A 440,124-nucleotide genomic window follows, 5' to 3' on the forward strand; every position below is an offset into this window, starting at 1 on the left:
ACCAATTTTGTGTGGGAAACGCCTGTAGAAATACGGGGCCATAGCTCAGCTGGGAGAGCGCCTGCCTTGCACGCAGGAGGTCAGCGGTTCGATCCCGCTTGGCTCCACCACTACTGCTTCTGAAGTTTGAAAGCTTAGAAATGAGCATTCCATCGTTGAGATGATGAATGTTGATTTCTAGTCTTTGACTAGTTCGTTCTTTAAAAATTTGGGTATGTGATAGAAAGATAGACTGAACGTTACTTTCACTGGTAACGGATCAGGCTAAGGTAAAATTTGTGAGTTCTCTTAGTTGAGAAATTCGAATTTTCGGCGAATGTCGTCTTCACAGTATAACCAGATTGCTTGGGGTTATATGGTCAAGTGAAGAAGCGCATACGGTGGATGCCTTGGCAGTCAGAGGCGATGAAAGACGTGGTAGCCTGCGAAAAGCTTCGGGGAGTCGGCAAACAGACTTTGATCCGGAGATGTCTGAATGGGGGAACCCAGCCATCATAAGATGGTTATCTTGTACTGAATACATAGGTGCAAGAGGCGAACCAGGGGAACTGAAACATCTAAGTACCCTGAGGAAAAGAAATCAACCGAGATTCCCTTAGTAGTGGCGAGCGAACGGGGACTAGCCCTTAAGTGGCTTTGAGATTAGCGGAACGCTCTGGAAAGTGCGGCCATAGTGGGTGATAGCCCTGTACGCGAAAATCTCTTGGTCATGAAATCGAGTAGGACGGAGCACGAGAAACTTTGTCTGAATATGGGGGGACCATCCTCCAAGGCTAAATACTACTGACTGACCGATAGTGAACTAGTACCGTGAGGGAAAGGCGAAAAGAACCCCGGAGAGGGGAGTGAAATAGATCCTGAAACCGTATGCGTACAAGCAGTGGGAGCAGACTTTGTTCTGTGACTGCGTACCTTTTGTATAATGGGTCAGCGACTTATTTTCAGTGGCGAGCTTAACCGAATAGGGGAGGCGTAGCGAAAGCGAGTCTTAATAGGGCGTCTAGTCGCTGGGAATAGACCCGAAACCGGGCGATCTATCCATGGGCAGGTTGAAGGTTGGGTAACACTAACTGGAGGACCGAACCGACTACCGTTGAAAAGTTAGCGGATGACCTGTGGATCGGAGTGAAAGGCTAATCAAGCTCGGAGATAGCTGGTTCTCCTCGAAAGCTATTTAGGTAGCGCCTCATGTATCACTGTAGGGGGTAGAGCACTGTTTCGGCTAGGGGGTCATCCCGACTTACCAAACCGATGCAAACTCCGAATACCTACAAGTGCCGAGCATGGGAGACACACGGCGGGTGCTAACGTCCGTCGTGAAAAGGGAAACAACCCAGACCGTCAGCTAAGGTCCCAAAGTTATGGTTAAGTGGGAAACGATGTGGGAAGGCTTAGACAGCTAGGAGGTTGGCTTAGAAGCAGCCACCCTTTAAAGAAAGCGTAATAGCTCACTAGTCGAGTCGGCCTGCGCGGAAGATGTAACGGGGCTCAAACCATACACCGAAGCTACGGGTATCATCTTCGGATGATGCGGTAGAGGAGCGTTCTGTAAGCCTGTGAAGGTGAGTTGAGAAGCTTGCTGGAGGTATCAGAAGTGCGAATGCTGACATGAGTAACGACAATGGGTGTGAAAAACACCCACGCCGAAAGACCAAGGTTTCCTGCGCAACGTTAATCGACGCAGGGTTAGTCGGTCCCTAAGGCGAGGCTGAAAAGCGTAGTCGATGGAAAACAGGTTAATATTCCTGTACTTCTGGTTATTGCGATGGAGGGACGGAGAAGGCTAGGCCAGCTTGGCGTTGGTTGTCCAAGTTTAAGGTGGTAGGCTGAGATCTTAGGTAAATCCGGGATCTTAAGGCCGAGAGCTGATGACGAGTTATCTTTTAGATGACGAAGTGGTTGATGCCATGCTTCCAAGAAAAGCTTCTAAGCTTCAGGTAACCAGGAACCGTACCCCAAACCGACACAGGTGGTTGGGTAGAGAATACCAAGGCGCTTGAGAGAACTCGGGTGAAGGAACTAGGCAAAATGGCACCGTAACTTCGGGAGAAGGTGCGCCGGTGAGGGTGAAGGACTTGCTCCGTAAGCTCATGCCGGTCGAAGATACCAGGCCGCTGCGACTGTTTATTAAAAACACAGCACTCTGCAAACACGAAAGTGGACGTATAGGGTGTGACGCCTGCCCGGTGCCGGAAGGTTAATTGATGGGGTTAGCTAACGCGAAGCTCTTGATCGAAGCCCCGGTAAACGGCGGCCGTAACTATAACGGTCCTAAGGTAGCGAAATTCCTTGTCGGGTAAGTTCCGACCTGCACGAATGGCGTAACGATGGCGGCGCTGTCTCCACCCGAGACTCAGTGAAATTGAAATCGCTGTGAAGATGCAGTGTATCCGCGGCTAGACGGAAAGACCCCGTGAACCTTTACTATAGCTTTGCACTGGACTTTGAATTTGCTTGTGTAGGATAGGTGGGAGGCTTTGAAGCGTGGACGCCAGTTCGCGTGGAGCCATCCTTGAAATACCACCCTGGCAACTTTGAGGTTCTAACTCAGGTCCGTTATCCGGATCGAGGACAGTGTATGGTGGGTAGTTTGACTGGGGCGGTCTCCTCCTAAAGAGTAACGGAGGAGTACGAAGGTGCGCTCAGACCGGTCGGAAATCGGTCGTAGAGTATAAAGGCAAAAGCGCGCTTGACTGCGAGACAGACACGTCGAGCAGGTACGAAAGTAGGTCTTAGTGATCCGGTGGTTCTGTATGGAAGGGCCATCGCTCAACGGATAAAAGGTACTCCGGGGATAACAGGCTGATACCGCCCAAGAGTTCATATCGACGGCGGTGTTTGGCACCTCGATGTCGGCTCATCACATCCTGGGGCTGAAGCCGGTCCCAAGGGTATGGCTGTTCGCCATTTAAAGTGGTACGCGAGCTGGGTTTAGAACGTCGTGAGACAGTTCGGTCCCTATCTGCCGTGGACGTTTGAGATTTGAGAGGGGCTGCTCCTAGTACGAGAGGACCGGAGTGGACGAACCTCTGGTGTTCCGGTTGTCACGCCAGTGGCATTGCCGGGTAGCTATGTTCGGGAAAGATAACCGCTGAAAGCATCTAAGCGGGAAACTTGCCTCAAGATGAGATCTCACTGGAACCTTGAGTTCCCTGAAGGGCCGTCGAAGACTACGACGTTGATAGGTTGGGTGTGTAAGCGCTGTGAGGCGTTGAGCTAACCAATACTAATTGCCCGTGAGGCTTGACCATATAACACCCAAGCAATCTGTAGACTCGAAAGAGACCAGATTGCGGTGTGTGAAGACGAAACGAACCGAAAGTTCGATGTTCACAAAACACCTAGCTGTCACATACCCAATTTGCTGAAGCGAGGCCATCTGGCCACGACTCAGTACCCGAATTTCTTGACGACCATAGAGCGTTGGAACCACCTGATCCCATCCCGAACTCAGCAGTGAAACGATGCATCGCCGATGGTAGTGTGGGGTTTCCCCATGTGAGAGTAGGTCATCGTCAAGATTAAATTCCGAAACCCCAATTGCGAAAGCAATTGGGGTTTTGTTTTGCCCGCAGGAAAGTTCTTACAGCACTCATAGACGCCGTCCGGCTGTCATCATCTGCCGACAATGCTAAGGTTCTGACCTGGCTGTTTTTATTCTCCCAAGGAAGTCTTATGCCGGACGCCCAGTCCCTCAACGCTGCATTCATGGTGGTTCAGAGCAATAGCCTGGACGAACTGCGCAGCCTGGTGGTCAGCATAATGCGGCGCTATCCGCTGGCTCCCTTGGAGAACGAAATTGCTCTGGTGCAGAGCAATGGCATCGCGCAGTGGCTTAAATTGGCCTTGGCTGAAGATCCTGAGGAAAACGACCTCGGTGGTTGTGGTATCGCAGCGGCGATAGATGTTCAACTGCCCGGCAGTTTCATGTGGCAGCTCTACCGTATGGTTTTGGGCCGAGATGAAATTCCAGCCAAATCCCTGCTCGATAAAGCTCCGCTGACCTGGCGCCTCATGCGTCTGCTGCCTCAGGTCATCGACCGTCCGCATTTCGAACCGTTGCAACGCTTCCTCACTCACGACACCGACTTGCGCAAGCGCTATCAGCTATCCGAGCGTTTGGCGGATCTATTCGACCAATATCAGGTGTATCGAGCCGACTGGCTTGAGGATTGGGCGGAAGGTCGGCATCAACTGCGCAATGTCAGAGGCGAAGTAAAGCCACTACCGCCCACCAGTTGCTGGCAGGCTGAACTCTGGCGCGCGCTCCTGGAAGATGTAGGTGCAAAAGGTATGGCGCAAAGCCGCGCCGGTGTACATCAGCGATTTATCGAGCGCATCGGTAGCATCGAGCACGCACCTACCGGACTGCCTTCGCGAGTGATCGTCTTCGGGATTTCTTCGCTTCCGGCTCAAGTACTTGAAGCTTTGGCTGGCCTCGCCCGGTTCAGCCAGGTTTTGCTGTGTGTGCACAACCCATGTCGGCATCACTGGGCCGACATCGTTGCGGACAAGGATTTGCTGCGTCACCAATACAAGCGGCAATCGCGCAAGAGCGGCATGCCTGTCGTACTTGATCCCGAGACAATGCATCAACACGCCCATCCTCTATTGGCAGCATGGGGTAAGCAAGGCCGTGACTACATCAACCTGCTCGATAGCTATGACGACCCAAACAGCTATCGAGCGGCATTTCGCGATGGGCGTATCGACCTGTTCAGCGAAAATCAGCCGCATAACCTGCTCAATCAACTCCAGGACGACATTCTCGAATTGCGCCCACTCGAGGAGACCCGCGAGCATTGGCCGGCTGTTGATCTGGCACACGACAACTCGATCCGTTTTCACATCGCTCACAGCGCTCAACGCGAGGTGGAGATTCTCCATGATCAGCTGTTGGCACGTTTCAGTGCCAATCCGGATCTACGCCCTCGCGATGTGATCGTGATGGTGCCGGACATCGACAGCTATGCTCCGCATATCCGCGCGGTGTTTGGTCAGCTTGATCGATATGATCCACGCTTTATTCCTTTCACATTGGCGGATCAGGGCCAACGTGGTCGTGATCCATTGCTGATTGCGGTTGAACACCTGCTCAAACTGCCGGACAGTCGTTTCCCTGTCAGTGAAATTCTCGACTTGCTCGACGTTCCCGCATTACGCGCTCGTTTCGGCATGGAGGAGCGTGACTTGCCGACGTTGCACCGCTGGATTGAAGGCGCTGGTGTGCGTTGGGGAATGAACGCGGAGCAGCGTGCCGGGCTAGGTCTGCCGGATGAACTGGAGCAGAACAGCTGGCATTTCGGCCTGCGACGAATGCTTCTTGGCTACGCTGTCGGCAGCTCGACTGACTGTGCGGGTATCGAGCCCTATGATGAAATCGGGGGACTGGATGCCGCATTGATCGGGCCGTTGGTGGCCCTGCTCGATGCTCTGGAACTCGCACATCAGGAACTCACCCGGCCGGCACAGCCCAAGGAGTGGGGGCATCGGCTGCAAGCGTTGATGCAGCTGTTCTTTAAAGCCAGTAACGAACACGACGATTACTTGCTGACCCAATTGGAAGAGCTTCGTGAAACCTGGCTGGAGACCTGCGAGGCTGTTGGCCTTGAGGATGAGTTGCCCCTGACTGTCGTTCGCGAGGCCTGGCTCGCGGGGCTGGATCAGGGCCGTTTGTCTCAACGCTTTCTTGCCGGCGCGGTGAACTTCTGCACGCTGATGCCTATGCGTGCCATTCCTTTCAAACTCGTTTGTTTGCTGGGGATGAACGACGGCGATTACCCCCGTGCACAACCGCCTCTCGATTTTGACCTGATGGGTAGCGACTATCGTCCGGGCGACCGTTCCCGGCGAGAGGATGATCGCTATCTGTTGCTCGAGGCGCTGCTGTCTGCGCGTAATCAGCTCTATATCAGTTGGGTCGGTCGCAGCATTCGTGACAACAGCGAGAGACCTGCTTCGGTGCTGATCGGCCAGTTACGCGATCACCTCGCCAGTGGTTGGCGATTGATCGATGACAGTCAGGACTTGTTGAGCGCCATGACCGAAGAGCATCCACTGCAACCCTTCAGTGCCCGCTATTTCCATGAGGGAGATCAACTGTTCAGCTATGCCAGCGAGTGGCAGGTTCTGCATAAACCTCATGAGCTACGAAACGAGGCAGAATTACTCGCCCCCTATATACAAGAGGAACCGTTGAGCCTGGCTCTGTTGCAGGACTTTTTACGTAATCCGGTTCGGCATTTTTTCACCCAGAGACTCAAGGTCTACTTCGAAGCCGCCGATGCACCGCTAGCCGATGAAGAGCCTTTTGTACTCGACGCCCTGCAGCGATATACGCTCAGCGACAGCCTGCTGGAAGCAGCGCTCAGGCAGCCGGACAATGTCGAGCAAGCGCTCGAGGCGCAGGCGCGACGTCTGCAAAATAGCGGCCTGTTGCCAATGGCCGGATTCGGCGAGTGCCTGCAAAGGGAATTGATTGAGCCACTGCCGGACTTGCTACAACGCTATCAGCAACTATTGACGCTTTGGCCGACTCCGCTCGCCAGTGCCATCCCGATCAGTCTCGAGTTGCAGGGGTTGCGTCTTGAAGGATGGCTCTCGGGTTTGCATCAACGCGCCGACGGAGGCGTGTTGTCGGTCACGACCATTCCCAACAGCATCGGCTCGATCAAAAGCCGCAAATGGCATCGACTGATCAAACCCTGGGTCAATCATCTCGTGGCCTGCGCCAGCGGGCTCTCATTGACCACCGCATTGGTGGCTAGTGACGACACATTGCTGCTCGAGCCGATGGAACAAGACAGAGCCGTTCGGTTTCTTGGCGACCTTCTTCTCGCCTGGCTGGCCGGAATGCGTCAGCCTCTGCCGATCGCAGTGAAGACCGCTTTTGCCTGGTTATCTCAGACCGATCCGCTCAAAGCTGAAGCGGCTGCTCGCAAAGCCTACGAAGGTGACGGACAGACCAGTGAAGGCGAGCGCCGCGAAAGTCCGGCGCTGTCCCGCCAATTTGCCGACTTCGATGCATTACTCGCGGACGAAACATTTTCTGGTTGGTGCGATGCTCTTTATCGCCCTCTGTTGGAAGCGCCCTGGCGCTCATTGTCCAATGAAGGTGCGCGCGCATGAGTACGAAGACACCCCTTGCGCTGGCATTCCCTCTGCGTGGCAGCCAGTTGATCGAAGCCAGCGCCGGCACCGGCAAAACCTTCACCATTTCTGCGCTCTACCTACGCCTGATTCTTGGCCATGGCGGCGAATCGAACGGGTTCGCCCGCGAACTGTTGCCGCCGCAAATTCTTGTGGTGACGTTCACCGACGCGGCAACCAAGGAGCTGCGTGAGCGGATTCGCACGCGTCTCGCCGAGGCCGCGCGATTCTTCCGCGATGAGACGCCAGCGCCTGACGGATTGATTGCCGAACTACGAGATCAATTCGATCCGCAGCAGTGGCCAGGTTGCGCCAATCGCCTGGACATCGCCGCACAGTGGATGGACGAGGCCGCGGTCTCCACCATCCACAGTTGGTGTCAGCGCATGTTGCGCGAACATGCTTTCGATAGCGGAAGTCTGTTTACCCAATCCCTCGAAACGGATCACAGCGATTTGCTCGGTGAAGTGCTGCGCGATTACTGGCGGCTGTTCTGTTACCCGATGCAGGGCGATGCGTTGAATTGGGTTCGCAGCAACTGGGGTGGACCTGCGGCGTTGCTGCCTCGGGTGCGAGGCTTGTTCGCCAGCGAGCGCGAGAGCGACGAAAGCAAGGCCCCGGCGGAGTTGATCGATGATTGTCTGCAAGAGCGGCGCGCTGCGTTGATCGAATTGAAAATGCCGTGGCGGCAGTGGGCTGATGAGTTGCTTGCGATTTGTCATCAAGGTGTTGCGAGTAAAAGCGTCGATGGTCGCAAGATGCAGGCCCGCTACTTTGAGCCGTGGTTCGAAAAGCTCAAGAACTGGGCTGAAGACGAGTCCCTCGAACAGCTGGACATCGGCACCGGATTCACTCGGCTGACGCCCGACGGAATGGCTGAAGCCTGGAAAGGCCAGGCTCCAACTCATCCGGGGCTGGACGCCATGCCGGGGCTCAAGTCGAGTCTCGATGCATTGCCAACCCCCGATGCTGCCGTACTGCAACACGCCGCCAAGTGGGTAGGTGCACGCTTCGAAGAAGAGAAACGCCGGCGTGCCGAGATGGGCTTCGACGACATGCTCTTGCGTCTGGATGCTGCGCTGCAGTCAGAGGGCGGCGAACGCCTTGCCACATTGATCCGCGAGCAATTCCCGGTTGCACTGATCGACGAGTTCCAGGACACCGACCCGGTGCAGTACCGGATCTTCGAAAGCATTTATCGCATCGAGGACAACAATCCGGACACCGGACTGTTTCTGATTGGCGACCCCAAACAGGCGATTTACGCGTTCCGTGGTGCAGACATCTATACCTACTTGCGTGCTCGCCAAGCCACCACCGGCCGACTGCATACCTTGGGCACCAACTTCCGTTCCAGCCATGGCATGGTGAAAGCGGTCAATCACGTGTTCGAGCGCGCCGAATCCCGTGAGCAGGGCCGCGGCGCGTTTTTGTTCCGGGAGAAGAACGGTGAAAACCCGGTACCGTTCCAGCCTGTCGAATCCCAAGGCCGTAAAGAAGAACTGCAGATTGCCGGGCAGGACGTCGCGGCGCTGAATGTCTGGCACTTGTCCACCGATCAGCCGCTGTCAGGCGCGGTCTATCGCCAGCAATTGGCGGCTGCATGTGCCAGCGAAATCACCGCGCTGCTCAATGGCGGCCAAAACGGTAGCGCTGGGTTTATTCAGGACGGCAAGGACTTCAAAGGCCTGCGACCTTCCGATATCGCAATCCTCGTTCGTGACGGAAAAGAAGCTCAGGCGGTGCGCGGTGAGCTCGCCAATCGCGGGGTCCGCAGCGTTTATCTGTCCGACAAGGATTCGGTTTTCGCAGCTCAGGAGGCACACGACTTGCTGTCCTGGCTCAAGGCTTGTGCCGAGCCGGATGTCGAGCGCTCCCTGAAAGCCGCGCTGGCCTGCATCACCCTGAATTTGCCACTGGCTGAGCTGGAGCGTCTGAACCAGGACGAACTGGTTTGGGAAACCCGCGTCATGCAGTTCCGTGGCTATCGTGAACTATGGCGCAAACAAGGTGTGCTGCCGATGCTGCGGCGCCTGCTGCATGACTTCCGCTTGCCGCAGACCTTGATCGCCCGCAGCGACGGCGAGCGGGTGCTGACCAACCTTCTGCATCTGTCAGAGCTGATGCAACAAGCCGCTGCCGAACTGGACGGCGAGCAAGCGCTGATCCGTCATCTGGCGGAACTGCTGGCGTTGTCAGGTCAGGCCGGTGAAGAGCAGATTCTGCGTCTGGAAAGCGACGAGCAACTGGTCAAGGTCGTGACCATTCACAAATCCAAAGGCCTCGAATATCCACTGGTGTTCCTGCCCTTCATCTGTTCAGCAAAACCGGTGGATGGCAGCCGATTGCCGCTGCATTATCACGACGCTTCGGGCAAAGCCCAGGTGAGCCTGAGGCCCACCGCCGAACTGATTGCGCAGGCCGACGATGAGCGTCTGGCCGAAGACCTGCGCCTGCTCTATGTCGCCCTGACCCGCGCCCAGCATGCTTGCTGGCTGGGGGTGACGGATCTCAAACGCGGCAATAACAACAGCTCGGTGCTGCACCTTTCTGCCCTTGGCTACTTGCTCGGTGGTGGCGCCTCTCTGGGTGAGTCCATCGCCCTTGATCGTTGGCTGCAAGACCTGCGACAAGATTGCCCTGCCATCAGTGTCGGTGAAATGCCGCAGCCCACCGACGAGCACTATCAGCCACCGCGTAATGACGCCATCCTCAGTGCCACTCTGCTGCCCAAGCGCAAGGCCAGCGAAAACTGGTGGATCGCGTCTTACAGTGCGCTGCGTATCAGCGACGTATTGAGTGTTGGCAGTGATGAAGCACCGGACAGTCCTCAAGCACAAAAGCTTTTCGATGACGAGCGACTCGATCCCGACGCGCCGCGAGAAATCATCACCGGTGGCGCCGACATCCATCGTTTCCCGCGTGGCCCCAATCCCGGAACCTTTCTCCATGGGTTGCTGGAATGGGCGGGTGACGACGGTTTCGCCGTTACCCGTGAGGCATTGGAAGACGCGATTGCCCGGCGCTGTAATCTGCGCGGTTGGGAAGGCTGGATCATCACTCTAAGTGACTGGTTGCAGCATTTGCTCCAATTACCGCTGCCGATCGGTGACAGCCAGCCGCCGGTCATTCTGGAGCAACTGAAACAGTACCGGGTGGAGATGGAGTTCTGGTTCGCCAGCCACAAAGTCGACGTACTCAAACTCGATGAACTGGTGCGGCAATACACGCACAACGGCGTGGCTCGGGTAGCCGCAGAGCCGGTGCAGCTCAATGGCATGTTCAAAGGCTTCATCGACCTGACCTTCGAGCACGACGGCCGCTATTACGTGGCAGATTACAAATCCAACTGGCTGGGCATCGATGACCTGGCCTACACCGAGCAGGCCATGGAACAGTCGATCCTCGATAATCGCTACGACCTGCAATATGTGCTGTACCTGTTGGCGTTGCATCGCCAGCTCAAGGCACGATTGCCCGACTACGATTACGATCGGCATGTCGGTGGCGCGCTGTACCTGTTTCTGCGCGGCACCCGCGCAGCCAGTCGCGGTGCTTACTTTGTGCGACCTCCGCGCGAGTTGATCGAGCGTCTGGACCGGATGTTCCAGGGCAAACCTGAACCTAAGGCCGAGCCCTTGTGGGAACAGGGAGTCTTGTTATGAGCCGCACCCTGGACGATCTGCTGCCGACACCGCTGGCTGCCGACAGCCTGTCGACACTCGCGCCCCTGACCCGCGCCGATGATCTGCTGGTGCTGCTCACCCGTTGGGTCGAGCGTGGCTGGCTGCGTGCCCTGGACAAAGCATTCGTAGCATTCCTCCATGAGCTTGAGCCTGAAACTGACCCACTGGTGCTGCTCGCCGCCGCGCTCACCAGTCATCAACTCGGTCATGGGCATGTCTGCCTGGACCTGTTCGAAACCCTCAAGGCTCCGGATTTTGCCTTGTCGCTGCCGCCCGAAGGCGATGTGCAGGGCGGGATGTTGCTGTTGCCCTCGCAATTGCTTGAGGCCCTCGACGGTGCGCATTGGTGCAAGGTTCTGGCGGCGAGCGCGTTGGTTGCATTGTCGGCTGACGGCAGTGATTCGGCGCAGCGACGGCCATTGGTGTTGTCCGGGAAGCGTCTGTACCTGAGACGCTACTGGGCCTATGAGCGCCGCATTGATCTCGCCTTGCGCCAGCGTCTCGCACAGCGCGAGGCGACCCCGGATGATCTGCCGCAGCGGTTGAATGAGTTGTTTGGCTCGGCGAAATCCGGCGATGTGATCGACTGGCAAAAACTCGCCTGTGCCATCGCCACGCGTGGCGCCTTCAGCATCGTCACGGGTGGCCCGGGCACCGGCAAAACAACGACGGTGGTGCGTTTGCTCGCGCTGCTTCAGGCGCCGGCGGTGGAGGCTGGCCATCCACTGCGCATTCGCCTGGCGGCGCCGACCGGCAAAGCCGCGGCGCGGTTGACCGAGTCCATCAGCCAGCAAGTGCAATCGCTGACAGTCACCGAAGACGTACGGGCGAAAATTCCCTGCGACGTGACCACCGTGCATCGTTTGCTCGGCAGTCGCCCTGGCACTCGACACTTTCGGCACCATGCCGGCAATCGCTTGCCTCTGGATGTGCTGGTGGTCGATGAAGCATCGATGATCGATCTGGAAATGATGGCGAATCTGCTCGACGCCTTGCCGCCCCACGCGCGTTTGGTATTGCTCGGTGACAAGGATCAACTGGCCTCCGTGGAGGCCGGTGCGGTACTGGGTGATCTGTGTCGCGACGCCGAGAGTGGATGGTACAACCCGAAGACCCGCCAGTGGCTGGAGTCGGTCAGCGGTGAAACCTTGCAGGGCAGCGGTTTGTGTGAAGACATCGACGACACTCATCCACTGGCGCAACAAGTGGTGATGTTGCGTCACTCACGGCGTTTCGGCGAGGGTAGCGGGATCGGCCAACTCGCGCGCCGGGTCAATCAGCAATTGCCGGATGAGGCGCGCCAGTTGCTGTCGGCGGGGCACTATGACGATGTGTATTCGTTGCCGCTCAAGGGCGAGCACGACCACAAGCTGGAGCGACTGTTGCTTGAGGGACATGGCGATGGGCCACAAGGTTATCGGCATTATCTGAGTGTGCTGCGCGATCAGCGCCCACCGCCCGGCCGGCCGCTCGAACATCCGGACTGGATCACGTGGGCCCGGGAAGTCCTGCAAGCGTTCGACACCTTTCAGCTGTTGTGTGCGGTGCGCAAGGGGCCGTGGGGGGTGGAAGGTTTGAACCTGCGTATTACCGCCGCTTTGCTCAAGGCCCGACTGATCGACAATGACCAGCAATGGTACGAGGGCCGGCCGGTGCTGATGACGCGCAATGACTACGGCCTGGGTTTGATGAATGGCGATATCGGTATTGCCTTGAAGCTGCCTGAGCGCGAAGGACCCGATGCCGGCAAACCGGTGCTGCGTGTAGCTTTCCCGCGCAATGATGGCCGGGGCGGGGTGCGTTTCGTGTTGCCGAGTCGGCTCAACGATGTCGAAACCGTGTACGCCATGACGGTGCACAAATCCCAGGGCTCGGAATTTGCCCACACCGCGTTGATCCTTCCGGATGCCCTGAATCCAGTGCTGACCAAGGAGCTGATTTACACCGGCATCACCCGGGCCAAGCACTGGTTCACCCTGATCGAGCCGCGAGCTGGAGTGTTCGAAGAAGCCGTGCAACGCAAGGTTAAGCGCCTGAGCGGGTTGATGCTGGAACTGGAAGAGGGTGCTGAGCCCCGAGGGTGAAAAAATAAGCGATTGATGGCAATTATTGACTAGCCAGTCAGGAGTCACTGTCTCGCTGGTGATTCAGCGCTGTGCTATCGTTGCGGCATCATTTCGCTACGATCCAAGAGAATCCCTGCATGAAGGTGGCTGTCTGGGCGACAGAGCGCGTGTTTCGCTGCAAGCGCGCAGTGCTTGTCGGTCTGCTCTGTGCGCTGGCGGGCATGGCCGTCGCGCAGCCGCAACCGCCGCCGGGCATGGCTGAGCAACGCGCTCAAGCTGTCACCAAAGTTGTTCTGGGCATTCTCAGCTACGCGCGCTGGCCGGTGGAACCTGCGCAGTTGCGCCTGTGTATCGTCGGTCCTACCGAGTACACCGACGATCTGGTCAAAGGCACGACCCAGGCCACTGGCCGACCCGTCACCGTGCGCCGCCTGCTGGCAGACAACCCGGTCATCGTCAGTGAGTGCGATGCGGTGTACATCGGCAAACTCACAACGGATGAGCGCAGCCGCCTGTTCACCTCGCTGATCGGCCATCCGGTGCTGAGCATCAGCGAGGGCGGTGATCAGTGCACGGTGGGCAGTCTGTTTTGCCTGCGGGTTGGCGACGATCAGGTGTCTTTTGAAGTCAATCTCGACTCCGTCGCCCGCAGTGGCGTACGCATTCACCCAAGCGTCCTGCAATTGTCGCGTCGCAAACCGGCGGCACCATGAAACTGTTCAGTTCGAAAGTTCGCCCCACGCTGGGCTCGGTGATTGGTCGCGGCAACTTGATTGTGGCGCTGGTGGCCGTGACGATGGCCAGCGTCTCGCTGACCCTGCTGGGTGTTCTGGCGCTGCGGGTTTACGCCGATCACAATTTGCACCTGATTGCCCGCTCGATCAGTTACACCGTTGAAGCGGCGGTGGTGTTCAACGACAAGGCTGCCGCCACTGAGTCGCTGGCGCTGATTGCTTCCACTGAAGAAGTGGCGGACGTCCAGGTGCTGGACGCTCAAGGCCAGTTGCTCGCACGCTGGCAACGACCGGAAAACGGCTTTTTCTCCGGGTTGGAAATGCAGATCACCCGTGCCGTTCTGGAAAAGCCGATCGAACTGCCGATCCTGCATCAGGACCGTGAAATCGGGCGCGTTCTGCTGATGGGCCATGGTGGCAGCCTGATGAGCTTTCTGCTCAGTGGTCTGGCGGGGATTATCCTCTGTACCGCGATCAGCGCCTGGGTCGCGCTCTCTCTGGCTCGGCGCCAGTTGCGCGGCATCATTGGCCCGCTGCACAAACTCGCTGCCGTCGCCCATGCCGCGCGCAGCGAGCGAGCGCTGGATCGTCGCGTACCGCCGGCGCAGATCGCCGAACTCGACAATCTCGGCAACGACTTCAACGCCCTGCTCGACGAACTGGAGTCGTGGCAAACCCATCTGCAGAACGAAAACGAAACGCTCGCCCACCAGGCCAGTCACGACAGCCTGACCGGGCTGCCGAATCGCGCCTTTTTCGAGGGCAGATTGATCCGTGCCCTGCGCAACGCCAGCAAACTTCACGAGCGCGTGGCGGTGCTGTTTCTCGACAGTGATCGTTTCAAAGGCATCAACGATAACTTCGGCCACGCCGCCGGGGACGCGGTGCTGGTGGCAGTCGCTAACCGAGTGCGCGCCCAGTTGCGTGAGGAGGATCTGGTCGCGCGGCTCGGCGGTGACGAGTTCGCCGTGTTGCTGACCCCCTTGCACAAGATCGAAGACGCCGAGCGCATCGCCGACAAGATTCTCGCCAGCATGGACGTGCCCATCGCGCTGCCGGGGGACACCAGTGTCGTGACGTCGCTCAGTATCGGCATCGCCGTTTACCCCGATCATGGCGCCACGCCAGGTGCGTTGCTCGATGCCGCTGATGCGGCGATGTATCAAGCCAAGCGTTTGTCACGCGGCGCCCAATTCACGGCCGGGTCGGAGCACCCGGTCGATCCCGTTCAAACCAGGAGCTGATTCCCGTGTTCACACTGCCCATTCGAATTTTTTCCATCCTGCTGTTGATGGTCACACTGACCCTGACCGGTTGCCAGACTGCCCCGCAAAAAGGCCTGACTCCCGCGCAAATTGCCGTGCTCAAACAGCAAGGTTTTGAGTTGACCGACGAAGGCTGGGAGTTCGGCCTGTCGGGCAAGGTGCTGTTCGGCAGCGATGTCGAAAGCCTGAACAATCAAAGCACCGAGATCGTCGAGCGCATCGGCAAGGCGCTGCTCAATGTCGGCATCGAGCGAGTGCGGGTCGATGGCCACACCGATGCATCGGGCAAGGAAAGCTATAACCAGCAACTGTCCCTGCGCCGGGCCAAAAGCGTGGCCAAGGTGCTGGGCACGGTCGGCATGAAGCCAGAAAACATTCAGCTGCAAGGCCTCGGCAGCAAAGAGCCGGTGGCCTCCAACGACACGGCGGCGGGCCGCACGGAAAACCGCCGGGTGTCGATTGTGGTCAGCGCCGACTAATCAGCGAATTGCATCTCACGGGTCTGCCCCATCAGCAGACCCTGATTGCGCTCGGTCACCTCACGGATGTAATCCCACAACAAAGTGATCCGCTTCAACTTGCGCAGGTCCTCCCGGCAGTACATCCAGAACTGTCGGGTGATGTCGATTTCCTCGGGCAACACCGGCAGCAGGCGTGGATCCTGCGCGGCGAGGAAACACGGCAAAATCGCCAGTGAACGCCCCTGCTGCGCCGCGACGAACTGCGCGATCACACTGGTGCTGCGCAAATGCGCGTTGGCGCCGGGCAGCACATTCGCCAGGTAAAGCAGCTCCGAGCTGAACGCCAGGTCATCCACATAACTGATGAATTGATGCTTGCTCAAGTCGGCCGGGCGGCGGATTGGTGGGTGTTGGTCGAGGTAATCCTGGGTGGCGTAGAGCTGCAAGCGGTAATCGCAGAGTTTGCAGCAGACGTAGGGGCCATGTTCCGGCCGTTCCAGCGCAATGACGATGTCGGCCTCGCGTTTGGACAGGCTGATGAAGTGCGGCAGCGGCAGGATATCCACCGAGATTGCCGGGTAGGCGTCGACGAAATGGCTCAATTGCGGCGTGATGAAAAAACTGCCGAAACCTTCAGTGCAACCCATGCGCACATGCCCGGACAGCGCCACGCCGGAGCCGGAAACCTGTTCGCAGGCCATGTGCAACGTGCTTTCTATCGACTCGGCATAGCCGAGCAAACGCTGGCCTTCGGTGGTCAGCACGAAGCCGCTGGTCCGCGACTTCTCGAACAGCAAGGTGCCTAACGCCGCTTCCAGTGAACTGATCCGCCGCGACACCGTGGTGTAGTCGACGGCCAGTCGTTTGGCGGCGGTGCTGGCCTTGCGGGTGCGGGCGACTTCGAGGAAAAACTTGAGGTCGTCCCAGTTCAGCGAACCTAGAGAGGTGATGTTTTTTTGCATGATGGACGGGCTTATATGTGCGTTCTTATTAGAAGTTTGCACATCTATACTCCAAAAACAGTCCGACAACCAATTCGTGACACACGCCTCATTTCAAGGCGAACCTTTCGCCTTGGCTCCTACGATAAAAACAAGTTTCGGAGACCAGCATGAACGCATCGCTTACGCCCAACGAAACCACGGTCCAGAAGGTCAAGCTGCTGATCAATGGCGAGTGGGTCGAGTCGCAAACCACTGAATGGCACGACATCGTCAACCCGGCCACCCAGCAAGTGCTGGCCAAAGTCCCGTTCGCCACCGCTGCTGAAGTCGATGCTGCCGTCAGCGCTGCGCAGCATGCGTTTCAAACCTGGAAACTGACCCCGATTGGCGCCCGCATGCGCATCATGCTCAAGCTGCAAGCGCTGATCCGCGAACACTCCAAGCGCATCGCCGTGGTGCTCAGCGCCGAGCAGGGCAAAACCATTGCCGACGCCGAGGGCGACATTTTCCGTGGCCTGGAAGTGGTCGAGCACGCCTGCTCCATCGGCACTCTGCAAATGGGCGAGTTCGCCGAAAACGTTGCCGGTGGCGTCGATACCTACACCTTGCGTCAGCCAATCGGCGTTTGCGCGGGGATCACGCCGTTCAACTTCCCGGCGATGATTCCGCTGTGGATGTTCCCGATGGCCATCGCCTGCGGCAACACTTTCGTATTGAAGCCGTCCGAACAGGATCCGCTGTCGACCATGCTGCTGGTGGAGTTGGCCATCGAGGCTGGCGTCCCGGCGGGTGTGCTTAACGTGGTTCACGGTGGCAAAGACGTGGTTGATGGCCTGTGCACGCACAAGGACATCAAAGCCGTTTCGTTCGTCGGTTCGACCGCTGTTGGGACCCACGTCTACGACCTGGCCGGCAAGCACGGCAAGCGTGTGCAATCGATGATGGGCGCGAAGAACCACGCCGTGGTACTGCCAGACGCCAATCGCGAGCAAGCGCTCAACGCCCTGGTCGGTGCTGGTTTCGGCGCTGCCGGGCAACGTTGCATGGCCACTTCGGTGGTGGTGCTGGTCGGTGCGGCGAAACAATGGCTGCCGGATCTGAAAGCGCTGGCGCAGAAACTCAAGGTCAACGCCGGCAGCGAGCCGGGCACCGATGTTGGCCCGGTGATCTCGAAGAAAGCCAAGGCGCGGATTCTTGATCTGATCGAAAGCGGCATCAAGGAAGGCGCGAAGCTTGAACTGGACGGTCGCGACATCAAGGTGCCGGGCTACGAGCAGGGCAACTTCGTCGGCCCGACCCTGTTCTCGGGCGTGACCACCGACATGCAGATCTACACCCAGGAAATCTTCGGCCCCGTGCTGGTGGTGCTGGAAGTCGACACTCTCGATCAGGCCATCGCACTGGTCAACGCCAACCCGTTCGGCAACGGCACAGGCCTGTTCACCCAGAGCGGTGCGGCAGCGCGTAAATTCCAGACTGAAATCGACGTTGGCCAGGTCGGCATCAACATTCCGATTCCAGTGCCGGTACCGTTCTTCAGCTTCACCGGTTCCCGTGGCTCGAAACTCGGCGACCTCGGCCCTTACGGCAAGCAAGTGGTGCAGTTCTACACCCAGACCAAAACGGTCACGGCGCGCTGGTTCGATGACGACAGCGTCAACGACGGCGTAAACACCACCATCAACCTGCGCTGAGGAACTGCCATGAAAATCGCATTTATCGGTCTGGGCAACATGGGCGCGCCGATGGCGCGCAACCTGATCAAGGCCGGCCATTCGCTGAACCTGGTTGATCTGAACAAAACCGTGCTGGCGGAATTGGAACAACTGGGCGGCACCATTCGTTCGTCGGCTCGCGAAGCTGCCGAGGACGCCGAACTGGTGATCACCATGCTCCCGGCCGCTGTGCATGTACGCAGTGTCTGGCTCGGTGAAGACGGCGTGCTCGCCGGCATCGGCAAAGGTGTGCCGGCAGTCGATTGCAGCACCATCGATCCGCAGACCGCACGCGATGTGGCTGCGGCGGCGGCGAAACAAGGCGTGGCCATGGCCGATGCGCCGGTCTCCGGCGGCACGGGCGGCGCCACCGCCGGGACACTGACCTTCATGGTCGGCGCCACCCCGGAACTGTTTGCCACCCTGCAACCGGTGCTGGCGCAAATGGGCCGCAATATCGTCCATTGCGGCGCAGTCGGCACCGGGCAAATTGCCAAGATCTGCAACAACCTGCTGCTGGCGATTTCGATGGTCGGTGTCAGTGAAGCGATGGCGCTGGGGGATGCGCTAGGGATCGACACCTCGGTGTTGGCCGGGATCATCAACAGCTCGACCGGGCGTTGCTGGAGTTCGGAAATGTACAACCCGTGGCCGGGCATCGTCGAAACGGCGCCGGCCTCGCGCGGTTATACCGGCGGCTTCGGTGCCGAGTTGATGCTCAAGGATCTGGGGCTGGCGACGGAAGCTGCACGTCAGGCGCACCAACCGGTGGTGCTCGGCGCGGTGGCGCAGCAGTTGTATCAGGCGATGAGTCAGCGTGGCGATGGCGGCAAGGATTTTTCGGCGATCATCAACAGCTATCGCAAGCCGCAGTAACTTGGGTCAGCAATACTTTTGTGGCAGCTGGGATTTTGTGGTGAGGGGATTTATCCCCGATCGGCTGCGCAGCAGTCGTAAACCCTGAGCCCGCGTTTTGACTGACACGATGAAGGGGGCCGCTTCGCGTCCCATCGGGGATAAATCCCCTCGCCACAGGTTCTCTATTTCCACAGATATCTGAGGGGTGTGCTGAACAAAATTGCAGTAGGTGTTGCCGGGAAATCATGTCGGGTGATTTCCCGGCTTTTTTGTATCAGGCAAACACGAAATACTTACGCACGGTCTCGACCACTTCCCACGTGCCTTTCATCCCCGGTTCAATCACGAAAATATCGCCGGCACGCAGGTGGATCGGTGCCATGCCATCCGGGGTGATCACGCAGTAGCCTTCCTGGAAATGGCAGTACTCCCACTTCACATATTCGACGCGCCACTTGCCCGGTGTGCAGATCCAGGTGCCCATGATCTTGCTGCCGTCTTCACTGGTGTAGGCGTTGAGGTTGACGGTGTGCGGGTCGCCCTCAAGTTTTTCCCATTTACAGGCATCGAGTACCGGTAGCGGGTGGGTGTCGCGCAGAACGGTGATAGGGGCGGTCGCGGTCATGGGGGCTCCGGGCAGTGGACTTGAGGAATGAAGTCGCACCGTATAGCGCCCGGGCTCGGGTCAGTTGTCTGTGCTCGACATCGAAGTGCCCAGAAGCGCGCAAACCGCTTACAGATTTTCCAGCGGGCAAGTGACCCGGGCGTGCTCCAGGCTTGCCTCGAAGCCTTCCAGTTGCGCGTATTGGCGGATGAGCTCGGCCATGCTGTTGTTGATTTCGCGCTTCTTCGCCTCGATGGCCTGTTGCGCCAGCGCCCACGGCATCGCCTCGCCGTGGTGATCAGCGAAGATCGCTTGCAACTCCTTGAGGCGAAAACCCATGTCTTTGGCGCATTTGATGAAGATCAGCAGTTCGACGCTCTGTTGGTCGTAGAGGCGGTAGTTGCCCTGACGCCGGGGTTTGGGCAGCAAGCCGATCGACTCATAGTGACGGATGCTTTTGATGGTGGTGCCGGAGCGTTGCGCGGCTTGGCCGATGTACATAAAAGTCCTTTTTCAATGTGAAACAGCGCAGGGCATTATCGGCAGACTTACCGGCCGGCGATAGCCTGCGCCTGTTGCAACCAGGCTTGGCGTTGCTGATCGGTGGAGCCAAGCACCGGGCCGAACGTCAGCGTACGCACGGGTTTGATTCCGCAGAATGCGAGTGTTGTCTGGCGCACCTCATTCAGTCCGGGCATGCGGTAGATCCAGCGGTAATACCAGGGCGGCGTGTCCATGGTCACCAGCAAATCTGCGGTGCGGCCCTTCAGCAGTTTGTCCGGGAACGCTTTGCCTTTGCGGTATTTGAAAGCGAATCCCGGCAGCAGCACCCGATCAAAAAAACCTTTGAGCAGCGCCGGAATGCCGCCCCACCAGATCGGGTACACCAGCGTCAGATGTTCGGCCCAAAGGATGTCGGACTGTGCCGCACTCAAGTCGTTTTCCAGCGTCTGGATCTGTTGATAACCCTCGCGCAGCACCGGGTCGAAATCCATTTCGCCAAGCCGTAACTGACGCACTTCATGTCCGGCTTCTAGCGCTGATTGTGCATAGCGATCAGCGAGTGCGGCGCACAGGCTTGTCGCCGAAGGGTGGCCGAGAATCAGCAGAATGCGTTTGCCCATCGTCACTGTCCTTGCTGGAAAAAGCCAAGGATGAAGTCTGCCCTTTAGGGGAGAGTCAAGGCATGCAACAGTGCTTTGGCGTACCCGGGCAATGCGCTGAAATCTCTGGCACAGAGCATCAACGTGCGACGGGCCCAAGGCTCATCAAGGGCGATGCTTTTGAAGGCGCGTGACGGCCCGCGTTCAACGGCGGCCAACGGCACAATGGCGAGCCCGGCGCCACGGCCGACCATGCGCATCACGCTGTCGAAGCCATCCGCGCGGATGCGAATCTGCATGCGTGATCCGCTATTCAGCGCCTGCTCTTCGAGATAGATCGCCAGTGCGCTGTCGGCGCTCAGTCCTACAAACTCGTGGCGCAAGGCGTCGCTGAAACTGACTTCGGCGGCGTCGGACAATGGGTGGTCCAGCGGCAGAATCAGCACCAGTGGATCGTCGCGGAACGCTTGAGTCTGTAGGTCGCTGGTGTCGACCGCGTCAGACACAATCCCCAGATCCGCCGCACCCTGGCGCAAGGCGTGGGTGATACGTGCGCTGGGCAGCTCTTGCAGGTCGATGTCGAGATTGGGGTGGCTGCGCAAAAAGTCCGCGAGCACTTCCGGCAGGTATTCGGTGATCGCGGTGGTGTTGCACAGCAGGCGCACCTGACCTTTGACGCCTTTGGCGTAGTCCGCCAGATCCTGCTGCATGCGTTCGGTCTGCTGCAGGAGGATGCGCGCGTGGTGCGCCAGGGCCTTGCCGGCCGGCGTCGGGATGACGCCACGGCGGCCGCGCTGGAGAAAGTCGGTGCCCAGTGAGGCTTCCATCGCGCGGATTCTTGCGCTGGCGGCGGCGAGGGAGAGATGGCTGCGAGCAGCGCCGGCGGTGATGTTGCCGGTGTCGAGAATGTGCAGGTAGAGGCGCAGGTCGGTGAGGTCGAAGTGCATGGGTAGCCTCTGGTTTTGTGGTTTATGGATAGGCCCTATCGCTGGCAAGCCAGCTCCCACAGGGTTTTGTGTGTACTCAGGTTTTGCATCCAACCCATAAACCTGTGGGAGCTGGCTTGCCAGCGACGGGGCCAATTGCCTCAATGAATTTCTTAGCCTCTTCCACAGAGTTTTGTGTGTACTCAGGTTTTGAATCCAGCCCATAACCTGTGGGAGCTGGCTTGCCAGCGATGGGGCCAATTGCCTCAATGAATTTCTCAGCCTCTTCCACAGGATTTTGTGTGTACTCAGGTTTTGAATCCAACCAAAAAACCTGTGGGAGCTGGCTTGCCAGCGATGGGGCCAGTTGCCTCAATGAATTTCTCAGCCTCTTGCATTGGCAGAGGCTGCCTCAGTATATGGCAGATTTTCAGTCAGCCCAGACTGGCGCACAGTAGCGCCATGAACACACTCGCAGATTTCTACCAAAACCTCGGTCTGGCCCTGTCACTGCTGGTCATCGCCACCTTCGTCATGGCCGGTCTGGTCAAAGGCGTCATCGGCCTCGGCCTGCCCACGGTCGCCATGGGGCTGCTGGGTCTGGCTATGGCACCGTCGCAGGCAGCGGCGCTGCTGATCATTCCGGCCACGCTGACCAATGTCTGGCAACTGGCCTTCGGCGGTCATTTGAAAGGGCTGATCAAACGTCTCTGGCCGATGTTGCTGATGATCTTCCTCGGCACCGGCGTCGGTACGTTGTGGATCGGCATGGCGGGTGGACACTGGGTGGTGCGCGGGCTGGGCACGGCGCTGTTGCTCTACGCGTTGAGCGGGTTATTCCTGCCGACGCTGCACGTTGAACCTCGCCATGAATCCTGGCTCGGTCCGGTCTGTGGCGTGCTCACCGGCGTCATCACTTCCGCCACCGGCGTTTTCGTGATTCCCGCCGTGCCGTACCTGCAAGCGCTGGGCTTGAACCGTGATGAACTGGTGCAGGCGCTCGGCCTGTCCTTCACCGTTTCGACGCTCGCGTTGGCCGGCGGTTTGCTCTGGCGCGGCGCGCTCGGTGGCGGCGAATTGAGCGCCTCGTTGCTGGCGCTGATTCCGGCAGTGCTCGGCATGTTGCTCGGCCAATGGCTGCGTCAGAGGATCAGCGCGGCGCTGTTCAAACGTGTGTTCTTCATCGGCATGGGCGCGCTCGGCGCCCACCTGCTGATCAGCGGTTAGCCGACGACGCGCTGAGCATGTCGATGCGGCGGATATCAAAATCGCGCTCCAGATACTCCATGCGCTGCTCGAAGAATTGCTTCATGTGCGGCAGATTCGAGTGCACATCCAGATGCGCCTGGCTTTCCCAGATCTCGTAGAAGATGAACAGCGACGGATCTTGCTGGTCGCGGAGCATGTGATATTCGATGCAACCTGGTTCGGCGCGGCTTGGTTCGACATAGGCGCGGAACAGCGCCTCGAAAGCCTCGGCTTTTTCCGGGCGGGTCTTGGCGTGCAGGATGAAACCGTGGCGTTCACTCATCGATAAAACTCCTCAAGTTCAGATGGCGACCAATCCTACGGCAACAATCCGGGCTCGATTCGTGCGTTTTGCTCAAATGTATTTTGCGCAACCGCTGCTTATTCCGCGCGAGACACAACGTTAATCTGCCGCCATTCAACTTTCCCATCTCTATCCAGCCCAGTGGCTGCGCCGAGGCTTTGCCATGAAAAAAGTTTTGTTGCTCAACGGCGGTAAAAAATTCGCCCACTCCGACGGTCGCTACAACGCCACCCTGCACGAAGCGGCGCTGAGCGTGCTGGATCGCGGCGGCGTCGACGTGAAAACCACGTTCATCGACGAGGGTTACGACGTTGCTGAAGAAGTCGCCAAATTCCTCTGGGCCGACGTGATCATTTATCAAATGCCGGGCTGGTGGATGGGGGCGCCGTGGACGGTGAAAAAGTACCTCGACGAAGTCTTCACCGAAGGCCACGGCAGCCTCTACGCCAGCGATGGCCGCACCCGTTCCGACGCGTCGCAGAAGTACGGCAGCGGCGGGCTGATTCAGGGCAAGCAATACATGCTGTCGCTGACCTGGAACGCACCGCAGCAGGCGTTTGATGACCCGACCGATTTCTTCGAAGCCAAAGGCGTGGACGCGGTGTACTTCCCGTTTCACAAGGCCAACGAATTTTTGGGCATGACCGCTTTGCCGACGTTCCTCTGTGTGGACGTGATGAAGCGTCCGAACATTGAGATCGATGTGGCGCGGTATGAGCAGCATCTGAAAGATGTGTTCGCTCTCAAGGCTTGAGGTGCTTTCCTCTGCCAAATGGATTTATCTGTGGTGAGGGGATTTATCCCCGGTGGGTCGCGTAGCGGCCCCGCTCTTGATCCTGAAAAAGAAGGGGACTGCTGCGCAGTCCATCGGGGATAAATCCCCTCGCCACAAGGATGTTCTCTCTCCACAATGGATTTGTGCCGACGATCAATTAAGGGACACCCGTGAAAGCCAGATCCGATGAGTTGCAGATTTTCGTCTGCGTGATCGAATGCGGTTCGATTTCCGCCGCTGCCGAACAGGTCGGGCAGACGCCGTCAGCGGTCAGCCGCACCCTGTCGCGGCTGGAAGCCAAGCTCGACACCACGCTGATCAACCGCACCACGCGGCGCATGGATCTGACCGAAGAGGGCAAGTATTTCTTCGAGCAGGCCAAGCTGATCCTCGATCAGATGGACCAACTCGAAGAGCGTCTGTCCTCCCGTCAACAAACCCCGTCCGGACGCTTGCGGATCAACGCCGCCTCGCCGTTCATGCTCCACGCCGTCGTCCCCTACATCGACGAGTTCCGCCGTCTCTACCCGGACATCCAGCTCGAACTCAACAGCAATGACCTGATCATTGACCTGCTGGAACAAAGCACCGACGTCGCCATCCGCATCGGCACCCTCGCCGATTCGACGCTGCATGCGCGTTCACTCGGTTGCAGTCCGCTGCTGATCGTCGCCAGCCCCGCGTATCTGGAAAAGCACGGCGCGCCGCTGCAAGTGGCGGATCTCAGCGAGCACACCTTGCTCGGCTTCACCCAGAACGAAGGCCTCAACCAGTGGCCGCTGCGTTATGTGCACGGTGATCGCTGGCCGATCACTCCGGCGATCAGCGCCTCCAGTGGCGAGACCGTGCGCCACCTGGCGCTGGAAGGGCAGGGCATCGCCTGCCTGTCGCACTTCATGACCATCGACGACATCCGCGCCGGGCGTTTGAAGGTACTACTGGGCGAATTCAACAGCGGTTATCGCCAGCCGATCAACGCGGTGTACTACCGAAATACGCAACTGGCGCTGCGCATTCAGTGCTTCCTCGACTTCATTCAGAGCAAACTTGCGGCCTATGCCAGCGCTGATTTCAAGGGCTGATTCGTGACCTCTGCGCAACAGTGATTTGGGTGAGGGCGGGTTTTTCCGCAAGGGTCGCAGGCCGATACTCCTCCCATCACTTATTCACGCAGGGAGTTTCTCCATGAACGTATTCGTCACCGGCGCTGCCGGTTTTATCGGTGGCTCGATCGCCACCGGTCTGGTCCAGGCCGGGCATAAAGTCACCGGTCTGGTGCGCAGCGCAGAACAAGCCGATGAGCTGAAAGCACTGGGCATCACCCCGGTGATCGGCACCCTCGACGACAAAGCATTGCTCGCCGAACACGCCCGTGCCGCCGACGCCGTGATCAATGCAGCCAGCAGCGACCATCGCGGCGCGGTCGAGGCCTTGCTCGACGCCTTGCGCGGTTCCGACAAAGTGTTCCTGCACACCAGCGGTTCGAGCATCGTCGGCGATGCGTCGGGCGGCAAATCCAGCGACGTCATCTACCATGAAGACAACCTGCCGGAACCGACCGTCGACAAAGCCGCCCGTGTGGGCATCGACAACCTGATTCTCGCCGCCGCAAAGGATGGCGTGAACTCCGCTGTCATCTGCAACACCCTGATTTACGGCCACAGCCTGGGCGTCAATCGCGACAGCGTGCAGTTGCCACGTCTGCTCAAACAGGCACGCAAAAGCGGTGTGGTCCGCCACGTCGGCACTGGCCAGAACATCTGGTCCAACGTGCACATCGAAGACGTCGTCGCCCTGTACCTGCTGGCGCTGAACAAAAACGTTCCGGGCACTTTCTACTTCGTTGAAAGCAGTGAAGCGTCGTTTATCGACATGACTACCGCCATGGCCGAAGCGCTGAACCTGGGCCAGCCACAAGACTGGCCACTGAAAGACGCCGAAGCCGAATGGGGCTATGAAATGGCCAACTACGGCCTCGGCTCTAACAGCCGCGTACGCGGCAAACACGCCCGCGAACTGCTGGGCTGGGCGCCGAAGCGTACGTCGGTGGTTGAATGGATTCGTAACGAAATGGTGTGAGTCGTACACCACGCGTGTAAACGCCACCTAACCTGTGGGAGCTGGCTTGCCAGCGATAGCGGTTGAGCAGTCACCATCTAAGTTGAATGTGCCGCCGCCATCGCTGGCAAGCCAGCTCCCACAGGTTTGCGCATTCTGTCTGAACGAATACGATCAAAACTGTGGGAGCGAGCCTGCTCGCGAAAGCGGTGCTTCAGTCGATAGAGATGTTGAATGCGAGACCGTCTTCGCGAGCAGGCTCGCTCCCACATAGGTTTCTCATCTGCCAGGAGACTTATGAAAATCCCGCCCCGCGATTTTCATTAATCGCGACACGACATATCCATCCGCGACACGCCTTACCTCTCCACGAAAATTACTTTCATGCGGTTTGAAATCTCGATCTCGAAATGATTTATGAGTTTCACAACCCATTCGAACGTGACCCTTTCGAGGAGTACCGCATGACGCCTTCCTTCGGCTATTGGCTGCTGGTGTATGCCGCCGTCGCCATCATCGCGCTGATCGTATTGATCGCCCGTTATCGGCTCAATCCGTTCATTGTCATCACGCTGATTTCCATTGGTCTGGCACTCGTGGCGGGGATGCCGCCGTCGGGCGTGGTGGGTGCGTATGAGGCTGGGGTGGGCAAGACGCTGGGGCATATTGCGCTGGTGGTGGCGCTGGGGACGATGCTTGGCAAGATGATGGCCGAGTCCGGCGGTGCCGAGCAGATGGCCCGTACCTTGATCGAAAAATTCGGCGAGAAAAACGCGCACTGGGCGATGGTCTGCATCGCGTTTCTGGTGGGATTGCCGCTGTTTTTCGAGGTCGGTTTCGTGTTGCTGGTGCCGATTGCCTTCACCGTGGCGCGGCGCGTCGGTGTGTCGATTCTTATGGTCGGCCTGCCAATGGTCGCCGGCCTGTCGGTGGTGCACGCACTGGTGCCACCGCACCCGGCGGCGATGTTGGCGGTGCAGGCGTATCAGGCGTCGGTCGGGCAGACCCTGTTGTATGCGATTGCCATTGGCATTCCGACAGCGATCATTGCCGGCCCGCTCTACGCCAAATTCATCGTGCCGCGCATTCAGTTGCCGGCGGATAACCCGCTGGAAAAGCAATTCCTCGACCGCGAGCCCCGCGACAGACTGCCGGGTTTCGGCATCACCATGGCAACCATTCTCTTGCCGGTGGTGCTGATGCTGATCGGCGGTTGGGCCAACCTGATTTCCACGCCGGGCAGTGGCTTCAACCAATTCCTGTTGTTCATCGGCAACTCGGTGATCGCGCTGTTGCTGGCGACATTGCTGAGTTTCTGGACGCTGGGCATCGCTCAGGGTTTCAACCGCGAATCGATCCTCAAGTTCACCAACGAATGCCTGGCGCCGACCGCCAGCATTACTTTGCTGGTGGGCGCGGGCGGCGGCTTGAACCGGATTCTAGTGGACGCAGGCGTCACTGATCAGATCGTCGGCCTCGCCCACGAATTTCACCTGTCTCCGCTGATCATGGGTTGGCTGTTCGCGGCGTTGATGCGGCTTGCCACCGGTTCCGCGACCGTGGCGATGACCACCGCGTCCGGCGTGGTCGCGCCAGTGGCCATTGGTCTGGGTTATCCACACCCTGAGCTGTTGGTGCTGGCGACCGGCGCCGGGTCGGTTATCTTTTCCCACGTCAACGACGGCGGCTTCTGGTTGATCAAGGAATACTTCAACATGACGGTCGCGCAGACGTTCAAGACCTGGACCGTGCTGGAGACGTTGATCTCGCTGGTCGCTTTCGGTCTGACCGTGGGCCTTTCTTACCTGCTGTAACCGGAGCCTGCCGCCATGGACATCCTCTACCAGATCCGCGCCCGCCAGGATTCCTTCAGCGCCGGCGAGGGCCGCATCGCCCGGCTGATGCTCGACGACGTCGGTTTTGCCGCCTCCGCCAGCCTCGAAGATCTGGCGCAACGCGCCGAGGTCAGCACCGCCACGCTGTCGCGGTTTGCCCGCAGCGTCGGTTGCCGTGACCTGCGCGACCTGCGCCTGCAACTGGCTCAGGCCAGCGGCGTCGGCAGCCGTTTCCTCGACCCGGCGGGCACGCCTGAGCAGTCGGCGTTCTACGGGCAGATCGTTGGCGATATCGAAACCACGCTGCGTCAGCATCTCGCAGGTTTTGACGAATCACGCTTCGCCGACGCGGTGAAATTGCTCGGCCAGGCGCGGATGATTCACGCCTTTGGCATGGGCGGTTGCTCGACCTTGTGCAGCGACGAATTGCAGGTGCGTCTGGTGCGCCTCGGTTATCCGATTGCGGTGTGTCATGACGCGGTGATGATGCGCGTTACCGCTGCCAGCCTGAACGCCGAACAAGTGGTCATCGTCTGCTCGCTGACCGGCATCACCCCGGAACTGCTAGAGACAGTCGAACTGGCGCGCAACTACGGCGCGCGCATCCTCGCCATCACCCGCGCCGACTCGCCGCTGGCCGAACTGGCCGACATCGTCCTGCCGCTGCAAGGCGCGGAAACCTCGTTCATCTACAAACCGACAGCGGCGCGCTACGGCATGCTGCTCGCCATCGATGTGCTCGCGACTGAACTGGCGCTGGCCAATCCTGAAGACAATCAAGAACGTCTGCGGCGGATCAAACTCGCCCTCGACGAATACCGTGGCGGTGACGATCACCTGCCGCTGGGAGACTGACATGCTGTACGACACGCTGATCCGCAACGCCACCGTCATCGATGGCAGCAACACGCGCGGTTACTGCGCCGACGTGGCGATTCGTGCTGGCCGCATCGAGCGCATTGGTGACTTGCACGACGCCAGCGCTGCCGAAGAAATCGACGCCGGCGGCCGCGTGCTGGCGCCGGGTTTTATCGATGTGCACACCCACGACGACACCGTGGTGATCCGCCAACCCGAGATGCTGCCCAAACTCAGCCAAGGCGTGACCACGGTGATCGTCGGCAACTGCGGGATCAGCGCCTCGCCCGTGACGCTGAAAGGCAATCCGCCGGATCCGATGAACCTGCTCGGCACCGCGGCCGCCTTCGTTTATCCACGCTTCAGCGATTACCGTGCGGCGGTCGAAGCGGCGAATACCACGTTGAATGTGGCGGCGCTGGTCGGCCACACGGCGTTGCGCAGCAATCACCTCGATGATTTGTTCCGTACCGCCACGCCTGAGGAAATCGCTGCGATGCGCGAGCAATTGCGCGAAAGCCTTGAGGCTGGGGCCTTGGGTTTATCCACAGGTCTGGCGTACGCCAGCGCCTATAACGCCTCTACCGATGAAGTGAAGCAACTGACCGAAGAACTCACGGCATTCGGCGCGGTGTACACCACGCACCTGCGCAGTGAATTTGAACCGGTGCTGGAAGCGATGGACGAGGCGTTCAGCATCGGTCGTCATTCGCGCTCACCGGTGATCATTTCCCACCTCAAATGCGCCGGAGTCGGTAACTGGGGGCGCAGTCCGCAGTTGCTCGCATCGCTGGAAGAAGCCGCGAAAACCCACCCGGTCGGCTGCGATTGCTATCCCTACGCGGCAAGTTCTTCGACGCTCGATCTGAAGCAAGTCACCGACGCCCACCGCATCACCATCACCTGGTCGACGCCGCATCCGGAAGTCAGCGGCCGCGATTTGATCGACATCGCTGCCGAGTGGAACGTGCCGCTGATAGACGCGGCAAAACGCCTACAACCGGCGGGTGCGGTGTACTACGGAATGGACGAGGCCGATGTGCGAAGAATCCTCGCCCATCCGTTGTCGATGGTTGGTTCTGACGGACTGCCGGAAGACCCGTTCCCGCATCCGCGCCTGTGGGGTGCTTTCCCACGGGTGCTCGGGCATTTCAGTCGTGATGTCGGGCTGTTTCCGCTGCACACCGCTGTGCACAAGATGACCGGGTTATCGGCGGCACGATTCGGCTTGAAGGAAAGAGGCGAGATTCGCGAAGGTTATTGGGCGGACCTGGTGTTGTTCGATCCACTGACCGTGCGCGATGTGGCGGATTTCAATGACCCGCAACGAGCGGCGCAGGGCATTGATGGCGTGTGGATCAACGGCGTGTTGAGTTACCAGGAGGGGCAGTCTTCAGGACGCCACGCAGGACGGTTCCTCGCCCGTGAAGATGACCTGCGCAAAGGTTTTGTATAACCGCAGTTGCAGGTTTGCGACGTGGTCTGGATTTTTGTGCAGTGATGGCACATTGGAATTAAAGATTCCCTCGACCAAGCCGAATCGCTGACATTCAGTGGATTTGGCGTCTGTCGCCCCAGGGAGTTTCATGTACCGCGTTTGTTTGTTCGCAGCCGTCACATTACTGGCCGGTTGTGTCAGTCCACAAGCACGCCAGGCGGCGGAAGCCGAGACCTTGTTCAAGGATATCCTCGCGCGTCCATTGGTCAGTGATTCGGTTATGCGCGAAGGCGATATCCTGACGTTCCAGATCAGTCAGTCCGGCAATGCGCAAGCGGCGGCAGGCGTGGTTTTTCAGATGGAAGCCTCCTGCGCGGCCGACCGTGCCAACTTGCTGTATCTGGGCGGCGGCGGTCGGATGTATCCGGGGCTCAATGGTCACCAGTACTCGATCGGTCGAGCGATGCCGGCCAACGTGCTCGGCATGTTGAAAAACAACCCTGACTTCATCAAGGCGTGTGCCAGCACGCCGGCGTCGGATTGGCGAGTGGTCAAAGGCAGCGGCGAGGAGCAATGGGTATTGTTTGATCGCAACAGTCTCAAGAAGGACGGTTCCGAACTGAGATTCTGGGCGGCTTACGATAACCCCTTGATTGGATTCGATGCGCCCTACGACGCTCCCTATGCGCAGAAGCGCGAGCGTTACGCAGTCGATTGTGGCAAGCAGACCTACCGTGTGGTGGCGGGCTACGATCTGGATGCCGACAACACTGTCACGGATGGACAGGACGCGATCGCACTGACCTCCAATGCAATCAGCGGCAGCAACGACGACTACGAGCTGCTGTTCAAACTGGTCTGTGAAAAACCCGAATCGGCAGCGCAACTGCCCAGGTTCGTTGCCCGCGCAAAGAAAAGCGCTCCAGTGACTCTGCCAACGCTTACCCCGGCAGTGACATCAGCCATCAAACAACTGAACATGCCGGACGCCGTTAAACCGCTCAACTATGTGGAAATCACGGGCCAGTCGAATTACCAGGGCAAGACTATAGACATGCGCGAAGTGCGCCGCTTTGAAATCGATAGCGCCTCGCAGCAACTGAGTCTGCATTTGTCGGGCGCCAATTATGAGAGCGATGCCGTGACCTTTCGCGGGCTGCTGGATCTAGCGAAATTGAGCCGTTTCAGCGTCTCGAAGGGGCCCTCGATGAAAGACACGTCCAGTGTCATCAACCTAAGCTTCAGCGGCGACTGGCAGCATATGCCGGTCAACGGACACTTGGCCTACAAAGCAACGTTCAGCAGCACTAACTCGCTGCTCGGCAAAGTCGACGAGCGCCAGGAAAACACCAACTGCACCGTTGTTCGCGAACTGTCGGCGAGCCAACTCAATTCAACCTTGAGCGGCTCGGCCAAAGAGTTGAGGTGCAGCAAAGAAGGCGATGAGTACAATCGGGTCAACACCTACTACTACTTGTCGGATTATGCTTACTTCTTCTTTGCACGCACCGACAAGAACCGTTTTTTCTACAGCGATCTGGTACTCAAGACGCTGCGTTGATCCGGCCATTTGGCCCGTCCAGACGGGCCTTTTCCATAGGCGAGAGCACTCCCATGAGCTTCGGCAAAACCACCCCGATCCTGCGGATTTTCGATGAAGCCAAAGCCGTAGAATTCTACGTCGACTTCCTCGGCTTCAAGATCGACTGGCAGCACCGTTTCGAGGCGAACTTCCCGTTGTATCTGCAGGTGTCGCGTGGCGAGTGTGTGCTGCACCTGTCCGAGCATCACGGCGATGCAACCCCCGGTTCGGCGCTACGCATCGAGACCGATGAGCTGGAGGCGTTCCAGCAGCAATTGGTGGCCAAGGACTACAAGTTCTCGCACCCACAGATTCAGGCGATGCCGTGGGGGAGTCAGGACATGACGATTGCTGATCCGTTTGGCAATCGGTTGGTGTTCACCAACGCGATCAGTGTTTGAAACAGTTTCAAGCCGCATGGAAAAGCCCGCTGCCAAACCACCAAGGTCTGCCAGCGGGCTTTTTCGTCACTCGGTCGGCACTAACTTGTCCAGCACGCGATTAACCGCCAACTCCGCCAGCATCACCACTTGAGCGATGCCTTGCAGGGTTTTGCGGTGGGTGCCTTCGACCATCGCAGCGTGGTTATGCAGCATGACGGTGGCCGAGCCGAGGGTTTCACTGGCATCGACCAGCAGCGACTCGGTATCGGCTTCGGGGTCGGTCATGTACAGCTTGTTGGGTTTGTAGGGCGCGGCCATTATCTCGGCGGTTGGTGGTCCGAGGTAATGGTCGAGGGCGCGCTCGGCGGCTTCGTGGAATTTCTTTGAGTCGGGGGATTCGTACGGGGAGGCCGGGTCGGTGACCGGTGGGTTTGGCGTTACTTTGAACATAAGCTGTGTTCCCTTCATTGAGCTTCAACCCTTCTGCTACTAAACGGAAGGGAGGCAGCTGTACGCAGGTTAGTAGACCGGGGAACTCAGCTTAAGCCGGCGCGCCGAAGCGCCCTACGTACAGCCACCATCAAGCTCAGGTACGAGAGCACCTGTGATGAATGTACGACCAGCAGAATTACCACGGGCTACTAAACCCGATCACTGGGAATCAGTGACCCGATTGAAGTTACGCAGCAAGCCCTGGACGCACAAGCCGGCGGATTCTGGTACATGCGTAGGCAGTGGCGCAAGGATTTGTAGGCTCTTGCGCGTAACACTGAGTGTCTTTAAACACCTATGGTGTAAGAGGTTTATTGCGCTACAGAGTTTGAGGATTTGCCTGTCGGATCTCGGTGCGGCGACTGACGCCATCGCTGGCAAGCCAGCTCCCACATTGACTGAGTCGTACGCAAAATTTGGCTTCACCAAAAAACCTGTGGGAGCTGGCTTGCCAGCGATGAGGCCAATCCAGTCACCCGCGATGCGTCTGCCGAAACTCCCCGGGCGGCATCCCGCGCCGACTCTTGAACGTGCGATGAAACGACCGCGGTTCGGTAAAACCCAGATACTGCGCAATGTCCTGAATCGGCAACGTGCTGTTCAACAGGTAATGCTCAGCCAACTCCTGGCGCAGATCATCGAGAATCTGCTGATACGACGTCCCCGCCTGATGTAACTGGCGCTGCAATGTGCGCACCGACACCGCAAGTTGCTCGGCCACTTGCTCCTTGCGCGGCAAGCCTTCCTTGAGCAACTGCCGCAGGATGCCTTTCACCTGCTGCGCCAGCGACGCGTCCTCCAGCGTCGCCATCAAACCCATCGCATGCTCTTCCAGCGTACGCAGCAATTGCGCATCGGCCTGGCGCAACGGCAGTTGCAAATACGCTAACGGCACGATCAGCGCCGAATAGGGCTGATCGAACAACACCGGGCAATCGAAGAACTGCTCATATTGCGCCAGCGTCACCTCGTCCGGGCGCGCATGCTCCAGCCACACAGCGGCCGGCGACATCTGCGTATCGGCAATCCAGCGCGCATATTGCAGCCAGGAGCCGAGCACGTTTTCCACCAGATGCCGACGAATCCGTGGGCGCTGATAACGGCACGTCCAGACCAGATGCACATGGCCGTCCTGCATCTCGGCGCGACTCACGCCCATGTCGCCCACCAGTTTTTCGAACGGCATGATCCGGCTCATGGCATCGCCAAGGGTCGCGCAGTTCATGGTGATGTAGCCGAGCACGCTCCACGAGTTGGGCAAGACGAAATTCGCCGCGTTGAGCCCGAACAACGGATCGCCCGAGTGCTCGCAGAAATAATCCAGCAACTTTTCATGGGCCTCACCCGGCAGACGCAGGGTGTTGTCGCTCAACTGCTGCGCCTGCAAGCCGGCCGCCGCCAACGCCGGCTCGATGGCCATGCCCAATTGCTCGGCATGGCGCAAATATTTGAGCAGCGGCGGAACGGACGTGAAGCCGAGCGATTGCATGATCGTATTCCCTTGATCAAAGCCTGCATGAGCGGATGAATGCCCTGAAAGGTAATTTGAAACCACGGCTAAAGTAAATGGCTGACGCTTGCGCGACGTTTGACTCAATTGGCTACACGAACTGGCCGGATGCGACCGTGACACTTTTTGGCCGCCGACTAGTATGGGGGCCTGAAATATCCATCATAAGAACCGGAAAAGGACACACGCATGCGACGCTGGAACGGCTGGGGCGATGCAACCACGGTGGTCGAACTGCCGGCCCAGGGCGCGAGCTTTCTTGCGCAACGCTTGGGCAACGGTCGAGCGCTGCCCGACGCAACGCTGGAAGCGGCGTTGGCTCGTGTCCCGGCCTCGCGGTTGCAGGCGCACACCTTGTACAGCGTCGATGCCCATGACCGGTTGCTCCACGCCCGGGGCCAGAGCCTGCCGGACTGGCTGGCGTTGCGTGAAGGTGCGCTGGGCAAGTATCCCGATGCCGTGGCGTTCCCGGAGACTGCCGAGCAGATTCGCCAATTGCTCGCGCTCGCCCATGAGCGGGACCTGTGCCTGATTCCTTATGGCGGCGGCACCTCGGTAGCCGGGCACATCAATCCGCCGGACTCCACGCGTCCCGTGGTGACTGTATCGCTGGCGCGAATGAATCGCCTGATCGATCTCGACGAACAGAGCCTGTTGGCAACCTTCGGCCCCGGCGCCAGTGGCCCGCAGGTGGAAAGTCAGTTGCGCGCCCGAGGCTACACGCTGGGGCACTTCCCGCAGTCGTGGGAGTTATCGACTCTGGGCGGTTGGGTCGCCAGCCGTTCCAGCGGCCAGCAATCGTTGCGCTATGGGCGCATCGAGCAATTATTCGCCGGCGGCACGCTGGAAACCTTCGCCGGTCCGTTGGACATTCCAACGTTCCCGGCCTCGGCGGCAGGGCCTGATCTGCGCGAAGTGGTGCTCGGTTGTGAAGGCCGTTTCGGGATCATTTCCGAAGTCAAAGTGCGGGTCAGCGCACTGCCCGCTGACGAACGTTTCTACGGCGTATTCCTGCCGAGCTGGACCAAAGCGCTGCAAGCGATTCGCCAACTCGCTCAAGCGCGCGTGCCGCTGTCGATGCTACGGTTGTCCAACGCCGTGGAGACCGAAACGCAATTGGCGCTGGCCGGTCACCCGCAACAAATCGCCTGGCTGGAGAAATACCTGAGCCTGCGCGGGGCGGGCGAGGGCAAGTGTCTGCTGACCTTCGGCGTGACCGGCAATCGTCGGCAAAACGCGCTGTCGCTGAGCCAGGCCCGCCAGCATCTGAAAGCCTTTGGCGGTGTGTTCACCGGCACCTTGCTCGGCAAGAAGTGGGCACAGAACCGCTTCCGTTTCCCCTACCTGCGCGAGAACCTGTGGAACGCCGGTTACGTGGTCGACACCCTCGAAACCGCCACCGACTGGAGCAACGTCGACAACCTGCTCAACCTCATCGAAAACAGCCTGCGCGATGCCTTGGCCGCTGAGGGTGAGCGGGTGCATGTGTTCACGCACCTGTCCCACGTTTACGGCGAAGGATCGAGCATCTACACCACCTACGTGTTTCGCCCGGCGGTGGATTACCCGGCGACCCTGGCGCGCTGGAAAGCGCTCAAGCACGCGGCCAGCCAGACCATCGTCGACAACCACGGCACCATCAGCCACCAGCACGGCGTCGGCAAGGATCACGCCCCGTACCTGTTGCGCGAAAAAGGCGAACTGGCGATGGACACCTTGCAGGCGCTGAGCCGCCATTTCGATCCGGCCGGGCGCCTCAACCCCGGCACGCTGTTGCCGGAATGACGGTCATGCGCCCGAACTGGAACGCCGCATGGCGCCAGCAGATTCTGCCGACACTGGCGGATGAAAGCTGGGATCTGATCGTGATTGGCGGCGGCATCAGCGGCGCCGGGATTCTGCGTGAAGCTGCACGCCGTGGCTGGCGGTGTTTGTTGCTGGAACAACGCGATTTTGCCTGGGGCACGTCCAGTCGCTCGTCAAAAATGGTCCATGGTGGTTTGCGATATATCGCCAAGGGCCAGTGGCGCCTGACCCGTGATTCGGTGCGCGAACGTCAGCGCTTGCTTGATGAAGCACCGGGGCTGGTCGAGCCGATGAGTTTCCTGATGCCGCACTATCGCGGTGGTTTTCCCGGGCCGCGTGTTTTCAGTGGTTTGTTGTCGGTGTATGACGCGTTGGCCGGGCGGCGCAGCCACCAGTTTCATGACGCGCAACAACTGCGCTACCTGGCACCGGGCGTGAAGGAAACCGACCTGCTCGGCGGCACCAGTTTTGTCGACGCGCTGACCGATGATGCGCGGCTGGTAATGCGTGTTTTGAGCGAGGCGCGGGCCGACGGCGCGGTGGTGCTCAACGGCGTGCGTGTCGAGCATCTGCTGCGTGAGAAGGGGCGAGTGTGCGGCGTTCAGATCGAAGATTGCGAGGCCGGCGCGACCCTGCAATTGCGCTGCGGCGTACTCGCTGTGGCGACTGGCGCATGGGCTGAGCGCTTGCGACCGACCGAGGCACCACGCCAATTACGGCCGTTGCGTGGCAGCCATTTGCTGCTGCCGGGCTGGCGCTTGCCGGTGGCGCAGGCCTTCACCTTTCTGCATGAGCGCGACCGACGCCCGGTGTTCGTTTTTCCGTGGGAAGGCGCGACGGTGGTCGGCACCACGGACCTTGATCACCGCGAGGATCTGGATCAGAGCGCGAGCATTAGCGGCGAAGAGCTCGACTATCTGCTGGCGGCCTGCACGCAACAATTTCCCGCTGCGCACGTGAGCGCTGCGGATGTGCGGTCGACGTGGTCGGGCGTGCGTCCGGTGGTGGGCAGCGCGGGTGCGCATCAAGACCAACCCTCGAACGAAACCCGTGAACACGTACTGTGGCAGGAGCCCGGTTGCGTCACGCTGGCCGGCGGCAAGCTGACGACGTTTCGCCCGCAAGCCATCGAAGTGCTCAAGGCTTGCGCGAGCATGCTTGATCGTCCTTTCGTTGATGATGCTGCGCCAGTGTTTGCCGCTGTGCCGGCGCTGCCGATCCCGGTACTGAGCAGCCATCAATGGCGACGTCTCGCCGGACGCCATGGTCGTGACCTGCCAAGGCTGGCGCAACTGCTCGCAGACGTCGGCCACGATACGGTCGGCGCCACGGACACTCTGTGGGCCGAACTGGCTTTCGCCTGTGAGTCGGAAATGGTTCTTCACCTCGACGATCTGTTGCTGCGCCGCACGCGTCTCGGTTTGCTGCTACCCCTCGGTGGCGAAGGTTATTTCGCGCCGATTCGCCAACTCTGCCAGCCGCGACTGGGCTGGGACGATGAGCGATGGCAGCAGGAACTCCAGCGTTATCAGGCGTTGTGGCAACGCCATCACGGTCTGCCGGATGCCACGCCTTGATGTCCCTTGAAGAGAGCTCCATGGATAACCCACCGAACAAGCGTTACCTGCTGGCCATCGACAACGGCACCCAGAGCGTGCGCGCGCTGCTCTTTGATTTACAGGGCAATCTGCTCGGCAAAGGCAAGGTCGAATTGCAGGCGTATTACTCGAAGCAACCGGGTTGGGCCGAGCAGGATCCGGAATACTACTGGGCGAAACTCGGCGAGGCTTGCCAGCAGGTGTGGGCGCAAACCGGGATTGATCGCTCGCAGATTGCCGGTGTTTCCCTGACCACCCAGCGCGGCACGGTGATCAATGTCGATGCCGAGGGCAAACCGCTGCGCCCGGCCATTCTGTGGCTCGATCAACGCCAGAGTGAAGTCGAAGGCGGGATCAAGGGGCCGTGGGGCTGGCTGTTCAAACTGGTCGGCGCGCAAGCCACCGTGGATTATTTTCGGGCCCAGGCTGAGGCTAACTGGATCGCCAGACACCAGCCGGATATCTGGGCGGCGACCGACAAGTTTTTGCTGCTTTCGGGGTTTCTGACTCATCGCTTGTGCGGGCAGTTTGTCGACTCGGTGGGCTGTTGCGTCGGCTACCTGCCGTTCGACTTCAAGCGCCTGAAATGGGCCGCGCCTTCCGACTGGAAATGGCAGGCGTTGGCGGTGCGTCCCGAGCAATTGCCGAGCCTGCACAAACCCGGTGAAACCCTCGGCTACATCACCGCCCAAGCCAGCCGCCATACCGGGATCCCCGAAGGCCTGCCGCTGATTGCCGCCGGTGCCGACAAGGCTTGCGAAGTGGTCGGTTCCGGCGTGGTCGATGCGGGCACGGTGTGCCTGTCCTACGGCACCACGGCGACGATCACCAGCACCCGCTCGCGCTATCTGGAAATCGTCCCGTTGATCCCGCCGTACCCCTCAGCGGTGCCGGATCAGTTCAACTGCGAGGTGATGATTTATCGCGGTTACTGGATGGTCAGCTGGTTCAAGAACGAGTTCGGTTTGCGCGAAATGCAGAAGGCGAAAGCGCAGGGCATTGAGCCCGAAGAGCTCTTCGATGCGCTGGTCAACGAGGTGCCGCCGGGGTCGATGGGTTTGATGCTGCAACCCTACTGGTCGCCGGGCATTCGTGAGCCGGGTGTGGAGGCCAAAGGCGCGATGATCGGCTTCGGCGACGTGCACACCCGCGCACACATTTACCGGGCGATTCTGGAGGGGCTGGCGTATGCCTTGCGCCAGGGCATGGAGAAGATCGAGCGGCGTTCGAAGGTCTCGATCAAGCGTCTGCGGGTGGCGGGCGGCGGCTCGCAGAGTGATGCGGCGATGCAGCTCACAGCGAATATTTTCGGGTTGCCCGCCGAGCGTCCGCATGTGTATGAAGCGTCGGGTCTGGGCGCGGCGATTTGTTGTGCGGTGGGGTTGGGGTTGCACGCGGATTTCCCCACGGCCATCGCCGCGATGACCCGGGTGGGCGCGGTGTTCATGCCGCAACCCGAGGCGCAAAAAATCTACGAACAACTCTACAAGGATGTCTACCTGCGCATGTACCGCCAGCTCAAACCGCTGTACCAGAGCATCCGCAAAATCACCGGTTACCCCGCCTAGCCGACCACCACAAATACCTTGTAGGAGTGAGCCTGCTCGCGATAGCGGAGTGTCAGCCAACATCCATTTGAATGACACACCGCTATCGCGAGCAGGCTCACTCCTACAGGGGGCGGCGGTGTTTTGGAGATTGTGCAATTGGCGCCATTGGAGAGTTTTTCTGGTGAGATCGGACAGTGTCAGCGCCTGGGGCGGTTGTTAGGCTCATGCCTCACAGCACATCCAATAAGAACCAGAAGCATGAAGCTGACATTCCTCCTGTTGCTGCTTTTTGCAACGGCCCCGAGCGCTTGGGGCTGGTCGAACCATACGGTGGGCAGCTATCTGGCGTTGCAGGATCTGCCAGCGTTGCGCGATGCGCCACAGGTGGAAGTCGAACCGCTGGAGCAGTTTCTCACCGAGCAATATCCGGCCATCGTCGCACTGCTGGAACAGCAGGAAAACTTCGCCCGCGAACACTTCGCGCAATACCCGCCACGCCCCGACCAGCTGAAATTGCCCGCAGTCCCCAGTGACAATCTGCGCCACGATTTCCTCACCGCGTTGCGCATCAATCCGCTCATTCACCTGGCGATGGTCATCCAGCCATTGCCGGGCAAAGACCTGCCCGAGCGTGAGCACCTCAGCGCCGATCAGGTCATGGTCGAACAGACCCTTTCACCGTGGAATCGCCAACGCTTCATCGTTGTCGCCGACGGCGAAAAAGTCGCGGCGCTTGCGGTGCTCGCCAGCGCCGCCGACGAACCGGATTACGGCCACGACATCAACCTGTTCAGCGACAACCCGGGCGCAGTCGCTGCGGTCTATGGTTTCGGCCCGCAGCCGTTCGGCGATGCGCGTTTCCAGTACAGCTCGCAGGCACCGTTCCACATGGGCTTCTTCCATGAAAACCCGGTGGTGTATGCCGCTGCCGGATTTCTTCAGCGCAGTTGGCCGGACTGGCGCGCTTATCAATACATGGGCCTGGCGCGACTGGCGTTTGCCAGCGGCCATCCCTATTGGGGTTATCGCTTTCTCGGCTGGGGCATGCACCACGTGCAGGATCTGACCCAGCCCTATCACGCCAAGCCGCTGCCCGGCGTCGACCTCGCCAGTCTTTTACTGCTGGAAGGCAAGGCGCTGGCCGGTTTCGCTGATGACAAACAGGCGTCCATCGAACGCGTTGCCACCCGGCATATGGAAATCGAAAAGTATCAGTCGAGCTGGCTACGGCGTTTGCTGCGTGCCGGACAAGCGCATCCGATGCTCGACGCTTACAGCGATTTTGCCCAGGACAAACAGTATCCGCCGTACTCCGTGGACTACTTGCGTGAGGTGGTCAGCGCCGAGTCCGTCGACGACTCCGCCGCGTTCGATGAAGCGATCGGTCAGTGGCTTGAGACTGCGCCGGTCACCAGTGATTTCAGCAGCGGCAATCAGCTGCAACGCGAAGATTTCAATCATCCGGCACTGAATCAACAGCTGTTCAAACTGCTCGGCCATTTCGGCTCGCACAGCCGGATTTATGTCAGCGCGGGATTGGTTCCATAGCCATCGCCTCAGCGTTGCGCGAACACAAAAACAATAAGAACAGGGAAGGAGAAAACTCATGATCAACACTCGATTGCGCCTGGCGGGCGCGGCGCTCCCCGGTGTCGGCCTGGCCGGGTTGCTGCAACTCTGCGCGGTCGATGGTGCGCAGGCTGCGGAGTTCAGCGTGCTGGACAAACAGGTCACCGGCTCGTTCGACACGACCTTGTCCTACGGCCGTTTGTGGCGCGTGCAGGGCCGCGACAAGACCAACGATGACGTCAACACCAACGACGGCAATCGCAACTTCGACACCGGACTGGTTTCCGAGGTGTACAAGATTACTTCGGAGCTTGAGGCCAACTATCAGAACTACGGTTTGTTCGTGCGCGGCACAGCATTCTACGACACGCAACTGATGGACAAGCGCAACGACTACTACCGCAACAACAACCCGTCACAACCGAGCCAGAGCTACCCGCAGGACGACCGTTTCACCAGCCAGACCCGCGACATCGCCGGCAGCCGCATCGAGATGCTCGACGCCTATGTCCACGGCAGTTGGGACGTTGCGCAGATGCCGGTGACCGCGCGCGTCGGTCGGCAGGTGTTCAACTGGGGCGAGGGGATTTTCTATCGCGGCGGGATCAATACGACCAACCCGGTGGACGCGGCCAAGTACCGCTTGCCCGGCGCCGAAGTGAAGGAAGTGCTGGTGCCGGTGGAGGCGCTGAGCTTCAACATCGGCCTCACCGACAGCCTGACCATGGAGAGTTTCTACCAGACCAACTGGAAGGAAACCCGCATCGATCCGGTCGGCACGTTCTACTCGCAGACCGACCTGTTCGCCGACGGCGGCAACACCGGGTACAACAACTTCAGCGGCACCGCGCTCGACACGCCAGTGCCGGGGTTTGGCAACGTCATCGGTCTTTACAGTGCCTTGGGCAACAACCCGTTGCTGAGCCAGGCCCTGCAAACCACCGGGCTGTACGCCAACGGCGTGACGCCGGCCTACGGCAATACGCTCAAGGTCGCGTCTATCGGCAAGGACTACAACGCGCGCAACGACGGCCAGTTCGGTTTCGCCTTTCGCTACATTGCCGAACAGCTCAACAGCACCGAGTTCGGCTTGTATATGGTCAATTACCACGCCAAGGAGCCGACCATCGCTGCTGATCTGGGGGGTTACAAGGGCATCGACATGAATGCCCTGACCAATCTGTTGGCGGGTGTCGCGGGCAGTCAGGCCGGCGCACTGGCCAACGGTCTGGCCACGGCGGATGTGATGGGCAATATCCAGGCGCATCGGCGCTATGCCGAAGACATCCGCATGTACGGTTTCAGCTTCAACACCACGCTGGGCGAAGCCTCGGTGTTTGGTGAAATTGCATATCGGCCAAACCTGCCGATCGGTGTTGCGGCGACCAACGATCTGATTGGCGATCTGGCCAATGGTGCAGCGGCGGCAGTGACCGGCAAAGCGATCAACGTCGGCGGGCAGATGGTCACTCTCGACAGCCAGATCAACAACGCCGAGCGCGTGGAAGCGTTCAACACTTCGCTGGGCACCATCTACAACTTCGGCCCGACGGCGTCGTTCGACTCGCTGTTCGGCATCTTCGAACTGGCCTCCGAACACTTGCGTGGCAGCAGTCTGCAATACACCGCGTATGACGGCAGTCGTCGTTACTACGCCGGCACCGGTAACTATTCCTATGTGTCCGGTGGTGATCGTGACGATCAGGTCAATCGTGATTCCTACAGCTACACCGCCATGCTCAACGGTACGTGGAACGACGTGTACGCCGGGGTCAACGTCTCGCCTTATGTCGTTTACAAGGACGACTTCAAAGGCAACAGCTATCAGGCCGGCAACACCATCGAAGGTCGCAAGGCCTACACGCTGGGGATCAAGGCCAACTACCAGAACAAGCTTGAGGCCGAGTTGCAGTACACCGAGTTCTACGGCGGCGGGCAGAACAACGGCATTCGTGACCGCGACAACGTCGGGTTCAACCTCAAGTATTTCCTGTGAGTTTCACACTCAACGCTTGGGACAACTCATCCCCCTGTGGGAGCGGGCTTGCCCGCGATGACGGCAGCACATTCGACATCAATGGTGGCTGAACCACCGCTATCGCTGGCAAGCCAGCTCCCACAGGTTTTTGTATTTTGGAGAAGAACATGTTCCACACTTCGCGATTGGCCAAGACCACGTTGGCGCTCGTCATGAGTCTGGCGGCCAGTAGTGTTTTCGCCGCCATCACCCCGCAACAAGCCGAACAACTGAAAACCACCCTGACCCCAATGGGCGCCGAGCGTGCCGGCAACGCCGCCGGCACTATTCCCCCGTGGGCCGGCGGCATCACCCAGGCCCCGGCCGGCTACAAGCCCGGCCAGCATCACCCCGATCCCTACGCGGCGGACAAACCGCTGTTCACCATCACCAAAGCCAACCTCGATCAATACAAGGCCCACCTCAGCCCAGGTCAGATCGCGTTGTTCAACAGCTATCCCGACACCTTCCAGATGCCGATCTACCCTTCGCGGCGTTCCGGTTCGGCCCCCCAGTGGCTGTACGACAACACGCTGAAAAATGCCACCTCGGCCAAGTTGCTCGAAGGCGGCAGCGGTTTTTCCGATGCCTATGGCGGCGTACCGTTCCCGGTGCCCACGGACGGCATCGAAGTGCTGTGGAATCACATCACCCGTTATCGCGGCATCTACGTCGTGCGTCGCGCTTCCGAAGCGCCCGTACAACGCAATGGCAGCTTTGCATTGGTCACTTCGCAGCAGGAAGCCCTGTTCAATTTCTACCGCCCGGGCGGCCAGTTCGCCGACCTGAAAAACATCCTGTTCTACTACGTCGCTTTCGTGAAAAGTCCGGCACGGCTGGCCGGCGGTGCCGCGTTGGTGCACGAGATGCTCGACCAGCTCAAGGACCCGCGCCAGGCCTGGGTCTACGACGCCGGCCAACGTCGCGTGCGCCGCGCGCCGAATCTTGCGTATGACACGCCGATCGCCTCGTCCGATGGCTTGCGCACGGCGGACGACACCGACCTGTTCAACGGCTCGCCGGATCGCTATGACTGGAAGCTCAAGGGCAAACAGGAAATCTACATCCCCTACAACAACTACAAAGTCGGCAGCCCCGACGTTAAATACGCGCAACTGCTCACCCCGGGCCACCTCAACCCGCAATACACCCGCTATGAGCTACACCGCGTGTGGGTGGTCGAAGGCAACCTCAAACCCGGCGCACGACATATCTACTCCAAGCGCGTGCTGTTTCTCGATGAGGACAGCTGGGGCGCCGCACTGGTCGACCAATACGACGGACGCGGGGAGTTGTGGCGCGTGTCGATGGCCTACCTGAAAAACTTCTACGACCTGCCAACGACGTGGAGTGCGCTGGATGTTTTCCACGATTTGCAGGCCCGCCGTTACTACGTGCAGAACCTGGATAACGAAGAAGCGGAGACGGTGGATTTTGCACAACCCGTGCCGGAGGATGCGTACTTCATGCCGTCGGCGTTGCGCCAGCGTGGGACGCGGTGAGGAAGGACTGCCGTTCGGAAGATCGCCGGATTTTTGCACGGCAGGATGTGCTAGCCTGCAATCAATGATTTCATTGATTGCAGGAGGGCGTCATGGCCAGCATCACGATTCGAAACCTTGATGAGAAGCTGAAAGAACAACTGCGTATTACCGCAGCGCACAACGGACATTCCATGGAGGAGGAGGCTCGCCTCATTTTGGGTAGAGCCTTGGCGACTGTTGATCGCGCCGGTGGACTTGGCAGCCGGATACGCAACCGGTTCAATGCTGTCGGCGGAGTTGACCTCGACTTGCCAGAGCGTTCAGAGAAAGCCACTGCGGTGGATTTCTCTGAATGATAGTGCTCGATACCAACGTTCTTTCAGAGTTTATGCGTGTCAAGCCAGACGACCGGGTGCTTGTCTGGGTGGATGCGCAGCCAGCGATGGATCTGGCAGTCAGCGCGGTGACAGTGGCAGAAATACTCCACGGCATCGCACGCCTGCCATCTGGCAAGCGCAAACAAAAACTTGAGGCTCATGCCATGGCGATGTTCGAAGAGGATTTTGCCGGACGCATTTTGCCGTTCGATGCGCACGCCGCTGTCGAATACGCAACGCTAGTCGCGGAGTGCGAGTCAAAGGGTCGCGCGGCTTCGATGGCTGATGCGCAAATTGCTGCTATCTGCCGAACGCATGGTGTTCCCATAGCCACCCGTAACGTGAAGGATTTTGAGTTCAGTGGTGTCGAGGTGATAAATCCTTGGCAGAGCTGAGTCACTTCATAGCTAACAAAATCATAAGAAAAAGGTGGTCGCATGAAGCTTAAAAAGGTTGGAACGAGCAGGTTGGACTCCTTCATGGTTGATGATTTTCCCGTTCTTGCCGGTCTAGCGGACCCGATAAAAAACGACGGTGAGTTGCAAGTGCGAATGGCGCTGATCGATGAGCTTTACTCGCATGCTGACAGTGAAGATCACGCAGCGGCGCGGTTTGCGGAATTGGTTGCTGATCGGGTGTATGAGTACGAGGCTGAAACGGTTTTGATTCCTTACTCATCCCAATCAGAAGCGCTGGCGTTTCTGATTTCGGAAAGAGGAGTCAAACAGAAGGATTTGTCTGAGATCGCAACTCAGAGTGCTGTTTCAGAGATATTGAATAACAAGCGAAAAATGACCGTTGCCCAGATAAAGTGTTTTGCCGAATTCTTTAAAGTACCGGTTGAATTCTTTATGCATGGCGTGGTTTGACGGGGCATGTAGTCAGCCATAACGCAATCGCGGGCAAGCCCGCTCCCACAGGTATGGAGTCGGACACAAACTCTGTGAACGACTGAAAAACCTGTGGGAGCGGGCTTGCCCGCGATTGGATCTACGCTATGACGCTGAGTGAAGGTCAGACGCGGAAATGGCTGACCATCTGCTGCAACTGACCACCCAAGCGCGCCAGTTCAACGCTGGACGCTGCGGTCTCATCACTCGCCGCAGCGGTCTGTTCCGACACATCGCGCACGTTGATGATGCTGCGGCTGATCTCTTCGGCCACGGCGCTTTGCTGTTCGGCAGCGGCAGCGATCTGCTGGTTCATCGACTGGATGTTCGACACCGTGCGGGTGATGTTTTCCAGCGACGCGCCGGCCTTGCGTGTCAGGGCGACGCTGCTGTCGGTCAGGGCGCGGCTGTTGTTCATCACCGCCGAGACTTGCTGGGTGCCGTTCTGCAGACCGGCGACCAGGCCTTCGATTTCTTCGGTGGATTTCTGCGTGCGCTGCGCGAGGCCACGGACTTCGTCGGCGACCACGGCGAAACCACGACCGGCTTCACCAGCACGGGCTGCTTCGATCGCGGCGTTGAGTGCCAGCAGGTTGGTCTGTTCGGCGACGGCTTTGATCACGTCCATGACGCTGCCGATCTTGTCGCTTTCCTGTTGCAGTACGCTCATGGCTTCGGTGGAACGCACCACTTCGCTGGCCAGACGTTCGATCTGGGCGATGGCTTCGTTGACCACTTTGTCGCCTTCACGGGCTTCGCCATCGGCTGCGGCTGCTGCTTGCGAAGCTTCTTCGGCGTTGCGCGCGACTTCCTGCACGGTGGCGGTCATCTCGTGCATGGCGGTGGCGACCTGATCGGTCTCGACTTTCTGGCTGTTCACACCGGCGCTGGTCTGTTCGGTCACGGCCGAGAGTTCTTCGGCGGCGCTGGCGATCTGGGTGACGCCGTCGCGGATGCCGCTGATCAAGTCGCGCAGGGTTACGCCCATGCGCGCAATGCCTTGTTGCAGTACGCCAAGTTCGTCGCGGCGGGTGACGATCACGTTTTGCGAAAGGTCGCCGCTGGCGATGCGCTCGACCACGGCCAAGGTTTCTTGCAGCGGACGGGTGATCTGGCGGGTGATGATAACGGCGGCAATCACGCCAACCAGCAATGCCAGCAGGGTGCTGATCAACTGGAAGGTGCGCGCCTGAGCGCTTTCGATGTCGCGACGGTCGAGCTGGATCTGGTAAAGCTGCTCGCTGGTGGTGACGATCGCAGCGCCCTGATCAGTCATTTCCTTACGGGCCTGCACGGCGTCGGTGTTGGCGTTTTTATACGCCATCAATGCGCTGCGATAGTTGACCAGCGCGGTTTCCAGCTGACGCAGTGCGTCTTGCTGAGTACTGGAGAAATGCGTGTTCAGCTGTTTCAGACTGCCGATGGCAACGTCGAGCTGGCCGACGGCCTTCTGCTCGGTTTCGGCGTTGGTGGTGGCGGTGTAGCCGCGCACTTCGTAGCGCGCGAGGATGAACGCTTCCTTGGCGGTGGTGATCGCCTGGAACTGTTCGAAACGCTGCTCGCTCATGTCCATCTGCTGCACGCGTTTGCTGATCGACTCGATCAGGTTGTACGCGGTTTCGGCATTGACGCTCATGGTGTCGCGGGCGCTGTTGCCAGTGCGATAGGCATTGCGCATTTTGTTCAGCGACGTCTGATATTCAGCGATGGTCGCTGCCTGCTCCTTGAGCAGTTTGACGTTTTCCGGGCTCTTGAAGCTGTTGATCAGCTTCTGTTGTTGCGCGGCGAAGCTCTCCAGAGTGGTCTGCACATTCTGCGCGGCAGTTTCATCGCCATTGGTCAGCATGTATTGCAGGCGCACTACGCGCAGTTTGGTCAGACCGGCGTTGAGCTGGGTGATGTCGCTCATCCAGTTGCTGCGGTCAATCAGGCCGCCAAGGCTGGTCCAGCCAGTCAGGGCCAGCACGCAGGTCAGGGCCAGGACAAGGCCGAAGCCCAGGCCCAATTTCATGTTCACGCTGATGTTGCCGAACCAGCTATTCATCACAATTCCTCCAGAAACGTTGGGTTTCTTGTCGTCAGTTAGGCTGGAAGATTGTTGTTTTTTTGAGCCAGCAAGGGTGTTAGCAGGACTGTATCGGCCGCAAATACGAGAGCTGAAAGGATTTTGTCAGACAGAATTTGTAACAAGCGATCCCAAGACTTTTTTCACATGGGTTTCACTGGCTGCCCACGCGAGCCTCTGTAGTTTCGCCGCATCGAATGACAAGTGACGGCGGCTTTTTGTGGAACTGAGACTGAGTCTGTTTGGCGTCAAGCGCTCGATTGACCTGAGCGGTCTGGCGCGTTTTCGCAACACCTGGGTGGTGCTGGCGGCATCGCTGCTGGTGATTCCGTTGACCCTGTGGTTGCTGGCACCAGCGGCGGTGCCGGATCTGGCCCACGGCAATGTGGCGGGCGCGCAGGCGTTGGCGGCGGGCTGGGCCAGGGGCGAGATGATTGTGCTGGTGCGTCACGTCGAGCGCTGCGATCACTCCAAAGCCGCGTGCCTGAGCGGCAATGACGGCATCACCGACCGCTCGCGCAGTGTCGCCGTGGCTGTCGGGGCGCAGTTTGAACAACTGGGTCTGGATAATGCCGACCTCTACAACAGCCCGGTGATGCGTACCGTGCAGACCGCCGGTTACATGTTCAACCGGGCGGCCAGCGGCGAAGACTGGTTGATCAACTGCAAGGGCCGCATGCTGCAGGACGCGCTCGCGCATAAGGTGGCGGGTCGCAACCTGATTCTGGTGACGCACAGCGAATGCATGGGGCAAATCGAGAAAGACCTCAAAGTGCCGGCCTCAGACCTCGGTTACGGCTCCTCATTGTTTGTTTCCGCTGCCAGCCCGGCGGCTCCGAAGATGCTCGGCTTTATTGAAGCCTCCGACTGGCGCACGGTGATCACCCGATGAAATCGCGTTTTTATGCCGTCAATTTCGGCATTCCGCTGGCCTGCGCCGCGCTGGTGTTTCTGATGTTCGACATGACCACCATCGACATTCAATTCAGCAATCTGCTGTTCGATCCGCTGAGCCAATCCTTCCCGCTCGACAGAGTCCACTTCTTCGAGAAGCTCACGCACAAATGGGCGCGGATCATCCCGAACTGGACCGCCGAAATTGCCTTGATCGGCGCGATGCTGTCGCTGGTCTGGCCACTGGTCAATCCACAGAAACGGCCGCGACTCGGCGCGTTTCTGGAACGCGGCAGAGTCGCGCCGGTGCTGCGCTTTGCCGCTGCTCATCGGCGGGATTTTTTCTTCGTAGTGGTCGCGTTTGCGGTCTGCACCGGGGTGATCCATTTCCTCAAGTCGCACACCAGCGTTTATTGCCCGATCGAGACCACGCTGTACGGCGGCAAAATGGCCCACATCGAGTGGTACAGCAATTTCCAGCTGTTCCATGAGGCGGGGAGTGGACGTTGCTGGCCCGGCGGACATGCCTCCGGTGGCTTCACCATGCTGGCGCTGTACTTTGTGGCGCGGCGTTATCAATGGCGTTTTTCCAGTGCCATTTTGTGGGGTTCGCTGTTGCTCGGTTTTGTCTACGGCACGACACGCGTTCTGCAGGGCTGGCACTACATGTCCCACACGTTCTGGGCCGGAATCTTTGTGTGGCTGGCGTGTTTACTGACGGCGCTGGCGTTTTATGGGCGTGCGCGGCTGGAACGGCCGGTGTTGCAGACCAGGGAGATTGCGCCCTCGGCAGGACTTGAAATGCAGCGATAAACCCGTGGCGAGGGAGCTTGCTCCCGCTCGACTGCGCAGCAGGCCTTGCTTTGAAAGAAGGGCCGCTTCGCGACCCAGCGGAAGCAAGCTCCCTCACCACACTGTTCAGAGCGTTTCAGTAGCTGATGAAGTAATACGCCTGTCGCCCGACCATCAAGGTCTTCAGCACTTTGAGCGGTGCGGCGGGGATGCTGTCACCGGCCATCAGCGCCACGTTTGATGTCGATGCACTGAGGTAGTCCCGTAGCTGCGCGTCGGTATCCAGCCCCTTGAGCACCTGCTGCGTATAGAAAACGCTCGCCCCGCCAACCCGCTCATTGGCTTGAAACAATGCCACTTGATTCCCTTCGGCTTGCAGCGTCTGAATGTGTTCGGTCAGCGGCAGGAACGAGAGCTTTTTATCCGCGTGCGGCAACGCCCATTGCGCGGCGCCCAGATAGCTGACGATCACCAAGGTCAGTAAGCCAGCTGCCAACGCCTGACGATGGCGGGCGATTCTTCCGACAAACCGATTGGCGTTTTCATACCCCTTCAATCGCTCGAACAGTACCCACGCATACTCCGCAGCTATCACCGCCGCCGCGGGTGTCATCGACATCAGGTACACCGTGCGCTTGCTCGACGCCAGGGTCAGCATGATGAATTGCGCAACGATCCACAGGCTGAAAAACAGCAGGTAACGATTGGCCTTCAGCGCTTTACGGAAATGCCATAACCCCAGGTACACCAGAATGTTCCACGGCAGGAACGCTTCGGGCAGTTTGGCCAAATAGTAATAGAACGGCTCGTAGTGACCGGCTTCGACGAACGATCCGCTGAAGCGCCCGACACTGTTGGTCAGCAATACTTCTCTGACGGCTTGCACTCCACCGTGCTGATACAGCACGGTCAGCCAGATCAGCAACGGAATCAGACCGACCACGGTGAGCAATCCCGGGCGCAGCCAGGCACCGAGCTTCAGGCGTTTGTCGATCAGGTTATCCGCCAGCAGATAAGCGAAGATCACCACTCCCGGCATCGCCAGCCCCAGCACGCCTTTACTCAGCGTGGCGATGGCGATCCCGACGACAAACAGCAGTGAACTGCCGGCCGTCGATGCGCGTTGCGCCTGGAAAAAACCCAACAGCGCCGCCGTCACGCCGAGGGCGAGCAGCGCATCCTCGCCGACCCCACGCACGTTGCTCCAGTAGCTGGCCATCGTCGCCAGCAGAATTCCTGCGGTCCAGGCGATCGCTTTCGGGCGTTCGAAGCGCCGCAACATGCCGTACAACAGCATCACGCTGAGCAGCCCGGCGACCGCCGACGCCAGCCGCACCGCCCACGGCGAAACGCCGAACACGCGCAGGGCGCTGGCGTCGAGCCACAAACTCAGCGGTGGTTTTTCCAGAAAGGGTTCGCCGAACAGACGGGGCGTCACCCAGTCATCGTCCAGATGCATCTCCATGGCGATCCCGGCAACGCGGGCTTCGGTGGAGCCTTGCAATTGATGATTGCCCAACGCGAAGAAAAACAGCAGGGCAGCAGGCAGAAACAGTGAAGTGGCGGCACGCGACATAGGTTTCAGGCAACCGGAAAGGGCAGGAGACCTGAGCATAAATCGCCTTTGCTGAACAAATTGTGAATGTCAGCCCAGGCGGCGCGACCAACGCTGATCCGGCGCCTCGAACGCCTGATTGACCAACGCCGTCAGCACATGATCTTGCCAGCGCCCGGCAATGTTCAGATACGCTTTGGCGTAACCCTCTTGTTCGAAGCCCAGTCGCTCCAGCAACCGGGCACTGCGTTCGTTGCCGGGAATGTAATTGGCCATGATCCGGTGCAGGTTCTGATTGTCGAACATGTAGTCGATGCCAGCCTCCAGGGCTTCCTGCATCAAACCCTGACCCTGATGCGCTTCGTCGATGTGATAACCCAGATAGCACGCCTGAAACGCGCCGCGAATGATCCCGCTGAAATTGCATGCGCCGATCATCTGCTGGCCATCGGGCGTCAACAGGGCGAAATGCATCGCCAACCCGGCTTCGAAAGCGCTGGCCTGGATATCGAGGCGGCGGTGAATCTGCTCGGTGGAAAAATAGTCAGTGGTGCGGATCGGTGACCACGGCGCGAGGTGTCGACGGTTGCGTTGGTAGAAATCGCTTTCCAGTTTCGCCTGATCCGGGTCAAGAATGGCGAGCGTCAGGCGTTGGCAGGGCAGGGTCAACAGCGGCATCGGGCGCTCCGGTCAGGGGAATCAAAGGACAGAATTGCCCGCGACGGCAGAAAATACAAACCGTCTTGGCCAGACCGCTAGCCAGCACTGGCCGAAATGGCGGGTTTTGTGCTGCTCAGCGTTCATCCACAGGCTCGGCATTGGCAACGTAATGCCGTACAGGACACCTGCGTCTACCGCTTCGACGCCAATCGGCAGGCAAAAAAAAGCCCGCGGGAGAGCCGCGGGCGAACCGTAGTTTCTTGAATGAGCGAGCGGACTGTACCGGTTTGGCAGAAGCCCGGCAGTGAAGAAAAATTCATCTCGATGGACTGCCCGGGCGACGGGGCGGTCAGTGCTGATTCGATCCGTTAATGGCGAACTTCAGGGCCGGACGCGTCAGGCGATGCCTGTTGCACAACCTGGTCCCGTGCGCGACAGACCACAATCTCGGCCAACGCGCTCAGTTGCCTGATCGCCACCGCGATATGGCGTTGGGATCCGTCGCATTCATCGACAAAGTTTGCGCTGATCTGCGTGAGGGAATCGAGAAGATCACTGGCGTGCGAGAGCAGAGTGATCGTGTCGACATCGTCGCGCACGCTGAACATCTGCTTGAGCGGGGTGCTACGGCGAGGTTTTCGAGCAGTTGAGCCGATGGTGCTGGCGTGCGTTTGCTGGCCGGGCGTTTGGGTGTCGGCGGATGCCGGACCTACAAGGGAAAGTCGGGTGATCTTTTTCATGACGTAGCTCCGTGGAGTGAACAATCTCTGCGGGGGCGGTCTGTCAAACCGTCCGCTGGAGGGCAGCGAGTCAGGGAGGGTAGCGCCGCGAAAAACTGTTCACCAGTTCATCAAAGTCGACGCGTATTGCGGGAAATTTCCTAGGACGTGAAATGTAGGAAGCGATGGCTTCTCTCAGCCATTTCAGGTGTCGCCGGGTTCGTCGCTTGCGGTGCCTGTGTTCAGTGAGTGCGATTGCCCGTTACGCGAACAAAACCAAAATCCGGTTTGATAATGTTTTGCAGGAGAACTAATGTGCGCGACGTTCTATCGGCGGGCCTCGCTCTTTTAGCGACAGTCATGGCCAGGTCCTCTCTGATATAGAACACGCGTCGCCACATCCGGAAGATTTCTCTACAAGGAGTAGAAAGCATGTTGAATCGACAGCGTTCACTACGACGCCAATGCGCGCGCCTCACTGTCACCCTTCTGCTTTCATCCGGCATGGCTGTGTGCGCGGTGCCATCGGTACAAGCCCAGACACAGGCGCCAACCCCGGCCGGGCTGATGCACGAAGCGCAACGTCTGGACAAGGAAGGCTCTCTGGCGCAGGCCACGGAAATTGCCCGAGCGGCCATGGTGGCCGGTCGCAAAAGCGGTGGTTTCGATTTCACCGAACTGGACGCGGGCGAGCTGCTGGTAGATCTGCTGTACAAACAGGCTCGATACGACGAGGCCCGCAGCGCCGCAGAAGAGCAGATTGCCTACTGGGAGCAGCAAACCACCAGTAACGGCAGGCCGGTCAAGCGCGACGCCCGGAGCATTGGCATGCTGGGCCGGGCGATTAAAGCGAGCATCATGGCGGGCGAAAAAGACCAGGTCGCACGCCTGCAAGAAAAACTGTTTGCCGTCACCAGCCCTGATCCCGCTCTCTGGCGCTTGTCTGCGCTGGAGCCGCGCTTGCGATACAGCCTCGCTGACTTCTCGATGCCCCTCACGGTGGGGCAGTGGAACCTGACCAAATTCGAGCCGGCGGCCAAACGTGATTTCAACAGCATCGTTGTTTATACACAGGCGTTGCCGAACGGCCCGTTGAATGCCGAGATTGCGCTCTCCTATGACGAAGCTCAACGCAAGCAGGGCGAAGCCGAGCGACAAGAACAGCAAGAAGCGTATCGTCAGCGACACAAGCCCACCGCACTCGAAGCGGCAATGCCCGATTTGTCTTTCGACGGTCTGACTTCCTTTAAACGGGCTGATGAATCGTTGTGTAAAGACCAGCCTTGCATGAATGTTCATTGGCTGGCGTTCCGCGGCGACTGGCGCATCGACATCGACATCACCTTCGGACTGCACGACGAGGCCTTGGCCACCGCGCAAATGCAGCAACTGTTTGCTGCATTGCAATGGCCTAGCGCGCCGCCGCTGTTTCGCGAACGGCCGCTTGAACAGCAGATCAGGGATATCGAAATAGCCGCGTCGCTGCCTGACGGTGTGAACAAAGCGGCGGTACTTGCGGAGCAGGCGTTGCCCGATGCGTACTTCCCGGACGAGATCGCGCGTATGCAGACCTACATTGGCCTGTCTCAATATCGACGTGGCAACCTCGACGCCGCTCGCCGTGCGCTGGGTTTGGCCGTGCCGGCCTGGGAGAACGCCCTCGTCGATGAACTGCTCTATCGCAGTGCGCTGGATTACGCCGCCGACATCGCCTATCGGCAGGGCCGAAACGACGAAGCCGTGGTGCTGAACCGCCAGTTCATCGAATGGCAGGAAAGTGATGCGACGCTGGGCTGGTCAGTACCGAAGGACGAAAATGCCTTCGTCAACCGCCGCCAAGGCACGCATCTGCCCTTGCGCGTGGGTGACTACCGGTTGCGACTGGACACGCATGGTCGGTTCTATTACGACAATCTGCAGAATGGGGCACAACTCGGCGTCACGGTGGGACTGCCTCAGTCCTCCGATCAGGAACTGGAATCGACGCTGCGTTCCTTCCTGTCGACAACCCTTGGCCTGCAGGCCGGCAATATTCACAAGAGCGGTTTTTCACCCAGGTCCGCGACACCGGGCGACGCCAAGCCCACCGGCCACAAGTGGGAGTTCGATGTGACGGCTGTGCCTGGTGAAACCGACGCCACCAAGGTCAATCCGCTTACCGGCATCCCTGACAAAATACCGACGAAGATGGCGTTCTGGATTGTCGATCGTAAAGAGCAGCGGTCGATTTTACGGGCTCCTGTGACGGACAGTGGCCGATCCAGGACTGAAGCGGATCAGGTTGCACAGGCGTTGTCCTGGTAGAAGAGGGGAGAGTGTCATCCCGGATTCAATCCGGGCTGGTTACTCTGCTACTTTTTCTTCACGCAAAACCCAACCTGCCTCTCCCGCCACCAGTTTGTACTGGATCTGCCGCATTTTCCCCGTCCGACCCGCAGCCGCGTCGGCGCTGTCGTACACCGGGAAGCGCTGCACGAGCGTGTTCTCCACCACCGCAAACGCATCCTCGCCCTGATACCCCTCGGCCGCTTTTGGATTTTCACTGATTGGCGGCAGATAGATTTCGCTCAGGGATTTTTTCCGGTTGGCGGAGTAGGCGATCAGTTCACCCGGCATACCGCGACCGGGAGAGCGTGTAGAGATATAGACCTCGGGCGAGCCATCGTTATTGAGATCGGCGACTTCGGCGCGGACGATGCTGCCGTTGAGCGCGTGGGTGATCGCCGAGTTGTCGATTTCCAGGCCTTTGGGCTCGATGCGCACTGCCGGCTTGCCATCGACCTGATCCGCTTTCACATGAAAGTCGATGCCCTGCAACGTCAGGTTTTGCTCGAACGGTGTTTTATTATCCACAGCGTCGCCGTTGGCGAGGATCAGCGAAATCTCGTAGTTGGCCACTTCATTGCGCCGGGCTGCGTTACGCATGAGATAGACCTGCACCGTGTAATCGCCATCGGCGGGCAACGAACCGATGAAGTGATTGCCCATGATCGAACCGTTGAACAGCGCGTAATCGGCGCCTTTGGCGGTGATATTGAAATAAGCGGAGCTGTTTGAGGGTTTGAAGTCCACGGTCAGGACCTGCCCGGCCTTGGCGTTGAGTTTGTACTCCGCCGTTTTAGAGCCCTTGATCGACTGCTTGAACTGCACGCTGCCATAGCCGCTTTTGTAGACGACTTGCTGGATCCGCGGCGGGACGTCGGTGGTGGCAGCGTGGGCAGACAGTGAAAGGAAAGTTGCCAGTGCTGCGCCGAGCCAGATGTTCATGGGCTTCCTTGGATAATTGGCGATGTGCCCCGAAGGATAGATCCGCAGCCGTGCGTGCGTCCAACTGTGCGGTTGATCAGGCTTGGGCGCCGATCTCAAGAGCGGGATGCCAGCCGAGCGGATGTTGCAGGATATCCAGATGCGACAAAGCCCGCACTGGGCGGGCTTTGTCGTTGAGAGTTGGTGGGGCGGGGTAATTTGAACTGATAGCGCAAGCTGTTGAATATTAAACAAATTATCGGTTAGATTTTTTTTGGAATGCCATTTGGAATGCCAATTGAATTTGCTTGGTACCTTAGGACGTCTTGATGGAGTGCTATTCCTACATCGCCCCTTTAGGCATTGACCAGTGATATTGGGCTCGCTAGAAACACCAGGCAAATAGCTTCGGATGAGTCCCAGCTTGACGAGCCGCCGTAACTGCCTGACCACCTGCTAGAGCTGCGCTGACGCCACGCGCGGCACCGCCTACTGTGCCGATGGCCGCGCCGACTTTCATAGCGTGATGGAAAGAAGCAACTTTTGGGGAGTGACAGCGAGGACATTGCAATGACTGGGATGAACCCTCCTGGTAGTGGTGTCATTGCTGTTATGTAGAGTTGAGATTTTTTTGAATCGAATCAATACGCCTTTGGGCGCGGGTTTTGGTCGCTATAGCAGCGAACGCATCCAGCCGCCTGTATTGGACCGCAATTATGATGAGTTGTGCCTGCTAAACGAGGCGACACACATTGTCGTACCTACCAGTCAAGCTAGCGCCATTCGACAGCCGTAGGACATCGCTATGCCAATCTCCCCGCGCCCGTTCACCCTTGTCTGTGCTCACTGTTCTTGGAGAAAAACGGTTCTGCCTCACAACGATTTGGCATCGCTTGGCCCAGCTGCGTTCATCCTTTGTCCTGAGTGTCATACCCCTTCGTTGGAGGAGCTAGAGGCCAATCGACATGAAATCCTCAGGACCCGCCTGGAACAATTCCTAAGCCTCAACGATTGACGTTTAAAGTCGCGACACCTTTTGTCGCTCTGCCCCGGTAAATTGTCAAAAAGACCTAGGAGGTTACGATTATGAAAAACCTGTTGCTGTCATAGGACTTTGTGTGGTTCTAAAGAAAAGCTATGAACTGTATCGCGAGTACAGCGAACTGAAGCGCGAAAGGAGCGCGCGCCAGTCTTCTCCCTCCTGAGTTAAGGGTAGAACCTCAAGTTCCGCACACCACTGCCGTAAGGCTTACGTCTTATATTGATTACAATTGATGGCAAAACGCTATTTTAATCAGTAGCATCGACGCCAAATTGACGGCAGCCTCCTGGCTATCAGTTGACCAGCAGAACAAGGTAGTCATCATGTCCCAAGCGAAGGATACGCTGCTCAGGCTATTCGCATTACTGCGCCTGATCCCCACAGAACCGCAGCGAATTGCAGCTCCGACCCTGCTCGAAAAGCTTCGCGATAGAGGGTTTTCAGTAACACTTCGCTCGGTTCAGCGTGATTTGAATCGGTTGTCGACGCCTTTTTCGTTGCAATGCGACGAGAGCGAGATCCCGTTTCGTTGGAGCTTCACGCGGGATGCGCCGCTCAAATTGGAGGATATGGATGCCTCCACCGCACTGGCCTTGTATCTGTCGGAGAGCCATCTGACTACTTTGTTGCCGAAGACTGTTCTGGACCAGCTCGGTCCACAATTTCGACGCGCACGTAACTTCCTGGGTGATCTGGGCAACAACGGATTGGCAGATTGGGCGCGACGAGTTCGGGCGATTCCCAATGGGAAAACCTTGCTGCCTGCTGCGATCGATCCCGACGTCTGGGGGCAAGTGTCTACCGTTTTGCTGGAGCGCCGGCAACTGCAAGTGACTTATCAAAGTCGGAGCAAGGGCGAACTCAGACAGTTTCGCCTTCATCCGGCAGGCCTGGTATCGCGGCATGCCATCAGCTACTTGCTGGCTTCCGTAGATGGCTATGGCGACTTGCGCCAGTTTGCCCTGCACCGTATTCAGCATGTTCGTGTACTCGATGAGCCGTCCGTTATGCATGCGGCCTTTGATGTGGACGATTACATCGCGACCGGCATATTCAGCCATCGTCAAACCGGCATAGAGGTAGAGCTGATCGCGGATGTTCATCCGCAGATTGCTTTCCTGCTTGGAGAGACTCCGCTGAGTCATGAGCAGACCTTGAGCGATATCCCCTCGCATACCTGGAAGCGTTTACGCGCCCAGGTGCCGCTGGATCGTGAAACGCTGTGGTGGATCTTTGGCCTGAACGACAACATCCGCGTGCATGGGCCACAGGTGTGGGTCGATGAGATAGGGGCCAGGTTGCACGGTATGCAAAACCTCTACACATCAGTTGACCACGCGACATGAACTGTCGCATGGCCATGGAAGACTGCGGTCGTTTGATTGCCAATGGATTAACGCTTGTCAGGTGCTCAAGGCGCCGGGCGATAGGGACAGAAACTGATGACGCGCTCCACCGTTACGCCCCTCAAATCCCGAAAAGTCGGAAGCTCGGTGTCTGCTGGCAACGCCACCTTCGATGTATTGGTGTTGGCCACAATGAGCGCAGGCAAAACGTCGTTTATCAATGCATTGATTGGCCAGGAACTGCTTCATACCGCCAATGAGGCCACCACTGCCTGCGTGACCCGTGTAGAGCATCGTCAGGGCGCGCGGCGATTCAGTGGTGCCTGCTATTGCTACAACGACACCGAATTGGCCTCCCAGCGTTCGCCGTCCGTAGCGCTGCTGCAGGACTGGAACGCCAATGTCGAGGTCAAGCGCATCAGCCTGGAGGGAACCTTCAACGTGGTGCCGCGCCCGGCACCCGGGTTGGTGCTTCACGACACGCCAGGACCAAATAACAGCCAGGATGAAAACCATGCCCGGTTGACGCTGGAGGCAATCCGCAACGTGTCGTTTAAGGCGCTTTGCTACGTGCTCAACGCTAGTCAACTGGGGACTCGTGACGATCGGTTGCTACTCGAACAGTTGCGCGAAGAACTCGCCGCCAAGCCTGCCCAGCCTATCTATTTCATCCTCAACAAAGTGGATTTGCTCGATCCGGAGAAGGGCGAAAGCATTGAGGGCTATGTGCACAACGCTCAGCGTTATTTGCGCGATATCGGTTTTGAACAGCCGATCATCATTCCGACAATGGCCAGTGCAGCGCTGTACGCGCGCAAGGCCCTGAGTGCCGAAACACTGACGCGCGCGCAGCGCTCTAAGTTGCGCCAAGTGCTCGATGACCTGGATGTCAACAAGCGCGCATTGCTCAATGCCACAGTCGCACCAGACCTGATCAAGCGTCGTGTCGGCAAGGCGCTCTATAACCTCGAACGCAAACTGCAGGCCAAGGAATCCGATACCAGAGCCTACGATAAAAACCAATTGCAGCAACTGGTCACCATCAGTGGGCTTAAAACCGTTGAAGCCCTTATCCATCATCAGCGTCGATTAGATGAGCAACCATGAATACTATTGAAATTATCCATAACCCTTTCATCGTCGAGACTCAGTTCCTGATCAGCGGCCAACCGCCGGCCGAAGGCTGCAAGCTGTCGAGCTATAAAGAATCGCGGCTGCAAGTGTGGATTGAGAAGCTGTTTGATGAGTTGAGCCAGTTGTTCAATGGTGACAATAACTTTGAGGTCGCTTTCAGAGGCGTCGAGTCGGATTATCTGGACGTGGTTGACGCCGCAAAAGTGGCGATGGACAAAGGCATGCAGGTCACCCTGCAGTTTATCGAAGCGGACCCAGCCGAAGAGCGCCTGACCCGTATTCGTGAGCTGATGGAGGAGGCCAAGCTCCATCCTGAATTTGAGCATTTCATTCGCGAGAATGCCGATGTCAGCCAGTCCTTTGAAGAAGCGTTCAATAAGGATTTTGACGTGTATGTGGTGGCGACTATGTCCTCGGGCAAGTCGACGCTGATCAACGCCATGCTTGGCCAGGACCTGTTACCGGCGGCCAACGAAGCCACTACCGCAACCATTGCGCGGATCACTGACAACGCATTAATGGGCCAACGCTTCGCCGCACAACGGGTGACCAATGATCACCGTGTCGCGGAAAACAGCGATGACGTGAGCCTGGAAGTGCTGCAGGCCTGGAACAGCCTGCCCGATACGATGCGCATCGATATCGAGGGCAAGATTCATGCAATTCAAGACCGTGACAGCGTTCGCCTGGTCTTGACCGACACTCCGGGTCCGAACAACAGCCAGGATGAAAAGCACCAGCTCAAGACCATGAGCTTCATTCAGGACTCGCAGCGCAATCCGCTGATTTTGTATGTGCTCAATGCCAGCCAATTGGGCACCAACGACGACAAAAACCTATTGGGGCTGGTCGCCGAAACCATGCGCAAGGGCGGAAAGCAGAGCAAGGATCGGTTCATTTTCGTCATCAACAAAATGGATGTGTTTGACCCGGAGAAAGGCGAGGACCTGCCGTCGGTGCTAGCGCGCGTCAAAAACTACCTGGTCGAAAACGGGATCTTCAATCCGCTGATCTATCCGGTGTCGGCCAACCTGACGCGGCTGTTGCGCAAACCCCAGCACTTGCACTCACGCAAGGAACGTGGTGAGTTTAACTCCATGATGGATATGTTTGGCGAAGAGCCAAGCATGAACTTGCTGCAATACATGCCGATTACCGAACGGGTAAAACGTAACCTGCAAGACAAGCGTCTTCCCGAAATCGTGCTGAGCAGCGGCTTGCCGGCGGTCGAGGCGATGATTGACGAGTACATCGACAAATACAACTTCCCGCATCGGGTCAAGCGCGCCTACGACGCGATGACCAAGGCCATTGCGGTCGGGCTCAACGAAACGCAACTGACCGAGCAACTGGATCAGGACGAGAAGACGCTGGCGCATATCAATGAAGAGATCCAGGCGCTGGAGTTTCGGCAGGAGAAGGGGTTCGATACACAGGCCTATAAGGACAAGATTGCGCGTGAAGGCAAGGTGTTGCCACGGGCCACTGAAGATGAACTCGCGGCCTTGGAACAAGCTACGAATAAATATCTGCGGTCGATCAGTGAGCGGTTTATCGGGGAGGTGGAACCGCGCATCGCTGAAATGCGGGTCAAGGAAGTAGAAGAGGAGCTCCAGTTCCAGTATCGGAAGCTCATCAATACTTACGAGGCCGTATTCATCACCAGCCAACAAGTCATCCGTGATGATCTCCAGGCGGAATATCAGCGTTACATTGTGGATCTGTTCAAGGACTGCCAGCATTTGAAGTTGCCGATTCTGGACAGTCTTCAAAAGGCCGCGGGTGATATCTCCTTCAATCTCACCATCAAGAGTGATGAGGTGCAGACCAAGCGGGTTGTGATTGACCGTTACGAAGTCAGCGACAGCACTTGGTACAACCCCTTCTCATGGGGCTCTACTCGCACGGTTTACAAATATGGCGAAGAGAAGTCTGTTGACCTGGCCAAGCTCTGGAATCCCCGCAGCACTCGTATCAACACTGAATTTGCTCGACTGGTGGCGGCCGCTCGCACAGAAATCGACACTGGCAAGACCGTCCTGATTGATCAGTTCATGGCCTTCATGGGGCGTGAGTTCGAAACCAAGTTCAACGAATTGATCGACTCGCTCAAAGCAAAAATGAGCGATCGCGACGTTCGTAAGCAAGCCCTTGATGAGGCTCGTGAGTTGCAAGCGTGGATCAACCAATTCAAAGAAAAACTCGACGAAACCCTCTCGGTTTGACCTCGGAGTGTCTATGACGACTAACACCACAATGATTGGAAAAGTCCGCGAGCAGTTGTTGGCGGCGCTCGATGACACACAGGTCGGTACTGAGTTGTTGCAACAGATGGTGGATGCTGCGCAAGAGCGTCCGGGAGTGATGGACGCTCACGAGGTGGATGGCATCACTCGAGCCATCGATGAGGATCCTGTGAGTTGGAGCCCGGACTATTTCAGCCGGCAGAAGTTTTTCGCTACCCGCAATTTCTCGGCGCAGCGGCTGGAGCATTTGATCCAGGTTCGCGATGTGTTTCGTAAACGAAATGAAAAGGGGTTCACACCCACAGAGCCCGTTTCACAATCGAGAAAAGCCCCGATGAACAATGCGTCCCTCAGCTACCAGCCTTCCAGCAACCTTAAGCAGTTTGTCGACGAAGGCGACTTGCTGACGATCCGAACGGCGCTGCACCTTGAGCTCAATGATCGTCGTCTGGATGGCGCCGATTTGCGTGCGGTACTCGTGTGGGTCAAAGGCAACGTCCCCGGAATTTTCGAGGCCTACGCAGAGGGCGCTTTTGCACGCGAACCTGTCGCAGATCAGAAACAATGGACCGAGGACTACTACGATCTTCAGGTTACCTACCTGAAGACCAACTTCTCGGAACAGCGTTTTGTGCACTTGATCGAAGTTCGCGATCTATTGCGCAACAGTGGTGTCGAGGGCTTTACGTCGACCAAGGCTGCTGCGCCAAAACAAACCACCGGTTCACATTCCGTGCCTCCGGTGGCCCAGGCATCACGTCGCAGCTCCCACCAGCCCATTCCCGACACCACATCAGAGCGCAACCCTGCCTTCAAGGCTGCACTCTTGATCGGCGGCGCGATTGCTGCCGTGGTGGTGTTCCTCGTAGCATTAGTTCGGTGAGCGCATGACAACTTCCATGCTGACCCGTACTGCAGTTCAGGATATTCGTGAAAACGCCGGCCTGACCCTGGAGGCCGGGCGTGCCCTGATCAACCGCAGCTATTTGTCGGAACTGGAGCAATATCCGGTTCACGCGTTTGCCGAACAAGGGCTGCGGTTCAATGCCGCCAGTGACGTGCGGATTTTTCGCGTGGAGCGTATCGTCCAGGACAATAAGCAATCCGTCCTGGAAAGCACCACGGCCGCGTATACCGCACTGGGCGCGGCAGGGTACTCGGTGTTTTTAATACTGCGCTCCAACGGCATCGAAACTGACCTGTACATAGGTACTCGCGGCGAGCCTGGCAAAACCCTCGGGCACAGTTCCGGCCTGTTGCTGCAGGAAACCTTCAAGGGGCACTTCTCGGGCAGTTCACTGGTACCGCTGCTACAACAGGATGCCGATACCTTGCTGGGGGCGGTCCAGGCCGAAAAGGCCAACCCGTCGGCGAGCATTACCGCGGTGACGGGCGTGCCAGCGCTGTCGACGGAGAACCGCGAGCACTTCATGCAAGGGCTCGAGCGTTTTATCGACGCAGCGGAGCGCCGGGTGTATCACGCGATCATCCTCGCCGAACCGGTTTCATCGCAGAACCTCGACTTGATACGTGCTGGATACGAACAGGTCGCCACGCAACTGTCGCCCTTGCTCAAGCAGCAACTGTCTTTTGGTGAGCAAGACAGCGATTCTGTCGGGCTGAGCATCAGCCAGGGGCTAAGTGACTCCCTCGGGCACAGTCTTGGGCTGACCGAAACCAAGGGTACTTCGAGCACTCTGGGCACTTCGACCACTGAAACCGTGGGCACCAGCGAATCGTTCAGCGCGCAGACCGGGGCCTCGAAAACCGTCGCCCTCGGTGCCACCCTGCTGGGTATGGCGGGCGGCGCGGCATTTGGGCAGATGGGTGCGATGATCGGCAGCCAGATTGGCACGGCCGCCGCTGCGTTATTCAACGAACAACGCACCACAGGCACCAGCCATTCGACGTCCACTGGTCACAACGAAAGCCACGGTACCTCCTACAGTGAGGCGGCCTCGAAGACCACTTCAACCACACACACCACCAGCAGCACTGACACCCACTCGTTGAACAAAACCACGGGCTCTAATCGACAGATTTCGATTGAGACCGTGGACAAGACCATCGAACAGTTGTTGAGCAAAATCGATCACCACCTGGAGCGCATCGACGAGGCCAAGACGTACGGCGGCTGGAACTCGGCGGCGTACTTCATCGGTGATAGCACTGCGTCGTCCGAGTCGTTGGCGAGCATCTTTCTCGGACTGGTGCGCGGCAGTAAGTCCAGCCATGAAGACTTCGCCCTGACCACCTGGAAATCCGCCAACAAGTCTGCCGTGCTGGACTGGCTCAGCGCCTTCTGCCATCCGCAACTGAAACCGGGCTTCTCGAAAAAGATCCCGATCAGCTACCTCACACCCGCCACGCTGGTGTCTGGTAAGGAGATGGCGATTCAGCTGAGCCTGCCCCGACGTTCCACTTCCACGGTGGCCGTGCTGGAAACCCAGGCGTTCGGCCGCAAGGTGCAGCGCCTGGATGGTCACAGCAGTGAGCCAGGCAAGGGCAAGACACTGACCTTGGGCAACATCCGCCATTTGTGGGATAACCTGCCGCAAACGATCGAGTTGAGCCTCGACCAGTTGGCCAGTCATGTATTTGTAAGTGGTTCGACCGGCGCCGGCAAAAGCAACACGCTGTATGAAATGCTCAGCCAAATCAGCGCTGCCGGCGTGCCATTTCTGGTGATTGAACCGGCCAAGGGCGAGTACAAACACGTCTTCGGACATCGCGATGACGTCAATGTATTTGGCACGCATCCGGCTCACAGTGAATTGTTGCGCATCAACCCGTTCCACTTCCCGTTGGCCATTCATGTGCTGGAGCACGTTGATCGGCTCGTGGAAATCTTTAACGTCTGCTGGCCGATGTATGCTGCAATGCCTGCGGTACTCAAAGAGGCCATCCTGCAGGCTTATCAGCAATGTGGTTGGGACTTGAACTCGTCGAGCAACTGTTACAGCGATGCCTTGTTTCCGACGTTCAGTGATCTGCTCAGTACCCTACAAAGTGTGATTGAGGCCTCGGCCTATTCCCAGGAACTCAAGAGTAACTACATCGGCTCGTTATCCACGCGGATCAAATCCCTGACCAATGGCTTGAATGGGCAGATTTTTACCGCCAACGAAATCGACAGCGCAGTGCTTTTTGATCAGAGCGCAATCGTTGACCTCAGCCGCATCGGCTCATCCGAGACCAAGGCCCTGATAATGGGGATCCTGGTGATGCGCCTGAGTGAGCACCGAATGGCCGGTGGTGGCATGAACCAGCCGCTGCGCCATGTCACGGTCCTTGAGGAAGCGCACAACATCCTCAAGCGCAGCCCGTCCGAAAGCGGTGCTGAAGGGGCAAATGTGGTCGGCAAGTCAGTGGAGATGCTGACCAACGCCATCGCCGAAATGCGCACCTATGGTGAAGGTTTCATCATTGCCGACCAGTCCCCCCATGCGGTGGATATCGCCGCGATTCGCAACACCAACACCAAAATCATCATGCGTCTGCCGGATGAAATGGACCGTCGTTTAATCGGTAAGTCGGTGGGGTTGCGTGATGATCAACTCGAAGAGATCGCTAAGTTACCCAAAGGCGTAGCAATCGTTTATCAAAATGACTGGCTGGAGCCGGTGCTGTGTCAGGTGAAGAAGTTTGCCGGGCATGAGACCCCCTATGTGTATAAGGCCGATGACAAGCGCGCAGTGCGTAGCCAGGATTTCAATCAGCAGGTTCTCAACCTGCTGCTGAGCAACCGTATACGCACGCCAGTTGCCTTGGATTTAGCGTTGTTGGAAGAGGGATTGTGTGAGTTGCCGTTGCTGGCTCGCAGCAAAATCGCGCTGTTAGAGACACTTAACGCGCGCAAGGAAGAGCTGCCATCGGCGTTGTGCAAAGCCGAAGTATTTGCCTACCTTGCACAGTTGGTGGTCGATGTGCTCGGTTGCCGGCAGCAGGTCCAGCAGATCATTCAAATGGCGACCGACTACGGGCATCTAAGCAATCAACTTGACCTGTTACTCCACGAGCGAGCCACAGGCTTGAGCGCTGAGCTGACCCTGGCTACTCAGCAGTGCCTGATGAAGGACTACAGCCTGCAGCACGAGAGCCATATCGATATCTATTCCGCATGGCGTGCGCGCCTCGAAACAGGGTGTGTTCTGTGAACTTTGAAAATTTCTTTGCTGAAAAATCCGAGGTTCCGTCCAGCCTGGCATTATTGGCCCGTGAAATGCCAGACCGCTGCCTTATCGTTGTCGAGCTCGATCGTCCAATAGTGCTCACTCAGGAAACCCGCCTTGAACTTCCGGAAATGTCGCCGGAAACACGTAAGCGGCTTGAGCTGCAGGGTGTTCCTAAAGAGGTTCTGGATACCATAGGTAGTGAGGCCGAAGCGAAGATCTATGAAAATGCCAATCTTGAACCAGCCGAGGTCAACGGCAAGGATGCACTGATTCGTACCGACATCGATTACGATCAAAAAGATGCCATGGGCACCACTAACCTGGATCGGATGAAGTCGGGAAGGGCCCCGCTCGATGCCAATGGAAAGCCGATCGAGTTACATCACATCGGCCAGAAACAGGACTCACCATTGGCAGAATTGACCAGCGCTGAGCACCGTGGCAATGGAAACGATAACGTGTTGCACAACAAGCAGAAGGAGTCCGAGATCAATCGCGAGGAATTCGATAAAGAGCGAAAAGACTACTGGAAGGCGCGAGCCGAACAGATTGAGAATCAGCGCTGAGGGCGAATCTTATGAAAAAACTTGAACAATTCGTTGATCTCCATCAGGCCAACACCCGGCCCGTAAACGCCGCCAGCATCCAGAATCTCGAGCTCAAACTGGGATTTGCATTGTCTGACGAATACAAGCGCTACCTGTCGAGCTTTGGCGTCATTGTCTTTGACGCCTACGAAACTTATGGCTTAGGCGTGCCTGACGATTATTACCTGAATGTCTTGGCCGCATTCTCGGACCTGAACCGTGACCCTAGCTACCCGAAAAATACTGTGCCGGTGCTGGAGATCGGTGATGGTCAGTACTATCTATACGACAACCAGGCACGGAAAGTTCTGGTTTGGGCCACACCGAATGGCGGCATTGTGCGAGTCTTGGAAGACGGGCTGGAGGCTTTTTTGATCAAGCATCTCTTCGCAGGCTAAGTTAGATGCACAATCAAGGCAGACGACGGTCATGGTTGAGTGGTTATTTATCACCGGTTGAAGCTACTTCGTTAGCGTATTGAGACGACCTTCGTGTCCCGGTTGTTCTGGATGGCCGAGATCGAAAGATTGCTGGTAGCTGCTTCTTGGATGTGCTCGCTCCACCACTTCATCATTGGACGCCTGCGCTCGATGTATTCCGCCCGGTTATAGGCGCTGCGAACCTCGTTTTTATCGACGTGGGCAAGTGCAACCTCGATCATTTTCAGGATCCCAGCCGTGTTCGTTGAGAATGGTGCTGGCCATTGAACGCATGCCATGGCTTGCCAACCGGCCTTCGAAGCCCATGCGCTTTAGCGCTAGGTTGGCGGTCTGGCTGTTGCAATGGGTTCGAGGGTTACGGTCTGCAGGAAATACATACTCTCTGTGTCCGCTGTAGGGTTTGATTGCCTCCAGCACCGCCAGTGCTTGATCTGTGAGCGGCACGATATGTATAAGACATTTCTTCATGCGCTCAGCAGGAATCGTCCAGATATTCTTCTCGAAGTCGATGTCCGCCCAGCGGGTGGTGGCTACCTCTGCTGAGCGGGTCATGGTGTTGAGCTGCCATTCGATAAGGCAGCGCGTAGTCCTTTTTATACTGGCATTGGCAATTGCTACCATGAGTTCCTTCAGCTCATCGGGAGCAAGCGCAGCCATATTCTTCTTTTTCGGTTTTTTGAAAACGGATCGAATTCCACTAAGCGGGTTTGCGTGAATTAGTCCAGAGTTGACCTCGTAGGTCATGATCTCGTTGAGTCGCTGTGATAGACGTTCAACTGTTTCAAGACTGCCTTTGGTTTCGAGTGGCCGAAGCAGGGTGATGACGTATGGTGCGCTGATAGCTGAGATCGGTGTGGTGCCCAAATCCGGAAAAACGTGCAACGTCAATGAGCGCCAAATGTCCTCTGCATAAGCTGGTGTCACTGCATCCGTCTTCAGTTCATACCAGGACGTGGCGACATTCTGAAATGTGTGCTCAGTTTCAGCTTGCTTTGCTTGCAGCACTGCATCTCGGGTTTCTTTGGGGGCGACGCCTTGGACAAGTATTTCCCTCGCTGCAATGGAGCCCTTTCGTGCCAGCACTAGCGAGACTTCAGGGACGGTACCTAGGCCCATGTTGATCCGCTTCTTCGTCACGGGATATCGATAGTTGAAGTTCCATAGCTTGGAGCCATTACTTCTCACTCAGATTTGAAGTCCGCCGCCGTCGAACAGGGCGTAGTCCTTTTCAGAGGGCTTGGCAGATTTGGATTTTGCGCTCAGAGAGGCGAGTCGCTTGTGCGCACATTGGCATTCCAGGATTGGTTTGGCATTCCAAAAATTAGCGCTGTTGGTCTTGGAATGCCATTTGGAATGCCATAAAGCGTGGCTGTTCTTGACTTCCGTGGACACTGATGGCGCTGAAACCCCCGTATTCACTGAATTTCAGGCACAAAAAAAGACGTCCGTGGACGTCTTTAGATGTTGAAGTGGTGGAGCCGGGGGGATTTGAACCCCCGTCCGCCAGTACTCCGCTGTCGGTACTACATGCGTAGCCGTGTCTATTAAGTTAACCCTCAGCGACCCGACGGGCAGGGTGCTTTGGGCGAGTTGTGTAAGTTTTAGCCGCTTCGTCCACAACGTACTGCACGGCGATTCTGTTCTATATGACAATCATTTTGGGTTTACAGACATCCCCTGATGATTGCTGGACCCGAAGGTACCAGGAGCATTGTCAGCTGCAATTAAGCAGCGAGAGCAACACCGTATTGGTCGTCATTGGCAACTATAAGTAGTTGCAACAGTGGATTTACGACTTCTGTTACCAAGTCGGCATGCACCTAAAGTTTCGCAACCGGCGTCGAATCCTAAACGGCCCCGAACTCATTGCTCTGTACATCTTGATGAGCAACAAGCCTGCGCAGTGTACGCCAAACGACGTGGGAAGGCCAACCCGAAGGTTGGCCTTGTGGTGTTTCAGTTGCGCGTCGGATTGCGAATCTGCATTTTGGTGATCAGTGCTGAAGTGACCTCTACGCAATCCTTGTCATTACCGGCCGCTTGAGCCGCTTCGGCTTTTTCCTGAGCTTCCTTGACATTGTTCATGGACGTTTCAGGAATGGACGGCTGGCTGGTGACGAAGTCCTTGATGGTTTGAAGATTCCCGGCACAAAGGTCTTTGTCTGCCGCAAACACCGGCGACGTCAGCAGGGCACCAGCGATGAACAATCCAGCAATTGCAGAATGCTTCATGGGTATCTCCTTGAACGGTTGGTCTCGGTGCTGCCGGACGATCTGGCGGCGATGCCGAGGTCGTAACAGGCCGCGTTCGTATCGGGCCTGATCAATCGACCGCGACGACACACAGGAATTCGGTTTTTTTTACAGCGGGTATGAAACGCACGAATCATCACCCCAAACCGGTCAGGCCGATTCAAAGACTAGTCGGCTCCTGGATTATTTGTTGGTGTTGCCGGTAGTTTTCTGGATTTCCAGAATGATTTGCTGGGTTTCCGCCAGACATTCGTCGATCTTGCCTTGGGCTTTCAGGGCCCGGGCTTTGCTCACACTGGCCGAGACGCGCGAATTCAGATCCGGCGACGTCTGGTACTGCGCCTTGGCGTTGTCGATTGTCTGCAAATTCGCCTCGCACAAGCTCTCTGGCTTGTCAGCGGCGAAGGAAGAAGAGGCCATTATCGAGGCCGTAACGAAAAGACCTAACAGTACAGAACGCTTCATGAGTATCTCCTTGCACCGAGGAGTCCACACTTCGCTGACCGTGACAGCAGGCCACCGAAAAGAGGACAAGCCCCGAGTGTTCGGGGCCTGTTCTGTGGACTGCCGTCTCGCGCAGGGGTTCTGTTTTTCTTCAGCAGGCCTTTGCCTGAGTCACCCGATCTACCAGATAAACCAGACCGTGATAGTCGATCCCGCCATGCTGGGTCAGGCCGATTTCGCACGTGCGGCTGGTGGAAATCCCTTCGCTGCAATGCTGCACCGCGTCCTTCAGTGTGCGCAGCGAGTGGCTGTTCAGTTCCGGCGTGGTAAAGCCCTTGTCGCCGGCAAACCCGCAGCAATGAATACCCTCCGGAATCACCACGTTTTTGCTGCACTTGCGCGCCAGATCGATCAGCGCCTGGCTTTCACCCAGGTGCTGAGTGCTGCAGGTCACATGCACCGCAATCGGCGCGTCCTGTGGGGTGAAATCCAGTCGATCAAGAAGGTGCGTACGAATGAAACGCACGGGGTCGTACAGGTCCAGGCGCACATCTCCCACGTCCTGCACCAGGCGCAAGGTGCATGGGCTGGTGTCGCAGTAGATCGGATCGAGCCCGCCGCGACTGGCGTGCAGAAGCGCGCTGATCAACTCCTGACGCTTGTGCTCGGCCTGTTCTGCATAGCCTTTGGAGGCGAAGGGCTGACCGCAGCAGAGGTTGTCCTGATTGTCCGGGAAGACCACTTGGTAACCGGCCTTTTCCAGCAGGCCACGGGTTTTGTCGTACAGCGACATCTGCTCCTTGTCACCCGCCGCCGGGCCCATGACCCGCGATACGCACGCCGCCAGATAGACCACGCGCGGGCGCTCATCGGACACACTCGGGCTGAAGCGAATGGCTTTTTCCGGTTGCGGCATTGCGTTGGTCCACAGCGGCACCTGGCCTTTGGACAATCGCGTCAGCGTCGCCGAGAGCCTGGCCAGACGCGGCGCGCCCAGCAGCATCCGTGCGCCATTGGCGACATGCAGGGTGAAGCGCGCGCCTTGCAGGGTCTTGGCGAAGTTTCCTTCAATCCAGTCAGCAGTTTTCTGATGCGTTGCGTGTCGGCCGCGGAGCTTTTTCACCAGGTCGCCGGTATTGATGCCTACAGGGCAGCGTTGCGCGCACAACCCGGTCGCGGCGCAGGTGTCGATGCCTTGGTATTCGTAGGCTTTTTCCAGTTCGCTGGTGTCGACGCCGGCGCGTTTTTTCGCCTGAATGTCGCGCCAGATCACTATGCGCTGGCGCGGGCTGAGGGTCAGTCCTTTCGACGGGCAGACCGGTTCGCAGAAACCACACTCGATGCACTTGTCGACAATCTCGTCGGCTGCCGGCAATGGTTTCAGATGCTTGAGGTGAATTTGCGGATCTTCGCTGAGCACCACGTCCGGGTTGAGGATGCCTTTCGGGTCGAGCAGGCGTTTGAGCTGCCACATCAATTGATAGGCGTCGCTGCCCCATTCCAGCTCTACGAAGGGCGCCATGTTGCGTCCGGTACCGTGTTCAGCCTTGAGTGAACCGCCGAATTCCACTGCCACCAACTGCGCCACATCGTCCATGAACGCTTGATAGCGTGCGACTTCTTCCGCGCTGTTGAAGCCTTGGGTGAAGACAAAGTGCAGATTGCCTTCCAGCGCGTGTCCGAAAAGGATCGCTTCGTCGTAGGAGTGTTTGTCGAACAACTCGATCAAGCGGTTAACGCCGATGGCCAGTTGCTCGACCGGAAAGGTCACGTCTTCGATGATCACCGTGGTGCCGGTTTTACGCACAGCGCCGACGGCGGGGAAGGTGTCCTTGCGGATCGCCCAAAGCTTGGCGTTCTCGGCAGGGTCTTCGGTGAAGTCGACCTGCTTTTCCACCGGGAAGCCACTGAGCGACGCCATGATCTGCGCCAGTTGTTCCTGCAGCAAAGTGGAAGACGCAGCGCGGGATTCGATGAGCAACGCGCAGGCATTATTCGACAACTGTTGTACGAAAGTGGGCATGCCCGGTTTGTCTTGCACCGAACGCAAGCTGCGGCGATCCAGCAGCTCTACGGCGGACACCGGTTGGCTTTTCAGCACGGTGACCGCGTTGCAGCAGGTCTCCACATCCGGGAACACGATCAGTGCCGACGCCTTGTTCGGGTGGTCGATTACCGTGTCGTAAGTTACCGCGCTGATGAAGCCGAGCGTGCCTTCAGAGCCGACCAGCAAGTGGCTCAAGATATCCACAGGCTCGTCGAAATCCACCAGCGCGTTGAGCGACAGACCGGTGGTATTTTTCAGACGATATTTGTGGCGGATTCGCGCAGCCAGTTCGGCATTGGCGCGGGTCTCGCGGCCCAGCGTCGCCAAACGTTCGAGCAGATCGCCATGGCTTGAGCGAAATGCCGCGACACTGGCGGCGTCTTCGGTGTCCAGGCGTGTGCCGTCGGCCAGTACCAAGCGAATGCCCGCCAACGTGTGATAGGTATTCTGCGCGGTGCCGCAGCACATGCCGCTGGCGTTGTTGGCGACGATGCCGCCGATTTTGCAGGCATTGATCGAGGCCGGGTCCGGGCCGATCTTGCGCCCGAAAGGTGCCAGCCACGCGTTGGCCTGCGCGCCGATGACCCCCGGTTGCAGGCGGATTTGCGTGCCTTGGCCGCGAATCTCGCGCGCGTTCCAGTTATCCCCAAGCACGATCAAAACGGAATCGCTGATCGCTTGCCCCGACAGGCTGGTGCCCGCCGCACGGAAGGTCACCGCGACCTGATCGCGTTGGGCCAGTTGCAGCAATGCCACCACTTCGTCCTCGGACTCGACGCGGATCACCAGTTTCGGGATCAGCCGATAAAAACTCGCGTCAGTGCCGAACGCCAGCGTCGATAACGGATCATCAAAGCGGCGCTCGGCCGGAATCAGTTGTTGCGCATCGCGCAGGAAGGTCGCCGGTAACGTCATTGGTCCTCCAGAATCAGAACCACCAGGTCTTTCGGACCGTGGGCGCCGTAGGCCAGCACTTGTTCGATGTCAGCGGTTTTCGACGGGCCGGATACCAGCAGCGCGTTGGTCGGCATGCCTTGTGCCCACTCGAATTCCTCTTGCACCTGATAGAAGTTGTCGCGGATTTCGCTGGCCTTGAGCAGGGCGAAATGCACAGGCGGCACCAGACTCATCAGCCGTGGTTCTTCACGGTTTGGCCACAGAATCAGGCTGCCGGTGGCGGCGATGGCGCCGAGGGTGCCGGTGAGGCTGGCCGGAGTGTCGTTGAACAGCTCGGCTTTCCATTCTTCCATCGGCCGGTCGTAGGATTTCAGTGCTGGCAGATCAGGATTGTTCGCCCAATGCTGTGTGATTTGTTGCCCATGCGCTGTAGTCGGCGCGATGAGCAGGCTTGGCAGCTGGCGGTCGCGCAGCAATTGCGCGAGCAGTGCCGGCCATTCTTTATCAGAGGTCAGATGGATTTCGGTGTGTACCGCTTCCATCAGTTTGCGCAGTTGCGGGATACGTTGTTCGGCGCTGTAGGTGTAAGGCTGCGTTACCAGATCGACATCGAAGTCGTCGGAGATCGGCGTGGCGCCGGTCAGACTTTTCCGCAGTTTTCCGAGGATATTTTGCTTGGCGCTCATTTGCGATCTCCCTGTTTGGCCAGATGCTCGCGGGCCATGTCATGCAACGAGCGGGCGGCGGGTTTCGGCGCACTGTGGTTCTGCGTCCACGGGCCAATGTTGCCTGGCGTCAGGGCGCGCAGGCGCGTGGCGAAGAAGCCGAACAATCGATACAAGGTCGGCGAGCTGTTGAGCCTGGCCCAGGCGTTCCAGATTAAACGCTCCTTGCGCGAATATTTGCTGCCCTGGCCGCGCATCACTTGATGAGGGCTGTCCGGTGCTTTGACGTTCTCTTCACGTAGGCGACGCAGGATCGCCGGGATAGGAATTTTTACCGGGCATACTTCACCGCAGGCACCGCACAGCGAAGAGGCGCTCGGGTGATCCGGAACCTTGGCCAGACCGACCATGTGCGGCGTGATGATTTTGCCGATCGGACCCGGATAGACCTCGCCGTAGGTGTGGCCGCCGACGCGGGTGTAGACCGGGCAATGATTCATGCACGCGCCGCAGCGAATGCAGTTGAGGGTCTGGCGCAGTTCACTGTCGGCAAAGGCCTGGCTGCGACCGTTGTCGAGCAGCACCAGATGCACTTCCTGCGGGCCGTCGAGTTCATGCTCCTTGCGCGGGCCGGAGATCATGTTGACGTAGGTGGTGATCGGAATGCCCAGCGCCGAGCGGGTCAGCAGCGATAGTAGTGGCACCACATCGCGCAGGTTCTCGACGACTTTTTCGATGCCGGTGACGGCGATATGCACCGGCGGCACGGTGGTGGTCATGCGCCCGTTGCCTTCGTTTTCCACCAGCAACAGGGTGCCGGTTTCGGCGACGGCGAAGTTGACGCCGGAGACGCCGATGTCCGCTTCGAAGAATTTCTGCCGCAGGACTCTGCGACCGATTTGAATGAGTTGGTCAACGTCCTTGGTGTACTCCACGCCAAGTTTGTCGTGGAACAAGGACGCGACCTGACCGGCATTCTTGTGGATCGCCGGCATAATGATGTGTGAAGGCTTCTCGTGGTCGAGCTGGACGATGTATTCCCCCATATCGGACTCCAGGCATTCAACACCTTGAGCCTCGAGGAAATGGTTCATCTCCATCTCTTCGCTGACCATCGATTTGCCCTTGATCACTTGCCGCGCCTCGTGAGCGCGGATGATCGAGAGGACGATGCCATTGGCCTCGTCCACCGTCTCCGCCCAGTGCACTGTCACACCGTTGCGGGTCAGGTTCTGTTCCAGTTGCTCGAGCAGGTCGGGCAACTTGGAGAGCGCACGCGCCCTGATCGAGTTGCCCAGGGCACGCAAATGTTCTCTTTCGTGGGCATCGCTGAAAGCCGCTGCCCGTTTGGTCATCAGTGAATCCATGGCAGTGCGGAAGTTGTTCCGTAACTGCGCATCGCCCAAGGCGTTGTGGGCCCGGGTGCGGAAATCTTCTTCTACGGCAACCGTAGGAATAATCGTCGAGGTGCTCATTGTGCACCCCCGGTTCGTTGCCACAGAAAGCTGGCGAGATGTTGCCCGCGCAGCGCTTCTTTTTGTTTCTCCAATGCGCCGTTGATGTTCATCAAACAGCCACAGTCGGCGCTCAACACTTGATGCGCGCCGCAATCCTTCAGCGCTTTGGTCTTGTCAGCCACCATCGCGCCGGAAATGTCTGGCATACGGACGCTGAATGTCCCACCGAAGCCACAGCATTCGCTTTCGTGGTCGTGGTTGACCCGTTCCACGTTGCTCAACTGCGCCAACAACTCGCGACCGTGCAGGTGGGTGTTCATTTCTCGGCGCGCCGAACACGAAGTGTGTAGCGCGACTTTGACCGGCGCGCCGCTGTCCTGGAACTGCACCTTGCAGACGAACAGCAGAAACTCGGCCAACTCATAGGTGCGGGCCGCGAGGGCCTGAACCTGTTTCAACGTTTCCGGCTCGTCCTTGAACAAGTCGGCGTAATGTTCGCGCAACATGCCCGCGCAGGAGCCCGACGGCACCACTACCGGATAATCCCCGGCGAACAACGCCAGTTGCGAGCGCGCCACGGTCCGTGCCTGCTCGGTGTAACCGGAGGTGTAGGCCGGTTGTCCGCAGCAGCTTTGCCCTTGCGGGTATTCGACCTTGATGCCTTCGCGCTCCAGCAAGTGGATCGCATCCATTCCGGCTTCGGGGTAGAACAGGTCGACCACGCATGTGCCGAACAGGTAGACCCGCGACGGTTTCTCGCTGGGGTATTGCCGAGGTTCGGGCAGAGGCGGTGCAACGCGGGTCGCGTTCGGCACAGCGTTGTAATAAAGCTCGCTCATCAGGCGTGTCTCCGGGTGGTCCCGGTTATCCGTCCGCTGAGGCTGCTGAATATAAAGAGCGTTGCTTTCAGCAGCCTTACAGACCGGGTGTGAATTGCTGACGCCGGAATCACGAACCGGCGTCGGTTTTTTCCATGTCGCTTGTAGGCTTCTTATTGGTTTAGTGCACCAGCATGCCGGTGAACCAGTAGGCCTGAGCCAGGGTGATCAGACCGACAATCGTTGCAAAGAATAGGCTGTGCTTGAGGGTGAAGCGGAACAGATCCGATTCCTTGCCCACCAGACCGGTCGCGGCGCAGGCCACGGCGATCGATTGTGGCGAGATCATCTTGCCGGTTACGCCGCCGCTGGTGTTCGCCGCGACCAGCAGCGTGTCGTTGACGCCGATCTGGTGCGCGGTGGTCGCTTGCAAAGAACTGAACAGCGCGTTCGACGAAGTATCGGAACCGGTGAGGAACACGCCCAGCCAGCCGAGAAACGGCGAGAAGAACGGAAACGCTGCACCAGTACCCGCCAACACCAATGCCATGGTCGAAGACATGCCGGAGTAGTTGGTGACAAAAGCGAAGGCCAGCACCATGCCGATCGACAGGATTGGCCAGCGCAGTTCGTAGAAGGTCTCTTTCAAAGTGGTAAGACCAATTTTGAAATTGATCTTCAGCACCAGCATCGAAATAAGTGCCGAGAAGAAAATCGCTGTGCCGGTCGCGGAAATCGGGTCGAGTTTGAATACGGCCGGGATCGCAGTTGGCGCAGCCACGATCGGCGCAGTCTTGATCACCAGTTGATCAAGGTGCGGGATCGCGAAGTTGAACACCCACGCATACATCGAGCCGCCAGCGGCGAACATGGCTTTGAAAGGCTTCAGTGTCCAGATCGTCACCAGCACGGTGAGAATCAGGAACGGCGACCATGCTTTGAAAATTTCCCCGAGGCTGTAAGGCGAAGCCACGGTGGTGCGCTTCTGGCCGAAACCGCCGACGCTGGCGGTAATCGCAGCGCTGGATGTAGCGCCGGCGATTTGCGCGCCTGCGGTGCGTTTCGGCTGCCAGATCTTCAGGAACAATGTCAGCGAAATCAGGCTGGCCAGCGCCGAGGTGATGTCCGGCAGTTCCGGGCCGATGAAGTTCGACGTGAAGTACTGAGTCACGGCGAAGCTCAGGCCTGCGACCAGTGCAGCGGGCCAGGTTTCGCGCACGCCGCGCAGGCCATCCATCATGAATATCAGCCAGAACGGTACGAACAGCGACAGCAGCGGTAGCTGACGACCGGTCATGGCGCCAATCTTGAATGCATCGATGCCAGTCACTTGGCCGGCCACGATGATCGGAATACCCAGCGCACCGAACGCGACTGGTGCGGTGTTGGCGATCAGGCATAGACCAGCGGCGTACAGCGGGTTGAAACCCAGTCCGACGAGGAGCGCGGCGGTAATCGCGACCGGCGCACCGAAACCGGCGGCACCTTCCAGGAATGCACCGAAGCAGAAGCCGATCAGCAGCACTTGCAGGCGTTGGTCGTCAGTGATCGACAGTACCGAACTGCGAATGACCTCGAACTGACCACTCTTGACCGTCAGTTTGTAAAGAAAAACGGCCGCGACAATGATCCACGCAATCGGCCACAGGCCGTAGGCGAAGCCATACCCGGCTGCGGCGAACGCCATGTCGACCGGCATCTGGAACGCGAAGATCGCCACGGCAATCGACAAGGCAAGCGTGATGCTGCCGGCCACATGACCTTTGAGGCGGAACACCGCCAAAGCGAGGAAGAAGAAAACGATGGGGATGACGGCCGCGAGTGCGGAGACGCCGAGACTGCCGAGCGGGCTGTAGAGCTGTTGCCAGGTTTGCATATGGGGTGGCCCCTAATTGTTGTTGGTCAGGCACTGTCAGCGTTCTTGGATAATTGGTAATACCAATTTACAATCGCTGTTGGCTAGGGTAAAAGCCTTGATGTCGGTGTGTCAATTTGTCGCCCTGAAACTTTTGTCGAATGAGCGGTGCAGAACGCATCTGATCTGGTCGGGCGATTGTTTTCTGGCAGGTGTCGACAGCGCGCCGATAGGCCAGAATAGAGAGCCCGGCGAGCGGTCGGGATCGTGGAGAAATGAGTTATGGGGTTTGATCAGATACGTCAGCGCCGTTTGTCTGACGACATTGTCGAGCGGCTCGAGGGGATGATTCTCGAAGGCACGCTGAAGTCCGGTGAGCGGCTGCCAGCAGAGCGCACGCTGGCCGAGCAATTTGGCGTATCACGTCCGTCGCTGCGTGAGGCGATTCAAAAACTGGCGGCCAAGGGTCTGCTGGTCAGTCGCCAGGGCGGCGGCAATTATGTAGTGGAAAGCCTGGGTTCGACCTTTAGCGATCCTCTTCTGCAATTGCTCGAAAGCAATCCCGAGGCGCAGCGTGACTTGCTGGAATTTCGGCACACTCTGGAGGCATCGTGCGCCTATTACGCTGCATTGCGCGCTACCGATGTTGATCGCGAGCGTCTGACTGCCGCATTCGAAGAGCTGCAGGATTGCTACACGCGTCACGACGATGTCAGTCGGGCGGAGGAGGGCGCGGCGGATGCGAAGTTTCATCTGGCGATTGCCGAAGCCAGTCATAACGCCGTGTTGCTGCACACCATTCGCGGGCTGTTCGATCTGCTCAAGCGCAACGTCGTGACCAACATCGGCGGGATGTACAAACAGCGCACGGAAACCCGCGACATGCTGATCACTCAGCATCGGGAATTGTATCTGGCGATTATCGAAGGTCGTGCAGAGCAGGCAAGGGAAGTCTCCAGTCGACACATTTTGTATGTGCAGGAAGTGCTGGAAGAGGTGCGCCAGGAGGTTCAGCGCATGGCTCGGGCGGAGCGGCGCAAGGGGATGTGAGGTGGCAAATTAATTGTGGCGGGGGAGCTGGCTGTCGCTGAGGCGCGCAGCGGCTCTCGCTCGTTAATGTTCGCGAGAACCGATTGCGCCTGCTGCGCAGGCGAGCGGGAGCAAGCTCCCTCGCCACAGGTGCGGCATCAGGGCAGGGAGTTAATCTTCCTTGCCCTTGTTGCGCACGGCACGCTGCAGCTCACGACCGGCATCGCGCTCACGCTCGGTGTCACGCTTGTCGTATTCCTTCTTGCCCTTGCCCAGAGCAATCTCGCACTTGACCATGTGCTTGCTCCAATACCAGGACAGGCATACGCAGGCGTAACCCTTTTGCTGCACGGCCGCCGCAAGCTTTTCCAGCTCGCGGCGGTTGAGCAGCAATTTGCGCGTGCGAACCGGGTCGGCGATGACGTGGGTGCTTGCGGTCATCAGAGGCGTGATGTGACTGCCGAGCAGCCACGCTTCGCCATCCTTGAGCAGCACGTAACTGTCGACCAGTTGCAGCTTGCTTGCCCGCAGACTTTTTACTTCCCAGCCGGCCAGGACCAGACCAGCCTCGAACTTGTGTTCGATGAAGTAATCGTGTCGCGCCTTTTTGTTCTGCGCGATGGTCCCTGTTGGGTGTTTCTTCTGTTTAGCCATAGGGGCGGCATTATATGGAGATAAACGGCTGTCGGCTACGGTGATGCTGCGTGCTTGAGCAGGTTGAGTGAATCCCGGACAATGCGGCCTCTTTTTCTAACGCTTGGGCGTGATAAACGATGTCGACAGACAAGGTTTCTGTCCACGGCAGTTGGGCTAGCCGCTGGGTATTCATACTCGCCGCGACCGGTTCGGCCGTGGGACTGGGTAGTATCTGGAAGTTCCCCTACATGGTCGGGGTCTACGGCGGCGGCGCCTTTGTGCTGATGTTTCTGGCGTGCATCGCACTGATCGGGATCCCGGTCATGCTCGCTGAAACCCTGATCGGCCGGCGCGCTCGGCAGAGTCCGGCGAACGCCTTGAAGGTGCTGGCACTGGAAGCCGGGCACTCGGCCAAGTGGTCTTGGGGCGCGTTTGCCGGGATGATCACGGCATTGTTGATCCTGTCTTTCTATAGCGTGGTCGGCGGCTGGTCGCTGGATTACATCGTCGATATGGGGCGCGGTGATTTTCAGGGTGCCAGCGCCGATCAAGTCGGTGCCTATTTCGGTAATGTCATCGCCGACCCATGGCGTCTGACACTTTGGCACACAGTTTTCATGCTTTTGTCGGCGCTGGTGATCGCCAAAGGTGTGGTCGCCGGGCTGGAGCGCAGTTTGCGCATCATGATGCCGCTACTGTTCGTGATGGTGCTGGTGCTGCTGGGTTACAGCATGACCACCGGGCATTTCATGGAGGGCGTGCATTTCATGTTCGATTTCCACCCGGAAAAGGTCCTCGACGGCTTGTTGCCGGCCATGGGGCACGCGTTTTTCTCGCTGAGCGTAGGCGTGGGCTCGATCATGATCTACGGTGCTTACATGCCGAAGAACACGTCGCTGTCCGGCACGGTGGTTGGCGTAGCGCTGCTTGATACCTTCGTGTCGCTGGTGGCCGGCCTGGCCTTGTTCCCGATTGTATTCGCTGGCGGGCTGAACCCTAGCGAAGGGCCTGGCCTGATGTTCGTCAGTCTGCCATTTGCTTTCGGTAACGTGGCTTTTGGCCAACTGATGGGCGTTGTGTTCTTTGTTCTGGTGGCGATTGCTGCCTGGAGTTCGGCGATTTCTCTGCTGGAGCCGATGGTTGCCTATCTGGTTGAACGCACGAAAGTCAGCCGTGCCTGGGTGACGTTCTGGTTGGCATTCATTTGCTGGTTCGTCGGTCTGGGCACGGTGTTTTCCTTCAATATCTGGAAGGAAGCCAAATTTTTCGTGAACGAAGGCGGGATGTTCCATCTCTACCAATGGGGGGCAGCGGGCGGTCTGGATTTCTTCGGCGTGATCGACTTCTTCACCTCGCGAATCATGTTGCCACTCGGCGGATTGTGCTTCGTGCTGTTCGCCGGTTGGGTGATGGGGCGTGAAGCGGTACGTGACGAGTTGTCTATCCGTCAACCGGCATTGTTTGCCCTGTCCTTGTTTTTGATGCGCTACGTGGCGCCCATCGGCATTGTTGTAGTGTTTGCCGCTCAGCTCTGGAAGTAACGCTCACATGACGACACATATTCAACGATCTGCCCTGCTGCCTTATCCGGCGCAGTTCCTCTATGACCTGGTCAACGACGTGGCGCGTTATCCCGAGTTCTTGCCGTGGTGCTCGTCTGCTGAAGTGCTGGAAAGTACGCCCGAGCATATGCGCGCCAGTGTGGGTGTGGCCAAGGGCGGGCTCAGTCAGCATTTTGTGACGCGCAATACGCTGGTGCCGGGGCAGTCGATCGAGATGAACCTTGAAGAAGGGCCTTTCAATCAGTTGCACGGTGTCTGGGTGTTCAAGGCGTTGAACGAGAAGGCGTGCAAGATCAGTCTGGATCTGTCCTTCGATTACGCGGGCCCGCTGGTACGAGCTACGCTGGGACCGTTGTTCAATCAGGCAGCGAACACGCTGGTGGATGCATTCTGCCAGCGCGCCAAGCAAATGCATGGTTGAGTCGGTGATCGGGATAGAGGTCGTGTATGCGGCCGTGGATCGTCAGGTCTTGCGCGCGGTCAGTGTTCCCGAAGGGATTACCGTGCGGGAGGCGTTGCTCAAGTCTGGGATTGGCGACGAGTTCCCGGAGCTTGATCTGGCGGGGTGCCCGGTAGGGATCTTTGGCAAAGTGATTGCCGATCCTCAGGTTCGCCTGATTCAAGCGGGGGATCGTATCGAAATTTATCGCCCGCTGCTCGCCGATCCCAAAGAAGTGCGGCGCTTGCGTGCCGCCAAAGCTGCGGCGGCGAAAGCTCGAGAGCAGTAATCAAGCTGAATTGCAGGCAATAAAAAACCCGGAATCTCCGGGTTTTTTATTGCGTCGCAAATTATTGCGGCGAGGTATCCAGCGGCTCTGGTGTCGGAACCGGAACGGTTTCCACACCATCGACGTCCTTCTGGATCTGATCCAGCAAGGAACCTGGCTTGACCGGTTTTTCCGGTTTTGGCTTCTCGGCGTTTTCAGCAGGAGCGGTCACGGTAGTGCCACTGTCCTTGCCGAGAATGGCTTCGTCACGGCTTACGCCCGGCATGAAGTCACCGGACAGGCTGACAAGCTGGTCGTTTGAGTTGAAAATAACGCTGATGCGTTCCTGTTGGCGTTCACCGCCACCCGGTTGCAGGCTGTACAGATAATCCCAGCGATCGGCATGGAACGTGTCGGCAAGCAGAGGGTTGCCCATGATAAACCGTACTTGCGGCCGGGTCATTCCCGGGCGTAACTGGTCTATCATGTCCTGCGTGACGACATTGCCCTGCTGGATGTCGATTTTGTAAACCCCGGGGAATGAACAACCGGCGAGTGCGAGCAGTCCCACAAAGGTGAAACTGGTTAGCAAGAGCTTGGTGTTTTGCATCGGTGGGCGACTTCCACTATCTTGGCTGGGACAACGTAAACGCCGATCATACCCGCATTAAGAGAAGCTGCGAAGCAGCATCGCGAGAAAGCTGACCATGGTTGAAAATAGCGAACTACGCAAAGCCGGCCTCAAAGTGACCCTGCCACGGGTCAAGATCCTGCAAATGCTCGACTCTACCGAGCAGCGTCACATGAGTGCCGAGGACGTCTACAAGGCGTTGATGGAAGCGGGCGAGGACGTCGGTCTGGCCACGGTTTACCGTGTTCTGACCCAGTTCGAAGCAGCTGGCCTCGTGGTCCGTCACAATTTCGACGGCGGCCACGCGGTTTTCGAATTGGCCGACGGTGGCCACCACGACCATATGGTCAACGTGGACTCAGGCGAAGTCATCGAATTCTTCGACGAGGAAATCGAAAAACTTCAGAAAGCGATCGTCGAGAAGCATGGCTTCGAGATGGTTGATCACAACCTGGTGCTGTACGTCCGCAAGAAAAAGTAAGCATGTCGCGCGAATTTCAGGTTCGCGAAACGAGCGAAGGCGACCCAAGGGTCGCCTTCGTGCTTTCTGCCGTTCTTAAACTTTCGCGGTAACCACCATTTTTTTCGCGTGGGCCAGGGACTCCTTGGTCAAATCGATGCCGCCGAGCATCCGCGCTACTTCTTCTATACGGTCGTTCTTGCTCAATTTGGAGACGGCTGTGTGCGTTGCCTCTTCTCCACGCACCTTATGCACAAACAGATGCTGGTGACCCTGTGCCGCTACTTGTGGCAGGTGCGTAACCGTCAGAACCTGTCCGCGCTCGCCAAGGCGACGCAACAGTTGACCGACAATCTCCGCTGTCGGGCCACCAATGCCCACATCGACTTCGTCGAACACCAGTGTCGGGACACGGGATGTCTGCGCAGTGATGACCTGGATCGCCAGGCTGATTCGTGACAGCTCACCGCCGGATGCGACTTTCGCCAGCGCCTTCAGCGGTTGGCCGGGGTTGGCACTGACCAGTAATTCGACCTGCTCCAGGCCGTTGGGCAGCAACTCGTCGCTGCTGTTGGCCTTCAGTTCGATGGTGAATCGGCCTCCAGGCATGCCCAGTCGCTGAATCTCCTGCTCCACCGCACTGGCGAGGCTCCCGGCAGCCTGATGACGCAAGTCGCTCAGCTCCCGGGCCTTTTCCTGATAGTGGCGTGCATAAGAGGCCAGTTCTTCGCCCAGGCGCTCGATGGATTCGTCATTGGCGTTGAGGGTTTCGATCTCATCCAGCAACTTCTGCTGCATTTCGCCGACTTCGTTGGGTTGAATCCGGTGCTTGCGCGCCAAGGTATAAATAGCGTCGAGACGTTCTTCCAGATATTGCAGGCGGGCCGGGTCGGCATCGAAGTTGTCGAGGAAGCGATTGAGCTCACCGACAGCTTCTTCGACCTGAATCTGTGCGCTGGTCAGCAGGCTGCTGGCTTCGCCCAGGGCGCCAACGGAGTTGTTCACACTCGACAGGCGATTGAGGCTGGCGGTCAATGCGTTCAGCACATTGCCGGAATCACTTTCGCTGCACTGTTCGACCACCTGTCGGCAGATGCCAAGCAAGGTTTCGGCATTGGTCAGATTCTTGTGTTCCTGCTCCAGTTGTTCGAGCTCGTTATCCCCAAGACCCAGATTTTCAAGCTCTTCGAGCTGGTAGCTGAGCAGTTGATGGCGGGCGCGTTGTTCATCACCGGAGTTGGAGAGGCGCTCCAGTTCCTGGCGAGTCTGGCGCCAGCGCTGTGCGGCGAGCTGAACCTGACGGGCCAGATCGGTGGCGCCGGCATATTCGTCGAGCAGGCGACGATGGGTGTCGGTTTTCAGTAGGGATTGGTGTTCGTGCTGGCTATGGATATCTATCAGCAATTCGCCGAGGGCCTTGAGATCGCCAAGCGGGCAGGGCGTGCCGTTGATGTAGCCACGCGAACGGCCCTCCGAGGTGATCACCCGGCGCAGGATGCAGGGGCCGTCGATGTCCAGATCGCGTTCGGCCAGCCAGGCGCTGGCTTCGGGAATGTCATTCAGGTCGAAGGTCGCCAGAATATCGGCCTTGTCGGCGCCCGGGCGGACTACGCCACTGTCGGCGCGATCACCGAGGGTCAGGCCCAGTGCGTCGAGCATGATCGACTTGCCGGCGCCGGTTTCCCCTGTGATCACGCTCATCCCGCGATCAAGTTCGAGATCGAGATGTTCAACGATGGCGTAGTTGTGTACGGACAGGTGCACCAGCATAAAGGCCGCTCCCAGGCTTTAGGTCTGGTTATTTATACAGTGTTTTGTTTCGAGCTGACAATGCCCTCGCTTAGCTCGATTTGCTTGAACAGAAAATCTTCTTAGTGCATCGAGGCATGAGAAAGCGGCACTTTTTTGTAGGGTTAATGCTTGAAAGCCCTTGAAGCCTGATTTTGCGGCCCCATATATCGGGGCAGAAGCGCGAGTCGAACTCGCGGACGATATTGAAAGGAGAATTCTATGGCTGACGAACAGACAGTAGATAAGCAAAACCCAGAAGCCAATCAGGCGCCCGAGGGTTCGGGTGACGACCTGGCGACCCGTGTACAAGTGCTCGAAGAGCAATTGGCCGCCGCGCAGGATCAGTCTCTGCGTGTCGCTGCCGATCTGCAGAACGTCCGTCGTCGTGCCGAGCAGGACGTCGAAAAGGCACACAAGTTTGCTCTGGAAAAATTCGCCGGCGACCTGTTGCCGATCGTCGACAGCCTGGAGCGCGGCCTCGAGCTGTCGAATCCGGACGACGAAAGCATCCGTCCGATGCGTGAAGGCATCGAGCTGACCCTGAAAATGTTCCACGACACCCTCAAGCGTTATCAGCTTGAAGCGATCGATCCGCATGGCGAACCGTTCAACGCCGTTCAGCATCAGGCAATGGCCATGCAGGAAAGCGCCGACGTGGAACCGAACAGCGTTTTGAAGGTGTTCCAGAAGGGCTACCAGCTCAACGGTCGCCTGTTGCGTCCGGCCATGGTTGTAGTCAGCAAGGCGCCGGCGCCAATTTCGCCTTCGATTGACGAGAAGGCTTGAAATTAGCCGCAAGGCCCCCATTTAGAAGTCAAGCGTTTAAGTGCTACCGCAGTCAGCCACCACTGCTGCGGCATCCAAATCCAAAGTTTCGGGAGAGTGAACATGGGCAAAATTATCGGTATCGACCTGGGGACTACCAACTCCTGCGTCTCCGTGCTGGAAAACGGCAAGGCCAAAGTTATTGAAAACGCTGAAGGCGCGCGTACTACGCCGTCGATCATCGCTTACGCCAACGATGGCGAAATTCTGGTAGGTCAGTCGGCCAAGCGTCAGGCAGTGACCAACCCGCACAACACTCTGTACGCAGTAAAGCGTCTGATCGGTCGTCGTTTCGACGAAGAAGTTGTGCAGAAAGACATCCAGATGGTCCCTTACAAGATCGTCAAGGCTGACAACAACGACGCCTGGGTTGAAGTGAACGGCCAAAAAATGGCGCCGCCACAAATCTCGGCTGAAATTCTGAAGAAAATGAAGAAGACCGCCGAAGACTACCTCGGCGAGCCAGTGACCGAAGCGGTGATCACCGTTCCGGCCTACTTTAACGACAGCCAGCGTCAGGCGACCAAAGACGCCGGCCGCATCGCCGGTCTGGACGTAAAACGTATCATCAACGAACCAACCGCAGCCGCTCTGGCTTACGGTATGGACAAGGCCAAGGGCGATCACACCGTGATCGTTTATGACCTGGGTGGCGGTACTTTCGACGTTTCCGTGATCGAGATCGCTGAAGTCGATGGCGAGCACCAGTTCGAAGTACTGGCCACCAACGGTGACACGTTCCTCGGTGGTGAAGACTTCGACATTCGTCTGATCGACTACCTCGTGGACGAATTCAAGAAAGAAAGCGGCATGAACCTCAAAGGTGATCCGCTGGCCATGCAGCGCCTGAAAGAAGCCGCTGAGAAAGCCAAGATCGAGCTGTCGTCCGCTCAGTCGACCGACGTTAACCTGCCGTACATCACTGCAGATGCGACCGGTCCTAAGCACCTGAACGTGAAGATTTCGCGTGCCAAGCTCGAAGCACTGGTTGAAGACCTGGTTCAGCGCACCATCGAACCTTGCCGCATCGCCATGAAAGACGCAGGTCTGGACGTTGGCGCGATCAACGACGTGATTCTGGTCGGTGGTCAGACTCGTATGCCGCTGGTACAGAAGCTGGTTACCGATTTCTTCGGTAAAGAAGCGCGTAAAGACGTTAACCCGGACGAAGCGGTTGCCATGGGTGCCGCGATTCAGGGTGCTGTTCTGGCCGGTGACGTGAAAGACGTTCTGCTGCTCGACGTCAGCCCGCTGACCCTGGGTATCGAAACCATGGGTGGCGTGATGACTGCGCTGATCGAGAAAAACACCACGATTCCTACCAAGAAATCGCAAGTGTTCTCGACTGCCGACGACAACCAGGGCGCCGTGACCATTCACGTCCTGCAGGGTGAGCGTAAGCAAGCCGCACAGAACAAGTCCCTGGGCAAGTTCGACCTGGCCGACATTCCACCTGCGCCACGTGGCGTGCCGCAGATCGAAGTGACCTTCGACATCGACGCCAACGGCATTCTGCACGTTGGTGCGAAAGACAAGGCTACCGGCAAGACTCAGTCGATCGTGATCAAGGCCAACTCCGGTCTGTCCGACGAAGAAATCGAGCGCATGGTGCGTGACGCCGAAGCCAACGCTGAGGAAGACCGCAAGTTCGAAGAGCTGGCCGCTGCCCGTAACCAGGGCGATGCACTGGTTCACTCGACTCGCAAGATGATTGCTGACGCGGGCGACAAAGTCACCGCCGAAGAGAAGACTGCGATCGAAGCGGCTGTGGTTGCTCTGGAAGCTGCCGTTAAAGGCGACGACAAGGCTGCCATCGAAGCGAAGGTTGAAGAGCTGTCGAAAGTCTCCGCTCCGGTTGCTCAGAAGATGTACGCCGAACAGGCTCAGCCAGCTGATGGCGCAGCCCCGCAAGGCGAATCGGCTGAGAAGGCTGACGACGTTGTCGATGCAGAGTTCGAAGAAGTAAAAGACCACAAGTAAGTTGTTGGTCGGCCGGTTGACTGTCTTCAGGCAGTGACTGGTAGGATGTCGCCGCGCGGGAGCTAGCTCCCGCGTTGGCGTATCTGGAATACGCGAATTTTTACAGCATGCGACAAGCCTCGCGTGTTGGCGGTATGGCCGGGAATGCTCCTGCTTTTCGTGCCGAAAGTACCGCAAGAAACAAAGACCAGGATCGTTGAATTGACGTGAGTTGGGTCCGGGCCTGTATTGGGGCTCAACGAGTTTGGCCATCCTCAGGAGGGGTTTGCCGAACGTCCTCAAGAGTGCAGAAAACATATGGCAAAGCGTGACTATTACGAAGTGTTGGGTGTTGAGCGTGGCTCGAGCGATGCGGACCTGAAGAAGGCCTATCGTCGTCTGGCGATGAAACATCACCCCGACCGTAATCCCGATGACAAAGCATCGGAAGAACTGTTCAAAGAGGCCAACGAGGCCTATGAAGTATTGTCCGATTCGAGCAAGCGCGCAGCGTACGACCAGTACGGTCATGCCGGCGTCGACCCGAGCATGGGTGGCGGTGGTGGCGGTTTCGGCGGTCAGAACTTCTCTGACATCTTTGGTGATGTCTTCAGTGATTTCTTTGGCGGCGGTCGCGGCGGTTCCCGTGGCGGCGCTCAGCGTGGCAGCGATTTGCGCTACACCCTGGAGCTGAATCTGGAAGAAGCGGTGCGCGGTACGACCGTGAATATCCGTGTGCCGACGCTGGTCAATTGCAAGCCGTGTGATGGTTCGGGCGCCAAGAAAGGTTCTTCGCCGTCGACCTGCCCGACTTGCGGTGGCATCGGTCAGGTGCGCATGCAGCAAGGCTTCTTCTCGGTGCAGCAAACCTGCCCGCGCTGCCATGGCCAAGGCAAGATCATTTCCGATCCGTGCGACTCCTGTCACGGTGATGGTCGCATCGAAGAGTACAAAACCCTTTCGGTCAAAGTGCCGGCTGGCGTTGATACCGGCGACCGCATTCGTCTGTCTGGCGAAGGCGAGGCGGGTACGCAAGGTGGCCCGACTGGCGACCTGTACGTGGTCATCAATGTCCGCGAGCACGACATCTTCCAGCGTGACGGCAAGCATCTGTTCTGCGAAGTGCCGATCAGCTTTGTCGATGCAGCATTGGGCGGCGAGCTGGAAATTCCGACCCTCGACGGTCGCGTCAAACTGAAAATCCCTGAAGGCACCCAGACCGGCAAGCAGTTCCGCGTCCGTGGTAAAGGCGTTGCGCCAGTGCGTGGCGGTGGTGCGGGGGATTTGATGTGCCGTGTGGCGGTCGAGACCCCGGTCAACCTGAATCGTCGTCAGCGGGAATTGCTTGAAGAATTCCGCAGCTCGCTGGCGGATGACAACAGTCATTCGCCGAAAACCACCGGTTGGTTCGACGGTGTGAAGCGCTTCTTCGGCGATCTGTAAGGAGTCGGCATGCGACGTATAGCTGTGATGGGCGCCGCCGGGCGCATGGGCAAGATTCTGGTCGAGGCCGTGCAGCAGCGCGCGCCGCTGACCGGCCTGACGGCTGCGATTGTGCGCCCGGGCAGTACGCTGATCGGGGTGGATGCTGGTGAGCTGGCTTCGCTGGGGCGTATCGGTGTGCCGTTGTCCGGTCATGTCGAGTCGGTGGCGGAGGAGTTCGACGTGTTGATCGACTTCACCCTGCCGGAAGTCATGCTGAAAAACCTGGCGTTCTGTCGCAAGGCCGGTAAGGCTATGGTGATCGGCACCACCGGGCTGGATTCCGCGCAGAAGAAGTTGTTGGCCGAGGCTGGCAAGGACATTCCAATCGTGTTCGCCGCCAATTTCAGTGTCGGTGTAAATCTGTCGCTGAAACTGCTCGAGATGACTGCGCGAGTGCTGGGGGATGATGCTGACATCGAGATCATCGAGGCTCATCACCGGCACAAGATTGATGCTCCTTCAGGCACGGCCTTGCGCATGGGTGAAGTGATCGCCGATGCGCTGGATCGTGATTTGCAGAAGGTTGCGGTCTACGGGCGCGAAGGTCACACCGGCGCGCGCGAGCGTGAAACCATTGGTTTTGCCACCGTTCGCGGCGGTGATGTGGTCGGTGATCACACGGTGTTGTTCGCCTGCGAAGGCGAGCGTCTGGAGATCACTCATAAAGCATCGAGTCGCATGACGTTTGCCAAGGGTGCGGTACGTGCTGCACTGTGGCTGGATGGTCGCGAACCGGGTCTTTATGACATGCAGGACGTGCTCGACCTCCATTGAGTCATGGTTTCATCCAGCGCAAACGCCCTGTTTGTGCTGGATTTTCACCACCGAGCGACGCCCTGTCGCATTCTCCGGCCTTTTAGGCTCTTTAACGGTGGACCCAAAAAGCCTTTTTCTGTAAGCTACAGCTTTAGTGTGTCCACTAAAAGCGCGCAGAATAATTCAGTGAAGAAGCGGGGTGACGTGTCCATACGTCACTCCGCTTTTTTACAACCTGCGATCGCCCTTTCATGCGTTATTTACGGGAGGTCTTCTTGACTAAGCCAGCCATACTTGCCCTTGCTGATGGCAGCATTTTTCGCGGCGAAGCCATTGGAGCCGACGGTCAAACCGTTGGTGAGGTGGTGTTCAACACCGCAATGACCGGCTATCAGGAAATCCTTACCGATCCTTCCTACGCCCAACAGATCGTTACCCTGACTTACCCGCACATCGGCAACACCGGTACCAACCCGGGCGATGCTGAGTCTGACCGCGTCTGGTCCGCTGGCCTGGTTATTCGTGACCTGCCGCTGGTAGCGAGCAACTGGCGTAACACGATGTCCCTGTCCGACTACCTGAAAGCCAATAACGTTGTGGCTATCGCCGGTATCGACACCCGTCGCCTGACCCGCATCCTGCGTGAGAAAGGTGCACAGAACGGCTGCATCATGGCCGGCGACAACATCTCCGAAGAAGCTGCCATTGCCGCTGCGCAAGGCTTCCCGGGTCTGAAGGGCATGGATCTGGCGAAAGTCGTCAGCACCAAGACTCAATACGAATGGCGCTCGACTGTCTGGGACTTGAAAACCGACAGCCACGCGACCATCGACGCCTCCGAGCTGCCATACCACGTCGTCGCCTTCGACTACGGTGTCAAGGTCAACATCCTGCGCATGCTGGTCGAGCGCGGCTGCCGCGTTACCGTTGTGCCGGCGCAAACGCCTGCCGCTGACGTACTCGCACTGAAGCCGGACGGTGTGTTCCTGTCCAATGGTCCTGGTGATCCGGAGCCATGCGACTACGCGATCCAGGCGATCAAGGAAGTTCTGGAAACTGAAATCCCGGTATTCGGCATCTGCCTCGGTCACCAACTGTTGGCTCTGGCCTCTGGCGCCAAGACCCTGAAAATGGGCCACGGCCACCACGGTGCCAACCACCCGGTACAGGATCTGGACACTGGCGTTGTGATGATCACCAGCCAGAACCACGGTTTTGCGGTCGACGAAGCAACCCTGCCAGCCAACGTGCGTGCGATCCACAAGTCGCTGTTCGACGGCACCCTGCAAGGGATCGAACGCACCGACAAGAGCGCGTTCAGCTTCCAGGGCCACCCTGAAGCGAGCCCGGGCCCGAACGATGTGGCGCCACTGTTCGACCGCTTCATCAACGAGATGGCCAAGCGACGCTAAGCGTTCGCCTTGAGACTGTAGAGAGAAGCCCTTGAGGGCGGCCCCGAATCCGGCGGCCCCCTCGGGATTTCAGAAATCGATCAAGACGGCTTGCCGACTGACCTGCGGATTTGAGTGACAAACCCATGCCAAAACGTACAGACATTAAAAGCATCCTGATTCTCGGCGCTGGCCCGATCGTTATCGGCCAGGCCTGCGAATTCGACTACTCCGGCGCCCAGGCTTGCAAAGCCCTGCGCGAAGAGGGCTACCGCGTCATCCTGGTGAACTCCAACCCGGCCACCATCATGACCGACCCGGACATGGCCGACGCCACCTACATCGAGCCGATCAAATGGCAGACCGTTGCCAAGATCATCGAGAAAGAGCGTCCGGATGCGGTGCTGCCAACCATGGGCGGCCAGACCGCCCTGAACTGCGCCCTGGACCTGGAGCGCGAAGGCGTCCTGGAGAAGTTCGGCGTGGAAATGATCGGTGCCAACGCCGACACCATCGACAAGGCTGAAGACCGTTCGCGTTTCGACAAGGCCATGAAGTCGATCGGCCTTGAGTGCCCGCGCTCCGGCATCGCCCACAGCATGGAAGAAGCCAACGCCGTTCTTGAGCGCCTGGGCTTCCCGTGCATCATCCGTCCGTCCTTCACTATGGGCGGCACCGGTGGCGGAATCGCGTACAACCGTGAAGAGTTCGAAGAAATCTGCGCCCGTGGTCTGGACCTGTCGCCGACCAAAGAGCTGCTGATCGACGAATCGCTGATCGGCTGGAAAGAATATGAAATGGAAGTTGTCCGCGACAAAAAGGACAACTGCATCATCGTCTGCTCGATCGAAAACTTCGACCCGATGGGCGTGCACACCGGTGACTCGATCACTGTTGCGCCGGCTCAGACCCTGACCGACAAGGAATACCAGATCCTGCGTAACGCCTCCCTGGCGGTACTGCGCGAGATCGGCGTCGAGACCGGCGGTTCCAACGTGCAGTTCGGTATCTGCCCGGACACCGGCCGCATGGTCGTGATCGAGATGAACCCGCGTGTGTCGCGCTCCTCGGCCCTGGCTTCGAAAGCCACCGGTTTCCCGATCGCCAAAGTCGCCGCCAAACTGGCTGTGGGCTACACCCTCGACGAATTGTCGAACGACATCACCGGCGGCAAAACCCCGGCATCTTTCGAACCGTCCATCGACTACGTCGTGACCAAGCTGCCACGCTTCGCCTTCGAAAAATTCGCCAACGCTGACGCGCGCCTGACCACTCAGATGAAGTCGGTCGGTGAAGTCATGGCCATCGGCCGTACCTTCCAGGAATCCCTGCAGAAAGCTCTGCGCGGTCTGGAAGTTGGCGTCTGTGGTCTGGACGAGAAGCTCGATCTGAGCAACCCGGAAAGCATGAGCGTGCTCAAGCGTGAACTGACCGTGCCGGGCGCCGAGCGTATCTGGTACGTGGCGGACGCTTTCCGCGCGGGCATGACGGTCGAAGAAATCTTCGCCATGAACATGATCGATCCGTGGTTCCTGGTGCAGATCGAAGATCTGATCAAGGACGAAGAGAAGGTCAAGACCCTCGGTCTGTCCTCTATCGACCGTGACCTGATGTTCAAGCTCAAGCGCAAAGGCTTCTCCGACCAGCGTCTGGCCAAGCTGCTGGGCGTGACCGAGAAAAACCTGCGCACGCACCGTCAAAAGCTGGCAGTGTTCCCGGTCTACAAGCGCGTTGACACCTGCGCCGCCGAGTTCGCCACTGACACCGCTTACCTCTACTCGACGTACGAGGAAGAGTGCGAAGCCGCGCCGTCGGGTCGCGACAAAATCATGATTCTGGGTGGCGGTCCAAACCGTATCGGCCAAGGCATCGAGTTTGACTACTGCTGCGTTCACGCCGCCCTCGCCCTGCGCGAAGACGGCTACGAAACCATCATGGTCAACTGCAACCCGGAAACCGTTTCCACCGATTACGATACTTCCGACCGACTCTACTTCGAGCCGGTAACCCTGGAAGATGTGCTGGAAATCTGCCGCGTCGAGAAGCCGAAAGGCGTGATTGTCCAGTACGGCGGCCAGACTCCACTGAAACTGGCTCGTGCTCTGGAAGCTGCCGGCGTGCCAATCATCGGCACCAGCCCTGACGCCATCGACCGCGCTGAAGACCGTGAGCGCTTCCAGCAAATGGTTGAGCGTCTGAACCTGCGTCAGCCGCCAAACGCCACCGTGCGCAGCGAAGACGAAGCTGTCCGTGCTGCCGCGAAGATCGGTTATCCGCTGGTGGTGCGCCCGTCCTACGTACTGGGCGGCCGCGCGATGGAAATCGTCTATAAGGAAGAAGAACTCAAGCGCTACCTGCGTGACGCGGTGCAAGTGTCCAACGACAGCCCGGTGCTGCTCGACCACTTCCTCAACTGCGCCATCGAGATGGACGTGGATGCGGTCAGCGACGGTAAAGAAGTTGTAATCGGCGCGATCATGCAGCACATCGAACAGGCTGGTGTTCACTCCGGTGACTCCGCTTGCTCGCTGCCGCCGTACTCGCTGCCGGCGCACATCCAGGACGAGATGCGCGAACAGGTCAAGAAAATGGCCCTGGAGCTGGGCGTTGTCGGCCTGATGAACGTGCAACTGGCGCTGCAAGGCGAAGACATCTACGTCATCGAAGTCAACCCGCGCGCTTCCCGTACTGTACCGTTCGTCTCCAAGTGCATCGGTGTTTCCCTGGCAATGATCGCTGCCCGCGTGATGGCCGGTAAAACCCTGAAAGAAATCGGCTTCACCAAAGAAATCATCCCGAACTTCTACAGCGTGAAAGAGGCGGTATTCCCATTCGCCAAATTCCCTGGCGTTGACCCGATCCTCGGCCCAGAGATGAAGTCGACCGGTGAAGTGATGGGCGTCGGCGATACTTTCGGTGAAGCATTCGCCAAGGCCCAGATGGGCGCCAGCGAAGTATTGCCGACCGGCGGTACTGCGTTCATCAGCGTGCGTGACGATGACAAGCCACTGGTTGCAGGCGTGGCCCGTGATCTGATCAACTTGGGTTTCGAAGTGGTGGCCACTGCCGGTACAGCCAAGCTGATCGAAGCCGCTGGCCTGAAAGTGCGCCGTGTGAACAAGGTGACCGAGGGTCGTCCGCACGTGGTCGACATGATCAAGAATGACGAAGTCACCCTGATCATCAACACCACTGAAGGTCGTCAGTCGATCGCTGATTCGTACTCCATTCGTCGTAATGCCTTGCAGCACAAGATTTACTGCACCACCACCATTGCTGCGGGCGAAGCTATCTGTGAAGCGCTTAAGTTCGGTCCGGAAAAGACCGTGCGCCGCTTGCAGGATCTACACGCAGGATTGAAGGCATGAGCATAGTTAAGTACCCAATGACTGTTCAGGGCGCTCGCGCCCTGGAAGAAGAACATACCCACCTGACCAAGGTCGTGCGTCCGAAGCTCAGCCAGGACATCGGTACGGCCCGCGAGTTGGGTGACCTGAAGGAAAACGCCGAATACCATGCTGCCCGCGAACAGCAAGGCATGGTCGAGGCGCGGATTCGTGATATCGAAGGCCGGATTCAGAACCAGGTCATCATTGATGTCACGACTATTCCTCATACCGGCAAGGTGATCTTCGGTACCACCGTCGAAATCGCCAACGTCGAGACTGATGAAAGCGTCACTTACCACATCGTGGGTGAGGATGAGGCTGACTTCAAACTCGGCAAGATTTCGGTCGGCTCGCCTTTGGCCCGTGCCTTGATTGGCAAGGAAGAGGGCGATGTGGTCGCCGTGAAAACGCCGAGTGGCGTTATCGAGTATGAGATTGTCGAAGTCCGTCATATCTGAAACCGGGCGCCCGCTGCATGCGGGCGCCATGCTTTGGCAGCTGTCCCAGATGTTGTGGGTCGGCGGTCTCTGGTTGATTCATTTCGGTTTGCAGCCGGCGTTGGGCAAGATTGGCCTGGCGCCGCTGTTGATCGATGAAGTCGCCAGTGCATTTGAAGTGCTGGTGGTGGGTTTTTCCGCCGCATGCGTGATTTTTCAGGCTTTGGTGCTGGTACAGACCGAGGGCCTTGTCAGTCTATGGCGAGATTTTCGCGGGCAGGTGCTGTTGATGGCGTTGTATGCGTGTGCGATGTTTGTCGCAGTACGTGTCGGCTGGCCGGATGCGCAGCGCTGGCAGGTGTTCAGCTATCTTGTATTGGGCTTTTCCGGGCTGGTGCTGGTGTTGCAGCCGGTTCCGGGATGGAGTGGCAGGGTGCGCGAAGCACACCCTTGACCCCGGTCATCACTTGAAGCGATGAACGTTCGACAGCTGCTTGTTGACGCTGAAGTTCTTGCGGTAAACCAGTGCCATCTTGCCGATGACCTGTACCAGATCCGCTTTGCCGACCTTGCACAGTTCTGCAATGTGCGCCAGGCGCGACTCGCGGTCGAGGATGTTGAGCTTGATTTTGATCAGCTCGTGATCCGCCAAAGCGCGTTCAAGTTCGGCTAACACGCCTTCAGTCAAACCGTTGTCCGCCACCGTCAAAACCGGTTTCAGGTGGTGGCCAATGGATTTGTACTGTTTTTTCTGCTCTGGAGTGAGCGGCATAATCTGACCCTTTCGTCTGGATTCTGTAAAATGGCGGCCATTTTACCCGAGGGTTCGTGGATCCGCCCAATTAATCACGACCCTAATCATCGAGGTGCCCAATGGCGCGTTCCAAGACAAGCCTTGGTTGGCTGAAAAGACATGTCAACGATCCTTATGTGAAGCAAGCGCAGAAGGATGGCTACCGCTCGCGTGCGAGTTACAAGCTTCTGGAGATCCAGGAGAAATACAAACTGATCCGTCCGGGCATGAACGTGGTGGACCTGGGCGCAGCGCCCGGTGGCTGGTCGCAGGTGACTAGCCGTCTGATCGGCGGTCAGGGGCGTTTGATCGCTTCGGACATCCTGGAAATGGACAGCATCCCTGATGTGACATTTATCCAGGGTGACTTCACCGAGGACGCCGTGCTCGCGCAAATTCTGGAAGCCGTCGGTAATTCGCAGGTGGACCTTGTGATTTCCGATATGGCCCCCAATATGAGTGGTACGCCTGAAGTGGACATGCCGAAAGCCATGTTCCTTTGCGAGTTGGCTCTCGATCTGGCGGAGCGGATACTCAAACCGGGTGGTAATTTTGTGATCAAGATCTTTCAGGGTGAAGGGTTCGATGTTTACCTGAAGGACGCTCGCAAGAAATTTGAAAAGATTCAGATGATCAAGCCGGATTCGTCTCGTGGAAGTTCCCGTGAGCAATATATGCTGGCATGGGGCTACCGGGGCCGTAGTGAGTAAAACCTGGTCTTTTGTGCAGGGTGATAGGTTTTTCGTATTTCGCCCCGCGTGCATAAGCGAATATTGTGTAGAAAGTGTTTCACAAAGGGTTACAGACGGCGCCTGCCAGAGTTGTAGGTAATGTAGTAAGTTAGGCCGGTGAATATCATGCGAAGCGCGCGCCAGTAGCGGAGCTTGCTTCAGAGGGTAGTTAATTGAACGATATGGCAAAGAATCTGATCCTGTGGTTGATCATCGCGGCTGTCCTTGTGACGGTGATGAACAACTTCTCCAGCCCTAACGAGCCGCAGACCCTCAACTATTCCGACTTCATCCAGCAGGTCAAGGATGGCAAGGTCGAGCGCGTCGCGGTTGATGGCTATGTGATTACCGGCAAGCGCAACGACGGCGACAGCTTCAAGACCATTCGTCCGGCAATTCAGGACAATGGCTTGATCGGTGACCTGGTCGACAACCACGTTGTGGTTGAAGGCAAGCAGCCTGAGCAGCAAAGCATCTGGACCCAACTGCTGGTGGCCAGCTTCCCGATCCTGGTGATCATCGCGGTGTTCATGTTCTTCATGCGCCAGATGCAGGGTGGTGCCGGCGGCAAGGGCGGGCCGATGAGTTTTGGCAAGAGCAAGGCGCGACTGCTTTCCGAGGATCAGGTGAAAACTACCCTGGCTGACGTTGCAGGTTGCGACGAAGCCAAGGAAGAAGTCGGCGAGCTCGTCGAGTTCCTCCGTGATCCGGGCAAGTTCCAGCGTCTTGGCGGTCGCATTCCTCGCGGCGTGTTGATGGTCGGTCCTCCGGGTACCGGTAAAACCTTGCTGGCCAAGGCTATTGCCGGCGAGGCCAAGGTGCCTTTCTTCACTATTTCCGGTTCTGACTTTGTCGAGATGTTCGTCGGCGTCGGCGCAAGCCGTGTTCGTGACATGTTCGAGCAGGCGAAGAAGCACGCGCCGTGCATCATTTTTATCGACGAAATCGACGCCGTCGGTCGCCATCGTGGCGCCGGCATGGGCGGCGGTCATGATGAGCGCGAGCAGACTCTCAACCAGTTGCTGGTAGAGATGGACGGCTTCGAAATGAACGATGGCATCATCGTGATTGCTGCAACCAACCGTCCTGACGTACTTGACCCTGCGCTGCTGCGTCCAGGTCGTTTCGACCGTCAAGTGGTTGTCGGTCTGCCGGATATCCGTGGTCGCGAACAGATCCTCAAGGTTCACATGCGTAAAGTGCCAATGGGTGACGACGTTGCTCCGGCCGTTATCGCTCGTGGTACTCCAGGTTTCTCTGGTGCTGACCTCGCTAACCTGGTTAACGAAGCCTCGCTGTTTGCGGCTCGTGCCGGCAAGCGCATTGTCGAAATGAAAGAGTTCGAACTGGCCAAAGACAAGATCATGATGGGCGCTGAGCGCAAATCGATGGTCATGTCCGAGAAAGAAAAGCAGAACACCGCTTATCACGAGGCGGGCCACGCTATTGTTGGTCGCGTCGTGCCTGAGCATGATCCGGTTTACAAGGTATCGATCATTCCGCGCGGTCGTGCGCTGGGTGTGACGATGTTCCTGCCGGAAGAAGACCGCTACAGCTTGTCCAAGCGTGCATTGATCAGTCAGATCTGCTCGCTGTACGGTGGCCGCATCGCTGAAGAAATGACGCTCGGTTTTGATGGTGTGACCACTGGTGCTTCCAACGACATCATGCGTGCCAGTCAGATTGCACGGAACATGGTGACCAAGTGGGGCCTGTCGGAAAAACTCGGTCCACTGATGTATGCGGAAGAAGAAGGCGAAGTGTTCCTTGGTCGCGGCGGTGGTGGTCAGGCTGGAAGCTTCTCCGGAGAAACGGCCAAGCTGATCGACTCCGAAGTGCGCAGCATCATTGATCAGTGCTATGGCACGGCCAAGCAGATCCTCACGGACAACCGTGACAAGCTCGATGCGATGGCTGATGCCCTGATGAAGTATGAAACGATCGATGCCGAACAGATCGACGACATCATGGCCGGCCGCACGCCTCGCGAGCCGCGTGATTGGTCGGGTGGCACCGGTACTCCGCCGCCTCCTGTTGTTCAGGATGAGCGTCCGGAAAAACCGATTGGCGGTCCGGCTGCTGACGTTTAAGGTTTGAAATGACTTCTGTACAGTCCCTGACCCGGTTGCCTTGCGGCAACCGGGTTCTTGATTTGGCCCAGACGCATGTCATGGGCATTCTCAATGTCACTCCCGATTCCTTTTCCGATGGTGGCCGATACAGCCAGCTCGATGCAGCGCTGAGCCATGCAGAAGCCATGGTTGTTGCGGGTGCGACGCTGATCGATGTGGGAGGTGAATCCACTCGTCCCGGCGCGCGAGCGGTATCTCCGCTGGAAGAGCTTGAGCGCGTGGCGCCAATCGTGGAGCTGATCAATCGTGAGCTCGACGTCATCATCTCGGTCGATACGTCGACTCCCGCCGTGATGCGAGAAACAGCGCGGCTGGGTGCAGGTTTGATCAACGATGTGCGATCGCTGCAGCGCGATGGAGCGCTGGACGCCGCAGCGGCCACAGGGTTGCCTGTGTGTCTCATGCATATGCTCGGTGAGCCCGGTGACATGCAGGACAATCCGCAATATCAGAATGTCACCCGAGAAGTAGGCGAGTTTCTCACCGAGCGCATGGCTCGATGTGCGCTGGCGGGTATCCCGGCTGAGCGGATCATTCTCGACCCTGGGTTTGGCTTCGCCAAAACACTGCAGCACAATTTAAGCTTGTTCAAGCATCTGGAAGCTCTGCACGCGTTGGGCCGGCCGTTATTGGTGGGTGTTTCGCGCAAAAGCATGATTGGCCATGCCCTGAATCGCCCGGTCGGCGAGCGGCTTTTTGGGGGCTTGGCGCTGGCAGCGCTGGCATCTGCCAAAGGCGCGCGTATATTGCGCGTCCATGATGTGGCGGAAACGGTGGATGTGGTGCGGATGATCGCGGCCGTGGAATCAGCCGAATAAGAATGGTGGAGCAATTATGAGCAAAAAATACTTTGGTACTGACGGTATTCGCGGTCGTGTGGGTGTTTATCCGATCACTCCTGACTTTATGCTCAAGCTTGGCTGGGCCGCCGGTATGGCGTTTCGCAAGATGGGTGCCTGCAAAGTGTTGGTTGGCAAGGACACGCGCATTTCCGGGTACATGTTCGAGTCGGCCCTTGAAGCCGGCCTGACCTCGGCAGGTGCCGATGTCATGCTGCTCGGTCCGATGCCGACGCCGGCTATCGCCTATCTGTCGCGAACCTTCCAGGCTGAGGCTGGTATCGTGATTAGTGCGTCGCACAATCCGCACGACGACAACGGTATCAAGTTCTTCTCTGGCAAAGGCACCAAGTTGCCGGATGAGCTGGAGCTTATGATCGAAGAGTTGCTTGATGCGCCGATGACGGTGGTTGAGTCGAGCAAGATCGGCAAAGTGTCGCGAATCAATGACGCCTCCGGTCGCTACATCGAGTTCTGCAAGAGCAGCGTGCCAACCGGGACCAACTTTAATGGTCTCAAGATCGTCATTGATTGCGCACATGGTGCGACCTACAAGGTAGCGCCGAGCGTTTTTCGTGAGTTGGGTGCAGAAGTCGTCGTGCTGTCGGCTCAGCCCAATGGCCTGAACATCAACGACAATTGCGGCTCGACCCATATGGATCAGTTGCAGGCTGCGGTGCTGGCCGAGCATGCCGATCTGGGTATCGCTTTTGATGGTGATGGTGATCGGGTGCTGATGGTTGATCACACGGGCGCGATTGTTGATGGTGACGAGCTGTTGTTCATCATTGCTCGTGACTTGCATGAGCGCGGCAAATTGCAGGGCGGTGTGGTCGGTACCCTGATGAGTAACCTCGGCCTGGAGCTGGCGCTGGCGGAGCTTTCGATTCCATTCATTCGCGCCAACGTTGGCGACCGTTATGTGATCGCCGAATTGCTTGAGCGCAACTGGCTGGTCGGTGGTGAGAACTCGGGGCACATCGTTTGCTTCAATCATACGACGACCGGCGATGCGATCATCGCTGCGCTGCAAGTGCTGATGGCACTGAAGACACGCAACGAAGGTCTGGCACAAACCCGTCAGGCGTTGCGCAAGTGCCCGCAGGTGCTGATCAATGTGCGTTTCGGTGGCGGTGAAAACCCGCTGGAGCATCCGGCTGTCAAGGAAGCCAGTGCGCGCGTCACTCAGGCAATGGCGGGCCGCGGACGGGTGCTTTTGCGCAAGTCCGGTACAGAGCCTCTGGTGCGTGTGATGGTCGAAGGTGAGGACGAAACTCAGGTTCGCAGCTATGCCGAAGAACTGGCAAAACTGGTAAGTGAAGTTTCTGCCTGATTCGGCTTGCAAGCCATGATTGTGTTGGGTAACATCTGCGCCCACTTTGACCGACGAGGTACAGCATGCGTCGCCCTATGGTAGCTGGTAACTGGAAGATGCACGGTACCCGCGCCAGCGTCGCTGAGCTGATCAACGGCCTTCGTCATCTGGCCTTGCCAAGCGGTGTTGATGTCGCGGTATTCCCGCCTTGCTTGTATATCAATCAAGTGATTGATGGCTTGAAAGGTAAATCGATTTCGGTCGGTGCGCAGAATTCTGCGGTGGAATCCATGCAAGGTGCATTGACTGGTGAGATAGCGCCGAGTCAGTTGGTGGATGCAGGTTGTTCCCTGGTGCTTGTCGGGCACTCCGAACGCCGTCAGATAATGGGCGAGCGAGACGGAATGCTGAATCGCAAGTTTGCAGCGGCACAGGCATGTGGCTTGATTCCGGTGTTGTGTGTAGGGGAAACCCTTGAGCAGCGTGAAGCCGGGAAAACTCTTGAGGTTGTCGGGCGTCAGCTGGGCAGCATCATCGAGGAGTTGGGAGTCGGTGCTTTTGCCAAGGCAGTCATAGCTTACGAGCCGGTCTGGGCAATTGGTACCGGACTGACTGCAACGCCGCAACAGGCTCAGGATGTGCATAAGGCCATTCGCGAGCAGTTGGCGGCAGAGAATTCTGAAGTCGCACGAGGTGTGCGGCTTCTATACGGCGGCAGCGTGAAGGCGGCCAATGCGGTCGAACTGTTCGGCATGCCGGATATCGATGGGGGGCTCATTGGTGGAGCTTCCCTGAATGCAGATGAGTTCGGTGCGATCTGTCGCGCCGCGGGAAACTGAAAAAATGCTGGAAACAGTCGTAGTCGTTTTTCATCTGCTGGGTGCATTGGGCGTAGTTGCTCTGGTTTTGCTGCAGCAGGGTAAGGGTGCGGACGCTGGCGCGTCTTTCGGAGCAGGTGCTTCAAATACTGTGTTCGGAAGCCAAGGTTCCTCTACCTTTCTTAGTAAGTTTACTGCTATACTTGCCGCCGGTTTCTTCATAACCAGCTTGGGGTTAGGTTACTTTGCTAAAGAGAAGGCTCATCAGCTAGCTCAAGCAGGATTGCCAGATCCAGCAGTGTTGGAAGTACCTAAGCAACAACAACCGGTTTCTGATGATGTCCCGGTGCTTCAAGAGCAAAAGTCGGCTACTCCAGCGACTGACGTACCTCCAGCTCAAGAGCAGAAGTAAGAAGAGTTTCAAAAGTAGTTTTGCCGAGGTGGTGGAATTGGTAGACACGCAACCTTGAGGTGGTTGTGCCCATAGGGTGTAGGGGTTCGAGTCCCCTTCTCGGTACCAATTAGTCAGGAGAGCCCGCTGTTGCGGGCTTTCTTGCAGGTGGAAGGTTACATTGACCCTGTAAGGGATCGGTCGTATACTTCCGCCCCAGCTTTGTCGCGGGGTGGAGCAGTCTGGTAGCTCGTCGGGCTCATAACCCGAAGGTCGTCGGTTCAAATCCGGCCCCCGCAACCAGTTTAAGGAGCCCCTTTTAAGGGGCTTTTTGTTAGCTGGACACTTTCAACGCCGCTGTTCGACGGCGTTTCAAGGATGGGCGTTTAGCCCATTTTTTTATTTTGCATAGCATGCACATATCATGCACTAGGGGGTTCAGGTGTCGAGCAAGCTAGAAGAGTTGCAGGCCTTGCTGGCCCCGGTGGTCGTGGCCCTAGGCTATGAATGCTGGGGTATCGAGTTCTCGGCTCAAGGTCGTCACTCGATGTTGCGCGTTTATATCGATAAAGAGGGTGGCGTGCTGGTGGACGATTGCGCCATTGTCAGCCGTCAGATCAGCGGTGTACTGGATGTTGAAGATCCAATCTCCGTTGAATACACCCTCGAAGTTTCCTCGCCTGGCATGGAGCGCCCACTGTTCACTCTTGAGCAGTTTGCAAAATTTGCCGGTGAACAAGTGAAGATCAAGCTGCGCTCGCCTTTCGAAGGTCGACGCAACTTTCAGGGCCTTCTGCGCGGTGTAGAAGAACAGGATGTCGTGGTGCAAGTAGATGATCACGAGTTCCTGTTGCCGATCGATATGATCGACAAGGCCAACATTATTCCCAGTTTTGACTGAGACGCGGATCCCGCGGATCCAATGGCTTGCGAAAGGCGAGGCGTACGATGAGCAAAGAAGTACTGCTGGTTGTTGAGTCGGTATCCAATGAAAAGGGCGTACCGGCAAGCGTAATTTTTGAAGCGCTGGAGCTGGCTCTGGCCACTGCTACCAAAAAGCGTTTTGAAGACGAAGTTGACCTGCGTGTGGAAATTAACCGCCACACCGGTTCTTACGAAACCTTCCGTCGCTGGACGGTCGTCGAAGAGAACGATCTCGACGATCCGGCTATCGAAACCTGGCCTACCAAAGTTGCCGAAACGCATCCTGGTGCCAAGGTTGGCGACGTCGTTGAAGAAAAAATCGAATCCATCGAGTTCGGCCGCATTGCTGCACAGACTGCCAAGCAAGTCATCGTGCAGAAAGTGCGTGAAGCCGAGCGCGCTCAAGTGGTCGACGCTTATCGCGAGCGCCTGGGGGAAATCATCTCCGGCACCGTGAAAAAAGTCACCCGCGACAACGTGATCGTCGATCTGGGTAATAACGCTGAAGCGTTGCTGGCCCGTGAAGACATCATCTCTCGCGAAACCTTCCGTGTCGGCGTGCGTCTGCGTGCGCTGCTCAAGGAAATCCGCACCGAGAACCGCGGCCCGCAGTTGATCCTGTCGCGTACCGCGCCGGAAATGCTGATCGAGCTGTTCCGCATCGAAGTGCCGGAAATTGCCGAAGGCCTGATCGAAGTAATGGCTGCGTCCCGTGATCCGGGTTCGCGCGCCAAGATCGCCGTCCGCTCCAAGGACAAACGCATCGACCCGCAGGGCGCTTGCATCGGTATGCGCGGTTCGCGCGTCCAGGCAGTGTCGGGTGAGTTGGGTGGTGAGCGTGTGGATATCGTCCTTTGGGATGACAACCCGGCTCAGTTCGTGATCAACGCCATGTCCCCGGCAGAGGTTGCGGCAATTATCGTTGACGAAGATGCCCATGCAATGGACATCGCCGTTGGCGCAGACAATCTGGCTCAGGCCATCGGTCGTGGTGGTCAGAACGTGCGTCTGGCGAGCCAGTTGACTGGCTGGACCCTGAACGTGATGACCGAATCGGACATCCAGGCTAAGCAGCAAGCAGAAACCGGCGACATCCTGCGCAACTTCATCGACGAGCTGGAAGTCGACGAAGATCTGGCACAGGTGCTGGTAGATGAAGGCTTCACCAGCCTGGAAGAGATTGCCTACGTACCGTTGGAAGAAATGCTCAACATCGACGGCTTTGACGAAGATACCGTCAACGAGCTTCGTGCTCGTGCCAAGGATCGTTTGTTGACCAAAGCCATCGCTACTGAGGAAAAGCTGGCAGACGCCCATCCGGCCGAAGACCTGCTCTCGCTTGAGGGTATGGACAAGGATTTGGCGATGGAACTGGCGGTGCGCGGCGTAATTACCCGCGAAGACCTGGCCGAGCAGTCTATTGACGATCTGCTCGACATCGACGGCATTGACGATGATCGTGCCGGCAAGTTGATCATGGCCGCCCGAGCCCACTGGTTCGAGTAATTAGGCGCGGCCTGAGGAGAGAAGTGCATGACGCAAGTCACGGTGAAACAACTGGCCGATGAGGTCAAAACACCGGTAGAGCGCCTGTTGCAGCAGATGCGTGAGGCAGGTCTGCCGCACACCGCCGCCGAAGAAAATGTGACTGACAGTGAGAAGCAATCCCTGCTGACTCACTTGAAGAGCAGCCACAAGGCGAAAGTGGAAGAACCACGCAAGATCACGCTGCAGCGTAAAACCACCAGCACCCTGCGTGTGGCTGGTAGCAAAAGCATCAGCGTAGAAGTTCGCAAAAAGAAAGTTTTCGTACAGCGTAGCCCGGAAGAAATCGAAGCCGAACGCAAGCGTGAACTGGATGAGCGTCGCGCAGTAGAAAATGCTGCCCGTCAGAAGGCTGAAGAAGAAGCCAAGCAGCGCGCCGAAGAAGAAGCGCGCCGCCAGCCTGCTGCTGCGCAAACCGCTTCCAGCGACGCCGTTGCGGCGCCGGCTGCAGCTGCCGAACCAGTACGCGAAAGCGCACCGGTCACCGCTGCTCCAGCACCGTCTGCTGACGTTCGTAACAAGCAGAACGAACAGCGCCGTCCGGACAAACCACGTGCCGACGACAACAATCGTCGCAGTGGCGGTGGTGATGGCGAGCGCAAAAACGCTCCGCATCGCGCATCGGTCAAAGAGAAAGCGCCAGCTCCACGTGTCGCGCCACGTACTACCGACGAAGAAAGCGATGGCTTCCGTCGTGGTGGTCGCGGCAAGGCCAAGCTGAAGAAGCGTAACGCCCACGGTTTCCAGAGCCCAACCGGCCCTGTCGTGCGTGATGTGCAGATCGGCGAGACCATCACTGTTGGCGATCTCGCCAATCAGATGTCGGTCAAGGCTGCTGAAATCATCAAGTTCATGTTCAAACTGGGTACTCCAGCGACCATCAACCAGGTGCTGGATCAGGAAACTGCTCAGCTGGTAGCCGAAGAACTGGGCCACAAAGTGACCCTGGTCAGCGACACCGCTCTGGAAGATTCCCTGGCCGAGTCCCTGAAGTTTGAAGGTGAGTCGTTCTCCCGTGCTCCAGTCGTGACCGTAATGGGCCACGTTGACCACGGTAAGACCTCGCTGCTCGACTACATCCGTCGCGCCAAGGTAGCTGCTGGCGAAGCCGGTGGTATTACCCAGCACATCGGTGCGTACCACGTTGAAACCGAACGCGGCATGGTCACCTTCCTCGACACCCCGGGTCACGCCGCGTTTACCGCAATGCGTGCTCGTGGTGCCAAGGCGACCGACATCGTGATCCTGGTAGTTGCAGCGGACGACGGCGTTATGCCGCAGACCATTGAAGCTGTTCAGCACGCTGTTGCGGCTGGCGTTCCACTGGTTGTTGCAGTGAACAAGATCGACAAGCCGGGCGCTGATCTCGATCGCATCCGTAGCGAATTGTCGGTTCACGGCGTGACTTCGGAAGAGTGGGGCGGTGATACGCCGTTCGTACCGGTTTCGGCGAAAGTCGGTACTGGCGTGGACGAGCTGCTCGAAGCTGTTCTGCTGCAAGCTGAAGTTCTCGAACTGAAAGCAACCCCGTCGGCTCCTGGCCGTGGTGTTGTGGTGGAATCGCGTCTCGACAAAGGTCGTGGCCCGGTTGCAACCGTTCTGGTTCAAGACGGTACCCTGCGCCAAGGCGACATGGTCCTGGTCGGTTCGAACTATGGCCGTGTTCGCGCCATGCTCGACGAGAACGGCAAGCCGATCAAGGAAGCCGGTCCTTCCATCCCTGTCGAGATCCTCGGCCTGGACGGTACCCCGGACGCTGGCGACGAGATGAGTGTGGTTGCCGACGAGAAGAAAGCCCGTGAAGTGGCTCTGTTCCGTCAAGGCAAGTTCCGCGAAGTCAAACTGGCTCGCGCTCACGCCGGCAAGCTGGAAAACATCTTCGAAAACATGGGTCAGGCAGAGAAGAAGACGCTCAACATCGTCCTCAAATCCGACGTCCGTGGTTCGCTGGAAGCTCTGCAGGGCGCTCTGAATGGCCTGGGCAACGACGAAGTGCAAGTGCGCGTAGTCGGCGGCGGTGTCGGTGGTATCACCGAGTCCGACGCCAACCTGGCACTGGCTTCCAACGCTGTACTGTTCGGCTTCAACGTGCGTGCCGATGCTGGCGCACGGAAGATCGTCGAGCAGGAAGGTCTGGATATGCGTTACTACAACGTGATCTACGACATCATCGAAGACGTCAAGAAAGCCCTGACCGGTATGCTCGGCAGCGATGTTCGCGAGAACATCCTGGGTATCGCCGAAGTGCGTGACGTGTTCCGTTCGCCGAAGTTTGGCGCGATCGCAGGCTGCATGGTGATCGAAGGTGTTGTGCACCGTAACCGTCCGATCCGTGTATTGCGTGAAGACATCGTTATCTTCGAAGGCGAGCTGGAATCCCTGCGCCGCTTCAAGGATGACGCTTCCGAAGTACGTGCCGGCATGGAATGCGGTATCGGCGTGAAGAGCTACAACGACGTCAAAGTCGGTGACAAGATCGAAGTCTTCGAGAAGGTTCAGGTTGCTCGCAGCCTCTAACTCGCGCACTTCAGGAGCCGTGATGGTCGGCCGCACTGCAATGTGTGGCGCCTCACCCGGACTCTAAACGCAACGCCCGGTCTGGCTTTTGTCAGGCCGGGCGTTTGCCGCTTTCAGACCTTGCGGGTTTCGCCGTGGGGCAGTAACAGGTAACAAATCATGGCAAAAGAATACAGCCGTACCCAACGTATCGGCGATCAGATGCAGCGCGAGCTGGCCCAACTGATCCGTCGTGAAGTCAAAGATCCACGCGTCGGTCTGGTCACCATTACCGCTGTGGAAGTCAGCCGTGACGTCGGTCACGCGAAGATTTTCATCACCGTGATGGGGCAGGACAACGCCGAAGACATCGCGCAAAGCATCAAGGTACTGAATGCCGCCGCAGGTTTCCTGCGTATGCAACTGGCCCGCGAAATGAAGCTGCGCAGCGTGCCGCAATTGCACTTCCATTACGACGAATCCGTCGTGCGTGGTGCGCATCTGTCGGCCCTGATCGAGCGCGCCGTGGCTGAAGACAATCAGCATCCGGTGGCCGCTGAACCTGAAGACACCAAGGAGTAATTCGGTGGCTCAGGTCAAACGTATCCGTCGTAACGTCAGTGGCATCATCCTGCTCGACAAGCCGCTGGGGTTCACCTCCAACGCCGCGTTGCAGAAGGTTCGCTGGCTGCTCAACGCCGAGAAGGCCGGTCACACCGGCAGTCTCGATCCGCTGGCCAGCGGCGTTCTGCCGCTGTGCTTCGGTGAGGCAACCAAGTTCTCGCAATATCTGCTCGATTCCGACAAGGCTTATGAAACCCTGGCGCAACTGGGCAAGACCACTACCACGGCCGATGCCGAAGGTGAGGTTTTGCAGGAACGCCCGGTGACCGTTGGTCGCTCCGATGTCGAGGCAGTCCTGCCGAAATTTCGTGGCCAAATCAGTCAGATACCGCCGATGTACTCGGCGCTCAAGCGTGATGGCCAGCCGCTGTACAAGCTGGCCCGTGCAGGTGAAGTAGTGGAGCGTGAACCGCGTTCTGTTACTATTGCGCGCTTGGAATTACTGGCCTTCGAAGGCGATACTGCGCGACTTGCGGTGGATTGCAGCAAAGGCACCTATATCCGCACCCTGGTGGAGGATATCGGTGAACAACTCGGTTGTGGTGCGTACGTCGCAGAATTGCGCCGTACCCAGGCCGGGCCTTTCACCCTAGCGCAGACCGTAACCCTCGAAGAGCTGGAAGCGGTACATGCCGAAGGCGGCAACGAAGCGGTCGACCGCTTCCTGATGCCATCGGACAGCGGCCTGCAGGATTGGCCGCTGCTGCACTTCTCGGAAGCGAGCGCGTTCTACTGGCTCAACGGCCAGCCAGTGCGTGCCCCGGATGCTCCGAAGTTCGGCATGGTACGGGTACAGGATCACAATGGTCGCTTCATCGGTATCGGTGAAGTGAGCGAAGACGGGCGCATTGCGCCACGTCGTTTGATTCGGTCGGAATGACCGAAACCAGCCTGTGTAAAAGCAGGCTGGCGAGTGTGGCTGTTAACAGGCACGGTCACGACTCATTTATAGATACAGGGATTTGTCCCTGGCCTGTTGAAGCTGTTTCCCTGAAACAGTTTCCTGATAAAAGGATTGCCTCATGGCTCTCGACGTTCAAGAAAAAGCTCAAATCGTTGCTGACTACCAGCAAGCTGTTGGTGACACTGGTTCGCCAGAAGTGCAAGTTGCACTGCTGACCCACAACATCAACAAACTGCAAGGTCACTTCAAGGCCAACGGTAAAGATCACCACTCCCGTCGTGGTCTGATCCGCATGGTAAACCAGCGCCGTAAGCTGCTGGACTACCTGAAAGGCAAGGATCTGGGTCGTTATCAGACTCTGATCGGTCGCCTGGGTCTGCGTCGCTAATCAGCGATTGCGCTATGAGGTTGGTTGTCTGTCAGACGTCAGCGGTTTTCCGCCGGCGCCTTGCAGGCTCCCAGCCTCAAGTTTTATCTGGATACACGTTTTACCCTGGACAGGCGTTGGGCCGATTCCCGACATTGCCCAAGAATTTCGCAAGAAACCAGTTCCCCCAAGAGCCACAAAGAAGGTAGGACACCGTGAACCCGGTAATCAAAAAATTCCAGTTCGGTCAGTCGACCGTTACCCTCGAGACTGGCCGTATCGCCCGTCAGGCCTCCGGCGCAGTATTGGTCACCGTTGACGACGACGTCAGCGTATTGGTGACCGTCGTTGGTGCCAAGCAAGCCGATCCAGGCAAGGGCTTCTTCCCTCTGTCCGTTCACTACCAGGAAAAGACTTACGCTGCCGGTAAGATCCCTGGCGGTTTCTTCAAGCGTGAAGGCCGTCCTTCCGAGAAAGAAACCCTGACTTCCCGACTGATCGACCGTCCGATCCGTCCGCTGTTCCCAGAAGGTTTCATGAACGAAGTGCAGGTTGTCTGCACCGTCGTTTCCACCAGCAAGAAAACCGATCCGGACATCGCTGCGATGATCGGTACCTCGGCTGCCCTGGCCATCTCGGGCATTCCGTTCGACGGCCCGATCGGCGCCGCTCGTGTTGCTTTCCACGAAAGCACTGGCTACCTGCTGAACCCGACTTACGAGCAGCAAGCTGCTTCGAGCCTGGACATGGTCGTTGCCGGTACTTCGGACGCTGTGCTGATGGTTGAATCGGAAGCCAAAGAGCTGACCGAAGACCAGATGCTGGGCGCGGTACTGTTTGCTCACGACGAATTCCAGGTGGTGATCAACGCCGTTAAAGAACTGGCTGCCGAAGCCGCCAAGCCAACCTGGAACTGGGCTCCTGCGCCTGAAGCCACCGAACTGCTGGGCGCTATCCGTGCCGAGTTCGGCGACGCGATCTCCCAGGCTTACACCATCACCGTCAAGGCCGACCGTTACGCGCGCCTGGGCGAGCTGAAGGATCAGGTTGTTGCCAAGCTGTCCGGTGAAGAAGGCCAGCCTTCGTCCAGCGAAGTCAAAGCTGCTTTCGGCGAAATCGAATACCGCACCGTTCGCGAAAACATCGTTAACGGCAAGCCACGTATCGACGGTCGCGACACCAAAACCGTACGTCCGCTGAACATCGAAGTCGGCGTTCTGCCGAAGACTCACGGTTCGGCGCTGTTCACCCGTGGTGAAACCCAGGCTCTGGTCGTTGCAACTCTGGGCACCGCCCGTGACGCACAACTGCTGGACACCCTGGAAGGCGAGAAAAAAGACCCATTCATGCTGCACTACAACTTCCCTCCGTTCTCGGTAGGTGAATGTGGTCGCATGGGTGGTGCTGGTCGTCGCGAAATCGGTCACGGCCGTCTGGCCCGTCGTTCGGTTTCGGCCATGCTGCCTGCCGCTGACGTGTTCCCGTACACCATCCGCGTGGTTTCGGAAATTACCGAATCCAACGGTTCGAGCTCGATGGCTTCCGTTTGCGGCGCTTCCCTGGCCCTGATGGACGCTGGTGTGCCGATGAAGGCGCCAGTTGCCGGTATCGCCATGGGTCTGGTTAAGGAAGGCGAGAAGTTCGCCGTCCTGACCGACATCCTCGGTGACGAAGACCACTTGGGCGACATGGACTTCAAAGTAGCCGGTACCGCCAAAGGCGTTACTGCGCTGCAGATGGACATCAAGATCAAGGGCATCACCGAAGAAATCATGGAAATCGCTCTGGGCCAAGCCCTGGAAGCGCGCCTGAACATCCTCGGTCAGATGAACCAGATCATCGGCCAGTCGCGTACCGAACTGTCGGCCAACGCTCCGACCATGATCGCGATGAAGATCGACACCGACAAAATCCGTGACGTTATCGGTAAAGGTGGCGCGACCATCCGTGCGATCTGCGAAGAAACCAAGGCTTCGATCGACATCGAAGACGACGGTTCGATCAAGATCTTCGGCGAAACCAAGGAAGCTGCAGAAGCTGCTCGTCAGCGCGTTCTGGGTATCACCGCTGAAGCCGAGATCGGCAAGATCTACGTCGGCAAGGTTGAGCGCATCGTCGACTTCGGCGCATTCGTCAACATCCTGCCGGGCAAGGACGGTCTGGTGCACATCTCGATGCTGAGCGACGCTCGCGTAGAGAAAGTGACCGACATCCTGAAAGAAGGCCAGGAAGTGGAAGTGCTGGTACTGGACGTGGACAACCGCGGCCGTATCAAGCTGTCCATCAAAGACGTGGCAGCGGCCAAGGCTTCGGGCGTTTAATCACCCCAAAGCGTTAGCGCAATAAAAATGCCCCGCCGTGAAAACGGCGGGGCATTTTTTTGCCTGCGAAATATCGAGACATTCTGCGAAGTTGCCGGACTTCAATACCGGTGCTAGGTTTAGCCCACCGCCCGTGTAGCTCAGCCGGTAGAGCAGCGCACTCGTAACGCGAAGGTCGCAGGTTCGATTCCTGTCTCGGGCACCACTCCCCTTATTTCACTTTACGGCTCAGATCCTCGACGGTGCGTTTGAGCTGATCCATCGCCCGATCCTGATCGTTTATTTTCTGCTTCAGATTCGAAATCTCGCTGCTGTTCGAGTTGGAACTGGAACCACTGTTGCGCTTGAGGTCTTCGACCTGGCGGCTGAGCGTATCGAGCTGGCGGTCCTGTTCCTTGACCTTGTTCTTCAGATCTTCGACTTCTCTGCCACTGGAGCTTGAGCTGGAACCGCTGCTGCGCTTGAACTCTTCAATCTGACGCGACTGCTCATTAACGGTGTCGCGCATCTTTTTCAGTTCATCGACACCGATTCCGCTCCTGATCACCACCTCTTTGCCGTAGTCGTTGTGTATGGCGGTAATCTGGTCGCCGTAGGAAGGGCTGCTGTTACTCAGTTCAATTGCCATTGCAGTTGCTGGCAGGGCCAGGGTGCCCAGCAGGGCGGTCAGAGCGGTGGCGGAGACAACAGAAGAAATCTTCGAAAAGCTGCGCATCACTGGTTTTCCTTGTGAACAGCAAGAGTAAGTGCCGACATGGCACATCGCTATGACTCAAAATCCGGATTTATGTTCCGCAGGTCAGCTTTTTGTGAGAGAGATGTAAAGAGCCGTGTAATTCGTCATGCAAACGTCCTATATTCGGTGCCTGCATGAGCATCGCCCAGCAGTTTTCAGATGATCCCGAATGGTTCCGAAGGCCGGTCAATCCGCGTCAGAGAGATCCTTGATGATCCAGATCCATCCTCCATTCCTATGATCAGCGAGAACGCCATGACCGAATTAACTCAAGAGCAACGTCACGAACTAGCGCTGGAAAAGTACATTCTGGACGTACCGGAGCTGAAAGAAGAGATCAAGGACCTGAGTTCTGATGATCAGAAAGACCAGATCCAGTGGGCATTCGAGGACGAAGCCGAAGCCCAGGGCTTGCAGCCGTGGGAACTGACGCTCAAGTACACCAGCACTCCTGAGGAGTTCGAGGCTCAGCGTCTTGTACTGCACAAGGAGGCGGCCGAAGTGTTGGGCGTCGAGTGGCAAGAGTACTGCGAGATGAACAATCTGGTGGTCTGAAACAAAAACGCCAGCCTCAACCGGGCTGGCGTTTTTTATTGCGTGAGGGCCTCAGAGGCTCAAACGCATCGACAGATCCACCGCCTTCACATCCTTGGTCATCGCACCGATCGAGATGTAATCCACCCCGGTCTCGGCGATTGGCAGCAGAGTGCTTTCGTTGATGCCGCCGCTGGCTTCCAGTTTGGCTTTGCCGCCGTTGAGGCGAACGGCTTCGCGCATGTCGTCCAGGCTCAGCTCGTCGAGCATGATGATATCGGCACCGGCAGCCAACGCTTCCTTCAGCTCCTCCAGGCTCTCCACTTCGACCTCCACCGGTTTACCCGGCGCGATCTTGTGCGCGGCAGCGATGGCCTGGGCGATGCCTCCGCTGGCGGCGATGTGGTTTTCCTTGATCAGGAACGCATCGTAGAGGCCGATGCGGTGGTTGTGGCAACCGCCGCAGGTCACCGCGTATTTCTGCGCCAGACGAAGGCCCGGCAGGGTTTTACGGGTATCGAGCAGCTTGACCTGAGTCGTCCCGACGAAGTCAGCCAGGTACTGCGCGCGCGTGGCCACGCCAGACAGCAGTTGCAGGAAATTCAGCGCGCTGCGTTCACCGGTCAGCAGTGAGCGGGCCGGCCCTTCCAGATGAAACAGCGGCTGATTCGGTTTGACCCGTTCGCCATCGACCACTTGCCAATGCACCGCGACCCGCGGATCCAGCTGACGAAACACGGCATCGACCCACGCCGTGCCGCAGATGACGGCTGCATCGCGAGTGATGATGGTGGCTTTGGCCAGACGTTCGGCAGGAATCAATTGTGCGGTGATGTCGCCGCTGCCGATGTCTTCGAGCAACGCACGGCGCACGTTGGCTTCGATTTCGGCGGTCAAATCGGCGAGACGTAGATTCGGCATAACGGGCTCCACAAACAAAGTGATTCGATTATAGGGGCATGGCACGAGCCAACCCAAGGTGAGAACTCGCGTGCTTGACTGCATCTGGTCGATTTTCTTTGAGTAAACGTGCTTCAGGCGCGGTCATTGGAGGGGGGCCGGGCATAGGGGAAACCCTGACGCCTCTGGCGTATGGGATAACTTTTACAAGATAATTCGCCGCGCATTTGACGTCATAGGTTTGACGTCTGTGATGGCCAGAATCATTGATATCTGTGCAAGCCCGCTTTCACAGGGATTTGTGTCGATCAGAAGAATCACCGTTCCAGGAGGCTTGGATGCACAACGACGGGAAAGTAGTGCCTTTGCACAAGGCCGCTACGGATCAGGCGAATCACTCGCCGCTCGCCCGCCTGCCTGTGATTCTGCTTCAGGTTCGCGACAAGGCCGCTCAACAGTTACGGCACGGCTTGCAGGAGCTGTTTGATAACGCCGACGACACTTTGTTTGAAATGGCTGACCGGGCGCGCAACGACGTCGAGCAGAACATCTTTTTCGAAGCCATGCGCGACCTGCGCCTCAAGCGCAAAAACATCGAGCGCGGTTTTCTCGAACAATTCTTCGAGGCCTTTGTCGGCCTCACACAATACGATCCCGTTCACAACACGCTGCCGCGTCCGTTGATGTATGAAGAATCGGCTCCACGCACCGATGACATGGAGCGCAACGTGGCGGTGGAGACCATGGTCGGCCGCGTGCTCAAGCGTGATGGCTTCGCCCTCGATCAATTGACCGCACGACTTGGCGCCTTGCTCGGCAGTACGCTTGATGATCAGCACAACCCGCTCGGCCCGGCGCTGCTCTGTGAGTATTTCCTCCAGGCCGGGCGCAACCTGGGCGCCGAGATCAAGGTCAAGTTGATCCTGCTCAAACTGTTCGAGCGCTATGTGCTGGCCGACACTGAGCAACTGTATGCCGAAGCCAATCAACTGCTCAGCGCCACCGGTGTGCTGCCCGAGCTGAAACCGGCTCCGGCACGGCGCGCGATTGATCGCGCGGCCGCCGCCATCAATCGCGAAGAAAGCGATGACCCGGCGCCAGCCGACGAAGGTGTGCAGGAAGTCTTCGCCGCGTTGCAGGAGTTGTTGTTGCACGTGCGCGGCAGTGTCGCGCCAACCCTCGAAACGAGCGCCGCCGCCCAGCCGATCACCACCCGCGACCTGCTGCGCCTGCTTTCGCACTTGCAGCAATATGTGCCGGCGCTGGCGGCGCAGGACGACTTTGATCTGCGCAATCAGCTCGAACAATTGCTGACGCGGGTCAGCGTCAAAAGTGGCAAGTCACGAATCGTCGGTGGTACAGACGAAGACGTGATCAACCTGATCGCCATGGTCTTCGACTGCATCCTCGAAGATCACAATGTGCCGGACTCGCTCAAGGCACTGATCGCCCGCTTGCAGATCCCGATGCTCAAGGTCGCGGTGCTCGATAAAAGTTTCTTCAGTCGCAGCAGTCACCCGGCGCGGCGCCTGCTCAATGAAATCGCCGACGCGGCCATGGGCTGGGGCGACTGCGACGGCGAGACGCGTGACAGCCTGTATCTGCGCATCGAGCAAGTGGTGCAGCGCCTGCTCACCGATTTTGTCGATGACCCGGCGATTTTTTCCGAGCTGCTCGCCGACTTTCTCGCCTTCACTAGCGATGAGCGTCGCCGCAGCGAATTGCTCGAACAGCGGCTGCGTGATGCCGAAGAGGGGCGGGCGAAAACCGAGCTGGCGCGGCGGCGGGTCGAGCTGGCGTTGAATCAGGCGCTGTTGGGCAAAGTCCTGCCACCGTCAGTCGTGACATTTGTACAGGACGCCTGGAGCAAGGTGTTGCTGCTGACCTGCCTCAAGCATGGCGACCAGTCCGCCGAGTGGCAGGCCGATGTGCAGACCATGGAACAATTGGTCTGGAGTGTGCAGCGTCATGCCGACCCGGACGCCGGTATGCGTTTGCTGGCGCTGGTGCCGGGTTTGCTCAAGTCGCTGCGTGATGGCTTGAGCAGTTCGGCATTCGATCCATTTGCGACCAGTGAATTCTTCAGTGAACTGGAAGCGCTGCATGTGCGCGTGCTGGAGCCGTCCACCCAGGCCGACGCGTCTACGTCGACGCCAATGATCGAGGTGTCGCAGCAGATCGTATTGCAGGCAGCCGAAGAGGGCGCGATGGCGCCGGGGGCGGCGCGTCTGGCGCATGACGGTGCGGGCCTGCAACAGGTCGATCAATTGCGTGTGGGCAGTTGGGTTGCGTTTCAGGAAGACGATGAAAACACCCTGCGCTGCAAATTGGCGGCGATCATCGAGGCCACCGGCAAATACGTGTTTGTCGACCGCACCGGGATGAAAGTGCGGGAGCGCAGCCGTATCGGTCTGGCCCTTGAGTTCCAGCGTGGTGCGGTGCGTGCGCTGGATGACACCTTGCTGTTCGACCGTGCGCTGGAGTCGGTGCTGGGCAATCTGCGACGACTCAATCGCGCCAAGTGATCGCGCGGCAGGGGGCGATCACGGCATACTGGGCGCCAACACAGTCGGCGTTGAAGGAATCGGTATGCAGTTGGATCCCGCTAGCGGGTGGTGTCACGGGGTGCAGGTGTGCCCATCGCCCAACTTCAATGAACGCCCTGCGGGCGAAGTTTCCCTGTTGGTGATCCACAACATCAGCCTGCCGCCTGCGCAGTTCGCAACGGGCAAGGTGCAGGAATTTTTCCAGAATCGTCTGGATGTCACCGAACATCCCTACTTTGCAGGGATTGCCGACCTACGGGTCTCGGCGCATTTTCTGATCGAACGTGACGGCAGCGTCACCCAGTTTGTCTCCTGTCTTGAACGGGCGTGGCATGCCGGCGTGTCGGTCTTCGAGGGGCGCGAAACCTGTAACGATTTTTCCGTGGGCATCGAGCTCGAAGGCACCGATGATCTGCCGTTCACCGACGCGCAGTATCAGGCGTTGACGGCGCTGACACGCCAGTTGCAAAAAGCATTTCCGGCTATCACCGGCGCGCGCATTTGCGGGCACAGCGACATTGCACCCGGGCGCAAGACCGATCCTGGCCCGGCATTCGACTGGGCGCGTTACCGCGCAGCCCTGGCACAAGAGGAAGGACAATGAGTTTTCTGGTGTTACTGCTGGCGGTCTGGATCGAGAAGTTCTCGGCCCTGCGCCATCGGGTTCAACGCGATGGCGGATGGATCCGCGAACTGCACAAACTCGAAAGCAGCGAGCGACTGGCGACACAGCCATGGCTGGTGCTGACGATTCTGGTGCTGCTACCGGTAGCCTTGCTGGGATTGTTGCTGGTGGTGCTGGAGCCGGTGGCTTATGGCTTGCTGGCCTTGCCAGTGCATTTGCTGGTGGTGATTTACAGCCTCGGGCGTGGCGATTTGCTGGGCGGTCTCGGGCCGTTTCGCGATGCCTGGCGCCGTGAGGATCTGCAAGCAGCGGCGCATGTCGCCAAACGTGATCTGAATATCTGCGCCGACAGCGGTGAGCAATTGCTCGATCGGGTGCAGGGGCATCTGTTGTGGCAGGCCTATCAGAGTTTCTTTGCGGTGATTTTCTGGTATTTCGTGCTCGGACCGGTGGCGGCGCTGGCCTATCGCTTGCTGGCGCTGGCTGAAGAGCACGGTCAAAACCCGGCGCTGGTCGAACGTGCCGCGCAGTTGCGCCATGCGTTCGACTGGTTGCCGGTGCGCCTGCTGGCGGCGAGTTTTGCATTGGTCGGCAACTTCGTTGCGGTCAGTCGCGTGATGCTCCATGAGCTGCTGAACTGGAACATCAGCGCCGCACAGCTGATCAACAAGGTCGGATTGGTCGCAGGGGAAATCCCGCCGCCGGTCGTCGGCCCGGAAGGCATCAACACTCTGGATTGCCTGTGGGAACTGCTGCTGCGCGCGGCGGTGCTGTGGTATGCCGGGTTTGCCTTGTGGACTGTTCTGATTCACTGATCTTTCATTGAAACTCATTGTGGTGAGGGGATTTATCCCCTATGGGCTGCGCAGCAGCCCCAAAAACCATCCTCCACGATTTATCAGATACAACGCCTATTCCGTTATTGGGGCCGCTTCGCGCCCCATCGGGGATAAATCCCCTCGCCACAATGGTTTTGTGTTGTCCTTGCGTCGTTAACCTTAAGTTACAAAACCTCCCTCCGATTTGAGCTATACAGAGATGGCGCCCGATAGTGGCTATCTGCTGTCTCTGCGCGCCTGCCAATAAAAACAAGAAAAACCAAGGGAGACTTCCAGTGAAGAGCTTGCTCTATCCCGCCGTCTCGCTGATGAACCGTCTGAGCTTCGGCATGAAGTTCAGCCTGATCAGCGTGCTGTTCCTGGTGCCGATGCTGGTGACCAATTTCTACCTGGTGCGCGATTCCTATCGCGAATTCCAGGGCACCCGCGTCGAGCTGCAAAGCCTCGACCTGCTCGGGAGCAGCCTGACCCTGCGCCGGGATCTGGAGACGCTGAACAATCTGGTGCAGATCAACGTCACCCTCGGCCAGTCCGGCAAGGCCGGCAATGTCGAAGCGCAGATCAGCAGCCTTGAACAAGCCGTGCTCACACGTCTGCAAGGGTTAGTGGCAATGACCGACGATCCGGAACAGATCAAGGTGTTCGACGGCAAACGCGATGAAATGATTGCCGCGTTCAAAGCCCAGCAAGCGGAAAACTCCCTGCAAAGCAAAAGCGCGCTGATCGGCAAGCTGCTCGCCAGTGCGCAGATTTTCAGTCAGATCATCACCAGTCAGGCCGGTCTGAGCCGCGACAATCAAGGCGACATTCGTCAGCTCAGCGAACTGGTGACCCTGATTACGCCGACGGTGACGCAAACCCTCGGCGAAGGCCGGGCCATGGGCTCGTATTCGTTGGGGCAGGGCTTTCTCAACAGTTCGTCGAGCACACGTTTTGATGAGCTGCTGGTGCAGATCGAAAAACTGCAGGCCGAATACGGTCTGAAATTGCAGGACGCCCTCGGCTCCAGCAAAGCCGCGCGCGAATCCCTCAGCGCTGCGGCCGACACCAGCAAGGCCTCACTGAAACAGGCCAGCGAATTGTTCGAAGAACAAGTGGTGATGGCCGACACGCTCGATGCACCGTGGCAGGCGTTTTATGATCAGGTCACCGGGCTGATGGACAAGACCTACCAGCTCAATGAAGCCACCCTGAAGTTCCTCGACACTCAACTGCAGCAACGACTGGCGCAGAACCGCACGCACATGGTCTTGCAGGCTGCGGCGCTGTCGGTGGTGTTCGTGCTGATTTTCTATCTCTACGGCGGTTTCTACGCCTCGACCCGCACCACGCTCAAACGCCTCGGCGCGATGATGGACAAAGTTGCGGCAGGCGACATGACGGTCAATTTCAAAGCCAACAGCCGCGATGAATTGGGTGAGTTGGGCGAGGTGTTCAACGGCACGGTGAGGAAGATTCACGATTTGATCGAACGGGTCGGCCATACCGTCAGCGAAGTCGAGCGTCAGGCCGGGCAAGTTGAAAATGTCTCGGCGCAAAGCAATCAGGCGGTGGCCGGCCAGCGTACGCAAATCGAGCAAGTGGCCACCGCGATGAACCAGATGTCGGCGACCTCACTGGAAGTGGCGCGCAGTGCTGCTGCGGCGGTGAGCAGTGCCCACAGTGTGAATGACGAGACCATCAGCGGGCGGGGCCTGGTGGAGTCGCAGCAGGGCAGCATCGCTGCGCTGGCCAGCGAAATCGATCAGTCGGTGTTGGTGATCAACCAGCTCGCCAGCGACAGCCAGTCGATCAGCCGCGTACTGGAAGTGATCAAGAGCATCGCCGAACAGACCAATCTGCTGGCGCTCAACGCCGCGATCGAGGCGGCCCGGGCGGGTGAGCAGGGGCGCGGTTTTGCGGTGGTGGCGGATGAAGTGCGCACCCTGGCCAAGCGCACGCAGCAATCGACCGAAGAGATCGAACAGATGATCGCCAAGCTTCATGGCGGCGTCGGCGCGGCGGTGAAAGCCATGGGCGTCAGCCATCAGATGGCCAGCGGCACGGTCGGGCAATCGGAAAAGGTCCAGCAGGCACTGGAAAACATCCTCGGTGCCGTAGGCATGATCGTCGACCAGAACCAGCAGATTGCCGCCGCCGTCGAGCAGCAAACGGCGGTGGCCCATGACATCGACCAGAACATCGTCGAGATCAACCGCGCCGGTGAACGCACGGCGCAAGGCGCACACCAGACCGAAGACGCCAGTCGGGCGTTGTCGGCGCAGGTGGTGGAGCTGAAACAGCTGATCAGCGCGTTCCGGGTCTAGGCTTTACACAAATTCCTTGTAGGAATGAGCCTTTGTGGTGAGGGGATTTATCCCCGATGGGGCGCGAAGCGCCCCCAATGCCTGAGTTAGAGATTTATCTAACATGTCGTCGATTTTTTGGGGCCGCTGCGCAGCCCATCGGGGATAAATCCCCTCGCCACAAAGATACCCTCCTCAAGCGGCAGGGCGTTATCAGAAACTCTTGTAATACTTTTCCACTTTGAGTCGTAGGCCGAATCCTGTTTTTCTCCCAGCGCTGGCGTTCCGTCATCAATGAGCCAGTATTCCGGTTCATCTGATCGTAGAGGAGGCCACTCATGTCCGTTGCAACCTTGGGAATCCAGGGCCGCTGTGCCCATTGCGAGCAGACGCTGGTGCTCAAACCCTGGCAACTCAACGCTATCGCGATCAATGAATCGTTCACCTGTGAGCACTGTCAGCAAACCCTGGAGCTGCGTTGTCCCAAGCAGATCAAACGTTTCAAGTCGCTCGATTCACTGGCGTTGTTGCGCTTCAGCGCTTCGATGACGGTGTGCACCGCGTTGCTGGTGGCGCTGGTGATGGAATGGCTGGGGCTGCTGAGCGTCACCGAACAGTTGAACGCCTCGCTGATCACGATTTTCGTGTACTTCGTGGTCGTTCGTTATGCGCGCCAACGTCAACACATAACGCTGATTCTCGAGGCTGCCAAGGCTCACGCCGATTGACTACCAGCCAAACACCGCGCAGCTGTTGGCGGTGCTGGTGACGGCCAGTTGTTCGGGGCTTACGTTCAGGATTTGCGCCAGCGCCGCGCAGATCGCCGGCAGGTGCGCGGGGCTGTTGCGCTGGCCGGGGAACATGGCGGGCGCCATGTCTGGTGAGTCGGTTTCCAGCACAATCGAATCCAGCGGCAAATCCGCCAGGACCCGATGCATGCGCAACGCCTGCGGCCAGGTCGGCGCACCACCCAGGCCAAGTTTGAAACCGAGTTTGATGTACTCGCGCGCCTCTTCACGGCTGCCGGCAAACGCATGGATGATCCCGGCGCGTTTGAGCTTGAAGCGCTTGAGCGTGGCAATCACCGCCGCGTGACTGCGCCGTACATGGATCAGCGCCGGCAAATTGAAATCCGCCGCCAGTTGCAACTGCGCTTCGAACAGCGCCTGTTGCCGCTCGCGGTCGAGGGTTTCGATGAAGTAGTCCAGACCGATTTCGCCCACCGCACACAACTGTCGATGACCGCGCAATCGCGTCAGCCAGTCGCCGAGGGCCTGCAAGTCTTCAGGTCGATGCTGGTCGAGATAGACCGGATGCAAACCGAACGCTGCGTACAAGTCAGCGTCGCTCTGCACCAGATCCCATACCCGCTGCCAGTTACCCTCATGCACACCCAACACCACCATCCGCCGCACCCCGAGGGCGCGGCTTTCGCCGAGCAACGCCGAGCGGTCGGCGTCGAAGTCGGGGAAGTCCAGGTGAGTGTGGCTGTCGATCAGCTCCACGCTTCAGTCCCGGTGAATACGCTGTTTGAAGGTACGGGCAATGGCTTGCACGCCAGGCTGGTAATCCGATTGCTCGACGGCGGCCAGCGCCAGTTCCAGCGCCTTGTCGGCGATCAACTGGTGCTGCTGGGCCATGGCGTTGACCGGTAGCGGCAGGAAATCCAGCAACTGCGTGTCACCGAAGGTGCCAAGGCGCAGCGGACGGGATTTCAGCGGGAAGTCATGCAATGCGTCGAACACGCCCTGCAGCAGCACGTAGGAGGTGGTCACCAGCGCATCCGGTAAATGCCCCAGACGTTGCAGGAGTTCTTCCATCAATTGCTTGCCGCACTCGCGACTGAACGATTCGGCGTGCTCGACCAGCACTTCGCCTTTGAAATCGCCCAGCGCTTCTTTGAAGCCGGCCGCACGTTCCTGGCTGATGCTCAATTCCGGGCGGGCGCCAAGCAGGACGATCTGCTTGAGCTGCGGATCGAGCAGGCTCTGGGTCAGGTGCAGGCTGGCCTCGCGGTCGTCGCTGATCACCGAGCAAAAATGCTCGGGTTCCATGACCCGGTCGATGGCGATGATCGGCAGGCCTTTGGCCTGCAACTGGCGGTAGCTGTCATCCCCGGCCGGCAGGCAACTGGCAACGATCAGCGCATCGCAGCGGCGCGCCTTGAACAATTGCAGCAATTGGCGCTCGCTGTCCGGCGCATCGTCGGAGCTGGCGATCAGCAACTGATAGCCGCGTGCCCGGGCGCCTTGTTCGAGCAGTTTGGCGATCCGCGCGTAACTGGGGTTTTCCAGGTCCGGCAAAATGAAGCCCAGTGTGCGCGTGTGCCGACTGCGCAGCCCGGCCGCTTGTGGATTGGGCGTAAAGCCATGCAGATCAACCACCGCGCGCACGCGCTCGACGGTCGCGTTACTGATGCGTTGCTGTTCGGCCTTGCCGTTGATGACGTAGCTGGCGGTGGTCACGGACACTCCGGCCAACCGCGCGATATCACTGAGTTTCAACCCGGGATTTCCTTGTTGTTTCGAGCATGCCGCGAGATTTTCGCCAATCCTACCCGATTAGGGCAGACGACTTATTGCCTACGCGCATCCGACAAGTTGGACTTCAAGGATGGGACATTATCGAGTAACGTGCCGATCAATCTAGATTAAACGTTTCAGCAAGCGTATTTTCTACGTTTTAGACGCCTTTGGCCGGTTCTGCCGTGAAACCGCCAAAACTGCCCCTGAAAAGGATGGCCCAGAGCGCCTAAGCTGCAAACCATTCAAAACAATACCTGGCTCTTTGAAGGGCCAAAAAGGAGATCGCATGCTCGAGCTCACTATAGAGCAGATATCCATGGGCCAATCGGCTGTGGATAAATCCGCTGCCCTGCAATTGCTGGCCAATCACCTGGTGGCCGATGGCCTGGTCGCTGATGGTTACCTTGCCGGATTGCAGGCGCGCGAGGCCCAGGGCTCGACCTTTCTCGGTCAAGGTATTGCCATTCCCCACGGTACGCCCGAGACCCGCGATCAAGTATTCGCCACTGGCGTGCGCCTGATGCAGTTTCCCGAGGGCGTGGATTGGGGCGATGGCCAGATCGTTTATCTGGCGATCGGGATTGCGGCCAAATCCGATGAACACCTTCGTCTCTTGCAACTGCTGACCCGGGCCCTCGGCGAGACCGATCTCGGTCAGGCCCTGCGCCGCGCCAGTTCGCCCGAAGCACTGCTGAAACTGCTGCAAGGCGCGCCGCAGGAACTGGCGCTGGATGCGCAGATGATCGGCCTCGGTGTTTCGGCTGATGATTTCGAAGAACTGGTCTGGCGCGGCGCGCGCCTGCTGCGTCAGGCCGATTGTGTGAGCAACGGCTTTGCTGGCGTGTTGCAGCAAGTCGAAGCGCTGCCGCTGGGCGATGGTTTGTGGTGGCTGCACAGCGAGCAAACGGTGAAGCGTCCGGGCCTGGCTTTCGTCACGCCGGACAAACCGATGCGTTACCTCGGCCAGCCGCTGAGCGGCTTGTTCTGTCTGGCCAGTCTCGGCGAAGCGCATCAGGCGTTGCTCGAGCGTCTGTGCGCGTTGCTCATCGAAGGTCGCGGCCACGAATTGGGCCGCGCCACCAGCAGCCGTAAAGTCCTCGAAGTGCTCGGTGGTGAGTTGCCCGCCGACTGGCCGAGCGCCCGCATCGCGCTGGCCAACTCTCACGGTCTGCACGCACGCCCGGCGAAGATCCTCGCGCAACTGGCGAAGAGCTTTGACGGCGAAATCCGCGTACGCATCGTCGACAGCCAGGACAGCGCCGTGTCGGTGAAGAGCCTGAGTAAACTGCTCAGCCTCGGCGCCCGTCGTGGTCAGGTGCTGGAGTTGATCGCCGAGCCGAGCATCGCCGCCGACGCATTGCCCGCGTTGCTCGCCGCCATCGAGGAAGGCCTCGGCGAAGAAGTCGAGCCCCTGCCGGCCGTCAGTCAGCAACGCGAAGTGATCGCCGACATCGCCGAAGTTGTGATCGCGCCGACGTCCGGCAGCCTGCTGCAAGCGATTCCCGCCGCCCCCGGCATTGCCATCGGCCCGGCGCACATTCAAGTGCAGCAAACCATCGAATACCCGTTGCGCGGCGAATCTGCGGCCATCGAGCGCGAGCGTCTCAAGCAAGCCTTGGCCGATGTGCGTGCGGACATCCAGGGCCTGATCGAACGCAGCAAGGCCAAAGCCATCCGCGAGATTTTCATCACCCACCAGGAAATGCTCGACGACCCGGAACTGACCGATGAAGTCGACACGCGCCTCAAGCAGGGCGAGAGCGCTGAAGCGGCGTGGATGGCGGTGATCGAAGCCGCCGCCAAACAACAGGAGTCGCTACAGGATGCCTTGCTCGCCGAGCGTGCGGCGGACTTGCGTGACATCGGTCGCCGCGTGCTGGCGCAACTGTGTGGCGTGCAAACCCCGAGTGAACCCGAGCAGCCGTACATTCTGGTGATGGACGAGGTCGGCCCGTCCGACGTCGCACGGCTCGATCCGGCGCGGGTGGCGGGGATTCTTACCGCTCGCGGCGGGGCCACGGCACACAGTGCAATCGTCGCCCGTGCTCTCGGCATTCCGGCGCTGGTCGGGGCTGGCGCAGCGGTGCTGCTGCTGGCGCCGGGCACGCCGTTGCTGCTCGACGGCCAGCGTGGTCGCCTGCACGTCGATGCTGATGCGGCAACGCTGCAACGCGCCACCGAAGAACGCGACACCCGCGAGCAGCGCCTCAAGGCTGCTGCCGAACAACGTCACCAACCGGCGCACACCACCGACGGCCACGCCGTCGAAGTGTTCGCCAACATCGGCGAAAGCGCCGGGGTGGTCAGCGCGGTGGAGCAGGGCGCCGAAGGTATCGGCCTGCTGCGTACCGAACTGATTTTCATGGCCCACCCGCAAGCGCCGGACGAAGCCACGCAGGAGGCCGAATACCGCCGCGTCCTCGATGGCCTCGCCGGGCGTCCGTTGGTGGTGCGCACGCTGGATGTCGGCGGCGACAAACCGCTGCCGTATTGGCCGATCGCCAAGGAAGAAAACCCGTTCCTCGGCGTGCGCGGTATTCGCCTGACCTTGCAGCGCCCGCAGATCATGGAAGCGCAATTGCGCGCCTTGCTGCGTGCGGCCGACAACCGTCCGCTACGGATCATGTTCCCGATGGTTGGCAGCGTCGAAGAGTGGCGTCAGGCCCGCGACATGACAGAGCGTCTGCGTCTGGAAATCCCGGTCGCCGACCTGCAACTCGGCATCATGATCGAAGTACCGTCCGCCGCTCTGTTGGCGCCGGTGCTGGCAAAAGAAGTCGATTTCTTCAGCGTTGGCACCAACGACCTGACCCAATACACCCTGGCCATCGACCGTGGTCATCCGACCCTGTCGGCGCAGGCTGATGGCTTGCATCCAGCGGTGCTGCAACTGATCGACATCACCGTGCGCGCCGCGCATGCCCATGGCAAATGGGTCGGTGTCTGCGGCGAGCTGGCGGCAGATCCACTGGCGGTGCCGGTGCTGGTCGGCCTCGGTGTCGATGAACTCAGCGTGTCGGGCCGCAGCATTGCTGAAGTGAAGGCACGCATACGCGAACTCAGCCTTACCCAGGCGCAAACCCTTGCTCAACAAGCCCTCAGCGTGGGCAGCGCCAACGAAGTGCGTGCATTAGTGGAGGCCCTGTAATGGCCAAGATTCTCACCCTGACCCTCAACCCGGCGCTGGACCTCACGGTAGAGCTGTCACGTCTGGAGGCCGGTCAGGTCAACCGCAGCGACGAGATGCACACCCACGCCGCCGGCAAAGGCGTGAACGTCGCGCAGGTGCTGGCCGATCTCGGTCATCAGCTGACGGTCAGCGGCTTTCTCGGCGAAGACAACCTGCAAGCGTTCGAAACCCTGTTCACAAAGCGCGGCTTTGTCGACGCGTTCATCCGCGTGCCGGGCGAGACGCGCAGCAACATCAAAGTCGCCGAGCGCGACGGCCGTATAACCGACATAAATGGACCGGGGCCGGTGGTCGATGCCGCCGCGCAGCAGGCGTTGCTTGAGCGTCTGGTGCAGATCGCGCCGGGGCATGACGCGGTGGTGGTCGCCGGCAGTTTGCCGCGCGGCGTCACGGCGCAGTGGTTGCGTGAACTGATTGAGCGACTGAATCAGCTCGGTCTGAAAGTCGCCCTCGACAGCAGCGGCGAAGCCTTGCGTGCGGCGTTGCAGGCCAGTCCGTGGCTGATCAAACCGAACACCGAAGAACTCGCCGATGCCCTCGGTTGCGAGGTGGTTTCCCACGCGGCCGAGGCGCAGGCAGCGGTGCGTTTGCATGCGCAAGGCATTGAGCATGTGGTGATTTCTCACGGTGCCGATGGGGTCAACTGGTTCAGCGTCGGTTCGGCACTGCATGCCACGCCACCGAAAGTCAGCGTCGCCAGCACAGTGGGTGCCGGTGACTCGTTGCTGGCCGGCATGCTGCACGGTTTGCTCAGCGCCGACACGCCTGAGCAAACCCTGCGTACGGCCACCGCAATCGCGGCAATGGCGGTCACGCAGATCGGTTTTGGCATCAACGACAGCGTGCAACTGGCGCAGCTCGAACAGGGCGTGCGCGTGCGCCCCCTGACAGAACAATAAGAGGGTTTGTCATGAAGTTAGCCATTGTTACGGCGTGCCCGAACGGCATGGTCACCAGTGTGCTGTGCGCGCGTTTACTGGATGCGGCGGCTCAGCGTCAGGGCTGGAGCACCAGCGTTGAAGTGGTGGACGCGGCGCACCCGGAACGTGAATTGTCGGCGGCGACCATCGAAGCGGCGGAGTGGGTGTTGCTGGTGGCCACCGGTGACGTCGACATGACGCGTTTTGTTGGTAAACGCGTCTTTCAAATTGCTCCGGCGCAAGCCCTGCAAGATGTTGAAGCGGTGCTGCGACGTGGTGCCGAAGAAGCCGAGGTTTATGTCGCCAGCGAAGCCGTTCCCGCTGCCGTTGCGCAGCGTGCCCCACGCATTGTCGCGATCACCGCATGCCCCACCGGAGTCGCCCATACCTTCATGGCGGCCGAGGCGTTGCAGCAAACCGCCAAGCGTCTCGGTTATGACTTGCAGGTCGAAACCCAAGGCTCGGTCGGTGCGAAAACCCCGTTGAGCGCGACGGCAATTGCCGAGGCTGACGTGGTGCTGCTGGCGGCGGATATTGAAGTTGCCACCGAGCGTTTTGCCGGCAAGAAAATCTACCGTTGTGGCACCGGCATCGCATTGAAGCAGTCGGAAGCCACGCTGAAAAAAGCCCTCGCCGAAGGTCGGGTGGAGAGCGCCGCGAGCGACAGCAAGACCCCCGCCAAACAAGAGAAAACTGGTGTCTACAAACACCTGCTGACCGGCGTTTCGTTCATGCTGCCGATGGTGGTGGCGGGCGGTTTGATGATCGCGCTGTCGTTTGTGTTCGGCATCACCGCGTTCAAAGAGCAAGGCACGCTGGCGGCTGCATTGATGCAGATCGGCGGGGAAACCGCGTTCAAGTTGATGGTGCCGCTGCTGGCCGGTTACATCGCCTACTCGATTGCCGACCGCCCAGGTCTGGCGCCGGGGATGATTGGCGGTTTGTTGGCGAGCACGTTGGGGGCCGGGTTTATCGGCGGCATTGTGGCTGGTTTCATCGCCGGTTATGCGGCCAAGGCGATCAGTCGATACGTCGCATTGCCGCAAAGTCTTGAGGCGCTGAAGCCGATTCTGATCATTCCGCTGTTCGCCAGTCTGTTTACCGGTCTGGTGATGATTTACGTGGTCGGCAAACCGGTCGCGGGCATGCTCGCCGCGCTCACGCATTTCCTCGACAGCATGGGTACCACCAACGCGATTCTGCTGGGGATCGTGCTCGGCGGCATGATGTGCGTCGACCTCGGTGGGCCGATCAACAAAGCCGCGTATGCGTTCTCGGTGGGGCTGCTGGCGTCACAGAGTTATGCGCCGATGGCGGCGACGATGGCCGCAGGCATGGTGCCGCCGATTGGTCTGGGTATCGCCACGTTCATCGCCAGGCGAAAGTTTGCCCAGACTGAGCGCGAGGCCGGCAAAGCGGCGCTGGTGTTGGGGCTGTGCTTTATCTCCGAAGGCGCGATTCCGTTTGCCGCCAAAGATCCGCTGCGGGTGATTCCGGCGAGCATTGCCGGTGGCGCATTGACCGGGGCTTTGTCGATGTACTTCGGCTGCAAACTGATGGCGCCGCACGGTGGTCTGTTTGTGCTGGCGATTCCGAATGCGATCAACCATGCGCTGCTGTATCTGCTGGCGATTGTCGCGGGGAGTTTGTTGACGGCCGTCGTATATGCAACGGTCAAACGGCCTGAGGCCGTCGAGCTGGCGCTGGAACCCGCGAAGGCTTAACTGAAAAAATACCCCCCCTGCAGGAGTGAGCCTGCTCGCGATAGCGGTCTGTCAGTGACATGAATGTTGGCAGATTGACCGCTATCGCGAGCAGGCTCACTCCTACATTGGATTTGTGGTGTGTCTGGTGTCATGGCGAGTTCATACAGCCGTGCTTTAGTTTTCCTTTTCTCAGGGAGAACAGCATGAGCGATTTCAATCTCGGTCGCCGTCGGGTCATGCAAGCCGTTGGCGCCGGGCTGCTGATGCCCGGGCTGGCGCCGGCGGTGATCGCCTCGGTCAAGGACCGGCCGCAACTCACCGATGGCGTACAGTCCGGCGACCTGCAAGGCGACCGGGCGATGATCTGGAGCCGCAGCGATCGTCCCGCACGGATGGTGGTCGAGTGGGACACCCGCAGTCAGTTTCGCAACCCACGTCGGGTGATCTCGGCGCTCGCCGATGCCCACAGTGATTTCACCGCTCGCGTCGAACTCACCGGGCTGCCCGCCGATCAGGCGATTTTCTATCGCGTGTATTTCAAGGACGCCCGCACGGGTGTCGCCAGCGAACCGTGGCTCGGCCATTTGCGCAGCGCCCCCACGGCGCGGCGCAATATCCGTTTCGTCTGGAGCGGCGACACCGTCGGCCAAGGCTTCGGCATCAACCCGGATATTGGTGGCATGCGCATCTACGAAGCCATGCGCCTGCGCCTGCCGGACTTCTTTATCCACAGCGGCGACACCATCTACGCCGACGGCCCGGTGCCGGCACAACTGACCACTGAGGGTGGCCGTGTGTGGCGCAACCTCACCACAGAAGCCAAGAGCAAAGTCGCCCAGACCCTCGACGACTATCGTGGCAATTATCGCTACAACCTGATGGACGAAAACATCCGCCGTTTCAACGCCGAAGTGCCGCAGATCTGGCAGTGGGACGACCATGAAGTGGTCAACAACTGGTCGCCCGGCAAGCAACTGGATGAGCGCTATCAGGAAAAAGATATCCACACCCTGGTCGGCCGCGCACGAAAAGCCTGGCTGGAATATTCGCCGATGCGTTTGCAGGCCGCCGACGGTGGCGGGCGGATTTATCGCAAGGTGAGTTATGGGCCGATGCTCGATGTGTTCGTGCTCGACATGCGCAGTTATCGCGGGGCGAACGACGACAACCTCGGCGCGGCGAAACCGTTTCTGGGGCGCGAACAACTGGACTGGCTCAAGCGCGGATTGAAGAAGTCGAAAGCCCAATGGAAAGTGATCGCCGCCGATATGCCGATTGGTCTAGGCATGCCGGATGGCGAGGTGAGTCCGGGTGTGGCGCGTTGGGAGGCGGTGGCCAACGGTGATCCGGGGCCGGCTCAGGGACGTGAACTGGAGATCGCTGAACTGCTCGGATTCCTGCGTGCGCAGCAGGTGCGCAATTTCGTCTTTCTCACGGCAGATGTGCATTACTGCGCGGCGCATCACTATCACCCGGATCGTGCAGCGTTTCAGGATTTCGAACCGTTTTGGGAGTTTGTTGCGGGGCCGTTGAATGCCGGGAGTTTCGGGCCTAACCCGTTGGACAAGACCTTCGGGCCGGAGGTCGTGTTCGAGAAGGCGCCGCCGACACAAAACGCTTCGCCGTTTGCCGGGTTTCAGTTTTTTGGCGAGGTGAATATTGAAGGGCAGAGCGGGGAGATGAGTGTGGTGTTGCGGGATTTGAATGGGGTGGCGGTGTTTGAGAAGAAGTTGCAGCCGGTTTGATCACCGTGTCCCCGGTGGGAGCGAGCCTGCTCGCGAAAGCGGACTTTCAATCAACATCAATGCTGAATGTCAGATCGCCTTCGCGAGCAGGCTCGCTCCCACAGGGGGATGAGTAATGTCAGTAGACGTCGCGACGATAGCGGCCCAGCTCGATCAGTCTTTCGACCTCAGCCGCGCCGAGGATGTCGTGGAGCACTTGATCCACGCCAGAGGCCATCCCCTGAAGGCTGCCGCAGATATAGATCACGGCACCGTCCGCCAGCCATTTCTTCAACTCCGCAGCCGATTCCCGCAAGCGATCCTGCACATAAATCTTCTGTTCCTGATTCCGCGAAAACGCCAGATCCAGCCGCGCCAGATCACCGTTGATCAACCACTCCTCCAGCTCCGCACGGCAGAGGAAATCGTGCTCGCGATGGCGTTCGCCAAACAGCAACCACTGGCGTTGCTGACCGTCGGCAATCCGCGCCTTGAGCAGACTGCGCAACCCGGCCAGACCCGTGCCGTTACCGATCAGAATCATCGGCACTGGCTGATTCGGCAGGTGGAAACCGCTGTTGCGTCGCACCCGTAAACTGATGCTGCCGCCCACCGGCGCATGCTCGGTCAGCCAGCCGGAGCCGATGCCGAGGCTGCCGTCGGAGTGCTGTTCCTGACGCACGATCAACTCCAGCACGCCGTCGGCGGCAATCGAGGCGATCGAGTATTCGCGCATGGCCAGCGGCACCATCGCATCGACCAGCGCCTGCGCATGCAGACCGACCAGATGGGCGCGATGCTCGGGTAGTTGGCGCGAGGCGAGTGCCACTTCCAGCGGCTCGTCGAGGCCGTTTATTTTCACCAGGGTTTCGCCACGAATGCCGAGGCCGTCGAGGAAGTGTTCGATCACCCACGGGCAGTTGCGCGGCAGCACTTCCACCAGATCACCGGCCAGCCAACTGCTGGTGCTCGGAGCGCTTAGGCCCAGCAGATAAACCGGCGAACCGCTGCTGTCCGGGTTCATCAGCTCACGGCGCAGCAGCGTCCAGTTGTCGTAGCTAGGCGCTTGCCAGGTGTCGACCGGCGCTTGCCCGGTGAGCAGGCCGAGCTGGGTTTGCCAGTGACGCAGGGCGTACGGATCGCCGCTGTCGACTTCCACCGGGGCGAACAGGGTCTTGCCACCGTGTTCGCCCAGCCACTGATGCAGGCGATGGGCGAAACCACAGAAATGCTGATACTGACGATCACCCAGCCCGAGCACGGCGTAATTCAAGCTGTCGAGGGCGGCGGCATTGCCCAGCACCTTGCGCTCGAAACCACGGGCGCTGTCCGGTGCCTGACCGTCACCAAAAGTGCTGACCACAAACAGCGCGTTGTTCGATTCGCGCAGATCCTGCTCGCTGACATTGGCCAGCGGCTGCACTTTCACCGGCAACCCGGCGGCCTGCAATTGGCCGGCGGTCTGCCACGCCAGCTGCTCGGCGAAACCGCTTTGGCTGGCGAAGCCGATCAGCCATGCCGGCGCATCACCGGCCGGTTCTTGCAGACCTTTGCGCGCATCCTTGATCTGCTTTTTCTTGCGGCGACGATCAAGGTACAGCAGCCATCCGGTGATGAAGAACAGCGGCATGCACACCGCCGCGAGGGTGATGATGATGCGCCCGACGAGGCCGAAATAGCTGCCGACGTGCAACGCATAAATGCTGGTCAGCAGTTGCGCCTTGAAGCTCTTGTCGGCATAGCGATCGACGCGTTTGACGATGCCGGTGGCCGGGTCGAGGGTGATCTGGTTCAGGGCGCGATCATGCGGTGAGCTGTCTAGCAGATAGAACACCGTCGCCGGTTGACCGGCCACCGCCGGCATGCGGATGTTGTAGGCGGCCAGACCCGGGCCGGCAGCGCTGTAGATGCTGCTCCACATCGCCGCGTAATCGGCCGTCGGTGCCGGGCCTTCTGGCGCCGGCCCGCGACCGCCGCGCACGCGCTCGTTTTGCGGCGCGTCGGACAGCAATTTTGTCAGGCCTTTGTTGTACCACTCGTACGACCACGACAACCCGGTCAGCGCCAGCAGCAGATAGACCAACAGGCACCAGGTGCCCGCCACCGAGTGCAGATCCCAGTTGAAGGCGCGGCCCTTTTTCCGCCAGTCCAGGGTCAGCCACACGCGCCAGCTGTTCCACTGGCGCGGCCAGCGCAAATACAGACCGGAGAGGCAGAAGAACAACAGGATCAGGGTGCAGGCGCCGGTGATGTTGCGCCCGGTGTCGCCCATGGCGAGGAAGCGGTGCAGTTGCAGCATCAGGCCGAAGAAATCCTGGCCGACGGCGTCGCCCATGAACTCGCCGGTGTACGGATCGAAGTAACGCATTTCGCCACGACGTTCGCCTTTGGGCGGGGTGAAATACACGCGTGCCGCGTTGCCGCTGTCGGTTTCGACCCAGAGCATCGAAACTTTTTTCGCCGAAGTGGCTTCGATGCGCTCCACCAGTTCAACGGGCGGCAGGACGCCAGCGACTTGTTTTTCCACCTGCAGCACTGAAGGGTTCAGCGCCCGCAGGATCTCGTCCTGAAACGAATAGGCCGCGCCGGTGATGCCCATCAAGGCCAGCACCAGGCCGGCGGTGATGCCAAAAAACCAGTGCAACTGGAACAGGGTTTTCTTCAACACGTCACTCGCCGTCCATTCGGAAATTGTCTTCACGGCGCGCATTATGCCGTGGGTTATCGAGAGCTTCTTTGATTACGCACAAAAGCCCCGTTCAACTGAGTGAACGGGGCCTCGCCTTACGGCGCATTCCCTGTAGGAGTGAGCCTGCTCGCGATAGCGGCGTGTCATCCAATCAACTTGCTGACTGACACAACCCCATCGCGAGCAGGCTCACTCCTACAGTTTCCAATATCGCTTAGAAGTGGAAGTTGGTGCTCAACAGTGCCGTACGGCCCGCCGCCTGGTTGGCGAAATGGGTCGAGAAGGCTTTGTCGTAGTAGGTTTCGTTGGTCAGGTTCTGCACGTTGAGTTGCAGGTCGACGTTCTTGCTCAGCTTGTAGGCCGCCATCGCGTCGTAACGCACGTACGAATCGACCATGGTGGTGTTGGCCACACTGCCGTAAACGTCGTCGACGTAAAACGCACCGCCACCGATGGTCAGCTTCGGCGTGATCTGGTAGGTGGTCCACAGGCTGGCGCTGTTTTTCGGCGTGTTAGGCAGTTCGTTACCGTTGTTGGCCTTGTTGGCCGGCAGGTCACCACCGTCAACCTGTTCGCTGTCCATGAACGCGTAACCGGCGAACACTTGCCACTTGTCGGTGATCTTGCCGCTGGCCGACAGCTCGATACCTTGTACACGGGTCTTGCCAGCGTTTTCGTACGAGGTGGTGTCGACTTGCACACGAGCGTTTTCTTTCTCGGTGCGGAAGATGTCCGCAGTCAGCGACAGGCGATCATTGAGCAGATCCCATTTGGTGCCGATTTCGTAGTTCTTGGTGGTTTCCGGCTCCATGTCGCTGCTCAACAGGTTGCCGCTGCGATCCGGGGTGCCGCCCAATGGGTTGCCTTCCTGACCTTCGCCCAAGGTGTTGCCCGGTGGCGTGGCGGAGGTGGCATAGGAGGCGTAGATGCTGCCGTTTTCCGCAGGCTTGTAGACGACGCCGAACTGACCGGTGACGAACTCGCTGGTGTCATCACCCTTGGACGTGGTGGTGCCGGCAGCGTTGTAGGTCTTGTAATCGGTGTCGAAGTGGTCGTAACGCAGACCCATGTTCACCAGCCATTGCTCGTTCAACTCCAGGGTGTCGAACACATACAGCGCGTAAGTGTTGGCCTTGGTGTCGGTGCCGGCGTAGTTGCGCGAGATCGCGCCGTTCCACGGATCGTTCGGGTTCGGATTGGACAGCGAGGTGCAGTTGTAGCCGCTCGACGCGCCGATCATCGACGGGGTGCAATTGCTGCTCGACGCGACGTTGGTGGTGCGCGGCGTGGTGTCGGTGTTGACGTTGTACGAAGACTTCTGGCTTTCCTCACGGGTGTATTCGACACCGGTGGAGAAGCTGTTCTTGAAGCCGGCGACGTAGAAGTTACCGAACAGGTCAGTCTGGTTGGTGGTGGTCTCGGTGTTGCTCACCCGAGTATTCGCCCGGCGCCAGAGGCTGCCATTGTTGACGTTGCCCTTGCTGTCGTCCGGCTGGGTCAGGATGTAATCCTGCATGCTGGTGCCGTGGCGCAGGGTGTTCTTGATCGTCAGCGAGTCGCTCAAATCGTGCTCGATGGCGAAGGTCGCGGTGTCGGTGCGGCCCTTGCGGAAGTCGCGATCCAGACCGTAGAAATTGCTGTGGTCACCGCCGGCGTACGGCTTGTCCGGGTTGGACTTGGTGCGTGCTGCCGAACCGCCGGCCGGGATGGTGTAAGGGATGCCCGAATCCGGAGTGTCGTTGCTTTCCAGATGGTAGTAATCGAGGTTGACGCGGGTGTCGGTGCCCAGGCCGAACGCCAGCGACGGCGCGATGCCCCAGCGGTCGTAATCGACTTTGTCGCGACCGGCGACGTTGCTTTCGTGGCTCATCAGGTTCAGACGGCCAGCGGCGGTGTCGCTGAACTGGTAGTTGCCGTCGAGGGTGTAGCGCTGGGTCTGATCGGAACCCCAGGTGAAACCACCGTCGAACGAGTTGCCCAGGTGTGCTTTCTTGCTCACCAGGTTGATGCTGCCGCCCGCTGCGCCGCGACCACCGATGGCGGAGTTCGGGCCCTTGCTGACTTCGATGTTCTCGACGGCGAAAATCTCGCGGCTCTGCGAACCGGTGTCGCGCACGCCGTCCAGGTAAGTGTCTCCCTGAGCGTCGAAGCCACGGATGAACGGACGGTCGCCCTGCGGGTTGCCGCCTTCACCGGCACCGAAGGTGATGCCCGGCACGGTGCGCAGCGCGTCCTGCATGTTCAGGGCGCCAGTGTCTTTGAGGACTTGTTGCGGAATAACGGTGACCGAGCGCGGCGTGTCGACCAGCGGCGCGGTGTACTTGGGCGAGGAGGCTTTCTCGACCTGGTAGGACGTTGAGTCCTGTGCTTCGCCAGTGATGGCGGTAGCGTCCAGGGCGATGGCATTGCCGGAAGCTTTGCTGTCGGTCTTTTCGGCGGCGAACACCATGTGGCCGGCGGAGCCAGCGGTGATAGCCACGCCGATTGCAGAGGCGAGCAGACGTGGTGAACTGACCGGTAATTGTGCGTGTTGACGTGCCATTTTTATTCCCCTCCCCAAGGATTTGAGGCGGCGGAATATAGGGTAAACAGGTATTCGTATCAATTGCGAAACATTGTTATTCGCACTGAATTTACATTCTTTACAATTTAGCCTTACGGTTTTTGCCTGTTCATTCGTCTTGCGGGTTGTACACAGCCAATAAGAATCAATACCATTGCCGCCTCTTTGCCATCAGGTGACATTGCCATGCTGCTGCACATTCCCGCTCTGTTTGAAAAAGACGAAGTGCAGCGCATTCGCCTGGCGCTGGAGCAGGCCGATTGGGCCGATGGCAAGATCACCGCTGGCTATCAATCGGCCAAGGCCAAGCACAATCTGCAACTGCCTGAAGGTCATCCGCTGGCCAAGGAAATCGGCGCGGCGATGCTGGAGCGGCTGTGGAAAAATCCGCTGTTCATGTCTGCCGCGCTGCCGCACAAAGTGTTCCCGCCGTTAGTGAACTGCTACACGGCGGGGGGCAGTTTTGATTTCCATATCGACAATGCGGTGCGCCAACCCAAAGGCAGCATCGAGCGCGTGCGCACGGATTTGTCGGCCACGTTGTTTTTCAGTGAGCCTGAGGATTACGACGGCGGCGAACTGGAAATCCACGATACCTACGGCACGCAACGGGTGAAGCTGCCGGCCGGCGACATGGTGCTGTACCCCGGCACCAGCCTGCACAAGGTCAATGCGGTCACTCGCGGTGCGCGTTATGCGTCGTTTTTCTGGACGCAAAGCCTGGTGCGCGAAGACAGCCAGCGCGCGTTGCTGTTCGAAATGGACGGCGCGATTCAACAGCTCACCCAGTACATGCCTGATCACCCGTCGCTGATTCGCCTCACCGGCACTTATCACAACCTGTTGCGCCGCTGGGTCGAGGTATGAGTTTTCAACTGCGCCGCGAAGAAATCCTCGACGCTTCGGGACTGGCAGCGATGCTTGAGGAAAGTCCGGCTCGCGCGGCGCAGGCGATTCTGCTGGCGGCGGGCGAGGGTGAGGTAGAAGCGCAGGCGTTGCTCGGACAGATCCTGCTCGATGGCCGAGGCATTGCGCAGGATCCACCACTGGCCCTGCGCTGGTTCGGCATCGCGGCCGGGCGCGGGCATTTGATGGCGCGCAACATGCTCGGCCGTTGTCATGAGCAGGGTTGGGGTTGTGTGGCTGATGCTTCGGTGGCGGCCTCGCATTATCGGATCGCCGCCGAGTCCGGGCTGGACTGGGCGATGTATAACCTGGCCAATCTGCTGGCGACCGGGCGCGGTGTTGCGGTGGATCAGCGTCAGGCGTTGGCGTTATATCGACGTGCGGCTGAAGCAGGTCACGCCAAATCGATGAATCTGCTCGGCCGCTACCTGGAAGAAGGTCAGTTCTGTCCACAAGATCGGGCAACCGCGCGAGACTGGTATCGGCGCTCCGCCGAGGGCGGGGATTTTCGCGGGCAGTTCAGCCATGCGGCGGTACTGGCGGACGCGGGGCATGTCGAAGAAGCACTTGGCTGGCTGCGCAAAGCGCTGGTCGGGGGTAACGTGAACTTTTTGCGGGTCGCCAGTGAATCATTGATGAATGCGCAGCACCCGCAGTTTCGTGAACTTGCAGATGCCTACCGATTGCGCTTGAGCGAGCTGGTTGCCTTGTAAGGGTTGAACTAGGTTGTTGGCTTTGAATGTTGTTGTTTGTACTTGTTGAAGTTAGTGTTTTTCTATCCGTTGTCTTGAATTCTAATATTTTAGAACTTGTTGTTCTTCCTTCTGATGCTCTAGGTTCTGTTTGTCGATGGCTATAAGCAAGTTGGATTAATTATCTCGCTGGCATCGTCTGCAAACTAAATCAAACCATTATCCGAAGAAGACAAGGAGTCTTTCATGGAGTCGAAGATCGACAGCAAGATTGTCGAGGCTGCCGCCAAAGCGCCTCAAATATTTGTCAATGCATCGCTGGGAGAGGGTGAGGAATATAACCGGGGTACCGGTATCCAGTTGACCAAAGAGCAAATTATCAGTTTAAGGAAGTATGAAGTTCTTGGGCTTTCATTGCCCGTCCGGATTCAGGATGTCATTTCCTATCTGAACTACGGTGCCGGTGATGTCGGTGGCGTAGGCCTCAAGCCTGCGGACTTTCTGCGTACATTCACAATGACGTATGACCATGCCAGGCGCTGGTCGCCATTGCGTGAGCAAATCATGCTCACGGGTACCGACCTGAAGATTTTTGCCGGCAGCATCCTGCGCACGGGCCGGGGCATCGTCGAGATCTATGATGATCTGAAAGCCTCGAGGTATCTGGAAGAGCACGATATCACCACGCCGGAGCAGTACCTGGCGCTCAAGCGACAGATCCCCGATCTTCCTGCTCTCACTTTGTCGGCTGACGATGTTCCGGACATCAAGGGCTACCTCAACGACATGCTGGCAAAAGTCAGGCAGTGCCACCAGAAAGCCGAGCGAGTCCGCGCTGAACTCGACAGCTTTGGCATTGATATGCGCGAGAAAGTATTGCCGGAAATCCGGCTGCGCATGGAGTTTGTGCTGAAGAATACCTATCAAGCGGACATTAAATTGCTGCAGAACGACATCGATCAGCGCTCGAAAGAGATCGATGGGCTCAACAAGCAATATGATCAACTTGTGCAGGAAGCCATCAAGTCTGCCGCGACCCTGAATATCGGTGGCTTGATTCTGGGTATTTATCAGGGCGTAAAAGCTGAGTCGATCCGCAAGGAACGGAACATGCTGAAAGAAGAGCAACAGCTTGCCAATCAGAAGATGGCCAGTAAAAGCCAGACGCTGAAGTCGTTGAACAAAGTTCGCGATGACTTGCAAAACCTGACTTATGTGGCGATTGAAGCTGAAGTGGCGACTCAGAACCTGATGCTGGTATGGAATGCGCTCAGTACTTACGTCAGTGCATCCGCCAAAGAAGTTGATCAACTTCAGGAGGCCACCTCCCTGCGAAGGTTCAAAAACCAGATTGTTGGCATTATCGAACCTTGGGAACAAATCAAATCAAGTTCCGATCAGCTCCTGGGCGTGTTTGCAGCGGCTGAAAAAGAGTATGGAAGCAACTTTCAAACATTCAGGAGTAAAAAGGTCATGTTATCGATGCGCAATAATTCCAGCAGTCAGGATTTCAATGTAGTGGCCTTGCGTGTTCATGCCGCAGCGGTTCAGGAAAGCAACACCACGGCGCAAATGCTGTTTGAACAGTTCAATTATTTGCCTGGCACTGTCCGCACCATGAATGAGCTGGCGGTGGCTATCCAGAAAACGACGTTTGATATGCGTAACCAGTCCCAGGCCAATATCATCCACCTGGAACGTGCCCAGACCAAATTGAAGGGTTATCAGGCTGAACTTGCTTATCCAGAGGATGCCGATGAGGTTCGAGAGGACATGGAGGGCGAGCTCAAGTTGGTTTTCAAAAAAATCGCCGAGTGCGCCGAAGATCTGAAGAGTACCCGCAATGGCATGAACACCGCTTATGACCGGGAAACTTCGCAGGAATGGATTGCGACACTGCAACAGGACCTGGACGCTACGCGAACGCTGAAAATCAAAGCTGAAGAGAAAGTGACCGCTCTGGAAGCAGAGATGAAATCGGTGGCCGAAGGCATCGACTTGATCACTAAAGCCGGTGTGGAGAAGATCGGCAAGGAAGCGAAGTTATCCCTGGACAGTCTGAAAGCTCTGGGTATGGCACCGCCGCAGGTTGCCGTTGCACTGCTGGCGATCGACACCCTGAAAAAAATCGTCTCCGGCATCGGTGAATCGATTTCGTTCCTGAACATGTTGGCGGGCTACAACAGGCTCAAGGACAAAGCGGCAGACTTGCGCGCGCAAGTGAAGAAATACGCAAATGACATCGCCCAGACTGAGGGGAAAATTCAACTGGTCGAGGTTCTCGACCAGTTGGATGACGGGCGCTGGAGCTATGTGAACGAGTTTTCGAATCTGGTGGCCGGGTTCGAGTCCTTCAGCCGGAATTTCAGGCAGGACAAGGCAGTGCCGGTCGAGGCGCGAGCTGCTGATGCGGTTGCCCGGATCAGCGACGTGGTCAAGTACCTGAAGGCTGTTCAACAGTAAGGAGTCGGGGCGGTGGGCAATGCGCCCATCGCCTCCTGAATAGCCATGAATAGACTTGCCTATGAATTTTCCGACGCACAGCGGCTCGTGCTGGATCGCTACACGGCGTATCTAGGGTCGGTTCCACAGACCTTCAACAATATTCCCCTGGTATTTGAACGTCGCAGAGCCAGCGGTCATGTAGCTACGGTACTGGCTGGCGATTCGCGCCTGAACAGCGTGCCGTTCAATGAGCGTTGTTTGCGAGACTTCCGGGGACGCATCAACGAAGCACAACGCCGGTGCAGAGGTTATGTTGCGGATCTCACCACGTTTATCAGCGAATCCCTGGAAATAAGCAGGCGTACTTCAAGGAATGAACCCATCAATCAGGTGGATTTCAAGTTGTACAGTTTGTCCCGATCAAAAACCTGGAAGTTGTTTCCGCCAACGGATTTGCCGCATCTGATTCACGAGTTGACGCTTCGATTCTACGAACTCGGATCAGAGGCAGGACAACTCAAATATACAATCGCCGAAGTGCATGAGACTTCGTTCGGGCTGGGATCGGTTTGTTTCAGGGCAATGGATCATCGTTCCTGCCAGTGTCATAGCCTGCCGACCGTTATCCAGGAGTTGTTTCGCGACGCTCGTACTGCGCCGGCTTGGGACATCGCCTATTCTTCAGCCGATCCCGTGGTGCGCGCCGCCGAATACAAGAAGGGTGTTGCCGATTTGTTTAACGGATTAGGGGCCGTGGCCGCGCAAGTCAGCGTATTTATCGAGGAGTTACGATTACGCATAGACACTGCAATTTATGAGCTGTTACGTGCAGAGCGTGTGTGGAAGCTCGGGGAATTGAATTTCCATCTGTCTGCCGCGAAAGAGGAGGCTGACGAATCTCTCGCGATGATCAGCCATCTCGATACCTGGTTGAGCGAATAAAAAAGGCCCATGAATGCATGGGCCTTTTCATTTGACGACGCTTTACACGTAGAACGATTTCAGCGGCGGGAAGCCATTGAACTCAACGGCGCTATAGCTGGTGGTGTACGCGCCGGTCGACAACCAGTACAGACGATCACCAATTGCCAGGTTCAGCGGCAGGCCGTACTTGTAGTTCTCGTACATGATGTCGGCGCTGTCGCAGGTCGGGCCGGCGATCACGACTTCTTCCATCTCGCCTTTCTTCTCGGTCCAGATCGGGAACTTGATCGCTTCGTCCATGGTTTCGATCAGGCCGGAGAACTTGCCCACATCGGTGTACACCCAACGCTCGACGGCGGTGCGGGATTTACGTGCAACCAGCACCACTTCGCTGACCAGAATGCCGGCGTTGGCGATCAACGAACGACCCGGCTCCAGAATGATTTCCGGCAGGTCATCACCGAAATCTTCTTTGAGGAAGCGGATGATCTCTTCGGCGTAGGTTTCCAGGCTGTTGGTGCGGGTGATGTAGTTGGCCGGGAAGCCGCCGCCCATGTTGATCAGCTTCAGGTGAATGCCGTCTTCTTCTTTCAAACGCTCGAAGATCACTTTGACCTTGGCAATCGCCGCGTCCCAGACGCTGATATCGCGCTGTTGCGAGCCGACGTGGAACGAGATGCCGTAAGGCACCAGGCCGAGGTCGCGGGCGAGAATCAGCAGGTCCATGGCCATGTCGGTCTGGCAGCCGAATTTGCGCGACAGTGGCCAGTCAGCGGTGGTCGAGCCTTCGGTGAGGATGCGCACATAGACTTTCGAACCCGGCGCAGCCTTGGCGATGTTGCGCAGGTCGGCTTCGGAGTCGGTGGAGAACAGACGCACGCCCTTCTCATAGAAGTAGCGGATGTCCTTGGATTTCTTGATGGTGTTGCCGTAGCTGATACGGTCCGGGCTGACGCCGCGATCCATCACCTTGTCCAGCTCATAGATAGAGGCGATGTCGAAGCTCGAACCTTTCTCTTTGAGCAGGTCGATGATCTCGACGGCCGGGTTGGCCTTGACCGCGTAGTAGACCTTGGCGAATTCGAAACCGGCGCGCAGGTCATCGTAGGCCTGAGCGATCATCGCGGTGTCGATCACCACGAACGGGGTTTCCTGTTTGTCGGCGAACGCCTTCATTTTGTCGAATGTAGCGCGCGCGAAATAGTCTTCGACCTGGATCGACATACTTGGGAACTCCTACTGGCAAACGTTAATAATCAATGGGTGCAAATGAACGCCCTCCGTATCCCCACTTTGGTTCGCCTACTTCCCAAGGCATGTCGCCGAAAGCAAAAAGGCCATGGGCTATCTGCCCTTGGCCTTGCTGTCTCGTCGTCAGTACTTGAGCCGGATGGATCGTTTCCAGCATGGACGTTCGGCGCGAACTTTAGGGCGTGAGGGGCCTGAGATCAACTAAAAATGTCGCGTTTTTGCACGCTTCTGACGTGCGTCGCGTTCATCACTCTTTGTAGCCGACCGAGATGACGGGCAGATGTTCCCCGGGAATTTTCGAGTGTTAAACATACCTGCACGTTCGCTGCTTTTGTCGGCTAAGTCGTGGGTAAGTGTGATAGGCGCAACATCGGCGACGTTGCCCGCGAGAGGTGGGTGTGTGGGGGATTTTGCCTATTGAATAAGGTAGCCGAGACGATCTGCCTGGTTATCAGGTGTTGAGATTCTTTTCCGCCTTGTGAATGACTTGGTAACACCCCCGATCCTGTAGGAGTGAGCCTGCTCGCGATGACTTTTTTTCAGCCGACATCTTCATTGACTGATATTGCGCTATCGCGAGCAGGCTCACTCCTACAGGGTTTTGTGTTTTTACCGATTAATCAGGCGACGACTGCCTCAGCCGGCGAAACGATACTGGTCTTCATCCCGCGCGAGCGTCCCGAGCTCAGATAAGCCGCAATCGACTCCTGCGTCACCTCGCCAAGGAACACTCGTTCGGCATCCATGACCGGCAGCCACGAACGGTTGAACTCGTACATGCGCGACAGCAGGATGCGCAAATGCTCGTCATACGCCGCCGTGGCGTTGAACTCACGCAGGTACTGCGCGCAGGTGCCGGTCTGGCGGTGCAGGTCGCGACGACGCACGTAACCCAGCGCCTTGTTCTCGGCACAGGTGACCACCACGTAACGACGGTCATGCTCGTCCATCAACTCCAGCGCATCGGCCACCGGGGTTTCCGGGCTCACTGACGGCGCGTTATCCGCCGCGTCTTCAGCCTTGACCAACAGCAAGCGTTTCAACGTGCTGTCCTGGCCGACGAAGTTGCTGACAAAGTCGTCCGCCGGATGCGCGAGCAGGGTGTCCGGGTGATCGATCTGCAACAGTTTGCCGGCACGGAAGATTGCGATCTTGTCGCCGAGTTTGATCGCCTCGTCGATGTCGTGGCTGACCATGATCACGGTCTTGTTCAGCGCCCGTTGCATCTCGAAGAACTCGTTCTGGATCATCTCGCGGTTGATCGGGTCGACCGCGCCGAATGGTTCGTCCATCAGCAACAGCGGGGCATCCGCCGCCAGTGCGCGGATTACGCCGATGCGCTGTTGCTGGCCGCCGGACAATTCACGCGGATAACGATGCAGATACTGCTTGGGCTCCAGCTTGATCATGCTCATCAGTTCGCGGGCGCGGTCGTGGCATTTCTGTTTGTCCCAGCCGAGCAGTTTTGGCACGACGACGATGTTCTCTTCGATGGTCATGTTCGGGAACAGGCCGATCTGCTGGATCACGTAGCCGATGTTGCGACGCAGGGTCACTTCGTCGAGGTCGGTGGTGTCTTCGCCGTTGATGAGGATCTTGCCCGAGGTCGGTTTGATCAGGCGGTTGATCATCTTCAGCGTGGTGCTTTTGCCGCAACCCGATGGCCCGAGGAACACACAGATTTCGCCTTCATTGACGGTCAGGCTCACCGAGTCCACGGCTTTGACATCTTTGCCGTTGCTTTGGAAGGTCTTGCTGAGGTTTTGAAGTTCGATCATTTGAGGAGTCCTTTTGGAGTCAGCGTGCGTTGCAGCCACTGCAGGAGGAGGTCGGCGAAGATCGCCAGAAGACTGACCAGCAGCGCGCCGACGATGAGCATCGACATGTCACTGCGGCTGATGGAAGCGAGGATCAACACACCGAGGCCGCCGGCGCCGATGGTCGCGGCGATGGTCATCACGCCGATGTTCATCACCACCGCGGTGCGCACACCAGCGAGGATCACCGGCACGGCAATCGGCAACTCGACCATGCGCAGGCGCTGGCCGAAGGTCATGCCGATGCCGCGTGCGGCTTCACGGATACCCGGTTCCACGCCAGTGAGGGCGAGGTAGGTATTGCGCATGATCGGCAGCAGTGAATAAAGGAATACAGCAGTAATTGCCGGCATCGGGCCGAGGCCCTGGCCGAACTTGGAGTAGAACGGCAGCAGCAGACCGAACAGCGCAATCGACGGTACGGTCAGCAGCACCGTGGCGCTGGCCTGCAACGGCCCGGCGAGGCTCGGGAAACGCGTCATCAAAATGCCCAGCGGTACGCCGACGACGATGGCCAGGGTCACGGCGATGCCGACCAGGGTGATGTGCTGCCAGGTCAGGTGCATCACCTGCTGCCAGTCGAGATGGGAAAAGGCGTTCAGGAATTCCATGACTTCTCCTCTCTTAATTCAGCGGATGTTGGCGCAGGAAGTCGGCGGCAACTTTCGAAGGGCTTTCGTGATCGACATCGACCCGCGCGTTGAGCTGGCGCATGGTTTCGTCGTCGAACAGTTCGGCCAGCGGCTTGAGCTGCTCGGCCAGTTGCGGATGGGCGTCGAGGTAGGCCTGACGCACCACCGGCGCGGCGGTGTAGTCGGGGAAGTAGTGCTTGTCGTCTTCCAGCAGCTTCAGGCCGAAGGCGTTGAGGCGACCGTCCGTGGTGTAGACCAGACCGGCAAACACCTGGCCGTTACGCAGCGCGGTGTAGACCAGCCCCGCGTCCATCTGGCGGATGTTCTTGCGGGTCAGGTTCATGTCGTAGAGCTTGACCATGCCGTCCAGACCGTCGGAGCGGTTGGCGAACTCGGTGTCCAGTGCCACCAGGTGGTTGGTCTTGGCTTCAGCGCGCAGGACCTCGTTCAACTGGCTGATGTTGTTGATCTGCGGATAGGCCTCGGCGACGTTTTTCGGCAGGGCGAGGGCGTAGGTGTTGCTGAATTTCGACGGCGTCAGCCAGATCAGGCCTTTTTTCGCGTCGAGTTCCTTCACCCGGGCGTAGGACTGTGCGCTGTCGAGTTTGTCGGTGACATGGTTGTAGGCCACCAGCGACACGCCGGTGTATTCCCAGAGCATGTCCAGTTGTCCGCTTTCGTGGGCGCTACGGGCGAGGTTGCTGCCCAGACCACCAGTGATCTGCGCGTCGTAACCTTTGTTGCGCAGGTATTGGGCGGTGATTTCCGCGAGCAGGGTTTGCTCGGTGAAGACCCGGGCGCCGAGGCGGATCACGGGTTTTTCAGCGGCTTGCGCCAATCCTGCGAACAGCAGGACGCAACTTAAGATCAAGCTAAGTCGTTTCATATTCATTCCTTCGCAAAAGCCTTAAGACGGGCGCAAACCGCGTTCCAGCCAGAGACGGCTGGCGAGGGTGACGACGCCATCGAGCAGCAAGGCCAGCAGCGCGGTGCACGCGGCGCCGAGCAGCAGTTGCGGCTGATTGTTCAGGGCGATGCCGGGGAAGATCAGGCTGCCGAGGCTGTTGGCACCGATCAGGAACGCCAGCGGCGCGGTCCCGACGTTGATCGCCAGCGCGACACGCACGCCACCGACAATGATCGGCACGGCGTTGGGCAGCTCGACTTGCCACAGGACCTGACGCGGGGTCATGCCGATGCCGACGGCGGCTTCTTTCAGCGAACCCTGGACGTTTTTCAGGCCTTCGTAGGTGTTGCGCACAATCGGCAGCAACGAGGCGAGGAATAAAGCGAAGATCGCCGGACCACTGCCGATGCCGAGTATCCCCAGGGCAATCGCCAGTACGGCCAACGGTGGCACGGTGTTGCCGATATTGAAGATCTGCATGAAGCGTTCAGCGCGGCCGACCATGGTCGGGCGACTGAGAAAGATACCGGCGGGGATGCCCACGACAAGGGCGGCCAGCATTGAAGCGAGGACGAGAATCAGATGAGCTTGCAGGTAAAACAACAAATCGTCGCGGTAGTGTTCGATCGTGTTGATGCCGATCCAGTGGACCAGCAGGGCCAGGAGCGCGATCACCACCGCACCTCCCATCAGCCCTTTGCCATAGCGGATAGCCACAGGCGGACTCCTTTTTTATAGTCGGCGAACGCCGTCCCGAGTGGCATGCCATGCCTGGCTGCCGGGAAATAAACGTTCGCGAGAAGCAGCTCCCTCAGCACCGGCAAAAAGCGGTCTGAAAGCGAGCCATGAGCGCAGCCTCGTCAGGCTAACTTGCTGATTTTTCAGCCCCTGACGAAAATTCGTAACAGGGGATGGACGTCTCCGTGCTTTAAAAGGTTCCCACCTGCGGCAGCATTTGGCCACCCTTAATGTGCTCAACGGTTCGGTTATTGCATCGAGTTGGGCTATAATCGCGGCCCTTTTTTGAATCACCGCCAGGCGATTTCCCATGACCAACCAGGCCGCCGAAGTCGCGAAACGCCGCACTTTCGCCATTATTTCCCACCCCGATGCCGGTAAAACCACGATCACCGAAAAGCTCCTGTTGATGGGCAAGGCGATTGCAGTGGCCGGTACGGTGAAATCCCGAAAATCCGACCGCCATGCGACATCCGACTGGATGGAGATGGAGAAACAACGGGGTATTTCCATTACCACGTCGGTCATGCAGTTCCCGTATCGCGACCACATGGTCAACCTGCTCGACACCCCGGGCCACGAAGACTTCTCCGAAGATACCTATCGCACCCTGACGGCGGTGGACTCGGCATTGATGGTTCTCGACGGCGGTAAGGGCGTTGAGCCACGGACCATCGCGCTGATGGACGTCTGCCGTCTGCGTGACACGCCGATTGTCAGCTTCATCAACAAACTCGACCGTGACATCCGCGACCCGATCGAATTGCTCGACGAAATCGAAGCCGTTCTGAAGATCAAGGCAGCGCCGATCACCTGGCCGATCGGTTGCTACCGCGACTTCAAAGGCGTGTACCACCTGGCCGACGACTACATCATTGTCTACACCGCCGGTCACGGTCACGAACGCACCGAAACCAAGATCATCGAGAAACTCGACTCCGACGAGGCGCGCGCGCACCTGGGTGACGAGTACGAGCGTTTCATCGAACAGCTGGAACTGGTGCAGGGCGCCTGCCACGAGTTCAACCAGCAGGAGTTCCTCGACGGTCAACTGACCCCGGTGTTCTTCGGTACTGCATTGGGCAACTTCGGTGTCGACCACGTGCTTGATGCTGTGGTGGATTGGGCGCCGCGTCCACTGGCCCGTGTCGCCAACGAGCGCACCGTGGAGCCGGTGGAGGAGAAGTTCTCGGGCTTCATCTTCAAGATCCAGGCGAACATGGACCCGAAACACCGTGACCGTATCGCCTTCATGCGTATCTGCTCCGGCAAGTACGAGAAAGGCATGAAGATGCGCCACGTGCGTACCGGCAAGGACGTGCGCATCGGCGACGCCCTGACGTTCTTCTCTTCCGAGCGTGAGCAGCTGGAAGAGGCGTATGCCGGCGACATCATCGGTCTGCACAACCACGGCACCATCCAGATCGGTGACACCTTCAGCGAAGGCGAAACTTTGGGCTTTACCGGTATCCCGCACTTCGCCCCGGAGCTGTTCCGTCGTGTGCGTCTGCGTGATCCGCTGAAGTCCAAACAGTTGCGTCAGGGCTTGCAGCAATTGGCCGAGGAGGGCGCCACTCAGGTGTTTTTCCCGGAGCGTAGCAACGACATCATTCTTGGTGCTGTGGGTGTGCTGCAGTTCGATGTGGTCGCCAGTCGTTTGAAAGAGGAATACAAGGTTGAGTGCTCTTATGAGCCGATCACTGTGTATTCGGCGCGCTGGATCGAATGTGACGACAAGAAGAAGCTTGAGGAGTTTTCCAACAAGGCTGTGGAGAACCTGGCATTGGATGGCGGTGGGCATCTGACCTACCTTGCGCCGACGCGGGTTAATCTGGCGTTGATGGAGGAGCGTTGGCCGGATGTGAAGTTCCGTGCTACGCGTGAGCATCATTAAGCGCTGAGCTGAGTTGTTCGAAAGCCCCCTAGGTGTATGCCTTGGGGGCTTTTTTTTTGGTTTGGTTTTGGGTGTATATCCGTTTTTTTGGTGATGGCGGCTTAAGGTTTCGCCCTTACGGCGACTCACTTTTTTTACAAACGCCTAAAAAAAGTAAGCAAAAAAACGCTTGCTCCAACGTTCGGCCCACTCGCTGGGGCTCGGGGTTCCTTCGCTCCGGGATCGATCCGGGCGCATCGCCTCCGGTTTGCTTCGCTGCACCTCCTCTCGATGTGTTTGGCTGCGCCAAACGGTCGCTGCGCTCCCATGCCCGGATCAATCCCTCCGCTCAGCCTGCCGACGTCGCCCGTGGATCAAGATCAAGAGCTGCAGCCGAGCTAACGCTCATCCTTTGAGTGGGGCGGCATGCGCCGCGTGCTTTACATAGATCAAAACTGTGGGTGCTGGCTTGCCTGCGAAGGCGGCCTGCCAGCCGACCCATTTCTCGCAGACTGCACGCAATCCCTGCGGGAGCCTGGCTTGCCAGCGATGGCGGCCTGCCAGCCGCGCCATGTCTCGCAGGCTGCACGCAATCCCTGTGGGAGCCTGGCTTGCCAGCGAAGGCGGCCTGCCAGCCGACCCATTTCTCGCAGGCTGCACGCAATCCCTGTGGGAGCCTGGCTTGCCAGCGATGGCGGCCTGCCAGCCGACCCATTTGTCGCAGGCTGCATGCGATTCAAATGTAGGAGCGAGCCTGCTGACGAAGGCGGCCTACCAGCCGCGCCATGTCTTGCAGGCTGCATGCAATCCCTGTGGGAGCCTGGCTTGCCAGCGATGGCGGCCTGCCAGCCGACCCATTTGTCGCAGGCTGCATGCGATTCAATTGTAGGAGTGAGCCTGCTCGCGAAGGCGGCCTGGCAGTGACCAATTTCTGATGGCGTGCACTCGATCCAGTTGAGTTGTCGAAGGCTGTTTTACAGAAGTCTGTAGGGTGTCTCCGTTTTTTGTGGTCTCGATGTACTTAAGCGCGACAACTGGCGAGCTGGCCGTTAGTGTCTCAGGTCCACGCAAGTCGTTTTGAGAGGTCAATGGAATGACGAGTCGACTGACTCATCTGCTGCGGATCAACGGCTATTTCGGTGTCATGGCCTGGGTGCTCGCCGCGCTTTTGTTCATTAATCGGCTGAGCAGCATGGTCAAGCTGTTCATGGCGCTGTACCTGCGTCAGGAACTGGGGCTGGCGATTGAAACGGTTGGCTGGCTGTTGTCCGGTTACGGCGCGGGGCTGTTGGTCGGTTCGATGGTCGGTGGTTTGCTGAGTGACCGTTTTTCCACGGCGCGGCTGACGGCGGTTCTGTTTTTCCTGTCGGCGTGGACGCTGCTGTTGTTGGGGCTGGTCACGGAGGTAGCGTGGCTCGGTGCATTGCTGCTGTTCAGCGGTGTGCTCGACGGGGCGATTCGAACGCTGCATCAGCGTTTGATCATGGAGTATTGCGAGGTCGCGCAACGTGCCCGCGCGCAAGCGCTGAGCCGGGTTGCGCGAAACCTTGGCATGGCCGCCGCCGGCGTCGCTGGCGGGGTGCTGGCGCAGGTCGATTTTCGTTGGGTGTTCTTTGCCAGTGCGGCGCTGACGGTGCTGGCCTTGTTTTGGTTTGTCCGCACGACCTGGCGGCGACCGGTGCTGAGCGTTGAGGTAAAAGCCGAAACCGCTTCAGGTTTGCCTTACCGCGACAAACCCTTCCTCTGGCTATTGGCGGCGACGGTTGTGCTCGGCATGGCGTTCGACACGGTCTACAGCACGCTCGGCAACTATCTGCGGGATTACTATCGGCTGAGCACCGAGGCCATTGGTTGGCAGTTCGGCATCAACGCGCTGCTGGTGGTGACGCTGCAGATTCCGCTGGCCCATTGGGGCGAGCGCTGGAGTGCGCGGGCGCAACTGGTAGCTGGCGCCGTGTTGCTGGCCTGCGGGTTGGGCATGTTGCCGTTGGGTAGCGGGTTGTTTTATGTCTGCCTGTCGACGGTGATCTGGACATTGGGCGAGGCGTTGTTCATGCCGCCATTGAATGTACTGGTCATGCAGTACGCGCAGGGTGGCAAGAGCGGCCAGTACTTTGGCCTGTTCTTCATGAGTTGGAGCGCGAGCGCGCTGTTGTCGCCGGTGCTCAGTGGTCAGTTATACGCCCACGCTGGCGGGCACAGCGTTTGGCTGGCCAGTGCGTTGCTGGCGCTGATGAGCATTCCGCTGACTTGTCTGGCCACGCGCCCAGCCCTTGGAAGTGTGCTGCCGCGTGGTGTTTAGTTGATCCGGTTATGGCGGTTATTCGAAACAGGTCTGTCAGGCAACGGCATTTCTGCGGGTTCATTAGCGTCCTATCTGGTGAAGCCGGCTGATCGGAACTAGATTTCATTCAGCGCCGGATCGGCATTGCTGTTTCACCTGCACAGGATGGAATCGGTCATGAAAAACAGGTTGCTACGCGTTTTACTGCTGTTGAAAGTGATGGTCATGCTGTCCCTCGGCACCGCGACGGCCTGGGCCGAGTGCGAGGATCACGATTCTCAGGCCTTCAGTGGGCAGGTCGGGCATAGCGGGTTGATGCTGGCCAAGTCCGAATCCGAACCGGGCGATCAGGGGCAGGGCGGCGCCGCCGATGACGATGACTCGACCACTGACGAGCCGGACACTGATGATCCGGATGACGAAGGCGACAGCCAGACGTAGATTTCGGGCAAAAGAAAACCCCTTCTGCCTCGACTGATGCGCAATCGGAGGAGAAGGGGTTTGGTTAACTTCTGACTCATGAACGAAGAGGTCAATGTGGGAGCGTTCTTGCCCGCGATTGCGGTGTGCCAGACGACAAATCAGTTGACTGGCACTACGTCATCGCGGGCAAGCCCGCTCCCACAGTTTTTTGCATGTCCTCCCGTTCTTGTTACGCCGCGCCGTCGAGGAATTGCTCGGCGTAGTGGCACGCCACCTGCCGATTGTCGAGCGCACGCAAGGCCGGCTCTTCAGTGCTGCAACGTTCGGTCGCATACGGGCAGCGCTTGTGGAAAGCGCAGCCCGGCGGCGGGTTCAGCGGGTTGGGCAGTTCGCCGACGATTTTGATCTTCGGCTTGTTCGGGTCCGGGTGAATGGTCGGGGTCGCCGACAGCAACGCCTGGGTGTACGGGTGCAGAGGACGCTCGTAGATGGCGTCTTTCGGGCCCATTTCCACCGGGCGACCGAGGTACATCACCATCACGTCATCGGCCACGTGTTGCACCACCGCCAGGTTGTGCGAGATGAACACGTAGGCGGTGTTGAACTCCTGCTGCAGATCCATGAACAGGTTCAGCACCTGCGCCTGAATCGAAACATCCAGCGCCGAAGTCGGTTCGTCTGCCACCAGCACTTTCGGTTGCAGCATCATCGCCCGGGCCAGGGCGATGCGCTGGCGCTGACCGCCGGAGAACATGTGCGGATAACGCTGGTAGTGCTCGGGACGCAAGCCGACCTGCTTCATCATCGCCTGGACTTTCTCGCGACGTTCGGCGGCACTCAGGTTGGTGTTGATCAACAGTGGCTCGGCCAGTTGATCGCCGACTTTCTGCCGTGGGTTCAATGACGCGTACGGGCTCTGAAACACCATCTGCACGTCTTTGCGCAGCTGTTTGCGCTGGGCCTTGTCGGCGCCGGCCACTTCCTGGCCGGCGATTTTCAAGGAGCCGGACGACGGCTCTTCAATCAGGGTCAGGGCGCGGGCGAGGGTGGACTTGCCGCAGCCCGACTCGCCGACCACCGCGAGAGTCTTGCCGGCTTCCAGTTCGAACGACACGCCGTTGAGTGCGCGCACGGTCGCGTGGCCCTTGAACAGGCCACGGGAGACTTCGTAGTGACGGGTCAGGTCGCGGGCGGTAAGTACGACGGCCATTACGCCACCTCCTGGTTCAGCGGGTAGAAGCAGCGGGCAAGGCTGTTGGCTTTCGGATCAAGGGTCGGACGCTGCGCACGGCAGCTGTCCTGCACGTACGGGCAGCGCGGCGACAGCAGGCAACCCTGCGGGCGGTCGTAACGGCCCGGGACGATGCCCGGCAGCGTCGCCAGACGCTCGGCGCCCTGGCTGTGTTCCGGAATCGCCTTGAGCAGCGCTTCGCTGTACGGGTGCGCCGGGATGTCGAACAGTTGTGGCACCTGACCGACTTCAACGGCTTGACCGGCGTACATCACGCACACGCGCTGGGCGGTTTCAGCCACGACCGCGAGGTCGTGGGTGATCAGCACCAGGCCCATGTTCTGTTCTTTCTGCAACGCCAGCAGCAGGTCCATGATCTGTGCCTGGATCGTTACGTCCAAAGCAGTGGTCGGCTCATCGGCAATCAGCAGTTTCGGCTCGCCGGCAATCGCCATGGCGATGGCGACGCGCTGGCTCATACCGCCGGAGAGTTGGTGCGGATAGGCGTCCATACGGCTGGCGGCGCCCGGGATTTCGACTTTTTCCAGCAGTTCGATGGCACGTTTGCGCGCTTGTTTGCTGGACATTTTCAGGTGCAGGCGCAGCACTTCTTCGATCTGGAAACCGACGGTGTAGCTCGGGTTGAGCGCGGTCATCGGGTCCTGGAACACCATCGACAAGTCTTTGCCGACGATTTGTCGACGCTGACGGTTGCTCAGTTTGAGCATGTCTTTGCCGTCAAAGCTCAGCGAGTCGGCGGTCACAATGCCGGGATGCTCGATCAGGCCCATCAGCGCCATCATGGTCACGGATTTGCCCGAGCCCGATTCGCCGACGATCGCCAGCACTTCGCCTTTGTCGACTTTCAAATCGAGTCCATCGACAACCGGCGTAGCAGTCTTGTCGCCGAAGCGAACGTTGAGATTCTTGATTTCTAGCAGTGACATGGGAATCTCCTCAGGCGGCATTCTTGAGTTTCGGGTCCAGCGCATCGCGCAGACCGTCGCCCATCAGGTTGATTGCCAGCACGCTGAGCAAAATGGTCAAACCAGGCAGGCTCACTACCCACCAGGCGCGTTCGATGTAGTCGCGAGCCGAAGCCAGCATGGTGCCCCACTCAGGGGTTGGCGGTTGTACGCCAAGGCCAAGGAAGCCCAGTGCGGCGGCATCGAGAATCGCCGAAGAGAAGCTCAGGGTTGCCTGAACGATCAGCGGCGCCATGCAGTTCGGCAGCACGGTGATGAACATCAGACGTGGCAGACCGGCACCGGCCAGGCGCGCGGCGGTCACGTAGTCGCGGTTCAGTTCGCCCATCACGGCGGCTCGGGTCAGACGCACGTAGGACGGCAAGGACACCACAGCAATTGCGATCACGGTGTTGATCAGGCCAGGGCCGAGGATGGCGACGATCGCCACAGCCAGCAGCAACGACGGCAGGGCCAGCATGATGTCCATCAGACGCATGATGGTCGGGCCAAGCACTTTCGGGAAAAAGCCTGCGAACAGACCGAGCAGAATCCCCGGAATCAACGACATGACGACCGACGACAGGCCGATCAACAGCGACAGGCGCGAACCCTGGATCAGACGCGACAGCAGATCGCGACCCAGTTCATCGGTGCCGAGCAGGAACTGCATCTGTCCGCCTTCGAGCCACGCCGGTGGCGTCAGCAGGAAGTCGCGGTATTGCTCGCTCGGGTTATGCGGCGCGACCCACGGCGCGAAGATCGCGCAGAAAATCACCAGCAACATGAACAACAGGCCGGCAACGGCGCCCTTGTTCTTCGAGAAGGCTTGCCAGAATTCTTTATACGGTGACGGGTACAGCAGGCTTTGATCCACGGCGGACGTGGCGGTGGCTACTGAGGATGTTGGAGTGCTCATGGGTATTGACCTCAGCGCTGATGACGGATGCGTGGGTTGGCAAAGCCGTAGAGGATGTCCACTACGAAGTTGACCAGAATCACCAGGCAGGCGATTAACAGGATGCCGTTCTGCACAACCGGGTAGTCCCGGGCGCCGATGGCTTCGATCAGCCATTTACCGATGCCGGGCCAGGAGAAAATGGTTTCGGTCAGCACCGCACCGGCCAGCAGGGTACCGACTTGCAGGCCGACCACGGTCAGTACCGGAATCAGTGCGTTACGCAGACCGTGGACGAACACCACGCGCGACGGCGACAGGCCTTTGGCCTTGGCTGTGCGGATGTAGTCTTCGCGCAGCACTTCGAGCATCGACGAGCGGGTCATCCGCGCGATCACCGCCAGCGGAATGGTACCCAGCACGATGGCCGGCAGGATCAGGTGATGCAGCGCATCAAGGAAAGCGCCCATGTCATCGGCCAGCAGCGTATCGATGAGCATGAAACCGGTGCGTGGCTCGATGTCGTAGAGCAGGTCGATCCGCCCGGAAACCGGGGTCCAGCCCAGGCTCACCGAGAAGAACATGATCAGGATCAGGCCCCACCAGAAGATCGGCATCGAATACCCCGCCAGGGAGATGCCCATCACCCCGTGGTCGAACAGGGATCCTCGCTTGAGTGCCGCAATCACCCCGGCCAGAAGGCCCAGAATGCCGGCGAACAGCAGGGCGGCCATGGACAGTTCCAGGGTCGCCGGGAAGAGGGAGGAGAACTCGGTCCATACGCTCTCGCGCGTGCGCAGGGATTCGCCGAGGTCGCCGTGGGCCAGTTTGCCGATGTAGTCCAGATACTGGGCATACAACGGTTTGTTCAGACCGAGGCGTTCCATTGCCTGAGCGTGCATTTCGGGGTCGACCCGACGTTCGCCCATCATCACTTCCACGGGGTCGCCGGGAATCATGCGAATCAACGCGAAAGTCAGCAAGGTGATGCCGAAAAACGTGGGGATCAACAACCCCAGTCGGCGGGCAATAAAACTAAACATCTTGTGTGGTACCTCATCAGCCGGTTAGGCGTGCCCGGCTTCCCTGGAATCAGGGAGGCCGGGAGTTTCTTATCTACTTCACCTGGGTGGTGGCGAAGTTATTAGTGGTGAGAGGGCTGATGTGATAGCCCTCTACGTTGTTGCGCATTGCGGTAAACATCCGGGTGTGGGCCATGCTGATCCACGGTTGGTCCTGATTGAACAGGACCTGGGCCTGCTCGTAGAGTTTCGCGCGCTCGGCCGGATCTACTTTAGCCCGTGCTTCGTCGAGCAGTGCCTGGAATTTCTCGTTGCACCAGCGTGCGTAGTTTTCGCCGTTCTTGGCGGCCTCGCAACTGAGCATAGGCGTCAGGAAGTTATCCGGGTCGCCGTTGTCGCCCGCCCATCCGGCAGACACCATGTCGTGCTCACCGGCCTTGGCGCGTTTGAGCATTTCGCCCCATTCCATCACGCGGATGTCGATCTTGATCCCGACTTTCGCCAGGTCAGCCTGCATCATCTGCGCGCCGAGCATCGGGTTGGGGTTGGTCGGACCGCCACCGTTGCGGGTAAACAGGGTAAACACGGTGCCTTCCGGAACCCCGGCTTCCTTGAGCAGCTTGCGGGCGGCATCGAGGTCACGTGGCGGGTTCTTCAGGTCGTGGTTGTAGCCGAGCAGGGTCGGCGGGTACGGGTTGACCGCGACCGACGCATTGCCTTTGCCGAACAGCGCGTTGACATAGGCTTCCTTGTCGAACGCGATGTCGATGGCTTTGCGCACGCGCACGTCGCTCATGTACTTGTGCTGGGTGTTCATGGCGATGTACGAGACGGTCATCGCGTCCAGTTCATCGACTTTCAGGTTGCTGTCTTTCTTGATGCTCGGGATGTCGTCCGGTTTTGGATACAGGGCGATCTGGCACTCGTTGGCCTTGAGCTTTTGCAGGCGCACGTTGTTGTCGGTGGCGATGGCCAGGATCAACGCGTCAGCCGGCGCCTTGCCTCGGAAGTAATCCGGGTTGGCCTTGAAGCGCACCTGAGCGTCTTTTGCGTAGCGCTGGAAGATGAACGGGCCGGTGCCGATCGGCTTGTTGTTGAGGTCGCCGGTCTTGTTGGCTTTGAGCAACTGGTCGGCGTATTCGGCCGGGTAGATCGAGGAGAACGCCATCGCGATATCGGCCAGGAACGGCGCTTCGCGGCGGGTCAGGGTGAACTTGACGGTGTTGTCGTCGACTTTTTCGACGTTTTTCAGCAGTTCCTTGAAGCCCATGCTTTCAAAGTACGGGAAGCCCACGCTAGACAGTTTGTGCCATGGGTGATTCGGGTCCAGCTGACGCTGGAAGCTCCAGACCACGTCGTCGGCGTTCATGTCGCGGGTCGGCTTGAAATATTCGGTGGTGTGAAACTTGACGCCTTTGCGCAGGTGGAACGTGTAGGTCAGGCCGTCTTCACTGATGTCCCAGGATTCGGCCAGTGCCGGAATCACTTCGGTGGTGCCGGGCTTGAAGTCCGCCAGACGGTTGAAGATCGTTTCGGCCACCGCATCGGCAGTGACTGCAGTTGTGTACTGGACCATGTCGAAGCCTTCCGGGCTGGCTTCGGTGCAGACCACCAAGGGTTTGGCCGAGACGCCGATGGCGGCGCTCAACAACGCGGCAGCGACGGCCGCACGTAGGGGAAGCATTTTCATCGATAACCCTCTGCAATCGGTTGAAGACAAAAACCGAACGGCCGACTCATCATGAGTCAGCCGTCGGTTGGCGTTTTTACAGGATGTTGAACGGAATGGTGGTCACGAGACGGAACTCGTTGATGTTGCCGTCAGCCTGGTTTTCACTGGCGCGGTGCGTGGTGTACGTCGCGCGAATCGCGGTGGCTTTGAGCGGGCCGCTCTGCACGGCGTAGGAAGCACCGATGCCGTATTCGTAGTGAGTTTCGCCGTCCATCAGGCTCAGGTCGCCGCGCTTGGCGCCCGGGTCGGTGTAGGCGGTGCCACGGTAGTGAGTACCGTCAATGCCCCAGCCGCGTGCCTGGTAGATGTTGAACTTCAGGCCTGGCACGCCATATTCGGCCATGTTGATGCCGTAGGCGATCTGGAAGGACTTCTCGTTCGGGCCGTTGAAGTCCGACAGCAGGGAGTTGGCCAGGTAGATACCGTTGGTTTCGTGCAGGTAGTCGAAGTAGGTGTCGCCATTCACTTCCTGGTACGAGAAGGTCAGGCTGTGAGCCTGGTGAGCCAGACCCAGCGACAGCGAGTAAGTATCGTTGTCGATCTCGCCCATCAGCTTTTTGCCTTCGTCGACGGTCTTGTAGTAGTTCAGACCGGTGGTCAGGCTCAGCACCTGGCTGTCACCCAGTTCGTGGGTGGCACCGAAGTAGTACTGGTTCCAGAAGTCTTCGACGTTGGAGCCGTACAGGCTGGTTTTCAGACTCTTGAACGGCTGATAGTTGACGCCAGCGATGTAGACCTTGTCGGTCTCAACGCCAGTGGCCGAGTACTCGGTACGGAATTTCGACAGGCTCTGCTCGGTACGCGGCGAAACACGGTCGAAGCCACCGAGGTCGAACGACAGGTTGTTGAACTCTTCGCTGTGCAGGGTAATACCCTCAAAGCTCGAAGGCAGCGGACGGTTGCCGATGACGTCTACGATCGGCGTGCTGAAGTTCTGCCGACCGGCGGTCAGGGTGGTGTTCGACACGCGCAGCTTCACGTTGGCCAGACCCAGTTTGCTCCACTGGTCGACAGCGTCGCCGTCGGAGTGCGCCAGGGTACGGTTGGAACCGCCGGCGATGTCCTTGCGGTCACGGTCCAGAACGATGGCGTTGTAAGCGGCGACTTCGGTGCTGACGCCAACGGTGCCTTGGGTGAAGCCCGAGGTGTAGTTGACGATGGTGCCCTGAACCCAGTTGATACGACGCGGAGTTGGCGTCTTGACTACAGGCGAGGTGTTCTTGTCGCTGTTTTTCACGTAGCTGAAGCGATCATCACGACGCTTCAATTCATTGGCATACCAGTTACGTGTAGTGCCGCCCAGGCTTTGTCCATCGATAAAGCCTTTGGCCTCGCTTTGGGCGCTACTGCCGGCCAACGTGGTAGGGACGAACTCCTGACTAGCAGGTTCTGCGTACGCCGTGGCGGTGATGCTGCTGATGGCCAAGGCCAGTATCGCGGTGCTGCTCAGTTTCATGGGTGAAGCTCCTTTACTTTCTTTTTATGCCGGCTTTTTTGGGTTGGCCGGTTATTGGTTTAGAACTCATTCACACATCGCAAACGTTTGCAAAAAGCCGGATTGGCGAATTTCGGCAAAGCGCTTGCGTGAGGGGGGTAGACGGTCCCCCTCAGCGTTGCGGCTAATCGGTTGGGTTAATCGATACTGACACCCGAGAACACGTTGCGACCGAAGGGGCTCACCTTGAACCCTTCAACACGTGTGCTTAATGGCTGGTTGACCGTCGAGTGGGCGACAGGCGTAATCGGCACTTGCTGTTTAAGCAACTGCTGGGCCTGTTTGTAGAGCACGGTGCGTTGGTCGCGGTCGGTGACGACCTTGGCCTCTTTGACCAGCTTGTCGTAAGCCGGGTCGCACCACATGGAGTAGTTGTTGCCGCCAATGGCGTCGCAGCTGTACAGCGTGCCGAGCCAGTTGTCCGGGTCACCGTTGTCACCGGTCCAGCCGATCAGGCTGATGTCGTGCTCGCCGTTCTTGGTGCGCTTGATGTACTCGCCCCATTCATAGCTGACGATCTTCACCTTCAGACCGATTTTCGCCCAGTCAGCCTGGAGCATTTCGGCCATCAGTTTGGCGTTCGGGTTGTACGGACGTTGCACCGGCATTGCCCACAGGGTGATCTCGGTGCCTTCCTTGACGCCGGCAGCCTTGAGCAGCTCTTTGGCTTTTTCCGGGTTGTAGGCGGCGTCCTTGATGGTGTCGTCGTAGGACCACTGGGTCGGTGGCATGGCGTTGACGGCCAGTTGGCCGGCGCCTTGATAAACAGCGTTGAGAATCCCTTGTTTATTCACCGCCATGTCCAGCGCTTGACGCACTTCGAGCTGGTCGAACGGTTTGTGGCGCACGTTGTAGGCGATGTAGCCGAGGTTGAAGCCTGGTTTGGAGATCAGTTGCAGCTTCGGATCGGCCTTCAATGCTTCAACATCGGCCGGGCGCGGATGCAGGGTAATCTGGCATTCGCCAGCCTTGAGCTTCTGCACACGCACCGAGGCGTCGGTGTTGATCGCGAAAATCAGGTTCTTCAGCTTGACCCGGCTCGGGTCCCAGTAGTGCGGGTTGCCGGTGTAGCGGATGTTCGAGTCTTTCTGATAACTCTTGAACACGTACGGCCCGGTGCCGATAGGCTTCTGGTTGATGTCGCTCGGTTTGCCTTCGGCCATCAGCTTGTCGGCGTATTCGGCGGACAGGATGGCGGCGAAGCTCATGGCGATGTTCTGGATGAACGCGGCGTCGACGCTGTTGAGCGTGAACTCCACGGTCAGCGGCCCGGTCTTCTCGACCTTGGCGATGTTCTTGTTCAGGCTCATCCCGTTGAAATACGGGAACTCGGTCGGATAAGCCTTACGGAATGGCTGCTGCGCATCAAGCATGCGGTTAAACGTAAAAAGCACGTCGTCGGCGTTGAAGTCGCGAGTCGGCTTGAAGTACGGAGTTGTATGAAATTTCACACCTTCACGTAGGTGAAAGGTGTACTTGAGACCATCCTCGGAAATATCCCACTTGGTGGCCAGCCCGGGTACGACGTTGGTCGCGCCTTTTTCGAACTCGACCAGTCGGTTGTACAGCGGCTCGGCGGCGTCGTTATCGGTGGCCGTCGTGTATTGCGCGGTATCAAAACCCGCCGGACTGCCTTCGGAGCAGAACACCAGACTGTTGCTGGCGGCGTGGCTGGCAGACGTGGCGGCCAACAGGCCGGCGCCCAGCAATGCGGAAAAAACCAAGGTATGGCGCATGACGCTCCCTCTTTTTTTAGTGTTGTTTCGATGCGCCGCGGTCCCGTCCAGGGACGTTGTGGCTGCATCGAGCTCAAACCAGTACGGACAACAAACCGTTAGCCCACGCAGTCACTGGTCAGAACCCGACGGTAGGGGCCGTGGGTCTGGCAGTAAATGCGTTGAGTCCTAAAGACTCGTAGGAAAAGGCAACACGTCCTGTATCTCCCTGGATAGGCAGGGTGGAAAAGGCTGTAGGCAAATTCCTAACTAATCGGCAGAAAAAAACAGCGGCGACGCTGAAAACGTCACCGCTGTCTCTTTTAGTTGCTGACGCTGACGCCGTAGAAGGAGTTCAAGCCGAATGGGCTGATCTTGAAGTCCTGCACGTTGGCGCGCATGGGTTGATACACCGTCGAGTGAGCGATAGGTGTCATAGGGACTGCATCTTTGAGGACGTGTTGCGCCTGTTTGTACAGTTCGGTGCGCTTGCCCTGGTCGGTGGTGCGCTTGGCTTCTTTGACGAGGCCGTCGAACTTCTTGTCGCACCACTTGGAGAAGTTGTTGCCGCTGAGCGAGTCGCAACCAAACAACACGTTCAGCCAGTTGTCCGGATCACCATTGTCGCCGCTCCAGCCAATGATCATGGCCTGGTTCTCGCCACCTTTGGAACGCTTGATGTACTCGCCCCATTCGTAGCTGGTGATCTTCACTTTCAAGCCGATCTTGGCCCAGTCGGACTGGAGCATTTCAGCCATCAGCTTGGCGTTCGGGTTGTACGGACGCTGTACCGGCATCGCCCACAGAACGATCTCGGTGCCTTCCTTGACGCCGGCTTCCTTGAGCAGCTGTTTGGCTTTCTCAGGGTCGTACTTGGCGTCTTTGATGGTGGTGTCGTAAGACCACTGGGTCGGCGGCATGGCGTTGACGGCCAGTTGGCCCGCGCCCTGGTAAACGGAGTCGATGATCTGCGGCTTGTTCACGGCCATGTCCAGCGCCTGGCGAACGCGCAGGTCAGCCAGCGGGTTCGGCTCGTTGCTGCCCTTGACCTTGTCCATCACGTTGTAGGCGATGTAGCCCAGGTTGAAGCCAGCCTGGTCAGGCATTTTCAGGGTTTTGTCTTCTTTCAGCGCTTTCAGGTCGGCTGGACGCGGGAACAGGGTGACCTGGCACTCGTTCTTTTTCAGCTTCTGGATGCGCACCGATGGGTCGGTGGTGATAGCGAAGATCAGGTTATCGATCTTCACGTCTTCAGGTTTCCAGTAGTCCTTGTTGCCGGTGTAACGGATGTTCGAGTCTTTCTGGTAGCTCTTGAACACGAACGGGCCGGTGCCGACGGGTTTCTGGTTGATATCGGCAGCCTTGCCTTCTTTCAGCAGTTGCGCTGCGTATTCGGCGGACTGTACAGAGGCAAAGCTCATGGCCATGTTCTGGATGAACGCGGCATCCACTTCTTTCAAAGTGAACTTGACGGTGTGGTCATCGACTTTATCGATCTTGGTGATGTTGGTGTCCATCCCCATGTCGGTGAAGTACGGGAATTCGGTCGGGTACGCCTTACGGAAAGGGTCATCCTTGTTAATCATGCGATTAAAGGTGAACAGCACGTCGTCGGCGTTGAACTCGCGGGTCGGCTTGAAGTACGGAGTGGTGTGGAACTTGACGCCTTCACGCAGGTGGAAGGTGTAAGTCAGGCCGTCATCGGAAATGTCCCACTTGGTCGCCAGACCAGGAACGACGGCGGTGCCGCCACGCTCGAACTGGGTCAGACGGTTGAACATGGTTTCAGCTGAGGCGTCGAAGTCGGTTCCGGTGGTGTACTGGCCTGGGTCGAATCCGGCCGGGCTCCCTTCGGAGCAGAACACCAGGTTAGTCGCAGCGGATGCGAAAGGTGCGGAGGCTAACAAGCCTGCGCCGACTAAAAACGGAATGACCGCGTGTTTAAGCATGTTGGCCTCATGATTTGTTGTCATTTTTTGATTTGAGGTACGACCTCGTGAGTCGTGCCTGCGGATACTTATGCAGGCGCCATACCCAATGCAAGATCCAGAACACTCAGCGACCTCAAACGGTGGCACGAACGTACCTTAATGTCGCATCGGTATAACTTCTGACGCATTTGACCGTTTGCGGGTGGTTTTTACGGTGCAAATGGAGCCCCAAAACGGTGCATTGGTCACGTTGTGCGCGCCGCATTGGGGCTTGGTGTTACTTATTTATACCCACACCGTAGAAAGGGGTTAGACCAAACGGGCTGATGCGGAAGTCGGTGACCTCCTTGCGCAGCGGCTGGAACACCGTGGAGTTGGCAATCGGCGTGATCGGCACTTGCTGTTTAAGGATCAGTTGCGCCTGTTGATACAGTTTTACCCGCTGCGACTTGTCGGTCGAGACCTTGGCCTGTTGCACCAGCTTGTCGTAGGTCGGGTCGCACCATTTGGCGTAGTTGCTGCCTTTTACTGCCGCGCAGCTGTACAGCACACCGAGCCAGTTGTCGGGGTCACCGTTGTCACCGGTCCAGCCATAGATCATCGCGTCGTGTTCACCATTTTTCGCACGCTTGATGTACTCGCCCCATTCGTAACTGACGATGTTGGCCTTGATGCCGATTTTTTCCCAATCCTGCTGGATCATTTGCGCCGACATCCGCGCATTCGGGTTCGAGGCACGCTGCACTGTCATCGCCCAGAGGTTGATGGTTGTACCGGGTGCAACCCCTGCTTCCTTGAGTAGCGCTTTGGCTTTTACCGGGTCGTGCGGCGCGTCTTTGATGTTCGGGTCGAAGGACCATTGCGCGGGTGGCAAGGCGTTCTCGGCCAACTGGCCGGCGCTTTGATAAACGGCTTTGATGATCGCCGGTTTGTCGATGGCCATGTCCAGGGCCTGACGCACCTTGAGTTGGTCCAGCGGTGGATGGGTGGTGTTGTAGGCGAGGAAACCGAGGTTGAAACCGGCCTGTTTGAGCACACGCAGGTTGGGGTCTTTTTCCATGACTTCGATGTCGGCGGGGCGTGGGTAGCCGCTGACCTGGCATTCGCCGGTCTTGAGTTTTTGCAGGCGTACGGCGGCGTCCGGGGTGATCGAGAAGATCAGGTTGTCGATTTTTACGTCTTCGGGTTTCCAGTAGGCCTTGTTCGCGGCGTAGCGGATTTGTGAATCCTTTTGATAGCGCTTGAACACGAACGGGCCGGTGCCAATCGGTTTCTGGTTGAGGTCGGCGGCTTTGCCTTCCTTCAGCAGTTGCGCGGCGTATTCGGCCGATTGCACCGAGGCGAAGCTCATGGCGAGGTTTTGTACGAAGGCGGCGTCGACGTTGTTGAGGTTGAAGCGCACGGTATTTTCGTCGAGTTTTTCTACCGATTTGATCGTGGTGTTGAGGCCCATGTCGGTGAAGTACGGGGACTCGGCGGGGTAGGCCTTGCGGAAGGCGTTTTCCGGGTCGAGCAGGCGCTGGAAGGTGAACAACACGTCGTCGGCGTTGAAGTCTCGGGTTGGGGTGAAGTAGTCGGTGGTGTGGAATTTTACGTTTTGGCGCAGGTGGAAGGTGTATTGGAGTCCGTCGGTTGAGACGTCCCATTTTGTTGCCAGGCCGGGTTCGATGTCGGTGCCGCCGCGTTGGAATTGGGTGAGGCGGTTGAAGACGGTTTCGGCGGAGGCGTCGAAGTCGGTACCGCTGGTGTATTGGCTCGGGTCGAAGCCGGCGGGGCTGGCTTCGGAGCAATAAACGAGTGTTGTGGCGGCGTTTGCTAGCGGGGCGGTTGTGGCCAGGGCCAGGGAGATCAAGAGTGGTTTTAGGGTGGATCTTGGCATGGAGTCCCCGGGGATTTGGAGGTGGTTGTTTTTTGAGGGTAGCGGGGATTTGTGGGGTTTCGGAAATATCGTTTTTCTTGGGGGAGTGTCTATCTCGGTATATCTGGCGGGTTGTGTGGATATCCGTTGCTGCGGTTATGGCTGCTTGGGGTTCCGCCCTTACGGCGGGTCACTTTTTCCAGACGCCGAAAAAGTAACCAAAAAGGCTTGCTCCTGCGTGCGGCCCGCTCGCTGGGGCTCGGGGTTCCTTCGCTCCGGGATTGATCCGGGCGCATCGCCTCCGGTTTGCTGCGCTGCACCTCCTCTCGATGTGTTTGGCTGCGCCAAACGGTCGCTGCGCTCCCACCCCCGAATCAATCCCTCCGCTCAGCCTTCCGACGTCGCCCGTGGATCAAGATCAAGAGCAGGCGAGCTGACACTCGGCCTATTGAGTGGGGCGGCATTCGCCGCGTGCGGGGTGTACTTGTCGCCTCTGTAGGAGTTGCCGAAGGCTCGGGCCGCGATCGGACGATCTTTTGATCTGGCTTTTGCTTACCTGTGTGAGCTGGCTTGCCAGCGATGGCGGCCTGACAGCCGACCAATCTCTTGCAGACTGCACGCGAACCAATTGTAGGAGTGAGCCTGCTCGCGAAGAGTACCGCCCGGTCGCCCGATTATTTGAGCTGTTTAAATGTTTATCGAATTACCAGAACCTTCCCACAAGGTTTTCAGGTTGTCCGTCGGACGTGCGCTCTCTAGGCTTCGGATGTCGCAGAGGACTCTGCGATCGGGAGGTGAGATTCCCGGTTATCGAATTTGGAAACCTGCGCAAGCAACGCCATAATCGCCGCCAGTTCATGCTGTCGGCAGTTCTTTATGGCGGCTATGTACGGGCGGACTTCGGTTCGGCCGGGTTGGTTTCCTTACCGGTAATCTCACTCCGTACATAGTTGCCACCTCGTTTCTCGAGTGAGATCGGAAGCGTATGGCGTTATTCGTAAGGAAATGCTCCATGGATAAATTAATCCCTGACCCACCCCTCGAAACCCCACTCGAAGCAGCCCTGCGCGACGAAGACCTCGTCCGCAACCGCGAAGCCATCAAGCGTGCCCTCGATTTCTATCTTTGTCCCCAATCCAGAAAACCGCGCCAACCGAGCACGATGTTCATGGTCTGTCCCAACGTCGACACCGAAAGCCTGCTCGCTCACGCCTGTGAATCACTGGCCTCTGCCAGCGCCGCTGCCAGCAACTTCGCCAACGAGTTGGGCGGCACGCAGCGCAACACGGTGCTCGGTATTCAGCAGATCATCATGCTGGCCGAACTGACAGTAAACCGGGCGCTGGATCGGGTTGATCCACAAACCTGAGACCGCGTTATCGTTCATCGCTGGCAAGCCAGCTCCCACAGGTTTGTGCCGATTTTGAAATCGACGCACGACCTTGTGGGTGCTGGCTTGCCAGCGATGACGGCCGAGCAAACAACACAAATCCCAGGCACAAAAAAACCGGCGATCATGCTCTGATCGCCGGTTTCTCATTCAGCCCACATCAAATCACTGCATCAACACTTCAATCGAGCCATCAGCGGTCATGCTGACCTGGCTGGTACCCGCTTCGACTTCAGGTGTCACCGGCGCGGAGTCCATGCCAGCAGCTTTCATCATCATCGGCGCGCGCAGGTACGGTTGTGGATAACCGTTGCTGTTGAGGTTCAGGTTGACGATTTTGTAACCCTTGCCGCCCAGTGCATCAGTGGCCAGTTGGGCGCGGGCCTTGAAAGCGGTCACGGCTTCTTTGAGCAACTGGTCTTCACTGGATTTGCGGGTCGGGTCGGCGATGGCGAAGTCCATGCCGCCCATTTTCAGGTCGCCCAGCAGTTCGCCGGTGAGTTTGGACAGGGCGGCGAAGTCGGCGCTTTCCAGGCGCAGTTCGGCGCGTTCGCGCCAGCCGGTGATTTTCTGGCCCTTGGTGTCGTAGATCGGGTAGCTGTTGCGGCTGCCCTGGCGCAGGGTGATGTCTTTGACTTGCTTGGCCTGGGCCAGGGCCTTGTTCATGGTGGTGCTGACGTCAGCGGCGAGTTTGGCCGGGTCGGTGTTTTGCTCTTCGGTGTAGAGGGTGACGATCATCAGGTCGCGGGCCACTTCCTGGCTGACTTCGGCGCGCAGGGAAATCTGGTTGTAGTGCAGCTCATCGGCGGCCAGGGCCGGAAGGCTGGCGATGCTGCCGACGGTCAGGGCGAGAAGGGCGGCGCTGCGGCGAAATGTGTGCATGAAGGCTCCTTGATGAGGGCGCAGGTGTTGGTTCGGACCTGCGTGAAACCATCAGACTCTAGCTGCTGCGATCCGGTTCGCCCAGTTACAACTTCTATACAGATGCGCCGGATTGGCCAGGGAGTGTTTTTGTGGCGAGGGGATTTAGCGAAACGTCGCACCGCCCCGATCGGCTGCGAAGCAGTCGCAATTCAGCGGATGCGGTCTGCCTGTGAAAAGCGGATTGCAGGTTTTGGGGCGGCTTCGCCACCCATCGGGGATAAATCCCCTCACCACATTGATCTCGAACAGTCGCGGGAGTAGACGATTTTGCTGTCTGCGCCATGTGGTCGTTTGCCGCACTTTCGCCTCTGAAGGGCGCGGCTTGGTTATACTCCGTGCGATCCGCCTGGAGCGCTCATCAGGAGAGCTCATGCTCGCCCCCGTACAACTGACTTCCGCCACTCGCCAGAACCTCTGGCGGCTGACTTTCATCCGCACTTTGGTGCTGGCCGCGCAGGCCGGTTCCGTTGGTCTGGCCTATTGGCTGCAACTGTTGCCGTTGCCGTGGGTGCAACTGGCGATGACCCTCGGCTGCTCGATTCTGCTGTGCGTGTTCACTGCCGTGCGTTTGCGTACGTCGTGGCCGGTGACCGAGCTCGAATACGCCCTGCAACTGGCGTGTGATCTGGTGATCCACAGTGCGTTGCTGTATTTCTCCGGCGGTTCGACCAATCCGTTCGTTTCCTATTATCTGGTGCCGCTGACCATCGCGGCGGTGACGCTGCCGTGGCGCTACTCGGTGATTCTGTCCGGCATCGCGCTGGCGCTGTACACCGTGATGCTGACGCGTTTCTATCCACTGGAAACCCTGCCGGTCGCCCGCGAAAACCTGCAGATCTACGGCATGTGGCTGAGCTTCGCGCTGGCCGCCGCGGTGATCACGTTTTTTGCTGCGCGCATGGCCGAAGAGCTGCGCCGTCAGGAAGAATTACGCGCGATCCGCCGCGAAGAAGGCCTGCGCGATCAGCAATTGCTCGCGGTCGCCACGCAGGCCGCCGGTGCCGCGCATGAATTGGGCACGCCGTTGGCGACCATGAGTGTGCTGCTCAAGGAGATGCAGCAGGATCATCCCGATCCGATGTTGCAGGACGATCTGAAGGTGCTGCAGGATCAGGTCAAACTCTGCAAAGAAACCTTGCAGCAACTGGTGCGTGCCGCCGAGGCCAACCGGCGTTTGGCGGTCGAGATGCAGGACGTCACCCAATGGCTCGACGAAGCGCTGAACCGTTGGCACCTGATGCGTCCGGAAGCCAGTTATCGCTTCCATCGTCTCGGCCAGGGCACCGTGCCGCGCATGGCGCCGCCGCCGGATCTGACTCAGGCGCTGCTGAATCTGCTCAACAACGCCGCCGACGCCTGCCCGGAAAACCTCAAAGTGACGCTGGATTGGGACGCCGAAACCGTGACCATCAGCATTCGCGATCACGGTGCCGGCGTGCCGCTGGCCATCGCCGAGCAAATCGGCAAACCGTTTTTTACCACCAAGGGCAAAGGTTTCGGCCTGGGCCTGTTTTTGAGCAAGGCCAGCGTGACACGCGCCGGCGGCTCAGTGAAACTCTATAGTCATGAGGAAGGCGGCACGCTCACCGAGCTGCGCCTGCCTCACGGCGCCCGAGGAGACCAACATGAGTGACGAAATCCAAGTCGAAGGCGAAGAACTGCCGCATTTGCTGCTGGTCGACGACGACGCAACCTTCACCCGCGTCATGGCGCGTGCCATGGCCCGTCGCGGTTTTCGCGTCAGCACCGCCGGTTCCGCCGAGGAAGGCCTGACCATTGCTCAGGCCGATCTGCCGGACTACGCCGCGCTCGACCTGAAAATGGACGGCGACTCCGGTCTGGTGCTGCTGCCCAAGTTGCTGGAACTGGACCCGGAAATGCGCGTGGTGATCCTCACCGGTTATTCGAGCATTGCCACGGCGGTCGAAGCGATCAAACGCGGCGCCTGCAACTACCTGTGTAAACCCGCCGACGCCGACGACGTGCTGGCCGCGCTGCTCTCCGAGCACGCCGACCTCGACAGTCTGGTGCCGGAAAACCCGATGTCGGTTGACCGCCTGCAGTGGGAGCACATCCAGCGCGTGCTCACCGAGCATGAAGGCAACATCTCCGCCACTGCCCGCGCCCTGGGCATGCACCGCCGCACCCTGCAGCGCAAACTGCAGAAGCGCCCGGTTCGTCGCTGAACCTGCGCTGAACGACTATCGCCGGCCCGCGCGATAAAACGCACCGATCTACTATGATCGGTGCGTGTCTGTTCTTTTCTATATCGAGCCTTATCCATGAATCAGAACGCTGAATATTCCGCGGTCAACGATGCTGTGCGCGGGCAGTTTTTTCGCAAGGTGTGGGCGATCATCACGCCGTACTGGCGCAGTGAAGAGAAAGGCAAGGCCTGGACGCTGCTGATTGCAGTGATCGCACTCTCGCTGGTCAGTGTGGGCATCTCGGTGTGGTTCAACACCTGGTACAAGGACTTCTACAACGCGCTGCAGAAGAAGGACGAAGCGGCGTTCTGGCATTTGATTCTGTATTTTTGCGGCATCGCCGCCGTGGCGATTGTCGGTGCGGTGTATCGGCTCTACCTGACTCAGATGCTGACGATTCGCTGGCGGGCCTGGCTCGCCGAAAAGCATTTTTCCCGTTGGCTTGCCGACAAGAATTACTACCAGCTGGAGCAGGGCGGTTACACCGATAACCCGGACCAGCGGATTTCCGAGGACCTCAACAAGTTCACCGCCACCACCTTGAGCCTGGGTATTGGCTTGCTGAGCAATGTCGTCAGTCTGGTGTCTTTTTCGATCATCCTCTGGGGCGTATCGGGCAGCATCGAAGTGTTCGGAGTTACGATTCCCGGCTACATGTTCTGGTGTGTGCTGGTTTATGCAGTGGTGGGTAGTTGGCTGACGCATTTGATCGGTCGGCGCCTGATCGGCCTGAACAACAGACAACAACGTTTCGAAGCTGACCTGCGATTCTCCATGGTCCGGATCCGCGAGAACGCCGAGAGTATCGCGTTGTACAACGGCGAACCGAACGAGAACCGCCGGTTGAGTAGCCGTTTCGGGATGGTCTGGCACAACTTCTGGGACATCATGAAAGTGTCCAAGCGCCTGACCTTCTTTACCGCCGGTTACAGCCAGGCAGCCGTTATCTTTCCTTTCATCGTCGCGGCGCCGCGCTACTTCGCCGGCAAGATCGAACTCGGTGAACTGATGCAGATCAGCTCCGCATTCGGCAACGTTCAAGAGAGTTTCAGTTGGTTCATCAGCGCCTATCAGGAACTCGCCTCGTGGCGCGCCACCTGTGATCGTCTGCTGAGTTTCCGTCAGGCCATGAGCGACAACGAAGAACGGATTCCGGCCATCGATGTGCAAAACCAGGGCAGCGAATTGAAGGTGCATAACCTCGGGCTGGATCTGGCTGACGGTCGTCATCTGCTGACCAGCGGCGACATGACTGTGGAACAGGGCGACCGGGTGATGCTCAGCGGTCGTTCCGGCAGCGGTAAGTCCACGCTGTTCCGGGCGATGGGGCATTTGTGGCCGGCGGGCCACGGCAATATTCGTTTGCCGGCGGCGCGTTATCTGTTCCTGCCGCAGAAACCCTATCTGCCGATCGGAACCTTGCGCGAAGCGCTGAGTTATCCACAACCGGGCGACACCTACCCGCAGGAACGCTACGAGCAAGTGCTGCAAACCTGTCGCTTGCCGCACCTCGTGGCGCGGCTGGATGAAGCCAATCACTGGCAGCGCATGCTGTCGCCGGGCGAACAGCAACGGCTAGCCTTCGCTCGCGCACTGCTTTACGCACCGCAATGGCTGTACATGGATGAGGCGACATCGGCGATGGATGAGGAAGACGAAGCGACGCTGTATCAGGCGCTGATCGATCAGCTGCCGGGGCTGAGCATCGTCAGCGTCGGGCATCGCAGCAGCCTCAAGCGTTTCCACCCACGGCATGTGCGGATCGACAGCGGCCATTTGGTCGAACAAACCGTGACCGCTTGACCCTGCACGGAACCTGTGGGAGCTGGCTTGCCAGCGATGGCGTCGGATCAGTCGACACCTTTATGACTGATATGGCCCCATCGCTGGCAAGCCAGCTCCCACAGGGATGGTGTTGTGAGTGGCGAGTGATCGTACAACCCGCTTGCGCTATGATGCCGACCAAGTCGAACTTTCGAGACAAGACGTAAACATGGAAAACCCGATCAACACCCCGCGCCTCCCGCGCAAGCGTCGCAGCCTGGCTCAGGAACTGGTGACGGTGCTGAGCGAGCAGATCCGTGACGGCCTGCTCAAGCGTGGCGACAAGCTGCCCACCGAGTCGGCGATCATGGAAGCCCATGGCGTCAGCCGCACGGTGGTGCGCGAGGCGATTTCCCGTTTGCAGGCCGCCGGCCAGGTGGAAACCCGCCACGGCATCGGTACCTTCGTGCTCGACACCCCGAGCCCGAGTGGCTTTCGCATCGACCCGGCCACCGTCGTCACCCTGCGTGATGTGTTGGCCATTCTCGAATTACGTATCAGCCTGGAAGTCGAATCCGCCGGCCTTGCCGCACAACGCCGCAGTCCCGAGCAACTGGCGACCATGCGCGCCGCCCTCGATGCACTGAACGACAGCGTTGCCCACGCCAGCGACGCCGTGGCTTCGGACTTCGCTTTCCACCTGGAAATCGCCTTGTCCACCGGCAACCGCTATTTCACCGACATCATGACCCACCTGGGCACCAGCATCATTCCGCGCACGCGGCTGAATTCGGCACGCCTGGCCCATGATGATCAGCAGCACTACATGAATCGCCTGAGCCGCGAGCACGAAGAAATCTACGAGGCGATTGCTCGTCAGGATTCCGATGCCGCTCGTGCGGCCATGCGCCTGCATTTGACCAACAGCCGCGAAAGACTGCGCCAGGCCCATGAAGAGGCGCAGGCGCAGGGGTGAATGCTGGTTAGCGTTCGAGGTGCACAGTCAGAGGGGCGGATTCCGCTGGCTGGTGCGCTACTGCCGTAACTACATAGTGCAGCTTGGCAGTGGCATCCTGTACGAGGTTTTTCTCAAAGACATCTTTGGGAATGGCGAATGTGAGAGGCTTTCCTACCTGGGCAGCGGTCACTACTTTTTGTTCTCCAAAACTGTTGCCGGTAGAAGTGGATACCTGAATCTTCACGATGTCGCCGACAGTCTGGTTTGTGTAAGTGTCTACCAGAACAGTGGCATGTCCTTCCAGCTTGTGAACGTGGAGTACCCCGTTCTCGGCTTCCTTGAGTTGTGGAGCAGCCAACGCTTTTACTTGTGCAGTCATGATCAAATTCCTTTTCGCTTTCAATTCAAACCGTTGAATGAGCGCAAGTTGCGGCGTTGCGCTGTCGGAGCCAGTTCGTTAACTCCTCAGCCATTAAGGCCGGGATCGGGTATGGCTGGCACCTGTAAGAAATACCAGTCCCGACGAACGGTCGATTTCAGTTAAAAGGCACGCCCGATCAACAGGCGCGTCAGGAAATCAGGCTTCGATATGCAGTATCAGAGGCGCCGAACACGGCTCCATGCTCGATTCATCCTGAAACTTGTAGCGCAGTTCAATTTCGGTGTTCAGGTACGCCTTCAGTACCTCCTTCGGTATCTGCAATTCGATGCCCGTCAGTTTTTCCATTTCATCCTCGGCGTCATCCCAGGCGCCGGTGTCGACTTTTTCGCCTGCCCAATCGGGCTCTTCGGGGTCGTCGCCGAGAATGGCGTAGACGCTCCAGTTCGCTGCAAAGTCGCTGGAGTCCGGCACCTGAATAATCAGGTCGTCGCTCAGCAGAGACAGGTTCACGGTGGCCGTTTCTGGCGAATGCGGCAGACATTGCGGCAGTGTTGGCGGGGCAAAAGTCATGAGGGGGTCGCTCTCCGTGCGAGGTGGGCCGTGATCCATTCACGGCGGTTCTGCACGGTAAGAGAATTTCCCGAAGCGAGTTTTAAACCGTCTATTTCCAGCCATTTCAAAAGCCCCCCGGTAGGAGCTGCCGCAGCCAGCGGCAGCTCCTACCGGAGGCGGCTGGTGTCAGTGTGGCGGCAGGATTGAGCGGTCGACCCTGACGGCGAGGGGGCAGGCGGCGGGCTTGGCATCAAAGATTGCGTAACCCTGGGCATCCACGGTTGCACGGGCAATCGGTAGCCCCTTGGCCAACAGTTCCAGCGGCGCACCCTTCAGCGATTGGCCCGAGGCCAGTTCGAGTTTCAATTTGATCGTCATCGCATCTCTCCTTAGTTGACGTTGCCGGTTGGGTGGTAATCCTTGAGCAGCAGGTAAGTGCTCCAGCCCCACCAGTCGTCGACGGTGGCGCTGTCGTTGAGGTTGTTGACGTCTTTGCGGCGCAGCACTTTGCTGCCCTCGGTGCGGAACAGCGGCGAGAAGTTGTTCGTCAGGTTCAGCACCGCCGTCAGGTCCGGCAGGCGTTGCAGTGCGGCGAATGTCGAAGGGGCCGACAGATTGCCGCTGAGGTAGGCGGCAAATACCTCGTCCGCCGAGGTCTGTACCGCTTGATTGACCTGAGTGCGATTGTCGGCGTCGCTCGCGTCGAAGTAGCGCTTGTCGCCATAGGCGCGCCACTGATCGCCATGCCCGTTGCGTACCTTGAGACCGAACTTGCTGTCCTCGTCGTGCATGAACCGCGTGATCAACGAGCCCAGATCACTCGGGGTCACCACTGCGGCGAGTTCTTTGCGCGGCACCCGCAAATGGCCGGAGGAAAACACGTCGGTGAGGAAGTGGTCGGCAAACGCGTTCATGGCGTAAGCCCGTTCCAATTGTTGTTCATCGTGATTGGCGCGGGCGTCGATTGCCGTTTGCAGCGCGGCGGTGTGCCCGGCGATGTAGGCGAGTTTTGCCCATTCGCCAAAATGGTCGGCATTGTTCGCCGCCAGTTTCAGGTAGCGCCCGAGCGGGAACAGCGCGGAGACGAAACTGCCGCCGCCGGTGATCTTGTTCCACTCTTCGGACAACGTATCTCCCAGCGCGTCGTAGGCTTCGTGGGGTTGTTTACCGTCCTTGATTGCCTGTTTAACCGCGTCGATCTCTTTTTGCATGACCGCGAGAATCTGCGTGGCTTCGGCACGCGCCGCCGGCAGTGCCGCGAGCGAGTCGAAAGCGGCGTTGAAGCGCTGCAGGCGATCCACCGGGGTGGCGCCTTCGCTGATCGGGCGATCCGGGATGCCGTAGAAATCACCGCCCAGTGCCAGCATTTGGCCGTAGGTCAGCGCCAGGCCATTCGGCAGATGCAATGGCACGTTCTGGGCGAGCAGCGGTTGCGCATTCTCGACGAAGCGCAACAGCGTGTTATCGCCGATGGCCGTGTGTTCGCCGCCCTCGAAGCGTGCTTGCGGCCGGCCTTTCAAGGCATTGCCGGGGAGGACGGTGACCGGTTCGACATCGCTGTGAGCGTCGGCGATGTGTAGCACCAGATGCGCATTGTCGGCGCTGAAGGCGATGCCGGTTGCAGTGAACAGATCATCAAAACGGGCGATCACCGGTTTGGGTTTTTCCTGTGGTTTCGGGTGAAGTCCGGACATTTCTTTCTCCTTGATATGTCGTCGGTAGATTCTTATTTAGCTGTATGTACATACAGTTAATTCGAGCCTAGCCGAGAAATTTCCTACGTCAAGAAAGAATCTTGTCCGACAAAAAGTCCGCGCCAGCGATGAAATGCAGTTGACGGTTATCTTTTAAGTTGTACGATGACCTACAACTTCAGCGCTGACTGAACCGTAAAACTCACAAAAATTGTTGCTACCCAGGGTGTTCGAAAAATGAATCCACAAGAACTGAAGTCCATCCTCTCCGCCGGCCTGCTGTCCTTCCCGGTCACCGATTTCAACGCGCAGGGCGATTTCAACCGCGCTGGCTACATCAAACGTCTGGAATGGCTGGCTCCTTATGGCGCTTCGGCTCTGTTCGCCGCTGGTGGCACCGGTGAGTTCTTCTCTTTGGCCGCCAGCGAATATTCGGAAATCATCAAGACTGCCGTCGATACTTGCGCCACCAGCGTGCCGATTCTGGCCGGTGTCGGCGGTTCGACCCGTCAGGCCATCGAGTATGCGCAGGAAGCCGAGCGTCTGGGCGCCAAAGGTCTGTTGCTGCTGCCGCACTACCTGACCGAAGCGAGTCAGGACGGCGTGGCCGCTCACGTTGAAGCGGTGTGCAAATCGGTCAATATCGGCGTGGTGGTCTACAACCGCAACGTCTGCCGCCTGACCGCTCCGCTGCTGGAACGTCTGGCCGAGCGCTGCCCGAATCTGATCGGCTACAAGGATGGTCTCGGTGATATCGAGTTGATGGTGTCGATCCGTCGCCGCCTCGGTGATCGCTTCAGCTACCTGGGTGGTCTGCCGACCGCCGAAGTCTACGCCGCTGCCTACAAGGCACTGGGCGTGCCGGTTTACTCCTCGGCGGTGTTCAACTTCATCCCGAAAACCGCGATGGATTTCTACCACGCCATCGCCCGTGAAGATCACGCCACCGTCGGCAAGATCATCGACGACTTCTTCCTGCCGTACCTGGACATTCGCAACCGCAAGGCCGGTTACGCCGTGAGCATCGTCAAGGCAGGCGCAAAAATCGCCGGCCATGACGCAGGCCCGGTGCGCGCGCCGCTGACCGATCTGACGGGCGAAGAGTACGAAATGCTCGCCGCGCTGATCGACAAGCAAGGTGCGCAGTAACACCCCACAAAAGCGAGGCCGCTGAGCAATCAGCGGCTTTTTGCGTGAAGGCTTTTAGATTCGAGGGCAGTCCCGTGGCAGATGCAAAACGCTTCGACAACTACATCAACGGTGAATGGGTCGCCGCTGCCGATTACTCGGCCAACATCAATCCGTCCGAACTGAGCGACACCATTGGCGATTACGCCAAGGCAGATCTGGCGCAGGTCAACGCGGCCATCGAGGCTGCCCGCGCGGCGTTCCCGGCCTGGTCGACGTCGGGCATCCAGGCCCGTCACGATTCGCTGGATAAAGTCGGCACCGAGATTCTGGCTCGTCGCGAAGAACTCGGCACCTTGCTGGCGCGGGAAGAGGGCAAGACCCTGCCCGAGGCCATTGGCGAAGTAACCCGCGCCGGCAACATCTTCAAGTTCTTCGCCGGTGAGTGCCTGCGTCTGTCCGGCGATTACGTGCCGTCGGTGCGTCCGGGCGTCAACGTTGAAGTGACCCGCGAAGCACTGGGCGTGGTTGGTCTGATCACCCCGTGGAATTTCCCGATTGCCATTCCGTCGTGGAAAATCGCCCCGGCCTTGGCCTACGGCAACTGCGTGGTACTGAAACCGGCGGATCTGGTGCCGGGCTGTGCCTGGGCCCTGGCCGAAATCATCTCCCGCGCAGGCTTCCCGGCCGGCGTGTTCAACCTGGTGATGGGCAGCGGTCGCGTGGTTGGCGAAGCGCTGGTCAACAGCCCGAAAGTCGATGGCATCAGCTTCACCGGTTCGGTCGGCGTGGGCCGGCAGATCGCGGTCAACTGCGTTTCCCGTCAGGCCAAGGTGCAGCTGGAAATGGGCGGCAAGAACCCGCAGATCATTCTCGACGACGCCGACCTCAAGCAAGCGGTCGAGCTGTCGGTGCAGAGCGCGTTCTACTCCACCGGTCAGCGTTGCACCGCGTCGAGCCGCCTTATCGTCACCGCCGGGATTCACGACAAGTTCGTTGAAGCCATGGCCGAGCGCATGAAGTCGATCAAGGTTGGCCACGCGCTTAAATCCGGCACCGATATCGGCCCGGTGGTTTCGCAAGCTCAGCTTGAACAGGACATGAAGTACATCGACATCGGCCAGTCCGAAGGTGCGCGGCTGGTCAGCGGCGGTGGTCTGGTGACGTGTGACACCGAAGGCTATTTCCTTGCGCCAACGCTGTTTGCCGACAGCGAGGCGTCGATGCGCATCAGCCGCGAAGAGATTTTCGGCCCGGTGGCCAACATTGTTCGCGTCGCCGATTACGACGCGGCACTGGCCATGGCCAACGACACCGAATTCGGTTTGTCGGCGGGTATTGCGACCACGTCGTTGAAATACGCCAACCACTTCAAGCGCCACTCCCAGGCCGGGATGGTGATGGTCAACCTGCCGACGGCCGGCGTCGATTACCACGTTCCGTTCGGTGGCCGTAAGGGCTCATCCTATGGCTCACGTGAGCAAGGCCGCTATGCGCAGGAGTTCTACACGGTCGTGAAGACCAGTTACATCGGTTCCTGATCCACGCAATACCTGTGGGAGCTGGCTTGCCAGCGATGCGGGCGATTCGGTATGTCAGTCGCACCGCGGCGATGCTATCGCTGGCAAGCCAGCTCCCACAAAAGCCAGACCCAAGAAGATTCACCCGCGCATAAAAATAATCAGTGGGAGTACATCTACATGCAATCGTCCAAGCCGACTCACGTCCGCTATTTGATCCTGCTCATGTTGTTTCTGGTGACCACGATCAACTACGCCGACCGCGCGACCATCGCCATCGCCGGTTCCAGCCTGCAAAAAGACCTCGGTATCGACGCGGTCACCCTCGGTTATATCTTCTCCGCTTTTGGTTGGGCCTACGTGGCCGGGCAAATTCCCGGTGGCTGGTTGCTCGATCGCTTCGGCTCGAAAAAAGTCTATGCGCTGAGCATTTTCACCTGGTCGCTGTTCACCGTGCTGCAAGGCTTTGTCGGTGAGTTCGGCATGTCCACGGCGATTGTTGCGCTGTTCATGCTGCGCTTTCTGGTGGGCTTGGCCGAAGCGCCATCGTTCCCCGGCAACGCGCGCATTGTCGCGGCGTGGTTCCCGACGGCTGAACGCGGTACCGCGTCGGCGATCTTCAACTCGGCGCAATACTTTGCCACCGTGCTGTTCGCACCGTTGATGGGCTGGATCGTTTACAGCTTTGGCTGGGAGCACGTGTTCATTGTCATGGGCCTGTTCGGCATCGTCTTCTCGGGGATCTGGCTGAAGGTTATCCACAGCCCGCGTCAACACCCCATGGCCAACGATGCGGAAGTACAGTTCATTGCCGACAACGGCGGCATGGTCGACATGGACCAGAACAAAGGCAAAAAGGCTGACGGTCCGAAGTGGGATTACATCCGCCAGTTGCTGACCAACCGCATGATGCTCGGCGTCTATCTGGGCCAGTACTGCATCAACGGCATCACTTATTTCTTCCTGACCTGGTTCCCGGTGTACCTGGTGCAAGAACGTGGCATGACCATTCTCAAGGCCGGTTTCATCGCCTCGTTGCCGGCGATCTGCGGTTTTATCGGCGGCGTACTCGGCGGGGTGATTTCCGATTACCTGCTGCGCAAGGGCCACTCGCTGACCTTCGCCCGCAAAGCGCCGATCATCGCCGGCCTGCTGGTATCGAGCAGCATCGTTGCCTGCAACTATGTTGATGTGGAATGGATGGTGGTTGGCTTCATGGCTTTGGCCTTCTTCGGCAAAGGCGTTGGCGCGCTGGGCTGGGCAGTGGTCTCCGACACCTCGCCAAAACAGATCGCGGGTCTGAGCGGTGGCCTGTTCAACACCTTCGGCAACATCGCTTCGATCACCACACCAATCGTGATTGGCTACATCATCAGCTCCACCGGTTCATTCAAATGGGCGCTGGTGTTCGTCGGGGCCAACGCACTGGTCGCAGTGTTCAGCTATCTGGTGATCGTCGGCCCGATCAAACGGGTGGTACTCAAGGAGCCGCCAACCAACGGCGGTACTGAAGCCACCGGCAAATTGTCTCAAGCGCATTCCTGAGGAGCGGCGTCATGCAGTTGATTGAACATTCCGACTCGCCGCGCTACATCCGCCTGCACGAGCGGGACAATGTGGTGATTGTGGTCAACGACCAGGGCGTGCCGGCCGGCACCGAATTCCCGGACGGTCTGGTGACCGTGGATTTTGTGCCGCAGAGCCACAAGGTCACCCTCGAAGACATTGCCGAGGGCGGCCAGGTGATTCGCTACGGCCAGATCATTGGCTACGCGTTGCAGCCGATCCGCCGGGGCAGTTGGGTCAAGGAAGATCAACTGCGCATGCCGACCGCGCCGCCGCTGGACAGCCTGCCGCTGTCGACCGAGGTGCCGGTCGCGCAGGCACCGCTGGAAGGCTTCACATTCGAGGGGTATCGCAACGCCGACGGCACCGTCGGCACGCGCAATATTCTCGGGATCACCACCACTGTGCAGTGCGTCACCGGTGTGCTCGATCACGCGGTGAAACGGATCAAGGAAGAGTTGCTGCCAAAGTACCCGCACGTCGATGACGTGGTGGCGCTGACCCACAGTTATGGTTGCGGCGTGGCGATTACCGCTACCGACGCGTACATCCCGATTCGCACCGTGCGCAATCTGGCGCGCAACCCGAACCTCGGTGGAGAGGCGCTGGTGATCAGTCTGGGCTGCGAGAAATTACAGGCCGGGCAGGTGATGCATGAGAACGATGCGTCGGTCGATCTCAGTGATCCATGGCTGTATCGCTTGCAGGATTCCAGTCACGGCTTCACCGAGATGATCGAGCAGATCATGGCGCTGGCCGAAGTCCGACTGAAGAAGCTCGACCAGCGCCGCCGCGAAACCGTGCCGGCGTCCGAGCTGATCCTCGGCATGCAGTGCGGCGGCAGCGATGCGTTTTCCGGTATTACCGCCAACCCGGCGCTGGGCTATGCCTCAGACTTGTTGTTGCGCGCGGGGGCGACGGTGATGTTTTCCGAAGTCACTGAAGTGCGCGACGCGATTTATCTGCTGACCTCGCGCGCCGAAAGCAAAACCGTCGCCGAAGAACTGGTACGCGAAATGGACTGGTACGACCGTTATCTGGCCAAGGGCGAGGCGGATCGCAGCGCTAACACCACGCCGGGCAACAAGAAGGGCGGGTTGTCGAACATCGTCGAGAAATCGTTGGGCTCGATCGTCAAATCCGGTAGCAGCGCGATCAACGGCGTGCTCGGCCCGGGCGAACGGTTCAGGCAGAAAGGTCTGATCTTCTGCGCGACCCCGGCCAGTGATTTTGTCTGCGGGACATTGCAACTGGCGGCCGGGATGAACCTGCATGTGTTCACCACCGGGCGTGGCACGCCGTATGGTCTGGCGATGGCGCCGGTGGTGAAGGTCTCGACGCGCACGGAATTGGCACAGCGCTGGCCGGATTTGATTGATATCGACGCCGGGCGGATTGCCACCGGGCGCGCGACCATCGAGGAATTGGGCTGGGAGTTGTTTCACTATTACTTGGATGTCGCCAGCGGCAAACAGCAGACGTGGGCGGAGAAGCACAAGCTGCATAACGACATCACTCTGTTCAATCCGGCGCCGATTACTTGAGACGGCGTTACCGTTCTTCGCGAGCAGTCTCGCTCCCACATTCGACCGCGTTCTGTCTGTGCGAATGCGATTGATCGTTCCCACGCTCCGCGTGGGAATGCAGCCCAGGACGCTCCGCGTCCCAAAAGCGTGACGCGGAGCGTCACAGGAGGCGTTCCCACGCAGAGCGTGGGAACGATCGGGGTGAAAGTGGCTTATCATTAGCCCCCTAACGACGCTCACCCAAGGCTCCCCCGGCATGCTGGCAATTTTCCTCGAAACCCTGAACATCACCGCGCCGGTGTTTGCCATGCTGTTTCTCGGTGTGCTGCTCAAGCGCATCGACTGGATCAACGACAACTTCATCCACACGGCCTCGTCGCTGGTGTTCAACGTCAGCATGCCGGCGCTGCTGTTCCTCGGCATCCTCCACGCGGACCTGCACGCCGCGCTGCAACCGGCGCTGCTGATCTACTTCGCCGTCGCCACGCTGGCGAGTTTTGCCGTGGCCTGGGGCTGGGCGATTTTCCGCTGTCCGCGTGAGGATCGCGGCATCTACACCCAAGGCGCGTTTCGCGGCAACAACGGCGTGATCGGTCTGGCGCTGGCCGCGAGCATGTATGGCGATTACGGGATTTCCCTCGGCGCGATTCTCGCGGCACTGGTAATCCTGTTCTACAACACGCTGTCGACCATCGTGCTGGCGGTGTACAGCCCGGTGATCAAGTCCGATCCGTGGAGCATCTGCAAAAGTGTATTCAGCAATCCGTTGATCATCAGCGTGATCGCGGCGGCGCCGTTTGCCTACTTCAAAATCAGTCTGCCGGGCTGGCTGGAAACGTCCGGCCAGTATCTGGCGCAAACCACCTTGCCGCTCGCGCTGATCTGCATCGGCGGGACGCTATCGCTGGCGGCGCTGCGTCAGAGCGGCAACATGGCGCTCAGTTCGAGTCTGGTGAAGATGATCGGCCTGCCGGTGCTGGCGACCCTCGGCGCCTGGCTGTGCGGGTTTCGCGGGGCCGAGCTGGGGATTCTGTTTCTGTACTTCGGCAGCCCGACGGCAGCGGCCAGTTTTGTCATGGCCCGGGCGGCGCAGGGTAATCATGAACTGGCGGCGGCAATCATTGTGATCACCACGTTGATGGCGGCGATTACCACCAATGTCGGGATCTTTCTGTTGCAGTGGGGTGGGTGGATCTGACCGAAAGATTTTCGGCGATTTTTCCGGCCTCATCGCGGGCAAGCCCGCTCCCACAGGTTTTTCGGTTGTTAATCAAATTTCATCAACACCCAGATCCCTGTGGGAGCGGGCTTGCCCGCGATGAGGCCCGTAAAGTCACTCAGGTTTCTGGTAACTGTCGATCACTTCCTGCGCCGCCCGAAACGCATCGATCGCCGCCGGCACGCCGGCATACACCGCGCAATGCAGCAACGCCTCGCGAATCTCGTCCACCGTGCAACCGTTGTTCAACGCACCGCGCACATGGCCCTTCAACTCTTGCGGGCACTTCAACGCCGTCAGTGCGGCGAGGGTTATCAGGCTGCGGGTTTTCAGCGGCAGACCTTCGCGATTCCACACACCGCCCCAGGCATGTTCATTGACGAAATCCTGCAGCGGCTGGGTGAACTCGGTGGCGTTGCCCAATGCGCGATCAACAAATGCATCGCCCATTACCTGGCGGCGGACTTCAACCCCGGACTTCTTCGATTCGGTCATGGCACATCCCTCTTGTGGTGTTGGCGGCGCCAGGCGATGACTGACGTGAACAACAGAAACGTCAACAACGTCGGCAGCACATAAAACAGCATCAAGCGCTCAAGCTTGCCGGCCAGCGGCATGCCGGTGGTGAACGACACCACATGCAGGCCGTACGCTAGATACAAACCGAGCAGCAGCAAACCTTCGGCACGGGTCACGCGGTAGCCCGAATAGAACACCGGCAGGCACAACGCGGCGACGCCGAGCATCACTGGCAGGTCGAAATCCAGCGCATTGGGTGAAACCGACAAGGGCGTCGGCGCGATCAGCGCGGTGAAGCCCAGCACCCCGAGCAGGTTGAACAGATTGGCACCGATCACGTTACCCACCGCGATGTCCCGTTGCCCACGCAGTGCCGCGATCAGCGACGTGGCGAGCTCCGGCAGCGAAGTGCCGACGGCGACCACGGTCAGGCCGATGACGCGTTCCGACAATCCAAGGTCTGTGGCCACGGCAACCGCCGCACCGAGCAGCAGATGTCCTGCATAGACCAGCATTGCCAGACCGACAATGATCATCAGCACACTGCCGGGCCAGGACGCTTGTGCGGCTTCAGGGTGTTGCGAATGCGGTCGTGTCGAATGCCGCGACTGGCGTAGCAGCAAACCCAGATACAGCGCCAATGCACCCAGCAGCAGGACGCCATCGAAGCGCCCGAATTCTTCGTTCCAGGCCAGTACGAACACCAACAGGCTGGCGCCGATCATCAGCGGAATGTCGAGGCGCACCAGTTGCCGCGACACCCGCAAAGGGATGATCAGCGCCGACAGGCCAAGGGTCACGAGGATATTGAAGATGCTGCTGCCGATCACACTGCCGACGGCGATGTCTGGCGTATGTGCGTGTGCCGCTTGCAGGCTCACGGCCATTTGCGGTGCGCTGCTGCCGAAGGCCACGATGGTCAAACCGATGATCAATGGCCGCACATGCAAACGCGCAGCGAGGCGCACCGCCGCACGCACCATCAGTTCGGCGCCGGCGATCAGCAAGAGCAGACCGCCGAGCAATTCGATCAGGTTGATCAGCGGTATATCGGCTAGGGCGAAAATGGTCGGCGCTCCATCAGTCGTCGAGGGCCTGCACGCGAACCCGCGCGGTGCCGCTGTTGAGCATACCGAGTTGTTCGGCCGCTTCGCGTGAAACATCAATCAAGCGGCCACGGGTGTGCGGCCCGCGATCGTTGATGCGCACCACACAGGATTTGTCGTTTTTCAGATTGGTGACCTTCACCCGGGTGCCGAAGGGCAACTGGCGGTGGGCGGCGGTCAGGGAATGCTGGTTGAACGCTTCGCCACTGGCGGTGCGTTTACCGTGATGTCTGGCTCCGTAATAGGAGGCGACACCGCTCTGGTCGTAACCGTGCGGGTCGATGAGGTCATTGCTGGCGCAACCGGCCAGTAGAGAGAGCAGGGCGCAGCCAATGAGCAGACGCTTCATTCAAGTACTCCAAAGTGATCGTTCCCACGCTCCAGCGTGGGAATGCATCCCGTGACGCTCTGCGTCACACCGCAATGGACGCGGAGCGTCCGGGGCGGCATTCCCACGCAGAGCGTGGGAACGATCCCCGGGCGCGGGGCTAGAATCAGCCTTCGAGCTTGCTTTTCAGCAGTTCGTTCACTTGCTGCGGGTTAGCCTTGCCTTTGGAGGCTTTCATGGCCTGACCGACAAAGAAGCCGAACATCTTGCCGCGCTTGGCTTCATCAGCCGCACGGTACTGCTCGACCTGCTCGGCGTTGGCCGCGAGCATTTCGTCCAGCACTGCCGAGATCGCGCCGCTGTCGGTCACCTGCTTCAGACCGCGCTTCTCGATGATCTCGTCCGCGCTGCCTTCGCCGTTGGCCATCGCTTCGAACACCACTTTGGCGATCTTGCCGGAGATGGTGTTGTCCTTGATGCGCTGCAGCATGCCGCCCAACAGTTCTGCCGAAACCGGCGAGTCGTCGATGTCCAGGCCTTGCTTGTTGAGCAGGCTGCCCAACTCGACCATCACCCAGTTCGCCGCCAGTTTGGCGTCGCCGCCGATGGCTGCGACTTTCTCGAAGTAATCCGCTTGCTCACGGCTGGTGGCCAGCACGTTGGCGTCGTAGGCCGACAGACCGAACTGGCTCTGGAAGCGCTCGCGTTTCTGCGGTGGCAGTTCCGGCAGCGTGGCGCGCACTTCGCCAAGGAACGACTCTTCGATAACCACCGGCAGCAGGTCCGGATCGGGGAAGTAACGGTAGTCGTTGGCTTCCTCTTTCGAACGCATCGGACGGGTCTCGTCCTTGTTCGGATCGTACAGACGGGTCTGCTGGATCACTTTGCCGCCGTCTTCTATCAGCTCGATCTGACGCTGGATCTCGGAGTTGATCGCCTTCTCGATGAAACGGAACGAGTTGACGTTCTTGATCTCGCAGCGCGTGCCGAACTCAACCTGGCCTTTCGGACGGATCGACACGTTGCAGTCGCAACGCAGCGAGCCTTCGGCCATGTTGCCGTCGCAGATGCCCAGGTAACGCACCAGCGCGTGGATCGCCTTGACGTAAGCCACGGCTTCCTTGGCGCTGCGCATGTCCGGCTCGGAAACGATTTCCAGCAGCGGCGTGCCGGCACGGTTCAAGTCGATGCCGGTGGCACCGTTGAACTCTTCGTGCAGGCTCTTGCCGGCGTCTTCTTCCAGGTGCGCGCGGGTGATGCCGACACGTTTGACTGTGCCGTCTTCCAGCGCGATGTCCAGGTGGCCCTTGCCAACAATCGGCAATTCCATCTGGCTGATCTGGTAGCCCTTCGGCAGATCCGGGTAGAAGTAGTTTTTACGGGCGAACACGTTGTGCTGACCGATCTCGGCATCAATCGCCAGACCGAACATCACGGCCATCCGCACGGCTTCCTGGTTCAGCACCGGCAGAACACCGGGCATGCCCAGGTCGATCAGGCTGGCCTGGGTGTTCGGCTCGGAACCGAAGGTGGTGGAACTACCGGAAAAGATTTTCGACCGGGTAGTGAGCTGAGTGTGAATCTCCAGCCCGATCACGACTTCCCATTGCATGTGTGTCTCCTCAGAAGCCGGTTGGGGTGCGGGTGTGCCAGTCAGTGTTCAACTGATACTGGTGCGCAACGTTGAGCAAACGGCCTTCCTGGAAATACGGCGCGAGCAACTGCACGCCCACCGGCAGACCGTCGACAAAACCGGCCGGCATCGACAGGCCCGGCAGGCCCGCGAGGTTGGCGGTGATGGTGTAGACATCTTCCAGATAGGCAGCGACCGGGTCGCTGTTCTTGGCGCCGAGTTTCCAGGCCGGGTTCGGCGTGGTTGGGCCGAGAATGATGTCGACTTCATTAAAGGCAGCCATGAAGTCGTTCTTCACCAGGCGACGGATCTTCTGCGCTTTCAGGTAGTAGGCGTCGTAGTAACCGGCGGACAGCGCATAGGCACCAACCATGATCCGGCGCTGTACTTCCGGGCCGAAGCCTTCGCCACGGGAGCGTTTGTACAGGTCGATGAGGTCTTTCGGGTTCTCACAGCGATGGCCGAAACGCACGCCGTCGAAACGCGACAGGTTCGAGGAGGCTTCTGCCGGGGCAATCACGTAGTACGCAGGAATCGCGTGCTGCATGTTCGGCAGGCTGATTTCCTTGATCACGGCACCGAGCTTCTGCAGCTCTTTAATGCTGTTCTGGATCAGCTCGGCGATGCGCGGGTCGAGACCGGCGCTGAAGTATTCCTTCGGCACGCCGATGCGCAGGCCCTGCAGCGAATCGCCCAGGCTAGCGGAGTAATCCGGAACCGGCTCATCAATGCTGGTGGAGTCGTTCTGGTCGAAGCCAGCCATACCTTGCAACAAAATTGCGCAGTCTTCGGCCGTGCGCGCCAATGGACCGCCCTGATCGAGGCTGGAGGCGTAAGCGATCATGCCCCAGCGCGAAACACGACCGTAGGTCGGTTTCAGGCCAGTCAGGTTGGTGAATGCCGCTGGCTGACGGATCGAGCCACCAGTGTCGGTGGCAGTGGCCGCTGGCAACAGACGAGCGGCAACGGCCGCTGCCGAACCACCGGACGAGCCGCCCGGTACGTGTTCCAGGTTCCACGGGTTTTTCACCGCGCCGTACCAGCTGGACTCGTTGGCCGAACCCATGGCGAATTCGTCCATGTTGGTCTTGCCCAAAGTCACGGCACCGGCCGCAGCCAGCTTCGCGACCACGGTGGCGTCGTACGGGGCTTTGAAGTTGTCGAGCATCTTCGAGCCGCAGCTGGTGCGAATGCCCTGGGTGCAGAACAAGTCTTTGTGAGCGATCGGCGCGCCGAGCAGCGCGCCGCTCTCACCGTTGGCCCGGCGCACGTCGGCGGCTTTCGCCTGCTCGAGGGCCAGCTCTTCGGTGAGGCTGATGAAACTGTTGAGCTGCGGGTCGAGCTGGGTAATACGCGCCAGCAGGACTTTGGTCAGCTCTTCGGAGGAAAACTTTTTATCGGCGAGACCGCGGGCGATCTCGGCCAGAGTCATTTGATGCATTGCAGGCTCTTTCCCTTTAGTCGATGACTTTCGGAACCAGATACAGGCCGTTTTCGACCGCTGGTGCGATGGACTGATAGGCCTCGCGATGATTGGTCTCGGTCACAACGTCGGCGCGCAGGCGCTGACTGGCTTCCAGCGGGTGGGCCAAAGGCTCGATACCGTCGGTATTGACGGCCTGCATTTCGTCGACCAGCCCGAGAATGCTGTTGAGGGCGGAAGTAATGTGCGGAAGATCGGCATCATTAAGGCCAAGGCAGGCCAGATGAGCGATTTTTTCCACGTCGGAGCGTTCTAGCGCCATCGGGATTCTCCAGTGGAAAACAGAACGGACGGCGTCCGTGTGTTAGATTGTCGGAACACTACCGCACTTCTACGGTCATAAGGCCGCGATTGTGGGGCTTGGTGCACAGAAAAGCGGCCAATTTAACATATTGGCGCCTTGCCCAAAATCCCTGTCGTTGTTAGAGTTTGCCGCACTTTTTTACCCACGCGTTGCCTAGGGTCCCTTTCCCATGTTCAAGAAACTGCGTGGCATGTTTTCCAGCGATCTTTCCATTGACCTGGGCACTGCCAACACCCTTATTTACGTGCGCGAGCGCGGTATCGTCCTGAATGAGCCATCGGTTGTGGCCATTCGGACACACGGTAACCAGAAAAGTGTCGTCGCTGTCGGCACCGAGGCCAAGCGCATGCTCGGCCGTACGCCGGGCAACATTGCTGCCATTCGTCCGATGAAGGACGGCGTGATCGCCGACTTCAGCGTCTGCGAAAAGATGCTGCAATACTTTATTAACAAGGTTCACGAAAACAGCTTTCTGCAGCCTAGCCCTCGTGTGCTGATCTGCGTTCCATGCAAATCCACCCAGGTTGAGCGTCGTGCCATCCGTGAATCGGCCCTGGGTGCCGGTGCCCGTGAAGTGTTCCTGATCGAAGAGCCAATGGCGGCTGCGATCGGTGCCGGCCTGCCGGTAGAAGAAGCGCGCGGCTCGATGGTCGTGGATATCGGTGGTGGTACCACTGAAATCGCGCTGATCTCCCTGAACGGTGTGGTCTATGCCGAATCCGTGCGTGTTGGCGGCGACCGTTTCGACGAAGCGATCATCACCTACGTGCGTCGTAACTACGGCAGCCTGATCGGTGAATCCACCGCTGAGCGCATCAAGCAGGAAATCGGCACCGCCTACCCGGGCGGCGAAGTTCGCGAAGTCGACGTTCGCGGTCGCAACCTGGCCGAAGGCGTTCCACGCGCATTTACCCTGAACTCCAACGAAGTGCTGGAAGCTCTGCAAGAGTCCCTGGCAACGATCGTTCAGGCTGTAAAAAGCGCCCTGGAGCAATCGCCGCCGGAACTGGCTTCCGACATCGCCGAGCGTGGCCTGGTGCTGACCGGTGGTGGCGCGCTGTTGCGTGACCTCGACAAGTTGCTGGCTCAGGAAACCGGTCTGCCGGTGATCGTTGCCGAAGATCCGCTGACTTGCGTTGCTCGCGGCGGTGGCCGTGCATTGGAAATGATGGATAAGCACACCATGGATCTGCTCTCCAGCGAATAAGTGCTGGGTTGCAATACGTGGGTGAGCGCGCGCAGGCAGCACTTTGCAGTGCTGCCTGTTGGCGTTTATCTTCTGTCAGTCTTCATCCAGGCCGGTTTGATGCCGTATGAATAAACAGAACATTTGCCTGGGAGGAGCGGCTTATTAAACCGCTTTTCGCCAAGGGCCCTTCGTTGGGCGTCCGCCTGTTGGTGCTGGCCGTGTTGTCGGTTGCGCTGATGGTGGTCGATGCCCGCTTCAGTCTGCTCAAGCCTGCACGCAGCCAGATGTCGCTGGTGCTGATGGACGCCTACTGGATCACTGACCTGCCCGGTCGTTTGTGGGAAGGCGTTGCCAGTCAGTTCGGCAGTCGCACCGAGCTGGTCGCCGAAAACGAAAAACTCAAGACCGAGAACCTGCTGTTGCAGGGCCGCATGCAGAAGCTTGCCGCCCTCACCGAGCAGAACGTCCGGCTGCGCGAGTTGCTCAATTCCTCCGCGCTGGTCAACGAGAAGGTCGAAGTGGCCGAGTTGATCGGCATGGACCCCAACCCCTTCACCCATCGCATCATCATCAATAAAGGTGAGCGTGACGGCGTGGTCCTCGGTCAGCCGGTGCTTGATGCGCGCGGCCTGATGGGCCAGGTGGTCGAGTTGATGCCGTACACCTCCCGGGTGTTGCTGTTGACCGACACCACTCACAGCATTCCGGTACAGGTGAACCGTAACGGTCTGCGGGCGATTGCCAGCGGCACCGGCAACCCGGAACGTCTGGAGTTGCGTCACGTCGCCGATACCGCAGACATCAAGGAAGGCGATCTGCTGGTCAGCTCCGGTCTCGGCCAGCGCTTCCCGGCCGGTTACCCGGTGGCAACAGTCAAGGAAGTCATCCACGATTCCGGCCAGCCCTTCGCGATCGTTCGCGCCGTGCCGACCGCCGCGTTGAACCGCAGCCGTTATCTGCTGCTGGTGTTCAGCGACAATCGCACCGCCGAAGAGCGCGCCAACGCTGCCGCGCAAGCTCAGGAAAATCTTGATGCCTTTGGTGGCGGTCCGGTGATTCCGACCACCGTGCCTAAAGTTGTGACGCCACCGGCTGCCGCTACGCCTGCCGCCGCAGCCACTCCGGCTGCACCTGCCGCTAGCGCCACACCGGCCAAACCCGTTGCAAGCAAGCCAGCCGCCGCTGCAAAACCACCGGCAACCACTCCGGCGGCCGCCAAGCCTCCGGCTGCCCAGCCTGCTGCACGACCTGCGGCGAAACCGCCGGTCACCGCGCCTGCTACCACTGGGAGACAAGAATAATGGTCGGGGCTACCGCATCGCGAAACGGCTGGATCGTCTGGCTGACGTTTGCCATCGGCATGCTGCTCAGCGTCTCGCCGCTGCCGCAATTCATGGAAATCCTGCGCCCGCTGTGGCTCGCCTTGCTGCTGACTTTCTGGGCGCTGTACATGCCGCAGACGGTTGGCATGGTGACGGCGTTTTGCCTGGGCCTGGCGGAAGACGTGCTGTACGGCACGCTGCTTGGGCAGAACGCACTGATCCTGACACTGATCACCTTCCTGGTCCTGTCGTTGCAACAGCGTCTGCGCATGTTTCCGATCTGGCAGCAATGTCTGGTCATCCTGGTGATCTTCGGACTCGCGCAACTGGTGCAGTTGTGGCTCAGTGCCTTGACCGGCAATCGCCAGCCGACCCTGGCGCTGGTGCTGCCGGCACTGGTCAGCGCCTTGCTCTGGCCTTGGGTCAGCTTCGCTTTGCGTGGATTGCGCCGCCGCTACAAAATCAATTGATCCGGTGAAGCAGGGCACTGAACAGGGAGATGTTTTGATGAAGCCGCTTTACCTCGCCTCTGGATCGCCGCGTCGCCGTGAGTTGCTCACGCAGATTGGTGTGGCTTTTTCCGCCATCAGCGCGGACATCGATGAAACCCCACTTCCTGAAGAATCGCCATCGACCTATGTCGAACGCCTCGCGCGCGGCAAGGCCGAGGCCGGGCGACGCACGATCGTGTCCGACCAGGCATTCTGTGTGCTGGGCGCCGACACGGCGGTGGTGCTCGAAGGCAAAATTCTTGGCAAACCGGTGGACGAAGCCGATGCATGCGCCATGCTGATGATGTTGTCCGGCAAGGAGCATGAAGTGCTGACCGCGATTGCCGTGCTCGAAGGCGAGCGCTGCGAATCACGGGTAGTGCGCAGTCTGGTGCGGTTCCGCCCGATCAGCCGTGAAGAAGCGGCAGCCTATTGGGCCAGTGGCGAACCCCGGGACAAGGCCGGTGGCTATGGCATTCAGGGACTCGGCGCGGTGTTTGTCGCGGGCCTCAATGGCAGCTATTCGGCGGTGGTCGGCTTGCCTGTTTGCGAAACCGCAGAACTGTTGGGCCATTTCGGCATACCCTGTTGGCAAAACCTGAACGCGCAATAAGCGTCGTACGAACAAGATGCGGCCATTATCGTGAACATGCCTGAACGAGATCCTGCCATGAGTGAAGAGATTCTGATCAACATCACGCCGATGGAGTCGCGCGTGGCGGTGGTCGAAAACGGTGTGCTGCAAGAAGTCCATGTCGAGCGCACGCAAAAACGCGGGATCGTCGGCAACATCTATAAAGGCAAGATTGTCCGGGTGCTGCCGGGTATGCAGGCGGCGTTTGTCGACATCGGCCTTGATCGTGCGGCGTTCATTCACGCTGCCGAAATATCTCTGCGCGAAGGCCCAGCGGTGGAAAGCATCAGCGCGCTGGTGCACGAAGGTCAGAGTCTGGTAGTGCAAGTCACCAAGGATCCGATCGGTTCCAAAGGCGCACGGCTGACCACGCAGTTGTCGATCCCGTCGCGTTATCTGGTGTACATGCCGCGCACCGCCCACGTCGGCATATCCCTGAAAATCGAAGACGAAGCCGAGCGCGAACGCCTCAAGCAGGTCGTCAGCGATTGCGTGGCCAAAGAAGGCATCAAAGAGGCCGGCGGCTTTATTCTGCGTACCGCTGCCGAGGGCGCGGGAGCCGATGAAATCCTCATGGACATCCGCTACCTGCGGCGCCTGTGGGATCAGATCAACGAACAGATCAAGACCATTTCGGCGCCGAGCGTGATCTATGAAGACCTCGGTCTGGCCCTGCGCACATTGCGCGACCTGGTCAATCCGAAAATCGAGAAGATCCGCATCGATTCCCGGGAAACCTTCCAGAAAACCACGCAGTTCGTCGCCGAACTGATGCCGGAAATCGCCGATCGCCTGGAGCACTACCCCGGCGAGCGACCGATTTTTGATCTGTATGGTGTCGAAGACGAAATCCAGAAAGCCCTGGAACGCAAGGTGCCGCTGAAATCCGGTGGCTACCTGGTGGTCGATCCGGCAGAAGCCATGACCACCATCGACGTCAATACCGGGGCGTTCGTCGGTCATCGCAATCTTGAAGAAACCATTTTCAAAACCAATCTCGAGGCGGCAACCGCGATTGCCCGGCAGATGCGCCTGCGCAATCTGGGCGGGATCATCATCATCGACTTCATCGACATGGAAGATGAGGAGCACCAGCGCCAGGTGCTGCGTACGCTGGAGAAACAGCTGGAACGCGATCACGCCAAGACCAACATCATCGGCATCACCGAGTTGGGCCTGGTGCAGATGACTCGCAAGCGTACCCGCGAAAGCCTTGAACAAGTGCTGTGCGAGCCGTGCAGCAGTTGCCAGGGGCGCGGCAAGCTGAAAACCGCAGAAACCATCTGTTACGAGATTTTCCGCGAGATCCTTCGCGAGGCCCGGGCCTATCAGGCCGAGGGTTATCGCGTGTTGGCGAACCAGAAAGTTGTCGACCGGTTGCTGGATGAAGAGTCCGGTAACGTTGCCGAGCTTGAAGGGTTTATCGGGCGCACCATACGCTTCCAGGTGGAAACCATGTATTCCCAGGAACAATATGACGTGGTGTTGCTCTGATCACCTGCGTCATCTTTTTTCCACCGCGGCTGGCCTCAGCTTTTCGCAGTATTCATGCCATGGGAGCCAACTGACATGGACCGTCTGACACGCATTTTGGCCGCACTCACCCGCTGGGGGCTGGGCCTGTGCGCGTTGGTTCTGGTGTTGATGGCGTTGTACGTCAGTCTGGGGCGCGAGCTGACCCCGCTGGTGGCCGAATACCGCGCCGAAATTGAAGACAAGGCCAGTGCCGCCCTCGGCATGCCGTTGCAGATCGGTGAACTGGAAGGTAACTGGAGCGGTTTTGCACCAATCCTGCTGGCCCATGACGTCATGGTCGGTGATGGCGCCAATGCTTTGCGTCTGGATCAGGTGCGTGTCGTGCCGGATCTGTGGTCCAGCTTGTTGGCTCGTGAAGTACGCATTGCCCATCTGGAACTCAATGGCCTGAAAATCAGCCTCAAGGAAGCCGAGGATGGCAGTTGGGCGCTGGAGGGGCTGCCGGTGCAGAAGGACCAGCCGCTCGATCCGGAGCAGCTGTTCAATCGCTCGCAAATGATTCAGCAACTGTCGGTGCTCGACAGTCAGGTGACTTTGCAGCCGCTGGATCACCCGGCGATGACGCTCACTTATGTCGGCCTCAATCTGAAAACCGGTGCCAGTCGTCAACGTCTCGACGCGCGTTTGACCCTGCCCGACGGCCAACCCGTTGCGCTGAATCTGCGCACCCGAATTCGCCCCAAGCAGTGGCAGGACAGCTCAGTGGAGGGCTACGCCAGCCTGCCGCAAAGTGATTGGTCAAAGTGGCTGCCGGAACGCCTGACCCAACAATGGAATTTCTCCGAGATCAAGGCCGGCGGCGAGCTGTGGGTGAACTGGTCTGACGGTGCGCTGCAAAGCGCGGCGCTGCGCCTGAATGCACCGCAACTGACCGGCGCCTACGGCGAGCGCAAGCCGATCCAGATCAACAATCTGGCGCTCAACGCCTACTACGAGAACAGCGCCAATGGCGTGAAAGTCACCCTTGATTCGCTGGCGATGAACTTTGGCGACACCCGCTGGGAGTCGCGAGTCCAGGTGCAGCAGACCCTCGCCACCGACAAGGCCGACGAACTCTGGCATTTGCAGGCGGATCGTCTCGACCTGACGCCGATTACGCCGCTGCTCAATGCATTGGGGCCGTTGCCGCAGGGGTTTGCCACAGCGGTCGAGCGTCTGAAGGTCACTGGCGGTTTGCGCAACGTGTTGCTGGACTTCCGTCCGAGCGCCACGGATGGCAGCAAATTCGGCTTCGCGGCCAACCTCGACAATGTCGGTTTCGATGCCTACCACGGCGCCCCGGCGGCACGAAATGTCAGCGGTAGCCTGACAGGCAATCTCGACGGCGGCGAGTTACGCATGGACAGCAAGGACTTTGTCCTGCACCTCGATCCGATCTTCGCCAAGCCATGGCAGTACATTCAGGCCAACGCCCGGTTGACCTGGAAACTCGATAAAGACGGCTTCACCCTGATCGCGCCGTATCTGAAAGTGCTGGGCGAGGAGGGCAAGATTGCCGGTGACTTCCTGATCCGCCTGCATTTCGACCACAGCCAGGAAGACTACATGGACCTGCGCGTCGGCCTGCTCGATGGCGACGGACGCTACACCGCCAAGTACTTGCCCCAGGTGTTGAGCCCGGCGCTGGATGAATGGTTGCGCACCGCCATCCTTCAGGGGGCCGTGGATCAGGGCTTCTTCCAGTATCAGGGTTCGCTGAGCAAAAACGCCGGGGAAGCGGATCGCAGTATCAGTCTGTTCTTCAAGGTGCATGACGCCGAACTGGCCTTCCAGCCAGGCTGGCCGCACGTGAGCAAGGTCAGCGGCGATGTATTCATCGAGGACAGCGGCGTACGGATTCTGGCCAGCAAGGGCCAATTGCTCGATACCCAAGTCAGCGATGTTTTCGTCAACATTCCCCATGTGCCGGCCGGGCAACATACACATATGTATCTCGACGGCGGGTTTGCCGGCGGTCTCGGTGATGGCCTGAAAATTCTTCAGGATGCACCGATCGGCACGGGCGAAACCTTTGCCGGCTGGGAAGGCGCGGGTGATCTGCAAGGCAAACTGAAACTGGACATCCCGCTGGACAAGGGCGGTGACCAGCCGAAGATCGTTGTCGACTTCAAGACCGCCAATGCGCGGCTGAAACTGGCCGAGCCGAAACTGGAATTGACCCAGCTCAAAGGTGATTTCCGCTTCGACAGTGCCAAGGGCCTGAGCGGGCAGAACATCGCTGCCCGAGCATTCGACAAACCGGTCACCGCGCAAATCTTCGCTGACGGCAGCGCTAACAAACTCAAGACCCGAGTGGCGGCATCGGGCCAGGTCGAAGTGAAGAAACTCACCGACTGGCTCGGCGTGACCCAGCCGCTGCCGGTGTCCGGGACGATTCCCTACCAGTTGCAGTTGAACCTGGACGGCGCCGACAGTCAGTTGATGGTCAGTTCCAGCATGAAAGGGGTGGCTGTCGATCTGCCGGCGCCGTTCGGCATGGCGGCGGATGTCGGGCGCGACACGATATTTCGCATGACCCTGCAGGGACAGGAGCGGCGTTACTGGGTCAATTACGATCAACTGGCAAATTTCACCTTCGCGGCGCCGCCAAGCAATTTCGCCGACGGTCGTGGTGAGTTGTTCCTCGGTGCCGGTGAAGCCGTGTTGCCTGGCAACAAAGGCTTGCGCATTCGTGGTGTGTTGTCGGAACTGGACGTCGCGCCGTGGCAGGCTCTGGTCAACAAATATGCCGGACAGGACCCGGGCGGCAGTGCCAAGCAACTGTTGAGCAGTGCCGACTTCAAGGTCGGCAAGCTCACCGCATTCGGCACCACGCTGGATCAGGCTTCGGTCCAGTTGAATCGCAAACCGGGGGCGTGGAATCTGGCGCTCGATAGCCAGCAGGCCAAAGGTACGGCCAGCCTGCCGGACGCGAAGAGCGCGCCGATTGTGGTGAATCTGCAATCCGTGCGACTGCCGGCGCCGGATCCGACGGTGCAGGCCGACGAGAATTCGCCTGACCCGTTGGTGTCGGTCGATCCGACAAAAATCCCGGCGCTGGATATCACCATCAACCAGTTGTTCCTGGGCCAGGATCTGGTCGGTGGCTGGTCACTCAAGGTCCGGCCGACCGCCAAAGGCATTGCCCTGAACAACCTCGATATGGGCCTCAAAGGCATCCTGTTGCAGGGCAACGGCGGCTGGGAAGGCGCGCCGGGTGCGACCAATAGCTGGTTCAAAGGGCGGATTGGCGGCAAGAACCTCGCCGATGTGCTCAAGGGTTGGGGCTTTGCGCCGAGCGTGACCAGCGAAGAATTCCATATGGACGTCGATGGCCGCTGGCCGGGCTCGCCGGCATGGCTGGCGACCAAGCGCTTCTCCGGGACCCTCGATGCCTCGCTGAGCAAAGGCCAGTTTGTTGAGGTGGAAGGTGGAGCGCAGGCATTGCGGGTGTTTGGTCTGCTCAACTTCAATTCCATCGGCCGCCGGTTGCGCCTGGACTTCTCCGATCTGTTTGGCAAAGGCTTGAGCTACGACCGGGTCAAAGGTTTGCTGGTGGCCAACAACGGCGTTTACGTCACGCGCGAACCAATCCGCCTGACCGGGCCGTCGAGCAATCTGGAACTGGACGGCACACTGGACCTGGTCGGCGATCAGGTCGACGCCAAATTGCTGGTGACATTGCCGGTGACCAACAACCTGCCGATTGCTGCGCTGATTGTTGGCGCTCCGGCGGTAGGCGGCGCGTTGTTCCTGATCGACAAGCTGATCGGTGACCGTGTGGCGCGCTTCGCCAGTGTGAAATACACCGTCAAAGGCCCATGGAAAGAGCCGAAAATCACCTTCGACAAGCCTTTTTGAACAGCCAGCCCCTGAACCGATGGAGTAGCATGGCCGCATATCTCTTGCGGAGTTCGCTATGTCTTTAGCGGTGATTCAAATGGTCAGCCAGAGCGATGTGCTGGCCAATCTGGCTCAGGCCCGGCGCCTGCTTGAACAAGCGGCAGCGAGCGGCGCGAAGCTGGCCGTGTTGCCGGAAAACTTCGCCGCCATGGGTCGTCGCGACATCGCCGCCATCGGCCGTGCCGAGGCCCTTGGCGAAGGCCCGATCCTGCCATGGTTGAAACAGACCGCCCGCGACCTCAGGTTATGGATAGTCGCCGGCACATTGCCGTTGCCGCCGGTCGATCAACCCGACGCCAAGTCGCACGCCTGTTCGCTGCTGGTCAACGATCAGGGCGAAACCGTTGCGCGATATGACAAGCTGCACTTGTTCGATGTCGATGTAGCGGACAATCGCGGCCGTTACCGCGAATCCGATGACTATGCTTATGGCAGTGGTGTGGTCGTGGCGGACACCCCGGTGGGCAAAGTCGGTCTGACCGTGTGTTATGACCTGCGCTTTCCGGAGCTGTATAGCGAATTGCGCGCTGCCGGTGCCGAGTTGATTACCGCTCCGTCGGCGTTTACCGCGGTAACGGGCGCGGCGCATTGGGACGTACTGATCCGCGCGCGGGCCATCGAGACTCAGTGTTATGTGTTGGCGGCAGCACAGGGCGGCACCCATCCGGGACCGCGAGAAACCTTCGGGCATGCGGCGATCGTCGACCCGTGGGGGCGCGTGCTGGCGCATCAGGATCAAGGCGAAGCGGTGTTGTTGGCCGAACGCGATAGCGATGAACAAGCGTCCATCAGGGCGCGGATGCCGGTGACGAGTCATCGGCGGTTTTTCTCGCAGGGCGCACAGCGACCTGCCTCAGAACATGAATTTAAGGCCTAAACCATGAGCGAGTTGTTGTCCTCAGTCAGTGATCACCTTTTGGCGCCCGGCGGCGTGACGATCGAGAGCCTGCAAGGCGTGCTCGGCGATCTGGCGGGCCCGGGCATCGATGCCGCCGACTTGTATTTCCAGGGCCAGATCTCCGAGTCCTGGGCGTTGGAAGACGGCATCGTCAAGGAAGGCAGCTTCAACCTCGACCAGGGTGTCGGTGTGCGTGCTCAGTCCGGTGAAAAAACCGGTTTTGCCTACAGTAATGCGATCACCCTCGAAGCCTTGGGCGCCGCGGCGCGTGCGGCGCGCTCGATCTCCCGGGCCGGGCAGAACGGCACCGTGCAGGCATTCACCACGCAGGACGTCGCGCAGTTGTACGCGCCGGACAACCCGCTGGAAGTGCTGAGCCGTGCCGAGAAAGTCGAACTGCTCAAGCGCATCGATGTCGCCACTCGCGCACTTGATCCGCGTATTCAGCAGGTTAGCGTGAGCATGGCCGGCGTCTGGGAGCGAATTCTGGTGGCGTCCACCGACGGTGGCCTGGCGGCGGACGTGCGACCGCTGGTGCGCTTCAATGTCAGCGTCATCGTTGAACAGAATGGCCGTCGCGAGCGCGGCGGGCATGGCGGCGGCGGGCGTACCGATTACCGTTATTTCCTCGCCGAAGACCGTGCCATGGGCTACGCCCGTGAAGCGTTGCGTCAGGCGCTGGTGAACCTCGAAGCGATTCCGGCGCCGGCCGGTACCTTGCCGGTGGTGTTGGGTTCAGGCTGGTCGGGCGTGCTGCTGCACGAAGCGGTCGGTCATGGTCTGGAAGGCGACTTCAACCGCAAGGGCAGTTCGGCCTACAGCGGGCGCATGGGCGAAATGGTTGCCTCGAAGCTTTGCACCATCGTCGATGACGGCACCCTTAGTGGTCGTCGCGGCTCGCTGAGTGTCGACGACGAAGGCACGCCGACCGAGTGCACCACGCTGATTGAAAACGGCGTCCTCAAGGGTTACATGCAGGACAAGCTCAACGCGCGTCTGATGGGCGTGGCCCGTACCGGTAACGGTCGCCGTGAATCCTACGCGCATCTGCCGATGCCGCGCATGACCAACACCTACATGCTGGGTGGCGAAAGCGATCCGGCGGAAATCATCGCTTCGGTGAAGAAGGGCATCTACTGCGCCAACCTTGGTGGCGGTCAGGTCGACATCACCAGCGGCAAGTTCGTGTTCTCCACCAGCGAGGCGTACCTGATCGAAGATGGCAAGATCACTGCGCCGGTCAAAGGCGCGACGTTGATCGGCAACGGCCCCGAGGCGATGAGCCGGGTGTCGATGGTTGGTAACGATCTGGCGCTGGACAGCGGCGTGGGCACGTGTGGCAAGGATGGGCAGTCGGTACCGGTGGGTGTTGGCCAGCCGACGCTGAAAATCGATGCGATCACCGTGGGTGGCACGGGCGCATAAGGAAAGGTGAAACTGCGGGTGGCGCACAGGGCGACCACCCGGTGACGAATATCAACGCAGTCCGCGTTGAGTCTCGTCCAGTTCACGGATGTACTTGAAGATCTTGCGGCTGGAAGCAGGAGGTTTGTTTTGCGCAACCTCATGCTGAGCCTGACGGATCAGGGACCGCAGTTGCTGGCGATCGGCGTCCGGGTACTCGACGACGAATTTTTCCAGCACGGCATCGTCGCCTGCGATCAGGCGATCACGCCAGCGTTCGAGATTGTGGAAACGCTCGTTGTACTGACGAGTCGAGGCATCGAGTTGATCGAGCAACGTGAGAATCGCGTCAGTGTCCTGATCGCGCATCAGTTTGCCGATGAACTGCAAGTGCCGTTTACGCGCGATGTTCGCGGTGTGCTTGGGCGCATCGGCCAGGGCCCGGCGCATAGCGTCGGTCAACGGCAGTTTAGCGATCAAGTCGGGCTTGAGTGTGGTCAGGCGCTCGCCGAGGTCAACCAGAGCATGCAGCTCGCGTTTGACCTGAGATTTGCTTTTTTCTCCCGTATCGAGGGAGTCGTCGTAAGAATCAACCATGGGTGGCAGTCCGCAAAGAAACGCCGCCATGATAACCAGTCGGGGGCCGCTTGTCCGGCCCGGTCGCTCGATGACCCCAGCCGAAAGCAGAATTTGAGTGGAGATGAGCATGAGTGCAGTTGAAAGCGTCGGCCCGCAGGCATTGCCGGCACTGCAGGAACAGGTCGAGCAGATCATCGCCGAAGCCAAGCGTCAGGGCGCCAGTGCCTGCGAAGTCGCGGTGTCGCTGGAGCAGGGCCTGTCGACTTCGGTGCGCCAGCGCGAAGTCGAAACGGTCGAATTCAACCGTGATCAGGGTTTTGGCATCACGCTGTATGTCGGTCAGCGAAAGGGTTCTGCGAGCACCTCGGCTACTGGCCCGGATGCCATTCGCGAAACAGTCGCCGCCGCACTGGCGATCGCCAAACACACGTCTGAAGACGAAGCCTCGGGCCTGGCCGATGCAGCGCTAATGGCCAGGGACCTGCAGGATTTCGATCTATTCCACGAATGGGACATCACCCCGGAGCAAGCCATCGAGAAGGCATTGCTCTGTGAAGCGGCGGCATTCGACGCCGATGCGCGGATCAAGAACGCCGATGGCACTACCCTCAGCACCCATCAGGGTTGCCGCGTGTATGGCAACAGCCACGGTTTCATTGGTGGGTATGCGTCGACCCGGCACAGCCTGAGCTGCGTGATGATCGCCGAGGCCGATGGCCAGATGCAGCGTGATTACTGGTATGACGTGAGTCGTCAGGGCACATTGCTCGCCGATCCGGTGAGCATTGGCCAGAAGGCCGCGCAACGAGCGGCGAGCCGCTTGGGCGCGCGCCCGGTGCCGACATGCGAGGTGCCGGTGCTGTTTTCCGCTGAGCTGGCGGGCGGATTGTTTGGCAGTTTCCTTTCGGCAGTGTCCGGAGGCAGTCTGTATCGCAAATCGTCGTTCCTGGAAGGCACGCTGGGGCAGAAGCTGTTCCCGGAATGGCTGACCATCGACGAGCGTCCACACTTGATGCGTGCAATGGGCAGCGCTTCGTATGACGGTGACGGCTTGGCGACTTATGCCAAACCGTTCGTCGAAAAGGGCGAGTTGGTTTCATACATTCTCGGCACTTACTCCGGCCGTAAGCTCGGTATGCCTAGCACTGCCAACGCCGGTGGCGTGCACAACCTGTTCGTCACCCATGGCGACGAAGATCAGACTGCACTGTTGAAGCGTATGGGCCGTGGCTTGTTGGTCACCGAATTGATGGGCCATGGCTTGAACATGGTTACCGGCGATTATTCGCGCGGGGCGGCGGGGTTCTGGGTCGAGAACGGTGAAATCCAGTTCGCGGTGCAGGAAGTGACCATCGCCGGCAACATGCGCGACATGTTCAAACAGATCGTCGCCGTGGGTAACGATCTTGAGCTGCGCAGCAACATTCGCACCGGTTCGGTGTTGATCGAGCGGATGACCGTCGCGGGCAGCTAAGCTTCGGATTTCGTTCAGCAAAAAGGCGCGCCATCTCATCGGATGGCGCGCCTTTTTCGTTGGTGTCACACAAAACCCTGTGGGAGTGAGCCTGCTCGCGAAGGCGATTTAACTGCCAATCTCCATGGTGACTGACACGACGCCTTCGCGAGCAGGCTCGCTCCCCACAATGTAATCTGCATAGCTCCGCACTCTTGTTTTGGTTCTCATTATCATCTAATAATAAATCTCATTACCGAATGGGCCCGGATCATGAGTTCTGCCTTGCACGAGCAGCCGTACCTCGAAAACTGGCGCTGGATGAGTCGCCAGATCCGTTGCGCGATGGATCCTGACGAGCCGCGCCTGATCGAGCATTACCTCGCCGAAGGGCGGTATCTGGCCTGCTGTACGGCAACTTCTCCGTGGACCATCGCTGAAACCTCTTTCCGTCTGCTGCTCGACACGGCCACCGACATCGCCTTGCCGTGGCACTGGCGCAGCTTCTGTCTCGACCAAGCCTGGCGCCCATTGCGTGAAATGGAGCGTCTGTCCCTGTGCAAGTGCCGGCTCAAGCGCTGGCAGCGCTACACCTGGCAACTGGCGACCTGCGAGTTGCTTCCCTCGATTCCTCTTATTGAACTGGTGCAAGGATTTTCAGATGACCAAGACACGTATTGAGCGCGACAGCATGGGCGAACTGCAGGTGCCGGTGGACGCTCTCTACGGCGCGCAAACCCAGCGCGCAGTGGATAACTTCCCGATCAGCGGCAAGCCGATGCCGACCCAATTCATTCGTGCGCTGATTCTTGCTAAAGCGGCCGCCGCCCGGGCCAACGTCGAACTCAACCAGATCAGCGCCGCCCAGGGCAAAGCCATCAGCGACGCCGCCCAGGGCCTGCTCGAAGGCGACTTCATGCAGCATTTCCCGGTGGATATCTTCCAGACCGGTTCCGGCACCAGTTCCAACATGAACGCCAACGAAGTGATCGCCACCCTGGCCAGTCGCCTGCTCGACGAGCCAGTCAACGCCAACGATCACGTCAACTGCGGCCAAAGCAGCAACGACATCATCCCGACCACCATTCACGTCAGCGCGGCATTGGCCCTGCACGAGCAATTGCTGCCAGCGCTGCTGCACCTGGTGCAAGTCATCGAGCACAAAGCCGAGCAGGTGCATCATCACGTCAAAACCGGTCGCACTCACTTGATGGACGCGATGCCGGTGCGCATGAGTCAGGTGCTCAACGGCTGGGCGCAGCAACTCAAGGCCAACATCGGCCACTTGCAGGACCTGCTGCCAAGTCTGCAATCCCTGGCGCAGGGCGGCACGGCCGTCGGCACCGGGATCAATGCGCATCCTGAGTTCGCCGCACGTTTCAGCCGTCAACTCAGCCAATTGACCCACGTGCAATTCACTCAAGGCAAGGATCTGTTCGCCCTGATCGGCTCACAAGACACTGCCGTCGCCGTCTCTGGCCAGCTCAAGGCCATAGCCGTTTCGTTGATGAAAATCGCCAACGACCTGCGTTGGATGAACTCCGGCCCGCTCGCCGGTCTCGGTGAAATCGAATTGGAAGGCCTGCAACCGGGCTCGTCGATCATGCCGGGCAAGGTCAACCCGGTGATCCCGGAAGCCACCGCCATGGTTGCTGCGCAAGTGATCGGCAACGATTCGGTGATCACCATTGCCGGTCAGTCGGGCAACTTCGAACTGAACGTGATGCTGCCGATCATCGCCCAGAACCTGTTGAGCAGCATCGAACTGCTGGCCAATTCCAGCCGTCTGCTCGGTGACAAGGCCATCGCGACATTCAAGGTCAATGAGTCGCGACTCAAGGAAGCGCTGTCGCGCAACCCGATTCTGGTCACCGCGCTCAACCCGATCATCGGCTACCAGAAAGCCGCGGAAATCGCCAAGCAGGCCTACAAACAGGGCCGCCCGGTGATTGATGTCGCGCTGGAACACACCGACCTGTCGCGCAGCCAACTGGAAGAGCTACTCAATCCCGAGAAGCTCACTGCCGGCGGCGTGTAAACCCCGCAACCGCTTTGGAGGCTCACCATGGAGCACTGGAAACGCACGATCGAACGGGCCAATCGCTGCTTCATGATGGGCGAATTGATCGACGCCCGCGAGGCTTACCTGCAAGCCCTGGCCCTGGCGCAAGTGTTGTTCGAGCGCTGGGCGGATGCCGACGAAGCGGTGGCGGCCTGCGTCATCTCCCATCACAACCTGGCGGATCTGCACCTGCGCCTGAATCAGCCCGAGGAGAGCGCCGAGTATCTCTGCGCGATTCACCAACGGCTGTTGCAGACCATGCAGGACGAGCGCCTACGCCCGGCCCTGCGTGAGGCGGCGCTGCGCCAGAGCAGCAAGACCTACGTTGAATTACTGAACTTCATCAGCGAACACGGCGAATACCCGCGCACTCAGCGCCTGCTGCATCCGGATACCGGCAATGCGCGTCGCGCGCCTGCCCCACATCACCATGGAGTCCATTGAAATGGCTTTTACTTTGCCTGCCTTGCCTTACGCCTACGACGCCCTCGAACCGCATATCGATGCGCAGACCATGGAGATCCACTACACCAAGCATCACCAGACTTACATCAACAACCTCAACGCCGCCGTAGAAGGCACTGAATACGCCGAGTGGCCGGTGGAAAAACTGGTCGCCAGCGTGCAGCAGTTGCCGGAAAAACTCCGTGCGGCGGTGATCAATCAGGGCGGCGGTCATGCCAATCATTCGCTGTTCTGGGAAGTCATGGTGCCAAGCGGTGGCGGCAGGCCCGATGGCGCGCTGGCCAAGGCCATTGATGAACAACTGGGTGGTCTGGACAGTTTCAAAGAGGCCTTCACCAAAGCCGCGCTGACCCGTTTCGGCAGCGGTTGGGCCTGGCTCAGCGTGACCCCGCAGAAGAAACTGATCGTGGAAAGCAGCGGCAACCAGGACAGTCCACTGATGAACGGCAACACGCCAATTCTCGGTCTCGATGTCTGGGAGCACGCCTACTACCTGCGTTACCAGAACCGTCGTCCGGAATACATCAACGCCTTTTACAACGTGATCAATTGGCCTGAAGTGGCTGCGCGCTACAAAGCCGCACTGGTTTAAGTCTTCTATAAAAACAATCCAAGGCTGACTATGGGCACTGAAACACTGGCGATCGGAAGTGGGCGTATGTTTCGTTACGCGGTGGGCTCGCTCTTGCTGTTGGCGGGCATGACCTTGCTGGTCGCTCACGGGCTGGAATGGCTGGATCTGGAACCGAGGCTGTCGCGGGCGTTGCAAGGCGGGGCGATCTGCGCGCTCGGCACGGCGCTCGGCGCGGTCCCGGTACTGGTGATTCGGCGCATGCCCCAGGCGCTCAGCGATACATTGCTGGGTTTTGGCGCTGGCGTGATGTTGGCAGCGACGGCGTTTTCGCTGATCGTGCCGGGCATTGCCGCCGCTGAAAGCCTCGGCCTGACAGCGTGGGCCGCCAGCGGCTTGATCTGCTTCGGCATCATGCTCGGTGCGTTCGGGCTGTTTCTGGTCGACCGGCAATTGGCTGGTGCGTCTCCGGAGATGCTCGTGGGCACGGTCGAACGGCCGGTGATTCCGCCGCGGATCTGGCTGTTCGTGTTCGCCATCATTGCTCATAACATTCCGGAGGGCATGGCGGTCGGTGTCTCCGCTGGCGGCGGTATGCCGGATGCCGATAGTCTGGCCATGGGCATTGCCTTGCAGGATGTGCCGGAAGGTCTGGTGATTGCGCTGGTACTGGCCGGGGCGGGAATGTCGCGGGTCAAGGCGTTCTTGATCGGCGCGGCGTCGGGTCTGGTTGAGCCGGTTTTTGCCCTGCTGTGTGCGTGGCTGGTGAGCCTGGCGCAGGTGCTGTTGCCGTTAGGTCTGGCGCTGGCGGCCGGGGCGATGTTGCTGGTGGTGACCCACGAAGTGATCCCCGAGTCGCGACGCAATGGTCACGACAAACTGGCCAGTCTCGGCCTGTTGATCGGGTTTTGTCTGATGATGGTGATGGATACAGCGCTGGGTTGAGTTGAATTGTGGCGAGGGAGCTTGCTCCCTCGCCACAGGCGATCAGCCACCTTCGTCGAAGTAGTTGTTGATCAACGCCACCAGCGCATCCAGCGCTTCCTGTTCCTGATGCCCTTCGGTACTCAAATAGATTTTGGTGCCTTTGCCAGCCGCCAACATCATCATCGCCATGATGCTTTTGCCATCAACCGTAGTCTCCGGCGTGCGGCCTACTCGGATCGTGCAATCGGGATACTGGCCGGCAACCCCGACAAACTTCGCCGACGCTCGGGCATGCAAACCCAGTTTATTGATGATTTCGATTTCCAGAGCAGGCATCGCGGTGTGAATCCTTTAAGTGAGGTCGCGGTGGCGAACCTGGACATTCTTCAGGGTTTTCTGCAGGGCCTGACCCAAGCGTTCGGTCAGGTAGACGGAGCGGTGATGCCCGCCGGTACAGCCAATGGCAATGGTGACGTAGGCGCGGTTACTCGCGGCGAAGCGTGGCAACCATTTGTGCAGATAGGTGAAGATGTCCTGGAACATTTCCTCCACCTCGGGCTGTGCTGCCAGATACTCGGCCACCGGCGCATCGAGACCCGATTGTGCACGCAACTCAGGTTTCCAGTAAGGATTGGGCAGGCAGCGCACATCGAACACCAGGTCCGCATCCACCGGCATGCCGCGCTTGAAGCCGAATGACTCGACCAGGAACGCGGTGCCCGGCTCCGGCTGATTCAGCAAACGCAGCTTGATGGTGTCGCGCAACTGGTACAGGTTCAGATGGGTGGTGTTGATTTTCAGGTCAGCGAGGTCGGCGATAGGGCCGAGCAGGGCGGTTTCATCCTGAATCGCCTCGGCCAGCGAGCGGTTGGCGTTGCTCAGTGGATGGCGACGGCGGGTTTCGGAAAAACGCTTGAGCAGCGTCTCCTCGTCAGCATCCAGATACAAGACATCGCACTGGATATGCTTGCTGCGGACATCTTCAAGCAGTTCCGGAAAACGGGTCAGATGGCTCGGCAGGTTACGCGCATCGATAGACACGGCCACCAGCGGCTGCGCCAGTTCGGTGTGAATCAGCGCCCGTTCGGCCAGTTCTGGCAGCAGGCCAGCTGGCAGATTGTCGATGCAGTAGTAACCGTTGTCCTCAAGGACATCCAGGGCGGTACTTTTACCCGAGCCGGAACGGCCACTGACGATGATCAAGCGCATGATTACTGCCCGTTTTGCTCGTCCAGTACGACCTGGTACAAGGCTTCGTTGCTCGGAGCGCTGCGCAGCTTATCGCGCACGTCCTTGCGATCGAGCATGCTGGCGATCTGGCGCAGCAACTCCAGATGGGCATCGGTAGCCGCTTCCGGGACCAGCAGAACGAACAGCAGGTCAACCGGGGCGCCGTCGATGGCATCGAAATCGATAGGGGCTTCAAGGTGCATCAAGGCGCTGATTGGCGACTGGCAACCCTTGAGGCGGCAGTGAGGAATGGCGATGCCGTTGCCGAAACCGGTAGAGCCGAGTTTCTCACGGGCGATCAGGGCCTCGAAGACATCTTGCATCTCCAGATCCGGCACTTCGCGGGCGATCAGGTTGGCAATTTGTTCGAGGGCTTTCTTTTTACTGCCGCCCGGCACGTTCACCAGGGAACGGCCGGGGGTCAGGATACTTTCAAGTCGGATCATGGAATGGGGGGTTATCGACCGGTGGCGCCCTGGAGCAGGCTCTGGGTCTTTTCCTTATGCTTTTTGAGTTGTTTATCCAGCTTGTCGGTCAAGGCGTCGATCGCCGCGTACATATCGGTATGTTCCGCATTGGCGACCACTTCGCTGCCGGGTATATGCAAGGTGGCTTCGATTTTCTGCTTCAGCTTTTCGACGCACATCGTGACTTGCACGTTGGTGATCTTGTCGAAATGTCGTTCCAGTCGTTGGAGTTTTTCCTCGATGTAGGAACGCAGAGGTTGGGTCACTTCCAGTTGGTGTCCACTGATGTTGACTTGCATACAGCTTCTCCTTCGTTGCCAGTGCATAAAGCGGCAGGCTGGATAGCCTGCCACTGGAACGCTGTAACGTGGCTTACATCAACCGCTTGCGTTCGCTCGAAGGCGCGATCCCTAAGGACTCGCGGTACTTGGCGACGGTGCGGCGAGCCACCTGAATGCCTTGTGCCTCCAGTAAACCAGCGATCTTGCTGTCACTCAACGGCTTTTTCTGATTTTCCGCCGCAACCAGTTTTTTGATGATCGCGCGGATCGCCGTGGACGAGCATTCACCGCCTTCGGAGGTGCTGACGTGGCTGGAGAAAAAGTATTTCAGTTCATAAATACCGCGCGGGGTATGCATGAATTTCTGTGTGGTCACCCGGGAAATCGTCGATTCATGCATGCCGACCGCTTCGGCGATGTCATGCAGGACCAGCGGCTTCATGGCTTCGTCGCCGTATTCCAGGAAGCCGCGCTGATGCTCGACGATCTGGGTGGCCACTTTCATCAGGGTTTCGTTGCGGCTTTGCAGGCTTTTGATGAACCAGCGAGCCTCCTGCAACTGATTGCGCATGAAGGTGTTGTCGGCGCTGGTATCGGCGCGACGCACGAATCCGGCGTACTGGGCGTTGACCCGCAGGCGTGGCACGGATTCCTGGTTCAGCTCGACCAGCCAGCGCTCGTTGTCCTTGCGCACGATGACGTCCGGGACGACGTACTCGGCTTCAGTGGATTCAATCTGCGAGCCTGGACGCGGGTTGAGGCTCTGCACCAGTTCGATGACCTGACGCAGCTCGTCTTCCTTGAGCTTCATGCGGCGCATCAACTGGCTGTAGTCGCGGCTGCCGAGCAGGTCGATGTAATCGGTGACCAAGCGTTTGGCTTCAGCCAGCCAAGGTGTCTTGGCCGAGAGCTGGCGTAATTGCAGCAGCAGGCATTCACTGAGGTTGCGGGCGCCAATGCCTGCCGGTTCGAATTGCTGGATGCGGTGCAGGACGGCTTCGATCTCGTCCAGTTCGATGTCCAGTTCCGGGTCGAATGCTTCGAGAATCTCCTCGAGGGTTTCGTCCAGGTAGCCCTGATTGTTGATGCAATCGATCAGGGTCACGGCGATCAGGCGATCGGTGTCGGACATCGGTGCCAGGTTCAATTGCCACAGCAGGTGGCTTTGCAGGCTTTCGCCAGCAGAGGTGCGGGTGGTGAAATCCCACTCGTCGTCGTCGCTGGTTGGCAGGCTGCTGGCACTGGTCTGGTAGACGTCTTCCCAGGCCGTATCGACCGGAAGCTCGTTGGGGATGCGCTCGCTCCAGTCGCCGTCCTCGAGGTTATCCACCGTCGGGGCGGTTTCCTGATAGGAAGGTTCCTGGATCTCGGTGTTGGGCTTCTGTTCGGCGTTGTCGGCCAAGGGGTCGGAGTTGTCGAAGTCGTCGCCTTCTTCCTGGCGTTCGAGCATCGGATTGGATTCCAGGGCCTCCTGGATTTCCTGTTGCAGATCCAGGGTCGACAATTGGAGCAGGCGGATGGCCTGTTGCAGCTGCGGTGTCATCGTCAGCTGCTGGCCCATTCTCAAGACTAGCGATGGTTTCATGGCAGGGGCTTAACACCTTATTCGCCGGCGCTATGCGCCATCCACTACAGGGCGCCGGAGCGCCAAACTTAAGCAAATTATATGCCTGAAACTGAAGTGTTTGCCTAGAGCGCTGTAACAATTAAAGCGGATTAAATTCAGCTTGAATCGATACAGCACCCGGGGCGGCTCACCGGGCACTATTCGCTTAGAGGCGGAATTCGTGGCCCAGATACACTTCCTTCACCAGATCGTTGGCGAGGATGGTCGCGGAGTCACCTTCGGCGATCAGTTGACCGTCGTTGACGATGTAGGCGGTTTCGCAGATGTCCAGCGTCTCACGCACGTTGTGGTCGGTGATCAGTACACCGATGCCCTTGGCCTTGAGATGGTGGATGATCTGCTTGATGTCGCCGACCGAAATCGGGTCGACACCGGCGAACGGTTCGTCGAGCAGGATGAATTTCGGTGCGGTTGCCAGTGCGCGGGCGATTTCCACCCGGCGGCGCTCACCACCCGACAGGCTCATGCCGAGGTTGTCGCGGATGTGGCTGATATGGAATTCCTGCAGCAGGCTTTCCAGCTCCTTGCGACGGCCGGCCTTGTCGAGCTCCTGACGGGTCTCGAGGATGGCCATGATGTTGTCGGCCACCGACAGTTTGCGGAAGATCGATGCTTCTTGCGGCAGATAGCCGATACCGGCCTTGGCGCGGCCATGCATTGGCTGGTGGCTGACGTCCAGATCGTCGATCAGCACACGACCCTGATCGGCCTGGACCAGGCCGACGATCATGTAGAAGCAGGTGGTCTTGCCGGCGCCGTTCGGGCCGAGCAGGCCGACGATCTGGCCGCTGTCGATCGACAGGCTGACGTCACGCACGACCTGGCGGCTTTTATAGGCCTTGGCCAGGTGCTGAGCTTTCAGAGTTGCCATTACTGGGTTTTCTCGTCGGTTTTCTTCTTCGGCTGGATCACCATGTCGATGCGCGGACGCGCTTCGGTGACCTTGCTGCCGGTAGCGCGACCGGCGCTGGCCAGTTTCTTCACGGTGTCATAGACGATTTTCTCGCCTTGAGTCGTGTTGTTGTCCTTGTCGACAACCTTGGCCTTGTCGATCAGCACAACGCGGTTTTGCGCGGCGTGGTACTGAATCGTCACGCCCCAGCCCTGAACAGGCTTGGTGTCGCCAGCGGTCTGCAGTTGTTCGAAGTAGGCGAGGTTGCCCACCGAGGTCACCACGTCGATGTCACCGGCCGGCGTGCGAGTAATGGTCACGGTGTTGCCCGTAACCTTCATCGAGCCCTGAGTGATGATGACGTCGCCTTTATAAGTGGCAATGCCATTCTTGTCGTCCAGTTGGGCGTCGTCGGCCTGGATGCGGATCGGCTGTTGCTGATCGTTCGGCAGAGCCCAGGCGCTCACGCTTCCCAGTGCTGCGCCCAGACTGAGCAAAATAGGGAGGGTTTTAACGAGCCTCATACTGTCCTCTTACGTTCGATAGCAGGTGTATCCTGCTTTCCTTCAGATACGCTTTCATTCCCACGCCAGTCGATACACCGCCAGCGCCGTCGATTCTAACGGGTTGCTCGGTCTGCGCATATTGTTCCTGCGGGAACACGGTCATACGCGTGGAGGTAACCAGCAGATCGCGATTTTGCTCATCGGTGCGCTTGATGCGTACCGAATCGATCAATTCGACCTGGGTGCCGCCCGAATTCACTTCGCCGCGTTCACTGGTCACATGCCACGGAAACTCCGTTCCGCGGTACATGTTCAGGTCAGGCTTGGTGACCAGCGTGATGTCGGTCGCCTTGACGTGCTCGGCCTTGTCGGAAGTCATTTCATACTGCACTTTGCCGTCCGGCAGATATTGCAGGGTATGCGTATTGGTTGCATACCAGTCGATAGGGGTGTCGACGGACGTCACCGGAGGCTTGTCGAGGAAGCGTTCCGGGCTGATGTTCCAGTAGCCTACCGCAGCGAATATCGCCGCGATGCAGCCGAACAGCAGGAAGTTGCGAAATTTTTTGCTAAACATGGTTTGGCTCACAGGTACGCGGCGTTGGCCGCATCGAGGCGGCCCTGGGCGCGCAGGATCAATTCGCAGAATTCACGGGCGGCACCTTCGCCGCCACGGGCCCGGGTCACGCCATGAGCGTGTTCGCGGACGAAATCGGCAGCGTTGGCAACGGCCATGCCCAGTCCCACCCGGCGAATCACCGGCAGGTCGGGCAGATCGTCACCGAGGTAGGCGACCTGTTCATAGCTTAGGCCCAGTTGTTCAAGTAGACCGTCCAGAACCACCAATTTGTCTTCGCGCCCCTGAAACAGGTGCGGGATGCCCAGGTTTTTCGCCCGGCGCTCGACCACGGGGGTTTTGCGACCGCTGATGATGGCGGTCTGTACGCCAGCGTTCATCAGCATTTTGATGCCTTGACCATCAAGGGTGTTGAAGGTCTTGAATTCACTGCCGTCTTCAAGGAAATACAGACGTCCGTCAGTGAGGACGCCGTCGACATCGAAAACTGCCAGTTTGATGGCTTTGCCGCGTTGCAGCAGATCGGTGCTCATTTACATCACTCCTGCGCGCAGCAGATCGGAGAGGTTGAAGGCGCCAACCGGGCGATCTTCCTCATCGACAACGACCAGTGCGTTGATTCGGTGGTCTTCCATGATTTTCAGGGCTTCGGCGGCGAGCATCTCCGGCCGGGCGGTCTTGCCGTGGGCGGTCATGACCTGATCGATGGTGGCACTGCGAATGTCTATGCTGCGATCCAGGGTGCGGCGCAAATCGCCGTCGGTGAAGATCCCGGCCAGTTTGCCGTCGGCTTCAAGGATTACGGTCATGCCAAGACCCTTGCGGGTCATTTCCATCAGCGCGTCCTTGAGCAGCGTCCCGCGCTGCACCTGCGGCAATTCCTGCCCGGCGTGCATGACGTTTTCGACTTTCAGCAACAGTCGACGGCCGAGGGCGCCACCCGGGTGGGAGAAGGCGAAGTCTTCGGCGGTGAAACCGCGGGCTTCCAGCAATGCCACAGCCAAGGCATCGCCCATGACCAGTGCGGCAGTGGTGGACGAGGTCGGGGCCAGGTTCAGCGGGCAGGCTTCATGCTCGACGTGCACGTTCAGGTTGACTTCAGCGGCCTTGGCCAGTGGCGAGGCCGGGTTGCCGGTCACGCTGATCAACTGGATGCCCAGACGCTTGATCAGCGGCAGCAGGGTGACGATTTCGTTGGTCGAGCCGGAGTTCGACAGCGCGAGGATCACGTCATCGCGAGTGATCATGCCCATGTCGCCATGACTGGCTTCGGCCGGGTGTACGAAAAATGCCGGGGTGCCGGTGCTGGCCAGCGTCGCGGCGATCTTGTTGCCGACGTGCCCGGATTTGCCCATGCCGACCACCACAACACGGCCCTTGCTGGCCAGAATCATCTCGCAAGCGCGTACGAAATCGGCGTCGATATGGGGCAACAAGCCTTGTACGGCTTCCACTTCGAGGCGGATGGTGCGTTGTGCCGATTGGATCAGGTCGCTGGATTGGCTCATGTCAGAAATCGTATAGCCCGATGAAAAGGCGGCGATTATAGCGGTTATGTTGGAAAGCCTCACGCAAGTTCGTCGTGCTTTGTCATTACTCGTTACCAAAACCCGGGGAAACAGCCGCCAGACCTGTCATATCGCCGAACACGGGCCGGTACAAGCCTTGGGCGCTTGGCCTTTGCAGTGATATAGTTCGCCGCCAGTTCGGCCTGCCCGGGATGTACGTGCTTTTTAAGTAAAGCCAGGCGTCCGAGTGAGAGGCTGCATCGCAAGGAGTTTAGATGAGTGCCGATAACGCCTACGCGGTCGAGCTGAAGGGAGTCTCCTTCAAGCGCGGTGCGCGCAGCATTTTCAATAACGTCGATATTCGCATCCCGCGCGGCAAGGTCACCGGCATCATGGGGCCTTCCGGGTGTGGCAAGACCACGCTGTTACGGTTGATGGGCGCACAGTTGCGTCCGTCCAGTGGCGAAGTCTGGGTCAACGGTCAGAATCTGCCTGCGCTGTCGCGCAGCGATCTGTTCGATGCGCGCAAGCACATGGGTGTGCTGTTTCAGAGCGGCGCACTGTTCACCGATCTCGATGTGTTCGAGAACGTCGCTTTTCCCCTGCGCGTTCATACCCAATTGCCCGAAGAAATGATCCGCGACATCGTTCTGCTGAAATTGCAGGCGGTCGGTCTGCGCGGCGCTATCGAGCTGATGCCCGATGAACTGTCCGGCGGCATGAAACGCCGCGTGGCGCTGGCCCGGGCGATTGCGCTCGATCCGCAGATTCTCATGTACGACGAACCGTTCGTCGGTCAGGATCCGATTGCCATGGGCGTGCTGGTGCGACTGATCCGTCTGCTTAACGATGCGTTGGGGATCACCAGCATCGTGGTGTCCCACGATCTGGCCGAAACCGCGAGCATCGCCGACTACATCTATGTAGTGGGTGATGGTCAGGTGCTGGGGCAGGGCACGCCGGATGAATTGATGAACTCGGATGAACCGCGTATTCGTCAGTTCATGACCGGCAATCCCGATGGCCCGGTGCCGTACCATTTTCCAGCGACGGATTACCGCGCAGATCTTCTGGGGAAGCGCTGATGCGCAGAATTTCATTAATAGAACGCGTGCGCCGTTTCGGCGAAGCGGCGATCGACGCCATTGCGGTGTTTGGTCGAGCAACGCTGTTCCTGTTTCACGCCTTGTTGGGGCGTGGCGGGATCAGCGGCGGTTTCGGTTTGCTGGTCAAACAACTGCATTCGGTTGGCGTGATGTCGCTGGTGATCATCGTGGTCTCCGGTATTTTCATCGGCATGGTGCTGGCGCTGCAGGGCTTCAGCATTCTGTCGAGCTACGGTTCGGAGCAGGCAGTGGGGCAGATGGTTGCGCTGACGCTGTTGCGTGAACTCGGCCCGGTGGTGACCGCGCTGCTGTTCGCCGGGCGCGCCGGATCGGCACTGACCGCAGAAATCGGCAACATGAAGTCCACCGAACAGCTTTCCAGCCTGGAAATGATCGGTGTCGACCCGCTCAAATACATTATTGCCCCGCGTCTGTGGGCCGGTTTCATTTCCCTGCCGGTGCTGGCGATGATTTTCAGCGTGGTGGGTATCTGGGGCGGCTCGTGGGTGGCTGTCGACTGGCTGGGCGTGTATGAAGGCTCGTACTGGGCGAACATGCAAAACAGCGTGAACTTCACCAGTGACGTGCTCAACGGCGTCATCAAAAGTATCGTGTTTGCCTTCGTCGTGACCTGGATCGCCGTATTTCAAGGCTATGACTGTGAGCCCACTTCCGAGGGCATCAGTCGCGCCACCACCAAGACCGTAGTGTTTGCCTCGCTGGCAGTGCTGGGCCTGGACTTTATTCTGACCGCTTTGATGTTTGGAGATTTCTGATGCAAAACCGCACCCTGGAAATCGGTGTCGGCCTGTTCCTGCTGGCAGGGATCCTGGCTTTGTTGCTGCTTGCTTTGCGGGTCAGTGGCCTGTCTCCGACTTCGACCACCGACACCTATAAACTTTATGCCTACTTCGACAATATTGCCGGTTTGACGGTCAGAGCCAAAGTGACCATGGCCGGTGTGACCATCGGCAAGGTCACCGCAATCGATCTGGATCGCGACAGCTTCACCGGTCGGGTGACCCTGCAAGTGGACAAGAAGGTCGACAATCTGCCGACCGACTCCACAGCGTCTATCCTGACCGCGGGTCTGCTGGGCGAGAAATACATCGGTATCAGCGTGGGCGGGGAGGACACCCGTCTGAAGGATGGTGGAACCATCCACGACACGCAGTCGTCTCTGGTACTGGAAGACCTGATCGGTAAATTCCTGCTCAATACCGTTAGCAAAGACGCCAAATGAGGAGCTTTTGAATGATCTCTACCTTGCGACGTGGCCTGTTGGTGTTACTCGCGACACTGCCACTGATGGGTACCGCTGTGGCGGCACAGTCGGCGCACGATCTGGTTCAGGACACCACGAACCGGATGCTCTCCGACCTGCAGGCCAATAAAGAGAAGTACAAGCAGGATCCGCAGGATTTCTATACGGCGTTGAACACCATCGTCGGCCCGGTGGTGGATGCCGAAGGTATTTCCAAAAGCATCATGACGGTCAAGTATTCGCGCAAGGCTACGCCGGCGCAGATGCGGACCTTCGAGGAAAACTTCAAGAAAGGCCTGTTTCAGTTCTACGGCAACGCCTTGCTCGAATACAACAACCAGGGCATTACCGTCGATCCTGCCAAGGATGAGTCGGGTGACCGCACCAGCGTTGGCATGACCGTCAAGGGCAGCAACGGCGCGATCTATCCTGTGCAATACACGCTGGAGAAGATCAACGGCGAGTGGAAACTGCGCAACGTGATCATCAACGGCATCAACATCGGCAAGCTGTTCCGTGATCAGTTCGCCGACGCGATGCAGCGCAACGGCAATGATCTGGACAAGACCATCAACAACTGGGCAGGTGAAGTGGCCAAGGCCAAGCAAACCACCGAGCAAGCCGCCGAGAAGCCAGCGCAATGAATGAGGCGGCAGTTCGTATGAGTGATGTCGACGAGCTATTGCTCAGCGGAGTGCTGGACTACCGCACCGGCCCTGACCTGCGCAAGGAAGGTCAGGCGCTGATCAAGTCGAGCAAGGCTGCTTCGCTGGTCATTGATTGCTCGGCAGTGAAGAAGTCCAGCAGCGTCGGTTTGTCGTTGCTGCTGTGCTTCATCCGTGATGCACAAGCCGCCGGCAAAGCGGTCAGCATCCGGGCGATGCCCGAAGACATGCGCGAAATCGCTCAGGTCAGCGAACTGACCGAGCTGTTGGCGCAACCCTGAACCCGCATCGATAAAGAAGCCCCCCGTCAGAGTCCTGCCAATGCGGGGTTCGCAGGCGCGGGGCTTTTTTGTATGATGTCCGACCCGTGCGCACAGGGCGCCGATTGAGGTTGAGCATGCAGGCCGTAGAAGTGAAGAGCTTCCTTGAAGGAAAGCTGCCCGGAACGTTGGTAGAAGTTGAGGGCGAAGGCTGCAATTTCCAGCTGAACGTGATTAGCGATGAACTGGCGGCGTTGAGCCCGGTGAAGCGTCAGCAGCAGATCTATGCCCATTTGAACCCATGGATCACCGATGGCAGCATCCATGCGGTCACTATGAAATTTTTCAGCAGCGCGGCCTGGGCCGAGCGCACCTGAGCCTAAGGGCGTCGAGATTCTTATGGATAAATTGATTATTACTGGTGGCGCTCGTCTTGATGGCGAGATCCGCATTTCCGGGGCAAAGAACTCTGCCCTGCCGATCCTGGCCGCCACCCTGCTGTGCGATGGCCCGGTGACGGTCGGCAACCTGCCGCACCTGCACGACATCACCACCATGATCGAGCTGTTCGGGCGCATGGGCATTGAGCCGGTGATTGACGAGAAGCTCAGCGTCGAAATCGACCCACGCACCATCAAGACCCTGATCGCGCCGTACGAACTGGTGAAAACCATGCGTGCCTCGATTCTGGTACTGGGCCCGATGGTTGCCCGTTTCGGTGAAGCCGAAGTCGCGCTGCCTGGCGGTTGCGCCATCGGTTCGCGTCCGGTCGACCTGCACATTCGCGGTCTCGAAGCCATGGGCGCAGTGATCGACGTCGAAGGCGGCTACATCAAGGCCAAGGCGCCTGAAGGCGGCCTGCGCGGTGCACAATTCTTCTTCGATACCGTCAGCGTGACCGGTACCGAAAACATCATGATGGCCGCTGCTCTGGCCAAGGGCCGCAGCGTGCTGCAGAACGCCGCGCGCGAGCCTGAAGTGGTTGACCTGGCGAACTTCCTCAACGCAATGGGCGCCAAGGTTTCCGGCGCTGGCACCGACACCATCACCATTGATGGCGTCGAGCGTCTGGGTTCGTGCTTCTACAAAGTCATGCCTGACCGTATCGAAACCGGCACCTACCTGGTGGCTGCTGCGGTCACCGGTGGTCGCGTCAAGGTCAAGGACACCGATCCGACCATCCTTGAAGCGGTTCTGGAAAAGCTTCGTGAGTCCGGCGCAGAAATCACCTGCGGTGAAGACTGGATCGAGCTGAACATGCACGGCAAGCGCCCGAAAGCGGTCAACGTGCGCACCGCGCCGTACCCGGCGTTCCCGACCGACATGCAGGCGCAGTTCATCTCGCTCAACGCCATTGCCGAAGGCACTGGTGCCGTGATCGAGACGATCTTCGAAAACCGTTTCATGCACGTTTATGAACTGCACCGCATGGGCGCCAAGATCCAGGTCGAAGGCAACACCGCCATCGTTACCGGTACTGAAGTGCTGAAGGGCGCGCCTGTGATGGCGACCGACCTGCGGGCGTCGGCCAGCCTGGTGATCTCGGCACTGGTTGCCGAAGGCGATACCCTGATCGACCGCATCTACCACATCGACCGTGGTTACGAGTGCATCGAAGAAAAATTGCAGATGCTGGGTGCCAAGATCCGTCGCGTTCCGGGCTGATCGCTGCATCGGGACACAGGGACGTGTCCACTGAATTCGTTTCGAGTCGAGCCGGTCTCCGGCTCGATGTGTGTCCGGCGCCGATTGCGACCGGACATGAGTACCTTGATAAGGACTGACGTTTCCCATGTTGACCATCGCACTGTCCAAGGGCCGCATCCTTGACGACACGCTGCCGCTTCTCGCTGAAGCGGGCATCGTGCCGACCGAGAATCCGGACAAGAGTCGCAAGCTGATCATCCCCACGACGCAGGACGACGTACGCCTGCTGATCGTGCGCGCCACCGACGTGCCGACCTATGTCGAGCATGGCGCGGCCGACCTCGGCGTTGCCGGTAAAGATGTGCTGATGGAATACACCGGCCAGGGCCTGTACGAGCCACTGGATCTGCAGATCGCTCAGTGCAAACTGATGACCGCCGGCAAGATCGGCGCCGCCGAGCCCAAGGGCCGTCTGCGCGTGGCGACCAAGTTCGTCAACGTCGCCAAGCGCTATTACGCCGAGCAGGGCCGTCAGGTCGACATCATCAAGCTTTACGGCTCGATGGAGCTGGCGCCGCTGATCGGTCTGGCGGACAAGATCATCGACGTGGTCGACACCGGCAACACCCTGCGCGCCAACGGCCTGGAACCTCAGGAACTGATCGCCACGATCAGCTCGCGCCTGGTGGTCAACAAGGCTTCGATGAAAATGCAACACGCACGAATCCAGGCGTTGATCGATACCCTGCGCAACGCAGTGGAATCGCGACACCGCGGCTGATCTACCTGCGCGACCCCAGGTCGCGCCGTCTATCCGCCTCATAGCCAGAATTCTCAGGTGCCCAAGCGGATCGAATGATAGTTTCGGGCGCCTGAGTTTTTTGCCATTCCTATGAGGCTCTCGCTATGACCGCACCGACTGCAATTCGCCGACTCAACGCTGCTGACCCGGATTTCGCGCATCATCTGGATCATCTGCTGAGCTGGGAAAGTGTGTCTGACGACTCGGTCAATCAGCGCGTGCTGGACATCATCAAGGCTGTGCGCGAGCGCGGTGACGCGGCGCTGGTCGAGTTCACTCAGAAGTTCGACGGCCTCGAAGTCGCCTCGATGGCCGACCTGATCCTGCCGCGCGAGCGCCTGGAGCTGGCCCTGACTCGCATCACCGTGGCGCAGCGCGAAGCGCTGGAAAAAGCCGCCGCCCGTGTGCGCAGCTACCACGAAAAACAGAAACAGGACTCGTGGAGCTACACCGAAGCCGACGGCACCGTGCTTGGCCAGAAGGTCACGCCACTGGATCGCGCCGGCCTCTACGTGCCGGGCGGCAAGGCGTCGTACCCGTCGTCGGTGTTGATGAACGCGATTCCGGCCAAGGTTGCCGGCGTGACCGAAGTGGTCATGGTCGTGCCGACCCCGCGCGGTGAAATCAACGAACTGGTGCTGGCGGCCGCGTGCATCGCTGGTGTTGACCGGGTGTTCACCATCGGTGGCGCGCAAGCGGTTGCTGCTCTGGCTTATGGCACCGAAAGCGTGCCGCAAGTGGACAAGGTCGTTGGCCCGGGCAACATTTATGTCGCCACGGCCAAACGTCACGTATTTGGTCAGGTCGGCATCGACATGATCGCCGGCCCTTCGGAAATCCTTGTGGTGTGCGACGGCCAGACCGACCCGGACTGGATCGCCATGGACCTGTTTTCCCAGGCCGAGCACGACGAAGACGCCCAGGCGATTCTGGTCAGCCCTGACGCCGAGTTCCTCGACAAGGTCGCCGCCAGCATCGACAAACTGCTGCCGACCATGGACCGCGCGACCATCATCGAAACCTCGATCAATGGTCGCGGCGCGCTGATTCACGTGCGCGACATGGCGCAAGCCATCGAAGTCGCCAACCGTATCGCCCCGGAGCACCTGGAGTTGTCGGTCGCTGACCCGCAAGCCTGGCTGCCGCAGATCCGCCACGCCGGCGCGATCTTCATGGGCCGTCACACCTCCGAAGCGCTGGGCGATTACTGCGCAGGCCCGAACCACGTATTGCCGACTTCCGGCACTGCGCGGTTCTCTTCGCCGCTGGGCGTGTACGACTTCCAGAAACGTTCGTCGATCATCTTCTGCTCCGAAGCAGGTGCTTCCGAGCTGGGTAAAACTGCATCGGTACTGGCCCGTGGCGAATCGCTCAGCGCGCACGCCCGCAGCGCCGAATACCGCATCAAAGACGACGACTTTCTTCAAGAGCAGGGGGAATGAGCATGAGTAAATTCTGGAGCGCGTTCGTCAAGGATCTGGTGCCTTATGTGCCGGGCGAACAGCCGAAGCTGACCAAGTTGGTCAAGCTCAACACCAACGAAAACCCGTATGGCCCATCGCCAAAAGCCTTGGCGGCGATGCAGACCGAACTCAATGACAACCTGCGCCTGTACCCGGATCCGAACAGCGATCTGCTGAAAAACGCCGTCGCCAAGTATTACGGCGTGCAGAGCAATCAGGTATTCCTCGGCAACGGCTCGGACGAAGTGCTTGCGCACATCTTCCACGGTCTGTTGGAGCACGAACAGCCGATTCTGTTCCCGGACATCAGCTACAGCTTCTACCCGGTCTATTGCGGGTTGTATGGCATCAAGTTCGACGCCGTGCCGCTGGATGCGCAATTCCGGATCAACCCGGCGGACTACGCCAAGCCGAACGGCGGGATCATTTTCCCTAACCCGAACGCCCCGACCGGTTGCCTGTTGGGGCTGGACGCGGTCGAGCAAATCCTCAAGGCCAGCGCGGATTCGGTGGTGGTCGTGGACGAGGCTTACATCGACTTCGGCGGCGAGACGGCGATCAGTCTGGTGGATCGTTATCCAAACCTGTTGGTGACGCAGACCCTGTCCAAGTCGCGTTCGCTGGCCGGCCTGCGGGTCGGTCTGGCGGTGGGGCATCCGGATCTGATCGAGGCGCTGGAGCGGATCAAGAACAGCTTCAACTCCTATCCACTGGATCGTCTGGCGAATGTCGGCGCGGCGGCGGCATTCGAGGATCGCGAGTACTTCGACAAGACTTGCCGATTGGTCATCGAGAGTCGCGAGTGGGTGATTGCGCAGTTGCAGGCCAAAGGTTTTGAAGTGCTGCCGTCGGCAGCCAACTTCATCTTTGCCCGTCACCCGCAACACGATGCGGCAGGGCTGGCGGCGAAACTGCGCGAGCAGGGCGTGATCGTGCGGCACTTCAAACAGGAGCGGATTGCACAGTTCCTGCGGATTTCGATTGGTACGCCGGAGCAGAATCAGGCGTTGATCGATGGTTTGGGTGATTTATAACTTTGTAAGTTGATCGTTCCCATGCTGCGTGTGGGAACGATCAGCAAAGTTTGGTTTGTATTGCTGTTTTGAATGGATTATTTGCTTATTTGTTGGACATTAAAATTTCCGTTCAAGATGAGAACTTTATCAGCATCAAGAAATTCAAAAGTACCATTTACAGATTTTAAGCCGTTGACTGTCCCAATCACGATGGATGCCCTGCCAAATTTTGGTTCACGGGTATCTTGTTCCGGGAGTTGGTAGGACCAAAACTCTACGACAGGCCCATGATCCAAGTCCGCAGGATAGTCGATGATATGAGCACCATCTCCAAGAGCTGGAGGGAAAGCCAGCGTCACACCCGAATGCTCGTCTTTGCCAGCAAGCATCCAGGGGTATTCTGAACCCGTGAAGGTAAACTGGATTTGTTTGGCCTTAATAGTCAGCCCTTCCGGTGATCTTGCTTCTAACGTACCGGTGCCGTTGCTTGTTTTAGATGACTTCATAACGTTATCCTTTTTTCGTTAATGATTCTGTTTGGGGGCGGAGGGTTCTATTCGTTTTTTCAGTCGTTAGTTTATTTTTATGAGTTAGCGTCTGCCTACTGATAGAAATGACAGTTTTTTAGCTTGATTTGGAATAGGTCGGAGGGTTCTTGCTTCTAAAGAATCAAGTCAGAGTGGACTGTTTTTACTTGGATTCGTAATTCGTAATTCGGAGCGGTAAACGTTAAATGTAAAAGCCCCTACCTCTACCCAATATAGAGAGGATCGATCGAGGGGCATTTCAGTATTTACATCGATCTGAGATATCGAGGTGTTTTGACCGATTGGGTGGGTGACTCCGCTTACTCGTGATGTGGCTCGCCAAGGAATGTCAGCGAACTGAACAACCCACGACTGTCCACATCAGTGCTGTTCTTCACCGGTACCTCAACCTGCGCCGCAATCACATTCAACCCTTCATTACGCACCAGCACTTGCGCACGCCCATCCATGTCCGTCTCGGTGCTCAAGGTGTTCGGCGCACTGCGATAATCGCCAATCAGTTTCACCCCCGCCGCCGGTTTGCCATCGAGCAACACCTGCACCGGCAATGAATTCCCCGGGCCAACAGTCAGCGGATCAACCTCCGGCAGAATCAGCAATTTGATCTGATCCAGTTTCGGCAGCTTCGCCCCCGGCTGATAAATCGCCAGGCTGTATTTGAACGTCTCCGTCGCCTCGACAGCGCCGGGGACTTTGCTGCGTCCTTCGTTGATCCACTTCTTGTCGGCGGTTTGCGACCACATGCCGTTATTCAATGCCACGGCCATAACCGCAGGCGACTTCAATGGTTTTAGCCGTGCGTGATCCGCCAGGCGCTCGACGCTGACCGGAATCATTTTGCCGCCCGCGTCATATGCCCAGGCACCACTGATCTTCTGCGCCTTGAACGCGTTGTCTTCAGCGCCATGGCCGTATATCACTTCGATATTGCCGCGTCGTTGTTCGGTCCACAGGCCGTGGGCCGAGACTTGGGCGGCGAACAGCGCGGCGATGAGCACGAGGGTTTTGCCGTATTGCATGGGGGCTTCCTTTTACAGGTTGAGGGTCAGGCTGACAGTGAAGTTGCGCGGCTCACCGGGGTTGACCCAGTAGTTGCTGTAGGAGCGCTCGTAATACTTCTCGTCGAAGACGTTGTTCAGGTTCAGCCCGACGGTGACGTTGTCGCTGGCCTTGTAATGGGCGAGCAGGTCGACGGTCTGGTAGGCCGGCAATTCGAAATCGCTGCCGGACTCCCCCGAGCGGTCACCGACATAAGTGAACGCCGCGCCGACGTCCGAGCCGCGCAAATGACCATCCTGAAACTCATAAACACCGAGCAGACTGCCACTGCGTTTGGCCACACCGAGGATGCGGCTGCCGGTGGGAATCGTCGCGTCGCCCTTGGTCACTTCGGCGTCGATGTAAGCGAAGGCGCCGATCACCCGCAGCGCATCGGTCACTTGCCCGGTCACTTGCCAATCGAAACCGCGACTGCGTGCCTTGCCCACAGCACGGCTGGTGTCAGTGGCCGGGTCGAGGGCGAGGACGTTTTCCTTGTCGATGTGAAAGAAGGCGAGGGTGCTGCTCAGGCGCTCGTCGAACAGGTCGTTCTTGATGCCGACTTCGTAACCGACACCTTCTTCGGGGTCGAAGGATTTGCCGGAGGCGTCGAGGCCGTTGTTCGGTTTGAACGAGGTCGAGGCGTTGGCGAACAGGCCGGTGTTCGGCGTCAGTTGATAGAGCAGACCGGCGCGTTGGGTGAGCGCGTCATGACGCTGGCTGCTCTTGGCGTTACGGCTGTGGTCGTCGATGCGCTGGTCGAAATGCTCGAAACGCGCACCGATCATCCCGCGTAATTTATCGCTGAAGACGATTTGATCCTGCAGGTTCAAGGCGTGGCTTTCGACGTGTTCGAAGAAGTCCGTGCCCGAGCGAGCGCCGTCGGGTTTCGCCTGCCCATAGATCGGCTTATAGATGTCGATGGCGTAACGGCCACCGGCAATGGTGGTGACGCGCTCGTTCTTGCGGAAGTTTTCGTATTCGCTGCCGATCAGCAGTTCGTGTTGCCACGGGCCGAGGTCGAAGAGGCCGCGCAATTCCAGTTGGGTGATGCTGTCGTGCCAGTTGGTATCGCGTTCGCGATAGCGGCGGTTGACGGTGTGACCGTCGGCATTCAACGGGCGAGATTCGGAGGCGTCGCCCCAGAGTTTGCCTTCTTTGTAATGGCTGGCCAGACGCAGTTTCCAGCTGTCATTGAGGTGATGTTCGAGGGTCGCCTGCAGCAAGTTGTTGTGGTTGTCGATGTTGCCGTCGTTGGGTTCGCCGAGGAAAGTCGAGCGCGAGACGCCGTTCCACTTGTTGTTCGGCGCAACGATGCCACGATCAAAGGTGGAGCTGTGCCGGACGATTTCGCTCTCAATCAACAGCGACGTGTCCGGGTTCAATTGCCAACTGATCGAGGGTGCGACGAAGAGGCGCTGGCTGTCGACGTGATCGCGAAAGCTGTTGTTGTTTTCGACCGCGAGGTTGATCCGCGAGAGCACATTGCCCTGATCATCCAGCGGCGTGTTGACATCCAGGGCGGTGCGGTAGCGGTCCCAACTGCCGGCGCTGGTTTGCAGGGTGGTGAAGGCTTCGGGCTGCGGTTTCTTGGTGACGATGTTCACTGTGCCGCCGGGATCGCCTCGACCATAAAGGCTGGCCGCCGGGCCTTTGAGCACTTCGATACGTTCGATGTTGGCCGCGTCAGGCGTGCTCGGATAACCGCGATTGGCGCTGAAGCCGTCCTTGTAGAACTCCGACGTGGTGAAGCCGCGCACGCTGTATTCGTAGAGGGTGAGGCCGCCAAAGTTATTTTGCTTCGACACGCCACCGGCAAAATCCAGTGCGCGCTCGACGCTGCTGCTGCCCAAATCCTTGAGCACGCTGGCGGGCACCACACTGATCGCTTGCGGGATATCGCGAATCGCCGTGTCGGTTTTGGTCGCGCTGGAGGAGCGGGTGGCGCGGTAGCCTTTGAGCGGTCCGGTCGGGGATTCGTAGTCGGAGATGACGCTGATGGCGTCGAGTTCGAGGGGTTTGGGTTCTTCAGCGCAGGCTGGATCGACCAGCAAACCGAGGCTCAGGCCCAGCAGAGAGGCCTTTGTTCGAGACGACATGTTATGTTGTTCCAATTATCAAAATTGAAACAATATAACATGCCTGTTGAGAATGTCTTTTATCCGCGCTGTCGGCGCGAAAAAAGTTTTACTCTTCTTTTTCCTGCACCGGCGCCGGTGGTGGACGCAAGCCGATTTCAGCGGTGAGTTTCAGTTCCTTGCCGTTACGCATCACCTGAATCGTTACTTTGTCAGTCGGTTTGATCCGCGCGACCTGGTTCATCGAACGGCGACCATCACCGGCCGGTTCGCCATCGATGCTCAGAATCACGTCGCCCAATTGCAGGCCGGCCTTCTGCGCCGGGCCGTCGCGGAAGATCCCGGCAACGACAATCCCCGGACGTCCGGACAAACCGAACGACTCAGCCAGCTCCTGAGTCAGCGGCTGCACTTCAATCCCCAACCAGCCGCGAATCACCTGGCCGTGCTCGATGATCGACTTCATTACTTCCATTGCCAGCTTCACCGGAATCGCGAAACCGATGCCCTGCGAGCCACCGGACTTGGAGAAGATCGCCGTGTTGATGCCGGTGAGGTTGCCGTTGGCATCGACCAGCGCGCCGCCGGAGTTGCCCGGGTTGATCGCTGCGTCGGTCTGGATGAAATCTTCGTAGTTGTTCAGGCCCAACTGATTACGCCCGGTGGCACTGATGATGCCCATGGTCACGGTCTGGCCAACGCCGAAGGGGTTGCCGATGGCCAGCGCGACGTCGCCGATGCGAATGTTGTCGGAGCGGCCGACGGTGATGGCCGGCAGGTTTTTCAGGTCGATCTTCAAGACCGCGAGGTCGGTTTCCGGGTCGCTGCCGATCACCCGTGCGAGGGTTTCGCGGCCATCCTTCAGCGCCACAACGATTTGGTCGGCACCGCTGGTCACGTGGTTGTTGGTGAGGATGTAGCCTTCCGGGCTCATGATCACGCCGGAGCCGAGGCTCGATTCCATGCGCTTTTGCTTCGGCGAGTTGTCACCGAAGAAGCGGCGGAACTGCGGATCTTCAAACAGCGGATGCGCCGGTTTGTTGATGACTTTGGTGGTGTACAGGTTAACCACCGACGGCGCGGCGATGGTCACTGCGTCCGCATAGGACACCGGCCCCTGCTGCACGCTGGTGGTTTGCGGAGCCTGTTGCAGGTTGACGTCGAGGCTCGGCAGCCCGACCCACTGCGGGTAACGCTGAATAATCAACAGAGCGATAAGCACGCCGGCCAACAGCGGCCAACCCATAAAACGCAGCGCCTTGAGCATTAAGCACGTCCTGGAAAAGTTGCAGGCGGGGTCAGACCGCCCATAATGTCGCGCATTATACGAGGCCGCGCGTGCCTCTGAACGGGATATTTAGGAGTCTTTCATGGCCGTTGCCCTCAGCACCCTCGTCGAAGAAGCCGATCGTTATCTTGGCGCTGCAAAAATTGCCGATTATTGCCCCAACGGCTTGCAGGTCGAGGGCCGACCGCAGGTGATGCGCATCGTCAGTGGCGTCACCGCCAGTCAGGCGTTGCTCGATGCTGCTGTCGAAGCCGAGGCCGATCTGGTGCTGGTGCACCACGGTTATTTCTGGAAAGGCGAGAACCCGTGCATCACCGGCATGAAGCAGCGTCGCCTCAAGACCCTGCTCAAGCACGACATCAGCCTGCTCGCCTACCACTTGCCGCTGGACCTGCACCCGGACGTCGGCAACAACGTGCAACTGGCGCGTCAACTGGACATCACCGTCGAAGGCCCGCTGGACCCGGACAATCTGAAAATCGTCGGGCTGGTGGGGTCGCTGGACGAGCCGGTGAACGCCCGTGATTTTGCCCGTCGAGTGCAAGAACGCATGGGGCGCGAACCGCTGCTGATCGAAGGCAGCGGCATGATTCGCCGGGTCGGCTGGTGCACCGGTGGTGGTCAGGGCTACATCGATAACGCCATCGCTGCCGGCGTTGATCTGTTCATCAGCGGCGAGGCCTCCGAGCAAACCTTCCACAGTGCCCGGGAAAACAACATCAGCTTCATTGCCGCCGGTCATCACGCAACCGAACGCTACGGCGTGCAGGCGCTCGGTGATTACCTGGCGAAGCGTTTCGCCGTCGAACACATCTTCATCGACTGCCCGAATCCGATCTGATTCACAGCGCATCCCCCTGTAGGAGTGAGCCTGCTCGCGATAGCTTTGTCACATTCAACATAGCAGTGACTGACACACTGCTATCGCGAGCAGGCTCACTCCTACAGGGGGTGGGTGCCCAAACGAGTGGGCATATTCATATACCCTTTCGATCTAGTTGGCGTCCTGATTAGAAGAGGTCGCTGTGCTAGGATTCCCCGCTCGAACACGGCCCGCTGGCCGTTCATAAGAAAGCTTTCGTGAGTAGCCATGGTCGACAAACTGACGCATCTGAAACAGCTGGAGGCGGAAAGCATCCACATCATCCGCGAGGTGGCCGCCGAGTTCGACAACCCGGTGATGCTGTACTCCATCGGTAAAGACTCCGCCGTGATGCTGCACCTGGCACGCAAGGCGTTCTTCCCGGGCAAACTGCCGTTTCCGGTGATGCACGTCGACACCCGGTGGAAATTCCAGGAGATGTACAAGTTCCGCGACAAGATGGTCGAAGAACTGGGCCTGGACCTCATCACTCACATCAATCCGGACGGCGTGGCGCAGAACATCAACCCGTTCACCCACGGTAGCGCCAAGCACACCGACATCATGAAAACCGAGGGCCTCAAGCAGGCACTCGACAAGCATGGTTTCGACGCAGCATTCGGCGGCGCCCGTCGCGATGAAGAGAAGTCCCGTGCCAAAGAGCGCGTGTACTCGTTCCGCGACAGCAAGCACCGCTGGGATCCGAAAAACCAGCGTCCGGAGCTGTGGAACGTCTACAACGGCAAGGTCAACAAGGGCGAATCCATTCGCGTGTTCCCGTTGTCGAACTGGACCGAGCTGGACATCTGGCAGTACATCTACCTCGAAGGCATCCCGATCGTGCCGCTGTACTTTGCCGCCGAGCGTGAAGTGATCGAGAAGAACGGCACGCTGATCATGATCGACGACGAGCGCATCCTTGAGCACCTGTCCGACGAAGACAAAGCGCGCATCGTCAAAAAGAAAGTGCGTTTCCGTACCCTTGGCTGCTACCCGTTGACGGGCGCGGTGGAGTCCGAGGCCGAAAGCCTGACGGACATCATTCAGGAAATGCTCCTGACGCGAACTTCCGAGCGCCAGGGCCGTGTCATCGACCACGATGGCGCAGGCTCGATGGAAGACAAAAAACGTCAAGGCTATTTCTAAGGGGCTGTCATGTCGCATGTTTCTGATTTGATCAGCGAGGACATCCTCGCCTACCTGGGCCAGCACGAACGTAAAGAGCTGCTGCGCTTTTTGACCTGCGGTAACGTCGATGACGGCAAGAGCACCCTGATCGGGCGCCTGCTGCACGACTCGAAGATGATCTACGAAGATCACCTGGAAGCGATCACCCGTGACTCGAAGAAAGTCGGCACCACCGGTGACGACATCGACCTGGCGTTGCTGGTCGACGGCCTGCAGGCCGAGCGCGAGCAGGGCATCACCATCGATGTCGCTTACCGCTATTTCTCCACCGCCAAACGCAAATTCATCATCGCCGACACCCCCGGCCATGAGCAGTACACCCGCAACATGGCCACGGGTGCGTCCACCTGTGACCTGGCGATCATCCTCGTCGACGCCCGTTACGGCGTGCAGACCCAGACCCGTCGCCACAGCTTTATCGCCTCCCTTTTGGGGATCAAACACATCGTCGTCGCCATCAACAAGATGGACTTGAAGGGCTTCGATGAAGGCGTGTTCGAGTCGATCAAGGCCGACTACCTGAAGTTCGCCGAAGGCTTGAAGATGAAGCCGACCAGCATGCACTTCGTGCCGATGTCTGCCCTCAAGGGCGACAACGTGGTGAACAAGTCCGAGCGCTCGCCTTGGTACAAAGGCCAGTCGCTGATGGAAATTCTCGAGACCGTGGAAGTGGCGGGCGACCGCAACTTCACCGATCTGCGTTTCCCGGTGCAGTACGTCAACCGTCCGAACCTGAACTTCCGCGGTTTCGCCGGCACACTGGCCAGCGGCATCGTCAAGAAGGGCGACGAAGTCGTGGTGCTGCCGTCGGGCAAGAGCAGCCGCGTGAAGTCCATCGTCACTTTCGAAGGTGAGCTGGAGCACGCCGGTCCTGGTCAAGCGGTGACGCTGACCATGGAAGACGAAATCGACATCTCCCGTGGCGACCTGCTGGTGCATGCCGACAACGTGCCGCCGGTCACCGACAGCTTCGAAGCGATGCTGGTGTGGATGGCTGAAGAGCCGATGCTGCCGGGCAAGAAATACGACATCAAACGCGCCACCAGTTACGTGCCGGGCTCCATTGCCAGCATCGTCAACAAGGTCGACGTGAATACCCTTGAAGAAGGCCCGGCGAGCGCGTTGCAGCTCAACGAAATCGGCAAGGTGAAGATCGCGCTCGACGCGCCGATCGCCCTCGACGGTTACGAAAGCAACCGCACCACCGGCGCGTTCATCATCATCGACCGCTTGACCAACGGCACCGTCGGCGCCGGCATGATCGTCGCGCAACCAGTGGCTCATGGCACGGCTTCGCACCACGGCAAACTGGCCCACGTTGCCACCGAAGAGCGCGCTCAGCGTTTCGGTCAGCAACCGGCCACCGTGTTGTTCAGCGGTCTGTCGGGCGCGGGCAAGAGCACCCTGGCCTACGCGGTTGAACGCAAGCTGTTCGACATGGGCCGCGCGGTGTTTGTGCTGGATGGCCAGAACCTGCGTCACGACCTCAACAAAGGTCTGCCACAGGATCGCGCCGGCCGCACCGAGAACTGGCGTCGTGCCGCGCACGTGGCGCGTCAGTTCAACGAAGCGGGCCTGCTGACCCTGGCAGCGTTCGTTGCGCCAAGCGCTGAAGGTCGCGAGCAGGCCAAGGATCTGATCGGCAAGGATCGTCTGCTCACCGTTTACGTGCAGGCCTCGCCGGCCGTGTGCGCCGAGCGTGATCCGCAAGGTCTGTACGCGGCTGGCGGCGACAACATCCCGGGCGAATCCTTCCCGTACGACGTGCCGCTGAACGCCGATCTGGTGATCGACACGCAGACACTGAGTCTGGAAGACAGCGTCAAGCAAGTGCTGGATCTGCTGCGCAAGCGTGGCGCGATCTAAGCAATAAAGCAGCGACAAGCTTCTAGTTTCAAACTGCAAGAAAAAGCCCGCCGATGAGTAATCTTCGGCGGGCTTTTTTGTTGTCTTGAGATTGCTATCGCTGGCTTGCCAGCGATGAGGGCGGATCAGGCGCCTGAGGACTTCGCTGGATATTCGCGGTGCATTTGTTCCAGCAGCGCATCCTTGTCCAGCCACAGCTGATTGATCCAGCCCTGAAACTGCAGGCGATATTCGCCGTCCTGATCGTAGTTCTTGCCAATGAACTGTTGCGGGATCTTCAGCTCTTCAAAGTGCACCACCACATCGCGCACATTGCCACACAGCAAATCCCAGAAGCCCGGACGGCCGCCCGGATAGTGAATGGTTACGTTGACGATCGACTCGAGTTGCTCGCCCATCGCATCCAGCACAAACGCGATGCCGCCAGCCTTGGGCTTGAGCAGGTATTTGAATGGAGATTGCTGCTGCGCATGTTTGCCTTCAGTGAAGCGCGTGCCTTCGACGAAGTTGAAGATCCCCACCGGGTTGTTGCGGAATTTCGCGCAGGTCTTGCGCGTGGTTTCCAGGTCTTTGCCTTTCTTTTCCGGGTGCTTTTCCAGGTAGGCCTTGGAATAGCGCTTCATGAACGGAAAGCCCAGCGCCCACCAAGCCAGGCCGATCACCGGCACCCAGATCAGCTCCTGTTTGAGGAAGAACTTCAGCGGCTGGATTTTCCGATTGAGCACGTATTGCAGCACCAGAATATCGACCCAGCTCTGATGGTTGCTGGTGATCAGGTACGAGTGCTTGTAGTCCAGGCCTTGCAGCCCGCTGATGTGCCAACGGGTGCGCCGCACCAGATTCATCCAGCCTTTGTTGTTGCTGATCCACGCTTCATGCGTGTGGCTCATCAACCAGAGTGAGGCACGCCGGGCGAGGTCGAATGGCAGCACTTTGATCAGCGCCACACAGAACAGAAACGAGCACAGCAGAATCGTATTGAGTGCCAACAGCAGCGAGGCGATCACGCCGCGCAACGGTGCAGGTAGAAAATCCAGCATTTACACATCCATAGGTCGGTTGGCGGCTTGAATCGCGGTGAGGGCGATGGTGTAGACGATGTCATCGACTTGCGCGCCGCGCGGCAAATCATTCACCGGTTTGCGCAGGCCTTGCAGCATCGGCCCGAGGCTGACGCAATCGGCGCTGCGTTGCACGGCTTTGTGCGTGGTGTTGCCGGTGTTCAGATCAGGGAAGACGAAGACCGTGGCGCGACCGGCCACCTGGCTGTTCGGCGCCAGTTGCCGGGCAACCTCCGCGTTGGCGGCAGCGTCGTATTGCAGCGGGCCGTCGATCAGCAGCGAGTGCTGTTGTTCGTGGGCGAGCAGGGTGGCTTCGCGGACTTTCTCGACTTCTTCGCCGGTGGCCGATTCGCCGCTGGAGTAACTGATCATTGCCACGCGCGGGGTAATGCCGAACGCCGCAGCCGAGTCGGCGCTTTGCAGGGCAATCTCCGCCAGTTCCACGGCGCTTGGATGCGGATTCATCACGCAGTCGCCATACACCAGCACTTCTTCCGGAAACAGCATGAAGAACACCGACGACACCAGCGTGCAGCCCGGTGCGGTTTTAATCAGTTGCAGGGCCGGGCGGATGGTGTTGGCGGTGGTGTTGATCACGCCGGACACCAGTCCGTCGACTTCATCCAGCGCGAGCATCATGGTGCCGATCACCACGGTGTCTTCCAGTTGTTGCTCGGCCATCGGCGCATTGAGGCTCTTGGTTTTGCGCAGGGCCACCATCGGTTCGACGTAGCGCTCGCGGATCAGGTCCGGATCGAGAATCTCCAGCCCCGGCGGCAGCACGATGCCTTGGGCGCGGGCCACCGCTTCGACGTCTTCGGGTTTGGCCAGCAAGACGCAACGGGCAATCCCGCGTTCCTGGCAGATCGCCGCCGCCTGCACGGTAAACGGCTCGCTACCTTCGGGCAGAACGATGCGCTTGTTGGCGGCCTGGGCGCGCTGGATCAGTTGATAGCGGAACACCGCCGGTGACAGGCGCATTTCCCGTGGTGTGCCGCAGCGCTGGTGCAGCCAGTTGGCGTCGAGATGGCTGGCGACGAAATCGGTGATGATCTCCGCACGCTCGCGGTCGTCGATCGGGATTTCCTTGTTCAGGCCATTGAGCAGGTTGGCGGTGTCGTAGGAGCCGGTGCTCACCGACAACACCGGCAAACCGGCCTGCAACGCGCCACGGCACAGATCCATGATGCGCGGATCGGGCAGGGTGTCGCTGGTCAGCAGCAGACCGGCCAGCGGCACGCCGTTGATCGCCGCGAGGCTGACGGCGAGGATGATGTCGTCGCGATCGCCCGGTGTCACCACCAGCACGCCGGGCTTGAGCAGCTCGACGGTGTTGCGCATGGTGCGTGCGCAAATGATGATTTTGGTCATCCGCCGGGTTTCGTAATCGCCGGCGTTGAGCACCTGCGCACCCATCAGGTCGGCGACGTCGCGGGTGCGCGGCGCGTTGAGTTCCGGTTGATAGGGGATGCAGCCGAGCAGGCGGAAATCACCGCTGCGCAGCAATGGCGAATGTTCTTTCAGACGCGCGGCGAAGGCGTCCATGCTTTCTTCGGTCTTGACCTTGTTGAGGATCACACCGAGGACTTTCGGGTCTTTCGGGCCACCGAACAACTGCGCCTGCAATTCGACACGGCCAGAGAGTTCGGCCAGCACTTCGTTTTCCGGCGCCGAGACCAGAATCACCTCGGCATCGAGGCTTTTGGCCAGGTGCAGATTGACCCGTGCGGCGTAACTGGCGCTGCGGGTCGGCACCATGCCTTCCACCACCAGCACGTCCTTGCCGATGGCGGCCTGTTGGTACAGGGCGATGATTTCTTCGAGTAACTCATCGAGCTGACCGTCACCGAGCATCCGCTCGACGTGGGCCAGGCCCAGCGGTTGCGGCGGCTTGAGGCCGTGAGTGCGCGCCATCAGTTCGGTGGAACGTTCAGGGCCGGTGTCGCCGGGATGCGGCTGGGCAATCGGTTTGAAGAAGCCGACTTTCAAGCCCGCTCGCTCCAATGTACGCACCAGCCCGAGGCTGATGGAGGTCAGACCCACGCCAAAATCGGTGGGGGCGATAAAAAAAGTTTGCATGCGAATTCTCTAAAGTTGCATGGCAATGGTGTCAGCTTATGTCTGGCTGACTACCGAAATTCAGTCGCCAAGGTTATCGCTAACCGAGCCTTGCGCGCACCAACCACAGGCAAAGGGTTGGCCTATTTTTTCAATACGTTGCGCCGGGTCAAGGACCCAGGCTCGCGATTGCCATGGCGGCTGATGACGCAGGTGTTGGGTGTGGCCGCAGGAAAGCTCGGCCACCCAGTGACCTTCCTCGTCCTGATGAAAGCCGGTAATGGTCGAATCCCGTTTGTCCGGGTTGTGTTCGCTTTCGCGCGATTGCTTCGCTAAACTTGGCCTTTCTATATTCTTATGCAAAAGGTCTCGCCCCATGCTGATCGCCGCCAATAAGGCTGTCTCCATCGACTATACCCTCACCAACGACGCTGGTGAGGTCATCGACAGCTCCGCCGGCGGCGCTCCGCTGGTTTACCTGCAAGGCGCAGGCAACATCATCCCGGGCCTGGAAAAAGCTCTGGAAGGTAAAGCTGTTGGTGATGAGCTGGAAGTTTCCGTTGAACCGGAAGACGCTTACGGCGAATACGCCGCTGAACTGGTCAGCACCCTGAGCCGCAGCATGTTCGAAGGCGTTGACGAGCTGGAAGTCGGCATGCAGTTCCACGCTTCGGCGCCGGACGGCCAGATGCAGATCGTCACCATTCGTGACCTGGACGGCGACGACGTGACTGTCGACGGCAACCACCCACTGGCCGGTCAGCGCCTGAACTTCAAAGTGAAGATCGTTGACATCCGTGATGCCAGCCAGGAAGAAGTCGCTCATGGTCACGTCCATGGCGAAGGTGGCCATCACCACTGATTTCTGCGCTAAGCTTTCGAGAACTGGAGAGGCGCCTGCGGGCGCCTTTTTAGTCCGCGGCTGTCCTTGGTGGCCTCGCCAAGTGGCTGTTTCGAGTAGAACACGGGAATCCTGGAGTCCGTCATGAGTGCTTTTCACGACCTTAAGTTGACAGCCCTGGATGGTCAGGAGCTACCGCTGGCACCGTTCAAGGGCCAAGTCGTGCTGGTGGTCAACGTCGCCTCCAAGTGCGGCTTGACCCCACAGTATGCGGCGCTGGAAAACCTCTATCAGCAATTCAAAGGCCGAGGCTTCAGTGTGCTGGGCCTGCCGTGCAACCAATTTGCCGGTCAGGAACCGGGCACCGAGCAGGAAATTCAGGAATTTTGCAGCCTCAACTATGGCGTGACGTTTCCGTTGTCGAGCAAGCTTGAAGTCAACGGTCACGATCGTCATCAGTTGTACCGTTTGCTGGCGGGCGAGGGTGCGGAGTTCCCCGGTGACATCACCTGGAATTTCGAGAAGTTCCTGCTCGGCAAGGACGGCCGGGTGCTGGCTCGGTTCTCGCCGCGCACGGCGCCGGATGATCCGACGGTGATTGCCGCGATCGAGAAAGCGCTGGGTTAAACCGCCAAAGATCAAAAGATCGCAGCCTCGGCAGCTCCCACAGGGATTGCCGATGCTGCGATCTTTTCGTTTCTATCCCTTAATCATTCAAATCAATAGTGCTGTTCAAAGCTTGCAACGCTTCATATTATCGCCGTCATAAAGTCATTCCCTGTGGAGCCTTCCAATGCCGGTTCAAGCCTTGTTCAAACCGTTTCATCTCGGTGCCCTCGAACTGCCGACCCGCGTGGTCATGGCGCCCATGACCCGTTCGTTTTCTCCAGGCGGCGTGCCTAATTCGAAAGTCATCGAGTATTACCGCCGTCGCGCAGCAGCCGGTGTCGGCCTGATCATCACCGAAGGCACCACCGTCGGCCATATTGCCTCGAACGGCTATCCGAACGTGCCGCAGTTCTTTGGTGATGCGCCATTGGCCGGCTGGAAGAAAGTTGTCGATGCGGTTCACGCCGAGGGCGGCAAGATCGTTCCGCAACTGTGGCACGTGGGCAGCGTGCGGCGCATCGGCACCGAGCCGGACGCCAGCGTGCCGGGTTACGGCCCGTCGGAAAAACTCAAGGACGGTCAGGTCGTCGTGCACGGCATGAGCAAACAAGACATTCAGGACGTGATCGCCGCGTTCGCTCAAGCTGCTAAAGATGCACAAAACATCGGCATGGACGGCGTGGAAATCCACGGCGCTCACGGCTACCTGATCGACCAGTTCTTCTGGGAAGGCAGCAACCAGCGCACTGACGAATACGGCGGCAGCCTGGCCAACCGTTCGCGTTTTGCCATCGAACTGATTCAAGCCGTACGTGCGGCGGTCGGCGAAGGTTTCCCGATCATCTTCCGCTTCTCGCAGTGGAAGCAGCAGGATTACACCGCGCGTCTGGTGCAAACCCCGGAGGCCCTGGGGGAATTCCTCAAGCCGTTGACCGACGCAGGCGTGGATATTTTCCACTGCTCGACGCGGCGCTTCTGGGAGCCGGAATTCGACGGTTCCGAGCTGAACCTGGCCGGCTGGACGCGCAAACTGACTGGCAAGCCGACCATCACCGTTGGCAGTGTTGGCCTTGATGGCGAGTTCCTGCAGTTCATGGTCAACACCGACAAGGTTGCGCAGCCGGCCAGTCTGGAGAACCTGCTGGAGCGCCTGAATAAAGAGGAGTTCGATCTGGTAGCGGTGGGGCGTGCGCTGCTGGTCGATCCGGACTGGGCGCTGAAAGTGCGTGAAGGGCGTGAGCAAGACATTCTGCCGTTCAGCCGTGAGGCGTTGATGACGCTGGTTTAAGCGTCGCTCTCACTGACGCTATCGCTGGCAAGTCGAAACGTCGCACCGCAGCTCCCACAGGTTTTGCGGGTGTTCACAAAAATTGTGTTCATCACAGCCCCTTGTGGGAGCTGCGGTGCGACGTTTTCGACTTGCCAGCGATGGCGGCTTCAAAATCAGCGAAGACCTAAGGCAGTGTCTGTGCATTCGGCACAACCTGCTCCCCCACGCACGCCCCACGCAAATGACTTTCAAACTGCTCAATCACCGCTGGCCAGCCTTGGCGACTTGCATGCTGCCGCGCATTGAGCCGCACGCAACGCAACGTTTCGTCCTCCTCCAGCAACCACGCCGCTGCATCGCAAAACGCGTCTTCATCGCCTGGCATTGCCAGCACGCCGTTGTAGCCATGGCGAATATGTTGCGCCGCCGCTGCCTGATCGTAAGCCACGACACCCAGCCCTGAAGCCAGTGCTTCCAACACCACGTTGCCGAAGGTTTCGGTCAGGCTCGGGAACAGAAAAACATCCCCCGACGCATAGTGCGTCGCCAACGCTTCCCCGCGCTGTGAACCACAGAAGATCGCCTCGGGCAGATCCTTTTCCTGTGCCATGCGTTGCGGCCCGTCACCGACCACGATGAGCTTCATATTGCGCTGTGGATAAGTGCTGCGCAGTTTTTCAAAGCTGCGTTTGAGTAAACCAAGGTTTTTCTCTGGTGCGAGCCGTCCTACATGAATCACCGCAATGTCACGCTCGCCCAGTCCCCATTGCTCACGTAAAGCGTTCAGCCGTTTGGCTGGATGAAATAACTGGCTGTCCACACCTCGCGACAACAACGCCAGACGCTCGAAATGCCGGCGCTCCAGTTCCAGGCGCTGACTGACGCTCGGCACCAGCGTCAGCGCCGAACGGTTGTGAAACCAGCGCAGGTAATGGGTCAGCATCCGGGTCAGCAGACCGAGGCCGTATTGACTGGTGTATTGCTGGAAATTGGTGTGAAAGCCGCTGACAACCGAAATCCCCAGTCGCCGCGCCGCGCGCAACGCCGATAAACCGAGCGGGCCTTCAGTGGCGATATACAGCACATCCGGGCGCTGACGCTTCCAGCGCCGCAGCAGTTTGTGCATCGACGACTGACCCCATTGCAAGCCCGGATAACCGGGTAACGGCCAGCCGCGACACAACAGCAGCGCATCATCTTCACTGCGCTGCGGATCATCGGCCTGACGCGGACGCACCAGTTCGACGCGATGCCCGCGCGCGCGCAGTCCATCGCACAAGCGGCCAAGGGTATTGGCCACGCCGTTGATTTCCGGTGGGAAGGTTTCGCTGATCAGAGTGATATGCAGAGCTGTCGTCATGACCTTAGTGTCGGCTGAGGCCATGTCTTCATTGTGTCGAGTTGATGATGGATTGATGACAGATGCTTATCTGTCTGCCTAAACCTTTGGCCTATGCGGTCGTTAGCTTTGGCTTAAACTCTTTTTCCAGGAAAACGGCTGTGTCCGAGAATGCTTATGCGCCGGCTGAGGCGCAACTGTTGGTTGCGGGTGAACAAACTCCAGAGTTTTATGTTGTCGCACGGTGGAAGTTCATTCTGCTGTCGATCCTCAGTTTTGGCCTGTATTTCTATTTCTGGATTTACAAGAACTGGAGCCTGCACAAGCGCAGTACTCAACAAGAGCTATGGCCGTGGGCGCGAGCTTTTTTCTATTTGTTTTTTGTGCATCAGCTTTACCGGCTCGCCAAAAAACGAATTCTCGACAGGGGCGGTAAATCCAATTGGGATCTTGAGCAGTGGGCGACAGTCTTTGTCGTATTGACCGTAGTCGCGCACATATTCGAAAAGCTTCCCAAGCAGATTCCTGAGCTGAGTTTTCTTGGTCTTGTCGCCTTGATCATGTTGCCGATACGAGTTTATGTCGCGAGCGAAGGTCAACAACTGATCAATTTGGCTGCGAACGACCCGCAAGGCCTGAGTAACAATCGCCTCAACGCCTGGAACTTGCTGATCATCCTGCCAGGCGTTGCGGTGTGGGTGTTGGTAGGGCTGTTGTTAGCTGGCGTTTACCCCTGAGTTATCAGGATTAAAGACTGGAGGCTCAGGCTTTTTCCTGAGCCAGTGCCTCGGCACCACGCTCACGCACCCAGAACAGCGTTGCCCCGGCTACAGCAGCCGGCATCATCAGGATGTTGACCAGCGGAATCAGCAGCACCAGATAAACAATCCCGCCGAAACTCATACTCTGCCAGCGCTTCTGCCGCAGCCAGGCGAGCATTTCGTTCCAGCCAAGTTTGTGGTTGTCCGCCGGGTAGTCGATGTACTGAATCGCCATCATCCACACGCCGAACAACAGCCAAAGCGGTGCGGCGATGATGTTCACCACCGGGATGAACGAGAGGATGAACAGGCCGATGGCCCGTGGCAGGAAGTAGCCGAGTTTGCGCATTTCCCGGGCGAGGGTGCGCGGGATCATCTCGATCAGTTCGCCCCAACTGAACGCCGGGAAATCATCGGTGCCACGCACCACCACTTCGACTTTTTCCGCGAGGAAACCGTTGAACGGCGCGGCGATGATATTGGCCAGCATGGTGAAGCTGAAAAACACCATCAACGCCACCAGCACCACGAACAAGGGCCAGAGGATGTAGCTGAGGAAACTCAGCCAGTCGGGCAGCGAGGGCATCAGCGTATCGACCCACAGGCTGAACTGGTGGCCGGCCAGATAGATCAATCCGACGAACAGCACCAGATTGATGGCCAGCGGCAGCAACACGAACAGTCGCAGGCCGGGGCTGAGGACCAGTTTGAGGCCTTCGCGCAGGTATTGCGGGCCGGACAGAACAGGGGCGGGCATAAGGTGCTCCGAGCATAGGGAAAACGCGCCGACCTTACCGACTTTGCAACAGGTGCGAAAGCACGGCAGAGCGATCGACATTCACTGTAACAAAGATCAGAGGAACGCTATTCGTCAGTGAATCGTTTACCGTCCGCTCTCAAAGCTCGAAGCGAATCCGCGATTCACGGCGTTGTGCTGGTGGTAACGCTTCTCCGCGTTTTACGGCGGCCAGTAGCTGCTCGACCCCTATATGAACGGCATCGGCCTGCACGTTGCACGGTTTGAAATCCGCGACATTGTCGAGGCCTTGGCGGTGCGCCTGGATGATTTTCACGTCCTGGCGAATCACGATGTGGGTGTACAGATGAATGAAAGGGCGCAACAGGCCCAGTACCCAGCGAGGTAAGCGGAAGCGGTAGGCGATGTAGGTGTAGACGCGCGACTGGCGCGAATCGATGGGCGTGATCTGACTGATGATGAAGAATGCCGAACGCTCGCCCCACCGATAGTCGCAGCGGGTGACGTTGGGCGCAAAAAAACGATCGGTGTGCACCAGCGGCTCGCCGTCTGGGTTGCTCAACCAGTCCATCAAACCGATCTTGTCGCCGTCGTCGTGATACGTCACTTCAATGCTCTGCGCTTTACACGCCAGCGTGGCTTCCATCGTTCGCCCGCTGCTGGAACGGAAGATACCCTCGTGGACAAAAACAGTGTGTGGCACATCCATGAAGTTCTGCACGAGGCTGCCGACGTCGGCCTCGAAGGTGTTGATCATGAAATAGGACTGCCAGGGTTTTTCGCCGTAGACCGGGAGCTTGAACACGGTTTTGCTTTGCGGGTCACCCGTGCCGGTGTAGACCCAGACCAGTCCGTCCTGTTCCTGCACCGCAAAGTGACGCTGGCGGTAGCGATACGCGGGGGATGTCGACGAGCACGACTTCTCGCCGACGCTGGGGATATGCACCACTTGCCCCTGAGCGTTGTAGCGCCAGCCATGATAAGGGCACACCAGGCAATCGTCGGCAATCTTGCCCGCCGACAGGCGCGTGCCGCGATGCACGCACTGGTCGAGCAATGCGGCTACCTGGCCGTCACGCTGGCGGAAAAGCACCAGGTTCAAGCCTAGAATCTTCGCCCGGTAAGGTTTGTTTTTGCGCAGTTCTTTCTGTGCGCACGCCACATACCACTGTTCGAGGGTGCCATCGTCGGGCGTCTCGAGGAGGTTGTTCAAAGGTGCCGACATGAGCTTTCCGTCAGAGCGAGAAGGGCTTCGGCTGTTTCCAGCCGATTGATAAGCGAACGCGGCTTGAAATCGCCCGCACGAATGCCGCTCGACTCCGCCGCCTGTTGCAGCACCTGCGCGAGCTGATCAGCGCCGCCGTCGAGCAGGCGCACCTGCACCGGTCCCAGTTGCCCGAGCTGGCGTGCCTGGCCGTAATGAAAGGCGTCGGACAGTGCCGCCTCGATCGTCAGCGCCAAAGCACTGGCATCAAGGTCTCGGGACATCGCCACCAGCGCCGTGTAATGCGGTGGCGAAGCATAGGCATTGGGGATCAGACATGCGCCAGCCTGGGTGGTCGGGCAACGCTCGAACAGGTTCTGCACGACGTGTTCATCGAGTTTTTCTCCGACCAAATCACTGGTCCCCGTGGCACGTCCCACAAACTCGACCCGTGGCGTGGCGCCCGACATGCCGACGACGCGGACCCGATCGCCCAAAGCGTAGCGGTACAAGCCGCCACCGGTGCTCAGCAGCACCTGCGCCGTTTCGCCCAGACGTAACGAATGAGCGTGGCGCAGGCTGCCGTCTTCGCAAAGAAATTCCAGATAATGGCTGCCGATCGCCAACGGGCAACCCGGTCCGTCGCCGAAGGGAACACTCACGACGCCTTCGGTGGCAAACAGACTTTTTGGTAGCCACTGCGCCTGCGGAAAACGCGCGGCCAGTTGCGTGAAGTAATGACGACTCGGACCTTCCATCCAGCAACTGACGGCGGCCAGGCGTGGCCATAACTCGCTGCAGTCACCCTGGGCGCGCGCGCGGCGTAACGCCGAGCGGCGCGGCGCGGGGAGCGCGGCCTCCAGCCATGCAAACGTCTGCAACTGTTCGGGTGTTTCGGCGTCGAACAGTGGCTGTAACAGGCTGGTCAGAAAGGTCGGGCTCCATACGCTGATAAAGCTCAAATCAGCATCGGCCAGCAAGGCCAGCAGGGTCTGGCGGCGCCATTGCGACAGTGCACCGTTAAACTCTGGAATCAGCAACGTCCCTGCCAGACCGGCCAGATGACTGCCGCTCAAATACTCCAGATCACTGGCCGAGCCGAGACAAATGCCATTGGGCCCGGCGACGGGCATTTGCAGGGGCGGCGACATCGACCAATAACTCGAGCCATGACTGATGCCCGGCACCTGGCGATGCATGTCGGCGAGCCACACGGTCAGCGCGCTGTGCATTTCTGCGAGGAAGGCGCGCGTATAGGGAATCGCTTTTTGCAGCGCGCTGTTGCCGCTCGTACGCTCGAAAAACAGCGGTGTGGCGGTGGTCAGAATCGCTGCGGATTCATGTTGAGCGCGCTCGATCCACGGCTGCAGTTGTGCGTAGGTGTGGACCGGTACGTTATCGCGAAACTGCGACGAGTCCTGCAGTCGGGCAAAGTGGTGGGCGCGGCCGAATGCGCAATCACGATTGGTTTCGAGCAGGCGCTGCAATAAGCGTTCTTGCGTTGCTTGCGGTTGCTCGAGTTGCGCGTGCCATTGATCGAGTGTCGGCTTGGCGTGCTCGAGGAAGGTCTGCCACAGCGCGCGTTTGACATCCATGTTGGCGCTCATCAGAAGTAGGTCTTGTCCAGTTGCGTCAAGTCATCGGGTAACCGCTGGGGCGGCAGGAAAACCAGCAGCCAGCCATACCAGAGTGGCCGGGTTTCCTTCAGGTTGGAGGCCTCATGCATTTGCTGCCAATGCATGGCCGAGTGCCGATGATGAGTGAGGTTGTAGTTGAAGTTCAGAAACGCCCAGCGAACCAGTCGCGGGGCGCGCATGTTATAGGCGCCCTCGACGACATCCAGCGGCGTACGCATGTGGTACACCCACTGCAGCGACGACCAGGAAAATGCAAAAGCGCTATAGGTGATGAGCACAACGTGCCACGTCCACCCCAGCAACAGCCCGATCAATAACCACGCGGCGACACCGGCAATGACTTCGTAGCGGATTCGTTTGAAGTCGGCGCTGGAGAAGTCCTTGAAGGCTGCGGCATAGGTGTTGACCTCTGCGGTTTGCGACCACTTGTCCGTGATGCGCGCCGGCAGCACCGGCAATAAAAGACTGCCGATAAACGCCGCCAACCAGATACCGCCCAGCACCGCGAAGTAGTACTCGATTCGTTTGCGCCACAGCGACTCACCCGCAACTGCAAAGTCGGCCAGCTCTGCGCGTGTGCGATTGCGGACGTGATGACCCAGGTGATTGATATGGATCAGCGTGGCCGAAGCACCAAACAGGGTAGAAGCCCACCACATGACAAAGTAGTTGAGTTTTTTGCGACTGTGCGCTAGTCCATGAAAGGACTCGTGCATCATCGAGAAGACGCCTTGCATGACCAGACAAAACGGAATGAGCACCAGCCATTTGAGCCCGCCCGCATCGGTGTGGGACAGCCACGTCAGGGTCATACCCCAAACCAGCGTCTGCAGTGCCAGAACACACAGATTGCCCACGTCGAAACGACGCATTTGCGAAATGTCACTGGAACTGCGCATATGGGGTCCTTGAGAATGCTCGAGTCGAAAAAGTATACCGTCCTGACCGCTTTGCTAACGATCAAATGCTGACGCGGCGGAGCGATGAGGAACCGCAGAAAACTTTATGTCGTATCTAAAACGCCTTTTCAGCAGACGCTCGCTGACAAAATCCGTAAGTGCAGACATCCCCCGGCGTACCCTGCGGTTTGCACTTGATGAGCAGGTTCCTCGCTATTGGTACCGTGGCTGGCCTCATGTAACACGCTTTTTCGATGGCCTGTCGATCATGTTTCCACTTGGCGAAAAACTCTTCATCGACAGTGTCGTGCACTTTCGGAAGGCGATCGACGAAGATCCGGCGCTGGCCCAGGCCGTTGACGCGTTCGTTTATCAGGAAGCGTCGCATATCCGCGAACATCGTTCGTATAACCAGCTACTCGCGGCACAAGGCGCCCCGATTGATGCGCTGGAACAACTGCTGATGCGCCGCCAGGAGGTGGGCAACAAATTTTCCCCGGTGATGCGCCTGGCCATGACGGCCAGCCTGGAACATTTCACCGCGATCCTCTCCGATCAACTCTTGCGTCATCCCGCGATCCTTGAAGGCGCCGATACCAAGATGGCCATGCTGTGGCGCTGGCATGCGATCGAAGAAACCGAACACAAGGCCGTCGCCTACGATGTGCTGGGCGTGGTAGTGAGCAATCCGCTGCGGCGATACCTGATGCGTTGCGGGGTCATGCTGATCATGACGGGCTACTTTGCCATCGATGTCCTGTATTTCATTTACCGACTGGCAAGCAATGATGGGCAGCGTCGCAACGGGCGCGAATGGCTGCGTTTGCTCGGATGGTTATTCGTCCGACCCGGCCCACTGATCCGTGTGTTTCCGAAATGGCTGGCCTGGTTCATTCCGGGGTTTCACCCCAACCATCTCGACACCCGTGAAGCGTTGGCAACGGCGCGGCAAACCCTCGACGAATACACTGGGCGCACACCATGAAAGGGCCTTCGGCGATGACCCCCGCCTGGACACCTGAGGGATTTGCCGAGTGGTCACGGCATTTTCCGGCAACCGAATTCGTCGCGCCCGACGCATTGCTGGACTGCACGGAGCAATTTATCGCTTCCTGGCCCAAGCCCACGCTCAACCTTTCCCAGGACACGTTGGTGGTACTGGTGGCCGGGCTGTTTTCCGAATGGTTGCCCGGCTGTTTTCAGGATTGCGCGCGGACGTTGCGGCGCCGGGGCTATCCGGTTTTGCGTATGCCTGTGCGTTCCTCTCGGGGCGTCATGGCGCAAGGTCGACATATCAGTCAGGTGCTGACGGCCCGACTCAGGCAGGGGCAGCGATTTGTCGTGTTGGCGCACAGCAAGGGTGGGCTTGACGCGCTCGCGGCATTGGCAGAGGACAAACGGTTGAGTCAGGCGTGTGACGGTGTGGTGCTGGTGCAACCACCGACAGGTCCGTCCACAGTCATCGATGACGTGTTGACTTGCAGCGCAGGGCAGTCGAACCTCGACTACCCGTTTGATCGCCTTCGCCGGGTGTTGGCAAAAACCCGTTGGGTGGCCGCTGGCGCACGGGATATCAGCAGTCTGCGCGACCCGCACATCAGCGACCTGCTCAAACATTTGCCCGCCGACGTGCAATGTCTGCACGTGATCAGTTGGAGCGCCGTCCCCAGTTCGCGCTTCGATACCCATCATGCTCGCCTCAATGCGCGACGACCGGGTTGGGCCCATGACGGCCAGTTTTACCTCGAACATCAACGCATCGCGGGCATGCCGCAGATCTGCCTGCCCCGGCTCGACCATGGTCAACCGGTGCTGGGCGGCGGTGGCTTTGACGCCACGCGTTTCTGGTTGACGCTATTGGATGTCCTGCACGGTTGCGCTCAGACGAGATAGATTTCAAACCCTGGGATGCGCTCGGCATCCTGCGGCGTCAACGCCGTGGCATTGCCCACACAAGGCGCCGTGTACAAGTCCATGGCTATGGACACGGCGCGATAGCGCTTCATGGCCAGCCAGAATGGGTCATGGTCATACAGGCATAGTTGCATCAACGCGTACTGACCGCGAACGCGCATCCACGTCGCGTCCAGCAGTGCCGCAAAAATCTGCGGGTCGCGTTGTCGGACGTGCAAATGGGTCAGGTAAACGTCGCGCAGCGCCTCGCCGGGCGCTGCAATGGCGGGGCGCCCCAACAGCGGCGCACAGGTGTTGAACGCGAGGCGCAGGGCCTGGTGGGTCAGCGGCAAAGTCTCAACCACCACGCGTTTGATCCGCCCGGCATCCCAGGGCGCGACGCAGCCCAGCAGGTTGTCTCGGGTGTCCAGTGCCAGCAGAAATGACGAGAGGCCGAAGTCCGGCCAAGTCTCCAGGCGCCTGGCAAACAGCGCCTCACTGAAGACGTTGCCGAAGGGCTGATCTGCCGATTCCCGGTCTAGAAACGCGCGAAGTGCGTCGGCGTGACACGGCTGCGCTTGCACGATGCGCACGTGCTCCGGCGTTCGCGGGGTGCTTCCCCAGCCACGCTGGGCATACACGGCGACGTTGCTGTAGCCCCGCCAGTGCGCCAGCCCGAGTGGATTGGCGCGCCGTCCGCCGAGCAGTGACTGGGTGGCGAGACGGTTGTCGCGGATGACACAGCAATAGGCGTGCTGCACCCCCGTTTCACCGGCCAGTGCTGCAAGACGGACTTTGACCTCGGCCATCCACGACAGCGACAGGCGTCGGTCAGGCACCAGCCGCAGGTCACCCAGATAGGCCACGGGCTGAATGTCGCCCTGAAGATAGCCCTCACGCACCACCAGGCTGGCGATGCCCTTCAGATCACCGGTTTCGTTCTCGGCCAGCCAGGTGCGATGGTCGCTGGCATGACAACGGTGCAGCGCAAAGTAGTCCGGCCCGCGATCGAAGCGCATTGGCAAACCACCCTGCATGGCCCGCTGCGCCTGAAAATCGAGCAACTGCCGATTGTCCGCCGCACTGGCCTGGCGGATCAGCATGGTTGCACGGCGGCAAACAGACGCAGCGCCAATGGCCGAAGGTTTTCGGGGTGTAATTCACATAGACAGACCAGCTCATCGCCCGACGCATAACGAGGATTCTGCTGTAGAAAATACGCGACGTTTTCCAGGCGCAGGTGAGGGGCGGGGACGTGTGCCAGCTCGGTCGTCAAGCGACCTTGTGGCACTGTGAAAGACAGCACGCCCGTTGCGGGATCATAGGCCTCGCCGAAACGATCCACTGCCAGATAATCCGCCAGTGCCTTAACCGCAGGGTCCGTCACCACGCCAGCGCGGGGGGCGTAGTTCAACGCCATGGCGGCCAGATAACGGTAGGTGCGGTGACCCTTGCAGATCAGAAACCAGTACAGCGGAACGTCAGGCTGCTCCTGCCAGATCTCACCGGCCAGGCGCATCCACGCGAAAGCCAGTTGCTGGCTGCCCCAGTGTTCGCGGTCAATGATAGTGTCGCCGGAAAAAATCACCCTGATCGATTGCCCGCACCACGTGCGCTCATAGCGTTTGAGTGTGGTGAAACCGACGATAGTCTGATCCGCGCAACGCAACACGATGCAATGAGTCTTGTCCTGCAAATCCTGATCAAATTGCGGGCGAGAGATGTCGCAGTAGGAGGCGGAATAAATCTCGAACATCCGATTGATTTCATGTGGATGCAGATCGGAGCATTCAACTGACGTTGCGCTCAAACGCATGGAGATCCTCGGCATCGCAAGCAAGATGTCTGGAGTTTGGCGAGTTGAAAGGGTCAATGCAACGTAGACTTCCTTTCGTCGCTGTCATTTTCTGAAGGTGCAAACCTTGAATAACCGAGCAGAAATCGCCGTTCATGGCGGTACGAAAAATTGAGTTTGTTCTAAACTATCAGGCGCCTTATTCATGTCATCCACGTTTGTCAGTCATCACTTTGATACTTCGATCGTGACGCGACCCTTCCTCTGGCTGGTGATCTACACCGTCGTCACTGGCGCGCTGTATTTTCTCGTCACGCACTATCCGATGGGCGCGGTGCGGGTGATTCAACCGACAGGTTTTGACGCGCACATTGCTCGACTGCCTTACACCTTGCCGCTGTACCTGAGCTATGTATTGATCATGCCGGCACTGGTGCTACTGGGGCGGCGCCGCGAATGGCTGTTGCCCGCTTTTTTTGCGGCGGCCGTGGCGTCCGGAACCTGCCTGCTGAGCCACTTGTTCTGGCCAACCATGATCGAGCGTCCGGAGAACTCGTCGCAGTGGCTCACGTGGTTCTACCAACTCGACTCACCGCTGGCCGCCTCGCCCAGTGGGCACGTGGCTTTGCCGGTGGCGATCAGCGTTGTCCTCGCTTGCCTGCGCGTCCGTACGGCCTGGCTCTTCAGTCTGTGGAGCGTGGTGCTGGGGATTACCGTGTTGACGACGGGCCAGCACGTGCTGCTCGACGTGGTGTATGGCGCTGCGATTGGCGGCTTGGCAGGCCTGTTCACCGTCATGCTCAAGCGCCTGAAAGTGGATCTGCGCAGCATGGCGGCGATCCTGCTGGAATGGCTGTGCATCATCGTCACGTTGCGCATCGCCCTGTACGTGGGGGACTGGCGCCTGTATGGCGTGGCCTTCGTGGTGATTGCCGCGCGCCAACATGCGCTGTTCATCCTGTACCACGACGCGACGCACTATCACCTGACCCGTCATCGCACGCTCAACGACTTTCTGATCAACCTGGCAATCGGTGTGCCGGGAATGGTCCCGGTGGAATTCTATCGGCCCCTGCACCTCGAACATCATCAACAGACCGGAACCGCCAATGACCCGGAGCGCCGCTTTTTGTATCACCGCCAGCCTTGGGATTTCCGTCCACTGAGCGGCAAATTGTTGCTGCGACAATTGCTCGGGGATCTGTTGTTGATCAACACGCTGCGCAATCTGCGCGCCTACAAGGCTGCGGGCGGAGCATCCCCGAAGATGACCCGGCCGGCATTGGCAGCCGGTGTGATCTGGCTGGTCCTTTTATCTTTCATCGCTTGGCAGACGTCGGCCCAGACGATCTTGTTGGTTGTTTTTTTCTGGTTGGTGCCACTGGCCACGCTGGGCACCCTGTTGCAGAAAATCCGTAGCATCGCCGAGCACAGCGGCGGGCCGGACATGACCCCCGGTTGGCGGGAGTGGACATATGCCTGGAAAGTCGGGTGCGCAGGGCGGTTTTTCATTTGGCCTTATCACATCAATCTGCACCTGCATCATCACCGCAGTGCCAACCATCCCTGGCATGTTCTCCCGCGTCTGGTTACGGCTGATGAAGCGTTGCTGGACTCACGGACGCTGCCCTCGCTGCTCTGGTCGGGGATGAACAAGAACCGTTGATCCAGCCTGCTTCCCGGGCAGCACCGCTGGCGCAAAGAGCGCCCACGTTTTCAACTTGCAGCTTCGCCCTTGGGGTTGCTGGCAATCAGGCTGGCGCCGCACGCGGTTTTCATCCCGTGAAGCGCCACTGCGATGCCGCCGACATCCAACAGGGCGCTGCCCTGCGTGATCGGGAAAACCCCTTTGCACAGTGGGCAAACCACCTTATGACCAACACCGGACATGGGTTTGCCGTTCAGGTCCGACTGGTTGAAAGCTTCAAGAACGGTGCCACCATGACTGGTGGAGTCGCCGAGCCGAATGATGTCCATGGCAGCAGGCCTCCTAGAGATCGTCCATCCAGTTGGTTTTCGGTTTCTGGTCGGCGAGGAATTCTTCCAGCGTGTGATCCTGTTCAATGACATGCATTTTTGGCGCCGAATGGGCATTCGGTGCGGCTGGCGGCTCCTCGGTGCTCGCGGTCTGTGGCATCAGGTTGACGCCGAAATGATCATTGCCTGAAGGCTTTTTGCCGGGCGTTGGCGAGGTCACGGCAATGATCGTTGCCTGGTCAGGGCGGCGCATCGGAATGACCACGCTGGTGTCCGCGTTCAGATAACTGGCCATCGTTGCCAGGGTGAGGCCGACAAACGGAGACGCCGAGCCAGTGTCGCCCAAGCGCTGGGTCAAATCGTAGCTCTCGCGCGAATCGAGCAGGTCTAGCGGACTGTGCGCGGCGGTGAGCGCTGGCAGCAGTTCAGCCAGAGGTGTGGTGTTCAAGCCACCATCAAAGAAAACTCGAGCCGGTTTTTGAGGGAGCCCGTCAGTAGCGCTTTTCCAGCCTGCGGCCAGTTTGACGGTCAAGGCTTCGCGCTTGAGGCGTTCTCCGTTGTCAGGCCGTAGCAGCGACACGGTGACTGGTCGATGCAGTTTGGCCAGCACGGGCAGCGCGTCCCATTGCTCGAAAGCGCGTTGAGTCCATGGTTGAGGAATGAACTCCGACGGTTGGAACTCCACAGTTGGTTTACGTGCGCCCCAACCGGAGAATTCCGGGTCGATCTTGTTCTCGTTCACCTTCGCGAACTGGGCGTAATAACGCAGCCATTCCACGCGCTCGGGACGGCCGACGACCAAGGCGACCATTGAGTCGGTGAGTTCGCCGGGTTGTCGTGGCCCGGTGCCGAGGCCGATGGGTTTATTACCTTTCGTGCTCAACGCCAAGGCCATGTTGAAGCCTTCATTGGCGTAGACCAGCAGTGCCGGCAAATCTGGATTGTGCTCGAAGGTCTGGAACAACGTCTCCAGTAAATCTTCGGGGGTATCACTGCAGACAATTCCGTCCTGCATATTACGAATGCGATGCCAGTGCAACCCGGCGGGGCCGCGCAGGTCATTGACCATCACCGACAGGCTTTTCCGGGTTCTTTCAGGCGTAAAGCGCAGATTCGGTGTATCGGGTTTCCAGCCACGAACCACGGTCACGGTCGGAATGGGCCATTTCTCCAGGAAATCGCGCAAGCCCAACTCCAAGGCATCTGCCTCCCTCTTCTCAGAGGCGGCATCCTTGTCATCGGCGGTTACCGGGTACTTCTTCGGGTCCATGGGCAGGATGCTGCCGACGTGCAGGGCTTCGGATTGTTTGGCATTTTGTTCTTGCAGGGTTTGCCAGGCCTGGCCTTGGCGGTAAACGTCAAGGCTCATTCCGATGCTGAGCACATCGAGTGTTTCCAGGCGAGGCGAAGTGGCAGGGGCGCGGTAACGAGTATCAGCAGGCATGGCGGCGGCCTCCTTGGCCGAAGTATAGGAAGCCACGGGCGAAGCCGGGCTGACAAAGCAACGGCTAGCCGTCAATAAATGTTCAGCCGATTGAGCCAGATGGCTGGTCAGCAGAAGGCTGGTGAAAGACAGGTACGTAAATAGCTCGCGCATCAAGGGACACCGCCAAAACGAATGGGCTCGCCATTCTTTAGTTCAGTTCGCGTCTGCGTGGCCACCAATGCGGGCATTTGATCCTTCACAGCGTCAGGCAGCTTGCCACTCTTTCGATAGATCACCGTGGCGTCGATCAGTGGTTTGTTTTCATCCTGAAGATAAAGCGCCTCCACATCATCATCCGGTCCGTCACTCTGTAATTCCGCGTCAGCCTGGGCCCTGCCTTTGGCGCGGGTGCTCCCACAATCCAGCCGCCAATCCGCAACACGACACAGATACGCATAAAAGGTCGCATCATCAACGCTCTCACCTGCACCAATTGCCACGTCATAGGCCAGCACTTGTCGGCTATGTTCAGGGTTGTTGGGAATGGATGAGTGAAAGGACTGAGCTTCCGAGTACTCCTCGCCTTGGAGACGTAGCCGCGCCTCATAAGGCGTTTCCCCGCGAGTGATCAGAACCATGCCATTGCCTTGAGACCGAGCGGCAAACACATGAGCCCACTGCGAGGCGTCCTTGCCCTTGTTGCGGGCCTCTTCAACGCTCTTGATGTCTTGTCCATATTGGAAAGCCAAGGCCTCTTCCATGGTCTCCTGACGGCTGCGGCGTGGGTTTTCTGGCTCCCAGCCTCCATTGGCCACGCCGATCGAAGCATCGACAGGATCCAGTTTGTCCTTGACCTGGTACACCCCGCTTTTTGATTGCTCTCCAGGGGCGGTGACGACGCCGTCGTTAGCAAAGTTCACGTCACCCGGTACCGGTAATTGAGGTGCGGTCAATACCACGCTGGCGCCCTTGTCCAGGCTACCATTGGGTATCCGGTCCATGAAGCCCAGTCCGGTGTCTTCCCATGGTTGCTCACTGTCCTGGCGCAATAGGTAGACGTAAGGAGGCACATGTTTACCGACGGGTTCTTTTTCGCCTTTACGTTTGCGCAGGGTAAATACCCGTTGATGGAAACGTTGCGGAAGGATCTTGCGCGCGGGCTGGCCATCGACCTCCTCGCCGATACCCTGCCAACCGATACCCTGGACGTTCTTCAGGCCCACAACCTGATCCTGAGGGGTGAAATAGAGAAAAGTGCAGCCGCGGTTGTCACGTTCATTGAAGGTGATTTTTTCTCCACGGATCGTGGTTTGACATGCTGATGTACCCGTCCAGCCAGGTCCGCCAATCGCGCCGTAGCCCTGTTTGTTTTTCAGGGCTACGCCCGATAGAGCTGGCACCGGATTAGGGCTGCCCGCGATGAATTGCAAGATGCCGTTGAGCGTAGCGATGCGTGCGCCGGTCGTTTGCTGACCGCCCAATTTCTGGACTTTATCCATATTGGGCTGAAACAGGCTGTAGGGTGAGTTGAGCATGACCACGCCATCGGCGGGTCTGGCACCGTCTTCTTTGAGGAAAGCATGGGCCAACAGCGTGAGCAGCGTGCCCTGACTGTGGCCAACCACGTTGATCGTATCGTTCGGATGACGTTTGTGAATGATCTTGATCAACATGGCCAGGCGCATGGCAGCCAGCACCATGTAGCGCCGACCGGCGGCTGAAAACAACGGGTGGGTCATGGTGCCGCCGATTTTGTTCAGCGAGATGAAGCCGAGCAGCATGCCGTTGAAACCCTTGCCCCACATATCCGGCAGGTTGGTGGTGGCGTTGGCGAACTGGCCGCCTTCCTTGGTACCGGCCTTGTCCAGGCGGTTGCCGTCTCGATCCAGCCACTGACCGTGCTTCTCGTCTTTCTGAATGAACGCCTCTTCCTCGCGAAACCCCCAATAGAATGGCACTACCACACTGCGCGGCTGGCATCCCTCGCTAGTGGTTCCTGACTTGCGACGAAAGTACACGGCGTCAGGGTTAATGGCCTTGCCGTCATCATCGTCGGGCACACTGTAGCTGGCCGGCAACAGGTATCCCGGGTTGTTCGCGCCGTTGGGGAAGGTACGTGGCATATCGAGGCGTTCGTTCAACCCCGCGCACAGCCCCTGCTCAATACGTGCGTAGCAACCCGCCAGGTCGTTGACGCCGTGCACGAGGATCGTCACACAGGGCTTCGGTGGTGGTGGAATCAGGTGGATATCGCCACCGCTGGGCATGGTGATCGATTGGCTGGAAGCGATCTTTTTCGGCTGGGTAGGATCAGTCATCGCCCATTTCCTCCTTGAAAATTCCATTGGTCTGCGCGTGGGGGCAAGGTCATGACGGATTTGTCCGCTGGCGCCTATCGGCGCTGCGCCTCAAAAACGAAGGGATCGCCCTGATTCGGGAAGTGCAACAGGTACTGCACCACCGGTTTTTTTGCTTGGGGTACCCGGTAATCCACTTGCAGCCCGGTCGGATTGTTTTCCAGCTCTGCCCCAAGGTATGCGTTTTCCGGATAGCTGAACTGATTGCCGGGCGCCTTGCGAATGGCCGAGCAAGATGAGAAAAGTCGCGGTAACGCGTAGAGATGCTGGTCGTGTACCAGCAACACCAGGGGATAGCGACTACCGTAGCCACTGCTGACGTAATGCAACTCCAGGCACGTTGAGGCGCCTTGGCGCCAAGCCGTGGCGGTCGCCACGTTTTCCGGATCGATGGGGTCACCGACGGGCCATTGCGGCGAGGCGAGGTTGACCGCCTCGCGCAGCGGCCAACGTTGTTTGCCGACCGTCAGGGCCTCTCCGTCAAAGACAATGACGGGTGTGCCTTTGGGCGGGTCGAGCTTCAGTTCGTCGGGCGCGCTCCACTGCGCATCCTCAAAACGTTCAAATGCCGGGCGCATGGCGTTGACCCACAGGCAATGCCTTGGCGATTCAGAGCAAGGCCTGGCCAGCTCGCTGCCGTCTCCGGCGAACAGGTTGTCGCCCAGCGACCGATAGAACGCACGGTAATCGGTGAACTGTACCGGGGCGGCCTGCGCCAGAAAGGGCAGGCCCGCAACGAGAAACAGGCTCAGACAACGGGTGAGTTTGCTCATCGATATTCCTTGGCGCCGGTTGCCTTGATGTACTCCGGATTGGTGGTCCAGAAGATCGTTTTGCCGATGGCGGCAGTGGACCGGTATACGTGGTTATAACGCCCCCGCTCGCGGACATTGACCATGGTGTTGGTCTTTTTGTTGAGCTGCTTCCAGTAGGTGATTTTTTCCGGCTTCGAGACTTGCGCAACACCGAAAATGTTGTGCGAGGGGGAGCCGTAGTGGAACCCGTCCGAGTGTCGGGGGTTGGTCGAATCCTTGATATCGATGCCATCCCACCAGTAAGCACCATTGGAGGGATCATTGCCGCGCTGGGCGAGAGCATCCCGCGCACTCTCCACTGCCGAGCGCATGTTCGGATCTGCATTGATGTCCGCTTCCGAAGCCGCCATGAGTTGGTTGTAACGCTCATTCTTGCCCCGCGCTGCAACGATATAACTGTCCCCGGTCTCCTTGAGCAGGCTGGCGACGTCGGCCAGCCCCCACGCGCGCATACGGTTGGTCACCGTAAAGCAAATGCCGCGGACTTCCTGCGGATTGTTGTCCGTCGAGGCTTCGCCATATCCGATGGCCGCGAGTTTGCGCACCTGTGGCGTGATGAGATCAGGCATTTTGTGTCTCCTTTACCGGCCACGACTCCAGCTCCAGCTCCATGTCAGCAGGGAAGTCAGGCGTGCGATCACCGGATCCCTCGGCCACGACTTCCCCGGCGAACATCACCTTGAAGTGGTGTGGTGCGGGACCACCCTGGTCATCCTTGAATTCAAAAAACTGCACAACTTCCTCCGCCTCGTCAGCAGCACCAGCACCGGCCGCACTGGCGGCTGCCCCTGCGCCTCCTCCCGCCGCGCCTGCCGCTGCGGGGGCGGGCGGCTTGAGCATGGCGACGTTGGCAATGCTCATCACATCTTTCTGCAGCAACTGTGTGGCGCCCTGAGCATCCGTCACGCCTTCGACCACTTCGCCATCGGACAGGGTTATTTTGTACGGCATGTTGGGCATCGCCGACGTCCCGTCGATCTGCTTGAGCATGAAGCGTCGCTGGGTATCGCCGACTTTGAATTTCGGCAGTTCGGCTTCCAGGCTGGTCGCACCGAGCAGGCTGTGCTTGGCCGCTTTGACGATCAGGTTGCCGGGCATGCCCAGTTCGATATTGCCGCCCTTGAGGGTGATGTAGGCCCCGCCACACATCAGGGTGATGTGCTCTTTGGCCGACACCAGCACATGCTGGTTGCTCGCGCTGACTTCCACACTCTGATCCGCCTCCAGGCGGATGTTGTTTTTCTGCGCCTGCAACAGCATTGGGCCCTGGTGGGTGATCTGGCGCATTTCGCCGCTGTGGGCAAACATCCCCAGGTCGCTCCCGGCATTGAGCACAAACTTCTGCCCCGAGGTCTGTTGCTGATTCTGTTGGGCAATGGTGTCGATATGCTCACCCGCTGCCACCGTGATGCTCTTGGGGGATGCCGCCGCAATGCCGGCTTCACCGCTCATGGCAATCGCCGGATTGCCACCGTTGGTCTTGCCCGACTCGTCGTTCGCGCCGTTGCCCAGGTCGCGAACCGCATCGCTGAGGGTTTTCTGCGGTGCCTTGTCATGGCCGACACCCTGGTTGTCCTGGGCGTAGTCCCCCAAGTCCTTGGCCAGTTTCAACGCCGCTTCCAGTACCTGTATGACCGAGCCGCGATTGAGGTGGCCGCCGCTGGCGTTCATTTGCTCCTCGGTACTGAGCAGCAGACCTTTGGCCGCCCGCAGCGCGCCGTGTTCGTCGGTGCGCAACTCGAAACCTTCGCCGCGCGGCTCACCACCGCTTGGCCGCGGATGCGTCAGGTAACCCAGATGCAATGCGGTGCTGCCGTGATCACTCATCAAGGCGGCACTGATCTGCTTGGTAGTGTCGTCAATGCGCAGTTCGTTGGCCCGAGTGCCCTTGTATTCCTTGCTTTTGATGGTACTGAGAATCTTGTGATCGGGCAGTTGGTAAGGCGGCATGTTCGTTGCCCGGTACGTGCGACCGGTAATGATCGGCTGATCGCAGTCGCCGTCCAGGTAATCGACGATGACCTCCTGGCCGATGCGCGGGATCGCCATATGGCCCCAGTCCGCGCCCGCCCAGTTCTGCGCCACGCGCACCCAGCAGGAGCTGAATTCGTTGTTCTTGCCTTCCCGGTCCCATGGGAACTGGACTTTTACCCGACCAAATTCATCCGTGTAGATCTCTTCCCCGTCCGGCCCGGTCACCGTCGCAATTTGCGGCCCGTCGACAATCGGTTTGGGCATCGGCGGGGTGCGCCATTCGGTTTCTTCGCAAACGATCTCTGCGACAAAGTCATAACTCACGCCGACATCGGCACCGGCGGACTCTTCTTCTTGACTGGCGTGCTGGATGCCCTTGTGAGTGATCCTCAGCGAGCGCCACCAGCGATTGAAATCTTCTCGGGGGTGGCCGGTGAGCTGGAAAGAGAAACCCGGGATCAGGCGCGGATCGTCGCCTTCGACAACGGCGATCCGCGCGTCGCCACGGTGCCCCAGCAAGCGATTCTGGGTGAAGGGTTTACCGGCAGCGGTGGCCTTGTAGCGGCCCGGATAGTCATAGCGTTCGTAGTTAGGCGTTTGATGTTGCAAATCATCGCCGGCGAAGTTCTGCTGCTGGTCGAAGGTCGGGCGCTTGAAGGTGTAGTCGCGTTGGGTCTGCTCGGCCGTGCGGACGTTCTCGGTGTAACTGAACGCATAGAGGACGGGTTGCGTGGCATCCGCTGCAGGTTCAGTGGTGTAGAGCACCGGAGCGCCTTGAATACGCTCCTGCACATAGAGTTTGTCGCCCTGGATCAGCGTGTGAGTGCTTTCATTGCATTTGAAGAAATAGAACAAGCCTTCTTCACTGGACAGCCGATCGAACAGGTACAAGTCGGTGTCGCCGACCTGCGTACAGTATTCGCGCGGCAAATGTTCGCTGTTGATGTGTTGCTGATAGTCGAGGATGCCGTGCTCGCTCAACACGGACTTGATGATGTCCGGCACGTTTTTCTGCTGAAAAATACGCCAGTTGGAACTCAGGGCGAGGCGAGCGAGTTGTGGTTCGACAACGGCGCGATAACGCGTGCGGCGAAAGCCGGTTTTGCCTTGTGTGAAGCTGGACACCAGCCCGTGGACATGGCGCACGACCGTGCCGCCCTGCCAGATCGTGAGTAGTGAGGGCTGATCGAGAACCTTGCCGAAATCGATGTTCGGGTTGTGGCTGGCCAACTCGATGCTGAGTCGAAAAGGTTCACAAACGGCTTCCTCCAGCGTGAACTCTACGACCTCGAACTCCATCTGCCCTGACAACACGGAAAACGTGAACTTCAAATCCCTTTGACGCATTGAACTGTTCCTTGGTCAGGTGAGAAAGAGAGTCCGCACATCAACTCTGCAAGACATCCATCACATCGACCAGCAGAGCTGGCCGATGTGTGAAGCGATCAGCCGTAATTAAACGACTGGAGCACGCCAGTCATCGGAACCCGAAGTACCGGATACTTCGTGGGTCCAGGTGATTTTGCGGTAGGTGAACTGCACTTCTTCCAGGTGGGTGAAGTGCGAGTTGCCTGGGTCTTGGCAGTTGTGCATTTTGTTGTTGATGGCGACGATGATCGCGTCTTCCAGTTTGGTGGTGTAGTAGTGCTCTTGGGTACCTTGAGCCGAAGTACGGAACCACTGGATAACGATCTCGCTCATGCGCTCGCCCGAGGTCAGAGCGGCTTGCAGCAGAGGCGAAGCCTTGTCGTAGACCTTGGTGATCACAACTGGCTTGTGTACGCGCTGACCGGTTGGCTGACCGGATTGCGGGTCACGCGGGATGATCACGTCGTGGCTGAAAGCCTGAACCATGACCTGGTCTTCGTGGCCCTCTTGAAAAGTGTTGCCAACCGAGTCGGCGGTAAAAGCGCCGGCAGTGATCAGACCTTGTTTTTCGCCAGTGACCGACATGTACGCTGGTGTTGCCATGGGAATGCTCTCCTTGCTCGAAGTGACACGTTAAACAAGCACTATTGCCTGTCCGTGTAAGTTCTGAGATATCAACTTTCGTGCCAGTGATTCGATAGTCATTTCGGATCAGAGATTTAAGTGAATTACCTCATCCGTGCAGGTTAGTTGGACAAGCAGAAACCGCGAAAAGTGCGCAAGAAGTTGCGCAGTACTGCGCAACTTCTTGCGCACTTGGCTACAGCCCTTTGGCTGTAAGGTCTGTAGCGGTTTCAGGGGGTGTTTTATTATGAGCAGTTGCGCAACTTCTTGCGCATCATGGCTATATAGTGGCTATTAAAATTACAGGGAAATTCAGGTACTAAAATCTGCAAGTTTTTCCCTTTAAGAGAAGTGGTTTTTTGTGGTGTTCGAGTTATCTCCAGCAACCGATTTTTGCCGAGAGCTGCCAACGCTAAACGTAGCAGTCGGCAGAAAACAGGCGCCGGTGTGGATGAGTGATCCAGATCGTCGGACGTCCAGCTCGTCAGTACGTCGGCATAGAGACGACCTATGAGCTGGATTGTTAAACCGTATTTCCTTAATCTTGCCCCCCTCGATACGCTGCACCCAACTTTTTACAGGACTGTCGAGCTCACGCCTTCCCCAAGGTTATCCACAGTCCTTTTTTATTCCCGCCGGCAGTCCGGCGTTCCGCGCCAGTTTATTCGGCCCGGTCAACAGGAGCAGGTCATGTCTGAAGTCCGTCATTCGCGAGTGATTATTCTGGGTTCCGGCCCTGCCGGTTACAGCGCTGCGGTGTATGCCGCGCGTGCCAACCTCAAGCCGCTGCTGATCACCGGCATGCAGGCTGGTGGTCAACTGACCACCACCACCGAAGTCGACAACTGGCCGGGTGACGTCCATGGCCTGACCGGTCCTGCGCTGATGGAGCGGATGCGCGAGCACGCCGAGCGCTTTGAAACCGAGATCGTTTTCGATCACATCAATGCCGTGGATTTCGCCGCCAAGCCGTACACCCTGACCGGCGACAGCGCGACCTACACCTGCGACGCCCTGATCATCGCCACCGGCGCCAGCGCTCGCTACCTGGGGCTGCCGTCGGAAGAAGCGTTCATGGGCAAAGGCGTTTCCGCTTGCGCAACCTGCGACGGTTTCTTCTACCGCAACAAGCCAGTGGCTGTGGTCGGCGGCGGCAACACCGCGGTTGAAGAAGCGCTGTACCTGGCCAACATCGCCAGCACCGTGACCCTGATCCACCGTCGCGAAACCTTCCGCGCCGAGAAGATCCTGATCGACAAGCTCAACGCCCGTGTGGCCGAAGGCAAGATCATCCTCAAGTTGAACGCCAACCTCGACGAAGTGTTGGGCGACAACATGGGCGTGACCGGTGCGCGCCTGAAGAACAACGACGGCAGCTTCGACGAAATCACCGTCGACGGCGTGTTCATCGCCATCGGCCACACCCCGAACACTTCGCTGTTCGAAGGCCAGCTGACCCTGAAAGACGGTTATCTGGTGGTGCAGGGCGGCCGTGACGGCAACGCCACCGCGACCAGCGTCGAAGGCATTTTCGCCGCCGGCGACGTGGCTGACCACGTTTACCGCCAGGCCATCACCTCGGCCGGCGCCGGCTGCATGGCGGCACTGGATACCGAGCGTTACCTGGACGGTCTGCAGAACGCTTCGTTCTAAGATCGCAGGCATAAAAAAACCGGCCAGATTGGCCGGTTTTTTTATGCCCGAGTTTCAGGTTCAACACAGTTCCAATGTGGGAGCGAGCCTGCTCGCGAATGCGGTGTTTCAGTCGACATCAATGTCGAATGTCAGTCCGTATTCGCGAGCAGGCTCGCTCCCACAGGAATTGGGTTTGCAGCTGAAGTTAGCGGCGGGTCAGCGGTTGTCCGGTGAATTTCACGCCGGCCAGGCCGTGCTTGATCAACGCACGAATGTTACCGTGATCGCTGCCCTCAGGCGTCGCCACTACCGAACGGTAATGTTCGCCAAATGCCAGCAGCGCTTCTTCATCGCTCAGGCCTTCCAGCAACGCCAGACCCAGGGTCTTGCACGAACCTTCGTTCTGCCCGGCCGCGTTTTCCACGCCACCGTTATTGAATGCCTGAGGCTGATAGTCGTAACCGGCGGCGATGAACGCGAGCGTGTCGGCGAAGGCATGCTCGCCGCTCTTCAGGCTGGCGCGCAGGGTGTTCAGGTCACTCATGGGTTTTTCCTTTGGCAAACGCCGCTTGCTGATCGGCGCTGGCTTCTTGCTGATATTGGGCTTTCCACTCGGCGTACGGCATGCCGTAAACCACTTCGCGAGCGTCGTCGAGGCTGACCTCGATCTTGCGCTCGTCGGCTTCGGCCTTGTACCACTTCGACAGGCAGTTGCGGCAGAACCCGGCGAGGTTCATCAGGTCGATGTTCTGCACGTCCTTGCGGCTGTCCAGGTGGGCGACCAGCCGGCGGAAGGCGGCGGCTTCGAGTTCGAGGCGTTGTTGCTCGGTCATGGGAGTCTCTGCGAGACAGCTTCAAGCGACGAGCTTCAAGCTGCAAGATGGGTGGCGGTGATAGGAAGTTTACAGCTTGCCGCTTGAAGCTTGAAGCTAGCGGCTCGCTGCAAGCGTTATTGACACCGATTCGGCAAACCGCAGCGCATGCGGCTTGTCGACTTCGACCTCGGCGTACAGCACCGAGCCGTTGCTCATCACCAGATCGAGCAATTCCTGAGTCAGCCTTTCGAGCAGCGCGAAACGGTTGCCCTCAACGTGAGCGATGATCGCTTTGGTGATGGTGCGGTAATTCAGCGCGTGGTCGATGTCGTTGTCACGCACCGCTTCCTGCGCGGCATACAGAATGGTCAGGTTGATCAACACATCCTGCTTGTTGAGGATCTCGTCCTCGTTGATCCCGATAAAGGTGCGCAAGCGCAGATCCTTGACCCGGATGCGCGCCATTCCCGGTTGAAGTTGTGACATTTACTTGCTCCGTCCAATCAATTGCAGGAACTCCTGGCGGGTGTTGCTCGACTCGCGAAAGGCGCCAAGCATGACCGAGGTGTTCATGGTCGAATTCTGTTTCTCGACACCGCGCATCATCATGCACATGTGCCGGGCCTCGATGACCACCGCGACGCCGGCGGCATCGGTGACCTGTTGCACCGCATCGGCAATCTGCCGGGTAAGGTTTTCCTGAATCTGCAGGCGCCGGGCGAACATGTCCACCAGTCGCGCGATCTTCGACAGCCCCAGCACCTTGCCCGTCGGAATATAAGCCACATGGGCCTTGCCGATGAAGGGCAGCAGGTGATGTTCGCACAACGAGTACAACTCGATGTCGGCGACGATGATCATCTCGTCGCTGTCCGAGGCAAACAGCGCGCCATTGACGATTTCATCGACGCTCTGTTCGTAACCGTGACACAGGTACTGCATTGCCTTTGCCGCGCGCGTCGGCGTGTCGAGCAAACCTTCGCGGTCGGGGTTTTCACCGAGGCCGATGAGGATTTCGCGGTAATTCTCGGGCAGGGAGCGGGTCATGGAACATCCTCGCGGGCGGCGTTATTTGACGTGCCTTCCGCCGTTGACGGTCAGGGTCGTACCGGTGACATACGGGTTGTCGAGCAGATAGCGCAGGCTCTGGTAGATCACTTCGCTGCCGGGCTCGATGCCCAGCGCGGATTTGGCCAGCGCCTTGGCACGGTACGCCGCGTCGTCGTCGGGGTTGAACAATAACAGGGCGGGCGCGATGCCGTTGACCTTGATCGCCGGGGCATAGCGGGCGGCAAAAGACAGGGTCAGGCTGTCGAGCCCCGCTTTGCTGGCGCAATAGCCGATGTGCTTGCTGCTGCCTTTGCGGGTGACATCGTCACTGATATGGATGATGTCTGCGGGCGTCGATTGCCTGAGCAAGTCGGCGCAATGCAGGTTGATCAGATAGGGCGCGAGCATGTGGAGGTTGAACATCCGGCTGAACGCTTCGGCTTCGCTGTCCGGGGTTTCCGCCAGCCATTCGGAGGCGTTGTGCACGATTGCCCGCAGGCTGTCGGTGTGGGTTTGCAGTTCGGTGATGAAGGCGAGAATCCCGGCTTCGCTGGAGAAGTCCGCGAACAGCCCAATGGCGCCCAGACCCCGCAGCGTTTGTACGCCGGGACGTTCGCTGCGGTAAGTGAAAATGACGCGGTGGCCGTCTTCGAGCAAACGCTGCGCGCAGTGCAGACCGACACGCTGGCCGGCACCGGTGATGAGGATCGGGGCGGAAGTTGGGCTCATGAACGGCTCGCGTCGCGGTGGGAGCAAAAACTATAACAGCGACACGGGTTGCTCTCCTATTGCAGAACGGGTGTGGTGTCGTGTGCTTATGTGGGAGCGAGCTTGCTCGCGAATGCGATGTGCCATTCAACATTATTGCGACAGACACACTGCTTTCGCGAGCAAGCTCGCTCCCACAGCAAATTAATGGTTTTGAGAGACCGGTTCCGCAGGCAGCGGCCGCACCGGCGTGCTGTTCAGCCAGTTAGCCAGCAATCGCGTCGACAGCGGAATAAAGAAATAAACCATCAGCGGCGTCAGGCATGCCGTGCTGATCAACACGCGCGGCAACAGACTCATTTCAGCCAGCAGCGGGCCAAGGACAAAGTTGAACAGCAGCGACACCGGGAAGAACGCCAGCCAGATCGCCACAGCCTGTTTCCAGCGCGGCGGACGCTGACCGATGACGTTGGCGCCGAACCAGCCTTCAATGCCACTGACGCGGTGCTCCTTCGGATGGGCAAACAGATCGGAACCGCGATCCAGCCAGGCGGTACGCGAGGCCGAGTGCTCCCACGCATGCAAGGTCTGCTCATCGACAAAACGGAAAATGATTTGAAACTCGTTATCGCCGGGCGGTGGCGCGAGTACACCGGAGCCGAGATATCCGGGAAAGTCGGTAGCCAGTTGTTCGCCTTCACGTAGCCAGGCGATCAGATCCTGATAGCGGCCATCGGCGACGCGACGCGCAACCATCAGCGTGACGGGGGAAGTAGACATTGTGTATCTCCGTATCTCGATTGCGTCACTCCGGGTAGGAGCTTCGCCTGACGCAGGCCGGGGTGGGGGCCTGCGTTTTTTAGCAAGCAAGGATTATTCCCGATTTTGATGATTAAACCAGTGACTTTCGTCGCATATGATCGCTTGAACCTAAATAGGGCATCGAGAGTAGAATGGGATCCAAAATCCACAAGGACGTAGATCGCACAGTGCCTGTCATGACGGACATAAGCCCTGCTTCGCAGGCATCTGTTGCGCTCGAGCGCGAAGATTTGTTTCCCATACGTGAAGTCTCACGGCTGACTGGCGTCAACCCGGTCACGCTACGTGCGTGGGAGCGACGTTATGGTTTGATTCAGCCAACACGCACCGAAAGTGGGCATCGGTTGTATTCAATGACCGAAATCGAGCGCGTTCGCAATATCGTCGAGTGGATCGATCGGGGTGTGGCGGTCAGCAAGGTCGGCAAGATCCTGGCGAAGACCGAGCCATTGAAAGTATTGGCGCACTTTATTCCCGATGATCTGGTGCAGGCCGATTACCAGCAATGGCAGCTTCAGGTGCAGCGGGCGGTGAGCGCTTTCGACGATGCCGAACTGGACCGGGTCTACGGTCAGATCTTTTCCTCGTACGCGTTGCCCGTGGTGTTTCAGGACATTCTGATGCCGCTGTGGCGGCAACTGCTGCAGCGTAAGGATGCTTTCGGGCAAACCAGTGAATGGCTGTTTCTCGACGGTTATCTGCGCACGCGGGCGTTGCAGAGAATCATCGCACTGCGTGGCGCGCAACCGCGCAAGATCATCGTCAGCGCCCTGGCTGGCCAGTGCCGGGAACTGGAGCTGCTGGTCGCGGCGCTGTTTCTCAGCAGCAGTGATTCGGGTGTGCGGGTGTTGACCAGCGGACAACCGTTCGATGAACTGACCCTGGTGTGCGAAAAGATTAAGCCGCACGCTTTGGTGCTGTTTTCCAATCACGCCCCCGCTCCGGAATTGCCGCGGCGCTTGAACCGGTTGGCCTTGAGTTTGGATTGTCAGTTGTTGCTGGCGGGGGATGCCTCCGACCTTGCGCAGGAGAGCCTGGCGGGAACGTCGATCGGATGCATTGGCAACGAAGGGGCAACGATGCGTCAGCGTCTGAAACAGATGCTGGCGGGCAAGCTCGACACCTGAAAATCAGGTGTGCAGGGCAGGGTGCGTCAAGCGATGTTGTTGCAGGATGAACTGGCGCAAACGCTCAGTTTCATCCGCATCGGTCTGGCTGAGTTCGTAAGCGTAGAAACCGCTTTCGGTTTCCCGCTCGAAATTCCCGCGTAGCGAAATTCGCTCATAACCGGAAGGGCTGAACCACAGCGCGAAATGTTTGGGCGGCTTGGTCTTGTTGCGCATTTCCAGCAGCACGCCTTTATGCGAAACCTCGTGCACCCACATTGTGCCCGGTTGGCCCTTGGCGTTTTCCAGTGCAACGGGTTCTTCGAGTGTCAGTCGCCACGGGCGCACCATCGGGCCATCTTCGTAAATGCTCGGTACGCCGAGGCGCAAATGCAGCGCATGAAACTCGTCTTCCACCAGGTGCAGCGGAAAGGTCATTTGCTGATTTTCGAAGTTGGCCTGAATGGTGACTTGCTCGTGAGCGGCCAGGCGCGTGAGCAAGTCACGGATCTGCGAACCACCATTAACCAGCAGACTCGACGTCGCATCCCGCACGTTCAATTGCGGGTTGTGCTGCATGGTCTGGATAAAATCCAGCTCATCCTGGGTCAGGAGGGCGTCGCGTTGCATGGTTGGCTCGTAAGAAGTAGTTACAAAGTCATTGGTGATTGTAGTTAATGACAATTAATTCGCTGTTTTGTTTGCGCCGTTCGTCGCTTTCAATGCCGCGAGCTCGTTTTGCAGGGCGGCGACTTGTGCTTCCAGTTGCGCAACCCGCTGCTGAGCCTTGACCTGAACCGTCACATCCTTTTGCACGCCGACGAAATAAGTCTGCCCGTCATCGGCGTTTTTCACCGTCGACAGCGACAGCTCATTCCAGAACGGGGTGCCGTCCTTGCGATAGTTGCGCAGGATTTCCCGACATGAGCCGCCATCGCGCAGCGTGTCGCGAATCAGCGTCAGATTTTCCTGATCACGGTCTCCAGACTGCAGAAAACGGCAGTCCTGATAAAGAATTTCCTCACTGGTGTAACCGGTCAGACGTTCGAAAGCCGGGTTGACGTAAATCAGAATGTTGTCCTGTTCACCTTCCTTCTCGGCAACCACGATCCCGTCATTCGACGCGTTGATCACCATTTGCAGCAGACTGGCGTTGATCATCCTTGAATCCTTTCAGCGTTGTCAGTGGCAGGCATTCTAAAAGATCGGTAAAGGCTGTCTATAGGCCATCAGCGCTGATTGCGAGGCAATCGCAACTTCACCGCCCGGGGCTGTTACTATCGCCGCTCTTTTTTTCAGTTTCAGGATCAGATTGATGAAAGTCGCCATCCTCTCCGGTTCGGTCTACGGCGCAGCCGAAGATGTCGCCCGCCATGCCCAGAACCTGCTGAAAGACGCTGGCTTTGAAACGTTCTACAACTCGCGCGCCAATCTGGCCGACATCCAGTCTTTCGGCCCGGAAGCCTTTCTGGCAGTGACCTCGACCACCGGCATGGGCGAGTTGCCGGACAACCTGCAACCGCTGTACTCGGCCATTCGTGATCAGTTGCCGGCAGCCTGGCGTGGTTTGCCGGGCGCGGTGATTGCCTTGGGCGACGCGAGCTACGGCGATACCTTTTGCGGCGGCGGTGAGCAAATGCGTGAGCTGTTCGCCGAACTTGGCCTGCGTGAGGTTCAGGAAATGCTGCGCATCGACGCCAGCGAAAGCGTGACGCCGGATACCGACGCAGAACCTTGGCTGGCCGAACTTGTCAGCGTACTCAAGGGCTGATGCCGCGCTCGCGCAACAGTGCCAGCCAGGCCTGCGCCGCTTTCGACAGATAGGCGCCCCGACGCCAGATAAACGCAATGTCCCAGCGCAGGTAATCCGGCGCTCGCAAGGTCAGGCGTACCACGCCTGGCCGCACCAGACCGCGCGCCACCACGCTGGGTAACAACACCACGCCTTGCCCGGCCGCCACCAGTGCCGCGAGAAAGTCTGCCTGACCGCTACGCCCGCCTTCCTTCGGTGTAAAACCCATCTGCTGACAAGCCTGCAGCAAGCGGTCATTGAGCACGAAACTGCGCTGATACAGCAGGAACGGCGTATCGGCCAACTCCTCCAGCCCAATCTCCCCACGATCTGCCAATGGATGATCCACCGGCAGCAGGGCGTCGAGTTTCTCATCACAAAACGGCTGGCAGTCGAACTGCGGATCCTTCGGCAACAAGCTGCCCCCAAGCTCGAGTTCGCCACTCAGCACCGCTTGCTCGATGTTGCGGCTGCCGCCCTCCAGCAACTGAATGCTGATGTTCGGATAGCGCCGTCGATACTCGGCAAACAGCCCGGCAAACAGCGCATCGCTGCCCAACAGGGGCAGGCCGAGGCGCAACTCGCCACGGGCCAAATGACTGAGATCGTCCAGCTCACTGAGCAACTCGTTGCGTAATCGCAACATACCTTCGGCCCTTTGCAGCACCACGCTGCCGGCGGCGGTCAGGCGCAGCTGTGAGCCAAGCCGTTCGAGCAGGGGCGTGCCGAGGCTCTGCTCCAGTTGTGCGACTTGTTTGCTTACCGCCGACTGGCTGATGTGCAAGGTTTTCGCCGCTTGGGTAAAGCCGCCCTGATGCATGACTTCGACAAAACTGCGCAGCTGTTTGAATTCCATGATCTGATTCCATTTTGGAATGGCTGTGAGTCTAACAATTCGCTTCTGGGATGGTAGGTCGATTCGTAAACTAGGCGCCTGTAAGGAGCCAAAATCATGAAAGCCGCGAACCTCAAACACCTTTCCCGCCTATTCGCCGAACTGGCCGTGTTGCTCGGTCTCTACCTGCTCGGCTGCCAACTCGCCGTCTGGCTGGCCCTGCCGATTCCCGGCGGGGTGATCGGCATGGCGCTGTTGCTGCTGGCGTTTGCCTTTGGCTGGGTCAAACCGGCGGCGTTGCAGTTGGGCGCAGGATTGCTGATGGCCGAGATGCTGCTGTTTTTCATCCCGGCGCTGATGAGCCTGCTCGACTATGGCGCGTTGTTGCGCAATGACGGCTGGCGGATTCTGCTGGTGATCGCCGCCAGCACACTGATGGTGATGCTGGTGACCGCGTTCACCGTGGAATTGGCCGTGCGTATGAGGCGTTCCCATGAAGCTTGAACTGATGCCGATGTTCTGGCTCGCCTTCACACTGCTGGCCTACCTGTTCAGCCGCTGGATTTATCGCCGCACCGGGCGTTACCTGCTGTCGCCGCTGATTCTGGTGCCGGCACTGTTGTTGGCGCTCGCCGTGCCGCTGCACACCGCCTACGCCGAATACTCCAGCAACACCCATTGGCTGATGCTGGTACTGGGCCCGGTCACTGTCGCGTTCGCCGTGCCGATCTGGCAGCAGCGGCGCCTGTTGGTGCGGCACTGGTCGGCGTTGCTGCTGGGCATGGTCGCCGGCAGTGCGGCATCGATTGCCACTTCGTTCGGCCTGGCCAAGGCACTGGCACTCGACAGCTCGGTGACGATGTCCCTGGTGCCGCGTTCGATCACCACACCGTTCGCCATGCCGCTGGCGCAGGATCTGGGGGGCGTACCGGAATTGACGGCGGTGTTTGTGATGTTCACCGGGGTGTTCGGCGCGATGCTCGGCGGCGTGCTCTTGAAGTGGTTGCCATTGCGCAGTGCCTTGGCGCGTGGAGCCCTGTTCGGGGTCGGCGCGCACGGCGCCGGGGTCAGTCGCGCCCATGAAGTGGGCGGCGAGGAAGGCTCCGTGGCGGGGCTGGTGATGGTGTTGACCGGCTTGCTCAATCTGTTCGCCGCACCTTTGTTGGCGTCGTTGCTTTGACATGGATCCAAGGTGTTTGCATGGCTGACCCGCTCAGTCATCAAGCTGGCTGGCAATGCAACTACGTGATCGGCCTGGCCTGACTAGACTGCTGACACGAGCAAAACAATAAGAACGCAGAGGTGCATACAGTGAGCGTAGCCCCCGTCCAGTCGTCCCTTAATGTCAAAGAGCAGGTCAGCGCCGCCGAGTGGCAGACCCGCGTCGATCTCGCCGCTTGTTATCGTCTGGTCGCGCTGCATGGCTGGGACGATCTGATCTTCACGCACATTTCCGCCAAGGTGCCGGGCACCGAAGATTTCCTGATCAATCCATTCGGCCTGATGTTCCATGAGATCACCGCGTCGAGCCTGGTCAAAGTCGATCAGGCCGGCAACAAACTCATGGACAGCCCTTACGAGATCAACCCCGCCGGTTACACCATCCACAGCGCCGTGCATGAAGTACGACATGACGTGGTGTGCGTGCTGCACACGCACACGGCCTCCGGTGTTGCCGTTTCGGCGCAGAAACAAGGCGTGTTGCCGATCAGCCAGCAATCGCTGTTCGTGCTGTCGAGCCTGGCTTATCACGCTTATGAAGGTGTGGCGCTGAATCACGAAGAGAAAGCGCGGTTGCAAGCCGACCTCGGCGAGAGCAATTTCCTCATGTTGCACAACCACGGTTTGCTGACCTGTGGCGGCACCATCGCCGATACCTTTTTGATGATGTTCACCTTCCAGCGTGCCTGTGACATTCAAGTCATGGCGCAGACCGGCGGCGCTGAACTCATCGCCATCGGACCGCAAATTCTGGCAGGCGCCAAGGCGATGATCGCCGGCGTCACCAAAAGTGCTCAAGGCATGGGGGGCGCGCTGGCCTGGCCGGCGTTGCTGCGCAAACTCGATAAACAAGACCCGGGATATAAACTCTAATGCCTCTTGCCGAGATTCCTCTGTGTGTCTGGCGTAAACGCAGCCAGACGTTTGTCTTTCGTGGCCAGCCGATCCGTTACTGGACGGCCGGGCAGGGTGAGCCGCTGCTGTTGATTCATGGCTTTCCGACCGCCAGTTGGGATTGGCATTACTTGTGGCAACCACTGGCCCAGCGTTATCGGGTGATCGCCTGTGACATGCTCGGTTTCGGTGATTCGGCCAAACCGCTGAATCACACTTACAGCCTTCTCGAGCAGGCGGATCTGCAACAGGCGTTGCTCGCCCATTTGCAGGTCGAGCCTCCGGTGCACATTCTTGCCCACGACTATGGCGACAGCGTTGCGCAGGAATTGCTCGCCCGGCATTACGACGATCAGATCGAAGTCGCCAGTTGCGTGTTTCTCAACGGCGGGCTGTTCCCGGAAACCCATCGTCCGGTGCTGATGCAAAAACTGTTGCTGAGCCCGTTGGGCTGGATGATCGGCCGTGCGTTTACCCGCGATGCGCTGGTCAAAAGCTTCCGCCAGATCTTCGGCCCACAGACCCGTCCGAGTGAAAGTGAACTGGATGATTTCTGGAGCCTGATCGACAGCAATCGCGGGCCCCGGATCATGCACAAACTGATCAGCTACATTCCCGAACGACGCGTGCAGCGTGATCGCTGGGTGGCCGCCATGCAGCGCGGTGAAGTGCCGTTGCGGGTGATTGATGGCGAAGTCGATCCGATCTCCGGGGCGCACATGGTTGAACGTTATCGCGAGTTGATTCCCGACGCGGACACCGTGTTGTTGCCGGGCATCGGCCACTATCCGCAGACCGAGGCGCCGGGGCAGGTGCTCAAGCATTACCTGGCGTTTCGTGATCGCTTCGCACTGCCGCCACGCCGAGTGGCGTGCTCCTGACGATCAAATGTTCCGCCGCTCCGACATTTGGCCGGGTGAACTTCTTTGGCGAGGGAGTTTGCTCCCGCTGGGGCGCGAAGCGGCCCTTGATTCTGTGATCAGGTTCTTACAGGAAAACCGCGAGTAACGTTTTACGACTGCAGCGCAGCCGAACGGGAGCAAGCTCCCTCGCCACAAAAACTCATATGGCCTTCACTATCCCCCCACCTTATCGCGCACCATTCACCCCCAGCCGTGTTCGTTGTGAGCAAAAGCTGCGTGCCTGACACTCGGGATCACTGTCCCTTTGGCCTGCTGGAGTTGCTGCGATGAATGAGTCTGTGCATTTCGAAGATAAAGTCGTGATCGTCACCGGCGCCGGTGGTGGCCTCGGCCGGGCTCACGCACTGCTGTTCGCCAGACAGGGCGCCAGAGTGCTGGTCAACGACCTCGGTGGCTCGACCCAGGGCGAAGGCGCCAACGCCTCTGCTGCCGACCGCGTAGTGGCAGAGATCCGCGAGGCTGGCGGTATCGCCGAAGCCAACCACGACTCGGTCACCGACGGCGACAAACTGGTACAGAACGCCCTCGACGTCTTCGGCCGTGTCGACGTCGTGGTCAACAACGCCGGGATCCTGCGTGACAAGACCTTCCACAAAATGGACGACGCCGACTGGGATCTGGTTTACCGCGTCCACGTCGAAGGCGCCTACAAAGTCACCCGCGCCGCCTGGCCGCACCTGCGCGAACAAAACTACGGCCGAGTGATCTTCACCGCCTCGACCTCGGGCATCTACGGCAACTTCGGCCAGTCCAACTACGGCATGGCCAAACTTGGCCTCTACGGTTTGACCCGCACCCTGGCCATCGAAGGACGCAAGAACAACATCCTGGTCAACGCCATTGCACCGACTGGCGGCACGCGCATGACCGAAGGTCTGATCCCGCCGCAAGTGTTCGAGCAACTGAAGCCGGAACTAGTCAGCCCGTTGGTGGTGTATCTGGCAAGCGAACAATGCCAGGAGACTTCCGGGTTGTTTGAAGTCGGCGGCGGCTGGATGGGCAAGGTGCGTTGGGAACGCAGCCTCGGTGCCGGGTTTGATCCACGGGTGGGTTTCTCGCCGGAAGATGTTGCGGCGCACTGGCAGCAGATTTGCGATTTCGAAGGGGCCGCGCATCCGAAGGACAATATTGAGGCGTTGAAGGAGATGATGGCGAATTTGCAGAAGTATTCGCTCTGAATGTCAGCGAAGCCACCAAGCCATTCGTGCTTGGTGGCTCGCGATTTCAAATGTATCTTCTTTCTGTCATGTAGGCGGGGGCTTTCCAGTTTGGCCCTTTTATTGCGAGCCCATTTTCCCCGTTAGCCAGAACACCGGCATTGATAAGTCGCTTATAGGCGTCTTCAAGCGCACCATATTCTTTGAGAAGTTCGCGATTGTGGATTCTTATCATCATGTCCAGATGTGGTGTTGCTTTAATTAGCGCAAACACAGTGACGATATCATTTAAGGATTCATTTTTAATAATCATCTCGACGGTGCTCATTGCCACATCTCCTTCAACAGTTTTTGATAATTGCGTTCTTCCTGCTCATATGCAGCAGTTAGTGCTTCGGGAGTATAAAGAAGAGTGGGGTCGTCCTTTAGCTGGAAGTCTTCCAAAGTCGCAGTATGAACGTTATTCCAGATCGGGGACCCAATATCTGGTCTCTCAGTATCGCCAAAGCCTAAAGCTTTAAATCGTTCGAACTCTCTTATCTCATGAGTATAGAAACGTTTGTCAGTGTCAGTGGCTTCGAGTTCTCCACGAGTAATACGCTCCAGCCGATCAAGCATTAATTCATTGGCGTCTGATTTCAGAAATTTAGAAATATGTAATTTCACGATACTTGTTCCTTCCGCTGAAATGGTTGCCGGTACCCACTGCAAATCTAGAATGTCCCCCCCAATTTGATCTGGGTTGAAATCACGCCCGCTGTGATCTCCTTTGACTAACGCCCCCTCGTATGGATCGCTAAACACCAAATACAGCGGCTCAATCCCCGAGTCATCGGGAAAGACGATGATGAATCTTTCCCAGCCCTCCACCAGTACCGGATGTAGGTCCAGACGCCCCTCCAGCGGAATAATTGGAGCGCCGGGATACGCAGGTGAGTCGACGTCAGCCAATGGCGATTCGGTCGAGCTGTTACCCGGCGAGATAACCGGTGTCCAGGTCATAAAGTCCGTTGGCGAGTCCGGCAGCGCGGTCTCGTAAACGTCATTCAGCAGGTCATAAGCCGCATTCAGAACCAGCACGCTTGAACGAATATGGAAGTCGTCGGCCGAAGCAACGAACACTTCCGAGCCAGCGGCGAGTCGCCTTACGCCCAAGCCCACGGGCATCTCCAGCGTGCCTCGTCGATCTGCTATTTCGCGCAGTGTCTGTGGGGATTCTGACGACAACTCGGAAAATGGAACGCTCATGGCAAAGCGATCGCCGTTGCCCAAGCGTGATGGCATCAGCAGAGCAGCAAAACCGACCAGTACCGGACCACCGAGCAGCGTGGTTCCCGCCGCTTTCACTGTCTGTGTTGCTGTCCGAAGTGCGTTGAGAATTGCGGATGAAGCTGCCGGAGGAAGATGGATCGCATTTGATGCGAAAGAGAAAACCGGGCTGGAGGCCGCAACTACACCTGAAGCGGGGTAAACATGCTGGACTTCGGTTGTTTCGATGCCTTGTTCTAACCGCTCTGCCTCGGTCTGCTCCTCCAGTTGAGCCTGTTGCCGGGCCTGTGCGAGATCCTTTTGTTGCTGGATCTTCAGTGCCGCCAGTTGGGCTTGCCGTTTGGCCACGGCAGTCGCGGTATCAATAACTGTGCGACGAATTTCCAGACTTCGTTTTTCTGCATCAAGCTGATTTTGTATCGCCTCGATACGCTGTTCCATTTCTGCTTGCAGGCGAGCCTGATCGGTGGCGAACCGCTGTGCGGCAGACACTGCATCAGCTTCAGCCTTAACCAGCGCTGTACGGATTGCCTTCGCGTCCGCTTCAGCCTTAGCCCGCTCTGCTGCTTTCCGAGCTATTTCCTGTGCCAGGAAATCTTTGTAGGCTTCGAGTGAGGCGTCAGCGCGTATCTTTTCGGCGGCTTTTCGTTCGGCTTGTTCTTGTGCTGCGAGCCGTGCCTGTTCGCGAGCCCGGACTTGTTCCTGCTCTCGGCGTGCCGCTTCGGCAAGTTTTCTCTGTCGTTGTTGTTCGGCTGCGATCCGCGCATGTTCTGCTGCCAGTCGTTGGGCCTCAGCCGCTGCCGCCTGCGCTTGATCCTGAGCTTGCACTGCGGCCAGCCAATTGAGTACACCGGCCTGTTGCTGGTTGAGAAGCGCCAGTGTCTGGCCAAGCAAACGCGCTTCGTGAGCTGCTCTGAATGACTCGCTCCACAACGCTCTGCTCCTGGCCCCCGCGCCGCTGGTTCGGCGGATAGCGGATGCCTGATTCAGGTAATCCTGGAAGGTCTTCCCCAGCGGATCGCTGCCAAAAAAACGGTTGGCTATCGCGGTCTGCCTCTGAAACTCTGCGGTTTTGCGGTGAATCAGTGTATTTCTGACGCCCACTTCGCGGGCCAGTGCAGCAGCGGGTGGAAGAGGATTTGTCGGGCCTTCCAATCTGGTTGCCGCCAGTTCCACTTCGATGGACTGAGGTATTGAGCCGGATCTTGCGTTGAACTCTTGTTCAACGGCGGTTTGCGTCTCGTACATCAATTGACGCGTTTGCGAATTGGCACCGGCAGGTCCGAACGTTCCGCTGTAGGTGTAACCCACATTACTTTCTTTGAATGGATCGTAGTTATCCGGGGCGGGTGCCTTGATACGTGTTTCATCCAGTTCTAAGAATGGAGGCGTTGGCATATTCATGTCCTTTTGAATGTGCGAAGTCACTCGCTTGGAAAAGTGCGCACGGGTGTTGATGAGCCCCGTGTCACAGCGAATGGTTGAGGTGTTTCAAGTTACATCAGAGTTGCGGTTATCAAGTCTGAGAAGCCCGTCAGTAAATGGGCGTCGTGTTGAGAGAGTTTTCTCAGGTTGTTTACAGCGCAGAGGGGATTCTTCTGAACTAAAGGAAATGTCCGACGTAGTAACCGGAATTTCTTTGCAGGATTGATATCAGAGCTTTTTCAAAGCCCATAAAAAAGGCCGCTGCAAACGCAGCGGCCAAGGTAAGACGTTGGATCAAGGAGCTACAAATCAACGTCAGTGAACACCAGGGTGATAAACCGAAATATTCGATTCATCTGAAATCTTTCAGCAATGGCCTGAGTTGCTCGAAGGCCTGTGCATCATGCTTTACGGCGTGTCCCGTGAAAGCCCGCTCAGAATACGGTTTCAAGCCTGTAGGAAAAATACCGATTCCAGACATGCACTGTTACGGGGCATGCAACAGTCATCCTGCATCAACGGCCTCATGCGCTTGATTGATGATCCTCCATCCAGCCGATCCATGGCCGGCGCAAAGCCCCGGGCCGCAAGGGCATTCATCCCTTCGGGCGACAATGTGAATACCTCCTTGGTGCGCTTATCGACCCCGTCGTGCGGCAGTAGGGTGGGGCCTTCTGTCACTCACCGGGGAAGACGCATGACAACAAAAACAATGCGCGCCATCTTCACACCGCAGGCGCTGGCAGCCGCGGTGGCTCTGGGTTGCTGCGCTCAGGCGCAAGCGGTTGCGTTCAACATTGGCGAAATCGAGGGCACGTTCGATTCGTCGCTGTCGGTCGGCGCGAGTTGGGGGATGCGCGATGCCGACAAGTCGCTGGTCGGCACGGTCAACGGTGGTACCGGGCAATCCTCGACCGGTGATGACGGACGCCTGAACTTCAAGAAGGGCGAAACCTTCTCGAAAATCGTCAAAGGCATCCACGACCTCGAGTTGAAGTACGGCGATACCGGCGTGTTTGTCCGTGGCAAGTATTGGTACGACTTCGAACTCAAGGACGAAGACCGCGAGTTCAAACCGATCAGCGACAAGGGCCGCAAGGAAGGTGCGAAGTCCTCCGGCGCGCAGATTCTCGATGCCTTCGTCTATCACAACTACTCCATCGCCGATTTGCCGGGCACCGTACGCGCGGGCAAACAGGTGGTGAGTTGGGGCGAAAGTACCTTCATCGGCAACTCGATCAACAGCATCAACCCGATCGACGTTTCGGCGTTTCGTCGACCCGGCGCGGAGATCAAGGAAGGCCTGATTCCGGTGAACATGTTGTTCGGCTCGCAAGGCCTCACCGATCAACTCACTGTTGAAGGCTTCTATCAATTGGAGTGGGACCAGACCGTTCTCGATAACTGCGGCACCTTCTTCGGCGTCGACGTTGCAGCGGACGGTTGCAACAACGGTTACACCGTCGGCAACCCGGCGATTGCGCCGCTGGTGCCATTGACCACTGCGTTTGGCCAAGGCATCCAAGTGACCCGCGAAGGCGTGGTCATCCCCCGTGGCGGCGACCGCGATGCGCGGGATTCCGGGCAGTGGGGCACGGCGTTGCGCTGGCTCGGCGACGATACCGAATACGGCCTGTACTTCATGAATTACCACAGCCGCACGCCGACGGTGGGCACCACCACGGCAGGGCTTTCGACCCTCGCGGCATTGCCGGGCATGGTCGGCATTGCCAACGGCTTGGCACCCGGCAGCGGTTCGGGCCTGGCGCAAAGCGTGATGCTTGGGCGCGGTGGGTATTACCTGGAATACCCCGAAGACATTCGCCTGTACGGCGCGAGCTTCTCCACCACCCTGCCCACCGGCACTGCATGGACCGGCGAGATCAGCTACCGCCCCAATGCTCCGGTGCAGGTCAACACCAACGACCTGACGCTGGCGCTGCTCAACCCGATTGCCGGCGGTACGGCGTCGCCGATCGCGACAACTCCGGGTTCCGACAACAAAGGTTATCGACGCAAAGAGGTCACGCAAATCCAGAGCACCCTCACGCACTTCTTCGATCAGGTGTGGGGCGCCCAACGACTGACGTTGGTTGGCGAAGCCGCGGTGGTACGGGTCGGTGGTCTGGAGTCGCGCAGCAAGCTGCGTTATGGCCGTGACTCGGTGTACGGCCAGTACGGTTTCGGTGGCGACACTGACGGTTTTGTCACCTCGACCTCGTGGGGCTACCGCGCCCGGGCGATTCTCGATTACGCCAACGTGATCGGCGGGATCAACCTCAAACCCAACCTGTCGTGGTCGCACGACGTCGCCGGTTACGGCCCCAATGGCCTGTTCAACGAAGGCGCGAAAGCGATCAGCGTCGGCGTCGATGCCGACTACCGCAACACCTATACCGCGAGCCTCAGCTACACCGACTTTTTCGGCGGCGACTACAACGTCCTCGAAGACCGTGACTTCGTCGCCCTGAGCTTCGGCGTGAACTTCTGATCTGCCCGAGAAGGATGAAAGCAATGCGCAAAATGATTCTGCAATGCGGTGTGCTGGCCCTGAGTCTGTTGGCGGCCAACGTGATGGCGGCGGTGTCGCCGGACGAGGCCAACAAACTCGGCACCAGCCTGACCCCGCTCGGCGCCGAGAAGGCCGGCAACGCGGACGGTTCTATTCCGGCCTGGACCGGTGGCATCCCGAAAAACGCCGGAGCGGTGGACAGCAAAGGCTTCCTGGCTGACCCGTTCGCCAATGAAAAACCGCTGTTCACCATCACTGCGGCCAATGTCGATCAGTACAAGAGCAAACTCTCCGACGGCCAGGTGGCGATGTTCAAACGCTACCCGCAAACCTACAAGATCCCGGTCTATCCAACCCACCGCACCGTCGCCGTGCCGGCGGAAATCTACGAGTCGGCCAAGCGCAGCGCGCTCAATGTCACCAGTATCAATGACGGCAACGGCCTGGCCAATTTCACCGGCAATCGCTATTACGCTTTCCCGATTCCGAAGAACGGCGTGGAGGTATTGTGGAACCACATCACTCGTTACCACGGCGGTAATCTGCGCCGCATCATCACCCAGGTAACGCCGCAGACCAATGGCAGCTACACGCCGATTCGCTTCGAAGAAGAAATCGCCGTGCCGCAACTGATGAAGGACCTCGACCCGGAAAAAGCCGCCAACGTGCTGACCTTCTTCAAGCAATCGGTGACGGCGCCGGCGCGTCTGGCCGGTAACGTGCTGCTGGTGCACGAGACACTCGATCAAGTAAAGGAACCGCGTCTGGCGTGGATCTACAACGCCGGTCAGCGTCGGGTTCGGCGTGCACCACAAGTGGCGTATGACGGGCCGGGCACGGCGGCGGATGGCCTGCGCACCTCGGACAACTTCGACATGTTCTCCGGAGCCCCGGATCGCTACGACTGGAAACTGGTCGGCAAAAAGGAAATGTACATTCCGTACAACAGCTACAAACTCGATTCGCCGAAACTCAAGTACGACGACATCGTCAAGGCTGGCCACATCAACCAGGACCTGACCCGCTATGAACTGCACCGGGTCTGGGAGGTGATCGGCACGGTCAAACCGAGCGAGCGGCACATCTACGCCAAGCGCCACATGTACATCGACGAAGACAGCTGGCAGGTCGCACTGGCGGACCATTACGACGGTCGCGGGCAACTGTGGCGCGTCGCCGAAGGTCACGCGCAGTACTACTACGATCACCAGGCGCAGGCCTACACCCTCGAAGCGCTCTACGACATCATCGCCGGCCGCTACATTGCCTTGGGGATGAAGAACGAAGAGAAGCACAGTTTCGAGTTCGGCTTCGAAGCCAAGGCTGCCGACTACACACCATCGGCCCTGCGCGCAGAGGGTGTGCGGTAACGGATCAGATACATCAGCCGTACAAAAGGCGACCGCATGGTCGCCTTTTTTATGGCCGCCAATCAGCGTGCTGAATACTCGTCAACAAGCTGCCGGGAGAGGGCTAGGGTGAGCCCACAACTATAAAAAGGCTCGCCCGATGACCGCCATGACGCCGTGTCTGGATCGCCCCGGATTCTTGCCCAGACTGTCCTCCCATCACCAACCCCGTGCGCGATTGAGCGAGCCATTGCTTGAGTCGATGGCGCGGGTCAGGCTGATCTGCGCACCTGCGGGCAGCGGCAAGAGTGCGCTGCTTGCCGAGTGCCTGCTGCAGGCGCCGCAACACTGCGAAGTCTGCTGGTTGCCGCTGGCGGGGGCGGCATTGGGTGTCAGCGAATTTTGTCTGCGCCTGGCGCAGGCGTTGGGGCTGGCCGATACAACGGAGTCCGCTTTGGTCGCGGCGCTGAGTCGCTGGTCGAGGCCTACCTGGCTGTTTATCGATGACTACTGCCGGTTGCCCGATTGCGCGCTGGATGCATTGCTTGATCGCTTGCTGACGGTCAGCAGCCCGGCCTTGATCTGGTGGATCGGCACGCGTCGACGCCCGCCATGCAACTGGCCTCGTCTACTGCTCGATGACGAGTTGTACGAGTGCGAAAGCTCGACCCTGGCGTTCACCGAGGACGAGGTCGCCTTGGTCTTGCGGCACCTGTCCTCTGAGCAGGCCCATAGTGTGGCTGCACGCATCGTTCAGCGCACGGGCGGTTGGTGTGCGGGTGTGCGCATGGCACTGCTGCAAAAGTGCGATTGGTCGCAAGGCAATCAGCCACAGCAACGGGTGGACAGGCTGCTGGACTATTTGCAACACGAACTGTTCAACAGTCTTGCACCGGAGTTGGTCGAAGTCTGGCGAGTATTGGCGCATTTACCGCGTTTCAATGCCGAGTTGTGTGAGCATTTGTTCGGTGCCGGGGAGGGCGCGCAGTACCTGCGCACCTTACAAATGCTTGGTTGCTTCGTCGAACCGTGGAACGAATCGACCGACTGGTTGCAGATCTTTCCCCCGTTGTCGCGTGTGATGCGCGACGAACAATGGCCCGCCAGTCGTTCCTGGCATCGGCGGGCCTGTCAGTGGTTTTCCTGGCGGCTGGATTGGCGTTCGGCTTTCGAACAGGCCTTGCTTGCCGAAGAATATGAAATCGCCGTCAGCCTGTTGCAGCACTTCAGTTTTGAGCATTTGTTCGAAGAGCAGACGGTGGTGCTGTTGTTGCGTCTGCATGAATTGCAGGACGAGGCGCTAACCTTGTCCACACCGCAACTGGTCGGGTTAGTCACCGCAGCACTGCTGTTTGCCGGGCGTTTTGAACAGGCGGCGCAGTGCATTGCGCACTTGGGACGATTCATGCCGCAACCCTGCGCGCAACTGGAGACGCAGTTGATTGCACGTTGGCAGGCACAACAGGGGTGGCTGTTGCACTTGCAGGGGCAAATGGCCCGCGCGCGCGAACATTTTCAACAAGCGCTGGCCGAACTTGCCCGCGAAGCCTGGCCGACACGCTTATTGTGTTTGTCGGGGCTGACCCAACAAGCGTTGTTATGTGGCGAATTTGAGCAGGCACTCGCGATCAATCGAGAGGCCTTGCGCCTGGCGAGAGCGCAAGGGGCACTGCTGTTTGAGGGGTTGCTGGAACTAGACCATGCGCAGTTGCTTGAGCAGCGCGGCGCACCGGCCCGGGCCGAAAGTCTGCTCGCGGGTGTTCAAGCGCTGCTCTGCGAGCGAGCGGACCGACCTGCGCCCTTGCTCGGACGCATTGCTCTGCGCCGGGGCCGTATGGCTTTGTTGATGGGACAAGATGAACAGGCCGCGGATTTTTTCCGGGAGGGTCTTGAAGACTGCCTGCGTAACCACGACAAAAGGGTGCTGTATGGTTACCTCGGTCAGGCACAACTGGCAGCGAACCGGAGCGATTACGGCTGCGCATTCGAGCGGCTTCGTGAGGTTGAAAGGCTGATGCAGCGCCGGCAAATTCCGGACACGGTTTATCGCGGTGTACTGTTATATGTAAGCAGCCAACTCTGGTTGCAACAGGGGCGACCGCAATTGGCTCATGAAGCGTTGAGTCGAGTGTTGCGTCATTATCAACCGCCGGCTGAATTGCAAGCACCTCCGGCGACAGTCGACTTGATTGCGCGTATCGAGTACTCACTTATATTAGCCTCGGCTTACCTGGGACTTTCCACTGACCCGATACGGCAACTTCAATCAATGCTGCATAAAGCGCAGAGTGAGGGTGCAGTGACGCTAGAGGCGGAACTGCACTTCGCCTTGGCGGACGTGGCAGGCTTGCACAACCAAACCTCCCACTTGCGCCAGCACACTGCGCAGGGAATGGCGATTGTTCAGCGTTGTGACTTGCACTTGATGGCTCGCCAGGCCCACTTGCGCCGGCCTGTGCTATTTCAAGAAAAATCAAAGCAACAGGTCATTGCTGAGGTTATTCGAGATGTTGAAGTTGGGGGGCTTCTGAGTCAACGGGAACTTCAAATTTTGCAGTTGGTCGCCTCTGGTGACTCTAATCAACAAATCGCAGATAAGCTTTTCCTTTCATTGCACACTGTCAAAACGCATGTGCGCAGGATTTACGGAAAGTTGGAGGCGAGTAGCAGAACTCATGCAGTCGCCAAGGCAAGATTGCTGGGTATGTCGATATGAATGACGGACTGATTCAGAGTGTGTCTGTTTTTTTTGTGATATGAGTTGTCTACAACTTTAGAAAAGTATTGGATGTATCTTTCTGCAGGGCATCGGGATTAGTTTGATATGACGAAGCAAACAACATTTCGTCGTTTGTAGTTATCAGGCTGATTAGGTAATCCAATATGGATGTTCTTGGTTTTGAAGGATCGAGCTTTAATAAGCTGGATGAGGCAATGGTCGCATTGTCGAAACGCTTGGAAAGTGTGCCGACGTTTAATGCTGTTCTGCTCAGTTGTCTGAAAAAAGCGCTCGAGAAAGTTGCGCCAGGTGCTGATGCAAGTATTTTTCATATCAATTATCACGGCAATACCAAGCTTCCGCCAACTGAGCCGGTCGGTCGCCTGTTTCATGTTCTTTCTGACTGTCTTCGACTAGGTCGCACAGCCAGCTATGATCCGAAACTATACGGCGTATATGATCGACCACACTCGAACGATTCTCGAGATGTTCTGGCCGGCATTTCTCTGGTGAAACTGGAAACGCTGCTGGCTGATGTGTGCCGGAAACTTCCCGACTATTACGTCGCGGCTCTAGAAGCATACTGGGCAGAAACAGACGCCATCAAGGGAACATATTCGATTCCGAAAAAAGCGATACTGGCGCAACTTCAAAGCACTATTTTCTCGAGTGAACTGGAAAGGCTGTTTGATGAAGGTGGCATCAGTCGGGGCGAACTGCAGCGCATCCAGTCTGAAATCCGTCCGGGATCTCGAGGCAACTGGTACGGGATATTCGTCGGTAACGCAGGTGAGGCTTACCGTGAGCATCGTTCGATGTTCGCGCTGCCACTTGGAGCGGCCATTCGTGATGAACTGATTCCTGGGACCGACTCGACTATAGTCCTTTACTCCCCGTCTCGCGGAATCGAAAAGTTTGCATCGTCTGCCGAACTGCACCGGGCGCTGGAAAACCGCCTGACGTCACGTGATACGCGAGAACAATATCTGCAAACCCTGACAAGCAACGAGCAAAAGTTGTTGCCGGATTCGCCCGAATTTCGCTACTTGAAAGTCGAAGCTGACCTGTTTGAGCGTTTCAGCGAAAGTTTTATCAGCAAATCGCGTGATGTAATTACGCAAAGCCTGGCCCAACTGGCTGAGCCGGATACGGACTTTGAGTCGGTCGTCTCGGCTGTGGAGTTGGCACAGCGCGTGCCTGTCATGCTAGAACAGGCGAGGCTTCGCCGTGCGCGTTTATTCCAACTCATGCAAAAAAATATCTGGCAAGGCGAGTTGATAAGTAAAGATGCCTCGTGGCCGATAGAGTGGGCCAGAGCGGTCGAAGCAAAGCAGAATCTGTTTGATCTGATAAACGCTATTCCGACAGTTGAAGTCATCGCCCGGCAGGTATTACAGCGGGAGTTGGAACGACATCATATTTCCATCGATGTTGATAACGCGTACATCAATACAAAAGACAAGGTGTATGAAATTGACAGGCGTCCCTCCGGCACGATTGCTGAGGTATTGATTCATTGCATTGACCATAACGTCCAGCCTAATTATCTGAGCGGGGGCGGTGATGGGATATTTCATATGCCGGATACATACAGCGACGGGATGAAAGTTCAGGGTGTCAGTATTTTTGGTGTCGAGGACGCGATCATCAAGACCCTGTCTGATATGGGAAGAAGTCTGAGGGTAGCGCTACAGAAGTTTTGGGCGGCTCCGGCGCCATCCATATCGTCTGACGCACCGATGTTGACCAACAAACAAGCCTTTCAACACGCGTATGTCCAGGTCATTGCCAAAGAGCTTTCGCTGACAGTCATGGCCGGTCACGTTGAGGCTAATTTGGCTATACGCTTTTTCGAACTCATGAACTCCGAATTTGGTCTGGGGGCTCATGAGATCGTATTGAATCCTCAGCCGGACTATCTGACCTCATTCGGGCCAAGTTTTGTCATTAATAATGAGCTGTTGGACGACTTGTCGATCAAGGGCTCCAGTGGTTATCTGGTACATACTCCGACAGAGGGTTTCGAGTTCACCGATACCAATGGCCAGATGTTTGACACATTGCAAAATCGACTCGCTCAGCCTGGTAGCGAAGTTAAATACCGAAAGTCAGTAAGTAACGTGCTCGCTTATTGTGCAGGTGAGCACTTAAAGGGTCAGCTTGAAGCTGTTTCGACGATACTTGTTAATCGTGCTGACTATGATCATTCGCTAAGTTCCGTTTTGCAGGATAACCAGAATCTCAGCGTTATGCGCTACGGCATCGAGAATCGTTTCTATCTCTTGTGGGCTGCGCTGAAACGCACTGAGTGGCCGGATTGGTTGAAAGTAGCCGACAGCGACATACAACAAAAGTATGTAGAGCTTGAAAACTCTATGGATCAATACGACGTCGAGTACCAACGTGTATTTGATACATGCTTTTCGTTGCGAGACTATGTTTTACGTGTTTTTTCAGAATGGTCGTTGCGCGTGATGGGCGAAGATCTGGATGCGGAAGAAATAACGGTAAAAAGCCTTTACAAGATGCAGGTTGGTGGACGCACCATTGAGCAGGAAGATACCAGGACTTTATTGGAGTTCATTATTTTCGGGCTTCATGATGATGGGCATCGTGCAGAGCTGCATATCGAGAATCTTCCTGCGGGTAGCGCGCTGACTGTCGAGAGACTTGAGGGCTGGTTGAATAATCGCAATCTTCGTGCCGATTACGCTCTCGCCCTTCCCTCCGTACCGTCACCTGAATTTGAACAGGCATATCTCGATCAGCAGTTGAGCAAGATGAACCATGCACTGTTCCGTGCACGGCATTCCGGCATGTATTCCGACTCGGAGGCTAAACTCGTTGAAAGGGCGATGCAAGGTGATGCCTCCTTACGAATTCAAGGTGTCAGTATCAGGAATGACAAGATGCCTTTCAAGGATGTCCTTGTTTTCAGTGAAGCCAATCAACGCTTTTATATGTTTATCAGGACACCCGCAGGCCAATATGCATTTTTGAAGTTTGCTGGTTTTGATGCCCTGCACAAATGGCTGAAGTCGACGATGTCTGCTGACCTCGATTATGCCGAGTCGTTGACAGGCAGCCCCTACGTTCCAGGCGTGGCTATCAGGCGTGGTTATAATGACGGTTGGAGGGACACCGAATTTACCGATCTCGGTCACGCGAAAGGCCCCCTGGTCAGTTATATGCAAGCCATGTATCGGGCGCAATGGGAGTTGCATAAGTCTGTGGCGCCTGCTGCCTATATTCATCTTGGTGTTGCAGGGCGCAAGCGTCATGCTCGATTGAATACCCAACTCAAGGCGCTGATGACGGTTGATACGCGAGAAAACGGCTTTCCGACCTATGACGAATTTGTGTATGAGGAGATAAAGAAAAATATCGAGGCATTGTTGCTTTCCAGAGGGCAGCGGGTCGAAGTCGATCCAGATCTGATCATCGTTGAAACTGACGACTTCCGGGGAAGTTTTATTGCTATGTTGCTTGAGGAACAAAGGTTGTATGCCGATAATCCTGCGTATTGGAAAGCAAACGGTGCAAGGTATTGGACGATAGGTAATCATCCGAATATTGACAAGCTGAATATTCGCGATATTGCTTCATTGTCGCGTACCTATTATCCTGGTGATTTATATATACGTATGCTCAGGACTGAGTTTCTTGATAGGCGTCACCCTGACTTTGAATTCAAGCGGGCTGCTCATGCGAGCAAGATTCGTTGTGAGATGCATTACAATGCATTGTCTCAGTTCATTGATGGTGAGTTGTCGCCGGATACTCTTAAGTCTCTTCAACGCATCATCGATAGTTTGGCTGACGATGCAAGCCCTGATCCCGATCGTTCACAAAGCAATGATCCTGCTGAGGGCATGTATAAATTTAATCTGTATGCTTTGGATACTTTCATTTCGTACGACAGAATAGTCGGTGGGGTATATATTTTTCGGATCAAGACGCGGGAGGGTTTTGCAGACTGGTTATATACGCCGGATGCTCCGGATCGTCGTTCTTTCCGTCCGGTATCCAAATTTTACAGTTCTGTCCGTTACGATGGTTTGGCGAACTACTATGCCAGTCGGGTGAAAGTCGCCGATAAAAAAGTGGTCAATGATATGTTTACCAAGTTCCACGCTACCGTAAATCCCCCTCAGCCGATCAAACCATGGCACAGGGATGCAGTGGTTAATCTGTATGGGGTTTACGAAGAAAAAGTGTGGTGTGTCGTTAGCGACATTGAAGAAACAACGACAAACTACAGTGAGGTCGTAACTAAAATTGTTTATGACACCCTTCAATTGGCGGCAGCCGTAGTCTGTCCGGCTGTACCCGCGGTCGGGCTCGCAGCCACCGCCGCCGGTGTGCTGAAAAGTTTGTATGGTGCTGCTCACGCGGAGAAGCGAGGCAATTACGATACGGCCTTGGGGCATGTCAAGGATGCCCTTATCGGGTTGGCGACTTTGGGTAAGGCGGGCGCCGCCAAGGGAGCTGCCAAGCAAGTCACCAATGCACAAATCTCCTTTTTAGCGCTAGCGAAAAGCGCGCGTTCGGCGGCGCAATTCGTTGGGGGGGCAGTCGGTCAAAACACCGGGGACAAGGCGTTGATCGACTTCTTCAAAGAATTACTGAAGGAAAAGCCCGCCGGGTCGAGTAAAACCACGGTTCATTGATATTCACCGACCGTCATTCCAGACCGTCGTAATCTTCAAACAGGTTGTTCATACCCCATCCGCCAACTCACGGCCCGCGTCGCAGCCAACAAACGCTGCGCCGCCGGGCCGTTCTCGTCAGCGTGAAACAACGAGGTCGGGCCGACGATGGTCAGCACCGCTGCAACTTGCCCAACCGCGTTGAACACGGGTGCCGACAAGGCATCCACCCCCGGCATCAGCAAACCGTGCACATGATGCAGACCGCGTTCGCGAATCTGTTCACACAGGATGGCGTAAGCCTTTTCATCGGCCAACGGGTGATTGGCAGCAGCGATTTCCTGCTCACGTAATTCGTCGGTTTCCCGATGCGGCAGATAGGCGCTGAACACCAGTCCGGTCGAGGAGCTGAGCAACGGCAACACCGAGCCCAATTGCGTCACCACCGTCACCGCGCGCACCGCCGGTTCTATGTGCACAACGGTTGCACCCTGATTGCCCCACACCGCCAGAAAACAGGTTTCGTTGAGTTCGTCGCGCAATTCGGACAGCGGCAGGGCAGCGACTTTCAGCACGTCCATACTGTTGAGGGCGGCCAGGCCCACGCGCAGCGCCTCACGGCCGAGGCCGTAATGGTTGGTGGCGGTGTTTTGCTCGGCAAACCCCGAGGCGATCAACGCCTGCAAATAGCGATGCACTTTGCTCGCCGGCATCTGTACATGTTCGGCCAGACGTGACAGCGAAGTGGAAGGCGACAATTCGGCCAAAGCCTTAAGGATGTCGGTGCCGACTTCGGCGGAGCGCACTTTCTGTTTGCCGTTACTGTCGCTGGTTTTTTCCATGAGGCTGCCGGGATCCGAAAACGAATGGGCGTCTTTATAGCTTGACGCTGGATAGCGAGCAAATTACGTTATGCGTAATCGAATTACGATAATAACAACCCCGGCGTGCCGAAACCTCTGAGCCAGAGCGATGGGCCACTGCCGACTCCCTGTTCAGGAGGCTCCATGAACCTCGATTCAACCGCGTTGTCGCTGGCCTATCAGTCCGGTTTCGGCAACGAATTCAGCACTGAAGCGTTGCCCGGCGCGCTGCCCGTCGGCCAGAACTCCCCGCAAAAAGCCCCGTACGGCCTCTACACCGAATTGTTCTCCGGCACTGCATTCACCATGACCCGCAGTGAAGCGCGGCGTACCTGGATGTACCGGATACAGCCGTCGGCCAATCACCCGGCATTCGTCAAACTGGAGCGGCAACTGGCCGGTGGTCCGTTGGGTGAAGTGACCCCCAACCGCCTGCGCTGGAACGCGCTGGACATGCCGAGCGAGCCGACCGATTTCATCGACGGTCTGGTGAGCATGGCGGCCAACTCGGGGGCCGATAAGCCCGCCGGGATCAGCATCTATCACTACGCTGCCAACCGTTCGATGGAACGCGTTTTCTTCAACGCCGATGGCGAACTGCTGCTGGTGCCGCAACTGGGGCGCTTGCGTATTGCCACCGAGCTGGGCGTGCTGGACGTCGCGCCGCTGGAAATCGTCGTGCTGCCACGCGGTCTGAAATTCCGCGTCCAATTGCTTGATCCGCAGGCTCGTGGCTACATCGCCGAGAACCACGGTGCGCCGTTGCGCCTGCCCGACCTGGGGCCGATCGGCAGCAATGGCCTGGCCAACCCGCGCGACTTCCTGACCCCGGTCGCCGCCTACGAAAACCTGCAACAACCGACCACGCTTGTGCAGAAATTCCTCGGCCAGTTGTGGGGCACCGAGCTCAATCATTCGCCGCTGAACGTGGTCGCCTGGCATGGCAACAACGTTCCGTACAAATACGACCTGCGCCGGTTCAACACCATCGGCACGGTCAGCTTCGATCATCCGGACCCGTCGATCTTCACGGTGCTGACTTCACCGACCAGTGTGCACGGGCTGGCCAACCTGGATTTCGTGATCTTCCCGCCACGCTGGATGGTCGCCGAGAACACTTTCCGTCCACCGTGGTTCCACCGCAACCTGATGAACGAATTCATGGGCCTGATCCAGGGCGAGTACGACGCCAAGGCCGAAGGCTTTGTGCCCGGCGGCGCCTCCCTGCACAGCTGCATGAGCGCCCACGGTCCGGATGGCGAGACTTGCACCAAAGCGATCAACGCCGCGCTTGCACCGGCGAAGATCGACAACACCATGGCCTTCATGTTCGAGACCAGCCAAGTGTTGCGCCCCAGCCGCTTCGCCCTCGAATGCCCACAACTGCAACCCAATTACGACGCCTGCTGGGCCACGTTGCCCGCCACGTTCGACCCGACCCGGAGATAACCCATGACTCAGAATTCCATCACCCGCAGTTGGGTTGTCTCGGCCAATGGCCACGCCGACTTCCCGTTGCAGAACCTGCCGCTGGGCGTGTTCAGCATCAACGGTTCGGCACCGCGCGCCGGTGTGGCAATCGGCGAACACATCTTCGATCTGCAAGTGGCGCTTGAGGCCGGATTGTTCGACGGCGCCGCACGCAGCGCGGTCGAAGCCATGCACGGCGGCCAGTTGAACGCGTTCTTCGAACTCGGTCGCGAAGCGCGGGTGGCCTTGCGCGGGCGCCTGCTGGAATTGTTCAGCGAAGGCAGCACCCATCGCGGCAACATCGAAGCCCAGGGCGCGAAACTGCTGCCACTGGCCGCCGATTGCCAGATGCAGCTGCCGGCGCGCATCAGCGATTACACCGACTTCTACGTCGGCATCGAGCACGCGCAGAACGTCGGCAAACTGTTCCGTCCGGACAACCCATTGCTGCCGAACTACAAACACGTACCGATTGGCTACCACGGCCGCGCCTCCACCGTGCGCGCCTCCGGCACCGACGTGCGCCGCCCGAAAGGCCAGACCTTGCCGGCGGGCGCGACGGAGCCGACTTTCGGCCCGTGCGCACGTCTGGACTATGAACTGGAACTGGGCATCTGGATCGGTCAGGGCAACGAGATGGGCGAGTCGATTGCAATTGGCGATGCCGCCGAGCACATCGCCGGTTTCTGTCTGCTCAACGACTGGTCGGCCCGCGATATCCAGGCCTGGGAATACCAGCCGCTGGGGCCGTTCCTGTCAAAGAGTTTTATCACCAGCGTTTCGCCGTGGGTCGTCACCGCTGAGGCGCTGGCGCCGTTCCGCACCGCGCAACCCGCGCGTCCTGAAGGTGATCCACAACCACTGCCGTATCTGTTCGACAAGCGCGATCAGGAGGGCGGTGCGTTCGACATCGAACTGGAGGTGCTCCTGCTCACCGAACGCATGCGCGAGCAAAACCTGCCAGCCCATCGCCTGACCCTGAGCAACACCCGCCACATGTACTGGACCGTTGCGCAAATGGTCGCGCACCACAGCGTCAACGGTTGCCAGTTGCAGGCCGGTGATCTGTTTGGTTCGGGCACGTTGTCCGGCCCTGAAAGCGGTCAGTTCGGCAGTCTGCTGGAAATCACCGAGGGCGGCAAAAAGCCGATCGAACTGGCGTCCGGCGAAGTGCGCAAATTCCTTGAGGACGGTGACGAAATCATCCTGCGCGCCCGTTGCGCCCGTGACGGTTTTGCCTCCATCGGCTTCGGCGAGTGCCGCGGCAAAGTCTTGGCGGCACGCTGACAGGAGCGGCTCATGGATCTCTATACCTATTACCGTTCGACCTCGTCGTATCGGGTGCGGATCGCGCTGGCACTCAAGGGCCTCGACTATCAGGCGTTGCCGGTCAATCTGATCGCGCCGTCCGGCGGCGAGCATCGGCAAGCGGCGTATCTGGCGATCAATCCACAGGGCCGCGTGCCGGCCTTGCGCACCGATGAAGGCGAATTGCTGATCCAGTCACCGGCGATCATCGAGTACCTGGAAGAGCGGTATCCACAGCAGCCGCTGTTGCCGGATGATCTCGCCGCTCGCGCCCATGTGCGTGGCGTGGCGGCAGTGATCGGCTGCGATGTGCATCCGCTGCACAACGTCAGCGTGCTTAATCGGTTGCGTCAGTTGGGGCACGAAGAGCCGCAGGTGGTGGAGTGGATCAGTCACTGGATTGGCCAAGGCCTGGCCACGGTGGAGCAGTTGATCGGCGACAGTGGTTTCTGTTTCGGCGAGTGGCCGTGTGTGGCTGACGTCTACCTGATCCCGCAGTTGTATGCGGCCGAGCGATTCAATGTTTCGCTGGAGGCTTATCCGCGGATTCGCCGGGTTGCTGCGCTGGCTGCCGAGCATCCAGCCTTTATCAAGGCCCACCCGGCCAACCAACCCGATACACCTTAAGCTCCAAACAAAAAACTGTGGGAGCGGGCTTGCCCGCGATAGCGATTTATCAGTCACCTCTATGTCGGGTGCACTGCCGCCATCGCGGGCAAGCCCGCTCCCACAGGGGGTAATGCCAGCTTCAACCAAAAAATCATAAAAACAAAACAGGTACCTTGCGATGCATAACCAGATTGCCAGCTTCCGGGCGGCACTCGACGCCCGCCCTGTGTCCCGCTATCAGTGGTTGCTCTTGATCCTGCTCGCCTTGCTGCTGGTCACCGACGGTTACGACGCCCAGGTGCTTGGCTACGTGGTGCCAGCGCTGGCGCAGGATTGGGGACTGGAGAAATCTGCGTTCGGTCCGGTGTTCAGCGCCAACCTGCTCGGTCTTACCCTTGGTTCCCTCGCTGTCACGCCATTGGCAGACCGTTTCGGTGTGCGCCGGATTCTCCTCGCCTGCGTACTGATCTACGCCACCCTCACCGTGCTTATGGTGTTCGCTGACTCGTTGAATACGCTGATGATCGCGCGCTTTATCTGCGGGATCGGCATGGGCGGCGCGATGCCTAGTGCCATGGCGTTGATGTCGGAATATTCGCCGCCGCGCCTGCGTACATTGATGGTGACGTTGGCCGCATGCGGTTTCTCGTTTGGCGGCGCGGCGGGTGGGTTTGTCGCGGCCGGGTTCATCGACCAGTTCGGCTGGCAAGCGGTGTTCCTCGCCGGTGGCGTCACGCCGTTGCTGCTGTTTCCATTCCTGTGGTGGATGTTGCCGGAATCCTTGCCGCGTTTGTTGCGCGATGCACCGCCGTATGTGCGTCTGCGTAAGGTAACTGCGCGGATGCTGCCGGACTGGCAACCGCCGGCGGCGTCCATCGAGCAAAACCAGCGGGAGCAGGGCAGCAAGCTGACCGTGGTCGAGTTGTTCCGCAACGGTTACGCACGGCCGACTCTGCTGATCTGGGCGACGTTCTTTGTCAGCCTGATTCTGCTGTACTTCATGATCAGCTGGCTGCCGACGCTGCTGCTGGAGAGTGGCCTGAAACTCAACGAGGCCAATCTGGTAACGTCGATGTTCCTGTTCGCCGGCACTTTGGGCGCGATCTGCATGGCCTGGTTTGCCGACCGCTTGAAGCGCAAGGTCCGCCTGCTGTCCGGCGTCCTGGCGGGCGCTGCGCTGTGCACGATCCTGCTGGGGCTCAATCACGACAATCCGCGTTATCTGGTGGCCTGCGTGTTCGCCGCAGGGTTCTGCATCATCGGCGGGCAACTGACGCTGAATGCGTTCGCGAGTAATTTCTACCCTGCGCACGTTCGTGCCACGGGCACTGGCTGGGCGCTGGGTGTGGGGCGATTCGGTTCGATTCTCGGGCCGCTGTTTGGCAGTCTGCTGCTGGCGATGCACATTCCGGTGGAGCAGATTTTTTTCTTCTGCGCGATTCCGGCGGTGATTGCTGCACTGCTGATCATTCAGGTGCGTTCGCCCAATGACACACGCATATCCAATGTGGGAGCGAGCCTGCTCGCGAAGAACGATAACACGGTGTAACTGAAAGACCGCGCCGCCTGCTCGCGATGAGGGTGTGTCAGTTATTAATGATCCGACTGACCCACCGCTATCGCGAGCAGGCTCACTCCTACAAAAATCGTTTCAGTGGACAACCGAGTTCGGCGGGAGATGGCCGAGGCGCTCGGTCAGGCGCAGTCGCTGGATCGGATCGTCACTGAGCAACAAGGCATGTTCCAGATCGAAACGCTCGGCGTTCGGGCAGTCGAGCCGTTGATACAGACTGGCGCGGGCGAGGTAATCGGCGACGCCGGCATTGCCCAGTTCGAGCACGCGCTCGGCGTCGATCAACGCGGCGATGAAGTCATCGTGGGTCAGGTGCAACTGACGCAAGTTGCGCGACAGGCGCTGCAGCATCTGCACCGGCGTCGCCGTCAGCAAATGCTCGGCGTTGAGCTTCATGTTCGGCCCGTACTGGCGTTGCAGCAGTTCGCGACAGTCATTGGGATACAGGCGTCGACCACCGCAAGGGTCAAGCAAGTGATCGGCTCCGGGCACGCGCAGCAGGAAGTGCCCGGGGAAGTTGACGCCGACCAGTGGAATCTCCAGACCGCGCGCCAGCTCCAGGGCAATCAGCGCCAACGTCAACGGCTGACCACGCCGGGTCTGCAACACTTTATGCAGCAGGGCTGCCTGCGGACGTAGCGGCAGAAAGTCATCCTGGGCAAAACCCAGATCCGTCATGCGTCGCAACAATGGCTGCGCCAGTTCGCTGACCGGAAGCATCGGCAAGCCGTAACTGACCCGTTGTTGCAGCTCCTTGAACTCTTGCAGCAGCGCTTCGGGATCAAGCGCTTTTTCGTGCTCGGCGGCCATCCACAGTGCGGCTTCCAACAGCGCGGGCGGCGAACGGTGCAGACAGGCGAAAAAACGTTGGCGCGGACTCATCACAATCTCCGGGGAATGCCTCGTTTTAGCCCCGTCCGCGCCATTCGTCCAGTGCGTGGTTATGCGCGTCCTGGGTTATGCCGCAAAGCGGTTGTCAGCTGTTGTGCTTATTCCGGTGCGCTCCAGCAATTTTCAGGCGCAAGCCTATACTGGCGTTCTACAAGAAGTGATTCGGGAGCCCAACGATGTTTGCGCTCATGCAAAGCACTCGCCTGGAATCGCTGCACCTTAGCGTCGACCCGGTTTCCGGGTTGAAGGCGGTCATTGCCATCCACAACAGTCGTCTCGGGCCAGCCCTGGGCGGATGTCGTTATCTTGCCTATCCCAATGATGAATCGGCGGTTGAAGACGCGATTCGCCTCGCTCAGGGCATGAGCTACAAAGCCGCGCTGGCGGGCCTGCCGCAGGGCGGTGGCGTCGCGGTGATCGTGCGTCCGGTGCATGTGGAAAATCGCGGCGCGCTGTTCGAAGCCTTCGGCCGTTGCATCGATCAGCTCGACGGTCGCTATATCACCGCCATCGACAGCGGCACCTCGGTGGCGGACATGGACTGCATTGCCCAGCAAACCCGGCACGTCACCAGCACCACCTCGGCGGGGGATCCCGCGCCGCATGCGGCCATGGGCGTGTTCACCGGAATTCGCGCCACGGCGATGGCGCGGTTGGGCAGCGATAATCTGGAAGGCTTGCGCGTGGCGATCCAGGGTCTGGGTAATGTCGGTTATGCGCTGGCCGAGCAACTGCATGCAGCCGGGGCTGAATTGCTGGTCAGCGACATCGACCACGGCAAGGTGCAACTGGCAATGGAACAGCTCAATGCGCACCCGATCGCCAACGATGCGTTGCTCAGCACGCCGTGTGACATTCTCGCGCCGTGTGGATTGGGTGGGGTGCTCAACAGTCACACGGTCACGCAACTGCGTTGCTCGGCAGTGGCCGGGTCGGCCAATAATCAGCTGACGCATCTGGATGTCGCCGATCAGCTTGAGCGGCGTGGCATTCTTTATGCGCCGGACTATGTGATCAATGCGGGGGGACTGATTTACGTCTCGCTGAAACATCGCGGCGAGGAGTTGAACACGATAACCGCACACCTTTCTAAAATCAGTTCGCGGCTGACCGAGGTATTCGCCCATGCGCAGGCGGAGAAACGTTCGCCGGCGCGGGTGGCGGATGAGTTGGCCGAGCGGGTTTTGTATCGCTGAAAAGCAAAAGATCGCAGCCTTTCGGGGCTGCGATCTTTCCAATTTGAACGGTGTTACTTGGCTGCTTTCGCCGCTTTTGCAGGTTTGACCGGCGCTTCAGCCGTTTCTTGCGCATCAGCAACGTCAGCCACTGGCTCTGCCGGCGCATTGATCAGCTCCGACAGTGCATCAGGCTGGCTCTTGAACGCCTTGGCGAACACATCGCGATTCTTCGCCATGTAAATTCCGACTTCTTCAACCTGCTGCTCGTTCAGCGACGGCACGGCTTTTTGCAACACTTCAGACAGCATCTCGGCCAGTTCGAGCATTTTGTCATGACGGTCAGCTTCGGCTTTATCCATGAACAAGCGCTCCAGATCTCGGCTGCTGCGGTATACCACTTCGACGGCCATTCACCACCTCACATGCCTTCACATTTAGTTGTCTTTGCGACTACTGTATCTATATACAGCGAAAAGGATAAGCGAATCCCTGCGCTTTGGGTAGCGGCTTTTCAATGTAGACCGGATTTGAAGTTTGTCAGCCTCGTCGGACGTTGGCCGCATGCGGTGCGACCAAACGCCACGGCGCGGGTTTTGTGGCAGCTCGCCATGATGGCGTGGCCTCTTTTCTGCATGAAACTGCAAACGTGCAGAAAAACCGTCACGTCCAACACGCATCATCCGCTCGAATCGGGCTAAGGAACTTCATCGTGAAAATAAACTGGGCCGAGAAATTGCGGCAAAACGTGCATCAACTGGCCGAGTCCCTGGGTAACCTGTTCGTCGAGACCTTCCACTATCTGGCGCTGTTCGCCATCGGTGCGGTCACGGCGTGGGCGGCGGTGATGGAGTTTCTCGGGATGCTCGAGGAAGGCCACATCAAGATCGATGACATTCTTTTGCTGTTCATCTATCTGGAACTGGGCGCAATGGTCGGGATTTATTTCAAGACCAACCACATGCCGGTGCGCTTCCTGATCTACGTGGCGATCACTGCGCTGACGCGTCTGCTGATCTCCAACGTCTCGCACCACAACCCGCCGGACATGGGCATCATCTACCTGTGCGGCGGGATTCTGCTGCTGGCGTTGTCGATTCTGGTGGTGCGTTACGCCTCGTCACAATTTCCTTCGGTGAAGATCGAACACCCGCAACGCAAGATCGGTACGGGGTCCGGTGAGCATCCTGAGGTGGAAAAGGGCGAACTCTAAAGCCCGGCCACTTGCCGTGGCTGGCCTTTGAGCAGCGGCGGTGGCGGGGTCATTCCGTCGCCGCTGGTCATCGCTTCGAGAATCGCCATGGCACTGTGGCCCTGCTCGATGGCGATACCGAACTGAATGCTCTGCACCAGCAGTTTGAGGCGTTTGGGATCGTTGCGCTGTTCGGCGCTGATCATCCGTTTGGCCACGATCCGGCCGCCGTTGGACAGGGTCAGCATGATGCTGCCGTCCAGGCCTTGAATGCTCAGGTTGATCTGATAGTCCGGCGCGAAGGCATCGGTAATGATCTGAAAAGGATTGTCCATGATGCGTCACCGCCTGATTGAACGTGCAGTTGTTGACCGGCCGGGATCGGGTTGGTTCGCCAAACCGGATCATCGGCCATTCCGTGGTCTGTATCGTTGCTTCATGTAGGAGCTGCCGAACCTGCCGCAACTCCTACAGGGGATGTAGCAAGGGACATGCCGGGAAAATTGTCGAACAACGAAACCGGACAAAAACAAGGCGAGCCCATGGCTCGCCTTGTTCATTTACGGGCCGTTTCAGGGCACGACCGAGAAGATGATCGCTGACAGTGCAATCAGGCCGATCAGCACGACAAACACGTTGGAGGCCTGACCCGAATACTGGCGCAAGGCTGGCACACGGCGGATGGCGTACATCGGCATCAGGAACAACAGGCAGGCAATCACCGGGCCGCCGAGGTTTTCGATCATGCCGAGGATGCTTGGGTTGAATGTCGCCACAGCCCAGCAACTGAGGATCATGAACAGCGCGGTGGCACGATTGAGCCAGCTCGCCGACATCACTCGACCGCGACTGCGCAGGCTCTTCACGATCATGCCCTGGAAACCTTCGCTGGCGCCGATGTAGTGGCCGAGGAAGGACTTGGTGATCGCCACCAGCGCAATCAACGGCGCGGCGTAAGCGATGACCGGGGTCTGGAAGTGGTTGGCCAGGTACGACAGGATCGAAATGTTCTGTGCCTTGGCCGCCGCGAGATCCGCTGGCGACAGCGCCAGCACGCAACTGAAGCAGAAGAACATTACCGTCACCACCATCATGCCGTGGGCCATGGCGAGGATGCCGCTGCTCTTGCGTTCGGCCTGCGCGCCGTAGCGCTGCTTCTGGTCAACCGCGAACGCCGAGATGATCGGCGAATGGTTGAACGAGAACACCATCACCGGGATCGCCAGCCACAATGTCTTGAGGAACACCGACATCGGCACGGCCTCTTGAGCACTGGCAAAGAATGCGCCGTTCCAGTTCGGGATCAGGCTGATTGCGAGCAGCAGCAACGCCGCGACAAACGGATAAACCAGCACGCTCATGGCTTTGACGATGACGCTCTGGCCGCAGCGCACAATCGCCATCAGACCCAGAATCAACGCCAGCGAAAGGATCGCCCGGGGTGGCGGGGCAATGTGCAACTGGTGTTCGAGGAAGCTGCTCAAGGTGTTGGTCAACGCCACGCTGTACACCAGCAGGATCGGGAAGATCGCGAAGAAATACAGCAGCGTGATCAGTTTGCCGGCACCGATGCCGAAGTGTTCTTCGACCACTTCGGTGATGTCCCCGGAACGCCCGGACAGCACGAATCGGGTCAGGCCACGGTGGGCAAAAAACGTCATCGGGAACGCCAGCACGGCGAGAATCAGCAGCGGCCAGAAACCACCGACGCCAGCGTTGATCGGCAGGAACAGGGTGCCGGCACCGATGGCGGTGCCATACAGGCCAAGCATCCAGGTGGTGTCGAATTTGCTCCAGCCCTTGTGGGCGGTTTCTGTTTTGCCTGTGAGGTCTACAGCGGGATTTTCGGCAGCAGGTGTACGTACATCGGTCATCGGTATCGCCTCGTTATTATTTTTGCTCGGGCTCACGTGTTGCGGACGGTCAGGGAGTACTCCTCAGCACTCCACCCAGCTCACAGCCAGGCCGCCCCGTGAAGTCTCTTTGTATTTGTCGTGCATGTCGGCGCCGGTATCGCGCATGGTGCGGATCACCCGGTCGAGGGAAATAAAGTGGTTGCCGTCGCCGCGCAGCGCCATTTGCGTGGCGTTGATCGCTTTTACGGCGGCGATGGCGTTGCGCTCGATGCACGGCACCTGCACAAGTCCGCCGACCGGGTCGCAGGTCAGGCCGAGGTTATGTTCCAGGCCGATTTCGGCGGCGTTTTCCAATTGCTCCGGGGTGGCGCCCAGCACTTCGGCCAAGCCCGCAGCGGCCATGGCGCACGCTGAACCGACCTCACCTTGGCAGCCGACTTCAGCGCCGGAGATCGAGGCATTTTTCTTACACAGAATGCCGACCGCCGCCGCACCCATGAAGAAGGCGACGACATCATCGTCAGACGCGTCCGGGTTGAATTTCATGTAGTAGTGCAGAACCGCCGGAATGATCCCGGCCGCGCCGTTGGTCGGCGCAGTGACCATGCGCCCGCCCGCGGCGTTCTCTTCGTTGACGGCGAGGGCGAACAGGTTGACCCACTCCATCGCCGACAGCGTCGAACTGATGACATTCGGTTTGCCGATTTCCAACAGGCTGCGATGCAGTTTCGCCGCACGACGCGGCACATTCAGACCGCCGGGCAGGATGCCTTCGTGGCGCAGGCCTTGCTCGACACACTCGCGCATCACCGACCAGATGTGCAGCAAACCTTTACGGATTTCATCGTCGCTGCGCCAGGCCCGTTCGTTGGCCATCATCAGCTCGGACACCCGCAGATTGTGCTGTTTGCACAGCGACAGCAGCTCGGCGGCGCTGGAGAAATCGTAAGGCAACTCGACGTCGCCGGCCGGGGAGACGCCAGACTCGGCTTCCGCCGCTTCAATGATGAAACCGCCGCCGATCGAGTAGTACGTTTGCGTGAACAGCTCGGCGCTTTCGCCGAAGGCTGTCAGCGACATGGCGTTGGGGTGGTAGGGCAGGCTCTCGTCCAGCAGCAGGAGATCGTGCTGCCAGTCGAAGGCAATCTCTCTTTGCCCGGCCAGGGACAGCAGACCGGTTTCGCGCAGTTGCTGAATTCGAGGGTCGATGGTTGACGGATCGATGCTGTCCGGCCATTCGCCCATCAGCCCCATGACCGTGGCGCGGTCGGTGGCATGGCCGACGCCGGTGGCTGATAGCGAACCGTACAAGCGGATTTCCACACGCTTCACGTCGAGCAGCAAATGCTGGTCGATCAGCGCCTGGGCGAAGGTCGCGGCGGCGCGCATCGGGCCAACGGTGTGGGAACTGGACGGACCGATGCCGACCTTGAATAAATCGAAAACACTGATAGCCATGCTAAAGCCTTACAAGCAATGGAGTGGGAATCGCCGCCATTTTTTGTAGGACAAGCGCAATGTCGGCGATACTGCCTACCTCGCTTCAACGTGACTAACGAAATTTCCTAAGTAAGCCTTTAGCAGGACTAAACAATGAGTCGTCAATTGCATGCACAGACCTACGTCTGGCTGCAGGTGTTTTCCTGTGCCGCGCGGCACTTGTCGTTCACCCGTTGCGCCGAGGAACTGCACATCACCCCGGGGGCGGTCAGTCAGCAGATCCGCCAACTGGAGGAGCGCCTTGGCTTTCGCCTGTTTCATCGGCGCGCACGCGGTGTGGAGCTGAGCGCTGAAGGCCAGCGGCTAGCGATTACGGTCAATGAGGCGTACGGCAGCATTGACGCGGAATTGCGTCGGCTCGATGCCGGAATGATCAGCGGGATTTTGCGGGTGCGTTCGATTCCGTCGTTCCTCAGTAAATGGCTGACCCCGCGTCTGCCACGCCTGCAACAGCGCTACCCGGACATCCAGTTGAGATTGGTCGCCGAGGACAGCAGCGTGCCGTTGCACGAGGGCGACTTTGACTTGGCGATCGATCTGAACGACGGCAGCTATCCGGGACTGTTATCCACAGCCTTGCTTGATGAGCAGATTTTCCCGGTGTGTGCCCCGAGCCTGTTGCGCGGGCGGCCACCGCTGCACGGGCCGGCGGATCTGGTGCATTTCCCGTTGCTGCACGACATCACCGCCTGGCGTGGCAGTTACGAATATGCGGAGTGGGAGTTCTATCTCAACGCCATCGGCTTCGAAGGCGCCGACGTACGGCGCGGGCACACCTTCAATCGCAATCACCTGACCATCGAAGCGGCGATTGCCGGCATGGGCGTGGCGATTGCGCGGCGCACGCTGCTCAACGATGAGCTGGAGCGGGGCACCTTGATTGTGCCGTTCGGGCTGTCAGTGCCCAACCACAAACGTTACGTTCTGCTCTATGCGCCGGGGGCGTTGAGCCATCCGGGCGTGCGGGCGGTGCATGACTGGCTGGTGGAGGAAGCGGGGATTTTTCGCAGCTTGCACCCGTTGAATGAAGGGCAATTGTGAGCAAATTTTGCAGGGTTGCGAGGCGACCCAACTCCCGACCTTACCAGTGACTTGCTTGGTTGTCCGGCTTTTTTTGCGAATGAATATTTATCTTTTTTCAGGGGTTGAAATGTTTGGCTGTCGGGCCGATTGTTGTAACCAAGAGGTCAGGAAAATATGTTTACGGCCTCTCGCGAGCTAGCTGAAATAAGGGATGAACTATGCAAATCCAAGTCAACAGCGATAACCATATTCAAAGTAGTCAACGACTGGAGGAGTGGGTACGTACAACCATTGAGAGCACGCTCGAACGTTATGAAGAAGACCTGACCCGTGTCGAAGTCCATCTGAGCGACGAGAACGGTGACAAGCCAGGTCCCCATGACATGCGCTGCCAACTGGAAGCGCGGCCAAAAGGCCATCAACCGATTTCCGTGACCCACAAGGCCGATTCGCTGGAACAGGCGATCGACGGTGCAGCCGAAAAACTGGAGCACGCACTGGAGCACTTGTTTGGCAAACTGCGGGGCAAACCCCGTGCCGCCATTGTGCCATTTACCAGCAAGGCGAACGACGCGCTGCTGGAGGAAGAATTTCTGGAGAATGAACAGGCAGCGATCAACAGTTGATCCGCTGATTCCATAAGCCACCCAATGAGAACGGGCCTGCGCAAGCAGGCCCGTTTTTGTTCGTGTGGCTGGATGGTTTTTGGGTATGGCATGAGAAAGCAGCCCCTCACCCCAGCCCTCTCCCGGTGGGAGAGGGGGTCGACCGAAGTGTCTGAAGAGGTGCGTCGACCTGAAAGACCGAGTCGATTCTGGATTCCGCACAGTACTTTCAGGTCGGTATATTTCTCAAGCATCCCCTAATCAGTCCCCTCTCCCTCGGGGAGAGGGTTAGGGTGAGGGGCTTTTCAAACCTCAGAACGCAACCGATGTCTGCACATAAACCGTTCGCGGCTCACCTACATACTTGCCCTTGTTGTTGTCATCAAACGAGCGGGTGAAATACTGGGTGTTGAAGATGTTCTTCACCCCCACCGCCACATTCAGATCCGACAACTGCGGGCCGAAGTCATACCCGGCGCGGCTGCTGAACAGCATGTAGCCGGGGATCTTGCCGGTACTGCCGTCAGCGCTTTCCTTCGAGGTATTGGCATTGTCGGCGAACTGGTCGCTCTGGAAGCTGCTGTCCAGATTCAACTTCCAGGGTCCCTCTGTGTAGCCAACGCCAATAGTGCCTTTGTGCTTCGAAGAGAACGGCACGCGGTTGCCTTTGTTCGGCCCGTCTTCACGGATGGTTGCGTCGACGTAGGCGTAAGAGGCGTAGACATCGAAACCGGCCAGCGCCGGGCTCAAGTCATCGAGGGCGTAATTGACGCTGGTCTCGATGCCCTGATGACGGGTTTCGCCACGGGCGATTACCGAATCGTTGGTCTGGTTGCTCTCGTACTGATTGTCGAAGTTGATCAGGAACGCGCCAATCTCTGCGCGTAACGCGCCGTTGTCGTAGCGAGTGCCGAGTTCCCAGGTGCGGGCCTTTTCCGGTTTGACTTCGCCACTGCTCACGCGGTTGGGCATCTGGCTGTATTGCACGCTGCCGAAGGAGCCTTCGGTGTTGGCGTACAGATTCCAGCTGTCGTTCAGGTGATAAAGCACGTTCAACGCCGGCAGTGCGGTGTTGTAGTCACCCTTGTATTTGACGTTGGTCAGGTTGTTGGTCTGTTGCGACTCGATCATCTCGTAGCGCACGCCCGGGGTGATCGTCCATTTGCCGATGTCGATGCGGTCGTCGACAAAGAACGCGTTGGCTTCGGTGCCGCCGCGTGTATCGCGGTCGTTGCGGCTACTGGTGGTCGGGTATTCATTGCTGCTGATCGGCGTGCGATAGCGCAACTCGTGGCCGGCCTCGTTGATGTAGCGGTAGCCAACGCCGACTTCATGGCTGGTCGGGCCAAGGTCGAAGCCTTGGGCGAAACGGGTTTCCAGACCGCGAACCCAATATTCGCGCGGCGATAGCGACAGGAACGTGCCCTGATCCAGATAACCGCTGCGCAGGGTTTTGGTGAAGAAGGTATTGGCGGTGAATTCGCGGCGATCTTCCTGGTAGCGATAGCCGAAGTTGAACATCGTGCGACGGCCCCAGAACTGGTCTTTCGGACGCGTGGACTGATACGGATCGGCATCGTAATCGGCAACGTTCAAACCGCCGGGCATGTCAGCCTTGCCTTCGTAATATTGGGCCATGGCATTGAAGCTGTTGGCCTCGTCGAGCTGGTATTTGCCCTTGAGGATCAGGTCGTCGATTTCGGTGTCGCTGTGCTCACGCCAGTCGCCGCCACGGGTGCCGGAATACAACAGCGCGCCACCCAGTCCGTTCTCGTTGGTGCCACCGGCGAGCAGATTGGCGCTGGTCTTGAAGCCGTCATGGCTCGACGAGGGACTGGTTTCCGTCTGGAAACCACCTTTGACGGTCGGTTCGTCGGGAATCGCTCGGGTCACGAAGTTGACCACGCCGCCGACGTTCTGCGGGCCGTAGCGCACCGCGCCGCCACCACGCACCACGTCCACGGCGTCCATGTTGCCCATGCTGATCGGCGCGAACGAAAGTTGCGGCTGGCCGTAAGGTGCGAACGGCACCGGGATGCCGTCCATCAACACCGTCGAACGCGCGGCGAGGCGTGGATTGAGCCCGCGAATGCCGAAGTTCAGCGCCATGTCGTGGCTGCCGGTGCCGTTGTTTTCCGGGGCGTTTACACCGGGAATGCGGTTGAGCACATCACGCGCCTGGGTGGCGCCCTGGCGTTCGAATTCTTCACGACGGATCACGTCGCGAGCGCCGGGGTGTTCGAACACGTTGATTTGCTGCGCATCGCCGAGCCAGTCGCCAACCACTTTCGAGGTGTCCAGCTCAAGCGCGGTGTCACCCGCCGGTTGCAGGCTGAAGGCGTTATCGCCCTCGGCGCGGGCTTGCAGGCCGGTGCCTTCGAGCAATGTGTTGAGACCTTGTGTGATCGTGTAGTTACCTTCCAGGCCACGGCTTTGTACGCCGCTGGTGACTTGCGAGCCGAACGAAATCAGCACCCCGGCTTCACGGCCAAACTGATTGAGGGCGTTTTCCAGCGCTGACGGCGCGATGTGATAGGCCTTGGCATCGGCAGCCATTGCAGCGGGCAGGGCGCTGAAACTCAGGCTGGCGCCGAGGATAAGGTTGCGCAGGCTGCGGGCCAGTGGCGTGAGGCGGGTGGGGTGCATGGTGGCTGATCCTGAGAAGGTTGAATCAAGGGGGGCTTTCCTTCTCTGTCACGCCAGATCTGAAAAACGGCTCACGCATTACAAATATTTTTTGAAGAACTGCTTTTGTGGCAGGGAGCTTGTCGCACCGTCTCGCTGGACGCGAAGCGGTTCACGCTTTTAAAGGACGGGCCTGTTGCGCAGTCCAGCGGGTGCAAGCTCCCTCGCCACAGGTTCATTTCAAGCCTTGGCTTCTACGCTGACCCAGTAGCGGGTAAAGCGCTTCACTTTCACCGGCAAGCTGATTTCCAGCAGATCCAGAATCCGCTCGCTGTCATCCAGTGGATAAGTCCCGGAGATCAGCAAGTCGGCCACCTTCCTGTCGCAGTTGAGTTGTCCGCGACGATAGCGCCCCAGCTCATCGAGGAAGTCGCCCAGACGCATATGCGCCGCGACCAGCATGCCATCGGCCCAGGCGCCGCTGTTGGCGTCCAGCGGTCGGGCGTCGCTGACAGCGACGGAGGTGAAACTCAGTTGGCGGGCGACAGGCAGCAGCATCGGTGCGCGTCCGTTGGCCGTCAGTTCGACCCGACCCTCAAACAACGCGACCTGCGTGCGATCAACAAACTGACGCACGTTGAGGCGCGCGTCCCGGGTTTTCAGAATGCCTTGTGCAGTCCGCACTTCGAACGATTGCGATGCGGTCAGGAGGATTTCGCCTTCGAGCAAGCGGATCAGTCGTTGTGCGCCATCGACATCCGCTGCACTTGAAGTATTGAGCTGCAATTGATCGCCCGCACCCAACGCAATTTTTCGTCGCTGACCCACCGGGCTGCGGTAATCGGCGAGCAGCGACGGCAGCGGATTGTGTTCGCGCATGCCCCAGGTGACGGCCGAACCGCCACCCAGAATCAGCAACAGTTTCAGCGCCTGACGGCGACTGCCGGACTTCGGCCCGTTCAACGCCGCGTGCGCCAGCGGTGAGGCCACACCGCGCAAGCGCTGGTTGACCCGCTGAATGTGTTCCCACGCCCGACGATGTTCGCTGTGTGCCTCCAGCCATTGTTGCCACGCCAGTTGTCGACGCGGGGAAAGCGCGCCTTGCTGCATTTCCATCAGCCAGTGCACGGCCTGTTCGGCCACTTGCGCAGAAAAATCCGCGACGCGGTTCATAGGGCGAAATAGCAGCGCATCGCCGCTTTGTTCAGATGACGTTTGACCGTTGCCACCGAAATGCCCAGTTCGGCGGCGATCTGTGGATAGCTCAGGCCATCGACCTGCGCCAGCAAGAAGGCGCGCTTGACCAGGCGCGGTAAACCGTCGAGCAACTGATCGAGCTCTATCAGGGTTTGCAGGATGATCGCTTTGTCTTCTTCCGATGGCGCGAGCATTTCCGGCATCTGCGCGAGGGTGTCGAGGTAGGCGCGTTCCAGATCCTGACGGCGGTAGTGATTGAACAGGACCCGCTTGGCGAGCGTGGTGAGAAAGGCGCGAGGTTCGATGATCACCGCTGGTTCGCGGGCGGTCAGCACCTTGATGAAGGTGTCCTGCGCCAGGTCCGCCGCGCTGTCCGGGCAGCCGAGCTTGCGCCGCAACCAGCCGGTCAGCCAGCTGTGGTGGGCCTGATAAAGCGATTCGACGGGATGGGCGGACGGCAACGGGATGACTCCGGGCGCAACAATATGCGGAGAAAACATGCGTTAGAGAACAAGAATGGTTCGCATTGTAGGGCGCAAGCACGGCGTCCGGCAATCAGATGCTTTTGCGTATGAGAATATTTATCATTAATATTGCTCGCCTGTTGGTTCGGCTTGTTGGCCGGACGATTTTCGTTTCAGGGTCGAAACATGAAAGCCAAACTCGCCACACTGCCCATGTCCTATCGTCTGGCCGTCACCTCGCGGGTGTTGGCAGCGGTATTTGGCGGCTATCTGGTTGCCGCGCTGGCCAGTGTCACCCTGACGATGTGGCTGCCGTTGAACCGCGCCGAAGCGGTGGTGACCGGCATGACCGTTTCCTTCCTGGTTTATCTGGTCGCCGTGCTGTGGTGTTTTGCCTGCCGCACGGCGTGGTCGGCATGGGTCGGTTTACTGGTGCCGAGCGTGATCCTGGCGACCATCTCCGGCGCGGCCCGTGGGTTGGGGTACGCATGAAAGAGGGTTTTCGCCAGGCCATGGCCTGGCTGCACACCTGGGTCGGGCTGGTCTTCGGCTGGTTGCTGTTCGCGATTTTTCTGACCGGCACCCTGGCTTATTTCAATGACGAAACCAGTCACTGGATGCGCCCGGAAATTCCCGCGCGAGCGATCAATAGCGAGGCGAGCCTTGCCCTGGCGCAGGATTATCTGCAGCAGCATGCCGCCGGTGCTTCGCGTTGGCTGATCGACTTGCCCGATGCCCGCGACCCCGGCCTGACCGTGCGCTGGCAGCAGGCGCCGGCGAAACCCGGCGAGCGCGGTCGCTTTGAATCGAAAACCCTCGATGCGCAGACCGGTGCCGAAGTGCAGGGCCGCGAAAGCCTGGGCGGCGAGTTTTTCTATCGCTTCCATTTCCAGCTGCAAATGCCTTATCCGTGGGGACGCTGGCTGGCGACGATCGCCGCGATGGTGATGTTCGTCGCGCTGATCACCGGGATCATCACCCACAAGAAAATCTTCAAGGACTTCTTCACCTTCCGCCCGCGCAAGGGCCAGCGTTCCTGGCTTGACGGGCATAACGCCGTGGGTGTGCTGGTGCTGCCGTTTCACTTGATGATCACCTACAGCAGCCTGGTCATTTTCATGTCGATGGTCATGCCGGCGAGCATTCTGGCGTCCTACGGCGGTGATGTGCGGGCGTTTTACGATGAGGTTTTCCCGGCCTCGAAGACGCCGGAGCGGGCCGGCGTTTCCGCACCTCTGGCTCCCATGGCGCCGCTGTTGGCCAAGGCCAGTGAGCAATGCTCGGGCGGCACCACCAAGCGGCTGTCGGTGAACAACCCGGGTGATGAAAATGCCTCGGTGGTGCTGTCCCGCGCCGGTGATCGTGTGGTGCACGATTTCGGCAGCGCGGTGACCTTCAACGGCGTCACCGGGCAGATGCTCGGCAGCACACCGGATCAAGCTGTGGCGATGGCGGTGGGTGGCACGTTCTACGGTCTGCACATGGGCCATTTCGCCGGGCCGGTGCTGCGCTGGCTATATTTCATTTGTGGTCTGGCCGGCACGGCCATGATCGGCACCGGGCTGGTGATCTGGCTCGGCAAGCGTCAACTCAAACACGCCAAGAGTGGTGTGATGCCGTTCGAACTGCGGCTGGTGGAAGTGCTGAACATTGCCAGCATGGCCGGACTGGTGTCAGCGGTGGCGGTGTTCTTCCTGGCCAATCGGCTGTTGCCGGTGGCGCTGGCGGGGCGGGCCGATTGGGAAGTGAATGCGTTCTTTATTGCCTGGGGGTTGAGTCTTTTGCATGCGCTGATGCGTCGCGGACGCAAGGCCTGGGTCGAACAGCTTGGGCTGGGGGCGTTGCTGTTTATCGCCGTGCCGCTGATCAATGCGCTGACCACACCGTGGAATCTCGGCGTAACGCTTGCGCAGGGTGACTGGGTGCTGGCCGGGTTCGATCTGACGTGCCTCGGAGCAGGTCTGTTCCTGGCGTGGGCCGCATGGAAAATGCAGCGCGCCAGCAATGCCGTCAGCGTGAAAAAGCCACGTCGCGAAACGGCTCGGCCGGTCACGCTTGAACAGGGAGCGAATTGATGCTGCTGGCCCTGTTGCTTTGCTACGCCGGGTTTACCGCGCTGTGTTTGTCGTTGCCTCGGCACCACGATGAATTGCTCGGTCACAAAGCCTCGGCTCGCCGCCGTCAGGGCTTGCAACTCAGCGGGTGGTTATTGCTGGCCTTGTCGCTGTGGGCGGCAGTGTCGAGCAACGGCTGGAGTTTCGGTCTGGTCGACTGGTTCGCGGTACTGATGCTCAGCGCACTGACGTTGGTGTTGTTGCTGCCGTATCGCCCGCGTCTGGCTTTGGCACTGGCGGGGGTCAGCCTGCTGGCCAGTCCGGTCGCTGCATGGGCGCAGTGCTGAGGTGCTGATCGGTCTGCCGCCGGAATCCCGCGACGACGAGCCGCGCGGGGCACGTGCGCATTTTCTTCAGGTGTTCCTGTCCCAGCGTTCACAAATGGAAGCGCTGGTGAACCGGCGCGTCGGCTGCCGGGCGACGGCGGCAGATCTGGTGCAGGACTTGTTTCTGCGCTTCTGGCGCCGACCGTTGGTGCAGGTTGAAGAACTCAGCACCTACTTGTTGCGGTGTGCCGGCAACATCGCCATCGACCATTTGCGCAGCGAAGGCACGCGGGTGCGCGTCAATGAAGGCTGGCAACCGGAAGAGCCGCACAGCCACGGCAGCGAACCGCAAGCAGCGCTGGAAGCCGGCAACGATCTGCGCCATGTCGAAGCGGCGTTGCGCGCCTTGCCCGAGCGCACCCGGCAGATTTTTTTGCTCAATCGCATTCACGGCCGCAAGTACGCGGACATCGCCAAAGCCATGGGCCTGTCCCAAAGCGCCGTGGAAAAACATATGATGCGCGCCCTCGAGGCCTGCAAGGCCAGCCTGCGCGAACCCGCGCCACGCACGCCAGGGAAAGCACCGTGAATCACTCCGACCGCGTCATCCCGACGCCCGCCCAGGAACAGGCGGCATTTGCCTGGCTGAGCCTGTTGCATGACCGGCCCAGCGCTGGCGATCAACTCACCTTCAGCCAATGGCTGCGCGCCGACCCGGCTCACGCCGAGGCTTATGCACAGGCACAAGTGGTCTGGGAGTTGAGCGAAGGGCCGGCGAGGACGCTGGCCGACGAAGAGGCGCTGGCGTTGCAGGGCTATCTCGAGACGATGGATCGCCCGCGTCGTCCGCAGCTGCTGCGTTGGTCCGGTGCGCTGGCGATGGCGGCGTGTCTGTTGCTGATGGTCAGCCTCGGCACAGGGTGGCAGCCGCAGCGCTGGCTCGATGATCTTGGCGCCGATTATGTTTCGGCGCCCGGCGAGATTCGCACCGTAACCCTGGCCGACCAGTCGCAAGTCACGCTGGATGCTGACAGCGCCATCGCGGTGGATTTCAGCCATGGCGAGCGCCATGTGCAGTTGCGTCGTGGCGCCGGATTTTTCAGCGTGACCCACACGGGTGAGCCGTTTGTGGTCGAGGCCGAGAAGGGCCAGGCGCGGGTGCTCGGGACGCAATTCGAGGTGCGTCTGCAACCTCACGGCGCGCAGGTCACGGTGTTGTCCGGACGGGTCGGTGTGACAGCGGATCGCGACGCAGCGCAGCAGATTCTCACGGCGGGTCAGCAGGTCGCCTACGGTGCGGGCTCGGCGCAGAAACTCCACGCGGTGGACAGCGAGGCACAACTGGCCTGGCGTCAGGGCTGGCTGACTTACTACAAAACCACGCTGGCGGAGGTGGTGGCGGATCTGCGCCGCTATTACCCGGGGCGAATTGTTTTGCTCAACGAAGAGCTGGCGGCGCGCAAGGTCAGCGGCAGTTTCCCCAGTAAGGACCCGCAGGCTGTGCTGAGTTCGCTGCAAGGGGTGCTGGGGTTTGAGCAGCATCAGGTGCTGGGGCATCTGATCATTTTGCGTTGAGGCGGCTAAAGCCATCGCGAGCAGGCTCACTCCTACATTTGGAATGCGTTCCCCGGTAGGAGTGAGCCTGCTCGCGATGGCGCCGGATCGAACACCACAAAAAATAATTTGCAAATGTTGGTGAGGTAAACCCGAGCCCCATCCGTGTAGTGACTGAAACTGCGAGTCATTCGCATCCGTTGCGGTTCTACACAGGTCATTGAGCAATGAAGTCCAGGGCAAAATCGGGTTCGGTCAAACAGTGGTTGGGCGTTCAAGCGTTGAGCTTTTCGGCATTGGCCTTGCTGCCAATGAGCGTGGCGCTCGCCGCTGAAACCGTCAGCAGTCAGGCGCAACAGCAATTCAACTTCTCCCTGGCCGCCAAACCGCTGCCCCAGGCTCTAAGCGACTTCAGCCGTGTCACCGGGCAAAGCGTGGTTTACACCGATGAAGCGCCGTACGGACTCACCGCACCCGCCGTGAACGGCCAGATGAGCGCCGAACAAGCGCTGCAACGCCTGCTCAGCGGTTCCGGCCTGAACTTTCGTCGCACCGACAGCCACACGCTGGCGCTGGAGCCGCAACCCACTGCCGGTGCGCTGAACCTTGGCGCCACCACCATCACCTCGATGCGCGACGAGTCGATGAGTTATCAGCCGCCGCCAACCAGTTCGGTGATGCGTTCATCGGCCTCGCTTCAAGAGATCCCGCAGACCGTCAACGTCATCCCGGCGCAAGTGATCCGCGATCAGGCGCCGCGCAATCTCGACGATGCGTTGGCCAACGTCAGCGGCATCACCCAAGGCAACACTTTGGGCAGCACTCAGGATTCGGTGATGACGCGCGGTTTCGGCGACAACCGCAATGGCTCGATCATGCGCGACGGCATGCCGATCATGCAGGGCCGGGGCATGAACGCCACGGTCGATCGCGTCGAAGTGCTCAAAGGCCCGGCGTCCTTGCTGTACGGGATTCAGGACCCGGGCGGCGTGGTCAACCTGGTCAGCAAGAAACCCGAACTTGAGCAGTACAACGCACTGACTTTTACCGGTTCGACCTACGGCGACGGCAAGAACGGCAGCGGCGGCACCTTCGACAGCACCGGCGCGCTGGGCGATTCCGGGCTGGCCTATCGCATGGTGGTGGATCACGTCGACGAAGATTACTGGCGCAACTACGGCACCCACCGTGAAACGTTGATCGCGCCATCGCTGGCCTGGTACGGCGAGCGCACCAAACTGCTGTTCGCCTATGAACACCGGGAATTTCTCACCCCGTTCGACCGTGGCACGTTGATCGATCCGCGCACCAACCATCCGCTGGACATCTCACGCAAGGAGCGTCTCGACGAGCCGTTCAACGACATGGAAGGGCGTTCGGACTTGTATCACTTCGAGGCCGACCACGAACTCAACGACGACTGGAAAGCCCACTTCGGCTACAGCTGGAACCGTGAAACCTACGACGCCAGCCAGGTCCGCGTGACCGCTATCGACACCAAAAAAGGCACGCTGACCCGCAGCATGGACGGCACCCACGGCGCGATCACCACCGACCGTTTCACCACCGCCAGCCTCGAAGGCAAGGTCAACGTGCTGGGCATGCAACACGATCTGGTGTTCGGCGTTGACGACGAGTACCGCAAGATCTACCGCGCTGACCTGATCCGGCAGAAAAGCCTGACCAGCTTCAGCTACATCAACCCGGTGTATGGTCGCGAAGTCGAAGGCACCACGGTCAGCCCGGCGGACAGTGCACAGACCGATTTGCTGCGCAGCGATTCGGTGTTCCTGCAGGATTCGATTCACCTCAACGACCAGTGGATTCTGGTCGCCGGCGGACGCTTCCAGGAGTACGACCAGTACGCCGGCAAAGGCGTGCCGTTCAAGGCCAACACCGACACCAATGGGCAGAAGTGGGTGCCGCGCGCGGGCCTGGTGTATCGCTACACCGATGAGCTGTCGTTCTACGGCAGCTACACCGAATCGTTCAAACCCAACTCGACCATTGCCCCGTTGAGTGGCAGCAGCACCGTGCTCGACGGCAGCATCGCGCCGGAACAAGCCAAGTCCTGGGAACTGGGTGCGCGGCTGGACATGCCGGGGCGCATCACCGGCAACATCGCGCTGTTCGACATCAAGAAACGCAACGTGCTGGTGGCCAACTCCGAAGGCCCGACGACGATTTACAGCGCTGCCGGTGAAGTGCGTTCGCGTGGTCTGGAAGTCGATATGACCGGTCAACTGAGTGAACGCTGGAGCCTGATCGGCAACTATGCCTACACCGATGCCGAAGTCACCGAAGACCCGACTTACAAGGGCAAGCGTTTGCAGAACGTGGCGAAGAACAGCGGCTCATTGTCGGCGGTGTATGACTTCGGCAGCGTGATCGGCGGCGATCAACTGCGCGTCGGTGCCCGGGCGCGCTATGTCGGCGAGCGGGCGGGCAATGCGGTAAATGATTTCGATCTGCCGAGCTACACCGTGGCCGATGCGTTTGCCACTTACGACACCCAAGTGGAAGGGCAGAAGGTCAAGTTTCAGCTCAATGTGAAGAACCTGTTTGACCGTACTTACTACACCTCGGCGGCGAGCCGGTTCTTTGTGTCGATGGGGGATTCGCGGCAGATCTCCTTGTCCAGCACCTTGGAGTTCTGAGCCGAAACCGCGTCATCGTTCATCGCTGGCAAGCCAGCTCCCACAGGTTCTTGGTCGAGCACAAATTTCTCCAACGGCCGAGGACTTTGTGGGAGCTGGCTTGCCAGCGATGAGGCCCTGATAGACGGCAAAGATTCCAGTTCTAACGCAAAAACGCCTGCCGATACTCGCCGGGCGTCCCGCCCAACACCTGCCTGAACCGATTGGTGAAATGACTCGCGCTGGCAAACCCACAGGCCAGCGCAATTTCCCCCAGTGGCAACGCCGTCCCGCGCAACAACTCCCGCGCCCGGCTCAAGCGCCTTGCCAGCACATATTGATGCGGTGGCAAACCGAAGCTCACGCGAAACATCCGCGCAAAGTGGTACTCCGACAACGCACACAATCCAGCCAATTGCCCGAGGCTGATCGGCTCGGCCAACTGGGTGTCGATGAACTCCACCAACTGCCGACGCTGGTGCGGCGCCAGTCCACCCTTCAGACGCAAACCCTGACGGGCGCCGACCTGACTGAGCAAGGTATGGCTGATCAATTCATGCGCCAGGCTACTGGTCAGCAAGCGTTCGGCGGGCTCGTCCCAGTTCAGCGTCAGTAGCTGGCGAAAGCGCTGCGCCTGTTGCGGGTCTTCGAGAAAAGTCTGCTCGCGCAGCTGCATTTCCCGTGGCTCGCGATCAAGCAACGTGACGCAACCGATGGCGAATTGTTCGGCGCTGAAGTACAGGTGGGCCAAACGGATATCACCGTTGATTACCCAGCCCGATTCATGGTCGGCCGGCAGGATGCACAGCTTGTCCGGCCCACCCTTCTGGCCCGGCTGACCGCGACGAAACGTGCCGGTGCCGCCGGCGATGTAGCAGGAGAGGGTGTGATGGCTGGGGGCTTCGTATTCCTGGGCGTCGTGGTGATTGGTCCACAGGGCCGCAGCCAGGCCGTCACCGAGCTCGGCGCTGTGCACAAGGCGAGCGTTCGGCGAGCGGTTAAGCGCTTGGAAGACTTGCAGGTTATCGATTGCGGCCATGATCGGTTCTCTTCAACGCCTTGCATCCTACTCCGTAGGCGTCGTGCTGCCAGCCAGCCCGCCGACAAATGCGCAAGATTGTGCAAGCGCTTCAACCCTTGGTGCAGCACCCTGATCCTCAATTCAGCGCAAAACCTTGTGGCGAGGGAGCTTGTCGCGCCATCTCGCTTGAGGGCGTAGCGCTCACAAGTTTTTGGGGCCGCTGCGCAGCCCATCGGGGATAAATCCCCTCGCCACAATAGCGCTTGGCATTGCTTTCGGGAGTTCGCTTATGAATCTGTCGTTGTATCTGTTGACCGTGCTGATCTGGGGCACCACCTGGATTGCCCTGAAATGGCAACTGGGCGTAGTGGCGATTCCGGTGTCGATTGTTTATCGCTTCGGCCTCGCGGCGTTGGTGCTGTTCGTCTTGTTGCTGCTCAGCCGTCGGTTGCAACCGATGAACCGTCGTGGCCACCTGATCTGCGTGGCGCAGGGCTTGTGTCTGTTCTGCGTTAACTTCATGTGCTTTTTGACCGCCAGTCAGTGGATTCCCAGCGGTCTGGTGGCGGTAGTGTTTTCCACCGCAACCCTGTGGAACGCCCTCAATGCGCGGGTGTTCTTCGGCCAACGGATTGCCCGTAACGTGTTGATGGGCGGTGCGCTGGGGTTGTTTGGCCTGGGTCTGTTGTTCTGGCCGGAACTGGCCGGCCATCGCGCCAGCCCGCAGACATTGCTCGGCCTCGGTCTGGCGCTGTGCGGCACCTTGTGTTTCTCGGCGGGCAACATGCTCTCAAGCCTGCAACAGAAAGCCGGGCTGAAACCTCTGACCACCAATGCCTGGGGCATGGCTTACGGTGCGGCGATGCTGTCGGTGTGGTGCCTGATCAAAGGCATTCCGTTCGACATGGACTGGTCGACGCGTTACGTCGGGGCGCTGCTGTATCTGGTCATTCCAGGTTCGGTGATCGGTTTCACGGCGTACCTGACGCTGGTCGGGCGTATGGGCCCGGAGCGCGCGGCTTATTGCACGGTGTTGTTCCCGGTGGTGGCGCTGAACGTCTCGGCGTTTGTCGAAGGTTATCAGTGGACAGCGCCAGCATTGATCGGGCTGGTATTGGTCATGCTGGGTAACGTGCTGGTGTTTCGTAAACCGAAGGCGGTGGTATCACCGGTGCAGGGAAAGTTGGCTTGAAATAAATGAGCGCTGAACGTCAGCGCTCGACTTTCAATGTGATGTAAATCATCACCGGGAATATGAAGTCAACGATATGCCGTGCCCAGTCTTTGGCATTCCATGATTGTGAAGTGTCCATGTCGAACCATTCGACACCCACTGTTTGCAGACAGACGTAATAGATGAATATTGCAACCAGTATGCCCATGATCGAGAACTTCTTGGCTTCATGGAATGCCTCTGCCGATTCATCGATCTTGCGATAAAGCTGATAAGTGCCGATCAGACACAGCACCGTATAAGTCACCTCCATGGTGATGATGAACCAATAGATCCGGTGGTGAATCATCGGTGATTCAATGGCTCGATACTTGATGTTCTCACTTGCAGTAGTGGTGTCCATGCTCAGGATGTGAGCCACGTACGTGTAGTTTGAATTGTAGTCGGTGAAGTTGTGGATCATCACCAACAGGCCAAAGAAACTGATGTAAGCCATCAATATAACTTTGCTGTAGCGGATGATTTTTTCGGTGGTCAGTGTGTTCAAGGTTTTTGCTCTCCATAGCGCTCATCGATAATTCGATAGCCGGGCAGAGCTTATAATGCTGTTGTTTTGTTTTGTTTGTTGTTCAATTTCAAGTTGTGTATGTGCGTAACTAACGGGCAAGTGCTGTTTGGCACTTGCCCGTGCTTTTTTATCCGCGCCAGACTTGCGGATTGACCAGGTCCTGCGGGCGTTCGCCGAGCAACGCACTGCGCAAGTTGGCAATGGCCCGATTGGCCATGGCTTCGCGGGTTTCATGGGTGGCAGAGCCGATGTGCGGCAGGGTCACGGCGTTTTTCAGCTGGAACAGTGGCGACTCGGCCAGCGGTTCCTTTTCGTAGACGTCCAGACCAGCGCCACGGATGCGGTTGTTTTGCAGCGCTTCGATCAGCGCGGGTTCGTCGACGACCGGACCACGGGAGATGTTGACCAGAATCGCGCTCGGCTTCATCAGCGCCAGTTCGCGATGGCTGATCAGGTGGCGGGTCTTGTCGCTGAGGGGCACGACCAGGCAAACGAAATCGGCTTCGGCGAGGAGTTGGTCGAGGCTGCGAAATTGTGCGCCGAGTTCTTGTTCGAGTTCGGTCTTGCGGCTGTTGCCGCTGTAGATAATCGGCATGTTGAAGCCGAACCGGCCACGGCGGGCGACGGCGGCGCCGATGTTGCCCATGCCGACGATGCCGAGGGTTTTGCCGTGTACGTCAGTGCCGAACAATGGGGCGCCGACGCTGGCTTGCCATTGCCCAGCCTTGGTCCAGGCGTCGAGTTCGGCGACGCGGCGGGCGCTGCTCATGATCAGGGTGAAGGCGAGGTCGGCGGTACTTTCGGTGAGTACGTCCGGGGTGTTGGTGAGCATGATCCCGCGTTCGTTGAAGTAGTCGAGGTCGTAGTTGTCGTAGCCGACGGAGACGCTGGAGACCACTTCCAGTTTTGCGGCGTTTTCCAGTTGTGTGCGGCCGAGTTTGCGGCCGACGCCGATGAGGCCGTGGGCGTGGGGCAGGGCTTCGTTGAACTGGGCGTTGATGTCGCCGTTTTTTGGGTTGGGGACGATGACGTCGAACTCTTGTTTTAGTTGTTCGATCATTGGGGGGGTGATGCGGCTGAAGGCCAGGACTGTTTTTTTCATCGTTTTGGCTCTTGTTCGGGCTCGATGCAAAGCAAGCTAACATTTCTGGCGGCGGGTTGTCTTGGCGGCTTGTGCGCCGAACAGTCTCTAGGACTTCTGGGTGAATATACGGCTTTTGGGGGCTGCTCCTTGTTCATCCGGAGCATCTGTTGAGTGTTGCTGTTCTAAACGTGCGCTGACTATTGATTGTTTCGCTTATAACAAAAAAGAATCTTCGATGAATGCTTTTATTGCGAATGGATCTCTAAGCCTGTCAGTTCTGACAGGTGCAGGTAAATAATAATAATGGCAGTCTTTTATTTCGTGTTTTTCGCGGCAGCCAACTTTGATAAAAGGACTTCTCATGAAAAATGAAATTTTTCTGTCTTCAAAACAACAAAAGGGCGTGAGCGGTACAGCCAATGTCCTCATTGATGGTCTTGCACCATTCAATGGCGTGATTGAAACCTTTTCGACGAAAGGTGAGGAGGTTTTCGTTAGTGCAAACCAGCAATTTGATGCCGCGCGATCAGGGGCTCTGACTTTCAGGTTTATGGCGAATATTACTAATGGTAAGCATAATTATGAGGCGGGTTCAGGGCTGAGTATTACTTATAGTTTGCGCGAAAAGTTTGAAGGGTGGACAAAAATCACGCCGTATCCGGCTGTTTATGGTAGTGGAGCTGTGAATGTGACTTTCGACTCTGCTAAAGGTACGTTGGCAGTTGGGTTTGAATTGGAAGTTCAAAATAATCCAACAGAGCCAAAGTTAAAAGCGATTGGTGCATTCAGAGATGTTTCAGGTCTTGTGGATATGAATAAATAACACGGCTCTATTTTTATGCAGTCAGTGTTTTTTTGATTGATCGCCGTCCATCGGGACGTCCATGTTTATCAATAGACGTGGACGTCCCGCGCCGGGCTCAGGCGGCTCCTACGGATTAGCGATGCGTGGCGGGTGGTGTCACGTCGACGTTATCCAGCACGCGGTTCACCGCCAGTTCGGCGAGCATGATGATCTGCTGGATCGCGAGAATCGTGCGCCGTTGCGGAAGGTCGATGTAGGCGGCGATGTCACTGCTCATGAGGCTGGCTTGTGCCAGTGATTCGCAGGCGTGGACCAGCAGGCTTTCGTTGTCCTGGCCCGGGGCGACCTGGAACATGGTGCTGGGTTTGTGGAAGCGCAACGTTAGCGCGTTGGGTTTGAGGTAGTGGTCGAGGGCGCGATCGGCGGCTTCGTGGAATTTCTTCGAGCCGGGGAATTCGTAGGGGGTGGTGTTATCCGCTTCAGGCGGATTGGGTGTTGGTTTGAACATGGCAAAGATCCTTTTTAAGAAATGGAGCTGCCATCTTTCGTTTTCCAGACGATAAGGGTGGCAGCTGTACGCGGACTGGAAAAACCGGCAAAGGATCAAACCCGGCAGACCCGAAGGTCTCCCACGTACAGCCGCCATAACTCGAACACCGGCGCTGAAAAAGCGCGGCATTATGTCATGTGCTGTGATCCTGCGGGTTTTCCAGACCCGGTCGCTGATTCGTCAGCGACACCCAAACCCTACCCACCGCCCTTCCGACGAGCAACCTGCAAAACACGTCGGAAATATCCGCGAAAACGCCCAAATGTAGGAGCTTCCGTAGGCTGCGACCTGTTGATTTTTAAACACCAACATCAAAAGATCGGAGCGTGCGGCAGCTCCTGCACGGGCCGGTGAGATGTTTAAAAAGCACCGGCCACGCGAACCCTGTGGGAGCTGGCTTGCCAGCGATGGCTGCCGGACAGCCGGCCAATTTCTAGCAGACTGCCCACACTGCAAATTACCGAAATCAGTTGGCGACGCGAGCCCCGGCAAGGCTGCCGCTGAGCTCATAAGCAGCCAGTTCCGCCTGATGCGCCGCGAGTATTTCTGGCAGCGAACCGCGCAGGTATTCGACCCAGGTCTTGATCTTCGCATCAAGGTATTGCCGCGAAGGGTAGATCGCATACAGGTTGAGTTCCTGCGAGCGGTAGTTCGGCATGACCCTTACCAGCGTGCCGTTGCGCAATCCCTCGATCGCTGCGTACACCGGCAGGACGCCGACGCCCATGCCGCTGGTGATCGCGGTTTTCATCGCGTCGGCGGAGTTCACCAGAAATGGTGAGCTGTTGATGGTGACCATTTCCTGGCCTTCCGGGCCGTCGAAGGCCCACTTCTCCAGTGGGATGACCGGGCTGACCAGGCGCAGGCAGGCGTGGTTGAGCAGGTCGCTGGGCTTTTGCGCGCAACCGTTGGCTTTCACGTAGGCGGGCGATGCGCAGACGATGCTGTAGGTGATGCCCAGGCGTTGCGAGACGAAACCGGAGTCCGGCAGTTCGCGGGCCAGCACGATGGAGACGTCGTAGCCTTCGTCGAGCAAGTCCGGCACGCGGTTGGCCATGGTCAGGTCGAAGGTCACGTCGGGGTGGGTCTTGCGGTAGCGGGCGATGGCGTCGATCACGAAGTGCTGGCCGATACCGGTCATGGTGTGCACTTTCAACTGCCCGGCGGGGCGGGCGTGGGCCTCGCTGGCTTCGGCCTCGGCTTCTTCGACGTAGGCGAGGATCTGCTCGCAGCGCAGCAGGTAACGCTTGCCGGCCTCGGTCAGGGCGATGCGCCGGGTCGTGCGGTTAAGCAGTCGGGTTTGCAGGTGGGCTTCCAGGTTGGAGACCGCGCGCGAAACGTTGGCGGTGGTGGTGTCGAGTTGCACGGCGGCGGCGGTGAAGCTGCCGGCTTCGGCCACGCAACTGAAGGCGCGCATGTTTTGCAAAGTGTCCATGGGGTGCTCTCAAGGGAGATGGCAAATTGTGACACGAAGTTTCGAGGGCTGAGACCCAGACTTAAGGATTATCTCGTTAACCGTAACAAAGATTCACAGAAAACCCAGCTTATCGCCGAACAGGGCGTTCCATAGAATTGCGCCGATCCGATGTAGGCGCTGCCGCAGGCTGCGATCTTTTGATTTTGTTTTAAGGGAATCAAGATCAAAAGATCGCAGTCTTCGGCAGCTCCTACAGCGAGTCCTCGCCTTATCCTCTTCTCAGGAATTCGCAGCTGTGCCGCGTCGCATCAACAGAGCGCTTTTGCCGCTCAGTGTTCTGGCTTTTACCCTGGGTCTCAGCGGCTGCATCTCAACGCAAGGAATTGCCCCGCATAGCAAGGCATTGGAAGCCGACGCACTGGCCACCGACGAGGCCATCGCCCACGCCGCCCGTGACGCAAACTGGCCCACCGCACAATGGTGGCAAGCTTACGGCGACCCGCAACTGAATCGCTGGATCGACCTCGCCGTACAAGACAGCCCGAGCATGGCCATGGCCGCTGCGCGGGTGCGTCAGGCCAAAGCCATGGCCGGTGTCGCCGAAGCGGCCGAGTCGTTGCAGATCAATGGCGAGTCGACGCTCAAGCGCCACAACTGGCCGACCGATCAGTTCTATGGCCCGGGCGAGTTGGCCAACACCACAACCTGGGACAACAACGCCGCGCTCGGTTTCAGCTATGCGCTCGACCTCTGGGGCCGGGAAAGCAATGCCAGCGAACGCGCGGTGGATCTGGCGCACATGAGCGCCGCCGAAGCTCGACTGGCCCAGCTCGAATTGCAGAACAACATCGTGCGCGCCTACATCGAGCTGTCGCTGCATTACGCCCAGCGCGACATCGTCGCCGCGACGCTTGCGCAGCAACAGCAGATTCTTGATTTGGCGCAGAAGCGTTTGAACGGCGGGATCGGTACGCATTTTGAAGTCAGTCAGGCGCAAACGCCGTTGCCGGAAACCCATCGGCAACTGGATTCGCTGGATGAAGAAATTGCCCTCAGCCGCAACCAGATCGCCGCACTGGCCGGCAAGGGACCGGGTGCGGGCGCGCAATTGCAGCGACCGACGCTGTCCCTTGGCGCAGCGCTGAAGTTGCCGTCAGCGCTACCGGCCGAACTGCTCGGGCAACGCCCGGACGTGGTCGCCAGTCGCTGGCAAGTGGCGGCGCAGGCACGCGGAATTGATGTTGCGCACGCAGGGTTTTATCCCAACGTCGATCTGGTCGGCAGCCTCGGCTACATGGCGACCGGGGGCGGCGCGCTGGAGTTTCTGACCGGCAAGAAGCTCAATTACAACGTCGGCCCTGCGATCTCGTTGCCGATCTTCGATGGTGGGCGTTTGCGTGCTGAATTGGGTGAGGCCTCGGCCGGTTATGACATCGCCGTCGCGCATTACAACCAGACGCTGGTCAACGCGCTGAAGAACATCTCTGACCAGTTGATCCGCCGTGAGTCGATGGACAAGCAGCAAGGCTTTGCCGCCGAGTCTGTGGCCACGGCGCAGAAAACTTACGACATCGCGATGATCGCCTATCAACGCGGCCTCACCGATTACCTCAACGTGCTGAATGCGCAGACGCTGTTGTTCAAGCAGCAGCAAGTGCAGCAACAGGTGCAGGCGGCGCGATTGACGGCGCATGCGGAGTTGGTGACGGCGCTGGGTGGTGGGCTTGGTGCTGGCAACGATGTGCCGACTGTAGAGAAAACCCAAGCCCCGAAAACCCCGGCACTTTTGCGGTGAACACCCAATTCACTACACAAACCCCTTGTGGCGAGGGGATTTATCCCCGATGGGCTGCGGAGCAGCCCCAAAACCTGCAAACCGGTTCTGCCTGGTACACCGCATTTGCTTTTCTTGGGGCCGCTTCGCTGCCCATCGGGGATAAATCCCCTCACCACAAAAATTGATGTTTGCCACAGAAAACTCTTCAGTCCTCAATCATTGAGCAAGACCAAATGACTCCCTTGCCCGCACCTCTACGCTGGCTCTACTCCCTGGAATGGCGTCGGGGTTTGTTTGACTGGGCGCGCAGCGATGGCGTGACCTGGGTGTATATCTTCAAGGTGTTGCTCGCCGCATTCCTCACCCTGTGGCTGGCCATGCGCCTGGAATTGCCGCAACCGCGCACGGCGATGATCACCGTGTTCATCGTCATGCAGCCGCAAAGCGGTCAGGTGTTTGCCAAGAGTTTCTATCGCTTCCTTGGCACCCTCGCCGGGTCGGCGATGATGGTCACGCTGATCGCGCTGTTCGCGCAAAACACTGAGTTGTTCCTCGGCTCGCTGGCGATCTGGGTTGGCATCTGCTCGGCCGGTGCGGCGCGTTGCCGTAACTTTCGTGCCTACGGATTTGTCCTGGCTGGCTACACGGCGGCGATGGTCGGTTTGCCGGCGCTGGCGCATCCGGACGGTGCGTTTATGGCGGCGGTTTGGCGGGTGCTGGAGATCTCGCTGGGGATTCTCTGCGCCACCGTAATCAGCGCGGCGATCCTGCCGCAAACCGCCAGTGCGGCGATGCGCAATGCCTTGTATCAGCGGTTCGGCGTGTTCGCCCTGTTCGTCACCGACGGCTTGCGCGGTCGCAGCAAAACCGAATCCTTTGAAGCCAGCAACGTGCGTTTCATCGCCGAAGCCGTGGGCCTGGAAGGGCTGCGCAGCGTGACCGTGTTCGAAGACCCGCACATGCGTCGGCGCAACGGTCGACTCAGCCGTTTGAACAGTGAGTTCATGGGCATCACCACGCGCTTCAACGCACTGCATCAGTTGCTTGAACGCTTGCGCGGCAATGGCGAGGAGCACGTCGTCGCGGCGATCAGACCAGGCTTGCAGGACCTCGCTGAAGTGCTCGACGGCTTCAGCGGCCGCGCCCTGACCAGCCCCGATGCGGCGCGATTGGCGACTGCGCTCGCGACCTACAAGGAAGACCTGCCGGCGCGGGTGCGCAGCCTGCGCGCGATCTTCCAGGAGAGCGAACCCAGCGACGCCGAGCAGCTGGATTTCCACACCGCGTACGAACTGCTCTATCGCTTCGTCGATGACCTGCACAGTTATGCGCAGACGCACGCATCCCTGGCCGATCACCGCCACGAGCGCGAGCGCTGGGACGAGCCGTTCACCCCGCAAACCAACTGGTGGGCCGCCGCGGCCTCGGGGATTCGCGCCTCGTTCATCCTCATCGTGCTGGGCAGTTACTGGGTCGCCACCGCGTGGCCGAGCGGCGCGACGATGACCCTGATTGCCGCCGCCACCGTGGGCCTGTCCGCTGCCACCCCGAACCCGAAACGCATGGCGTTTCAAATGGCCTGCGGCACGTTTCTCGGGGCGCTGATCGGCTTCGTCGAGATGTTTTTCATCTTCCCGTGGATCGACGGTTTTCCGCTGCTGTGCGTCATGCTCGCGCCGGTAATCGTGTTCGGTTCGTTCCTGACTTCGCGGCCGCAGTACGCCGGTGTCGGTCTCGGTTTGCTGATCTTCTTCAGCACCGGTTCGGTGCCGGACAACCTGACCATTTACAACCCGTACACCTTCATCAACGACTACATCGCCATGGTCATGGGCATGCTGGTCTGCGCCGCTGCGGGCGCAATTATTCTGCCGCCGAACAGCCGCTGGTTGTGGCGGCGGCTGGAGCAGGATCTGCGTGGCCAGGTGGTCTATGCGATCAGCGGCAAACTCAAAGGCCTGGCGTCGAGTTTCGAGAGCCGCACCCGCGACTTGCTGCATCAGGCCTACGGTCTCGCGGCCGGTGAACCGAAGGTGCAGAAAAACCTGCTGCGCTGGATGTTCGTGGTGCTCGAAGTCGGTCACGCGATCATCGAGTTGCGCAAGGAACAGGCGATTTTGCCGGTGCACCCAGCGTATGCCGAATCGCAGCCGTGGCGTCAGGCGATCCGCGTGATGGGCCGCGCGTTGGTGCGGCTGTTTCTGCAACCGAACGCCAGCAATCTGGAACGCGCACTGGTCGCTGTCGATCACGCGATCAGCCGCGTGGCCGCGACCGATGAGCCATTCGCGCCGCACTTCGATACCTCGGCGTTGCGCCGGGTGAAGAGCTATCTGCACTTCATCCGCACCTCGTTGCTCGACCCGCAATCGCCGCTGGCCGCGCTCGCGCCAGCCAAGCCCGAAGGACTTGCCCATGCCTCGTGAAATCGCTTTCCACGGCGTGTACATGCCGACCATGACCCTGATGTTTTTCATCGCCGCGGCGCTGGCCTGGGCGGTGGATCGGTTCTTGTCGGGGTTCGATCTGTACCGTTTTTTCTGGCACCCGGCGCTGCTGCGCCTGAGTCTGTTTACCTGTCTGTTCGGCGCGATGGCGCTGACTGTCTACCGTTGAGAACGATCTGATGAAAAAGTTTTTCAGCCTGCTCGCGACCCTGCTGGTGCTGGCCCTGGCGCTGTGGATCGGCCGGACCTTGTGGGTGCATTACATGAACACGCCGTGGACCCGCGACGGTCGGGTGCGCGCCGACATCATCAACGTCGCCGCCGACGTCACCGGTGAAGTGGTCTATGTGCCGGTGCGTGACAACCAACTGGTGAAGAAGGGCGATCTGCTGATGCAGATCGACCCCGAGCACTACCGCATCGCGGTGAAACAGGCGCAGTCGCTGGTGGCTTCGCGCAAGTCGACATGGGAGATGCGCAAGGTCAACGCCCATCGCCGCGCCGATCTGGACAACCTGGTGATCTCCAAGGAAAACCGCGACGACGCCAGCAACATCGCCGACGCCGCACTGGCGGACTATCAGCACGCCCAGGCACAACTGGAGGCGGCCGAACTCAACCTCAAGCGCACCGAAGTACGCGCAGCAGTCGACGGTTACGTGACCAACCTCAACGTGCATCGCGGTGACTACGCACGCATCGGCGAAGCGAAAATGGCCGTGGTCGACATGAATTCGTTCTGGGTTTACGGCTTTTTCGAAGAGACCAAACTGCCGCACGTTCGCGTGGGGGATAAAGCCGACATGCAACTGATGAGCGGCGAAGTCTTGAAGGGGCACGTGGAAAGCATTTCCCGTGGCATCTATGACCGCGACAATCCGGAGAGCCGCGAGCTGATCGCCGACGTCAATCCGACGTTCAACTGGGTGCGTCTGGCGCAGCGGGTGCCGGTGCGCATTCACATTGATGAAGTACCGGAAGGGGTGTTGCTGGCGGCAGGGATTACTTGCACGGTGGTGGTGCAGCAGGGCGCCAGCGAATAACGAGTATCAAGAAAACTTTTTGTGGCGAGGGAGCAAGCTCCCTCGCCACAGGTATGTTTTTAGTTGTAGAACTTTTTGACCACCAGCAGGCCGGACTCGATGGTTTCACCGACCGACAAATCTGGGTCTTCCATGATGGCGACGATGCGCTGGTCCTTGGAGATATCCGCGTAGGACTTTTTCAGCTTGGCAGCGCGATCGATCACGATGTAGCTCAGCACGTGGCCACGGCTCTTGGTGAAGGGCTGCTTGATTGCCGTGTACATGGTTTGCTTCACGTAGTCGTAACGCTCGGTGGACGACATGCCCTTGAAGGTGTCCGGCCATTCCTGATAGATCTCGGCAGAGTAACGGCCGACGTCTTCTTCCCGTGCTTCGGCGTACATGGCTTCCTTGCTGGTGACCTGGCCGGCAAGTTCGCTGTAACGCTTGTCGCCTTCGGCGATTTGCGCCGCCGTCATTTTCTTTTTCAGGGCATCGGTCGCTGTGGCGTCATCGGCTTTGGCCATGATCTTGGTCCAGGCGTAGGCCGCGACCAGATTGCCTTGCTCCTCGTATTGCTTGATCAGGTCTTTCTGCGCCTCGGGATAGCCGTGCACCGACGAGCGCTCCAGCCAGCGAGTGGCCAGCGCCGCATCTGCCTTGACCCCGGAGTTGCCGTATTTGTAGTCCTGGTACAGGCCGTATTCTGCGCACCAGTCGTTTTGCCGCGCCGCGTAAGCCGTGTAGTTGAAGGCTTGGCGGTTACGCTGCTCGGTGGTCAGCTGTTCGTCCTGAGCGGTAATCATCGACAGGTAGCAAAATGCGCGAGGGTGTTTCGGCGCGGCCATGACCATGCAGGTCTTGGCGTCGTCGAGTTCCTGGTTTTCGTACATCTGGAAACCGATGCCGAACAGAATGTCGCTGTCCATCTGCGCGTTGCAGTGTTCACTGGCCGTGACGGCCGGCAATACGTCCTGCTGAGTCAGTAACGGCAGGGTGTCATTGAGAGGGGTTTCTTTGCTTGCACAACCAGCCAGCACGGTGAGCAATGCCAGAGGCAATACGTTGAAAACTTTCACAAGATGTTTCCTGATCTGGATTGGAGCGTAAAAGCAGGGCTCGCCTCAGGCAGTTCAACAAAGCAGCGGCCGTTTCCGCGAAGGAAAGGTCGGGGGAGGGATATCAGTGTTCAGCAATTCCCTTGCTTCGATGCTTGCGCCAGCGATTCCATGCGCTATCGGGTTCACTTGAAGCGGCGGGCGCTTCAAGTGCGGCGCATTCTACGTGGATCGACCGATTTGGCAATTTCACCGGGGTGAATCAGAGCTGCCCGCGCAAGCCAAAGCGCTTCATCAATGTCGATTCCAGCAAGCCTTTGGGCAACAGCGTCGCCAGCAACGGCAGCGCCCGGCTGCCATTGCCGATGCGGATCAGCCGTGGCGGATTGCGCTGTTGCACGGCCTTGAGCAACACCTCGGCAAAATCACTGGCCGGGGTCGGTTTGTCCTGCGATGCCTTGGCCCGCGCGCGAATGCCTTCACGCAGGGGAAACCACGGCGAGTTTTCGTTGATCAGTTGCTCGGCTTCGTGACCGGCATTTTTCGCGAAGCTTGATTGAATGGCGCCGGGCTGCACCTCCATCACGCGAATGCCGAACGGCGCCAGTTCCATGCGCAGTGCATCGCTCAAGGCATGCACGGCCGCTTTCGACGCGCAGTAGGCACCGGCAAACGGGGTGACCAACACACCGGAAACACTGCCGATATTCACCACCAGCCCCTTCGCTCGACGCAGCACCGGGAACAGTGCGCGGGTGACGCCGACAATCGAGAACACATTGGTTTCGAACTGGCGCTGCATGGCCGGCACGCCGCCGTCGAGCAACGGGCCCATGGCACCGTACCCGGCGTTGTTGATCAGCACATCGAGGCCACCATGCTGCTGGTTGATCCGTTCGCTCAGTTGTTGCAACGCCGCGCCGTCGTTGACGTCGAGCTGCACCGCGGTGAACCCCGCCGCACTCAATGCCGCTACATCTTCAGCCTTGCGCGCCGTGGCCCAGACTTCGAAACCGGCGCTTTTGAACACCTCGGCAAGGGCGCGGCCGATGCCGCTGGAACATCCGGTAATCAACGCAACAGGCATGGCGCATTCCTTGTGCAAAAGAGTGGGAGGGGGGATCAGTCGGAGAAACTACCCTGCAATCGCTCGGCGCGAAACTCCAGGGTTTGCGGGCGATAACCGGGCCGCAGCGGCGGCATCGGCAAGCAGTCTTCCCAACTGCCGCCAGCCTGCAACTCGCCGGGGCCGCGATAGCGTGGCGCGGTGTATTGGTTGTCGGCCAGATTGACCGTGTCGCCCGGTGCATAGGCCGCGATGCGCCAACGCAGTTCGGTCAGCGGCACACTGTTGCCGTTGTTCATTTTCAGTTGCAACGGCCGATCGGCCGGGCATTGCTCGGGCGCATAGACAATGCGCATCTCAAGGCGCGCCAGTTGCTTGATCTCGCGGTTGTCCAGCCACACCACCCAGACGGCTACCAGACCCAGGCCGATGGCTGCCGCTACCGACACCGGCAAAGCCTTCGCTGGATAGCGCAGCAACAGGATCAGCCAGGTGATGACCAGCAAAACGCCGATGAACATGTCGCACAACCTCGAAGGGATAGAGGGGCATCCTACCTAAGCGTAGGTGAGGTTGGCGATGGGCAGGATTTCTGCGGTGAGTTTGAAGACACCTTCGCGGGCAAGCCCGCTCCCACTGGGATGGGTGGTCATCACAAAATCGAGTAACGCCTCGGTCCACTGTGGGAGCGGGCTTGCCCGCGAAGAGGCCAGTATAGACACCGCAGATTCCGGACAAAAAAAGCCCCCGTCCAACCCGCTGCGGATGGGGGACGCAGTGGGCTGAACGAGGGCTTCTTGTCTTGCTGAGCGTTTTACTGCGCGATGGTTTTCACCGACACGCCGCGTTCGATCGGGGTGGAGCGGCCGTAGATATCTTCGAACCGCTCGATATCGTCTTCGCCCAGGTACGAACCCGACTGCACTTCGATGATTTCCAGCGGGATCTTGCCCGGGTTGCGCAGGCGATGCACCGAGGCGATCGGAATGTAGGTCGACTGGTTTTCGCAGAGCAGGAACACGTTGTCATCGCAGGTCACTTCGGCGGTGCCGCTGACCACGATCCAGTGTTCGGCGCGGTGGTGGTGCATCTGCAGCGACAGGCAGGCGCCCGGTTTCACCGAGATGTGCTTGACCTGGAAACGCCCGCCCATGTCCACCGAGTCATACGAGCCCCACGGACGATAGACCTCGCAGTGGTTCTGGGTTTCGCTGCGGCCCTGCTCGTTGAGGGTGGCGACCATCTGCTTGACGCCCTGAACCTTGTCCTTGTGGGCGATCATCATCGCGTCCTTGGTTTCGACCACGACGATGTTTTCCAGACCGATCACCGAGACCAGTTTGCCGTTGCCGTGGATCATGCAGTTCTTGCTGTCCTGGATGACCACATCGCCTTTACTGACGTTGCCGTTGGCGTCTTTCTCGTTGACTTCCCACAGCGACGACCAGCAACCGACATCGCTCCAGCCGGCGGTCAGCGGCACCACGCAGGCGCGTTGGGTTTTTTCCATCACGGAATAGTCGATGGAATTGTCCGGGCAGCAGGCGAAGGTGGCTTCGTCCAGTGTGACGGTGTCGGCGTCCTGCTGGCTGCGCTCAAGGGTCAGCAGGCAGGTGTCATAGATGTCCGGATCGTGCTTTTTCAGCTCTTCGAGGAAGCGGCTGGCGCGGAACAGGAACATGCCGCTGTTCCAGTAGTAACCGCCGGATTCGACGTATTCGGTGGCGCGTTTGACGTCGGGTTTTTCGACGAAGTGCGAGACGCGGCTGACGCCTTCGGGCAGCAGCGAATCGGCGGTGGACTTGATGTAGCCGTAGCCGGTTTCCGGTTTGGTCGCCGGCACACCGAACAGCACCATCTCGCCATTTTCGGCGGCGACGGTGGCCAGGGCGAGAGCGCGTTGCAGGGCTTTCTGGTCTTCCAGCACGTGGTCGGCGGGCAGTACCAGCATCAGCTCGTCACGACCCTCGTTGACCAGCATCATCGCGGTCAGCGCCACGGCGGGCGCGGTGTTGCGGCCGAACGGTTCCATCAGGATGCGCTGGCATTCCAGATTGCGATTGGCCAACTGCTCGTTGACGATGAAACGGTGATCCTTGTTGCAGACCACGATCGGGGTGTCCATGCCTTCGAACACCAGGCGCTCCAGGGTTTGCTGGAACAGTGTGTGTTCACCGGTCAGGGCGAGGAATTGTTTAGGGAACTGCTTGCGCGAAAGCGGCCAAAGACGTGAACCGCTACCACCTGACAAGATCACCGGAATCATATTGTTTACTCCATAAAATCGATTGGTTAGAGGCACGAACGCTGTGTCGTTTCACTCTTGTTTTTGTCTCGTACCCGAACTCTCACTACGATCCCCTGTAGGAGTGAGCCTGCTCGCGATTGCGGTGGGTCAATCAACACATTCGGTGAATGTGAAACCGATATCGCGAGCAGGCTCACTCCTACAAAGGGAGCCGGGTCAGTTCAGGAAATGTGTTAGCGCGTCGACACCGGGCGTTTCACCCAGACTGGCGACAGGCTGCTGCCGGAACCGGTGACGTACAGCACCGCGGCCTCACCGCGCTCCAGTGCGACCGGTTTCACGTCGCCGACTTTCTTGTCGCCTTCGTACAGCGCCAGGCTGACTTTCACCGGGTTGATTTCGCGTTCGCCACGGCCCTTGGCGGCCACATTCGGCACCACGTCGGTCTTGCCGTCGGCGGTCTTCAGGGTCAGCGGCTTGTCGCTGAGGTTCTGTACGCGGACCAGGGATTTCTGCTTGTTCTTGAACGGCGGCTCTTCGATCAGTTGCGGCGCGCCGGAAGCGTTGTTGACCAGGGTGTAGTAGTGGTCGCCGGCAAGTTTGACCGGCAGGGTCTGGCTGCCGATCTTGGCGCTGTAATCACCGCCCGGCATGAAGCTGAAGTCGCTGCTGGCCAGCGGCGCAACGTCGCTCAGGTTGGTGCTGCCGACGGTGGCGCTGACTTCTGCGTTGCTGGCGTTATAGATACGCACGAAGGTCGAGCCTTTCGGTGCGGTCGGGCCGTACAACGCGGCGTCACCACCGGCGAAGGCCTGGACGGAGAGCACGCTGAGGCCTGCAACCAGTGCAATGCGTTTTGCGAGACGACGAGGAGTAGTAGTGAAAGTCATGGTGTTACCTCTCTTTCAGTTTTGCGCCCGATCGGGCGTCTCGGATTTAGTGTTGATGGCTACGTTTTGTTGGCGAGCGCCGGCTTGTTTGAGCTCTGCGACCCACTGCGGGTCGGCGTCGCCGATTTCGTTGTTCACAGGCAGATATCGTTCAGGAAACTCCCAGATCAGTACCTGTGGCGGGCTGTTCTTGAAGTCATCGCTTTTCAGGTAGCTGAGCATCGGCAGGATCGGGCCGTGGCCGTCTTCGGCGTAGCTCACCACGTCGCTGTGCAGCGCTTGTTTCAGCGCACCGACGAAGTTCCAGTTGGGGTTGGCGCTGTAGCTGGTGCCGACCAGTGCCACCGGCACTTCATTGCTGGCGAACAGCGCGTCGTCACCGGCAGGCTGATCGTCGGCCGCGACGGTGTTGCGCTTTTGCAGTGGCTCTTGCGCTGGCATCAGGTTTTCGAACAGCGGATCGAGCGGCAGGAACAGACGCAGATCGCCCTTGTGCGTGACCTTCTCGGCCGGCGTGGTGACGAAACGCTGCGGTTCGCCGCTGAGCGGGAACTTGTCGGCGATGGTTTTCGCCAGCGTATTCGCCGCAATCTCGGCACCCTCAGGTGTCCAGTGGGTGTCGGTGCGCAGGAACACTTGCTGACCGTTCTGCTTGGCCTGTTGGAACGGCTTGAGCAGGTCGGGGGCGAGGATCTTGTCGGCTGCTACGCGGTTGTGGAAATCCTGATAAAGGTTGGCGTGGATGCTTGCCGGTTTCACTTCACCCAGATGCTCCGGGTACAGGCGAACCTTGGCCGGCACGATCGCCATCACCAGTTTCACGCCTTTCGCTTTCAGGGTCTGGCGCACGCCTTCAACTAGCGCGTAGTTGCCTTGCAGGTTCAGCTCTTCGTTGACGATCGGGTTGAATTCCTCATCGCTGTACAACCACTGATCGCGACCGAGCACCACGCCCGGACGACCTTCGTTGAACAGTTTGAAATCCAGCGCGGCCCAGAGGTTGGTGCCCAGACGCTTGATCGGGAATTCATCGTCGTAGTGAGTTTCCACAGCCTTGGTCCAGCGGCCGTTGAGCACCGTCGCATCGGCGTTGGTGCTGAAGCCGAAGAAGCTGCGCACCGACCACAGACCGAGCACCAGCAGGGTCACCAGGAACAGCGCGATGTAGAAGATGCGTAATGAGCGGGTCATGTCAGATCCCTCAGAACTGGAAGTAAAGGAACGGCGAGAAGCTTTGCGCCGAGAGTTTGAGAATCGAGGCGATGAACAGCAGCAGGATCAGCCCGCGCATCACGTAGCGTGACCAATCCGCCGTCCAGTAAGCCGGTTGCACCTGGGCTTCGACGCCGACGGTGTAGCCAGGCTCGTGGATGCTTGCCGGGTTTTCGCCAGGCGCAGCCTTGATCATTCCCGGTGTCGCGGTGGCAGGGCCGTTGGCCTCGACGTTGACTTCAGGTTTGGTCTTGGCCGGCGGCTGGTTGGTGTACAGATCACGCAGACCGAAGAACGCCAGCGTCACGTACGCCACCACCAGAGTCGCCACTTGCAGACCGGTGAGACTGGCCTGATTGAGTTCCGACAGCGACCAGTCGCCGAAGCTGAACATTGCGCCGTACATGCGCCCGGCAACGTGCAGGTTTTCGGCGCGGAAGATCACCCAGCCCATGACCACGAGGAGGAAGGTCAGCGCCCAGCGGATCGGGTTAAGGCTGCGCGGCGAGGTGTTCAGGCCCAACGCTTTTTCAATCGCCAGCCACATGCCGTGCCAGGCGCCCCAGACGATGTAAGTGATGTTCGCGCCGTGCCACAGACCACCGAGGAGCATGGTCAGGAACAGGTTGCGATAGGTCATCAGCGTGCCTTTACGGTTACCGCCGAGGGTGATGTAAAGATAGTCGCGCAGCCAGGTCGACAGGCTGATGTGCCAGCGGCGCCAGAACTCGGTGATCGACTGGCTGATGTACGGCTGTTTGAAGTTTTCCATGAAACGGAAACCCATCATCAAGCCCAGACCGATGGCCATGTCGCTGTAACCGGAGAAGTCGAAATACAGCTGCGCGGTGTAGGCCAGCGCACCCAGCCAGGCATCGCCGGTGGTCGGGTTTTGCAGGGCGAAGCAATGGTCGGCGACCACCGCGAGGGTGTCGGCGATGAAGACCTTCTTGATGAAACCCTGCATGAACCGCGTGCAGCCCTCGGAGAACTTGTCGAGGGTGTGCGTGCGGTTGTTGAACTGGTCGGCGAGGTCGCGGAAACGCAGAACCGGGCCGGCAATCAGGTGCGGGAAGATCGCCACGAACGCCGCGAAGTCGATCAGGTTACGGGTGGCCGGGGTGTCGCCGCGGTACACGTCGATGATGTAGCTGATCGACTCGAAGATGTAGAACGAGATGCCGATTGGCAACAGCACGTGGGTGAGGATGAACGGCTCAAGACCGACCGACGTCATCATCGCGTTGATGCTGTCGACGCCGAAGTTGGCGTACTTGAAGTAGCCGAGGATGCACAGATCCACCGCCACACCGAGCAGCAGCCAGCGCTGCGCCGGTTTGGTACGCACGCCGGCGGCACCGACTTTGAGGCCGATCCAGTAGTTCCACAGCGTGACGGCGGCGAATAGCGCGAGGAAGTCCACTCGCCACCAGGCATAGAACACGTAGCTGGCGATCAGCAGCAGCAAATTGCGATAGCGTTGCCCGCTCAAGTAGTACAAGCCGAGAAAGATCGGCAAGAACAGAAACAGGAACACGTTGGATGAAAATACCATCCCGATCTCTCCATGTTTGAACCAACAGTCAAGGGCCAAAGCCCCCCCAAACCCCCCATGAAAAGTCCGGGGGATGTATTGCATCCAGATTCACCACAACCCTTGTGGGAGCTGGCTTGCCAGCGATAGCGTCAGGTCAGTCGACATCGGTGTTGGATGTCAGATTGCAATCGCTGGCAAGCCAGCTCCCACAGGGTTTTGCGTCTTGGTCTTACGAGCCTTTGTTGCCCTTTTCATGGGACGGGTCGTAGACCTTGGTCAGGTCCCCACCGAGGCGGAAGGTCTTGAACGGCTGCATGCCACGCTTCTTCTCGATGACATCGGCCGGGCAGGTGTAGAGCGTGCAGAACGGCTCAAGCCAGGCGAATTTCATGTCCTCTTTCAGATCGGTCATGTCCTGCTCTTTGCCGTTCTTCTTCTCGAATTGTTCCGGGTCTTTCACACCCGACAGAACTCGATCACCCAGACGCTTCAGCGCACCGTTGTTCTCCTGACGCAGATCCACACCGTTGACCTGGGCAAAACTGGCGATCATCGCCAGCGGCGGCAAGGCGTAGTTGTGATAGGCGAGGGCGCGTTGCTGACGCTTGAGTTCGTTCGGCAGGTAACCGTCGGCATCGACTTGATTGGCGCCGACCTTGTATTCCTTGACCGCCCAATCGAACAGGTCACGGCGGTTGGTTGCGACCGAAGTCGCCATCACCGACCAGGCGGCCCAGTACGAGTGGTTGTTGGTTTTTTCCAGCGGCAAGTTGTCCCAATCGCTGACCACCTGATCGGCCATCTTGCTGAACCACGCTTCGATCTCCTGCGCTTGCTGCTGATGCTGTGCCAGCGGATGCGAGTCGGAGAATTTCAGGCGGATGTACGAAGATGCCATGCTGCCCAGCGCCCATTTGCGCATCGACTTGCCGGTGTGGTTGAAGTCTTTCGACATCAAGGCATCAGCCTTGGCCCAGGCGGTCAGCCAGTTCAGCGTGCAATCGAGTTGCTCCGGGCGACCGTCACGCATGAACTGCATCACCCGTTTGGCGGTGCCGCGTTCCAGCGTGGTGATGTCTTTGGTGGTGTCGCGGAAGGCTTTTTCCGACTGCACGTTCAGCGTCGAACGGGCCTTGTCGGAACCTTCGTACTTGCTGCGAAATTGCAGCGGACCGGTGTACGGCGCCGGCATCGCATCGCAGCCTTCGCTTTTGTCGCCAGTCTTGAATTTATCCACAGGCGCAAAGTAGCCCTGAGGTGGCCGCAAAGGCGCGGCGGCCTGAGTGGCCCCGGCGAACATCGCCAGGCTCAACAGCGTCGGTGCCAATAAAGATTTCAATTTCGGATTTCGCATAGCAGACCTCATTGCCCGACCTGAGCGGTTTGTGGCCCAGCGCTCGGGAATACGTTGCGTTTGCAGATTTTCGCTTCGACTTTCTGTGGCGCGGCGCCGGCTTCAGGGCCCTGGACTTCGACCGCCAGCAGATTTTGCGAGGCCCAGTCTTCGTCCGTGCGCAGCTCAAAGGCGAAACGACCGTCGGTGTCGGAGGTTTCCGGTTTCTCGATCTTGATGTCCTCGTGGCGACCGTTCATGTACCAGAGGGTGGCTTGCAGGGTTTTCACCGAAGTGTCGGCGAAGCGGATGTCGACCTGATGGCTGCTGTTCTGCAGGTTCAGGTTCTTGCTGTTGACCAGCAGTTCTTGTTTGCTGCCCGGCTTGAGCGTGGTACTCGCGGACATTTGCGCGTCTTTGCCTTCGCAGCCGTTGTCGAGCAGCGACATCATCTGGCGATAGATGGTTTCCTGGTCGAGGCGGTACAGCGGCGAGAATTCCCAGATGAGAATTTTCGGTGGGGTCTTCTGGAATTCGTCGCTACCGAGGTACTGCAACATCGAACCTTCCAGACCTCCGCCGGGGAAGGCGACGTTGAGAATATCGGCGCCGATGGCCTCTTCGAGGAAGCCGGCGAAGTTGTAGTTCTTACCGCTGTGCGAGGTCCCGACCAGGGTGATTTGCGGGTTGCCGGAATCACCGAACAGATCGCCGTCACCGGCCTCGCCCTTAGGCTCGGTGGTGAATTGATCCATGTACTGGATCGCGTAACTGGTGCCGCACAGTTGCCCGGCCATGTTGTGCAGAGTGCCGGTCTTGCCCATGCGCCCGGAGCGCTTGGTCTCGAACTCACGCTTGGGAATGTCGGCGAAGGACGGGATTTGCTTGACCTTCTCGGCGACGATTTTTGCCGTGCGTTGCGCGCCGTATGGTGTCCAGTGCTGGTCACCGCGGAAGTAGAAATCGTGGGCGGGCAGGGTGTCCGGCAGCGATTCGTTGGTCAGCGGCGACAGGTCTGGCACCACGTAGCCCATCTTGGCGAAACGGCCGAGCATGGTCTTGTAGTTGCCCAGCGCTTTCTCGTAATCGAACGCGGCTTTTTCCTGCGGGTTGAGCTTGTTGCGGTTCACCAGGCCACGGGTCGGCTGGTAAACGATCACCAGCTCAACGCCCTTGGCCTTGAACGCATCGTGCAGTTGTTGCAGGCGTTTGTAGCCGGCCGGAGTGGTGTTGAACTCGGTGCGCAAATCTTCCTGAGTCCGGAACAACCAGTCGCCCTGCGCCTGCACCAACGTAGTGAAGTTCTGCTGATAACGCGTGGTGTAGTTCTTCGCGTCATGGGCTTCCGGGCACAGGTTGCAGCACGGCTCGGCAGTGAATTTCGGCGCTTGCGTGTCGTCTGCACGCGCCGCATTGCTGGCCGCGAGAATGCCCACGGTCAGGGCCGACAGGCTGAGTAATTTGATCAAGTGTGGGTGCATAAAATTATCCTCAGTCCTGCATTTCGGTCTGGCGTTCGACAGGGTCGATCAGCACGGCTTTCTGCTGGCGCACCAGCAAGTCGAGAATTTCATCCTGGCGCTCGCCGAGGATGCCGTTGAAGCTGATGCCGCTGGATTTGGTCGGCGCCAGCATCGACACGCGATACAGCTCGACACTCAAGGGCGAATCGATCGACAGCGGGCCGCTGCCGTTGGCCGCGAGTTCACCGCCGACGACAATCAGCGACACCTGCGCGTCGAACGGGTCGAGCTTGATGTCACGGTCGGTGTCGGTGAGGTCCTTAATGTGGCCGTAGACGCCGGTCAGGCCGTTGGCCATGGCGACGTTTTCGTAGAGGCGGATGTTCACGCTGTTACGAATGCGGATGCCGTGGCGCTTGTTGCTGATGACCTTGTTGCCCCACAGCAGGTTGTCGGCGGACTCGTAGAGGGTGATGCCGTCGGTGTGGTTCTGGTAGATCTCGTTGTAGGCAATGATGTTGTTGACGCTGTTACGGTCGATCACCAGGCCCGAGAGGTGGTTGTCGAAGCTCTTGTTGTTGAAGATGAAGCTGTCGTTGACCTCACGGGAAATAATGATCCCGTGCTTCTTCTTCGTACCGTGGACGGTGTTCTCGGCAATGATCAGGCCGTGGGAACGGTCGTGCGGGTCGATGCCGTAGACGATGTTGTCTTTGTAGGTGTTGCCCTTGACCACGAAGTCGCGGGTCTCGTAGCAGTAGAAGCCGTACCACATGTCGGAGAACTCGGAACCGACGATCCAGCCAGTTGGCTCCGGACGCTTGAGCACCTTCGCCATGTTCGGCGTGTACTGGGAAATACTCACCCCGTACGACTTACTGTTGGCGTAGCCGAAGCTGGCCATCTTGCTGTTGACGATGTAAGTCTCGGTGCCGCCCCAGGCGAGCAGGAACGGGCGGAATTCCTTCGGCGAACGGAACGTCGCCGGGCCGTTTTCCTTTTCGCGCCAGCCAGTGACCTTGGTGTCACGCACGAACAGCTGACCGTCGTTGACCAGGAACGAACCGGCCTCTTGCGACAGGCGCAGCTCTTGAGTCTGGCCGTCGATTTCGAGGATGCCTTTACGGCCGACGACGATCGGCAACTTCGACAGATACACGCCCGGCGAGGTCTCGCTGAAATACTGCTTGGGCAGTTTCTGCGCCAGCTCTTTCAGGTTGATATAGCCGTCGTCGACGAAGATCGCCTGCGGGATGCCGTGCTGACGCACCACCCATTCGGCCATCTTGTTGTCGCCGCCGATGAAGTCCTTCAGGGCGTCTTCCTGCATCATCCGGCGCACGCTGATCTTGCCCGCTTTACTGCGCACGATTTTTGCGGCAGCGGCCTCGGCGGTGAAGCCGGACAGGTCAGGCAGTTTTGGCGCGGCCAGGTTCAGCGCATCAGTGGGTGCGCTGCTGACGGTGTAGGTCTTGGCTTGTTGCAGTTCTTTGGCGGTGGTCACAGGCTTGGCCGGTTCCACCGTGGCGAAGGCACCAGCCGAGGCCAGCAGCATTGCGCCGGCCAACAGGCTGAGCGAGCCTTTCCTTGCATGGTTCATGTCGGGCACTCCCTTCGCGGTTTGCATCAGAAGCGCCAGATCACGTCGATGAACGCGCGGTGCATGTACGAATCAACCTGGCTGCCATAAGCGTCGCCCGGCTTGAACACACCGCCACGGAAACGCACGAGCGCCGATGGCTCGTCGATCGACTGGCTCAGCGCCGCCGGCAACAGGCCTTGCTTGAAGTACTTGGTGACAACCAGGTCCATCTCCTGACCGAGATCCTTGTTGCCGTCTTCAAGCGGCAAAGAGGTGCTGGACAGAATCGCGCCAGTGACGTCGTCGGTGTTGTTTTCCACGGCATTGATGCCGTTGCTGCCGACCGGTTTGTTGCCGTCGACACGCCAGAATTTGTGGTAGATCAGGCTGGCGTCGTACTCGTCGTTGACCATCCACGAACCGAACAGTGTCGCGGTCTGCATGTTGTTCATTTCGCCACGGAAGGCTTCGCCGAAACGGTGAACTCGCGAACGTGTGCCGGTGTAGTTGGAGCGGTTGCTTTCCAGACCGTTCTGCTCGTAATCGGCGCTGGCGCGGGCATAGGCGCCGCCGACTTGCCATTGCGGATCGAGGCGCAGGCGCACACCGATGTCGGTGGCCCAGCCATTCACATCATCGCTGCGTTTGGCTTGAGCGGGGCGCGTGCCATCGGCGTTGAGGGCATTGACCGTGTCACGGTCGCCGCTCATGCCGGTGATGCTGCCCCAGTAGTTGACGGTGTTGGTGTTGCGCCAGTTGTAGGCGTCGCTGTCGGCAGTGAGGCCGAGCCAGCTGATGTCGCCGTTCTCTTTCTTGTCCAGCGAGTCACCGGCCACGCCCGGTTCCGGGTAATCCAGTTTGCCGTCGTCGTGGGTGTGATGACCGCGAATGCCGACCCAGTTGCCCGGTGTCCACTGGTAAGCGGCATCGGCGTAGGCGTGCAGGCGATCCTTGTCTTTCGGCGCCAGCTCTTTGAGGTCGGTGCGGTATTCGCTGAAGCGTTCGGCGACACCGGCGTTGGCGCGCAACAGGGTGGTGTCGAAGGTCCAGTTCAGTGCTTCGATGTTTGTGTCGCGCCATTGGCCGTCGTCATTGCGCAGGCGCTGGCGACCAAACTTGAGCATCTCGCCCGGATACGGCGTGAGGCCGCTGTAGCCGACCCAGAATTCACGCATTGCCAGGTAGTTTTTCTTGGTCTTGCGATCACCGTTGTCGGTGGTCTGCGTGCCGTCGCTGTCGGACTGTTGCAGGGTGTCGGTCTCGATAATGTCGGTCGAGGTCACGGCCTGACCCATTGCATAGGCGCTCCACGCGCCGCTTTCGCCGTAGACCCACGGACGCAGGTCGAGGCCGACGCCGTTGACGTCGCCGCCGCTGGCGGTGCCGAGGTCGCGGTCGTCTTCGGACTGGCCGGTGATTTTCACTTCGAGGCCAAAGTTTTTGCTTTCAGTCATCGCGGCCAGCGTCGGGCAAGACCAGATCAGCGCGAAGGTGAGGCCAATACCGGCCTTCACGAATGGATTGAGCTTCATGGTTTTTCCTCGCCGTCTTCTTCTTGCAGGGCGTGCAGTTGCAGCGTGTTCTGATTCAGGGCGCCACGGCTGGCCTGTTCCTGTTGCAGCAGGCGCTGGGCTTCGGCCAGACGCTCGGGCGGCAATTGCGCGGCAAGGGTGGTCGCCAGTTCATCGGCTTGCGGGGTGTTTTGCGCCTTGGCCAATTGGCTGAACACGTAGGCGTTGAGCAGGTCGGGCTTGGTGCCCTTGCCTTGGGAAAACAGTTGGGCGATGGCGAAGTCGGCGCTGTTCTGGCCATTGCGCGCAGCGGTCAGCAGATGGTCGAGAGCCTTTTGCGGATAGACCTTGCCGAGGTAGCCACGGCGATAGATCTGGCCGAGGTAGTAGTCGGCGGCGACTTCGCGGCCAACGGCTTTCTGGAAATGTTCTTCGGCGACTTTCGCGTCGGCCGGGACCATTTTGCCTTCGTAGTAGAGCTTGCCCAGCAACAGCTCGGCGCGCGGCTGGTCGGCGGCGCGGCCGTTGTCGAGGTACTTCATCATTTGGTCGACGTCGCCCAGTTCCGGGTAGTCGTAAAGCAGTTGCGCGAGGGTCACCCACGACGCCGGGTAGCCTGGGGCAATCGGTTCAAGCAACGATTGCGCGGTTTTCTCGTCGGTCTTGCCCAGGGTCGAATCGGCCAGTACACGGGCCACGGAATCGACGCGCTGAGCGGTGACGGTGCCTCGGCTGTAACCGGCCTGCATCTGCTTGATCAGCTCGGCTTGTTGCTCGGGCTGAGCACGTTTCTGATAGACCGTGGCCAGCTCGACGTAGCAAATGTCGGTAGTGTTGAGCGCGGCTTTGCAGATTTTTTCCACGTCATCCAGGTGCTGGTCGTAGGTGCCTTGGGTGCGATACAGCAGCACCTGCGCCAGACCCGCTTCCGGGTAACCGGATTTGCGCCACTGATCGATCTGCTGCTGCGCGTTGATATTCGGGAAGCTGTGCGGGTATTGCAGGTACAGCATCGCCAGCGGGATCAACGTGTTGCCTTCGCCATTGGCGGCGGCTTTTTTCAGCAGGCTTTCAGCTTCCTGGTGCTCGGCTTCGGTCGAGCCCGGCTTGGCCACCAGCAGGCGACCCAGGCGAGCCTGAGCACGCGGCGAAACACTGGCGGCGGCGCGGTAAGTCGCTTCGGCCTGTTTCATTTGCTCGGGGTCACGGCTGTCGACCTGGATATCGGCGAGTCCGACTTGCGCCTCGCTGTAACCCAGATCGGCCAGTTGCTGATAGTTCTGCGCAGCGGTGGCGGTGTCGCCGCGCTTGAGCGCTTCGTTGGCCAGACGCTGATCAGGCAGGCCGGCGCAACCAGCCAGACTGACTGCCAATGCCAGCGAGCACACCACATGAATTCTGTGGGAGCTGGCTTGCCAGCGATTCAGGCGACTCGGTATTCCAGTAAAACCACTTTGATCCAATCGCTGGCAAGCCAGCTCCCACAGGGATCGCGGTGTTTTCAGGATGGGTGGAGTAGTCACAGGCATGTCCTCGACTTAAAGACCGGCAGCCATGGCTTTGTCGATCAGCCAGTTCAGGTTCGGGCCACGGTCGCTGTTCACTTCCACCGGGCGGCCGGCGAGGCTGCTGTCGAGCGGCTCGTCAGGCTGGATCTGCACGCGGATGTCGGAGGACAGGTCGGCGCTTTTCAGGCTGGTGCTGCTGACGATCTTGCCGGTGCGGGTCTTGTCTTCACCGGCGATCTGGAAACTCACCGGTGTACCCGGGCGCACATCGCTGAACTGGCGATAGGAGAAACGCGCATCCACGGTGGCCTGGGTGTTGCGCGGTACCAAGGTGAAGATCACATCGCCCTTGCTCGCGTACTGACCGTCAGCCACCAGTTGCTGGGCCACGGTGCAATCGCACGGCGAAGTCAGGGTGCCGGTCATTTGCTTGCCGAACAGTTCTTCAACCTTGGCCGGTGCCAGTTGATCTTCGTCCAGGTGACCCTTGAGCACGTCGAGCATGCTGGTGCTGAAGGTCGCCAGCGGTGCGCCTTTGGCCGCAACGCCGTCGGACTTGACCAGGCTCTGCACGGTGCCGTCGCGCGGCATGGTGATATTCATCCCCGGTACGCTGACCAGACCGGCCTGCGCGTGGCTGACGAAGTACATGCCGTACACCGATTTGAAGATGAAACCCGCCGCGACCAGACCGACAGCAAAAATGCCTGCACTGAAGGTCACGGCTTTCAGGCGACCGAACGGGGTCATGCCGCTGCCGCCGTCCTTGACCTTGCGCGCCTTGGTGAAGTTGTCGCGCTGCAGGGTTGCCAGTACTTCGCCGATGCTGACGATGTCGCCGGCCAGGTGCGAGGTGATCAGGTGGCGCAGGGTGGAAATGTCCTGCTGCTCGAGGTTCTGGAACTGGCAGCCGACGCGACCGGTCTGGCGGTCGTAGGAACGCACTTGCAGTTCAACGTCCATGGCCAGGCCGAGGTTGTCGATGACGAATTGCAGACGCGCCTTGTACACCTCGCCGAGGGTCAGCGGCATTTGCCCGGCGTTGAACGCCAGACCACCGGCAGACAAGTCGAGGACACGCGCTTCGGCCGGGGTCCGGTCGGGGCCGAAGAAACGCAGTTTGGCCGGGATTTTCACGCGGGCGTGTTGGCGCTGGGCTTCGGATTCATGCACTACGTTGGCGTTGACGGCGGTATTCATAGGGGCGATTTCCTTGTTAATTCAATAGGGGCGGGTCAGACCATCATCAGCAGCACGGCGACGAAAATGCTGCCGGCGGAGAAGGTCATGGTCCGAGACGACCAGGTGTTGAACCAACGTTGAAAGCTGGCGAGATCACGGGTCAGGGAAGTGGGTTGGCGAGTCCAGGATTGTTGGTCGAGGCGGAAGAACACGTAGATCTTCACCAGCGCGCCGACGATCTGGTTGTAATAGAGAATCACCGGGTAAGCCGGGCCGATGCGGTGACCGGAACACGACAACAGCAACGTCAGGATCAGGCGGGTGATGCCGATCCATAGCAGGTAAACCAGGATGAACGCGGTGCCGTACTTGAAGCTGGCGATGATCGCTACGGTCAGGCCGAGCAAGGACGTCCACATCGATACGCGCTGGTCGAACAGCACCACCGAGGTGAAGGCGCCGAGGCGTTTCACACCCAGGCCCAGTGCGCGCGAGTTCTGGCGCAGGTTGTTGCCGTACCAGCGGAACATCAGTTTGCGGCTGGCCTTGATGAAGCTCTTTTCCGGCGGGTGTTCAACGGTGTTGATCGCTGCGTCCGGCACGTAAAAGGTGTCGTAACCCAGGCGCATCAGACTGAACCAGCTCGACTTGTCGTCGCCGGTCAAGAACTTGAAGCGGCCCAGACGCCAGTGTTGCAGCGAGTCGCTTTCAACGTCGGCGATGAATTCCGGGTTGGTCACCACGGTGGCGCGGAACACCGACATACGACCGGTCATGGTCAGCACGCGTTTGGACAGAGCCATCGAGCACATGTTGATGTGACGCTGGGCGAAACGCAGCTTGTGCCATTCGCTCATGATGTAGCCGCCGCGCACTTCGCAGAATTCGTTGGTGGTCAGGCCGCCGACGTTGCCGAACAGCTGGAACCACGGCACGGTCTTGCGCACGGTGCCTTCGCCGAGCACGGTGTCGCCGTCGATCACGGCCACCACGGCGCGGTCGTCCGGCAGGTGGCGGGAGATCGCGCGGAAGCCGTAAGCCAGGCCATCACGTTTGCCGGTGCCGGGAATGCGCACGAAGTCGAGCTTCACGCGGTCGGGCGGATTCATCCGCGCCCACAGCGCCTTGACCAGCAGTTCATCGGACATTTCGACAATCGAGCAGACCACGGTGGTCGGCAGTTCGCAGTCGATGGCTTCGCGGATCACCGAGCTGTAGACCTGCGCGGTGGTCAACGCGTCGATACGGAAACTGGTGACCATCAGAAACACATGCGACGGGTCCGCCGCTTTACCCAGCTTGCGCACTTTACGGCGCAGGTGCGGGTAAACGATGTAGAGGAAAATCATGCCGCGCACAAAGTGCGTTGCACCCATCGAGTAGCGCCAGATACCGACGGCACCAATCAGGAAAATGAAGTCCTTCGACTCGGAGTCGAATGTGGACGTGGGCAGCATCAAGGCCAGGCCCATCAGCAGACTGAGATAAAAAAGCCAGCCGGCTGATTGCAGAAAAAAATGTTTGAGCTTGGTCATCAGCGTCATCCGAAGGTATTAGAGGCTTCGAGCTGCAAGCCTCGAGCTGCAAGCTGCAACTCGAGGCTTGTCGCTTGGGGCTGCTTTACCAGCAGATACCTTCGGTGCGCGTACCGGCATCGGTGGCCTTGGCCATGAAGCCCACCAGGTCGATGACCTGTTTGCCGTGCGGCGCTTGCTGCGCCAGCGCGCGGAATTTCTCGTCGCGGTTGCCGAGGATGATCACGTCGGAGTTGTTGATCACCGAATCGAAGTCCGCGTTGAGCAGGGACGACACATGCGGGATTTTCGACTCGATGTAATCCTTGTTCGCGCCGTGAACACGGGCGTACTCGACGTTGCTGTCGTAGATGCTCAGGTCGTAACCCTTGCCGATCAGCATTTCGGCCAGTTCCACCAGCGGGCTTTCGCGCAGGTCGTCGGTGCCAGCCTTGAAGCTCAGACCGAGCAGGGCGACTTTGCGTTTGTCGTGGCTTTCAACGATGTCAAAGGCGTTCTGCACTTGCGATTCGTTACTGCGCATCAGCGAGTTGAGCAGCGGTGCTTCGACGTCCAGCGAACCGGCGCGGTAGGTCAGGGCGCGGACGTCTTTTGGCAGGCACGAGCCGCCGAAAGCAAAACCCGGACGCATGTAGTACTGGGACAGGTTGAGGGTCTTGTCCTGGCAGACCACTTCCATCACTTCGCGACCATCGACGCCGACCGCTTTGGCGATGTTGCCGATCTCGTTGGCGAAGGTCACTTTGGTCGCGTGCCAGACGTTGCAGGTGTACTTGATCATCTCGGCGACAGCGATGTCCTTGCGGATGATCGGTGCGTCGAGTTCTTCGTACAGCGATTGCAGAACGTCTCCCGAAGCCTTGTCGAACTCGCCGATGACGGTCATCGGTGGCAGGTCGTAGTCGGCGATGGCGGTGGATTCACGCAGGAACTCAGGGTTAACTGCGACGCCGAAATCAACGCCAGCCTTTTTGCCGGAGCAATCTTCGAGGATCGGGATGACCACATTGGCGACGGTGCCCGGCAGCACGGTGCTGCGCACGACGATGGTGTGGCGGGTGGTTTTTTCACGCAGGACAAAACCGATCTCGCGGCATACCGCTTCGATGTAGTTCAGTTCCAGGTCGCCATTCTTCTTGCTCGGCGTGCCGACGCAGATCATCGACAGGTCAGTGTCACGAATCGCTTCGGCGAAGTTGGTCGTGCCACGCAGACGACCGGTTTGAATACCCTGTTGCAGAAGTTCGCCCAGGCCCGGTTCAACAATGGGAGATTTGCCAGCGTTGATCATGTCGATCTTGTCTTTGGCAACATCGACGCCAACCACGTCATGGCCCCGTGCAGACAGGCAACCGGCACATACTGCGCCAACGTAACCCAAACCAAATATGCTGATGCGCATCGCAATTACCTCTGTATATATCAGGCCTTAGAAGGCCGGAGTTAATGGTGTTCAGCGGTCACTAGTGCACTCGGAAGTGCGGCTTGCAGACGCCGCAATACCGTGTGCAGGCATAAAAAGTTCCGAGTGTCTAAATAAGTGCACTCAAGATGTGCGCAACTAGGCCTTGTAGTTGTGACGTGCCCTGTTATGCAGCCGATCTTCCGTTCGGAAGACGCTTGTGCAATCGTCTAATGCGCTCGATGTCAGGCGTAAAGCCCGTGGATCAAGCGGTCTGGTGCTCAGGCAAGCACGTTTATAGGGGCGCGGCCTTGGCCTTGTAGGGGATATTAATGGTGCGTATCTCCTGTCCTTCAGTATGTTTTCAGACTAGTTAGTCATCTAGGCAAGTTGCTGTGACAACTTGGTTACATGGCCTTTTGTCCTACGTAAGTTATCTCGTACAAACTCGGCGAGAATCGTTACCGGTGGTATGAGCTATGCATTTGGATGAAGTTCCTGTCCGCTCATCGCGAAATCTGAAATTTCTTGAAATATTGTCGAAGATGGCACTGGTCTCAATTTGATAGCACTTTCGTTTTCGCCCTTTATATGTAGGCGAATAATCGCGGTAGATAGTTTTGTGCCACTACTGCGAAAAAATTTACGTGCCACTACTGAAAAAAATGATCAGTGTCGAGTGAAACTAATATTAGAAAGGACAGGTGAGGTTTTTTGGCGCCATTAAAATGGCGAAAACAGGCGAGGGATTTTTGACATCGTGCGAGCTGCACGACTCTTTAAACAAAGAGTCGTGCAATGGGCATGCTTTATTCCGGGGCGTGGTCGCGCAGAAACACCAGGTTGTCCGGTTTCGATTGTTCGGCGCTGTAGCGATAACCCTGTACATCGAACTGCTTGAGCAGGGCGGGATCGTTGATTTTTTCCTGGATCACGAAGCGGCTCATCAGGCCACGGGCTTTCTTCGCGTAGAAGCTGATGATCTTGTACTGACCATTCTTCAGATCCTTGAAGTCGGCATTGATGATCCGCGCGTTCAGGGCAGTGCGCTTGACCGCCGAAAAGTATTCGTTGGACGCCAGGTTGAGCAGCACATCGTCGCCCTGATCGGCCAGTGCTTCGTTCAGCCATTCACTGATGCGCGTGCCCCAGAAGGCATACAAGTCCTTGCCACGGGCATTGGCCAGTTTGGTGCCCATTTCCAGGCGATACGGTTGCATCAAATCCAGCGGACGCAGCAGGCCATAGAGGCCGGAGAGCATGCGCAGGTGTTTTTGCGCGTAATCGAAGTTCGCTTCGCTGAAGGATTGCGCGTCGAGACCGGTGTAGACATCGCCCTTGAATGCGAGCAGCGCCTGCTTGGCGTTTTCCGGGGTGAACGCCGGGGTCCAGCTGCCGAACCGTGCGGCGTTGAGCCCGCCGATCTTGTCGGAGACGTGCATCAGCTCGCTGATTTGCGCCGGCGTCAGGTCGCGCAATTGCTGGATCAATTCCTGCGAATGGTCGAGGTATTGCGGCTGGGTGAAGCGCTGGGTCGCCGGCGGCGTTTCGTAATCGAGGGTCTTGGCGGGGGAAATCACCATCAGCATGAAGTCGTCTCCTTTAATCGTGGGGGCGATTCTAGGGGGTTGTCCTTGATGACTCCAGCTATCAAGCCCATAGGTGATCGACGGCTTGGCGATGATCGTTCCCACGCTCTGCGTGGGAATGCCGCCTGTGACGCTCCGCGTCACCGTCGAGCTGGACGCGGAGCGTCCGGGGAGGCGTTAACACGCAGAGCGTGGGAACGATCATCCGTGGCTAAGGGGAATGAGGCAGGATCAGCTATAGTGCCGCGCGGGTTTTGTTATGGAGACATCCCTTTTGCGCATTGTTCTTTTATTCACCGCGTGGCTGTTGAGCTTCGGTGCCGTGGCGGCGCCGGGCGATGTGGCGACGCTGGATCGCAGCACCTGGCCGGAGCAACTGACCAGCCCGACGCTGTTCGACGTCGCTTCCCGGGCAGAAATCCTCATGTTCGCCCGAGGCCTGCTCGGTACCGAGTCGATGGACGAGGCCGCTTTGGCCCAGCGTCTGGGGCTGCGCACGATCAATATCGACGCGATCAACAGCCTGCGCGAACGCCTCTGGCAGCGCCTGCTGGCCAACTACAACTTCGCCCAGCAGAGCTGCGATCAGGACGCCTCGTTCTGCTTCCTCGTCGAAGACCTGCCGACCCTGCGCGAGCAGGCCGCCAAGTTCGTGGTCAGCGACGACAGTTATTACACCAAGTGGGCCGAGCCGAGCCGGATCTTCCATTTGCAGTACCTCGACGAACTGCTGCGCAAGGCGGCGCTGTTCCCGCAGACCAGCAGTGAAATCGATCGTTTCGGCGACTATGAGCGCAACGGCGACGAGATGCATGACCGACTGTTTGTGCTGACATTCGACAGCGCTGCCAACGCGCAACCGGACAACGCCGACTGGCTCACTGAGTATCTGCGCAAGTCGAACATGAGCGGCACTTTCTTCATGTTGGGCAAGGATATCCAGGCACGTCTGGCCGACCGTTCGGCAAGCAGCCTGCAAGCGGCGTTCTCGCAACAATGCGTGGGTGTGCAGGGTTGGGAGTTCCGCTCCCACAGCCACTGGCAGGACTGGCAGGATTCGGTGCGGCGCAGCGCTGATCTGGTGAAGAACAAACTGCCGGAGAACTACGTACCACTGTTTCGTCCGCCGGATGGCCAGCGTCGTAGCGATGCGCAAGGTTTCTTCAACACCCAGGGCCTGCAAGTGGCGTTGTGGGACATCGATGCCCAAGACGGCGCCGGCAAGCTCAAGGGGCCCCAGAGCGGGCAACGGGTGCTGACCCTGATGCTGTTGTGGCGTCACGGGGTGATCAATTTCAACATGAAACAGGATGCAGTGAAGACGGCGATGCCGTGGCTGATCACGCAAACCGCGCAAAGCGGGATCGGTTGGGAAGACTGTCAGGACGCGTTTCGCTGAGAAACGCAGAAAGCCCGGAAACATTGGGCTTGGGGCGATTTTGTCAGGGAATTCGATGCAGGCGGACTTCCGACTCTAACGGGGGCAGGGCGGTCCGCCAAGGGCTTTTCGTCACTTTGCAAAATAAACTTAAAAAAACCGTCAAAGTGCTTTTTTATGTCATGGGTTTTGGAGTATTACGAAGACAGACCGCCGAAACCTGCAACACAGGTGGCGTCTCCCAAGACCCATTTGTTTGCAGTCACTTGAATCTCCGCAGGTGAGATTTCGGCAGTCACTTCGAGGCGCAGCACCGCTCAGGTATTGCGTCTACTGGCTCTGACAAAGGTGACCGAGTATGGATGATCACGGACGTAGCCCTTCTTCCAACCAGCCAATCCTTTATGTACTCGATACCAACGTATTGATTCACGATCCAAACGCCCTGCTGAATTTCGAAGAACACCACGTCGCGATCCCGATGACCGTGCTTGAGGAGCTGGACAAGCTCAAGAGCGGGCATCACAGCGTGGCCGCCGAATGCCGTCAGGCCATCCGGCTGATCGACAAGACCTTGGGCGATGCTTCCCCGGAAGACGTCGAACTGGGTGTGCCGATCCAGCGCGGCAAGGGCGGGCCTAAGGGCTTGCTGTCAATTCTGATGAGCAAGCAGGCTGAGTCGAACCTGATTCTGCCCGAGCATCTGAACGACAACAAAATCATCAACCAACTGATCGACCTGCACACTCGCGAACCGAAAAAACCGGTGGTGCTGGTCACCAAAGACATCAACATGCGCCTCAAGGCGCGCGCCTGCGGCATCGATGCCGAGGACTACAGCACCGACCAACTGGTCGATGACGTGTCCCTGTTGCCCAACGGCTACCACAACATGACCGGCTCTTTCTGGGACCGTGTGAGCAAGGTCGAAACCCGTCAGGACCACGGCCGCACCTGGCACCAGGTGCAATTGATCGACAACCTGCCAGCGGTGCACATCAACGAATTCATCATTGATGAACAGGGCTTCGTGGGCTGGATCAAGGAGATTGAAGAAGACCGTTTGCTGATCCTCGACCTGCATCAGGAACCGCTGCTGCATCAGGAAGCGTGGGGGCTCAAGCCGCGCGACATCTATCAGAGCCTGGCGCTGTATGCATTGCTCGATCCGGACATTCACCTGGTCAACCTGTCGGGTGCCGCAGGCTCCGGCAAAACCATTCTGGCGCTGGCCGCTGCCATCGAGCAGACCATGGTCAGCAAGCGTTATCGCCGCATCATCGCCACCCGCAGCGTGCAGGGCCTCGACCAAGAGATCGGCTTCCTGCCCGGCACCGAAGCGGAAAAAATGGAGCCTTGGCTGGGCGCCATCACCGACAACCTCGAAGCCTTGCACATGGATGACGAAAACACCCATGGCAGCGTCGACTACATCCTCAGCAAAGTGCCGCTGCAGTTCAAATCGCTCAACTACATTCGTGGGCGCAGCTTCCAGCAGAGCCTGATCCTGATCGACGAATGTCAGAACCTCACGCCGCACCAGATGAAAACCATCATCACCCGTGCCGGTGCCGGTTCCAAAGTGGTGTGCTTGGGCAACCTGGCGCAGATAGACACCCCTTACCTGTCCGCGACCAGTTCCGGGCTGACCTACCTGACTGAACGCTTCAAGGATTTCCCCAACGGTGTGCACATCACCCTGCAAGGGGTGCCTCGCTCGATTCTGGCCGAATACGCCGAATCGCATCTGTAACAGCTCCATCCAAACCGGGCGGCCTTCACAGGTCGCCCGGTTTTTTATGGATGAGTGCAAACCCTGTGGGAGCGTGGCTTGCCCGCGATGCAGACACCGCGGTGCTTCAGACATAACGCGTGGATCCCATCGCGGGCAAGCCACGCTCCCACAGGGTTCAATGTGATCTTGCAATCAAACGTGCGGAAATTTGACCCGCAGGTTTACAATCCCCGCTCCTGATCAGGAGTAATCCCGTGCTGACTCATCTCGATTCCCAAGGTCGCGCCAACATGGTCGACGTCACCGAAAAAGCCGTGACGTTCCGTGAAGCGACGGCCCAAGCGCTGGTGCGCATGCTCCCCGAAACGCTGCAGATGATCGTCAGCGGCGGCCATCCCAAGGGCGATGTGTTCGCCGTGGCGCGTATTGCCGGCATTCAAGCGGCGAAGAAAACCAGCGATCTGATTCCTCTGTGTCACCCACTGATGCTCACCGGGGTCAAAGTCGAACTCAGCGCGGACGGCGACGACACCGTGCGCATCGTCGCCCGCTGCAAATTGTCCGGGCAGACCGGCGTCGAGATGGAGGCGCTGACCGCCGCCAGCGTCGCCGCCCTGACTATCTACGACATGTGCAAAGCCGTGGATCGCGGCATGACCATCGAAAGTGTGCGCCTGCTGGAGAAGGTTGGCGGCAAGAGCGGGCACTTTCAGGCGGAGCAGCCATGAACCTGACGGTAAAGTTTTTCGCCCGTTACCGTGAAGCGCTGGGCGTGGACTCGGTTGCGGTGGAAGGCGATTTCGCCACCGTCGACGATGTGCGTGCGCTGCTGGCGCAACGCGATGGCGCCGAGGTATTGAGCGAGCAGAACCTGATGTGCGCACGCAACGAAGACCTTTGTCAGCTCGACGAACCGGTGGTCGATGGCGACGAAGTGGCGTTTTTCCCTACCGTGACCGGAGGCTGAGCCATGGCGATTCGTGTGCAGGCCACGTCGTTCGATCCGGGCGCTGAAGTCAACGCGATGCACGCGGCCAATGTCGGCGTCGGCGCGGTGGTGAGTTTTGTCGGCTACGTGCGCGACTTCAATGACGGGCTGGATGTCGCGGGGATGTTCCTCGAACACTATCCGGGCATGACCGAGAAAGCGCTGGGCAAGATTGCCGTGGAGGCCGAACAGCGCTGGCCATTGTTGAAGCTGGAAGTGCTGCACCGCATCGGCGCGTTAGAACCGGGCGAGCCGATCGTGTTCGTCGGCGCCGCCAGCGCCCATCGCCAGGCTGCGTTCGACGCCTGCGCCTTCGTCATGGATTACCTGAAAACCCGTGCGCCATTCTGGAAAAAAGAAAACACCAGCGATGGGCCGCGTTGGGTCGAAGGGCGGGACAGTGATCATGCCGCTGCGGATCGCTGGAACAAATAAAGTCCTGTAGCGCCCTCAAGTCAGCCATCGCTGGCAAGCCAGCTCCCACAGTGTTCTGCGTCGAGCACAAATTCTGTGTGCACCACCGAACCCTGTGGGAGCTGGCTTGCCAGCGATGAGGCCTTCTGCAACACATGAAACCTCGCAGACACTCTCTTCTCACTAATTGACGACTTGTACCTATAAGTCCAATATGGATTTCCAAGTACAAAAAAAGCTTCAGTCCTGCCGCTCGTAGCTCACCGCTCCCAGCTGCTCTTCTTCATCTTGCCAAACCAACAACAACCCGCGAGAGAACGAACATGAAGAAACTCCCCCTCATCACCGGTCTGGCCCTCAGCCTGTTGGCATCCGCCAGCGTGTTCGCCGCCGAGCAAACCCTGCGCATCGGCATCGAAGCCGCCTACCCACCGTTCGCCTCGAAAACCGACAAAGGAGAAATCGTCGGTTTCGACTACGACATCGGCAATGCCCTGTGCGCGCAGATGAAGGTCAAGTGTGTGTGGGTCGAAGGTGAGTTTGATGGCCTGATTCCTTCCCTGAAAGTGAAGAAAATCGACATGGCGCTGTCGTCGATGACCATCAACGAAGATCGCAAGAAGTCGGTGGATTTCACCCACAAGTACTACTTCACCTCGTCGCGACTGGTGATGAAGGAAGGCGCCACGGTCGATGACCAGTACGCCAGCCTCAAGGGCAAGAACGTCGGTGTGCAGCGTGCGACCACCACCGATCGATACGCCACCGAGGTGTTTGAGCCCAAGGGCATCAACGTCAAGCGCTACAGTAACAACGAAGAAATCTACATGGATCTGGCGGCGGGGCGGCTTGATGCGATCTTTGCCGACACGATTCCGCTGAATGACTTCCTGTCGATGCCGCGTGGCAAAGGCTATGCGTTTGTCGGGCCTGAATTGAAGGATCCGAAGTACGTGGGCGAGGGCGCGGGGATTGCGGTGCGCAAGGGCAATGCCGAGCTGGTCAGCCAGTTGAATGGCGCGATCGATGGCATTCGCGCGAGTGGCGAATATCAGAAGATTTCCGAGAAGTATTTCAAGTCCGACATTTACGGCGACTGATAGTCCGCTATCGCTGGCAAGCCAGCTCCCACATTGATCGATTCGTACACAGCGTTTGTGTACACCGCTAAACCTGTGGGAGCTGGCTTGCCAGCGATGGGGCCGGTTCAATCACCGCAAATCTTCAGCCCTTCAATTCCTTCAAATGTTTGTACACCGTCGCCCGCCCCATATTCAGCACATTGGCCACATAGTTCGAGGCGCTTTTGCCCTTGAACGCGCCTTCGGCGTGCAGCGCCAGCACCAGTTCGCGTTTGTGATCGCGGGTCAGCAGATTCAGGCTCAGTTGCCGCTCGCGCAGCCAGGCGTGCAGGAACGTGTTGATGCGCTCCTGCCAGTCATCGCGAAACAGTGAATCCGGCTGCGGGATCAGTTTGCTCGGTGAGAGAAACAGATCCAGCGCAGCCTTGGCATTTTCGAACAGCGAAATATTCAGATTGATGCACAACACCGCCAGCGGCAGACCTTCGCGGTCGCGCAGCACGGTGCTCAGGCTGCGGATTTTCTGACCGTCCCAGTTGAGCTTTTCGTACGGGCCGATGTTCCTGTCGCTGACATCCTCGCTGAGCATGTCCTCCAGTGATGACTCGTCGCCGATCTCGCGCTTGGACAGGTTGTTGGCAATGTAATCGACCTTCTGCGTGCGCAAGTCATGCAGCACCACTTCGGCGTGGGGGAAAAACAGTGTGGCGATGGCATCGGCGATGGCGCGGAAGTTATCCAGGGCCGGATCGAATTCGGGGGCGGTCATGACAGTGGAGCTCCAGGCAGCGTCAACGCCCCCATGAAAAGGGGGCGCTGCGAGTTTGCCGCAATCCGTTGGGCGCGTCATCCGGATGGACGATCAGGCGAGACGGGCAGGGGAGAGCATGGCGCTGCTCAGACCGAACTGGCGCAGTTGTTCGGGCAGCGGCTGGCCGCGCACCAGCGCCGCACTGGCCTGGCCCATCGCCGGTGACGTCTGAATGCCATAACCACCCTGCGCCGCGACCCAGAACAGTCCCGGTACTTGCGGATCAAAACCGCTGAGCAAGTCACCGTCGGCGACGAAACTGCGCAGACCGGCCCAGCTGCGGGTCGGGCGGCGGATGGTCAGCGTGGTGGCTTCTTCGATCTGGTAGATGCCCATGGCGATGTCCAGTTCTTCAGGCTGCACGTCGTGGGGCTCGACCGGGTCGGCGTTGGCCGGCGAGCCGAGGAACATGCCGGCGTCGGGCTTCATGTAGAACGACTCGTCGAGGCTGACCAGCATCGGCCAGCGGTGAATGTCGACGCCTTCGGGCCCGGCGAAGATGAACGCGGCGCGGCGTTTCGGTTGCAGGCCCAGGGATTTCGCGCCGGCCATTTCACCGACCTTGTCGGCCCAGGCCCCGGCGGCGTTGATGATCACCGGGGCGCTGAAGGTCTGGCCGTTGGTTTGCACCTGCCAGTGGCCTTCAGCGTCGCGGCTCAGCCCAAGCACCTGACAATCGGTATGCACTTCGCCGTTATTGCGGCGAATGCCACGCAAGTAGCCCTGATGCAGGGCATCGGTGTCGATGTCGCTGGCGCTCGGGTCGTAGATTGCACCGTGGACTTTTTCCCGGCGCAGGATCGGCATTCGGGCGCAGGCTTCGTCGGCTGTGAGTAATTGCATCTCCGGCACCGTGGCTTTGGCGCTGAGGTATTGGTTGTTCAGTTCGGCGGCATCCCCGGTGAAATCCACGGTCATTTCGCCGCGTGGGGTCAGCAGCGGGTGCTCGCAGAACCCGGCTGGCGGATGATCGAAAAACTCGCGACTGGCCTGTGTCAGTGCGCGCACTTGCGGCGTGCCGTACGCGGCAGTGAACAGCGCGGCGGAGCGTCCGGTGGAGTGATAGGCCGGGTGCGACTCACGTTCGAGCACGATCACTTTGCCGTGCGGCGACAGCCAGAAACCGGTGGAGGCGCCGGCAATTCCGCCGCCGATGATGATGAAATCTGCCTGGCTCATGAAGGTCTCCGGTGGGTACGCAATATTGAGGAGTTCGCGATCTCCTGTAGGAGTGAGCCTGCTCGCGATAGCGGTATATCAGTCAACGATAATGTTGAATGTAAAACCGCTATCGCGAGCAGGCTCACTCCTACAGGGAATTTGTGGTGTTAGTTGGTCAAGTGATAAACCGCATTGGCCAAAGCGATGTCTTCCAGACCCAGACCGATCGATCGGAAAAATACATGACGGTGGTAATCGGGGCGCTGCACTTTTTCACTGAGCAGATCCGCCAGATCGCCAACGATCGAGTCCTTGCTCCAGCCGTGCTGCTCGGCGGCAATCAGCATCTCCCCCGCCGACCCCGGCGTGGTCAGACGATAGTCGCAGAACACCTGCATGTCGTTGAGGCTCTGCGGTGGTACTTCATGAGCGCGCGGGGCGTTGGTGCTGATCGAGGTGATCAGTGCCGGTTTGCTCAATGCGGCAGGATCGATCACCGGCCCTGCGGATGAAGTGCAGAGCATGATCACGTCGGCATCGGTGACAGCGGCTTCGCGGCTGGGCGCAATGGTCAGGTCGGGAGCCATGGCTTTCAGGAGTGCCTGGGTTTCGGCATCTTCCAACAAGCTCGGCGAATAGACGCTGATGCTCTGCCAGTCGCGCAAGCTTTTCACGTAATGCAGATGCGCTTGGGCAACCTTGCCGCTGCCGATGATCGCCAGTCGTTTGGCATTTATCGGAGCGAGAGCATCGACTGCCACTGCGGTAGTCGCGGCAGTACGCGCTGTGGTCAGTTCTCCGGCATCACAGAGCAGCAACGGCTGGCCGGTTTTCATCGACATCAGCAGCGTCCACGCGGTCACTAGCGGGCTTTGCTCGCGAACGATGTACGGCGAAGTCTTCACCCCATACACACCGTCCTTGGCCAGCACACCCAGGTAATTGATGAAGTCGCCGGCGCCCTGCGGGAATTCCACCAGTTGCTGCGCCGGCTGTACAGCATGGCCAGCGGCGAGATCGCGGAACAGCTTGCGCAGGATTTGCGGTACGTCGATGCGCGCCAACAGCTCGCGGGCCTGGATGTGGTTGATCACGTAGGGCGTACTGGACATGGCAGGCTCCGAAGACAAAATCTAAACTAATTTGTCCATTATGGACTTTTAGTTGTCTCTCGCAAGCACCTGTTGAAACGCCGGGCGAAAAAAAAGCGCAGTCCGTTGCCGGCTGCGCTTTCTCTTTATAGCGTCGCTTACTGCGGACGCTTGCGCTCAACCGCTCGCAGCAGATGCGTCGGCGGCGTTTCACAGCTGATCTTGCGACCGAGCTTCTCTTCGATGGACGGCAACTGGTAGGAGTCGTCTTCACCGGCGAAGCTGATCGATACACCATCGGCGCCAGCACGACCGGTGCGGCCGATGCGGTGCACGTAGTCGTCCGGGACTTCCGGCAGGGTGAAGTTGATCACATGGCTGATGCCGTCGATGTGGATGCCGCGACCGGCAACATCGGTGGCCACCAGCACGCGAATCTTGCCTTCGCGGAAGCCTTCCAGGGTCTTGATGCGCTTGTGCTGCGGCACATCGCCGGACAGTTGCGCGGCGTTGATGCCATCGCGCACCAGACGTTCTTCGATACGGCGCACTTCGTCCTTGCGGTTGGCAAACACGATCACCCGCTCCCAGCCGTTATCGTTGACCAGGTTGTAGAGCAGTTTGTATTTGTCAGCGCCGGCCACCGCATAGATGTGCTGCTCGACGTTTTCGTTGGCGACGTTCTGCGACTCGATCTCGACGATCGACGGGTCGGTGGTCCATTGCTTGGCGAGGTTCATCACGTCTTCGGTGAAGGTCGCCGAGAACAGCAGGGTCTGGCGCTCGGACTTCGGCGGGGTCTGACGAATGATCTGCCGTACTTGCGGGATGAAACCCATGTCGAGCATACGGTCGGCTTCGTCCAGCACCATCACTTCGACCATGTCCAGGTGCACATCGCCGCGCTGGTTGAAGTCGAGCAGACGGCCCGGGGTCGCGACGAGGATGTCGCAGTGGCGTGCTTCGAGGTGCTTGAGCTGCTTGTCGAAGTCCATGCCGCCCACAAACGTCATGACGTTGAGGCCGGTGTACTTGGTCAGGTCGGCGGCGTCCTTGGCGATCTGCACCACCAGCTCACGGGTCGGCGCGATGATCAGCGCACGGGGTTCACCCATGTAGCGCTCTTTCGGCGGCGGCGTTTGCAGCAGTTGGGTGATGATCGAGATCAGGAATGCGGCGGTCTTGCCGGTGCCGGTCTGCGCGCGGCCGATGGCGTCTTTGCCGGCGAGGGTGAAACCCAGCACCTGCGCCTGGATCGGCGTGCAATACGGGAACCCCAGGTCCTGGATGGCGTGCATCAGTTCCGGGGAGAGCTTGAAATCGTGGAAGCGGGTTTTGCCTTCCTGAGGCTCGACGACGAAGTCTTCGAGTTTCCACGGGATAACCGCGGCCTTGGGCTTGGGTTCGCGGCGTGGTCTGGCCGGTTTCGGTGCTTCGCTGCTGGCGCTTTCGGCGACTGGAGCAGCCGCTGGAGTGGCGACGGCGGCCGGTTTTGCCTCTTGTTTCGGAGCCGCTACGGTAGCGGGGCGGTCGGCCTGGCGGGCATCGCTGCGATGGCCGGGGGCGTGCGACGGCGCACTGGGAACTGGCGCGAGCTGCTCAGCCTCGCTTTTACCGAACATCTTCTTGAGTGCTTTGAGCACGGTCATCTCATCAATTGATTAAGGAATGTACGCCGGCCAGTGTAATGCAAGAATCGGGCGCGGCGTAGTGGGAGGGATCAAAGGCTGTTGCCGTGGCTGAAAACAGCCGGCGCGATCAACGCAGGCGCTCGCTCAACCACACACCGATGTCGCGGATTTCTTCGGGTAACACTTCGTGCTCCATTGGGTATTCCTGCCATGTCACGGTGACACCATGGGCCTTCAGATACTCATAGGCGGTACGTCCCATGGAGTTCTGCACCACGTTGTCGAACTGACCGTGCAACGACAGGACCGGAATGCGCTGCTGGCTGGCAGACAACTCCAATTCTTCGCTGAACGTCGGCGCATACGTCGACAGTGCCAGTACGCCACCCAACGGTCCCTGCCATTTCAAGAAAGCGGTGTGAAAAACCACCGCGCCACCCTGGGAGAAACCGGCGAGGAAAATCCGCGAGGCGTCTATTCCGCTGGCGCGCTGTTCTTCGATCAATTCAATGATGCGATCCGCCGACGCTTCCAACTCATCACGATCGATCGCCCGGGCCGGGCTCATGGCCTTGATGTCGTACCAGCTCGGCATGGCATATCCGCCATTAATGGTGACCGGGCGGGTCGGCGCCTGGGGCAGAACGAAGCGCGTGCTCAACAGGCTTTCCTGCAACGCTTCGGCCACTGGCAGAAAGTCGTAGCGGTCGGCACCCAGGCCGTGCAGCCAGATCACGCAGGCGTCTGCGGGCTTAACAGGCTGAAGAATCAAGGGCTCGGTCATGGCTGCTCCAAATATGTGCGGGCGCTCTCATTAAGTGCGTGATTGGAGTGCGCGCCCGGTTGATCCGTTAAGAAGATGTCGCAAGGGTACAAGTTTTGCTATTGACCTGTCGCCCGATCAGTTCGGCGTCCAGTGTGGTACGGGCTTTGCTATGGAGGACTTTGTACGAAGCGTCCTACGCGTGGCGGTAACACTATCAGTGTACGACTCGCGACGGGATAGCAACGAATCCGGTGATGGATGTTCGCCAATGGCCGCTACGGGCTTAGCGAACGTGACAGGGCTACAGCCCGTTCGGCCGATTGGTGAGAAGTGAGTTGTCCATGATGTGGATTTTCTCCTACTAGACTCATAGCGAAGGTCTTACGTCGGTTGACCCCAAAAAAAGCCAACACGGGTCAACAACGCCTCAAAAGGGTGCGACTGGACTCAAGCTCCGACACAACAAGAGCAAAACTGGAGGTTTGAATGAAGATGTTGAAATCCACTCTGGCAGTCGTGACTGCGGCAGCAGTACTCGGCGTCAGCGGGTTCGCTCAGGCGGGTGCAACCCTGGATGCCGTACAGAAGAAAGGTTTCGTGCAGTGTGGCGTGAGCGACGGTCTGCCGGGCTTCTCGGTTCCGGACGCTACCGGCAAGATCCTCGGCATCGACGCTGACGTCTGCCGCGCTGTGGCCGCTGCCGTATTCGGCGACGCGACCAAGGTCAAGTTCAGTCAGTTGAACGCCAAGGAGCGCTTCACCGCGCTGCAATCCGGCGAGATCGACATTCTGTCGCGCAACACCACCATGACCAGCTCCCGTGACGCGGGCATGGGCCTGAAATTCCCGGGCTTCATTACCTACTATGACGGCATCGGCTTCCTGGTAAACAACAAGCTGGGCGTGAAGAGCGCCAAAGAGCTGGACGGTGCAACCATCTGCATCCAGGCCGGTACCACCACCGAACTGAACGTTTCCGATTACTTCCGCGGCAACGGTCTGAAATACACCCCGATCACTTTCGACACCTCCGATGAAAGCGCCAAGTCGCTGGAATCCGGTCGTTGCGACGTGCTGACCTCCGACAAATCGCAACTGTTCGCCCAGCGCAGCAAGCTGGCTTCGCCGAAGGACTACGTGGTTCTGCCGGAAACCATTTCCAAAGAACCACTGGGCCCGGTCGTACGTAACGGCGACGACGAGTGGCTGGCCATCGTCCGTTGGGTCGGCTACGCGCTGCTCAACACCGAGGAAGCCGGCATCACCTCGAAGAACGTCGAAGCTGAAGCCAAGTCGACCAAGAACCCGGACGTCGCCCGTATGCTCGGTGCTGACGGCGAGTACGGCAAGGACCTGAAACTGCCGAAGGACTGGGTCGTGCAGATCGTCAAACAAGTCGGCAACTACGGCGAAATCTTCGAGAAAAACCTCGGCAAGAGCACTCCGCTGGAAATCGACCGTGGCCTGAACGCCCTGTGGAACAACGGCGGCATTCAGTACGCACCACCAGTGCGCTAATGGTTCTATCACCCGGCGGGCCAACCGCCGGGTGATGTTCTGTTCCATTTCTTGCGGGGCACTTCATGCAAAATTCAATCGGCGCACCAAAGCAGAGGCTCAGCCTCAGCGATCCACGAGTGCGTGCGTGGCTATTCCAGATCATCACCGTTGTGGCGGTGGTCTCGCTGGGCTGGTACTTGTTCGACAACACGCAAACCAACCTTCAGCACCGGGGCATCACCTCCGGTTTCGGCTTTCTGGAGCGCAGTGCCGGGTTCGGCATCGCTCAACACCTGATCGACTACACGGAAGCGGACAGCTATGCCCGCGTCTTTGTCATCGGTTTGCTCAACACCCTGTTGGTGACAGTGATCGGCGTGATTCTGGCGACGATTCTCGGTTTCATCATCGGCGTGGCGCGGCTGTCGCAGAACTGGATCATCAGCAAACTGGCGACGGTGTATGTGGAAGTTTTCCGCAACATTCCGCCGCTGCTGCAAATCCTGTTCTGGTACTTCGCGGTGTTCCTGACCATGCCGGGGCCGCGCAACAGCCATAACTTCGGCGACACCTTCTTCGTCAGCAGCCGTGGCCTGAACATGCCGGCGGCGCTGATGGCTGATGGCTTCTGGGCTTTTTTCGGTAGCGTCGTGGTGGCGATCATCGCGACCGTGCTGATGTGCCGTTGGGCCAACAAGCGCTTTGAAGAAACCGGCGTACCGTTCCACAAGTTCTGGACGGGGCTGGCGATCATGTTGCTGATCCCGACCTTGTGCGCACTGATCTTCGGCGCTCCGCTGCACTGGGAAATGCCCAAGTTGCAGGGCTTCAACTTCGTCGGTGGCTGGGTGCTGATCCCGGAACTGCTTGCGTTGACCCTGGCCCTGACCGTTTACACGGCAGCGTTTATCGCCGAGATCGTCCGTTCGGGGATCAAGTCGGTCAGCCACGGCCAGACCGAAGCGGCCCGTTCCCTAGGTCTGCGCAACGGCCCGACCCTGCGCAAGGTGATCATCCCGCAAGCCCTGCGCGTGATCATTCCGCCGCTGACCAGCCAATACCTGAACCTGGCGAAAAACTCCTCGCTGGCGGCCGGTATCGGTTACCCGGAAATGGTCTCGCTGTTCGCCGGCACGGTACTCAACCAGACCGGTCAGGCGATCGAGGTGATTGCGATCACCATGAGCGTGTACCTGGCGATCAGTATCAGCATTTCCCTGCTGATGAACTGGTACAACAAGCGCATTGCGCTGATCGAGCGGTAAGGAAAAGCGCATGAGTACTCATACTTTCAAACCCGACATGCCCCCACCGAACAGCAGCATCGGCGTGGTGGCGTGGATGCGCGCGAACATGTTCTCCAGCTGGCTCAACACCCTGTTGACCCTGTTTGCGTTCTACCTGATCTATCTCGTGGTGCCACCGATCCTCAGCTGGGCGATTGTCGATGCCAACTGGGTCGGCACCACCCGCGCCGACTGCACCAAGGAAGGCGCCTGCTGGGTATTCATTCAGCAGCGATTCGGCCAGTTCATGTACGGCTACTATCCGCCGGAACTGCGCTGGCGCGTGGACCTGACCGTGTGGCTGGCGGTCATCGGCGCGGCGCCTTTGTTTATCTCGCGTGTGCCGCGTAAAGCGATATACGGGCTGAGTTTCCTGGTGCTGTACCCGATCATTGCTTTCATCCTGCTGCACGGCGGCTTCGGCCTGACCAACGTGGCGACCAGCCAATGGGGCGGCCTGATGCTGACACTGGTGATCGCCACTGTCGGTATCGCCGGCGCCCTGCCGCTGGGGATTGTGCTGGCGCTGGGACGACGCTCGAACATGCCGGCGATTCGTGTGGTCTGCGTGACCTTCATTGAGTTCTGGCGCGGTGTGCCGTTGATCACGGTGCTGTTCATGTCCTCGGTGATGCTGCCGCTGTTCCTGCCCGAAGGCATGAACTTCGACAAGCTGCTGCGGGCGCTGATCGGCGTGATCCTGTTCCAGTCGGCCTATGTGGCCGAAGTGGTGCGCGGCGGTCTGCAAGCGATACCCAAGGGTCAGTACGAAGCGGCTGCAGCGATGGGCCTCGGTTACTGGCGTTCGATGGGCCTGGTGATCCTGCCGCAAGCCCTGAAGTTGGTCATTCCCGGCATCGTCAACACGTTCATTGCGCTGTTCAAGGACACCAGTCTGGTGATCATCATCGGCCTCTTTGACCTGCTCAACAGCGTCAAGCAAGCCGCTGCCGATCCGAAATGGCTGGGCATGGCCACCGAAGGCTATGTGTTCGCCGCCCTGGTGTTCTGGATTTTCTGTTTTGGTATGTCGCGCTATTCCATGCATCTGGAACGCAAGCTCGACACTGGCCACAAGCGTTAGGAGTTCTCTGTAAATGAGCGAAGCAAGCAAAAAGCCAGTGGGCCCTGAAGGCATTATTCAGATGCAGGGCGTCAACAAGTGGTACGGCCAGTTCCACGTGCTGAAAGACATCAACCTCAACGTCAAACAGGGCGAGCGTATCGTCCTGTGCGGCCCGTCTGGTTCCGGCAAGTCGACCACCATTCGTTGCCTCAATCGTCTGGAGGAACACCAGCAGGGCCGCATTGTGGTCGATGGTGTGGAACTGACCAACGACCTCAAGCAGATCGAAGCGATCCGCCGCGAAGTCGGCATGGTGTTCCAGCACTTCAACCTGTTCCCGCACCTGACCATTTTGCAGAACTGCACCCTGGCGCCGATGTGGGTACGCAAGATGCCCAAGCGCAAGGCCGAGGAAATCGCCATGCATTATCTGGAACGCGTACGCATTCCGGAGCAGGCGCATAAATTCCCGGGGCAACTGTCCGGCGGTCAGCAGCAGCGTGTGGCGATCGCCCGCGCACTGTGCATGAAACCGAAAATCATGCTGTTCGATGAACCGACTTCAGCGCTCGATCCGGAGATGGTGAAAGAGGTGCTGGACACCATGATCGGTCTGGCCGAAGACGGCATGACCATGCTCTGTGTGACTCACGAAATGGGCTTTGCCCGCACCGTGGCGAACCGCGTGATCTTCATGGACAAGGGCGAAATCGTTGAGCAGGCGGCGCCGAATGACTTCTTCGATAATCCGCAGAATGAGCGGACGAAGTTGTTCTTGAGTCAGATTTTGCATTGATGATTTGTGCGTAAAACCAACCCGGCCTTGTGCCGGGTTGGTTTTTTGTGGGGTCAGGATACGGTCAGGGTTTCGTGTTCTTTGTGAACGGTGTGCTTGAAACCTCTCAGGTCTGCGCCCTCTGCCAGCGTCTGAACATCGACGAGCATGTAGGGATAACGATCCAGCAGACGCATTAGCAGTACCAACGCCTTGGGTGGAAGTAACTCACCGCGCTCGTAGCGAGAGAACGCGTTATGTCCGCCACCGGAGAGCAGTTGCACTGTTTCTTTTTGCGTCAGGTGCAATTTGCGTCGAATACGTTTCATCTCGGCGCCAATCATTTGCCTCGCAGCGATAACCAGCTCATCGCCGGCTTTCGTATAACGTTCCGCGCTATCGGTATCATCATCCCACTCGACTTCGTCGCACTGCTGGCATTCCCAGCCGGTAAGATCATTTACACGGCGCTCCATGCCTTTGACACTCAGGGTCTCGCATCGGCCCGTGAAATGCCTCATTCCCTCACGGGCACCACAGCTGAAACATTGCCGGGTTTTCATGGGTTTTTCTCCTTGAAGGAGATTACCGGTGCGCCGCCGGCAGGGCGGTATGTCACCTTGATGTAAATCTCCAGATCTTGTGAATGGGTGTGATAAACGTCCTGCCAGACTCGATGATCGTCATAGCTGGTCATCGACTTGTACAACATCCTGTTCTGCAGCTCGAAAACGATTTCTTGCATCTCTCTGATGCTAAAGCCGAGAAGATCACCGGACTCTGCTGAACTCCTGGTGAAAGCCCTTCTTCCAAGCCGCCGCACCTCAGCCTTGATCACCGCCAAGTCGTAATGGGGTGTGTTCTTTTCCATAAGAAGCCAAAACCCTGTCCCTGAAATTACCCTTAAAGGGTAATTTTGACCAATCGAAAATCCCGCTCCATGTGTCTCCGATTGACCCTAGGAGGTTGCCGTCCTACGTGGGTCTGACTAACATGTCGGAAAATTCATCCTATGATTGGATGAAAGGGCGAATCCTATGTCAGACATTTCTCCACTCATCAAACGATCTCTGGTCGATCAGGCCTTGGACCAGCTCCGTCAGCGCATCAACAGCGGTGCCTGGCAGGTTGGCGAGCGGTTGCCGACCGAGCCCGAGCTGTGCGCCGAGCTGGGCATCAGCCGTAACACCGTGCGTGAAGCCATGCGCGTATTGGCGTTTTCCGGATTGATCGACATCCGTCAGGGCGACGGCAGTTACTTGCGCGCAGTCGTCGATCCCATGGACACGCTCAAGGCGCTGTCCAGGTGTTCGCTGGATCAGGCTCGGGAAACCCGGCACATCCTCGAAGTCGAGGCCATTGGCCTGGCGGCATTGCGCCGCACTGATGAGGACCTCGCCGCATTGCGTGAGGCGCTTGGCACCAGCGGCAGCCACTATCACGGCGATCTCGACACTTACATCGCTTGCGATCTGGTGTTCCACCGCCGCTTGGTCGATGCCGCGCACAACCCGACCCTCAGCGAGCTCTATCGCTATTTCTCCAGCATCGTCGGCGCGCAATTGCGCCAAACCCTGAACATCGTCCCGCGCCGTCAGGAAGTGTTCGACCTGCACATCGAGTTGCTCGATGCGGTCGAACAACGTGACCCGGAACGGGCCAAAGCTTTATCCAGGCAGTTGATCAATGAACCTTGAAACCGAGAAGTCCATGTCCCGCAGTGAGATATCCACAACCCCGAAGCTTGAAGAGCTGCTGATCGATGCCGAGGCCGATGACGAGGAGGTGCAGCAAAGCCATCCGTTGGTGCGGCGCCCGTGGTTGCTGCTGTTGGGGCTGATTCTGGTGGCACTGAACCTGCGTCCGGCGCTGTCGAGCATGGCGCCGCTGCTCAGTGACGTCTCGAAAAGTCTCGGTCTGTCCGCCGCTCAGGCCGGTTTGCTGACCACGCTGCCGGTACTGTGCCTGGGGCTGTTCGCCCCGCTGGCGCCGATTCTGGCGCGGCGCTTCGGTGCCGAGCGCGTAGTGTTGGGTATTCTGCTGACACTCGCGGGCGGCATTATCCTGCGCAGCAACTTCGGTGAAATCGGTCTGTTTGCCGGCAGCGTGCTGGGCGGCGCGAGCATTGGCATCATCGGCGTGTTGCTGCCGGGCATCGTCAAACGCGACTTCGCCAAACACGCCGGCACCATGACCGGGGTCTACACCATGGCCTTGTGTCTGGGTGCGGCTATGGCGGCGGGTTCGAGCGTGCCGCTGAGCGAACATTTCGATCACAGCTGGGCCATGGGGCTCGGTTTCTGGGTGATTCCAGCGCTGGTGGCGGCGGTGTTCTGGCTGCCGCAAGTCGGGCAGAAACACGGTGCACATAACGTCGCCTATCGCGTGCGCGGTCTGCTGCGTGATCCGCTGGCCTGGCAGGTGACCTTGTACATGGGCCTGCAATCGTCGCTGGCCTACATCGTGTTTGGCTGGTTGCCGTCGATCCTCATCGGTCGTGGTCTGACGCCGACTCAAGCGGGTCTGGTGCTGTCCGGCTCGGTCATTATTCAGTTAGCCAGTTCGCTGGCGGCACCGTGGCTGGCGACTCGCGGCAAGGATCAGCGCCTGGCGATTGTCGTGGTGATGGCGCTGACCCTCGGCGGTCTGTTCGGCTGTCTGTATGCACCGATCGAAGGCTTGTGGGGCTGGGCGATTCTGTTGGGTCTGGGGCAAGGCGGTACGTTCAGCCTGGCGCTGACTCTGATCGTGCTGCGCTCGCGGGATTCTCACGTCGCGGCGAACCTGTCGAGCATGTCCCAAGGCTTTGGCTACACCCTGGCGTCGATGGGGCCGTTTGCGGTCGGCATCGTGCATGACTGGACTGGCGGCTGGAATGCGGTGGGCTGGATCTTCGGCATTATTGGTACCGGTGCGATCATTGCCGGCCTCGGCGCCGGTCGTGCGCTGTACGTGCAAGTGCAAAGCGAAAAGATCTGACACGGTTCAAATTGTAGGAGTGAGCCTGCTCGCGATAGCGGTGTGTCAGTCAGCGCAATGTTGACCGACACACCGCTATCGCGAGCAGGCTCACTCCTACAGTGGTTCTGGGTGTTGTCGGTATTCGCTGCGCGAATGCCGATAGTGTTTCGGGACGTTGCAGATTATCGTGATGGCCATCTGTACATTTCCGGAGGTTGCCCATGAGTGAAGCCCACGCCGCGTTGATCACCCGTTTCTACCAGGCCTTCCAGCGCCTCGATGCCGAAGGCATGGCCGCGTGCTACACCGATGACGTGGTCTTCAGCGATCCGGCCTTCGGCCAGTTGCGCGGGCGCGATGCCGGCGACATGTGGCGCATGCTCACCACTCGGGCAAAAGACTTCTCGCTGACCTTTGACAACGTCCGCGCCGACGAGCGCAGCGGCGGCGCCCATTGGGTGGCAACTTATCTGTTCAGTCAGACCGGCAACGTCGTGATCAACGATATCCAGGCGCGCTTCGTCTTCCGTGACGGCAAGATCTGCGAACACCATGACCACTTCGATCTGTGGCGCTGGTCGCGTCAGGCCCTGGGTTTCAAAGGCCTGCTGCTGGGCTGGACGCCACTGGTGCGCAACGCCGTCCGTGCCCAGGCACTGAAGGGACTGAAGGCATTTCAGGCCGGTCGCTGATAAGATCGCGGCCTGTTTCCTACACGCCTTGATCCCGAAGTGACCAGCCTTAGCGAAAAATCTGTCGATGTTGCCGATCCGGTGAGCAAGTCCTGGTTCGTCTACCTCGTTCGTGCGGCCAACGGCTCGTTGTACTGCGGGATCAGTGACGACCCGGTGCGTCGTTTCGCCAAGCATCAGAGCGGCAAAGGTGCACGGTTCTTCCTCTCCAGCCCGGCCATGGCGCTGGTCTACACCGAGCTGTGCCGAGACAAGAGCGACGCGCTGCGCCAGGAACGGCTGATCAAAAAACTGCGCAAGAGCGCCAAGGAATGTCTGGTCGCGTCTTATCAATCTGACTGATTGGTTCCCATCAGCCAGATCTGTAGGCTGCTAAGTAAATGCACGCTAAGCTGCCGACTCACTATCTGAGCGGCGGAGCCGAGCATGTCCGAGTTGATTCTCCACCATTACCCGACCTCCCCATTTGCCGAAAAGGCCCGCCTGCTGTTGGGTTTCAAAGGCTTGTCCTGGCGTTCGGTGCATATCTCGCCGGTGATGCCGAAGCCGGATCTGACGGCCCTGACCGGCGGTTATCGCAAGACCCCGGTGCTGCAGATCGGTGCCGACATCTACTGCGACACATCGTTGATCGCCCGTCGTCTGGAGCAGGAAAAAGCCCTGCCGGCGTTCTTCCCCGAAGGTCAGGAAATGACCAGCGCCAGTTTCGCGGCGTGGGCCGATTCGGTGGTGTTCCAGCATGCGGTCAGCCTGGTGTTTCAACCGGAGTCGGTGGCGGTCCGTTTCGGCAAGCTGCCGCCGGAAGCGATCAAGGCGTTCATTGCCGACCGTGCCGGTCTGTTCAGTGGCGGCAGTGCCACCCGGCTGTCGGCTGAACAGGCCAAGCATCAATGGCCAACGATCATGGCGCGCCTGGAGCAGCAGTTGCAGCGTGAGCAGGGCGACTTCCTGTTTGGTGAGCCGTCGATTGCTGACTTCGCGCTGGCGCATCCATTGTGGTTCCTCAAAGCGACTCACGTGACCGCGCCGCTGGTGGATGAGTATCCGGCTGTTTCGGCCTGGTTGGGTCGTGTGCTGGGTTTTGGCCACGGTGCGGCGAGCGAGATGACCTCGGAAGAGGCGTTGGAGGTTGCGCGTAATGCGACACCGGCGGCGTTGCCGGATGAGCAGTTCGTCGATCCGAACGGCTTCAAGGCTGGGCAGCAAGTGGCGATTGCCGCGACGGATTATGGGGTTGATCCGGTGGTGGGTGAGTTGCTGTTTGCCGGCCGTGAAGAGCTGATCCTGCGCCGTGAAGACGAGCGTGGCGGTGTGGTGCATGTGCACTTCCCGCGCTTCGGCTTCCGTATCGAAGCACGCTGATCAGCAAGTCGAATCTGACCTGGTGGTGAGAGGAGCAATCGTGGCGAGGGGATTTATCCCCGATCGGCTGCGCAGCAGGCGCTAATCCTGTCAATGCGCATTGCGGCTGAAAAGCTGGGGCCGCTTTGCTGCCTATCGGGGATAAATCCCCTCGCCACAGGGGAGTGCGTTATTTCAGGGCGGCGAGGATTTCGTCCGGGTCAAACCCGCGAATCAACGTGCCGTTCACGTCGATGAGCGGAATCCCGCGTCCGCCCAGTGCCTCATACGCCTTGCGCGCTTCAGCATCCTTCTCGATATCGAACTTCTTGAAAGGAATCCCCTTGCTGTCGAGAAAGCGCTTGGTCTGCTTGCAGTAGCCACACCAGTCGGTGGCATAGAGCACAACATTGGCTTGAGCCCGCGTCTGCTCCGCGACCATCTGCGACGGATTAAACACCCGCTCGATCTTGCCCCAGTTCTGATAAACCACGACCACCAGCAGAACCAGCGCGACCTTCTTCAGCACATTGCCCAGCATCAGTTGCGGCGCTTCAGCTGATCGGTGAGCGAAGTCGGCAGGCCTTTGATCACCAGGGTGCCAGCCTCTTCGTCGTATTCGATCTTCGAGCCCAGCAGGTGCGCTTCAAAGCTGATCGACAGGCCTTCGGCGCGGCCGGTGAAGCGACGGAACTGGTTAAGCGTGCGCTTATCCGCCGGGATCTCTGGCGACAGGCCGTAGTCCTTGTTGCGGATGTGATCGTAAAAAGCTTTCGGGCGCTCTTCGTCGATCAGCTCCGACAGCTCTTCCAGTCCCATCGGCTCGCCGAGCTTGGCCTGGCTGCTGGCGTAATCCACCAGAGTCTTGGTTTTCTCGCGGGCGGAGTCTTCCGGCAGGTCTTCGCTTTCGACGAAGTCGCTGAAAGCCTTGAGCAGGGTACGGGTCTCGCCCGGGCCGTCGACACCTTCCTGGCAGCCGATGAAATCGCGGAAGTATTCCGAAACCTTTTTACCGTTCTTGCCCTTGATAAACGAAATGTATTGCTTGGACTGCTTGTTGTTCTGCCACTCGGAAACATTGATCCGCGCCGCCAAGTGCAACTGACCGAGGTCGAGGTGGCGCGACGGGGTCACGTCCAGCTCGTCGGTCACCGCCACACCTTCGCTGTGGTGCAGCAGGGCGATCGCCAGGTAATCGGTCATGCCTTGCTGGTAGTGGGCGAACAGCACGTGGCCACCGACCGACAGGTTCGATTCTTCCATCAGCTTCTGCAGGTGCTCGACGGCGACTTTGCTGAACGCGGTGAAGTCGCGGCCGCCCTCCATGTACTCCTTCAGCCAGCCGCTGAACGGGAACGCACCGGATTCCGGATGGAACAGGCCCCAGGCTTTGCCCTGTTTGGCGTTATAGCTCTCGTTGAGGTCGGCGAGCATGTTCTCGATGGCTGCAGACTCGGCCAGTTCCGTGTCACGGGCGTGCAGAACTGCGGGCGTGCCGTCGGGTTTTTTGTCGATCAGGTGGACGATGCAATGACGGATCGGCATGGGCTTCTCGGCTGTTGGAAGGGAGGAGGGCAGGCTCCCCCGAAAAAGCGCCCAGTGTACCGCAACCACTGGTTTTGGCGCGGGGTGAAGGGCAAATCCGGGGCGGGTAGCGGCCCTTATGCAGTTTTTTACCGATTTAGAGCAATAAACCTGACCAAATGGGTAGCTAGAGGCGGATATTTCCCCGTCTCTGTGCTAGTTTTGCCCGGTCTTACGCGAAGTCACTGCGTTAAGCGTGCAATCAGCATTTGTCAGGTCGAACCAAACCCTGATTTCGGTATCTATAACCCGACTCGTCGTGGTTATCGCCGAGGGTGCCAGATCCAGAAGATCGGGCTCGATGGCTGACACTGCACTCTGCAATCCATATGAATTTGATAGGGAAGGAACACTACATGGCTCTTACTAAAGACCAACTGATCGCCGACATCGCTGAAGCTATCGACGCGCCGAAAACCACCGCGCGTAACGCTCTGGACCAACTGGGCCAAATCGTTGCCGATCAGCTGGAAAACGGCGGCGAAATCACCTTGCCAGGTATCGGCAAGCTGAAAGTGACCGAGCGTCCTGCCCGCACTGGCCGTAACCCTTCGACTGGCGCTGCCATCGAAATCCCTGCAAAGAAAGTGATCAAGCTGGTTGTGGCCAAAGGCCTGACCGACGCTGTGAACAAGTAAGACGCAGCGATAAAAAAACCGTGCTCCGGAGCGATCCGGGCACGGTTTTTTTGTGTCTGCGATTTGGCGATGCACGCTCAACCTTTGTAGGAGCGAGCCTGCTCGCGAAAGCGGTGGGTCAGTCACCTTGAATGTCGACTGATATATCGCTATTGCGAGCAGGCTCGCTCCTACAGGGGGCTGCGCTGCGTTAGCGGGTCCAGCGCTCGCGACGCCAGATCTGCTGTTCGGACTTGGTCTGGAAGGTCCAGGCGACGAAGCGGCTCTGCTTCTGTCCTTGAGACATCTCAACAACCTGACTTTCCAGTACACCGGCCTTTTTCAGCGCCGTTTCGATGGCTGGCAGGTTCGAGGCTTTCGACACCAAGGTGCTGAACCACAGCACTTTGTGCTGGAAGTTCGCGCTCTCGGCGATCAGTTGCGTCACGAAACGCGCTTCGCCCCCTTCACACCACAACTCGGCCGACTGCCCACCAAAGTTCAGTACCGGCAGTTTGCGTTTCGGGTCAGCCTTGCCCAGTGCGCGCCATTTACGCTCGCTGCCCTTGGTCGCCTCGTCCATCGAAGCGTGGAACGGCGGGTTGCACATGGTCAGGTCAAAACGCTCGCCCGGTTCCAGCAGACCAATCAGGATGTGCTTGCGGTTCTCCTGTTGGCGCAGCTTGATGACCTTGTTCAGGTCGTTGGACTGGACGATGGCCGTTGCAGCGGCAACGGCTGTCGGGTCGATTTCCGAGCCAAGGAAGTGCCAGCGGTATTCGCTGTTACCGATCAGCGGATAAACGCAGTTGGCGCCCATGCCGATGTCCAGCACGTTGACGATCGCGCCGCGCGGGACCTTGCCGTCGTTCATGCTGGCCAGCAGGTCGGCGAGGAAGTGCACGTAATCGGCACGGCCCGGCACTGGCGGGCAGAGGTAATCGGCCGGGATGTCCCAATGCTGAATGCCATAGAACGACTTGAGCAGCGCCCGGTTGAACACCCGTACCGCGTCCGGACTGGCGAAGTCGATGCTTTCCTTGCCATACGGATTGATGATCACGAATTTCGCCAGTTCTGGCGTGGTCTTGATCAGCGCCGGGAAGTCGTAACGACCCTGATGGCGATTGCGCGGGTGCAGGCTGGCCTTTTCACGCGGTTCAACGGCTTTGGCCGGGGTCGCGGAGTCAGGTTTCTTGCGCGCAGGTTTGGGTGTGCGGGGGGCGGTCATGGGCGTGGTCGATTCGGGTATGGCTGAAAGTGGCGGGTATTGTCCCACATCCAGCCGCTGTGAACGTAATGCAAAGAACACCGAGGAGCCTGTGGGAGCCGGCTTGCCCACGATGGCGGTGTATCAGTCAACATAAATGTCGCCTGACCCGACGCTATCGCGGGCAAGCCCGCTCCCACAGGGTTCTTCGGTGGCTGTGAAATTGCAGAAACAAAAAAAGGAGGCCAATGTGGCCTCCCTTTTTCATCGCGGCTTGCCCTTACAGGCTGGAAATCCGCGCGTGCTGCTCGGCCAGTTTGCCCAAGGCCTGTTCAGCCTCGGCCAGTTTGGCGCGTTCCTTCTCGATGACTTCGGCCGGGGCCTTGTCAACGAAACCGGCGTTGGACAGTTTGCCGCCAACACGCTGGACTTCGCCCTGCAGACGCAGGATTTCCTTGTCCAGACGCGCAAGCTCGGCGCCCTTGTCGATCAGACCGGCCATTGGCACCAGCACTTCCATCTCGCCCACCAGAGCGGTAGCGGACAGCGGCGCTTCTTCGCCGGCCGCCAGAACGGTGATCGATTCCAGACGCGCCAGCTTCTTCAGCAGCGCTTCGTTCTCGGTCAGGCGACGCTGATCTTCAGCGCTGACGTTCTTCAGGTAGATCGGCAGTGGCTTGCCCGGGCCGATGTTCATTTCGCCACGGATATTACGCGTGCCGAGCATCAGTTCCTTGAGCCATTCGATGTCGTTTTCGGCGGCCGGATCGATGCGCTCTTCGTTGGCCACTGGCCAAGGTTGCAGCATGATCGTCTTGCCCTGAATGCCGGCCAGCGGCGCGATGCGCTGCCAGATTTCTTCAGTGATGAACGGCATGAACGGATGCGCCAGACGCAGTGCCACTTCCAGTACGCGAACCAGCGTACGGCGGGTGCCGCGCTGACGTTCAACCGGAGCGTTTTCGTCCCACAGCACAGGCTTGGACAGTTCCAGGTACCAGTCGCAGTACTGGTTCCAGATGAACTCGTACAGCGCTTGCGCGGCGAGGTCGAAACGGAACTGATCGAGTTGACGGGTCACTTCGGCTTCAGTGCGTTGCAGTTGCGAGATGATCCAGCGATCCGCCAGCGACAGCTCGTAGGCTTCGCCGTTCTGGCCGCAGTCTTCGCCCTTGTCCAGAACATAACGCGCGGCGTTCCAGATCTTGTTGCAGAAGTTGCGATAGCCTTCGACGCGGCCCATGTCGAACTTGATGTCGCGACCGGTCGACGCCAGCGAGCAGAAGGTGAAACGCAGGGCGTCGGTGCCGTAGCTGGCGATACCGTCGGCGAACTCGTCGCGGGTCTGCTTCTCGATCTTCTTCGCCATTTTCGGCTGCATCATGCCCGAGGTGCGTTTTTGCACCAGCGCTTCAAGCTCGATACCGTCGATGATGTCCAGCGGGTCAAGGACGTTGCCCTTGGACTTGGACATCTTCTGGCCTTGGCCATCACGCACCAGACCGTGTACATAAACGGTCTTGAACGGCACCTGCGGCGTGCCGTCCTCGTTCTTGATCAGGTGCATCGTCAGCATGATCATCCGGGCAACCCAGAAGAAAATGATGTCGAAACCGGTGACCAGCACGTCGGTGGAGTGGAATTTCTTCAGGAACTCGGTCTTTTCCGGCCAGCCGAGGGTGGAGAACGTCCACAGGCCCGCGCTGAACCAGGTGTCGAGCACGTCGTTGTCCTGTTGCAGCGCAACGTCCGGGCCGAGGTTGTGCTTGGCACGCACTTCGGCTTCGTCGCGGCCGACGTAGACCTTGCCCGACTCGTCGTACCAGGCCGGAATCCGGTGGCCCCACCACAACTGACGGCTGATGCACCAGTCCTGGATGTCGCGCATCCACGAGAAGTACATGTTTTCGTACTGCTTCGGCACGAACTGGATACGGCCGTCTTCAACAGCAGCAATCGCAGGCTCTGCCAGCGGCTTGGTGGAAACGTACCACTGGTCGGTCAGCCACGGCTCGATGACGGTGCCGGAGCGATCGCCCTTCGGCACTTTCAGGTTGTGATCGTCGACGCTGACCAGCAGGCCGGCGGCGTCGAACGCAGCGACGATCTGCTTGCGCGCTTCGAAGCGCTCGAGACCTGCATATTCAGCCGGGATCTTGCCGTCGATGCTGTCGTTCAGCGTGCCGTCGAGGTTGAACACCTGCGCCGCAGGCAGCACGTTGGCGTTCTTGTCGAAGATGTTCAGCAACGGCAGGTTGTGGCGTTTGCCGACTTCGTAGTCGTTGAAATCGTGGGCCGGGGTGATTTTCACGCAACCGGTGCCGAATTCAGGATCGCAGTAATCGTCGGCGATGATCGGGATGCGGCGGCCAACCAGTGGCAGCTCGACAAACTTGCCGATCAGGGCTTCGTAGCGTTCGTCGTTCGGGTTCACCGCGACGGCGGAGTCGCCGAGCATGGTTTCCGGACGGGTGGTCGCGACAATCAGGAAATCGTTGCCTTCAGCGGTTTTCGCGCCGTCAGCCAGCGGGTACTTGAGGTTCCACAGGAAACCCTTCTCGTCGTGGTTTTCCACTTCGAGGTCGGAAATCGCCGTGTGCAGCTTGGTATCCCAGTTGACCAGACGCTTGCCGCGGTAGATCAGGCCGTCTTCGTGCAGGCGCACGAAGGCTTCTTTAACGGCTTCCGAGAGGCCGTCGTCCATGGTGAAGCGCTCGCGGCTCCAGTCTACGGACGAGCCGAGGCGACGGATCTGCCGGCTGATGTTGCCGCCCGACTGATCCTTCCACTCCCAGACTTTCTCGAGGAATTTCTCGCGGCCCAGGTCATGACGGTTCTGGCCGGTGGCTTCCAGTTGACGCTCCACCAGCATCTGCGTAGCGATACCGGCGTGGTCGGTGCCCGGCTGCCACAGGGTGTTGCGACCCTGCATGCGGCGGAAACGGATCAGGGCGTCCATGATCGCGTTGTTGAAACCGTGACCCATGTGCAGGCTGCCGGTGACGTTCGGCGGCGGGATCATGATGGTGTAGGAATCGCCCGCGCCTTGCGGTGCGAAATAGTTCTCGGACTCCCAGGTGTTGTACCAGGAAGTTTCAATGGCGTGCGGCTGGTAGGTCTTATCCATGCGCGGCGGGACCCTATTGGCATTTATTCAGGAAAAGCCGGGAAGTATAGCGGGGCATGGGGCCGAGGGCGAGCGGGGGAGGGGCGGGTGGAGGCTTAAATGTGGGAGCTGGCTTGCCAGCGATGCAGGCGCCGCGGTTTTTCAGGAAAACCACAGTGATGCTATCGCTGGCAAGCCAGCTCCCACAGGGGCGATCGAGGAATTATTCGTACTGGCTGAGCAGCCGCTCCATCCGCGCGTCGAGGCGGCGTTTGATTTCGGTTTCGATGTGCGGGGCGAAGTCATCGATCACGTCTTGCATGATCAATTGCGCGGCGGCGCGCAGTTCGCTGTCCAGGTGGAGCAGGGCGTCCGGGCCTTTGTCGACGGTTGCGGCAGGTTGCGCGGCGGGTGTCGGGGTTGGCGCGGGAGGCGGTTCGACGGCGGGTGGCTCATTGCCAACCGAGTCGAACAGCATCGGAATCTGTTCCTGTTCACCCTCATCGACCGTATCGGTCAGCAGGGGCGGTTGCAGGTTGTCGTCGCCGAGCAACTGACGGATCGATTCGAGATCGTCCAACAGGTGTGCGGACTTTTGCTGCGGTTTCGGAGTGTCCATTGGAGTGCTCAGAGTCGCTGTAAACGGTGATCTTGCAGAGGATAGCCCTGTTCGCGGTAGAAGCGAAAACTCTCCCGCGCTGCGGCTTGAATGGTCGGGTCTTCCACCACCACTTCCGCCACCCGGGCGAACTTGTTGGCAAAGGCCGGGACTTTCAGGTCGAGATTGACCAGCAAATCCTGATGCTCGCCGCAGTCATCGCCCAAACCCAACACAATCAAACCGTCCGGTTCGCTGTCGGCGGGGCCGTGGGGCACGAAGCTTTCGCCCTTGAACGCCCACAGGCGCGCATCGAGGTCGTCACGTTGGGCCGCGTCGCTGCAATGCAGATAGATGCGGTGGCCCATGCGCCAGGCTTTCTCGGTGAGCTTGCAGGCAAAATCCAGGCGTGCCGACGGATCGGCGCTGGGCAGGATATAGAAGTCGACTTTGGTCATTGCGGTTCCTGAGCCTTGAACGGCGTCACTGCAAAGTGACGCCGCCCAGGTTCATCGGTTTCAGGCTTTTGCGCGGTCCAGCAGGTATTGGGTCAGCAGTGGAACCGGACGGCCAGTGGCGCCCTTGTCCTTGCCGCCGCTGGTCCATGCGGTACCCGCGATGTCCAGATGCGCCCAGTTGAGGTTCTTGGTGAAGCGCGACAGGAAGCAGGCAGCGGTGATGGTGCCGGCCTTCGGCCCGCCGATGTTGGCGATGTCGGCAAACGGGCTGTCCAGTTGCTCCTGGTATTCGTCGAACAACGGCAGTTGCCAGGCGCGGTCATCGGCAGTCTTGCCGGCGCTGAGCAGTTGATTGATCAGCTCGTCATTGTTGCCCAGCAGGCCCGAGGTGTGAGCGCCCAGTGCGACCACGCAAGCGCCGGTCAGGGTGGCGATGTCGATTACTGCTTGCGGCTTGAAGCGTTCGGAGTAGGTCAGGGCATCGCACAGTACCAGACGGCCTTCGGCGTCGGTGTTGAGGATTTCCACGGTCTGGCCGCTCATGGTGGTGACGATGTCGCCAGGACGCGACGCGTTGCCGCTCGGCATGTTTTCCGCGCAGGCGAGGATGCACACCAGGTTGATCGGCAGCTTCAGCTCAAGCACGGCGCGCAGGGTGCCGAACACGGAGGCAGCGCCGCCCATGTCGTATTTCATTTCGTCCATGCCGGCGCCCGGCTTCAGGCTGATGCCGCCAGTGTCGAAGGTGATGCCTTTGCCGACCAGTGCGTACGGCTTCTCGGATTTCTTGCCGCCGTTGTATTGCATGACGATCAGGCGCGGCGGTTGGGCGCTGCCCTGGCCAACGGCGTAGAACGAGCCCATGCCCAGCGACTTGATCTTCTTCTCGTCGAGCACTTCGACTTTCAGATCCTTGAACTCTTTGCCCAGATTCTTCGCTTGTTCGCCAAGGAACGTCGGGTGGCAGATATTCGGCGGCAGGTTACCCAGATCGCGGGTGAAAGCCATGCCGTTGGCGATCGCAGTGGCGTGACTCACAGCGCGTTGCACTTCGGCTTGCGCAGCCTTGATGGTCAGCAGGGTGATTTTCTTCAGTGCGCGCGGCTCGGCTTTCTGGCTCTTGAACTGGTCGAAAGTGTACTCGCCGTCTACCAGGGTTTCTGCCAACAGACGGGTCTTGCCGTAGCTGTCGCGGTTTTTGACAATGATTTCATCCAGTGCCAGTACGGCGTCGCTGCCGCCCAGGCCTTTCAGCGTGTTGAGGATGGCGGCAACGATTTTGCGGAATGGACGGTCGCCCAGTTCTTCATCCTTGCCCACGCCGACCAGCAGCACGCGTTCGGCTTTCAGGTTAGGCAGGCTGTGCAGCAGCAGGCTCTGACCGACCTTGCCGGCCAGATCGCCACGCTTGAGTACAGCGCTGATCGCGCCGCCGCTCAGTTCGTCGACCTGCTTGGCGGCGACGCCGAGTTTGCGGCCTTCGCCGACGGCAACCACCAGGGTGGCGGTTTTCAACGTTTCTGGGCTAACGCTTTTTACAACCAGTTCCATGTCCGGATCCCTGAATGAATGGTCAACACACAGGCGTTCGACGGTGTCCGCAGTCGCCTGCTTATAGATAGAAGAGGCGCAGGCCAAAGCCTGCGACAAGGGCCGCAGTTTGAACCTCGCTCCCCGCGCCTGACAACCCTCGGTTGTACGATCTTCAACGTAATGCACACGCCGATGAGTGTGCGCAGTGACAGGCGCCCCCAATCACAGGATAATGCCGCATCTTTTTTCGACGGCTCTGCGTTGCGGGCCGGTCGATGTGTTTGCTTGTTTGGCCGCCTTAGCCTGACAACCCTGGAGTGTCTGGTTTGATCGTCTTCCGTTATCTGTCCCGCGAAGTCCTGTTGACCCTCAGCGCCGTGAGTGCGGTGTTGCTGGTCATCATCATGAGCGGTCGCTTCATCAAATACCTCGCTCAGGCCGCCGCCGGCCAGCTCGATCCGGGTTCGCTGTTCCTGATCATGGGCTTTCGTCTGCCGGGCTTCCTGCAACTGATTCTGCCGCTGGGCCTGTTCCTCGGGATCCTGCTGGCCTACGGTCGCCTGTACCTGGAAAGCGAGATGACCGTGCTCTCGGCCACCGGCATGAGCCAGCAACGCTTGCTGCGCATGACCCTGTTTCCGGCGACGCTGGTGGCCCTGGTCGTGGCATGGCTGAGCCTGGGGCTGGCCCCGCAAGGCGCCAATCAGTTCCAGCTGCTGCTGAACAAGCAGGACGCCCTGACCGAATTCGACACCCTTGAGCCAGGTCGCTTCCAGGCCCTGCGTGACGGTACCCGGGTGACCTACACCGAGACCCTGAGCGACGATCGCGTCAATCTCGGCAGTGTGTTCATCTCGCAGAAGAACCTCGGCGCCGATCAGAAGGACCGCGGGATTTCCGTGCTGGTGGCCGAAAAGGGCCGTCAGGAAGTCCGCCCTGACGGCAACCGCTACCTGATTCTCGACAACGGCTACCGCTACGACGGCAGCCCGGGACAGGCCGACTACCGCGCCATCCATTACGAAACCTACGGTGTGCTGCTGCCCAAACCGGACGTCAGCGAAGAGGTCACTGACCGTGACGCCATGCCGACCTCGGCTCTGCTGGGCAGTGATGACATTCGCTCGAAAACCGAACTGCAATGGCGTCTGTCCCTGCCACTGCTGGTGTTCATCGTGACCCTGATGGCGGTGCCGCTGTCGCGAGTCAATCCGCGCCAAGGGCGTTTCCTCAAGCTGCTGCCGGCGATTCTTCTTTATATGGCTTACCTGACCATCCTGATTGCCGCCCGCGGCGCCCTTGAAAAAGGCAAGATCCCGCCAGCGCTCGGCTTGTGGTGGGTGCACGCAATCTTCCTGTTCATCGGCCTCGGCCTGCTGTACTGGGAGCCTCTGCGTCTGAAGATGGCCAGCCGTCGCGCCGCTGCGCTGGAGGTGGCCCGTGGTTAAACTCGACCGCTACATCGGCAGCAGCGTGTTCATGGCGATCATCGCCGTGTTGGCAATCATTCTCGGTCTGGCGACGTTGTTCGCTTTCATCGATGAAATGGGCGACGTCAGCGATACCTATACGCTGGTTGATGTCCTGAGTTTTGTCTTGCTGACCGCGCCGCGCCGGCTCTATGAAATGCTGCCGATGGCGGCGTTGATTGGCTGCCTGATCGGCCTCGGCAGTCTGGCCAGCAGCAGTGAACTGACAGTGATGCGCGCCGCTGGCGTGTCCATCGGCCGTATCGTCTGGGCGGTGATGAAACCGATGCTGGTGCTGATGCTGGCGGGCGTGCTGATCGGCGAATACGTTGCTCCGGCCACCGAAAGCATGGCCCAGGCCAATCGCTCGCTGGCCCAGGGCAGCGGCGACGCGCAAAGCGCCAAGCACGGTATGTGGCACCGTCAGGGTGAGGAGTTCATCCACATCAACGCCGTGCAACCTAACGGCTTGTTGTATGGCGTGACCCGCTATCACTTCGACAAGGAACGCCATCTGCTGAGTTCAAGTTTCGCCAAGAAGGCGGAGTTCGACGGCACCAAATGGCAGCTTACCGACGTTGCCACCACGAAGTTTCATGAGCGCAGCACTGAAGTCGTCAATACCCCGAACGAGCAGTGGGACGTGGCGTTGAGCCCGCAACTGCTCAGCACCGTGGTGATGGCCCCGGAATCGCTGTCGATCAGTGGTCTGTGGGGTTACATCCACTATCTCTCCGAGCAGGGCTTGAGCAACGGCCGTTACTGGCTGGCATTTTGGGTCAAGGTGTTGCAGCCGTTGGTGACCGCGGCGCTGGTGCTGATGGCCATCTCGTTCATCTTCGGTCCGCTGCGTTCGGTGACCCTCGGCCAGCGTGTGTTCACCGGTGTACTGGTGGGCTTCACCTTCCGTATCGTCCAGGATTTGCTCGGCCCGTCGAGCCTGGTGTTCGGGTTCTCGCCGCTGTTTGCGGTGCTGGTGCCGGCCGGTGTCTGCGCCCTGGCAGGTGTCTGGCTGCTTAGACGAGCGGGTTGATGAACAAGCTTTCATCCGCTGCGTAACCCTGAAAACGCCTCGATCGACAGATCGGGGCGTTTTTGCATGCAATCCGGGTGACAGGCGAACGTGACGCTTGCGCCGTGTATCAGGTACAATTCCCGGCTATTTTTCGGCGGGCCATGCCTGCAGCCTTTTTGAGTGTTGATCCGTGAGTGATTTGAGTCATATCCGCAATTTCTCCATCATCGCCCACATTGACCATGGCAAGTCGACGCTGGCCGATCGCTTCATCCAGATGTGCGGCGGCCTGGCCGAGCGTGAAATGGAAGCCCAGGTACTGGATTCCATGGATCTGGAGCGTGAACGCGGGATCACCATCAAGGCCCACAGCGTTACTCTCTATTACAAAGCCAAAGATGGCGTCACCTACCAGCTGAACTTCATTGACACCCCGGGCCACGTCGACTTCACCTATGAAGTCAGCCGTTCCCTGGCCGCGTGTGAAGGTGCCTTGCTGGTAGTCGATGCCGGTCAGGGCGTTGAAGCCCAGTCCGTGGCCAACTGCTACACCGCGATCGAGCAGGGCCTTGAGGTCATGCCGGTACTCAACAAGATCGACCTGCCGCAGGCTGATCCTGATCGCGTCAAAGACGAAATCGAAAAGATCATTGGCATCGACGCCACCGACGCCGTCACCTGCAGCGCCAAGACTGGCCTGGGTGTCGACGAAGTGCTCGAGCGTCTGGTGACGACCATTCCTGCGCCGACCGGCAACATCGAAGATCCGCTGCAAGCGTTGATCATCGACTCCTGGTTCGACAACTACCTGGGCGTTGTCTCCCTGGTGCGCGTGCGTCATGGCCGTGTGAAGAAGGGCGACAAGATTCTGGTGAAATCCACCGGCAAGGTGCACCTGGTCGACAGCGTCGGTGTTTTCAACCCGAAACACACCGCCACCGCTGACCTGAAAGCCGGCGAAGTGGGCTTCATCATCGCCAGCATCAAGGACATCCACGGTGCCCCGGTCGGTGACACCCTGACTCTGAGCTCGACGCCAGATGTTCCGGTGCTGCCGGGCTTCAAACGCATCCAGCCACAGGTTTACGCCGGTCTGTTCCCGGTCAGCTCCGATGACTTCGAGGATTTCCGCGAAGCGCTGCAGAAGCTGACCCTCAACGACTCGTCGCTGCAGTACACCCCGGAAAGCTCCGACGCACTGGGCTTCGGCTTCCGTTGCGGCTTCCTCGGCATGCTGCACATGGAAATCATCCAGGAGCGCCTCGAGCGCGAGTACGACCTGGACCTGATCACCACGGCGCCGACGGTAATCTTCGAACTGGTGCTGAAAACCGGTGAAACGATTTACGTCGACAACCCGTCCAAGCTGCCAGACGTCTCGGCCGTCGAAGACATGCGCGAGCCGATCGTGCGCGCCAACATCCTCGTGCCGCAAGAACACTTGGGCAACGTCATCACCCTGTGCATCGAGAAGCGTGGCGTTCAAGTCGACATGCTGTTCCTCGGCAATCAGGTGCAAGTCACCTATGACCTGCCGATGAACGAAGTGGTGCTCGACTTCTTCGACCGTCTCAAATCCACCAGCCGCGGCTATGCTTCGCTGGACTACCATTTCGATCGTTACCAATCGGCTAATCTGGTGAAACTGGACGTGCTGATCAACGGTGACAAGGTCGATGCTCTGGCGTTGATCGTGCACCGTGACAACTCGCACTTCAAAGGTCGCCAGTTGACCGAGAAGATGAAAGAACTGATTCCGCGGCAGATGTTCGACGTGGCTATCCAGGCTGCCATTGGCGGTCAGATCGTTGCCCGGACAACCGTCAAGGCACTCAGAAAGAACGTATTGGCCAAATGCTACGGCGGTGACGTCAGCCGTAAGAAGAAACTGCTCGAGAAGCAAAAGGCCGGTAAGAAACGCATGAAGCAGGTCGGCAACGTGGAAATTCCACAAGAAGCCTTCCTTGCCGTGCTCAGGTTGGAATAGTCAGGTCCTATGTCACTAAATTTCCCGCTGTTGCTGGTCATCGCCGTGTTCGTCTGCGGCCTGTTGGCGTTGCTTGATCTGCTGATTCTGGCACCGCGTCGGCGTGCTGCCATTGCCTCTTATCAAGGCAGTGTCAGCCAGCCCGATATCGTGGTGGTCGAGAAACTGAACAAAGAGCCGCTGCTGGTTGAATACGGCAAGTCGTTCTTCCCGGTGTTGTTCATCGTGCTGGTGCTGCGTTCGTTCCTCGTGGAACCGTTCCAGATCCCGTCCGGCTCGATGAAACCGACCCTGGACGTCGGCGACTTCATTCTGGTGAACAAGTTTTCTTACGGGATCCGCCTGCCGGTGATCGACAAGAAAATCATCGAAGTCGGTGATCCGCAGCGCGGCGATGTGATGGTGTTTCGCTACCCGAGTGACCCGAACGTCAACTACATCAAGCGTGTAGTCGGCCTGCCGGGCGACACCGTGCGGTACACCGCTGACAAGCGTCTGTTCGTCAATGGCGAATCGGTTGCCGAACAATTGGCCGGTTCGGAGCCGGGCATGCTCGGCACTGCCGAGTTGTACAAAGAGAAACTCGGCGCCGCCGAGCACCTGATCCGCAAGGAAATGAATCACAACCGCGCCATTCCTGACCATACCTGGACCGTGCCTGCCGGGCACTACTTCATGATGGGCGACAACCGCGACAACTCGAACGACAGTCGTTTCTGGGATGATCCGAACATTCCCAAGGATCTGCTGGGCATGGTTCCCGACCAGAATATCGTCGGCAAGGCCTTCGCGGTCTGGATGAGCTGGCCGGATCCGAAATTCAGCCACCTGCCGAATTTCTCGCGGGTTGGCCTGATCAAGTAATCACACACGGCGCTGTTGACCACAGCGCCGAATGCATTTCTGGAGCCGGCACAATCGGCTTCGCTACAGCCAGGATTTAATTTTTGAACACAGCGTTAATTGTCCCAGGCCTGCGCCGTACCCCGGCGATGGCGGTGGAATCCAGCTTTGATCTCAGCGTGGGTAAACCGTGAGCGCCTCATTAAGCCGTCTCGAGCGTCAGCTCGGTTACACCTTCAAGGACCAGGAGCTGATGCTGCTGGCCCTCACGCACCGCAGTTTTGCCGGGCGCAACAATGAGCGTCTGGAGTTTCTCGGCGATGCCATCCTCAACTTCGTTGCCGGTGAGGCGCTGTTCGACCGTTTCCCGCTGGCCCGCGAAGGCCAGTTGTCGCGTTTGCGCGCACGCCTGGTAAAAGGTGAGACGCTGGCCGTACTGGCGCGCGGTTTCGACCTTGGCGATTACCTGCGTCTGGGCTCCGGTGAACTGAAAAGCGGCGGTTTCCGTCGCGAGTCGATTCTGGCCGATGCCCTCGAAGCGTTGATCGGCGCCATCTACCTCGACGCGGGCATGGATGTCGCTCGCGAGCGCGTACTGGCCTGGCTGGCTGGCGAGTTCGAAGGGCTGACGCTGGTCGATACCAACAAGGATCCCAAGACCCGTCTGCAGGAACACCTGCAATCGCGCGGTTGCGAACTGCCTCGTTACGAAGTGGTGGACATCCAGGGTGAACCGCACTGCCGAACCTTCTTCGTCGAGTGCGAAGTTGTCTTACTGAATGAAAAAAGCCGAGGTCAGGGTGTGAGCCGTCGTATTGCCGAACAGGTAGCGGCCGCCGCAGCACTGATTGCCCTGGGCGTGGAGAATGGCAATGACTGATACAAACGCAACTCGCTGTGGCTACGTTGCCATCGTCGGCCGTCCCAACGTCGGCAAGTCGACGCTGCTGAACCACATCCTCGGCCAGAAGCTCGCGATCACTTCGCGCAAGCCGCAGACCACTCGGCACAACATGCTCGGGATCAAGACCGAGGGTGACGTGCAGGCAATCTACGTCGACACCCCGGGCATGCACAAGGGTGGCGAAAAGGCCCTGAACCGCTACATGAACAAGACCGCTTCGGCGGCGTTGAAAGACGTCGACGTGGTGATCTTCGTGGTTGACCGCACCAAGTGGACCGACGAAGACCAGATGGTTCTTGAGCGCGTGCAATACGTGACCGGCCCGCTGATCGTTGCGCTGAACAAGACTGACCGCATCGAAGACAAGGCCGAGCTGATGCCGCACCTGTCGTGGTTGCAGGAACAGCTGCCGAACGCGCAGATCATTCCGATTTCCGCGCAGCACGGGCACAACCTCGAAGCGCTGGAAAAGGTCATCGCCGATCATCTGCCGGAGAACGATCACTTCTTCCCGGAAGACCAGATCACCGACCGCAGCAGCCGCTTCCTCGCCGCTGAACTGGTGCGCGAGAAAATCATGCGCCAGATGGGTGCCGAGCTGCCGTACCAGATCACCGTCGAGATCGAAGAGTTCAAGCAGCAGGGTAAGACGCTGCACATCCACGCGCTGATCCTCGTCGAGCGTGACGGCCAAAAGAAGATCATCATTGGCGACAAGGGCGAGCGCATCAAACGCATCGGCACCGAAGCGCGCAAGGACATGGAGCTGCTGTTCGACTCCAAAATCATGCTCAACCTGTGGGTCAAGGTGAAGGGCGGCTGGTCCGACGACGAGCGCGCGCTGCGTTCGCTGGGTTACGGCGATCTGTAAAAAAATATCGGTTCCTGTTTAACCAGAGAACCCTGTGGGAGCGGGCTTGCCCGCGATGAGGATGTAACGTTCGGCAGAGATGTTGAATGTGCATCCGCCATCGCGGGCAAGCCCGCTCCCACATTTGGTTTATGTTGATCTCAAGACTGCGTTTCTTCATCGAGAACTCAATGTCGCAAAGCCCACCCCCCGCCCAACCTGCCTACGTTCTGCATTCGCGCGCCTATCGTGAAACCAGCGCGTTGGTCGATTTCCTCACGCCGCAAGGTCGGCTGCGGGCGGTGTTGCGCAGTGCGCGGGGCAAGGCCGGGACACTGGCGCGGCCGTTCGTACCGCTGGAAGTGGAGTTTCGCGGCAAGGGTGAGCTGAAGAATGTCGGGCGCATGGAAAGTGCCGGTAACGCGACCTGGATGGTCGGCGAGGCGCTGTTCAGTGGCCTCTACCTCAATGAATTGCTGATCCGTTTGCTCCCTGCTGAAGATCCGCACCCGGCGGTGTTTGATCACTATGCCGCTACCTTGCTGGCGCTGGCTGAAGGCCGGCCGTTGGAACCTTTATTGCGCTCCTTCGAGTGGCGCCTGCTGGATGATCTCGGTTACGGGTTTTCCATGAACACTGACATCCACGGCGAGGCGGTGGCGCCGGATGGCCTCTATCGTCTGCAAGTGGATGCGGGTCTTGAGCGTGTCTACCTGCTGCAGCCGGGTCTGTTCAACGGCGTTGAATTACTGGCCATGGCCGAAGCCGACTGGACAGCGCCCGGCGCACTGTCCGCCGCCAAACGCCTGATGCGTCAGGCACTGGCTGTTCACCTGGGCGGTCGTCCCCTCGTTAGCCGGGAGCTGTTTCGCAAGCCCTGATCTCACCGTATGCTGTGCGCCGAATCTTTTTCTTCAGGAGCGCGCATCCGTGACCACCAGCAATCGCATTCTTCTTGGCGTGAACATCGACCACGTCGCCACCCTGCGTCAGGCCCGTGGTACGCGCTACCCGGATCCGGTCAAGGCTGCGCTCGACGCGGAAGAGGCGGGCGCCGACGGCATCACCGTGCACCTGCGTGAAGACCGCCGGCATATCCAGGAACGCGACGTACTGTTGCTCAAGGATGTGCTGCAAACCCGCATGAACTTCGAAATGGGTGTCACCGAAGAAATGATGGCGTTCGCTGAGCGTATCCGCCCGGCGCACATTTGCCTGGTGCCGGAAACCCGCCAGGAACTGACCACTGAAGGCGGTCTGGATGTGGCGGGGCAGGAAGAGCGCATCAGGGCAGCGGTCGAGCGTCTGTCGAAAATCGGCAGCGAAGTGTCGCTGTTCATCGATGCCGATGAGCGCCAGATTGCTGCGTCGAAACGTGTAGGCGCACCGGCGATCGAACTGCACACCGGGCGTTATGCCGATGCCGAGACCCCGACCGAAGTGGCGGAAGAATTGAAGCGTGTGGCGGACGGCGTGGCGTTTGGTCTGGCGCAGGGGCTGATCGTCAATGCCGGCCATGGCCTGCACTACCACAACGTTGAAGCGGTGGCGGCGATCAAGGGCATCAATGAACTGAACATCGGCCATGCGCTGGTGGCGCATGCATTGTTCGTGGGTTTCAAATCCGCTGTCTCTGAAATGAAATCGCTGATTCTGGCTGCTGCGCTCAAAGGCTGAAGTCGGCGGCGCTGCCATCGCGGGCAAGCCACGCTCCCACAGGTTCGTGGATCTCCTGTGGGAGCGTGGCTTGCCCGCGATGGCGTCATCAAAGACAACGAAAATTCAGAGCGGGGCAGGTTCCTGGGCGGGTTTCGACTTGTCGATACCCGGAACATGCAGATTGCCTTCAGCGACCTGATCACCCTCAAGCTGCGGCTGCGTCACCCAGGTCAAAATGTCGTAGTAACGACGAATGTTCGCCACAAAGTGCACCGGCTCGCCGCCCCGGGCGTAGCCATAGCGGGTCTTGCTGTACCACTGCTTCTGCGAGAGGCGCGGCAGCATCTTCTTCACATCCAGCCACTTGTCCGGGTTCAGGCCTTCGCGGGACGCCAGTTTGCGTGCGTCATCCAGGTGACCGCTGCCGACGTTGTACGCCGCCAGGGCAAACCAGGTGCGGTCCGGCTCCTGAATCGAATCATCGAGCTGATCCTTCATATAGGCGAGGTACTTGGCGCCGCCCATGATGCTTTGCTTCGGATCAAGACGGTTGGATACGCCCATCGCCTGAGCAGTGTTCTGCGTCAGCATCATCAAGCCGCGCACGCCGGTTTTCGAAGTGACCGTCGGTTGCCACAGCGACTCCTGATAACCGATCGCGGCGAGCAGGCGCCAGTCGACTTTCTCTTTCTTGGCGTAGGTCTTGAAGTGCTGTTCATATTTGGGCAGACGCTGCTGCAAGTGCTGGGCAAACGTCGTGGCGCCCATGTAACCGAGGACGTCGACGTGGCCGTAGTAGCGATCTTTCAGTCGTTGCAGGGTGCCGTTTTTCTGCACTTTGTCGAGGTAGGCGTTGATCTCGTTGAGCAGGCTGTTGTCTTCGCCCGGTCCCACGGCCCAGCTCTGGCTGCGCGCATCGCCAAGGTCGAAGGCCACCCGGATGTTGGTGAAGTACACCTGATTCATCGCCACTTCGTTGGAGTCGACCAGCGTCAGGTCGATCTGACCTTCATCGACCATGCGCAGCAAGTCGACCACCTCGACGGCGTCGGACTCTTCGTATTCGATGCCCGGAAATTTCTTTTTCAGCTCGGCCAGTTGTTCGGCGTGGGTGCTGCCCTTGAGCACCATGATTTTCTTGCCCACCAGATCACCGGGGTCCGTCGGCCGTGACTGGCCGTTGCGATAAATGATCTGTGGAGTCACTTCGAGGTAGGAGTGGGAGAAACGCACCTGTTTTTTGCGTTGTTCGCTGCTGACCAGACCGGCAGCCGCCAGGACCGGGCCGTTCGGTTTACCGATCTGGTCAAACAGGTCGTCGAGGTTGTCGGCGGTCTCGATCTTCAGTTCCACACCCAAATCGTCGGCGAAGCGCTTCACCAGCTCGTATTCGAAGCCGGTTTCACCGCTGCGATCCTGAAAGTAGGTGGCGGGGCTGTTACGGGTAATCACCCGCAGCACACCATCCTCCTTTACGCGCTCGAGTGTGTTGGGTTTATCAACACAGCCACCGAGCATCAGGAAGAGTCCGGTTGCGATCAGCCATTTGGCGTACCGCGGACGCAAAGCCGTTGGGAAAAACATTTGCGCAGTATACGCAAAGGACTGCGGGCGCCATATCTCGACAGGTGAGGGGTTGTCTGCTAGAGATCACAAAACCGAGCGAAACCCCGCAGGAATGGGGCCGAAGGGCATTTTGTTACAGTAAAAATAAGCCTTCGTCGTATGCCGGATAAATTTGACTCTCAAGGCAGAAACACAGATTGATATCCGAGTGCAACCGTGCGTAGCGTTTCGGGTGATGTTGAGGGCGGTTTAGGCTAGAATGCACGGCCTCAAAGCACACCCCTTCCCGAGGCTGTCCCGAAGATGTTGATCCTGCGCGGCGCTCCTGCCCTTTCTGCCTTTCGCCACAGCAAACTCCTTGAGCAACTGAGCCAGAAGGTTCCAGCTGTCAGTGGCCTGTATGCTGAATTCGCTCACTTCGCCGAAGTCACCGGCGTCCTGACCGGCGACGAACAGCAGGTGCTTGCGCGCCTTCTGAAGTACGGCCCAAGTGTTCCGGTACAAGAGCCGACCGGTCGTCTGTTCCTGGTGTTGCCGCGTTTTGGCACCATCTCGCCATGGTCGAGCAAGGCCAGCGACATCGCTCGCAACTGCGGCCTGAGCAAGATCCAGCGTCTGGAGCGCGGTATCGCGTTCTACGTGGGCGGTCAGTTCAGCGAAGCCGAAGCCCAGCAGATTGCCGACGTCCTGCATGACCGCATGACCCAGATCGTTCTGGCCAACCTCGAACAGGCCGCCGGCCTGTTCAGCCACGCCGAACCGAAGCCGCTGACCGCGATCGACATCCTCGGCGGCGGTCGCGCCGCGCTGGAAAAGGCCAACACCGAGCTGGGCCTGGCCCTGGCCGAAGACGAGATCGACTATCTGGTCAACGCCTTCAACGGTCTCAAGCGCAACCCGCACGACATCGAACTGATGATGTTCGCCCAGGCCAACTCCGAGCATTGCCGCCACAAGATCTTCAACGCCAGTTGGGATATTGATGGTGAGAACCAGGAAAAAAGCCTGTTCGGCATGATCAAGAACACCTACGTGATGCACAGCGAAGGCGTTCTGTCGGCTTATAAGGACAACGCCTCGGTAATCGTCGGCAACGTTGCCGGCCGTTTCTTCCCGAACCCTGAGACCCGCCAGTACGGTGCGGTGCAGGAGCCGGTGCACATCCTGATGAAGGTTGAAACGCACAACCACCCGACCGCGATTGCCCCGTTCCCGGGCGCATCTACCGGTTCCGGTGGCGAGATCCGCGACGAAGGTGCTACCGGCCGTGGCGCCAAGCCAAAGGCTGGCCTGACCGGTTTCACCGTATCCAACCTGCAAATCCCGGGCTTCGAACAGCCATGGGAAGTGCCGTACGGCAAGCCTGAGCGCATCGTTACCGCGCTGGACATCATGATCGAAGGCCCGCTCGGCGGCGCCGCGTTCAACAACGAATTCGGTCGTCCGGCCCTGACTGGCTACTTCCGTACCTTCGAACAATCGATCACCACCCCGCACGGTGACGAAGTTCGTGGTTACCACAAGCCGATCATGCTGGCTGGCGGCATGGGCAACATCCGCGAGGAGCACGTCAAGAAAGGCGAAATCGTCGTTGGCTCCAAGCTGATCGTGCTCGGCGGCCCGGCGATGCTCATCGGTCTGGGTGGCGGTGCCGCTTCCTCCATGGCCACCGGCACCAGCTCGGCGGACCTGGACTTCGCTTCCGTACAGCGTGAAAACCCTGAAATGGAGCGTCGTTGCCAGGAAGTCATCGACCGTTGCTGGCAGCTGGGCGACAAGAACCCGATCAGCTTCATCCACGACGTGGGCGCGGGCGGTCTGTCCAACGCCTTCCCGGAACTGGTCAACGACGGCGACCGCGGTGGCCGTTTCGAACTGCGCAACATTCCAAACGACGAGCCGGGCATGGCCCCGCACGAAATCTGGTCCAACGAATCCCAGGAACGTTACGTTCTGGCCGTCGGCCCGGAAGATTTCGAGCGCTTCCAGGCGATCTGCGAACGCGAGCGTTGCCCGTTCGCCGTGGTCGGCGAAGCCACTGCCGAGCCACAACTGACCGTGACCGACAGCCACTTCGGCAACAACCCGGTGGACATGCCACTGGAAGTGTTGCTGGGCAAAGCCCCGCGCATGCACCGTTCGGTGGTTCGTGAAGCCGAACTGGGCGATGACTTCGATCCGTCGAACCTCGACATCACCGAGTCCATCGAACGCGTTCTGCATCACCCGGCCGTGGCGAGCAAGAGCTTCCTGATCACCATCGGCGACCGCACCATCACCGGCCTCGTGGCCCGTGACCAAATGGTTGGCCCGTGGCAGGTTCCGGTGGCTGACGTTGCCGTCACCGCCACCAGTTTCGACGTCTACACCGGTGAAGCGATGGCGATGGGCGAGCGCACTCCGCTGGCGCTGCTGGACGCTCCGGCGTCGGGCCGCATGGCCATCGGCGAAACCCTGACCAACATTGCCGCTTCGCGCATCAACAAGATCTCCGACATCAAACTGTCGGCGAACTGGATGTCGGCTGCCGGCCACCCGGGCGAAGACGCGCGTCTGTACGACACCGTGAAAGCGGTTGGTATGGAACTGTGCCCTGAGCTGGGCATCACCATCCCGGTGGGCAAGGACTCGATGTCCATGGCCACTCGCTGGAACGACAACGGCGAAGAAAAAACCGTGACCTCGCCGATGTCGCTGATCGTGACCGGTTTCGCGCCAGTGGCTGACATCCGTCAGACCCTGACCCCGGAACTGCGCATGGACAAGGGCACCACCGACCTGATCCTGATCGACCTCGGTCGCGGTCAGAACCGTATGGGCGCTTCGATCATTGCTCAGGTCCACGGCAAGCTCGGCAAACACGCGCCGGACGTCGATGACGCCGAAGACCTCAAAGCCTTCTTTGCGGTGATCCAGGGCCTCAACGCCGACGGTCACCTGCTGGCTTACCACGACCGTTCCGACGGTGGGCTGCTGACGTCTGTAGTGGAAATGGCCTTTGCCGGCCACTGCGGTCTGAGCCTGAACCTGGACAGCGTCGCTGAATCCTCGGCGGAAATCGCCGCGATCCTGTTCAACGAAGAGCTGGGTGCCGTGATCCAGGTTCGTCAGGACGCCACGCCAGATATCCTCGCGCAATTCAGCGCGGCCGGTCTGGGCGACTGCGTGTCGGTGATCGGTCAGCCGATCAACAATGGCCAGATCAACATCACCTTCAACGGTGACACCGTGTTCGAAGGCCAGCGTCGTCTGCTGCAACGTCAGTGGGCCGAAACCAGCTACCAGATCCAGCGTCTGCGCGACAACGCCGACTGCGCCGAGCAAGAGTTCGACGTGTTGCTGGAAGAAGACAACCCGGGCCTGAGCGTCAAACTCAGCTACGACGTCAACCAGGACATCGCCGCGCCTTACATCAAGAAAGGCATCCGCCCACAGGTTGCCGTGCTGCGTGAGCAGGGCGTCAACGGTCAGGTGGAAATGGCCGCCGCGTTCGACCGCGCTGGTTTCAACGCGATCGACGTGCACATGAGCGACATTCTCGCTGGCCGCGTCGACCTGAACGAGTTCAAAGGTCTGGTGGCGTGCGGTGGTTTCTCCTACGGCGACGTTCTCGGCGCCGGTGAAGGCTGGGCCAAGTCGGCGCTGTTCAACAGCCGCGCCCGCGATGCGTTCCAGGGTTTCTTCGAGCGTAACGACAGCTTCACCCTCGGCGTGTGCAACGGTTGCCAGATGATGTCCAACCTGCACGAGCTGATCCCGGGCAGCGAGTTCTGGCCGCACTTCGTGCGTAACCGCTCCGAGCAGTTCGAAGCGCGCGTGGCGATGGTGCAGATCCAGGAATCGAACTCGATCTTTCTGCAGGGCATGGCCGGTTCGCGTATGCCGATCGCCATTGCTCACGGTGAAGGCCATGCCGAGTTCTCCAGCGAAGAAGCACTGCTGGAAGCGGATCTGTCGGGTTGCGTGGCGATGCGTTTCGTCGACAACCATGGCAAGGTCACCGAGCGTTATCCGGCCAACCCGAACGGTTCGCCGCGCGGGATCACTGGTCTCACCAGCCGTGATGGCCGTGTGACGATCATGATGCCGCACCCGGAACGTGTGTTCCGTGCGGTGCAGAACTCGTGGCGTTCGGAAGACTGGAACGAGGACGCACCTTGGATGCGTATGTTCCGTAATGCGCGCGTCTGGGTGAACTAAGGCCTGTGTACAAGCTGGCGTTTTTTGTTCCTGACAGTCATGTCGAGGTGGTCAAAGGCGCTGTGTTCGCTGCGGGTGGTGGGCGGATCGGTGACTATGACCACTGTGCGTGGCAGGTGCTCGGTTTGGGCCAGTTTCGACCGTTGGACGGGAGCCAGCCGTTCATTGGGGAAGCGGGGCAGGTTGAGCGGGTTGAGGAATGGAAGGTTGAGCTTGTTGTTGCGGATGAGTTGATTGTTGCTGTTGTGGCGGCTTTGAAGCTTAGTCATCCGTACGAGACGCCGGCTTATGAGGTGTGGCGGCTGGAAGATTTCTGATCTTTCTTGCTGCTTAAACAGGAAACCCGCAGATGAGTGATTGTCTGCGGGTTTTTTGTTGTCTGCGATTTGAAGGGCGACTTCATTCCACTGTGGGAGCTGGCTTGCCAGCGATGGCGCCCTTATAGGCGACCATGCTCTGGCTGACTGGGTGAATATCCGTTTCTTCGGTTGCTGCGGCTGGCGGTTTCGCCCTTACGGCGACTCACTTTTTTTACAAACGCCTAAAAAAAGTAAGCAAAAAAACGCTTGCCCCAACGTTCGGCCCACTCGCTAAAGCTCGGGGTTCCTTCGCTCCGGGTTTCATCCGGGGCATCGCCTCCGGTTTGCTTCGCTGCACCTCCTCTCGATGTCCTCCCCGGATGAATCCCTCCACTCAGCCTGCCGACGGGGCCGGTGGATCAAGATCAAGATCAAGAGCTGCAGCCGAGCTAACGCTCATCCTGTTGAGTGGTGAGAAGCAGGAGCGAGTAAGTGGCGCTGCTTTGCTTTTCTGTGGGAGCTGGCTTGCCAGCGATGGCGGCCTGACAGCCGACCAGTCTCTATCTGGATGCACACAATCCAATTGTGGGAGTGAGCCTGCTCGCGATAGCGACCTCACAACCAACCAATCACCCGCAGATGTACCTCAATCCCTGTGGGAGCTGGCTTGCCAGCGATGGCGGCCTGACAGCCGACCAGTCTCTATCTGGATGCACACAATCCAATTGTGGGAGTGAGCCTGCTCGCGATAGCGACCTCACAACCAACCAATCACCCGCAGATGTACCTCAATCCCTGTGGGAGCTGGCTTGCCAGCGATGGCGGCCTGACAGACGACCAGTCTCTATCTGGATGCACGCAATCCAACTGTGGGAGCCAGCCTGCTGGCGATGAGGCCGCCCAGCCACCCCATCACCCAAGGCTGTTTAAAAATGCATCAAATCACCAGAACCTTCCCACAAGGTTTTCAGGTTGTCCGTCGGACGTCCGGTCTCTAGTCTTTGGTTGTCACCGCAAATCGGTGATCGGGTGTGAGAACCCGGGCAAGAAGTGTTATTCCAGCATCGGTACGTCATAATCGCCGCCAGCTTATTGCTGCCTGCAATCAATTTATGGCGGCTGTGTGCGGGCAGACTTCGGTCTGGCCGGAAGTTCTGCTCCTTGCCCGGTTTCTCACCCCGCACATAGCTGCCACCATTTCGCCGCGTGAGAAACGGCAATTGGATGGCTCCGATCATTAAGGAGTTTTTCAATGACCAAGCCCGTACCCGACCCACCCGAAACCACCACCCCACTCGAAGAAGCCCTCCGCGCCGAAGAGCAAGCCCGAAACCGCGAAGCCATCAAACGCGCTCTCGACTTCTACCTGTGCCCCGAGCCCGAAAAGCCCCGCCGACCGAGCACCATGTTCATGGTCTGCCCCCAAGTCGACACCGAAAGCCTGCTCGCCCACGCCTGCGAATCGTTAGCCTCGGCAAGCACCGCCGCCAGCAACTTCGCCAATGAGCTAAGCGGTTCTCAGCGCAGCACGGTATTAGGCATCCAGCAAATCGTCATGCTCGCCGAACTGGCGGTAAACCGTGCGCTGGATCGGGTAGACCCACAAACCTGATCCATTGGGGGTATCGAAAACAGGCTCGCCCCATTTGAATAGGGCGAGCCTGCTCAAGCGCACGACTTTGGAAAACTGTCGCTCGCGGCTCAATCGCAGCTTCAGATGTGACGTTGACCGTTCATCGGAAACACTCGCTGACCTGTAATTTCTGACAGTGGTGCGATTCCGCCAACTCCTGTCTGATGAGCCTTCCATCCAAAACTGGTAAGAAGGAACTTAGCTATGTCTGTTGATAAAAATGCTGTGCCTGCAATTACTTCTGTGAAAGACGATCAAGGCTCAGAGATTCCCAACGGTGGCACCACTACGGCAACTACTGTGCATCTGAGCGGGTCGGCAGTTGCTGGAGAGAATGTTCAAATTTTGGACAGTGTTGTTGTGAAGGGACAAGTAGTTGCGACTGCTGCCGGACACTGGGCTCTGAGCCTGACGGGTTTGACGCGAGCTCCTCATTCGATTACCGCGAGAGGAGAGGCTGGTTTTTCACCTGCTCGTACATTTACTGTTATTGCAGGGAAGTAACCGAGAAAAAGCCGCTGTGCCTCATAGCGCAGCGGCCTTCATTGATCAGTGATTCCGTTGGATTTTGCTGCGGTTTAAACCTTGGCACTGACCTCACTGCGATTGACTAACGCCTCCAGCGCTCCACTCAAACTCGCCGCCTTGTCCCCCACCAGCAAATGCCAGACCCCACCCTCCAACTGGCTGACACCCTGACAACCCAGCTCTTTCAACTGGGCCTCAGACAAGGCCTTGGCATCTGCCAGCAACAAGCGAATCCGGCTCATCGCAATGCAGTCCAGTTGCAGCACATTGTCGCTACCACCCAGCGCTTTCAGCCATTGCTGAGCTTCCGAACCTGCGACCACAACGGCTTTCGTTTCATCGACAACCGCAACAGGCTCAGCAAGAACCGCCCGGCCCAATGCCGGCATCGCCAGGCGAATCTCATCAGCAATGCTGTCAGCCATCGGCCCGACCACTACCTGCAGACTGCCGCCCTTGCCCGGGCGTACAACTGCCATCGCACCCAGCGCTTTCAGATCGGCATCCGATGCCTTGTTGCGATCAACCATCTCCAGGCGCAACCGCGTGGTGCACGCACCGACAGTCACCAGGTTCTCGGCACCGCCCAAGGCTTTGATGTACGCAGCGGCGCGCTCGTTTTCTGTCAGCACAGATTTCTCGGCTGCGGCCACGTCTTCACGGCCCGGCGTTTTCAGATTGAAACGGCGGATACAGAAGTCGAACACCGCGTAATAGATGACCGCATAAGCCAGCCCCACCGGAAGCACCAACCAGCCATTGGTCGAGCGGCCCCAGCCCAGGACCATGTCGATAAAACCGCCCGAGAACGTGAAGCCCAAATGGATGTTCAGCGCATTGGTAATCGCCATCGACAACCCGGTCAGCAGCGCATGCAGCAGATACAGCAGCGGCGCCAGAAACATAAAAGCGAATTCAATTGGCTCGGTCACCCCGGTCAGGAACGAAGTCAGCGCCATCGACAGGAAAATCCCGCCCATCACCTTGCGGCGTTCCGGCAGGGCATTGCGATACATCGCCAGACACGCGGCCGGCAGGCCGAAGATCATCATCGGGAACATACCGGTCATGAACTGGCCGCCCTTCGGATCGCCAGCGAAGTAGCGCGACAGGTCACCAGTGACCAGTGCGCCGGTGGTTGGATCAGTGAAGTTGCCGAACACGAACCACGCCATGTTGTTGAGGATGTGGTGCAGGCCAGTGACGATCAGCAAGCGGTTGAACACGCCAAACACGAACGCACCAATGCTGCCGCTTTCCATCATCAAGGCGCCGAAGCTGTTGATGCCGTGCTGGATCGGCGGCCAGATGTAGCCGAACACCACGCCCAACCCGACCGCAGCGAACCCGGTGACAATCGGTACAAACCGTCGGCCACCAAAGAACGCCAGGTACTCCGGCAGCTTGATGTCCTTGAAGCGGTTGTACAGCGCGCCGGCCATCAAGCCGCTGACGATCCCGGCGAGCATGCCCATGTTGATGCTCGCGTCGAGCACCTTGAGGGTGGAGATCATCACCAGATAACCGATCACTCCGGCCAGGCCTGCGGTGCCGTTGTTGTCCTTGGCGAAACCGACGGCGATGCCGATGGCGAAGATCATTGCCAGGTTGGCGAAGATCACTTGGCCGGCATCGTGGATGATCGCGATGTCCAGCAGGTCGGTGTCGCCCAGACGCAGTAGCAGGCCGGCGATCGGCAGGATCGCGATCGGCAGCATCAGCGCACGGCCGAGGCGTTGCAGGCCTTCGATGAAGAGTTGGTACATGGTGGTTCTCCCTGCTCTTTTATAGAGAGCTTTTTGTTAGCGCAGAGGCCAATGTTGGTGGCAGGCATGACGCACCGCTGCGGCGCTGCTCAGCTTGAGCAGGTCGCGGGCGAGGCGTTGGCATTCGGTTTCGTGCAACTGGCGCACGCGATCCTTGATTTCACCGATCTGCACCGGGCTCACCGACAGTTCAGTGACGCCGAGGCCGATCAATACCGGCGTCGCCAGCGGATCCGAGGCGAGGGCGCCGCAGACGCCGACCCAACGCTTGTGCACCGCCGCGCCTTCACAGGTCATGGCGATCAAACGCAGCAGAGCAGGGTGCAGGGCGTCGACGCGGGCGGCCAGACCGGCGTGATCGCGGTCCATGGCCAGGGTGTATTGCGACAGATCGTTGGTGCCGATGGAGAGGAAGTCGGCATGTTCGGCCAATTGCTCGGCTTGCAGCGCGGCGGCGGGGACTTCGATCATGACGCCGATTTCCGGACGTTGGCTGATGCCCAGTTCCAGACACAAGGCATCGATGCGCTGACGGATGTGCAGCAGTTCGTCGACTTCAGTGACCATCGGCAACAGGATGCGGCAGCGCTGTAACGGGCTGACTTGCAGCAGCGCACGCAGTTGCTGGTCGAGGATTTCTGGTCGGGCATGCGCCAGTCGAATGCCGCGCAAGCCGAGTACCGGGTTGGCCTCGGCGGGCAGTGGCAAGTAGTCGAGTTGCTTGTCGCCGCCGACGTCGATGGTGCGGATGATCACCGATCTATCGCCCATCGCGTCGATCACGGCTTGATAGGCACTGCGCTGTTCTTCGACATCCGGCGCGGTCTGACGATCAACGAACAGAAACTCGGTGCGCAACAGGCCGACGCCATCGGCGCCGTTGGCAAAAGCGTCCGCCGCTTCAGCGCTTGAGGCGACGTTGGCGACCACTTCGATGGCCACACCATTGCGCGTTTCTGCCGGCAGATGAGCCTTGGCTTGTTGAACGTCGCGGCGTTGTTTGCGTTCGAGTTGCGCTTGCTGAACTTCAGCCAGGCGCTCGGTATTCGGTGCCAGTTCGAGGCGCCCACCATCAGCATCAAGCACCACCGCTTGGCCCTGCGGTTGATCAAGCAATGCTGCACCCAGAGCGACCATGCACGGCAGACCTTTGCCGCGCGCCAGAATCGCCACGTGAGAAGTCGCGCCGCCCTCGGCCATGCACAATCCGGCGACACCTTGCGCGCTCAGTTGCAGCAGATCCGAGGGGGTAAGTTCATGGGCTGCGACGATGGCGCCGGCCGGCACGTCGTAATGCCAGGCTTCGCCGAGCAGGGCACGCAGCACCCGTTGCTTGAGGTCGCGCAGGTCGTTGGCGCGTTCGGCCAGCAGCGCGCTACCGGTGTGCTGGAGCACTTCGCACTGGACATTAATCGACTGACTCCAAGCGTGAGTCGCTGCGGTGCCTTGCTCGATGGATTGTTGTGCGGCGTCGAGCAGGGCCGGGTCTTCGAGCAGTGCCAGATGCGCGGCGAAGATCGCTTCTTCGTCGGCATTCTTCTGCTTTTTGGCTTGGGTGAGGGTGCTGTCGATTTCGCAGCGAACCTGATTCAGTGCGGTGTCGAGGTTTTGCAGTTGCTGTACCGGGTCATGATTGCCTGCATCCACTGGCAAACTGATCGCGTTCAAGCGAAACAGCGGGCCACCGACCAGTCCCGGCGCGGCGCAAACGCCGTGCAGAACGCCAGCCTCGGCCGCACGTTTAAGAGGCGCAACACTTACCGGTGCGGCAGCGTGATGGTCATCCGGCAAAGCCGTCGCCAATGCCGTGAGCAAGGCTTGCAGCGCGGCTTCGGCGTCCGAACCTTGACAGCTGACCTGCACTTCATCCTGCTCGCCGATCGCCAGCCCCATCAATCCGATCAGGCTGTTGCACGGCGCCGATTTGCCGGCGAAGTGCAACTGCGACTGACTCTTGAAACCTTGCGCGGTCTGCCGAATCAACGCGGCAGGGCGCGCATGCAAACCGCCGCGATGAGCAACCAATACATGACCGTGAACTTCAGGCCCGCCCACCTCTTCAGCATTAGCCGACGAACTGTTGCGCGCGACGATGTGCAATAGCGGCTCGCCGACTTTTACCGCTTTCAGTGTGATCGGACGCACCTGAAAATCCTGGCTGTTGGTCAGGATCAACAAGCTGACGAGGCTTTTGCACTGCTGGCCGACCTTGTCCAGGTCGTAGCGCAACAGCGGCTGACCTTTGCTGACGCGTAGGCCTTCCTTGACCAGCATCGAGAAGCCTTCGCCGTTCAGTTCAACGGTGTCGAGGCCCAGGTGCAGGAGGATTTCTGCGCCATTGTCGGCGCGCACGGTCAACGCATGGCCGGTGCGTGCGACGTGGATGATCACGCCGGCGCACGGCGAGTACAGGGTGTCGTTGACGGGATCGATGGCAATGCCATCGCCCATCGCGCCGCTGGCGAACACTGCGTCCGGGACTTTGGCGAGCGTGAGCACCGGGCCGCTGAGCGGGGCGCTGAGGGTCAGCTCTTTATTGTTGTTGTGCATGGCTCGGTCTCATCAGGTGTGCAGTCATTCGGGCTTAGTGCGTACGCGTAACTTTGCTCAGGTGGCGCGGCTGATCCGGGTCCATGCCACGGGCTACGGCGAGGCCTGCGGCCATCACGTAGAAACTCTGGATGGCCAGAATCGGATCAAGGGCCGGGTGTTCGGCGCGGGTCAGGGTCAGGTCGCGTTCGCTGACGTCATCCGGTGCCGCCAGCAACACACGGGCGCCGCGTTGGCGCATTTCTGCCGCGAGGCTCAACAGGCCGGCCTGCTCGGCACCGCGTGGGGCGAAGACCAGCAGCGGGTAGTGTTCGTCGATCAGCGCCATGGGGCCGTGACGGACCTCGGCGCTGCTGAACGCTTCAGCTTGAATGGCCGAGGTTTCCTTGAATTTCAGCGCCGCCTCTTGGGCGATGGCAAAACCGGCGCCACGACCAATGACCATCAGGCGTTCGCAATCGCGCAGGGCATCGATGGCCACGCTCCAATCCTGTTTCGCCGCTTCACGCAGGCCTTCGGGCAGGGCGTTGTGCGCCTCCAGCAATTCGCTGTCTTCTTTCCAGTGCGCGATCAAACGGGCGCTCGCGCTGAGGGTTGCGATAAAGCTTTTGGTCGCGGCGACGCTGCTTTCGGTACCGGCGAGCAATGGCACGCTGAATTCACACGCAGCTTCCAGTGGCGAATCGGCGGCGTTGACCATCGACACGCTCAGCGCGCCACGCTTGCGCAACAGACGCAGGCTGTTGACCAGATCCGGGCTCTGACCCGACTGTGAAAAGGCGAACGCGACCTGACCGCTGACTTTCAACGGCGCCTGTTGCATGGTCACCACCGACATCGGCAACGACGCCACCGGTACGCCCAGTTGCTGCATGGTCAGGTAGGCGAAGTAGCTCGCCGCATGATCGGAACTGCCGCGCGCAACGGTCATCGCCACTTGCGGTGGCTGACGGCGCAAGCGCCCGGCGATCTCGATCATCTGCGGGTCGAGTTGTTGCAGTTGGGCCTGCACGGCCTCGAACGAGGACAGCGCCTCTTCAAGCATTTTTGAAGTCAATGTCTTCTCCTTCGACCATGACGGCGGTCAGTGTGAGTGAGCGATCCAGCCGCACGCAGTCGGCCCAGGCGCCTGGTTCAAGGCGCCCGCGTTCGGTGATGCCGAGGTAGTCGGCGGGGAATTGCGAAAGACGTTGCGAGGCCTCACTGATCGGCAAACCGATCTTCACCAGGTTGCGCAGGGCCTGATCCATGGTCAGGGTGCTGCCGGCCAGCGTGCCGTCGGGCAGGCGCACGCCGCCCAGGCATTTGGTCACGGTGTGGCTGCCAAGCTTGTACTCACCGTCGGGCATGCCGGCGGCGGCGGTCGAGTCGGTGACGCAATACAGGCATGGGATCGAACGCAGGGCCACGCGAATGGCGCCGGGATGCACGTGCAGCAAATCCGGGATCAATTCGGCGAATTTGGCGTGGGCCAGTGCCGCGCCGACGATGCCGGGCTCGCGGTGATGCAGCGGGCTCATGGCGTTGTACAAATGGGTGAAGCTGGTGGCACCAGCTTCCAGTGCGGCGACGCCTTCCTCGTAACTGCCGAGGGTGTGGCCGATCTGCATGCGCACGCCACGGCTGCTCAGTTCTCGGATCAAACCGTCATGGCCGGCGATTTCCGGGGCGATGGTGATCACGCGGATCGGCGCCAGCGCCAGGTATTCTTCGACTTCGGCCATCAACGCGGTGTGAGCAAAGTTCGGTTGTGCACCGAGTTTGCCGGGATTGATGTACGGGCCTTCGAGGTGCACGCCGAGTACCCGTGCGGCGCCTTGCGGACGCTGTTCACAGAATTCTCCGACCTCTTTGAGCACACTGGAGATCTCGGCGCTCGGTGCGGTCATGGTCGTGGCCAGCAGCGAGGTGGTGCCGAAGCGCACGTGGGTTTTGGTGATGGTCTCGAACGCGCTGGCGCCTTCCATGATGTCTTTGCCGCCACCGCCGTGGACATGCAGGTCGATGAAACCTGGCAGCAGATAGGGCAGGTCATTGTCGGCCGGATCGCACGGCACGCCTTCGATCGACACGACTTTGCCGTGTTCGTGGATCAGCCGGCCGCGAATCCAGCCGCTGGCGGTAAGGATGTTGTCTTCGGACATTTCGGTTCTCGCTTTGGGCCGTTTTAGCGGCGCAGCTCTGCAACAAAGTCGTAGTAGTCGTTGCGGCAATAGGTGTCGGTGACTTCGATCGGCGTGTTGTCTTCCAGGTAGCCGACCCGGGTCATCAGCAGCATGGCGGTGCCGGGGGCGATGCCGACCAGCGCGGCGAACTCGTCCGAGGCGTTGATCGCCTGAATGTGCTGAAGGGCGCGGACAATCGGTTTGCCGATGCCGTCGAGGTATTCGTAAAGCGAATCGCCCACCAATTGTGGCTTGGGCATGATCGAGGCGGGCAGGGTGCTCATCTCGATCGCCATCACCGTGTCGTCGGCTTTGCGCAGGCGTTTCATGCGCGCGACCTTGTCGTTCGGCGACAGGCTCAGGCGGATCAATTCTTCGTGGGTCGGCAGGGTGATTTCCCGCTCCAGCCACTGTGAGCTGGGCACAAAACCCTTGAGGCGGAGCATCTCGCTGAAACCCGAAAGGCGTGACAGCGGTTGTTCCAAGCGTGGCGTAATGAATGTGCCGGAACCCTGCAAGCGACGGATCAGACCTTGATCGAGCAAGACCTCCAGTGCTTTGCGGGCGGTGACCCGGGAGATGCCGAGCTGTTCACTGAGATTGCGCTCGGATGGCATCGCCTGTTCGGCTTTCCACTGCCCGGCATGAATCGCTGCTTCCAGGTTGCGCGCCAGTTGCAGGTACAGCGGCGTCGGCTGGGAGTCATCTGGGCGTAGGGCGTGGAAGTCGTTCATGTAGGTCATTTCCGGCGCGAGTATAGGATTGTTGTGGCTCGCTTGTGGGGCGGAAATTAATACCACTTGAATACCATGTCAACGCAGGTAAATGGCCGAATGCCCAATGAAATGGCGGTTCAGGAAGGGTTTGGTCTTGAGTGGTATTAGAGGTGGGCTATGAAAAACAAAAAATCGCAGCCTGCGGCAGCGCCTACAGTGGAGAGTGGTATCACCCATGTAGGAGTTGGCGCAGGCTGCGATCTTTTGATTTATTTTTTAATGCCGACCGGTGGTAAGGGCTGGATGAGCACTTTGTGGTGAGGGGATTTATCCCCGATCGGCTGCGCAGCAGTCGCAAAACCTGCCAACTCAGTCTGGCAGTAGGAAAGCGGAGGGCGGGCTTCGCCACCCATCGGAGCGGCGCGACGTTTCGCTAAATCCCCTCGCCACAGGTTAAGGGCGGATCTCGACCATCGTGCCGTCCGGCACCAGATTCCACACTTCGCGCATGTCGACGTTGCGCATGGCGACGCAGCCGTCGGTCCAGTCCAGCGTGTGGAACAGGTCTTCCGGCGTTTCTTCCGAATCCGGCGTGCCGTGGATCATGATCATCCCGCCGGGCTCGACGCCTTCACGTCGGGCACGGGCAGAGTCGGCGATGTTCGGGTAGGAAATGTGCATCGACAGGTTGAATTTGTCGCTGGTCTTGCGCCAGTCGATCCAATAGAAACCTTCCGGTGTGCGTTTGTCGCCTTCAATCAGTTTCGGACCTTTTTTCGCACCCTTGCCCAGCGAGATGCGATAGGTCTTCAGCGGCTTGCCGTCGGCGATCAACTGCAGTTGATGCGCCGATTTGAGCACCAGCACTTTTTCGATCAGAGGCGTATTGGATGGCGTCACGGTGGTCACGAATGACGCTTGCGAGACCGTAACGAACGACAGGCAGAACAGGGCAAGCAACCAGCGCATTGAAACGATTCCCCAGGAATGAAGCAGATACTTTATTTATAGATGTCATGCAGGCCCTGTTGCAGCCTGCGCTTTGTCTATCGGCCGGGCTGCGACAAGATTAAGTGATGGCTGGCTGAGCGAGCGGCGGAATCGACTCCGACCGAACCGGGTAGGCCTCGGCGCGCCGATCAGCGAAGAAGCATTCTAAGGTACGCCCCACCGTGCGGAAAGCCAGCTCATCCCATGGAATGTCGGCTTCGTCGAATAGTTGCACTTCGAGGCTCTCGGGGCCGGCGGCGAAATCCAGATCGACCAGCTCGGCGCGGAAGAACACATGCACCTGACTGATGTGCGGCACGTCGATCAGCGTATAGATGCTCAGGTTGCGTACCCGGGCGCAGGCTTCCTCGGCGGTTTCGCGGATCGCAGCCTGCTCGATGGTCTCACCGTTTTCCATGAAACCAGCGGGCAGCGTCCAGTAACCGAGGCGCGGCTCGATGGCGCGACGGCAGAGCAATACTTTAGAGCCCCAGGTCGCGACACAACCGGCAACGATGTTGGGATTCTGATAGTGAATGGTCTGACAGCTGTCACAGACAAATCGCAGCCGCGAGTCGCCTTCGGGAATGCGCTGTGTCACCGGGTTGCCGCACTGGCTGCAAAATTTCATGCTGGGGTTCCTGAATGCTGCGCCTATCTTGGCGTGCAGCGGTGCCGGTCGGCAAGTTGTCGTTTCGCGACATGCTCCGGCGAGGGGCTTGGGCGGCCGCTATGATTGGTGCATGATGCCGGGTAAGGCACAGATCGAGAACACTCATGCTGGACGAGCTACTGCATCGGGTAAGCAACCACACACCGCGCACGCTGGAGACCGACACACGTTTCCCCGAGGCCGCCGTGCTGGTGCCGATCACCCGCAGTGCCGAGCCTGAGCTGGTACTCACTCTGCGTGCCAGCGGTCTCTCGACCCATGGCGGCGAAGTCGCCTTCCCGGGTGGGCGCCGCGATCCGGAAGACCCTGACCTGATTTTCACCGCCTTGCGTGAAGCCGAAGAAGAGATTGGCCTGCCGCCGGGACTGGTCGAAGTGATCGGCCCGCTGAGCCCGTTGATCTCTCTGCATGGAATCAAGGTCACACCTTACGTTGGCGTGATCCCCGATTTTGTCGAGTACCAGCCCAACGACGCGGAAATCGCCGCCGTGTTCAGTGTCCCCCTCGAATTCTTCCGCAAGGATCCCCGCGAACACACCCATCGCATCGACTATCAGGGCCGTAGCTGGTACGTACCGAGTTATCGCTACGGCGAGTTCAAGATCTGGGGGCTGACGGCGATCATGATCGTCGAGTTGATCAATCTGCTCTATGACGCGAAGATTAGTCTGCATCAACCGCCTAAAAGCTTTATTAACACGTAAGCCATCGTTCGAATGGCCATCCCCGTGAGCCCTGAGGAAAACAAGATGAAATACCGCTTGGGCGACGCCCGTGTCGAAACCCACCCGCAGAGCTGGGTCGCCCCCAATGCCGTGTTGGTGGGCAAGGTCAAACTGGAGGAGGGCGCCAACGTCTGGTTCAACGCCGTGCTGCGCGGCGACAACGAACTGATCCTGATCGGCAAGAACAGCAACGTCCAGGACGGCACCGTGATGCACACCGACATGGGCTATCCGCTGACCATCGGCACCGGCGTGACCATTGGCCACAACGCCATGCTCCACGGCTGCACCGTTGGCGATTACAGCCTGATCGGCATCAACGCGGTGATTCTCAACGGCGCGAAGATCGGCAAGAACTGCATCATTGGCGCCAACTCGCTGATTGGTGAGGGCAAGGAAATTCCGGATGGTTCGCTGGTGATGGGCTCGCCGGGCAAGGTTGTGCGTGAGTTGACCGAGCCGCAGAAGAAGATGCTCGAAGCGAGCGCTGCGCACTATGTGCATAACTCCCAGCGTTATGCGCGTGATCTGGTTGAGCAGGAAGAATGACTACTGTCGAAAGACCGGTCGCCTCGCCTTGCGTGAATATTTGCGCGCTGGACGAAGACGATATTTGCACCGGTTGCCAGCGCACGGTCGCGGAGATCACCCGCTGGGGCCGCATGAGCAATGACGAGCGACGCGTGGTGCTGGGGTTGTGTCATGAGCGGGCGAAGGCGAGCGGGTTGGTCTGGATGATTCCGGCCAAGCGCTGAGATATCGGTTGAAGCGCTTTTGTGGCGAGGGAGCAAGCTCCCTCGCCACAGGTAAGCCTCGACCTTGTATACAAATCGCAAGCCGACTTGGCCGAACTCTCCTCCTCAAGTAACCTGTGCGCCAATCTGACAGGTCGCCCCCATGATTTTCCTCATCGCCTACATCAGCAGCGTCGTGCTGATCAACTTTGCCTTCTCCACCGCGCCCCACCTGGACATCATCTGGTCGGCCTGGGGCGGCCTGGTGTTCGTGCTGCGTGACATGGTGCAAACCCGCTTCGGCCACGGCGCCATCGTGGCGATGCTGGCGGCGCTGGTGTTGTCGTATGTCACCTCCGATCCGTCCATCGCCCTGGCCAGTGCCACGGCGTTTGCGGTGTCCGAGATCATCGACTGGCTGGTCTTCAGCATCACCAAACGGCCGTTGCGTGACCGCTTGTGGATCAGTTCGGCGCTGAGCATTCCTCTCGATACCTTCATCTTCTTCGGCATGATCGATCTGATAACGCCGCCAGTGATCATCACAGCCCTGGCCTCGAAATTCGCCGGCGTTACCGCCGTCTGGCTGATCATGGCCTGGCGCGAACGCAAACAGGCCGTCGCCAGCTGAAGCCAAACCTTCGGGTTCATGTAAAATGCCGCGCTTTCTCCCCATGGAAAGTGCGCATGGCGACGCTTTCCTCGATGATCCGCTTCTTTGAGGACCTGAGATGACCCGTATCGGAACTCCATTGTCGCCAACCGCGACCCGCGTATTGCTGTGTGGCTGTGGTGAGTTGGGCAAGGAAGTGGTAATCGAACTGCAACGTCTGGGCGTTGAAGTGATCGCCGTTGATCGTTACGCCAATGCGCCGGCCATGCAGGTTGCCCATCGCAGCCACGTGATCAACATGCTCGACGGCGCCGCCCTGCGCGCAGTGATCGAAGCCGAGAAGCCGCACTTCATCGTGCCGGAAATCGAAGCCATCGCTACAGCCACTCTGGTCGAACTGGAAGCCGAAGGCTTCACCGTGATCCCGACCGCCCGTGCTGCGCAACTGACCATGAACCGCGAAGGCATCCGTCGTCTGGCTGCCGAAGAGCTGGATCTGCCGACCTCGCCGTACCACTTTGCCGACACCTTCGAGGACTACAGCAAAGCCGTGCAGGATCTGGGCTTCCCTTGCGTCGTCAAGCCAGTGATGAGTTCGTCGGGCAAGGGTCAGAGCCTGCTGCGCAGTGCCGATGACGTGCAGAAAGCCTGGGATTACGCACAAGAGGGCGGTCGCGCCGGCAAAGGTCGGGTGATCATCGAAGGCTTCATCGATTTCGACTACGAAATCACCTTGCTGACCGTGCGTCATATTGGTGGTACCACGTTCTGTGCGCCAGTCGGCCACCGTCAGGAGAAGGGCGACTATCAGGAATCCTGGCAGCCACAGGCTATGAGCCCGATTGCGCTGGCGGAATCCGAGCGTGTTGCCAAAGCCGTGACTGAAGCGCTGGGCGGTCGTGGTCTGTTCGGCGTCGAGTTGTTCATCAAGGGCGATCAGGTGTGGTTCAGCGAAGTGTCGCCGCGCCCGCATGACACCGGTCTGGTGACGCTGATTTCGCAGGACTTGTCGCAGTTCGCCCTGCACGCACGCGCCATTCTTGGTCTGCCGGTGCCGCTGATCCGTCAGTTCGGGCCATCGGCTTCGGCAGTGATTCTGGTGGAAGGGCAGTCGACCCAGACGGCATTCGCCAACCTTGGTGCGGCGTTGAGCGAACCGGACACGGCATTGCGTCTGTTCGGCAAGCCTGAAGTGAATGGCCAGCGTCGCATGGGTGTGGCGCTGGCGCGGGATGAGTCGATCGAAGCGGCTCGTGCCAAAGCGACCCGTGCTGCTCAGGCTGTTGTTGTAGAGCTGTAAACCGAGTCGCGTCTATCGCGAGCAGGCTCACTCCTACAATTGGAATGCGTTCCCCTGTAGGAGTGAGCCTGCTCGCGATAGCGATCTATCAGGCAACCTGATTCAGATCGTTATTGCGCGTTTCCTTCAGGCACAGCACCGCAATCAAACTCAGCACCGCCGCCGCCGACACATACCCGCCGACATAACTCAAACCACCCATCGCCACCAGTTTCTGCGCGAAAAACGGCGCCGCCGAGGCCCCGACAATGCCGCCGAGGTTATACGCCGCCGACGCGCCGGTATAACGCACATGAGTGGGAAACAACTCCGGCAACAACGCCCCCATCGGCGCAAACGTCACGCCCATCAAGAACAACTCGATACACAGAAACAGCGCCACGCCCCAGGTCGAGCCCTGCGTCAGCAATGGCTCCATCAGAAACCCGGACAGAATCGCCAGCACGCCGCCGATGATCAACACCGGTTTGCGCCCGTAACGGTCACTGGCCCAGGCTGACAACGGCGTGGCTGCCGCCATGAACAACACGGCAAAACACAGCAGACCGAGGAACGTCTCACGGCTGTAGCCGAGCGTGGATACGCCATAGCTCAGGGAAAACACCGTCGAGATATAGAACAGCGCATAACATACGACCATCGCCGCAGCGCCCAGCAGCGTCGGTGCCCAGTATTGACTGAACAGCTCGACCAACGGCACTTTCACCCTTTCGTGGCGGGCGATGGCGTTGGCGAATACCGGGGTTTCATGGAGTTTCAGGCGTACGTACAGACCCACCATCACCAGTGCCGCACTGAGCAGAAACGGGATCCGCCAGCCCCAGCTACGGAATTGTTCGTCGGTGAGGGTCATGGCCAAGGTCAGAAACAGACCATTGGCGGCGAGAAAACCAATCGAAGGGCCAAGCTGCGGGAACATGCCGAACCACGCACGTTTACCTTTCGGCGCGTTTTCCGTGGCCAGCAGCGCCGCGCCGCCCCATTCGCCGCCCAGCCCCAACCCTTGGCCGAAGCGCAATACGCACAGCAGAATCGGCGCCCAGGCCCCGATGCTGGCATAACCGGGCAGCACGCCAATCAGTGTCGTACAAACACCCATCAGCAGCAGCGAGGCTACCAGCGTCGATTTGCGCCCGATGCGATCACCGAAGTGGCCAAACAGTGCCGAGCCCAGCGGTCGGGCGAGGAACGCGATGCCGAAGGTCAGAAACGCCGACAGCATCTGCGCGGTGCCCGAGGTCTGCGGAAAGAACACCGGCCCGATCACCAGCGCGGCGGCCGTGGCATACACATAGAAATCGTAGAACTCGATGGCGGTGCCGATAAAACTCGCGGTCGCCACCCGGGTGGCGGAATTGGTCGGTTGGGCAGGCGCGGTGTCGCTGTAAGCGGTACTGGTCGTCATGCGGTGATCCCTGACAGTCATGAGCTCCGTTGGAGCGAATTATTATGGTCGAACACCCAGGGATGTGGGATGAGGCGCGAGCGCTGTTTCGAGTAGGAACAGTCGCCGGTTTGTTGCGGAAAAAGGCCGAGATCCGAATCGTGCTGGATAAGCACATGGACCGGCTGCGCTTGGGTAAGCGCCTCGATTATAGGAAGGGGGCTAACAAATGAACAAGAGGGCTGGCAGAGCCAATGAAACCTGAGGTCAGTAGAGATTCTGTGGCGAGGGAGCTTGCTCCCGCCGGGTTGCGAAGCGACCCCAACACATTTGCGGACGCTGCGTGCCCGAGCGGGAGCAAGCTCCCTCGCCACAACGCTTAGATCTTGGCAGGCACCGAAGAGGTATGCCAGATCAACACCTTGCTCACCCGGTTCTCCTCAGTTTCGAGGATCTCCAATCGATAACGGCCGATCTTCAGGCAAACCGCGCTTTCCGGGATGGTCTCCAGCGCTTCGGTCACCAAGCCATTCAGGGTCTTCGGCCCGTCGCTTGGCAAGTGCCAGCCCAGGCATTTATTCAGCTCACGGATTGATGCTGCGCCATCAATCACCATGCGCCCATCGGCCTGTGTGTGAATGTGCGGGTTGTCGAGGCTGTGCTCGCTTTCGAACTCGCCGACGATCTCTTCAAGAATGTCTTCCAGGGTGACGATGCCCAACACTTCGCCGTACTCGTCCACCACCATGCCCAACCGGCGCTGCTGCTTGTGGAAGTTCAGCAGTTGCAGTTGCAACGGCGTGCTTTCCGGCACGAAGTACGGCTCGTAGCTGGCGGCCAGCAACGCTTCACGGGTCAGACTGTCGTTGTTCAGCAGATGGCGGATCTGCCGGGTATTGAGCACCGCTTCGACCTGGTTGATGTCGCTGTGGAACACCGGCAGGCGCGTGCGTTTGTTGTGGCGCAGTTGTTCGATGATGTCTTCGATCGGGTCATCAAGGTTGATGCCGTCGACGTCGCTGCGCGGGACCAGAATGTCGTTGACCGTGATGTTGTCCAGCGCATGGATGCCTGACACCGGGTGCGTGCGTGTCGGATGTTCGGGATCATCGGGATGATCCGCCGCCAGGTCGTCCTCGCTTTGCTGCACCACTTGGGCTTTGCGCGCAAACGGTCGAGTCAGCAAACCGCTGATACGGCTGAGCAGCCAGGCCAATGGGTAAACCGCTTTCAGCGGCACCGCCAGCAAGGTATTGCCGAAAGAAAGCACGGCGTCCGGATAGCGTTTGGCGAGCGAGCGCGGGAAGTAATCGGCGAAGACCAGCAAGATCACGCCGGCACTCAGGCAAGCGGCCCACGGGCCGTTTTCTTCGCAAAGGAAAATCGCCAGCAGCGTGGCGATGATCACTGCCAGTGCCCGGCACAAGGTATTGCACAGGATCAGGCTGTCGAGCGGGAAGCTCAGCCTGGCCAGCGGCTTATCGCTGGCGCGTGAGGCAGTGCGTTGCGCGAGCAGGTGTTGCTGCGCGATTTCGACGGCGGTAAACAGCCCCGACCATAAAATCAGCAGGGCAAATATTGCGAGCATCGGCCCTATGGGCAAACCGTCCATTTATGCCGCCCGTCAGATGTGCAGGATGTATTCACGAACCAGTTTGCTGCCGAAATAAGCCAACATCAGCAGGCAGAAACCGGCGAGGGTCCAGCGAATCGCCTTGTGGCCGCGCCAGCCCAGACGATTGCGGCCCCACAACAGCACGCTGAACACCACCCAGGCCAGGCACGCCAGCAGGGTTTTGTGTACCAGATGCTGAGCGAACAGGTTTTCGACGAACAGCCAGCCGGAAATCAGCGACAGTGACAGCAGCGTCCAGCCGGCCCAGAGGAAACCGAACAGCAGGCTTTCCATGGTTTGCAGCGGCGGGAAGTTCTTGATCAGGCCGGACGGGTGCTTGTGCTTGAGCTGGTGGTCTTGCACCAGCAGCAGCAAAGCCTGGAACACCGCGATGGTGAACATGCCGTAGGCGAGGATCGACAAGAGAATGTGGGCGAGGATGCCCGGCTCTTCATCGATGATCTGCACCGTGCCGGTCGGCGCGAACTGCGCCAGCAACACGGTGACTGCGCCCAGCGGAAACAGCAGCACCAGCAGGTTCTCCACCGGAATCCGTGAGCAGGCGATCAGCGTCAGGGCGATCACCGCTGCGGCGATCAGGCTGGAGGCGCTGAAGAAATCCAGGCCCAGACCGATCGGGGTCAGCAAATGCGTGAGCAGGCTGGCGCTGTGGGCGACCACGGCGAGGACGCCAAGCGTAACCAGCAGGCGCTTGTTCGCCTTGGCGCCGGTGGCCAGACGGGTGCTCTGATAAAGAGTCGCAGCGGCGTATAGAAGGGCGGCGGCGAGAGTGGTAAGCAAACTGGGTGACAAGGGGAGCATAAATCCTGTTAGGCAAGCCCGAAAGGGGCTGAGTTTGGCATAGAACCGCCATGGCACGAAAGACTCAGGAAGCTGACAGCGAGGTGTCCGCCAGCCGCAGTCTTCGCTATAATCCGCGACCTGCCCACGCCGCAGGCTCGCCGAGCACATGTTGATTCCGGTCTGGGCCGCCATTATCCCGGTCTACACAGGGCCTGAAAGGATCGCGCAATGTTTGAAAACTTAACCGACCGTCTCTCGCAGACGCTGCGCCATGTCACCGGCAAGGCGAAGCTGACCGAGGACAATATCAAAGACACCCTGCGTGAAGTGCGCATGGCGTTGCTCGAAGCCGACGTCGCCCTGCCGGTGGTCAAGGACTTCGTCAATTCGGTCAAGGAGCGCGCTGTCGGCACCGAGGTGTCGCGCAGCCTGACGCCGGGCCAGGCGTTCGTGAAGATCGTCCAGGCCGAACTCGAAAGCCTGATGGGCGCGGCCAACGAAGACTTGAACCTGAGCGCTGTGCCGCCAGCGGTCATTCTGATGGCCGGTCTGCAGGGTGCGGGTAAAACCACCACCGCCGGCAAACTTGCGCGCTTCCTGAAAGAGCGCAAGAAGAAGTCGGTCATGGTGGTGTCGGCGGACGTTTATCGCCCGGCAGCTATTAAACAGCTGGAAACCCTGGCCAACGACATCGGCGTGACGTTCTTCCCGTCCGACCTGAGCCAGAAGCCGGTGGACATCGCCACCGCGGCTATTAAAGAAGCAAAACTGAAATTTATCGACGTGGTCATTGTCGACACCGCCGGTCGTCTGCACATCGACGAAGAGATGATGGGCGAGATCAAGGCGCTGCACGCCGCGATCAATCCGGTCGAAACCCTGTTCGTGGTCGACGCCATGACCGGTCAGGACGCCGCCAACACGGCCAAGGCCTTCGGCGATGCACTGCCGTTGACCGGTGTGATCCTGACCAAGGTCGACGGCGATGCCCGTGGCGGCGCCGCTCTTTCGGTGCGTGCCATCACTGGCAAGCCGATCAAGTTCATCGGTATGGGCGAGAAGAGCGAAGCGCTCGATCCGTTCCACCCTGAGCGTATCGCCTCGCGGATCCTCGGCATGGGCGACGTGCTCAGCCTGATCGAACAGGCTGAAGCGACCCTCGACAAGGACAAGGCCGACAAACTGGCCAAGAAGCTGAAGAAGGGCAAGGGCTTCGACCTCGAAGACTTCCGCGATCAGTTGCAACAGATGAAGAACATGGGCGGCCTTGGCGGCCTCATGGACAAACTGCCGAGCATCGGTGGCGTCAACCTGTCGCAAATGGGCAATGCCCAGAACGCCGCAGAGAAACAATTCAAACAGATGGAAGCCATCATCAATTCCATGACCCCGGCCGAGCGCCGCGACCCTGAGCTGATCAGCGGTTCGCGCAAGCGCCGGATCGCCATGGGTTCCGGCACGCAGGTGCAGGATATCGGTCGCTTGATCAAGCAGCACAAGCAGATGCAGAAGATGATGAAGAAATTCACCGCCAAAGGCGGAATGGCGAAAATGATGCGCGGCATGGGCGGTATGTTGCCCGGCGGCGGCATGCCAAAGATGTGAGGTGTCCCGTCTCACCCATTCTGCTCACTTATGGCGGCGCCTGATGCCCTCATGCTGCGTTGCCGCTCCTCGCCATAGCGGGCTATGACTCGTCGCGGCGCCTTGCTTGAGGGCATCAGTCACTCGCCAAAAGTGAGCGAAATGGGTGATACAGGACACTAAGACTTCGCCGGTCGTCGCACCGGCGCAGGCCCCGCAAGGACGCGGGATCAACAGCAAACCCGCACTCGGCGGGAGCTGACTGGCCGTTTTCATCGACGGCTCTACATGCAAATCCGCACGGCATGCCATAGGCGCCGGAAAAAGTCATTTGCAAAAGTCCGGATATTCCTTAGAATATGCGGCCTTTCGGGCACCCATGCCCGCTGTGCATTTAGATTTGCAGCACCGACTACAGGAACGATGTTCACATGCTAACAATCCGTCTTGCCCTTGGCGGCTCCAAAAAGCGCCCGTTTTACCACCTGACCGTAACCGACTCCCGCAACCCGCGTGACGGTTCCCACAAAGAACAGGTTGGTTTCTTCAACCCTGTTGCCCGTGGTCAGGAAATCCGTCTGTCCGTGAACCAAGAGCGCGTTGCCTACTGGCTGAGCGTTGGTGCACAACCTTCTGAGCGCGTTGCTCAGTTGTTGAAGGAATCTGCCAAGGCTGCGGCCTGAGCAATATGAACGCGACGCCTGCTGTTGCCGATGATTTGATCGTTATTGGCAAAATTTACTCTGTTCACGGCGTTCGCGGCGAAGTGAAGGTTTATTCCTTTACTGATCCGACTGAAAACCTGTTGCAGTACAAAACCTGGACGCTCAAGCGCGAAGGCAATGTCAAACAGGTCGAGCTGGTCAGTGGACGCGGGAGCGACAAGTTCCTGGTCGCAAAGCTCAAGGGTCTTGATGATCGTGAAGAAGCTCGTCTTCTGGCCGGTTATGAGATCTGCGTGCCGCGCAACCTGTTCGCTGAATTGACCGAAGGTGAGTACTACTGGTACCAACTGGAAGGTCTGAAGGTCATCGACACCCTTGGGCAATTGCTCGGGAAAATCGATCATCTTCTGGAAACCGGCGCCAATGATGTAATGGTAGTCAAGCCTTGCGCTGGCAGCCTGGATGATCGCGAACGCCTGTTGCCCTATACGGAGCAATGCGTGTTGGCCGTCGACCTGGCAGCGGGCGAGATGAAGGTGGATTGGGACGCGGACTTCTAAGCGTGGCTAACTTGCGCGTAGAAGTGATCAGTTTGTTTCCCGAGATGTTTTCCGCCATCGGCGACTACGGCATCACCAGTCGAGCGGTCAAACAGGGGCTCTTGCAGCTGACCTGTTGGAATCCGCGGGATTACACGACGGATCGGCATCACACTGTGGACGATCGCCCGTTTGGCGGTGGTCCGGGCATGGTGATGAAGATCAAGCCCCTGGAAGATGCTCTGGTTCAGGCCAAGGCAGCAGCCGGGGAGGCGGCGAAGGTGATTTACCTGTCCCCCCAAGGCCGTCAACTGAATCAGTCGGCGGTACGCGAGTTGGCGAAATCGGATGCATTGATCCTGATTGCCGGCCGCTATGAAGGCATTGACGAGCGCTTTATTGAGGCTCATGTCGATGAAGAGTGGTCAATTGGTGACTATGTGTTGTCTGGCGGTGAGCTGCCGGCCATGGTCCTGATCGATGCGGTTACACGACTGCTGCCTGGAGCTTTAGGGCATGCGGATTCCGCTGAGGAAGATTCCTTTACGGATGGTCTGCTGGATTGCCCGCACTACACCCGACCTGAGGTGTATGCGGATCAGCGTGTTCCCGACGTGTTGCTAAGTGGCAATCACGCGCATATCCGGCGTTGGCGTTTACAGCAGTCCCTTGGTAGGACCTATGAACGACGCGCCGATCTTCTGGAAAGCCGCTCGCTTTCTGGAGAAGAGAAGAAGCTGCTCGAGGAATACATCCGCGAGCGGGACGATAGTTAACAACGTATCGATGGTAGATCAGTTGATTTACCTTAGGAGCACAGCATGACCAACAAAATCATCCTTGCACTCGAAGCAGAGCAGATGACCAAAGAAATCCCTACCTTTGCCCCAGGCGACACTATTGTCGTTCAGGTGAAAGTGAAGGAAGGCGATCGTTCCCGTCTGCAAGCGTTCGAAGGCGTTGTAATCGCCAAGCGTAACCGCGGCGTGAACAGTGCGTTCACCGTTCGTAAAATCTCCAACGGTGTTGGCGTAGAACGTACTTTCCAGACCTACTCCCCGCAGATCGACAGCATGGCTGTTAAACGTCGCGGTGACGTACGTAAAGCCAAGCTGTACTACCTGCGCGACCTGTCGGGTAAAGCAGCTCGCATCAAGGAAAAACTGGCTTAAGCCCAGCTTCCGATGCAGAAAAAAGCAGCCTACGGGCTGCTTTTTTGTTGCCTGCAATTTGTCCACAGCCATTTCGTTTCAGGCCAGAACCATGACCACCCGTGACCAGGAAATCGAACGCCGTACCGAACTCTCGGTAACCCGCGTAACCAAAGCCGTCTTCCCGCCGACCACCAACCACCACAACACCCTGTTCGGCGGCACTGCGCTGGCGTGGATGGACGAAGTGTCGTTCATCACCGCCACGCGTTTTTGCCGTTTGGCGCTGGTGACGGTTTCGACTGATCGCATCGACTTCAACCACGCCATCCCGGCCGGCTCGATCGTCGAACTGGTAGGGAAAGTGATCAAGGTCGGCAACACCAGTCTCAAGGTCGAGGTGGAAGTGTTTGTGGAAAGCATGAGTTGTGATGGGCGCGAGAAGGCGATCCATGGGCAGTTCAGCTTTGTTGCCATCGATGATGACAAGCGACCGGTGCCGGTGCTCCCGGGTTTTGCGGCCTGATCTGTAACCGCGTCGCGACCATCGCTGGCAAGCCAGCTCCCACAGGTTTTGTGTCGTTCACAACTTTTATGCACGACACGGACACTGTGGGAGCGGGCTTGCCCGCGATTGGATTTAAGAGGCGCCGCTGGCCTCCGGCTGAATCAACGCCAGCAACGTCCACCCAGATCCCGGCTTCAACGTGGTCTCAGGCGTCACCACATGCACCCAACCACTGTCATCACGCATGAACAGCAGGGTCGCCCGATTGCCATGCAACGCCCGGTAATCCTCCCAGCCAAACCCGTCCGTCAATGCTGTGCTGTACAGCTCGGCGCCCTGGCCCATCTGGCTGGCCAGTTTCGCGTAGGTCAACGCCTCACTGCCCAACTGATTGCCACGATGCTCAAGGCTCGCGCGATGTTTGTCGCTGCGGCGGCTTTCATGACCGCTGGCCAAACCAAACAAACGATGATGTCCGAAGTCATGACGAAAGCGCATCGCCGCCAAGGTGTTGAGTTCGCCGGACGGTGACAACGCCAGCAAATGCCCCAACCCGACCAGATCCAGATGCGCATCGGCATGTTGCGAAGCCGGGTTGCCGAAGTAGGTCGGTAGCCCTTCCATACGCGCCGCACGAATGTTTTCCCAGCTCGAATCGGTCAGCAAAACCCGGCTGCCCAGTTGTTGCAACGACTTGCCAAGCAAGCGCGAAGGCGCATTGGCGCCGACGATCAGGAAGCCACTCGGCGCCGGTTCCGCGACTTTGAGCAGGCGTGCCAACGGGCGTGCTGTAGCGCTTTGCAGCACCACGGTGCCGATGATCACCGCAAAGGTCAGTGGCACCAGCAGCAACGCACCTTCATGGCCGGCCTCATCCAGGCGAATGGCAAAAATTGCCGACACTGCGGCCGCGACAATCCCTCGTGGTGCGATCCAGCACAAAAGTGCGCGTTCACGCCAACTCAGGCTGGAGCCCGCCGTGCTCAGCACAACGTTCAGTGGCCGGGCGATCAATTGAATCACCAGCAGCAAAATCAGCACCAGCGGACCCAGTCCAATCAAAGCGTTCAAGTCGAGGCGCGCCGCCAACAGAATGAACAGTCCGGAGATCAGCAGCACGCTGAGGTTTTCCTTGAAGTGCAGGATGTGCCGCACATCCACGCCTTTCATGTTAGCCAGCCACATGCCCATCAGCGTCACCGCCAACAATCCCGACTCATGCATGACCTCGTTGGAGGCAATGAAAATCCCCAGCACCGCCGCCAGCGAGGCGAGGTTATGCAGGTACTCCGGCAGCCACTGCCGGCGGATCACCGTCCCCAACAGCCATCCACCGACAACCCCGAACGCCGCGCCACACAGAATCACCCCGCCGAAGGTCAACAGACTCTGCTTGAAACCATGGCCCTCAGCGCTGGCAATGATGAAGCTGTAGACCACGACGGCGAGGAGGGCGCCGATCGGGTCAATGACAATGCCTTCCCAGCGCAGAATATTGGCGATAGAGGCTTTCGGCCGCACTACCCGCAGCATCGGCACGATCACTGTCGGGCCAGTCACCAGCGTCAGGCTGCCGAAAAGGATGGCCAGCATCCAGTCAAAGCCGAGCAAATAATGGGTGGCGACCGCGATGACGATCCAGGTTGAGATAGCTCCAATCGTCACCAGTCGATGAACAACGCTGCCAATCTCTTTCCATTCCGACAGATGCAGCGTCAGGCTGCCTTCGAACAGAATCAGCGCTACCGCCAGCGACACCAGCGGCATCAGCAACGGCCCGAACATTTCCTGTGGATCGAGCCAGCCCAGCACCGGACCGGCAAGAATCCCGGTCAGCAGCAGAAACAGGATCGCCGGCAGCTTCAAGCGCCAGGCCAGCCATTGGCAACCCAGCGCCGCGGCGCCAATCCCGCCAAATGCCAATAGGATTTGCTGCTCGTTCATTGATGCTCCCTGTTCCTTGAAATAGCGGGCTATGAAAGACTAGCGGCCATTCCTACAGTTCACTCTACATTTGCGCACAGCCCCGAGGTTGTGTGTCTTGAGCGCCCATGCCTGCCATCGACCATCCCCTGATTGACCAATTCCTCGACGCCCTGTGGCTGGAAAAAGGCCTGTCCGATAACACCCGAGGCGCCTATCGCAGTGATCTGGCGCTGTTCAACGGCTGGTTGCAGGAGAAAAACCTGGAGCTGATCAACGCCGGCCGTGAGTTGATCCTCGATCACTTGGCCTGGCGTCTGGAGCAGAACTACAAACCACGTTCCACCGCGAGATTTCTTTCGGGTGTGCGTGGGTTTTATCGGTATTTGTTGCGGGAAAAGCTGATCACCGTAGATCCGACGTTGCGTGTCGACATGCCGCAGCTGGGCAGGCCGCTGCCCAAATCCCTGTCGGAAGCTGATGTGGAAGCGCTGCTCAAGGCGCCGGATCTGAGCGAAGCCATCGGCCAGCGTGATCGCGCCATGCTTGAAGTGCTGTATGCCTGCGGTCTGCGCGTGACCGAGCTGGTGAGCCTGACTCTGGAGCAGGTCAACCTGCGTCAGGGCGTGCTGCGGGTGATGGGCAAGGGCAGCAAGGAACGGCTGGTGCCGATGGGCGAGGAGGCGATTGTCTGGATCGAGCGCTATATGCGCGATGGCCGCGGCGAATTGCTCGGCGGCCGCCCCAGCGATGTGCTGTTCCCCAGTCAGCGCGGCGAGCAGATGACGCGCCAAACGTTTTGGCACCGGATCAAGCATTGGGCCAAGGTCGCCGGGATCGGCAAGTCGCTGTCGCCGCATACCTTGCGCCATGCGTTTGCCACGCACCTGCTTAACCATGGCGCCGACTTGCGCGTGGTGCAGATGCTGCTGGGGCACAGTGACCTGTCGACCACCCAGATCTACACCCACGTCGCCCGCGCCCGATTGCAAGACCTGCACGCCAAACATCACCCTCGAGGCTGACATGGCCTCTGTGTTTGAAATATTTATCTGTGGTGAGGGGATTTATCCCCGATGGGCTGCGTAGCGGCCCCAAGCCCGCCTTGCTCGGTTTTTCTGATAGACCGGGGTGGACGGTTTCAGGGCTGCTTCGCAACCCATCGGGGATAAATCCCCTCGCCACAATAATGTGTGTCAGCTGCACATGTATGAGGGTGTGGCAGGTGCACATGAATCTGTGGCGACAGGCGCATTCGGCCACCGTGACCTTATGTGTTAGGCTTTGCCGGTTTGCACGATGGACGGTTATGACCCGGTGTTCCGGCACGGGCGTTCTGACCGATCCATTTGTCCGCCTTCAGGAGTTCTCATGCGTCTGACCCAGATTTTCGCCGCCGCAGCCATTGCGTTGGTCAGCACCTTTGCCGTCGCCGATGACGCGGCCGACAAAGCGATTCGTCAAAGCCTGGAAAAACTCGAACTCGAGGTTCCGGTAGAAAGCATCAATGCCAGCCCGTTGCCGGGCATGTACGAAGTCAAGCTCAAGGGCAGCCGCGTGCTGTACGCCAGCGCTGACGGTCAGTACATCGTTCAGGGTTACCTGTTCCAGCTCAAGGACGGCAAACCGGTCAACCTGACCGAGAAAGCCGAGCGCGTCGGCATCTCCAAACTGATCAACGCCATCCCGGTGGCCGAAACCGTGGTCTACCCGGCCGTGGGCGAGACCAAATCGTTCATCACCGTATTCACCGACACCACCTGCCCGTACTGCCACAAACTGCACGCCGAAGTGCCTGAGCTGAACAAGCGCGGCATTGAAGTGCGCTATGTAGCGTTCCCGCGCCAGGGCCTCGGCTCGCCGGGTGACGAGCAGTTGCAAGCTGTGTGGTGCTCGAAAGACAAGAAAGCCGCCATGGACAAAATGGTCGATGGCAAGGAAATCAAGGCCGCCAAGTGCGATAACCCGGTTTCCAAACAGTTCGCCCTCGGTCAGTCGATCGGTGTGAACGGCACACCGGCCATCGTTTTGGCTGACGGACAAGTCATTCCGGGCTACCAGCCTGCGCCACAAGTCGCCAAACTGGCGCTGGGCGCGAAGTAATTCGCATCGTCACGGTCAGCCTTGACGATCATGGTCCGGCAGCCACATCGCCGGGCCATTAATTGAGAGCCGCGAGCATGCGGTTGTTTTCCGGCCGACCCAGCGTCGGCCGTTTTATGGGGAGTTCACAGTGAATCCGGTCAAAGTAGGCATCTGTGGGTTAGGGACCGTCGGTGGCGGTACCTTCAACGTACTTCAGCGCAACGCCGAGGAAATTGCTCGTCGTGCCGGGCGTGGGATCGAAGTGGCACAAATTGCCATGCGCACGCCAAAGCCTCAGTTCCAGACGACCGGTATTGCGATTACCAACGATGTCTTCGAAGTGGCCACGAACCCTGAGATCGACATCGTCATAGAGCTGATGGGCGGCTACACCGTTGCCCGCGAGCTGGTACTCAAGGCCATCGAGAATGGCAAGCATGTGGTCACCGCGAACAAGGCTCTGATTGCCGTTCACGGTAATGAAATTTTCGCCAAGGCCCGCGAGAAAGGCGTGATTGTGGCGTTTGAAGCGGCTGTGGCCGGCGGCATTCCGGTGATCAAAGCGATCCGTGAAGGCCTGTCCGCCAACCGCATCAACTGGGTCGCCGGGATCATCAACGGCACCGGCAACTTCATCCTCACCGAAATGCGTGAGAAGGGCCGTACCTTCGAAGACGTGCTGGCCGAGGCGCAGGCTCTGGGTTACGCCGAAGCTGATCCGACCTTCGACGTTGAAGGCATCGACGCGGCGCACAAGCTGACGATTCTGGCCTCCATTGCGTTCGGTATTCCGCTGCAATTCGACAAGGCTTACACCGAAGGCATCACCAAACTGACCACCGCCGACGTCAACTACGCCGAAGCGCTGGGCTACCGCATCAAGCACCTCGGTGTAGCCCGCAGCACCGCTACCGGCATCGAGCTGCGCGTACACCCGACGCTGATCCCGGCCGATCGTCTGATCGCCAACGTCAACGGCGTGATGAACGCGGTAATGGTCAACGGCGATGCTGCCGGTTCGACGCTGTTCTACGGCGCTGGCGCTGGCATGGAGCCAACCGCATCTTCGGTGATCGCCGATCTGGTGGACGTGGTTCGCGCCATGACCTCCGACCCGGAAAACCGCGTGCCGCACCTGGCCTTCCAGCCGGACTCGCTGTCGGCCCATCCGATCCTGCCGATCGAAGCCTGCGAAAGCGCTTACTACCTGCGCATTCAGGCCAAGGACCATCCGGGCGTACTGGCTCAGGTGGCGAGCATCCTTTCGGAGCGTGGCATCAACATCGAGTCGATCATGCAGAAGGAAGTCGAGGAACACGACGGTCTGGTGCCGATGATCCTGCTGACCCACCGTGTGGTCGAGCAGCGCATCAACGATGCCATCGCCGCCCTCGAAGCCCTGGCTGGCGTGAACGGTCCGGTTGTACGGATCCGCGTCGAACACTTGAATTAACACCAGCGGCAAGTTTCAAGCTTCAAGCTGCAAGTAAAAGCACAGCCGCTTTTCACTTGTAGCTTGCAGCTCAAAGCTTGTAGCTCAAACCGAAGGTTTGAAATCATGCGTTACATCAGTACCCGCGGCCAGGCACCGGCCCTGAATTTCGAAGACGTCCTGCTGGCCGGTCTCGCCACCGACGGCGGTCTGTACGTCCCGGAAAACCTGCCACGTTTCACCCAGGAAGAAATCGCTTCCTGGGCCGGCCTGCCGTATCACGAGCTGGCCTTCCGCGTCATGCGCCCATTTGTTACCGGCAGCATCCCTGACGCCGATTTCAAAAAGATCCTCGAAGAAACCTACGGCGTGTTCTCGCACAGCGCCGTCGCGCCGTTGCGTCAACTGAACGGTAACGAGTGGGTGCTGGAGCTGTTCCACGGCCCGACCCTGGCGTTCAAGGACTTCGCCCTGCAACTGCTCGGTCGCCTGCTCGATTACGTGCTGGAAAAGCGCGGCGAGCGGGTGGTCATCGTCGGCGCCACTTCCGGTGATACCGGCTCGGCTGCCATCGAAGGCTGCAAACACTGCGAAAACGTCGACATCTTCATCCTGCACCCGCACAACCGCGTGTCCGAAGTGCAGCGTCGCCAGATGACCACGATTTTCGGCGAGAACATCCACAACATCGCCATCGAAGGCAACTTCGATGACTGCCAGGAAATGGTCAAGGCGAGCTTCGCCGACCAGAGCTTCCTCAAAGGCACACGTCTGGTGGCGGTGAACTCGATCAACTGGGCGCGGATCATGGCCCAGATCGTCTACTACTTCCACGCAGCCTTGCAGTTGGGCGGCCCGGCACGCTCGGTGTCGTTCTCGGTACCGACCGGCAACTTCGGCGACATCTTCGCAGGTTACCTGGCGCGCAACATGGGCCTGCCGATCAACCAGTTGATCGTCGCCACCAACCGCAACGACATCCTGCACCGTTTCATGAGCGGCAATCAGTACGTCAAGGAAACCTTGCACGCCACGCTGTCGCCGTCGATGGACATCATGGTTTCGTCGAACTTCGAACGTTTGCTGTTCGACCTGCACGGTCGCAACGGTGCGGCGATTGCCGGTCTGATGGACTCGTTCAAGAAGGACGGCAGCTTCAGCGTCGAGCAAGAGCGCTGGACTGAAGCGCGCAAACTGTTCGACTCGCTGGCCGTGGACGATGCGCAAACCTGCGAGACCATCGCCGAAGTCTACGAGCAGTGCGGTGAAGTGCTGGATCCGCACACCGCCATTGGCGTCAAGGCTGCGCGCGAGTGCCGCCGTAGCCTGGACATCCCGATGGTGATCCTGGGGACTGCTCACCCGGTGAAATTCCCCGACGCGGTGGAAAAAGCCGGTGTAGGAAAAGCTCTCGAACTACCTGCACATCTTTCTGATTTGTTTGAGCGAAACGAGCGCTGCACCGTTCTGCCAAACGAGCTGAAAGCCGTGCAAGCCTTTGTCAGCCAGCATGGCAACCGCGGCAAGCCACTTTAAGCCTGCCAAAGCTGTCACATTTTGAAGCCCGTCTCCTGACGGGCTTTTTTGTTTCTGCTGCCACACTGCTCGGGTTTTCACCCATGAAGGACGGGTGAGTCGATCACGAAGGATGTGGCAATGCTGTTTTATAGAGGTTTCAAACCAGCACTGGGCTGGTTGTTAGTGTTGGGAATGCTCGCGGGCATGGGCAGCAGTGTGGCGGCGCAACTGGCGCTGCGTGACGATGTGCGGACACAGCATGTTCAGACGGTCGAACTCGATGAGCATGAGCGTCAATGGATTCGCGATAACCCTAAGGTGACGGTGGCGTCGGTGCAGTACCCGCTGTATCTGTTTCAGGATGAGCACGCGCAGTGGAGCGGTTTGAACAATGATGTGCTCAAGCAAATCAGTGCCATGACCGGTCTGCAGTTTGTGCACCATGAATCGTTTTCCACCGATCACATGCTCGAGCGCCTCGAGAGTGGGGCAGCAGACATCAGTACCACTCTGGCGATGAGTGACGAGCGCAAGGTGTTTCTCGATTTCAGCCATGCCTTTGGCGGTGCAGGCTGGGTGTTTGTCGGGCGCGCGGGAGCGCCCTCGGTAGATTCGCTGGAACAACTGGCCAAGCGTGTAGTGGTGCTGCCAGCCCGGCACGCACTCGAAGATCTTATCCGCCGTGATCACCCGTCGATCGAAATTCGCTCGGTGAAAACCTACGCCGAGGCGCGGGCATTGGTCGAGAGTGGCGAGGCTTACGCCACGATCGAAAACGAAATCGGTGCGCAGCTTTATCCGTTGGGGCTGCTCAAGGTCGGCGGGCTGGTGGAAGGCAAGTGGGAGGCTGATCATCTGGCGGTGCGCAAGGGCATGCCTGAGCTTTTGAGCATTCTCAACAAGGCACTGGAGGCGTTTCCCGCTGCCGAGCTACGCGCCATTCGCCTGAAATGGCTGGAGGGCATCTCACCGCCTCCCGCGCCTTCGCTCTGGCAACGGCTGGTTGGTTGGGGCTGTTGGGCAATGGCAATGCTTGGCGTGTTCGGCCTGCTGTCGCTGGTGTGGAATCGTCGCCTGGCCGCAGTGATCAAGCAGCGCGGTGCTGCCGAGCAAAGTCTGGGCGATCAATTGGCCTTTCAGCACGCGCTGATCGATTCCATGCCTGATCCGGTATTCGTCCGGGATCTGCAAGGACGCCTGGTCATGTGCAACCGCAGTTATGAGGAGGCGCTTTCAGTACGCCAGGATCAAGTGCAGGGGCGGCTGCTGATCGAGATCGAAGCGCTGCCCGAGGCCACGGCCCTGATGCTGCATGAAGAGTTCATGGTGCAGTTGCGCACGCGCACCTCACGCTTCAGTAAACGGCAATTGCAATTCAAGAGTGGCCCGCGCGAGGTCTACCAGTGGACGGTGCCGTTCTACAGTGTCGACGGCAAGTTGCGCGGACTGCTGGGGGGCTGGACGGATATTACCCAGCGTCGGACGGAGAGTGGTTGCCGTTGTCCGCATTGAAGTTGGGAAATGTCCTATAGGACGCGGCTACTTTTCCGATGGGAGGCTTAAGACGCCTGCCCTACAGTGAACGGCAACTGCGGTGAGAGTCCGCGATTGTCGTTTCAGAGGTCGCCCATGCGCTCGCTTAAAGTCCTGATTCTTGAACCCAATCCGTTTCAGTTGATGGCATTGCATCAAATGCTCAATGCCATTGGCATCTATGACGTCCTGACCGCGCCATCGCTGCCATCGGCCTTGTGTTCTCTGGGGCATCGCGGCGCGGTCGATATTGCCATTTGCGACCCGCAACTCAAGGGCGGTGACGGCCTCGCCCTGATCCGGCATCTGGCGCAGCAGCGTGAAGCGCGAGCGCTGATTCTGCTGGGTGCGGTGGCCTCGAGTCTGCTGAATGATATCGAGCCGCTGCTTTGCGAACACAGGCTGCGGCTGCTGGGATGCCTGCAAACGCCGGTGTCGGCGGTGCTCATGAGAGGGTTGCTGGACAGCTACCTGATCGCCCCTTCGCCGCCTGTCGAGGCCTGAAGCGCACGGTTATTTTTCTGTCATCTTCGCGGTGCATGCTCTGAACGACCGGTAACACTCCAATGCTTGCGACCGGAATGAGGCAGAACTTTCTTCTCGGGCCGGTGGTCATTTACTGTGGACATGCCCCAGACACAATGTTTTCGGACGATTGAGTGGAGATCGAGATGGAAAGTATCAGTCTATTGCTCGGTGAGGCTCTGAGCCCGTATCAGGTTTCGTTTTCTCCAAGCGGCGCCCATGGTGAATGCCTGGTGACCTTGAAGAACAGCAGCGGTGCAATTGTGGTGGAACGCGAATTCAATCAGGCGCAACTGACCGACAAACGTCAGTTGACCGATGTTGTTGATGGCTTGCACCGAGACGTCCTGATCGCCGAAGGGCGACTGGAGCCCTGTGTGATCGCGGCGTTGCGCAATGCGGCCCTGGACAAGCGTCCGGCGCTCTGAAAATGAAATATCTTTTGTGGGAACCTTCCTGCATCCCTGTCAGTCAGACCCCATAACAGCAGGATCAAGCATTGTGCTCCGGTGCTTGTCGCTTGCTGCTACGGGTCTTTATGTAGGCCACGTTTAACCCCGAGTCGTCTCCCCACTTCTCGGGGTTTCTTTTGCCTGCAATTTGTTCACTGCGTCGCCTGCTGCTCGAAAAATGCCCGGGCCTGCTCCAGGTAATCGGTGCGCATGTCGGGATCCAGCCAATCGGCATAGAGCTGGTTCAGTTGATCGTGGGGCAGGGTACGCAGTAACTGATTGATTTCGCTGATTGCCTGGCGGCCCTGAGCGGTGTCGGAGCAACCGATGTACCCCGACAGGTATTTACCGTTGCCACGGATTGGATAGAACAGCAAATCGTCTTCGGCTATTTGCGCCAGATGAGCCTGATAACGGATCTCCGGCCAATAGCCCAACACCACCTGTAACCGACCCAGTCGCTGCATCGATAGAAGACTGTTGAGGGCGTCGTTGCCGTAATGGGATGTCAGTGCGTCCTGTGGGGCCTGTCGCAACAGGTTGTCGACTCGCTCACCGTAACTGCGCTCCGCCACGACACCGACCTTCTCTTTGCCATTGGCCAAAAGCGCCGCCAGATCGATTTCCCCGTCAACCAGAAACGGTGCCAGCACCTCGCGATCTTTCTGACGCACCACCAGGCCATTACTGACAGCGCGGAAGGCCGGGATGGAAAACGCGATCCATTGTGCGCGCTCTTCGCTCCAGATCAGCGACGGGTCGCAGGTGAAGGAGGCTTCGTGGAGCATTTGCATGCCCCGGGCACGGTTGACCCGCATCAGAGTGTGTTCGTATTGCGGCATGCCGGCGATGAGCATTGGCATCAAGTGATCGATGACGCCCTGACCTTTTTTCGAGCCTTCGAAAATCGTCAAGGGCGGTAAGTCGCGCAGTAACCAGATCAACGTCGGTTTGGCCTGCGCCCAAGTGGGCAGGGCCAGCAGAAACAATAAGCCGAACAACCGCCACGTCCACCAGTGGTGGGCACGATGGGTGTTCGATGTCGGCTGGCGTTTCAGCTCAAATGGCTCCGTCTTCGCGCAGTCGGGCGATCTGCTGTTCGTCATAGCCAAGATCGTGGAGTACCTGCGCATTGTGTTCACCGAGCTGCGGTCCGACCCATTCGGACGAGCCTGGCGTCTCAGAGAGTTTCGGCACGATGCCGGGCATCTTGAAGGGTTTGCCGTCGGGCAGCTTGGCGTGCAGGAACATTTCCCGGGCCAGGTATTGCGGATCGCTCAACATGTCCTCGGCGCTGAAGATACGGCTGACTGGTACCTCGGCCTGATTGAGCAGGTCGAGCACAGTTTGCAGCGGCAGCGAATTGACCCAGCGATCGATCACGCCATACAGCTCGTCACGGCGGACGTCACGCCCGTCGTTACTGGCCAGCGTCGGATCGTTGGCCAGGTCTTCACGACCGATCACCCGCATGAAGCGTTGGAAAATCGCATCACCATTGGCGCCGATCTGCACATGCTTGCCATCGGCGCTGGTGTGAATAGAGGAGGGCGTGATTCCGGGCATGATGTTGCCGGTGCGCTCGCGGATAAAACCGAACACATCGAACTCGGGCACCATGCTTTCCATCATTGCGAAAATCGCTTCATACAACGCCACGTCGACCACTTGGCCCACGCCGCCGTTGACCTCGCGGTGACGCAGCGCCATCAATGCGCCGATCACGCCCCATAGCGCGGCAATCGAATCACCGATGGAAATCCCGGTGCGCACCGGTGGCCGGTCTTCGAAACCGGTGATGTAGCGCAGACCGCCCATGGATTCGCCCACCGCGCCGAAGCCCGGCTGATCTTTCATCGGCCCGGTCTGACCGAAACCGGACAGGCGCACCATTACCAGTTTCGGGTTCAGCGCGTGCAGGGTTTCCCAGCTCAGGCCGAGTTTTTCCAGTACGCCGGGGCGGAAGTTCTCGATGAGGATGTCGGCTTCACTGAGCAGTTTTTTCAGGATCGCTAAACCATCGGGATGCTTGAGATTCAGCGTCAGCGACTTTTTGTTGCGTGCCTGAACGAACCACCACAACGAGGTGCCTTCGTACAATTTGCGCCACTTGCGCAGTGGGTCACCGCCGTCCGGCGATTCGATCTTGATCACTTCAGCGCCGAACTCGCCGCAAATCCGTGAAGCAAACGGCCCGGCGATCAACGTACCCAATTCAATGACTTTCACACCGCTGAGCGGTTTATTGGCGAACGGCATACTGAATCCTGTAGGACAAGGCTGAACGGATACAGCGTTTTAACATAGCCGGCTGTCAGGCGCCCAAAGTTGATCGCCATCAATTCGATGATTGCCTACAGCATCGGTTAGACTTGCCGACTTTCCTCGTATCAAGAAGCCCGTTCATGGCCCAGCCGTCCACTACCTATAAATTCGAACTGAACCTCACCGACCTCGACCGCAGTGTCTACGAGAGCGTCAAGCAGACGATCGCCCGTCACCCTTCGGAGACCGAAGAGCGCATGACCGTGCGGCTGCTGGCCTACGCGCTCTGGTACAACGAGCAGTTGTCGTTTGGCCGTGGTCTGTCGGACGTGGATGAACCTGCGCTGTGGGAAAAGAGCCTGGATGATCGTGTTCTGCACTGGATCGAAGTTGGCCAGCCAGATGCCGATCGCCTGACCTGGTGCTCGCGTCGCACCGAACGCACCAGTCTGCTCGCCTACGGCAGCCTGCGCGTCTGGGAAACCAAAGTGATTCCGGCGATCAAGAACCTGAAAAACGTCAACATCGCCGCCGTCCCGCAGGAAGTGCTGGAGACCTTGGCCAAAGACATGCCTCGCGTTATCAAGTGGGACGTGATGATCAGCGAAGGGACGATCTTCGTCACCGACGACCGTGGTCAGCACGAAGTCCAGTTGCAATGGCTACAAGGCGAGCGCGGCTGAGCCCGCGCCCTCAACTGATTAATCACACGTATTAAAGAGAAGTCTCCGTCACCCCATGCGTATCGAACCTCGTCAACTGCCTGCCACTCTGCCATTTCTTGGTGATATCCCGCCGCTGCTGACCCGCCTGTACGCGGCGCGGGGCGTGCAGTCCGAGGCGGAGCTGGATAAAAGTCTGGCGCGGTTGATTCCGTTCCAGCAGCTCAAGGGCATCGACGCAGCGGTGGACTTGTTGGTGACCGCGCTGGAACAACGCCAGCGCATCCTCATTGTCGGCGACTTCGACGCGGACGGCGCGACAGCCAGTACCGTCGGCGTGCTCGGCCTGCGACTGTTGGGCGCGGCGCATGTCGATTATCTAGTGCCGAACCGTTTTGAATATGGCTACGGCCTGACCCCGGAAATCGTCGAAGTCGCCATGACCCGTGAGCCGCAGTTGCTGATCACGGTCGACAACGGTATCTCCAGCGTCGAAGGCGTCGCCGCCGCCAAGCGTCATGGGCTCAAAGTGCTGATCACTGACCACCACTTGCCCGGCGACGAACTGCCGCTGGCCGATGCGCTGGTCAACCCGAATCAGCCGGGCTGCGAATTCCCGAGCAAGGCGCTGGCCGGGGTCGGGGTGATTTTCTATGTGTTGATGGCATTGCGTGCGCGCTTGCGCAGTCTTGGTTGGTACGAGAGCAAGCCGCAGCCGAATATCGGCGAACTGCTGGATCTGGTGGCACTGGGCAGCGTCGCCGACGTGGTGCCGTTGGACGCTAACAACCGAATCCTGGTGCATCAAGGTCTGGAGCGGATTCGTGCCGGTCGCGCACGGCCGGGGATCAAAGCGATCCTTGAAGTGGCCAAGCGAGACGCCGCGCGTATTACCTCTACTGATCTGGGGTTTATCGTCGGCCCGCGCCTGAACGCCGCCGGGCGTCTGGACGACATGAGCCTGGGCATCGAATGCCTGCTCACCGCCGACGCCAATATGGCGCGGGAAATGGCCGCACAACTGGATGGCATGAACCAGGATCGCAAATCCATCGAGCAGGGCATGCAGCGTGAAGCGCTGGCGCAGCTCAAGGACTTGCCGGTCGAATCGATGCCGTTTGGTCTGTGCCTGTTCGATCCGGAATGGCACCAGGGCGTTATCGGTATCCTCGCTTCTCGAATGAAAGAGCGTTATTTCCGCCCGACCATCGCCTTCGCTGATGCTGGCGACGGCCTGCTCAAGGGCTCGGGGCGTTCGGTGCAGGGCTTTCATATCCGCGATGCCTTGAGCGTGGTGGCGGCTCAGCATCCGGAGTTGATCAGCAAGTACGGTGGCCATGCGATGGCCGCGGGTCTGACCTTGCCGCAGGAGAATTTTCCGTTGTTTGCCGAGGCATTCGACTCTGAAGTCCGTAGGCAACTTCGCGAAGAAGATCTGACCGGGCGCTTGCTCTCGGACGGCACGCTGGCGGTTGAAGAGTTTCACCTTGAACTGGCCCGCGCCCTGCGCCACGCCGGACCTTGGGGGCAGCACTTCCCGGAGCCGCTGTTTCACGGTGTGTTCCAGTTGGTCGAGCAGCGGGTCGTGGGCGAACGGCACCTGAAAGTGGTGCTGAAAAGCGAATGTGGGTCGGTGAAGCTCGACGGTATTGCGTTCGGTATCGACCGCGAGGTCTGGCCGAATCCGACCATTCAATGGGTTGAGCTGGCTTACAAACTCGATGTGAACGAGTTCCGGGGCAACGAAACCGTGCAACTGATGATTGCCCACATCGAACCGCGTTGACGCCATTCGCGAGCAGGCTCGCTCCCACAGGTACGGTGTTGTCTTTGTGGGAGTGAGCCTGCTCGCGAAAGCACCCTTTCACACACTGAATCACTCTGAACCCTCCCTCATCCCCGGTTGTCGACTAGGCTCTAAGCACTGCTTGATTGGCCTTGTGACGTCTTGTCGATTTTTTTGCCCGCGGGGGCGGGTGCTGTACCTTTTTCTGTCACTCGTCGACTTTTCAAACAGAACCCTGGAGCCTGCCCACTGATTCGAGAGGTGCCCCATGAGTCTGCTGCTTGAACCCTTTACCCTGCGCCAACTGATCTTGCCCAACCGCATCGCCGTATCACCGATGTGCCAGTATTCCAGCGTCGATGGCTTGGCTAACGACTGGCACCTGGTCCACCTCGGTAGCCGCGCGGTGGGTGGCGCCGGCCTGGTATTCACCGAAGCCACGGCAGTCACCGCCGACGGGCGGATCACCGCCGAAGACCTCGGCCTGTGGAACGACGAACAGATCGAGCCGCTGCAACGCATCACTCGCTTCATCACGTCTCAAGGTGCGGTGGCCGGCATTCAATTGGCCCACGCCGGGCGCAAGGCCAGCACCCACCGGCCGTGGATTGGCAAGCACGGCAGCGTCAAACTCGACGATGGCGGCTGGACCCCGGTCGGGCCTTCGCCGATTGCCTTTGACCCGCAACACACACAACCGAAACAGCTCGATGAAGGGCAGATCGCCGACGTTGTTCAGGCTTTTGTCGATGCCGCCAAACGTGCGTTGACGGCGGGGTTCAGTGTGGTTGAAGTGCATGCCGCGCACGGTTATCTGCTGCATCAGTTTCTTTCGCCGCTGAGCAATCAACGCCGTGATCAGTACGGCGGTTCGTTCGAAAACCGCATTCGGCTGGTACTGCAAGTCACCGAAGCCGTCCGCGCTGTCTGGCCGGAGGAATTGCCGCTGTTTGTCCGCGTGTCGGCCACCGACTGGGTCGAGGACGGCTGGAACCCGGACGAAACCGTTGAGCTGGCGCGACGTCTGCACACCCTGGGCGCGGATTTGATTGACGTTTCGTCCGGAGGCACCGCCGCCAACGCCGAGATTCCCGTAGGACCGGGCTACCAGACGCGTTTCGCCGAACGTGTACGCAAAGAGTCAGGCATCGCCACCGGCACTGTGGGAATGATTACCGAACCTGCGCAAGCCGAACACATCCTGCGCACCTGTCAGGCCGATATCATCTTCCTCGCCCGTGAACTGCTGCGTGATCCTTACTGGCCGCTGCATGCCGATGATGACCTCGGTGGACGCAAAGCGGTGTGGCCGGCGCAGTATCAGCGCGCGACTCATCGTGATCAGCCGATTCACGAGTCTGATTTGCGCGATTGATTGAGCAGCGATAAAAGCAAAAAGCCCCGGTCAGTGATGACCGGGGCTTTTTGATTTTCATCTTTTGATTATGCAGTGCCTGGGGAGCCGCCATCGCTGGCAAGCCAGCTCCCACAGGTTTTGTGTTGAAACACGGTCAACGTGTCAACGTTGATCACTGTGGGAGCTGGCTTGCCAGCGATGAGGCACGTCCAGGCAACTCAAGTCATCAAGGATACTTACGCTTGTCCGGCGCCGGCGGGAAGTACTGATACAACCAGGTCTCGCTCAACGTGCGGTCATTGGTGCGAATGAACAACCGCAGCTCCACCGGCTCAACGCTGTCACTGGTCGGATACCAGTCGAACAGGATCCGGTAACCCTTGATGTCATCCAGCACCAACACGCTGAAGTCCTGCACCTTGCCGTTCGAGCAGGTCACCACCGGTTCGATCCCGGTGCCCTGCGGCAGGCGATCCAGGCCGCCACCGGTGAAGTCCACGGCAAAGCGACGGGCCCAGACTGGCGGATAATGCTCGCCCGGCGCCCAGCCTTCGGTGAACCCCCCCATGCCGGAACGGGTGGCATGCACTCGCGCCAACGGCGTACCCACCGGCGGCAGTGCGCTCCAGTAAAGCTTGTAGCCATAGTTCAGCGAATCCCCGGCGGCCACCGGTTTTTTCGGTGTCCAGAACGCCACGATGTTATCGAGGGTCTCGCCGGTTGTAGGAATTTCCAGCAGATCGATAGAGCCTTCGCCCCATGCGGTTGTAGGTTCTACCCACAGACTCGGGCGCTTGCTGTACCAGTCGACGGTGTCCTGATAGTTGGCAAACTCGTGATCGGTTTGCACCAGGCCAAAACCTTTCGGATCAGTGTCGGCAAACGCGTTGAATTGCAGAGTCGCCGGGTTGTTCAGCGGTCGACAGATCCATTCGCCGTTGCCGCGCCACATCGCCAGGCGATCCGAATCATGGATCTGCGGGTGAATGGTGTCGCACATGCGGCGTTCGTGGGTGCCGCAGCTGAACATGCTGGTCATCGGCGAGATACCCAGTTGCTCAATGGCCGTGCGCGCATTGATGTGCGCGTCGACTTCCATCACCACGCGCTCGGCCTGGCAATCGATGTCAAAGCGGTACGCGCCAGTGGCGCTCGGCGAATCGAGCAGGGCGTAGACCACGAACCGCGTGGCGTTCTTGTCCGGTGTCTCGAACCAGAACTTGGTGAAGTCAGGGAATTCTTCGCGTTTCTTGGCGTAGGTGTCGATGGCCAGACCACGCGCCGAGAGGCCATATTGGCCAGTCGCATCCACTGCACGGAAATAGCTGGCACCGAGGAACGACAGCACGTCATGTCGATCCAGCTCCGGCGCCTTGAACAGCTTGAAGCCGGCAAAACCCAGGTCGCCTTTCAACTGTTGAGTGTCGACCGAGGTGTTTTCATAGTTGAACAACGCCGGGCGGAAATGCACCTCGCGGGCGGTACGGGTCTTGGCATCGACGCTATACATGCGCACCGGCTGGCGAAAACCCATGCCGACGTGGAAAAACTGCACGTCGAGCTGACCCTTGTTCTCCTTCCACAACGAATGCTCGCCGTCGTAGCGGATCGCGTTGAAGTTTTGCGGGGTCATGGTCGCCAGTGTCGGCGGCAGCACCTGTTTGGTGTCCTGATAGCCACTGCCGGCCAGTTGCTTGGCCTGACGCTTGAGCGCTTCGAAGTCAAAGGCCTGAGCCTCGCCATCAGCCGCGCCACCATTGCCAGCCCAGGCACGGCTGGCCAGCAGGCCGGTGGCCGACAGACCGGTGTAAGCCGCAATGGCCATGGACGCTTTGAGCAAATTCCTGCGGTGCATAAATACAACCTGTCGTGTGCAATCCCGCGCCTTTCCTGGCACGTGCTGGATCAGAAATAACGGTTCGGACAAGCCTTCGGCCAAACGCAACGGACTATAAACAGATGCCGGCTAGCTTAAACGGTTCGATTGTCGAGCAGAAATGATTGATTACAAGGCTCGATCTGGCAATGAAACAAGACATGTCAGTATTTTTTCCGACAGGGCTTTCTGAATTACACGGCATATCTGCTTTTTTCGACTAATTACTCTAAATAACCCTTTTCAGCGCCGATTTAATTTCTATTCTATGGGCATGACCGGTCGCGAACCTTCAGACCGGTGGGGCACACGACGCTGCTGAAAGGGGCAGGGCGATGTGGTTGTTGAGCAGTTCTTTGACGTATTAGAGAAGGACATCGTCCATGGCAAAAATACAAGGCATCACCGACATGTTGGGCATCTTTCCCTGCCTCGGCAGCGGCCGCAAAAGACGTCGGCTCAGCTCTGATGAGCTGAAGCTGGTGGAGCGTTATCGAGAGCTTTCGGAGAGCGACCGGATCGCGATGAGGTACCTGGTGGATGCGATGAGGAGTGTTTCGCGGTTCTAGCGCTGGGGTAGGCGCCGTGAAAGCTACTTGGCTTTTACGGCGGCCAGATCAATCAACTTGCGGAGTAAACCTGTGGCGAGGGAGCTTGCTCCCGCTGGACTGCGCAGCAGTCCCCTTCTTTTCAAGAGGGGCCGCTACGCGACCCAGCGGGACGGTGCGACGATTCGACAAGCTCCCTCGCCACAGGTTTTTTTGTTTATGAGCCTTAGCTGCAAGTACCCAGAACCGGATATGGCCGCTGCCCATGGATCAGTTCAGGCACATCCCGCCATTTGACCCACGCCTGCTGTTGCCAGTGCAGCAACGGCACGGTGACGCCTGCCCAATTTACCGAACTCAGGCTCGGACGGTTCTCCACTGAAACCGCGCTGGATTCGCGCAACATCGGGATGACTTCATGGCTCAGCCATTGGCGCAGGTTGCGGTTTTCCGGGACGAAGTGATGGACGAGCAGGGCGAACAGGCCGGACTCGCTGACCATCGCGCAATCGACGATTTCGCCATCCCGACGCAGGAGGACATGGCGGCGCTGGTCGGGATCGAGTTTCAGGGTGAGGCGTTCGTTTAGCGGATAGCCCATCAGACGACCGAGATCCTGAACACAGAACCAGGATTCGTGGTCTTGCATGAAGGCGTGGAGGAAGCGGTTGTGGCGGGTGAAGATTGTGGGGGTGAAGAAGTCAGAACTTTCAGAAAGATTTTGGACGTGGTTAGGCATTTGTCGACTCCAATGTTGAGAATAGAGCCGCCACTCAAATGAGTGCGGTCACGCCGTTTTGATATTTACTCCGGCTCCGACACCGGGCCGCTGATTTCGCCGCCGAGAGAAAGCCTATCGGCTAGCCACCCAAGACGCCAAGTCGGCTCTATCGATACCTTCTGTAGGAAAGCGGGCTTATTTCTGAAGGCAGTATCTGTAGGAAATGCCTGATTTTGTAGTGTCAGCAGCAACCGACCGCCCAAGCCTTAGTTTTTCCTTTATCTATTTGGGTCCACGGAATGAACTGCATGGGTGCCATCAGGGCTAAGAGGTCGAGGCCTGCAATACGGTAAAAATAATCCTGCGATAAGCGGCGGTTGCGGATATCTCGATCAAGTAATACGTTGTTCCATTGAGTAATACTTTAGGGGTATGACATGTCGACGACCATGACCAGCAAGGGGCAAGTCACAATTCCCAAGCCAATTCGTGATGCTTTGCATCTTACGCCGGGCTCGGCCATTGAGTTCAGCGTCAACGGTCATGGCGAAGTGGTTCTGCATAGTGCTAAGCGCGAATCGGGAAAAGCGCGAGCTCCTGATCGATTTGATGCCGTAAGGGGCAAAGCCGATATCAAATGGCGAACCGATGATTTAATGGCCTTGCTCCGAGGGGATGATTGATGGTGCTGGTCGATACGAATGTGTTGATTGATGTGCTCGAAGACGATCCGGTCTGGGCCGATTGGTCGATTCAGCAACTTCGTGCTCAATCACTGATCCATGAGTTAGCTATCAATCCGATAGTTTATGCAGAGCTATCACAGACATTTTCGACGTTTGAGGCATTGGACGGAGTAGTGAATCAACTGGGATTGGTCATGCAGGACATTCCCAGACCCGCATTGTTTTTAGCTGGTAAGGCCTTCGTGAAGTATCGGAAGGTTGGCGGTGGAAAGCATAATGTTCTGGCGGATTTTTTCATCGGAGCACATGCGGCCGTTAAAAAATTGCCCTTGTTGACAAGAGACTCCAAGCGTTACCGCAATTATTTCCCTTCAGTCGAATTGATAACGCCGTCCTGAGCTTATGGATTGCTACACGACGTGCGGTCTCGCAAATCGCCCCGGTAACAATGAATCTACCGGGGCGATTCTGCTTTATCGACTCACCTTCCACGCATCCCCAGCCGGCGCCTTGCCATGGTCATACGGCTTGCCAATCCACATATAAACCAGGCCCAAGCCAATCACGATCGCAGTGCTCAACACCATCGCATAGTTCACATACCAAGCCGCATCCGGTGTACGTGGCCAGGCCATGTTGATGATTGCGCCAACGCCATACACCAGCGCGCCGATATTCACTGGCCAGCCCCAAGCACCAAGGGTGAATTTGCCGCTCGGTTTCCAGCCTTTACTGCGGGCGTACAGCGCGGCCAGGACGATCATCTGGAACGCGAGGTAGATGCCGATCGCTGCGAAGCTGACGATGGTGGCGACGGCGTCTTGCAGGAAGAAGCCGAGGGCGATGATCAGGGCCGGCAGGACGCCGGACACGAACAGAGCGGCAACCGGCACTTGTGTGGTAGGAGAAATCTTCTTCAGCAGTCCGCTGCCGATGACCATTTCGTCGCGAGCGTAGGAGTACAGCAGGCGGCTCGCCGCTGCTTGTAGGCTGATGACGCAGGAGATGAAGGAAATCATCACCACGCCCATCACCACTTTAGAGCCGATCGGGCCGAACGCATTGTTGAGGATGGTGGTGACCGGGTCTTTGTCGGTGCCGTTGATCACCGCTTGCATATCCGGCACGGCGAGGATCAGCGCCAGGCAAGCGAACATCGCGGCGATGCCGCCAATGTAGATGGTCATGCGCATGGCCACCGGGATTTTTGCGCTTGGGTTCGGGGTTTCTTCGGCGACATCACCGCAAGCCTCGAAGCCGTAGTAGAGGAACATTCCCGCCAATGAAGCCGTGAGGAACGCCGGCAGGTACGAGCCGTCGACGCTGATGTCGAAGGTGTTGAACAGCACACTGAGCGGCTGGTGGCGTTCGAAGATCAGCAGGTAAACGCCGACGATCACCGCGCCGACCAGTTCGCAGAGAAAGCCGAACATGGCGATCCGTGCCAACACTTTGGTGCCGCTGAGGTTGACCAGCGTGGCGAACAGGGTCAGCACCAAAGCAATGACAATGTTGGTGTTGTTGCTCGGCTCAAAACCGAGCATGGCGGCCAGGTACGGTCCAGCACCGACGGCGACTGCAGCGATGGTCACGCAGAGGGCGATGGAGTAGATCCAGCCGACCATCCACGCCCATTTCTTGCCCACCAAACGGCGCGCCCAAGGGTACACGCCGCCGGAAATCGGGAACTGCGAAACCACTTCGCCGAAGATCAGGCACACCAGCAATTGGCCGCAACCGACCAACAAGTAGGCCCAGAACATCGGTGGCCCGCCAGCGGCGAGGCACAGGCCGAAGAGGGTATAAACCCCTACGACCGGTGACAGATACGTGAAGCCTAAAGCGAAGTTTTCCCACAGGCTCATGCTGCGGTTGAAGTTCGAGGTGTAGCCCAGTTTGCGCAGTTGTTCGGCATCGCTGTCGGCAACGGCTGCGGCGAGATCGGGTGAGGCACTCATATGTGTTTGCTCCGTGAAATCGGCAGATTTCGGATGGCCGAGGCCGTGGCGGGGCTTTGCGGGCGCCGCCCGGTTCGGTAGTTATTGTTTTGGGATCCTGGTGGCGCGTAATGCCGGTTTCCTTCCTGAAACCGAGGTGACGCCATCGCTGGCAAGCCAGCTCCCACAAGGGCTGCACTGAACCTTGTGGGAGCTGGCTTGCCAGCGATGCTTTTAGTGCTTAAACATCACATGCCGAACCGTGGTGTAGTCCTCCAGCCCATACATGGACATGTCTTTCCCGTAACCGGACAACTTCTGACCGCCATGGGGCATTTCGCTGACGAGCATGAAGTGCGTGTTCACCCACGTGCAGCCGTACTGCAAACGCGCCGACATGCGATGTGCGCGTCCTACATCCGCCGTCCATACGGAGGAAGCGAGGCCGTAGTCCGAATCGTTGGCCCACTCCAGCGCCTGTGCTTCATCGGTGAACTTGGTCACCGAAACCACCGGGCCAAACACTTCGCGGCGGACGATTTCGTCGTCCTGCTGCGCATCGGCCAGTACGGTCGGTTCAAAGAAGAAACCATTACCTTCGCCAGCCTTGCCGCCCGTGATCAAACGAATGTGTGGCTGTGCCACCGCTCGCTCGACAAACCCGGCAACGCGGTCGCGATGTTGCGCGGTGATCAACGGCCCCAACTCGGTCGACGGATCATCCTGCAAGCCGTACTTGATTGTGCTCACCGCCGCGCCAAGCTTCTCGACAAACTTGTCGTAGATGCCTTGTTGCGCATAGATCCGGCACGCAGCGGTGCAATCCTGCCCGGCGTTGTAGAAGCCGAAGGTACGAATGCCTTCAACTGCCGCATCGATATCGGCGTCGTCGAAGATGATCACCGGCGCCTTGCCGCCCAGTTCCATGTGCATGCGTTTAACGCTGTCAGCGGTGCTGGAAATGATGTTGGCGCCCGTGGCGATGGAACCGGTCAGCGAAACCATGCGCACTTTCGGATGGGTAACCAACGGACTGCCGACGGTAGGACCACGGCCGAATACCAGATTGAGCACACCGGCCGGGAATATTTCCGACGCCAGTTCGGCCAGACGTAACGCGGTCAGCGGGGTTTGTTCTGACGGCTTGAGCACCACGGTATTACCGGCGGCCAATGCTGGAGCGATTTTCCAGGCGACCATCATCAGCGGGTAGTTCCACGGCGCGATGGAGGCGATCACGCCAACCGGGTCGCGGCGAATCATCGACGTGTGGCCGGGCAGGTATTCACCGCCGGCCGAACCGCTCATGCAACGGCTGGCGCCGGCGAAGAAGCGGAACACGTCGGCAATCGCCGGGATCTCGTCGTTGAGCGCCGCGCTGTAGGGTTTGCCGCAGTTGTCGGATTCGAGTTTGGCCAGTTCTTCGCCGTGGGCTTCGATGGCGTCGGCGAGTTTGAGCAGTAGCAGGGAGCGGTCTTTCGGCGCTGTTTGCGACCAGTCGGCGAAGGCGTTGTCGGCGGCGCGTACGGCGGCATCGACCTGGGCTTCGGTGGCTTCGTTGATTTCCACTAGCACTTCGCCGAGTGCCGGGTTGAGCACCGGTTGGGCGGGGCCTTCGCCGTTGACCAGGTGGCCGTTGATCAAGAGTTTGGTTTGCATGGGTTTGTCCTCACTAACACTTTTGTTGTTCTGGCCGAATCGAGAACCCTGTGGGAGCGGGCTTGCCCGCGATGAGGCATTCCCATTCAAAATTGATGGTGGCTGACGCACCGCCATCGCGGGCAAGCCCGCTCCCACAGGGGATTGTGGTGTCGGTTATGAATTCATTTGCCGCCACTGCCCGCGACACTCTCACCACCCCGAGTCAGGTAATAAGCGCCCAGAATCGGCAGCATGGTCACCATCATCACCAGCATCGCGACGACGTTGGTCACCGGCACATCCCGTGGCCGGCTCAGCTGGTTGAGCAGCCACAATGGCAAGGTGCGTTCATGCCCGGCGGTAAACGTGGTGACGATGATTTCGTCGAACGACAGCGCAAACGCCAACATGCCGCCGGCCAGCAACGCCGAGCCGAGGTTCGGCAGGATGATGTAGCGAAAGGTCTGCCAGCCATCGGCGCCGAGATCCATCGAAGCCTCTATCAAGCTGTGCGAAGTACGGCGCAGGCGGGCGATGACGTTGTTGTAGACGATCACCACACAGAAGGTCGCGTGGCCAACGATGATGGTGAACATCCCCGGCTCGATCCCCAGCGTCTTGAACGTCGCCAGCAGCGCGATCCCGGTGATGATCCCCGGCAACGCAATCGGCAAGATCAGCATCAGCGAAATGCCCTGCTTGCCGAAGAAGTCCCGCCGGTACAGCGCCGCCGAAGCCAAGGTGCCGAGCACCATCGCGATCAACGTGGCGATGGCCGCAATTTGCAGCGACAACTTGATCGATTCCAGAACGTCAGGCCGCGAAAACGCCACACTGAACCAGTGCAACGTGAAGCCCTTCGGCGGAAAGCTGAACGCCGCTTCTTCGGTGTTGAAGGCGTAAAGAAAGATGATCAGGATCGGGAAGTGCAGAAACACCAACCCGCCCCAGGCTGCGATGCGTAAACCTAATGAAGCCTTTTCAGAGTGCATCGAAGGCCCCCAGTCGTTTAACGATGGACAGGTAGATGGCGATCAACACAATCGGCACCAACGTAAACGCGGCGGCCATTGGCATGTTGCCGATCGCACCTTGCTGCGCGTACACCATGCTGCCGACGAAGTAACCCGGCGGGCCGACCAGTTGCGGCACGATGAAGTCGCCCAATGTCAGCGAAAAAGTAAAGATCGAACCGGCCGCAATTCCGGGAATCGACAGCGGCAGAATCACCTGCATAAACGTCTGGCGCGGCTTTGCGCCAAGGTCGGCGGAAGCCTGCAACAGCGACGGCGGCAAGCGCTCAAGCGAAGCCTGAATCGGCAGGATCATGAACGGCAGCCAGATGTAGACGAACACCATGAACCGCCCCAGATGCGAGGTCGACAAGGTGCTGCCGCCCACGCCGGGAATCCCCAAGATGAACTGCAATACCGGCTCAAGTCCCAGGTGCTGCACAAACCACTGCGCCACACCGCCCTTGGCCAACAGCAATGTCCACGCGTAGGCCTTGACGATGTAACTGGCCCACATCGGCATCATCACCGCGATGTAGAAAAACGCTTTCGTCTTGCCGGTGGTGTAGCGCGCCATGTAATAGGCGATCGGAAACGCGACGATGGCGCTGGCAATCGACACGACGATGGCCATGCTCAGCGTGCGCAGGATGATGTCGAAATTCGAAGGCTGAAACAGCGCGGCAAAATTCGCCACGGTCAGGTCAGGGGTGACCGCCATGGTGAAGTCGTCGAAGGTGTAGAACCCCTGCCACAACAGCACCAGCAACGAGCCCAGATAGATCGCGCCGAACCACAGCAATGGCGGCACCAGCAGCATCGATAAGTAAAGGTTCGGCTTGCGATAGAGCAGGTTGGAAAACCTGCGCAAGGGCGGCGATTGAGTCATCGCGAGCGTGCTCATTTCACACCCCGCTTGTTACGGTGTCGTGCAGCGGGATCATCGCTTCCCGCGCCCAACGCGCGCTCAGGCGCTGGCCGGTCTGGTGCTGCGCGCTGCTGTCGATCCACTGGTTATTGGCGTGGCTGATGCTCAAGGTCTGGCCGTTTTCCAGCGTCAATTCATAGCGCGTGGCGCTGCCCTGATATTGGATGTCGTGGAGCAATCCGCTGACCTCGATTTCGTGGCTGGCGAGTGGGCCCTCGGCGAAACGCACGTGTTCCGGACGAATCGAAAACGGCTGCGGATGACCGCTGATTTGGCGAGCCAGATCACCACGAATGACGTTTGAAGTGCCGACAAATTCAGCCACGAAAGTGGTGGTCGGTTTCATGTACAGATTGCGCGGCGTGTCGACCTGTTCGATGCGACCCTTGTTGAACACGGCGACGCGATCCGACATCGACAGCGCTTCGGTTTGATCGTGGGTGACGAAGATAAAAGTAATGCCGAGCTGGCGTTGCAGCTTCTTCAATTCGCTCTGCATTTGCTCGCGCAGTTTCAGGTCGAGGGCGCCGAGCGGCTCGTCTAGCAACAGCACGCGCGGACGATTGACCAGCGCGCGGGCGAGGGCGACACGCTGGCGCTGACCACCGGACAACTGCACCGGTTTGCGTGCGCCGTAACCGCCGAGGGCGACCATGTCCAAGGCTTCTTCTGCGCGTTTGTGCCGTTCGCTTTTGCCGACGCCTTTGACCTTCAATCCATAGGCGACGTTGTCGAGGACGTTCATGTGCGGGAACAGCGCGTAATCCTGAAACACCGTGTTTACATCACGTTGATACGGCGGCAGACCGGCCGCTTCGGCGCCGTGAATGCGGATCGAGCCGGCGCTCGGTTGTTCGAACCCGGCGATCAGGCGCAGGCAGGTGGTCTTGCCCGAGCCGGAAGGGCCGAGCATGGAAAAGAACTCGCCGTCCTCGATATCGATGGAAACCCGGTCAACGGCCTTCACTTCGCCAAACTGCCGGGAAACGTTGGTGAACTGGACTGCAAGCGTCATGGTGCGGTGCTCCAAAAAGGCGAAGGCCGTCGCAGCGGCCCTGCCTGGACTTTTTCGAGTGATCGTTCCCACGCTCTGCGTGGGAATGCAGCCTGTGACGCTCTGCGTCACCTCGTGCAAATGGACGCGGAGCGTCCGGTGATGCATTCCCACGCAGAGCGTGGGAACGATCGGCATCTAACGGTGAATGCGATCCGCTTTTAGCTCCCTCTCCTCCAGGGGGCGAGGGGGAAAGGGAGTTCGACCGAGTTGTTCCCGGGCTTAACGGCCACCCATGATCGCGATGTAATCCTGGGTCCAGCGGCTATACGGCACAAACTTGCCACCTTCAGCCTGCGGGGTTTTCCAGAAGGCGATCTTGTCGAACTGATCAAACCCGTTGGTCTTGCAGCCCTCGGCGCCGAGCAGTTCGCTCTCCTTGCACGCTGCCGGCACCGCCGGCAACGAACCAAACCACGCCGCTACATCACCCTGGACTTTCGGTTTCAGCGACCAATCCATCCACTTGTACGCGCAGTTCGGGTGCTTGGCCTCGGCGTGCAGCATGGTGGTGTCGGCCCAGCCAGTAGCGCCTTCTTTCGGAATGGTCGAAGCAATCGGCTGCTTCTCGTTCATCAGGCCGTTGACCTGATACGGCCATGCGCTGGAAGCGACAACACCTTCGTTCTTGAAGTCGCTCATCTGCACCGTGGTGTCATGCCAGTAGCGGTGGATCAGCGGCTGCTGCGCGCGCAACAGATCGAGCACAGCCTTGTACTGCGCTTCGGTCAGTTGATACGGATCCTTGATCCCCAACTCAGGCTTGGCGGTTTTCAGATAAAGCGCCGCATCGGCAATGTAGATCGGACCGTCATACGCCTGCACACGACCCTTGTTCGGTTTGCCGTCGGGGAAATTCTGCGCGTCGAACAACACATTCCAACTGGTTGGTGGCGTCTTGAACACATTGGTGTTGTACATCAACACGTTCGGGCCCCACTGGTACGGGGTGCCGTAGGTCTGGTTGTTAACCACGTACCACGGCGCATCTTTCAGGCGCGGGTCGAGAGTCTTCCAGTTCGGGATCAACGCGGTGTTGATCGGTTGCACGCGCTTGCCGACGATCAACCGCAGCGACGCATCGCCCGATGCTGTGACCAAGTCGTAACCGCCCTTGGCCATCAGGCTGACCATTTCGTCGGAGGTCGCAGCCGTCTTCACATTGACCTTGCAGCCGGTTTCCTGCTCGAAACCGGTCACCCAGTCGTAGGCCTTGTCGCTCTCGCCACGTTCGATGTAACCCGGCCACGCAACGATATCCAGCTGACCTTCGCCAGCGCCGACAGCCTTCAACGGTTCTGCCGCTTGCAGGCTGGCGCTGGCCAGCAAGGCCGTGGTGATTGCACTGAGCAGTGCGGTCTTGTGCACGAACATGGTTGAACCCTCTTCTTTAAATTATGGTCGGGGCAGTTTTGAACGCGGTGAAGCATGCCGTTTTCGGCTTGTTATTAGCGTAGTCAGAGATGCTGACCGTGGCGGGCCATGATGTGCCGCACCACGCTGTAGTCCTGAAGCGAATCGCTGGATAAGTCTTTGCCGTAACCGGAGCGTTTCAGGCCGCCGTGGGGCATTTCGCTGACCAGCATGAAATGGCTGTTGATCCATGTGCAGCCGTATTGCAGGCGCGCGGCAACCTGCATCGCCTTGTCCAGATTCTGTGTCCACACCGACGAGGCGAGGCCGTATTCCGAATCGTTGGCCCAGTCGACGGCTTGCGCGAGTTCGTCGAAGCGGGTCACGGTGACCACCGGGCCGAACACCTCGCGCTGGACGATTTCATCGCTCTGTTTGCAACCGGCCAGCAGGGTCGGTTGATAGTAGAAACCGGCACCGGAATGCACCGCCGCACCGGTCACGCGTTCGATGTGCGGCTGGCCGAGGGCGCGTTCGACGAAACTGGCGACGCGGTCGCGTTGGCGAGTACTGATCAGCGGGCCGATCTCGTTGTCGGCGTCACGCTTGCCGGCGAAGCGCAGGCTGCTGACGGCGGCGCCGAGTTCGGCGACCAGTTTGTCGTGAATCCCGGCCTGCGCGTAGATCCGGCAAGCGGCGGTGCAGTCTTGTCCGGCGTTGTAATAACCGTAGGTGCGCACGCCTTCGACCACGGCTTTCAGATCAGCGTCGTTGCAGACGATCACCGGGGCTTTGCCGCCGAGTTCGAGGTGTGTGCGTTTCAGGGTTTTCGCGGCGGCCTGGAGGATTTTCTGGCCGGTGACGATATCGCCGGTCAGCGAGACCATGCGCACTTTAGCGTGGCCGACCAGATGGCTGCCGACGCCTTCGCCGCCACCGCAGATGATGTTGATCACCCCACGCGGGAGGATTTCGGCCAACGCAGGCGCCAACGCCAGAATCGACAACGGCGTGTGTTCGGACGGTTTGAACACCAGCGTGTTGCCGGCGGCGAGGGCCGGAGCGATTTTCCACGCGGCCATCATGATCGGGTAATTCCACGGCGCAATCGAGGCGACCACGCCAATCGGATCGCGACGGACCATGCTGGTGTAGCCGGGCAGGTATTCGCCGCTGAGCTGGCCGGTCTGGCAACGCACGGCGCCAGCGAAGAAACGGAACACATCGACGGTGGCGGTCAGATCGTCCTGGCGGGCCAAGTGCAGTGGCTTGCCGCAGTTCAGCGATTCGAGGCGGGCGAGGTGATCGGCGTGTTTTTCGACGGCATTGGCGATGTCCAGCAACAGGTTGGAGCGTTGCTGCGGCGTGGTGCGCGACCAGCCGTCAAAGGCGCGGTGGGCGGCAAGGATCGCGGCTTCGACCTGCTCGGTGCTGGCCTCGGCGATGTGCGTGAGGATTTCCCCGGTTGCCGGGTTGAGGATCGGCTCGACGAAACCTTCCCCGGCGACCAGTTCGCCGTCGATCAACAACGCGGTACACATCGGGGTTTGCACGCCAGCCATTTTCCGCGATCTCTTTTCTTGTGTGTTCATGACGCTCCCTGTGACCGGGAGCCGAACGTCTTATAGATGCAGCAAGACTAGTGCGCGGCTCCGAGGTCGACAAATTCTAAATACTGAAGGTGGCATTCGATTAAATAGATGGCTTGCGGCCGCCGTGGGGTTGTTCACGGGCGACGGTCAGGAAGGGATCGACCAGAGCCGGGCGCGCGGTGCCACGGCGCCAGGCCAGACCGACATCGAGTGTCTGATTGAGGTCGGCAATGGGTCGCGCCTCGATGATGTCGCCCTCCAGTGACCATGGGCGATAGGTCATGTCCGGCTGAATCGAAACGCCCAAGCCCGCCGCAACAAGGCTTCGCACGGCTTCGGTGGAGGCGGTTCTCAGGGTGATTTTTGGTTGCAGCCCGGCGCCGCGCCAAAGTCGCTGAGCGTTGCGATCCATCTCATCGACGTTAAGTTGAATCAACGGTTCGTGGGCAACGTCGGCGAGGTTGATGCTGTCGTGTTCCAGCAACGGATGCTGCGCCGGCAGCCATAAACGGTGTGGGGAGTGAGTCAGCACCTCGGTTTGCAAGGCGTGGCGATCTTCGAGATTGGAGAGGATCAGCACGCCGACATCGATCTCGCCGCTGACCAGCAAATGCTCGATGTAGGGCCGTTCATCCTCCATCACCCTTATTTCAACGTTGGGATAGGCCCGTTGAAATCGAGTCAATAGATCCGCGAGGTAATAACCGGCGACCAGACTGGTCACCCCGACGATCAACTGCCCGGCAACCTGATCAGTGCTCTGTTGCAGGCTGCGCTTGGCGTTGTCCACGGTCGCCAGAATCAGGTGCGCCTGGCGTAGGAATTGATGACCTTGGTGTGTCAGCGTCATGCCTTTAGCGTGACGGCTGAACAGGCTGACACCTATTTCTTCCTCCAGTTGCTGGATCGCTAGGGTCAGAGTCGATTGGGAGATAAACGCGGTTTGCGCGGCGGCGGAGATCGAGCCGGTTTCGGCCACGGCGATGAAGTGACGAATCTGACGCAAGGTCATCATGAGAAGGGGTACCCAGTGGGCGGTTTTTATAGATTGGCCTGAGTGTATATCTATTTTCGCGAACGCCTTGCGCCTACTGAGCAACATCTGGAAGCACACTCGCAAACAGGGCAGGGGCACTTTCGAACTAGGCTGAGGGCCTTATAGATCCGGATAACCCCTGTTTTGGAGGCGGAACATGAACACCCGTGGATTGCTCGATCAACTACTCAAATCCGGCCAGGATCTGTTGCAAAACAAGGCCGGCGGATCACAGAACAAATCGTCCGGCGGCCTGGGCAGCCTGCTTGGCGGATCATCCAGCAAGGGCGCCCTCGGCGGTCTGCTCTCAGGCGCGGGTGGCGGCGCATTGGCGGCCGGCGCAATGGGCCTGCTGCTCGGCAACAAGAAAGTGCGCAAGGTCGGCGGTAAAGTCGCAATCTACGGCGGCCTCGCCGCCCTGGGTGTGCTGGCCTACAAAGCCTACGGCAACTACAACGCCCAAAAAGGCACCGCCCCGCAAACCGAACCGCAAACCCTCGACCGCTTGCCACCCGCGCAAGCCGAACAACACAGCCAGGCAATCCTCAAAGCCCTGGTCGCTGCCGCCAAAGCCGACGGCCACATCGACGACCGCGAGCGCCAACTGATCGAAGGCGAGTTCAGCAAACTCGACAACGACCAGGAGCTACAACACTGGCTCCACGCCGAACTCAACAAACCTCTCGACCCGACCGACGTCGCCCGCGCCGCGAGTACGCCGGAGATGGCTGCGGAGATGTACATCGCCAGCGTGATGCTCGTCGATGAGGAGAACTTCATGGAGAAGAGCTACCTGGATGAGCTGGCGAAACAGTTGAAACTGGAGCCGGGGTTGAAGGTGGAGTTGGAGAAGCAGGTGCGCCAGTTGAACTGAAGAGCTAGCTCATCAAGGCCGATGAACATCATCAAAGTCATCGGCCTTCGGAGTAGAAACTATGCCCTTCGCTTCTTGAGCGCGGTAGTACGCCTCAATCGTCAACGACGGATCGATACGCGCTTTCACGATGCAGGGTTCTTTTTGCCATGGATACTCCTGCAACTGCTTCGCCAGAGACTTCCGGCCGCCTGTGATCCATCCTTCCTCCGACTGATCCCTCCATCGTCGTGGGTTGCGGCCAGCTTTTGCGTCGTGGGCCACTGTCACGGGATCAAGATGGCGACTTTGCTCAAGCACAGGCAAGTCAGGCAGCGGCTGCGTTATATCCATGTAACGCTGTAGACAATCCCAAAATGCGAGTGTGTTGGCCTGATCCAACCCCAGCGAGTGAACCTTGGTCGCCAGGCAAATTTTGTTGTCGGTATAGCGATGATGCAGCCACAGCGCGTAGTCGTGGGAGCCATAACCGCTTGGAAGCAGTTGCAGCACTGGATCGAATTCTTCAAAGGGCGCGACGAAGAGTCGACGGAAGCGACGCTTGAAACGGAGCATACCGTCAAGGCGGTTGAACTCGCTTCCGTCGTGGGTGCTTATTTTACTGTGGAGCCAAATCAGCGAGTCTGAACCTATAGTGGCCATGAAATATAAGAAAGCACCGGCCCATAGAGCGATTTGCATACTATCGTCGCCAAGGATCGAGTCTTTTAGCCAATATACAATACTGCTGTTTACTATAAGGCCTAAGATTTGCAGGAGGTGGACCGTTCTCTTTCCTGTCATGTATAAAGTTAAAGATGTGAGCATTAAAGTTACGGCTAAAAGTGCGATTAGAAGGCCAAGTCCAACTTCGGGAGGGCCATAGCCGAGCTCCGGTTTGATTGATCCGAATATCCATATAGTCCATGGTGTCCATATGAATGTGAAGCACAGGATTTTAAGTACAAATAGTAAGTGTGGGATTTTGCTAGAGTTTTGAAAGCGCCATCGAGTGGCTCCACAATATAATTCTTCTTTGGTATTGTCTTGCAGTCTCTGGTTTGTTATCTGCTTTTTACTTTCCAGTTGAGCCGTGATCTCCATCTCAGGGTCTAGATTGGCGTAATGACCGAAGGCAAGATGAGTATCAAAGCCCCCTGACCGATTGGCATCTTTTGCCCATTTCGGCGGTGGCAGAGGGTCAGTGTTATCGCTGCGATAAGCACCGATATCGTATGGTTTTTCCATTCTTATGGTCATGCTAAAGTCTCAGTAGTTTCAATCTGCCAATACGGTGGCGCGGCGTCCGGTTTTAAATCGTCCGGTGGCAAACGACGATTGGCGGCGGTGAAGGCCGACCAAGATTTTGGGCTAGGTTGAGGTAATACTAAACTTTGGTCTGCTTGATCGGAACTAAGTTCAAATTGAGCACTTACTTTTAGACCCTGAGTGATACGTATACTGTGGCGATCCAAAGGACTTAGTTGTACAACTGGAAAATTGGCAGGAAGTACATAGAGAACACTGGTGGTGTCGATTGAGAGTGCAGCGAACTTAGGGGGCGCAGCAGGTACACGTTGATAACGCTTGATGTCGAAAACACCGTTAACACGCATACTGCTCTGGAATTCCTGCGCGATTAATTGGAACTGCTGATTGTTTTCGAACATAGACAGTAGCGGAGAACTGAGGACGATGACCCAGTCTTGGTCTACCAATGTCTGTTTTCCAGGAGCGACGCATTGTAATTCCGTGCTTGGAAGTGGTGCACGATCAGAATCTGCCTGTTGTAGTATTTTGAGGTGTGATGCTGGAGCTTTTTTCCGCCACTCGCTCAATCGATGCACGAAAATTTGTGGTTTTCCGATAATTCCGAGCAATTGCTGAAAGGCAACCTGTTGGTCTTTCAAGTGAGAGAAGCGTTGAGCATTGCCTAAGGCTTTGTCTAGTATTCCTGCTTCGGCAAACTGATTGCCGAATGGACCTTTTTTTACAACGATTTCGATATCGCTATCCGTTAACAAGTTGGCCGCAATAGTGCCACCGATGGATAAAACCATACCGATCACAAGAGCGTAAGGATTAAGGACTAGCCCGAAACCGTAGGCTGCCCATAGACCACCTCCTGCTGCGGCTACACCATAAGCTGCGGCTGCATTCGTATCGCCCTGATCCAGCGCGCGGTAGCTATCCCACCCGCTCAATAATGCACCACCAACCGTAGCCGATCCTCCTACCGCTCGGAGGATCGGTAACTTTGGACTACCTGTTTGCAGTTTTAAATTTTCTGCCCAGCGAGCTGAAATTCTTTCTACATTAAATCGAGGTTTGGTCAGTTGTTGCTCAAAGGCGGGGCCGATCAATAGTTTGCTATGACTTCCGAGGGCCGCAATTAAGTCCATCGAAGCACTTGCAAGCCCGGCGATCCCTCGTCCCCATTCACCGCTTGCATTAAGGTCATCATATGCTTTTATTTGGACCCATAGATTATAAGCAGCGAACGCCACCATCAACGTAGGCACGGCTTTGTTCTTTTCCATCGTCTGGGTCAAAGCGCCAAAACGAACTCGGAATGCACTGTAGTTGGCCAGGTCTGCATTCCCTTTTGGGACCGCAATGACCGTGACATTGCGCAATGCAGGCTGACCTGCTGTTGAGCCGCGTGGACTGGTACTTCCCACACTTGTGCCGGACTGATCGTGAAGCGTCGCGTAACGGTAACTTTTGCGAGTGAGTGCCTGGCGTTCGACATCAGTAAGTCCGCCACGCAGTCCTGCACCTTGCACACCGATGACAACATACTCTTGAGCCAGTGCCTGACCGTAAGGCATCAACTTGATCTCTGTCATTTTTGGCGAAAGTGCAGCCAAGGTTACAAATGTAGGGGAAAACAAGCGATCAAGCTGGATCTTAGACGCATTCTGAGACAAACGACCGATCTGGGCCACGACGCTGGCACCGAAGTTATCGAGTAAGTCTGCGAGGAAATATGCAAAACCTTTTCCGGCGCTGGGTTGGTCAATTTCGCCAGTTAACGATGCCGTCAGCATCAATGTACTCAACCCCATGGCTTCCGGTACTGGTGCTTTCCCACTGTTGCGCATGGATTTTAGACGTTTGACAAGTTCTGGAAGTTGCTCAGCGGTTTTTGCTAGCAGCAGACTACCCAGTGGGTGCTGTCCTTGCAGCAGGTTTTGTACGAGTCGATTAATGGAACCGGTCAGTTCCGTATAACCTTTGCCGGTATACATGACATCGCTACGCTCGGGTACCTGATTTAGAGCGTCAAGGGCCAGGGTCAGTAGGCTATAGGGCTCGACTAAGCCTTCATCAGTCCGATAGCACCAGTCGAGGAGTGTTGGTTGGAGTTGTCTGTCCAACACATCGACAAGTATCGACAGTCTTTTTGCCAGCTTCTCACGGGACTTTTCACGTTCTTCTTCGAATACCACCGCTTGCAATTTGGGTAGGTCGACTTTGTCTTTTAGATCTGCAAGAGGGCCCGCCAGTGTGCTGTATAAAACTTGTGCATATCGCCCGTGGGATTGGTGAGGGACCAAGGCATTAAGGGTTTGCAGATAATCGACGCATTCCTTTACCTGTGAAGTCGCATGACGAAGGGCGAACAACGGGTCATCGAGAATCATGCCAATCAGATGCGGGTAATCACGCAGCCCCTTTTGAGCCAACAAATCCTCTCCCGCCTCCAACGCTGGCAGGGCTGGTGGTGGCGTATGTTTGATTTTTTGAGCCAGTTCTTCTTTGCGCTTTTGCAGCTTCAGGATTAACGCATCGGGTTTGAAGGCTGCGAAGTCCGGATTGAACTCCGCAGGGTCTTCCATCGCAGCTTCAATGCTGAAATCCCGAGAGCGCAGCCCTTTGGTCAGTTTTTTGATTGGCGTCGCGGGATGAATTGAGGTGGCCTTCCAGATCGTGGTTTCACCCGCTGTTGCTGCCCAGGCGGAGGCCATATTTTGGCTGCGTGCCTTGATGCGGCTTGGGTCTTCTTCCAGCCAAGTGATGTATTCCCATGTCCAGGAAACTTCGCTAAAGGCCATGCTGAATTGTCGACCCACAAATCGGCCCTGAAGAAACATCGGCACTAGAATCAGTTGCTGTTTAACGCCCACCGGCTCGCGTTTATCGGCGTTGCCTTTTTTATCCGCGACTTTCCGCCAGTGAACTAGGTCGACTTCGGACAGTTGTCCTTTGCCGTCGGTAACGAGTTCACGCCAAACCTTGTTGTTCTGGAATACATAAACGCGGCCCACACGCGGCACACCGCCTTGCAGGGTCTCATTGAGCTTGTCGTGGCCCGGCAGGCGGGCCAAAGGGGTTATCGCGAGCAAAGTGTTTTGCTGGTACTTGTCCAGCTCTTCGGTGGTTTTCGCATCCACCATGATGGGGATCTGCAGCTTGCCGCCATCGATTCGATCAACACTTAATGCTAATCGTGATTTCTGATCATTATCGTAGTCGGTCTTCTTGCGCGTCCCTTCGGTAATGGACTTGTCCTTGAACTCACTCATGCCTTGTCCTCTGGCCCCAACAATTGCAATTGACTGCCCAAATCCGGGTCTCCCCACACGTCTACGATGAGCGCCTCTTTGCCTTTCTCGCTGGTTTTTCTAGGTGCGGCCGTGTTGACCGGTGCGTTGCCCAGCGTTTGCCCGACCGGTGCGGTATCGGCCGGCTTGGGCGGTACAGGAAGTACCGCAGCAGCGCCAGTACCGCTTCCGGGGCTGCCGCCGGAGTTGATGTTGATCACCGGGCCGCTCATGGTAACGCCAGCGGCGTCGATCTTGATAAAGCTGCCCCCTCCGATCAGCGTCAGCTCAGCTCCCGCTTCCAGCACGACTTTGATGCCGCTATCAAGATGGATTTCCTGCCCCGCATCAATGAACTGCCCAGTCCCAATCTTGACGTGCTGATTCACCCCAACCGTCAGGTGATCATTGGCCTGCGCCTCAACCTTGCGGTCCTCATAAACCGTGTGATGTTCCTCAGCCTTGAATTCCGTGTAGCTGTTCTTCTCGACCGTGTCGTGACGCTCATTGCCGACCCGAATCTTCTGGTCGTGCTCGATGTTTTCGTCCCAATCACGCTGGGCATGCAGGTAGATCTGCTCCTGACCTTTCTTGTCTTCGATGCGCAGTTCGTTGTAGCCGCTGCCGCCCATGGAGCTCAGGGTTTTGAAGGTGCTGCGCGTCTTGTTCGCCGGCAGTTCGTAGGGAACGGTGTTTTCCTTGTGGTACAGGCAGCCGCTGATCAGTGGTTGATCTGGGTCGCCTTCTAGGAACGTCACCAGCACTTCCATGCCGATGCGCGGGATGGCGATGCCGCCGTACTGGGCGCCGGCCCAGGCGCTGGAGACGCGCAGCCAGCAGCTGGTCTTGTCGTCGGCCTGGCCTTCGCGGTCCCAGTGGAACTGGACCTTGACGCGGCCGTACTCGTCGCAGTGGATTTCTTCACCTTTGGGGCC

Annotated in this window: 377 protein-coding genes, 5 tRNA genes, 2 rRNA genes, 1 other RNA gene and 3 pseudogenes (1 of these 388 cut by a window edge); 215 read left to right on the top strand and 173 right to left on the bottom strand. The window is 58.9% G+C overall.

The window, feature by feature from the left end; translation table 11 throughout:
• The 10 genes from ACVVH8_RS03675 to yfiB all read left to right on the top strand — a co-directional run.
• Nucleotides 1-4: transfer RNA gene (locus tag ACVVH8_RS03675), tRNA-Ile, on the top strand (it extends 73 nt beyond the left edge of the window).
• A 30-nt stretch (nucleotides 5-34) separates the two neighbouring features.
• Nucleotides 35-110, top strand: a tRNA-Ala gene (locus ACVVH8_RS03680).
• 247 nt (nucleotides 111-357) lie between these two features.
• Nucleotides 358-3,251 (top strand): 23S ribosomal RNA (locus tag ACVVH8_RS03685).
• A 154-nt stretch (nucleotides 3,252-3,405) separates the two neighbouring features.
• Nucleotides 3,406-3,521 (top strand): 5S ribosomal RNA (rrf, locus tag ACVVH8_RS03690).
• Between the two features lie 154 nt (nucleotides 3,522-3,675).
• A complete protein-coding gene (gene recC / locus ACVVH8_RS03695; RefSeq protein ID WP_475231120.1) occupies nucleotides 3,676-7,128 on the top strand; it encodes an exodeoxyribonuclease V subunit gamma in 3,453 nt (1,150 codons plus the stop codon).
• On the top strand, nucleotides 7,125-10,814 hold the full coding sequence (gene recB, locus ACVVH8_RS03700) for an exodeoxyribonuclease V subunit beta (RefSeq protein WP_475228563.1): 3,690 nt from the start codon (nucleotides 7,125-7,127) through the stop codon (nucleotides 10,812-10,814). The genes recC and recB overlap by 4 nt, the downstream gene beginning before the upstream one ends.
• On the top strand, nucleotides 10,811-12,919 hold the full coding sequence (recD, locus tag ACVVH8_RS03705) for an exodeoxyribonuclease V subunit alpha (RefSeq protein WP_401301553.1): 2,109 nt from the start codon (nucleotides 10,811-10,813) through the stop codon (nucleotides 12,917-12,919). Before recB ends, recD begins: the two co-directional genes overlap by 4 nt.
• Before the next feature lie 119 nt (nucleotides 12,920-13,038).
• Nucleotides 13,039-13,614 carry a regulatory sequestration protein YfiR gene (yfiR, locus tag ACVVH8_RS03710; protein ID WP_213027477.1) on the top strand — a complete coding sequence of 192 codons (576 nt, stop codon included), beginning with the start codon at nucleotides 13,039-13,041 and terminating at the stop codon, nucleotides 13,612-13,614.
• The gene (gene dgcN, locus ACVVH8_RS03715) at nucleotides 13,611-14,879 is read left to right on the top strand and encodes a diguanylate cyclase DgcN/YfiN (protein ID WP_475228566.1); all 1,269 of its coding nucleotides are present in this window, start codon (nucleotides 13,611-13,613) and stop codon (nucleotides 14,877-14,879) included. The genes yfiR and dgcN overlap by 4 nt, the downstream gene beginning before the upstream one ends.
• A 5-nt stretch (nucleotides 14,880-14,884) precedes the next feature.
• Nucleotides 14,885-15,379: an outer membrane lipoprotein YfiB gene (gene yfiB / locus ACVVH8_RS03720; RefSeq protein ID WP_315449280.1), complete on the top strand. Its 495-nt coding sequence runs from the start codon at nucleotides 14,885-14,887 to the stop codon at nucleotides 15,377-15,379.
• Here the strand turns inward: yfiB and ACVVH8_RS03725 are convergent.
• Nucleotides 15,376-16,323 carry a LysR family transcriptional regulator gene (locus ACVVH8_RS03725; RefSeq protein ID WP_103303272.1) on the bottom strand — a complete coding sequence of 316 codons (948 nt, stop codon included), beginning with the start codon at nucleotides 16,321-16,323 and terminating at the stop codon, nucleotides 15,376-15,378. The genes yfiB and ACVVH8_RS03725 overlap by 4 nt on opposite strands.
• Nucleotides 16,324-16,472: 149 nt before the next feature.
• Here ACVVH8_RS03725 and ACVVH8_RS03730 point away from each other — a divergent pair, with 149 nt between their 5' ends.
• Both ACVVH8_RS03730 and mmsB read left to right on the top strand, forming a co-directional pair.
• Nucleotides 16,473-17,999, top strand: coding sequence for a CoA-acylating methylmalonate-semialdehyde dehydrogenase (locus ACVVH8_RS03730; protein ID WP_103303271.1), 1,527 nt, complete (start codon nucleotides 16,473-16,475; stop codon nucleotides 17,997-17,999).
• Nucleotides 18,000-18,008: 9 nt separating this feature from the next.
• Complete coding sequence (gene mmsB, locus ACVVH8_RS03735) at nucleotides 18,009-18,896, top strand: 3-hydroxyisobutyrate dehydrogenase (protein WP_475228568.1); 888 nt, start codon at nucleotides 18,009-18,011, stop codon at nucleotides 18,894-18,896.
• Between the two features lie 256 nt (nucleotides 18,897-19,152).
• On the opposite strand, the gene ACVVH8_RS03740 is transcribed toward mmsB, so the two are convergent.
• The 5 genes from ACVVH8_RS03740 to ACVVH8_RS03760 form a co-directional block, all read right to left on the bottom strand.
• A complete protein-coding gene (locus ACVVH8_RS03740) occupies nucleotides 19,153-19,503 on the bottom strand; it encodes a cupin domain-containing protein (protein ID WP_103303269.1) in 351 nt (116 codons plus the stop codon).
• Between the two features lie 108 nt (nucleotides 19,504-19,611).
• Entirely contained in the window at nucleotides 19,612-19,983 is a 372-nt protein-coding gene (locus ACVVH8_RS03745; protein ID WP_213027481.1) for a MerR family transcriptional regulator, read from the bottom strand.
• Between the two features lie 47 nt (nucleotides 19,984-20,030).
• Complete coding sequence (locus ACVVH8_RS03750) at nucleotides 20,031-20,606, bottom strand: NAD(P)H-dependent oxidoreductase (RefSeq protein WP_315449288.1); 576 nt, start codon at nucleotides 20,604-20,606, stop codon at nucleotides 20,031-20,033.
• A 44-nt stretch (nucleotides 20,607-20,650) separates the two neighbouring features.
• Nucleotides 20,651-21,532: a LysR family transcriptional regulator gene (locus ACVVH8_RS03755; RefSeq protein WP_475228571.1), complete on the bottom strand. Its 882-nt coding sequence runs from the start codon at nucleotides 21,530-21,532 to the stop codon at nucleotides 20,651-20,653.
• A gap of 76 nt (nucleotides 21,533-21,608) precedes the next feature.
• A complete protein-coding gene (locus ACVVH8_RS03760; RefSeq protein WP_475228574.1) occupies nucleotides 21,609-21,836 on the bottom strand; it encodes a hypothetical protein in 228 nt (75 codons plus the stop codon).
• Between the two features lie 137 nt (nucleotides 21,837-21,973).
• Between ACVVH8_RS03760 and ACVVH8_RS03765 the strand changes: the two genes are divergently transcribed.
• Nucleotides 21,974-22,738: a sulfite exporter TauE/SafE family protein gene (locus tag ACVVH8_RS03765; protein ID WP_475228576.1), complete on the top strand. Its 765-nt coding sequence runs from the start codon at nucleotides 21,974-21,976 to the stop codon at nucleotides 22,736-22,738.
• Here the strand turns inward: ACVVH8_RS03765 and ACVVH8_RS03770 are convergent.
• Nucleotides 22,728-23,042, bottom strand: coding sequence for a putative quinol monooxygenase (locus ACVVH8_RS03770; RefSeq protein WP_103303264.1), 315 nt, complete (start codon nucleotides 23,040-23,042; stop codon nucleotides 22,728-22,730). The two genes, ACVVH8_RS03765 and ACVVH8_RS03770, sit on opposite strands and share 11 nt — an antisense overlap.
• Nucleotides 23,043-23,226: 184 nt before the next feature.
• Between ACVVH8_RS03770 and mdaB the strand changes: the two genes are divergently transcribed.
• The 8 genes from mdaB (at nucleotide 23,227) to ACVVH8_RS03810 (ending at nucleotide 32,010) form a co-directional block, all read left to right on the top strand.
• Nucleotides 23,227-23,817, top strand: coding sequence for an NADPH:quinone oxidoreductase MdaB (mdaB, locus tag ACVVH8_RS03775; RefSeq protein ID WP_475228578.1), 591 nt, complete (start codon nucleotides 23,227-23,229; stop codon nucleotides 23,815-23,817).
• A gap of 191 nt (nucleotides 23,818-24,008) precedes the next feature.
• Nucleotides 24,009-24,920 carry a LysR substrate-binding domain-containing protein gene (locus ACVVH8_RS03780; RefSeq protein ID WP_475228580.1) on the top strand — a complete coding sequence of 304 codons (912 nt, stop codon included), beginning with the start codon at nucleotides 24,009-24,011 and terminating at the stop codon, nucleotides 24,918-24,920.
• A gap of 103 nt (nucleotides 24,921-25,023) precedes the next feature.
• The gene (locus ACVVH8_RS03785) at nucleotides 25,024-25,917 is read left to right on the top strand and encodes an NAD-dependent epimerase/dehydratase family protein (protein ID WP_475228582.1); all 894 of its coding nucleotides are present in this window, start codon (nucleotides 25,024-25,026) and stop codon (nucleotides 25,915-25,917) included.
• A 443-nt stretch (nucleotides 25,918-26,360) separates the two neighbouring features.
• Complete coding sequence (locus ACVVH8_RS03790; RefSeq protein ID WP_475228583.1) at nucleotides 26,361-27,710, top strand: GntP family permease; 1,350 nt, start codon at nucleotides 26,361-26,363, stop codon at nucleotides 27,708-27,710.
• Nucleotides 27,711-27,725: 15 nt separating this feature from the next.
• Nucleotides 27,726-28,586, top strand: a complete 861-nt coding sequence (locus tag ACVVH8_RS03795; protein WP_103303260.1) for a MurR/RpiR family transcriptional regulator — start codon at nucleotides 27,726-27,728, stop codon at nucleotides 28,584-28,586.
• A 1-nt stretch (nucleotide 28,587) separates the two neighbouring features.
• Nucleotides 28,588-30,045: an N-acyl-D-amino-acid deacylase family protein gene (locus ACVVH8_RS03800; protein WP_475228586.1), complete on the top strand. Its 1,458-nt coding sequence runs from the start codon at nucleotides 28,588-28,590 to the stop codon at nucleotides 30,043-30,045.
• Between the two features lie 130 nt (nucleotides 30,046-30,175).
• Nucleotides 30,176-31,588: a hypothetical protein gene (locus tag ACVVH8_RS03805; protein WP_475228588.1), complete on the top strand. Its 1,413-nt coding sequence runs from the start codon at nucleotides 30,176-30,178 to the stop codon at nucleotides 31,586-31,588.
• A 53-nt stretch (nucleotides 31,589-31,641) separates the two neighbouring features.
• Nucleotides 31,642-32,010 (top strand): glyoxalase superfamily protein, encoded by a 369-nt coding sequence (locus ACVVH8_RS03810; RefSeq protein WP_095191407.1) that lies wholly within the window; start codon nucleotides 31,642-31,644, stop codon nucleotides 32,008-32,010.
• 66 nt (nucleotides 32,011-32,076) lie between these two features.
• Here ACVVH8_RS03810 and ACVVH8_RS03815 read toward each other — a convergent pair whose 3' ends face one another.
• Both ACVVH8_RS03815 and gliR read right to left on the bottom strand, forming a co-directional pair.
• Nucleotides 32,077-32,442, bottom strand: a complete 366-nt coding sequence (locus ACVVH8_RS03815) for a DUF6124 family protein (RefSeq protein ID WP_103303257.1) — start codon at nucleotides 32,440-32,442, stop codon at nucleotides 32,077-32,079.
• A gap of 514 nt (nucleotides 32,443-32,956) precedes the next feature.
• Nucleotides 32,957-33,973, bottom strand: coding sequence for an AraC family transcriptional regulator GliR (gliR, locus tag ACVVH8_RS03820; RefSeq protein WP_103303256.1), 1,017 nt, complete (start codon nucleotides 33,971-33,973; stop codon nucleotides 32,957-32,959).
• 210 nt (nucleotides 33,974-34,183) lie between these two features.
• Here gliR and ACVVH8_RS03825 point away from each other — a divergent pair, with 210 nt between their 5' ends.
• The 9 genes from ACVVH8_RS03825 to ACVVH8_RS03865 all read left to right on the top strand — a co-directional run bounded on the left by ACVVH8_RS03825 (nucleotide 34,184) and on the right by ACVVH8_RS03865 (nucleotide 45,264).
• Nucleotides 34,184-35,779 (top strand): FAD-binding oxidoreductase, encoded by a 1,596-nt coding sequence (locus ACVVH8_RS03825; RefSeq protein WP_475228591.1) that lies wholly within the window; start codon nucleotides 34,184-34,186, stop codon nucleotides 35,777-35,779.
• 5 nt (nucleotides 35,780-35,784) lie between these two features.
• On the top strand, nucleotides 35,785-37,377 hold the full coding sequence (locus tag ACVVH8_RS03830) for a glycerol-3-phosphate dehydrogenase/oxidase (protein ID WP_475228593.1): 1,593 nt from the start codon (nucleotides 35,785-35,787) through the stop codon (nucleotides 37,375-37,377).
• 20 nt (nucleotides 37,378-37,397) lie between these two features.
• A complete protein-coding gene (locus ACVVH8_RS03835; RefSeq protein WP_475228595.1) occupies nucleotides 37,398-38,966 on the top strand; it encodes an FGGY-family carbohydrate kinase in 1,569 nt (522 codons plus the stop codon).
• Nucleotides 38,967-39,206: 240 nt separating this feature from the next.
• Nucleotides 39,207-40,496: a phospholipase gene (locus ACVVH8_RS03840; protein ID WP_475228598.1), complete on the top strand. Its 1,290-nt coding sequence runs from the start codon at nucleotides 39,207-39,209 to the stop codon at nucleotides 40,494-40,496.
• Nucleotides 40,497-40,554: 58 nt separating this feature from the next.
• On the top strand, nucleotides 40,555-42,513 hold the full coding sequence (locus tag ACVVH8_RS03845; protein WP_475228601.1) for a DUF1302 domain-containing protein: 1,959 nt from the start codon (nucleotides 40,555-40,557) through the stop codon (nucleotides 42,511-42,513).
• Between the two features lie 194 nt (nucleotides 42,514-42,707).
• On the top strand, nucleotides 42,708-44,036 hold the full coding sequence (locus ACVVH8_RS03850; RefSeq protein ID WP_475231122.1) for a DUF1329 domain-containing protein: 1,329 nt from the start codon (nucleotides 42,708-42,710) through the stop codon (nucleotides 44,034-44,036).
• Between the two features lie 92 nt (nucleotides 44,037-44,128).
• Nucleotides 44,129-44,374 carry a FitA-like ribbon-helix-helix domain-containing protein gene (locus ACVVH8_RS03855; protein ID WP_103303249.1) on the top strand — a complete coding sequence of 82 codons (246 nt, stop codon included), beginning with the start codon at nucleotides 44,129-44,131 and terminating at the stop codon, nucleotides 44,372-44,374.
• Entirely contained in the window at nucleotides 44,371-44,790 is a 420-nt protein-coding gene (locus tag ACVVH8_RS03860; RefSeq protein WP_103303248.1) for a type II toxin-antitoxin system VapC family toxin, read from the top strand. The genes ACVVH8_RS03855 and ACVVH8_RS03860 overlap by 4 nt, the downstream gene beginning before the upstream one ends.
• 42 nt (nucleotides 44,791-44,832) lie before the next feature.
• Nucleotides 44,833-45,264: a helix-turn-helix domain-containing protein gene (locus ACVVH8_RS03865; RefSeq protein ID WP_475228604.1), complete on the top strand. Its 432-nt coding sequence runs from the start codon at nucleotides 44,833-44,835 to the stop codon at nucleotides 45,262-45,264.
• Nucleotides 45,265-45,409: 145 nt separating this feature from the next.
• Here ACVVH8_RS03865 and ACVVH8_RS03870 read toward each other — a convergent pair whose 3' ends face one another.
• Nucleotides 45,410-46,273 carry a methyl-accepting chemotaxis protein gene (locus ACVVH8_RS03870; RefSeq protein ID WP_370593494.1) on the bottom strand — a complete coding sequence of 288 codons (864 nt, stop codon included), beginning with the start codon at nucleotides 46,271-46,273 and terminating at the stop codon, nucleotides 45,410-45,412.
• A gap of 42 nt (nucleotides 46,274-46,315) precedes the next feature.
• A pseudogene (locus ACVVH8_RS03875) lies at nucleotides 46,316-47,194 on the bottom strand (methyl-accepting chemotaxis protein); the annotation flags it as partial.
• Nucleotides 47,195-47,570: 376 nt separating this feature from the next.
• Here ACVVH8_RS03875 and pmrG point away from each other — a divergent pair.
• Entirely contained in the window at nucleotides 47,571-48,242 is a 672-nt protein-coding gene (gene pmrG, locus ACVVH8_RS03880; RefSeq protein WP_475228606.1) for a lipopolysaccharide core heptose(II)-phosphate phosphatase PmrG, read from the top strand.
• Nucleotides 48,239-49,057 (top strand): phosphatase PAP2 family protein, encoded by an 819-nt coding sequence (locus tag ACVVH8_RS03885; RefSeq protein ID WP_475228609.1) that lies wholly within the window; start codon nucleotides 48,239-48,241, stop codon nucleotides 49,055-49,057. The genes pmrG and ACVVH8_RS03885 overlap by 4 nt, the downstream gene beginning before the upstream one ends.
• A 115-nt stretch (nucleotides 49,058-49,172) precedes the next feature.
• Here the strand turns inward: ACVVH8_RS03885 and ACVVH8_RS03890 are convergent, their stop codons facing one another.
• The 3 genes from ACVVH8_RS03890 to ACVVH8_RS03900 all read right to left on the bottom strand — a co-directional run bounded on the left by ACVVH8_RS03890 (nucleotide 49,173) and on the right by ACVVH8_RS03900 (nucleotide 51,991).
• Nucleotides 49,173-50,612 carry an ArnT family glycosyltransferase gene (locus tag ACVVH8_RS03890; RefSeq protein WP_475228612.1) on the bottom strand — a complete coding sequence of 480 codons (1,440 nt, stop codon included), beginning with the start codon at nucleotides 50,610-50,612 and terminating at the stop codon, nucleotides 49,173-49,175.
• Nucleotides 50,613-50,681: 69 nt separating this feature from the next.
• Complete coding sequence (gene rimJ / locus ACVVH8_RS03895; RefSeq protein WP_475228614.1) at nucleotides 50,682-51,269, bottom strand: ribosomal protein S5-alanine N-acetyltransferase; 588 nt, start codon at nucleotides 51,267-51,269, stop codon at nucleotides 50,682-50,684.
• Nucleotides 51,270-51,619: 350 nt separating this feature from the next.
• On the bottom strand, nucleotides 51,620-51,991 hold the full coding sequence (locus ACVVH8_RS03900; RefSeq protein ID WP_475228616.1) for a DUF6124 family protein: 372 nt from the start codon (nucleotides 51,989-51,991) through the stop codon (nucleotides 51,620-51,622).
• A gap of 411 nt (nucleotides 51,992-52,402) precedes the next feature.
• Here ACVVH8_RS03900 and ACVVH8_RS03905 point away from each other — a divergent pair, with 411 nt between their 5' ends.
• On the top strand, nucleotides 52,403-54,274 hold the full coding sequence (locus tag ACVVH8_RS03905; protein WP_475228619.1) for a hypothetical protein: 1,872 nt from the start codon (nucleotides 52,403-52,405) through the stop codon (nucleotides 54,272-54,274).
• Between the two features lie 39 nt (nucleotides 54,275-54,313).
• Here the strand turns inward: ACVVH8_RS03905 and ACVVH8_RS03910 are convergent, their stop codons facing one another.
• Nucleotides 54,314-55,237 carry a hypothetical protein gene (locus tag ACVVH8_RS03910; RefSeq protein WP_475228621.1) on the bottom strand — a complete coding sequence of 308 codons (924 nt, stop codon included), beginning with the start codon at nucleotides 55,235-55,237 and terminating at the stop codon, nucleotides 54,314-54,316.
• 1,344 nt (nucleotides 55,238-56,581) lie between these two features.
• Here ACVVH8_RS03910 and ACVVH8_RS03915 point away from each other — a divergent pair.
• The 7 genes from ACVVH8_RS03915 (at nucleotide 56,582) to ACVVH8_RS03945 (ending at nucleotide 66,144) form a co-directional block, all read left to right on the top strand.
• Nucleotides 56,582-57,604 carry a helix-turn-helix transcriptional regulator gene (locus tag ACVVH8_RS03915; protein ID WP_475228624.1) on the top strand — a complete coding sequence of 341 codons (1,023 nt, stop codon included), beginning with the start codon at nucleotides 56,582-56,584 and terminating at the stop codon, nucleotides 57,602-57,604.
• 96 nt (nucleotides 57,605-57,700) lie between these two features.
• A complete protein-coding gene (locus ACVVH8_RS03920) occupies nucleotides 57,701-58,711 on the top strand; it encodes a dynamin family protein (RefSeq protein WP_475228626.1) in 1,011 nt (336 codons plus the stop codon).
• Entirely contained in the window at nucleotides 58,708-60,963 is a 2,256-nt protein-coding gene (locus ACVVH8_RS03925; RefSeq protein WP_475228629.1) for a dynamin family protein, read from the top strand. The genes ACVVH8_RS03920 and ACVVH8_RS03925 overlap by 4 nt, the downstream gene beginning before the upstream one ends.
• Nucleotides 60,964-60,976: 13 nt before the next feature.
• Complete coding sequence (locus ACVVH8_RS03930) at nucleotides 60,977-61,867, top strand: hypothetical protein (protein ID WP_475228632.1); 891 nt, start codon at nucleotides 60,977-60,979, stop codon at nucleotides 61,865-61,867.
• 16 nt (nucleotides 61,868-61,883) lie between these two features.
• A complete protein-coding gene (locus ACVVH8_RS03935) occupies nucleotides 61,884-65,141 on the top strand; it encodes an ATP-binding protein (protein ID WP_475228634.1) in 3,258 nt (1,085 codons plus the stop codon).
• Nucleotides 65,138-65,725 (top strand): HNH/ENDO VII family nuclease, encoded by a 588-nt coding sequence (locus ACVVH8_RS03940; RefSeq protein WP_475228637.1) that lies wholly within the window; start codon nucleotides 65,138-65,140, stop codon nucleotides 65,723-65,725. Before ACVVH8_RS03935 ends, ACVVH8_RS03940 begins: the two co-directional genes overlap by 4 nt.
• An 11-nt stretch (nucleotides 65,726-65,736) precedes the next feature.
• Nucleotides 65,737-66,144: an SMI1/KNR4 family protein gene (locus tag ACVVH8_RS03945; RefSeq protein ID WP_475228639.1), complete on the top strand. Its 408-nt coding sequence runs from the start codon at nucleotides 65,737-65,739 to the stop codon at nucleotides 66,142-66,144.
• Between the two features lie 71 nt (nucleotides 66,145-66,215).
• Here the strand turns inward: ACVVH8_RS03945 and ACVVH8_RS03950 are convergent.
• From ACVVH8_RS03950 to ACVVH8_RS03990, 9 genes and pseudogenes are all read right to left on the bottom strand, one after another.
• Nucleotides 66,216-67,474 (bottom strand): annotated as a pseudogene (locus tag ACVVH8_RS03950) (integrase domain-containing protein).
• Nucleotides 67,475-67,656: 182 nt separating this feature from the next.
• Nucleotides 67,657-68,045, bottom strand: a transfer-messenger RNA (tmRNA) gene (gene ssrA / locus ACVVH8_RS03955).
• 97 nt (nucleotides 68,046-68,142) lie between these two features.
• A complete protein-coding gene (locus ACVVH8_RS03960) occupies nucleotides 68,143-68,418 on the bottom strand; it encodes a hypothetical protein (RefSeq protein WP_103303225.1) in 276 nt (91 codons plus the stop codon).
• 204 nt (nucleotides 68,419-68,622) lie between these two features.
• A complete protein-coding gene (locus ACVVH8_RS03965; RefSeq protein WP_103303224.1) occupies nucleotides 68,623-68,904 on the bottom strand; it encodes a hypothetical protein in 282 nt (93 codons plus the stop codon).
• 130 nt (nucleotides 68,905-69,034) lie between these two features.
• Nucleotides 69,035-71,845, bottom strand: coding sequence for an FAD-binding and (Fe-S)-binding domain-containing protein (locus ACVVH8_RS03970; RefSeq protein ID WP_475228642.1), 2,811 nt, complete (start codon nucleotides 71,843-71,845; stop codon nucleotides 69,035-69,037).
• The gene (locus ACVVH8_RS03975) at nucleotides 71,842-72,513 is read right to left on the bottom strand and encodes a LutC/YkgG family protein (protein ID WP_475228644.1); all 672 of its coding nucleotides are present in this window, start codon (nucleotides 72,511-72,513) and stop codon (nucleotides 71,842-71,844) included. Before ACVVH8_RS03975 ends, ACVVH8_RS03970 begins: the two co-directional genes overlap by 4 nt.
• A complete protein-coding gene (locus tag ACVVH8_RS03980) occupies nucleotides 72,510-73,967 on the bottom strand; it encodes a LutB/LldF family L-lactate oxidation iron-sulfur protein (RefSeq protein ID WP_475228647.1) in 1,458 nt (485 codons plus the stop codon). Before ACVVH8_RS03980 ends, ACVVH8_RS03975 begins: the two co-directional genes overlap by 4 nt.
• A complete protein-coding gene (locus ACVVH8_RS03985; protein WP_475228649.1) occupies nucleotides 73,964-74,788 on the bottom strand; it encodes a (Fe-S)-binding protein in 825 nt (274 codons plus the stop codon). Before ACVVH8_RS03985 ends, ACVVH8_RS03980 begins: the two co-directional genes overlap by 4 nt.
• A 160-nt stretch (nucleotides 74,789-74,948) precedes the next feature.
• Nucleotides 74,949-76,643, bottom strand: a complete 1,695-nt coding sequence (locus ACVVH8_RS03990) for a lactate permease LctP family transporter (protein ID WP_103303219.1) — start codon at nucleotides 76,641-76,643, stop codon at nucleotides 74,949-74,951.
• A gap of 261 nt (nucleotides 76,644-76,904) precedes the next feature.
• Between ACVVH8_RS03990 and ACVVH8_RS03995 the strand changes: the two genes are divergently transcribed.
• A complete protein-coding gene (locus tag ACVVH8_RS03995) occupies nucleotides 76,905-77,672 on the top strand; it encodes an FCD domain-containing protein (protein WP_103303218.1) in 768 nt (255 codons plus the stop codon).
• A 150-nt stretch (nucleotides 77,673-77,822) separates the two neighbouring features.
• Here the strand turns inward: ACVVH8_RS03995 and smpB are convergent, their stop codons facing one another.
• Nucleotides 77,823-78,305: an SsrA-binding protein SmpB gene (gene smpB / locus ACVVH8_RS04000; protein WP_007915208.1), complete on the bottom strand. Its 483-nt coding sequence runs from the start codon at nucleotides 78,303-78,305 to the stop codon at nucleotides 77,823-77,825.
• A 119-nt stretch (nucleotides 78,306-78,424) separates the two neighbouring features.
• Between smpB and ACVVH8_RS04005 the strand changes: the two genes are divergently transcribed.
• The 3 genes from ACVVH8_RS04005 to ACVVH8_RS04015 are packed head-to-tail and all read left to right on the top strand — an operon-like array spanning nucleotide 78,425 to nucleotide 80,577.
• Nucleotides 78,425-79,828 carry a sodium-dependent transporter gene (locus ACVVH8_RS04005; protein WP_475228652.1) on the top strand — a complete coding sequence of 468 codons (1,404 nt, stop codon included), beginning with the start codon at nucleotides 78,425-78,427 and terminating at the stop codon, nucleotides 79,826-79,828.
• Nucleotides 79,829-79,835: 7 nt separating this feature from the next.
• Nucleotides 79,836-80,270: a type II toxin-antitoxin system RatA family toxin gene (locus tag ACVVH8_RS04010; RefSeq protein WP_315446812.1), complete on the top strand. Its 435-nt coding sequence runs from the start codon at nucleotides 79,836-79,838 to the stop codon at nucleotides 80,268-80,270.
• Nucleotides 80,263-80,577, top strand: a complete 315-nt coding sequence (locus tag ACVVH8_RS04015) for an RnfH family protein (protein ID WP_475228656.1) — start codon at nucleotides 80,263-80,265, stop codon at nucleotides 80,575-80,577. The genes ACVVH8_RS04010 and ACVVH8_RS04015 overlap by 8 nt, the downstream gene beginning before the upstream one ends.
• Before the next feature lie 61 nt (nucleotides 80,578-80,638).
• Here the strand turns inward: ACVVH8_RS04015 and ACVVH8_RS04020 are convergent, their stop codons facing one another.
• Nucleotides 80,639-81,166, bottom strand: a complete 528-nt coding sequence (locus ACVVH8_RS04020; RefSeq protein ID WP_016986508.1) for an outer membrane protein assembly factor BamE — start codon at nucleotides 81,164-81,166, stop codon at nucleotides 80,639-80,641.
• Nucleotides 81,167-81,263: 97 nt separating this feature from the next.
• On the opposite strand from ACVVH8_RS04020, the gene fur reads away from it, so the two are divergent.
• A complete protein-coding gene (gene fur, locus ACVVH8_RS04025; protein ID WP_103303215.1) occupies nucleotides 81,264-81,668 on the top strand; it encodes a ferric iron uptake transcriptional regulator in 405 nt (134 codons plus the stop codon).
• 75 nt (nucleotides 81,669-81,743) lie between these two features.
• Here fur and recN read toward each other — a convergent pair whose 3' ends face one another.
• Nucleotides 81,744-83,417 carry a DNA repair protein RecN gene (gene recN / locus ACVVH8_RS04030; RefSeq protein ID WP_475228658.1) on the bottom strand — a complete coding sequence of 558 codons (1,674 nt, stop codon included), beginning with the start codon at nucleotides 83,415-83,417 and terminating at the stop codon, nucleotides 81,744-81,746.
• A 240-nt stretch (nucleotides 83,418-83,657) separates the two neighbouring features.
• Between recN and grpE the strand changes: the two genes are divergently transcribed.
• From grpE to ACVVH8_RS04070, 8 genes are all read left to right on the top strand, one after another.
• The gene (gene grpE / locus ACVVH8_RS04035) at nucleotides 83,658-84,224 is read left to right on the top strand and encodes a nucleotide exchange factor GrpE (RefSeq protein ID WP_103303213.1); all 567 of its coding nucleotides are present in this window, start codon (nucleotides 83,658-83,660) and stop codon (nucleotides 84,222-84,224) included.
• 102 nt (nucleotides 84,225-84,326) lie between these two features.
• Nucleotides 84,327-86,243, top strand: a complete 1,917-nt coding sequence (gene dnaK / locus ACVVH8_RS04040) for a molecular chaperone DnaK (protein ID WP_103303212.1) — start codon at nucleotides 84,327-84,329, stop codon at nucleotides 86,241-86,243.
• Between the two features lie 297 nt (nucleotides 86,244-86,540).
• The gene (gene dnaJ / locus ACVVH8_RS04045; RefSeq protein ID WP_103303211.1) at nucleotides 86,541-87,665 is read left to right on the top strand and encodes a molecular chaperone DnaJ; all 1,125 of its coding nucleotides are present in this window, start codon (nucleotides 86,541-86,543) and stop codon (nucleotides 87,663-87,665) included.
• Between the two features lie 9 nt (nucleotides 87,666-87,674).
• Nucleotides 87,675-88,481 carry a 4-hydroxy-tetrahydrodipicolinate reductase gene (gene dapB, locus ACVVH8_RS04050; protein WP_213027519.1) on the top strand — a complete coding sequence of 269 codons (807 nt, stop codon included), beginning with the start codon at nucleotides 87,675-87,677 and terminating at the stop codon, nucleotides 88,479-88,481.
• 257 nt (nucleotides 88,482-88,738) lie between these two features.
• A complete protein-coding gene (gene carA, locus ACVVH8_RS04055; protein WP_103303209.1) occupies nucleotides 88,739-89,875 on the top strand; it encodes a glutamine-hydrolyzing carbamoyl-phosphate synthase small subunit in 1,137 nt (378 codons plus the stop codon).
• Between the two features lie 125 nt (nucleotides 89,876-90,000).
• A complete protein-coding gene (gene carB, locus ACVVH8_RS04060) occupies nucleotides 90,001-93,222 on the top strand; it encodes a carbamoyl-phosphate synthase large subunit (RefSeq protein WP_475228661.1) in 3,222 nt (1,073 codons plus the stop codon).
• Between the two features lie 2 nt (nucleotides 93,223-93,224).
• Nucleotides 93,225-93,701 carry a transcription elongation factor GreA gene (gene greA, locus ACVVH8_RS04065; RefSeq protein ID WP_103303292.1) on the top strand — a complete coding sequence of 159 codons (477 nt, stop codon included), beginning with the start codon at nucleotides 93,225-93,227 and terminating at the stop codon, nucleotides 93,699-93,701.
• 28 nt (nucleotides 93,702-93,729) lie between these two features.
• On the top strand, nucleotides 93,730-94,134 hold the full coding sequence (locus tag ACVVH8_RS04070; protein WP_103303207.1) for an MFS transporter: 405 nt from the start codon (nucleotides 93,730-93,732) through the stop codon (nucleotides 94,132-94,134).
• 9 nt (nucleotides 94,135-94,143) lie between these two features.
• On the opposite strand, the gene ACVVH8_RS04075 is transcribed toward ACVVH8_RS04070, so the two are convergent.
• Nucleotides 94,144-94,452: a YhbY family RNA-binding protein gene (locus tag ACVVH8_RS04075; protein WP_003221534.1), complete on the bottom strand. Its 309-nt coding sequence runs from the start codon at nucleotides 94,450-94,452 to the stop codon at nucleotides 94,144-94,146.
• A gap of 101 nt (nucleotides 94,453-94,553) precedes the next feature.
• On the opposite strand from ACVVH8_RS04075, the gene rlmE reads away from it, so the two are divergent.
• From rlmE to ACVVH8_RS04155, 16 genes are all read left to right on the top strand, one after another.
• On the top strand, nucleotides 94,554-95,183 hold the full coding sequence (rlmE, locus tag ACVVH8_RS04080) for a 23S rRNA (uridine(2552)-2'-O)-methyltransferase RlmE (protein WP_103303206.1): 630 nt from the start codon (nucleotides 94,554-94,556) through the stop codon (nucleotides 95,181-95,183).
• Nucleotides 95,184-95,386: 203 nt separating this feature from the next.
• Nucleotides 95,387-97,294: an ATP-dependent zinc metalloprotease FtsH gene (gene ftsH / locus ACVVH8_RS04085; RefSeq protein ID WP_475228663.1), complete on the top strand. Its 1,908-nt coding sequence runs from the start codon at nucleotides 95,387-95,389 to the stop codon at nucleotides 97,292-97,294.
• An 8-nt stretch (nucleotides 97,295-97,302) separates the two neighbouring features.
• Complete coding sequence (gene folP, locus ACVVH8_RS04090) at nucleotides 97,303-98,154, top strand: dihydropteroate synthase (RefSeq protein ID WP_475228666.1); 852 nt, start codon at nucleotides 97,303-97,305, stop codon at nucleotides 98,152-98,154.
• Between the two features lie 16 nt (nucleotides 98,155-98,170).
• Nucleotides 98,171-99,508 (top strand): phosphoglucosamine mutase, encoded by a 1,338-nt coding sequence (glmM, locus tag ACVVH8_RS04095; protein WP_213027521.1) that lies wholly within the window; start codon nucleotides 98,171-98,173, stop codon nucleotides 99,506-99,508.
• A 65-nt stretch (nucleotides 99,509-99,573) separates the two neighbouring features.
• Nucleotides 99,574-100,329 carry a triose-phosphate isomerase gene (tpiA, locus tag ACVVH8_RS04100; RefSeq protein ID WP_103303202.1) on the top strand — a complete coding sequence of 252 codons (756 nt, stop codon included), beginning with the start codon at nucleotides 99,574-99,576 and terminating at the stop codon, nucleotides 100,327-100,329.
• A 4-nt stretch (nucleotides 100,330-100,333) separates the two neighbouring features.
• Complete coding sequence (gene secG, locus ACVVH8_RS04105; protein ID WP_475228669.1) at nucleotides 100,334-100,720, top strand: preprotein translocase subunit SecG; 387 nt, start codon at nucleotides 100,334-100,336, stop codon at nucleotides 100,718-100,720.
• Between the two features lie 22 nt (nucleotides 100,721-100,742).
• Nucleotides 100,743-100,828: transfer RNA gene (locus tag ACVVH8_RS04110), tRNA-Leu, on the top strand.
• Nucleotides 100,829-100,925: 97 nt separating this feature from the next.
• Nucleotides 100,926-101,002, top strand: a tRNA-Met gene (locus ACVVH8_RS04115).
• 139 nt (nucleotides 101,003-101,141) lie between these two features.
• Nucleotides 101,142-101,600, top strand: a complete 459-nt coding sequence (rimP, locus tag ACVVH8_RS04120; protein ID WP_007915250.1) for a ribosome maturation factor RimP — start codon at nucleotides 101,142-101,144, stop codon at nucleotides 101,598-101,600.
• Nucleotides 101,601-101,647: 47 nt separating this feature from the next.
• Nucleotides 101,648-103,129 (top strand): transcription termination factor NusA, encoded by a 1,482-nt coding sequence (gene nusA, locus ACVVH8_RS04125; RefSeq protein WP_007915252.1) that lies wholly within the window; start codon nucleotides 101,648-101,650, stop codon nucleotides 103,127-103,129.
• A 27-nt stretch (nucleotides 103,130-103,156) separates the two neighbouring features.
• Nucleotides 103,157-105,685, top strand: coding sequence for a translation initiation factor IF-2 (infB, locus tag ACVVH8_RS04130; protein WP_475228675.1), 2,529 nt, complete (start codon nucleotides 103,157-103,159; stop codon nucleotides 105,683-105,685).
• Between the two features lie 159 nt (nucleotides 105,686-105,844).
• A complete protein-coding gene (gene rbfA / locus ACVVH8_RS04135; RefSeq protein WP_007915259.1) occupies nucleotides 105,845-106,246 on the top strand; it encodes a 30S ribosome-binding factor RbfA in 402 nt (133 codons plus the stop codon).
• Nucleotides 106,247-106,250: 4 nt separating this feature from the next.
• Nucleotides 106,251-107,168: a tRNA pseudouridine(55) synthase TruB gene (gene truB / locus ACVVH8_RS04140; RefSeq protein WP_103303199.1), complete on the top strand. Its 918-nt coding sequence runs from the start codon at nucleotides 106,251-106,253 to the stop codon at nucleotides 107,166-107,168.
• Nucleotides 107,169-107,310: 142 nt separating this feature from the next.
• Nucleotides 107,311-107,580 (top strand): 30S ribosomal protein S15, encoded by a 270-nt coding sequence (rpsO, locus tag ACVVH8_RS04145; RefSeq protein ID WP_003177875.1) that lies wholly within the window; start codon nucleotides 107,311-107,313, stop codon nucleotides 107,578-107,580.
• Between the two features lie 194 nt (nucleotides 107,581-107,774).
• Nucleotides 107,775-109,880 (top strand): polyribonucleotide nucleotidyltransferase, encoded by a 2,106-nt coding sequence (gene pnp, locus ACVVH8_RS04150; protein WP_475228678.1) that lies wholly within the window; start codon nucleotides 107,775-107,777, stop codon nucleotides 109,878-109,880.
• A 129-nt stretch (nucleotides 109,881-110,009) separates the two neighbouring features.
• Nucleotides 110,010-110,085: transfer RNA gene (locus tag ACVVH8_RS04155), tRNA-Thr, on the top strand.
• Nucleotides 110,086-110,091: 6 nt separating this feature from the next.
• Here ACVVH8_RS04155 and ACVVH8_RS04160 read toward each other — a convergent pair.
• Nucleotides 110,092-110,595, bottom strand: coding sequence for a hypothetical protein (locus ACVVH8_RS04160; protein ID WP_475228680.1), 504 nt, complete (start codon nucleotides 110,593-110,595; stop codon nucleotides 110,092-110,094).
• Between the two features lie 276 nt (nucleotides 110,596-110,871).
• Here ACVVH8_RS04160 and ACVVH8_RS04165 point away from each other — a divergent pair, with 276 nt between their 5' ends.
• On the top strand, nucleotides 110,872-111,171 hold the full coding sequence (locus ACVVH8_RS04165; protein WP_475228682.1) for a DUF6388 family protein: 300 nt from the start codon (nucleotides 110,872-110,874) through the stop codon (nucleotides 111,169-111,171).
• 51 nt (nucleotides 111,172-111,222) lie between these two features.
• Here the strand turns inward: ACVVH8_RS04165 and nadC are convergent, their stop codons facing one another.
• Nucleotides 111,223-112,071 (bottom strand): carboxylating nicotinate-nucleotide diphosphorylase, encoded by an 849-nt coding sequence (gene nadC, locus ACVVH8_RS04170; protein WP_213027524.1) that lies wholly within the window; start codon nucleotides 112,069-112,071, stop codon nucleotides 111,223-111,225.
• Nucleotides 112,072-112,388: 317 nt separating this feature from the next.
• On the opposite strand from nadC, the gene ACVVH8_RS04175 reads away from it, so the two are divergent.
• The 5 genes from ACVVH8_RS04175 (at nucleotide 112,389) to ACVVH8_RS04195 (ending at nucleotide 119,073) form a co-directional block, all read left to right on the top strand.
• Nucleotides 112,389-114,575 carry a DUF1631 domain-containing protein gene (locus ACVVH8_RS04175; protein WP_475228685.1) on the top strand — a complete coding sequence of 729 codons (2,187 nt, stop codon included), beginning with the start codon at nucleotides 112,389-112,391 and terminating at the stop codon, nucleotides 114,573-114,575.
• Between the two features lie 64 nt (nucleotides 114,576-114,639).
• Nucleotides 114,640-115,200, top strand: a complete 561-nt coding sequence (gene ampD, locus ACVVH8_RS04180; protein WP_103303176.1) for a 1,6-anhydro-N-acetylmuramyl-L-alanine amidase AmpD — start codon at nucleotides 114,640-114,642, stop codon at nucleotides 115,198-115,200.
• Complete coding sequence (gene ampE / locus ACVVH8_RS04185; protein ID WP_103303175.1) at nucleotides 115,197-116,036, top strand: regulatory signaling modulator protein AmpE; 840 nt, start codon at nucleotides 115,197-115,199, stop codon at nucleotides 116,034-116,036. Before ampD ends, ampE begins: the two co-directional genes overlap by 4 nt.
• Before the next feature lie 299 nt (nucleotides 116,037-116,335).
• A complete protein-coding gene (locus ACVVH8_RS04190; protein ID WP_103303174.1) occupies nucleotides 116,336-118,366 on the top strand; it encodes a methyl-accepting chemotaxis protein in 2,031 nt (676 codons plus the stop codon).
• A 317-nt stretch (nucleotides 118,367-118,683) separates the two neighbouring features.
• A complete protein-coding gene (locus ACVVH8_RS04195) occupies nucleotides 118,684-119,073 on the top strand; it encodes a hypothetical protein (protein WP_475228687.1) in 390 nt (129 codons plus the stop codon).
• Here ACVVH8_RS04195 and ACVVH8_RS04200 read toward each other — a convergent pair whose 3' ends face one another.
• Nucleotides 119,074-119,850 (bottom strand): TatD family hydrolase, encoded by a 777-nt coding sequence (locus ACVVH8_RS04200; protein WP_475228689.1) that lies wholly within the window; start codon nucleotides 119,848-119,850, stop codon nucleotides 119,074-119,076. It lies immediately after the preceding gene.
• Nucleotides 119,851-119,853: 3 nt separating this feature from the next.
• Complete coding sequence (gene cra, locus ACVVH8_RS04205) at nucleotides 119,854-120,849, bottom strand: catabolite repressor/activator (protein WP_103303171.1); 996 nt, start codon at nucleotides 120,847-120,849, stop codon at nucleotides 119,854-119,856.
• A 307-nt stretch (nucleotides 120,850-121,156) separates the two neighbouring features.
• Here cra and ptsP (ACVVH8_RS04210) point away from each other — a divergent pair, with 307 nt between their 5' ends.
• The 4 genes from ptsP (ACVVH8_RS04210) to ACVVH8_RS04225 all read left to right on the top strand — a co-directional run bounded on the left by ptsP (ACVVH8_RS04210) (nucleotide 121,157) and on the right by ACVVH8_RS04225 (nucleotide 128,431).
• A complete protein-coding gene (gene ptsP / locus ACVVH8_RS04210) occupies nucleotides 121,157-124,018 on the top strand; it encodes a phosphoenolpyruvate--protein phosphotransferase (protein ID WP_475228691.1) in 2,862 nt (953 codons plus the stop codon).
• Nucleotides 124,018-124,959, top strand: a complete 942-nt coding sequence (gene pfkB / locus ACVVH8_RS04215; RefSeq protein ID WP_475228694.1) for a 1-phosphofructokinase — start codon at nucleotides 124,018-124,020, stop codon at nucleotides 124,957-124,959. The genes ptsP (ACVVH8_RS04210) and pfkB overlap by 1 nt, the downstream gene beginning before the upstream one ends.
• Before the next feature lie 11 nt (nucleotides 124,960-124,970).
• Entirely contained in the window at nucleotides 124,971-126,704 is a 1,734-nt protein-coding gene (locus ACVVH8_RS04220) for a PTS fructose-like transporter subunit IIB (RefSeq protein ID WP_475228696.1), read from the top strand.
• 185 nt (nucleotides 126,705-126,889) lie between these two features.
• Nucleotides 126,890-128,431 carry an alkaline phosphatase D family protein gene (locus ACVVH8_RS04225; protein ID WP_475228699.1) on the top strand — a complete coding sequence of 514 codons (1,542 nt, stop codon included), beginning with the start codon at nucleotides 126,890-126,892 and terminating at the stop codon, nucleotides 128,429-128,431.
• A 118-nt stretch (nucleotides 128,432-128,549) separates the two neighbouring features.
• On the opposite strand, the gene ACVVH8_RS04230 is transcribed toward ACVVH8_RS04225, so the two are convergent.
• Both ACVVH8_RS04230 and ACVVH8_RS04235 read right to left on the bottom strand, forming a co-directional pair.
• The gene (locus ACVVH8_RS04230; RefSeq protein WP_475231124.1) at nucleotides 128,550-131,078 is read right to left on the bottom strand and encodes a PepSY domain-containing protein; all 2,529 of its coding nucleotides are present in this window, start codon (nucleotides 131,076-131,078) and stop codon (nucleotides 128,550-128,552) included.
• Between the two features lie 235 nt (nucleotides 131,079-131,313).
• Nucleotides 131,314-133,641 (bottom strand): TonB-dependent receptor, encoded by a 2,328-nt coding sequence (locus tag ACVVH8_RS04235; protein ID WP_475228701.1) that lies wholly within the window; start codon nucleotides 133,639-133,641, stop codon nucleotides 131,314-131,316.
• 207 nt (nucleotides 133,642-133,848) lie between these two features.
• Here ACVVH8_RS04235 and ACVVH8_RS04240 point away from each other — a divergent pair, with 207 nt between their 5' ends.
• The 4 genes from ACVVH8_RS04240 (at nucleotide 133,849) to ACVVH8_RS04255 (ending at nucleotide 138,647) form a co-directional block, all read left to right on the top strand.
• Nucleotides 133,849-134,529: a Fe2+-dependent dioxygenase gene (locus ACVVH8_RS04240; protein ID WP_475228704.1), complete on the top strand. Its 681-nt coding sequence runs from the start codon at nucleotides 133,849-133,851 to the stop codon at nucleotides 134,527-134,529.
• Nucleotides 134,526-135,281, top strand: coding sequence for a tetratricopeptide repeat protein (locus ACVVH8_RS04245; RefSeq protein WP_475228706.1), 756 nt, complete (start codon nucleotides 134,526-134,528; stop codon nucleotides 135,279-135,281). The genes ACVVH8_RS04240 and ACVVH8_RS04245 overlap by 4 nt, the downstream gene beginning before the upstream one ends.
• 225 nt (nucleotides 135,282-135,506) lie before the next feature.
• Nucleotides 135,507-137,723, top strand: a complete 2,217-nt coding sequence (locus ACVVH8_RS04250) for an alpha-xenorhabdolysin family binary toxin subunit A (RefSeq protein WP_475228708.1) — start codon at nucleotides 135,507-135,509, stop codon at nucleotides 137,721-137,723.
• Nucleotides 137,724-137,768: 45 nt separating this feature from the next.
• Complete coding sequence (locus ACVVH8_RS04255; protein WP_475228711.1) at nucleotides 137,769-138,647, top strand: hypothetical protein; 879 nt, start codon at nucleotides 137,769-137,771, stop codon at nucleotides 138,645-138,647.
• 42 nt (nucleotides 138,648-138,689) lie between these two features.
• Here the strand turns inward: ACVVH8_RS04255 and ACVVH8_RS04260 are convergent, their stop codons facing one another.
• The 5 genes from ACVVH8_RS04260 to ACVVH8_RS04280 all read right to left on the bottom strand — a co-directional run bounded on the left by ACVVH8_RS04260 (nucleotide 138,690) and on the right by ACVVH8_RS04280 (nucleotide 143,926).
• Nucleotides 138,690-139,853, bottom strand: a complete 1,164-nt coding sequence (locus tag ACVVH8_RS04260; protein ID WP_007915304.1) for a type III PLP-dependent enzyme — start codon at nucleotides 139,851-139,853, stop codon at nucleotides 138,690-138,692.
• 647 nt (nucleotides 139,854-140,500) lie between these two features.
• The gene (locus ACVVH8_RS04265; RefSeq protein ID WP_064585939.1) at nucleotides 140,501-141,658 is read right to left on the bottom strand and encodes an osmoprotectant ABC transporter ATP-binding protein OsmV; all 1,158 of its coding nucleotides are present in this window, start codon (nucleotides 141,656-141,658) and stop codon (nucleotides 140,501-140,503) included.
• Nucleotides 141,655-142,308 carry an ABC transporter permease gene (locus tag ACVVH8_RS04270; RefSeq protein ID WP_103303159.1) on the bottom strand — a complete coding sequence of 218 codons (654 nt, stop codon included), beginning with the start codon at nucleotides 142,306-142,308 and terminating at the stop codon, nucleotides 141,655-141,657. The genes ACVVH8_RS04265 and ACVVH8_RS04270 overlap by 4 nt, the downstream gene beginning before the upstream one ends.
• A 13-nt stretch (nucleotides 142,309-142,321) precedes the next feature.
• Nucleotides 142,322-143,215 (bottom strand): glycine betaine ABC transporter substrate-binding protein, encoded by an 894-nt coding sequence (locus tag ACVVH8_RS04275; RefSeq protein WP_475228714.1) that lies wholly within the window; start codon nucleotides 143,213-143,215, stop codon nucleotides 142,322-142,324.
• Nucleotides 143,216-143,236: 21 nt separating this feature from the next.
• Nucleotides 143,237-143,926 carry an ABC transporter permease gene (locus ACVVH8_RS04280; RefSeq protein WP_169432591.1) on the bottom strand — a complete coding sequence of 230 codons (690 nt, stop codon included), beginning with the start codon at nucleotides 143,924-143,926 and terminating at the stop codon, nucleotides 143,237-143,239.
• 358 nt (nucleotides 143,927-144,284) lie between these two features.
• Between ACVVH8_RS04280 and ACVVH8_RS04285 the strand changes: the two genes are divergently transcribed.
• From ACVVH8_RS04285 to ACVVH8_RS04295, 3 genes are all read left to right on the top strand, one after another.
• Nucleotides 144,285-145,868: a peptide chain release factor 3 gene (locus ACVVH8_RS04285; RefSeq protein ID WP_201235434.1), complete on the top strand. Its 1,584-nt coding sequence runs from the start codon at nucleotides 144,285-144,287 to the stop codon at nucleotides 145,866-145,868.
• A 1,072-nt stretch (nucleotides 145,869-146,940) separates the two neighbouring features.
• The gene (locus ACVVH8_RS04290; RefSeq protein WP_401304209.1) at nucleotides 146,941-148,149 is read left to right on the top strand and encodes an MFS transporter; all 1,209 of its coding nucleotides are present in this window, start codon (nucleotides 146,941-146,943) and stop codon (nucleotides 148,147-148,149) included.
• 159 nt (nucleotides 148,150-148,308) lie between these two features.
• Nucleotides 148,309-148,572 carry a hypothetical protein gene (locus tag ACVVH8_RS04295; RefSeq protein WP_103303155.1) on the top strand — a complete coding sequence of 88 codons (264 nt, stop codon included), beginning with the start codon at nucleotides 148,309-148,311 and terminating at the stop codon, nucleotides 148,570-148,572.
• A gap of 211 nt (nucleotides 148,573-148,783) precedes the next feature.
• On the opposite strand, the gene ACVVH8_RS04300 is transcribed toward ACVVH8_RS04295, so the two are convergent.
• The 9 genes from ACVVH8_RS04300 to ACVVH8_RS04340 form a co-directional block, all read right to left on the bottom strand.
• Nucleotides 148,784-149,764 carry a peptide ABC transporter ATP-binding protein gene (locus ACVVH8_RS04300; protein ID WP_475228716.1) on the bottom strand — a complete coding sequence of 327 codons (981 nt, stop codon included), beginning with the start codon at nucleotides 149,762-149,764 and terminating at the stop codon, nucleotides 148,784-148,786.
• Entirely contained in the window at nucleotides 149,764-150,732 is a 969-nt protein-coding gene (locus ACVVH8_RS04305; protein ID WP_103303153.1) for an ABC transporter ATP-binding protein, read from the bottom strand. Before ACVVH8_RS04305 ends, ACVVH8_RS04300 begins: the two co-directional genes overlap by 1 nt.
• Nucleotides 150,733-150,742: 10 nt before the next feature.
• Entirely contained in the window at nucleotides 150,743-151,669 is a 927-nt protein-coding gene (locus ACVVH8_RS04310; RefSeq protein ID WP_103303152.1) for an ABC transporter permease subunit, read from the bottom strand.
• An 11-nt stretch (nucleotides 151,670-151,680) separates the two neighbouring features.
• Nucleotides 151,681-152,691 (bottom strand): ABC transporter permease subunit, encoded by a 1,011-nt coding sequence (locus ACVVH8_RS04315; RefSeq protein ID WP_103303151.1) that lies wholly within the window; start codon nucleotides 152,689-152,691, stop codon nucleotides 151,681-151,683.
• A gap of 73 nt (nucleotides 152,692-152,764) precedes the next feature.
• The gene (locus ACVVH8_RS04320) at nucleotides 152,765-154,360 is read right to left on the bottom strand and encodes an ABC transporter substrate-binding protein (protein WP_103303150.1); all 1,596 of its coding nucleotides are present in this window, start codon (nucleotides 154,358-154,360) and stop codon (nucleotides 152,765-152,767) included.
• Nucleotides 154,361-154,436: 76 nt separating this feature from the next.
• A complete protein-coding gene (locus ACVVH8_RS04325) occupies nucleotides 154,437-155,858 on the bottom strand; it encodes an OprD family porin (protein ID WP_127925813.1) in 1,422 nt (473 codons plus the stop codon).
• 176 nt (nucleotides 155,859-156,034) lie between these two features.
• Nucleotides 156,035-157,633 carry an ABC transporter substrate-binding protein gene (locus ACVVH8_RS04330; RefSeq protein WP_103303148.1) on the bottom strand — a complete coding sequence of 533 codons (1,599 nt, stop codon included), beginning with the start codon at nucleotides 157,631-157,633 and terminating at the stop codon, nucleotides 156,035-156,037.
• A 302-nt stretch (nucleotides 157,634-157,935) separates the two neighbouring features.
• Nucleotides 157,936-159,561, bottom strand: coding sequence for an ABC transporter substrate-binding protein (locus ACVVH8_RS04335; protein ID WP_103303147.1), 1,626 nt, complete (start codon nucleotides 159,559-159,561; stop codon nucleotides 157,936-157,938).
• 259 nt (nucleotides 159,562-159,820) lie between these two features.
• The gene (locus ACVVH8_RS04340; RefSeq protein ID WP_213027544.1) at nucleotides 159,821-161,422 is read right to left on the bottom strand and encodes an ABC transporter substrate-binding protein; all 1,602 of its coding nucleotides are present in this window, start codon (nucleotides 161,420-161,422) and stop codon (nucleotides 159,821-159,823) included.
• Between the two features lie 991 nt (nucleotides 161,423-162,413).
• Between ACVVH8_RS04340 and ACVVH8_RS04345 the strand changes: the two genes are divergently transcribed.
• Complete coding sequence (locus tag ACVVH8_RS04345) at nucleotides 162,414-162,770, top strand: DUF6124 family protein (RefSeq protein WP_475228718.1); 357 nt, start codon at nucleotides 162,414-162,416, stop codon at nucleotides 162,768-162,770.
• Nucleotides 162,771-162,956: 186 nt separating this feature from the next.
• On the opposite strand, the gene ACVVH8_RS04350 is transcribed toward ACVVH8_RS04345, so the two are convergent.
• Nucleotides 162,957-163,673, bottom strand: coding sequence for an SIMPL domain-containing protein (locus tag ACVVH8_RS04350; protein ID WP_475228721.1), 717 nt, complete (start codon nucleotides 163,671-163,673; stop codon nucleotides 162,957-162,959).
• Between the two features lie 412 nt (nucleotides 163,674-164,085).
• Between ACVVH8_RS04350 and ACVVH8_RS04355 the strand changes: the two genes are divergently transcribed.
• The 4 genes from ACVVH8_RS04355 to ACVVH8_RS04370 all read left to right on the top strand — a co-directional run bounded on the left by ACVVH8_RS04355 (nucleotide 164,086) and on the right by ACVVH8_RS04370 (nucleotide 168,662).
• Nucleotides 164,086-165,348, top strand: coding sequence for an ATP-binding protein (locus ACVVH8_RS04355; protein WP_103303143.1), 1,263 nt, complete (start codon nucleotides 164,086-164,088; stop codon nucleotides 165,346-165,348).
• A complete protein-coding gene (locus tag ACVVH8_RS04360; protein WP_003221630.1) occupies nucleotides 165,341-165,901 on the top strand; it encodes a response regulator transcription factor in 561 nt (186 codons plus the stop codon). The genes ACVVH8_RS04355 and ACVVH8_RS04360 overlap by 8 nt, the downstream gene beginning before the upstream one ends.
• Before the next feature lie 96 nt (nucleotides 165,902-165,997).
• A complete protein-coding gene (locus ACVVH8_RS04365) occupies nucleotides 165,998-167,725 on the top strand; it encodes an ABC transporter ATP-binding protein/permease (RefSeq protein WP_475228723.1) in 1,728 nt (575 codons plus the stop codon).
• 190 nt (nucleotides 167,726-167,915) lie between these two features.
• Complete coding sequence (locus ACVVH8_RS04370) at nucleotides 167,916-168,662, top strand: FadR/GntR family transcriptional regulator (protein WP_103303141.1); 747 nt, start codon at nucleotides 167,916-167,918, stop codon at nucleotides 168,660-168,662.
• Nucleotides 168,663-168,669: 7 nt separating this feature from the next.
• Here the strand turns inward: ACVVH8_RS04370 and ACVVH8_RS04375 are convergent, their stop codons facing one another.
• The 4 genes from ACVVH8_RS04375 to ACVVH8_RS04390 form a co-directional block, all read right to left on the bottom strand.
• Nucleotides 168,670-169,023: a hypothetical protein gene (locus tag ACVVH8_RS04375; RefSeq protein ID WP_475228725.1), complete on the bottom strand. Its 354-nt coding sequence runs from the start codon at nucleotides 169,021-169,023 to the stop codon at nucleotides 168,670-168,672.
• Nucleotides 169,024-169,221: 198 nt separating this feature from the next.
• On the bottom strand, nucleotides 169,222-169,596 hold the full coding sequence (locus ACVVH8_RS04380; RefSeq protein ID WP_213027548.1) for a hypothetical protein: 375 nt from the start codon (nucleotides 169,594-169,596) through the stop codon (nucleotides 169,222-169,224).
• A gap of 168 nt (nucleotides 169,597-169,764) precedes the next feature.
• Nucleotides 169,765-169,956, bottom strand: coding sequence for a hypothetical protein (locus ACVVH8_RS04385; protein WP_315446839.1), 192 nt, complete (start codon nucleotides 169,954-169,956; stop codon nucleotides 169,765-169,767).
• A gap of 11 nt (nucleotides 169,957-169,967) precedes the next feature.
• Nucleotides 169,968-171,272, bottom strand: a complete 1,305-nt coding sequence (locus tag ACVVH8_RS04390; protein WP_475228728.1) for a phospholipase — start codon at nucleotides 171,270-171,272, stop codon at nucleotides 169,968-169,970.
• A 237-nt stretch (nucleotides 171,273-171,509) separates the two neighbouring features.
• On the opposite strand from ACVVH8_RS04390, the gene kdgD reads away from it, so the two are divergent.
• The 5 genes from kdgD to ACVVH8_RS04415 all read left to right on the top strand — a co-directional run bounded on the left by kdgD (nucleotide 171,510) and on the right by ACVVH8_RS04415 (nucleotide 178,210).
• Nucleotides 171,510-172,421 (top strand): 5-dehydro-4-deoxyglucarate dehydratase, encoded by a 912-nt coding sequence (gene kdgD / locus ACVVH8_RS04395; RefSeq protein ID WP_103303136.1) that lies wholly within the window; start codon nucleotides 171,510-171,512, stop codon nucleotides 172,419-172,421.
• Between the two features lie 74 nt (nucleotides 172,422-172,495).
• Nucleotides 172,496-173,941: an aldehyde dehydrogenase family protein gene (locus ACVVH8_RS04400; RefSeq protein WP_103303135.1), complete on the top strand. Its 1,446-nt coding sequence runs from the start codon at nucleotides 172,496-172,498 to the stop codon at nucleotides 173,939-173,941.
• 51 nt (nucleotides 173,942-173,992) lie between these two features.
• Complete coding sequence (locus tag ACVVH8_RS04405; RefSeq protein WP_475228730.1) at nucleotides 173,993-175,465, top strand: MFS transporter; 1,473 nt, start codon at nucleotides 173,993-173,995, stop codon at nucleotides 175,463-175,465.
• An 11-nt stretch (nucleotides 175,466-175,476) separates the two neighbouring features.
• The gene (gene garD / locus ACVVH8_RS04410) at nucleotides 175,477-177,030 is read left to right on the top strand and encodes a galactarate dehydratase (RefSeq protein ID WP_475228732.1); all 1,554 of its coding nucleotides are present in this window, start codon (nucleotides 175,477-175,479) and stop codon (nucleotides 177,028-177,030) included.
• Between the two features lie 238 nt (nucleotides 177,031-177,268).
• The gene (locus ACVVH8_RS04415) at nucleotides 177,269-178,210 is read left to right on the top strand and encodes an AEC family transporter (protein WP_103303132.1); all 942 of its coding nucleotides are present in this window, start codon (nucleotides 177,269-177,271) and stop codon (nucleotides 178,208-178,210) included.
• A gap of 135 nt (nucleotides 178,211-178,345) precedes the next feature.
• On the opposite strand, the gene ACVVH8_RS04420 is transcribed toward ACVVH8_RS04415, so the two are convergent.
• The 6 genes from ACVVH8_RS04420 to gatC form a co-directional block, all read right to left on the bottom strand.
• Entirely contained in the window at nucleotides 178,346-178,726 is a 381-nt protein-coding gene (locus ACVVH8_RS04420) for a carboxymuconolactone decarboxylase family protein (protein ID WP_011332452.1), read from the bottom strand.
• On the bottom strand, nucleotides 178,723-179,784 hold the full coding sequence (locus ACVVH8_RS04425) for a calcium/sodium antiporter (protein ID WP_103303287.1): 1,062 nt from the start codon (nucleotides 179,782-179,784) through the stop codon (nucleotides 178,723-178,725). The genes ACVVH8_RS04420 and ACVVH8_RS04425 overlap by 4 nt, the downstream gene beginning before the upstream one ends.
• A gap of 46 nt (nucleotides 179,785-179,830) precedes the next feature.
• On the bottom strand, nucleotides 179,831-180,205 hold the full coding sequence (locus tag ACVVH8_RS04430) for a septal ring lytic transglycosylase RlpA family protein (protein ID WP_103303131.1): 375 nt from the start codon (nucleotides 180,203-180,205) through the stop codon (nucleotides 179,831-179,833).
• A 145-nt stretch (nucleotides 180,206-180,350) separates the two neighbouring features.
• Nucleotides 180,351-181,796: an Asp-tRNA(Asn)/Glu-tRNA(Gln) amidotransferase subunit GatB gene (gene gatB / locus ACVVH8_RS04435; protein ID WP_475228735.1), complete on the bottom strand. Its 1,446-nt coding sequence runs from the start codon at nucleotides 181,794-181,796 to the stop codon at nucleotides 180,351-180,353.
• 10 nt (nucleotides 181,797-181,806) lie between these two features.
• Nucleotides 181,807-183,258, bottom strand: coding sequence for an Asp-tRNA(Asn)/Glu-tRNA(Gln) amidotransferase subunit GatA (gene gatA, locus ACVVH8_RS04440; protein WP_475228737.1), 1,452 nt, complete (start codon nucleotides 183,256-183,258; stop codon nucleotides 181,807-181,809).
• 16 nt (nucleotides 183,259-183,274) lie between these two features.
• The gene (gene gatC / locus ACVVH8_RS04445) at nucleotides 183,275-183,562 is read right to left on the bottom strand and encodes an Asp-tRNA(Asn)/Glu-tRNA(Gln) amidotransferase subunit GatC (RefSeq protein WP_007901429.1); all 288 of its coding nucleotides are present in this window, start codon (nucleotides 183,560-183,562) and stop codon (nucleotides 183,275-183,277) included.
• Between the two features lie 211 nt (nucleotides 183,563-183,773).
• On the opposite strand from gatC, the gene mreB reads away from it, so the two are divergent.
• The 8 genes from mreB (at nucleotide 183,774) to tldD (ending at nucleotide 194,981) form a co-directional block, all read left to right on the top strand.
• Nucleotides 183,774-184,811 carry a rod shape-determining protein MreB gene (mreB, locus tag ACVVH8_RS04450; RefSeq protein WP_002555108.1) on the top strand — a complete coding sequence of 346 codons (1,038 nt, stop codon included), beginning with the start codon at nucleotides 183,774-183,776 and terminating at the stop codon, nucleotides 184,809-184,811.
• A gap of 143 nt (nucleotides 184,812-184,954) precedes the next feature.
• Nucleotides 184,955-186,094, top strand: a complete 1,140-nt coding sequence (mreC, locus tag ACVVH8_RS04455) for a rod shape-determining protein MreC (protein ID WP_103303130.1) — start codon at nucleotides 184,955-184,957, stop codon at nucleotides 186,092-186,094.
• Nucleotides 186,094-186,585, top strand: a complete 492-nt coding sequence (mreD, locus tag ACVVH8_RS04460) for a rod shape-determining protein MreD (RefSeq protein WP_103303129.1) — start codon at nucleotides 186,094-186,096, stop codon at nucleotides 186,583-186,585. Before mreC ends, mreD begins: the two co-directional genes overlap by 1 nt.
• A gap of 37 nt (nucleotides 186,586-186,622) precedes the next feature.
• Entirely contained in the window at nucleotides 186,623-187,219 is a 597-nt protein-coding gene (locus ACVVH8_RS04465; RefSeq protein ID WP_475228740.1) for a Maf family protein, read from the top strand.
• Between the two features lie 57 nt (nucleotides 187,220-187,276).
• A complete protein-coding gene (gene rng, locus ACVVH8_RS04470) occupies nucleotides 187,277-188,734 on the top strand; it encodes a ribonuclease G (RefSeq protein WP_034154470.1) in 1,458 nt (485 codons plus the stop codon).
• Nucleotides 188,735-188,809: 75 nt separating this feature from the next.
• Entirely contained in the window at nucleotides 188,810-192,616 is a 3,807-nt protein-coding gene (locus ACVVH8_RS04475) for a YhdP family protein (protein ID WP_475228742.1), read from the top strand.
• 58 nt (nucleotides 192,617-192,674) lie between these two features.
• The gene (locus ACVVH8_RS04480; RefSeq protein WP_103303126.1) at nucleotides 192,675-193,535 is read left to right on the top strand and encodes a carbon-nitrogen hydrolase family protein; all 861 of its coding nucleotides are present in this window, start codon (nucleotides 192,675-192,677) and stop codon (nucleotides 193,533-193,535) included.
• A 3-nt stretch (nucleotides 193,536-193,538) separates the two neighbouring features.
• A complete protein-coding gene (gene tldD, locus ACVVH8_RS04485) occupies nucleotides 193,539-194,981 on the top strand; it encodes a metalloprotease TldD (RefSeq protein ID WP_034154473.1) in 1,443 nt (480 codons plus the stop codon).
• Between the two features lie 51 nt (nucleotides 194,982-195,032).
• On the opposite strand, the gene yjgA is transcribed toward tldD, so the two are convergent.
• Complete coding sequence (gene yjgA, locus ACVVH8_RS04490; RefSeq protein WP_007915377.1) at nucleotides 195,033-195,557, bottom strand: ribosome biogenesis factor YjgA; 525 nt, start codon at nucleotides 195,555-195,557, stop codon at nucleotides 195,033-195,035.
• Nucleotides 195,558-195,666: 109 nt separating this feature from the next.
• Here yjgA and pmbA point away from each other — a divergent pair, with 109 nt between their 5' ends.
• From pmbA to ACVVH8_RS04520, 6 genes are all read left to right on the top strand, one after another.
• Nucleotides 195,667-197,013: a metalloprotease PmbA gene (gene pmbA, locus ACVVH8_RS04495; RefSeq protein ID WP_103303125.1), complete on the top strand. Its 1,347-nt coding sequence runs from the start codon at nucleotides 195,667-195,669 to the stop codon at nucleotides 197,011-197,013.
• Nucleotides 197,014-197,265: 252 nt separating this feature from the next.
• Nucleotides 197,266-197,673 (top strand): FagA protein, encoded by a 408-nt coding sequence (locus ACVVH8_RS04500; RefSeq protein ID WP_103303124.1) that lies wholly within the window; start codon nucleotides 197,266-197,268, stop codon nucleotides 197,671-197,673.
• Entirely contained in the window at nucleotides 197,654-199,030 is a 1,377-nt protein-coding gene (locus ACVVH8_RS04505) for a class II fumarate hydratase (RefSeq protein WP_103303123.1), read from the top strand. Before ACVVH8_RS04500 ends, ACVVH8_RS04505 begins: the two co-directional genes overlap by 20 nt.
• Nucleotides 199,031-199,057: 27 nt before the next feature.
• Nucleotides 199,058-199,498, top strand: a complete 441-nt coding sequence (locus tag ACVVH8_RS04510) for a hypothetical protein (protein ID WP_475228744.1) — start codon at nucleotides 199,058-199,060, stop codon at nucleotides 199,496-199,498.
• 1 nt (nucleotide 199,499) lies between these two features.
• Complete coding sequence (locus ACVVH8_RS04515) at nucleotides 199,500-200,111, top strand: superoxide dismutase (RefSeq protein WP_475228747.1); 612 nt, start codon at nucleotides 199,500-199,502, stop codon at nucleotides 200,109-200,111.
• 30 nt (nucleotides 200,112-200,141) lie between these two features.
• Nucleotides 200,142-201,035 (top strand): ZIP family metal transporter, encoded by an 894-nt coding sequence (locus ACVVH8_RS04520; RefSeq protein WP_213027559.1) that lies wholly within the window; start codon nucleotides 200,142-200,144, stop codon nucleotides 201,033-201,035.
• 42 nt (nucleotides 201,036-201,077) lie between these two features.
• On the opposite strand, the gene ACVVH8_RS04525 is transcribed toward ACVVH8_RS04520, so the two are convergent.
• The 10 genes from ACVVH8_RS04525 to ACVVH8_RS04570 form a co-directional block, all read right to left on the bottom strand.
• Entirely contained in the window at nucleotides 201,078-201,353 is a 276-nt protein-coding gene (locus ACVVH8_RS04525; protein WP_008085079.1) for an HPr family phosphocarrier protein, read from the bottom strand.
• A 15-nt stretch (nucleotides 201,354-201,368) separates the two neighbouring features.
• Nucleotides 201,369-202,226: an RNase adapter RapZ gene (gene rapZ, locus ACVVH8_RS04530; protein WP_103303120.1), complete on the bottom strand. Its 858-nt coding sequence runs from the start codon at nucleotides 202,224-202,226 to the stop codon at nucleotides 201,369-201,371.
• A 2-nt stretch (nucleotides 202,227-202,228) separates the two neighbouring features.
• On the bottom strand, nucleotides 202,229-202,693 hold the full coding sequence (gene ptsN, locus ACVVH8_RS04535; RefSeq protein WP_103303119.1) for a PTS IIA-like nitrogen regulatory protein PtsN: 465 nt from the start codon (nucleotides 202,691-202,693) through the stop codon (nucleotides 202,229-202,231).
• Between the two features lie 11 nt (nucleotides 202,694-202,704).
• Entirely contained in the window at nucleotides 202,705-203,013 is a 309-nt protein-coding gene (gene hpf / locus ACVVH8_RS04540) for a ribosome hibernation-promoting factor, HPF/YfiA family (RefSeq protein ID WP_008085073.1), read from the bottom strand.
• A gap of 73 nt (nucleotides 203,014-203,086) precedes the next feature.
• Entirely contained in the window at nucleotides 203,087-204,580 is a 1,494-nt protein-coding gene (locus ACVVH8_RS04545; protein WP_103303118.1) for an RNA polymerase factor sigma-54, read from the bottom strand.
• 187 nt (nucleotides 204,581-204,767) lie between these two features.
• Complete coding sequence (lptB, locus tag ACVVH8_RS04550; RefSeq protein ID WP_007953572.1) at nucleotides 204,768-205,493, bottom strand: LPS export ABC transporter ATP-binding protein; 726 nt, start codon at nucleotides 205,491-205,493, stop codon at nucleotides 204,768-204,770.
• Nucleotides 205,493-206,038 (bottom strand): lipopolysaccharide transport periplasmic protein LptA, encoded by a 546-nt coding sequence (gene lptA / locus ACVVH8_RS04555; RefSeq protein WP_034154485.1) that lies wholly within the window; start codon nucleotides 206,036-206,038, stop codon nucleotides 205,493-205,495. The genes lptB and lptA overlap by 1 nt, the downstream gene beginning before the upstream one ends.
• Nucleotides 206,025-206,597, bottom strand: a complete 573-nt coding sequence (lptC, locus tag ACVVH8_RS04560; RefSeq protein WP_475228749.1) for an LPS export ABC transporter periplasmic protein LptC — start codon at nucleotides 206,595-206,597, stop codon at nucleotides 206,025-206,027. Before lptC ends, lptA begins: the two co-directional genes overlap by 14 nt.
• Before the next feature lie 8 nt (nucleotides 206,598-206,605).
• Entirely contained in the window at nucleotides 206,606-207,130 is a 525-nt protein-coding gene (locus tag ACVVH8_RS04565; protein ID WP_042557670.1) for a KdsC family phosphatase, read from the bottom strand.
• Nucleotides 207,131-208,105 carry a KpsF/GutQ family sugar-phosphate isomerase gene (locus ACVVH8_RS04570; protein ID WP_047299779.1) on the bottom strand — a complete coding sequence of 325 codons (975 nt, stop codon included), beginning with the start codon at nucleotides 208,103-208,105 and terminating at the stop codon, nucleotides 207,131-207,133.
• A 275-nt stretch (nucleotides 208,106-208,380) separates the two neighbouring features.
• Here ACVVH8_RS04570 and ACVVH8_RS04575 point away from each other — a divergent pair, with 275 nt between their 5' ends.
• The 10 genes from ACVVH8_RS04575 (at nucleotide 208,381) to hisC (ending at nucleotide 216,346) form a co-directional block, all read left to right on the top strand.
• A complete protein-coding gene (locus ACVVH8_RS04575; RefSeq protein ID WP_103303114.1) occupies nucleotides 208,381-209,190 on the top strand; it encodes an ATP-binding cassette domain-containing protein in 810 nt (269 codons plus the stop codon).
• Complete coding sequence (gene mlaE / locus ACVVH8_RS04580) at nucleotides 209,190-209,987, top strand: lipid asymmetry maintenance ABC transporter permease subunit MlaE (protein WP_103303113.1); 798 nt, start codon at nucleotides 209,190-209,192, stop codon at nucleotides 209,985-209,987. Before ACVVH8_RS04575 ends, mlaE begins: the two co-directional genes overlap by 1 nt.
• Nucleotides 209,987-210,454 (top strand): outer membrane lipid asymmetry maintenance protein MlaD, encoded by a 468-nt coding sequence (mlaD, locus tag ACVVH8_RS04585; RefSeq protein ID WP_007967220.1) that lies wholly within the window; start codon nucleotides 209,987-209,989, stop codon nucleotides 210,452-210,454. Before mlaE ends, mlaD begins: the two co-directional genes overlap by 1 nt.
• A gap of 11 nt (nucleotides 210,455-210,465) precedes the next feature.
• Nucleotides 210,466-211,119, top strand: a complete 654-nt coding sequence (locus tag ACVVH8_RS04590; RefSeq protein WP_103303112.1) for an MlaC/ttg2D family ABC transporter substrate-binding protein — start codon at nucleotides 210,466-210,468, stop codon at nucleotides 211,117-211,119.
• Nucleotides 211,116-211,421: an STAS domain-containing protein gene (locus ACVVH8_RS04595; protein WP_103303111.1), complete on the top strand. Its 306-nt coding sequence runs from the start codon at nucleotides 211,116-211,118 to the stop codon at nucleotides 211,419-211,421. The genes ACVVH8_RS04590 and ACVVH8_RS04595 overlap by 4 nt, the downstream gene beginning before the upstream one ends.
• A 116-nt stretch (nucleotides 211,422-211,537) precedes the next feature.
• Nucleotides 211,538-211,777: a BolA family protein gene (locus ACVVH8_RS04600; RefSeq protein WP_007912386.1), complete on the top strand. Its 240-nt coding sequence runs from the start codon at nucleotides 211,538-211,540 to the stop codon at nucleotides 211,775-211,777.
• 22 nt (nucleotides 211,778-211,799) lie between these two features.
• Nucleotides 211,800-213,065: a UDP-N-acetylglucosamine 1-carboxyvinyltransferase gene (gene murA / locus ACVVH8_RS04605; protein WP_103303110.1), complete on the top strand. Its 1,266-nt coding sequence runs from the start codon at nucleotides 211,800-211,802 to the stop codon at nucleotides 213,063-213,065.
• Nucleotides 213,066-213,192: 127 nt separating this feature from the next.
• Nucleotides 213,193-213,828: an ATP phosphoribosyltransferase gene (gene hisG / locus ACVVH8_RS04610; RefSeq protein ID WP_007967226.1), complete on the top strand. Its 636-nt coding sequence runs from the start codon at nucleotides 213,193-213,195 to the stop codon at nucleotides 213,826-213,828.
• 125 nt (nucleotides 213,829-213,953) lie between these two features.
• Nucleotides 213,954-215,291, top strand: coding sequence for a histidinol dehydrogenase (gene hisD / locus ACVVH8_RS04615; protein ID WP_475228751.1), 1,338 nt, complete (start codon nucleotides 213,954-213,956; stop codon nucleotides 215,289-215,291).
• A gap of 2 nt (nucleotides 215,292-215,293) precedes the next feature.
• Entirely contained in the window at nucleotides 215,294-216,346 is a 1,053-nt protein-coding gene (hisC, locus tag ACVVH8_RS04620) for a histidinol-phosphate transaminase (protein WP_475228754.1), read from the top strand.
• A gap of 77 nt (nucleotides 216,347-216,423) precedes the next feature.
• Here the strand turns inward: hisC and ACVVH8_RS04625 are convergent, their stop codons facing one another.
• From ACVVH8_RS04625 to algW, 4 genes are all read right to left on the bottom strand, one after another.
• Entirely contained in the window at nucleotides 216,424-216,834 is a 411-nt protein-coding gene (locus tag ACVVH8_RS04625; protein WP_475228756.1) for a hypothetical protein, read from the bottom strand.
• Nucleotides 216,835-217,175: 341 nt separating this feature from the next.
• The gene (locus ACVVH8_RS04630; protein WP_475228758.1) at nucleotides 217,176-217,895 is read right to left on the bottom strand and encodes a DUF4198 domain-containing protein; all 720 of its coding nucleotides are present in this window, start codon (nucleotides 217,893-217,895) and stop codon (nucleotides 217,176-217,178) included.
• A 12-nt stretch (nucleotides 217,896-217,907) separates the two neighbouring features.
• Nucleotides 217,908-220,013, bottom strand: coding sequence for a TonB-dependent siderophore receptor (locus ACVVH8_RS04635; RefSeq protein WP_475228761.1), 2,106 nt, complete (start codon nucleotides 220,011-220,013; stop codon nucleotides 217,908-217,910).
• 88 nt (nucleotides 220,014-220,101) lie between these two features.
• Complete coding sequence (algW, locus tag ACVVH8_RS04640; protein ID WP_103303105.1) at nucleotides 220,102-221,259, bottom strand: Do family serine endopeptidase AlgW; 1,158 nt, start codon at nucleotides 221,257-221,259, stop codon at nucleotides 220,102-220,104.
• A gap of 103 nt (nucleotides 221,260-221,362) precedes the next feature.
• Here algW and ACVVH8_RS04645 point away from each other — a divergent pair, with 103 nt between their 5' ends.
• From ACVVH8_RS04645 to cysN, 3 genes are all read left to right on the top strand, one after another.
• Complete coding sequence (locus tag ACVVH8_RS04645) at nucleotides 221,363-222,121, top strand: Nif3-like dinuclear metal center hexameric protein (RefSeq protein ID WP_213027564.1); 759 nt, start codon at nucleotides 221,363-221,365, stop codon at nucleotides 222,119-222,121.
• 249 nt (nucleotides 222,122-222,370) lie between these two features.
• Nucleotides 222,371-223,288: a sulfate adenylyltransferase subunit CysD gene (gene cysD, locus ACVVH8_RS04650; RefSeq protein WP_007912374.1), complete on the top strand. Its 918-nt coding sequence runs from the start codon at nucleotides 222,371-222,373 to the stop codon at nucleotides 223,286-223,288.
• Between the two features lie 9 nt (nucleotides 223,289-223,297).
• A complete protein-coding gene (gene cysN / locus ACVVH8_RS04655) occupies nucleotides 223,298-225,196 on the top strand; it encodes a sulfate adenylyltransferase subunit CysN (protein ID WP_103303103.1) in 1,899 nt (632 codons plus the stop codon).
• 125 nt (nucleotides 225,197-225,321) lie between these two features.
• On the opposite strand, the gene ACVVH8_RS04660 is transcribed toward cysN, so the two are convergent.
• Genes ACVVH8_RS04660 through ACVVH8_RS04670 form a run of 3 tightly spaced genes read right to left on the bottom strand, consistent with a single transcriptional unit; the run spans nucleotide 225,322 to nucleotide 228,723 of the window.
• A complete protein-coding gene (locus tag ACVVH8_RS04660) occupies nucleotides 225,322-226,236 on the bottom strand; it encodes an acyltransferase (protein ID WP_103303102.1) in 915 nt (304 codons plus the stop codon).
• The gene (pta, locus tag ACVVH8_RS04665) at nucleotides 226,237-228,336 is read right to left on the bottom strand and encodes a phosphate acetyltransferase (protein ID WP_103303101.1); all 2,100 of its coding nucleotides are present in this window, start codon (nucleotides 228,334-228,336) and stop codon (nucleotides 226,237-226,239) included.
• Between the two features lie 60 nt (nucleotides 228,337-228,396).
• Nucleotides 228,397-228,723 (bottom strand): DUF3565 domain-containing protein, encoded by a 327-nt coding sequence (locus tag ACVVH8_RS04670; RefSeq protein ID WP_103303285.1) that lies wholly within the window; start codon nucleotides 228,721-228,723, stop codon nucleotides 228,397-228,399.
• Between ACVVH8_RS04670 and ACVVH8_RS04675 the strand changes: the two genes are divergently transcribed.
• The 3 genes from ACVVH8_RS04675 (at nucleotide 228,692) to ACVVH8_RS04685 (ending at nucleotide 231,053) form a co-directional block, all read left to right on the top strand.
• Nucleotides 228,692-229,177: an FKBP-type peptidyl-prolyl cis-trans isomerase gene (locus ACVVH8_RS04675; protein ID WP_095119463.1), complete on the top strand. Its 486-nt coding sequence runs from the start codon at nucleotides 228,692-228,694 to the stop codon at nucleotides 229,175-229,177. The two genes, ACVVH8_RS04670 and ACVVH8_RS04675, sit on opposite strands and share 32 nt — an antisense overlap.
• 123 nt (nucleotides 229,178-229,300) lie before the next feature.
• Entirely contained in the window at nucleotides 229,301-229,783 is a 483-nt protein-coding gene (locus ACVVH8_RS04680; RefSeq protein WP_213027566.1) for a glutathione peroxidase, read from the top strand.
• A gap of 166 nt (nucleotides 229,784-229,949) precedes the next feature.
• Nucleotides 229,950-231,053, top strand: a complete 1,104-nt coding sequence (locus ACVVH8_RS04685) for an NADH:flavin oxidoreductase (protein WP_475228764.1) — start codon at nucleotides 229,950-229,952, stop codon at nucleotides 231,051-231,053.
• Between the two features lie 166 nt (nucleotides 231,054-231,219).
• On the opposite strand, the gene ACVVH8_RS04690 is transcribed toward ACVVH8_RS04685, so the two are convergent.
• Nucleotides 231,220-232,419: a glycosyltransferase family 4 protein gene (locus ACVVH8_RS04690; protein ID WP_475228766.1), complete on the bottom strand. Its 1,200-nt coding sequence runs from the start codon at nucleotides 232,417-232,419 to the stop codon at nucleotides 231,220-231,222.
• A gap of 38 nt (nucleotides 232,420-232,457) precedes the next feature.
• On the opposite strand from ACVVH8_RS04690, the gene ACVVH8_RS04695 reads away from it, so the two are divergent.
• On the top strand, nucleotides 232,458-233,111 hold the full coding sequence (locus ACVVH8_RS04695) for a hypothetical protein (RefSeq protein WP_103303097.1): 654 nt from the start codon (nucleotides 232,458-232,460) through the stop codon (nucleotides 233,109-233,111).
• Nucleotides 233,112-233,136: 25 nt separating this feature from the next.
• Here ACVVH8_RS04695 and cysZ read toward each other — a convergent pair whose 3' ends face one another.
• The 4 genes from cysZ to ACVVH8_RS04715 form a co-directional block, all read right to left on the bottom strand.
• Nucleotides 233,137-233,892, bottom strand: a complete 756-nt coding sequence (gene cysZ / locus ACVVH8_RS04700) for a sulfate transporter CysZ (protein WP_103303096.1) — start codon at nucleotides 233,890-233,892, stop codon at nucleotides 233,137-233,139.
• 139 nt (nucleotides 233,893-234,031) lie between these two features.
• Nucleotides 234,032-235,117, bottom strand: coding sequence for an aromatic ring-hydroxylating oxygenase subunit alpha (locus ACVVH8_RS04705; RefSeq protein WP_103303095.1), 1,086 nt, complete (start codon nucleotides 235,115-235,117; stop codon nucleotides 234,032-234,034).
• Complete coding sequence (locus ACVVH8_RS04710) at nucleotides 235,102-236,703, bottom strand: GH3 family acyl-acid amido synthetase (RefSeq protein WP_213027569.1); 1,602 nt, start codon at nucleotides 236,701-236,703, stop codon at nucleotides 235,102-235,104. Before ACVVH8_RS04710 ends, ACVVH8_RS04705 begins: the two co-directional genes overlap by 16 nt.
• A complete protein-coding gene (locus ACVVH8_RS04715) occupies nucleotides 236,703-237,632 on the bottom strand; it encodes a fatty acid desaturase (RefSeq protein ID WP_213027570.1) in 930 nt (309 codons plus the stop codon). Before ACVVH8_RS04715 ends, ACVVH8_RS04710 begins: the two co-directional genes overlap by 1 nt.
• A gap of 106 nt (nucleotides 237,633-237,738) precedes the next feature.
• Here ACVVH8_RS04715 and ACVVH8_RS04720 point away from each other — a divergent pair, with 106 nt between their 5' ends.
• Together ACVVH8_RS04720 and ACVVH8_RS04725 are read left to right on the top strand one after the other, a co-directional pair.
• Nucleotides 237,739-238,617 carry a metal-dependent hydrolase gene (locus ACVVH8_RS04720; protein ID WP_475228768.1) on the top strand — a complete coding sequence of 293 codons (879 nt, stop codon included), beginning with the start codon at nucleotides 237,739-237,741 and terminating at the stop codon, nucleotides 238,615-238,617.
• Nucleotides 238,618-238,631: 14 nt separating this feature from the next.
• Nucleotides 238,632-239,525, top strand: a complete 894-nt coding sequence (locus tag ACVVH8_RS04725) for a hypothetical protein (RefSeq protein WP_475231126.1) — start codon at nucleotides 238,632-238,634, stop codon at nucleotides 239,523-239,525.
• Here ACVVH8_RS04725 and ACVVH8_RS04730 read toward each other — a convergent pair.
• Together ACVVH8_RS04730 and ACVVH8_RS04735 are read right to left on the bottom strand one after the other, a co-directional pair.
• Nucleotides 239,513-240,628, bottom strand: a complete 1,116-nt coding sequence (locus ACVVH8_RS04730; protein WP_213027572.1) for a hypothetical protein — start codon at nucleotides 240,626-240,628, stop codon at nucleotides 239,513-239,515. The two genes, ACVVH8_RS04725 and ACVVH8_RS04730, sit on opposite strands and share 13 nt — an antisense overlap.
• Entirely contained in the window at nucleotides 240,622-241,281 is a 660-nt protein-coding gene (locus ACVVH8_RS04735) for a hypothetical protein (protein WP_213028743.1), read from the bottom strand. The genes ACVVH8_RS04730 and ACVVH8_RS04735 overlap by 7 nt, the downstream gene beginning before the upstream one ends.
• 244 nt (nucleotides 241,282-241,525) lie before the next feature.
• Here ACVVH8_RS04735 and ACVVH8_RS04740 point away from each other — a divergent pair, with 244 nt between their 5' ends.
• On the top strand, nucleotides 241,526-242,986 hold the full coding sequence (locus tag ACVVH8_RS04740; protein WP_475228770.1) for a fatty acid desaturase: 1,461 nt from the start codon (nucleotides 241,526-241,528) through the stop codon (nucleotides 242,984-242,986).
• Nucleotides 242,987-243,036: 50 nt separating this feature from the next.
• Here ACVVH8_RS04740 and ACVVH8_RS04745 read toward each other — a convergent pair whose 3' ends face one another.
• The 7 genes from ACVVH8_RS04745 to ACVVH8_RS04775 form a co-directional block, all read right to left on the bottom strand.
• On the bottom strand, nucleotides 243,037-243,297 hold the full coding sequence (locus ACVVH8_RS04745) for a PAAR domain-containing protein (protein WP_475228773.1): 261 nt from the start codon (nucleotides 243,295-243,297) through the stop codon (nucleotides 243,037-243,039).
• Nucleotides 243,298-243,310: 13 nt separating this feature from the next.
• Nucleotides 243,311-244,894 (bottom strand): type VI lipase adapter Tla3 domain-containing protein, encoded by a 1,584-nt coding sequence (locus tag ACVVH8_RS04750; RefSeq protein ID WP_475231128.1) that lies wholly within the window; start codon nucleotides 244,892-244,894, stop codon nucleotides 243,311-243,313.
• Nucleotides 244,894-247,041, bottom strand: coding sequence for a T6SS effector phospholipase Tle3 domain-containing protein (locus tag ACVVH8_RS04755; RefSeq protein ID WP_475228776.1), 2,148 nt, complete (start codon nucleotides 247,039-247,041; stop codon nucleotides 244,894-244,896). Before ACVVH8_RS04755 ends, ACVVH8_RS04750 begins: the two co-directional genes overlap by 1 nt.
• A gap of 74 nt (nucleotides 247,042-247,115) precedes the next feature.
• Nucleotides 247,116-247,853 (bottom strand): hypothetical protein, encoded by a 738-nt coding sequence (locus tag ACVVH8_RS04760; protein WP_475228779.1) that lies wholly within the window; start codon nucleotides 247,851-247,853, stop codon nucleotides 247,116-247,118.
• Nucleotides 247,850-248,464 carry a hypothetical protein gene (locus tag ACVVH8_RS04765; protein WP_103303085.1) on the bottom strand — a complete coding sequence of 205 codons (615 nt, stop codon included), beginning with the start codon at nucleotides 248,462-248,464 and terminating at the stop codon, nucleotides 247,850-247,852. Before ACVVH8_RS04765 ends, ACVVH8_RS04760 begins: the two co-directional genes overlap by 4 nt.
• Complete coding sequence (locus tag ACVVH8_RS04770; RefSeq protein ID WP_475228782.1) at nucleotides 248,457-251,216, bottom strand: type VI secretion system Vgr family protein; 2,760 nt, start codon at nucleotides 251,214-251,216, stop codon at nucleotides 248,457-248,459. The genes ACVVH8_RS04765 and ACVVH8_RS04770 overlap by 8 nt, the downstream gene beginning before the upstream one ends.
• A gap of 108 nt (nucleotides 251,217-251,324) precedes the next feature.
• On the bottom strand, nucleotides 251,325-251,840 hold the full coding sequence (locus tag ACVVH8_RS04775; protein WP_213027578.1) for an Hcp family type VI secretion system effector: 516 nt from the start codon (nucleotides 251,838-251,840) through the stop codon (nucleotides 251,325-251,327).
• Nucleotides 251,841-252,551: 711 nt separating this feature from the next.
• On the opposite strand from ACVVH8_RS04775, the gene trxB reads away from it, so the two are divergent.
• Entirely contained in the window at nucleotides 252,552-253,514 is a 963-nt protein-coding gene (gene trxB, locus ACVVH8_RS04780; protein WP_103305131.1) for a thioredoxin-disulfide reductase, read from the top strand.
• A 187-nt stretch (nucleotides 253,515-253,701) separates the two neighbouring features.
• On the opposite strand, the gene ACVVH8_RS04785 is transcribed toward trxB, so the two are convergent.
• The 6 genes from ACVVH8_RS04785 to ACVVH8_RS04810 all read right to left on the bottom strand — a co-directional run bounded on the left by ACVVH8_RS04785 (nucleotide 253,702) and on the right by ACVVH8_RS04810 (nucleotide 256,849).
• The gene (locus tag ACVVH8_RS04785; protein WP_401301267.1) at nucleotides 253,702-254,040 is read right to left on the bottom strand and encodes a HopJ type III effector protein; all 339 of its coding nucleotides are present in this window, start codon (nucleotides 254,038-254,040) and stop codon (nucleotides 253,702-253,704) included.
• Nucleotides 254,033-254,329 (bottom strand): DUF1244 domain-containing protein, encoded by a 297-nt coding sequence (locus ACVVH8_RS04790; protein WP_401301264.1) that lies wholly within the window; start codon nucleotides 254,327-254,329, stop codon nucleotides 254,033-254,035. The genes ACVVH8_RS04785 and ACVVH8_RS04790 overlap by 8 nt, the downstream gene beginning before the upstream one ends.
• A 96-nt stretch (nucleotides 254,330-254,425) precedes the next feature.
• The gene (gene folX, locus ACVVH8_RS04795) at nucleotides 254,426-254,797 is read right to left on the bottom strand and encodes a dihydroneopterin triphosphate 2'-epimerase (RefSeq protein WP_103305134.1); all 372 of its coding nucleotides are present in this window, start codon (nucleotides 254,795-254,797) and stop codon (nucleotides 254,426-254,428) included.
• The gene (gene folE / locus ACVVH8_RS04800; RefSeq protein ID WP_103305135.1) at nucleotides 254,798-255,358 is read right to left on the bottom strand and encodes a GTP cyclohydrolase I FolE; all 561 of its coding nucleotides are present in this window, start codon (nucleotides 255,356-255,358) and stop codon (nucleotides 254,798-254,800) included.
• Nucleotides 255,359-255,379: 21 nt separating this feature from the next.
• A complete protein-coding gene (folM, locus tag ACVVH8_RS04805; RefSeq protein WP_103305136.1) occupies nucleotides 255,380-256,090 on the bottom strand; it encodes a dihydromonapterin reductase in 711 nt (236 codons plus the stop codon).
• A 183-nt stretch (nucleotides 256,091-256,273) separates the two neighbouring features.
• Nucleotides 256,274-256,849: an antibiotic biosynthesis monooxygenase gene (locus ACVVH8_RS04810; protein ID WP_103305137.1), complete on the bottom strand. Its 576-nt coding sequence runs from the start codon at nucleotides 256,847-256,849 to the stop codon at nucleotides 256,274-256,276.
• Between the two features lie 209 nt (nucleotides 256,850-257,058).
• On the opposite strand from ACVVH8_RS04810, the gene ACVVH8_RS04815 reads away from it, so the two are divergent.
• Complete coding sequence (locus ACVVH8_RS04815; RefSeq protein WP_475231130.1) at nucleotides 257,059-258,018, top strand: MerR family transcriptional regulator; 960 nt, start codon at nucleotides 257,059-257,061, stop codon at nucleotides 258,016-258,018.
• 3 nt (nucleotides 258,019-258,021) lie between these two features.
• Here ACVVH8_RS04815 and ACVVH8_RS04820 read toward each other — a convergent pair whose 3' ends face one another.
• Nucleotides 258,022-258,627: a hypothetical protein gene (locus tag ACVVH8_RS04820; protein ID WP_103305139.1), complete on the bottom strand. Its 606-nt coding sequence runs from the start codon at nucleotides 258,625-258,627 to the stop codon at nucleotides 258,022-258,024.
• Between the two features lie 54 nt (nucleotides 258,628-258,681).
• Nucleotides 258,682-259,158 carry a PAS domain-containing protein gene (locus ACVVH8_RS04825; protein ID WP_315446871.1) on the bottom strand — a complete coding sequence of 159 codons (477 nt, stop codon included), beginning with the start codon at nucleotides 259,156-259,158 and terminating at the stop codon, nucleotides 258,682-258,684.
• Nucleotides 259,159-259,312: 154 nt separating this feature from the next.
• Here ACVVH8_RS04825 and ACVVH8_RS04830 point away from each other — a divergent pair, with 154 nt between their 5' ends.
• Nucleotides 259,313-259,768 carry a flavodoxin gene (locus tag ACVVH8_RS04830; RefSeq protein WP_103305141.1) on the top strand — a complete coding sequence of 152 codons (456 nt, stop codon included), beginning with the start codon at nucleotides 259,313-259,315 and terminating at the stop codon, nucleotides 259,766-259,768.
• On the opposite strand, the gene ACVVH8_RS04835 is transcribed toward ACVVH8_RS04830, so the two are convergent.
• Nucleotides 259,758-260,645, bottom strand: a complete 888-nt coding sequence (locus tag ACVVH8_RS04835) for a LysR family transcriptional regulator (RefSeq protein ID WP_213027586.1) — start codon at nucleotides 260,643-260,645, stop codon at nucleotides 259,758-259,760. The genes ACVVH8_RS04830 and ACVVH8_RS04835 overlap by 11 nt on opposite strands.
• 96 nt (nucleotides 260,646-260,741) lie before the next feature.
• On the opposite strand from ACVVH8_RS04835, the gene ACVVH8_RS04840 reads away from it, so the two are divergent.
• The 5 genes from ACVVH8_RS04840 (at nucleotide 260,742) to ACVVH8_RS04860 (ending at nucleotide 264,840) form a co-directional block, all read left to right on the top strand.
• A complete protein-coding gene (locus ACVVH8_RS04840) occupies nucleotides 260,742-261,128 on the top strand; it encodes a CidA/LrgA family protein (protein ID WP_315446872.1) in 387 nt (128 codons plus the stop codon).
• Nucleotides 261,118-261,804: an LrgB family protein gene (locus ACVVH8_RS04845; RefSeq protein WP_103305144.1), complete on the top strand. Its 687-nt coding sequence runs from the start codon at nucleotides 261,118-261,120 to the stop codon at nucleotides 261,802-261,804. Before ACVVH8_RS04840 ends, ACVVH8_RS04845 begins: the two co-directional genes overlap by 11 nt.
• Nucleotides 261,805-261,935: 131 nt before the next feature.
• Nucleotides 261,936-262,718 carry a class II aldolase/adducin family protein gene (locus ACVVH8_RS04850; protein WP_475228785.1) on the top strand — a complete coding sequence of 261 codons (783 nt, stop codon included), beginning with the start codon at nucleotides 261,936-261,938 and terminating at the stop codon, nucleotides 262,716-262,718.
• Nucleotides 262,718-263,620, top strand: a complete 903-nt coding sequence (locus tag ACVVH8_RS04855) for an alpha/beta fold hydrolase (protein WP_213027587.1) — start codon at nucleotides 262,718-262,720, stop codon at nucleotides 263,618-263,620. The genes ACVVH8_RS04850 and ACVVH8_RS04855 overlap by 1 nt, the downstream gene beginning before the upstream one ends.
• Before the next feature lie 308 nt (nucleotides 263,621-263,928).
• A complete protein-coding gene (locus ACVVH8_RS04860) occupies nucleotides 263,929-264,840 on the top strand; it encodes an SDR family oxidoreductase (protein ID WP_103305147.1) in 912 nt (303 codons plus the stop codon).
• A 46-nt stretch (nucleotides 264,841-264,886) separates the two neighbouring features.
• Here ACVVH8_RS04860 and ACVVH8_RS04865 read toward each other — a convergent pair whose 3' ends face one another.
• On the bottom strand, nucleotides 264,887-265,147 hold the full coding sequence (locus tag ACVVH8_RS04865; RefSeq protein ID WP_475228788.1) for a hypothetical protein: 261 nt from the start codon (nucleotides 265,145-265,147) through the stop codon (nucleotides 264,887-264,889).
• Nucleotides 265,144-267,492 carry an S-type pyocin domain-containing protein gene (locus ACVVH8_RS04870; protein ID WP_475228790.1) on the bottom strand — a complete coding sequence of 783 codons (2,349 nt, stop codon included), beginning with the start codon at nucleotides 267,490-267,492 and terminating at the stop codon, nucleotides 265,144-265,146. Before ACVVH8_RS04870 ends, ACVVH8_RS04865 begins: the two co-directional genes overlap by 4 nt.
• A gap of 718 nt (nucleotides 267,493-268,210) precedes the next feature.
• Here ACVVH8_RS04870 and ACVVH8_RS04875 point away from each other — a divergent pair.
• The 4 genes from ACVVH8_RS04875 (at nucleotide 268,211) to ACVVH8_RS04890 (ending at nucleotide 278,763) form a co-directional block, all read left to right on the top strand.
• Nucleotides 268,211-270,004, top strand: coding sequence for a DUF1302 domain-containing protein (locus tag ACVVH8_RS04875; protein ID WP_103305149.1), 1,794 nt, complete (start codon nucleotides 268,211-268,213; stop codon nucleotides 270,002-270,004).
• 23 nt (nucleotides 270,005-270,027) lie between these two features.
• On the top strand, nucleotides 270,028-271,395 hold the full coding sequence (locus ACVVH8_RS04880; protein WP_103305150.1) for a DUF1329 domain-containing protein: 1,368 nt from the start codon (nucleotides 270,028-270,030) through the stop codon (nucleotides 271,393-271,395).
• A 139-nt stretch (nucleotides 271,396-271,534) separates the two neighbouring features.
• Nucleotides 271,535-274,090 (top strand): helix-turn-helix transcriptional regulator, encoded by a 2,556-nt coding sequence (locus tag ACVVH8_RS04885; protein ID WP_475228793.1) that lies wholly within the window; start codon nucleotides 271,535-271,537, stop codon nucleotides 274,088-274,090.
• A 167-nt stretch (nucleotides 274,091-274,257) separates the two neighbouring features.
• Nucleotides 274,258-278,763, top strand: coding sequence for a dermonecrotic toxin domain-containing protein (locus ACVVH8_RS04890; RefSeq protein ID WP_475228795.1), 4,506 nt, complete (start codon nucleotides 274,258-274,260; stop codon nucleotides 278,761-278,763).
• A 35-nt stretch (nucleotides 278,764-278,798) separates the two neighbouring features.
• Here ACVVH8_RS04890 and ACVVH8_RS04895 read toward each other — a convergent pair whose 3' ends face one another.
• Nucleotides 278,799-279,584 (bottom strand): IclR family transcriptional regulator, encoded by a 786-nt coding sequence (locus ACVVH8_RS04895; RefSeq protein WP_475228798.1) that lies wholly within the window; start codon nucleotides 279,582-279,584, stop codon nucleotides 278,799-278,801.
• A gap of 165 nt (nucleotides 279,585-279,749) precedes the next feature.
• Between ACVVH8_RS04895 and hmgA the strand changes: the two genes are divergently transcribed.
• The 4 genes from hmgA (at nucleotide 279,750) to ACVVH8_RS04915 (ending at nucleotide 284,541) form a co-directional block, all read left to right on the top strand.
• Complete coding sequence (gene hmgA, locus ACVVH8_RS04900; RefSeq protein ID WP_315446881.1) at nucleotides 279,750-281,054, top strand: homogentisate 1,2-dioxygenase; 1,305 nt, start codon at nucleotides 279,750-279,752, stop codon at nucleotides 281,052-281,054.
• Between the two features lie 3 nt (nucleotides 281,055-281,057).
• Nucleotides 281,058-282,362, top strand: a complete 1,305-nt coding sequence (gene fahA, locus ACVVH8_RS04905) for a fumarylacetoacetase (protein WP_475228800.1) — start codon at nucleotides 281,058-281,060, stop codon at nucleotides 282,360-282,362.
• Nucleotides 282,363-282,374: 12 nt separating this feature from the next.
• Nucleotides 282,375-283,010: a maleylacetoacetate isomerase gene (gene maiA / locus ACVVH8_RS04910; RefSeq protein WP_475228802.1), complete on the top strand. Its 636-nt coding sequence runs from the start codon at nucleotides 282,375-282,377 to the stop codon at nucleotides 283,008-283,010.
• Nucleotides 283,011-283,170: 160 nt separating this feature from the next.
• Nucleotides 283,171-284,541, top strand: a complete 1,371-nt coding sequence (locus ACVVH8_RS04915) for an MFS transporter (RefSeq protein WP_315446882.1) — start codon at nucleotides 283,171-283,173, stop codon at nucleotides 284,539-284,541.
• 102 nt (nucleotides 284,542-284,643) lie between these two features.
• Here the strand turns inward: ACVVH8_RS04915 and ACVVH8_RS04920 are convergent, their stop codons facing one another.
• Complete coding sequence (locus ACVVH8_RS04920) at nucleotides 284,644-285,447, bottom strand: SirB1 family protein (RefSeq protein ID WP_475228804.1); 804 nt, start codon at nucleotides 285,445-285,447, stop codon at nucleotides 284,644-284,646.
• 185 nt (nucleotides 285,448-285,632) lie between these two features.
• Between ACVVH8_RS04920 and ACVVH8_RS04925 the strand changes: the two genes are divergently transcribed.
• Entirely contained in the window at nucleotides 285,633-286,652 is a 1,020-nt protein-coding gene (locus ACVVH8_RS04925) for a Leu/Phe/Val dehydrogenase (protein WP_315446883.1), read from the top strand.
• A gap of 137 nt (nucleotides 286,653-286,789) precedes the next feature.
• Here the strand turns inward: ACVVH8_RS04925 and ACVVH8_RS04930 are convergent.
• Nucleotides 286,790-287,044 (bottom strand): annotated as a pseudogene (locus ACVVH8_RS04930) (YebG family protein); the annotation flags it as partial.
• A gap of 299 nt (nucleotides 287,045-287,343) precedes the next feature.
• On the opposite strand from ACVVH8_RS04930, the gene ACVVH8_RS04935 reads away from it, so the two are divergent.
• Nucleotides 287,344-287,844 (top strand): phosphate-starvation-inducible protein PsiE, encoded by a 501-nt coding sequence (locus tag ACVVH8_RS04935; protein ID WP_201235210.1) that lies wholly within the window; start codon nucleotides 287,344-287,346, stop codon nucleotides 287,842-287,844.
• Here ACVVH8_RS04935 and ACVVH8_RS04940 read toward each other — a convergent pair.
• From ACVVH8_RS04940 to ACVVH8_RS04950, 3 genes are all read right to left on the bottom strand, one after another.
• Nucleotides 287,841-288,158: a DUF3509 domain-containing protein gene (locus ACVVH8_RS04940; RefSeq protein ID WP_103305162.1), complete on the bottom strand. Its 318-nt coding sequence runs from the start codon at nucleotides 288,156-288,158 to the stop codon at nucleotides 287,841-287,843. The genes ACVVH8_RS04935 and ACVVH8_RS04940 overlap by 4 nt on opposite strands.
• A 237-nt stretch (nucleotides 288,159-288,395) precedes the next feature.
• Nucleotides 288,396-289,697, bottom strand: coding sequence for a serine/threonine transporter (locus tag ACVVH8_RS04945; protein WP_475228806.1), 1,302 nt, complete (start codon nucleotides 289,695-289,697; stop codon nucleotides 288,396-288,398).
• A 63-nt stretch (nucleotides 289,698-289,760) separates the two neighbouring features.
• The gene (locus ACVVH8_RS04950; protein WP_315446885.1) at nucleotides 289,761-291,137 is read right to left on the bottom strand and encodes an L-serine ammonia-lyase; all 1,377 of its coding nucleotides are present in this window, start codon (nucleotides 291,135-291,137) and stop codon (nucleotides 289,761-289,763) included.
• A gap of 135 nt (nucleotides 291,138-291,272) precedes the next feature.
• Here ACVVH8_RS04950 and ACVVH8_RS04955 point away from each other — a divergent pair, with 135 nt between their 5' ends.
• Complete coding sequence (locus ACVVH8_RS04955) at nucleotides 291,273-292,220, top strand: LysR substrate-binding domain-containing protein (RefSeq protein ID WP_475228809.1); 948 nt, start codon at nucleotides 291,273-291,275, stop codon at nucleotides 292,218-292,220.
• Between the two features lie 200 nt (nucleotides 292,221-292,420).
• Nucleotides 292,421-292,828, top strand: coding sequence for an HPF/RaiA family ribosome-associated protein (locus tag ACVVH8_RS04960; protein WP_103305165.1), 408 nt, complete (start codon nucleotides 292,421-292,423; stop codon nucleotides 292,826-292,828).
• A gap of 291 nt (nucleotides 292,829-293,119) precedes the next feature.
• Here ACVVH8_RS04960 and fecA read toward each other — a convergent pair whose 3' ends face one another.
• The 3 genes from fecA to ACVVH8_RS04975 all read right to left on the bottom strand — a co-directional run bounded on the left by fecA (nucleotide 293,120) and on the right by ACVVH8_RS04975 (nucleotide 297,090).
• Complete coding sequence (gene fecA / locus ACVVH8_RS04965) at nucleotides 293,120-295,453, bottom strand: TonB-dependent Fe(3+) dicitrate receptor FecA (protein ID WP_475228812.1); 2,334 nt, start codon at nucleotides 295,451-295,453, stop codon at nucleotides 293,120-293,122.
• A gap of 219 nt (nucleotides 295,454-295,672) precedes the next feature.
• Nucleotides 295,673-296,605 carry a DUF4880 domain-containing protein gene (locus ACVVH8_RS04970; protein ID WP_475228814.1) on the bottom strand — a complete coding sequence of 311 codons (933 nt, stop codon included), beginning with the start codon at nucleotides 296,603-296,605 and terminating at the stop codon, nucleotides 295,673-295,675.
• Nucleotides 296,602-297,090, bottom strand: coding sequence for a sigma-70 family RNA polymerase sigma factor (locus tag ACVVH8_RS04975; protein ID WP_103305168.1), 489 nt, complete (start codon nucleotides 297,088-297,090; stop codon nucleotides 296,602-296,604). The genes ACVVH8_RS04970 and ACVVH8_RS04975 overlap by 4 nt, the downstream gene beginning before the upstream one ends.
• Nucleotides 297,091-297,279: 189 nt before the next feature.
• Here ACVVH8_RS04975 and ACVVH8_RS04980 point away from each other — a divergent pair, with 189 nt between their 5' ends.
• The 6 genes from ACVVH8_RS04980 (at nucleotide 297,280) to ACVVH8_RS05005 (ending at nucleotide 303,684) form a co-directional block, all read left to right on the top strand.
• The gene (locus ACVVH8_RS04980; protein ID WP_201235172.1) at nucleotides 297,280-297,585 is read left to right on the top strand and encodes a DUF3649 domain-containing protein; all 306 of its coding nucleotides are present in this window, start codon (nucleotides 297,280-297,282) and stop codon (nucleotides 297,583-297,585) included.
• A complete protein-coding gene (locus tag ACVVH8_RS04985; RefSeq protein ID WP_475228816.1) occupies nucleotides 297,582-299,168 on the top strand; it encodes a PepSY-associated TM helix domain-containing protein in 1,587 nt (528 codons plus the stop codon). The genes ACVVH8_RS04980 and ACVVH8_RS04985 overlap by 4 nt, the downstream gene beginning before the upstream one ends.
• Complete coding sequence (locus ACVVH8_RS04990; protein WP_475228819.1) at nucleotides 299,168-299,494, top strand: DUF3325 domain-containing protein; 327 nt, start codon at nucleotides 299,168-299,170, stop codon at nucleotides 299,492-299,494. The genes ACVVH8_RS04985 and ACVVH8_RS04990 overlap by 1 nt, the downstream gene beginning before the upstream one ends.
• 1 nt (nucleotide 299,495) lies before the next feature.
• The gene (locus tag ACVVH8_RS04995; RefSeq protein WP_213027609.1) at nucleotides 299,496-300,062 is read left to right on the top strand and encodes an RNA polymerase sigma factor; all 567 of its coding nucleotides are present in this window, start codon (nucleotides 299,496-299,498) and stop codon (nucleotides 300,060-300,062) included.
• Nucleotides 300,059-301,048, top strand: a complete 990-nt coding sequence (locus tag ACVVH8_RS05000) for a FecR family protein (RefSeq protein WP_475228821.1) — start codon at nucleotides 300,059-300,061, stop codon at nucleotides 301,046-301,048. Before ACVVH8_RS04995 ends, ACVVH8_RS05000 begins: the two co-directional genes overlap by 4 nt.
• A 206-nt stretch (nucleotides 301,049-301,254) precedes the next feature.
• Nucleotides 301,255-303,684, top strand: a complete 2,430-nt coding sequence (locus ACVVH8_RS05005; RefSeq protein WP_475228823.1) for a TonB-dependent siderophore receptor — start codon at nucleotides 301,255-301,257, stop codon at nucleotides 303,682-303,684.
• Between the two features lie 142 nt (nucleotides 303,685-303,826).
• On the opposite strand, the gene ACVVH8_RS05010 is transcribed toward ACVVH8_RS05005, so the two are convergent.
• Nucleotides 303,827-304,702 carry a helix-turn-helix domain-containing protein gene (locus tag ACVVH8_RS05010; RefSeq protein WP_475228826.1) on the bottom strand — a complete coding sequence of 292 codons (876 nt, stop codon included), beginning with the start codon at nucleotides 304,700-304,702 and terminating at the stop codon, nucleotides 303,827-303,829.
• Nucleotides 304,703-304,973: 271 nt separating this feature from the next.
• Here ACVVH8_RS05010 and ACVVH8_RS05015 point away from each other — a divergent pair, with 271 nt between their 5' ends.
• On the top strand, nucleotides 304,974-305,876 hold the full coding sequence (locus tag ACVVH8_RS05015) for a DMT family transporter (RefSeq protein ID WP_213027613.1): 903 nt from the start codon (nucleotides 304,974-304,976) through the stop codon (nucleotides 305,874-305,876).
• Between the two features lie 19 nt (nucleotides 305,877-305,895).
• On the opposite strand, the gene ACVVH8_RS05020 is transcribed toward ACVVH8_RS05015, so the two are convergent.
• Together ACVVH8_RS05020 and ACVVH8_RS05025 are read right to left on the bottom strand one after the other, a co-directional pair.
• Nucleotides 305,896-306,405 (bottom strand): DUF2165 family protein, encoded by a 510-nt coding sequence (locus ACVVH8_RS05020; protein WP_103305177.1) that lies wholly within the window; start codon nucleotides 306,403-306,405, stop codon nucleotides 305,896-305,898.
• Nucleotides 306,406-306,553: 148 nt separating this feature from the next.
• On the bottom strand, nucleotides 306,554-307,528 hold the full coding sequence (locus ACVVH8_RS05025; protein WP_315446467.1) for an NAD(P)-dependent oxidoreductase: 975 nt from the start codon (nucleotides 307,526-307,528) through the stop codon (nucleotides 306,554-306,556).
• 343 nt (nucleotides 307,529-307,871) lie between these two features.
• Between ACVVH8_RS05025 and ACVVH8_RS05030 the strand changes: the two genes are divergently transcribed.
• Nucleotides 307,872-308,333, top strand: coding sequence for a hypothetical protein (locus tag ACVVH8_RS05030; protein ID WP_475228828.1), 462 nt, complete (start codon nucleotides 307,872-307,874; stop codon nucleotides 308,331-308,333).
• A gap of 115 nt (nucleotides 308,334-308,448) precedes the next feature.
• On the opposite strand, the gene ACVVH8_RS05035 is transcribed toward ACVVH8_RS05030, so the two are convergent.
• Together ACVVH8_RS05035 and ACVVH8_RS05040 are read right to left on the bottom strand one after the other, a co-directional pair.
• Nucleotides 308,449-308,823 (bottom strand): DUF6124 family protein, encoded by a 375-nt coding sequence (locus tag ACVVH8_RS05035; protein WP_475228831.1) that lies wholly within the window; start codon nucleotides 308,821-308,823, stop codon nucleotides 308,449-308,451.
• 508 nt (nucleotides 308,824-309,331) lie between these two features.
• Nucleotides 309,332-310,300, bottom strand: coding sequence for a LysR family transcriptional regulator (locus ACVVH8_RS05040; protein ID WP_103305180.1), 969 nt, complete (start codon nucleotides 310,298-310,300; stop codon nucleotides 309,332-309,334).
• Between the two features lie 277 nt (nucleotides 310,301-310,577).
• Between ACVVH8_RS05040 and ACVVH8_RS05045 the strand changes: the two genes are divergently transcribed.
• The 4 genes from ACVVH8_RS05045 (at nucleotide 310,578) to ACVVH8_RS05060 (ending at nucleotide 315,549) form a co-directional block, all read left to right on the top strand.
• The gene (locus tag ACVVH8_RS05045; RefSeq protein ID WP_475228833.1) at nucleotides 310,578-312,077 is read left to right on the top strand and encodes an efflux transporter outer membrane subunit; all 1,500 of its coding nucleotides are present in this window, start codon (nucleotides 310,578-310,580) and stop codon (nucleotides 312,075-312,077) included.
• 215 nt (nucleotides 312,078-312,292) lie between these two features.
• Nucleotides 312,293-314,485: an FUSC family protein gene (locus tag ACVVH8_RS05050; protein ID WP_475228836.1), complete on the top strand. Its 2,193-nt coding sequence runs from the start codon at nucleotides 312,293-312,295 to the stop codon at nucleotides 314,483-314,485.
• Nucleotides 314,475-314,675: a DUF1656 domain-containing protein gene (locus ACVVH8_RS05055; RefSeq protein WP_007914106.1), complete on the top strand. Its 201-nt coding sequence runs from the start codon at nucleotides 314,475-314,477 to the stop codon at nucleotides 314,673-314,675. The genes ACVVH8_RS05050 and ACVVH8_RS05055 overlap by 11 nt, the downstream gene beginning before the upstream one ends.
• A gap of 10 nt (nucleotides 314,676-314,685) precedes the next feature.
• Nucleotides 314,686-315,549, top strand: a complete 864-nt coding sequence (locus tag ACVVH8_RS05060; RefSeq protein ID WP_475228839.1) for an efflux RND transporter periplasmic adaptor subunit — start codon at nucleotides 314,686-314,688, stop codon at nucleotides 315,547-315,549.
• A gap of 59 nt (nucleotides 315,550-315,608) precedes the next feature.
• Here ACVVH8_RS05060 and ACVVH8_RS05065 read toward each other — a convergent pair whose 3' ends face one another.
• From ACVVH8_RS05065 to yaaA, 16 genes are all read right to left on the bottom strand, one after another.
• Nucleotides 315,609-316,610 (bottom strand): SEL1-like repeat protein, encoded by a 1,002-nt coding sequence (locus ACVVH8_RS05065; protein ID WP_475228841.1) that lies wholly within the window; start codon nucleotides 316,608-316,610, stop codon nucleotides 315,609-315,611.
• 241 nt (nucleotides 316,611-316,851) lie between these two features.
• A complete protein-coding gene (locus ACVVH8_RS05070; protein ID WP_475228843.1) occupies nucleotides 316,852-317,676 on the bottom strand; it encodes an SDR family oxidoreductase in 825 nt (274 codons plus the stop codon).
• 35 nt (nucleotides 317,677-317,711) lie between these two features.
• Complete coding sequence (locus ACVVH8_RS05075) at nucleotides 317,712-318,176, bottom strand: multidrug transporter (RefSeq protein WP_123534243.1); 465 nt, start codon at nucleotides 318,174-318,176, stop codon at nucleotides 317,712-317,714.
• A 293-nt stretch (nucleotides 318,177-318,469) separates the two neighbouring features.
• Nucleotides 318,470-319,921, bottom strand: coding sequence for a mannose-1-phosphate guanylyltransferase/mannose-6-phosphate isomerase (locus tag ACVVH8_RS05080; protein WP_064586060.1), 1,452 nt, complete (start codon nucleotides 319,919-319,921; stop codon nucleotides 318,470-318,472).
• Nucleotides 319,922-320,136: 215 nt separating this feature from the next.
• Nucleotides 320,137-320,793, bottom strand: coding sequence for an alginate O-acetyltransferase AlgF (locus ACVVH8_RS05085; RefSeq protein ID WP_213027621.1), 657 nt, complete (start codon nucleotides 320,791-320,793; stop codon nucleotides 320,137-320,139).
• Between the two features lie 15 nt (nucleotides 320,794-320,808).
• Nucleotides 320,809-321,984 (bottom strand): alginate O-acetyltransferase, encoded by a 1,176-nt coding sequence (locus ACVVH8_RS05090; RefSeq protein WP_213027622.1) that lies wholly within the window; start codon nucleotides 321,982-321,984, stop codon nucleotides 320,809-320,811.
• A gap of 10 nt (nucleotides 321,985-321,994) precedes the next feature.
• On the bottom strand, nucleotides 321,995-323,560 hold the full coding sequence (locus ACVVH8_RS05095; protein ID WP_093436261.1) for an MBOAT family O-acyltransferase: 1,566 nt from the start codon (nucleotides 323,558-323,560) through the stop codon (nucleotides 321,995-321,997).
• A 211-nt stretch (nucleotides 323,561-323,771) separates the two neighbouring features.
• Nucleotides 323,772-324,896, bottom strand: a complete 1,125-nt coding sequence (locus ACVVH8_RS05100; protein WP_475228845.1) for a mannuronate-specific alginate lyase — start codon at nucleotides 324,894-324,896, stop codon at nucleotides 323,772-323,774.
• Between the two features lie 8 nt (nucleotides 324,897-324,904).
• The gene (locus tag ACVVH8_RS05105) at nucleotides 324,905-326,356 is read right to left on the bottom strand and encodes an alginate O-acetyltransferase (RefSeq protein ID WP_475228848.1); all 1,452 of its coding nucleotides are present in this window, start codon (nucleotides 326,354-326,356) and stop codon (nucleotides 324,905-324,907) included.
• A gap of 10 nt (nucleotides 326,357-326,366) precedes the next feature.
• Nucleotides 326,367-327,938 (bottom strand): mannuronan 5-epimerase AlgG, encoded by a 1,572-nt coding sequence (algG, locus tag ACVVH8_RS05110; RefSeq protein WP_315446456.1) that lies wholly within the window; start codon nucleotides 327,936-327,938, stop codon nucleotides 326,367-326,369.
• A 26-nt stretch (nucleotides 327,939-327,964) separates the two neighbouring features.
• Nucleotides 327,965-329,452, bottom strand: coding sequence for an alginate export family protein (locus ACVVH8_RS05115; protein ID WP_213027626.1), 1,488 nt, complete (start codon nucleotides 329,450-329,452; stop codon nucleotides 327,965-327,967).
• A complete protein-coding gene (algK, locus tag ACVVH8_RS05120) occupies nucleotides 329,449-330,960 on the bottom strand; it encodes an alginate biosynthesis TPR repeat lipoprotein AlgK (RefSeq protein ID WP_475228850.1) in 1,512 nt (503 codons plus the stop codon). Before algK ends, ACVVH8_RS05115 begins: the two co-directional genes overlap by 4 nt.
• 9 nt (nucleotides 330,961-330,969) lie before the next feature.
• Nucleotides 330,970-332,139 (bottom strand): PilZ domain-containing protein, encoded by a 1,170-nt coding sequence (locus tag ACVVH8_RS05125; RefSeq protein WP_475228852.1) that lies wholly within the window; start codon nucleotides 332,137-332,139, stop codon nucleotides 330,970-330,972.
• Nucleotides 332,140-332,174: 35 nt separating this feature from the next.
• Nucleotides 332,175-333,656 (bottom strand): mannuronan synthase, encoded by a 1,482-nt coding sequence (gene alg8, locus ACVVH8_RS05130; protein ID WP_177431429.1) that lies wholly within the window; start codon nucleotides 333,654-333,656, stop codon nucleotides 332,175-332,177.
• Between the two features lie 85 nt (nucleotides 333,657-333,741).
• A complete protein-coding gene (locus ACVVH8_RS05135; RefSeq protein WP_213027627.1) occupies nucleotides 333,742-335,058 on the bottom strand; it encodes a nucleotide sugar dehydrogenase in 1,317 nt (438 codons plus the stop codon).
• Nucleotides 335,059-335,867: 809 nt separating this feature from the next.
• Nucleotides 335,868-336,647: a peroxide stress protein YaaA gene (gene yaaA, locus ACVVH8_RS05140; protein ID WP_401304076.1), complete on the bottom strand. Its 780-nt coding sequence runs from the start codon at nucleotides 336,645-336,647 to the stop codon at nucleotides 335,868-335,870.
• A 274-nt stretch (nucleotides 336,648-336,921) separates the two neighbouring features.
• On the opposite strand from yaaA, the gene ACVVH8_RS05145 reads away from it, so the two are divergent.
• The 6 genes from ACVVH8_RS05145 (at nucleotide 336,922) to ACVVH8_RS05170 (ending at nucleotide 342,262) form a co-directional block, all read left to right on the top strand.
• A complete protein-coding gene (locus tag ACVVH8_RS05145) occupies nucleotides 336,922-338,046 on the top strand; it encodes a polysaccharide deacetylase family protein (RefSeq protein ID WP_475228855.1) in 1,125 nt (374 codons plus the stop codon).
• 337 nt (nucleotides 338,047-338,383) lie between these two features.
• Complete coding sequence (locus ACVVH8_RS05150; RefSeq protein WP_103305199.1) at nucleotides 338,384-339,778, top strand: PhoH family protein; 1,395 nt, start codon at nucleotides 338,384-338,386, stop codon at nucleotides 339,776-339,778.
• A gap of 236 nt (nucleotides 339,779-340,014) precedes the next feature.
• On the top strand, nucleotides 340,015-340,488 hold the full coding sequence (gene moaC / locus ACVVH8_RS05155; protein WP_093437022.1) for a cyclic pyranopterin monophosphate synthase MoaC: 474 nt from the start codon (nucleotides 340,015-340,017) through the stop codon (nucleotides 340,486-340,488).
• Nucleotides 340,485-340,727: a MoaD/ThiS family protein gene (locus ACVVH8_RS05160; RefSeq protein WP_103305200.1), complete on the top strand. Its 243-nt coding sequence runs from the start codon at nucleotides 340,485-340,487 to the stop codon at nucleotides 340,725-340,727. The genes moaC and ACVVH8_RS05160 overlap by 4 nt, the downstream gene beginning before the upstream one ends.
• Nucleotides 340,728-340,730: 3 nt before the next feature.
• On the top strand, nucleotides 340,731-341,183 hold the full coding sequence (moaE, locus tag ACVVH8_RS05165) for a molybdopterin synthase catalytic subunit MoaE (RefSeq protein WP_213027630.1): 453 nt from the start codon (nucleotides 340,731-340,733) through the stop codon (nucleotides 341,181-341,183).
• A gap of 302 nt (nucleotides 341,184-341,485) precedes the next feature.
• Nucleotides 341,486-342,262 carry an ABC transporter substrate-binding protein gene (locus ACVVH8_RS05170; RefSeq protein ID WP_007914314.1) on the top strand — a complete coding sequence of 259 codons (777 nt, stop codon included), beginning with the start codon at nucleotides 341,486-341,488 and terminating at the stop codon, nucleotides 342,260-342,262.
• Nucleotides 342,263-342,386: 124 nt separating this feature from the next.
• Here ACVVH8_RS05170 and ACVVH8_RS05175 read toward each other — a convergent pair whose 3' ends face one another.
• From ACVVH8_RS05175 to ACVVH8_RS05195, 5 genes are all read right to left on the bottom strand, one after another.
• On the bottom strand, nucleotides 342,387-343,013 hold the full coding sequence (locus tag ACVVH8_RS05175; RefSeq protein ID WP_103305202.1) for a helix-turn-helix transcriptional regulator: 627 nt from the start codon (nucleotides 343,011-343,013) through the stop codon (nucleotides 342,387-342,389).
• A 93-nt stretch (nucleotides 343,014-343,106) separates the two neighbouring features.
• Entirely contained in the window at nucleotides 343,107-344,234 is a 1,128-nt protein-coding gene (locus ACVVH8_RS05180) for an NAD(P)/FAD-dependent oxidoreductase (RefSeq protein ID WP_475228857.1), read from the bottom strand.
• Between the two features lie 149 nt (nucleotides 344,235-344,383).
• Nucleotides 344,384-345,328, bottom strand: coding sequence for an ornithine cyclodeaminase family protein (locus ACVVH8_RS05185; protein WP_475228860.1), 945 nt, complete (start codon nucleotides 345,326-345,328; stop codon nucleotides 344,384-344,386).
• 137 nt (nucleotides 345,329-345,465) lie between these two features.
• Nucleotides 345,466-346,956 carry an ATP-dependent RNA helicase RhlB gene (gene rhlB / locus ACVVH8_RS05190; RefSeq protein WP_103305205.1) on the bottom strand — a complete coding sequence of 497 codons (1,491 nt, stop codon included), beginning with the start codon at nucleotides 346,954-346,956 and terminating at the stop codon, nucleotides 345,466-345,468.
• Nucleotides 346,957-347,065: 109 nt separating this feature from the next.
• Nucleotides 347,066-347,722: an alpha/beta hydrolase gene (locus ACVVH8_RS05195; RefSeq protein ID WP_103305206.1), complete on the bottom strand. Its 657-nt coding sequence runs from the start codon at nucleotides 347,720-347,722 to the stop codon at nucleotides 347,066-347,068.
• A 468-nt stretch (nucleotides 347,723-348,190) separates the two neighbouring features.
• On the opposite strand from ACVVH8_RS05195, the gene ACVVH8_RS05200 reads away from it, so the two are divergent.
• From ACVVH8_RS05200 to ACVVH8_RS05215, 4 genes are all read left to right on the top strand, one after another.
• Nucleotides 348,191-349,222, top strand: coding sequence for an amino acid ABC transporter substrate-binding protein (locus ACVVH8_RS05200; RefSeq protein WP_103305207.1), 1,032 nt, complete (start codon nucleotides 348,191-348,193; stop codon nucleotides 349,220-349,222).
• 65 nt (nucleotides 349,223-349,287) lie between these two features.
• Nucleotides 349,288-350,469, top strand: coding sequence for an amino acid ABC transporter permease (locus ACVVH8_RS05205; RefSeq protein ID WP_315446447.1), 1,182 nt, complete (start codon nucleotides 349,288-349,290; stop codon nucleotides 350,467-350,469).
• A 10-nt stretch (nucleotides 350,470-350,479) separates the two neighbouring features.
• Complete coding sequence (locus ACVVH8_RS05210) at nucleotides 350,480-351,574, top strand: amino acid ABC transporter permease (RefSeq protein WP_103305209.1); 1,095 nt, start codon at nucleotides 350,480-350,482, stop codon at nucleotides 351,572-351,574.
• A gap of 13 nt (nucleotides 351,575-351,587) precedes the next feature.
• Nucleotides 351,588-352,352 (top strand): amino acid ABC transporter ATP-binding protein, encoded by a 765-nt coding sequence (locus ACVVH8_RS05215; protein ID WP_103305210.1) that lies wholly within the window; start codon nucleotides 351,588-351,590, stop codon nucleotides 352,350-352,352.
• Between the two features lie 53 nt (nucleotides 352,353-352,405).
• Here the strand turns inward: ACVVH8_RS05215 and ACVVH8_RS05220 are convergent, their stop codons facing one another.
• Nucleotides 352,406-352,894 carry a type II toxin-antitoxin system MqsA family antitoxin gene (locus tag ACVVH8_RS05220; RefSeq protein WP_475228862.1) on the bottom strand — a complete coding sequence of 163 codons (489 nt, stop codon included), beginning with the start codon at nucleotides 352,892-352,894 and terminating at the stop codon, nucleotides 352,406-352,408.
• Nucleotides 352,891-353,202 carry a type II toxin-antitoxin system MqsR family toxin gene (locus ACVVH8_RS05225; RefSeq protein ID WP_401302313.1) on the bottom strand — a complete coding sequence of 104 codons (312 nt, stop codon included), beginning with the start codon at nucleotides 353,200-353,202 and terminating at the stop codon, nucleotides 352,891-352,893. The genes ACVVH8_RS05220 and ACVVH8_RS05225 overlap by 4 nt, the downstream gene beginning before the upstream one ends.
• Before the next feature lie 166 nt (nucleotides 353,203-353,368).
• On the opposite strand from ACVVH8_RS05225, the gene ACVVH8_RS05230 reads away from it, so the two are divergent.
• From ACVVH8_RS05230 to ACVVH8_RS05250, 5 genes are all read left to right on the top strand, one after another.
• Complete coding sequence (locus ACVVH8_RS05230) at nucleotides 353,369-354,028, top strand: FadR/GntR family transcriptional regulator (RefSeq protein ID WP_103305213.1); 660 nt, start codon at nucleotides 353,369-353,371, stop codon at nucleotides 354,026-354,028.
• A complete protein-coding gene (locus ACVVH8_RS05235) occupies nucleotides 354,018-355,310 on the top strand; it encodes a CynX/NimT family MFS transporter (RefSeq protein ID WP_103305214.1) in 1,293 nt (430 codons plus the stop codon). Before ACVVH8_RS05230 ends, ACVVH8_RS05235 begins: the two co-directional genes overlap by 11 nt.
• A gap of 203 nt (nucleotides 355,311-355,513) precedes the next feature.
• Nucleotides 355,514-355,984 (top strand): nuclear transport factor 2 family protein, encoded by a 471-nt coding sequence (locus tag ACVVH8_RS05240; protein WP_103305215.1) that lies wholly within the window; start codon nucleotides 355,514-355,516, stop codon nucleotides 355,982-355,984.
• A 39-nt stretch (nucleotides 355,985-356,023) separates the two neighbouring features.
• A complete protein-coding gene (locus ACVVH8_RS05245; protein WP_475228864.1) occupies nucleotides 356,024-356,326 on the top strand; it encodes a GIY-YIG nuclease family protein in 303 nt (100 codons plus the stop codon).
• Between the two features lie 84 nt (nucleotides 356,327-356,410).
• Nucleotides 356,411-357,346, top strand: coding sequence for a glutathione S-transferase family protein (locus ACVVH8_RS05250; RefSeq protein ID WP_401302318.1), 936 nt, complete (start codon nucleotides 356,411-356,413; stop codon nucleotides 357,344-357,346).
• 169 nt (nucleotides 357,347-357,515) lie between these two features.
• Here the strand turns inward: ACVVH8_RS05250 and ACVVH8_RS05255 are convergent, their stop codons facing one another.
• Together ACVVH8_RS05255 and yejK are read right to left on the bottom strand one after the other, a co-directional pair.
• Nucleotides 357,516-357,866, bottom strand: coding sequence for a glutaredoxin family protein (locus tag ACVVH8_RS05255; protein ID WP_475228867.1), 351 nt, complete (start codon nucleotides 357,864-357,866; stop codon nucleotides 357,516-357,518).
• Nucleotides 357,866-358,870: a nucleoid-associated protein YejK gene (gene yejK, locus ACVVH8_RS05260; RefSeq protein ID WP_103305217.1), complete on the bottom strand. Its 1,005-nt coding sequence runs from the start codon at nucleotides 358,868-358,870 to the stop codon at nucleotides 357,866-357,868. The genes ACVVH8_RS05255 and yejK overlap by 1 nt, the downstream gene beginning before the upstream one ends.
• Nucleotides 358,871-359,265: 395 nt before the next feature.
• Between yejK and ACVVH8_RS05265 the strand changes: the two genes are divergently transcribed.
• A complete protein-coding gene (locus ACVVH8_RS05265) occupies nucleotides 359,266-359,547 on the top strand; it encodes an HU family DNA-binding protein (RefSeq protein WP_003221909.1) in 282 nt (93 codons plus the stop codon).
• Between the two features lie 190 nt (nucleotides 359,548-359,737).
• Here the strand turns inward: ACVVH8_RS05265 and rlmF are convergent, their stop codons facing one another.
• From rlmF to ACVVH8_RS05290, 5 genes are all read right to left on the bottom strand, one after another.
• Complete coding sequence (rlmF, locus tag ACVVH8_RS05270; protein WP_103305218.1) at nucleotides 359,738-360,757, bottom strand: 23S rRNA (adenine(1618)-N(6))-methyltransferase RlmF; 1,020 nt, start codon at nucleotides 360,755-360,757, stop codon at nucleotides 359,738-359,740.
• A 259-nt stretch (nucleotides 360,758-361,016) separates the two neighbouring features.
• Nucleotides 361,017-363,863, bottom strand: coding sequence for a valine--tRNA ligase (locus ACVVH8_RS05275; protein WP_475228869.1), 2,847 nt, complete (start codon nucleotides 363,861-363,863; stop codon nucleotides 361,017-361,019).
• A gap of 202 nt (nucleotides 363,864-364,065) precedes the next feature.
• Nucleotides 364,066-364,461 (bottom strand): DNA polymerase III subunit chi, encoded by a 396-nt coding sequence (locus ACVVH8_RS05280; RefSeq protein ID WP_103306368.1) that lies wholly within the window; start codon nucleotides 364,459-364,461, stop codon nucleotides 364,066-364,068.
• Between the two features lie 8 nt (nucleotides 364,462-364,469).
• Nucleotides 364,470-364,898 (bottom strand): DNA polymerase III subunit chi, encoded by a 429-nt coding sequence (locus ACVVH8_RS05285; protein WP_475228872.1) that lies wholly within the window; start codon nucleotides 364,896-364,898, stop codon nucleotides 364,470-364,472.
• A gap of 60 nt (nucleotides 364,899-364,958) precedes the next feature.
• Nucleotides 364,959-366,449 carry a leucyl aminopeptidase gene (locus ACVVH8_RS05290; RefSeq protein WP_213027636.1) on the bottom strand — a complete coding sequence of 497 codons (1,491 nt, stop codon included), beginning with the start codon at nucleotides 366,447-366,449 and terminating at the stop codon, nucleotides 364,959-364,961.
• A 308-nt stretch (nucleotides 366,450-366,757) separates the two neighbouring features.
• Here ACVVH8_RS05290 and lptF point away from each other — a divergent pair, with 308 nt between their 5' ends.
• From lptF to pdxJ, 8 genes are all read left to right on the top strand, one after another.
• Nucleotides 366,758-367,879 (top strand): LPS export ABC transporter permease LptF, encoded by a 1,122-nt coding sequence (gene lptF, locus ACVVH8_RS05295; RefSeq protein WP_103306371.1) that lies wholly within the window; start codon nucleotides 366,758-366,760, stop codon nucleotides 367,877-367,879.
• Entirely contained in the window at nucleotides 367,872-368,933 is a 1,062-nt protein-coding gene (gene lptG / locus ACVVH8_RS05300; RefSeq protein ID WP_103306372.1) for an LPS export ABC transporter permease LptG, read from the top strand. The genes lptF and lptG overlap by 8 nt, the downstream gene beginning before the upstream one ends.
• A gap of 172 nt (nucleotides 368,934-369,105) precedes the next feature.
• On the top strand, nucleotides 369,106-370,902 hold the full coding sequence (lepA, locus tag ACVVH8_RS05305) for a translation elongation factor 4 (protein ID WP_103306373.1): 1,797 nt from the start codon (nucleotides 369,106-369,108) through the stop codon (nucleotides 370,900-370,902).
• Nucleotides 370,903-370,911: 9 nt separating this feature from the next.
• The gene (gene lepB, locus ACVVH8_RS05310) at nucleotides 370,912-371,766 is read left to right on the top strand and encodes a signal peptidase I (protein WP_103306374.1); all 855 of its coding nucleotides are present in this window, start codon (nucleotides 370,912-370,914) and stop codon (nucleotides 371,764-371,766) included.
• A gap of 169 nt (nucleotides 371,767-371,935) precedes the next feature.
• Nucleotides 371,936-372,625, top strand: coding sequence for a ribonuclease III (gene rnc / locus ACVVH8_RS05315; protein ID WP_103306375.1), 690 nt, complete (start codon nucleotides 371,936-371,938; stop codon nucleotides 372,623-372,625).
• Complete coding sequence (era, locus tag ACVVH8_RS05320) at nucleotides 372,618-373,520, top strand: GTPase Era (RefSeq protein WP_016771562.1); 903 nt, start codon at nucleotides 372,618-372,620, stop codon at nucleotides 373,518-373,520. The genes rnc and era overlap by 8 nt, the downstream gene beginning before the upstream one ends.
• 170 nt (nucleotides 373,521-373,690) lie before the next feature.
• Nucleotides 373,691-374,380: a DNA repair protein RecO gene (gene recO, locus ACVVH8_RS05325; protein WP_475228874.1), complete on the top strand. Its 690-nt coding sequence runs from the start codon at nucleotides 373,691-373,693 to the stop codon at nucleotides 374,378-374,380.
• A gap of 49 nt (nucleotides 374,381-374,429) precedes the next feature.
• Complete coding sequence (pdxJ, locus tag ACVVH8_RS05330; protein ID WP_103306377.1) at nucleotides 374,430-375,176, top strand: pyridoxine 5'-phosphate synthase; 747 nt, start codon at nucleotides 374,430-374,432, stop codon at nucleotides 375,174-375,176.
• Between the two features lie 105 nt (nucleotides 375,177-375,281).
• Here the strand turns inward: pdxJ and mltF are convergent, their stop codons facing one another.
• Nucleotides 375,282-376,742, bottom strand: coding sequence for a membrane-bound lytic murein transglycosylase MltF (gene mltF / locus ACVVH8_RS05335; protein WP_103306378.1), 1,461 nt, complete (start codon nucleotides 376,740-376,742; stop codon nucleotides 375,282-375,284).
• A gap of 285 nt (nucleotides 376,743-377,027) precedes the next feature.
• Here mltF and purL point away from each other — a divergent pair, with 285 nt between their 5' ends.
• The 4 genes from purL to ACVVH8_RS05355 all read left to right on the top strand — a co-directional run bounded on the left by purL (nucleotide 377,028) and on the right by ACVVH8_RS05355 (nucleotide 383,360).
• Entirely contained in the window at nucleotides 377,028-380,924 is a 3,897-nt protein-coding gene (purL, locus tag ACVVH8_RS05340) for a phosphoribosylformylglycinamidine synthase (RefSeq protein WP_475228876.1), read from the top strand.
• Between the two features lie 5 nt (nucleotides 380,925-380,929).
• The gene (locus ACVVH8_RS05345; RefSeq protein ID WP_042607740.1) at nucleotides 380,930-381,241 is read left to right on the top strand and encodes a YqfO family protein; all 312 of its coding nucleotides are present in this window, start codon (nucleotides 380,930-380,932) and stop codon (nucleotides 381,239-381,241) included.
• 1,234 nt (nucleotides 381,242-382,475) lie between these two features.
• Nucleotides 382,476-382,835, top strand: a complete 360-nt coding sequence (locus tag ACVVH8_RS05350; protein ID WP_475228879.1) for a DUF6124 family protein — start codon at nucleotides 382,476-382,478, stop codon at nucleotides 382,833-382,835.
• A gap of 225 nt (nucleotides 382,836-383,060) precedes the next feature.
• Nucleotides 383,061-383,360 carry a hypothetical protein gene (locus ACVVH8_RS05355; protein WP_315446438.1) on the top strand — a complete coding sequence of 100 codons (300 nt, stop codon included), beginning with the start codon at nucleotides 383,061-383,063 and terminating at the stop codon, nucleotides 383,358-383,360.
• A 74-nt stretch (nucleotides 383,361-383,434) separates the two neighbouring features.
• Here the strand turns inward: ACVVH8_RS05355 and nagE are convergent, their stop codons facing one another.
• The 7 genes from nagE to ACVVH8_RS05390 form a co-directional block, all read right to left on the bottom strand.
• The gene (nagE, locus tag ACVVH8_RS05360; protein ID WP_475228881.1) at nucleotides 383,435-385,150 is read right to left on the bottom strand and encodes an N-acetylglucosamine-specific PTS transporter subunit IIBC; all 1,716 of its coding nucleotides are present in this window, start codon (nucleotides 385,148-385,150) and stop codon (nucleotides 383,435-383,437) included.
• 36 nt (nucleotides 385,151-385,186) lie between these two features.
• The gene (ptsP, locus tag ACVVH8_RS05365) at nucleotides 385,187-387,700 is read right to left on the bottom strand and encodes a phosphoenolpyruvate--protein phosphotransferase (protein ID WP_475228883.1); all 2,514 of its coding nucleotides are present in this window, start codon (nucleotides 387,698-387,700) and stop codon (nucleotides 385,187-385,189) included.
• Between the two features lie 34 nt (nucleotides 387,701-387,734).
• Complete coding sequence (locus tag ACVVH8_RS05370; protein WP_475228885.1) at nucleotides 387,735-388,757, bottom strand: SIS domain-containing protein; 1,023 nt, start codon at nucleotides 388,755-388,757, stop codon at nucleotides 387,735-387,737.
• The gene (gene nagA, locus ACVVH8_RS05375) at nucleotides 388,738-389,844 is read right to left on the bottom strand and encodes an N-acetylglucosamine-6-phosphate deacetylase (protein WP_475228888.1); all 1,107 of its coding nucleotides are present in this window, start codon (nucleotides 389,842-389,844) and stop codon (nucleotides 388,738-388,740) included. The genes ACVVH8_RS05370 and nagA overlap by 20 nt, the downstream gene beginning before the upstream one ends.
• A gap of 23 nt (nucleotides 389,845-389,867) precedes the next feature.
• Entirely contained in the window at nucleotides 389,868-390,599 is a 732-nt protein-coding gene (locus tag ACVVH8_RS05380; protein WP_103306386.1) for a GntR family transcriptional regulator, read from the bottom strand.
• A 435-nt stretch (nucleotides 390,600-391,034) separates the two neighbouring features.
• Nucleotides 391,035-391,550, bottom strand: coding sequence for a L,D-transpeptidase family protein (locus ACVVH8_RS05385; RefSeq protein ID WP_315446432.1), 516 nt, complete (start codon nucleotides 391,548-391,550; stop codon nucleotides 391,035-391,037).
• A 100-nt stretch (nucleotides 391,551-391,650) separates the two neighbouring features.
• The gene (locus ACVVH8_RS05390) at nucleotides 391,651-392,202 is read right to left on the bottom strand and encodes an NUDIX hydrolase (RefSeq protein WP_103306388.1); all 552 of its coding nucleotides are present in this window, start codon (nucleotides 392,200-392,202) and stop codon (nucleotides 391,651-391,653) included.
• A gap of 146 nt (nucleotides 392,203-392,348) precedes the next feature.
• Here ACVVH8_RS05390 and ACVVH8_RS05395 point away from each other — a divergent pair, with 146 nt between their 5' ends.
• The 5 genes from ACVVH8_RS05395 to purT all read left to right on the top strand — a co-directional run bounded on the left by ACVVH8_RS05395 (nucleotide 392,349) and on the right by purT (nucleotide 395,616).
• Nucleotides 392,349-392,948: a CoA pyrophosphatase gene (locus tag ACVVH8_RS05395; RefSeq protein WP_123534344.1), complete on the top strand. Its 600-nt coding sequence runs from the start codon at nucleotides 392,349-392,351 to the stop codon at nucleotides 392,946-392,948.
• Between the two features lie 45 nt (nucleotides 392,949-392,993).
• The gene (locus ACVVH8_RS05400; RefSeq protein ID WP_007954617.1) at nucleotides 392,994-393,518 is read left to right on the top strand and encodes a gamma carbonic anhydrase family protein; all 525 of its coding nucleotides are present in this window, start codon (nucleotides 392,994-392,996) and stop codon (nucleotides 393,516-393,518) included.
• The gene (locus tag ACVVH8_RS05405) at nucleotides 393,515-393,724 is read left to right on the top strand and encodes a DUF1289 domain-containing protein (RefSeq protein WP_475228890.1); all 210 of its coding nucleotides are present in this window, start codon (nucleotides 393,515-393,517) and stop codon (nucleotides 393,722-393,724) included. The genes ACVVH8_RS05400 and ACVVH8_RS05405 overlap by 4 nt, the downstream gene beginning before the upstream one ends.
• A 142-nt stretch (nucleotides 393,725-393,866) precedes the next feature.
• Nucleotides 393,867-394,334, top strand: a complete 468-nt coding sequence (locus ACVVH8_RS05410) for a preQ0 transporter (RefSeq protein ID WP_475228892.1) — start codon at nucleotides 393,867-393,869, stop codon at nucleotides 394,332-394,334.
• 100 nt (nucleotides 394,335-394,434) lie between these two features.
• A complete protein-coding gene (purT, locus tag ACVVH8_RS05415; RefSeq protein WP_003221968.1) occupies nucleotides 394,435-395,616 on the top strand; it encodes a formate-dependent phosphoribosylglycinamide formyltransferase in 1,182 nt (393 codons plus the stop codon).
• A gap of 88 nt (nucleotides 395,617-395,704) precedes the next feature.
• Here the strand turns inward: purT and ACVVH8_RS05420 are convergent, their stop codons facing one another.
• The 3 genes from ACVVH8_RS05420 to ACVVH8_RS05430 form a co-directional block, all read right to left on the bottom strand.
• Nucleotides 395,705-397,021, bottom strand: a complete 1,317-nt coding sequence (locus tag ACVVH8_RS05420; protein ID WP_475228894.1) for an MFS transporter — start codon at nucleotides 397,019-397,021, stop codon at nucleotides 395,705-395,707.
• A 358-nt stretch (nucleotides 397,022-397,379) separates the two neighbouring features.
• Nucleotides 397,380-398,612, bottom strand: a complete 1,233-nt coding sequence (locus tag ACVVH8_RS05425; protein ID WP_103306393.1) for a transporter associated domain-containing protein — start codon at nucleotides 398,610-398,612, stop codon at nucleotides 397,380-397,382.
• A gap of 12 nt (nucleotides 398,613-398,624) precedes the next feature.
• Nucleotides 398,625-399,437: a cytochrome C assembly family protein gene (locus tag ACVVH8_RS05430; RefSeq protein ID WP_103306394.1), complete on the bottom strand. Its 813-nt coding sequence runs from the start codon at nucleotides 399,435-399,437 to the stop codon at nucleotides 398,625-398,627.
• 210 nt (nucleotides 399,438-399,647) lie between these two features.
• Here ACVVH8_RS05430 and ffh point away from each other — a divergent pair, with 210 nt between their 5' ends.
• The 6 genes from ffh to ACVVH8_RS05460 all read left to right on the top strand — a co-directional run bounded on the left by ffh (nucleotide 399,648) and on the right by ACVVH8_RS05460 (nucleotide 403,884).
• Complete coding sequence (ffh, locus tag ACVVH8_RS05435) at nucleotides 399,648-401,024, top strand: signal recognition particle protein (RefSeq protein ID WP_008081630.1); 1,377 nt, start codon at nucleotides 399,648-399,650, stop codon at nucleotides 401,022-401,024.
• Nucleotides 401,025-401,434: 410 nt separating this feature from the next.
• On the top strand, nucleotides 401,435-401,686 hold the full coding sequence (rpsP, locus tag ACVVH8_RS05440; RefSeq protein WP_003185073.1) for a 30S ribosomal protein S16: 252 nt from the start codon (nucleotides 401,435-401,437) through the stop codon (nucleotides 401,684-401,686).
• A 5-nt stretch (nucleotides 401,687-401,691) separates the two neighbouring features.
• Complete coding sequence (rimM, locus tag ACVVH8_RS05445; RefSeq protein WP_085688896.1) at nucleotides 401,692-402,228, top strand: ribosome maturation factor RimM; 537 nt, start codon at nucleotides 401,692-401,694, stop codon at nucleotides 402,226-402,228.
• Between the two features lie 2 nt (nucleotides 402,229-402,230).
• Nucleotides 402,231-402,983 carry a tRNA (guanosine(37)-N1)-methyltransferase TrmD gene (gene trmD, locus ACVVH8_RS05450; RefSeq protein ID WP_103306395.1) on the top strand — a complete coding sequence of 251 codons (753 nt, stop codon included), beginning with the start codon at nucleotides 402,231-402,233 and terminating at the stop codon, nucleotides 402,981-402,983.
• Between the two features lie 45 nt (nucleotides 402,984-403,028).
• Nucleotides 403,029-403,379 (top strand): 50S ribosomal protein L19, encoded by a 351-nt coding sequence (rplS, locus tag ACVVH8_RS05455; protein ID WP_003175895.1) that lies wholly within the window; start codon nucleotides 403,029-403,031, stop codon nucleotides 403,377-403,379.
• 91 nt (nucleotides 403,380-403,470) lie between these two features.
• On the top strand, nucleotides 403,471-403,884 hold the full coding sequence (locus tag ACVVH8_RS05460; protein WP_475228897.1) for an acyl-CoA thioesterase: 414 nt from the start codon (nucleotides 403,471-403,473) through the stop codon (nucleotides 403,882-403,884).
• 114 nt (nucleotides 403,885-403,998) lie between these two features.
• Here ACVVH8_RS05460 and ACVVH8_RS05465 read toward each other — a convergent pair whose 3' ends face one another.
• A complete protein-coding gene (locus ACVVH8_RS05465; protein ID WP_475228899.1) occupies nucleotides 403,999-405,810 on the bottom strand; it encodes a cation:proton antiporter in 1,812 nt (603 codons plus the stop codon).
• Nucleotides 405,811-405,917: 107 nt separating this feature from the next.
• On the opposite strand from ACVVH8_RS05465, the gene xerD reads away from it, so the two are divergent.
• The 7 genes from xerD (at nucleotide 405,918) to ACVVH8_RS05500 (ending at nucleotide 413,310) form a co-directional block, all read left to right on the top strand.
• Entirely contained in the window at nucleotides 405,918-406,814 is an 897-nt protein-coding gene (xerD, locus tag ACVVH8_RS05470) for a site-specific tyrosine recombinase XerD (protein WP_213027652.1), read from the top strand.
• 346 nt (nucleotides 406,815-407,160) lie between these two features.
• The gene (dsbC, locus tag ACVVH8_RS05475; protein WP_103306398.1) at nucleotides 407,161-407,892 is read left to right on the top strand and encodes a bifunctional protein-disulfide isomerase/oxidoreductase DsbC; all 732 of its coding nucleotides are present in this window, start codon (nucleotides 407,161-407,163) and stop codon (nucleotides 407,890-407,892) included.
• A 130-nt stretch (nucleotides 407,893-408,022) separates the two neighbouring features.
• Entirely contained in the window at nucleotides 408,023-409,327 is a 1,305-nt protein-coding gene (locus ACVVH8_RS05480) for a homoserine dehydrogenase (RefSeq protein ID WP_103306399.1), read from the top strand.
• Between the two features lie 105 nt (nucleotides 409,328-409,432).
• Nucleotides 409,433-410,842, top strand: a complete 1,410-nt coding sequence (thrC, locus tag ACVVH8_RS05485) for a threonine synthase (protein WP_103306400.1) — start codon at nucleotides 409,433-409,435, stop codon at nucleotides 410,840-410,842.
• 120 nt (nucleotides 410,843-410,962) lie between these two features.
• The gene (locus ACVVH8_RS05490) at nucleotides 410,963-412,336 is read left to right on the top strand and encodes a transporter substrate-binding domain-containing protein (RefSeq protein WP_475228902.1); all 1,374 of its coding nucleotides are present in this window, start codon (nucleotides 410,963-410,965) and stop codon (nucleotides 412,334-412,336) included.
• Nucleotides 412,337-412,453: 117 nt separating this feature from the next.
• A complete protein-coding gene (locus ACVVH8_RS05495; RefSeq protein WP_401303264.1) occupies nucleotides 412,454-412,861 on the top strand; it encodes a response regulator in 408 nt (135 codons plus the stop codon).
• 167 nt (nucleotides 412,862-413,028) lie between these two features.
• A complete protein-coding gene (locus ACVVH8_RS05500; RefSeq protein ID WP_475228904.1) occupies nucleotides 413,029-413,310 on the top strand; it encodes a DUF3509 domain-containing protein in 282 nt (93 codons plus the stop codon).
• 176 nt (nucleotides 413,311-413,486) lie between these two features.
• Here the strand turns inward: ACVVH8_RS05500 and ACVVH8_RS05505 are convergent, their stop codons facing one another.
• Together ACVVH8_RS05505 and ACVVH8_RS05510 are read right to left on the bottom strand one after the other, a co-directional pair.
• Nucleotides 413,487-414,440: a TIGR02285 family protein gene (locus tag ACVVH8_RS05505; RefSeq protein ID WP_315446426.1), complete on the bottom strand. Its 954-nt coding sequence runs from the start codon at nucleotides 414,438-414,440 to the stop codon at nucleotides 413,487-413,489.
• Nucleotides 414,394-415,593 carry a CoA transferase gene (locus ACVVH8_RS05510; RefSeq protein ID WP_315446425.1) on the bottom strand — a complete coding sequence of 400 codons (1,200 nt, stop codon included), beginning with the start codon at nucleotides 415,591-415,593 and terminating at the stop codon, nucleotides 414,394-414,396. The genes ACVVH8_RS05505 and ACVVH8_RS05510 overlap by 47 nt, the downstream gene beginning before the upstream one ends.
• A 146-nt stretch (nucleotides 415,594-415,739) precedes the next feature.
• Between ACVVH8_RS05510 and ACVVH8_RS05515 the strand changes: the two genes are divergently transcribed.
• From ACVVH8_RS05515 to ACVVH8_RS05525, 3 genes are all read left to right on the top strand, one after another.
• Nucleotides 415,740-416,282 (top strand): YaeQ family protein, encoded by a 543-nt coding sequence (locus ACVVH8_RS05515; protein ID WP_007908961.1) that lies wholly within the window; start codon nucleotides 415,740-415,742, stop codon nucleotides 416,280-416,282.
• A 55-nt stretch (nucleotides 416,283-416,337) separates the two neighbouring features.
• Nucleotides 416,338-418,047: a single-stranded-DNA-specific exonuclease RecJ gene (gene recJ, locus ACVVH8_RS05520; RefSeq protein WP_475228907.1), complete on the top strand. Its 1,710-nt coding sequence runs from the start codon at nucleotides 416,338-416,340 to the stop codon at nucleotides 418,045-418,047.
• A 268-nt stretch (nucleotides 418,048-418,315) separates the two neighbouring features.
• Complete coding sequence (locus tag ACVVH8_RS05525; RefSeq protein ID WP_315446423.1) at nucleotides 418,316-419,422, top strand: NADH:flavin oxidoreductase/NADH oxidase; 1,107 nt, start codon at nucleotides 418,316-418,318, stop codon at nucleotides 419,420-419,422.
• 208 nt (nucleotides 419,423-419,630) lie between these two features.
• On the opposite strand, the gene ACVVH8_RS05530 is transcribed toward ACVVH8_RS05525, so the two are convergent.
• Nucleotides 419,631-421,259, bottom strand: a complete 1,629-nt coding sequence (locus ACVVH8_RS05530; RefSeq protein WP_475228909.1) for a glucan biosynthesis protein D — start codon at nucleotides 421,257-421,259, stop codon at nucleotides 419,631-419,633.
• A gap of 404 nt (nucleotides 421,260-421,663) precedes the next feature.
• On the opposite strand from ACVVH8_RS05530, the gene ACVVH8_RS05535 reads away from it, so the two are divergent.
• Nucleotides 421,664-421,849, top strand: a complete 186-nt coding sequence (locus ACVVH8_RS05535; protein WP_103306409.1) for a hypothetical protein — start codon at nucleotides 421,664-421,666, stop codon at nucleotides 421,847-421,849.
• A 205-nt stretch (nucleotides 421,850-422,054) separates the two neighbouring features.
• Here the strand turns inward: ACVVH8_RS05535 and ACVVH8_RS05540 are convergent, their stop codons facing one another.
• Nucleotides 422,055-422,567, bottom strand: coding sequence for a BRO-N domain-containing protein (locus tag ACVVH8_RS05540; protein ID WP_475228911.1), 513 nt, complete (start codon nucleotides 422,565-422,567; stop codon nucleotides 422,055-422,057).
• 419 nt (nucleotides 422,568-422,986) lie between these two features.
• Here ACVVH8_RS05540 and ACVVH8_RS05545 point away from each other — a divergent pair, with 419 nt between their 5' ends.
• Together ACVVH8_RS05545 and ACVVH8_RS05550 are read left to right on the top strand one after the other, a co-directional pair.
• Nucleotides 422,987-423,232 (top strand): AbrB/MazE/SpoVT family DNA-binding domain-containing protein, encoded by a 246-nt coding sequence (locus tag ACVVH8_RS05545; protein ID WP_475228914.1) that lies wholly within the window; start codon nucleotides 422,987-422,989, stop codon nucleotides 423,230-423,232.
• Nucleotides 423,232-423,633 carry a type II toxin-antitoxin system VapC family toxin gene (locus ACVVH8_RS05550; RefSeq protein WP_103306411.1) on the top strand — a complete coding sequence of 134 codons (402 nt, stop codon included), beginning with the start codon at nucleotides 423,232-423,234 and terminating at the stop codon, nucleotides 423,631-423,633. Before ACVVH8_RS05545 ends, ACVVH8_RS05550 begins: the two co-directional genes overlap by 1 nt.
• Nucleotides 423,634-423,708: 75 nt before the next feature.
• On the opposite strand, the gene ACVVH8_RS05555 is transcribed toward ACVVH8_RS05550, so the two are convergent.
• From ACVVH8_RS05555 to ACVVH8_RS05590, 8 genes are all read right to left on the bottom strand, one after another.
• On the bottom strand, nucleotides 423,709-425,193 hold the full coding sequence (locus tag ACVVH8_RS05555) for an APC family permease (RefSeq protein WP_475228916.1): 1,485 nt from the start codon (nucleotides 425,191-425,193) through the stop codon (nucleotides 423,709-423,711).
• Nucleotides 425,194-425,406: 213 nt separating this feature from the next.
• Nucleotides 425,407-426,831 (bottom strand): gamma-aminobutyraldehyde dehydrogenase, encoded by a 1,425-nt coding sequence (locus tag ACVVH8_RS05560; RefSeq protein ID WP_475228918.1) that lies wholly within the window; start codon nucleotides 426,829-426,831, stop codon nucleotides 425,407-425,409.
• A 164-nt stretch (nucleotides 426,832-426,995) separates the two neighbouring features.
• Nucleotides 426,996-427,805 carry an ABC transporter permease gene (locus ACVVH8_RS05565; RefSeq protein WP_475228921.1) on the bottom strand — a complete coding sequence of 270 codons (810 nt, stop codon included), beginning with the start codon at nucleotides 427,803-427,805 and terminating at the stop codon, nucleotides 426,996-426,998.
• A complete protein-coding gene (locus ACVVH8_RS05570; protein ID WP_213027660.1) occupies nucleotides 427,795-428,730 on the bottom strand; it encodes an ABC transporter permease in 936 nt (311 codons plus the stop codon). Before ACVVH8_RS05570 ends, ACVVH8_RS05565 begins: the two co-directional genes overlap by 11 nt.
• 1 nt (nucleotide 428,731) lies before the next feature.
• Nucleotides 428,732-429,769: an ABC transporter ATP-binding protein gene (locus ACVVH8_RS05575; RefSeq protein WP_475228923.1), complete on the bottom strand. Its 1,038-nt coding sequence runs from the start codon at nucleotides 429,767-429,769 to the stop codon at nucleotides 428,732-428,734.
• Nucleotides 429,770-430,030: 261 nt separating this feature from the next.
• On the bottom strand, nucleotides 430,031-431,182 hold the full coding sequence (gene ydcS / locus ACVVH8_RS05580) for a putative ABC transporter substrate-binding protein YdcS (protein ID WP_475228925.1): 1,152 nt from the start codon (nucleotides 431,180-431,182) through the stop codon (nucleotides 430,031-430,033).
• Nucleotides 431,183-431,265: 83 nt separating this feature from the next.
• Nucleotides 431,266-432,723 (bottom strand): gamma-aminobutyraldehyde dehydrogenase, encoded by a 1,458-nt coding sequence (locus ACVVH8_RS05585; RefSeq protein ID WP_475228928.1) that lies wholly within the window; start codon nucleotides 432,721-432,723, stop codon nucleotides 431,266-431,268.
• Between the two features lie 130 nt (nucleotides 432,724-432,853).
• The gene (locus tag ACVVH8_RS05590) at nucleotides 432,854-433,768 is read right to left on the bottom strand and encodes a LysR family transcriptional regulator (protein ID WP_475228930.1); all 915 of its coding nucleotides are present in this window, start codon (nucleotides 433,766-433,768) and stop codon (nucleotides 432,854-432,856) included.
• Nucleotides 433,769-433,946: 178 nt separating this feature from the next.
• On the opposite strand from ACVVH8_RS05590, the gene ACVVH8_RS05595 reads away from it, so the two are divergent.
• The gene (locus ACVVH8_RS05595) at nucleotides 433,947-434,663 is read left to right on the top strand and encodes a tellurite resistance TerB family protein (protein WP_401303243.1); all 717 of its coding nucleotides are present in this window, start codon (nucleotides 433,947-433,949) and stop codon (nucleotides 434,661-434,663) included.
• Between the two features lie 12 nt (nucleotides 434,664-434,675).
• On the opposite strand, the gene ACVVH8_RS05600 is transcribed toward ACVVH8_RS05595, so the two are convergent.
• From ACVVH8_RS05600 to ACVVH8_RS05610, 3 genes are all read right to left on the bottom strand, one after another.
• Complete coding sequence (locus ACVVH8_RS05600; protein WP_475231132.1) at nucleotides 434,676-435,305, bottom strand: hypothetical protein; 630 nt, start codon at nucleotides 435,303-435,305, stop codon at nucleotides 434,676-434,678.
• A gap of 593 nt (nucleotides 435,306-435,898) precedes the next feature.
• Nucleotides 435,899-439,171 carry a hypothetical protein gene (locus ACVVH8_RS05605; RefSeq protein ID WP_475228932.1) on the bottom strand — a complete coding sequence of 1,091 codons (3,273 nt, stop codon included), beginning with the start codon at nucleotides 439,169-439,171 and terminating at the stop codon, nucleotides 435,899-435,901.
• Nucleotides 439,168-440,124 (bottom strand): type VI secretion system Vgr family protein (locus ACVVH8_RS05610; protein ID WP_475228935.1); only part of this gene is annotated, 957 nt, incomplete at its 5' end. The genes ACVVH8_RS05605 and ACVVH8_RS05610, both read right to left, overlap by 4 nt.

It is taken from the genome of Pseudomonas trutticola BRTCR10, assembly GCF_056155105.1.

What these genes read in the sequence shown, in the direction of transcription:
- recC (WP_475231120.1), top strand. Translation starts at nt 3,676, where the DNA reads ATGCCGGACGCCCAGTCCCTCAACGCTGCATTCATGGTGGTTCAGAGC.
- recB (WP_475228563.1), top strand. Translation starts at nt 7,125, where the DNA reads ATGAGTACGAAGACACCCCTTGCGCTGGCATTCCCTCTGCGTGGCAGC.
- recD (WP_401301553.1), top strand. Translation starts at nt 10,811, where the DNA reads ATGAGCCGCACCCTGGACGATCTGCTGCCGACACCGCTGGCTGCCGAC.
- yfiR (WP_213027477.1), top strand. Translation starts at nt 13,039, where the DNA reads ATGAAGGTGGCTGTCTGGGCGACAGAGCGCGTGTTTCGCTGCAAGCGC.
- dgcN (WP_475228566.1), top strand. Translation starts at nt 13,611, where the DNA reads ATGAAACTGTTCAGTTCGAAAGTTCGCCCCACGCTGGGCTCGGTGATT.
- ACVVH8_RS03725 (WP_103303272.1), bottom strand. Translation starts at nt 16,323, where the DNA reads ATGCAAAAAAACATCACCTCTCTAGGTTCGCTGAACTGGGACGACCTC.
- ACVVH8_RS03730 (WP_103303271.1), top strand. Translation starts at nt 16,473, where the DNA reads ATGAACGCATCGCTTACGCCCAACGAAACCACGGTCCAGAAGGTCAAG.
- mmsB (WP_475228568.1), top strand. Translation starts at nt 18,009, where the DNA reads ATGAAAATCGCATTTATCGGTCTGGGCAACATGGGCGCGCCGATGGCG.
- ACVVH8_RS03740 (WP_103303269.1), bottom strand. Translation starts at nt 19,503, where the DNA reads ATGACCGCGACCGCCCCTATCACCGTTCTGCGCGACACCCACCCGCTA.
- ACVVH8_RS03745 (WP_213027481.1), bottom strand. Translation starts at nt 19,983, where the DNA reads ATGTACATCGGCCAAGCCGCGCAACGCTCCGGCACCACCATCAAAAGC.
- ACVVH8_RS03750 (WP_315449288.1), bottom strand. Translation starts at nt 20,606, where the DNA reads ATGGGCAAACGCATTCTGCTGATTCTCGGCCACCCTTCGGCGACAAGC.
- ACVVH8_RS03755 (WP_475228571.1), bottom strand. Translation starts at nt 21,532, where the DNA reads ATGCACTTCGACCTCACCGACCTGCGCCTCTACCTGCACATTCTCGAC.
- ACVVH8_RS03765 (WP_475228576.1), top strand. Translation starts at nt 21,974, where the DNA reads ATGAACACACTCGCAGATTTCTACCAAAACCTCGGTCTGGCCCTGTCA.
- ACVVH8_RS03770 (WP_103303264.1), bottom strand. Translation starts at nt 23,042, where the DNA reads ATGAGTGAACGCCACGGTTTCATCCTGCACGCCAAGACCCGCCCGGAA.
- mdaB (WP_475228578.1), top strand. Translation starts at nt 23,227, where the DNA reads ATGAAAAAAGTTTTGTTGCTCAACGGCGGTAAAAAATTCGCCCACTCC.
- ACVVH8_RS03785 (WP_475228582.1), top strand. Translation starts at nt 25,024, where the DNA reads ATGAACGTATTCGTCACCGGCGCTGCCGGTTTTATCGGTGGCTCGATC.
- ACVVH8_RS03790 (WP_475228583.1), top strand. Translation starts at nt 26,361, where the DNA reads ATGACGCCTTCCTTCGGCTATTGGCTGCTGGTGTATGCCGCCGTCGCC.
- ACVVH8_RS03795 (WP_103303260.1), top strand. Translation starts at nt 27,726, where the DNA reads ATGGACATCCTCTACCAGATCCGCGCCCGCCAGGATTCCTTCAGCGCC.
- ACVVH8_RS03800 (WP_475228586.1), top strand. Translation starts at nt 28,588, where the DNA reads ATGCTGTACGACACGCTGATCCGCAACGCCACCGTCATCGATGGCAGC.
- ACVVH8_RS03805 (WP_475228588.1), top strand. Translation starts at nt 30,176, where the DNA reads ATGTACCGCGTTTGTTTGTTCGCAGCCGTCACATTACTGGCCGGTTGT.
- ACVVH8_RS03810 (WP_095191407.1), top strand. Translation starts at nt 31,642, where the DNA reads ATGAGCTTCGGCAAAACCACCCCGATCCTGCGGATTTTCGATGAAGCC.
- ACVVH8_RS03815 (WP_103303257.1), bottom strand. Translation starts at nt 32,442, where the DNA reads ATGTTCAAAGTAACGCCAAACCCACCGGTCACCGACCCGGCCTCCCCG.
- gliR (WP_103303256.1), bottom strand. Translation starts at nt 33,973, where the DNA reads ATGCAATCGCTCGGCTTCACGTCCGTTCCGCCGCTGCTCAAATATTTG.
- ACVVH8_RS03825 (WP_475228591.1), top strand. Translation starts at nt 34,184, where the DNA reads ATGCGACGCTGGAACGGCTGGGGCGATGCAACCACGGTGGTCGAACTG.
- ACVVH8_RS03830 (WP_475228593.1), top strand. Translation starts at nt 35,785, where the DNA reads ATGCGCCCGAACTGGAACGCCGCATGGCGCCAGCAGATTCTGCCGACA.
- ACVVH8_RS03835 (WP_475228595.1), top strand. Translation starts at nt 37,398, where the DNA reads ATGGATAACCCACCGAACAAGCGTTACCTGCTGGCCATCGACAACGGC.
- ACVVH8_RS03840 (WP_475228598.1), top strand. Translation starts at nt 39,207, where the DNA reads ATGAAGCTGACATTCCTCCTGTTGCTGCTTTTTGCAACGGCCCCGAGC.
- ACVVH8_RS03845 (WP_475228601.1), top strand. Translation starts at nt 40,555, where the DNA reads ATGATCAACACTCGATTGCGCCTGGCGGGCGCGGCGCTCCCCGGTGTC.
- ACVVH8_RS03850 (WP_475231122.1), top strand. Translation starts at nt 42,708, where the DNA reads ATGAGTCTGGCGGCCAGTAGTGTTTTCGCCGCCATCACCCCGCAACAA.
- ACVVH8_RS03855 (WP_103303249.1), top strand. Translation starts at nt 44,129, where the DNA reads ATGGCCAGCATCACGATTCGAAACCTTGATGAGAAGCTGAAAGAACAA.
- ACVVH8_RS03860 (WP_103303248.1), top strand. Translation starts at nt 44,371, where the DNA reads ATGATAGTGCTCGATACCAACGTTCTTTCAGAGTTTATGCGTGTCAAG.
- ACVVH8_RS03865 (WP_475228604.1), top strand. Translation starts at nt 44,833, where the DNA reads ATGAAGCTTAAAAAGGTTGGAACGAGCAGGTTGGACTCCTTCATGGTT.
- ACVVH8_RS03870 (WP_370593494.1), bottom strand. Translation starts at nt 46,273, where the DNA reads ATGGGCGTAACCCTGCGCGACTTGATCAGCGGCATCCGCGACGGCGTC.
- ACVVH8_RS03885 (WP_475228609.1), top strand. Translation starts at nt 48,239, where the DNA reads ATGAAATCGCGTTTTTATGCCGTCAATTTCGGCATTCCGCTGGCCTGC.
- ACVVH8_RS03890 (WP_475228612.1), bottom strand. Translation starts at nt 50,612, where the DNA reads ATGTCGCGTGCCGCCACTTCACTGTTTCTGCCTGCTGCCCTGCTGTTT.
- rimJ (WP_475228614.1), bottom strand. Translation starts at nt 51,269, where the DNA reads ATGCCGCTGTTGACCCTGCCCTGCCAACGCCTGACGCTCGCCATTCTT.
- ACVVH8_RS03900 (WP_475228616.1), bottom strand. Translation starts at nt 51,991, where the DNA reads ATGAAAAAGATCACCCGACTTTCCCTTGTAGGTCCGGCATCCGCCGAC.
- ACVVH8_RS03905 (WP_475228619.1), top strand. Translation starts at nt 52,403, where the DNA reads ATGTTGAATCGACAGCGTTCACTACGACGCCAATGCGCGCGCCTCACT.
- ACVVH8_RS03910 (WP_475228621.1), bottom strand. Translation starts at nt 55,237, where the DNA reads ATGAACATCTGGCTCGGCGCAGCACTGGCAACTTTCCTTTCACTGTCT.
- ACVVH8_RS03915 (WP_475228624.1), top strand. Translation starts at nt 56,582, where the DNA reads ATGTCCCAAGCGAAGGATACGCTGCTCAGGCTATTCGCATTACTGCGC.
- ACVVH8_RS03920 (WP_475228626.1), top strand. Translation starts at nt 57,701, where the DNA reads ATGACGCGCTCCACCGTTACGCCCCTCAAATCCCGAAAAGTCGGAAGC.
- ACVVH8_RS03925 (WP_475228629.1), top strand. Translation starts at nt 58,708, where the DNA reads ATGAATACTATTGAAATTATCCATAACCCTTTCATCGTCGAGACTCAG.
- ACVVH8_RS03930 (WP_475228632.1), top strand. Translation starts at nt 60,977, where the DNA reads ATGACGACTAACACCACAATGATTGGAAAAGTCCGCGAGCAGTTGTTG.
- ACVVH8_RS03935 (WP_475228634.1), top strand. Translation starts at nt 61,884, where the DNA reads ATGCTGACCCGTACTGCAGTTCAGGATATTCGTGAAAACGCCGGCCTG.
- ACVVH8_RS03945 (WP_475228639.1), top strand. Translation starts at nt 65,737, where the DNA reads ATGAAAAAACTTGAACAATTCGTTGATCTCCATCAGGCCAACACCCGG.
- ACVVH8_RS03960 (WP_103303225.1), bottom strand. Translation starts at nt 68,418, where the DNA reads ATGAAGCATTCTGCAATTGCTGGATTGTTCATCGCTGGTGCCCTGCTG.
- ACVVH8_RS03965 (WP_103303224.1), bottom strand. Translation starts at nt 68,904, where the DNA reads ATGAAGCGTTCTGTACTGTTAGGTCTTTTCGTTACGGCCTCGATAATG.
- ACVVH8_RS03970 (WP_475228642.1), bottom strand. Translation starts at nt 71,845, where the DNA reads ATGACGTTACCGGCGACCTTCCTGCGCGATGCGCAACAACTGATTCCG.
- ACVVH8_RS03975 (WP_475228644.1), bottom strand. Translation starts at nt 72,513, where the DNA reads ATGAGCGCCAAGCAAAATATCCTCGGAAAACTGCGGAAAAGTCTGACC.
- ACVVH8_RS03980 (WP_475228647.1), bottom strand. Translation starts at nt 73,967, where the DNA reads ATGAGCACCTCGACGATTATTCCTACGGTTGCCGTAGAAGAAGATTTC.
- ACVVH8_RS03985 (WP_475228649.1), bottom strand. Translation starts at nt 74,788, where the DNA reads ATGAGCGAGCTTTATTACAACGCTGTGCCGAACGCGACCCGCGTTGCA.
- ACVVH8_RS03990 (WP_103303219.1), bottom strand. Translation starts at nt 76,643, where the DNA reads ATGCAAACCTGGCAACAGCTCTACAGCCCGCTCGGCAGTCTCGGCGTC.
- ACVVH8_RS03995 (WP_103303218.1), top strand. Translation starts at nt 76,905, where the DNA reads ATGGGGTTTGATCAGATACGTCAGCGCCGTTTGTCTGACGACATTGTC.
- smpB (WP_007915208.1), bottom strand. Translation starts at nt 78,305, where the DNA reads ATGGCTAAACAGAAGAAACACCCAACAGGGACCATCGCGCAGAACAAA.
- ACVVH8_RS04005 (WP_475228652.1), top strand. Translation starts at nt 78,425, where the DNA reads ATGTCGACAGACAAGGTTTCTGTCCACGGCAGTTGGGCTAGCCGCTGG.
- ACVVH8_RS04010 (WP_315446812.1), top strand. Translation starts at nt 79,836, where the DNA reads ATGACGACACATATTCAACGATCTGCCCTGCTGCCTTATCCGGCGCAG.
- ACVVH8_RS04015 (WP_475228656.1), top strand. Translation starts at nt 80,263, where the DNA reads ATGGTTGAGTCGGTGATCGGGATAGAGGTCGTGTATGCGGCCGTGGAT.
- ACVVH8_RS04020 (WP_016986508.1), bottom strand. Translation starts at nt 81,166, where the DNA reads ATGCAAAACACCAAGCTCTTGCTAACCAGTTTCACCTTTGTGGGACTG.
- fur (WP_103303215.1), top strand. Translation starts at nt 81,264, where the DNA reads ATGGTTGAAAATAGCGAACTACGCAAAGCCGGCCTCAAAGTGACCCTG.
- recN (WP_475228658.1), bottom strand. Translation starts at nt 83,417, where the DNA reads ATGCTGGTGCACCTGTCCGTACACAACTACGCCATCGTTGAACATCTC.
- grpE (WP_103303213.1), top strand. Translation starts at nt 83,658, where the DNA reads ATGGCTGACGAACAGACAGTAGATAAGCAAAACCCAGAAGCCAATCAG.
- dnaK (WP_103303212.1), top strand. Translation starts at nt 84,327, where the DNA reads ATGGGCAAAATTATCGGTATCGACCTGGGGACTACCAACTCCTGCGTC.
- dnaJ (WP_103303211.1), top strand. Translation starts at nt 86,541, where the DNA reads ATGGCAAAGCGTGACTATTACGAAGTGTTGGGTGTTGAGCGTGGCTCG.
- dapB (WP_213027519.1), top strand. Translation starts at nt 87,675, where the DNA reads ATGCGACGTATAGCTGTGATGGGCGCCGCCGGGCGCATGGGCAAGATT.
- carB (WP_475228661.1), top strand. Translation starts at nt 90,001, where the DNA reads ATGCCAAAACGTACAGACATTAAAAGCATCCTGATTCTCGGCGCTGGC.
- ACVVH8_RS04070 (WP_103303207.1), top strand. Translation starts at nt 93,730, where the DNA reads ATGCTTTGGCAGCTGTCCCAGATGTTGTGGGTCGGCGGTCTCTGGTTG.
- ACVVH8_RS04075 (WP_003221534.1), bottom strand. Translation starts at nt 94,452, where the DNA reads ATGCCGCTCACTCCAGAGCAGAAAAAACAGTACAAATCCATTGGCCAC.
- rlmE (WP_103303206.1), top strand. Translation starts at nt 94,554, where the DNA reads ATGGCGCGTTCCAAGACAAGCCTTGGTTGGCTGAAAAGACATGTCAAC.
- ftsH (WP_475228663.1), top strand. Translation starts at nt 95,387, where the DNA reads ATGGCAAAGAATCTGATCCTGTGGTTGATCATCGCGGCTGTCCTTGTG.
- folP (WP_475228666.1), top strand. Translation starts at nt 97,303, where the DNA reads ATGACTTCTGTACAGTCCCTGACCCGGTTGCCTTGCGGCAACCGGGTT.
- glmM (WP_213027521.1), top strand. Translation starts at nt 98,171, where the DNA reads ATGAGCAAAAAATACTTTGGTACTGACGGTATTCGCGGTCGTGTGGGT.
- tpiA (WP_103303202.1), top strand. Translation starts at nt 99,574, where the DNA reads ATGCGTCGCCCTATGGTAGCTGGTAACTGGAAGATGCACGGTACCCGC.
- secG (WP_475228669.1), top strand. Translation starts at nt 100,334, where the DNA reads ATGCTGGAAACAGTCGTAGTCGTTTTTCATCTGCTGGGTGCATTGGGC.
- nusA (WP_007915252.1), top strand. Translation starts at nt 101,648, where the DNA reads ATGAGCAAAGAAGTACTGCTGGTTGTTGAGTCGGTATCCAATGAAAAG.
- infB (WP_475228675.1), top strand. Translation starts at nt 103,157, where the DNA reads ATGACGCAAGTCACGGTGAAACAACTGGCCGATGAGGTCAAAACACCG.
- rbfA (WP_007915259.1), top strand. Translation starts at nt 105,845, where the DNA reads ATGGCAAAAGAATACAGCCGTACCCAACGTATCGGCGATCAGATGCAG.
- rpsO (WP_003177875.1), top strand. Translation starts at nt 107,311, where the DNA reads ATGGCTCTCGACGTTCAAGAAAAAGCTCAAATCGTTGCTGACTACCAG.
- ACVVH8_RS04160 (WP_475228680.1), bottom strand. Translation starts at nt 110,595, where the DNA reads ATGCGCAGCTTTTCGAAGATTTCTTCTGTTGTCTCCGCCACCGCTCTG.
- ACVVH8_RS04165 (WP_475228682.1), top strand. Translation starts at nt 110,872, where the DNA reads ATGACCGAATTAACTCAAGAGCAACGTCACGAACTAGCGCTGGAAAAG.
- nadC (WP_213027524.1), bottom strand. Translation starts at nt 112,071, where the DNA reads ATGCCGAATCTACGTCTCGCCGATTTGACCGCCGAAATCGAAGCCAAC.
- ACVVH8_RS04175 (WP_475228685.1), top strand. Translation starts at nt 112,389, where the DNA reads ATGCACAACGACGGGAAAGTAGTGCCTTTGCACAAGGCCGCTACGGAT.
- ampD (WP_103303176.1), top strand. Translation starts at nt 114,640, where the DNA reads ATGCAGTTGGATCCCGCTAGCGGGTGGTGTCACGGGGTGCAGGTGTGC.
- ampE (WP_103303175.1), top strand. Translation starts at nt 115,197, where the DNA reads ATGAGTTTTCTGGTGTTACTGCTGGCGGTCTGGATCGAGAAGTTCTCG.
- ACVVH8_RS04195 (WP_475228687.1), top strand. Translation starts at nt 118,684, where the DNA reads ATGTCCGTTGCAACCTTGGGAATCCAGGGCCGCTGTGCCCATTGCGAG.
- ptsP (WP_475228691.1), top strand. Translation starts at nt 121,157, where the DNA reads ATGCTCGAGCTCACTATAGAGCAGATATCCATGGGCCAATCGGCTGTG.
- pfkB (WP_475228694.1), top strand. Translation starts at nt 124,018, where the DNA reads ATGGCCAAGATTCTCACCCTGACCCTCAACCCGGCGCTGGACCTCACG.
- ACVVH8_RS04220 (WP_475228696.1), top strand. Translation starts at nt 124,971, where the DNA reads ATGAAGTTAGCCATTGTTACGGCGTGCCCGAACGGCATGGTCACCAGT.
- ACVVH8_RS04225 (WP_475228699.1), top strand. Translation starts at nt 126,890, where the DNA reads ATGAGCGATTTCAATCTCGGTCGCCGTCGGGTCATGCAAGCCGTTGGC.
- ACVVH8_RS04235 (WP_475228701.1), bottom strand. Translation starts at nt 133,641, where the DNA reads ATGGCACGTCAACACGCACAATTACCGGTCAGTTCACCACGTCTGCTC.
- ACVVH8_RS04240 (WP_475228704.1), top strand. Translation starts at nt 133,849, where the DNA reads ATGCTGCTGCACATTCCCGCTCTGTTTGAAAAAGACGAAGTGCAGCGC.
- ACVVH8_RS04245 (WP_475228706.1), top strand. Translation starts at nt 134,526, where the DNA reads ATGAGTTTTCAACTGCGCCGCGAAGAAATCCTCGACGCTTCGGGACTG.
- ACVVH8_RS04250 (WP_475228708.1), top strand. Translation starts at nt 135,507, where the DNA reads ATGGAGTCGAAGATCGACAGCAAGATTGTCGAGGCTGCCGCCAAAGCG.
- ACVVH8_RS04255 (WP_475228711.1), top strand. Translation starts at nt 137,769, where the DNA reads ATGAATAGACTTGCCTATGAATTTTCCGACGCACAGCGGCTCGTGCTG.
- ACVVH8_RS04260 (WP_007915304.1), bottom strand. Translation starts at nt 139,853, where the DNA reads ATGTCGATCCAGGTCGAAGACTATTTCGCGCGCGCTACATTCGACAAA.
- ACVVH8_RS04265 (WP_064585939.1), bottom strand. Translation starts at nt 141,658, where the DNA reads ATGATCGAACTTCAAAACCTCAGCAAGACCTTCCAAAGCAACGGCAAA.
- ACVVH8_RS04270 (WP_103303159.1), bottom strand. Translation starts at nt 142,308, where the DNA reads ATGGAATTCCTGAACGCCTTTTCCCATCTCGACTGGCAGCAGGTGATG.
- ACVVH8_RS04275 (WP_475228714.1), bottom strand. Translation starts at nt 143,215, where the DNA reads ATGAAACGACTTAGCTTGATCTTAAGTTGCGTCCTGCTGTTCGCAGGA.
- ACVVH8_RS04280 (WP_169432591.1), bottom strand. Translation starts at nt 143,926, where the DNA reads ATGGGAGGTGCGGTGGTGATCGCGCTCCTGGCCCTGCTGGTCCACTGG.
- ACVVH8_RS04285 (WP_201235434.1), top strand. Translation starts at nt 144,285, where the DNA reads ATGACCAACCAGGCCGCCGAAGTCGCGAAACGCCGCACTTTCGCCATT.
- ACVVH8_RS04290 (WP_401304209.1), top strand. Translation starts at nt 146,941, where the DNA reads ATGACGAGTCGACTGACTCATCTGCTGCGGATCAACGGCTATTTCGGT.
- ACVVH8_RS04295 (WP_103303155.1), top strand. Translation starts at nt 148,309, where the DNA reads ATGAAAAACAGGTTGCTACGCGTTTTACTGCTGTTGAAAGTGATGGTC.
- ACVVH8_RS04300 (WP_475228716.1), bottom strand. Translation starts at nt 149,764, where the DNA reads ATGGCCGTCGTACTTACCGCCCGCGACCTGACCCGTCACTACGAAGTC.
- ACVVH8_RS04305 (WP_103303153.1), bottom strand. Translation starts at nt 150,732, where the DNA reads ATGTCACTGCTAGAAATCAAGAATCTCAACGTTCGCTTCGGCGACAAG.
- ACVVH8_RS04310 (WP_103303152.1), bottom strand. Translation starts at nt 151,669, where the DNA reads ATGAGCACTCCAACATCCTCAGTAGCCACCGCCACGTCCGCCGTGGAT.
- ACVVH8_RS04315 (WP_103303151.1), bottom strand. Translation starts at nt 152,691, where the DNA reads ATGTTTAGTTTTATTGCCCGCCGACTGGGGTTGTTGATCCCCACGTTT.
- ACVVH8_RS04320 (WP_103303150.1), bottom strand. Translation starts at nt 154,360, where the DNA reads ATGAAAATGCTTCCCCTACGTGCGGCCGTCGCTGCCGCGTTGTTGAGC.
- ACVVH8_RS04325 (WP_127925813.1), bottom strand. Translation starts at nt 155,858, where the DNA reads ATGAAACTGAGCAGCACCGCGATACTGGCCTTGGCCATCAGCAGCATC.
- ACVVH8_RS04330 (WP_103303148.1), bottom strand. Translation starts at nt 157,633, where the DNA reads ATGCGCCATACCTTGGTTTTTTCCGCATTGCTGGGCGCCGGCCTGTTG.
- ACVVH8_RS04335 (WP_103303147.1), bottom strand. Translation starts at nt 159,561, where the DNA reads ATGCTTAAACACGCGGTCATTCCGTTTTTAGTCGGCGCAGGCTTGTTA.
- ACVVH8_RS04340 (WP_213027544.1), bottom strand. Translation starts at nt 161,422, where the DNA reads ATGCCAAGATCCACCCTAAAACCACTCTTGATCTCCCTGGCCCTGGCC.
- ACVVH8_RS04345 (WP_475228718.1), top strand. Translation starts at nt 162,414, where the DNA reads ATGGATAAATTAATCCCTGACCCACCCCTCGAAACCCCACTCGAAGCA.
- ACVVH8_RS04350 (WP_475228721.1), bottom strand. Translation starts at nt 163,673, where the DNA reads ATGCACACATTTCGCCGCAGCGCCGCCCTTCTCGCCCTGACCGTCGGC.
- ACVVH8_RS04355 (WP_103303143.1), top strand. Translation starts at nt 164,086, where the DNA reads ATGCTCGCCCCCGTACAACTGACTTCCGCCACTCGCCAGAACCTCTGG.
- ACVVH8_RS04360 (WP_003221630.1), top strand. Translation starts at nt 165,341, where the DNA reads ATGAGTGACGAAATCCAAGTCGAAGGCGAAGAACTGCCGCATTTGCTG.
- ACVVH8_RS04365 (WP_475228723.1), top strand. Translation starts at nt 165,998, where the DNA reads ATGAATCAGAACGCTGAATATTCCGCGGTCAACGATGCTGTGCGCGGG.
- ACVVH8_RS04370 (WP_103303141.1), top strand. Translation starts at nt 167,916, where the DNA reads ATGGAAAACCCGATCAACACCCCGCGCCTCCCGCGCAAGCGTCGCAGC.
- ACVVH8_RS04375 (WP_475228725.1), bottom strand. Translation starts at nt 169,023, where the DNA reads ATGACTGCACAAGTAAAAGCGTTGGCTGCTCCACAACTCAAGGAAGCC.
- ACVVH8_RS04380 (WP_213027548.1), bottom strand. Translation starts at nt 169,596, where the DNA reads ATGACTTTTGCCCCGCCAACACTGCCGCAATGTCTGCCGCATTCGCCA.
- ACVVH8_RS04385 (WP_315446839.1), bottom strand. Translation starts at nt 169,956, where the DNA reads ATGACGATCAAATTGAAACTCGAACTGGCCTCGGGCCAATCGCTGAAG.
- ACVVH8_RS04390 (WP_475228728.1), bottom strand. Translation starts at nt 171,272, where the DNA reads ATGTCCGGACTTCACCCGAAACCACAGGAAAAACCCAAACCGGTGATC.
- kdgD (WP_103303136.1), top strand. Translation starts at nt 171,510, where the DNA reads ATGAATCCACAAGAACTGAAGTCCATCCTCTCCGCCGGCCTGCTGTCC.
- ACVVH8_RS04405 (WP_475228730.1), top strand. Translation starts at nt 173,993, where the DNA reads ATGTCAGTCGCACCGCGGCGATGCTATCGCTGGCAAGCCAGCTCCCAC.
- garD (WP_475228732.1), top strand. Translation starts at nt 175,477, where the DNA reads ATGCAGTTGATTGAACATTCCGACTCGCCGCGCTACATCCGCCTGCAC.
- ACVVH8_RS04415 (WP_103303132.1), top strand. Translation starts at nt 177,269, where the DNA reads ATGCTGGCAATTTTCCTCGAAACCCTGAACATCACCGCGCCGGTGTTT.
- ACVVH8_RS04420 (WP_011332452.1), bottom strand. Translation starts at nt 178,726, where the DNA reads ATGACCGAATCGAAGAAGTCCGGGGTTGAAGTCCGCCGCCAGGTAATG.
- ACVVH8_RS04430 (WP_103303131.1), bottom strand. Translation starts at nt 180,205, where the DNA reads ATGAAGCGTCTGCTCATTGGCTGCGCCCTGCTCTCTCTACTGGCCGGT.
- gatB (WP_475228735.1), bottom strand. Translation starts at nt 181,796, where the DNA reads ATGCAATGGGAAGTCGTGATCGGGCTGGAGATTCACACTCAGCTCACT.
- gatA (WP_475228737.1), bottom strand. Translation starts at nt 183,258, where the DNA reads ATGCATCAAATGACTCTGGCCGAGATCGCCCGCGGTCTCGCCGATAAA.
- gatC (WP_007901429.1), bottom strand. Translation starts at nt 183,562, where the DNA reads ATGGCGCTAGAACGCTCCGACGTGGAAAAAATCGCTCATCTGGCCTGC.
- mreB (WP_002555108.1), top strand. Translation starts at nt 183,774, where the DNA reads ATGTTCAAGAAACTGCGTGGCATGTTTTCCAGCGATCTTTCCATTGAC.
- mreD (WP_103303129.1), top strand. Translation starts at nt 186,094, where the DNA reads ATGGTCGGGGCTACCGCATCGCGAAACGGCTGGATCGTCTGGCTGACG.
- ACVVH8_RS04465 (WP_475228740.1), top strand. Translation starts at nt 186,623, where the DNA reads ATGAAGCCGCTTTACCTCGCCTCTGGATCGCCGCGTCGCCGTGAGTTG.
- rng (WP_034154470.1), top strand. Translation starts at nt 187,277, where the DNA reads ATGAGTGAAGAGATTCTGATCAACATCACGCCGATGGAGTCGCGCGTG.
- ACVVH8_RS04475 (WP_475228742.1), top strand. Translation starts at nt 188,810, where the DNA reads ATGGACCGTCTGACACGCATTTTGGCCGCACTCACCCGCTGGGGGCTG.
- ACVVH8_RS04480 (WP_103303126.1), top strand. Translation starts at nt 192,675, where the DNA reads ATGTCTTTAGCGGTGATTCAAATGGTCAGCCAGAGCGATGTGCTGGCC.
- tldD (WP_034154473.1), top strand. Translation starts at nt 193,539, where the DNA reads ATGAGCGAGTTGTTGTCCTCAGTCAGTGATCACCTTTTGGCGCCCGGC.
- yjgA (WP_007915377.1), bottom strand. Translation starts at nt 195,557, where the DNA reads ATGGTTGATTCTTACGACGACTCCCTCGATACGGGAGAAAAAAGCAAA.
- pmbA (WP_103303125.1), top strand. Translation starts at nt 195,667, where the DNA reads ATGAGTGCAGTTGAAAGCGTCGGCCCGCAGGCATTGCCGGCACTGCAG.
- ACVVH8_RS04500 (WP_103303124.1), top strand. Translation starts at nt 197,266, where the DNA reads ATGAGTTCTGCCTTGCACGAGCAGCCGTACCTCGAAAACTGGCGCTGG.
- ACVVH8_RS04505 (WP_103303123.1), top strand. Translation starts at nt 197,654, where the DNA reads ATGACCAAGACACGTATTGAGCGCGACAGCATGGGCGAACTGCAGGTG.
- ACVVH8_RS04510 (WP_475228744.1), top strand. Translation starts at nt 199,058, where the DNA reads ATGGAGCACTGGAAACGCACGATCGAACGGGCCAATCGCTGCTTCATG.
- ACVVH8_RS04515 (WP_475228747.1), top strand. Translation starts at nt 199,500, where the DNA reads ATGGCTTTTACTTTGCCTGCCTTGCCTTACGCCTACGACGCCCTCGAA.
- ACVVH8_RS04520 (WP_213027559.1), top strand. Translation starts at nt 200,142, where the DNA reads ATGGGCACTGAAACACTGGCGATCGGAAGTGGGCGTATGTTTCGTTAC.
- ACVVH8_RS04525 (WP_008085079.1), bottom strand. Translation starts at nt 201,353, where the DNA reads ATGCCTGCTCTGGAAATCGAAATCATCAATAAACTGGGTTTGCATGCC.
- rapZ (WP_103303120.1), bottom strand. Translation starts at nt 202,226, where the DNA reads ATGCGCTTGATCATCGTCAGTGGCCGTTCCGGCTCGGGTAAAAGTACC.
- ptsN (WP_103303119.1), bottom strand. Translation starts at nt 202,693, where the DNA reads ATGATCCGACTTGAAAGTATCCTGACCCCCGGCCGTTCCCTGGTGAAC.
- hpf (WP_008085073.1), bottom strand. Translation starts at nt 203,013, where the DNA reads ATGCAAGTCAACATCAGTGGACACCAACTGGAAGTGACCCAACCTCTG.
- ACVVH8_RS04545 (WP_103303118.1), bottom strand. Translation starts at nt 204,580, where the DNA reads ATGAAACCATCGCTAGTCTTGAGAATGGGCCAGCAGCTGACGATGACA.
- lptB (WP_007953572.1), bottom strand. Translation starts at nt 205,493, where the DNA reads ATGGCAACTCTGAAAGCTCAGCACCTGGCCAAGGCCTATAAAAGCCGC.
- lptA (WP_034154485.1), bottom strand. Translation starts at nt 206,038, where the DNA reads ATGAGGCTCGTTAAAACCCTCCCTATTTTGCTCAGTCTGGGCGCAGCA.
- lptC (WP_475228749.1), bottom strand. Translation starts at nt 206,597, where the DNA reads ATGTTTAGCAAAAAATTTCGCAACTTCCTGCTGTTCGGCTGCATCGCG.
- ACVVH8_RS04565 (WP_042557670.1), bottom strand. Translation starts at nt 207,130, where the DNA reads ATGAGCACCGATCTGCTGCAACGCGGCAAAGCCATCAAACTGGCAGTT.
- ACVVH8_RS04570 (WP_047299779.1), bottom strand. Translation starts at nt 208,105, where the DNA reads ATGAGCCAATCCAGCGACCTGATCCAATCGGCACAACGCACCATCCGC.
- ACVVH8_RS04575 (WP_103303114.1), top strand. Translation starts at nt 208,381, where the DNA reads ATGAGTGCCGATAACGCCTACGCGGTCGAGCTGAAGGGAGTCTCCTTC.
- mlaE (WP_103303113.1), top strand. Translation starts at nt 209,190, where the DNA reads ATGCGCAGAATTTCATTAATAGAACGCGTGCGCCGTTTCGGCGAAGCG.
- mlaD (WP_007967220.1), top strand. Translation starts at nt 209,987, where the DNA reads ATGCAAAACCGCACCCTGGAAATCGGTGTCGGCCTGTTCCTGCTGGCA.
- ACVVH8_RS04590 (WP_103303112.1), top strand. Translation starts at nt 210,466, where the DNA reads ATGATCTCTACCTTGCGACGTGGCCTGTTGGTGTTACTCGCGACACTG.
- ACVVH8_RS04595 (WP_103303111.1), top strand. Translation starts at nt 211,116, where the DNA reads ATGAATGAGGCGGCAGTTCGTATGAGTGATGTCGACGAGCTATTGCTC.
- ACVVH8_RS04600 (WP_007912386.1), top strand. Translation starts at nt 211,538, where the DNA reads ATGCAGGCCGTAGAAGTGAAGAGCTTCCTTGAAGGAAAGCTGCCCGGA.
- murA (WP_103303110.1), top strand. Translation starts at nt 211,800, where the DNA reads ATGGATAAATTGATTATTACTGGTGGCGCTCGTCTTGATGGCGAGATC.
- hisG (WP_007967226.1), top strand. Translation starts at nt 213,193, where the DNA reads ATGTTGACCATCGCACTGTCCAAGGGCCGCATCCTTGACGACACGCTG.
- hisD (WP_475228751.1), top strand. Translation starts at nt 213,954, where the DNA reads ATGACCGCACCGACTGCAATTCGCCGACTCAACGCTGCTGACCCGGAT.
- hisC (WP_475228754.1), top strand. Translation starts at nt 215,294, where the DNA reads ATGAGTAAATTCTGGAGCGCGTTCGTCAAGGATCTGGTGCCTTATGTG.
- ACVVH8_RS04625 (WP_475228756.1), bottom strand. Translation starts at nt 216,834, where the DNA reads ATGAAGTCATCTAAAACAAGCAACGGCACCGGTACGTTAGAAGCAAGA.
- ACVVH8_RS04630 (WP_475228758.1), bottom strand. Translation starts at nt 217,895, where the DNA reads ATGCAATACGGCAAAACCCTCGTGCTCATCGCCGCGCTGTTCGCCGCC.
- ACVVH8_RS04635 (WP_475228761.1), bottom strand. Translation starts at nt 220,013, where the DNA reads ATGTCGTCTCGAACAAAGGCCTCTCTGCTGGGCCTGAGCCTCGGTTTG.
- algW (WP_103303105.1), bottom strand. Translation starts at nt 221,259, where the DNA reads ATGCTCAAGGCGCTGCGTTTTATGGGTTGGCCGCTGTTGGCCGGCGTG.
- ACVVH8_RS04645 (WP_213027564.1), top strand. Translation starts at nt 221,363, where the DNA reads ATGGCCGTTGCCCTCAGCACCCTCGTCGAAGAAGCCGATCGTTATCTT.
- cysD (WP_007912374.1), top strand. Translation starts at nt 222,371, where the DNA reads ATGGTCGACAAACTGACGCATCTGAAACAGCTGGAGGCGGAAAGCATC.
- cysN (WP_103303103.1), top strand. Translation starts at nt 223,298, where the DNA reads ATGTCGCATGTTTCTGATTTGATCAGCGAGGACATCCTCGCCTACCTG.
- ACVVH8_RS04660 (WP_103303102.1), bottom strand. Translation starts at nt 226,236, where the DNA reads ATGCTGGATTTTCTACCTGCACCGTTGCGCGGCGTGATCGCCTCGCTG.
- pta (WP_103303101.1), bottom strand. Translation starts at nt 228,336, where the DNA reads ATGCAAACTTTTTTTATCGCCCCCACCGATTTTGGCGTGGGTCTGACC.
- ACVVH8_RS04675 (WP_095119463.1), top strand. Translation starts at nt 228,692, where the DNA reads ATGCTGATCGCCGCCAATAAGGCTGTCTCCATCGACTATACCCTCACC.
- ACVVH8_RS04670 (WP_103303285.1), bottom strand. Translation starts at nt 228,723, where the DNA reads ATGGAGACAGCCTTATTGGCGGCGATCAGCATGGGGCGAGACCTTTTG.
- ACVVH8_RS04680 (WP_213027566.1), top strand. Translation starts at nt 229,301, where the DNA reads ATGAGTGCTTTTCACGACCTTAAGTTGACAGCCCTGGATGGTCAGGAG.
- ACVVH8_RS04685 (WP_475228764.1), top strand. Translation starts at nt 229,950, where the DNA reads ATGCCGGTTCAAGCCTTGTTCAAACCGTTTCATCTCGGTGCCCTCGAA.
- ACVVH8_RS04690 (WP_475228766.1), bottom strand. Translation starts at nt 232,419, where the DNA reads ATGGCCTCAGCCGACACTAAGGTCATGACGACAGCTCTGCATATCACT.
- ACVVH8_RS04695 (WP_103303097.1), top strand. Translation starts at nt 232,458, where the DNA reads ATGCTTATCTGTCTGCCTAAACCTTTGGCCTATGCGGTCGTTAGCTTT.
- cysZ (WP_103303096.1), bottom strand. Translation starts at nt 233,892, where the DNA reads ATGCCCGCCCCTGTTCTGTCCGGCCCGCAATACCTGCGCGAAGGCCTC.
- ACVVH8_RS04705 (WP_103303095.1), bottom strand. Translation starts at nt 235,117, where the DNA reads ATGTCGGCACCTTTGAACAACCTCCTCGAGACGCCCGACGATGGCACC.
- ACVVH8_RS04710 (WP_213027569.1), bottom strand. Translation starts at nt 236,703, where the DNA reads ATGAGCGCCAACATGGATGTCAAACGCGCGCTGTGGCAGACCTTCCTC.
- ACVVH8_RS04715 (WP_213027570.1), bottom strand. Translation starts at nt 237,632, where the DNA reads ATGCGCAGTTCCAGTGACATTTCGCAAATGCGTCGTTTCGACGTGGGC.
- ACVVH8_RS04720 (WP_475228768.1), top strand. Translation starts at nt 237,739, where the DNA reads ATGTCGTATCTAAAACGCCTTTTCAGCAGACGCTCGCTGACAAAATCC.
- ACVVH8_RS04725 (WP_475231126.1), top strand. Translation starts at nt 238,632, where the DNA reads ATGACCCCCGCCTGGACACCTGAGGGATTTGCCGAGTGGTCACGGCAT.
- ACVVH8_RS04730 (WP_213027572.1), bottom strand. Translation starts at nt 240,628, where the DNA reads ATGCTGATCCGCCAGGCCAGTGCGGCGGACAATCGGCAGTTGCTCGAT.
- ACVVH8_RS04735 (WP_213028743.1), bottom strand. Translation starts at nt 241,281, where the DNA reads ATGTTCGAGATTTATTCCGCCTCCTACTGCGACATCTCTCGCCCGCAA.
- ACVVH8_RS04740 (WP_475228770.1), top strand. Translation starts at nt 241,526, where the DNA reads ATGTCATCCACGTTTGTCAGTCATCACTTTGATACTTCGATCGTGACG.
- ACVVH8_RS04745 (WP_475228773.1), bottom strand. Translation starts at nt 243,297, where the DNA reads ATGGACATCATTCGGCTCGGCGACTCCACCAGTCATGGTGGCACCGTT.
- ACVVH8_RS04750 (WP_475231128.1), bottom strand. Translation starts at nt 244,894, where the DNA reads ATGCGCGAGCTATTTACGTACCTGTCTTTCACCAGCCTTCTGCTGACC.
- ACVVH8_RS04755 (WP_475228776.1), bottom strand. Translation starts at nt 247,041, where the DNA reads ATGACTGATCCTACCCAGCCGAAAAAGATCGCTTCCAGCCAATCGATC.
- ACVVH8_RS04760 (WP_475228779.1), bottom strand. Translation starts at nt 247,853, where the DNA reads ATGAGCAAACTCACCCGTTGTCTGAGCCTGTTTCTCGTTGCGGGCCTG.
- ACVVH8_RS04765 (WP_103303085.1), bottom strand. Translation starts at nt 248,464, where the DNA reads ATGCCTGATCTCATCACGCCACAGGTGCGCAAACTCGCGGCCATCGGA.
- ACVVH8_RS04770 (WP_475228782.1), bottom strand. Translation starts at nt 251,216, where the DNA reads ATGCGTCAAAGGGATTTGAAGTTCACGTTTTCCGTGTTGTCAGGGCAG.
- ACVVH8_RS04775 (WP_213027578.1), bottom strand. Translation starts at nt 251,840, where the DNA reads ATGGCAACACCAGCGTACATGTCGGTCACTGGCGAAAAACAAGGTCTG.
- trxB (WP_103305131.1), top strand. Translation starts at nt 252,552, where the DNA reads ATGTCTGAAGTCCGTCATTCGCGAGTGATTATTCTGGGTTCCGGCCCT.
- ACVVH8_RS04785 (WP_401301267.1), bottom strand. Translation starts at nt 254,040, where the DNA reads ATGAGTGACCTGAACACCCTGCGCGCCAGCCTGAAGAGCGGCGAGCAT.
- ACVVH8_RS04790 (WP_401301264.1), bottom strand. Translation starts at nt 254,329, where the DNA reads ATGACCGAGCAACAACGCCTCGAACTCGAAGCCGCCGCCTTCCGCCGG.
- folX (WP_103305134.1), bottom strand. Translation starts at nt 254,797, where the DNA reads ATGTCACAACTTCAACCGGGAATGGCGCGCATCCGGGTCAAGGATCTG.
- folE (WP_103305135.1), bottom strand. Translation starts at nt 255,358, where the DNA reads ATGACCCGCTCCCTGCCCGAGAATTACCGCGAAATCCTCATCGGCCTC.
- folM (WP_103305136.1), bottom strand. Translation starts at nt 256,090, where the DNA reads ATGAGCCCAACTTCCGCCCCGATCCTCATCACCGGTGCCGGCCAGCGT.
- ACVVH8_RS04810 (WP_103305137.1), bottom strand. Translation starts at nt 256,849, where the DNA reads ATGTCTACTTCCCCCGTCACGCTGATGGTTGCGCGTCGCGTCGCCGAT.
- ACVVH8_RS04820 (WP_103305139.1), bottom strand. Translation starts at nt 258,627, where the DNA reads ATGCAACGCGACGCCCTCCTGACCCAGGATGAGCTGGATTTTATCCAG.
- ACVVH8_RS04825 (WP_315446871.1), bottom strand. Translation starts at nt 259,158, where the DNA reads ATGATCAACGCCAGTCTGCTGCAAATGGTGATCAACGCGTCGAATGAC.
- ACVVH8_RS04830 (WP_103305141.1), top strand. Translation starts at nt 259,313, where the DNA reads ATGAAAGTCGCCATCCTCTCCGGTTCGGTCTACGGCGCAGCCGAAGAT.
- ACVVH8_RS04835 (WP_213027586.1), bottom strand. Translation starts at nt 260,645, where the DNA reads ATGGAATTCAAACAGCTGCGCAGTTTTGTCGAAGTCATGCATCAGGGC.
- ACVVH8_RS04840 (WP_315446872.1), top strand. Translation starts at nt 260,742, where the DNA reads ATGAAAGCCGCGAACCTCAAACACCTTTCCCGCCTATTCGCCGAACTG.
- ACVVH8_RS04845 (WP_103305144.1), top strand. Translation starts at nt 261,118, where the DNA reads ATGAAGCTTGAACTGATGCCGATGTTCTGGCTCGCCTTCACACTGCTG.
- ACVVH8_RS04855 (WP_213027587.1), top strand. Translation starts at nt 262,718, where the DNA reads ATGCCTCTTGCCGAGATTCCTCTGTGTGTCTGGCGTAAACGCAGCCAG.
- ACVVH8_RS04860 (WP_103305147.1), top strand. Translation starts at nt 263,929, where the DNA reads ATGAATGAGTCTGTGCATTTCGAAGATAAAGTCGTGATCGTCACCGGC.
- ACVVH8_RS04865 (WP_475228788.1), bottom strand. Translation starts at nt 265,147, where the DNA reads ATGAGCACCGTCGAGATGATTATTAAAAATGAATCCTTAAATGATATC.
- ACVVH8_RS04870 (WP_475228790.1), bottom strand. Translation starts at nt 267,492, where the DNA reads ATGAATATGCCAACGCCTCCATTCTTAGAACTGGATGAAACACGTATC.
- ACVVH8_RS04875 (WP_103305149.1), top strand. Translation starts at nt 268,211, where the DNA reads ATGACAACAAAAACAATGCGCGCCATCTTCACACCGCAGGCGCTGGCA.
- ACVVH8_RS04880 (WP_103305150.1), top strand. Translation starts at nt 270,028, where the DNA reads ATGCGCAAAATGATTCTGCAATGCGGTGTGCTGGCCCTGAGTCTGTTG.
- ACVVH8_RS04885 (WP_475228793.1), top strand. Translation starts at nt 271,535, where the DNA reads ATGACCGCCATGACGCCGTGTCTGGATCGCCCCGGATTCTTGCCCAGA.
- ACVVH8_RS04890 (WP_475228795.1), top strand. Translation starts at nt 274,258, where the DNA reads ATGGATGTTCTTGGTTTTGAAGGATCGAGCTTTAATAAGCTGGATGAG.
- ACVVH8_RS04895 (WP_475228798.1), bottom strand. Translation starts at nt 279,584, where the DNA reads ATGGAAAAAACCAGCGACAGTAACGGCAAACAGAAAGTGCGCTCCGCC.
- hmgA (WP_315446881.1), top strand. Translation starts at nt 279,750, where the DNA reads ATGAACCTCGATTCAACCGCGTTGTCGCTGGCCTATCAGTCCGGTTTC.
- fahA (WP_475228800.1), top strand. Translation starts at nt 281,058, where the DNA reads ATGACTCAGAATTCCATCACCCGCAGTTGGGTTGTCTCGGCCAATGGC.
- maiA (WP_475228802.1), top strand. Translation starts at nt 282,375, where the DNA reads ATGGATCTCTATACCTATTACCGTTCGACCTCGTCGTATCGGGTGCGG.
- ACVVH8_RS04915 (WP_315446882.1), top strand. Translation starts at nt 283,171, where the DNA reads ATGCATAACCAGATTGCCAGCTTCCGGGCGGCACTCGACGCCCGCCCT.
- ACVVH8_RS04920 (WP_475228804.1), bottom strand. Translation starts at nt 285,447, where the DNA reads ATGAGTCCGCGCCAACGTTTTTTCGCCTGTCTGCACCGTTCGCCGCCC.
- ACVVH8_RS04925 (WP_315446883.1), top strand. Translation starts at nt 285,633, where the DNA reads ATGTTTGCGCTCATGCAAAGCACTCGCCTGGAATCGCTGCACCTTAGC.
- ACVVH8_RS04940 (WP_103305162.1), bottom strand. Translation starts at nt 288,158, where the DNA reads ATGGACAATCCTTTTCAGATCATTACCGATGCCTTCGCGCCGGACTAT.
- ACVVH8_RS04945 (WP_475228806.1), bottom strand. Translation starts at nt 289,697, where the DNA reads ATGACCGATGTACGTACACCTGCTGCCGAAAATCCCGCTGTAGACCTC.
- ACVVH8_RS04950 (WP_315446885.1), bottom strand. Translation starts at nt 291,137, where the DNA reads ATGGCTATCAGTGTTTTCGATTTATTCAAGGTCGGCATCGGTCCGTCC.
- ACVVH8_RS04955 (WP_475228809.1), top strand. Translation starts at nt 291,273, where the DNA reads ATGAGTCGTCAATTGCATGCACAGACCTACGTCTGGCTGCAGGTGTTT.
- ACVVH8_RS04960 (WP_103305165.1), top strand. Translation starts at nt 292,421, where the DNA reads ATGCAAATCCAAGTCAACAGCGATAACCATATTCAAAGTAGTCAACGA.
- fecA (WP_475228812.1), bottom strand. Translation starts at nt 295,453, where the DNA reads ATGCACCCCACCCGCCTCACGCCACTGGCCCGCAGCCTGCGCAACCTT.
- ACVVH8_RS04970 (WP_475228814.1), bottom strand. Translation starts at nt 296,605, where the DNA reads ATGAACCGCGTCGCGGATTTTTCTGCGCAAGTGGCCGAACAGGCCGTG.
- ACVVH8_RS04980 (WP_201235172.1), top strand. Translation starts at nt 297,280, where the DNA reads ATGAAAGCCAAACTCGCCACACTGCCCATGTCCTATCGTCTGGCCGTC.
- ACVVH8_RS04985 (WP_475228816.1), top strand. Translation starts at nt 297,582, where the DNA reads ATGAAAGAGGGTTTTCGCCAGGCCATGGCCTGGCTGCACACCTGGGTC.
- ACVVH8_RS04990 (WP_475228819.1), top strand. Translation starts at nt 299,168, where the DNA reads ATGCTGCTGGCCCTGTTGCTTTGCTACGCCGGGTTTACCGCGCTGTGT.
- ACVVH8_RS05005 (WP_475228823.1), top strand. Translation starts at nt 301,255, where the DNA reads ATGAAGTCCAGGGCAAAATCGGGTTCGGTCAAACAGTGGTTGGGCGTT.
- ACVVH8_RS05010 (WP_475228826.1), bottom strand. Translation starts at nt 304,702, where the DNA reads ATGGCCGCAATCGATAACCTGCAAGTCTTCCAAGCGCTTAACCGCTCG.
- ACVVH8_RS05015 (WP_213027613.1), top strand. Translation starts at nt 304,974, where the DNA reads ATGAATCTGTCGTTGTATCTGTTGACCGTGCTGATCTGGGGCACCACC.
- ACVVH8_RS05025 (WP_315446467.1), bottom strand. Translation starts at nt 307,528, where the DNA reads ATGAAAAAAACAGTCCTGGCCTTCAGCCGCATCACCCCCCCAATGATC.
- ACVVH8_RS05030 (WP_475228828.1), top strand. Translation starts at nt 307,872, where the DNA reads ATGAAAAATGAAATTTTTCTGTCTTCAAAACAACAAAAGGGCGTGAGC.
- ACVVH8_RS05035 (WP_475228831.1), bottom strand. Translation starts at nt 308,823, where the DNA reads ATGTTCAAACCAACACCCAATCCGCCTGAAGCGGATAACACCACCCCC.
- ACVVH8_RS05040 (WP_103305180.1), bottom strand. Translation starts at nt 310,300, where the DNA reads ATGGACACTTTGCAAAACATGCGCGCCTTCAGTTGCGTGGCCGAAGCC.
- ACVVH8_RS05050 (WP_475228836.1), top strand. Translation starts at nt 312,293, where the DNA reads ATGACTCCCTTGCCCGCACCTCTACGCTGGCTCTACTCCCTGGAATGG.
- ACVVH8_RS05055 (WP_007914106.1), top strand. Translation starts at nt 314,475, where the DNA reads ATGCCTCGTGAAATCGCTTTCCACGGCGTGTACATGCCGACCATGACC.
- ACVVH8_RS05060 (WP_475228839.1), top strand. Translation starts at nt 314,686, where the DNA reads ATGAAAAAGTTTTTCAGCCTGCTCGCGACCCTGCTGGTGCTGGCCCTG.
- ACVVH8_RS05070 (WP_475228843.1), bottom strand. Translation starts at nt 317,676, where the DNA reads ATGCCTGTTGCGTTGATTACCGGATGTTCCAGCGGCATCGGCCGCGCC.
- ACVVH8_RS05075 (WP_123534243.1), bottom strand. Translation starts at nt 318,176, where the DNA reads ATGTTCATCGGCGTTTTGCTGGTCATCACCTGGCTGATCCTGTTGCTG.
- ACVVH8_RS05080 (WP_064586060.1), bottom strand. Translation starts at nt 319,921, where the DNA reads ATGATTCCGGTGATCTTGTCAGGTGGTAGCGGTTCACGTCTTTGGCCG.
- ACVVH8_RS05085 (WP_213027621.1), bottom strand. Translation starts at nt 320,793, where the DNA reads ATGACTTTCACTACTACTCCTCGTCGTCTCGCAAAACGCATTGCACTG.
- ACVVH8_RS05090 (WP_213027622.1), bottom strand. Translation starts at nt 321,984, where the DNA reads ATGACCCGCTCATTACGCATCTTCTACATCGCGCTGTTCCTGGTGACC.
- ACVVH8_RS05095 (WP_093436261.1), bottom strand. Translation starts at nt 323,560, where the DNA reads ATGGTATTTTCATCCAACGTGTTCCTGTTTCTGTTCTTGCCGATCTTT.
- ACVVH8_RS05100 (WP_475228845.1), bottom strand. Translation starts at nt 324,896, where the DNA reads ATGCGAAATCCGAAATTGAAATCTTTATTGGCACCGACGCTGTTGAGC.
- ACVVH8_RS05105 (WP_475228848.1), bottom strand. Translation starts at nt 326,356, where the DNA reads ATGCACCCACACTTGATCAAATTACTCAGCCTGTCGGCCCTGACCGTG.
- algG (WP_315446456.1), bottom strand. Translation starts at nt 327,938, where the DNA reads ATGAACCATGCAAGGAAAGGCTCGCTCAGCCTGTTGGCCGGCGCAATG.
- ACVVH8_RS05115 (WP_213027626.1), bottom strand. Translation starts at nt 329,452, where the DNA reads ATGAAGCTCAATCCATTCGTGAAGGCCGGTATTGGCCTCACCTTCGCG.
- algK (WP_475228850.1), bottom strand. Translation starts at nt 330,960, where the DNA reads ATGCCTGTGACTACTCCACCCATCCTGAAAACACCGCGATCCCTGTGG.
- ACVVH8_RS05125 (WP_475228852.1), bottom strand. Translation starts at nt 332,139, where the DNA reads ATGAATACCGCCGTCAACGCCAACGTAGTGCATGAATCCGAAGCCCAG.
- alg8 (WP_177431429.1), bottom strand. Translation starts at nt 333,656, where the DNA reads ATGACCAAGCTCAAACATTTTTTTCTGCAATCAGCCGGCTGGCTTTTT.
- ACVVH8_RS05135 (WP_213027627.1), bottom strand. Translation starts at nt 335,058, where the DNA reads ATGCGCATCAGCATATTTGGTTTGGGTTACGTTGGCGCAGTATGTGCC.
- yaaA (WP_401304076.1), bottom strand. Translation starts at nt 336,647, where the DNA reads ATGCTGATGGTGATTTCCCCCGCCAAGACCCTCGATTACGAAACGCCG.
- ACVVH8_RS05150 (WP_103305199.1), top strand. Translation starts at nt 338,384, where the DNA reads ATGGATGATCACGGACGTAGCCCTTCTTCCAACCAGCCAATCCTTTAT.
- ACVVH8_RS05160 (WP_103305200.1), top strand. Translation starts at nt 340,485, where the DNA reads ATGAACCTGACGGTAAAGTTTTTCGCCCGTTACCGTGAAGCGCTGGGC.
- moaE (WP_213027630.1), top strand. Translation starts at nt 340,731, where the DNA reads ATGGCGATTCGTGTGCAGGCCACGTCGTTCGATCCGGGCGCTGAAGTC.
- ACVVH8_RS05170 (WP_007914314.1), top strand. Translation starts at nt 341,486, where the DNA reads ATGAAGAAACTCCCCCTCATCACCGGTCTGGCCCTCAGCCTGTTGGCA.
- ACVVH8_RS05175 (WP_103305202.1), bottom strand. Translation starts at nt 343,013, where the DNA reads ATGACCGCCCCCGAATTCGATCCGGCCCTGGATAACTTCCGCGCCATC.
- ACVVH8_RS05180 (WP_475228857.1), bottom strand. Translation starts at nt 344,234, where the DNA reads ATGAGCCAGGCAGATTTCATCATCATCGGCGGCGGAATTGCCGGCGCC.
- ACVVH8_RS05185 (WP_475228860.1), bottom strand. Translation starts at nt 345,328, where the DNA reads ATGTCCAGTACGCCCTACGTGATCAACCACATCCAGGCCCGCGAGCTG.
- rhlB (WP_103305205.1), bottom strand. Translation starts at nt 346,956, where the DNA reads ATGACCGTGCTCAAAGCACTCAAGAAGATGTTCGGTAAAAGCGAGGCT.
- ACVVH8_RS05195 (WP_103305206.1), bottom strand. Translation starts at nt 347,722, where the DNA reads ATGACCGAGCCCTTGATTCTTCAGCCTGTTAAGCCCGCAGACGCCTGC.
- ACVVH8_RS05200 (WP_103305207.1), top strand. Translation starts at nt 348,191, where the DNA reads ATGAAGATGTTGAAATCCACTCTGGCAGTCGTGACTGCGGCAGCAGTA.
- ACVVH8_RS05205 (WP_315446447.1), top strand. Translation starts at nt 349,288, where the DNA reads ATGCAAAATTCAATCGGCGCACCAAAGCAGAGGCTCAGCCTCAGCGAT.
- ACVVH8_RS05210 (WP_103305209.1), top strand. Translation starts at nt 350,480, where the DNA reads ATGAGTACTCATACTTTCAAACCCGACATGCCCCCACCGAACAGCAGC.
- ACVVH8_RS05215 (WP_103305210.1), top strand. Translation starts at nt 351,588, where the DNA reads ATGAGCGAAGCAAGCAAAAAGCCAGTGGGCCCTGAAGGCATTATTCAG.
- ACVVH8_RS05220 (WP_475228862.1), bottom strand. Translation starts at nt 352,894, where the DNA reads ATGAAAACCCGGCAATGTTTCAGCTGTGGTGCCCGTGAGGGAATGAGG.
- ACVVH8_RS05225 (WP_401302313.1), bottom strand. Translation starts at nt 353,202, where the DNA reads ATGGAAAAGAACACACCCCATTACGACTTGGCGGTGATCAAGGCTGAG.
- ACVVH8_RS05230 (WP_103305213.1), top strand. Translation starts at nt 353,369, where the DNA reads ATGTCAGACATTTCTCCACTCATCAAACGATCTCTGGTCGATCAGGCC.
- ACVVH8_RS05235 (WP_103305214.1), top strand. Translation starts at nt 354,018, where the DNA reads ATGAACCTTGAAACCGAGAAGTCCATGTCCCGCAGTGAGATATCCACA.
- ACVVH8_RS05240 (WP_103305215.1), top strand. Translation starts at nt 355,514, where the DNA reads ATGAGTGAAGCCCACGCCGCGTTGATCACCCGTTTCTACCAGGCCTTC.
- ACVVH8_RS05250 (WP_401302318.1), top strand. Translation starts at nt 356,411, where the DNA reads ATGTCCGAGTTGATTCTCCACCATTACCCGACCTCCCCATTTGCCGAA.
- ACVVH8_RS05255 (WP_475228867.1), bottom strand. Translation starts at nt 357,866, where the DNA reads ATGCTGGGCAATGTGCTGAAGAAGGTCGCGCTGGTTCTGCTGGTGGTC.
- yejK (WP_103305217.1), bottom strand. Translation starts at nt 358,870, where the DNA reads ATGCCGATCCGTCATTGCATCGTCCACCTGATCGACAAAAAACCCGAC.
- ACVVH8_RS05265 (WP_003221909.1), top strand. Translation starts at nt 359,266, where the DNA reads ATGGCTCTTACTAAAGACCAACTGATCGCCGACATCGCTGAAGCTATC.
- rlmF (WP_103305218.1), bottom strand. Translation starts at nt 360,757, where the DNA reads ATGACCGCCCCCCGCACACCCAAACCTGCGCGCAAGAAACCTGACTCC.
- ACVVH8_RS05275 (WP_475228869.1), bottom strand. Translation starts at nt 363,863, where the DNA reads ATGGATAAGACCTACCAGCCGCACGCCATTGAAACTTCCTGGTACAAC.
- ACVVH8_RS05280 (WP_103306368.1), bottom strand. Translation starts at nt 364,461, where the DNA reads ATGGACACTCCGAAACCGCAGCAAAAGTCCGCACACCTGTTGGACGAT.
- ACVVH8_RS05285 (WP_475228872.1), bottom strand. Translation starts at nt 364,898, where the DNA reads ATGACCAAAGTCGACTTCTATATCCTGCCCAGCGCCGATCCGTCGGCA.
- ACVVH8_RS05290 (WP_213027636.1), bottom strand. Translation starts at nt 366,449, where the DNA reads ATGGAACTGGTTGTAAAAAGCGTTAGCCCAGAAACGTTGAAAACCGCC.
- lepB (WP_103306374.1), top strand. Translation starts at nt 370,912, where the DNA reads ATGTCACTAAATTTCCCGCTGTTGCTGGTCATCGCCGTGTTCGTCTGC.
- era (WP_016771562.1), top strand. Translation starts at nt 372,618, where the DNA reads ATGACTGATACAAACGCAACTCGCTGTGGCTACGTTGCCATCGTCGGC.
- recO (WP_475228874.1), top strand. Translation starts at nt 373,691, where the DNA reads ATGTCGCAAAGCCCACCCCCCGCCCAACCTGCCTACGTTCTGCATTCG.
- mltF (WP_103306378.1), bottom strand. Translation starts at nt 376,742, where the DNA reads ATGTTTTTCCCAACGGCTTTGCGTCCGCGGTACGCCAAATGGCTGATC.
- purL (WP_475228876.1), top strand. Translation starts at nt 377,028, where the DNA reads ATGTTGATCCTGCGCGGCGCTCCTGCCCTTTCTGCCTTTCGCCACAGC.
- ACVVH8_RS05350 (WP_475228879.1), top strand. Translation starts at nt 382,476, where the DNA reads ATGACCAAGCCCGTACCCGACCCACCCGAAACCACCACCCCACTCGAA.
- ACVVH8_RS05355 (WP_315446438.1), top strand. Translation starts at nt 383,061, where the DNA reads ATGTCTGTTGATAAAAATGCTGTGCCTGCAATTACTTCTGTGAAAGAC.
- nagE (WP_475228881.1), bottom strand. Translation starts at nt 385,150, where the DNA reads ATGTACCAACTCTTCATCGAAGGCCTGCAACGCCTCGGCCGTGCGCTG.
- ptsP (WP_475228883.1), bottom strand. Translation starts at nt 387,700, where the DNA reads ATGCACAACAACAATAAAGAGCTGACCCTCAGCGCCCCGCTCAGCGGC.
- nagA (WP_475228888.1), bottom strand. Translation starts at nt 389,844, where the DNA reads ATGTCCGAAGACAACATCCTTACCGCCAGCGGCTGGATTCGCGGCCGG.
- ACVVH8_RS05380 (WP_103306386.1), bottom strand. Translation starts at nt 390,599, where the DNA reads ATGAACGACTTCCACGCCCTACGCCCAGATGACTCCCAGCCGACGCCG.
- ACVVH8_RS05385 (WP_315446432.1), bottom strand. Translation starts at nt 391,550, where the DNA reads ATGCGCTGGTTGCTTGCCCTGTTCTGCCTGTCGTTCGTTACGGTCTCG.
- ACVVH8_RS05390 (WP_103306388.1), bottom strand. Translation starts at nt 392,202, where the DNA reads ATGAAATTTTGCAGCCAGTGCGGCAACCCGGTGACACAGCGCATTCCC.
- ACVVH8_RS05395 (WP_123534344.1), top strand. Translation starts at nt 392,349, where the DNA reads ATGCTGGACGAGCTACTGCATCGGGTAAGCAACCACACACCGCGCACG.
- ACVVH8_RS05400 (WP_007954617.1), top strand. Translation starts at nt 392,994, where the DNA reads ATGAAATACCGCTTGGGCGACGCCCGTGTCGAAACCCACCCGCAGAGC.
- ACVVH8_RS05405 (WP_475228890.1), top strand. Translation starts at nt 393,515, where the DNA reads ATGACTACTGTCGAAAGACCGGTCGCCTCGCCTTGCGTGAATATTTGC.
- ACVVH8_RS05410 (WP_475228892.1), top strand. Translation starts at nt 393,867, where the DNA reads ATGATTTTCCTCATCGCCTACATCAGCAGCGTCGTGCTGATCAACTTT.
- purT (WP_003221968.1), top strand. Translation starts at nt 394,435, where the DNA reads ATGACCCGTATCGGAACTCCATTGTCGCCAACCGCGACCCGCGTATTG.
- ACVVH8_RS05420 (WP_475228894.1), bottom strand. Translation starts at nt 397,021, where the DNA reads ATGACGACCAGTACCGCTTACAGCGACACCGCGCCTGCCCAACCGACC.
- ACVVH8_RS05425 (WP_103306393.1), bottom strand. Translation starts at nt 398,612, where the DNA reads ATGGACGGTTTGCCCATAGGGCCGATGCTCGCAATATTTGCCCTGCTG.
- ACVVH8_RS05430 (WP_103306394.1), bottom strand. Translation starts at nt 399,437, where the DNA reads ATGCTCCCCTTGTCACCCAGTTTGCTTACCACTCTCGCCGCCGCCCTT.
- ffh (WP_008081630.1), top strand. Translation starts at nt 399,648, where the DNA reads ATGTTTGAAAACTTAACCGACCGTCTCTCGCAGACGCTGCGCCATGTC.
- rpsP (WP_003185073.1), top strand. Translation starts at nt 401,435, where the DNA reads ATGCTAACAATCCGTCTTGCCCTTGGCGGCTCCAAAAAGCGCCCGTTT.
- rimM (WP_085688896.1), top strand. Translation starts at nt 401,692, where the DNA reads ATGAACGCGACGCCTGCTGTTGCCGATGATTTGATCGTTATTGGCAAA.
- rplS (WP_003175895.1), top strand. Translation starts at nt 403,029, where the DNA reads ATGACCAACAAAATCATCCTTGCACTCGAAGCAGAGCAGATGACCAAA.
- ACVVH8_RS05460 (WP_475228897.1), top strand. Translation starts at nt 403,471, where the DNA reads ATGACCACCCGTGACCAGGAAATCGAACGCCGTACCGAACTCTCGGTA.
- ACVVH8_RS05465 (WP_475228899.1), bottom strand. Translation starts at nt 405,810, where the DNA reads ATGAACGAGCAGCAAATCCTATTGGCATTTGGCGGGATTGGCGCCGCG.
- xerD (WP_213027652.1), top strand. Translation starts at nt 405,918, where the DNA reads ATGCCTGCCATCGACCATCCCCTGATTGACCAATTCCTCGACGCCCTG.
- dsbC (WP_103306398.1), top strand. Translation starts at nt 407,161, where the DNA reads ATGCGTCTGACCCAGATTTTCGCCGCCGCAGCCATTGCGTTGGTCAGC.
- thrC (WP_103306400.1), top strand. Translation starts at nt 409,433, where the DNA reads ATGCGTTACATCAGTACCCGCGGCCAGGCACCGGCCCTGAATTTCGAA.
- ACVVH8_RS05490 (WP_475228902.1), top strand. Translation starts at nt 410,963, where the DNA reads ATGCTGTTTTATAGAGGTTTCAAACCAGCACTGGGCTGGTTGTTAGTG.
- ACVVH8_RS05495 (WP_401303264.1), top strand. Translation starts at nt 412,454, where the DNA reads ATGCGCTCGCTTAAAGTCCTGATTCTTGAACCCAATCCGTTTCAGTTG.
- ACVVH8_RS05500 (WP_475228904.1), top strand. Translation starts at nt 413,029, where the DNA reads ATGGAAAGTATCAGTCTATTGCTCGGTGAGGCTCTGAGCCCGTATCAG.
- ACVVH8_RS05505 (WP_315446426.1), bottom strand. Translation starts at nt 414,440, where the DNA reads ATGACGAACAGCAGATCGCCCGACTGCGCGAAGACGGAGCCATTTGAG.
- ACVVH8_RS05510 (WP_315446425.1), bottom strand. Translation starts at nt 415,593, where the DNA reads ATGCCGTTCGCCAATAAACCGCTCAGCGGTGTGAAAGTCATTGAATTG.
- ACVVH8_RS05515 (WP_007908961.1), top strand. Translation starts at nt 415,740, where the DNA reads ATGGCCCAGCCGTCCACTACCTATAAATTCGAACTGAACCTCACCGAC.
- recJ (WP_475228907.1), top strand. Translation starts at nt 416,338, where the DNA reads ATGCGTATCGAACCTCGTCAACTGCCTGCCACTCTGCCATTTCTTGGT.
- ACVVH8_RS05525 (WP_315446423.1), top strand. Translation starts at nt 418,316, where the DNA reads ATGAGTCTGCTGCTTGAACCCTTTACCCTGCGCCAACTGATCTTGCCC.
- ACVVH8_RS05530 (WP_475228909.1), bottom strand. Translation starts at nt 421,259, where the DNA reads ATGCACCGCAGGAATTTGCTCAAAGCGTCCATGGCCATTGCGGCTTAC.
- ACVVH8_RS05535 (WP_103306409.1), top strand. Translation starts at nt 421,664, where the DNA reads ATGGCAAAAATACAAGGCATCACCGACATGTTGGGCATCTTTCCCTGC.
- ACVVH8_RS05540 (WP_475228911.1), bottom strand. Translation starts at nt 422,567, where the DNA reads ATGCCTAACCACGTCCAAAATCTTTCTGAAAGTTCTGACTTCTTCACC.
- ACVVH8_RS05545 (WP_475228914.1), top strand. Translation starts at nt 422,987, where the DNA reads ATGTCGACGACCATGACCAGCAAGGGGCAAGTCACAATTCCCAAGCCA.
- ACVVH8_RS05550 (WP_103306411.1), top strand. Translation starts at nt 423,232, where the DNA reads ATGGTGCTGGTCGATACGAATGTGTTGATTGATGTGCTCGAAGACGAT.
- ACVVH8_RS05555 (WP_475228916.1), bottom strand. Translation starts at nt 425,193, where the DNA reads ATGAGTGCCTCACCCGATCTCGCCGCAGCCGTTGCCGACAGCGATGCC.
- ACVVH8_RS05560 (WP_475228918.1), bottom strand. Translation starts at nt 426,831, where the DNA reads ATGCAAACCAAACTCTTGATCAACGGCCACCTGGTCAACGGCGAAGGC.
- ACVVH8_RS05565 (WP_475228921.1), bottom strand. Translation starts at nt 427,805, where the DNA reads ATGCACTCTGAAAAGGCTTCATTAGGTTTACGCATCGCAGCCTGGGGC.
- ACVVH8_RS05570 (WP_213027660.1), bottom strand. Translation starts at nt 428,730, where the DNA reads ATGAGCACGCTCGCGATGACTCAATCGCCGCCCTTGCGCAGGTTTTCC.
- ACVVH8_RS05575 (WP_475228923.1), bottom strand. Translation starts at nt 429,769, where the DNA reads ATGACGCTTGCAGTCCAGTTCACCAACGTTTCCCGGCAGTTTGGCGAA.
- ydcS (WP_475228925.1), bottom strand. Translation starts at nt 431,182, where the DNA reads ATGTTCGTGCACAAGACCGCACTGCTCAGTGCAATCACCACGGCCTTG.
- ACVVH8_RS05585 (WP_475228928.1), bottom strand. Translation starts at nt 432,723, where the DNA reads ATGGCTGGCGTGCAAACCCCGATGTGTACCGCGTTGTTGATCGACGGC.
- ACVVH8_RS05590 (WP_475228930.1), bottom strand. Translation starts at nt 433,768, where the DNA reads ATGATGACCTTGCGTCAGATTCGTCACTTCATCGCCGTGGCCGAAACC.
- ACVVH8_RS05595 (WP_401303243.1), top strand. Translation starts at nt 433,947, where the DNA reads ATGAACACCCGTGGATTGCTCGATCAACTACTCAAATCCGGCCAGGAT.
- ACVVH8_RS05600 (WP_475231132.1), bottom strand. Translation starts at nt 435,305, where the DNA reads ATGGCCACTATAGGTTCAGACTCGCTGATTTGGCTCCACAGTAAAATA.
- ACVVH8_RS05605 (WP_475228932.1), bottom strand. Translation starts at nt 439,171, where the DNA reads ATGAGTGAGTTCAAGGACAAGTCCATTACCGAAGGGACGCGCAAGAAG.